The organism is Paenibacillus sp. J31R109, assembly GCF_059692055.1.
In genome coordinates, this window is the sequence record NZ_JCAUAR010000007.1 from 1 (window position 1) to 354761 (window position 354761).

285 protein-coding genes and 1 pseudogene are annotated in these 354761 nt (G+C 45.1%); 214 read left to right on the forward strand and 72 right to left on the reverse strand.

Annotation, left to right across the window (positions count from 1 at the left end):
- Window positions 1-291 precede the first annotated feature (291 nt).
- Window positions 292-1674: a DUF4179 domain-containing protein gene (locus tag AC58QT_RS18675; protein WP_497410334.1), complete on the reverse strand. Its 1383-nt coding sequence runs from the start codon at window positions 1672-1674 to the stop codon at window positions 292-294.
- A gap of 7 nt (window positions 1675-1681) precedes the next feature.
- Window positions 1682-2203, reverse strand: a complete 522-nt coding sequence (locus AC58QT_RS18680) for an RNA polymerase sigma factor (protein WP_497410335.1) — start codon at window positions 2201-2203, stop codon at window positions 1682-1684.
- A 463-nt stretch (window positions 2204-2666) separates the two neighbouring features.
- Here AC58QT_RS18680 and AC58QT_RS18685 point away from each other — a divergent pair, with 463 nt between their 5' ends.
- From AC58QT_RS18685 to AC58QT_RS18710, 6 genes are all read left to right on the forward strand, one after another.
- Complete coding sequence (locus tag AC58QT_RS18685; RefSeq protein WP_310500554.1) at window positions 2667-3590, forward strand: NAD(P)/FAD-dependent oxidoreductase; 924 nt, start codon at window positions 2667-2669, stop codon at window positions 3588-3590.
- Between the two features lie 23 nt (window positions 3591-3613).
- The gene (locus AC58QT_RS18690; RefSeq protein ID WP_310500553.1) at window positions 3614-3853 is read left to right on the forward strand and encodes a glutaredoxin family protein; all 240 of its coding nucleotides are present in this window, start codon (window positions 3614-3616) and stop codon (window positions 3851-3853) included.
- A gap of 31 nt (window positions 3854-3884) precedes the next feature.
- Window positions 3885-4454, forward strand: coding sequence for a peroxiredoxin (locus AC58QT_RS18695; protein ID WP_497410336.1), 570 nt, complete (start codon window positions 3885-3887; stop codon window positions 4452-4454).
- Between the two features lie 543 nt (window positions 4455-4997).
- Complete coding sequence (locus AC58QT_RS18700) at window positions 4998-5297, forward strand: hypothetical protein (RefSeq protein WP_497410337.1); 300 nt, start codon at window positions 4998-5000, stop codon at window positions 5295-5297.
- Window positions 5298-5391: 94 nt separating this feature from the next.
- Window positions 5392-5685 (forward strand): hypothetical protein, encoded by a 294-nt coding sequence (locus AC58QT_RS18705; RefSeq protein ID WP_497410338.1) that lies wholly within the window; start codon window positions 5392-5394, stop codon window positions 5683-5685.
- A gap of 126 nt (window positions 5686-5811) precedes the next feature.
- On the forward strand, window positions 5812-6075 hold the full coding sequence (locus AC58QT_RS18710) for a hypothetical protein (protein WP_497410339.1): 264 nt from the start codon (window positions 5812-5814) through the stop codon (window positions 6073-6075).
- A 78-nt stretch (window positions 6076-6153) separates the two neighbouring features.
- Here AC58QT_RS18710 and AC58QT_RS18715 read toward each other — a convergent pair whose 3' ends face one another.
- Complete coding sequence (locus AC58QT_RS18715) at window positions 6154-7224, reverse strand: LacI family DNA-binding transcriptional regulator (RefSeq protein WP_497410340.1); 1071 nt, start codon at window positions 7222-7224, stop codon at window positions 6154-6156.
- A 248-nt stretch (window positions 7225-7472) separates the two neighbouring features.
- On the opposite strand from AC58QT_RS18715, the gene AC58QT_RS18720 reads away from it, so the two are divergent.
- Window positions 7473-10589: a beta-galactosidase gene (locus AC58QT_RS18720; RefSeq protein WP_497410341.1), complete on the forward strand. Its 3117-nt coding sequence runs from the start codon at window positions 7473-7475 to the stop codon at window positions 10587-10589.
- A 172-nt stretch (window positions 10590-10761) separates the two neighbouring features.
- Here AC58QT_RS18720 and AC58QT_RS18725 read toward each other — a convergent pair whose 3' ends face one another.
- A complete protein-coding gene (locus AC58QT_RS18725; RefSeq protein ID WP_310500548.1) occupies window positions 10762-10998 on the reverse strand; it encodes an AbrB/MazE/SpoVT family DNA-binding domain-containing protein in 237 nt (78 codons plus the stop codon).
- A 277-nt stretch (window positions 10999-11275) separates the two neighbouring features.
- Here AC58QT_RS18725 and AC58QT_RS18730 point away from each other — a divergent pair, with 277 nt between their 5' ends.
- The 7 genes from AC58QT_RS18730 to AC58QT_RS18760 all read left to right on the forward strand — a co-directional run bounded on the left by AC58QT_RS18730 (window position 11276) and on the right by AC58QT_RS18760 (window position 18619).
- Complete coding sequence (locus AC58QT_RS18730; RefSeq protein ID WP_497410342.1) at window positions 11276-12130, forward strand: sugar phosphate isomerase/epimerase family protein; 855 nt, start codon at window positions 11276-11278, stop codon at window positions 12128-12130.
- Window positions 12131-12132: 2 nt separating this feature from the next.
- Entirely contained in the window at window positions 12133-13149 is a 1017-nt protein-coding gene (locus AC58QT_RS18735) for a Gfo/Idh/MocA family protein (RefSeq protein ID WP_497410343.1), read from the forward strand.
- 18 nt (window positions 13150-13167) lie between these two features.
- Complete coding sequence (locus AC58QT_RS18740) at window positions 13168-13956, forward strand: glucosamine-6-phosphate deaminase (protein WP_497410344.1); 789 nt, start codon at window positions 13168-13170, stop codon at window positions 13954-13956.
- Complete coding sequence (locus AC58QT_RS18745) at window positions 13946-15127, forward strand: N-acetylglucosamine-6-phosphate deacetylase (RefSeq protein ID WP_497410345.1); 1182 nt, start codon at window positions 13946-13948, stop codon at window positions 15125-15127. The genes AC58QT_RS18740 and AC58QT_RS18745 overlap by 11 nt, the downstream gene beginning before the upstream one ends.
- Window positions 15128-15225: 98 nt before the next feature.
- Window positions 15226-16134, forward strand: a complete 909-nt coding sequence (locus AC58QT_RS18750; RefSeq protein WP_497410346.1) for an AraC family transcriptional regulator — start codon at window positions 15226-15228, stop codon at window positions 16132-16134.
- A 26-nt stretch (window positions 16135-16160) separates the two neighbouring features.
- Window positions 16161-17240, forward strand: coding sequence for a Gfo/Idh/MocA family protein (locus AC58QT_RS18755; RefSeq protein WP_497410347.1), 1080 nt, complete (start codon window positions 16161-16163; stop codon window positions 17238-17240).
- A 410-nt stretch (window positions 17241-17650) separates the two neighbouring features.
- Window positions 17651-18619, forward strand: coding sequence for a GNAT family N-acetyltransferase (locus tag AC58QT_RS18760; protein ID WP_497410348.1), 969 nt, complete (start codon window positions 17651-17653; stop codon window positions 18617-18619).
- 60 nt (window positions 18620-18679) lie between these two features.
- On the opposite strand, the gene AC58QT_RS18765 is transcribed toward AC58QT_RS18760, so the two are convergent.
- Entirely contained in the window at window positions 18680-20953 is a 2274-nt protein-coding gene (locus AC58QT_RS18765) for a helix-turn-helix domain-containing protein (RefSeq protein ID WP_497410349.1), read from the reverse strand.
- A 284-nt stretch (window positions 20954-21237) separates the two neighbouring features.
- On the opposite strand from AC58QT_RS18765, the gene AC58QT_RS18770 reads away from it, so the two are divergent.
- The 4 genes from AC58QT_RS18770 (at window position 21238) to AC58QT_RS18785 (ending at window position 30865) form a co-directional block, all read left to right on the forward strand.
- Entirely contained in the window at window positions 21238-22143 is a 906-nt protein-coding gene (locus tag AC58QT_RS18770; protein WP_497410350.1) for an ABC transporter permease, read from the forward strand.
- A gap of 19 nt (window positions 22144-22162) precedes the next feature.
- Window positions 22163-23023: a carbohydrate ABC transporter permease gene (locus tag AC58QT_RS18775; RefSeq protein ID WP_497410351.1), complete on the forward strand. Its 861-nt coding sequence runs from the start codon at window positions 22163-22165 to the stop codon at window positions 23021-23023.
- A gap of 91 nt (window positions 23024-23114) precedes the next feature.
- A complete protein-coding gene (locus AC58QT_RS18780) occupies window positions 23115-24671 on the forward strand; it encodes an extracellular solute-binding protein (RefSeq protein ID WP_497410352.1) in 1557 nt (518 codons plus the stop codon).
- Window positions 24672-24742: 71 nt separating this feature from the next.
- Complete coding sequence (locus AC58QT_RS18785) at window positions 24743-30865, forward strand: S-layer homology domain-containing protein (RefSeq protein ID WP_497410353.1); 6123 nt, start codon at window positions 24743-24745, stop codon at window positions 30863-30865.
- A 278-nt stretch (window positions 30866-31143) separates the two neighbouring features.
- On the opposite strand, the gene AC58QT_RS18790 is transcribed toward AC58QT_RS18785, so the two are convergent.
- Window positions 31144-32391, reverse strand: coding sequence for a carbohydrate-binding protein (locus AC58QT_RS18790; RefSeq protein WP_497410354.1), 1248 nt, complete (start codon window positions 32389-32391; stop codon window positions 31144-31146).
- A 370-nt stretch (window positions 32392-32761) separates the two neighbouring features.
- On the opposite strand from AC58QT_RS18790, the gene AC58QT_RS18795 reads away from it, so the two are divergent.
- From AC58QT_RS18795 to AC58QT_RS18810, 4 genes are all read left to right on the forward strand, one after another.
- Window positions 32762-33952: a GNAT family N-acetyltransferase gene (locus AC58QT_RS18795; protein ID WP_497410355.1), complete on the forward strand. Its 1191-nt coding sequence runs from the start codon at window positions 32762-32764 to the stop codon at window positions 33950-33952.
- 118 nt (window positions 33953-34070) lie between these two features.
- Window positions 34071-36647, forward strand: a complete 2577-nt coding sequence (locus AC58QT_RS18800; protein ID WP_497410356.1) for an ABC transporter substrate-binding protein — start codon at window positions 34071-34073, stop codon at window positions 36645-36647.
- Between the two features lie 113 nt (window positions 36648-36760).
- A complete protein-coding gene (locus tag AC58QT_RS18805; RefSeq protein ID WP_497410357.1) occupies window positions 36761-37474 on the forward strand; it encodes an MOSC domain-containing protein in 714 nt (237 codons plus the stop codon).
- Between the two features lie 221 nt (window positions 37475-37695).
- Window positions 37696-39285, forward strand: a complete 1590-nt coding sequence (locus AC58QT_RS18810) for an extracellular solute-binding protein (protein WP_497410358.1) — start codon at window positions 37696-37698, stop codon at window positions 39283-39285.
- Between the two features lie 54 nt (window positions 39286-39339).
- Here the strand turns inward: AC58QT_RS18810 and AC58QT_RS18815 are convergent, their stop codons facing one another.
- The 3 genes from AC58QT_RS18815 to AC58QT_RS18825 are packed head-to-tail and all read right to left on the reverse strand — an operon-like array spanning window position 39340 to window position 42648.
- A complete protein-coding gene (locus tag AC58QT_RS18815) occupies window positions 39340-40203 on the reverse strand; it encodes a transglutaminase family protein (protein WP_497410359.1) in 864 nt (287 codons plus the stop codon).
- A complete protein-coding gene (locus tag AC58QT_RS18820; protein ID WP_497410360.1) occupies window positions 40200-41159 on the reverse strand; it encodes an alpha-E domain-containing protein in 960 nt (319 codons plus the stop codon). The genes AC58QT_RS18815 and AC58QT_RS18820 overlap by 4 nt, the downstream gene beginning before the upstream one ends.
- A 34-nt stretch (window positions 41160-41193) precedes the next feature.
- Window positions 41194-42648: a circularly permuted type 2 ATP-grasp protein gene (locus AC58QT_RS18825; RefSeq protein WP_497410361.1), complete on the reverse strand. Its 1455-nt coding sequence runs from the start codon at window positions 42646-42648 to the stop codon at window positions 41194-41196.
- A 347-nt stretch (window positions 42649-42995) separates the two neighbouring features.
- Here AC58QT_RS18825 and AC58QT_RS18830 point away from each other — a divergent pair, with 347 nt between their 5' ends.
- Complete coding sequence (locus AC58QT_RS18830) at window positions 42996-45209, forward strand: methyl-accepting chemotaxis protein (RefSeq protein WP_497410362.1); 2214 nt, start codon at window positions 42996-42998, stop codon at window positions 45207-45209.
- A 197-nt stretch (window positions 45210-45406) separates the two neighbouring features.
- On the forward strand, window positions 45407-45949 hold the full coding sequence (locus AC58QT_RS18835; protein ID WP_310500527.1) for a hemerythrin domain-containing protein: 543 nt from the start codon (window positions 45407-45409) through the stop codon (window positions 45947-45949).
- A 248-nt stretch (window positions 45950-46197) separates the two neighbouring features.
- Here AC58QT_RS18835 and trhO read toward each other — a convergent pair whose 3' ends face one another.
- Complete coding sequence (gene trhO, locus AC58QT_RS18840) at window positions 46198-47103, reverse strand: oxygen-dependent tRNA uridine(34) hydroxylase TrhO (RefSeq protein WP_497410363.1); 906 nt, start codon at window positions 47101-47103, stop codon at window positions 46198-46200.
- Between the two features lie 82 nt (window positions 47104-47185).
- Complete coding sequence (locus tag AC58QT_RS18845; RefSeq protein WP_497410364.1) at window positions 47186-50977, reverse strand: response regulator; 3792 nt, start codon at window positions 50975-50977, stop codon at window positions 47186-47188.
- A gap of 159 nt (window positions 50978-51136) precedes the next feature.
- Between AC58QT_RS18845 and AC58QT_RS18850 the strand changes: the two genes are divergently transcribed.
- The 6 genes from AC58QT_RS18850 (at window position 51137) to AC58QT_RS18875 (ending at window position 57754) form a co-directional block, all read left to right on the forward strand.
- Window positions 51137-52840 carry a methyl-accepting chemotaxis protein gene (locus tag AC58QT_RS18850; RefSeq protein WP_497410365.1) on the forward strand — a complete coding sequence of 568 codons (1704 nt, stop codon included), beginning with the start codon at window positions 51137-51139 and terminating at the stop codon, window positions 52838-52840.
- Window positions 52841-52951: 111 nt separating this feature from the next.
- Window positions 52952-54070 carry a stalk domain-containing protein gene (locus AC58QT_RS18855; protein WP_497410366.1) on the forward strand — a complete coding sequence of 373 codons (1119 nt, stop codon included), beginning with the start codon at window positions 52952-52954 and terminating at the stop codon, window positions 54068-54070.
- A gap of 138 nt (window positions 54071-54208) precedes the next feature.
- Window positions 54209-54529 (forward strand): SPW repeat domain-containing protein, encoded by a 321-nt coding sequence (locus AC58QT_RS18860; RefSeq protein ID WP_310500522.1) that lies wholly within the window; start codon window positions 54209-54211, stop codon window positions 54527-54529.
- Between the two features lie 188 nt (window positions 54530-54717).
- Window positions 54718-55266 carry a cysteine hydrolase family protein gene (locus tag AC58QT_RS18865; RefSeq protein ID WP_497410367.1) on the forward strand — a complete coding sequence of 183 codons (549 nt, stop codon included), beginning with the start codon at window positions 54718-54720 and terminating at the stop codon, window positions 55264-55266.
- Between the two features lie 49 nt (window positions 55267-55315).
- Window positions 55316-56776, forward strand: a complete 1461-nt coding sequence (locus AC58QT_RS18870; protein ID WP_497410368.1) for a nicotinate phosphoribosyltransferase — start codon at window positions 55316-55318, stop codon at window positions 56774-56776.
- A gap of 198 nt (window positions 56777-56974) precedes the next feature.
- The gene (locus AC58QT_RS18875) at window positions 56975-57754 is read left to right on the forward strand and encodes an aldo/keto reductase (protein ID WP_497410565.1); all 780 of its coding nucleotides are present in this window, start codon (window positions 56975-56977) and stop codon (window positions 57752-57754) included.
- A gap of 562 nt (window positions 57755-58316) precedes the next feature.
- Here AC58QT_RS18875 and AC58QT_RS18880 read toward each other — a convergent pair.
- Window positions 58317-59117, reverse strand: a complete 801-nt coding sequence (locus tag AC58QT_RS18880; protein ID WP_497410369.1) for a hypothetical protein — start codon at window positions 59115-59117, stop codon at window positions 58317-58319.
- A gap of 159 nt (window positions 59118-59276) precedes the next feature.
- Complete coding sequence (locus AC58QT_RS18885) at window positions 59277-59489, reverse strand: hypothetical protein (protein WP_173111184.1); 213 nt, start codon at window positions 59487-59489, stop codon at window positions 59277-59279.
- Between the two features lie 246 nt (window positions 59490-59735).
- Between AC58QT_RS18885 and AC58QT_RS18890 the strand changes: the two genes are divergently transcribed.
- Window positions 59736-60683 (forward strand): ABC transporter ATP-binding protein, encoded by a 948-nt coding sequence (locus tag AC58QT_RS18890; protein ID WP_497410370.1) that lies wholly within the window; start codon window positions 59736-59738, stop codon window positions 60681-60683.
- Window positions 60680-61783, forward strand: coding sequence for an ABC transporter permease (locus tag AC58QT_RS18895; RefSeq protein WP_497410371.1), 1104 nt, complete (start codon window positions 60680-60682; stop codon window positions 61781-61783). The genes AC58QT_RS18890 and AC58QT_RS18895 overlap by 4 nt, the downstream gene beginning before the upstream one ends.
- Before the next feature lie 123 nt (window positions 61784-61906).
- On the opposite strand, the gene AC58QT_RS18900 is transcribed toward AC58QT_RS18895, so the two are convergent.
- The 3 genes from AC58QT_RS18900 to yhbH all read right to left on the reverse strand — a co-directional run bounded on the left by AC58QT_RS18900 (window position 61907) and on the right by yhbH (window position 64776).
- The gene (locus AC58QT_RS18900) at window positions 61907-62083 is read right to left on the reverse strand and encodes a YjfB family protein (RefSeq protein WP_310500517.1); all 177 of its coding nucleotides are present in this window, start codon (window positions 62081-62083) and stop codon (window positions 61907-61909) included.
- Window positions 62084-62188: 105 nt separating this feature from the next.
- Window positions 62189-63622, reverse strand: a complete 1434-nt coding sequence (locus AC58QT_RS18905; RefSeq protein ID WP_497410372.1) for a SpoVR family protein — start codon at window positions 63620-63622, stop codon at window positions 62189-62191.
- A complete protein-coding gene (gene yhbH / locus AC58QT_RS18910; protein WP_310500515.1) occupies window positions 63619-64776 on the reverse strand; it encodes a sporulation protein YhbH in 1158 nt (385 codons plus the stop codon). The genes AC58QT_RS18905 and yhbH overlap by 4 nt, the downstream gene beginning before the upstream one ends.
- Before the next feature lie 237 nt (window positions 64777-65013).
- Here yhbH and AC58QT_RS18915 point away from each other — a divergent pair, with 237 nt between their 5' ends.
- From AC58QT_RS18915 to AC58QT_RS18965, 11 genes are all read left to right on the forward strand, one after another.
- Entirely contained in the window at window positions 65014-65280 is a 267-nt protein-coding gene (locus tag AC58QT_RS18915; RefSeq protein WP_497410373.1) for a hypothetical protein, read from the forward strand.
- A 294-nt stretch (window positions 65281-65574) separates the two neighbouring features.
- The gene (locus tag AC58QT_RS18920; RefSeq protein WP_497410374.1) at window positions 65575-66621 is read left to right on the forward strand and encodes a Wadjet anti-phage system protein JetD domain-containing protein; all 1047 of its coding nucleotides are present in this window, start codon (window positions 65575-65577) and stop codon (window positions 66619-66621) included.
- Window positions 66609-68135: a replicative DNA helicase gene (locus tag AC58QT_RS18925; RefSeq protein ID WP_497410375.1), complete on the forward strand. Its 1527-nt coding sequence runs from the start codon at window positions 66609-66611 to the stop codon at window positions 68133-68135. Before AC58QT_RS18920 ends, AC58QT_RS18925 begins: the two co-directional genes overlap by 13 nt.
- Complete coding sequence (locus AC58QT_RS18930) at window positions 68119-68880, forward strand: DUF6063 family protein (RefSeq protein WP_497410376.1); 762 nt, start codon at window positions 68119-68121, stop codon at window positions 68878-68880. Before AC58QT_RS18925 ends, AC58QT_RS18930 begins: the two co-directional genes overlap by 17 nt.
- On the forward strand, window positions 68864-73294 hold the full coding sequence (locus AC58QT_RS18935; protein WP_497410377.1) for a coiled-coil domain-containing protein: 4431 nt from the start codon (window positions 68864-68866) through the stop codon (window positions 73292-73294). The genes AC58QT_RS18930 and AC58QT_RS18935 overlap by 17 nt, the downstream gene beginning before the upstream one ends.
- Before the next feature lie 235 nt (window positions 73295-73529).
- The gene (locus tag AC58QT_RS18940) at window positions 73530-74363 is read left to right on the forward strand and encodes a (2Fe-2S)-binding protein (RefSeq protein ID WP_497410378.1); all 834 of its coding nucleotides are present in this window, start codon (window positions 73530-73532) and stop codon (window positions 74361-74363) included.
- A 106-nt stretch (window positions 74364-74469) separates the two neighbouring features.
- A complete protein-coding gene (locus tag AC58QT_RS18945; protein WP_497410379.1) occupies window positions 74470-77115 on the forward strand; it encodes a winged helix-turn-helix domain-containing protein in 2646 nt (881 codons plus the stop codon).
- A 95-nt stretch (window positions 77116-77210) separates the two neighbouring features.
- On the forward strand, window positions 77211-78458 hold the full coding sequence (locus AC58QT_RS18950; RefSeq protein WP_497410380.1) for an NAD(P)/FAD-dependent oxidoreductase: 1248 nt from the start codon (window positions 77211-77213) through the stop codon (window positions 78456-78458).
- 184 nt (window positions 78459-78642) lie between these two features.
- On the forward strand, window positions 78643-80517 hold the full coding sequence (locus tag AC58QT_RS18955; RefSeq protein ID WP_497410381.1) for an FAD-dependent oxidoreductase: 1875 nt from the start codon (window positions 78643-78645) through the stop codon (window positions 80515-80517).
- Between the two features lie 140 nt (window positions 80518-80657).
- Window positions 80658-81266: a hypothetical protein gene (locus AC58QT_RS18960; RefSeq protein ID WP_497410382.1), complete on the forward strand. Its 609-nt coding sequence runs from the start codon at window positions 80658-80660 to the stop codon at window positions 81264-81266.
- Between the two features lie 113 nt (window positions 81267-81379).
- Window positions 81380-82336, forward strand: a complete 957-nt coding sequence (locus AC58QT_RS18965; protein WP_497410383.1) for a 3'-5' exoribonuclease YhaM family protein — start codon at window positions 81380-81382, stop codon at window positions 82334-82336.
- A gap of 261 nt (window positions 82337-82597) precedes the next feature.
- On the opposite strand, the gene AC58QT_RS18970 is transcribed toward AC58QT_RS18965, so the two are convergent.
- The gene (locus AC58QT_RS18970; RefSeq protein WP_497410384.1) at window positions 82598-83059 is read right to left on the reverse strand and encodes an Lrp/AsnC family transcriptional regulator; all 462 of its coding nucleotides are present in this window, start codon (window positions 83057-83059) and stop codon (window positions 82598-82600) included.
- Window positions 83060-83329: 270 nt separating this feature from the next.
- Here AC58QT_RS18970 and AC58QT_RS18975 point away from each other — a divergent pair, with 270 nt between their 5' ends.
- From AC58QT_RS18975 to AC58QT_RS19025, 11 genes are all read left to right on the forward strand, one after another.
- The gene (locus AC58QT_RS18975) at window positions 83330-84715 is read left to right on the forward strand and encodes an amidohydrolase family protein (protein ID WP_497410385.1); all 1386 of its coding nucleotides are present in this window, start codon (window positions 83330-83332) and stop codon (window positions 84713-84715) included.
- A 25-nt stretch (window positions 84716-84740) separates the two neighbouring features.
- Window positions 84741-85736 carry an aromatic ring-hydroxylating dioxygenase subunit alpha gene (locus AC58QT_RS18980; RefSeq protein WP_497410386.1) on the forward strand — a complete coding sequence of 332 codons (996 nt, stop codon included), beginning with the start codon at window positions 84741-84743 and terminating at the stop codon, window positions 85734-85736.
- A gap of 210 nt (window positions 85737-85946) precedes the next feature.
- Entirely contained in the window at window positions 85947-87032 is a 1086-nt protein-coding gene (locus AC58QT_RS18985; RefSeq protein WP_497410387.1) for an ABC transporter substrate-binding protein, read from the forward strand.
- A gap of 20 nt (window positions 87033-87052) precedes the next feature.
- Complete coding sequence (locus tag AC58QT_RS18990) at window positions 87053-88432, forward strand: amidohydrolase family protein (protein ID WP_497410388.1); 1380 nt, start codon at window positions 87053-87055, stop codon at window positions 88430-88432.
- 9 nt (window positions 88433-88441) lie between these two features.
- A complete protein-coding gene (locus AC58QT_RS18995; protein ID WP_497410389.1) occupies window positions 88442-89164 on the forward strand; it encodes an NAD(P)H-dependent oxidoreductase in 723 nt (240 codons plus the stop codon).
- A 100-nt stretch (window positions 89165-89264) separates the two neighbouring features.
- Entirely contained in the window at window positions 89265-90077 is an 813-nt protein-coding gene (locus AC58QT_RS19000) for a creatininase family protein (protein ID WP_497410390.1), read from the forward strand.
- 40 nt (window positions 90078-90117) lie between these two features.
- Window positions 90118-90921, forward strand: coding sequence for an ABC transporter ATP-binding protein (locus tag AC58QT_RS19005; RefSeq protein WP_497410391.1), 804 nt, complete (start codon window positions 90118-90120; stop codon window positions 90919-90921).
- A gap of 20 nt (window positions 90922-90941) precedes the next feature.
- A complete protein-coding gene (locus tag AC58QT_RS19010; protein WP_497410392.1) occupies window positions 90942-92285 on the forward strand; it encodes an FAD-binding oxidoreductase in 1344 nt (447 codons plus the stop codon).
- Window positions 92286-92418: 133 nt separating this feature from the next.
- Complete coding sequence (locus tag AC58QT_RS19015; RefSeq protein ID WP_497281590.1) at window positions 92419-93201, forward strand: ABC transporter permease; 783 nt, start codon at window positions 92419-92421, stop codon at window positions 93199-93201.
- A 39-nt stretch (window positions 93202-93240) separates the two neighbouring features.
- A complete protein-coding gene (locus AC58QT_RS19020) occupies window positions 93241-94482 on the forward strand; it encodes an amidohydrolase family protein (RefSeq protein WP_497410566.1) in 1242 nt (413 codons plus the stop codon).
- Window positions 94483-94621: 139 nt separating this feature from the next.
- Window positions 94622-96529, forward strand: coding sequence for an ATP-binding protein (locus AC58QT_RS19025; RefSeq protein ID WP_497410393.1), 1908 nt, complete (start codon window positions 94622-94624; stop codon window positions 96527-96529).
- 43 nt (window positions 96530-96572) lie between these two features.
- Here the strand turns inward: AC58QT_RS19025 and AC58QT_RS19030 are convergent, their stop codons facing one another.
- The 3 genes from AC58QT_RS19030 to AC58QT_RS19040 all read right to left on the reverse strand — a co-directional run bounded on the left by AC58QT_RS19030 (window position 96573) and on the right by AC58QT_RS19040 (window position 100107).
- Window positions 96573-96812, reverse strand: coding sequence for an NHLP leader peptide family RiPP precursor (locus AC58QT_RS19030; RefSeq protein ID WP_497410394.1), 240 nt, complete (start codon window positions 96810-96812; stop codon window positions 96573-96575).
- 74 nt (window positions 96813-96886) lie between these two features.
- The gene (locus tag AC58QT_RS19035; RefSeq protein ID WP_497410395.1) at window positions 96887-97825 is read right to left on the reverse strand and encodes a hypothetical protein; all 939 of its coding nucleotides are present in this window, start codon (window positions 97823-97825) and stop codon (window positions 96887-96889) included.
- Window positions 97822-100107, reverse strand: a complete 2286-nt coding sequence (locus AC58QT_RS19040; protein WP_497410396.1) for a helix-turn-helix domain-containing protein — start codon at window positions 100105-100107, stop codon at window positions 97822-97824. The genes AC58QT_RS19035 and AC58QT_RS19040 overlap by 4 nt, the downstream gene beginning before the upstream one ends.
- Before the next feature lie 273 nt (window positions 100108-100380).
- Between AC58QT_RS19040 and AC58QT_RS19045 the strand changes: the two genes are divergently transcribed.
- The 8 genes from AC58QT_RS19045 (at window position 100381) to AC58QT_RS19080 (ending at window position 108289) form a co-directional block, all read left to right on the forward strand.
- On the forward strand, window positions 100381-101304 hold the full coding sequence (locus AC58QT_RS19045) for an ABC transporter permease (RefSeq protein WP_497410397.1): 924 nt from the start codon (window positions 100381-100383) through the stop codon (window positions 101302-101304).
- Between the two features lie 12 nt (window positions 101305-101316).
- Window positions 101317-102207, forward strand: a complete 891-nt coding sequence (locus AC58QT_RS19050) for a carbohydrate ABC transporter permease (RefSeq protein WP_497410398.1) — start codon at window positions 101317-101319, stop codon at window positions 102205-102207.
- Between the two features lie 75 nt (window positions 102208-102282).
- Window positions 102283-103884 (forward strand): extracellular solute-binding protein, encoded by a 1602-nt coding sequence (locus tag AC58QT_RS19055; protein ID WP_497410567.1) that lies wholly within the window; start codon window positions 102283-102285, stop codon window positions 103882-103884.
- A gap of 143 nt (window positions 103885-104027) precedes the next feature.
- Window positions 104028-104468: a MarR family winged helix-turn-helix transcriptional regulator gene (locus AC58QT_RS19060; protein ID WP_497281435.1), complete on the forward strand. Its 441-nt coding sequence runs from the start codon at window positions 104028-104030 to the stop codon at window positions 104466-104468.
- A 39-nt stretch (window positions 104469-104507) separates the two neighbouring features.
- Window positions 104508-105428 (forward strand): AEC family transporter, encoded by a 921-nt coding sequence (locus AC58QT_RS19065; protein WP_497410568.1) that lies wholly within the window; start codon window positions 104508-104510, stop codon window positions 105426-105428.
- A gap of 98 nt (window positions 105429-105526) precedes the next feature.
- On the forward strand, window positions 105527-105829 hold the full coding sequence (locus AC58QT_RS19070) for a hypothetical protein (protein WP_310500487.1): 303 nt from the start codon (window positions 105527-105529) through the stop codon (window positions 105827-105829).
- A 35-nt stretch (window positions 105830-105864) separates the two neighbouring features.
- A complete protein-coding gene (locus tag AC58QT_RS19075; RefSeq protein ID WP_310500588.1) occupies window positions 105865-106233 on the forward strand; it encodes a DUF423 domain-containing protein in 369 nt (122 codons plus the stop codon).
- A gap of 190 nt (window positions 106234-106423) precedes the next feature.
- Window positions 106424-108289, forward strand: coding sequence for a putative bifunctional diguanylate cyclase/phosphodiesterase (locus tag AC58QT_RS19080; RefSeq protein ID WP_497410399.1), 1866 nt, complete (start codon window positions 106424-106426; stop codon window positions 108287-108289).
- 42 nt (window positions 108290-108331) lie between these two features.
- Here AC58QT_RS19080 and AC58QT_RS19085 read toward each other — a convergent pair whose 3' ends face one another.
- A complete protein-coding gene (locus AC58QT_RS19085) occupies window positions 108332-108823 on the reverse strand; it encodes a hypothetical protein (RefSeq protein WP_497410400.1) in 492 nt (163 codons plus the stop codon).
- A gap of 138 nt (window positions 108824-108961) precedes the next feature.
- Between AC58QT_RS19085 and AC58QT_RS19090 the strand changes: the two genes are divergently transcribed.
- The 17 genes from AC58QT_RS19090 (at window position 108962) to AC58QT_RS19170 (ending at window position 127375) form a co-directional block, all read left to right on the forward strand.
- Window positions 108962-109234: a hypothetical protein gene (locus AC58QT_RS19090; RefSeq protein ID WP_497410401.1), complete on the forward strand. Its 273-nt coding sequence runs from the start codon at window positions 108962-108964 to the stop codon at window positions 109232-109234.
- A gap of 224 nt (window positions 109235-109458) precedes the next feature.
- On the forward strand, window positions 109459-109626 hold the full coding sequence (locus tag AC58QT_RS19095; RefSeq protein ID WP_497410402.1) for a hypothetical protein: 168 nt from the start codon (window positions 109459-109461) through the stop codon (window positions 109624-109626).
- Between the two features lie 8 nt (window positions 109627-109634).
- The gene (locus AC58QT_RS19100; RefSeq protein ID WP_497410403.1) at window positions 109635-110378 is read left to right on the forward strand and encodes a hypothetical protein; all 744 of its coding nucleotides are present in this window, start codon (window positions 109635-109637) and stop codon (window positions 110376-110378) included.
- Window positions 110379-110605: 227 nt separating this feature from the next.
- Window positions 110606-110908, forward strand: coding sequence for a YunC family protein (locus AC58QT_RS19105; protein WP_065854190.1), 303 nt, complete (start codon window positions 110606-110608; stop codon window positions 110906-110908).
- A 273-nt stretch (window positions 110909-111181) separates the two neighbouring features.
- Window positions 111182-111922 (forward strand): basic amino acid ABC transporter substrate-binding protein, encoded by a 741-nt coding sequence (locus tag AC58QT_RS19110; protein ID WP_497410569.1) that lies wholly within the window; start codon window positions 111182-111184, stop codon window positions 111920-111922.
- 83 nt (window positions 111923-112005) lie between these two features.
- The gene (locus AC58QT_RS19115) at window positions 112006-112653 is read left to right on the forward strand and encodes an amino acid ABC transporter permease (protein ID WP_310500483.1); all 648 of its coding nucleotides are present in this window, start codon (window positions 112006-112008) and stop codon (window positions 112651-112653) included.
- A 12-nt stretch (window positions 112654-112665) separates the two neighbouring features.
- Window positions 112666-113388, forward strand: a complete 723-nt coding sequence (locus AC58QT_RS19120; RefSeq protein WP_497410570.1) for an amino acid ABC transporter ATP-binding protein — start codon at window positions 112666-112668, stop codon at window positions 113386-113388.
- Window positions 113389-113592: 204 nt separating this feature from the next.
- Window positions 113593-115344 (forward strand): sensor histidine kinase, encoded by a 1752-nt coding sequence (locus AC58QT_RS19125; protein ID WP_497410404.1) that lies wholly within the window; start codon window positions 113593-113595, stop codon window positions 115342-115344.
- A gap of 8 nt (window positions 115345-115352) precedes the next feature.
- On the forward strand, window positions 115353-116915 hold the full coding sequence (locus AC58QT_RS19130; RefSeq protein ID WP_497410405.1) for a response regulator: 1563 nt from the start codon (window positions 115353-115355) through the stop codon (window positions 116913-116915).
- 157 nt (window positions 116916-117072) lie between these two features.
- On the forward strand, window positions 117073-117762 hold the full coding sequence (locus AC58QT_RS19135; RefSeq protein ID WP_497410571.1) for an ABC transporter ATP-binding protein: 690 nt from the start codon (window positions 117073-117075) through the stop codon (window positions 117760-117762).
- On the forward strand, window positions 117752-118786 hold the full coding sequence (locus tag AC58QT_RS19140) for an efflux RND transporter periplasmic adaptor subunit (RefSeq protein WP_497410572.1): 1035 nt from the start codon (window positions 117752-117754) through the stop codon (window positions 118784-118786). Before AC58QT_RS19135 ends, AC58QT_RS19140 begins: the two co-directional genes overlap by 11 nt.
- A 64-nt stretch (window positions 118787-118850) precedes the next feature.
- Window positions 118851-121757, forward strand: a complete 2907-nt coding sequence (locus AC58QT_RS19145) for an ABC transporter permease (RefSeq protein ID WP_497410406.1) — start codon at window positions 118851-118853, stop codon at window positions 121755-121757.
- A 2-nt stretch (window positions 121758-121759) separates the two neighbouring features.
- Window positions 121760-122644, forward strand: a complete 885-nt coding sequence (locus AC58QT_RS19150; RefSeq protein WP_497410407.1) for an ABC transporter ATP-binding protein — start codon at window positions 121760-121762, stop codon at window positions 122642-122644.
- 112 nt (window positions 122645-122756) lie between these two features.
- Entirely contained in the window at window positions 122757-124052 is a 1296-nt protein-coding gene (locus tag AC58QT_RS19155; RefSeq protein WP_497281452.1) for a homocysteine synthase, read from the forward strand.
- A 178-nt stretch (window positions 124053-124230) separates the two neighbouring features.
- The gene (locus AC58QT_RS19160; protein WP_497410408.1) at window positions 124231-125121 is read left to right on the forward strand and encodes a M15 family metallopeptidase; all 891 of its coding nucleotides are present in this window, start codon (window positions 124231-124233) and stop codon (window positions 125119-125121) included.
- A gap of 232 nt (window positions 125122-125353) precedes the next feature.
- Window positions 125354-126370, forward strand: a complete 1017-nt coding sequence (locus AC58QT_RS19165) for a Gfo/Idh/MocA family protein (RefSeq protein ID WP_310500474.1) — start codon at window positions 125354-125356, stop codon at window positions 126368-126370.
- A gap of 36 nt (window positions 126371-126406) precedes the next feature.
- Window positions 126407-127375: a cupin domain-containing protein gene (locus tag AC58QT_RS19170; protein WP_497410409.1), complete on the forward strand. Its 969-nt coding sequence runs from the start codon at window positions 126407-126409 to the stop codon at window positions 127373-127375.
- Between the two features lie 694 nt (window positions 127376-128069).
- Here AC58QT_RS19170 and mtnA read toward each other — a convergent pair.
- Window positions 128070-129146, reverse strand: a complete 1077-nt coding sequence (gene mtnA / locus AC58QT_RS19175) for an S-methyl-5-thioribose-1-phosphate isomerase (protein ID WP_497410410.1) — start codon at window positions 129144-129146, stop codon at window positions 128070-128072.
- On the reverse strand, window positions 129143-130363 hold the full coding sequence (mtnK, locus tag AC58QT_RS19180) for an S-methyl-5-thioribose kinase (protein WP_497410411.1): 1221 nt from the start codon (window positions 130361-130363) through the stop codon (window positions 129143-129145). Before mtnK ends, mtnA begins: the two co-directional genes overlap by 4 nt.
- A gap of 238 nt (window positions 130364-130601) precedes the next feature.
- Between mtnK and AC58QT_RS19185 the strand changes: the two genes are divergently transcribed.
- The 8 genes from AC58QT_RS19185 to sufB all read left to right on the forward strand — a co-directional run bounded on the left by AC58QT_RS19185 (window position 130602) and on the right by sufB (window position 137465).
- Entirely contained in the window at window positions 130602-131060 is a 459-nt protein-coding gene (locus AC58QT_RS19185; RefSeq protein WP_497410412.1) for a Dps family protein, read from the forward strand.
- Window positions 131061-131151: 91 nt separating this feature from the next.
- The gene (locus AC58QT_RS19190) at window positions 131152-131310 is read left to right on the forward strand and encodes a hypothetical protein (protein WP_497410413.1); all 159 of its coding nucleotides are present in this window, start codon (window positions 131152-131154) and stop codon (window positions 131308-131310) included.
- Between the two features lie 129 nt (window positions 131311-131439).
- Entirely contained in the window at window positions 131440-132009 is a 570-nt protein-coding gene (locus AC58QT_RS19195) for a DUF1802 family protein (RefSeq protein WP_497410414.1), read from the forward strand.
- Window positions 132010-132175: 166 nt separating this feature from the next.
- Window positions 132176-133006, forward strand: coding sequence for a Fe-S cluster assembly ATPase SufC (gene sufC, locus AC58QT_RS19200; RefSeq protein WP_497410415.1), 831 nt, complete (start codon window positions 132176-132178; stop codon window positions 133004-133006).
- A 53-nt stretch (window positions 133007-133059) separates the two neighbouring features.
- Window positions 133060-134355 carry a Fe-S cluster assembly protein SufD gene (gene sufD, locus AC58QT_RS19205; RefSeq protein WP_497410416.1) on the forward strand — a complete coding sequence of 432 codons (1296 nt, stop codon included), beginning with the start codon at window positions 133060-133062 and terminating at the stop codon, window positions 134353-134355.
- A complete protein-coding gene (locus AC58QT_RS19210) occupies window positions 134352-135578 on the forward strand; it encodes a cysteine desulfurase (protein WP_310500465.1) in 1227 nt (408 codons plus the stop codon). Before sufD ends, AC58QT_RS19210 begins: the two co-directional genes overlap by 4 nt.
- Complete coding sequence (gene sufU, locus AC58QT_RS19215) at window positions 135565-135999, forward strand: Fe-S cluster assembly sulfur transfer protein SufU (RefSeq protein WP_497281477.1); 435 nt, start codon at window positions 135565-135567, stop codon at window positions 135997-135999. The genes AC58QT_RS19210 and sufU overlap by 14 nt, the downstream gene beginning before the upstream one ends.
- A 68-nt stretch (window positions 136000-136067) precedes the next feature.
- A complete protein-coding gene (gene sufB / locus AC58QT_RS19220) occupies window positions 136068-137465 on the forward strand; it encodes a Fe-S cluster assembly protein SufB (protein WP_056624188.1) in 1398 nt (465 codons plus the stop codon).
- 55 nt (window positions 137466-137520) lie between these two features.
- On the opposite strand, the gene AC58QT_RS19225 is transcribed toward sufB, so the two are convergent.
- A complete protein-coding gene (locus tag AC58QT_RS19225) occupies window positions 137521-137946 on the reverse strand; it encodes a PH domain-containing protein (RefSeq protein ID WP_310500463.1) in 426 nt (141 codons plus the stop codon).
- Between the two features lie 187 nt (window positions 137947-138133).
- On the opposite strand from AC58QT_RS19225, the gene AC58QT_RS19230 reads away from it, so the two are divergent.
- The 6 genes from AC58QT_RS19230 to AC58QT_RS19255 all read left to right on the forward strand — a co-directional run bounded on the left by AC58QT_RS19230 (window position 138134) and on the right by AC58QT_RS19255 (window position 142509).
- Complete coding sequence (locus AC58QT_RS19230) at window positions 138134-139255, forward strand: C40 family peptidase (RefSeq protein ID WP_497410417.1); 1122 nt, start codon at window positions 138134-138136, stop codon at window positions 139253-139255.
- 121 nt (window positions 139256-139376) lie between these two features.
- Window positions 139377-139598 carry a hypothetical protein gene (locus tag AC58QT_RS19235; protein ID WP_310500461.1) on the forward strand — a complete coding sequence of 74 codons (222 nt, stop codon included), beginning with the start codon at window positions 139377-139379 and terminating at the stop codon, window positions 139596-139598.
- Window positions 139595-140260 (forward strand): hypothetical protein, encoded by a 666-nt coding sequence (locus AC58QT_RS19240; RefSeq protein ID WP_497410418.1) that lies wholly within the window; start codon window positions 139595-139597, stop codon window positions 140258-140260. The genes AC58QT_RS19235 and AC58QT_RS19240 overlap by 4 nt, the downstream gene beginning before the upstream one ends.
- 4 nt (window positions 140261-140264) lie before the next feature.
- Window positions 140265-141461, forward strand: coding sequence for a glutathionylspermidine synthase family protein (locus AC58QT_RS19245; RefSeq protein ID WP_497410419.1), 1197 nt, complete (start codon window positions 140265-140267; stop codon window positions 141459-141461).
- Complete coding sequence (locus AC58QT_RS19250; protein WP_497410420.1) at window positions 141458-142123, forward strand: signal peptide protein; 666 nt, start codon at window positions 141458-141460, stop codon at window positions 142121-142123. The genes AC58QT_RS19245 and AC58QT_RS19250 overlap by 4 nt, the downstream gene beginning before the upstream one ends.
- Entirely contained in the window at window positions 142120-142509 is a 390-nt protein-coding gene (locus tag AC58QT_RS19255) for a DUF350 domain-containing protein (protein ID WP_497410421.1), read from the forward strand. The genes AC58QT_RS19250 and AC58QT_RS19255 overlap by 4 nt, the downstream gene beginning before the upstream one ends.
- A 12-nt stretch (window positions 142510-142521) precedes the next feature.
- On the opposite strand, the gene AC58QT_RS19260 is transcribed toward AC58QT_RS19255, so the two are convergent.
- Genes AC58QT_RS19260 through AC58QT_RS19270 form a run of 3 tightly spaced genes read right to left on the reverse strand, consistent with a single transcriptional unit; the run spans window position 142522 to window position 145408 of the window.
- Window positions 142522-143571, reverse strand: coding sequence for an HD-GYP domain-containing protein (locus tag AC58QT_RS19260; RefSeq protein WP_497410422.1), 1050 nt, complete (start codon window positions 143569-143571; stop codon window positions 142522-142524).
- 46 nt (window positions 143572-143617) lie between these two features.
- Window positions 143618-144682: a ThiF family adenylyltransferase gene (locus AC58QT_RS19265; RefSeq protein ID WP_497410423.1), complete on the reverse strand. Its 1065-nt coding sequence runs from the start codon at window positions 144680-144682 to the stop codon at window positions 143618-143620.
- Between the two features lie 21 nt (window positions 144683-144703).
- On the reverse strand, window positions 144704-145408 hold the full coding sequence (locus AC58QT_RS19270) for a molybdenum cofactor biosynthesis protein (RefSeq protein WP_497410424.1): 705 nt from the start codon (window positions 145406-145408) through the stop codon (window positions 144704-144706).
- 123 nt (window positions 145409-145531) lie between these two features.
- On the opposite strand from AC58QT_RS19270, the gene AC58QT_RS19275 reads away from it, so the two are divergent.
- The 11 genes from AC58QT_RS19275 to AC58QT_RS19325 all read left to right on the forward strand — a co-directional run bounded on the left by AC58QT_RS19275 (window position 145532) and on the right by AC58QT_RS19325 (window position 156899).
- Window positions 145532-146002, forward strand: a complete 471-nt coding sequence (locus AC58QT_RS19275) for a hypothetical protein (RefSeq protein ID WP_497410425.1) — start codon at window positions 145532-145534, stop codon at window positions 146000-146002.
- A gap of 68 nt (window positions 146003-146070) precedes the next feature.
- Window positions 146071-147537 (forward strand): bifunctional metallophosphatase/5'-nucleotidase, encoded by a 1467-nt coding sequence (locus tag AC58QT_RS19280; RefSeq protein ID WP_497410426.1) that lies wholly within the window; start codon window positions 146071-146073, stop codon window positions 147535-147537.
- Window positions 147538-147585: 48 nt separating this feature from the next.
- The gene (locus AC58QT_RS19285; protein WP_497410427.1) at window positions 147586-148404 is read left to right on the forward strand and encodes an undecaprenyl-diphosphate phosphatase; all 819 of its coding nucleotides are present in this window, start codon (window positions 147586-147588) and stop codon (window positions 148402-148404) included.
- Between the two features lie 117 nt (window positions 148405-148521).
- The gene (locus AC58QT_RS19290; protein WP_497410428.1) at window positions 148522-149655 is read left to right on the forward strand and encodes an HD-GYP domain-containing protein; all 1134 of its coding nucleotides are present in this window, start codon (window positions 148522-148524) and stop codon (window positions 149653-149655) included.
- Window positions 149656-149724: 69 nt separating this feature from the next.
- Window positions 149725-151965, forward strand: a complete 2241-nt coding sequence (locus AC58QT_RS19295) for an MMPL family transporter (RefSeq protein WP_497410429.1) — start codon at window positions 149725-149727, stop codon at window positions 151963-151965.
- Window positions 151966-152091: 126 nt separating this feature from the next.
- Complete coding sequence (gene yfkAB / locus AC58QT_RS19300) at window positions 152092-153219, forward strand: radical SAM/CxCxxxxC motif protein YfkAB (RefSeq protein WP_497410430.1); 1128 nt, start codon at window positions 152092-152094, stop codon at window positions 153217-153219.
- 24 nt (window positions 153220-153243) lie between these two features.
- Window positions 153244-154581, forward strand: coding sequence for a hemolysin family protein (locus AC58QT_RS19305; protein ID WP_497410573.1), 1338 nt, complete (start codon window positions 153244-153246; stop codon window positions 154579-154581).
- A 14-nt stretch (window positions 154582-154595) separates the two neighbouring features.
- The gene (gene ytvI, locus AC58QT_RS19310; RefSeq protein ID WP_497410431.1) at window positions 154596-155642 is read left to right on the forward strand and encodes a sporulation integral membrane protein YtvI; all 1047 of its coding nucleotides are present in this window, start codon (window positions 154596-154598) and stop codon (window positions 155640-155642) included.
- Window positions 155643-155805: 163 nt separating this feature from the next.
- Window positions 155806-156051, forward strand: a complete 246-nt coding sequence (locus AC58QT_RS19315; RefSeq protein WP_497410432.1) for a spore coat associated protein CotJA — start codon at window positions 155806-155808, stop codon at window positions 156049-156051.
- Window positions 156048-156314: a spore coat protein CotJB gene (locus AC58QT_RS19320; RefSeq protein ID WP_310500445.1), complete on the forward strand. Its 267-nt coding sequence runs from the start codon at window positions 156048-156050 to the stop codon at window positions 156312-156314. Before AC58QT_RS19315 ends, AC58QT_RS19320 begins: the two co-directional genes overlap by 4 nt.
- 15 nt (window positions 156315-156329) lie before the next feature.
- Window positions 156330-156899: a manganese catalase family protein gene (locus tag AC58QT_RS19325; protein ID WP_497410433.1), complete on the forward strand. Its 570-nt coding sequence runs from the start codon at window positions 156330-156332 to the stop codon at window positions 156897-156899.
- Window positions 156900-157035: 136 nt separating this feature from the next.
- Here AC58QT_RS19325 and AC58QT_RS19330 read toward each other — a convergent pair whose 3' ends face one another.
- From AC58QT_RS19330 to nagB, 3 genes are all read right to left on the reverse strand, one after another.
- Window positions 157036-158439: a DHA2 family efflux MFS transporter permease subunit gene (locus tag AC58QT_RS19330; RefSeq protein WP_497410434.1), complete on the reverse strand. Its 1404-nt coding sequence runs from the start codon at window positions 158437-158439 to the stop codon at window positions 157036-157038.
- A gap of 621 nt (window positions 158440-159060) precedes the next feature.
- A complete protein-coding gene (gene nagA, locus AC58QT_RS19335; RefSeq protein ID WP_497410435.1) occupies window positions 159061-160233 on the reverse strand; it encodes an N-acetylglucosamine-6-phosphate deacetylase in 1173 nt (390 codons plus the stop codon).
- Complete coding sequence (gene nagB / locus AC58QT_RS19340) at window positions 160230-160958, reverse strand: glucosamine-6-phosphate deaminase (RefSeq protein WP_310500441.1); 729 nt, start codon at window positions 160956-160958, stop codon at window positions 160230-160232. The genes nagA and nagB overlap by 4 nt, the downstream gene beginning before the upstream one ends.
- Window positions 160959-161172: 214 nt before the next feature.
- On the opposite strand from nagB, the gene AC58QT_RS19345 reads away from it, so the two are divergent.
- From AC58QT_RS19345 to AC58QT_RS19360, 4 genes are all read left to right on the forward strand, one after another.
- Complete coding sequence (locus AC58QT_RS19345) at window positions 161173-161844, forward strand: HAD family hydrolase (RefSeq protein ID WP_497410436.1); 672 nt, start codon at window positions 161173-161175, stop codon at window positions 161842-161844.
- A 75-nt stretch (window positions 161845-161919) separates the two neighbouring features.
- Window positions 161920-162144 (forward strand): spore germination protein, encoded by a 225-nt coding sequence (locus AC58QT_RS19350; protein WP_310500439.1) that lies wholly within the window; start codon window positions 161920-161922, stop codon window positions 162142-162144.
- 183 nt (window positions 162145-162327) lie between these two features.
- The gene (locus tag AC58QT_RS19355) at window positions 162328-163380 is read left to right on the forward strand and encodes a cation diffusion facilitator family transporter (protein WP_497410437.1); all 1053 of its coding nucleotides are present in this window, start codon (window positions 162328-162330) and stop codon (window positions 163378-163380) included.
- Window positions 163381-163459: 79 nt separating this feature from the next.
- Window positions 163460-163783, forward strand: a complete 324-nt coding sequence (locus AC58QT_RS19360; protein WP_497410574.1) for an ArsR/SmtB family transcription factor — start codon at window positions 163460-163462, stop codon at window positions 163781-163783.
- A gap of 57 nt (window positions 163784-163840) precedes the next feature.
- Here the strand turns inward: AC58QT_RS19360 and AC58QT_RS19365 are convergent, their stop codons facing one another.
- The 5 genes from AC58QT_RS19365 to AC58QT_RS19385 form a co-directional block, all read right to left on the reverse strand.
- Window positions 163841-164947, reverse strand: coding sequence for a YheC/YheD family endospore coat-associated protein (locus AC58QT_RS19365; protein ID WP_497410438.1), 1107 nt, complete (start codon window positions 164945-164947; stop codon window positions 163841-163843).
- A 6-nt stretch (window positions 164948-164953) separates the two neighbouring features.
- Complete coding sequence (locus AC58QT_RS19370; protein ID WP_310500436.1) at window positions 164954-166081, reverse strand: YheC/YheD family endospore coat-associated protein; 1128 nt, start codon at window positions 166079-166081, stop codon at window positions 164954-164956.
- Window positions 166081-167445 carry a YheC/YheD family endospore coat-associated protein gene (locus tag AC58QT_RS19375; RefSeq protein WP_497410439.1) on the reverse strand — a complete coding sequence of 455 codons (1365 nt, stop codon included), beginning with the start codon at window positions 167443-167445 and terminating at the stop codon, window positions 166081-166083. Before AC58QT_RS19375 ends, AC58QT_RS19370 begins: the two co-directional genes overlap by 1 nt.
- A gap of 102 nt (window positions 167446-167547) precedes the next feature.
- Window positions 167548-168654: a YheC/YheD family endospore coat-associated protein gene (locus AC58QT_RS19380; RefSeq protein WP_497410440.1), complete on the reverse strand. Its 1107-nt coding sequence runs from the start codon at window positions 168652-168654 to the stop codon at window positions 167548-167550.
- A gap of 14 nt (window positions 168655-168668) precedes the next feature.
- The gene (locus AC58QT_RS19385; protein WP_310500433.1) at window positions 168669-170060 is read right to left on the reverse strand and encodes a YheC/YheD family endospore coat-associated protein; all 1392 of its coding nucleotides are present in this window, start codon (window positions 170058-170060) and stop codon (window positions 168669-168671) included.
- A gap of 383 nt (window positions 170061-170443) precedes the next feature.
- Between AC58QT_RS19385 and AC58QT_RS19390 the strand changes: the two genes are divergently transcribed.
- The 7 genes from AC58QT_RS19390 (at window position 170444) to AC58QT_RS19420 (ending at window position 176661) form a co-directional block, all read left to right on the forward strand.
- A complete protein-coding gene (locus AC58QT_RS19390) occupies window positions 170444-170761 on the forward strand; it encodes a hypothetical protein (protein WP_497410441.1) in 318 nt (105 codons plus the stop codon).
- Window positions 170762-170793: 32 nt separating this feature from the next.
- A complete protein-coding gene (locus AC58QT_RS19395) occupies window positions 170794-171768 on the forward strand; it encodes an FAD:protein FMN transferase (protein ID WP_497410442.1) in 975 nt (324 codons plus the stop codon).
- A complete protein-coding gene (locus AC58QT_RS19400) occupies window positions 171765-172337 on the forward strand; it encodes a ferric reductase-like transmembrane domain-containing protein (protein ID WP_497410443.1) in 573 nt (190 codons plus the stop codon). Before AC58QT_RS19395 ends, AC58QT_RS19400 begins: the two co-directional genes overlap by 4 nt.
- Window positions 172338-172453: 116 nt before the next feature.
- Window positions 172454-173509 carry an acyltransferase gene (locus AC58QT_RS19405; RefSeq protein ID WP_497410444.1) on the forward strand — a complete coding sequence of 352 codons (1056 nt, stop codon included), beginning with the start codon at window positions 172454-172456 and terminating at the stop codon, window positions 173507-173509.
- Window positions 173510-174038: 529 nt separating this feature from the next.
- Window positions 174039-174767 (forward strand): oxygen-insensitive NADPH nitroreductase, encoded by a 729-nt coding sequence (gene nfsA / locus AC58QT_RS19410; RefSeq protein ID WP_497410445.1) that lies wholly within the window; start codon window positions 174039-174041, stop codon window positions 174765-174767.
- Between the two features lie 101 nt (window positions 174768-174868).
- A complete protein-coding gene (locus tag AC58QT_RS19415) occupies window positions 174869-175156 on the forward strand; it encodes a hypothetical protein (RefSeq protein WP_310500427.1) in 288 nt (95 codons plus the stop codon).
- A 176-nt stretch (window positions 175157-175332) separates the two neighbouring features.
- On the forward strand, window positions 175333-176661 hold the full coding sequence (locus AC58QT_RS19420; protein WP_310500426.1) for a DRTGG domain-containing protein: 1329 nt from the start codon (window positions 175333-175335) through the stop codon (window positions 176659-176661).
- Here the strand turns inward: AC58QT_RS19420 and AC58QT_RS19425 are convergent.
- The 3 genes from AC58QT_RS19425 to AC58QT_RS19435 form a co-directional block, all read right to left on the reverse strand.
- Complete coding sequence (locus tag AC58QT_RS19425; protein WP_310500425.1) at window positions 176658-176951, reverse strand: YtpI family protein; 294 nt, start codon at window positions 176949-176951, stop codon at window positions 176658-176660. The two genes, AC58QT_RS19420 and AC58QT_RS19425, sit on opposite strands and share 4 nt — an antisense overlap.
- Before the next feature lie 85 nt (window positions 176952-177036).
- On the reverse strand, window positions 177037-177528 hold the full coding sequence (locus tag AC58QT_RS19430) for a sporulation membrane protein YtrI (protein ID WP_497410446.1): 492 nt from the start codon (window positions 177526-177528) through the stop codon (window positions 177037-177039).
- Window positions 177525-177857, reverse strand: a complete 333-nt coding sequence (locus AC58QT_RS19435) for a YtrH family sporulation protein (protein ID WP_310500423.1) — start codon at window positions 177855-177857, stop codon at window positions 177525-177527. The genes AC58QT_RS19430 and AC58QT_RS19435 overlap by 4 nt, the downstream gene beginning before the upstream one ends.
- A 123-nt stretch (window positions 177858-177980) precedes the next feature.
- Here AC58QT_RS19435 and AC58QT_RS19440 point away from each other — a divergent pair, with 123 nt between their 5' ends.
- The 8 genes from AC58QT_RS19440 to AC58QT_RS19475 all read left to right on the forward strand — a co-directional run bounded on the left by AC58QT_RS19440 (window position 177981) and on the right by AC58QT_RS19475 (window position 187264).
- Window positions 177981-181556 carry a DNA polymerase III subunit alpha gene (locus tag AC58QT_RS19440; protein WP_497410447.1) on the forward strand — a complete coding sequence of 1192 codons (3576 nt, stop codon included), beginning with the start codon at window positions 177981-177983 and terminating at the stop codon, window positions 181554-181556.
- Between the two features lie 149 nt (window positions 181557-181705).
- Entirely contained in the window at window positions 181706-182206 is a 501-nt protein-coding gene (locus tag AC58QT_RS19445) for a phosphatidylglycerophosphatase A family protein (protein ID WP_310500421.1), read from the forward strand.
- A gap of 252 nt (window positions 182207-182458) precedes the next feature.
- Window positions 182459-182647, forward strand: coding sequence for a hypothetical protein (locus AC58QT_RS19450; RefSeq protein ID WP_028554922.1), 189 nt, complete (start codon window positions 182459-182461; stop codon window positions 182645-182647).
- Between the two features lie 66 nt (window positions 182648-182713).
- On the forward strand, window positions 182714-183580 hold the full coding sequence (gene accD, locus AC58QT_RS19455) for an acetyl-CoA carboxylase, carboxyltransferase subunit beta (protein ID WP_497410448.1): 867 nt from the start codon (window positions 182714-182716) through the stop codon (window positions 183578-183580).
- On the forward strand, window positions 183570-184550 hold the full coding sequence (locus AC58QT_RS19460) for an acetyl-CoA carboxylase carboxyltransferase subunit alpha (protein WP_497410449.1): 981 nt from the start codon (window positions 183570-183572) through the stop codon (window positions 184548-184550). Before accD ends, AC58QT_RS19460 begins: the two co-directional genes overlap by 11 nt.
- The gene (gene pyk, locus AC58QT_RS19465) at window positions 184543-186297 is read left to right on the forward strand and encodes a pyruvate kinase (protein ID WP_310500418.1); all 1755 of its coding nucleotides are present in this window, start codon (window positions 184543-184545) and stop codon (window positions 186295-186297) included. The genes AC58QT_RS19460 and pyk overlap by 8 nt, the downstream gene beginning before the upstream one ends.
- Before the next feature lie 126 nt (window positions 186298-186423).
- Complete coding sequence (locus tag AC58QT_RS19470) at window positions 186424-186864, forward strand: acyl-CoA thioesterase (RefSeq protein WP_497410450.1); 441 nt, start codon at window positions 186424-186426, stop codon at window positions 186862-186864.
- A 4-nt stretch (window positions 186865-186868) separates the two neighbouring features.
- The gene (locus tag AC58QT_RS19475; protein WP_497410451.1) at window positions 186869-187264 is read left to right on the forward strand and encodes an FxsA family protein; all 396 of its coding nucleotides are present in this window, start codon (window positions 186869-186871) and stop codon (window positions 187262-187264) included.
- Window positions 187265-187296: 32 nt separating this feature from the next.
- Here AC58QT_RS19475 and ytvI (AC58QT_RS19480) read toward each other — a convergent pair whose 3' ends face one another.
- Window positions 187297-188382, reverse strand: a complete 1086-nt coding sequence (ytvI, locus tag AC58QT_RS19480) for a sporulation integral membrane protein YtvI (RefSeq protein WP_497410452.1) — start codon at window positions 188380-188382, stop codon at window positions 187297-187299.
- 237 nt (window positions 188383-188619) lie between these two features.
- On the opposite strand from ytvI (AC58QT_RS19480), the gene ppk1 reads away from it, so the two are divergent.
- Complete coding sequence (ppk1, locus tag AC58QT_RS19485; protein ID WP_497410453.1) at window positions 188620-190758, forward strand: polyphosphate kinase 1; 2139 nt, start codon at window positions 188620-188622, stop codon at window positions 190756-190758.
- Here ppk1 and AC58QT_RS19490 read toward each other — a convergent pair.
- Window positions 190718-192256 carry a Ppx/GppA phosphatase family protein gene (locus tag AC58QT_RS19490; RefSeq protein ID WP_497410454.1) on the reverse strand — a complete coding sequence of 513 codons (1539 nt, stop codon included), beginning with the start codon at window positions 192254-192256 and terminating at the stop codon, window positions 190718-190720. The two genes, ppk1 and AC58QT_RS19490, sit on opposite strands and share 41 nt — an antisense overlap.
- A gap of 300 nt (window positions 192257-192556) precedes the next feature.
- Between AC58QT_RS19490 and citZ the strand changes: the two genes are divergently transcribed.
- From citZ to AC58QT_RS19510, 4 genes are all read left to right on the forward strand, one after another.
- Window positions 192557-193669 carry a citrate synthase gene (gene citZ, locus AC58QT_RS19495; protein ID WP_497288219.1) on the forward strand — a complete coding sequence of 371 codons (1113 nt, stop codon included), beginning with the start codon at window positions 192557-192559 and terminating at the stop codon, window positions 193667-193669.
- A 155-nt stretch (window positions 193670-193824) separates the two neighbouring features.
- Window positions 193825-195123, forward strand: a complete 1299-nt coding sequence (gene icd, locus AC58QT_RS19500; protein WP_056624036.1) for an NADP-dependent isocitrate dehydrogenase — start codon at window positions 193825-193827, stop codon at window positions 195121-195123.
- Window positions 195124-195173: 50 nt separating this feature from the next.
- Window positions 195174-196115, forward strand: coding sequence for a malate dehydrogenase (gene mdh, locus AC58QT_RS19505; protein WP_497410455.1), 942 nt, complete (start codon window positions 195174-195176; stop codon window positions 196113-196115).
- A gap of 214 nt (window positions 196116-196329) precedes the next feature.
- The gene (locus AC58QT_RS19510) at window positions 196330-196764 is read left to right on the forward strand and encodes a hypothetical protein (protein WP_310500409.1); all 435 of its coding nucleotides are present in this window, start codon (window positions 196330-196332) and stop codon (window positions 196762-196764) included.
- 96 nt (window positions 196765-196860) lie between these two features.
- On the opposite strand, the gene yfbR is transcribed toward AC58QT_RS19510, so the two are convergent.
- Window positions 196861-197460, reverse strand: coding sequence for a 5'-deoxynucleotidase (gene yfbR / locus AC58QT_RS19515; protein ID WP_497288241.1), 600 nt, complete (start codon window positions 197458-197460; stop codon window positions 196861-196863).
- A 190-nt stretch (window positions 197461-197650) separates the two neighbouring features.
- On the opposite strand from yfbR, the gene AC58QT_RS19520 reads away from it, so the two are divergent.
- Window positions 197651-197878 (forward strand): YczF family membrane protein, encoded by a 228-nt coding sequence (locus AC58QT_RS19520; protein WP_497410456.1) that lies wholly within the window; start codon window positions 197651-197653, stop codon window positions 197876-197878.
- 85 nt (window positions 197879-197963) lie between these two features.
- Here the strand turns inward: AC58QT_RS19520 and AC58QT_RS19525 are convergent, their stop codons facing one another.
- Window positions 197964-198812: a helix-turn-helix transcriptional regulator gene (locus tag AC58QT_RS19525; RefSeq protein ID WP_497410457.1), complete on the reverse strand. Its 849-nt coding sequence runs from the start codon at window positions 198810-198812 to the stop codon at window positions 197964-197966.
- A 128-nt stretch (window positions 198813-198940) separates the two neighbouring features.
- Here AC58QT_RS19525 and AC58QT_RS19530 point away from each other — a divergent pair, with 128 nt between their 5' ends.
- Complete coding sequence (locus AC58QT_RS19530) at window positions 198941-201001, forward strand: beta-galactosidase (protein ID WP_497410458.1); 2061 nt, start codon at window positions 198941-198943, stop codon at window positions 200999-201001.
- A gap of 53 nt (window positions 201002-201054) precedes the next feature.
- Here AC58QT_RS19530 and AC58QT_RS19535 read toward each other — a convergent pair whose 3' ends face one another.
- A complete protein-coding gene (locus AC58QT_RS19535) occupies window positions 201055-202182 on the reverse strand; it encodes a GerAB/ArcD/ProY family transporter (protein WP_497410459.1) in 1128 nt (375 codons plus the stop codon).
- 167 nt (window positions 202183-202349) lie between these two features.
- Here AC58QT_RS19535 and AC58QT_RS19540 point away from each other — a divergent pair, with 167 nt between their 5' ends.
- The 8 genes from AC58QT_RS19540 to AC58QT_RS19575 all read left to right on the forward strand — a co-directional run bounded on the left by AC58QT_RS19540 (window position 202350) and on the right by AC58QT_RS19575 (window position 214049).
- Window positions 202350-203954, forward strand: coding sequence for a spore germination protein (locus tag AC58QT_RS19540; RefSeq protein ID WP_497410575.1), 1605 nt, complete (start codon window positions 202350-202352; stop codon window positions 203952-203954).
- Between the two features lie 6 nt (window positions 203955-203960).
- The gene (locus tag AC58QT_RS19545) at window positions 203961-205160 is read left to right on the forward strand and encodes a Ger(x)C family spore germination protein (RefSeq protein WP_497410460.1); all 1200 of its coding nucleotides are present in this window, start codon (window positions 203961-203963) and stop codon (window positions 205158-205160) included.
- 330 nt (window positions 205161-205490) lie between these two features.
- On the forward strand, window positions 205491-206852 hold the full coding sequence (locus AC58QT_RS19550; protein ID WP_497410461.1) for a sulfatase family protein: 1362 nt from the start codon (window positions 205491-205493) through the stop codon (window positions 206850-206852).
- 247 nt (window positions 206853-207099) lie between these two features.
- On the forward strand, window positions 207100-208872 hold the full coding sequence (locus AC58QT_RS19555; RefSeq protein ID WP_497410462.1) for a cache domain-containing sensor histidine kinase: 1773 nt from the start codon (window positions 207100-207102) through the stop codon (window positions 208870-208872).
- Entirely contained in the window at window positions 208865-210280 is a 1416-nt protein-coding gene (locus AC58QT_RS19560; RefSeq protein WP_497410463.1) for a response regulator transcription factor, read from the forward strand. The genes AC58QT_RS19555 and AC58QT_RS19560 overlap by 8 nt, the downstream gene beginning before the upstream one ends.
- Window positions 210281-210460: 180 nt before the next feature.
- Window positions 210461-211411: an ABC transporter permease gene (locus AC58QT_RS19565; RefSeq protein WP_497410464.1), complete on the forward strand. Its 951-nt coding sequence runs from the start codon at window positions 210461-210463 to the stop codon at window positions 211409-211411.
- A gap of 15 nt (window positions 211412-211426) precedes the next feature.
- Window positions 211427-212314, forward strand: a complete 888-nt coding sequence (locus AC58QT_RS19570; protein ID WP_497410465.1) for a carbohydrate ABC transporter permease — start codon at window positions 211427-211429, stop codon at window positions 212312-212314.
- Between the two features lie 79 nt (window positions 212315-212393).
- On the forward strand, window positions 212394-214049 hold the full coding sequence (locus AC58QT_RS19575) for an extracellular solute-binding protein (RefSeq protein ID WP_497410466.1): 1656 nt from the start codon (window positions 212394-212396) through the stop codon (window positions 214047-214049).
- 425 nt (window positions 214050-214474) lie between these two features.
- On the opposite strand, the gene AC58QT_RS19580 is transcribed toward AC58QT_RS19575, so the two are convergent.
- The gene (locus AC58QT_RS19580; RefSeq protein WP_497410467.1) at window positions 214475-215614 is read right to left on the reverse strand and encodes a polysaccharide deacetylase family protein; all 1140 of its coding nucleotides are present in this window, start codon (window positions 215612-215614) and stop codon (window positions 214475-214477) included.
- A 116-nt stretch (window positions 215615-215730) separates the two neighbouring features.
- On the opposite strand from AC58QT_RS19580, the gene AC58QT_RS19585 reads away from it, so the two are divergent.
- The 4 genes from AC58QT_RS19585 to AC58QT_RS19600 all read left to right on the forward strand — a co-directional run bounded on the left by AC58QT_RS19585 (window position 215731) and on the right by AC58QT_RS19600 (window position 221350).
- Entirely contained in the window at window positions 215731-217281 is a 1551-nt protein-coding gene (locus tag AC58QT_RS19585) for a fumarate hydratase (RefSeq protein ID WP_310500395.1), read from the forward strand.
- 143 nt (window positions 217282-217424) lie between these two features.
- On the forward strand, window positions 217425-219221 hold the full coding sequence (gene pnpS, locus AC58QT_RS19590; protein ID WP_497410468.1) for a two-component system histidine kinase PnpS: 1797 nt from the start codon (window positions 217425-217427) through the stop codon (window positions 219219-219221).
- A 111-nt stretch (window positions 219222-219332) separates the two neighbouring features.
- Window positions 219333-220049, forward strand: a complete 717-nt coding sequence (locus tag AC58QT_RS19595; protein WP_497410469.1) for a response regulator transcription factor — start codon at window positions 219333-219335, stop codon at window positions 220047-220049.
- A 218-nt stretch (window positions 220050-220267) separates the two neighbouring features.
- On the forward strand, window positions 220268-221350 hold the full coding sequence (locus AC58QT_RS19600) for a Gfo/Idh/MocA family protein (RefSeq protein WP_497410470.1): 1083 nt from the start codon (window positions 220268-220270) through the stop codon (window positions 221348-221350).
- Between the two features lie 63 nt (window positions 221351-221413).
- On the opposite strand, the gene AC58QT_RS19605 is transcribed toward AC58QT_RS19600, so the two are convergent.
- Window positions 221414-222289, reverse strand: a complete 876-nt coding sequence (locus AC58QT_RS19605; RefSeq protein WP_497410471.1) for a helix-turn-helix domain-containing protein — start codon at window positions 222287-222289, stop codon at window positions 221414-221416.
- A gap of 198 nt (window positions 222290-222487) precedes the next feature.
- On the opposite strand from AC58QT_RS19605, the gene AC58QT_RS19610 reads away from it, so the two are divergent.
- Window positions 222488-223330 (forward strand): phytanoyl-CoA dioxygenase family protein, encoded by an 843-nt coding sequence (locus AC58QT_RS19610; RefSeq protein WP_497410472.1) that lies wholly within the window; start codon window positions 222488-222490, stop codon window positions 223328-223330.
- Between the two features lie 413 nt (window positions 223331-223743).
- Here the strand turns inward: AC58QT_RS19610 and AC58QT_RS19615 are convergent, their stop codons facing one another.
- Genes AC58QT_RS19615 through AC58QT_RS19625 form a run of 3 tightly spaced genes read right to left on the reverse strand, consistent with a single transcriptional unit; the run spans window position 223744 to window position 226558 of the window.
- A complete protein-coding gene (locus AC58QT_RS19615) occupies window positions 223744-224031 on the reverse strand; it encodes a DUF6171 family protein (protein WP_497410473.1) in 288 nt (95 codons plus the stop codon).
- Window positions 224032-224043: 12 nt separating this feature from the next.
- Window positions 224044-225522, reverse strand: a complete 1479-nt coding sequence (locus AC58QT_RS19620) for an alpha-N-arabinofuranosidase (RefSeq protein ID WP_497410474.1) — start codon at window positions 225520-225522, stop codon at window positions 224044-224046.
- A 16-nt stretch (window positions 225523-225538) separates the two neighbouring features.
- Entirely contained in the window at window positions 225539-226558 is a 1020-nt protein-coding gene (locus tag AC58QT_RS19625; RefSeq protein WP_497410475.1) for a GntR family transcriptional regulator, read from the reverse strand.
- 388 nt (window positions 226559-226946) lie between these two features.
- On the opposite strand from AC58QT_RS19625, the gene AC58QT_RS19630 reads away from it, so the two are divergent.
- The 3 genes from AC58QT_RS19630 to AC58QT_RS19640 all read left to right on the forward strand — a co-directional run bounded on the left by AC58QT_RS19630 (window position 226947) and on the right by AC58QT_RS19640 (window position 229915).
- Window positions 226947-227582, forward strand: a complete 636-nt coding sequence (locus tag AC58QT_RS19630; RefSeq protein ID WP_497410476.1) for a DsbA family protein — start codon at window positions 226947-226949, stop codon at window positions 227580-227582.
- Between the two features lie 201 nt (window positions 227583-227783).
- Complete coding sequence (locus tag AC58QT_RS19635; RefSeq protein ID WP_497410477.1) at window positions 227784-228578, forward strand: GNAT family N-acetyltransferase; 795 nt, start codon at window positions 227784-227786, stop codon at window positions 228576-228578.
- Between the two features lie 356 nt (window positions 228579-228934).
- Entirely contained in the window at window positions 228935-229915 is a 981-nt protein-coding gene (locus tag AC58QT_RS19640) for an SDR family oxidoreductase (RefSeq protein ID WP_497410478.1), read from the forward strand.
- Between the two features lie 356 nt (window positions 229916-230271).
- On the opposite strand, the gene AC58QT_RS19645 is transcribed toward AC58QT_RS19640, so the two are convergent.
- On the reverse strand, window positions 230272-230748 hold the full coding sequence (locus AC58QT_RS19645) for a glutathione peroxidase (RefSeq protein WP_497410479.1): 477 nt from the start codon (window positions 230746-230748) through the stop codon (window positions 230272-230274).
- Window positions 230749-230938: 190 nt separating this feature from the next.
- On the opposite strand from AC58QT_RS19645, the gene AC58QT_RS19650 reads away from it, so the two are divergent.
- The 8 genes from AC58QT_RS19650 to AC58QT_RS19685 all read left to right on the forward strand — a co-directional run bounded on the left by AC58QT_RS19650 (window position 230939) and on the right by AC58QT_RS19685 (window position 237353).
- The gene (locus tag AC58QT_RS19650) at window positions 230939-231400 is read left to right on the forward strand and encodes an MEKHLA domain-containing protein (RefSeq protein WP_497410480.1); all 462 of its coding nucleotides are present in this window, start codon (window positions 230939-230941) and stop codon (window positions 231398-231400) included.
- Between the two features lie 119 nt (window positions 231401-231519).
- Window positions 231520-232944, forward strand: coding sequence for a spore germination protein (locus AC58QT_RS19655; protein WP_497410481.1), 1425 nt, complete (start codon window positions 231520-231522; stop codon window positions 232942-232944).
- 10 nt (window positions 232945-232954) lie between these two features.
- Entirely contained in the window at window positions 232955-234073 is a 1119-nt protein-coding gene (locus AC58QT_RS19660; protein ID WP_497410482.1) for a Ger(x)C family spore germination protein, read from the forward strand.
- 10 nt (window positions 234074-234083) lie between these two features.
- Entirely contained in the window at window positions 234084-235175 is a 1092-nt protein-coding gene (locus AC58QT_RS19665) for a GerAB/ArcD/ProY family transporter (protein ID WP_497410483.1), read from the forward strand.
- Window positions 235172-235381, forward strand: coding sequence for a hypothetical protein (locus AC58QT_RS19670; protein WP_497410484.1), 210 nt, complete (start codon window positions 235172-235174; stop codon window positions 235379-235381). Before AC58QT_RS19665 ends, AC58QT_RS19670 begins: the two co-directional genes overlap by 4 nt.
- 224 nt (window positions 235382-235605) lie before the next feature.
- Window positions 235606-236346, forward strand: coding sequence for an SDR family oxidoreductase (locus tag AC58QT_RS19675; RefSeq protein WP_497410485.1), 741 nt, complete (start codon window positions 235606-235608; stop codon window positions 236344-236346).
- Window positions 236347-236530: 184 nt separating this feature from the next.
- Window positions 236531-236713 (forward strand): hypothetical protein, encoded by a 183-nt coding sequence (locus AC58QT_RS19680; RefSeq protein WP_497410486.1) that lies wholly within the window; start codon window positions 236531-236533, stop codon window positions 236711-236713.
- A 187-nt stretch (window positions 236714-236900) separates the two neighbouring features.
- Entirely contained in the window at window positions 236901-237353 is a 453-nt protein-coding gene (locus tag AC58QT_RS19685) for a MarR family winged helix-turn-helix transcriptional regulator (RefSeq protein ID WP_497410487.1), read from the forward strand.
- 133 nt (window positions 237354-237486) lie between these two features.
- Here the strand turns inward: AC58QT_RS19685 and AC58QT_RS19690 are convergent, their stop codons facing one another.
- Window positions 237487-238125, reverse strand: coding sequence for an FMN-dependent NADH-azoreductase (locus AC58QT_RS19690; RefSeq protein WP_497410488.1), 639 nt, complete (start codon window positions 238123-238125; stop codon window positions 237487-237489).
- A 223-nt stretch (window positions 238126-238348) separates the two neighbouring features.
- Here AC58QT_RS19690 and AC58QT_RS19695 point away from each other — a divergent pair, with 223 nt between their 5' ends.
- Entirely contained in the window at window positions 238349-238783 is a 435-nt protein-coding gene (locus AC58QT_RS19695; RefSeq protein WP_497410489.1) for an Rrf2 family transcriptional regulator, read from the forward strand.
- Between the two features lie 78 nt (window positions 238784-238861).
- On the opposite strand, the gene AC58QT_RS19700 is transcribed toward AC58QT_RS19695, so the two are convergent.
- The gene (locus tag AC58QT_RS19700) at window positions 238862-239605 is read right to left on the reverse strand and encodes an MBL fold metallo-hydrolase (RefSeq protein WP_497410490.1); all 744 of its coding nucleotides are present in this window, start codon (window positions 239603-239605) and stop codon (window positions 238862-238864) included.
- Window positions 239606-239920: 315 nt separating this feature from the next.
- On the opposite strand from AC58QT_RS19700, the gene AC58QT_RS19705 reads away from it, so the two are divergent.
- The 3 genes from AC58QT_RS19705 to AC58QT_RS19715 all read left to right on the forward strand — a co-directional run bounded on the left by AC58QT_RS19705 (window position 239921) and on the right by AC58QT_RS19715 (window position 243388).
- Window positions 239921-241147: an MFS transporter gene (locus AC58QT_RS19705; protein ID WP_497410491.1), complete on the forward strand. Its 1227-nt coding sequence runs from the start codon at window positions 239921-239923 to the stop codon at window positions 241145-241147.
- A 95-nt stretch (window positions 241148-241242) separates the two neighbouring features.
- Window positions 241243-241941: a response regulator transcription factor gene (locus tag AC58QT_RS19710; protein ID WP_497410492.1), complete on the forward strand. Its 699-nt coding sequence runs from the start codon at window positions 241243-241245 to the stop codon at window positions 241939-241941.
- Window positions 241931-243388, forward strand: a complete 1458-nt coding sequence (locus tag AC58QT_RS19715) for a sensor histidine kinase (protein WP_497410493.1) — start codon at window positions 241931-241933, stop codon at window positions 243386-243388. Before AC58QT_RS19710 ends, AC58QT_RS19715 begins: the two co-directional genes overlap by 11 nt.
- Window positions 243389-243502: 114 nt before the next feature.
- On the opposite strand, the gene AC58QT_RS19720 is transcribed toward AC58QT_RS19715, so the two are convergent.
- Complete coding sequence (locus AC58QT_RS19720) at window positions 243503-244612, reverse strand: hypothetical protein (RefSeq protein WP_497410494.1); 1110 nt, start codon at window positions 244610-244612, stop codon at window positions 243503-243505.
- A 553-nt stretch (window positions 244613-245165) separates the two neighbouring features.
- On the opposite strand from AC58QT_RS19720, the gene AC58QT_RS19725 reads away from it, so the two are divergent.
- The gene (locus AC58QT_RS19725; RefSeq protein WP_497410495.1) at window positions 245166-245576 is read left to right on the forward strand and encodes a DoxX family protein; all 411 of its coding nucleotides are present in this window, start codon (window positions 245166-245168) and stop codon (window positions 245574-245576) included.
- Window positions 245577-245651: 75 nt separating this feature from the next.
- Here the strand turns inward: AC58QT_RS19725 and AC58QT_RS19730 are convergent, their stop codons facing one another.
- Together AC58QT_RS19730 and AC58QT_RS19735 are read right to left on the reverse strand one after the other, a co-directional pair.
- Entirely contained in the window at window positions 245652-246425 is a 774-nt protein-coding gene (locus AC58QT_RS19730) for a cytochrome c oxidase assembly protein (RefSeq protein ID WP_497410496.1), read from the reverse strand.
- Window positions 246415-246927, reverse strand: coding sequence for a DUF2243 domain-containing protein (locus AC58QT_RS19735; protein WP_497410497.1), 513 nt, complete (start codon window positions 246925-246927; stop codon window positions 246415-246417). The genes AC58QT_RS19730 and AC58QT_RS19735 overlap by 11 nt, the downstream gene beginning before the upstream one ends.
- Before the next feature lie 143 nt (window positions 246928-247070).
- Here AC58QT_RS19735 and AC58QT_RS19740 point away from each other — a divergent pair, with 143 nt between their 5' ends.
- A complete protein-coding gene (locus AC58QT_RS19740) occupies window positions 247071-248213 on the forward strand; it encodes a zinc-dependent alcohol dehydrogenase (protein WP_497410498.1) in 1143 nt (380 codons plus the stop codon).
- A gap of 60 nt (window positions 248214-248273) precedes the next feature.
- On the opposite strand, the gene AC58QT_RS19745 is transcribed toward AC58QT_RS19740, so the two are convergent.
- From AC58QT_RS19745 to AC58QT_RS19770, 6 genes are all read right to left on the reverse strand, one after another.
- Window positions 248274-248792 (reverse strand): DUF3231 family protein, encoded by a 519-nt coding sequence (locus AC58QT_RS19745; protein WP_497410499.1) that lies wholly within the window; start codon window positions 248790-248792, stop codon window positions 248274-248276.
- 41 nt (window positions 248793-248833) lie between these two features.
- Window positions 248834-249220: a WGxxGxxG family protein gene (locus tag AC58QT_RS19750; protein ID WP_310500383.1), complete on the reverse strand. Its 387-nt coding sequence runs from the start codon at window positions 249218-249220 to the stop codon at window positions 248834-248836.
- 227 nt (window positions 249221-249447) lie between these two features.
- Window positions 249448-250188 carry a hypothetical protein gene (locus tag AC58QT_RS19755; protein ID WP_497410500.1) on the reverse strand — a complete coding sequence of 247 codons (741 nt, stop codon included), beginning with the start codon at window positions 250186-250188 and terminating at the stop codon, window positions 249448-249450.
- Between the two features lie 225 nt (window positions 250189-250413).
- Window positions 250414-251079, reverse strand: coding sequence for an RNA 2',3'-cyclic phosphodiesterase (gene thpR, locus AC58QT_RS19760; protein ID WP_497410501.1), 666 nt, complete (start codon window positions 251077-251079; stop codon window positions 250414-250416).
- Window positions 251080-251144: 65 nt separating this feature from the next.
- Window positions 251145-252365, reverse strand: a complete 1221-nt coding sequence (gene bcbE, locus AC58QT_RS19765; RefSeq protein WP_497410502.1) for a bacillibactin exporter BcbE — start codon at window positions 252363-252365, stop codon at window positions 251145-251147.
- Between the two features lie 69 nt (window positions 252366-252434).
- Window positions 252435-253298, reverse strand: coding sequence for an MBL fold metallo-hydrolase (locus AC58QT_RS19770; protein WP_497410503.1), 864 nt, complete (start codon window positions 253296-253298; stop codon window positions 252435-252437).
- A gap of 236 nt (window positions 253299-253534) precedes the next feature.
- Here AC58QT_RS19770 and AC58QT_RS19775 point away from each other — a divergent pair, with 236 nt between their 5' ends.
- Window positions 253535-253723 carry a hypothetical protein gene (locus AC58QT_RS19775; RefSeq protein WP_497410504.1) on the forward strand — a complete coding sequence of 63 codons (189 nt, stop codon included), beginning with the start codon at window positions 253535-253537 and terminating at the stop codon, window positions 253721-253723.
- Between the two features lie 70 nt (window positions 253724-253793).
- Here the strand turns inward: AC58QT_RS19775 and AC58QT_RS19780 are convergent, their stop codons facing one another.
- On the reverse strand, window positions 253794-254651 hold the full coding sequence (locus AC58QT_RS19780; RefSeq protein ID WP_497410505.1) for a manganese catalase family protein: 858 nt from the start codon (window positions 254649-254651) through the stop codon (window positions 253794-253796).
- A 414-nt stretch (window positions 254652-255065) separates the two neighbouring features.
- Between AC58QT_RS19780 and AC58QT_RS19785 the strand changes: the two genes are divergently transcribed.
- On the forward strand, window positions 255066-255608 hold the full coding sequence (locus AC58QT_RS19785; protein ID WP_497410506.1) for a CBO0543 family protein: 543 nt from the start codon (window positions 255066-255068) through the stop codon (window positions 255606-255608).
- Between the two features lie 34 nt (window positions 255609-255642).
- Here the strand turns inward: AC58QT_RS19785 and AC58QT_RS19790 are convergent, their stop codons facing one another.
- Both AC58QT_RS19790 and AC58QT_RS19795 read right to left on the reverse strand, forming a co-directional pair.
- Window positions 255643-256131 (reverse strand): hypothetical protein, encoded by a 489-nt coding sequence (locus AC58QT_RS19790; RefSeq protein ID WP_497410507.1) that lies wholly within the window; start codon window positions 256129-256131, stop codon window positions 255643-255645.
- The gene (locus AC58QT_RS19795) at window positions 256131-256916 is read right to left on the reverse strand and encodes a hypothetical protein (protein WP_497410508.1); all 786 of its coding nucleotides are present in this window, start codon (window positions 256914-256916) and stop codon (window positions 256131-256133) included. Before AC58QT_RS19795 ends, AC58QT_RS19790 begins: the two co-directional genes overlap by 1 nt.
- Before the next feature lie 317 nt (window positions 256917-257233).
- Between AC58QT_RS19795 and AC58QT_RS19800 the strand changes: the two genes are divergently transcribed.
- Both AC58QT_RS19800 and AC58QT_RS19805 read left to right on the forward strand, forming a co-directional pair.
- Window positions 257234-259681: a carbohydrate binding domain-containing protein gene (locus AC58QT_RS19800; protein WP_497410509.1), complete on the forward strand. Its 2448-nt coding sequence runs from the start codon at window positions 257234-257236 to the stop codon at window positions 259679-259681.
- A 39-nt stretch (window positions 259682-259720) separates the two neighbouring features.
- Window positions 259721-263185 (forward strand): WD40 repeat domain-containing protein, encoded by a 3465-nt coding sequence (locus tag AC58QT_RS19805; protein WP_497410510.1) that lies wholly within the window; start codon window positions 259721-259723, stop codon window positions 263183-263185.
- A 60-nt stretch (window positions 263186-263245) separates the two neighbouring features.
- Here the strand turns inward: AC58QT_RS19805 and AC58QT_RS19810 are convergent, their stop codons facing one another.
- The gene (locus AC58QT_RS19810) at window positions 263246-264154 is read right to left on the reverse strand and encodes an AraC family transcriptional regulator (RefSeq protein WP_497410511.1); all 909 of its coding nucleotides are present in this window, start codon (window positions 264152-264154) and stop codon (window positions 263246-263248) included.
- Between the two features lie 332 nt (window positions 264155-264486).
- On the opposite strand from AC58QT_RS19810, the gene AC58QT_RS19815 reads away from it, so the two are divergent.
- The 32 genes and pseudogenes from AC58QT_RS19815 (at window position 264487) to AC58QT_RS19970 (ending at window position 309888) form a co-directional block, all read left to right on the forward strand.
- Entirely contained in the window at window positions 264487-265839 is a 1353-nt protein-coding gene (locus tag AC58QT_RS19815) for an ABC transporter substrate-binding protein (protein WP_497410512.1), read from the forward strand.
- A 69-nt stretch (window positions 265840-265908) separates the two neighbouring features.
- The gene (locus tag AC58QT_RS19820; protein WP_497410513.1) at window positions 265909-266862 is read left to right on the forward strand and encodes a carbohydrate ABC transporter permease; all 954 of its coding nucleotides are present in this window, start codon (window positions 265909-265911) and stop codon (window positions 266860-266862) included.
- On the forward strand, window positions 266859-267740 hold the full coding sequence (locus AC58QT_RS19825) for a carbohydrate ABC transporter permease (protein ID WP_497410514.1): 882 nt from the start codon (window positions 266859-266861) through the stop codon (window positions 267738-267740). The genes AC58QT_RS19820 and AC58QT_RS19825 overlap by 4 nt, the downstream gene beginning before the upstream one ends.
- Window positions 267741-267751: 11 nt before the next feature.
- Window positions 267752-270475, forward strand: a complete 2724-nt coding sequence (locus tag AC58QT_RS19830) for an alpha-mannosidase (RefSeq protein WP_497410515.1) — start codon at window positions 267752-267754, stop codon at window positions 270473-270475.
- A complete protein-coding gene (locus AC58QT_RS19835; RefSeq protein WP_497410516.1) occupies window positions 270472-271389 on the forward strand; it encodes a class II fructose-bisphosphate aldolase in 918 nt (305 codons plus the stop codon). The genes AC58QT_RS19830 and AC58QT_RS19835 overlap by 4 nt, the downstream gene beginning before the upstream one ends.
- A 27-nt stretch (window positions 271390-271416) precedes the next feature.
- Entirely contained in the window at window positions 271417-272142 is a 726-nt protein-coding gene (locus tag AC58QT_RS19840) for an MBL fold metallo-hydrolase (protein WP_497410517.1), read from the forward strand.
- A 51-nt stretch (window positions 272143-272193) separates the two neighbouring features.
- Window positions 272194-274629, forward strand: coding sequence for an alpha-mannosidase (locus tag AC58QT_RS19845; RefSeq protein WP_497410518.1), 2436 nt, complete (start codon window positions 272194-272196; stop codon window positions 274627-274629).
- Between the two features lie 184 nt (window positions 274630-274813).
- Window positions 274814-275620: a DeoR/GlpR family DNA-binding transcription regulator gene (locus AC58QT_RS19850; RefSeq protein ID WP_497410519.1), complete on the forward strand. Its 807-nt coding sequence runs from the start codon at window positions 274814-274816 to the stop codon at window positions 275618-275620.
- 811 nt (window positions 275621-276431) lie between these two features.
- Entirely contained in the window at window positions 276432-277430 is a 999-nt protein-coding gene (locus tag AC58QT_RS19855; protein WP_497410520.1) for a LacI family DNA-binding transcriptional regulator, read from the forward strand.
- A gap of 16 nt (window positions 277431-277446) precedes the next feature.
- Window positions 277447-278319 carry a carbohydrate ABC transporter permease gene (locus AC58QT_RS19860; RefSeq protein ID WP_310500612.1) on the forward strand — a complete coding sequence of 291 codons (873 nt, stop codon included), beginning with the start codon at window positions 277447-277449 and terminating at the stop codon, window positions 278317-278319.
- A 13-nt stretch (window positions 278320-278332) separates the two neighbouring features.
- Window positions 278333-279184, forward strand: coding sequence for a carbohydrate ABC transporter permease (locus AC58QT_RS19865; protein ID WP_310500613.1), 852 nt, complete (start codon window positions 278333-278335; stop codon window positions 279182-279184).
- Window positions 279185-279328: 144 nt separating this feature from the next.
- The gene (locus AC58QT_RS19870; protein WP_497410521.1) at window positions 279329-280636 is read left to right on the forward strand and encodes an ABC transporter substrate-binding protein; all 1308 of its coding nucleotides are present in this window, start codon (window positions 279329-279331) and stop codon (window positions 280634-280636) included.
- A gap of 67 nt (window positions 280637-280703) precedes the next feature.
- On the forward strand, window positions 280704-281975 hold the full coding sequence (locus AC58QT_RS19875) for an amidohydrolase family protein (protein ID WP_497410522.1): 1272 nt from the start codon (window positions 280704-280706) through the stop codon (window positions 281973-281975).
- Window positions 281972-284005 carry a hypothetical protein gene (locus AC58QT_RS19880; RefSeq protein ID WP_497410523.1) on the forward strand — a complete coding sequence of 678 codons (2034 nt, stop codon included), beginning with the start codon at window positions 281972-281974 and terminating at the stop codon, window positions 284003-284005. Before AC58QT_RS19875 ends, AC58QT_RS19880 begins: the two co-directional genes overlap by 4 nt.
- A gap of 14 nt (window positions 284006-284019) precedes the next feature.
- Window positions 284020-285399, forward strand: a complete 1380-nt coding sequence (locus tag AC58QT_RS19885; RefSeq protein WP_497410524.1) for a sedoheptulokinase — start codon at window positions 284020-284022, stop codon at window positions 285397-285399.
- Complete coding sequence (locus AC58QT_RS19890) at window positions 285389-286051, forward strand: aspartate/glutamate racemase family protein (RefSeq protein ID WP_497410525.1); 663 nt, start codon at window positions 285389-285391, stop codon at window positions 286049-286051. The genes AC58QT_RS19885 and AC58QT_RS19890 overlap by 11 nt, the downstream gene beginning before the upstream one ends.
- A gap of 55 nt (window positions 286052-286106) precedes the next feature.
- A complete protein-coding gene (locus AC58QT_RS19895) occupies window positions 286107-287027 on the forward strand; it encodes a class II fructose-bisphosphate aldolase (RefSeq protein ID WP_497410526.1) in 921 nt (306 codons plus the stop codon).
- A gap of 16 nt (window positions 287028-287043) precedes the next feature.
- Entirely contained in the window at window positions 287044-289476 is a 2433-nt protein-coding gene (locus tag AC58QT_RS19900) for an alpha-mannosidase (protein WP_497410527.1), read from the forward strand.
- Complete coding sequence (locus tag AC58QT_RS19905; RefSeq protein ID WP_497410528.1) at window positions 289477-290133, forward strand: class II aldolase/adducin family protein; 657 nt, start codon at window positions 289477-289479, stop codon at window positions 290131-290133. It begins immediately after the preceding gene.
- A complete protein-coding gene (locus AC58QT_RS19910; RefSeq protein WP_497410529.1) occupies window positions 290130-291419 on the forward strand; it encodes a four-carbon acid sugar kinase family protein in 1290 nt (429 codons plus the stop codon). The genes AC58QT_RS19905 and AC58QT_RS19910 overlap by 4 nt, the downstream gene beginning before the upstream one ends.
- 24 nt (window positions 291420-291443) lie before the next feature.
- Window positions 291444-292076: a D-sedoheptulose-7-phosphate isomerase gene (locus tag AC58QT_RS19915; RefSeq protein WP_497410530.1), complete on the forward strand. Its 633-nt coding sequence runs from the start codon at window positions 291444-291446 to the stop codon at window positions 292074-292076.
- Entirely contained in the window at window positions 292073-293044 is a 972-nt protein-coding gene (locus tag AC58QT_RS19920) for an ROK family protein (protein ID WP_497410531.1), read from the forward strand. The genes AC58QT_RS19915 and AC58QT_RS19920 overlap by 4 nt, the downstream gene beginning before the upstream one ends.
- Window positions 293045-293058: 14 nt before the next feature.
- Entirely contained in the window at window positions 293059-295197 is a 2139-nt protein-coding gene (locus AC58QT_RS19925) for a Sip1-related alpha-galactosidase (RefSeq protein ID WP_497410532.1), read from the forward strand.
- A 32-nt stretch (window positions 295198-295229) separates the two neighbouring features.
- The gene (locus tag AC58QT_RS19930) at window positions 295230-298226 is read left to right on the forward strand and encodes an FAD-dependent oxidoreductase (protein WP_497410533.1); all 2997 of its coding nucleotides are present in this window, start codon (window positions 295230-295232) and stop codon (window positions 298224-298226) included.
- 43 nt (window positions 298227-298269) lie between these two features.
- Window positions 298270-299787, forward strand: coding sequence for an FGGY-family carbohydrate kinase (locus AC58QT_RS19935; protein ID WP_497410534.1), 1518 nt, complete (start codon window positions 298270-298272; stop codon window positions 299785-299787).
- Window positions 299788-299811: 24 nt separating this feature from the next.
- Window positions 299812-301279, forward strand: a pseudogene (gtfA, locus tag AC58QT_RS19940) (sucrose phosphorylase).
- A 29-nt stretch (window positions 301280-301308) separates the two neighbouring features.
- The gene (locus AC58QT_RS19945) at window positions 301309-303870 is read left to right on the forward strand and encodes a glycoside hydrolase family 2 protein (RefSeq protein WP_497410535.1); all 2562 of its coding nucleotides are present in this window, start codon (window positions 301309-301311) and stop codon (window positions 303868-303870) included.
- Between the two features lie 205 nt (window positions 303871-304075).
- Window positions 304076-305857, forward strand: a complete 1782-nt coding sequence (locus AC58QT_RS19950) for a sensor histidine kinase (protein WP_497410536.1) — start codon at window positions 304076-304078, stop codon at window positions 305855-305857.
- Entirely contained in the window at window positions 305850-306599 is a 750-nt protein-coding gene (locus AC58QT_RS19955) for a response regulator transcription factor (RefSeq protein ID WP_497410537.1), read from the forward strand. The genes AC58QT_RS19950 and AC58QT_RS19955 overlap by 8 nt, the downstream gene beginning before the upstream one ends.
- Before the next feature lie 121 nt (window positions 306600-306720).
- Window positions 306721-308049, forward strand: a complete 1329-nt coding sequence (locus AC58QT_RS19960) for an ABC transporter substrate-binding protein (RefSeq protein WP_497410538.1) — start codon at window positions 306721-306723, stop codon at window positions 308047-308049.
- A 71-nt stretch (window positions 308050-308120) separates the two neighbouring features.
- Window positions 308121-309068, forward strand: a complete 948-nt coding sequence (locus AC58QT_RS19965) for a carbohydrate ABC transporter permease (RefSeq protein ID WP_497410539.1) — start codon at window positions 308121-308123, stop codon at window positions 309066-309068.
- Entirely contained in the window at window positions 309058-309888 is an 831-nt protein-coding gene (locus tag AC58QT_RS19970) for a carbohydrate ABC transporter permease (RefSeq protein WP_497410540.1), read from the forward strand. The genes AC58QT_RS19965 and AC58QT_RS19970 overlap by 11 nt, the downstream gene beginning before the upstream one ends.
- Window positions 309889-309953: 65 nt before the next feature.
- Here AC58QT_RS19970 and AC58QT_RS19975 read toward each other — a convergent pair whose 3' ends face one another.
- On the reverse strand, window positions 309954-310736 hold the full coding sequence (locus AC58QT_RS19975; RefSeq protein ID WP_497410541.1) for a helix-turn-helix domain-containing protein: 783 nt from the start codon (window positions 310734-310736) through the stop codon (window positions 309954-309956).
- Window positions 310737-310887: 151 nt separating this feature from the next.
- Here AC58QT_RS19975 and AC58QT_RS19980 point away from each other — a divergent pair, with 151 nt between their 5' ends.
- Both AC58QT_RS19980 and AC58QT_RS19985 read left to right on the forward strand, forming a co-directional pair.
- Window positions 310888-311661 (forward strand): phytanoyl-CoA dioxygenase family protein, encoded by a 774-nt coding sequence (locus tag AC58QT_RS19980; protein ID WP_497410542.1) that lies wholly within the window; start codon window positions 310888-310890, stop codon window positions 311659-311661.
- Window positions 311662-311746: 85 nt separating this feature from the next.
- The gene (locus tag AC58QT_RS19985; protein WP_497410543.1) at window positions 311747-312496 is read left to right on the forward strand and encodes a LamG domain-containing protein; all 750 of its coding nucleotides are present in this window, start codon (window positions 311747-311749) and stop codon (window positions 312494-312496) included.
- Window positions 312497-312582: 86 nt separating this feature from the next.
- Here the strand turns inward: AC58QT_RS19985 and AC58QT_RS19990 are convergent, their stop codons facing one another.
- On the reverse strand, window positions 312583-313485 hold the full coding sequence (locus AC58QT_RS19990) for a helix-turn-helix domain-containing protein (RefSeq protein WP_497410544.1): 903 nt from the start codon (window positions 313483-313485) through the stop codon (window positions 312583-312585).
- A gap of 168 nt (window positions 313486-313653) precedes the next feature.
- Between AC58QT_RS19990 and AC58QT_RS19995 the strand changes: the two genes are divergently transcribed.
- Together AC58QT_RS19995 and AC58QT_RS20000 are read left to right on the forward strand one after the other, a co-directional pair.
- A complete protein-coding gene (locus tag AC58QT_RS19995; RefSeq protein WP_497410545.1) occupies window positions 313654-316356 on the forward strand; it encodes a UxaA family hydrolase in 2703 nt (900 codons plus the stop codon).
- 32 nt (window positions 316357-316388) lie between these two features.
- A complete protein-coding gene (locus AC58QT_RS20000) occupies window positions 316389-317345 on the forward strand; it encodes an aldo/keto reductase (protein WP_497410546.1) in 957 nt (318 codons plus the stop codon).
- Window positions 317346-317522: 177 nt separating this feature from the next.
- Here the strand turns inward: AC58QT_RS20000 and AC58QT_RS20005 are convergent, their stop codons facing one another.
- Window positions 317523-318413: a helix-turn-helix domain-containing protein gene (locus AC58QT_RS20005; RefSeq protein ID WP_497410547.1), complete on the reverse strand. Its 891-nt coding sequence runs from the start codon at window positions 318411-318413 to the stop codon at window positions 317523-317525.
- Between the two features lie 110 nt (window positions 318414-318523).
- On the opposite strand from AC58QT_RS20005, the gene AC58QT_RS20010 reads away from it, so the two are divergent.
- The gene (locus AC58QT_RS20010) at window positions 318524-321862 is read left to right on the forward strand and encodes a DUF5107 domain-containing protein (protein ID WP_497410548.1); all 3339 of its coding nucleotides are present in this window, start codon (window positions 318524-318526) and stop codon (window positions 321860-321862) included.
- Entirely contained in the window at window positions 321862-322794 is a 933-nt protein-coding gene (locus AC58QT_RS20015) for an aldose epimerase family protein (protein ID WP_497410549.1), read from the forward strand. Before AC58QT_RS20010 ends, AC58QT_RS20015 begins: the two co-directional genes overlap by 1 nt.
- A gap of 83 nt (window positions 322795-322877) precedes the next feature.
- Here the strand turns inward: AC58QT_RS20015 and AC58QT_RS20020 are convergent, their stop codons facing one another.
- Together AC58QT_RS20020 and msrA are read right to left on the reverse strand one after the other, a co-directional pair.
- Window positions 322878-323327, reverse strand: coding sequence for a tellurite resistance TerB family protein (locus AC58QT_RS20020; protein ID WP_310500638.1), 450 nt, complete (start codon window positions 323325-323327; stop codon window positions 322878-322880).
- A gap of 121 nt (window positions 323328-323448) precedes the next feature.
- The gene (gene msrA, locus AC58QT_RS20025; protein ID WP_497410550.1) at window positions 323449-324084 is read right to left on the reverse strand and encodes a peptide-methionine (S)-S-oxide reductase MsrA; all 636 of its coding nucleotides are present in this window, start codon (window positions 324082-324084) and stop codon (window positions 323449-323451) included.
- Between the two features lie 158 nt (window positions 324085-324242).
- On the opposite strand from msrA, the gene AC58QT_RS20030 reads away from it, so the two are divergent.
- The 6 genes from AC58QT_RS20030 to AC58QT_RS20055 all read left to right on the forward strand — a co-directional run bounded on the left by AC58QT_RS20030 (window position 324243) and on the right by AC58QT_RS20055 (window position 338172).
- The gene (locus tag AC58QT_RS20030) at window positions 324243-326054 is read left to right on the forward strand and encodes a cache domain-containing sensor histidine kinase (protein ID WP_497410551.1); all 1812 of its coding nucleotides are present in this window, start codon (window positions 324243-324245) and stop codon (window positions 326052-326054) included.
- A gap of 16 nt (window positions 326055-326070) precedes the next feature.
- On the forward strand, window positions 326071-327612 hold the full coding sequence (locus tag AC58QT_RS20035; protein WP_497410552.1) for a helix-turn-helix domain-containing protein: 1542 nt from the start codon (window positions 326071-326073) through the stop codon (window positions 327610-327612).
- Window positions 327613-327882: 270 nt separating this feature from the next.
- Complete coding sequence (locus AC58QT_RS20040) at window positions 327883-328764, forward strand: ABC transporter permease (RefSeq protein WP_497410576.1); 882 nt, start codon at window positions 327883-327885, stop codon at window positions 328762-328764.
- Between the two features lie 2 nt (window positions 328765-328766).
- Complete coding sequence (locus tag AC58QT_RS20045) at window positions 328767-329633, forward strand: carbohydrate ABC transporter permease (protein ID WP_497410553.1); 867 nt, start codon at window positions 328767-328769, stop codon at window positions 329631-329633.
- Between the two features lie 67 nt (window positions 329634-329700).
- Window positions 329701-331281 (forward strand): type 2 periplasmic-binding domain-containing protein, encoded by a 1581-nt coding sequence (locus AC58QT_RS20050; protein WP_497410554.1) that lies wholly within the window; start codon window positions 329701-329703, stop codon window positions 331279-331281.
- 75 nt (window positions 331282-331356) lie between these two features.
- Window positions 331357-338172 carry a polysaccharide lyase family 8 super-sandwich domain-containing protein gene (locus AC58QT_RS20055; protein ID WP_497410555.1) on the forward strand — a complete coding sequence of 2272 codons (6816 nt, stop codon included), beginning with the start codon at window positions 331357-331359 and terminating at the stop codon, window positions 338170-338172.
- A gap of 66 nt (window positions 338173-338238) precedes the next feature.
- Here AC58QT_RS20055 and AC58QT_RS20060 read toward each other — a convergent pair whose 3' ends face one another.
- Window positions 338239-338538 (reverse strand): MazG nucleotide pyrophosphohydrolase domain-containing protein, encoded by a 300-nt coding sequence (locus tag AC58QT_RS20060; protein WP_497410556.1) that lies wholly within the window; start codon window positions 338536-338538, stop codon window positions 338239-338241.
- A gap of 176 nt (window positions 338539-338714) precedes the next feature.
- On the opposite strand from AC58QT_RS20060, the gene AC58QT_RS20065 reads away from it, so the two are divergent.
- Window positions 338715-339197, forward strand: a complete 483-nt coding sequence (locus AC58QT_RS20065) for a hypothetical protein (RefSeq protein ID WP_497410557.1) — start codon at window positions 338715-338717, stop codon at window positions 339195-339197.
- A 1108-nt stretch (window positions 339198-340305) separates the two neighbouring features.
- Window positions 340306-344436: a carbohydrate-binding protein gene (locus AC58QT_RS20070; protein ID WP_497410558.1), complete on the forward strand. Its 4131-nt coding sequence runs from the start codon at window positions 340306-340308 to the stop codon at window positions 344434-344436.
- A gap of 64 nt (window positions 344437-344500) precedes the next feature.
- Here AC58QT_RS20070 and AC58QT_RS20075 read toward each other — a convergent pair whose 3' ends face one another.
- Both AC58QT_RS20075 and AC58QT_RS20080 read right to left on the reverse strand, forming a co-directional pair.
- Window positions 344501-346276 carry a cache domain-containing sensor histidine kinase gene (locus AC58QT_RS20075; protein ID WP_497410559.1) on the reverse strand — a complete coding sequence of 592 codons (1776 nt, stop codon included), beginning with the start codon at window positions 346274-346276 and terminating at the stop codon, window positions 344501-344503.
- Window positions 346273-347811 (reverse strand): response regulator transcription factor, encoded by a 1539-nt coding sequence (locus AC58QT_RS20080; RefSeq protein WP_497410560.1) that lies wholly within the window; start codon window positions 347809-347811, stop codon window positions 346273-346275. The genes AC58QT_RS20075 and AC58QT_RS20080 overlap by 4 nt, the downstream gene beginning before the upstream one ends.
- A 229-nt stretch (window positions 347812-348040) precedes the next feature.
- On the opposite strand from AC58QT_RS20080, the gene AC58QT_RS20085 reads away from it, so the two are divergent.
- The 4 genes from AC58QT_RS20085 (at window position 348041) to AC58QT_RS20100 (ending at window position 353727) form a co-directional block, all read left to right on the forward strand.
- A complete protein-coding gene (locus AC58QT_RS20085) occupies window positions 348041-348964 on the forward strand; it encodes an ABC transporter permease (RefSeq protein ID WP_497410561.1) in 924 nt (307 codons plus the stop codon).
- Window positions 348965-348994: 30 nt separating this feature from the next.
- Window positions 348995-349885, forward strand: coding sequence for a carbohydrate ABC transporter permease (locus AC58QT_RS20090; RefSeq protein WP_497410562.1), 891 nt, complete (start codon window positions 348995-348997; stop codon window positions 349883-349885).
- A gap of 123 nt (window positions 349886-350008) precedes the next feature.
- Entirely contained in the window at window positions 350009-351625 is a 1617-nt protein-coding gene (locus AC58QT_RS20095) for an extracellular solute-binding protein (protein ID WP_497410563.1), read from the forward strand.
- A gap of 71 nt (window positions 351626-351696) precedes the next feature.
- Window positions 351697-353727, forward strand: a complete 2031-nt coding sequence (locus tag AC58QT_RS20100) for an alpha-galactosidase (protein WP_497410564.1) — start codon at window positions 351697-351699, stop codon at window positions 353725-353727.
- Window positions 353728-354761: the final 1034 nt, after the last annotated feature.

Genomic DNA, 354761 nt, shown 5'->3' on the forward strand with positions numbered 1-354761 from the left:
ATGATTTAGTAAATTCTGTTAGAGGGAACGCGGAGTACTGGGAAACTCGTACGCTCCGTGTGGAGCAGGGGAAAAGCTGGAGATCACATCAAATGCTTACCTATTGCAACCTATAGTTCAATCGGATAACTATAGTTCAATTACAACAAGAAAAGGCAGCCATCCAAGGTGTGATGGTTGCCTTTTCTTATGTAATGCGCAGGATTATTAAGGAAGATTTCGCGGATAATACCTAGAAAACTCAGCTCCTTTCGATCAATTGGGAGATCGTAGGGGCAGTGGAAGCAACGACTAAGGGAGATGAATTGACATTTCAAGATCCTTTAAATAAGTTCTCGGTACCAGATCTTGTATAATTATGCTGAGCTTTTGTTTCGGTTCTAAGGGTGGGAACTCTCGAACAAACATGTCAATTTCAGACTCAATGGCACGTTCACCGATCATATCCACTTCTTTCCCATTTTCAACCAGAAATCGAAATGCAGCATTATCGTGATCAGATCGCTGCTCGCCCAGAGTTCGATAATAAACGAGGGTTTTATCAGATAAATACGCTATGCCAGTCAACTCCAAGCTGCCGAGACTCCCGCGCTGGACAACGAATGGACTTTCTTGTGTCGGGGTATGATCCACCGGCACTACTGTTGTTTTTCTTGGAGGATCGAACGGAAGCGAGTATGGACGAATCGTCAATGAGTTTGGTAGTTTGCCCGTGACTCTTGAGGATATTTTCCATTTATCTATTCTCGTTTGTCCTTCCTTTCTAGCGTATTGCGTACCACTATTGATTAGCTCAAGGGAGCGTCCGTTTTCATCAGTAACTTCCATACCGATATAGTTCTGCAAAGGTTCGTTCCCTTCCATGTCAACACTTGTTTCACCGATAAAATCAATGAACGAATCTGAATAATTTATTTTCTGTAATGTGAATTGCACATGCTGCTGGTGAACTTTTTTCATTAGATCTAGCGTATGAATGCCTTCTTTGAGCATCCCTATATGACTGTTAAATGAAAAATTCCATTTTCCTTCTTTGTTGACTATGTCTCCGCTCGTTAGCGATAAACCAACTTTACCGATCGTTATGTTCATTTCATACTGTTCAGATAGTTCTTTCAATAATTGATCGTCCGCATAGGTTTGAATAACTCCAGCATATTGATGATCATTAATAAGCTGCCCATAACCTGCGATTGCAGGAATTCTTCGATCATTAATAATGAATTTAATATCGTAGGGGGTCATACCGTTTTTGACGCTTTGGTCTGTTTCCATAGAATAACTGGCAGTTAGATCATAGCCGTCGTAGTATATCTCAGAGATAGTAATCTTGACATCACCGTCCTTAACCGATTGCTGAACTTCGGATGTCACACCTCCCAGATCAGGATGTTTTTCACTGAAAAAACCAATCATTTGGAAGACGGATTTGAAAATAGGAGATTGAGCCATAATCGGTATCATAGGGGTCGAAATAAGTAAAACTACAAACAATACAAAACTAACAGCCGTAATCAAAAAACCATATTTAAGCTTACTTTGAACTGCTTTTCGAATCAGTCTTGGCTGTTTTGTAAATGTTCGCTCCCATATTCGGTTAAAAGATGTAGATGGAAACTCATGATCTAGTTTTTTATTCAGAGTTCTTTTAATAGTAGAATTAAGTTCATCCATATGACGATTAACCTCCAAATCTGCTAGATGGTTTCATTGTATACTCACATTCCGGAATTTTCTTTCTCAATGACCTTAAAGCCGTATTTAACCTGGATTTACAAGTGCCAATCGGTATATTTAGGATTTCTGCTATCTCAGTGAATTTCAAATCAAGATAATAATGGAGATAAATAACTTCTCTACTTTTAAAAGATAAGGAAGAAACCTCGTCCCATAATTGTTCGTTTGCCTCATCTTTAACGATCATCTCTTCCAAGGATTCATTCTTATGTTGCCTGTTCCATAAGTTCGTCCAATGTCGTTTGCGAAGCGTCTTTCTAACCGTATTTAGCGTAATCTTATAAATCCATGGTTCTATAGGTCTATTAGAATCATATTGGGGATACACCTGAAAAACTTGAATAAAGGTATCCTGCATAATATCTTCTGACAAGGTACTTGATTTGGTTAGGAATAAAGCTAATCTGTACACGTAAGCGGACTGTTCCTCAAATATCTTTTCCGCCTCTTCCTGAGAAATGTTCAATTCATCTCACCCCCTCAATATTTTACTACTGTATATATCCAAAAAAATTAAAAAAGGTTCGATCCGCTGAAATAAAAAAGAACGTCATAATAATATAAACCGAAACGGCATGCTTGACGTTTATTTATAGAGCATTTATGACAGGTATACATGCATTTCTTTATTAATGTGATTTTTATGTCGTGAAAATTTGAATCTGCTTAATTTCTGGGGACTTTCATGTCGTGAAAATTCGAATCTCCTTGATTTTTGGGATTTTCATGTCGTGAATATTAATCTTTTTTATGATGTCGGGATTTTCATGTCGCTAATGGGGCTATTTTCTTGTCGTTGTATTAGAATATTTATTAATTAGAATTATTATAAATAAGGTTGACTTTATCTCTATTTTATTTATAATAATTATTATCTGATATCAATTATCAATGAAAAAGACAGGCTGTAAGGAAGGAGTGCATCACCGATGTATGATGTCATTATTGTTGGAGCCGGTCCCGCAGGAGCTTCGGCGGCGATTTATACAGCAAGAGGGAATTTGAAAACGTTAGTTATTGATAAAGCACCGAATACAGGAGCACTCGCCATTACGCACAAAATTGCCAACTACCCCGGTGTCATTGGTGAATTGTCAGGCAAGGATCTGCTCGATACGATGCGCGACCAAGCCAAGAGCTTCGGAGCTGAGTTCATCCAGACGACCATTACGGATGTCGATGTAGAAGGTGAGACGAAGTATGTGTTTACTGCAGATGGGATGTATGAGGGGAAGTCGATCATCATTGCAACTGGCTCTAAAGGACGCAATCGTATGCTGCCAGGTGAGGAAAATCTGATGGGGCGCGGCGTAAGCACGTGTGCGACTTGTGATGGTGCTTTTTTTGAAGGAAAGACGGTCGCTGTAATCGGTGATTCCGAAGAGGCATTGGAAGAAGCACAAGCGTTGAGCAAGTTTACTAAATCCATCCATTTCGTTGTTCCTCGACCTGAATTGCAAGGTGTTCATCACGTTCCAGATCTGAAAGGTACGAACATTCTTTACAAAACGAAGCCCCTCGAGGTGCTGGGAGATAAGCAAGTACAAGGTCTCCGAATTCGTACAAGCTCTGGTGGCGAGGAAGTGCTGGATGTGGATGGCGTCTTCGTTTTCTTATCTGGCAGTAAGCCAGGCACAGATTTCTTACAGGATCAAGTTCCTCTTGATGAGGAAGGCTTTATGATTTTGGATAGCTCCATGCAGTCTCCAGTTGCTGGTGTGTTCGGCGCTGGCGAAGTAAGACGCACACCGGTTAAGCAAGCAGTTGTTGCCGCTGCGGATGGTGCGATTGCCGCTATGGCAGTTGATAAATTTATTAATAAACGAGCTCAATTGATCCCGCAATATAAATAATTCTACTTAGGAGATGACCAACTATGTCTAATGTAATCGTATATTCCAGTACCAACTGCCCTTATTGTGTGCAATTAAAGAAATATTTAACGGAGCAACAAGTCGGTTTTGAAGAAAGAAACATTGATCTAAATGACCAATTCGGACAAGAGCTGCATGATATGGGCCTCATGTCACTACCTGTTACCGTCATCGGTGAGCACAAAATTCTTGGTCTCAACGTCACTAAACTCAAAAAAGCATTAGCCGAAATCGCTAGCTAAACTAAACTAACATTCAAAGGAGAATCACATCATGACACAACAACTAACCGTTCAATCACCTGCTACTTTTGCTAAAATAGGGCTGCCAGCTCCGAGCTTTTCCCTGCTCTCTACAAAAAATATGGACACGCTCGAGGAAAAAATCTCGCTAGAAGATTACCGTGGCAGATGGCTCGTATTCTTCTTCTGGCCATTCGACTTCACGTTCGTGTGTCCGACAGAAATCACAGCATTCAGTGACAATTACGAGCAGTTCCTTGATCTGGACTGTGATATCGTCGGTGCGTCTGTAGATAGTGTCTACACACATCGTGCATGGACACAAACACCGCGCGATCAAAACGGCATCGGCCCTGTGAAGTTCCCATTGGTAAGTGACTTCTCCAAAGAAACAGCACGTGCCTATGGCGTCCTAGATGATGAGGCAGGTGCGGCGCACCGCGGCTTGTTCATCATTGATCCAGATGGCGTGCTGCGCTACCAAGTAGTGACGGACATGAATGTAGGACGTTCCGTTGACGAGACACTTCGTGTGCTACAAGCGCTGCAAGCAGGCGGGCTATGCCCAGCTAACTGGAAGCCCGGCGATCGCACACTATAAGCGAGACCAAGTATGGAAATCCCAATCGAGATGTTGTCGGTTGGGATTTTTGCTTAGCATCCTGTGATGCGTAAAAGCAGCGGCCCGCTAGCGCACAAAAAATGTGCGCAAGGAGAGCGCCTCTGGCGCCGTCCGCCCGCTAGCGCACAAAAAATGTGCGCAAGGAAGCGTCCCTGGCGCCGTCCGCCCGCTAGCGCACAAAAAATGTGCGCAAGGGAAGCGCCCCTGGCGCCGTTCGCCCGCTAGCGCACAAAAAATGTGCGCAAGGAGAGCTCCCCCGTCGCCGTCCGCCCACTAGCGCACAAAAAATGTGCGCAAGGGAAGCGCCCCCGTCGCCGTCCGCCCGCTAGCGCACAAAAAATGTGCGCAAGGGAAGCGCGCCCGTCGCCGTCCGCCCGCTAGCGCTTCTTGCAAAAAAAATCATTGCAAATTACCATAAATTGGAGTAAATTTTTCATTAAGTCGTGAAGAACACGCCGCTAGCATTGGAACTCGTTTCCAGTGCTAGCGGCTATTTTATTTCCTTAAGGTGGAGAGAAGAGGATGGAACCAATAAATAGTGAGATGAGTTTGCAGCTTCGCGTTGCGTACGATAAGTGGATGGCATTACAAATCAGGTCAAGCACAGGGGATAGGCGCCAACGACTGCAAAAGGGTCTGAGTTTCTCATTAAAGAAATTCATTATCCATGTGTTTTGGCCCGCTAGAGGAAGTTTTGATGGTTGGTTTGCTGAGTACGAAGTGACGGATTTTAAAGATGGCTTCAGATACCTTGATCTGGCCTGTCCATCCCCCGCTATCAAAATGTGCATCGAAGTAGACGACAAGGGAACACAGTCATAACGCCGATTCGTATAAATTTTCAGATGATCGCTTTCGCCAGAATGACCTTATCATCGACGATTGGAAGGTGCTGCGGTTTTCACTGCAGAGTATTATGGAGCAGCCTCGCCGTTGCCAACAACAGATGATGCATGCGTTAGCGAAGTGGGGGATCGAATCCAATGTCATCCAACCCTCTTTGTCTCCAACGGAACTGGCTATTTATAAATTTATCGAAAATAAGTCAAGGTCCTACTCACCGATTTCGATAGCTCAAGCAGTTGGTATCCACAGAAATACAGCAGTAAAATATCTGAAGTCTCTTATTGATAAAGGCAAAGTAGTACCTGATGTCACAACTGGTGGTCCAATAAGGAAATATCGCGCCTATCGCACAAGCAATAGTTAATTTGTGCTAGGTGGTTAATTGGGCACCTTGTTGTCTCCTATCTGTTGGGGCTTCACTTCCTGTATTCTGTTCACCTTTTGAAGTATAATGAAGAAATTACAGTTAGATAGTGAGGTTGAGTGCAGCATGGCGTCCATTGCGGACAAGGTATTTATGGGTTCTTTAATTTTGATGATGGTAGCGGTTGTCGTTAGCGGGGTTGGTTTCCAATTCATTAATTGGAAATCGCAAGTGAACAATGAGCTAGAAGAAGAAACGAAGACGAGCAGCAGTCGCAAGAAATCCGTTATGGATCGACAAGATAAAAGTCTCAAACGAATCGGGCGCTCATACTTATTTTGGATTGCGGTAGCGGGCATGTTGATTTCGATAGGGTTAAGTTATTTATAACATGTCTGTTAAAATAGGCAGAAAAAAAGCACGCCGAATGCGGTGTGCTTTTTTGTCATGGTCAAGCTTATCTCCGAATTAGCCAGAATCCCGCGCAATAAACCGCGAGGACAGCACGACTTTCTCCACTTGTCTGCCCGGGTGCTGGAGGCGGTAAAGCAGCGTTTCAACAGCTCGAATGCCTAGCGCTTCCTTGCCGAGCTCGATGGTGCTCAGGGCTGGAGTTGCGTAGGCGGCTGCCTCAATGTTGTCTAGTCCGATGACCTTTACCTGACTCGGTACTTCGAGTCCATGCCGTTTCAAAATAGGCAGCAGCGCTAGGGCAAGGTGATCATTGGCGCAAACAAAACCATCAGGCATGGTTTCCGGGGTCAAGGCCGCTACTTTGCGATCCAACTGGTGAAGCATGTGTGGGTGGGAGTAGGCGATTTGCCATTTCTTCAAATGATAGTGCTCAGCCGGTCCAGCCATATCCTCGAGTGCCATGCGGCAGCCCCACCAGCGCTCTTTGAAGCTTACGGCGAATTGATCATCGCCAATGAAAATTACACGCTTCGCGGCAGTGGAGAGCAAGCGTTGACATGCCATTTTGCCAGCATCCAAATTATTATTAAGCACACTATCTACTTCGATTAGCGGCTCATTATGGTCGATGAGAACGAGGGGAATCCCACTCTGCTTTAATGAAACGACGGATTGCGTTGGAAAAGTTCCTGCTAACAGCTGGCCAATACAATGCGAAAGATCAATATAGGATGGGATCTGCAGCTGAGGCTGGTGATTAGGTGCGATAGGGACGATCAGATGCTCATAGCCTAGCTCTTTACTGGCCGTTGCGATACCCGTGAGAACCTTTCCCCAGAAAGGGTTGTCCTGCAAATAGGTAGACTGAATCCACACCAAAATATAGGGATTGAATTCGGATGTCGTGTGCGCACCTTCAATGGCAGTAGGTTTAAAGGCTTGATGAGTTGATGAGCGTGCTGTTTGAGTTTGCTGGAGGGTATAGCCCATCGCTTTCGCAGTTTCTTGAATACGAAGCCGGTTCTCTTCGCTAACGCCTGATTTACCTGATAACGCTTGGGAAACCGTATATTTGGACATGCCGAGTCGGTCGGCGATTTGCTGCATGGATACTTTTTTGCTCATGAGAGACATCCTTTATATTGAAAATACGTTATGTACCTCGTTCGTTCGGAACCTAACAAATCTATTGTTCCTGATTATGTAGGAATTGTCAATGCAGGCCAACCTACTATGTTTGCACAAAAAAAGATTGACCGCACCTAAGAAAGTGAGTAAATTATGCTCATGAATAATTGTTGTTAGCCTAACAAAAATAACAAAATAAACAATAAGAAATTGAAGAAACACACACTGACTTGGAGGATGAAAGCATGCTTACCACCATCATTTTTTACGATCCCACATTTCCGTATGAAGGGATTCGACCCGACAATAAAGCTGTTGCACAACTAGGAGAAATAGGAAAAGTGGTTGGAGCGGAGGGGCTGGAAGAAGCGCTGCAGCAAGGAGCAGATAACTTCATTCATCTACATGGTCGCTACTTCCCTAAGTCAGCGTGGCAGGCAATCCTTACTCATACACGTAAAGGTAAAGGTCTTGTGCATGTAGGAAGCGCGCCATTCCGAGTACCTGCTTACCTAGGCGCAGAAGGTTGGGAGCTGGAGATTGAGCAGACCGCGTATCACCAGCAGCTACAAATTCATGAAATCCTTGCCGTGGATGACGCCCCGATTGCTCGTTATGCCTCGTATGCCGAGTTACCATTGCTGGCAGGTAAAGAAGATCTATTTGCCATTCAGCCAACCGTAGGATTCGCACTGCATGTGACACGGACCGATGATCATCCAGGTCAAATTGGTTCCAGTGGTCCGATGGATGCTCATTTCACGCCGCTGCTGAAGGGAATTTCAAAGGATGGACGTGAAGTTGCAGCACCGATCGTCCTTCTTGAGAATACGAAGGGGGCATTCGCGGGTGGCCGTTGGATTTTTGCCAATGTGGTCACGGATGAAGCGTTCTGGAGCAACGGAGGAGTCTCGATAATCGCCGATTTGGCTGCATACACGAAGCGAGGCGTGACGGAAATTTGGTTCAAGCCGAATTATGCCTGTTATGATCCGGGCGACCGTGCAGCTTTGACAGTTCAATTGCAGACACTTGCGAATCGTACAGGTGCCGTGTCAGAGAATGCATCATGGACATTCCACGTTCAAGTTACGAAAGAGGGGCATACAACACCGATCTGGACGACGGAATTTAACATGAATGCGTCGCGAGAGCTCTCTTTTAAAAAGGTAAACATGCCCATTGATATCGAAGCCGGTTATTATACAGCGGTTTGTAAAGCCGTAGCGAATACGGGGGAGACGCGCACGTTTAACCAAGGTTTCTGGGGGTATGATGCAGACTTGCTGCGCGAAGGGACGCCGATGTCTTGTGATCGCGACTACTTCTGGAAGGACGGACGTCCGCTTCCGATCGTGGGGATGACGTATATGACGAGCGATGTGGCGAGGAAGTTTTTGTTCTTGCCGAACGTTTCCGTGTGGGACCGAGATATTGCGCAAATGGTCAAAGCGGGCATTAACCTGCTGCGTACAGGCGTCTGGTCGGCATGGCGTCAAATTATGTTCGTGGACGGACATCCATATGAGGAAGTGCTGCGCAGCATCGATGCGTTCATTTTGACTTGTAAAAGACACGGCATTGAAGTCACGTTCAATTTCTTCTCGTTTACACCAGAGCTGTGGGAGGGCGTGAATCCATATTTGGATCCGCGCAGCGTGGAGGCGCAGAAGCGGTTTATTTCTTCCGTGGTGTCCAGACATAAGGAAACGACGAACGTGCATTGGGATCTGATTAATGAGCCGTCGATGTTTAATCCGAGCAAGCCTTTTGCTGGGCCGCAGTCGGCACATGATGCTTTCGAGCACGAGGCTTATGTAGCTTGGCTAGAGGAGCGTCATGGGGATATTCGCAAGCTGCAAGAGCGCTGGAATATGTCTCCAACGGAGCTGCCGAGCTTTGCTAGTGTCCGCTTGTTGGATCCATCCGAGGTGAACATGAGCACGACGGAGACTGTGGAGAAAAAAGGCTCCCCATGGCTGGACTACACCCTGTTCACCATGGACATGCATAATCGTTGGGCGAAGGAGCTCATCGCGACGATTCGCAGTATTAACCCAGCCCAACTGGCTACAGTCGGGCAAGATGAGGGCTTAGGCGCGCAGCGGCCATCCCCATTCTTTTACGCAGAAGCTGTGGATTATACGACGGTGCATACATGGTGGTTGATGGATCAGCTGGTGTGGGACGGGATTTTCTCCAAGGCGCCGACGAAGCCAAGTTTGATTCAAGAAACAGGCATCATGTACGTCGAGACGGCGGATGGGCGTGCGAAGCGTTCGGAATATGAGCTGCGTAATATTTTGGAGCGAAAATATGCTTATGCGTTCTCGACAGGAGGAGCAGGTGCTGTTCAGTGGATTTGGAATATCAATTTCTATATGAACAACATCAATGAGTCGCATATTGGAGCGCTGCGGGCAGATGGGACAGAGAAGCCGGAAGCCGATGTTTCTTATGATTTCGGGTCATTCATGGCAGCGATTCGCGATCTCTTTGTAGGACGCAAACTAGAGGATGTTGTGGCTGTGTTCCCGTATTCGAATGATTTCTCCACGCGCAAATTGGCCGGTGATGCAACTGCGAAGTTAACTCGCACGCTGGCTTATGGGTTGAATGTACCGTTTCGCGGCTTGAGCGAGTATCACTTGGAAGCTCTGGCGACGGATCAGCCGAAGCTGATCATCGTGCCGAGCGCACATAACTTCAGTGATGCTGCCTTGGAGGAGCTAACGACGCATGTGCGTGAGAATGGCGGAACACTGCTCTTTACCGGGCCGCTTGGTTTGAATGAGTACTGGGCGCCGGTCGCTCGGTTGACCAATATCGTAGGTGAAACCGTGCTCAGCAACATTGTGCGCGAAGAGGCGATGGTGTTGGACGATGAGATGGTTCCTGTTTCTTTCGGTGGAGCTCGGATCGCTCAGCTGAACAAGGAAGTCGCGCTTGCAGGTGATGGCGGCTGGAACTCGCAGCATGGTGTTGTTCGCAGTTACGAGCTGGGCAAAGGGCAACTGATCTGGTGTCCACTCCCAGTGGAGTTAGGCGAGCGGAGCGATGTGTTGGAGAAGCTGTATACGCATGCGCTGAAATCAGCTGGTGTTGAGGCGGAGCTGAACTGGGTAAAAGGCGGACAGTTGCCAGGGGTTTATGGGCGGAAGTTGAGCTTTGATAGCGGCGCGTTGTTTATCTTCGTCTCGGAGTTCGGCGTGGACACGCAGATCGAAGTAACCGATCCGGCAACAGGCCAGAGCTACGCGTTCGAGCTGGAAGCTGAGCGAACGGTCATGTTCGCCGCGAACTCAGCGGGCGAGTTGTTGGCGGTGTATCGACCTGAACAGGTGCAGGTTGAAGTGAAGTAACAATTTTCTTCAGGAACGATAAAGTGAAGAAATAGATGAAGCCCCTAGATGAGAAAGTTCTCATTTAGGGGCTTTTTCCAGTGGTGGGAGTAGTATGAAATCCATCTATCGTTCTGATTGAACAAATAGGTGAAAATAACTACACTGAGGGGGCTAGTGCCATGCTATATGATTACGTAATTTGATCAATACAGTTACTGCAAACGAGCTTCCCTTTGAAATACGTCATATCCTCGAAATTACCACAAAATACGCAGGCAGGCATATACTTTTTTAATGTGATTCGCTCAGGATCCACGTAAACTTCAATAGCGTCACCGATTTCAATGTGCAGCGTCCGACGCAGCTCAATAGGTAAAACAATCCGTCCCAGCTCGTCCACTTTTCTTACAATTCCCGTCGACTTCATACAACAACCTCCCTTTTTTTATGAACCAACGAACTACTTCATCTAGTTACAAAGACTCATATTCTGTATATACATCTATTCCACATATGCACTCAAATCCCTTTTATTTACTGATTGAGTTTTCGATAAAGTTGACAATTTCTTCAAACCTCATGCAAACCGAAAAAAATGTAAACTTAGTTCGATAGAAACGTCAACTTTCCCCAAGACAATCTTGTTATAGTTAAGAAAATAAGAATAATAAAACGAAACCATAAGCGAAGGTGGAGGTTTTTCATTGATTTGGAACCGATTAGGTGTATTAACGGATGAAGTATCTGCTGATTTCGAAAAAGCGGTAAAGTGGGCAGCCGAACAGGGCTTACGACATGTCGAAGTAAGAGTTGTGAATGGTGTCAATGTTGCGGAACTGGGAAATGCTCAGCTCATAGACATCCGTAAATTAGTGGAAGATCACGGATTATACGTGTCAGCGATTGCCTCTCCTTTGTTCAAATGCGCACTAGATCCGCAACGATTGGTTGAATCAGGAGATACGTTTGGGCAGAAGGAACAGAGTGTGGAGGAACATTTTAAAAAACTTCATAGGGTTATTGAGATTGCGAAGCTGCTAGGGACATCTCGTATCCGGATTTTCTCGTTTTGGCGGGAGCTTGATCCACAACAACATCGAAATGAAGTTATTCATCATCTAAAAAGAGCAGGAGAAATCGCCGAGAGAGAAGGCGTGATGTTGCTGTTAGAGAATGAACCATCTTGCAATGGAGGCTTTGCTGAGGAAGTGGCTTCGCTTGTTTCTGGTATTGATTCCCCAGCGGTTAGGGGTCTATGGGATCCAGGGAATGAAGCGTACGGGGCCAAGGAGGCATTCCCGAAAGGCTACCAATTCATGAAAAATAGTTTAGCACATGTCCATCTAAAGGATGCTTATATTCGTCAGGATGGAACGCCCAAATGTGTGCCCCTTGGCTCTGGTAATGTGCCAATAACTGCTCAGATTAAGGCGCTCGAAGCAGATGGGTATACAGGTTTATATACGATAGAAACGCATTTTGTCCCAGATGGCGGCAGTCAGCTGACGGGCACGCGCATGACGCTAGATGCACTTCGCGCTTTGTTAGAGGAGGTGTAGCATTGGCTAACTGGAAATTTGGCATCATAGGTTGCGGTTCGGTGGCAGATTTTCATATCGAGGCTATCCGGCAAATCGAAGAGGCAAGCCTGGTTGCGGTAGCCAGCCGTACGGAGGCGAAAGCGCAAGCCATCGCTGAGCGTGAGGGATGCGCTTGGACGACGGACTATCGTGAGCTGCTTGCCAGGACCGATGTCGATATCGTCTGTGTTACAACCCCAAGCGGCAGCCATGCGACGATCGGGTTGGAGGTTGTGAATGCGGGCAAGCATTTGATTATTGAGAAGCCAATCAGCATGAATGTGGCGGACGCGGAGCGGCTAGTTCAAGCGGCACGAGCGAAGAATGTGACACTCTCTGTCATCTCACAACGTCGATTCGAGGCGCAGAATCAAGCGATCAAACGGGTGCTAGACGAAGGGGCTCTCGGTAAACTCTTGCTAGTCGAGGTATCGCTGCCCTTCCATCGATCTCAGTCTTATTACGACAGTGCGCAGTGGCGTGGAACGATCGCAGAGGATGGCGGTGCCCTGATGAATCAAGGGATTCACTGTTTAGATCTGCTGCTATGGTTCGCAGGTGAAGTTCACACGGTTTTTGGCAAAGTCGCGACGCAGACGCACGAGATGGAAGCTGAGGATTTAGGTCTGGCCATTTTGCAATTTAAAAATGGGGCATTTGGGACGATCATGGCATCGACCAGCATTCGTCCAGGCTTCGCCGCAACCATCCATTTGTATGGGGATAAAGGGACGATCAAGCTGGAAGGCTCGACGATTGTCCATTGGACGGTGCCAGGGCGAAGTGAGCCGACTTGGACAGAAGAAGGAGCCTATGGAGGTATTACGGATCCACGCAGCATTGCGTCGGATTTCCATCAAAGCCAGTTGTTGGATGTAATGGCTTCTATCGAAGCCGGCGAAGAGCCGCTGGTTACGGGGGAAGCTGGGCTGCGAGCGGTGCGGCTGGTTGAACAGATTTATAAGAGCGCGGCGGAAGGTCGGCAGTTAACTTTATAATACTGGAGGAACTTAACTATGCAGGAGCCACAATCACAGGTGCAACCACAACCAGTCAGCCAAGTACGAATCGATGAGTTGCAGGTTAATGTCTATCAGAACCGGAAAGCATTGGGGCAAGCTGCGGGATTAGATGCAGCCACAAGGATCAAATCGCTGCTTGCAGAGAAAGCGGCTGTTCGCATTATTTTCGCGGCAGCGCCTTCGCAGAATGAAATGCTCGAGACGCTGGCACAGGATGAAGCCATCGATTGGTCGCGGATCACCGTGTTCCACATGGATGAGTACATCGGACTCAGTGAGGAAGCGCCGCAGAGATTTGGAAGGTTTTTAACCGATCGTTTATTCCATCTCGTTAAGCCGGGCACCGTTCACCTCATCAATAGCTCGAATGAAGCGGAGGACGAGTGCAGACGGTATAGCGCACTTTTGGAAGAGGCTCCGATAGATGTGGTATGCCTCGGTATTGGTGAGAACGGTCACATTGCCTTCAATGACCCTCCTGTTGCTGATTTTGCTGATCCGTTGTGGATCAAGCGCGTAGAGCTGGATGATATTTGCCGGCAGCAGCAGGTGAATGATGGATGTTTCGGCCGTTTTGCAGATGTGCCTACGCATGCGTTAACCCTGACCATACCAGCGCTGATGTCGGGTGCGCATTTGTTCTGCTCTGTACCTGGTGTTACGAAACATCAGGCCGTTCAACGCACATTGAGCGGATCCATCTCAACCGAGTGTCCTTCGACGATTCTCCGCAGGCATCCGGACTGCACGATGTATCTGGATCTAGATTCCTATGGCCGATAATACGAGCGTTATTCATGCGCGCCATTATGTTACAGGAGCACCTGTCGCGATAACTGTCAGCGATGGACGGATTGCGAATGTGGAACCGCTTGCTGCATCAGAATCGGTAGACCTGCCGATTGTCGCGCCTGGCTTGGTTGATCTGCAAATCAATGGTTATGCGGGAAGCGACTTCAATACATTGCCGCTTGAAGCGGAGACAGTCAGTCGCATCGTTCGCATGCTATGGCGGGAAGGGGTAACTGCTAGTTACCCCACCGTCATTACGAGCAGCCCCGAGGCGATCGCAAGCGCGCTCGGCAGCATAGCTAGCGCCTGTGAAGCGGATTCGGCGACGGAGCAAGGCATTGCGGGCATTCACTTGGAAGGCCCGTTCATTTCGCTCGACGACGGGGCGCGCGGCGCACACCCGCGTGATGCCGTAAGGCCGCCAGATTGGGACCTCTTCTGCCGCTGGCAGGAAGCGGCTGGCGGCCGCATCAAGCTTGTGACGCTGTCGCCGGAATGGCCGGACAGCGCCACATTCATCAAGCGCTGCGTCGATAGCGGCGTGATCGTGTCCATCGGCCACACGGCAGCAGACGCTTCGCAGATAGGGGAAGCTGTCGCGGCAGGCGCTAGGATGTCGACGCATCTGGGGAATGGGGCGCATCTGATGCTTCCGCGCCATCCGAATTACCTGTGGGAGCAGCTGGCACAGGATGATCTGTGGAGCTGTGTTATTGCCGACGGCTTTCATTTGCCGGACCAAGTGCTGAAGGTTGTGCTGAAAGTGAAAGGAGAGCAAGCTCTGCTAGTTAGCGATGCTGTAGCTATCAGCGGTCTTGAACCTGGCGTGTACAAGACGCACATCGGTGGCGACGTTGTACTTACCACAGAAGGCAAGCTTCACCTTGCGGCTGATCCTCGTCTCCTAGCGGGCTCGGCTCAGATGCTGCTGTGGGGCATTGCGCATTTGAATCGACGGGGGCTGGCCGATTTCCCAGCAGCGTGGGAGATGGCTTCGATACGCCCGGCCCGTTTGATGGGATTGGCTGTCGAAGAGGGCTTATCGGCAGGGGCACCTGCTGATTTCGTTCTCCTGGACAGCATTCAAGCTGACGGCAGCATCCCCTTGCAGCAGACCTACAAAGCTGGCAAGATCGTCTATGATCGAAGCCAGAAGAGCTAATAAACCTACTATTTTGCTCGTCTGCACAGAAGGGTTGTTCTATTCCGTTAATTGACATATGCTTGAATGAAATATGGCATCGGATAGGTGGTAATCGTATGAGCATGGGGAAGGGAATGTCCTATTTTCAAAGCAAATCCACACTGAAAAAGGAATTTCCTTTTAAAATATTCCGCTACTCCAGCCTAGCGCTGAAGCAGCCCTTGCATATCCATGACTATACGCAGATTGCTTATGTGCTCAAAGGTGTGTGCAACCATCAGCTGCGCGGCAAATCGCTGAATGTCAGCAGAGGGGATATGTTCATCATCTCGCCTGGGGTGGAGCACAGCCTGAGCGCGATTGAGGAACGGGAGTTCGAGGTGGTGCTGATTGATTTCCTTCCTTATTTGGTGAGGGAGCAGTTGAGGCCTTTCTCCGATACCTTGCAGCCTTTTCTGCACAATACGGCTGACGAAATGCCAGAGTTAGGGACCATGCCACAGCCGTGGCTGCATATCGCCAAGCCAAAGCAACTGCTAGTGGAGCAGCTTCTTCAAGATATACAGGATGAATTTGAGCATCGTGAAGCGGGTTATGAATATGCCATCTGTACGAGTCTAGTCAAGCTGCTCATCCTTATGGATCGCGAATATCGTAGGGCGCGGCGTAAGCAAAGTGTAAGGTCGACGTCCACGAGCCAGCATCCGATCGAAGAAGTAAAACGATTCATCCATGACAATTACAGTCAGGATATTCCCCTTGAGCAAGGGGCATTTCTGGCCAATATGGCTCCAGCTTATTTCAGCACGATTTTCAAAAAAGAAACAGGCCAGAACTTCGTCGATTATGTCAATGAGGTACGCATTGAAAGAGCGATGGAGCTCATTCAACGTAATATGCATACCATTACGCAAATTGGCTTTCAGGTTGGGTTTCATCATCTCAGTCATTTCATCCGAACATTCAAAAAACGAACCGGCATCACGCCTACTGAATATAAGAAAACGTTTGGAAATACCCCCTAAATTGATGAAGGAAAGAGGGAATCACGATGACTAAGAAAATAGTGAAGGTTGGTATTATTGGGCAAGGGCGCAGCGGGCGCGACATCCACGGCAATTTGCTTGTGCAGCTTCCTGAGCACTACCGCATTATGGCTGTTGCAGACTCCATAGCAGAGCGTCAAGAGCTTGCGAGACAAGAATATGGCTGCACAGCGTACGCATCTTGGGAGGAAATGGTGACGAATGAGGAGCTGGATTTGATCGTGAATGCTTCTCCGAGCCATCAGCATTTTCCGATCACATTGGAACTGCTTAATCGCGGCATGCATGTCTTGTGCGAGAAGCCGTTGGCGAAGACAACGGAGGAAGTCGATCAGTTGATTGCTGCCTCCGAGCGAACGGGCAGTGTTCTCGCGGTATTCCAGCAGTCTCGTTACCAGCCGGCTTTCGTCCAGCTGCGTAAAGTGATCGAATCAGGCGTGCTAGGGCGTATCGTGCAGATCGATTTCAGCCTGAACGGCTTTGCACGCCGCTGGGATTGGCAAACGCTGCAAAGCAATAATGGCGGAAGCTTAATGAATACGGGACCTCACCCGCTGGATCAGGCGCTGCAGCTATTTGGGGCGGATGCGCAGCCAGAGGTCATGTGTATCATGGACAGAACGAATACCTTTGGTGATGCGGAGGATTATGTGAAACTGCTGCTGCGCGGAAAAGGAAGACCTACGATTGATCTGGAAATTTCATCCAGTTGCGCCTTCCCACATGAACAGTTCAACATTCAAGGAACGAATGGCGGCCTTCACGGAACAGGGAATAAGCTGGAGTGGAAATATTTTAAGCCGGAAGAAGCGCCTGAACAGAAGTTAATCCGTGAACCGTTATTCTCAGCGGAAGGGAAACCTGCGTATTGCAGTGAAACGCTGCCATGGCAAACAGATAGCTGGGAGGTTGCGATTGCAGACGGGAAGTCAGCTTTCGAACATATGACAGAGAAGCTGTATCTGATGTTGTATGAGACCCTCACCGATGGTAAAGAACTGGAAATTACGCCTCAGCAGGTGCGCAGGCAGCTATGGGTCATCGAGGAATGCCAACGCCAGAATCCACATATCTACGCGCAGTAAATGAAAGGCAAGCCCCGATCTCGCGTGTTGGCGGGGGAGGGGCTTTTTATGTAGTGGCGGAGGCAGGAGCGTGGAGAAGAGCGTGGTTATAGTCGGTAAAAGCGACTAACTCGGAAGCGGCGAGGTCTGGGACATGGAGATAGTCGGTGAAACCGACTATCTCGGGTGAGATCGAGGTCTAAGGAGTGGAGATAGTCGATAAAACCGACTAACTCGAGTGAGATCGAGGCCCAGCGCGTGCAACTAGCCAATAAAACCGACTAGCATAATTGGGGTAAGCACCAAGATAGTCTCTAAGGTTAATGAATTCTTATCATCAAGCAACATTCAAAAGATTTACTTATTTGCGTAATCGCCAGGATGCCCTATATTTTTCATAGTGGATTACACGTATTTAAAGGAGGAGCACGATGAGCATTAGTTACAACCAGTTGGAAGCATCACACTTGAGTGAAATCCTTGACCTATGGAATAAGGAATTGTCCGATTTGTTTCCAATGAGACTTAGATTGTTGCAGCAAAATATCGTAGAAGATCAGCTGTGGCTGCGCGAGGGTTCATGGGTGGCTGTGGAGCAATCGTCAGGGCGAGTGGTTGGGTTCGCTGTTGCCAAAGTCGCGTCTGCAGCAACGGAGGGTTTCGGTATTCCTCGTGACTTGGGATGGATTCATGCCCTCGTGGTCGACCGTCCTTACAGGCGGAGCGGAATCGGGACAGCCCTTCTTCGCAAAGCTGAGGAGGCGCTCCTGAACGCAGGAGCCAAACGGATCATGCTCGGTAACGACCTGCACCGTCGCCTGTTTCCAGGAATTCCCGCTCAGCTTGAGGAAACGAGACAGTGGTTCGAGAAGAGAACTTACACGTTCAAAGAGATCTCTTACGACCTGATGAACAACTACGGAGACGATCAAGTCATCACGTTGCCCACAGTCCATGAAGCATCATTCCGACTCGCAAATCCTAGCGACAGAGAAGCCTTAAAAGCTTTCATGCATCGCTGCTTCCCAGGAACATGGGATTATCAGCATCGCGATTATTGGGAGCGAGGAGGCACAGGACGAGAGTTCGTCCTACTTGAAAGAAATGCCACGATTATCGGGTTCTGTCGGATGAATGATGCACAGTCTCCTTTATTAGCTCAAAATATCTACTGGTCACCGCTTTTTGAGGGAGAACTTGGGGGCATCGGTCCGCTGGGCATTGATGAGAGCTTCCGGGGTCATAAGTACGGGATCTCAATTGTACAAGCAGCAATTCATTATTTATTGCAACGTGGCGTACGTAACGTGGTGATTGATACGACACCTTTCGTAGATTTCTACGGAAAGCTGGGCTATCAGACTTGGAAGAGTTATGCGAGATATGCCAAGGATCTATAAGGTTCATAATCAAGAGGGAGCAACTACGTCATCAAGGCGTAAATGCTCCCTCTTTCTCATTTAGTTCTTATTATTCAGCCTACGGAATTCGCTTGGTGTAATTCCTGTATGCCGTTTGAAAACGCGATTGAACGAGGCTGCCGTAAAGTAGCCAACAAGCGATGCAATCTCCTGCACCTTCAAATCGGTATCCCGCAGCATCTCAATCGATTTATTCATTCGGACGGTAAAGATGTAATCGCTGAAATTGGTACCTGTCTTTTCTTTAAAATAAGTGGACAGATACGGCCCCGTGATCCCCAGCTTGGCAGATATGGCTTCCAGTGACAGGTCGTCTCCGAAATTCGACTCCACATATTCCATAACGAATTTGGTCATGACGTCGGTTTCGGATTTTTTCTCTCTAATGGCTGCCGCAGATTGCGCAAGGAACCAATGTAAAAACTCTTTGTATTGTTCTAAGGTATGACAAGCTTTCAATAGATCATAAGGAGACCCTCTGTCTGAGAACGTATGAATGGAAATATTTTGCGCATACATGCTCTTCAATGCTTTGTTGACGATATCTTTGGTGAAGTCTTGGAACTGTTGGGCGAGTGCGCCAGCTTTGGCAAGTTGATCGAGAAGCTTGTCAGCTAATGGAATGGTGACTGCATCAGAACCGGCGTGCAGATTGACGGTTAGCTCATTCTCCTCCGATGGCGTAGGAATCAGTAAAGCAGGCTGTGGCAGCCATTCCGTGATGATCTGAACACCTTCGCCCAACCGTCGTTGCTTGATCAGATCCAGCGCATTCTGGTAGGTCTCGACGAAGTCAGACGAATGCTTGTGAATAGGGCTTGGTGCAATCGTGAAGTTGCCGTATAACGCATCGATATCCAGCATTTGCACAAGTCGTTCTAGATCGTCAGAACGAGCTTCTTCCTGCTCATTTTCAACAAAAATAATGGATAAGATCTGATCCTTTTCTAATTGGAAGGTCAACGAATCTGTGTATAGGCTCGAGAAATGGGCATCGATTAACTCTTTATAGGTGTTAAATGTGCGCTGATGCGCGTTCGTAATCTCTGTGAGGAATTTATCATTAAAATCAATCTGAATCAGCACGAGCTTGTAAGGCTTGTTCGAGTCGATCAAGGTGTGCAGTTGGGAGCCCTTTCCATCAAGTTTTTTCAAGCGTGTCATGTATGCGAATTGCTGTAATAGGGTGTTTTTGGAGCGAAGGTCGTTATGGAATTCTTGATTGGAACGGGATAAATTATTGAGTGTGTTGTGCAGCACATTGAATTCTCTAATTCGACTATTTGTAATCCCTTGTAAACCAATTGGATTATATGATTCCAGTGAACGAAGCATGTTCGCTAACGGATTATGGAATCGCTTGGCAATCAGATAAGATACAGCAAGTGAAATGAACAAAGACAAGATGATAAGCGCTAGCATATTCAAGTTAAGCCTGTGAATTTGTTGCGTAAGTCCTTTATCGGAAACGATCTCAATGTAGGTGAGGCCGGTCTCTGCACTGGTACGGTAGAAATAATAGGTATTCTTGATACGCGTATGACCACTGCCTGTTATTCCTTTGATTTCTTCGGGTAACTCCGATTCCACGGAAGAGAAAACAAGGTTGTGAGTGCCATCCACGATCATTAGGCTGCTTTCAGGCTGCGATTGGTGAAACGCTTCAAACACCTTCGAGCTCTTCAAAAAGACGATAAAAGCAAAATTCGTATCATAGGCATTCTTAATCATGATGGGCATAAGGCTGCCGATTGGCTTATGTTCAAATGCGGTGACAGAGTTAAAAATGGCTGAAGGATAAATTTTAAAACTCTGCGAGCTTTCAATTTCCTTCTTCCAGAAATCGACGGTGTAAGCAGGTTGGGCATAAAACTTGTTGAACATGGTCTCGGCATTCCGGGTGCCATCTTTTTCAATGATGAAACGACTATCTTTGAAGTAATAGATAATGTTGTCTAAATAGAGTAAGGAATTGTTAAGCGAGTACTGTAAGTCATTTTGCGTTTTTATCACAATATCGTAGTGGGACAAGGGGTTCCCATTTTTAAGTAATTCTGTCTCATTGCTGAACAGATAACCAACCATGATACTGCGAATCAGCTTGATATGTTTCTCATAATTAATGAAAGTCGTATTTAAATTCAGACTACTGTTCATGATGATCTCATCCTTAATCTTATTGCGGAAGAAGGAATACGACCAAGAATGAATAGAAACGAGAAGCAGAATAATCACAATGAAACTGAAAAACAAGGTGTAGAACAGGGAGATTTGATTTTGGATTCTTGTCGAAAATCGTGATATCCAGGTCATCGTGTTATTCCTTTCCTTTGCATATATGTTCTATTACTGAGTATAGCACGCCTATATGGGAGGTATTCAATACTCCAAGTTTAAAAAACTTGTCTAAAATCATGATCGCATCCAATTAATGTAAGAATATTTAACATTGTGAATGCGCTTTCCTTAAGGAATTAGGTTATTTTCGGGGGATGCGGAAAATGGCATAGAATCAAAAGGATGAACGATTGTCCACTCCTGCAAATGTCACGTACACTTTGAGGCATAGACAGAGAAATTATACAGGAGGTTAAGGCATGCACCAATTCCAAGCGAGATGGAATAACAGTAAGTATCTATTACTCTTGTTTTTGCCCGCATTCATTTATTATGTCATGTTCAAGTATGTGCCAATGTTTGGAATCTTAATTTCATTTAAAGATTACAACTCTTTCAAAGGTGTATGGGCAAGTGAGTGGGCCGGCTTCAAATATTATTCGCTCTTCTTCCAGAGTCCAGATTTCTGGAAACTGCTGAAGAATACGATTCTCATTGGCGTATATAGAGTGATCTTTGGCTTCCCGGCACCAATTATCCTAGCACTCTTGCTCAATGAAGTGCGAAGAGCTGTACTCAAACGATTCGTGCAATCGATCAGTTATTTACCGCATTTTATATCCAACGTTGTCGTTGTCAGTATGATGTTTCTGTTCCTCTCCCCCACGACCGGAATAGTCAACAATGTTATTGAGTGGATGGGGTATGATGCAATTAACTTTATGCAAAATGAAAATTACTTCCGTACGCTCTATATTTTATCGGATATTTGGCAGCATGTAGGATGGGAAACCATCATTTATTTGGCAGCCTTGAGTTCAATCGATCCTCAATTATATGAAGCGGCACGTGTAGATGGAGCAAACCGTCTGCATCAATTGCAGCATATTACATTGCCAGGTATTCGACCTGCGATTATTATTCTATTGATTTTGAACATTGGGAATGTGTTGGATATTGGGTTCGAGAAGGTGCTATTAATGCAAAATCCGTCCATCTATTCAACGGCTGATGTGCTTTCCACCTATGTGTATCGTGTGGGAATTCAACAGTTGAACTATAGCTATGGAACGGCGATTGATTTGTTTACTAGTCTCATTAATTTGCTTTTCATTTTAGCTGCCAATTGGATTAGCCGTAGGGCGAGTGAGACGAGCTTATGGTAAGGCATGGAGGAGTACGCATATGAAAGTTAAATTTGGACTGTTTGATGTGTTCCTGTATCTTTGTTTGTTTGGTATCGTCGCAACCTGCTTGTACCCCTTTGTGTATATGATTGCAGTTTCTTTCAGCGGTGTTGTTCCCGTCTTAAAAGGTCAGGTTTTCCTTTGGCCCAAGGAGTTTAATTTGAATACTTACGCTGCAGTATTTCAAAAGCCAGAGATCGGACGTGCCTATCTTAATACGATACTGTATACCGTACTCGGTACGTTGATCTCATTACTTGTAAGCGCTGGAGCCGCTTACGCCCTTTCGAAGAAGCATATGATGTTCAGAAATGTATTCATGATGATGATCGTCATCACACTGTTTTTCAGTGGCGGGTTGATCCCTACATTTCTCGTGGTGAAAAGCTATCATCTCTTGGATACGATATGGGCCATGATCATACCTTCGGCAGTAAGTACATGGAACCTTATCGTAATGAGGACGTTCTTCTCCAGTATGCCGCAAGAGGTCGAGGAATCTGGCAAAATGGATGGTCTGACGGACATCGGCATCTTCTTTCGCTTGGTCTTGCCGTTATCCAAAGCAATTCTCGCAACGATTGGACTTTTCTATGGGGTTGCGATCTGGAATAACTACTTCTCAGCGGTTCTGTACTTAAGAGATGCCAATTTGTTTCCGCTCCAAATTATTGTTCGGGGCATGGTAAATCAAGGGCTGGGTACAGGAGCCAACAACATTGGCGGTGACAGTCTAATTGTCGATGAATCAATCAAATACGCAGTCATCATTGTTACGACGGTTCCCATCCTTATGGTCTACCCATTTTTGCAAAAATATTTTGCAAAAGGCGCACTAATTGGGTCAATCAAAGGTTAACATAGAAGCATGGGAAGCAAGGCGCGGTTTATAAAGAAAGGTGCAAGGCAGGTAAGGAAAATTGAGGGTATTCAGGGAGAGTGGGGTAAGTATGAAGAAAAAGTCAGTTGTGATGTTAACAGCAGTCATGAGTATGAGTTTGGTATTTGGTGCTTGTTCAAAGGGGCCTAGCGAAGGCAGTTCTACAACATCACCAGCCGCATCGTCAGCAGCAACAACAGCAGCGTCAACAGCTCTCAAAGCACAAACATTCAAATTTCTTGACTACAGTAACCAAAGTTGGCCGTACGATGCGAATTGGAAAGTGTGGCAATACCTGAAAGAGAAAACAGGAGTCACATTGGATGTGCAGCTTCCTCCAGGGAATTTGCTTGAAGATGCGCTTGCCATGACAGTTGCTTCGGGTGATATGCCAGACTTGATGTGGACGCAGACGAAGGCGCTCGCAGATAAGTTCGGGCAGCAAGGGGCGCTCGTTAACATTTTGGATTATGTGAAAGACATGCCGAACTTGAAGGCTTGGATGGCGAAGTACCCGACGGAAACACAGAACGTGTTGGCTTCGGATGGGAAAATGTACGTATTCCCGAATCAAGGCATGGGTGAATCGAACAGACGCACATGGATGTACCGGGAAGATGTGTTCAAGAAGTTGGGGCTAGCGACGCCAAATACGTGGGATGAGCTCTATGATACGTTGAAAAAGCTGAAAGTGGCATATCCGGACAGCTATCCGTTAACGTTCCGTAATGGATTGAGATACTTGTACGACTTTGGTGCAAGCTTCAATGTACCTGCAGAAGTAGAGAAACTTAAAGCGAGCGTCTTCTACGATAGCACAGCGAAAGAATGGAAATATGCACCGATTCAGAAGGACTATATCACAATGTTGACGTACTTGAACAAGTTCTATAAGGAGAACTTAATTCCGAAGGACTTCCTGACCATCGATACGAAAATGTGGCAGGACATCGTTTCGACGAATCGCGCTTTCATCACCTTAGACTACATTGGACGTATTGACTTCTACAACAGCGCATTGCGTAAAGATAATCCGCAATTCACGTTGAATTTCATGGCGCCACCAGCTGGGGCAGATGGTACACGTAAGAATGCCTATACGCAAGTCGTAGAAGAAGGATTCATGGTTTCATCGAAGTCGAAGAACATTAAAGAAGTGATGAAATATCTAGACTTCTTCTACTCAGAAGAAGGTAAGAAGCTAGTGAGCTGGGGGAAAGAAGGAGAAACCTTTAACGGAAAATCATTCATTAATAAATACGCGGATATTGCTGATATGAGAAAGAAAACTGGTTTATCGACGGATGGCGCGTATACTTGGTTTGATTTTGACTCACATATCTCTATTTCTTCACCAGAATTGCAAGCTGCTTACAAAGCTGCACCACAATACGACAGCAACAAAAACATTGTACTAGCCTTTACTCCGGAAGAGCAGCAAATTCTTAGCACCAAAGGCAATGCGCTAAACGCAAACCGCGATGAGAACTTCTCGAAGTTCATCATGGGATCACGCAGCTTTGGCGAGTGGGATAAATTCATTGAAGAGCAGAAGAAGCTTGGCTACGAGGAGATCGTGGGTATCTACAAAAATGCACATGCACGTGCTTTAGCAGCTGTGAAATAAGTTTCTTATGAAAAAGAGCCCCGCCTGAGATAGCGGGGCTTTGTATTACCCCAAGGAGAGGAATGTTGATTATGGTTCTTCGTCGGTTTATGAAAAGGCTGTCAATTTTACAAGCTGTGTTGATGTTTTTTGGCTTGTTGCAATTTTTTCTTCCAATTCAACATGCACAAGCAGCGGTTCAGGAGTTTCCGATTTCCTTGCAATTAAATAACTTGGATTCGACAACGAATCTACCAGGTGATATTAAAGGCACATCAGATCTTGCAGTCGTCAATAATTCCGATCCTCAGTATATAAAGGAGGGAACGGGCTCCAAGAAGTGGTTGCTGGCTTTTAATAATGGAGCTGATGTTCCAGGTTCGGCATTGATCTATCCTAAATCGGCGTCTGATGTTAATTTAAACGAATACAACACTATGAAAATATGGGCCTATTCGATCAAAGCGCGGACTGGTGATCAAGCTGATAAACCGATTCAGTTGCGATTTTTTATGAAAGGAGATACGAGTAATTATTATTATTACAGAGTCCTTCTAGACTGGACGGGATGGAGAGAAATTGAAGTTCCTCTCAGCGTTGTGAAAACACAGAAGAGTATCGCAACCTTAGATAATTGGGGTCCGTTAGATTATGTGCGTTTCGATCAAGCAGCTATCGCTAACACGACACTGGACTTTGGATTGCAGATTTACTTGGATGATCTCCGATTAACGAAAACGGCAGCGGTTCATCCTGCCACAGTAGATAAACCCTCAGGTGAATACGCAAATAAAGTGACAGTTGCATTATCTAGCTTGTCAACTCCGGTCGTACTCACGAAGTTGTACTATAAGCGTGTAGGGATTGATAGTAATTTTCAACTCTATACAACTCCGCTTGAATTTACATCCAATGGCGAACAGACAGCGAATGTAACATTGTTAACAAAATCATCCATAAATAACGTGGAGAGTGAAGAAAGCACATATCAGTACTCGGTTTTTTATCGAGATTATGTGGAAACGGTCAATCCTAGTATACCGGCAGGACTATATGCTGAAGCGAAAACAATTACCTTATCTTCCCCAACGGCAGGTGCTGCGATTTATTATAAAATCGAAGGCGTGGATGCGTCCTACAAGCCATACAGCACACCGATTCTGATTGATCGTACGCAGACAGTGACGACAAAGGCTGAGTTTGAGGGTAAGGTTAGCGAAGAAAAGAGTTATAGTTATACGATTGACTTGTCCGGTAGCTCCAGCACGCCACTTGGCAATATGGAGACGTTTGCAGGGTGGACGAATACGACGGCAACGGAAGAAATTCCCCCTATTCTCGGAGCGAAATCGGGGAAATGGACCGACCCAACAGCGCCCATTAATATTGCCGGACTTAAAGGGGCACCATGGAAGCAGAATGACACTATTGAATTTTGGTTGTATTCGGATAAAATTTCGAATAAGACGATATATTTTATTTTAGAATGTAATGTTCCAACGCCTGGCTTCGACTATTTAATGTCTACGTTTAAAGTGGATTGGATGGGTTGGAAGAAGGTTGAAATACCGTTTAACACCATGCTGAACTCCACGAAATTAGCAGATTTGGCGAATTTCAACCAAATTATTATTCATCCAGATTGGTACACTTTAAACGTGATGGATCCGACAGATAAGTTGTATTGGGATGGTTTTGCCCTTACTAAGAACGTAGTAGAGCCTTCTATTAGACAAATTGATAAGAGTACGCTGCCTGACAGCACTTTAAACTACACGTTTACGCTCAAAAACATTAGTGATGTAGATTCTGCTTATCAAATTACACCGAAAACAACGTTTGGCGCAGGATACGATGTAACTTATACGGCCACAACGCCAGTTGTTGCAAAAGGTGCGGAAACAGATGTGAATATTCAAGTCAAAGTACCAGCTAGTGCGCAAGCTGGAGACATCAAAAGTGCTAGTTTTGCCGTAAAGCCACTTGCAGGTGGTAAAGAAATTACAATTAATTTGAATGCAAAAGTTGGAGCACCTCGTGTTGCGACGAAGCAACATCCCTATATTATTGTGTCACCGACTCAATTGGCAGATGCTAAAGCTAAGATAGCGAATTTGGGCTGGGCCAAGGATTACTTAGACGCGATTAAAGTCAAAGCAGACAGTTGGCTAAACAAGACGGTTAACTATCCTTCCAAACCAGCTGGCGAAATTTCGACATATGCGTGTGGGGATGCAGCGCTTATTTTCAATTATGATAAGCCTCATGAACACCTCTGCCCGACAGATAACACGTATCGCACAGGAGATGTCTTAGATGCGGGATGGCGTTTCACAGCAAATACGCTTAATATCGAAGCTGCGCGCAATCTGGCGATAACTTACGCTTTAAGCGGTGATGTGAGATATGCCAAGAAAGCCAAAGAGATACTATTAAATTACGCAGAATTGTATCCGAGCTATTCGAAACAAGCTCAGAACGGAAAGCTGTACTATCAGTCATTGGACGAAGCCGTTCAAATGATTCAGCTTGTTCAAGCCTATGATTTACTCGAGCCGAGCGGCGAATTTAGTGCAGCTGAGACATATAACATTGAACAGAATTTATTTGCTTCCTCTGCAAAGACACTGCAAGCCACTGATCTTGGCAAATCAAACTGGCAAACGTGGCATAATGCCGCAATTGGTGCTGTTGGAGCTGCATTGGAAGATAAAACGATTATGGATTTCTCGGTCTCCGGGAAAAGCGGGTTCAATTTCCAAATGACGAATAGCGTACTGCCAGACGGCTTCTGGTATGAGGGAGCTATTGGCTATCACTTCTATGCGCAGAATGCCCTGTTTTTCCATGCACAAGCATTAAAGAATAGCGGTTATGATTTATACAGGAATGCGAATTTTAAGAAGACATTTGATGTAACGTTAGCGTATGCCTTCCCTGATCTTGGTATTATTAACAGCAATGATTCTGGTAAATATCCGACCAATTTAGGAGCCACAGGCAGAGTTGTGCCAATAGATTATGAAGGTGTGTATGCACAATACAGTGATTCTAATTATGGGACGTTGCTAAGTATTCTTTATAATGACCGAGCTCGGGCTAGAGGTGGCTTTATTGTGCCAGGTAATACGAGTTCAGGTATTGCTGGTGAACAGGCTGTGTTATACGGAAAGACGACGATCCCAAGTGGAGGCACATTGCCTTCTGAAAGCATTAATTTTACTGGACTTGGACATTCCGTTTTGCGTGCGGGTAGTGGCGACGAGCAGAATTTCGCGCTCGTTGATTACGGTGTGCATGGCGGCTATCACGGCCATCCGGATAAGTTGCACCTGGAAATATTCGGCAAAGGCGAGCGTTTAGCACCGGACCTTGGTATCCCTCCGTACAGTAACTCTATGTACACTTCTTATTATAAAACGACATTCTCACACAACACCGTCATGGTCGACGGCGACATGCAAGCGATTCCAACTGTGAACAATGTGGAAGTGTATGAACCGACGAAGTTATTCATGCAATCTGAACCGTTCAATATTATGACGAACACTTCTAGTAAAGCGTATACGGGCATGAATCGCTATGAGCGCACCGTGGCTGTGACGAAGGATTACATGATTGATCTGTTTAGTCTAGAATCAGCAACTAGACGTCAGTATGATTGGATTATGCATGGGATAGGCTCATTTACACCTGGAACGACAATGGGCGCTTTTACGGGTCCGCTAGGTACGAAGGATTCAACTTCATTCTTCCGTAATGGCACATCGAAGGAGTTAACCGGTAATTGGGAAGGTGCTTGGAACACGGTAAATGGCAATGGATTAAAGCTATTTAGCTTAACGAGTTCCCCAAGTGTAGCCTCTACAATGATCGTCGGCGAAGCACCTGGTCCAGGTACTGATACATCTATCTATACACCAACAGTGGTCAATCGGGTATATGGCAATAATGCACAATTTGTGAGTGTACTGGAGCCATTTAAAGGTACAAGTAATATTGAGAACGTGCGTAGAACAGATGCAACACACATTGTAGTGGATCTGAAAGATGGGCGTAAACAATTATTTTATGCTAATAGTGAAAAAGAGGTAGTTGGGCAGTTGCAGTATTATTTTGTTGATGGTCAGCAGCAAATGACAGAGAATGTGAATGTCACAGCTAGTGTGAGTGCGAATGAATTGCAGCTGACAATGGTTGAACTGTCAGGTAATAGCAGTGTGACGACAGTTACGTATGCGCCAACAACAACGAAAGTGCTTTGGAACGGCAGCGAAGTAGCATTTACAAAGAATAATGGGTTTGTAATGGTGAGTGTCGAACGACTAACGCCACCAGTGTTAGCAGCCGATGTGACGTCGAACGATACATTGCGACTAATTGACATTACATTCCCCGAGGATGCGGCATGGAGAAGTGCCATTACGACTGTGAAAGATGGGGCAACAACGTTGTCACCGACGAATTATACAATTGAATCAGGAAAGATTACGATACATGCAGGTGTGTTGAGCGAGGGCAGTCATACGCTAACGATTCAAGCATCGAATTATCAGGATGCTGTGGTTACACAAGTGGTCACGTTAGGTGTTCCGTTAAGCAGCGATGCTTTACTTGCTAATTTGGCGGTAGATCAAGGTTCCATAACATTCGATCCTGCGATACCGTCCTATAGCGTGAACGTTCCGAACAGCGTTAGCAGTCTCAATCTGACTGTAAGCAAAGCGAATCATAAACAGACACTCACCGTTACGGGGGCGACGTATAGCTCAGTTTCGGGCAACGTGTACTTGTACATGGTAGGCGACTTGCACGTAGGAGCTAACCTTGTCGCCATTAACGTCACTGCGGAAGATGGTAATGCCATAAATACCTATCAACTTACGGTGAATCGAGATGAACCTGCACCCGTATTGAGTAACAATGCCGACTTGAGCGGAATCACATTATCATCCGGCGTCATTTCACCTGCATTTACAGCGGGGACGACGTCGTATAGCTCGCTAGTAGGTTATCAGGTATCGCGTGTATCGGTAACGGCAAGTGTGTATGACAGTCATGCGACGATGACGGTGAATGACGTTTCAACGCCAAGGGGTCAAGCGAGCGGGTTCGCTAACTTACAAGTAGGTGCTAATCTAATTACAATCGTGGTGACTGCACAGAACGGCAGTACTAAAACGTATACAGTTACCGTAACACGTGAGGCAGATAGTGATAGTTACACGCTTTCTCCAACTTCTAATAACCTGCCAGTTACCTCAAAAGATGGTACGTTAACATTGCCAGTAGGTAAGACGGGCGAGGTTAGTTTGAAAAATGAGGTGAAGATTACAATTCCGGCTGATGCTTCGGCTAAAGAACTGACGGTTACCATCGGCAAAGTGTTGGATACGCAAAAGTTGATCTCACAGCGTGAGGTATTAGCAAGTCCAATATTTGAAATTTTGAAAAATTTCTCTGAGAACTTCAGCAAGCCAATCACACTGACGTTTACTTTTGATCTTTCGAGTGTGAAAGCTGACCAGAAGGCAGTCGTGTTCTATTTTGACGAAGCGAAAAAGGTATGGGTCGAGATCCCAGGCGGCAAAGTAAATGGGGATCAGATCACCGTCGATGTGGACCATTTTACGAAGTTTGCGGTTTTCGCTGTGAACCAAACAGCAAAGCTTAGTGATATCGCTGGCCACTGGGCAGAGCTGGATATCCGAGCTACGCTAAAAGCGGGTATTGTCCATGGCTATGAGGATAGCACATTTAGGCCGAATCAGTTCGTGTCCCGGGCAGAATTCGTCGTTATGCTGACAAACGGGCTGTATGCGAACGCGAAGCCAGAGCAACTGCCGACGTACACGGATGCCAGTGCCATCGGCGATTGGGCTAAACAAGCGATTGCGCTAGCCGCTAAATTCAAGCTAGTGCAAGGCTATGAGGACGGCAGCTTCCGTCCTGCTGAGCAATTGACCCGGGCACAACTCACCGTTGTGCTGGCGAACGCGCTTGGCGCTGCGTCTGCAGGAGCTGGCGGTTCCGCAGTGACCTTCGCGGATGCTGCTGACATCCCTGCGTGGGCCTCCGATGCCGTAGGCATCGTGGCAAAAGCAGGAGTGATGCAAGGCTACGCAGCGAACCGCTTCGGGCCAATGGGCACGGTTTCCCGTGCTGAGGCGATCACGGTGATTAATCGCATGCTGCAAAAGCAACCGCAGAAATAACAGTAAACCCGAAAGATGGACGCTGGAATATCAGCGTGTGTCTCTCGGGTTTTGTTTGTTCAGTAGTTTGGAATTGCCGAACTAATTTCATTGTCAGCGCCAGCAATTCGTGATTAGTCATAAAACGCCGAACTAAATGGCCTAAATCCACCCGCACGCGAGAAAAAAGGGCAAATAGTTCGGCAAATCCGAACTACTTGCCCGTTCTCGAGCAGAATCCTTGATATAGTTCGGAAAAATCGAACTATATCAAGATCCTTCCTTTTTTCACTCACTAACTAATACAGCTTCGTAATCTTCCACCAATTGATATCAAACCCACCGGTCGCCGCATATATGCCGAACTGGTGTGTGCCTGCCGGGATCTGAACCTGATGCGAGACGGTACGGTACGTCGAAAAACTGCCCGTATTCGGCACATCGATCTGACCTAATACGGTCGCGCCAGCATTCAGATCCAAGGAAATCTTTCCACCATTGTTCGGCGATGCGACGCGATATTCAACTAAATAGGTACCCGCCGTAGGGATATTCACATTGGTAAAAGCGATCCAATCGGTGCTGTCGATGCCGCCGACATTTTGTCCGCCACCTGTATCCGGGGTGGTTTCAGTGATGACACCGCTCATGGCGTTATAACTTTCCGCTTGGAATGTGCGGTTATAGCAGCCGCCTACAGCGAGCTCGCAGATTTCTGCTTTGTTCGTGGACACTTTCAGATCATCGTACCAGATGTAAGAGTCGTTTTGCGGAGCGAAGGCAGAAGTAGCGCCGCCGAAGAAGGAGGAGAAGTATGCTTTGTCAACCAAATCCGAGTTGCGTACGAAGCGAAGGCCAGTGATGTTGGCTGCGGAGATACCGTTATACCAAATTTGAATCTCCCCATCGGGATTCGCATTCCCTGCAGTAACGGTGTTGACCTTCAGACGTTGTACGATGTTCACCCATGTGCCTTTGGGGTAATAAATATCGACGCCGTTATTTTTCAGAATCGCATAGTCCCCGTATTGACCGGCATTGCCCATATGATAGTAATAAATGGCAGCCTGCCCGCCGGAACGCCAGATCATCCGTGAGCTAAACCCATTGTAGCCGGTACATTCCTGCCCGCCAGAGCAAGCAGCGCCGCCTGCGAGACCAAGTCCTAGCTTGCCGGCATTTTCAGTCGAACCCCAGCTGAAATCGCTGCTAAAGCGAACCCAATAGGACAAGTAGTATTCCTGACCAGGTGTAACGGTAAACGGCGCTTGTGCCCCCGAGTTTTGCGGGTCGATCTGCCCTTGCGGATAGAACACGCGAAGAGACTGGCCGCCGGAGTGGTTAAAGTTATAGCCGTCGATCCAAGTTCGGGTGCTCATCCCGAGATCCCAAGGGGCACTCCAACCATCAACTCCCCATTGTGCTAATGTGTAAGCGCTTCCTCTTGCGGGCCGCTCAAACGTATTTACTTTCGGCGCAGCATAAGCAACCACCGTTCCCATCGTCATGAAGAACACGAGGACAAGCAGTAATACTTTCTTTTTCATAACATACCTCCAGTTTAAAAGATAGATGCCTTGTTTCGGAATGAATGGCTTGCGTCTGCAAAGGATTCATGCTGATCTTTGGCTTTTGTGAACGCAACGTTGCGGCTTTCATCACCTTCTTTCTTCCTAAAGAATTGCTATACCACGCAGATCTGCCAACTTTTTTTAAAAAAAGGAGCTGAAATCATCTGCTTATTTCCATTGTAGGCGCCCGCAGGGAAATGAACTATTGTCTGTATTTCGAAAAATAGCCATCCTTATGCCTCTAAGGAGGAACAAGGTTATCACTTTTTAAGAAAATTGATGATAATCGGGATTGTATGGCGGGGGCATGTTAAAATAAAAACAAATGACATTATTAGGAGGCACTATGGATCCCATTCGCTTGTTACAACACGAAGATTTTAACGACAGTCTCGCCTTGTCAGAGTTCGCATTTCAACAATCGTTATCGCCAGAGGAGCGAGAAACACGCTTAGCGGTTATGAAGAATGAGGAGATTTGGGGATTTTTTGACGAAAATCGATTAGCCGCCAAGTTAATGGTTATAAATTTGAATACTTGGATTAATGGCCAATTGTTTCAGATGGGCGGCATCGCTTCGGTTGCGACTTGGCCTGAATATCGCCGTCAGGGTATGGTCGGCCAACTGCTGTCCCATTCGCTGAATGTTATGAAGGATGCTGGGCAAGTCTTATCCTTTCTAGCGCCGTTTTCCTTTCCCTTTTATCGTAAATACGGCTGGGAAGGTTATAGCGACTATTTGCGTTACGAGATTGCAGCCAACCAACTTCCCAAGCCTGAGGTTGCTGAAGGAAGCCTACTACGACGGATCGAAGCGGACGCAGCGGTGCTGAATCCGATTTACGAGGCGTATGCGCAGCGTTTTAACGGGATGCTCGTTCGGACTGAGGTTTGGTGGAGGCGAGTGTTCAGTAGGAAGCAAGGAATCGTCACGTTGTATCTGAATCCTGCTGGCGAGCCGGAAGGCTATATCATTTATCAGGTGAAAGAACGCGTACTCACGGTTCATGAAATGGTTCCCCTCACAGATGATGCTCATCGTGCGCTTTGGGGGCTCATCGCCAATCACGATTCCATGATCGAGAAAGTGGTGTGTCAGGCGCCTGTTGGCGACCTGCTGCCTTCTATGCTGGCGGATCCGCGAATTAAGCAGGAGGTTGTGCCTTATTTTATGGCACGAATCGTCGATGCGGAGGCGTTTTTACGGTTGTATCCTTTTCCGGCAGTTGCAGACGGAGCTGTAGGGGACAAGCCCTTGTATCTTCAGCTACGTGATCAACATGCGGAATGGAATAACGGAACTTTTCGAGTGCAACCGGGGAATGTCGAGGGGAACGATGTACGCAAGCTAGATGAAGCGGAAGCGGGACAGGATGTTATTTCGTGCGATATCCAGACGCTAGCGGCACTGTTGATGGGTTACAAGCGAGCGTCCCTGTTGCAACGCATCGGCCGCTTGAATGGCGACGCAGCCGAGATCGCGAGATTGGAGCGTTTCATTCCGGAGAGAACCACGTATCTGACGGATTTCTTTTAAATTGAAAAGAGGCAGGGATCTCGGGATCCGTGCCTTTTTTTGTTAGTTAAATGTTTCCAAATTAAGAAGTCTTGTAATATAATCTATTAATCTTGGGAAATAAAGGAGTGTACGATCGTTGTTAAATCAAAGATATCGTTTTACTGCTATTCTTCTTCTTATAGTAATGCTGCTTTCGCTACCTAGAATGGTCATAGCGTCTGAACTACCGAATGGGGATAATTCCATTCCCGTACTTCTAAATGAGGAAGCGATTCATTTTGAAGTACAACCGTTTATTGAAGAGGGTACAACAATGGTACCATTCCGCTCTATTTTTGAAAAACTTGGATTATCTGTTAACTGGGACGGGGAGTCGCAGACAATAATAGGCTATTCAAACGATTTAGAAATTACACTTCAAATTGGAAGTACGACAGTAATTGTAGATGGCATAACAAAAAAGTTATCTATGGCACCGAAAATTAAAGATGGAAGTACATTTGTCCCATTAAGGTTTATTGGAGAATCTAGTGGAAAGTTGGTTTACTGGGATGCCAGCAAACGTACCGTACTTATAAGGGATGGACTATCTGATTATTTGGAGAATACGCTCTACGAAACAAGCAAGAATCTGACTTATGTCGGGAATAAAAAAGATGGCCTTGCTTCAGTCTATTCGGATGGAAAACTCATTTTTGAAGGTGAATTTAAAGACTATAAAATAAACGGAACAGGTACTCTGTATTGGCAAGGTGGGCAGAAGTTCTATGTAGGTCAATGGTTGAATGGCCATATGAATGGCATTGGAAGTTTCTATAATGAATTCGGTACTCTACTGTACGATCAAGTAAAGATGACGGACAACATAATAGGTGGGAATGGGACGATTTATCTCGGAAGTGGTTGGGTCTATAAAGGCGAAATTGTTAATGGAGTTGCCACAGGAACTGGGAAATATTACGACCCAAGCGGAGCGCTTGTTTTTGAAGGGGAATTTGAGAATTTTGTACTCGAAGGTCAAGGGAAGATGTACTATCCTGACGGAACGATCCGTTATGTAGGGGAATTCCATCATAATTTGGCCAATGGTGAGGGTATCCAATACAATGAGGACGGCAGTATTAAATTCAAAGGAATATTCAATGAGGGCAATCCTCAAATTGATAAAGCAGCAACACAAGAAATCGGAATCAATTTCTCTGCTGAACCGCCAGCGTTGGATAGCTCTGTTGCAACGGCGAATGTTGCTTTTACAATGATCAATGCGTTCAATGAGGGCCTGTATCGTCTTGACAAAGATGGGAAAGTGCAACTGGGGCTTGCAAAAGACATGCCGAAAATAACAAATAACGGCCATACTTACACAATTACATTGCGAGACGCGACTTGGAGCGATGGTACACCGGTGAGAGCTGCTGATTTCGTAAATGCTTGGAAACGTACTCTTGATCCAGCTACCAGAGCTCAATATAGTTTTCTGCTTGAAAGAATCCAAGGCGGCGAAGCTGTAACGAAAGCTAGAACCCCTGAAGCGGTGAAGGAAGCAAAAGACAAACTTGGATTAAAAGCAATTGATGATTATACGCTTGAAATTAATTTGGAACGTCCTGTAACGTACTTTACTAGCCTGCTCGCATTCCCGATTTTCTTTCCGCAAAAGGCCGATTTCATAGCAGTTCAAAGTGATCGATATGGTGCTGACGCTGATAAAGTCATTGGCGCAGGTCCATTCAAGCTAGTTAAATGGATTCATGGTCAAACACTCAAGTTTGTGAAAAACGAGAATTATTGGGATGCACAGCATGTAAAGTTGAACAAGTTCACTGTATACATTTTAAAAGATGGATCCATAGGTTTCAATTTGTATGAATCGAACATAGCGGATGTTTCCGAGCTCGGTACTACCTATTTGAAACTATACGAAGGGAAGCCAGATCTCGTATTGAAGCCAGAACTGACTACATCGTATCTAATGTTCCAAGAGAAGAAATTCCCGGCTTTCGCTAATGCAAAAATTCGCCAAGCTCTGACCATGGCCATTGATCGTGAAGCGTTAATGAAAAAAGTTTTAACGAATGGTTCCGTACCATCAACAGGTATTGTACCGAACGGGACATTGGACGGTAACAATCAAATGTTCCGTGCAGTTGCGGGGAATATACCAGAGCTGAAGTTCGATGCAGCGAAAGCGAAGGTACTACTTGCAGAAGGCCTGCAAGAGCTAGGATTGACTTCACTGCCGTTATTCAAGCTAACTGCGGACGATACGATAACAGCAGTAAAAATACTTGAATTTATTCAAGCAGAATGGAAATTTAATCTGGGTATAGAAATAATTCCGGATCCTGTACCGCACGCGATACGAATTGATAATAATAGCAATCATGACTTTGACGCTGTCGTTTCGTTATGGGGCGCTGATTACAACGATCCGATGACGTTTTTAGATATGTGGGAGACGGGAGGCGACTTCAACGAAGTTGATTGGTCTAACACGCAATATGATGAACTTCTAAATTCTGCTCGCAATGAAATGGATCCAGAAACACGTTCGAAGATGCTTGTTGAAGCTGAAAAGATTTTGATGAAGGAAATGCCGATTGGTCCGCTATATTTTCGCAACCGTATTTATGTTAGAAAGCCGTACGTAGAAGGTATATTTTTCCCATCATTTGGCGTAGAGTGGGAGTTGAAATGGGCTAGCGTGAAATAAGGAGTCGAATGGGCTGCCGCGAGGTAGCCCATCGTTCGATTTACTTGATAAGTAAGACTTCTCCATTTAGTATAATTAATACCTAAGTTTAACCACGTGGAGGCGAAATAATATTGCTTGTAGGGGAAATTAGTGAAATAACTCGCTATCCTGTTAAATCTTTTGCTGGAGAAAATTTGGAAGCTTGCATAATGGATACTTACGGGTTGTACGGTGATCGGATTTGCGCATTCTATGATGAAACAAAAGAAGGTTGGAATCGTTATATCACTGCTAGAGATATACCTAATATGATCGGTTATACAGCCAAACTAGTTGATAACGAAGTAAGTGTTACATCGCCAAACGGAGAAGTGTTTAGTTGGAATGAAGTTCTTTTAAATGAAATTCAAAGATATTCCAGTAGGAAACTATCAATGGCGGACTATAAAGCACCGAACCCTGAAGACCCCGACCTTATGTCTGTTGACGTTGCTAGTATTCTTCTTATTACGGATTCCTCGTTACGCAGACTCGAATCGATATGGGGAAAGAAATTAGATAAACGGAGGTTTAGAGCTAACATTGTAGTGTCATTAAATGAAAACACAATTGATGAAACTTCTTGGATAGGAAAGAAATTATCTTTTGGAGATTCAGAATTAATGGTTGAATCTAGTTGTGAGCGGTGTTTAATAATTACACTTAATCCTGAAACGTTTGAACGGGATGCCACTCTGCTAAAGACAGTTAATGAGCAAATGGATTTATGTTTTGGCTTATATGCATCTGTTATCAAGCCAGGGCAATTTCGTGTTGGTCAGAAAGTGTATCTAAATGATAATTAGGGAGTGGCCCGCCTCACGGCAGCTGCTCCTTTTTTATTAAATCCTTCATGGTGTTACGCTGAGAAATCGCAGAAATATTGTAGAAATTAGGTTAAGACCTAAAAAAAACACTCCAACAGCTAAAGTTATTCCATAGTCTGGAATTATCTGTATGGATTAAGATGAGATCAACATAATTTGATAACGCTTACAAAGATAAACTTATGGGATGAGGGATTTCTATGAGAAAGCGAAATTGGATGGCCAGTACAATGGCGGTTGTATTAAGCATTGGTGTAATCGGTTGCTCGAATGCTACTGACACGAGCAAGCCGACTGACACGAAGCCTGCAGAATCGGCTAAGCCCGCAGCAGAGACGCCGAAGGCGCAGCAAGGTCCAACGAAGTTTAGTATCTCGATGCGTACGCTTAACTTTGATTATGTAGAAAAAGCGGCAAACTTGAACGATGACAAATGGGTGAAAGAACTTGAGAAAAAGACGAATACCGACCTTGATATTCAATTGGTCCCTCATGCCGAATTTGAAAAGAAAATGGTCCAAATGTTTGCCACAGGCGACATTCCAGACGTTGTGCAAGCAGGTGCCGGCACGAGCGGGAAAGAGCTAGCAGGCTCCGTACAAGCAGGTGTATTCTTAGAGCTGAACGATCTGATTAAGCAGCATGCGCCGAATTTAATGAAGCTTATTCCGCAAGCGGCTTGGGATGAAGTAACGCTGGGTGGCAAAATCTATGCGATTCCGGAATTTATTTCTCAGCCATCCCGCAGAGCGACGTGGGTACGTGAAGATTTGATGAAGAAGGCTGGTATTACGAAGGATCCGAAAACGGTTGACGAATATCTCGAAATGCTGCGCGCCTTCAAGAAGATTGGCGTCGAGCATCCGTTTATGGGACGTCAAGATTTTAAATACGCCGATATCTTCTTCGGTTCTTACGATGTATATCCGTATTCGAGCCAATATGAAGTCGTTGATGGCAAAGTTCAGCCGAAATTTTTCGATACCGAGAATATGCAAAAAGCTTTGACAACGTATAAAACGATGTTTGACGAAGGGTTGATCAACAAAGAATTTGCAACGATCAATCCGACAAATTTCAAAAATCTTATTTTGGCTGGTAAAGCAGGCATGTGGGAAATGAATGCTCAGGAGCTCATTCAATGGGAAACACAATTGAAGGCAACTGTGCCTGATGCGAAAATTAAAATTATTCCTTCCCCAGTAGGAACAGACAGCAAGGGCGGTGGTTACCTATACTCCTCTGGTGCGCGTGCATACTTTATTAACTCCAAAATCAACAAAGATAAAATTCCGGGCATTTTGAAGTTCTTTGAATGGCAAGTATCGGAAGAAGCGGACAAATGGTTCGACACGACATTGCCGATTAATCCGAAAACGGATGCGGAAGTTTCCGAGCAACGCTATTTGAGCGGATTCCTGCATATGGTGAAGGATGATGCGTACCGTAAGCAAATTTTGAATGCAACCCCGGAAGGTCAATCATTACTCAAAACGTTTGAAACGATTTTGCCGAATGAAGGACGTGGAGGTCTTGAGTTCGATACAGCTCTTCCTGCAATGGTGAAAAATCCGGATATTGCCTCTTTGTCTGATACGGCAGCTCCAGTGCTGATTGGGCACATGGTCAAAATGGTGTATGGCAAAGAGCCGATCTCGGATTGGCCGAAGGTCATCGAAGAGTGGAAGAGTAAAGGCGGTAACGATGCATTGAAGGAAGCGAATGATGTATACCAAAAGAAAAACGGTTACAAGCTGCGCGGTCCAGAAGCGCAAAAGTGGAAGCAATAACTACCTAATGAGGCAGCCACCGTGAAAACAAGTGGCTGCCTCATTAGCTTCTCATCACTCCACCAACTTCACATCAACAATCACTTCCAGATCCTGCGCCCCCGATCCGCGATAGACGCCTTTAACTGGCACGATGTCGTTGTAGTCTCGCCCATGTCCGAGCTTGATATACCGCCAATTGACTTCGCAATTGTTGGTCGGATCATACCCGAACCAGCCTGCGCCTGGAATCAGGCATTCCACCCATGCGTGGGAGGCTTGCGTGAAGTCGGCGCTGCCCCCTTGCAAATCGCCTACGAAGTGGTACCCGCTCACGTATCTGGCGGGGATTCCTTTTTCACGGCAGATGGTGATCATGAAATGAGAGTAGTCCTGACAAACACCGCGCCGCAGCTGCAGCGTTTCGCCTACCGTTGTTTGGACGGAGGTGGCGGACACGTCGTAAGTGAAATCGCGGTTTATGGTCGTATAGATAGTCTTGAGTAGATCGTATAATGGTACTCCATCATCCGCGATGGCATCTGCATATACCTTGAGCTCCGGGGTTAGACCGGTGTAGCTTGTCGGCAATAAGTATTCGGCATACTCATTCTGGAAGTCATCGCCGTATCTAGCCGCTTTCTCCTCATAGGGAGAGCTGATGGAATCTAGTTTGTTATCATTTTCATGCGTGACGACGGTGGATACCATCTTAATAGTTAGCTCGCGATGGAGCTTGTTAACGGTAAAAGCATGTACGCGATTATGAAAATAATCCGAATAAGTAAAGAAGGCCGACACAGGCTCCGTTGTGATCGTATGATGATAACAGGATTGCCGATTGTCCGTTAACGGCGTGAGCCGAACCTCATTGACACTGTCCTGCGCAGAGTCGGTGTACGAATAGCGAGTAATGTGTGTGATCTCCAGCTTTTTCATGCGATAACCTCCTCCCGAGAGGGAAAAAAGACCTTTGACATTTTAGCGCCCATCCCATTGCAGGAGTCGAGTAATGTGTGTAGTGTCGTTTCTAATTTGCCAGATTTCAAATCTTCCTCATCCATGCAGGCTAAATTCGCTCTTACTTTCCCAGCTAGTTTGGCTAATTTATGCACGGCGTTGTTAAGCTCGGGATCATCTAATTGAATTCCCTTGAACGAGCGTTCCAAAGCATGGATAGAGAAGGCGACAGAACGTGGGAAGGTCTCATTTAATAGCAAAAATTTGATGATGTTCGTCAGATTTACCGTGTCCGCATATTCTTTTCGATACGATTCGTATCCACTTACCGATTTCAAAACCGCAAGCATCAGCGGATAGGACGAGAAGTCATCCTTGGCATATTCGGAACAGAGAGACTGAATTAAGCGAAGTAAATTCTCTGCCCGTTCTAGATAGCGCCCAGCCTCGACGAAATGCCACTCATTCTGACGAGGCATGACCGAAGTTGCCGCGCCTTGAAACATGGATAGCGTGTCACGAATAAAGCGATAGAACAGATGAGGCGAATCATTCGTGATATCGCGGACTTCTTTTTCTTTTAGCCACAAATAGAGTCCATTCAAAATATCCCACAACTCGGAAGGCATTTTCTCCCGAATATTTCGTAGATTAGCACGTGCGTGGTTTGTGCAGGCGAGTAGCGAGTTGGCATTATTTTTATCAAGTGTAATGTATTGAAGCACATGCTGCTCGGTGAAACTGCCGTACTGCTCGATAAAAACAGAGCGATCCCCGATGGTATCAATAAGCCTGCTCCAGGATTGACTGCCGCTGGCCTCTCTGTCCTCACGGATATGATAATACACATCGATCAGCCTAGCGTGATTCTCCGTTCTTTCCGAATACCTACCGATCCAGAATAAAGCTTCCGCTGTTCGTCCCATCATTACCATATCCCTTAGCCTCCATTCAAATTGTAAGTCGTGTTTAGCGAACAACCCACGTATCTTTACATCCTCCGCCTTGCGAAGAATTTACCACGAGAGAGCCTTCTTTCAACGCAACACGCGTGAGTCCACCTGGAATGACTTGAATGTCTTCACCTGCAATGACAAAAGCTCGCAAATCAATGTGCCTAGCAGTCATCTGACCATCCATCATGACAGGAGCTCTGGATAATTGAATGGTTGGTTGTGCGATATAGCGATCAGGGTTAGCGATGATTTTGAGCCGGAAATCAGCGATTTCACTCTCAGAAGCGGAAGGTCCAATCAGCATGCCGTAGCCGCCTGACAGGGAGGTTTCTTTGACAACCATTTCGTGCAAATGCGCCAGAACATGCTCACGCTCATCAGGACGGGAAAGAATATATGTCGGTACATTGTTTAAAACGGGTTCTTCATTTAAATAGTAACGAATCATATCGGGTACGTAGGCGTAGATGGCTTTGTCATCGGCTACACCTGTACCTGGGGCGTTTACGATGTTGATATTACCCGCGCGATAAGCGTTCATTATGCCAGCCACACCAAGCATGGAGTTCGGATCGAAAGCAAGTGGATCCAAGAAATCATCATCGATCCGGCGGTAGAGAACATCGATTTGGCGAAGCCCTTTGATACCACGAATATACACTTTATGGTCGATAACCACGAGATCGTGCCCTTCAACGAGCTCTAATCCCATTTGCTGAGCAAGGAATGTGTGCTCGAAATAGGCGGAGTTATAGCAGCCAGGTGTCAACAAACCGATAACAGGATCTGACTTACCAGAAGGACTCAACTTGCGAAGTGCAGTTAAAAATACATTTAAGCTATGCTCGATATCTTGAATGGAATGACTGAATACGAGTTCAGGGAATAAATGCGTCATAATCGATCTGCTTTTATATAAGTAAGAGAAGCCAGAAGGCGAACGGAGATTATCTTCAAGAACGAAATATTCACCATGTTCATCTCGAATCAAGTCAATACCAGAGGCTGTCACGTAGACATCATTTGGAATCGAAAGGCGCATCATCTCAGGTCGGAAATAACAATTCGAAAGCACCATTTTCCTAGGAATAATTCCATCTTTGAGAATAGCCTGATCATGATAAATATCTTTGAGAAACAGATTAAGGGCCTTAACCCGCTGCTTGAGCCCTCGCTCGAGCTTCATCCATTCATCCTGCGGAATAATCCTAGGGATTGGATCGAAAGGGAGTGTGCGTTCAAGGGCCTCCGTCTGATCAGGACTGTAAAGGGTAAAAGTAATCCCTTCTTCCATCATCCTTTTCATCGTAGCGGTCTGGCGCTTGTTTAAATGACCTGTCTTCATCGACATGAATTGAAGAAATGTACTTTGGTAATGAGGACGAACCGAGTAAGCGTTCATAAACATCTCATCAAAAAAAGGACGAGGATCATAAGGGGTAGTGACCAGATTCTCAGGTTTGGACATCGCAGCTCCCTGGTTTCATCATTATGCTTTCGGAAGCTACAAGAAGCTAAGGGCCCGAAGCAGAAACCAGGCCTCCTTTCTGATCTAAGTTCTTTTTGTTAGATAAAATAACATTTGAATAGCTGGCGTGAGGTGCTTTTTCTTATATTGTAGATTTTTCAGAAAATTATGTCAATATAACTAACAGCTAAAAATACTGACATTCCTCATGAAATTTTTGTGAATGTTCGGAAATTTACTAGAGTTTTCAGTTATTTATCTTGCTTTACTATGAAAATCACTATAAAATTGTCGGATAAGTGAATGTTAAATAAAGTCACAGTACATGTGATAAAGGGGTGTTGGATATGTTTGATTGGCTGGGATTTAAGAAGGGGCTGCCTTTATGGTGGTCTTACCGCCTGAATCGTCATATCAAGGAAGATGTGGAGCATATTTTTGAAGGCATTGCTCACACAAGGACGGAAATTTTACGTGGCTGGGCCCTTGCTTACTGGTCCAATTTGGATCGGTTGCTGGAACAGTTACAATTATCAGGAACGGAATGGTTAACGGAGCCCGTTTCGAAGGATTCTTCTGTAGTAGGAAGAATGCTGGCCGCGACGCTGAAGAGTGGTGCAGATTTCTCTGAGGTATTCATTTTGAATGAGAAAGCTTCTGTCGTATACTCCACACATCAAGCTCATATAGGAAGATCTTATGCGGGAGGCGGTGTACTGGGGAAAGGGCTGGAGGAATCACGCAAAGGTGTGAAATGCCTATTCGGACCGTTCTCTGACCCGCTTACATTGCAAATCGGACCGAGCACCTCACCCTTCCATGATGCGATGACGATTGCTTTTATTGCACCTATGATGGAACGTGGGGAATGGAAAGGAGCGGTTTGCGGCCGTGTGCCAAACGATGTGCTGGGAGATTTGATTCAACGGGAATCAGGGCATGTGTATCCAGACTCAGGCGATAATTATTTATTCATGGCGAAGCCTGTGTTAAATAAACAGATTATTCCTGGAACAGCCTTATCGCGAAGTCGATTCGAAGATTTGACCTTTACCCATGGGGATAATTTAAAAGATGGCGTTCGCACTGATTTTGGTATCGTTGGTGTCAAAGCGCACACGGAGTTGGAACTTGTTTTTACGGATCCTGCGACAGGACAACTGCATCCAGGCGTTGCGGGAACCATTGCTAAGGGAAATAATCTATTCGTTGAATACCCAGGTTATTCCGATTATCGTCATATATCAGTTATTGGAAAAGGTGTAACCTTCCAGCTGCCTCATTGCCCCGACGTATGGGGGATGATGTGCGAAGGAGATTTGGAAGAAGTGTATCGCATACGTTCGATTGATTGGAAAATGTTCAGTCTACAAATGAGATTTATTGCACTTTACATACTGCTATCCGCAGGCGGCTTCTGGTTGTTAAATGGGCATGTATCCAATGTTGTCGGCGCTGCTATTATGGCAGGTGTCAGTCTTTTCTTCGGCGTGATTGGCGCAAGCTTGATTAGGCGCAGGGGGAGTAAGCCAATTGCCAGGCAGCTTGCACAGATCAATAAATTTATCCGAATTAACGCAGAGGGAAAAGGGGATTTAACACAGCGTCTGAAGGTGGATGAATTTGCTGGCGATGAGACACGGGACTTGGCCAAATGGATCAATAATATGATCGATTCTTTGGAAGGTATTATGCTGCAGGTGAAGCAAGCGGCAGCGGAGGTTCAGGTTAGCCAAGAACGGATGAACGACTCGACGGGTTCTACCGAGCAATCAACAGGACGTATGAGTACGAAAATCCATGATATGATTCGCTCACTGCGTGGTCAGCTGAAGGACATTGATGTCGCAAAGGATGTGACATTAAATATGAGCGGAACGCTACGCGAGCTGGAGATGAAAGCATCTGAGCAGATCGCCGTCGCGCAAGACGAGGTTGAACGGATCGGTCAGAAGATGACGGATATTTCGGCGAAGGTGGAAGAAACGAATCAAACGATCCAAACCTTTTTGCATACAACGCAAGAAATTCCGAAGCTGTTGAAAGTCATTGAAGAAATTTCTGCACAGACGAATTTACTTTCTTTGAATGCTTCCATTGAAGCCGCGCGTGTGGGTGAGCATGGCAAAGGCTTTGCCGTTGTTGCTGGTGAGATTCGCAAGTTAGCGGATTTGACCAAGAAATCAACCACAGAGATCAATGAGACGATCGAACATATTGAACGACATGCGAATGAAGCTTTCATTTCCATGGAAGAAGGCACGAAGGTCGTTCTTGAAGGGACACAGATTGTGGCTGCGGCGTCTGAAATTCTTAGCTCGGCCAATGCGCACGATACGATGAAAACCCAGGTGGTGGAAGAAGTTGTTGCACTCATGGAGAAGATTGCAGCAGTGAGCAAAGAGAACCGTCTCATCTCTGCAGAGGTTGAGCAGACGGTGAAGGAGCTGCTGCAGGACATGCATCATGTGCGTCAAACCACAGGTGATGTGGGCGCAATCACACATTCCATGCTGCTGCTTGTAAATCAGTTTCATTTGACGGAAAGCCGAATTCGATAGGAAGGAATATTAGCCTTCTTTCGCATGATAACAGCCCCATGCCGCATACAATGATAATGCGGTATGGGGTTTTTGCTGTGCGTGAGGGTGTTTCTGGGGACGAGGTTTGGTTACATACGAAGCAAGTTTCCAAGAGAAACTTTAAGCTGATGCTTACGAAGAAAGTTTTCTTATGAAAACTCGGAGGAGGATGTCGAATGAGTGACCGTTTGAGCATTCAAACGAATCGGGCAAATAATGTGAATCCTAGTGAATTTAGAATGCTAGCCCAGCGTTTGAAGGAGGAGCATGTGCAAATGCGTGAGCAGCTCTCCGATATTCGAACGTTAGCTGCAGCTTTGTACACCCTTGATGATTGCTCAATTGGAATGTGTCGTCTGATCGAACTTCAGGACGGCATTCTATCCTTGGTGGAGGAGTTGGAGCAGCATTCGGAATGGGAAGAGCAAGTCTTATTCCCGAGCCTGCAAACTTATTTACATCCGACGATGGCTATCTCGGTGTCGCGGTCCATGCATGTGTTGGAGCAGGATCATGATTTGGCCAAAAAAGTCGTACAGTCATACGTCAACGGTGTCAATGCCATGAGCGTCCCAATCGATATGGACTTCGTTCATGTCATGGCCTCTGAACTGCTGACAGCCTGTCTCATTCTGCTGAAGCATTTCACATTGGAGGAGGAGCTTGTCTACCCCTTAATTGATCGAATTATGGATGGGATAGAGGATCAGACTGGCTAGAGGCAGGCACGCTTGCATTCGCAGCCACTTGTAGAGTTAACTGTAAAACTTAAAGCTAATTCGGGCCGATTCGCCCGATTTAAGCGAATAACTGTAAAAACTCCAGCCAAATTCAGCCCTTTGACCGCTTATCGCGAAAAAGGGTGAAATTTAACTGGAGTTTTTCCATGTAAATGGCTTGTTCAGCTGATCCTTGCGAATTTAGCTGTAGGTTTTCCAGCTAAACGCGACTGGTGGCGTTTAGGCTCCTATGCCTCCAACGAACTCAACGTCTTCTCCTCGCATTCCTTGGAACAGAAGCTGTCATGCTCCTCTTCACAAGCCTCGCAGCACACATGTTTCAAGTGACAAAGGTCGTTCGCACAGTTAATATAGCGATCCTCTGCGGTGCCGCAGTGATAACATTTACCGACAACGATGTCCTCGTCAGTTCGGTTAATCGGTACGGAGATGCGCTCATCGAATACATAGCACTTCCCGTCGAATAAACGACCTTGGACCTCTTCGTCTTTGCCGTAGGTGACGATCCCACCATCGAGCTGATACACGTCGGTGAAGCCTTCGTTGATCAAGAAACCAGATAATTTCTCACAACGGATGCCGCCCGTGCAGTAAGTAAGAATGGGTTTGTTTTTAAACTCCTGCAGATTGTTGCGAATCCACTCCGGGAATTCCTTGGTCGTCTCGACTTCGGGGCGAATCGCACCACGGAAATGTCCGATATCATACTCATAATGATTACGGCCATCGAGGACAATGACATCTTCATTTTGGAGCTTCTCATAAAATTCCTTCGGCTTCAAATGCGTCCCTGTCAGCTCATTCGGATTCACGTCTTCTTCAAGACGGAAGGTAACCAGTTCCTTCTTCGGACGGACAAACAGCTTTTTGAAGGCATGTCCTTCGTGCTCGTCGATCTTGTAAACCATATCTTTAAACAATGGCATGAGATTCATCATGGCCATGTAGGCTTCCGTTTGCTCTACGGTCCCGGAAAGAGTACCGTTAATCCCTTCAGGAGCAATCAGAATGCGTCCTTTTACACCGAGCTTTTTGCAATAAGCCAGATGTTCTCGCGCCAATGCTTCATGATCAGCTAAAGCAACGAATTTATAGTACAACAAGATGCGATATGGAGCGCCATGTTCAGTCATAACAATTTAACCACCTATACGTATAAAATGACACGCTCTTAGAGGGAGCATACGCATATAGTGACATAAATTCACGTTTTTTTCAATCAAGTAACAATTTTTGGATCGTTTGATAAACAGCCTGTAGCTCCAACGTTAACATTTGAAGTAATTGCAACATGCCAGCTACGTCTCGATCTGCTGTTTGCAGCCCCGCTTGTGCCTTCACAACATCCTCCAAATGGCTTGCCGCGGCAAACACAAGATAAGCCGATAGGTTGCTGGATGAGCCACGAATACCATGAAGTAAATCAAGTGCTCGTTCGAGATTTTGCGTCTCGATAGCCACTTGCAATTGCGCCATAATGGGGTTCGTTTGATCTTGGAATTTGCGGAGCATTTCACGATAAATCTCGGTTTTTCCTCCAATGCGTTGGAGCGCCTCTGCGATATGAAGATGTGGCAGGGTCCTCTCCTCCTTATGCAGCTGGAGTGTGGTCTCGATGGCAGCTTGCAGCCGTTCTGGAATGATGGGCTTAGAGATCATCTCACTCATACCTGCCTCCAAGCAGGCCATCCGATTATCCAGCGTTGAATCAGCTGTAATAGCAATGATTGGAATGTGAGCCCATTTCGGTTCATTTCGTATACGCTTGGTTGTTTCAATGCCATCTAGCTCAGGCAAATGGATATCCATCAGGATTAAATCATAGGTATGATTCTCCAAATCATGTAAAGCTTCAAATCCATTTCCAGCTAATTGGATGTGACAATGCATCATGTTCTCCAGTAAGGAGCGTGCTACGGTTTGGTTAATCTCATTATCCTCGACAATTAGAATGCGCAGCGGAACTTCGTCCGTGAAGACCGACTTGCTGGTCAACGCCTGCTCACTCACTTGAGGAGGCTTCTCCTTCATAAGAGTTGGAACAGACTCCCTATCCGCATGAAGCGCGGCAAGCGTCCTGTACAACAGACTTCGCGAGATAGGCTTAACCAGAATGGCATCGGGCGATGAATCAATTGGAAGCTGCTCAAGCGCATCTCTTCCCGATAAGGAGGTGTAAACAATCGTTGAGATCCCTTGTCTTTTGCAGGAGCCCAGCATCGTTAACCACACCTCTTCTCCATACATATCATCTGCTTCCATATCCAACAGCAAAATATCAAACGCAATATGATCAAGGAGTTGAAGGGCCTCTTTCCACGAGTAGACACCTGCTGCATCCATGCACATGGATTGAAGGTTCTGGACAAGCACCTGGTTGAGCGCAGGATGATCTTCGACGACAAGCGTAGTAAGCGGTAATGGCAAGTAGACATGCTGTGTTGGTAAATACAAGGTAAAGGTGAGAAGGACAAGAAATTCACTCCCCACACCTTGTGTACTGGAGACGGAGATCGAACCCCCCATATTTTCAATAATGTTTTTGGAAATGACCAGTCCAAGCCCAGTCCCGCCATATTTACGGCTCGTGACTTCGTCACCTTGGATAAAGGGTTGAAACAAATTAGCTAACTGCTTCTCGTCCATGCCGATGCCAGTGTCCGTGACTGTGAAGCGGAGAGTCACTTCATTCTCGACAATCTGATCAATTCGCACCCGGAGTGTGACGGTTCCCTGCTCGGTGAATTTAATCGCATTGCTGGAGAGATTCAGAAGCACTTGATAGAGCCGTAGGGAATCCCCAATCAATCCAACCGGAACTTGATCAGGAATATCGCAAATGAAATCTACAGGTTTATGCCCTAGCAGTACACTCAGCGTTTCACACACACGATCAATGGTCTCATCGAGCTGGAAGGGGTGATGTTCAATCACAAGTTTATCTACTTCCAGTTTAGAGAAATCCAGAATGTCGTTGATGATATGGGAAAGAGAGCGCGCGGAACGCGAAATTTTGCGCATATAATCGGTTTGCAATTCGGTCATCGCGGTTTTCTCCAGCAAGTGAGAAAGTCCCACGATCCCATTAAGCGGTGTACGTATTTCATGGCTCATCCGGGCAAGGAACACGCCTTTGGCCAAGTTGGCATCATCCGCTTCTTGTTTGGCTAAGATAAGCGCCTCCTTGGCGTTGACTTGATCTGTAATATCTCTCGTGATCGCCGAGAAATACAGCTCACCGTTATTGAGGGGGAAGTGAGGAACAATGACGAGTGAAACGATGATATTATGATGTTTCTTGGTCCTAACTTCAGCTTCGAATTCCCAGAATCCCTCGCGGATTGCAGTTTGAAGTCCTTCCTCAAAATTAATGTCATTCAGAATTTCCACAAACTCATGGAAATGCGCGCGCGTATAGTTGGCCCCCTCTAAGCCCATGGAATAGATGCCGGCAGGATTTATATAGAAGATGTAACCGTCTTGATCAAAAGTCAGAATGGCATCCCGTGCACTCTCAACGATCGTGAACAGTCGTTCCTTGGTCTCATTACTTTCCTTAATATCACTGATATCGCGCGCAATGAGCACATACCCTTTCAGTTCGCCATTTGGATGCGTGATACAGCTAACACTCGCCTGTACATAGAGTCGGGTTCCATCTTTGTGATACCAAGTCCACTCCAGATCCTCCTTCAGATGTCGTAAAGATCGAATCACAAGTGTCGTACAGTCCGCGGGAATCATCTCGCCGAGTTCAGCAGAATATTGAATCGCACGTTCACGTAGCTGTTGTTGATCTAACCAGATTAAGGGTGAGGCAATTTTATGTACTTCTTCTAACGAATACCCAAGCATTTGCGTAGCTCTGCTATTGAGGTGGTTAATCATGAAATTCGGATCCAACACGATCATGGCATATTGATTATGACGAATAAAAGCTTCAAAGGGCTCGAAGAGTTCACGGATATTTTCCATCATTCCGTTGACAGAAAGGGCGAGTGCGCCTAATTCATCTTTACTTGTAAACACGATGGGTCTCGTGTGGAAGTTCCCAGCGGCAACGGCCTCCGTGACTTGGAGGATTTGTTTAATTCTTTTGATAATCAGCTGATTCGTTGTGAAGTAAATAAGCATGTAAATGATCACAGCGGCCATCGCGATTAATCCCACCGTCCACCACAGTAGAGCGCTCGTAGGGGCTTCGATGTCCTTGATCGGCATGGAATAAGCAAGAAACCAATCGAGATGGGGAATACGAGCGTAGAACCATCTAATCTTATTACCCGTGATAACGGATTCGTCGACAAAGCCAATTCCGTCGCGTACAGCTTGTTGAAAAGCGGGTCGAAGTTCCGGAAAATCGTTCAAAATATTCATCTTAAGAATAGCGTTAGGATCGGTATCATAAATCGTGAGTCCTTCTCGGTTGACGATTAACAGGTCTCCGTTGTTCAACGGAGCAAGGAGATGCTCATGAAATAAGGGTGCAGCTTCTAATGAAACATCAATTAGACTGACGACTTTTTGTTGATCATCAAAGATTGGCGCTGTAATCGAGATCACGTAAACGCCCTTCATTTTGCTTAGATGCGGATCGGAAATATAGGTTTTTCCCTGCATAGCTTGCTGAAAGCGAAGTTCATCCGTGATGGAAATCTTCATGCCTGAGGTAAATTCCATGTTACCTGCCAAATCGACAATAGCCATAGCATGATACTGATTTCTATCTGATTGTAGTTCATGTCTCAAAAAATTCAGGCGCTCGGCTTGTGTACCTTGTTTCATAATACTTACACGACTGATGAGCTCGACCTCTGCCAATCGAATAGACAAGAAATCATACAAGTTCCGTGCGGAATTCGAGACTGAACTAAGGGACTGCTCGTTCATTTTCTGCAATAGCTTATTGCTTGAAAGTTTATAATTGGTAAACCCTACCACGGCGAGGGAGATGGATGTAATGAGAACAAGCCAGGCAACCAGTTTGAAACGCAAAGATGATGACATGAACAGCCTCCTGATGCAGTCTAATTGTTAAAAAACCTCATAGTTTTAACATGTTTAGAACAGAACAAACTTAATGAATTTAATCTATGATATATCCAACAGGGGAAAGACGTATACACAAGTCTTAGGATTTACACAAATAATAGGGGGAAATGGGACATGCAAATGAACGTTCGCACCAAATTAATCATGGTATTTGCAATTATTTTAATCATGGTAGGGGCAATAAGCTGGACAGATATGAGTAGAATGGGAGCCCTGAAAGAAAGCAATCGAACGCTTGTACAGAACTGGATGAAGGGCATTGAAACGATCGAGGAGATCCATTACAACTCGGAACATTTGCTAACGGTGTATTATAAAAAAAAGCTGGAGCCTGATGTGACGAAGCATGCGCCAATGGACACGGATCTAAATGCAACCATTACACTAATCGACAACTTGTTAGGAAAATATAAGGAAACTGTTGCAAATGCAGAAGATATTACCCTCGCAGATGAGCTTTCAGAGAAGTGGGACAGCTTCAAGAAAGCGTTTCTAGCCAATAAGCAATTAGCGAGTGATCCGACGAGCAAAGCTGCGCAAGATAGCCTGACAGTTATGTCAACTGCTTTTGCGGCGGCACAAAAGACAATGTCAGATATGGTCATCTACAATCAACAAGGGGGAATACTAGCGGAAGAGGATAGCCAGAAAGTGTACAGAGAAAGTGTGACAATGTCAGTCACGGTGCTGTCTGTCATCATCTTATTTATGATCGCAACCTGCTACGTGCTCGTTCGCATTATTTCAGTTCCTGTACGCAAAGCTTCATTAGCACTGGATCGTATTGCAAAAGGTGATCTTACGGTTGAGCCGATTATGGTTTCCAATAAAGATGAAATTGGCCAGCTTGTAGGGGCTGTCAATCAAATGGTGAATCATCTGCGTCATTCTGTTGAACAAATGCAGCTAGCTTCAACAAGCGTTGCAGCCTCGTCCCAGCAGCTATTCGCCAGCGCTGAGCAGAATACCTCAGCTTCGCAGCATGTTGCGGTATCGGTGCAGGATTTTGCCAATGGAGCAGATACACAAGCCCAAAGCTCTGTTGAATGTGGGAGAGCGATGGAGGAAATGGCAGCAGGGATCTCGCGTATTGCAGAAACAACCGCTGATGTATCTGAGTTATCCATGACGGCTACAAACATTGCCGAGCAAGGTACGCATGCTATGGGACGTGTTGTGAATAAAATGCAAGCAGTCAGTACATCCGTTGATGCAGCGAATCAGGTCATTCAAGAGCTCGAGAAACATTCCCAAAGCATCGGCCAAATTACCACTTTAATCGGAAATATTGCTTCGCAAACGAATTTACTTGCGTTGAATGCCGCGATTGAAGCTGCGCGTGCAGGTGAAAGTGGCAAAGGTTTTGCGGTGGTTGCTGGGGAGGTTCGCAAGTTGTCTTCACAAACCGATGATTCCGTTCGCGAAATCTCTGATCTGATTAGTTCGATTCAACGGGACTCTGCGCTGGCTGTAGGTGTAATGAACAAGGGCAGAACCGAAGTGCAAGAAGGACTTCATGAGGTCGGCATTGCTGAGCAAGCGTTCGGTCAAATCGTACAAGCATCGCAAGAAGTAGCGAGCAAAATTCAAGAAACAGCGGCAGCTGCTGAACAGATGGCTGCAAGTTCAGAAGAAGTGGCAGCGACAGTAGCACAAGTAGGTTTCGTTGCACAGCAAACCTCAGGCACAGCGCAATCTGTCGCAGCAGTGACGGAAGAGCAACTCGCCTCTGCTGAAGAAATCACAGCCTCTGCCAAAAATCTGGCTGGCATTGCCACAGATTTGAATCATGTAGTAGGTACCTTCCGACTCGCTTAATTGTGAACAAATTGTGTCTGTCAGACTTTTTTGCAAGCTGGTACGTCTTAGTTATCGTGAAGGTTAGAACAAACGTTACAAACACGATAACTCAGAAGGAGTGAATAGGAAATGAAAAGAAATCCATGGAACATGTTGAAAATCGGTGTTGTTGGTTGTGCGGTGCTTGTAGGTGTAAGTGCTTCGGCTTGGACAGTTTCTGGTGTTGCTTCGGCAGATACGGTTACAGGAATATCAGCAACAACATCATCTACACCATCAGCACCAGTAGTCATTAAAGAAGTGGTGTTAACGTCCAAGAGCACGGATTTAACGACGAATATTAAAGTTCCTCAACTGACAGGTATGCTAGATACGAAATATCAAGATGAACTGAACGACATCATCCTTTCACATGCGAATAAAGATTTAGCGAACTGGGAGAAGACAGCTTCGGAGGATGCAGCAGCAGCCAAAGAAAAGGGATATACATACCGCCCGTATGAGCTTACAATTGTCTACACATTAAAATCAGATGGCAGAAGCAATCCTTCAGGCGTTGTTTCCCTCACCGTTACTACGTACGGACAAACAGGTGGTACAGGGATGCCAAGAGTGGATACCTATAATGTGTTGAATGCGGCAACTGCACAACGTGTAACGCTTCAGGATCTACTCGGCACGGATTACAAGACAACGATCGATGCAGGTGTTATTGCCAAAATCGATGAGAATCCGCAATATTTCTTTAAGGATCAATTTAAAGGCATTAGCGCAGATCAAGGCTTTTTTGTAGAAAAAGGGGATGCGGTTGTGGTATTTCCGAAATACGCGATCGCAGCTGGTGTGGCAGGAAGTCCAGAATTCCGCTTTAGCTTGCCTAACAATTTAGTCATCCAACCGAACCCTACTCCGCTGCCTGACAAAGTGAAAGTGGAATTGGGAACGAGTGATGTCGAACAGAATGCAGATGGCGTTTCCCTTGTTCCTTTCCGTAAAGTAGCAGAAGGTCTGGGTTACACGGTGAAATGGAATCAAGAAACATATGCTGCTGAACTCTCGAAAGGTGCGCAGTGGACGAGTGTGAGTGTGGGGAAAGATAGCTATTTCTTTGCCAAAATGGCACCAGTTGCGCTAGGAGCGGCTCCGGTCATTCTCAACGATACGCTTTATGTGCCTACTAAATTCGTGTCTGACATTCTAAAGGCCGAAGTGACAATTGATTCTAAAGGGATTCATATCGAACAATAATCGAATAAATAACAGGAATATGCAGTAAAAATATGCCTTCAGTTGCCGATTCAGGTGATCTGAAGGCTTTTCGACTAACACGTTACTGAAAGCGTTTGCATATACTGTAACATCCCGCATGTAGGAGGTGTGATCGGTATGTATCTCAAAAATAGTTTATCAGCACTCATGGGTCTTTGGTTTTTGATGACTCCTTGGGTGTTTGGATTCGGAGATGTAACGAATGCGCTTTTCACCTGTGCACTGTTCGGAAGTCTGCAATTCGTAAGTTCGATGTTAGCTTTAGGCAAAACAGGAAAACATATGTGGCAGAACTGGGTTTGTGTGGCCACAGGTACCGTATTCATTGTATTTCCTAATGTCTTTCATTTATCTTTCATGGCATTTTTCTCATTCGTTGCCCTTGGATTTATGACGATTCTCATTAATTACGCCAATCTATATCCGGACTCCCAATAACGATTAAAATGCCTATTGATAATTCAGTTTTAATATGTCATAATGATAATATCAAAATGAATTTATGAAATGAATAGCTCCATTTGCGATCAAACGCCTCAGCTGTCATTATGAAGTTAGGCTTCTCTTTTGCTAATTGATAAAGTCGTTCTAATAATATTAGATATACAATATAAGGAGTGAGGCATATGAAAGCCTTTATTGTGATTGATTATACGGTGGATTTTGTAATTGGAAAGCTGCCTTGCGGTGATCCTGCCGTTGCCATTGAGGCGCGGATTTGCGAGCTTGCTAATCGCTTTCTTGCCCATCAGGATTTTGTCGTGATGGCTGTAGATTTGCATGAGGAAGGAGATCCCTTTCATCCGGAGACGGCGTTGTTCCCACCTCACAATATACGTGATACGGCGGGTAGGGAGCTTTATGGTGGTTTAAAAGAAGTGCATGAAGCGCATAGATCAGATATCTATTGGATGGACAAAACGAGATACAGTGCTTTTTGCGGGACAGATTTGGAACTGCAGCTTAGAGCTAGAGGTATTCAGGAGCTTCATCTAGTGGGAGTGTGTACAGATATATGTGTCTTACATACCGCAGTGGATGCGTATAATAAAGGTTTCTCCCTGGTCATTCATGAGGATGCAGTCGCTAGCTTTGATGCACAAGGTCATGACTGGGCATTGCGTCATTTTACTAGTACACTAGGGGCTAAGGTTGTTCAGAATTGGAAAAATTAAGGGACGATGCATTAGATGAGCTAATGTGCGATGGAAAGGATGAATACAAATGAAATGGCACGCCATGGATGCGATGAATAATCTAACGCTGCATACGGATAAATATCAAATTAATATGATGTACGCCCATTGGTTACAAGGGACACATACGGAGAAGTCTGTGTTTGAGGTGTACTTCCGCAAGCTGCCATTTGACGGGGGATATGCGGTCTTCGCGGGGCTTGAGCGAGTGATTCATTATGTGCAACATCTGCATTTCGGTGAGGAAGAAATCGCTTATTTGCGTGAGCAAGAGGAGAACTATAAGGAAGAGTTCCTTGATGCCCTGCGTGCTTTTACATTCAACGGGGATATCCAAGCCGTACCCGAAGGGACGCTTGTTTTCCCAAATGTGCCGCTTGTACGTGTGGTTGGCAGCATTTTTGAAGCGCAGCTCGTGGAGACAGCGATTCTCAACTTCGTGAACTTCCAGACGCTTATCGCGACGAAAGCTTCGCGCATGAAAGGCGTTGCTCCGCACGATGTGCTGCTGGAGTTCGGCACACGCCGCGCCCAAGAGGCTGACGCCGCCATCTGGGGCGCAAGAGCAGCTTACATCGCGGGGTTCCACGCGACATCGAACCTGCGAGCCGGGATGCTGTTCGGCATCCCGACTAAGGGCACCCACGCGCACGCATGGGTGCAGGCCCACGACACGGAGGCGGAAGCCTTCCGTGCGTATGCCGAGGCCCTGCCCGAGCAGGTCACACTGCTCGTGGACACCTACGACACGCTGCGCAGCGGCGTGCCGAACGCCATTGCTACGGCGCGGCTGCTGGCGAGCCGCGGCAAGCGCTTGAACGCCATTCGCCTCGACAGTGGCGATTTGGCGTACTTATCCCAGCAGGCGCGGCGCATGCTGGATGAGGCGGGCTTTCCGGAGGTGAAGATTGTGGCATCCAATGACTTGGATGAGCACATCATCGCCGGGCTGAAAGCCCAGGGGGCTAAGATCGACAGCTGGGGCATCGGCACCCAGCTGATTACAGCGGCCGACCAGCCCGCGCTGGGCGGGGTGTATAAGCTCGTTGCCCGTGAGAAGGACGGCACGCTGGTGCCGGTCATTAAGATATCGGGCAACCCGGAGAAAGTGACGAATCCGGGCTTCAAGGAAGCCTACCGGATTATGAATAAGGCGACGGGCAAAGCAGAGGCCGATTATTTGGCTTTGCAAGATGAGGTGGATATTCGGGAAGGACAACGAATCAAGTTGTTCGACCCCATCCATCCGTATCTGTTCAAATTTATTGAGGATTATGAGGCGGTTCCGCTGTTGAAACCGATTTTTGAAGCGGGTGAGTTAGTCTATGAATTGCCTACCTTGGAAAGCATTCGTGACTATCATGCTGAGCAAATGCAGACCGTTTGGCCGCAATATCTACGGATGCTAAATCCCGAAGGTTATCGTGTCAATTTGAGTACTGCCCTATGGCAGTTGAAAATGGATCTAATCCACGCTCATCAAAACTAAGCAGATCGTTAATGTACGTTGGTGTCCGTCTCATTTTCGTACAAATTGTGCTATATCCGACTTCGGTGGTATGATTAATGGGAGCTACACGGTAAAGATGCGCTCATACAAATCTTATTCCGATGGAGGTTGTTAGCATTGTCAACACAAGCGAATCAAGCATTCACAGCTGGAGTTACGCTCAATAATGGTGTACATATGCCTTGGCTGGGGCTCGGTGTTTATAAAAGCAAAGAAGGTCAAGAGGTCATTGGCGCGGTTCAAACTGCCCTACAATTAGGCTATCGAAGCATTGATACAGCTGCTGTCTATCGCAACGAAGAAGGCGTTGGACAGGGATTGCGCCAAAGTGGTGTGCCGCGTGAGGATATTTTCATTACGACGAAAGTGTGGAATGCAGATCAAGGCTACGAGTCTACGCTGCAAGCATTTGAAGCAAGCCGTAAGCGTCTCGGTTTGGAGACGATTGATCTTTACTTGGTCCACTGGGCCGTGTCCGCCACGTACCGTGAGACTTGGAAAGCGCTCGTCCACCTCTACAAGGAGGGGCATGTTCGCGCGATTGGCGTGAGCAACTTCCAAATCTCTCATTTGGAGCATGTGATAGAGGATACGGGGGTTGTTCCTGCGGTGAATCAAGTCGAGTATCATCCGGAGCTATCGCAAAAAGAACTGCTCACGTTCACACGTGATCGGGGTATTCAACTAGAAGCGTGGAGCCCGCTTATGCAGGGTAAGCTGAATCAGCCAGAATTGGCGCAGCTTGCTGCTAAATACGGCAAATCAGCTGCACAAATCGTGCTGCGCTGGGACATTCAGCATGGTGTCGTGACGATTCCGAAGTCGGTAACTGAGCATCGGATTCGGGAAAATGCGGACATTTTCGATTTTGAGCTGAGCGCAGAAGATGTGGCTCTGATTGATGCGATGAATATCAACAAACGTATAGGTCCGGATCCGGATCATGTAACGTTTTAGTATGGTATTAGATTAGCAAAGAGGAAACGCCCGTTTGTGCGGGGTTTCCTCTTTTTTTCGTACCTGGTAACGGGATTAGGAGTCTGAGCGCGCACTTTTCGACGTCTCAGATTGAATCTGGAGCTGAGATGTTACTGAGCGAGCAAATCCCGACGTCTCGGACGGTATTTCGTTGCGAAAGCCAAATTTGTATGGCTGAGCGGTCACTTATCGACGTCTCAGAGTGAATCTAGAGCTGAGATGTTACTGAGCGAGCAAATCCGAACGTCTCAGACGATGTTTCGTTGCGAAAGCCAAATTTGTATGTCTGAGCGTGCACTTTTCGACGCCTCAGAGTGAATCTGGAGCTGAGGCGATACTGAGCGTGCACTTTTCGACGCTTCAGAGTGAATCTGGAGCTGAGGCGATACTGAGCGTGCACTTTTCGACGTCTCAGAGTGAATCTGGAGCTGAGGCGATACTGAGCGTGCACTTTTCGACGCCTCAGAGTGAATCTGGAGCTGAGGCGTTACTGAACCCGCCCTTATCGACGCCTCAAGTGAGCAGCTCAGCCCCCCTCCACTTATTGCAATAAAGCAATCATTTGATACACCTCGCGGTGATCACCTGGCAATAAGTAATTCGCAACCTTCAGTTGTGAAGAACCATCTCCGTCAAGGAAAAGCCCGTCCACCAACTGCTTCTCGCCTACTTGCTCTTGCACCGCTGTTCGGAACTCTTCGCCTGTACAAGGGGTAGGCGCGACGACGAGATACACGTTGTTCATTCGATCATACACGATGCCGGATCGCATACGCTTCTCGTTGATTACAGGCATTTCTTCCGAGATTGCCTGATCTGCCCAGCCCAATGGATTCGTAAGCCCCATGCTGACACCTCCCTGCGCCCAATATCGGGTGCGATCCATGACCTTGAGTTCACTTGCATTTTCGACAACTTGAACGGTAAAGGTTTGCGCCTTCTCATCCCATACCAACGTCCCTCGTTTGCGATCCGTATTGTACCAGCCTGAGCCGTAATCGCCAGGTTGGCCTTTCACAGGCTGATCATTTGTTACTGCGATGCTGAGCAAGTACCCTTGCCAAAAGAAACCGCCATTAATCCCATTGTCAGCTCGCTCGGTCACATTGGCTTGGATGGCTTTGAGCCCAATGTTCTCTGGGGAGGTTTGAATGACGTGAAGGCTCACACCATTCGTTGCAGGTTTGATGCTATACGCGGCAGTTGTCTTTGGAGGAGGCGGATGGGTAGTGCTCTGACTGTGAAGCCCCCAGATTAAGGTCCATACGAAACTGATAATGACGATAAGCAGATAGATTAGTAGCTGAGCAGCATGTGCTTTGAAAAGGCGGATAAGGTACATAGCGTTCTCCATCCCAGCTGTAATGGTGTTGTTTCTATTAGTCTATGAAAAATGGAGAGAGGATATGCCTAGTTAGGCTACTAGTCTACGAAAAAAAACACCTCCGAAGGAATCTACCATTCGGAGGTGTTGACCTTGAACCATCTATGTATGCCAAGATTAGAAAATTGGAATACGAGCTTTATTTCCATCTTTGGCATATAAAATCGCTTCAGAGCTAAATAAATCTACTCGCTCTAACGAGTTAACTAAATTCATGGTGGTGAATTTGTTATGGCGAAGTGCGTTGATCAAAGAAGGAATTAACTTGTGGTCGGTGCCGACAAAATTAACAGAAATCGGCTTCTTATTAAATAAAATGTTCATTCTCACTACAACACATCTCCTTCTGATTTGTTTTCAGATATAGGTTATCTTATTAAGTAGAAATTAAGATTATCACACCTTTCTCAATAAGTTCGTCGATTGACGGTGTCGGAATTCCACTAGTTCTGTCAGTAGATATTTCATGTAGGTGTCCAAGCGTTGAAACTATAAATGAGGAAGTGTAACTGCGCATACATTTGGTATATGATAGGTTAAGTTAAGCAAAATTTGGAAGCGGGGGGGGCTAGCGTTATGGAGTCTTCACAGATTGTTATTGAAGCGGATGGTTTAATTAAAAACTATGGAACCTTCCAAGCTGTGCGAGGGGTTAATTTTCAAGTTTTTCAAGGCGAGGTATTTGGCTTGCTCGGTCCTAATGGTGCTGGGAAAACGACTACGATGGAGATGATCGAAGGGCTGCGGAAGCCTGACGGCGGTCGTGCGATTGTAGCAGGTTTTGATACGCAGAAGGATTTGAGCAAGGTGAAGGAAGTCATCGGTGTGCAATTGCAATCCACTTCCCTATTCGAGTTGTTGACGGTTGAGGAAATTATGCGCATGTATGCCAGCTTCTACCCGAGCTCGGTTCCGATTAAGCCGCTGTTAGAAGATATGACGTTGACGGACAAAAAAAATGGTCGAGTCAAGCATTTATCTGGTGGGCAAAAGCAGAGACTTGCCATTGGGCTTGCCCTTCTAAATGATCCTAAAGTTATTTTTTTGGACGAACCGACAACCGGGCTGGACCCGACAGCAAGACGAACACTATGGGAGATTATTCTAAAGCTGAAGGAGCGAGGCAAGACGATTGTGCTCTCCACGCATTATATGGAAGAAGCGCACGTGCTTTGCGATCGTATTTGTTTAATGGATCAAGGGAAAGTGGTTGCGCTGGATACGCCGCGTAATCTAGTGAGCAGCTTGCAGTCGGACAGCGCGATCGAATTCAGCCTTCAAGACTTGGCAGAAACGGATAAGGCCTCGGTCCTTCAGGAGCTGCACAAGGTTCGTGAAGTCAAGGGAATCGATGTGCGGAAGGATGTGTTCGTCCTCTACACAGATAAGCTGCAGGAATCATTGATTGATCTAATCGAAAAAAGCGCGGGCGGTCGCTGGCAATTGACAAACTTGCAGACGCGTACAGCTACGTTGGAAGATGTGTTTATTTCCATGACCGGAAGGAGTTTGAAAGAGGAATGAATGCTTATATCCAATTAACGTTAAGTCAGCTTCGTTTTTTTGTGCGCAACCGACAAGTACTCATATTCACTTTGTTCATGCCGTTATTCTTTATGATTATGCTTGGCTCCTTTCTGGGCAAGGGAAATGAAATCATCGTTGATGGCGTCGTTATTGACCAAGATCAGAGTGCGGAATCTAGGATCATGGTTGAGGCACTTCAGACGAATAGCATTCTGAAGCTGAAGTCGTCGGATGACATGGATAAGTCATTAGAGCAGCTGAAGCACGGTGATCAGAAGCTCGTTGTGATTATTCAGAAAAATTACGGTGAGGCTGTAGCCAAAAAAGGAGCAGATAGCTCCAAGGCAAGCTTCTTGCAAGTCTATTATGATCAGACGAACCAACAGAGTGCACAGATTGGTCTTCAAACGATCAGTCAGGTGGCAGATACGGTTTCCAAGCAAATTTCTAACTACATTCCGGTCGTAAAAATTGAACCTGTTGGCGTGCAGGCATTGCAGCTCCGTTATATCGATTTCTTGGTGCCGGGCATTTTGGCGATGATGATTATGACCAACAACTTAAACGGCGTCTCGGGGCAAATTGCTTCCTGGCGGGAGCGTGGTGTGTTGCGACGGATGCAAAGTACGCCGTTGACATCGTCCACCTTCATTGCCGCACAGATTACCGCACGCCTTATCATGAACACAGCACAAGCCCTGATCGTGTTGCTTGTCGGTGCTTTAATTTTTGGGACACAAGTGAACGGCTCATGGTGGCTGCTCTTGTTATTTATCGTCATGGGTACATTGACGTTCATGTCCATCGGTTTTATTATCGCTGGCGTGGCCAAAACCCCAGAGAGCGTCGGTCCGATCTCCGGGCTGATCTCATTCCCGCTGATGTTCTTAGGCGGCGTGTTTTTCGCTGTATCCAGCATGCCAGAGTTCTTGCAGCCGATCGTGAAATCGATCCCGATTACCCAGCTCAGTACAGCTCTCCGACAAATTATGAACGTGGGTGCAGGTATCGGAGATCTGTGGCAGGAAGGTCTTATGTTAGCCGTCTGGTTGGTCGTATCGTTCATCGTGGCTACGTTCACATTTAAGTGGGAGTAGTGCTAGTTTGTAAGCTATGAGTCTTCTAGAAGTAGAAAGCCCAACCTCTGCAAGGGAGAGATTGGGCTTATTGTAATAGGAATATAGGCAAGATTAATCTAGTAGCCTATTCATTCTCCTATTTTAAACACGTATATCCAGATTTCCGCCCAAATTCGGCTGTACAGAACGTTCTAACATTTGAATCATTTGCTGGCTTTGATCGGTAAACTGATCCTTGGCCATTTTCATAACACTGATCCCTACAGCTTGGGATAGATTATTGTGAGCAAGAATGACTGATGCAGCTGAAATGTCCATGAGGTCCCTCCTTGTAATTGTGAGTATCCAACATTTGTTATATCGGTATATCAGTTAGTAATGCTTAGGACAAAAAAGCCCAACCCTCCTGGGCTGGGCCTTCTCTCACAAAAACCGTCGATGATGTTTCTTCCCATCAAAGCTAAACAATACCGGCTTATCCTCTACTACTGTATGCATATGAATGGTCTTGCCCCACAGTTTATAGATATATGGCAGCGTCCGTTCGACATATTTCAAATCAAGCTCGACACCTTCGAAGGCGTGCTTCAAATACAACTCGCCGTTACGCTGGTAATCCCCATCTTCCACGACAATGTAAGGGAAGCCGCCATTCACTCTGGAATAAATCAGCTGATCGCGTGTATTTTCCCACGTTTTATCTGTGATTTTCCACTCAGGCCCTTTCTTCTCAAACACATACAGGTCTAATTCTTCCACCAGCGGTTTATTCAAATAGTTACGGATAAACGAGGTATCAGACTCGTATTCCCGCACTTCAAAAATCTTCTTCCTGCCTTGACCAGGCGTTCGCCCGAATTTGCGAATTTCTTCATCTGTCGGCGCATCCCAGCGCTTTTCGATGTCCTCAAATATTTTGACGCCTAAATAATAAGGATTCAGCGAGTGGCGAGAAGGAACGACGACAGAGGAGTTCAGTTTGGAGTATTCAATCGTTTCTTCCTCGGTCAAATCCATTTCACGCAGGATGTGTTGGTGCCAGTAGGAAGCCCAGCCTTCGTTCATGATTTTGGTTTCGAGTTGCGGCCAGAAGTAGAGCATCTCATCACGCAGCATAGTCAGGATATCCCGCTGCCAGTCTTCCATGTAAGGAGCATGTTCCTCTATAAAAAGAAGAATATCTTTCTCCGGCTTTGGTGGAAAACGCTTTGTATCTTCTTTATCCAAGTTGACGGTAGCTTTGTTTCGACTATCTAAGTCCCATAAATCTTCATAGCCATAGGTGGCTTCGCCTCGCACCGCTGGTGTAGCTGCTTTATTATTCTCTTGGCGCTTGCGAGACTGACCATAGGTTAGCGTTAGTACGGGGTCAATATGCTCTTGGATGGCGAGAACGGCATCTATGAATTGTTCGACCTCATCGATGCCATGCTCAATTTCATATTGGCGGATGCGTTCGGCTGTGGCTGACATGCTTTCCACCATATTCCGATTCGTTTTGGAGAAGCGAGCATTATTTTTGAAAAAGTCGCAGTGAGCCAACACGTGCGCAACGATCAGTTTATTTTGAATTAATGAATTTCCGTCCAAAAGGAAGGCATAACAGGGGTCAGAGTTAATGACCAATTCGTAAATTTTACTAAGTCCAAAATCGTACTGAGTCTTCATGCGATGAAAATTTTTACCAAAGCTCCAGTGACTATATCGCGTTGGCATCCCATAAGCACCGAAGGTGTAGATGATTTCTGCTGGACAAATTTCGTACCGCATCGGAAAGAAGTCGAGCCCAAAGCCTTTGGCAATCTCGTTAATTTCATCAATGGCATATTCCAACTTCTGGATTTCGGATTTACTCACTTGGCAGGCACTCCTTCCTGTTTGGTGAAGAAGGTTTTTAACGCTTTATAGACTTCACCTTTTTCACGGATGACATAATGCAGGAATTTAGGGTTGTTAATATGACGGAAGGCCGACATCAGCGTTGAGCTGCGGTTGTATTGATTCACTTCCCCGTAACCGAACATGTTCGAACGTTCCATCAACTGCGTAATCAGCTTCACACAGCGTTCGTTATCGGAAGTTAAATTATCGCCGTCTGAGAAGTGGAAGGGGTAAATATTAAACTGAGAAGGGGGGTACCTTTTATCAATAATATCAATGGCTGTTTGGTAAGCCGAGGAGCAGATCGTGCCCCCGCTCTCGCCTTTGGTGAAGAACTCTTCCTCTGTCACCTCTTTCGCCTCGGTATGATGCGCGATGAACACAATCTCAACGTTCTCATACTTTGTGCGCAAGAAGCGAGTCATCCAGAAAAAGAAGCTGCGGGCTATGTACTTCTCAAAGGAGCCCATGGAACCAGAGGTATCCATCATGGCAATAATAAGCGCATTGGAGTGAGGCTTTTCGATCTCTTCCCATGTTTTGAAACGCAGATCATCTGGTGAAATGTGATGAATACCGGGCGCGCTGCCTCGTGAATTGCGACGCATATTTTCAAGAATCGTCCGCTTCTTATCGATATTGGACATGATCCCTTTTTTACGAATATCGTTGAAAATAACTTCGGTCGACGTCATGTTCCGCTTATCTTTTTGCTGCAGATTCGGAAGTTCCAACTCGGAGAACAGCATGGCTTGCAGTTCCTCCATACTGACTTCGGCTTCGTAGTAATCATCGCCGGCTTGATCGCCCGCGCCTTCGCCTTTGCCTGGCCCCTGTGCAGGCTGCGGGTCTGTTCCTAGAACATCGCCTACCTGTGAATCACCGTCGCCTTGACCGACATGCTTGCCTTTGTTGAAGTTATAGCGGAAGCGGTATTCGTCCAAACTTTTTATCGGTACCTTCACGACTTGTTTTCCATTGGACATGACAATGCTTTCGTCTGTGACGAGATCCGGAAGGTTCTGTTTAATCGCATCTTTGACCTTCTCTTGATGTCTGGTTTGATCTTGGTATCCTTTGCGGTGGAGTGACCAATCCTCTTTGGAAACGATAAATAAGGGCTCTGTCATGGGGACACCTCCTTGGCGTTTATGATAAGCGGCAGCGCTAATCAGACATAGGGAAATAAAGCTTGTTATTAAATATATTCAAGTGTGCGGGGGATATGTGGTGGAATTATAAGTTTAAGTGGTTTGTGGTTAGTGTGAAGTTGATGTTAAATGGTTAGCCGTTTAATTACTTATTACCTTGTATTTATGCTATGATTAACACACAAGGCTAAACTTAGATAACTGGTGGCGATAATAATGGAAAAAGTTACTAGCTCGGAAGAGCTTATGGAAACCATCATTAATATGAATAGTGAGCATTCAGTTCGTCAATTTCATATCCCTGGAAAAGGAAAGTTTACGGTGGTGCTTCAAGAAGAAGATCATCTTTCCATTAGTTCTGAAGTTATAGCTAATCCAGAACTAAAACGAATGATCAATGAAAGCCGTGAAGAATATAAACAGGGCAAAGGTATGACTACTGCGGAACTTTTGAAATCATTGTCACCTAAGGATTTTAAGTGATGAATACACGCTCAATCATATGAACGAGCAAATAGATGATATTTTCACAATTGTTGCACTTATATTTCCTGGCGAAAAATAAATTAATTATTAGAAATAGTCTGCTTGGTATCCCGAGATTTACTAAGGGAATCAAGCAGATTTTTTAGTTATGCCTTTTCTCTCGCGGTCACACATCGGAGATCAAGCAGACTTTTTTCTTATTTCTGGAATCCGTCGAAGAGCAATGGTTTGAACGATCACAATGAGTTATGATGTAAGGTGGAATATATTCTTATACAGGAGTAAGCGTTTATGAATCCCAATACGATCATTCGTACCTTTTTGCAAAAAGTAAAGAAAGCCAAAATCTCTCTTCATGAATTAGAAGATTTATTTCAAGATCAGCCATGTACCTATGAACAATTTGCTCAGTCGGTACTCGAACTTGAAAATGAAGGAATCATTAAAATGGTACAGAGCCAAGGAAGAACGGCTAAACCGCCATCCCTTGCCTATCAATATAGCGTGCAGAAGAATCGTTTAAAAGTAGATACACACAAGAATATCCATCAGACCAGACTGCATCTGCATCCTGATATTCAATTGGATGCCTACTATTCGTTAGGAACGGAAATGTGGGAGCGAGACAAGCCTTACATTGAAATGATCGACACCTATTTGAAGGAGAATAGGCTTCCAACTACCCCAGTACCCGCGCCGGGACGAAGCTTCGAGCTAGTTGCAGATGAGAAATGGATCACTGAGAAGCAGGGGAAGGAGCTGCTGACCCGAATCGGTTTATGGGATAAGCTTCTTATTATTCATGTAGAGGACCCCTTGATGTTTGCTGTGAATCCCTATAGTTTAACGAGTGAGGTTCATAGGCATCTAATCGTTGAAAATAAAACGACGTATCAAGCGCTGCTGCAGGCATTGCCAGATGTCCCGTTTGCTACACTCATTTTTGGCGGTGGTTATCGCATAACGCGAAGTATTGAACTGTTGCCGCTACAGCTTCCACTCAAAGATGCTTCGCATGAATTCCACTATTTTGGGGATATCGATAGAGAAGGCATTCATATTTGGCATCTACTTCATAAGCGGGTGCTTGCACTTTTTAGCAAACCGGCTAATCTGGCCTTTCCCTTTTACAGAGCATGTTTGAACCGAGCGTTTGCAGATGGAAAAGAGTACCAACGTGGCAAGGGCCAGTCGTTGCAAGATTTCCTGTCCAATTTTATGGTGGAGGAACAGAAAATTATTGACCACTGTCTAGCAGAGGGCGGCTATTATCCCCAAGAAATATTAGATACACAAGAGCTTTGCAAGATTTGGAGGCACACGGCATGGACTACGTAGAAATTGGTCAGGTGATTTCCGGGTTTCGGGAACGGATGACCAAGCTGGCACTTTTTGACCCGCTCTATGAGCTGCAGAGAAAGCGGCAAACAGATCGACAAAACAAACCGATTGATTTTATGGAACTTGGACTTTTAACATTACTTTACTTCTTTGAGCAAAAGCTGATGCGAAATAACAAGGCTGGCGTCAAGGACCTGGCCGAGTTTCTTTTGAAAGTAACGGGGGTCTTCATTGATTTAGATGAAGCTGAATTCGAGGATCTGGCGAGGCAGATCACGCAAGTGTTTCGTCCCACGACAGGGAAGAAGCGCGATTTTACATTTATGAACTGGGAATCTGGCCAGAAGGAACATATTTACATATCGATTCTGAAAGCGAATGCCTTCGACTTAAAAACGAATACGCAGTACTACACGCTCGACGAAGATGGGTTGGAGCTTATTTTTGCGACCAAGGAATTTTATACCGAATTTCAATTGTCTATTCATCAATTGGTATTGCGCAAACAGCTGGAGAAGGGTGAGTTCGAAGGTGCCTTGCGTCAAATTAATGAAATGCGGATCGATGTGGAAGCTCTGCAGGAGCGGATGGTCAAACTTGAGCATGAGTTAAAAAGAAACATTGTATCTGAGGAAACATTCGGACGATACAAAGGTCTGCTGGAAGATATATACTTGCGATTGCAAATGGAAAATGACGAGTTTGAAGAATTACGACAATTCGTGAAAGAGACCAAGGATCGTGTTCATGCTCAGACCGTTAGACAAGTGGATCAACGACCTTATGAGTTAATTTTACGAATATCCAATGAACTCGAAAAGGTGCATGGCGAGCATTCTGCTCTTTTTCACCAGAGTATGGTGCTGAAATCACATGCCTTAGGCGCAGCGCAAGAATCCTTGTATTATACGGGACTGGATTCCTTTAATTTTGATCAGGATATTGCTTCGCTTATCTTTAGTACACCGCTGCCTTTAGAGACGATGAAAGGTGTTATTGCCCCATTTTTACCTGTACAAGAGACGAAGATGTGGTCACTGTTGACGGTGTGGTCCGAGCAAAACTTGCTGGAAGACAGCACCGGACAGGAGCGGGATGATACGTTTCTGGAAATTGGCGGAGACAGCGACGAATACCGGTACCAGACGATGCAGAGAAAGTTGTACAAGCATCTGATGGAGCTCCTTTTGCAGATGATGGAAGAGCAGAGACAAGTTGAAGTGAAACTTTTCATTGCATGGTTAGAAATGAATGAAGATACAAGATTGCTGAGCGAGCGAGCGTTTTATGATTTTTGGATTTATCTGCATCAGCGAAGCCCCTTACAGGCAGTGGATATGGATCAGCAGCAGAATGAAGAGCAGGCGACGTTACTGGAAGATATGTATGCGCTACTCGGAAACCGCTGTTTGGTCGTAATTGAACAAGGGGACATCATTCAGGTGAATGACAGGTTTAGCATACAGAATATGTTGATTTCATGGGGAGAACAGGATGACAATCGGACTTGATAATGGAACAGTAATGAAAGCTTTTCGAATTTACACGTTGCTCGCTCGCGATAACGAAGTGGGGAAAGAGTGGCTTCAAGCCTACATGGCGGATGACGTGGTACGCGGACTTGTGGATCAATTTGCCCGAGAAGTGGATTGCGTAACGATCATTGCAGGCGAACAACTATATATGATTCCGGAGACAAGGCTATCGCCTTTTCATATGAATAATGAAGTAATTAAACGCACTTATCTGAGAGCGAACGCGGTGAATGCCGATCTTTATCTCATGTATGTCAGCATTATTGTGCTCATTGGTGCTTTCTATGACAGTTACCAAACCATGGAGCCGACGAGAAGTTTTATCGGGATTGAAGAGTGGACTGCGCTTGTGAATGAGCGAATTGCCTTATTACGTACACATCCGGAAGCAGAATTAAAAGAAATGGAGAAGGAATTCTCCTATAACTGGACAGCCTTAATCGAAAAATGGAGTGCTATGGACGATATTAAAGAAACGGCCGCGAAGCAAAGCGGGAATACGATCAGCCGGGTCAGCTTTATGGACTCTGTCCGCAAATTTCTGATCGCGCAAGAACTGGTAATCGATATTGGTAATCAAGAGATTACATTAACTGAAAAGGCCAAAGTCGTTGTGCAGCGGTATTTCATGGAGTTGGAGTATAACCGCGGTATTTTGGAGTTTTTATATCAAAGTAATACGTTCGAGGGGGAGGGGAGCGAACATGCCAGCGATCTCTAGAATTCGGTTTACGAATGTCGTCTACGAGGACGGAAATAAGCGTTACAACGATGAATTGTTTCATTTCGATGGGCATAACGGCGCGATTCTGCTCGAAAATGGGGGAGGCAAGACGGTTTTCATCCAGTCAGCTATGCAAGCTATCCTTCCGCATGAGGAGCTAGCTGGGCGTAAAATCAAAGATACGTTAAGTCTCGAAAATGGTCCTGCGCACATCGCGATTGAGTGGATATTAAGTGAAAGGCCACGACGCTATGTTGTGACCTGTATCAGTTTATTTTTGACAGCTACTGGGATTGATTCGTATCGATATGTGTATGACTATCCAGTGCTTGATCCCGACGCCATTGATCGGATTCCTTTTGTAAAGGAAAGTGCCGGGCATCTTCGTGCAGCGGATAAAGGCGAAATTCATGATTATTACCACGGAATGACGGCGAAAAGAATGAATGCGAAGATGCCTTCAACGATGAAAGAATACCGCAAAATATTGGAAAATGATTACCATATTATCGCGTCCGAGTGGGAACGAATTGCGAAGATCAATAGCTCGGAGGGCGGGGTCGAGAGCTTTTTTGACGAATGCAAAACGACGGGCCAGTTGTTTGATCGCTTGTTAATCCCGACAGTAGAAGATGCCATGGCTGGTTATGAACAAGGCGAGTTCGCGAATAATTTTGAAATGCATAGGGATAGCTTCAAAAAATATAAAGAATTAAAAGAAAAGATTGAAGAAAACAAAAAAATCCTGGTGGAATTGGACCAGTATGTGCTTCGCTATGCCACGATGGATACGAAGCAGATGGCATATGCAACTGCACAATCTGAAACGAAGGCGTATTGGCTGCTCGTTGGTGGGCAGAAGAATGAGGAAACCGCTAAGCTCTCACGGTGGCATCAGCTGATGGCAGCATGCGAGGAGCAAATGCAAGGACTCGCTCGTAAGAAGGAATCGCTGCATATTGCGAAGCAAGTGCAGGAGCAATCTGTCTTGGAAACGAAGCTCAAATTGGTTGAGGATGACGTAGAGTTCAAAGAACAACTTGTCCGAAGTGCGAAAGAGAGCTACTATTCGTTGCGTTTGGCCGATTACAGGCAGCAGTGGACTTCTGCCGAGGAGCGCATGAACTATGTGCAGCGCGAACTTGACCAATTCGGTCAAACGCAAGAAGAGGATGTACTGCGGGAAGCGTGGACCCAGAATGGCGGGCAAATTCGCAGTATTTATAGCAAGATGGAGCGGGAGTGGCAGGCTGAAGAAGAGAAACTCAGTCTGGAAGTAACTGCGCATCAGAATAGATTGAATCTAGAGGAAACGATTTTGAATGAACTCTCAAGTGAACTAGAGCTGTTAAACAAGCAGCTCATTGAACATAGATCCCTTGTGCAAGCACGAGAAAGAGATAAAGATGAGTTGAGAGCTAATGTTTTGGCCAATCCTGCCGCCGAGAGCGTGGAAGACAGTATGGTTGACTGGATTCAGCGTTATCAGAAGTTGGATGAGGGCAATGTGGGGTTGGTACAGAAGAATAAAGATTTGGCATTCGCTAAAGCGGAAAATGAAAGACAACTGGCAGGTGTGAGTGAAAGCCTCAAGACCGCCTTTGTAGACTGTGCTAGTGCAGAGCATAAGCTTGCCTCATTTGAAAAAGAGCAGCAATACATGCTGGAACAAATTGCTTCGTACAGGTCTTCATGGGGAAGACTCACGTCTGTTTATGAGAAGCAGAGTTCGATTGAAGAACGGCTTAGTGAGGATACGGCAAAGCTGTTGATGGACAAGGAAGCTTACTTGCAGAAAGAGCGTCTTGCGTTCCGATATATCGATGATTATAGCGCTCAGTCTATATTTTTTGCCGATGACTATGTGGCGGGTTTGATGGAGAAGTGGAAAAACCAGTTCACCTTATTGGAGACAGGTATTTACTATTTACAGAGTTTAAAGTTAACGGAGCGCGCGTTGACTCATCCCTTGTGGTCCGTAACCTTGATTACGACTGAAAGCGAGGTTGGGTTAGTCACAAGTAAGCTGCGGCAGTATGCGGAAGATATGCAGTTTCCGATTCAAGTGATCTCCTCCCAAGAAGCGGCACGTCTGGTCAATAGTGAAACACCGGCTGCAACGGAGAGCAGCACGTGGGTTGAACCGCGACATTGGCGTGATAATGCGGAGGACGCGGAATTCGTCATCTGGAAGCAAGCGATCTCCATGAAAGGAGAAGAAGTTCGGACAGCACGCCAAGAAAAAGAACGTGATCTGCAGCGTACTTCTGAGCTTCAAGCTGCTTTTAGTCGATTCCTTCTGGCATATCCGCTTGAAACTAAGCAAGAATTGGAGCGGCGAGTAGGACTCACTCGCGACTCCGTTCGTGAGCTAGAGAGCCAAGAAGATGCCATCAAGAAATCCATTCGTCAGGCAGAGATGATGATTCAGCAGCATAATGCTGTTGTAGATGAGCAGAAAGAAGAGATGGTCCAGCTTGGGCAGTGGATCGAAAAAGGGCGGAAGTACATCGAGCTGGGCAAAGAAATTGTCACGTTGAACGGGGCAATCGATCAGCTTGCCCAGCAGTCTGACGATCAGCAGCATAAGCTGGAGGGCAGACGACGCTCGATGGAGCAGGCGAAGCTGCAGAGCGAATTGGTGAGAGGCAGAATGAACGTTTTGAAGACGGAGAAAGCGAGTCTGCAAAGCCAAGACCTGTACATTGAATTAAGTGATGTACAGCCCATAGAGGCAAATCATAGCTTAGATTGGCTGAAAACAGAGCGAAAAGATTTGCATCTCAAGCTCAATCATATCTCCCAAGGACGCCAGCAGCTGGAAGCGGAATTGAAGCATGCTCAGACGAGCAGAACAACGTTGGAGCGGGAGATGAACAAGCTTCGTTTAGAACAAGCGGACCTGAACTTGAACGAGGAACTCGCTTTCTCTGTGACGGGTGAAGATCAGATGTCACAGCTCATGTCCGAGCTGAAGGAACACGAGTCACGGCTGATGCGCGATAAGGAAGAATTGGTTCGGATTAATAAACAATGTAATGAAATTACAGCGAGAATTAAATTACTTGTTGAGCAGTATCGTGATACCCATAAGGGTGAACGGCCGCTGGCATTCTCAGAGTCGCTAAGCACAGTGGATGTACACGTCCAAAGTGAGGATATGCGTCTACAACAGATGAAATTGGGCTTGCAGCAGCAACATACGCAAATCCAGGCGCAATTAAGTAAAATCGGAGACGTGATCGATTACTTAAATCAATACAAAATTTTGCATGGGTTTGAGAATCCACTCATTCAGGCAGCCTTAATCACACCGGAGCAGAAAGCGGAGTTTCCGAATGACAGACTGAAATGGGTACAGAAATCTGTAGCCTCACTTACCGGTTTAATGAAAGAACTGGAAGCAGAAGAGTCGACGGTGAAAAAGGCCAGACTTCATTTCATCGATTTTTGCCGGAAACAAATTAAGGATGTCAAGATGAGAGATATGGCTGAGCAAGGGGTCGAGAACAAAGACAACTATCTCGAACTAACGCATTTTCAGCATAAAATGCACAGTCGCATTGAACGCGTCAATCATGTCGCGGAAGAGACGATGCGCACGCACAACCAGCAGCTCGAACAGTATATCATTCATGTGCACAGCCATTTGAAGCTGATTGCGTCTGAACTTCGAGATATTCCGAATAAAACGAGAGTCAAGGTCGAGGATCAGTGGAAACATATTTTCTCGTTTCTCATTCCTGAATGGGATGAACTGGAAGCGAAGGATTATCTGCGTAAGCATCTGGAATGGGTTTTAACCGAACTGGAAAAAGGTCATTACCGCGATGAAAACGATCAAGAAGTGAAATCAACGGTTCGCAAGGAACTTGAAAAATGGCTGGATACCAAGCAGCTTCTGCAGATTGTTCTGCAGGAAAAAGTGATGAAAGTCTCCTGCCGTAAAGTAACCAATGAGAATAATGTAACGAAAGCCTCGTTCTCATGGGAACAGTCGAACAATTGGTCTGGCGGGGAAAAATGGAGCAAGAATATGACGTTATTCTTAGGACTGCTCAACTATGTCGCTGAGAAACGCCAACATATTCAAGCGAACATGAAGCGGCATCGTACCGTAATCCTAGATAATCCCTTCGGTAAAGCATCGAGTGACCATGTGTTAAGTCCCGTATTTTTTATCGCGGAACAGCTTGGCTTTCAGATCATCGCACTGACTGCGCATGCGGAAGGCAAATTCCTCAAGGACTATTTCCCTGTTGTCTTTAGCTGTAGGCTCAGACAGGCGGCTAATGGCAGCAAACAGGTTATGACCAAAGAAAAGGAAATTAATCAAGCTTATTTCCGTGATCATGCGCCGTTTTCGCTGGAAAGACTAGGGGACGTTAAGCAGATGGAATTGTTTATTTAAGACATTTTTATAATTGAACCACAGATAGTCTGCTTCATCTTCCGAGGTTGTGCGTCGGAGATCAAGCAGGCTTTTTGTTACGTCTGAAATTCTCGTAGAACCAAGAGGATCATCTCATCATGGCAATATGAAAGAGAGTGATGCATTCTTTTTCATGATCAATAATGATAATCATTATTGATGATGGTATAATCAAATAAAATAGGAGTGATAGTTCCGACAAGGAGTGAGGAAAATGAGCGCATCGGTTCAAACTTATATAGCGGATAATTACGGAGTTAATCTGGAGCCCCATCCAGAGCCACTTTTCACGATGGCAGGGCCGCTTCTTTTGACGGAAAATGGGATGCGAGAGTTCTTAGCTGCTTATTCACCTCTGATGAAAGCACTTGAACCTGCAGCAACTGGAGCCTATTTAATCAGCCGTCTCGGAAGCCTAAATGCAGCGATGCAGTATATGGTTACACATGATGAATTAGTTGATCTGTCTCCTGAGCTTTGGTCGCTGCAAATGTATCGAAGTGAGAAGGGGTTTATTGAATTCCGTGTTGTGCTTCAAGAAATAAGAAAACTGAGCGGTCCGCCGTGCGGACTCCGAAACGAATGGCGTGAAGAGCACTTATCCCGCTGGTATGCGGAGACGATCCGACCGCTTGTGGAAGCGATTGCCGCAGCTGCAGATATGGACATTATGCACCTTTGGAAAATTGTACCAGGTCGACTTCGAATTATTTTTGGACAATGGAAAGCCGCGAGTACCTCAGAAGAATGGCAGGCTCGTTATGAAGAGGACCATCTTTTCGTTACAAAAGAGTTGAAGGGTGAGGTATTCGGCCGCCTCCGCAATCCTTTGTTTGTCAAAGTTGTGAATCTGGATTACCCTGGTAATCCTGGTGAGCCAGACACACTGATTAAGATGAAAACGGCCTGTTGCATGTTTTACCGAACGGAAGGCGGGCAATATTGCTACACATGTCCCCGTATGAAACCGCAAGAGCGCGAAGAGCGTAAAGAACAATTACGAGCTCAATTCGCCGAAGCGGCCGCTGCTAAAAGTGTTGCGAAGTAACCATGAAGTGCAAGTGGAGTTCAAAAAAAGTCTGTTTCTCATTTCCGGCGGCTATGCAGCGGAGATAAGGCAGACTTTTTAGTTACTTCCAAAGGAGGACCTGTGTGTGCGGGGTCAGAAACCAAATGATGAACTGAGCAAGCCTTTATTCGACGATTATCCCTTGCTTGCCACGAAATTATATATTCCTCATCAACCTTCCTATCTTGTTCCCAGAGAACACCTGATGGCGAAAATGTCTTTGGCCATGCATTGTAAAGTGACAGTCGTCACTTCGCCACCTGGTTTTGGGAAGACGACCATGGTCAGTTATTGGTCATTAAATGAGGAGATGCCAGTAGCTTGGGTCTCTTTGGATCGTGGGGAGAATGACTTACTGCGATTTTGGACGTATGTCATGGCTGCAATCAATCGGATTTGCCCAGGTGTTGGTCATAAATCGTTCTCGTTACTGAAGACCGTGTCGTTTTCAGCAGAGCAAATGATAGCATGGCTGCTCAATGATTTATTTAAAATGGCACAGCCAATCCTGCTTGTTCTTGATGATTACCATGTCATTGAGTCGGAAGAGGTTCATTACTGGGTGGCGTTTTTTATTGAACGTATGCCTCCTCACATCCATGTGTGTCTACTCAGTCGCAAACAACCTCCCATTGCTTTGGGTCAGTTACGCGTTCAAGGACAACTCAATGAAATCAGTCTTCTGGAATTAAGATTTAAGGAGCAGGAAATAGCGGATTTTTGGTTTCGGCAAACAGGAGTATCACCTAACAAGTTATCTTTAAAGCTGTTATCTGACCGCACAGAGGGATGGGTTGCTGGTATCCAGTTAGCTGTTTTATCCCACTTATCAGGTCAAGCGGATGCCTTACAGCAATTTAAAGGCGATCATCGCTATGTTGTTGATTATTTAATGGAAGAGGTTTTTGATCACTTACCGGAGGGAACTCGTAAGTTTTTATTAAAGACTTCGCTAGTAGAAAGGATGAATGCAGAGCTTTGCGCCGAGTTGACGGATGAACCCGCACAGAGGGGGAGATTGCAAGAAATGGAGAAATCCAACTTGTTTGTCATTCCTTTGGACGCAGAAGGCAACTGGTTCCGTTATCATCACTTATTTGCGGATTTTTTGCGTTGCCGACTTAAGCAGCAGCATCCGGAAGAGATCATCTCTTTGCATTTGGCGGCATGCAAGTGGTTCGAAAAGCACAGCTATGTAGGTGAAGCCATAGAGCATGCGATGGCAGCAGGTGCGTTTGATAAAGCGAGCGAGCTCATTTTAACGATTGCGACAGAGCTATTGAAAAGAAGAGAACTTACCACCTTGCATCGTTGGCTGCTTCAACTACCTGTTGCCATCCGGGAACGTCCAGCGTTGCTGATTATTCAAATATGGACGGAACTGTTTATGGGTCACAATGAACAAATGGATAAACATATGGGTACTTTGCAAAAGGGGCTCCATGCCCCCAACCGTGTAGACGACTCGTTTGATATTGCCATTCGGGAAGATATGAAAGTTGTTAAAAACTTTCAGGCGATGCTGCTAGGCGATTTCAAGCAATGTTATGCCCTTTTGGAAGTGATGTATGTTGATGAGAATCTCCCCGATATTGAAGGATTGCCGATGCTGTTTGGCTTAGGCATGGAGCTGAATGACGGTTCGATTCCACTCATCAGAAGCTATTATGGCTTTAGTGGTCGAATCAAGCATGCAAATCGCTATCACCGATTTTATGGTGATTTTATTGATAAGAATGGGTTCCACGATTATCCGTTTACGGCTTATCAGCGGGCAGCCCTTTGTGAGGTAAGTTTTGAACGTAACCAGCTGACAGAGTCTTTTCGTTTAGCGGAGGATGCTATTCGCCTCGCCAAACGGAATCATGTCATCGGGGCTTATGTTCCCGCTGTCATCATTCAGTCGAAAATTCTTTGGGAGAGAGATGACAAAGAAAAAGCGTTAGCCATTCTCTACGAAGCGATGGATCATCTCAAATTGACTCATCACCATAGTTCGCAATGGCATAGTTTACTGCATGCTTTTCTGACTCACTGTCAACTTGAGTTGGGAGAGATAGAGGCTGTAGATCTCTGGATGACGGCGTCGCCTTGGAGCAGACAAAACGAGATTATTGGAGATCAAGACTTTGAGCTCCTGATTTATATACAGATTTTAATGATGAAAAAAAGCTGGGCAGAAGCACTCACTTGGTGTGAGCAACTCTTAAAGAAATCGAGAATCTCCGGTCGAAAGATGACAGAACTGGAAGTTCACATCGCGTTAGCGCTTTTGCATGATAAAACGAACAAGCCTCATACGAGCATGCTTCATTTGCATCAGGCGCTTTTACTGGGTGAGCGGGAGGGGTATCTGCGTATATTTATGGGTTCGGATATCGTGCATTTGCTGAGACAATATGCGGATGTGCGGAAGCATAAATATATGGTAGAAGTGCAAGGACAGCGTGTCTCCCTTCACTATCTTCAAGCGATCCTATCCCTTTCTTCTGCAAAGTGGGAGGCTGAAAGAAGTGAGAGCCAAGTAACATCCTCTGTGTTTATGCTGACTATTCGTGAAAAAGAGGTGCTCCAGCTCATCGTTGAGGGATTGTCCAACAAAGCGATAGCAAAGAAGTTAGTGCTTGCCGAAGGGACAGTAAAGCTTCATCTCCATCGCGTGTACAGCAAACTGCAGGTAAGCGGCAGAACGCAAGCGATTCAGAAAGCTAACCAACATCGGTTACTTTAAGCCAAAGATATAACCATCGTATATATCGTTCGTTAGATGGCGCTCTCCTTCACTTCTGATAAGCTGATAGCATTCAGTGCTGGAGGAGGAAGAAAATGTCAGAAAATTTCTATGATGTTATTATTATTGGTGCACGGGTTGCCGGTTCAACCTTGGCTTATGAACTTTCGAAAGCGGGGTATAAGGTGCTGCTCGTGGATCGTACTACGTTTCCAAGTGAGATTTTATCTACCCACAATTTGTTTAACAATTCGGTCGCCATGCTCCGAGAGATGGGCGTATTGGAGAAATTGCTTCAAACAGGGACCCCGATGTACAAACGAGCTTTTATTCAAATGGACGACATGATCGTGGATGGAATATTCCCCGAAGTAGATGGAGAAACCCACTGTTTATGTGTGCGGCGCAAGTATTTGGATCAAGTGCTGTTCAATCATGCTTGTGATCAGGAGCTCGTTACGGCCATTGAGGGGTTCCGAGTTACAGAATTGCTTTACGAGAAGGATACTGTGTTGGGAATTGTTGGTGTGCGACGCGATGGTACAACTGAACAGTTTACGGCTAAGTTGGTTGTTGGTGCTGATGGGCGTAATTCTACGCTGCGCAAATGGGTCAATAGTGAAAGGAAGTGGAGCGTTCCTACGGATTTCGCTTCGTACGTGGGTTACTTTTCGGATTTCCGTCAAGAAGGCGAGCCTTGCGTTGAATTTTATAAGCTCAAAGATCAAATCGCGATTATATTTCCGACAAGTGATAACCTTGTGGTTATTGGGATTATGTTTCCTTTGGTAAATACGGAATGGAGTGAGAAATTTCGGAACGATCCAGAAGCAAGTATGCGCGAATTAGTGGAGATTGGTTTCAGTTCTACTACTTTTCCCGAGAGGCTGCGAGAAGCTTCTTTGGATGAGCCAATGAAAGGGCTGCTTGGTTACGATAACGATTGGTTCCAGGGAATGGGGAAGGGTTGGGCTTTAGTTGGAGACAGTGTATCTTTCAAGGATCCAGCGGTTGGGCAAGGCATGCATGATGCGATATACGGAGCGCGCTTATTACGGGATATTTTATCCGAAACGGTTGATTGGACATCCCAATGGAGTGAAATGGCTGATAAATATCAGACCACGATGGAGTCCAAAATGATGTCTCGCTATCAATTAGCCTGCCAAACGACGAAGAATACGCCCGTCACATTGGAACAAGCGATGGTAAATCGATTGATTGGTAGTCATCCTGATGCATCCCAGGCTTTTCTTGGTATGTATAACTACGCGAATGAGCCCGAATTGCTTCAACAAATCATCATACGTTTGATTCAAGAAGGGATTGGATCGAGAGATTGAGCATCCAATCATTGCTTGGGAAATAATCGGAGAGGGCTAATTGATTTCCATCGTGAAATCGGTTAGCTCTTTTTTTACATAACTCCTATCGCTTAATCGTATCTGTTGACTTTTTTGTTGGTTTTTTTCCACTTTATGCATACAATAAGGGAAGCACTAATTCGATGCAGCAGGGTGATGAATATTGAAAAATTGGTTCATGAGTAATATGAAATCGACAGTAATCTTTAGCATTCTCATCATCGTCGCGGCTGTTGGCGGAGTGTTAAGCTACTTCGGATTGCACCGAGATAGTGACGGCGGCTTCACGCTGCATACACAAACGTCTTTTCGGCCTGATGTCGTTGTGATGGGAACCGAGCTTGAAGGGATGTATCTCGCACAAAGGGCTAAACAGGAAGGCCTAGGCGTATTAATCCTTGAAACGAAGGGCAGATTGGGTGGACAGCTTATCCAGGGGGAAATGCTCTATCTCGATGGTACGTATGATGATGATGGTGACCAGCTCATGCAAGGCGGTATGAAGGAGTTATTTCAGCAATACACGAAAGGAAGCGTTCGTACTAAAACAGATTTTGCTCATTATTTTCATAGGATAATTGAAGGAATTCCACTAGAGAAAAATGTTGTTCTTGAAGACGTGAGCATGTCTGGGAATAAAGTAGATTCGCTAACTTATCTTGACGGTAATGGGAAAAGACGAATGGTAAAGCCTTCCTATTTCGTGGATAATTCGGATGATGCTGCCTTCATTCGCAAGCTTAATGTGGAGCCTCTCCCAGGGTTGGAAGCGCTATATGGGAGCAAGGAACGCGAATATATGAGCGGCACGTACATGATGAAATTCAAAGGGGTCGACTGGGACAAGTTTCAAACGCATTATTGGAAAATGAATAAAGTAGAGAGAGCACACAAATACGGACCTGAAAGTTATGTGAATTCACACATCGCCTATGGGTTCCCGCCAGTTGTATCGGCGTATGAACTGCGTAACAAGCAGGATCTGAACCTCCGAGGCTTGAACATCCTGAATCAAGGTAACGGAGAAATTATTATTAACGCGTTGCAGGTATATGGTATCGATCCGAGCCAGAAAGAAACGATTCAAAGAGGTATGGCGTTGGCGAAAGCAGAAATGCCCTTCATACGCGATCATCTTCGTAATCACATGGTGGGCTTCGAACAGTTGGAAATAGGTGGAGAACCCAACGAACTGTACATCCGAGAGTTTAATCACTACCCAACCGAATATGTTCTGCAAGCGTCAGACTTAATGAGTGGCCGTATGTTCTGGGATAACGTAAGCATTGGCGGCTATTTTATGGACATTCAAGGTTCGCGCTCCAATCGGGAAGGATTAGCTATCGGTCGCCCAGATAAATATGGGATTCCTTTGCGAAGCTACTTGCTGCATGACTATGATAACGTTGTAACTACAGGAAAGCTGGTTGGGGCAACAGCGGTGGCCTATGGAAGTGCAAGGATTCAACCGAACGGAGCAATGGCTGGGGAAACGATCGGTGTGCTCATGGGTCAAATGAATGGAAGAAGTTTGAAGTCGACATCACCAGAGGAAATTAAGCGACTTCATGAACGGATGGAACACAAATATCAGATCAAGCTAGATGATCGCATAACAGCCAAGAATAAAATCGCTCATCTCTCTGAGGGAGAGAAAGCGGAATTGAATAGTGGGAGGATTACGCTGCTGAAAGGCAATAGGATCGCCCATCATCTGCCATTCATTCGGGTTAGCGTGGAAGGCCAGGCCATCACATACAATGGCATTAAGCCTATTGTCATTAATGGTATCCCCTGGGTGCCGTTAAGCCAGACATTCGAGAAGATAGGCCTTGGCGATGCAACCTATGATGAAGAAAACAAACGAATCGTTTACACGTTCAAGGGGAAATCAGGAACGATTGAGTCGGCAGACGTTCAGATATTGAACAATTTTGTACTTGTAAGTTGGGCGAAACTCGCGGAAGTGCTAGGCTACTTCTGGGAGTGGAATACAGCAGGAGACGAAGTTCTTGTAAGACGTCTTAAATGGCACTAAAACGAAAATCTGTCGATTCTCCTAGGAGGAAGGCAGATTTTTTGGGTTTTTCAACTTGCAGCGTTGGCTTATCAAGCCCGCACCATCTCCCGACATTAGCAATAGTCTACTCTATATGGAGTTTGGGAGTGTGAACATGGATGAGAATAAATCGGAAATGGAAGTTAACATCGAAAGCTAGTTTGTCTGCAACAAAACCTATCAAGCAACGGGTATACGCCATACGCAAAGTTGCTAAAATAATGCTGCCATTTTATCGTAAGCTTGCAAGCAACCTTACTTTTTCCATACAGTGGGCAACCGCTGTGCGGAAAACGGATATTGCCCGGATGAATAAGCTGCTGCGTTCGGTCATCGGCGCAGAACCACTATCGGCCCTAGGATCCAATGGTGTAGGGTGGTTCGTTGATTTTCCGCTGCCGAAGCCGCTGCTAGTGATCACCAATGGCACCACGATTCGCCCAGGGCAAGTGCAGTTCACATTCAGCTCTACGATAAATCGTGCCATCGCGAAGGCTGTTATTCCGCTGTATAAGGAAATTAGTTGTAATCCCTATTACGCGGCGCTTATCGTGAAGGCGATTAATACCCAGAATAAGATATTGTTGAATCGCTTGGTACGGAGCACTGTAACAAGTCGGAGGTTAGTCTCAGTTGACATTGATTTCTCTGGCTTCTTTCTCGGTTTCAAATATCCGGAGAGTAAGTATGTGTATTTGAATGAAGTTTTTAGGGAGTATGTCATGTGATTTCACAGTCATGTGTTGGGAAGAAGGATGCGGTATAAATTTCTAAGCGTGACACTAATCAATTGGGCCTATTTCGTAGTATAATGTTCCTATTGATTATTGGAGGCACATACATGACATTAATTAAACATTTTCAGGCACAAGATGAATTTACGGGCTTTTACTTAATTAAAGAATTGGAAATTAAACAAACGAATACTACACCTGCCAAAGATTTCATGGATATTGTACTCTGCGATGCGAGTGGACAGGTGTCCGCCAAGATGTGGGACGTCAGCGCTGCGGATAAAGAGACATTCTTTCCGATGACGTTAGTGAAGGTGCAGGGACTTGTTCAATTGTACCGCGAACGTTTGCAAGTGAAGGTTGGCAAGATTCGCAAAGCACTGCCGGAAGATGGCGTGCAAATCACTGATTTTATCCGCTCTGCGCCGATCAGTCCAGCCGACCTCATTCATACGATTAATCATGTATTGGCGAGTATAACGAACCCAACGATTCAGTCCATCGTCTCGTTCTGTGTCGCAAAGGTACAAGATAAACTGGATCATTATCCAGCGGCCAAAACGCATCACCATGCGTATTTCGCAGGACTTGCTTATCATATCGTGCGGATGCTCGAGCTCGGTGAGTTTATTTGCAAACAGCGGCCATTTCTTAATGCTGACCTGATCAAAGCGGGCATCATTCTCCATGATATCGCGAAGCCAGAGGAAATGATCGCGCAGCTCGGCATTGTCTCTGACTATAGCGTGCAAGGTAAGCTATTGGGGCACATCTCTATGGCCTCCAATTGGATTACAGAGGCTGCTTTGCACCATGGGGTTGATCTTCAATCGGATCTCGTCATTGGATTGCAGCATATTGTATTGTCCCACCACAACTTGCCAGAGTGGGGAAGTCCTGTTCTGCCACAGCTGCCGGAAGCTGTCGCACTTCATTATATCGACTCGATGGATGCGAAGCTCCAAATGGTCGAGGACACGCTGCTTGTCACTCCGGAGTCCGACGCATGGACGCCGATGATACGCGGGTTGGAGAACAAAGCGATGTATCGTTTAAAGCTGTAAGATAGAGATGAAAGCTGTTTCCGAGTGGAGTTATCTACTTGGAAGCAGCTTTTTGTGTTTGGAGGAGGTAGGTGATGCTGAAAGCACCTATCACCGAAGCCTAACCTGAACTTGTCCTCGCGAGTGAATCGCAACTCTCAACAGGTCCAAGCCTTCCTACACCCGCACCCCAAGCTAAACGTTACGAGGTCGTCATGGGGGACTTTTCGGCTAATTGGCATAGACAACCTCAGGCAGCTAATCACCTTCCGATAGTCCCGATCAAAGCTCCAAACCAGTCCCCTGCTTGAATCGCTTAATGACCATTTGGGTATTCACCCGCACAACCCCATTTAGTTTGTAAAGGTTCTTATAGAGGAATTCCTCCAGCGCAGCTTCATCCTTCAACAAAGCATGCATATGTAAGGAGCTCGTTCCTGTCATTTGATAAATCGATACCACATTCGGGTCCCCGGAAAGTGTGTTCCCCACTTCCTCGGCATAGCGCGGCTCCACTTCGACCTCGAAAAAGGCGCTAACGACCTTTCCTAGCTTCGTCGCATTTAAGCGTATCGTGAAATTCTCGATGATTTCATTGTCGATCAGGTTTTCAACACGTTTTTGAATCGCGACACGCGATAGATTCAAAATCTCACCGATTTTCGCATAGGACATTCTACTGTTCTCGTGCAGTAATTTAATAATTTGTTGATCGACAGGGTCTAGATCGTGCAAATCTAACATGAACCTCACTCCATTCTGTAATTCGAAAATATATACAATTGCTCAGTATTCCTTACTCTTTTAATAATATGTCACTAAAAACAACAAAAACAAAACGGATGTTAATCAATTATCGCCAAATTTAAGAATAATCGAAACTATTTTAACCGCGATCATTTACACATGACGTTGACCATGTGGCAAAGTCTGCATATAATCGTGTTAATTAATATAACATAAATTAATCTATACGAATTAAATGTTATATAAAATAACACAAGGAGCTGTCATATGTCCAAAAAACTCATTTATAACGGAACCGTCCTGACGATGAATGCGACGAACGAAATGTTCAAACCAGGGTATGTGTACATGGAACATGATGTGATTTGTGAAGTTGGCGAATGGAAGTCAGATGGCAGCTTAGATCATCTTCTCGAAGAGGCTTCCTATCGGTACAACGCTGAAGGAAAAGTAGTGATCCCCGGCATCGTGAATGGCCATACACATCTGTTCCAAACATTTATGCGTGGCGTATCGGACCATTCTCCCTTAGCCCAATGGCTGAAAGAGATTATATGGCCGATGAGTCTCGCGATGGAGCCGGAGGATTTCTATCTGGCTGCATTGATTGGGTGTATTGAAAATCTGAAATCAGGGGCTACGTATATGATGGATCATCACTATATCCACACATACCCTGAGAATGATGCCAGCGTGCTGAGGGCAATGGTCGATTCGGGAATTCGTGGACATTTGGCACGAGGAGGGTCCGACCTAGCAGGTGAAGTTCGTTTGCGAGAGACTAGTGAGCAGATATTCAATGCTACAGATGCATTGCTCGATCAGTGGGAAGGTGCAGCGAACGGTCGTATCCGAATAGCGTTAGGACCACTGAACTTATACGGATGTTCCCGCGAATACCTCGAACAAGCAGCCATGTTCAGTCGAGATCGCAAGCTCATTTCTCATGTACATGTCGCAGAAACGAGTGAACAAATCGACACGACAATGGCGCGATACGGTCTTAGAAATTTGGAGCTGCTAAATGAAGTAGGCTTACTCAGCGATCAGACACAGGTTGTCCATGGTGTTTGGCTGGATGACGGAGAGCTCGACCTAATCAAAGAAAAACAAGCATCCGTCATCCATTGTCCCGTTTCCAATATGTATCTAGCCTCTGGCGTTGCACGGGTACCTGAGATGCTGCGGATGGGCATCAATGTTGCCCTAGGAACAGATGGCCCTGGCAGCAACAACTGCCAAGATAATCTCGAAGTGTTGAAGTTTACTGCTTGCTTGCACAAAGTAAATGAGTTGGATGCCACATTGCTGCCCCCAATGGATGTGCTGCGAATGGCAACGGTGAATGGTGCCAAGGCAGTAGGCCGAAGCCAAGATCTAGGCAGCCTAGAGCCGGGTAAGAAAGCAGATCTAGTCACAGTAGATATGATGAAAGCCCATATTTCCCCCGTGCATCGCGCATCTTCGGCACTTGTCTATAATGCGAATGGCAACGATGTCGATTTGGTGATGGTAGGCGGGCAAGTAGTCGTAGAACATGGCAAGAGCACATGGATTGATGAGCAGGAAGTTTTAAAAAGAGCGCAAGCCAGAGTTGACGTACTTAGAAGCAAGTTAGCGGGGCAGTACCCTATTTTTGCGAATCAAATGTAGGTCCAATTAGAGGAGGATGAATTCTATGGCATTACAACGTCTACATGATCCCGTTCTTGAAAATGATTGGCATGCGGTGTACCTTGCATCTGAACTGAAAGATCAACCGGTAGGTGTCATCATTTTAGGAGAAAGAGTGGCCCTTTATCGCTCAAGCCGAGGCGTTCACGCCCTGCAAGATCTCTGCGTCCATCGTGGAGCCATGTTATCCAAGGGGTGGGTCAAAGATGATGTGCTGGTCTGTCCGTATCATGGCTGGCAGTACGACTCCTCTGGACAATGTGTGTGTATTCCTGCACAGCCTAAAGGGGAGAAAATTCCACTCCGAGCGAAAGCTGTTACGTATGCATGTGAAGAGAAATATGGCTTCATCTGGGTATGTATTGGTGAACCAGCAGCTCCGATTCCGCATTTTGAGGAGTTTGCGAATCCCGAGTATCACCCACTTCCTTGTGGGCCGTATAAGGTTGCCGCAGCGGGAACGCGTGTGATTGAAAATTTCACAGACTTCGCTCACCTCATGTTCGTGCATCAGGATTTACTAGGTCACCCAGACTATGCCGAGCTTCCGGATTTCCAGGTTGTGAAGGAAGAGGATCGCATCTATATCGACAATATTCCAATTTTCCAGCCTGTTGCGCATTCTGGTTCCGATAAAAGCGCAGGCACTACGTATGTCTATAGGAAGGAAGTGTATCGGCCGTTGTCTGCTAGGTTATCGAAGGCGGATCCAAGTAATGGTCAAACGTTATGGATCATGCTCACTGTACTGCCAGTAGCTGCGGAAGAATGCGTCGTCTTCATGATGGTTTCTCGTAATTATGCGTACGACGTAGATGATGCAAATTTCATTAAATTCCAAGATATCGTGTTTGAACAGGATGCCAGAGTCATTGAGACGCAGAAGCCTGAACTGCTGCCTCTAGATCTTCAAGTCGAGCTGAATCATAAAGTAGATCGCTTCTCGATTGCGTATCGTCGTTGGTTGAAAGAATTAGGTGTAGTGGTTGGGACGATTTAGTTTTCGGTTTAATGTTCGGGTTTAAATGGAATTATTCACTTTTCTACTATCATACAGTTGGAAAAGTTATGAAAAAGGCGTACTTTTATTGTGAAAATACACAAAACGTCAGTCTGTTCGTTGACGGAGACAAGCCGTGAAACGTATATTTGACTCAAGGTTAGCACGATGTAGACAGATAGAAAACCAAATATGGAGGGGAAGTTAACCATGAAACGATTTCAACGTACTCTTGCACTTGCAACAAAACGCCGAGGAGCTCTATCCCTTAGTTTAGTGATGATTTCTAGTTTGTTAGCCGCATGTGGAAGTTCAAGTACTCCCGTTTCCTCGTCAGCACCAACAGTAGCACCAACTACGGCAGCGGCGGCTTCTCCTGCAGCATCAGCGGCACCAGCCGCCAAACCGATTGTTCCAGCAACGGTGGTGTTGAACTGGTTCGCGGAGCCTGAACATGGTGGGAATTTCGCTGCTTTAGCAAAAGGTTATTACAAGGATGCAGGCTTTGATATGACATTGATGCCTGGTGGTCCTTCCGTATCCTCGACACAGATTGTCGCATCTGGTAAAGCCCAATTCGGGATGGCGAACGGTGATGATATTTTGGTAGCCAGACAAGAAGGAATACCTGTCGTGGCGATTGCAACCTCGATGCAAAAGAGTCCACAAGCCCTGTTTTATCATAAGGATTCCGGTGTGAAAGATTTCGGTGATTTAAATACTCACAAAGTGTATGTAGCGTCCACGGCGAGTTTCTGGCAATTTATCAAAAATAAATACAAATTAACGAATGCACAAGAAATGAAATATACAGGTCAATTAGTGAACTTTGTGAGTGACAAAACAGCGCTAACACAAGGCTATGTGACCTCAGAGCCATTCACGATGGATCAACAAAAGGTTGATTACGGTACGCTGCTCGTTGCCGATTCGGGTTATAGAATTTACGCAGGTGTGTACTTTACGACAGAAAAGATGATCGCTGAGCATCCAGATCAAGTCAAAGCCTTCGTTGAAGCGACGGTGAAGGGTTGGGATTACTACAAAGATCATTCCGATGAGATCAATCCGAACATTCAAACGAAGAACCCGGATATGGGCCTCGACATGATGAAATACAGCGCAGCGAAGGAAATGGACTTTGTATTCGGTGGCGATGCTGCAACCAAAGGCACAGGCATTATGACTAAAGAGAGATGGGAAGAAGTGCAGAAGCAATTAGTTGAAGTAGGCGTTCTGAAGACCGCTGAGAATATTGATAAAGTGTTCACGACACAATTCTTGCCTAAGAAATAAACATTAGGGAGGTGGCGGCATTGGCTTCTAACAACAACATCGATCTATGTAACGTCAGATTGCCATTGTTAAATGAAGGGGAATTATATCATCTGTCGATTCGCGATGGTAGTTGGACACATATTCGGATGCAAGAAGCAGATGCCGCTGCTCCCATTTCGACCTCGCTCGAGTCATGGAATCCGGATCAGCATGTTGAAACATCCGGCATCACACGACTGGATCTTCAGGGTAAAATGTTGCTTCCAGGCTTTGTGGATTCGCATATGCATCTCGACAAAGCGTTCTCGTTAACAACCGTTGAGAATATCAGCGGTACGTTGGAAGAGGCAGTTCTCAATTACTCGGCCGCATCGCCAACGTTCTCTAAGGATGAAATTAAAGCCAGAATGATGCGATCTGCGCTACAAGCTCTGTCTTTTGGAACCACGCATATTCGAACACATCTGGATTTTAATCTACGGTTTTCACGTGACATCGCTTTGCGCACCATTGAAGCCGCATTGGAAGCCAGAGAAGCCTTAGCGCCATACATGACTTTGCAGCTTTTCCCGATGTGTCCTTACAATTTCATGTCACTGGATAATGAAGCCATTGAGGAAGCCTTGCGAATGGGTGTGGATGGCATTGGTGGTGCACCGCATTTATCGTTAACACCGAAGGAAGACATTGATTTTATTTTTAAAATGGCAGAGAAATACGATGTTCCAATTGATCTACACTGTGACGAAACCGATAATCCGCAGATGCGAACGGTTGAATATGTAGCAGCACGCACGAAAGAAACAGGCTACGAGGGCAGAGTGACCGTTGATCACTTGTGTGCATTAGCCTCGATGACTGATGAGGATGCAGGCGGCATCATTGACAAGATGGCAGAGGCCAAACTAAAGGCAGTTTCCTTGCCAGCAGTTAATCTGTACTTGCAAGGAAGACATGATTCATTCCCTGTGAGAAGAGGAGTCACTCGCTTAAAGCAAATTCATGAGAGAGGCATTCCAATTGCAGTTGCATCGGACAATATTCATGATCCTTTCCACCCTTTCGGGCGAGGGGATTTGCTTCAAATAGCACTGATCTCCTCCTATGCTGCACATATGGGCAGACCCGCAGATCTTCGCACATTGCTGCGGATGATTACGGAAGCTCCCGCAAAGGTTCTAGGACTATCTGGCTATGGGATTACAGAAGGTCATCCAGCCAACTTCGTCATCGTAGATGGCAGCTCAACCGAAGAAATCTTTACCATGCTCCCTGAACGCAGATGGGTGTACAGCCAAGGACGCTTCGTCAGATCCCCTGGCACGAAAGCTGTGTGGAACAACAATGCCTTAGCGCAGTTTTGGCAAAAGGCAAGTGAAGACGTAACGTTCCAAAAGCCCGAATTCGCGAAAGGGTGAACCGTCAAGATGGCTAATCTGTTGGTTGTTTATTACAGTGCCTTTGGTCATGTGTATCAGATGGCGCAAGCCGTTGCAGATGGTGCCAGCCAATCAGGTGCGCATCCTGTACGAATTGTGCGTATCCCCGAAATGGCTGCGGATGTGAATCGTGTAATTACAGCTGATAAAGATAGACGCTCTGCGATGCAGGAGAAGACAGCGAGCGGTTCAACGTTATCGAAGCAATTTCGTCTAACGGATCGTTATCAGAAGTATGAAGCTGCGCTAGCGCTGCAAAAAGAAATCCCAATCGTGACAAATGATGACCTACGTTGGGCTGATGGGATCCTTTGGGGATTCCCGACGTATTACGGCTCGATGCCGGCGCAAGTTAAATTGTTCCTTGAGATGGCTGGTGAACTTTGCATCGAGGGTGCCCTGGAGGGCAAGCCGACCGGCATATTTAATAGTACAGCGTCCATTCATACGGGACATGAAGCAGCCATATTAACCTCGATGGTCCCTTTGTTTCATTTTGGTATGATTTTCGTGGGATTGCCTTATTCAGAAAATCCGGAGTACTTAACGGCTGATGCGATCGGCTGCTCGCCTTATGGGGCATCCACTTTAGCTGGGCCAGATAGTTCACTTTCTCCAGATCCTAGAGAGCTGCTGATGGCGGCGCGATTAGGTGAGCGAGTAGCGGACATAGCTGCTGCTATCAAGCAGTTTCGAACTAAGAAAGCCTAAGGCTTGCATCATTAAAAATTGGAAAGCAGAAAGAACCCTCTTTGCAGAGCTTGGTTCTTTTTTCACAAATAGATGATCCATGTTACAGGAGGTGCTCAGCATGACATTCAATCGCTATCAAGGGAAAGCCTGGGATCAATGCTTCTTCCCAAGCCTTAGTAAAATTCAAGTGACTGAGATTCCCAAGGAAAATGCTTTAATCGTGCTGCCAGTCGGGGCTGTTGAGCAACACGGCCCACATATGCCGGTGTTTACCGACACATTAATCTCGGAAGTACTGTTGACAGAAGCTTTCGAGCAGCTTCCTGACCATTCGAACATATGGCTGCTTCCAGCGATTCCCTACGGAAAGAGTACGGAGCATCTAGGTCATGCGGGTACGATCACCTTATCGGCAACAACGTTAATGGCTGTCGTGATGGATATTGCCAAAAGCCTTCGGCAAAGCGGCTTCGAGAAGCTCGTTCTCGTTAACTCGCATGGCGGGAATACCGATCTGTTGAACATGATGGGTAGGGAAATTCGCATCGAAACGGGTTTAGCTGTGTTTCGCTTAGATCCAGGTGGACTCGGCGGTGCTGATGAATGGATAACACCGCTGGAGAAACAGGCGGGCATTCATGCCGGTGATATGGAAACATCCATCGTCATGGCGGCGATGCCGCACTGGGTGAACATGGAGGTAGCGCCAACGGAGTACCCCAATTACCCGGAATCCCGTTATTTGGCATTTCGGAATCGTGCCTTTGCTTGGGTAATGGATGATCTCTCGCATACCGGCATATCCGGAGATGCCACCGCAGCAACAATGGCCAAAGGTGAGGCCATGACGGAAAAGTATGGGACTTATATCGCAGAGGCGTTGCTTGCCTTTCAAGCCTTCGATATGCAATCGCTCAAAATTAGTAAGTAGATCGGGTAAGCCAAACAAACACGTATAGGAGATGACACACATGTCGAAAAATTCTTCTCTAATGGATACAGCTAGCCGACAAACCGCAAGTTCTACTTTCGTGAGTATGACGAATCTCTCCAAGACTTACCCGAATGGAACGATTGCCCTGCAGGATGTTAACCTGGCCATTCAAGAAGGTGAATTCTTATGCTTTGTAGGCCCATCGGGTTGTGGGAAATCGACGATTTTCAAAATCATTACAGGCTTATCCAAACCAAGCAAAGGCTCCTTGGATGTCTTTGGAACAACACCGAAGGAAGCGCGCAAGCAAAGTGACATCGCTTTTGTGTTTCAAGATCATACGCTCTTACCCTGGTCGACGGTTGAAGCGAATGTGAAGCTTCCGCTGGAATTACGCGGAGTGGATAAGAAGACCCAACAACAAGAAGCGGAGCGAGTGCTTGAGCTTGTTGGCTTGAAGGATTACATGAAAGTACTGCCTAGGCAGCTTTCTGGTGGTATGAAAATGCGCGTATCCATCGCGCGTGCGCTAATTTCGAGGCCGAAGCTGCTGCTGATGGATGAACCGTTCGGTGCGTTGGACGAAATTACGCGTCAAACTTTGCAAATGGAGCTGCTCAATATTTGGCAGCAGGATAAATCGATGACCGTGTTATTCGTGACACATAATGTGTTCGAATCCGTGTTTTTATCAACCAGTGTCGTTGTTATGACACCTCGACCTGGTAAAATCTCAGCACGGATCGATATTCCAGTTCCTTTTCCAAGAGATGAAACCTACCGAACAACATCGCAGTTTAGCGATTTAGTGCGCATTGTGAATGACGCTTTGGACCATTAAGACGAGAGGGTGAAGACGGCATGTCCACAGAAGCGGAAGTTACCTGGGTTCATGAGATCGAAGAGCAGTTAGGGAAAGAAATCGTATCCATTGATCAAGAAACAAGAGATAAGCTTTCTAAGGATTATTACTGGTACTCTCCTGTGCTTAATCGTAGGCTGGAGGGGATCGCATCGGCTGATGTCGTCGTGCTGCCCCGCAATGAAGCAGATGTGGCCAAGGCTTTGGCGTTTGGCTATTACCATGGAATTCCTGTGACAGTACGCGGTGCTGGGACTGGTAATTACGGTCAGGCCGTTCCTTTACAGAAAGGGATCGTGCTGGATCTAAGTCGCATGGATCAGATTCTAGAAATTGGACCTGGATCAGCTCGTTTACAGTGTGGTGTGCGTTTAGGGGTTATCGATAAGAAGGCACGTGAAGTTGGACAAGAAATTCGCATATACCCTAGTACGTATGTGAAGGCAACGGTAGGCGGCTTCGTGAGTGGTGGTTCTGGCGGAATTGGTTCGATCACACATGGAAATCTATGGGATGGCAACGTCCGTGAGGCTGTTATTTATACAATGGAAGAAACACCACAGCGACTCGTTGTAACAGGTCCAGAATTGTTCAACTATATCCACAATTACGGGACGACGGGTATTTTGACCGAGGTCACCATTCCACTTTCACCGCGCACCGAATGGGCACAAGCTATCGCGCATTTCCCTACTTTCGAGCAGGCGATGCAGTTTGGTGAGGCTCTCGCTTGTGAAGAAGTGATTCCCAAACGACTCATTGCTCCCATGGAGTGGCCGATTCCTTCCTATTTTGTACCCTTTAGTAAAGTGATTATGCCAGGAATGGCAGCTGTTATGCTGGAGTTTGCTGAAGAAACATTGCGGTTAGTTGATGTACTTGCGCATCAATTTGGCGGACATATCGGTCATGTGATTGAGGCCAAAAACTACCGTAAAACCATAGGTGTATCCGACTTTACATGGAACCACACGACTTTGTGGGCGATGAAAACAGACGCATCGATGACATATTTGCAAGCAGGGTTTAAAGTGGATAGCTACTTAGAACAAATTAAGCAAATTAAAGCAAAGTTCGGCGATGAGGTTTATCTGCATGTTGAATGGGTGCGCAGTGGTGGCGTGGTGACGCCTACAGCCCTCCCTGTTGTAAGGTTTACAACGGAAGAACGACTATATGAAATTATCGAATTTTTTGAATCTATTGGCGTCAAAATATTCGATCCGCATACCTGGGTGCTCGACCAAGGTGGTCGTGGCGAAGTAGGCAGTATGGAACGCAAGAAACGGGAGAATGATCCGAAGGGACTTCTCAATCCTGGCAAAATCATTTGTGAGTCATAACGAAGGGGGGATATGTGCAATGGCTGTCGATTCGAAGTACCTACAAATATTACCTGATGAAATATTTCCCGCTCGTGAGCGTGCAGCTTGGTTGAGTCGCATGGAGGAGGGGGTGCCGTTAAGTCGCCGTTTGATGATGCTGCTCAAACAGCTACTGCCACCTTTAGTTGCGTTCGTTGTCTTTATTGGCGGATGGGAGCTAATCGCTGCCTTGACGAACGCGCCTGTGTATCTTGTTCCTAAACCTTCGGATATCGTAAAAGCAGCCATTGAGAACAGGAGCGGGCTTTGGGTATCCGTGCGAACGACAACGTTCGAAGCTGTTCTTGGATTTATCCTCAGTATTATCCTGGGTATTGCGGGTGCAATTCTGCTTGCAAGCTCGAAATGGATTGAGAAAAGCGTGTATCCTTATGCTATTATCCTACAAACGATTCCCATTGTTGCGATCGCACCATTGATCGTGATCTGGTTCGATGCAGGCATGAATGCGATCGTGATCATTACGTTCTTAATCGGATTCTTCCCCATGCTATCCAATACTTTAATCGGACTCAATTCGACGGATCAAAATATGAGTAATTTATTCTATCTCTATAATGCCAATGGCTTTCAAACGATGTGGAAGCTTCGTATTCCGGCCGCACTTCCTTATATTGTGGCTGGCTTGAAAATTTCTTGCACGTTGTCTGTTGTTGGTGCCATTGTCGGGGAATATATTGCAGGTATCGGCGGTGGGCAAGGTGGATTAGGCTATGCCATTACTTATGCCGCTGCGCGTTTAAAAACACCTTACCTATTCGCTTGTGGGTTATCTGCTTCCGCGTTAGGGATTGTTTTCTTCTTGTTGGTGAATGCCTTTGCGAAATGGCTTTTGAGCTCCTGGCATGAGTCAGAAATGAAACGTGATAATTAATCGCACAGCGATAAGTAAGAGGTGATTGATTTGCTTGATATGGTGTATCGTCAAGTGCGATTACTCAGTGATCCGACCTTCCAAGGGCCCATAGACATCGGCGTGGCAAAGGGTAAAATCGTCGCGATGGGTGAAGTTGCTGATCGCGGAGAGCGAGAGGTTGACGGAACGGGGCACTTGCTTTTGCCTCCTTTCGTAGAGTCGCACATTCATTTGGACACCGTATTAACTGCGGGGGAGCCTACTTGGAATGAGAGTGGTACACTGTTCGAAGGGATAGGCCTTTGGCAGAAGCGCAAACAGACACTCACGTATGATGACGTCATGGCGCGTGCAGAGAAGGTGCTTCGGATGCAAATCTCATCGGGTGTCCTTCATGTACGGACGATGGTGGATATTTCAGATCCAAGTCTAACTGCATTAAGAGCGATACTGGCGCTTCGTGAGCGTGTGAAGCCTTATATGCAACTGCAGGTTATCGCCTTTCCGCAAGATGGGATTCGTGCCTGCCCCGATAACGAACGACGGCTCGAACTTGCCTTGGAGCTAGGTGCAGACGGTATAAGTGCAGTCCCGCATCTGGAGTCTACGCGATCGGAAGGCGAAGCCTCCTTGGACATCTGCTTCCAGATAGCGGAGAAGTACGGATGCTTCGTTCACGTATTCTGTGATGAAACGGATGATCCACACGCCACATTTATAGAAAATGTTGCCCATCTAGCCATCCGTTCGGGTTTAAGAGAACGAGTAACTGCTGCACATGTGAATGCGACAGCTTACTATAGTGAAGCGTATTTCCAGAAATTGCTGGGCATCGTGGCGAGGTCGGGGATTCATATCGTATGCTGTCCGCTAATCAATAGTGCTATGCAGGGGCGATTCGACAGTAGTCCCAAAGGTCGGGGGATTGCTCGCATCAAGGAGATGTGGCTGGCTGGTATCAATGTAAGCGTTGCTCATGATGATATCCGGACGCCATTCTATCCTCTAGGTACGGGAAATATGTTGCAAGCGGCTCATATGGCTGCCCATCTAGCCCATATGACAGGGCGTGAGGAACTAGCTGAGCTGGTTCGGATGGTTACCCTACGAGCTGCCCAAACCTTACAATTGAAGGATTACGGCATAGGATTAGGTCTACCTGCTAGTTTCATTATGCTTCCTGGTGAGACGGCAATGGATCTGATTCGGGGGCAACCTTCGTGCCGTAATGTCGTAAGTCAGGGTCAACTTATTACCGAAACCTTGCCAGCCAAAACTTTCTGGTTCACTGACAATTAAGAAACGCTCGCCTGTTACAATGAGGTGGGCGTTTCATTTTGTTTGTAGAATGTTTACATGGTTAAGAAGGAAAGCACAAACCCCCGTCGAATTCATTTAATGTAAATAAATTACAGGCATCTTGGGGGAAGGTGAATACATGCAACAATTGCTTCTAAAGCATCAATTGCGATGGAAAACATGGTTAGTTCTCCTTATTGGGCTTTTATTTATGGCTAATCATGTTTTCGCGGAGCAGCCTGAAGGCATGAAAGCGATTCCAAATTGGTCGTTATTATGGGGAATTCCCACGGATAAGATCGAGGATATCATGGCTTCGCCACGTGATAATCAATGGATGACTATCGAGAGTGGAGCGGAGATGCCAGATAAGCCAGATAAAGTTTCTACAGCCTGGGTACGCATCCAACTTCCGAAACAGTTGCCCAAGGACTATGGCATGTATATTGATCGTATCTATGCGCAACATTTGTCCGTGTATATTGGAGGCCGGCTCCTAAATGAGGTTAAATTTGATTTTCCTACGGATCAACAACGCAGCCTATTTCCACTGAGTGCAGAAGACGCTGGAGGGATTGTGTATCTAAAGCTTCAGACCTCCATGGAGCGTCTAGGCATTCAATCTGACATCGTGATCGACCATTACTCCACCTTGACGCGAACATTTATTTTCCGTGATTTACAGAATATTATTCTCGGGTTTGCTTTTCTATTTATTGCCGTGATCATGCTTATTTGTTCCTTTTACTTGAAAAAAATAGGGCGGGCTACATGGATTTCTCTAAGTTTAATTATTCTAACCTTAGGCACAATTTTTCTTACCTATTCGCCATTTCTCTATGCTAATTTTACCCGCTTTGGGGTTGTATTCTTAGACATTTTTGATATTTCACTGGCCGTCTTACTGCCAGCATTAACGTACTTTTTTGAGAAAATTTTCGACAATGGCCGTTTCAACTGGGTTCGATGGTTTCGTAAGTTTCAAATTATGTATTCAACTTTCTGTGTTGTATTAATCTTATTCAATCAACTCAATGATTATCAATTTATTGGAGCCTATCATTTGTTCACGGTTACCCTCTTAGGTGCAATCATGATTATCCAATTTATTACGATTATAGGACTTTCTATCTTTTTTGTTATAAAAGGCAATAGAGAGGCTGTCATTTTCTCTTCTGGCTTTGCTATTTTCGCACTCATGGGGATGTTTGATCTCATTCTCTACTATGCGAATAATCAAAAGTATCAGTTTTTCCTTTGGAAATTTGGCGTAGTTGGCTTCATTATTGCACTTATCGTCATTCTGGGTAGGAGATTTGCGATTAATCAGGAGCAGATGTCGAACTATTCGAAAGAACTTGAATTCTACAATCATCAGTTGCAGCTATCGGAGAAGATGGAAATGATTAGCTCATTAGCGGCTTCTGTGGCACACGAGGTGAGAAATCCGCTTCAAGTTACGCGTGGATTTCTGCAGCTTGTGGCAGCTAGAACAGACGACAAGAACAGGGAATATATGAGTATTGCGATCGAAGAATTAGATAGGGCTTCAGTAATCATTACTGATTTTCTGACCTTTGCGAAGCCGCAACTGGATGAGATCGTGGAATTAAATGTGAGTAAGGAAATTAGCCAGATTGAAGGAATCATTGTTCCTTTAGCGACATTGAATGGTGGAAGAATCACCGTCAGCGTACCAGCGGATTTGCATATCTATGGGAACTCTTCGAAGCTGAAGCAAATCTTGATCAATATTATTAAGAATAGTATCGAAGCGTTCCAAGTGGATGGTCAGATTAATATTTGGGCGTATAAGAAAAATGAGGAAGTCTTTATCCATATCAAAGATAATGGTGAGGGGATCGAGCCGATACAGCTGGCAAAGCTAGGAGAGCCCTATTATTCAACAAAAACGAAGGGGACAGGCTTAGGCTTAATGGTCACCTTCAGGCTTATCGAGATTATGAAAGGCAACATTGAATTCAAAAGTCAAAAGTATGCAGGAACAGAGGTCATCATGCGTTTCCCCTATGTGATTGTGAATTGAAAAAAGGTGTTCCGCTTATGAAGCGGACACCTTTTTTATATGACTACCAGATACCTTCTGCACCATTGGAAGTAACCAATATCTTAGCTGGATTTGTAGGGATTACTAGAACGAATTCTGTTGATGTTTCTTCAACAGCCTTAACTTTGATATCGTTTGGGAGTGTAATGTTAAATGCTTGTTTAAGCGCAGCTTTGGGATCGGCTAAAAGTTGTTGTTTAAAGGCTTCATCTTCCCAAGCTTTTTGAATAATTTTGGCTTTTACGCTTTCATTTGTGGACATTTGTATTCACTCCTAGTCATTTGGGTAATTTTTCCTACAAGAAAAAGTATACCATGACTATATCTAATAATCTATCAAAATTTATCATTATTAGACAAAAAATAGTAGAATCCGCCAGAGAGTAAAGCAGCCCTTCTGTCTTTGATTTCATTAGCCACCCGATGGATATTCTGTACGAGTGAATCATGGAAAGCGATAAGCTGCCCCATACCGACAGCCAAGCTTAGCAGATGCTCGTGATGAGCGTCCGCAATGCCGGCATAAGCAGCAAACATATCATGAACATAAAGCTGCTTTTTGATCAATTCAGGCGTAAGGGCATCTGCTGTCGAAAGCTGCAATGTGTTGCGGATGGATGATAATAAGCAATTATAGGATCCATCCTCTAGATCCTCTTCCCAATCTGCCCAATCGTCCAACATTTGCAGGGTAACAAGTGTTTGCTCAACCGCAGCTGTGACGGCGGGGATTAGATGCGATTGATTAGCTAGAAGAAGCGCGCCAGTACTGGCATTTTTAACAGGACTCGCTTTTTTGGCTATTTGCAATTTGTCCTGATAAAAGTAATCAGATTGCTGCTCATTTGTTACACTTTGGGCCCATTCAAGAATATACGTCTCATAGTAGCTCCAGAAGGGGGAATCTGAAGGAAAGAGCTCCCTATAGATGGACAGGAACTGAAAGTGAAACAAGTTAGCTAGAGGTAACTTGCTCGCATGCTCCCCTTTGGCAGCATCCATAATATCATCTTGAATGAAGTAATAGAGCATGACGAATATATTGGCCAGTGACAGCTTATTCAGCGTTTCGGCACGAAGTTCACTGATATCTTCCATCCAATAGGGGAGGAGATAGCAAATATAATTTTTGGTAGTACCCTCACGACTTGCGTCAAATTTGGCTAGATAGGCGAGACCAAGCTGATCCAATGGCGTTGGAAATTGGCGGACTGCTTCCTTAGCTTCTTCAAAAACAATGTGTAATTGGTTTTCGTGTGCAGTGAGCCATGTCATCGTTCTTCAATTCCTTTCTGATGAAGGGTATTTTCGTATTTCAGCTGCTTGCGGAAATCGTTCGGGGTGATGCCATTGTATTTCTTGAACAAACGGTAGAAATAGGAGTCGCTTGTGAAGCCGGTTTTTTCAGCGATTTCAGCTACGGAGAGTGATGTGTTTAGGAGTAAATCTTTGGACTTATGCATGCGCACATCTTGGATAACATCGGTAATGGCGATCATCGTATGCTGTTTGTACAAGCGGCTGATATAAATGGAAGACATCGCTAGCTCGTCGGCTATGGAATTGAGGGATAGATTTTGATTCGCATAATCCCGATCAATGATGTCGTTCATCTTTTTGATGAGTTCCACGTGTTTGGAACTTCGTTTTTCATCTAACTTTTTCTGTAGCTGCCTAAATAAGTCAATGAATTGTCCGTTGATTTCTTCAATCGTCTCTACGTGAGTCAGAGAAGCGACTGCAGCATCCAGATAAAGGGGGAAAGCAAGCGCATTATTCTTATTAATCGTCGTTAGCACATTATTGACGGTTAACGTTAGATGGGAAATGGCCAAATGAACGACGGTGTAGGGATATAAAGACGTTTCATAAATGATCTCGGTATAGATACGTTCAGCTTCTTCGGAATCACCCGTCATGAGACAATCGACAAGCTGTCTTTCTTTTTGAGAGGGGAATTTGTACTCTTTGGTGCGGTACGCAATGATTTCTTCTGACGAAATAATACAGCCAAGGCCTCTAAACAAGCGATGATAGGAGGCTTCTAGCAGCTGTTTGTAAAGCTGAAAGCTCTGATTGGCATCATCTTGTAGCGGGCTCACGGTGATCGATACGGATAACTTAATGAAGGACGCGATGGACGCTTGCATGTTTTGGAGTAACTCGGTAAAAGCAGAGCACTCCCAGATGAAATCTGCTTCCTTAGCAGAAAGAATCAGGATGATATGATCGTCTCCCATATCGACGCCCTCCGCGTGATAGGTTGTTGAGCTGATCTCTGTACAAATATTCATAACGGCATAGCGAAGCAAGGTAAGCTGATCCTTATAGGTGCGCATGTTTTCTTCGTAGCGATCCATTTTGACCATAAGCAATAAAGAGGGGTGTCCGATTGTGATGTTGGAGCCAAAATACGTTAATTTTGACTGCAAAGCCTGAGGGTGATAAGCGTCTCTTCCCATAATAATATTTCTCAGGAAATTTTGCCGCAAAATTTGCAGATTATCACGTTTTTCTATCTCTAACGTTTTTAAGCTTCGAATGACTTTATCAATGGGATCGAAGAGTCGTTTAGACATAATGAGTGAAATCAGCAGCCCCACGAGAAGAATAGTGAGGGAGATATAAATCGTTTTGAGACGCATGTCTCTGATTTCTTCCGTAATAATTGTGTAGGGGGTTGTACGCACATAACGCCAACCTAGAGAATCAGGTGCCGTGTACGAGATCAATGATTTCGTATCATTCACCGTATCCACCAAATAGCCTGGTGAGGATGGATTAGCGATAATCTGTTGGATATAACCCTTATCGGCATAATTGGACAGGATGGGATTTGTCCCATCTGTGGAAATGAGAGTGCCTTCTTTATTAATAATGATTTCATTGCTTGCTCGATTGTTGGCTACGTTTTTCAAAGATTTATTGAAGAAGGATTCAGAAATATTGACGACGACCGCAGAATTTAAGGAATTATTTAAATTAATCGCATCATAGCACAAATAGGAATAGATCCCGATGGAAGTTGATTCAAGTGAGTTTGGACCGTTTGCTTTGAAATACCTGGGGATTGGTAAGAAAGGGATATAATTCTGAAAATGATCGAGAATATCAATCATGCTAGGATCGCCTAGCGTGGCTTTCGTTTGGATACCGCTCTGGAAATTGTTAGAGCTGACATAGAAGAGCTCCGATTTTCCATTATATACATAAATTGATTCGATGAATGGCATGGCTAGACGATATAAATTCAATTGCGACATGCTGCCTTGGACATCATAGATATCGGGTTTATCGTAAAACAACAATTTACTGATCACAAAATCGCGATAAATTTGAAAGGACAGGGAGGTTGCTGTTTCCGTTATGGTTCGAATTTCTTGGCTTGTTTGGAGCAAGGAGTTGGAATCGGATTCATACACTTGTTGGAGTGCAATATTATCAAAATTAACATAGAGGATCGTTGAGGAGACAAGCAGTGTTATGACAATGGATAAAACGATACTAAGCAGTATGTTGCGATACATGAATTTGCTCTCTTGATTGCGAAGCATCATGCGATCTGTCTCCCCCTTTGGTAAAAAAAGTATATCCCAACTATATACTGTGTGCAATGGAATCGGATAGTCCTGGGGGCTGAAAAGCGCGATAAAAGCCAGTTTTTCCATGAAAGTTTAGTTTGTGCATATGCGATAATGAGCTTCACTGGTTATTTCGTTCATAAATGTTAGCAGATCTTCAGTATCGCTGATGATACGATCCTGTCTATAATTCGATTATGGCAACCGACAAGAACAACAGGATACATTAAGGCTAGGGAGGTCTACAGCATGATCCGAAAGAAAGGTTTCTTCTATGAGTTACACAAAAATAAATTGTTGTTTCTCATGATAGCGCCAACATTGATTTTCTTCTTTATTAATTCGTACGTACCGATGGTAGGGATCTACTTTGCATTTACCCGTTTTGATTTTAATGGGGGGCTTTTCGGAAGTCCATTTGTAGGATTTGAGAATTTCGAATTCTTATGGAAATCAGGCGTGCTGTGGACATTGACGCGCAATACAGTGGCCTATAACTTGGCATTCATTGTTTTCTTGAATGTGACAGCTATTTTTTGCGCCATCCTATTAAGTGAAATGTCAGGCAAGTTTTTCAAGAAACTTACGCAATCCGTGATGTTCTTACCTTATTTTATTTCATTTGTTCTGCTTAATGCAATCGCTTACAACATGTTTAATTATGATACGGGATTCGTGAATACCACCCTTAAATCCTGGGGATCTAACCCGGTCGATATTTATAACACCCCATCTTCCTGGGTCTTTCTGCTAGTGATGTTCTATGTCTGGAAAAATGTAGGCTACACCATGGTGATCTATCTAGCCACGATCACAGGAATCAGTGATGAGTATTACGAAGCTGCGAAGATTGACGGAGCGAACATATTTCAACGAATCTGGTCCATCACGATTCCAATGCTCAAACCAACTTTCATTATCTTACTTTTGTTCGCTCTGGGCAGCATTATGAAAGGGCAGTTCGATTTATTTTACCAGTTAATTGGAAATAACGGGATTTTGTACAATGCAACGGACATCTTGGATACGTATGTATTCCGTTCTTTGAAGGTGACGTTTGATATCGGTATGGCGACTTCTGCTGGGTTATATCAGTCCATCTTCGGATTTGCGCTAATCATGACCGTCAATTATTTGATCAAAAAATCTAACGATGAATATGCACTCTTCTAGGAGGTGAACCGCTTGCGTACCAAAGGAATTGATTCTGTCACATTTAATCTCATTGCCTATCTCGTCATTATCGCGATTTCCCTTGTCTGTATGTTTCCATTCCTGCTTATCATTTCCGGCTCTTTAACGGATAATGACTCGATTATACGCGATGGCTATCACCTCATTCCGGATGTCTTCTCATTAACGGCTTATAAAGCTGTCCTAACCTACCCTGAAAAAGTGTTAAGAGCTTATGGGGTTACCATCTTCGTTACCGTGGTTGGCACCGTGCTTGGGTTGTTCATGATGACCATGGCAGGGTATGTCCTCCAAAGGAAAGATTTCAAATATCGGAATAAGCTTTCCTTCTATATTTACTTTACCACCCTATTCGGAGGCGGCCTTGTCCCATGGTACATCATGATAACGAAATATCTGCAGCTGACAGATACGTATGCGGCACTGATTTTTCCAGGGCTCATGTCCCCCTTTCTTATTATATTAATGCGCAGCTTCATTAAGTCATCGATTCCTGAAGAGCTGACGGAGTGTTCGAAGATTGACGGTGCAAATGATTTTACCATTTACTATCGTGTCGTACTGCCTCTAGCCATGCCCGGTATTGCTACGGTTGGGTTATTCCTGGCTTTACATTATTGGAACAGCTGGTTCTCCACATCGCTTTTCATTAATGATCAGAACAAATACGAGTTGCAGTATTTTTTGTACAACATCATAAACACAGCAGCAGCGGTATCCAGTCTTGGCATCAGCACAGGTGCGACGATGAGTCAGGAAATTCCGACGGAATCGACCAAACTAGCGATGGCAATCATCGTGACGGGACCCATTCTTTTCCTGTACCCGTTCGTTCAACGGTTTTTCGTTAAAGGCCTAACGATAGGCGCTGTTAAAGGTTAGAACTGAAACGGAATCACTCCGTCAGCTAACATAGATTGTTGTTCTCATTCTAAATGGACTCAAATAAAAGGGAGGATTTACATGAAAAGAAATGCAAAGAAGATGTATAGTGTGTCCGTTGCCGTTGCGCTCGCCGGTTCCGTTATTGCAGGGTGCAGCAGCTCGACAACCACAAGTTCTCCGAGCCCTTCCGCAGCAGCAGTAGCAACCAAAGCGCCAGAAGCAACGGCGGCAGCCGCTACCGCGAAACCAACAGGACTAGATACATCGAAGAAAGTGGAATTGCAATTCTACATGTTAGGGCCTGCACCGAAGGATCTTCCTGTCATTGAAGAAGAAATTAACAAGTTAGCCTTGAAGGATTTGAACGCGACGGTCAAATTCAATTTCACAACATGGACGGATTGGGATCAGAAATATAAGCTGCTATTATCTTCCGGTCAAGCGGTGGATCTGATCTTCACAGCAGAGTGGACACAGTATCAATCATACGCGAAAAAAGGAGCCTTCCTAGCACTGGATGAGCTACTTCCGAAAGCAGCACCGAAATTGAATAGCTTTGTACCGAAAGATATGTGGGAAGCTGTCAAAATTGATGGCAAAATCTTCACCGTTCCTGCCACTTATAAAGAGTATGTAACGACAGGTTTCATCTGGCGTGAAGATCTCAGAGAGAAATTCAATTTGCCGAAACCAGATTCATTGGCTAATTTCGAAGCCTATCTAGCTGGCATTAAGAAAAATGTACCTGACATGGTACCATTGGCAGCCAATAGCGATGTGAAGGGCAGTCTTTCTGATCAATACAAGAACTTGACGATCGACCCTATTGGAGCTGTTCCTTATGGGCTAAACATTGGTTATAAGACACCATCAGAGGTTAGCTTGTATTGGGGCTCTCCTGAACATTTGAATGAATTGAAAACGATGAAGAAATGGCAAGACGCCGGTTACATTACGAAGAACGTTCTGAATACGAAGGATGCCATGACAGACCTGATCACAAGCGGTAAAGCAGCAGCGAACTTAGGGGATAATCCTACACGTTTTAACGATCAGAAGCTCAAAATTGCCTCTACTCACCCAGATTGGAAGCTCGAATACTATCCAGCTCCTATGATCAAAGGTCATGCTGAGCCTGTACACCCGATTCATAATGGCTTCGCGATTCCAAAAAGCAGTAAAAATGCTGAGCGTGCGCTGGCGTTCTACGAAAAAATGGTAACAGACAAAACGTATAATCAATTAACGGAGTATGGTATTTTAGGCAAAAACTATACAGTAGATAATGGTTACTACACCATGATTGGTGACAGCAACAGCAATGGTTTCCCAAGAGAAGCTATGCAAGGTTGGGCATGGAGAAATCCAGAGTTTATGTTATTTGACAAAGGGTATGATGGCGTGAAAAAGATTTTCGCAGATTTAGATAAAATTGCAACCCCAGATAAATACACAGGTTTTGCAGAAGACTACACAAGCTATCAAGCTGAAAGAGCGGCGTTAGAGCAAGTTGAGAAGCAATACCTCTACCCACTTGAAGCAGGGCTTGTAGCGGACGTAGAAGGCGGTCTGAAAACATTTATGGAGAAAGCGAAAGTAGCTGGGCTGGATAAGATTCAAGCGGAATACAAGAAGCAATGGTTAGAGTATGTAAAAAGTCAAAATATTAAATAAGTGAGTTCGAATAAATTCGAGTCAGCCGAGGAGCGCCTGTTGGAGGGGCGTTCTTTGCGTTTTGTATTGACAGTCAGAGGCTTTTTGTTTAAATTGGAAGCAAATCGATTGTTCACAATATGACGGAGAGAAAGGAAACGACAATGAACAGTAGTGAATTTTTGAAGCTGGAGAATCAGCTTTGTTTCAGCCTATATGCGAGCTCCAGAGCGATTACTCGTATGTATCGCCCTTTTCTCGAAGAACTCGGTATTACCTATCCGCAATATCTTGTACTGCTTGTACTCTGGGAACAAAAGGAAAGTACGGTGAAGGAGCTCAGTGAGAAGCTGGATCTAGACTCAGGGACCCTAACACCGATGCTCAAGCGAATGGAGGCCCAGAAGCTTCTCGTTCGTAACCGTTCGCAGGAAGATGAGCGTGTTGTTCTTATTCGCATCACAGAGGCAGGGCTAGCCCTGCATGATCAGGCGCTGTGCATTCCACAGACACTGTTTGCTTCAAGTGGTTTGTCAGCTGAAGAAATTGCCAATTTTAATGCACAGTTGAAACGAATTATTACTAGCGTGAATGCCTCAATGTAAGGAGCATCTTGGGGATTCTCGATGAATCGAGGCTTTCAAATGAATTACTTTGTGTATATTCTTATTAATAATATTGTTCCCATTTGTATTATGATTGCGATTGGCGTAACGATGTATCGGGCCTTCCGCATTGATATTCGTACGTTGTCGAAGCTTAATTTCTATGTATTCTCCCCTGCACTTGTTTTTGTGAAGCTCTATGAATCCGAAATGAGCCTTTCCATCCTGATGCAGGTGCTCTTATTCTTTGCCATTTTTTTCAGCTTGTTATTCGCGATCATCGAAGTAATCATTCGCATACAGAAGATGCAACGCGGCATGCGTATTGCTATGCGGAATAGTGTTATTTTCTATAATAGTGCGAATTATGCACTGCCATTGAATCAAACTGTATTCGGCGGCAATGCCTATACACTTGCGATTCAGATCGTGATTATGATTATGCAGACGCTCATCCCAAATACCTATGGGATTTATACGTTAAATGCACATAAAGCGTCTTGGAAAGCAACATTGAAAACGATTCTCTCGTTACCGGTGATTTATGCCATTCCCATCGCGCTTTTGTTACGTTATTACCATGTGCCGGTGCCATCTTCGATTCATATCCCGCTGAATTACATAGCAAATGCCTTTATGGCAACGGCCTTGTTGACCTTAGGTGTACAGCTCGGCGCAATGAAATGGGAGTTTCACTTCTCAAATGTGTTATTATCAAATATGCTGCGATTGGCGATTGCACCACTGTTAGGTTTTTTTGTCGTGTGGATGCTAGGGATTGAAGGCTTGACGGCGAAGGCATTAGTTCTATCTTGCGCAGTTCCTACTTCACTCAGCAGCGTACTGCTGGCCATAGAGTATGAAAATGAAGCGGAATTCTCCTCTCAGGCTGTCTTTACATCAACGCTATTTAGTATGTTTACGATTCCAATTGTTATCTATTTATTGGATTTTATGTGAACATAATAGGGAATCATGAAAATAGCAGGAATATCGACAATTTTCGGCGAATGGGTACTTATACCTAAAATTATCCAAATATAAGGAGGATTTTTACGATGAGATACCAATTTTGCCAGTACGTTACGATTGTTGATATGAATGATGAGATAATGTCTGAGGTATTATTTGAACATGGGGAATATGAAGCGAATGCGGTTGCAATCGGTTCATCTGTTCTAATTCACCAACTAGGTTTGAAACAGTTCGATGTTGTCTATGACAAGCGTGAAGGCAAGACGATTCGTTACAAGATCGAGGATATTGAAGTGAATTTAATCGAGATGCCTACTGTTTCGCGTGTCTTTTTGGAGCCAGTTCAATTGATTGTGGGTCAACATGATATTGGTGAAGTCGAGTAATTTATTTTAGCTGTGAAAGGAAAGAAAGTCTTATGATGAAATTGTTTTTGCTGATTGGAAGCTTGAATGCCTTCCTATCCGTTGCCTTAGGTGCATTTGGCGCTCACTATTTAAAAACGAAAATTCCGGATAAGATCGATGTTTTTCAAACCGGTGTTCATTATCACATGATTCATGCGATTGCTCTTATCGCGGTCGCATTGCTTACGGACAAGCTAGGAAATAATTCGCTGGTAACTGCTTCTGGTTGGGCGATCTTCATCGGAATTATTTTGTTCTCTGGTAGTCTGTACGGATTAAGTTTGACGGGAATCAAGGCCTTTGGGCCTATAACACCTTTAGGTGGACTAAGCTTCCTAGTCGGCTGGATCCTGCTAGCCCTTGCTGCGCTTAAGTTGAAATAGGAGAAAGAGCCAGAGAAATCTGGCTCTTTTTAGCATTTTATGGCAAGTTAGCAGGAAATGGCACTACCTTTGTAGAAATAAAGAAGGATTAGTTATTCGTGCGTGAATATCGGACAACATTTGGGAGTCAGGTCGGACATCTATGAAAAGCTTCCCTAACGAAGATAGAACAAGGTAAGGAGGCCAATTCGTGAAAAATCGGCTCTATATTGGCATATATGTGCTTGCAGCCATATACGTTAGTCTTTTCGTAAAGCCGTACGCACCATGGATTTGTCTCTTGGGTGCACTTGTATTGCTTTACATCTTGTTTGGTAATAGGATGCGGCAAGTAAAGTCGAGTTCCAAGGAACTACCGAGGGATCACGCCTATCTCAGCGTACTGGATCCCCTTTTTGAACATAACCCCAATGCGATCGGAATTTTAAATGAAGAGGGTAAATTCATTCGCATGAATCAAGCGGCGGAATCGATCCTAGGGTACTCGGTTACAGATCTCTTGCACCGACCTTTTACGAGCATTGTAACGGAAGAACAATTGAAGCTTACGGAGCGGCAGTTACAGCAAAGCCGTAATGGAATTCCATATACGTTTGAGACTGCTGTGCATCATCAGCGTGGTTATCGTGTTGATCTACACGTCACAGCTGTCCCCGTCGATATCCATCATCACGCCAAAGGCAATATTCTGATTTGTCAGGACGTGACAGAGCGTAAGCGGGGGGATGAGCAAGTCCGTTATATGGCTTATTACGATGATATGACGGGATTGCCGAATCGACGGTTATTTAGAGATCATCTGAATGAACGGCTTCGTTTGTGTAAAGCCGATGGGCATAGAGTTGCGGTGTTTTATTTGGATATCAATCGCTTCAAGCTGGTTAATGACAGTTTCGGCCATGATTATGGCAACATGCTGCTGCTTCAACTAGCAGAGCGATTCACGCGGTGCGTAACTGATCAGGATTTTCTAGCACGCACGGAAGGTGACGAATTCGCTTTTTATTATTCACATGTTGAAGATGTGAACGATGTAATGACGGTTATTGCAGAGATCAATCGTGTCTTGGAGAAGCCGTTTCTTCTTGAACAATACGAGTTGCATATCACTTCGAGTATCGGTGTAGCTATTTCAGCAGATGATACAGACGAAGCTGATACACTGATGAAATATGCGGATATTGCATTGGCGAGGGCGAAAGAGAAAGGTCGAAATGATTTTCAGATCTTCAATTCGGACATGAAATCTGTTTCTATTAATCGGTTGAAGCTGGAGAATGAGCTTCGCAAAGCGCTAATTAATGAAGAATTCGTACTGTACTATCAGCCGCAAGTCGAGATTGAATCGGGACGTATCGTTGGTGTTGAAGCTTTGATCCGTTGGAATCACCCCGATAAAGGGATGGTTATGCCCAATCATTTTATTCCATTAGCGGAAGAAAGCGGATTGATTGTTCCCATTGGCGAATGGGTGCTCCGAGCCGCATGTAAGCAAAATAAAACCTGGCAATCAGAGGGTTATACCCCTATGCCTATCTCCGTGAATTTATCCATGAGACAGTTCTTTCAACATAATTTAAAAGGGAAAATTAGCCATGTTCTTGAGCAGACAGGGCTGGACCCAGCCTATTTGGAGCTGGAGATTACCGAAAGTATGACGATGGATGTTGAACATGCGATTCTATCGCTGCTGGAATTGAAAGCACTTGGTGTGAATGTAAGTATCGACGATTTCGGTACGGGTTACAGTTCACTCTATTATTTGAAGAAATTTCCCATTGATAAGTTGAAAATTGACCGATCCTTCGTACGAGATATTATGGTGGATCCGAATGATGCGGCTATTGTGGCGACAATTATTGCCATGACGCACCATTTGAATCTGAAGGTCATTGCAGAAGGTGTGGAGACGGAAGATCAGTTGAATTTCTTATATCAGAATCGATGCAATGAAGTGCAGGGTTATTGGTATAGTCCTCCGGTTAACCGTGTTGAGTTGGAACACATGCTCAAGAACGGTATTGCAGCGGCGTCTGCAGTTTCGTTAGCTAAATAGAAAAGGTACCCTTGCAGATGATCAGCAAAGGTACCTTTTTGTTTAGTGAGTGGCTACATAATCCTCAATCTCATTGAGCTTAAACAGATAAACCTTCTTCTCATCGACATGATAAACGGTTACATTTTGGCTCATGCTATCGAAGTTAAGGATGCGACAAGGAAGGCTCAATTTAATACCTTGTGCTTTAATCACTGTCAAACGGATCAAGGTATTATTGGTTTTAAAATTTTCAAGCTGCTCAACAATGTTCAAAGCAGCTTCGGAGTGGTTCGTTCTGACCGTAGAAACTGGTGAAGAAACGGAAGGCTTTTTATTTGAATGTGAGGAAGCTAAACTTCCTTGTTTCGTGTTCAATTCAATAAGTTGACCTAGCTGAATACCTTTAAGGATTTGATAATCTTTAACGGTTTCTACATTTAATAAATGAAGGAGCTTTTCCATTGCAAGGCCATTCGTTTCGTCTTCAATTAATATCTCTACGGTGAATAAATGCCCATTCTTTGGACTTGAGTTTGAGTTCCGCGGGTTCATCATTGCCTCCTAACTGCACTGAAAACACAATAGCTTTACTATATCATGATATCATGACCAAATGTAGCTTCGTTTTTCATAAATCGTTGTGATAGAAGAATACAATGAGATGATTATACCGTGAAGGAAGGTTGAGCCATGAAATGGATTGTACTCGTTCTTGTTCTATTGGGGATCCTGTTTTTAGTTTATCGGATGACGTTGAAAGTAAAAGATAAGGTTACGGCAGGGAAGATCATTAAACTGTCCTTGCAGGGAAAGAAATCTTCGAAGCTGAATAAGCAAACTTGTTCATTTTGTCGTAAGAAGCAAAAGAAACTCATCTTTTACTCAGACGAGCAGGGAAGGGTTGTTGGCGTCTGTCCGGTCTGTAGGCAACAAGCGGAACGAAGAGCGTTAATGCGGTTATAATCGACTTCATAAACAATACTTTCTCAGTAATGTTAGAATTGATTACCGCGGGAGTGATTGACAAAATACTTCTGTTCGACAACATTGTCTCATGATATACTAAAACAAATTGGTGAATGTATCCTTTTCCTGTTTCTACTAATTAATAATTTTAGTAGAAAGTGATAAGTTATTACATGCTCTCATAAACATTCATACTAGTGTAGTTTACTAGGAGGTGTTATATGAGTAAGAAACGAGGAGGGAAAAGGATGAGTCCAAGCCATCTAACTAGTATTAAAACTGATTCAAAACAACCGAAAAGGTTAAGCGCGCAGGATATTAGAAAGCAAATTGGAATCAAAACAACTTCAGGTAAGAGGTTGGTTGACCTTTATAAAGAGGGGAAATAAATCGATCAATGTCAAGCAACATCTTATCTTTTGAAGATTGTAAGTATCATGATTTTTCTCGTGCAAGTATCAATTTGGATACTTGTTTTATTCTTGCTTATCTAGATTCCGATGACTCAAGAGGAGATAAAGTGGCCGTCATAATGGATAAATGGAGCCATGATGGTGTTAAGTCCATTGCCATTAGCAATCATGTTACAGCTGAAGTCATACATAATATTTTTAAAAATAGAATTAGAGAAGTTATTTATCTTTCGCATAAAAATAAAAGGTCAAAGAGTACTAAAAGCTTGTATACTTTCTCTGCTGATGAACTACTAATAATTGGAGATGCGGAAACGGCTGCAAAGCTTGCAAGTCTTCTTAGCGACAATATGCTGAATAGATTACTTAAAAATGGTGAACTCAGTTGTAATTTTGAGAATTTGCTTAAAGATTTTAAGAATAAATTTCCCGAATTTATTCCACATCTATCGCAATATTATTCAGAGTCAGCTAATGCTTTTTATGTTTTTATAGATAATTTAAAAGCAATTTTGAATATAGATGTTATTGATACTCCTGTTTCAGATATTTATGCTCAAAGAGAGGCTATACAACATATGTCTGATTATCAGTTAGGAATTTTCGATTCTTTCCATTTGGCTTTAACTTCGGAGTATGATTATTTTGCTACTTTAGATGGTGATTTTACAAGTAAGTCTATTGCTACTGGGTATTTCGGTCTCGCTAAAATCTTGAAAATTGCTTAAGTCACTCCATCACGGGGTGGCTATTTTATTTTTACTTTTTTTCATTTTCTTGATTCGAAGCTACATGACAGCGTAATAAATGAAGCGTTAATGCGGTTGTAATCGAAAATGAAGACGATTTTCACAATAAATAGGAAATTCACACAGAATCTTTACAGTAACCTCACACCGTACTAGCCGCAGGCGCATATACTACCGTAAGACTGCGAAGAGGAGCTGTGCAGAGCATGATGCGCGTAGAACCCATTCTTCTTGAAGGCCATACAGCAATCGCGATAGAGGTCAAATTGCCGAAGACGACCTTGTTAGTGGTGACGACGGATAAAGGTTACATTATGTGTGGAGCCCTCGATGTGGGGCTGCTGAATGAGCGATTGAGTGACAGGAATATAGTAGCGGCGCGAGCAACAGGGGTTCGAACGATTGAGGAGCTACTGGAAGCACCGCTTGAATCAGTGACCTATACAGCCGAAGACCTGGGCATAGTAGCTGGGATGACAGGTAGAGAAGCTATTTTGAAAATGATGTAAGTCATATGAAATGGTATGCTTGAACGCTAGGGGGATGGACCTTAGCGTTTTTTTGCATGTGCAAGTTTACAAAGCAAGGCATGTCAGCTGTGCATGAAAATAAAAATGAATAAAAATTCACACTTCCTGCAATTTCCTTGCTTTTTTTATACATAAAGGTGTTGTTATTTTATTAACCAAGTGTTAATATATGATTCGTCCAATACATAGAATGGGGGAAAAACAGTGAAAAAGTTAATGATATCGATCGTAGCAGCAGCTCTAGTTCTAACAATGGCCGGATGTGGCTCAAAAGATAGCGGTGGCACTAAAATTAAATTTGCAACAGATGCAGCCTATGCACCGATGGAATATATGGATAAAGACAAGGTGGCAGGCTTTGATATCGATTTCCTTGCGGAAGTCATGAAAGAAGCCGGTCTTTCCTATTCGATTACCAACACAGGTTGGGATACCATGTTAACGAGTGTTCAACAAGGTAAAGAGTATCAAGCAGGTATTTCCAGCGTATCCATCACGGATGAGCGTAAACAAACGTATGATTACTCTGCTCCCTATTTTGAATCAACGAACATGATCCTTGTTAAAGAAGGCAGCCCGATCAAAACAGCACTAGATTTGAAAGATAAGAAAGTAGCCGTTCAAATCTCCACGACGGCAGATACGCTTATGACGAAAATCATGGGTAGCGAAAACAAGTCTTTGAAACGTATGGATAACAACACGCTTGCGCTATTGGAGCTTGAGAACAACGGTGTAGACGCGGTAGTTGCGGATATTGCTATTATTCGTGAGTACGTTAAAAATAATCCAAACAAAAAATTCGTTTCGATCGCTGACGCGAAAAACTTCGAATCCGAATACTATGGCATCTTGCTTCCAAAAGGCAGCGACCTGAAAGCGAAGATTGATCCAGCCATCAAGAAAGTCATTGAGAATGGCAAATACGCAACAGTGTACAAAAAGTGGTTTGGTCAAGAGCCAGATACGAAAAAATTGCTTGATCAAAAATAAAAGTTCAAAAGCATGCGTGATGTAACCAAGCGCATGCTTTTCTTCTGTAAGTAGCAAAATAATGCATAGAAAGGAAGTGTGGAATGGATTTTCGCTTTGATATTATTTTGGATTACCTGCCATTGCTGCTAAAAGGTACGCTATGGACGATTGGTATTTCCATTCTCTCCATCTGCTTCGGTTCTGTATTGGGACTGGCGGTTGGTTTGGGTAAAATGTCGCACCGCGGCTATCTGAGATGGCCAACAAGTATGTATGTTAACTTTTTCCGTGGCACACCGTTGCTGGTTCAAATATTGCTCGTCCATTTCGGGGTTGTGCCTTTATTCTTAGGCTCAACGAACCCGATTATTGCTTCCATTGTGGCACTATCCTTGAATTCAGCAGGATACATGGCGGAGATTTTCCGTGCAGGTATTCAGTCGATTGATAAAGGTCAGACCGAAGCCGCTCATTCTCTGGGTATGACTCATTTCCAAACGATGAAATCGGTCATTTTGCCGCAAGCCATTAAACGTATGATTCCGCCTTTTGGGAACGAATTTATCGTATTGATCAAGGATTCGTCGTTGTTTGCCATCATTGCAGCGCCTGAACTTATGTATTGGTCGAATGCCATGCGCAGCCAATATTTCAAAGTATGGGAGCCGTATTTAACAGCTGCACTTATTTACTTCATTCTTACTTACTCTCTTAGCAAGCTTCTCAGCTATATTGAAAGGAGAGTATAAACCATGACAGCTATGATCGAAGTGAGGAACTTAAAAAAAGCCTTCGGAGATAATGTCGTCCTTCGCGACATCAGCGCAGATATCCAGCATCAAGAGGTTCTGGTTGTGATTGGGCCTTCAGGATCAGGAAAATCTACGTTCTTGCGTTGCTTGAATTTGTTGGAGCAGCCAAATGGGGGGACGATCTCCATTGAAGGTCGAAATCTCTTGGATCCATCGAATAAAATTAATGAGATTCGCATGGAACTGGGCATGGTATTTCAGCGGTTTCACTTATTTCCACATATGAAGGTTATCGATAATATTATGCTGGCTCCGATCCAGGTACGGAAGTGGCCTGAAGAGAAAGCACGTAAGAAAGCCATGGAGCTTCTAGCTAAAGTTGGACTTGCAGATAAAGCAAATGCACTGCCGGACTCCTTATCAGGTGGTCAGGCACAACGTGTCGCGATTGCACGTGCACTTGCGATGGAGCCGAAAATTATGCTATTTGATGAACCGACTTCTGCTCTAGATCCCGAAATGGTTGGCGAAGTGCTGGCCGTCATGAAACAATTAGCCAAAGAAGGGATGACGATGGTTGTCGTTACCCACGAAATGGGCTTTGCGCGCGAGGTAGGCGATCGTGTTATGTTCATGGAGCAAGGGGTTATTGTGGAGGAAGGCAAGCCAGAGCAAATTTTTGAGGCACCGACCCAAGAGCGTACGAAATCATTTTTGTCAAAAGTATTATAGTTCTAAGATCGGGGAGACGCTGCAGGCGTCTCTCTTTTTTTGTACCTTAAATAACGTTACGGGAAAACGCTAATCCGTGCTAATGGACGACCAGCTGAACAATAACGTTATGCGTCCTTTTTACCAAAAAATAAACATGGGAAAAATCACAATATGCTATGATAGAAAGATATTATCCCATTTATTAGTAACGAAAGGTGACGTATGCCATCGCTGTTCTCTCACCTCATTAATAGATTTCAACTTCGTGTTCTGCTTTATTTGCTTGTAGCCATAACCCTACCTTTATTTGTCGCGATCTATGTGGGCAATCACCAATTCTCATCCTACAGTGAGCGAGCCATGATGCAGGACATCGATAAGCAACATGATCAACTTGTCCAAAGCGTACAACGAGAACTCTCCGATTTGACGGAAATAACGCATCGACTTGCTGCGGATTATGGGATCCTTTCTATGGCCAAGCGCCAAGAGGCAGCTAATCCAATATCAGCGGATTTGAATGCCTATGTGAATAGTCTGCTTTCCGAGCAAACGGTGCACACACGGTATATCGAACAGGTGTGTTTAACTGTCCAGGCATCCAACCGAACCTTATGTGCGCACAATGGGGAAGTAGATGGGAAGCTGATGTTGCAAGGGAAAAGTTTGAATAAACGCTTTGAACCGTTAGGAGAAGATGTTAGTCATGCCAACGCTTATCTGCTGACGTATTCGGAGTCCATGATAGATCGGGCAAGCACGCAAGAGCTTGGTAAAGTGATCATTTGGATAAATATGAACAAGCTGTTGAAAGAGATTACGGGCACTGGAAAAAATACTTCCTATACCTATGTGTTGCTAGCCCCAGATAAGCGGATGATTTACCGAGATGGTGTTTACACAGGAGATTGGCAAGGCGGGGCCCAGGAACTTGGCAGTGTACATAAGGATGGAACACGGATCTATTCCGTGAAACAAGTAGAAGTAATTGGTGGCGACCCTTGGTTATCGTATTACGATGCTCCACTGTTACCATATAGTTTAACTGCATTACCTGCTTACCGAATGTGGCTTATCTTACTAATTGGTTTAGTTATCGCATTAAGTTTAGGGGGAATCCTGCTTTTTATCTCCACGGTAACGAAGCCGCTGTATGTACTGAAAGCACTAATGAATCGTGCTGAGCGAGGGGATCTGCGGGCGTATTGGACGTTCAAAAGTGCAGATGCATGGATGCAGGTTGGTCAAAGCTATAATCAAATGTTGAATCGGTTAGAAGATCTGATTAAGCAGGTGAAGCGGGAAGAGTCGCTGAAGAAAGAAGCGGAGATGGAGGCGCTCCATTATCAGTTGAATCCGCATTTCCTCTACAACACGTTGAATACGATAAAATGGGTGGCCAAACTCCATAAAACACCTCAGATCTCTGAGGTCGTTAGTGCATTAGTACGCCTTTTGCAAGCTAGTTTAGGGAAAAAAGGGGATTTTATCACGCTGCGTGATGAAATGGGGCTGACCCATGATTACATGGCCATCCAAAGATTTCGTTACGGGGATCGGATCCAGATCGAAACGCATGTGGATGAAATCACATTAGGGTGTTTAGTTCCAAGAATGCTCTTGCAGCCGCTAGTGGAGAATGCGATCATTCACGGCATTGGACCGACCAAACGAGAAGGCGTCATTACAATTCGGGCCTGGTTAGATCGGGATCTTTTATTTTGCCAGGTGGAAGATAATGGTGTGGGGATGCAGGTAACGGAAGGCAGTTCGGGCTGGGAAGCTATGCAAGCTGCAGGTGGAGCACAGGCAGAGCGTATGCTTAAGGAACGGATGAGCGGTGTGGGAATCTCACATATTCGGGAGAAAATTAAACTGATCTATGGGCCGGAGTTCAAAATGCATATTACGAGCAAACCTGGTGAAGGGACCACGGTCAGGATGTTTCTTCCCATCCATCAGGGCGAGGAGTGAAGGGGCAAATGAATGTACTTGTGGTGGATGATGAACCTATCATTCGGCAAGGATTACGTGAATTAGTAGATTGGGAATACCATGGCTTTACCTATGCTGGGGATGCGGAGGATGGTCTGGAGGCATACGAGCTTCTGGAAGCTTTAGATATCGATATCGTGATCACAGACCTCATCATGCCGCGAATGGATGGGTTAGCCTTGATACGGAAGTTAAAAGATAATCCAAGACCGATCAGTGCCGTCGTACTGAGCTGTATGGATGATTTTACGTATGTGAAAGAAGCGATGAAGCTGGGGGCTAAGGACTATTTGCTGAAGCCGACGATGGAGCCTGAGTCCTTAATTGACATTCTGCTCGGTGTGAAGACAGAACTCCAAAATCAACGATCCGAACGAAGGGATCAAGAGCTGCGGGAGCTTGAATTGGCGTCGACCCTGCAGATGCAGCTTGCGCATCGTCTGCAGTTGTATTTGCAGACGGGGCTCGGCGAAGCTGAGCTGCAAGAGGAGCTATTTGGCGCTGCGGAATCCGCTAGCGCCAGTCGTACACATCTTACAGCAGGCAGCTTAGTCAGCCTGCTGCTGCACACCGGGACCAGCGCTGCCGCCGCAGGCTGGCGCTGGACGGGCTGCGTCGCGGCGCTGCCGCTGGCCGCCGACAGCGTGCTGCTGCTCATGCCGGCAGCAGCAGCCACAGACGCTGCCGCCGCGCTGGAGCGCGCGGCGCAGGTCCGGCTCGCGGATGCGCCGGACTGGTTCATCGGAGCCGGCGTCGTCATCCGCCGGCTCCAAGACGTGCAGCCTGCTGCGGCGCTCCACGCGCAGCAACTGCATGAGCGATTCTACGGCGGGAGCCGGAATCGCCGGATCGTGCTTGCGCCAGAGGCCGCAAGCCAGGTTACAACAGCGCTGCCGTATGACATACGCAGCGACCTTCTGCGCTGTATCGTGCACGATAACAGCGAGGGGTATCTGCATCATGCGGACGCCATGTGCGCACGATTGAGGGAGCAGCGCCCTGAGAAGGGGAAGGTGCTGCCCTTTATCCAAGAGCTGCTAGCGCTGGCTGCCGGTTATGCGCGCGAACGCGGCTGCGCAGAGATAGAACGCTATGAAGAGCTGTTCGTTCATAACCAAGCCCTAAGCCATTGTGTCAGCTTTGAACAGGTGACGGAGCTTGTTCGTCAAGCGCTGAGCATGCTCATGGCAAACACAGGTGCTGTGATAAGCGGCGATCAGCCGCCTCGCTCCAACAACACGTTCATACGTAAAGTGCTGACCTTTATGCAAGAGAACTATGCTTTGCCAATCAGTACATCAGACATGGCTGATCACGTTCGACTCAGTCGCAGCTATTTAAGTGATTTATACAGTAAAGAAATGGGAGAATCCCTGAGTGAAACGTTGACGCGCATTCGGATGGAGGAAGCGAAGTTGAGATTGCGAACGGGGGAGATGAAGGTCTACGAAGTAGCGGATGCCGTAGGCTTTCCTGATGCCAAAACATTCGCCAAGACGTTCAAACGTGTTGTAGGTTGCTCACCCAAAGAGTTTGAGAAGCCGATGTAGTCGCTTTGGTCCGAATCTCGTATATCGTAGAGTGAAAAACGAACAAACAGACACCTTTTCCAACAAAGGTGGTCTGTTTATTTAGGTTGTAAAGGTTTACATTTAAAGAGAACCTAACCTGTAGAATGAGTGTAAAGATGAGGTGTTAGCTTTGACTATGCATGAGTATCAAGTGCCCATGGTGCAAGCCATTGGTGTCACACGTGTATTTGGGAAAGGAACCGGTGCGGTACATGCTTTACGTGGAGCCAATCTTTCGATACCAAGAGGCAGACTTGTTGCCCTACGCGGGAGGTCTGGATCTGGTAAAACAACGCTGTTGAATATCATTGGCGCCTTGGATCATCCTTCGGAAGGTGCCGTATATCTGGAAGGGATGGAGATCAGCTCGCTCTCCGAGTCCAAACGTAATGAACTTAGACGGAAGCAGATTGGTCTTATCTTCCAATCATTTGCCTTAGTTCCGTATATGTCCGCTTATGAAAATGTAGAGTTCGGTTTGCGTATTTCGGGTATTCCTCCCAGTCAGCATAAATCATTGGCTGAAGAAGCGCTGCATTTCGTAGGTTTGAAAGCTAGAATGAAGCATCGTCCTTATGAGCTTTCTGGCGGTGAGCAGCAGCGAGTTGCTATTGCCAGAGCAATTGCCCATAAGCCTAAACTGATTCTGGCCGATGAGCCTACGGCGGAACTAGATAGTCGAATGGGTCTTCAGATACTCAAATTGTTCAAGGATTTGGTGCAAGAAGGAATGACCATTATTTTAACTACACATGATTTGGCAATCATGGAGATTGTCGATGAAGTCTATGCATTGGAGGATGGTTCCATTGTCGATGAAGGTTAATACAATCGCTTCAAGGCTTATTCTAATAGCGGGCTCCCTATTCATTCTAGCGGGCTGTTCTTTGCTGCCGAAGGAAGAAGAAGCGTTGAAGCCGCCTTTAGTTAAACCAGTCAAAGAAAATTTCGAGCTGTATGAAGTGAAGAAAAGTACGATTACCAGAAAGCTAAGTGCGCTTGCGACATTCAGATCTAGCCAAACGACGAGTTATTCCTTTAAAGAATCGGGCCATCGACTAGCTGGCATGCGGGTCAAATCCGGAGATATCGTGAAGCAGGGAGATGTACTTGCTGAATTAGAGCAGGGTGACTTGCCAACGAAGATTGCGCTGCAAAAGTTAAACCTAGAAAAAGCGCAGATTGCCAGCCAACAGGCTAAGATGACCACGCCAGATCAGGAGTTTGCGATTCGACTTAAGTCTATCGATGTGGAGGCGGCGCAGCTGCAACTTGCCAATCTGCAGGCTGAGCTAGCAAAAACTAGAATTACGGCTGAATCCGGTGGCGTTGTTACCTTTGTAACAGATGCGCAGACAGGGAATATAATCGATCCTTTCAACACATTGGTGGTCGTGTCGGATCCAGCGAAGCTGCAATTATATTATGAATCATCCGATAGTGTGGCGCTGGCAGGTGTTGAGGTTGGGATGAATGTGGATGTGAAGATCGGCTCACAAGGGAGTGCGGTGCCAGGTAAAGTGCTGCAGACGCCTTCAAGCGCGCCTCGAACCGATAATAAACAGCAAGCTGAACGAAATGCCAAAACAATCATTGTAGGCATTCCAGAGGGGACGGCGGGAGCACAGATCGGAGCATCTGGTGACATGACGATCATTGTAGAGAAAAGAGAAAATGTGCTCGTAATCCCAAGAACAGGACTTCGTTCTTATTTAGGTCGTGATTACGTGCAAGTGCTCAACGGTGAAAGCCGGAAAGAAGTGGACGTAGAGAGAGGGCTTCTCACAGCCACTGAAGTGGAAATTCGTTCAGGACTGACCGAAGGTCAGCAAGTCATTTTAAATAATTAGCGCGCTTTAGAGCGTATGCTTATGAGGCTAGTTTTGCTTAAGCCAAACTTGTAGGAGGATTGTAATGGCTTTATTTCTGATGATTCTCCGTAAAATGGCCAAAAACCGTTGGTTAGAGCTAAGCCTACTCATCGGGTTAATTATTTCCGTTGCGCTAGCTAGCTCAATGCCGATTTATACACATGCCATTTTGCAACGTATGCTGATCAAAGATTTGGAAGTTCAGCAGTCAGATACACAGAGATTTCCTGGATTAGTGAACAATCATGCCTTCTTTACGGAGGTTAAAGATGGCGCTAATCGTATGCGTGATGCAGAAGCGTATATGTCGGAGCACATTAAGCAATTCGGATTGCCCATTCTTCAGTCTACGATTACGCGCAGCACCAAGACTTTTGAACTTACGCCTAGCGACCCAAGCAAAGTCGATCCGAAAGAGAAACGATATGGCGAAATCACTGCTATGACAGATTTGGAAAAGCACATACGCCTAGTAGATGGTGTGATGCCTGCTGCTAAGCTCGTAGATGGCGTCTATGAAGCATGGGTATTTCCTGAACTATTAACGAAGTTGAAAATCGTACTTGGCAATGAAGTGACAGTGAAGAGCGAGGAACTGAATAGAAATATTCGCATCAAACCCGTAGCTGTGATTGATCGCGCAGATCTTGCTGATGTCTACTGGACGACGAATACAATGCCGGATTTGAGTTCAAGATTCTTCATACCTACTTCCTTATTCGAACAAGAATTAACGAGAGGCAGCCAGTTTGTCGATCAATTAATATACTGGAATTATGCCTTAGATTATCATCAATTAAAATTAGAAGGACTAGATACATACATCACGGCCAATGCACAAATGGAGGAATATGCTTGGAATTATTTAGAGACCTACAAGTCGTTTAATCAAACGATCGTTACCTTAACAACGTATGATGACAAAGAGCAAAAGCTCCGCATTTTACTCTGGTCCTTAAATGTACCCGTTAGCATCTTGCTTGCTTTCTATTTATTCATGGTTGCTAATTTGATAACCGAAAGACAGAAAACAGAGATTGCCGTTCTGCGAAGTCGAGGTGCTAGTCGAACGCAAATCCTATTGGGGTATGTGATAGAAGGTGTCTTACTAGGAGGCATTGCGCTGCTTGTAGGGCCTTTACTGGGACTTCAATTAACACAAATTCTAGGGGCTTCGAATGGGTTTCTATCATTTGTCCAACGTGCTGCGATGGAAGTGAATCTGAATAGAGAGGCGTATCAATACGGTGTCATTGCAGTTATTGCCTCCGTAGGGATGACACTCATTCCTGCGGTCTTAGCTACGCGTGTAAGTATCGTTGGTCATAAGCAAACGCTAGCCAGGAAGAATAAGCTTTCTTTTGTCCATAAAATATATCTGGATGTCGTTCTACTGGCTGTTTCCATGTATTTATTACAAAGCTTTAATCGAAGAATGGGAGATCTGGTCGCGCTGGGCTTGGACTCTATGGATATGAAGGTGGATCCGCTTCTATTTGTGGTGCCCGCCATTTTTATCTTCGCATTGGGGCTTGTGGTGTTGCGGATTTACCCGTGGATTATTCAACTCATTTATATCATTGGGCGAAAATGGTGGCCGCCTTACTTGTATTCTACGTTGCTCCAGGTGGGCAGATCCACAACACAATATCAATTCATCATGCTTTTTATTATTATGACGCTAGCAACAGGGATTTTTAGTGCCAGTGCCGCCAGAACGATGAACAAGAATGTGGAAGAGAAAATTCATTATAAAAACGGTGCCGATATTGTTCTCCAAACGACATGGGATAACGATGCCCCTCCCCCACAGACGGGACCGCCAGGGGCCGCTGGTGAGGGGAACGCATCAGGCAGCGCAAGTGGAGGCAACAAACGCGTTCAATACGTAGAGCCCCCGTTTATGCCGTTCTCACAACTGACAGGGGTAGAATCAGCGGCTCGCGTATTTAAGAAACAGGACGCTTATATCGCACTAGGCAAAGATACGAAAAAAACTACGCTCATGGGGATTGATACAGATGATTTCGGACGAACAGCCTGGTTCAGGGACCAGCTGCTAGATCATCATTTCTATGACTATTTGAACGTGTTAGCGACCGATTCCAAAGCCGTGCTGATCTCGAGATCGATTGCTGATGAAATTGGAGCGAAAGTAGGCGATGTCGTTCGGATTGGTTGGAATGATGTGGAGGGAGCTACTTCTGTCGTCTATGGCATTATTGATTATTGGCCTAGCTGGAATCCGAATCCTGTTTTGGCTGCGCCGACAAGCTCAAGCTCGACAAGCAATTCAACTTCCACGAAGCCAACGAAAGTGGATATGCCGAAGCTAGTCATTGGTCATCTATCATTCATCCAAAATAATTTAGCGGTAGAGCCCTATGATGTGTGGTTAAAACTGAAGCCAGATATGACAAGCCAAGCTTTGTATGAATTGCTGGAACAGAAACATATGTCGGTCACGCGTTTAGTAGATACGAATATGATGGTGATTCGTTCGAAGAATGACCCTTTCCAGTTGGCTGTGAATGGTGTAATGACGCTTGGCTTCTTAATCGCGATAAGTATCAGCTTCATTGGCTTTCTGTTGTACTGGCTGCTCTCTCTTTACGGGCAGATTCTACAATTTGGTGTGCTACGTGCCATGGGGATCTCCTTCAGGCAGTTAATTGGGATGCTAGTTGCCGAGCAGCTGCTAACCTCGGGCGCAGCGGTGATCATTGGCATGATAACGGGAAATGCAGCCAGCCGTTTGTTCGTTCCCTTATTCCAATTAACGTTCGATTCATCGAGTCAAGTACCGCCATTTCAAGTCCGTTTCGATCCGCAAGATCAGCTGCATTTATATGTCATTGTGATCATCATGATTGGCATTGGATTATTACTTCTCGGCACGATGCTCTCCAGAATTAAGATTCATCAAGCCGTTAAGCTTGGGGAGGATTAAGCATGATTCATTGTGAAAATTTAGTTAAAATTTATAAAGCGGCTGATTTTGAAGTCGTTGCTCTGCAAGGGCTTGACCTTCATATTGAAGAGGGAGAATTAATGGCCATTATCGGCAATAGCGGTAGTGGCAAGTCGACCCTGCTTAATATGTTAGGTGGGCTAGATCGTCCTTCAGCAGGTAATCTCAGTGTGGATGGGAAAGATTTATTGAAATTTAAAGAAGCGGATTTGGTCAAATATAAACGGGAAACTGTGGGCTTCGTGTGGCAAAATAATGCGCGGAACTTGATTCCTTATTTGACGGCCATGGAAAATGTGGAATTGCCGATTCTTCTGCAGGGCCGGCGCAAACGTTATCGTGCGTTGGATTTATTGGAAGCTGTAGGCTTGAGCCATCGGAAAAATAATAAGCTCAATGAGCTTTCTGGCGGTGAGCAGCAGCGCGTTGCCATTGCGATTGCGCTGGCTAATCAGCCAAGGCTGTTGCTTGCAGATGAACCGACTGGATCGGTCGATACGAAGATGGCGAATCAGATTCTGGATCTGTTCCGTGAGTTGAACCGCAGCTTCGGCTTGACCGTCGTCATTGTAACGCATGATCCGCTTCTGGCGAAGAAAGTAGATCGTGTAGTCGCGATTCGAGATGGCAAAACCTCCTCCGAAATATTACGACGCAAATCCTATCAAGAGGAATTGCTGGAGCTTGAGCAAGGGATAATTTCGTCAGAAGAAGATTCTCATGTTGAATATGCGGTCGTTGACAAGGCAGGCAGATTGCAGATTCCGGCGAACTATCTGGAGTCCATAGGGGCTGCAGGTACGAATAAAATGCGAGTGGAGATGGAGAATGGGCGGATTATTCTTCTTCCACAGGATAAAGCTTGACTTTAGGAAGAAAGTGCCAGTAAAATTATAACATACTATTCCAGTAGGAATTATTTTAGTTCTTATTTCTTAATCGCTCGACAAATGAAACATAATCCTAGGAGGCATGCTCATGTCCAATTCTGAACGTAAACACTTACCGGAAACACTAGCGATTCATGCAGGTCAAAAAGTTGATCCTGCGACTAATTCACGTGCGGTTCCCATCTATCAAACGACGTCTTATGTTTTTAACGACACGGAGCATGCCGCTAACCTATTTGCACTCAAGGAATTCGGCAATATTTATACACGCATTATGAATCCGACAACAGATGTATTTGAACAACGTATTGCAGCCCTCGAAGGTGCACCAGCCGCGCTTGCTGTGGCATCCGGTCAAGCTGCTATCACATTTTCGATTCTGAACATTGCCGAAGTTGGAGATGAAATCGTATCGGCTTCCGCTTTATATGGTGGTACATACAATTTATTTGCCAATACATTGCCTAAATTAGGGATCAAAGTGAAATTCGTAGATGCTAGTAATCCTGATAATTTCCGGGCTGCGATTACGGATAAAACGAAAGCAATCTATGCTGAATCCATTGGTAATCCCAAAGGGGACGTCTTGGATATTGAAGCCGTAGCGGCCATTGCACATGAGAATGGCATTCCGCTTATCGTGGATAATACGTTCCCAAGTCCGTATCTGCTTAGACCGATCGAGCATGGCGCTGATATCGTGGTGCACTCTGCGACCAAGTTTATCGGAGGTCATGGTACGACCATCGGTGGCGTTATTGTAGACGGAGGAAAGTTTGATTGGGCGGCAAGTGGCAAATTCCCAGGTTTGACGACGCCAGATCCGAGTTATAATGGCGTAGTTTACACAGAAGCGGTTGGTGCGATTGCCTATATTATCAAGGCACGTGTGCAACTATTGCGAGATTTGGGCGCATCCTTGTCCCCGAACAGTTCTTTCCTATTATTGCAAGGCCTAGAAACGCTGCATCTTCGTCTTGAGCGTCACAGTGCCAATGCGTTGAAAGTAGCTCAATATTTAGAAGCGCATGAGTCTGTCGAGTGGGTTAGCTATGCCGGACTTGAGAGTCATCCGTCCTATTCCTTAGCTAAGAAGTATTTGCCGAAAGGACAGGGCGCAATTCTTAGCTTTGGCATCAAAGGCGGTATCGAAGCAGGCAAAAAGCTGATACACGCCGTGGAATTATTCTCTCATTTGGCCAACGTAGGCGATTCCAAGTCCTTAATTATTCATCCCGCAAGCACAACGCATTCGCAATTGAATGAACAAGAACAAGTATCAGCAGGTGTTTCACCAGGACTTATACGTTTATCCGTTGGAACAGAAGCCATTGAGGATATTATCTATGATTTGGAGCAAGCGATCGTTGCTAGTCAGAAGTAAACTTGAAACGATAACTTTTTCCGCATAAAATATGAGAAGGCTGCGATTTAGGAGCTCAACCTAAATGCAGTCTTTTTTGTTGAGCTACAAGAATAGCGAGAATGAAACTTTTTGATCCGAATCGCTGTCTATTACTTATGAAAAGCTTTTTAACCTCTAGGAGGCATGACGACACGAAATGAAAGGACTATTGAAAACTAACATGAAAAACAAAATGAACGTAACCATCGCCATTCTCTTGGCATTAACGATTGTGGCAGGTTGTGGGAGCAAGAATGAAGGAGTCTCTACGATTTTTCCTAGCCCCACACCTTCAACTAGTGTGACAACAAGTCCTACGGCTTCACCGAGTGTAGGTACAACACCAACGACACCAGCAACTACTTCCCCTGCGGCTACGGCTACTGTGAAGCCATCTTCGACTCCAGTGACTTCACCTGCTGCCAGCACTACGCCAACTAAAAATGGCGCAGTTCAAGTGATTGCCAAACCGGAAAGTATTACCGTTCTGGTCAATAAGATGAACTCGCTGCCAGCGAGCTATGAGCCGACAGACCTTGTGTATCCGAACATTGCTTTTACTTTTTCCGAGAAGATTGATAAGCGCAAAATGCGCCAAGTCGCAGCAACGGCTATAGAGAAGCTATTCGCTGGAGCGGCCAAAGATGGCGTTCCATTAGCAGGTGTTTCTGCGTATCGTTCGTATGCAACACAGAAATCACTTTTTGATAGCTATGTGAAAAAAGACGGTGAAGAAAAGGCTAAAACGTACAGCGCCGTGCCGGGAACGAGTGAGCATGAAACAGGACTGGCTATTGACGTAACAGGCAGTAATGGCAAATGTGCGGCGTCAGACTGCTTTGGCGGAACGAAGGAAGCCATTTGGTTAGAGAAGCATGCTGCTGAGTACGGTTATATTATCCGTTATCCACAAGGAAAAGCGGCCATTACAGGCTATCAATATGAGCCTTGGCATTTGCGATATGTAGGAACTGATATTGCGAAGGAAATTCAGTCGAAGAATGTGACAATGGAAGAATATTATCATACGGTTGCTGTCTCCAAATAACGTATAGCCAATAACCCCACTGGGATTCTGACAAATCCATGTGGGGTTGTTTTTGTTCAGGAATTTTAAGATAATGCTTGACGTTCCAGCGATTCTATCATAATCTTCGTGTAAGAACATCATTGCAAGTATGTCGCAATTTTGCACCTTGATCTGTCACTAATTCGGAATTTAACCGCTTCATAGCCCGTGATACAATGATCCCAAGTCACTTATTTGGAGGTTATTAAAGATGAAAGTAGCAATGTTGAGTTTCTGGCATGTACACGCAAAAGATTATGCTAAACAGGTAAACGAGAACCCAAATACAGAGATTGTTGCAATTTGGGACGAGATTGTGGAGAGAGGTCAGCAAGAAGCCGAAGCACGCGGTGTGGCTTTTTACGCAAGTCTTGAAGAGTTACTCGCGAATCCAGAAATCGAAGCTGTTGTTGTAGATACACCTACCAACCTTCACCGAGATGTAATCATCGCTGCTGCAAGAGCAGGTAAACATATTTTCACAGAGAAAGTTATTGCTCCTACACTTCGTGAAGTGAACGAGATTCTCGCAGCTGTGGAAGAAGCAGGCGTAACGCTAACGGTCTCTTTACCACGTTTGAATTCACCTTCTACACTAGCCATTCAAGAAATTATTGCCAAAGAGTTGTTAGGCGAAATTACGCTTGTTCGTACACGTCTTTCTCATAATGGCGGGATTTCAACTTCGGCGAATCCGAACGGCTGGTTGCCGCAGCATTTCTATAACGCCGAGCAATGTGGTGGCGGAGCACTCATCGATCTTGGCTGTCATCCGATGTATCTCAACCGTCTTTTCCTAGGATTACCTGTCTCTGTAAGCGCTTCTTATGGTTATGTAACAGGAAGAGAAGTTGAAGATAATGCCGTATCACTGCTGCAATATGAGAACGGTGCTTTAGGAATAGTTGAAGCTGGCTTTGTGAATGCTTTCTCGCCTTTCGTCATTGAAGTTCATGGAACAGCAGGTAGTGTCTTGTATTCGGAACAAGATGGCCGTGTTATGCTGCGTACGAACAAGCTAGAGGAAGCTACAGGACAATGGGTGGCTTACGAGTCGCTGCCAGAAGCAAACCCGAGTGCATTTGACCAATGGGTAGCTCATATTCAAAATGGTACTAAAGCGACTGAGAATATCGGGTTGGCTGTGGACTTAACGAAGCTGATGGAAGCTTCTAATCTATCCGTTGCAAACAAAGGCCAAGTCAGATTAGATTCTTTGCAAAAATAAAGCTCACATCCTGGATAGGAAGCGGTGTTTATCCTCATGAGTCAACCCTTTTACTTCGAACCTATGCTTGAAAATCCGATGGCTTTAGATCGCCTAGAGTTAAGTTTTCGTTGGGGAGCCTACGGCATTCGCGTATTGCGTTGTCACCTGACTTCCTTTCCTCCAGGCGCTGTCGTGAATTATCATCAGCATTCGGAGTACGAGATTCACTATATCCCCAGTGGTAAAGGCAGAGTTATTCTGGAAGGGATTACACATCCTCTTCATGAAGGACTTCTCTACGTCACAGCGCCTGGTGTTATTCATCGGCAAGAAGCAGATGAACAGGAAGCGATGGGCGAGCTGTGTCTCCATGTGGATATAGTGAAGCTAACGGACAATGAGGATAGTGCTTCCACGGCCAGCTCCGCCCCTGGTTGGGGAGAGGAGTGGGAGATCGCAGAAGCGGAAGCCTGTATCGGGCAGCTAAGCCATCTGCCCTTAATCCCGGCTGTCGATCGTCACGAAGCGATGAAATGTTTCCTCGTCGCGTATGAAGCCTGGAGGAACAACCAACTAGGTCAGTACACGGTTATCAAACAGTCCATCCTCCAGATGCTCTTAAGAACGGTTAGCGCTTATAAGCCGGAGCAACAGGGAGTGAATTTGCCTGCCCGCGATATGAAAAGCTATCGATATCACATGGCGGTTCAATTCATTGCAGATAATTTCCGCCGTCCCCTAACTTTAGAAGGGGTAGCGGAACGCGTACAGATCAGTTCAAGGCAGCTCCAGCGGATTTTCAAGGAAAAGGCGGATGTTTCGTTTAGCGAGTATTTGGAACAAGTTCGCCTCAAATTCGTATGCAGCGAGCTGCAGCAAACGACCTTGACACTGGAGAAAATAGCGGAGCGCAGCGGCTTTACGTCTAGCAATTACTTGCACTATGTCTTCAAAAAAGCGCATGGCACAACGCCAAACGCCTACCGTGAAAATAAACTGCTCCAACAAGTCAGCACCATGTAAAACCGCAAGAAATTCAAAGAAGCTCCAACGTGGAATCTACTGCGTTGGAGCTTCTTTTTTAATCAATAAGTATGGTTTAACAGGAAAAACTCCAGTTATTTTCGGGCTATGTCTGCAAATACAGCAGAAAGCCGAAATATAACTGGAGTTTTTTCCATTTTAAGTTCCTATTTTAGCTGAAAATCGAGAGTTTGACTGGACTTTAGAGACTGTCGATTAATGAATCGAGGCTTAATAAACATGCAACTTAGTGAATGTTAATAAAAATTGTTAGTTTCAGAGGAGGTTGTCTCTCCTTACAAAGGTACGGTCACATGCGTTTTCAAATAAAGGTGTGGCATAACGTTATTTGCTTCATATATATGTTCTGTGAAAATATAGCATTACGAAATAACGCTATTTCGACCAAATGGAGTGGAATTTATCCATTTAGAGTGAAATAACGCTATTCTATAACGTTATTCCCCCGTATTCTCTACTAAACTAATAAATAAGATGTTTTCATAACGCTATTTTGCAAACGAGGTTCATCTCTATGTCATGGAAGCGATAAGTTATCTCGAGTTGCAGAAGTTCCCGGTTGTTTCTCTCCATTTCAAATGTTTATAGGATATTCAGGATAAACAGTTAATCGACAGTCCCCTTTCTCCAGCTATTCCCCTGGAGGTAAGTCCTAGACATCGACTTCCAAGCTTTATTCAAAAAGCTTCCGCAGATTTTCCGTATAAGGCGCTTGAACGATTCCTTTTTCCGTGATAATCGCAGTCACATACTCATTGGGTGTTACGTCGAAAGCAGGATTAAATACTTTCACGCCAACAGGCGCCGTGCGTTTGCCAAAGCCTTGCGTGATCTCGTCCTCGTGGCGCTCCTCAATCGGGATATCGCCGCCAGTCGGCGTGTTCAAGTCGATCGTGGACAACGGACTTGCCACATAGAACGGGATGCCATGCGCCTTTGCCAGCACAGCAACGCTGTACGTGCCGATTTTGTTGGCGACATCGCCGTTAGCTGCCACGCGGTCCGTTCCGACGATGACCGCTTGAATCCAGCCCTTGGCCATGACCGCGCCGGCCATGTTGTCGCAGATAAGCGTGACGTCAACGCCCGCTTGCTGCAGTTCAAAGGCTGTCAGCCGCGCACCTTGCAGCACGGGGCGAGTTTCATCGGCGAACACTTTGATGTTCAGCCCTTGTTCCTTCGCCAAGTAGAACGGCGCTAGCGCCGTGCCGTACTTGGCTGTAGCCAAACCGCCGGCGTTGCAATGCGTCAGCACGCCAAACCCATCCTCGAACAGCGTGAGCGCATGTTCGCCAATACGGCGGTTGGTGTCTTCGTCCTCCGCCTGAATGACTTGCGCTTCTGTCAGAAGCGCAGCTTTGAAGGCATCCGGGCTCACGCCTTCGGCTGCCAAAGCACTTGCTCTCGCGCGCATGCGATCGAGTGCCCAGAACAAGTTCACCGCTGTCGGACGCGACGTCGCCAGATAGTCCGCTTGCTTCTGGACTTCCGCTAGAAGCCCATCAATCGCAGCATCCACGCCGCGGATGCCGAGGTACACCCCATACGCGGCGGCGATCCCGATCGCAGGTGCGCCGCGCACTTTTAAGTGCCGAATCGCTTCCCACACCTCAATTGGTGTCTCCAGCGGCAAATACACGATCTCCTCTGGAAGCAATCGTTGATCCAGCAAATCTAGCTGCTGACCATTCCAGCGCAAGGATTGTAGGGCACCTTGTACTTCTTCTGTTACGTTGTTCGTCGTTGTCATAGTACATAACCTCTTTCTGCTGCTCGTGTTGCAATGTTTATAAGTTCATCTATGGATGTTGCTTGACGGTTTGCTCGAATTGCAGCAGTTCCGATGGCTAGTGCCAATCGTTGTGCGCGTTCTCTGGCAGTAGCGTCTTCAATTTTATCGATATCTGCGACATGGGCAAGACCGACTACACGACGCACCATTTTGGCACCGGTGAATCCGACCGTATCACGAAGCAAGTTGGCAATGAAATAATCTTGGTAGCCTGGAGCAGCAAATACACGATCTACCCCTTGTTCGTTCCATAATGCACGGAAATTTTGTTCGAAATGCGTCCATACATCCTTCACCGTTTGCGTCAAATAAGCGCGGTAAGAGGAACGGCTTGCTGCATCTTTACTCCATCCTTCTTGGGCAGCAAAGTTAAGAAGGAGGTTTGCTAGAACAGCACCGATATCAAAGCCCATCGGGCCATAGTAAGCGAATTCTGGGTCAATCACTTTGGTTGAATCCGGTTTGATAAAAATACTGCCGGTATGCAAGTCACCATGCAGCAGGGCTTGTGCCGAAGTAAGGAACTTATTACGCAGAATCGCAACTTCGAAGTGAAGCTCGTTGTCTGCCCACAGCTGTTCCGCCGCATCGCGGATAGGCGCTTCAATATTGTTCGTTTCGGCATCGCGATACGGATCATCGAAAATCAAATCTTCTGTGATTTTGCATAGCTCTGGATTGATGAAGCGGCCTTGCTGAATCTTTTTCTCTTGTTGATTTTTGCCTAAATCCGAAGTGAAGAAAAGGGTGTGAGCCATGAAACGGCCGATATGCTCAGCAAACAGCGGGTATTGATTACCTTCGATCAACCCTCTGCGCATAATAACATGATCGCTTAAGTCTTCCATCACGGTGAGAGCAAGCTCAGCATCATAGGCATAAACATGAGGAACAAGGTCTGGAACAAGTCCTTCTTCAATAATTAACGCTTCGCTCTCAATACGCGCACGATCCAGCGTCAGTGGCCAAGATTCACCAACAACTTTGGCATAAGGGAGTGCTTGCTTCAAAATAATACTTTTTCCTGTAGCCGCTTCTGTTATGCGAAATACGAGGTTTAAATTCCCATCCCCAATTTCTTGGCTAGACAAATCAGCACCAGCTTGGAACAATTGCGGGATTTGGCGTGCATATTCAATGGCTTGTGCTTCCGATAACGGATGGTAAGTGGACATGGATGAACCTCCTAAAAGTTTTCGTCAGAAAACTGACTTCGTAAGCATCTTCCTAAGTGATTGGAATTAATTCCAACTAGTTTACTGAGTATTAATAAGTCTTTACCTAGTATAAGACAAAATGTTTCCGCATGAAATACACTTTTCAGAAATGTCGTTTATTTTACATAAAATCCCCCAAATAAACGTAAATTAGCGTGTACAAGGACAATTTTCAGGCAACATGAGGAGGATTTAGATGACGAGTACAACCTTAGTATCCACGCAATCGATTCAAGCTGTTCTCAATAAACAGATCGCCAATTGGAACTTACTGTTCGTAAAACTCCATAATTTTCATTGGTATGTAAAAGGAAATCAATTTTTCACACTCCATGTGAAATTCGAAGAACTTTATAATGAGGCTGCCCTTCATGTTGATGAACTGGCTGAACGATTACTAGCAATTGGCGGGCAGCCTGCCGCGACGATGAAAGCTTATTTAGAGGTATCTTCCTTGAAAGAAGCCTCAGGTACGGAGACCGCCACGAAAATGGTTGAAGCGATTGTTGAAGACTTCACCATTCTTACGCAAGAGTTAAAGGCAGGCATGCAGATCTGTGAAGAAGCCAGTGATGATACGACATCGGATATGCTGCTAGCGATTCAAACGTCCTTAGAAAAGCATCGCTGGATGCTGCAATCATTTCTTGGGTGAGATATTTACACAATCTTCATTACCTTCGAATATTCACCTAATGTAAGTCAGTTAATCTAGAGACTAATCAGGGTCAAAGGATGTGGAATGGATGAAATTCATATTTGCCGTGGCAGCCTGCATTCTTTTATTGCTTCTTGCCTATCAAGCAGATACGCCTGATCGCACCCAAGATCCCCATCCAATGAAACATAATCAAGAACAGTTTTCCCGAATGCAGCCTACGTATGATAAGGATTCAGCGAAATAAGGAGAAGGAATGGCCTGAATTTTGGGCTGTTCCTTTTTATTTTTCCTGTAAAATGTCAAATCCATTTGTTTTGCATACAAAGTTTATTTATAATAGATGGATTAATGAGGAGAACGAGGAGTGGGCGTTATGGGACAGGGGAAGGCGTTAAAGGAATGGGCGTCTGCGGTCAAAGCGTTAGAAGCTGGCTCGCAAATTTTTATTATGCGCAAGGGAGGTATTGTTGAAGAGACGAGAGATTTCCAGGTGGAATCGAATGATTTTTTTCTGTATCCAACCTACGAACACCAGAGGAAAGCATTGTTGAAAGAAGAGTTTCAGGGAATTATCGATGAAACTTTAGTGAATTGGAATGTGCAAGATACTCACGTGACGATCACTTCTTTTGCCCGCGTGGTTGAAGATATCGAAGTGAGCGATCAGGAAAAGCTGAATCTGCTGTATCCTTTTCACATTTGGACGGAAAATTTTACGGAAGAGCGTTTGAAGTGGAAACGTAAAAACCCCCTGCATATAATGATATTACGGGTCTATACGCTTCAACAGCCGCTTCAAATTGAGATCGAACAGGCCTACATTGGATGCAAGTCATGGATACAGCTTGGCGTTTCGGTTCCAGACGATTCTGAGATGACACCCGTGTTAAATGACGAACAATTTTTCGCACAAGTTGCTGAAATTAAACGTACTTTGGCGTAAAATTTACGTAGTAATTCACAAAACGCTCGCCTTTTTCAAGGGATTGCCCTTTCTTGATTTGTTACAGTAAGTTATAATAGAATTATTCTAATGAGAATCAGTGATAATCACTACACAAGATTGTCATCTATCAAGTACACTCAAACATTATGGAGGCTTAAAGAAAATGGCAAATTCATCAACATTTACAATAGACGGTCTGAAGGCGACCATCGAAGGAAAGGAAATTTTGAAAGGTCTTAGCCTAGAAATCAAAGGCGGCGAAATTCACGCGATCATGGGGCCGAACGGTACGGGTAAAAGTACATTGGCATCCGCGTTAATGGGTCACCCCAAATATGAAGTAACAGAGGGTTCTGTCACTTTGGATGGCGAAGATGTTCTTGAGATGGCGGTTGACGAAAGAGCACGCGCTGGTTTGTTCTTGGCAATGCAGTACCCAAGCGAAATCACTGGCGTAACGAATGCTGACTTCTTGCGCAGTGCTATGAACGTTCGCCGCGGTGAAGGTAACGAGATTTCCTTGATCAAATTCATTCGTCAAATGGAAGCAAAAATGAAGCAACTGGAAATGAACCCTGAGTTCATGCACCGTTACTTGAATGAAGGTTTCTCCGGCGGTGAGAAAAAGCGTAATGAGATTCTTCAAATGCTTTTGCTTGAGCCTAAATTCGTGATCCTTGATGAAATTGACTCCGGTCTAGATATCGATGCTTTGCGTATCGTAGCTGAAGGTGTTAATGCAATGCGCAGTGAAGAGCGTGGATTCTTGATCATTACGCATTACCAACGTTTGTTGAACTACGTGAAACCTGATTTTGTACATGTTATGATGCAAGGTCGTATCGTGAAATCCGGTGGTCCTGAGCTTGCTGAGCGTTTGGAAGCAGAAGGCTACGACTGGATTAAAGAAGAGCTGGGCATCGTTGACGAAACAGTGGGTCAAGATGAAGAAGAATTCAAAGTTCCAATGAACACGACTGGACCGAAGTACTAGGAGATGAGAAACTTTGATCTTCGGGTCAAAGATACTTATAAATGGAGGAAATCATGAGCACTAAAACAACACTTTCCATCGATACTAATGCTGTTACTGAGCTCTCCCGCAGCAAGCAAGAGCCGGAGTGGATGACAGCCCTTCGTGCTGAAGGCGTAGCATTAGCGAATTCGTTGGAATTACCTATACTAGAAAAAACAAGAATCGACCGTTGGAGCATTTCTGCTTACGGTTCCTATAAAGAGCAAGCCGCTTTGAATTCACTTGATGCGTTGCCTGAAGTGACCAAAGGCTTGACGAATTCCGAGAACCTGATCGTACAACGCAACTCCGGTATCGTGTACAATCAAGTGTCCGAAGAATTGAAAAAGCAAGGTGTTATTTTCACAGATTTAGAAACAGCGGTTCGTGAGCATGCTGACCTTGTAAAGCCTTATTTCATGAAAGCTGTTCAAGCGAATGAGAATCAGCTTACAGCGTTGCATGCAGCTTTGTGGAATGGCGGTATCTTCATCTATGTTCCGAAGAACGTAGTTGTAGACATCCCACTTCAAGCGTTGTTTGTAGCAGATGATGCAGAAGCTACATTTGCTCCGCATGTTCTGATTGTAGCTGAACAATTCAGCTCCGTGACGTATGTAGATAACTTCGTATCCTCCGTTGGCGGTGCAGCTCTTGTGCAAAACGGGATTGTTGAAGTATTTGCAAAACCAGGTTCACGCGTAAGTTATTCCTCCATCCACAGCTTGGAAGCATCCGTAACAGATCTTACGTATCGTCGTGCGGTCCTTGAAGATGATTCCCGTATTGGCTGGGTAGTTGGTGAATTGAACTATGGGAATTCGATGTCTGATACGACATCTATTCTCAAAGGTAAAGGTTCTGACTCCGATGCCAAAGTGATCTGTGTTGGTACACAAGAACAAAAACTTAATCTGACGACACGCGCTGTACATTGGGGCAAAGCGTCGACAAGCGATATGATTACGCGTGCAGTTATGCGTGATGGTTCTACAGCTATCATCAATGGAATTACGAAGATCGAAAAAGGCGCGCAAGGCTGTAATGGCCAACAGACAGAGAAAGTCTTGATGCTAAGCCCGAAAGCTCGTGGAGACGCGAATCCGATTCTTCTAATTGACGAAGATGATGTTAAAGCAGGTCATGCTGCGAGCGTTGGGCAAGTGAATGCAGAACAAGTTCACTACCTCATGTCCCGTGGTATTACGAAGGAAGAAGCTCAACGCTTAATCATTTACGGATTCTTGGCGCCAGTCGTTTCCGAAATTCCTGTTAAGAGCGTTGAAGAACAGCTGCAAAGCTTAGTGGAGAGGAAGCTAGGACAATGATACCTGCCGAGATACGTGAACTTTTTCCCATTCTGAAGCAAGAAGTGAACGGTCATCCTCTGGTTTACTTGGATAGTGCTGCTACTTCCCAGAAGCCTATTCAGGTGATTGAGGCACTGAAGCATTACTACGAGTGGGATAATGCGAACGTTCATCGCGGGGTTCATACCCTTGGTTCCCGAGCAACGGATGCGTACGAAGGAGCTAGAGCCAAAGTGGCTAAGTTCATCGGCGCAGCCAGCGAACAAGAAATTATTTTTACTAGAGGCACGACAACTGCAATTAATATCGTGGCAGCTAGTTTTGCTGAGTCAGTGCTACGTGAGGGCGATGAAATCGTCCTTACACCGATGGAGCATCACAGTAATCTGATCCCTTGGCAGCAAGCAGCTAAGAAATCAGGGGCTACTTTAAAATATATCCCGTTGCAGGCTGATGGATCAATCTCCTTAGCAGATGTTGAGAATACCATTACCGATCGTACGAAGATCGTGTCGATTGTATATGTATCCAATGTGTTAGGCGTAATCAACCCGATCAAAGAAATTGCAGCTATTGCCCACAAGCATGGCGCTAAAATCATGGTCGATGGTGCACAAAGCACGCCGCATATGAAGGTAGATGTGCAAGATTTGGATTGTGACTTTTATGCCTTGTCCGGGCATAAGATGTGTGGTCCAACCGGAATCGGGGCATTGTATGGGAAGAAGTCTTTGCTAAATAACATGGAACCTGTAGAGTTTGGCGGCGAAATGATCGATCATGTTGATCTTTACGAGTCGACTTGGAAGGAACTTCCGTGGAAATTTGAAGGCGGAACGCCTATGATTGCAGGAGCAGTAGGTCTTGGCGCAGCGATCGACTTCTTAACTGAGGTTGGGATGGATAATATATATAAACATGATGTTCAACTGACGAATTATGCTTTGGATCGTATGATGCAGATTCCTGATTTAGCTGTTTACGGACCTACAACGAATCGTGCAGGTCTTGTAACTTTCAATCTTGGAGATGTTCATCCGCATGACGTGGCAACCGTTTTAGATTCCATGGGCATTGCTGTCCGTGCTGGTCACCACTGCTGCCAACCGCTTATGAGATGGTTAGAACAAAGCAGCACCGCTCGTGCTAGCTTTTATCTATATAATACGGAAGATGATGTAGACCGTCTTGTGACGGCTTTACTGAAAACAAAGGAGTACTTCGGCGATGCAATTGGATGATTTATACCGTAGAGTAATTATGGATCACTATAAAACTCCTCGCAACCGTGGAAAATTTGAGTCCGGCGAGTCCGTTACGATTGATCTTAACAACCCAACCTGTGGTGATAAAATCTCACTACAGATGCAAGTTGAAGAGGGTATCGTGAAAATGGCGAAATTCACAGGTGAAGGCTGCTCGATTAGCTTATCCTCTGCATCGATGATGACGGATGCTGTCAAAGGCAAAACAATCGAAGAAGCACTGAAGATGGCTGATGATTTCTCAGGCCTCATGAAGGGCGAATCCGTAGATTTTGAATATGAAGACATTGAGGCTCTGTCGGGCGTTAATAAATTCCCAGCGAGGATTAAATGCGCAACTCTGGCGTGGAACGCATTACGCAAAGGGATTGAACATTCTCATAAGACCGATAACTAACGCATTTGCGATAGAATAGGTTAACTATATGTATATGCAAGTAAGAGAACGTTAAGGAGGAATCAACCATGGCTAAACAAATGCCAGATTTAGAGGATTACAAATATGGTTTTAGAGACGAGCACAAATCCATTTTCCAATCCGGTAAAGGTTTGACTCGTGAAATCGTTGAAGAAATCTCAAGAATTAAAGGCGAACCAGAATGGATGTTGGAGTTCCGTCTGAAATCACTTGAACAATTCTTCAAAATGCCGATGCCGCGTTGGGGCGGAAACATGGATGACCTGGATTTTGATGATATCCAGTACTATGTTCGTCCATCCGAGAAGCAAGGTAAAACGTGGGAAGAAGTTCCTACAGAAATTAAAGAAACATTCGACAAGCTTGGTATCCCTGAAGCAGAGCAAAAGTTCCTTGCTGGTGTGTCTGCTCAGTATGAGTCAGAGGTTGTTTACCACAGCATGCAAAAAGAGCTCGAAGATCAAGGTGTTATCTTTACAGATACAGACACAGCTCTTCGTGAATACCCAGAATTGTTCAGACAATATTTCGGAACGATCATTCCGCCAGCTGACAACAAATTTGCTGCATTAAACAGTGCAGTTTGGTCCGGTGGATCTTTCATCTACGTACCAAAAGGCGTTAAATGTGAAGTGCCTTTGCAGGCTTACTTCCGTATTAACTCCGAGAACATGGGGCAATTCGAGCGTACGTTGATCATCACCGACGAAGACAGCTTCGTGCACTACGTTGAGGGCTGTACAGCTCCAATCTACAGCACGAACTCCCTTCATAGTGCGGTTGTTGAGATCGTATGTCTAAAAAATTCCCGTGCTCGTTACACAACGATCCAAAACTGGGCACCTAACATCTACAACCTCGTTACCAAACGTGCGGTTGCAGAAGAAGGAGCTACGATGGAGTGGGTTGATGGTAACATCGGTTCCAAGCTGACAATGAAGTACCCAGCAGTTGTTCTTAAAGGCCGCGGCGCTAAAGGGATGGTTCTTTCCATCGCTGTTGCAGGCAAAGGTCAACATCAAGATGCGGGCGCGAAAATGACACATTTGGCTCCAGATACAACGTCGACAATCGTATCCAAATCGATTTCCAAGCATGGTGGTAAAGTAACGTACCGTGGTTTGGCTTCCTTCGGACGCAACTCCCAAGGCTCCAAAGCTAACATCAAATGCGATACGTTGATCTTGGATAACGAGTCTACTTCGGATACAATTCCATACAATGAAATCTTGAACGATAACATTACGCTAGAGCATGAAGCGACAGTATCCAAGGTATCTGAGGATCAATTGTTCTACCTCATGAGCCGTGGTCTTACGGAAGCAGAAGCGACGCAAATGATCGTTATGGGCTTCATCGAACCGTTTACCAAAGAACTTCCAATGGAATATGCCGTAGAAATGAACCGTCTCATCAAGTTCGAGATGGAAGGCTCTATTGGTTAATCCTCTTTATAAGTCAAAAAGCGTGCCCGAGAACATTCTCAGGCACGCTTTTTATTTACCCATTAATCCGCTTCCGATTTTGTGTCGCGGCTGACTGGAGAGCCACATACAACGATTGGATATTGAATTTTTTCTTGAATTCAAAGCGGTATGCAGCAGTTGTTATGTTATTCGCTTTGTAATAGGGAGACGTTATGTAGTGGATGATTAACTCGCTATCATCGAATCCTGTGCCGCCAGATTCCATGGATACTTCGTAAATGGCATCCAGATCGATGGTGGAAACTTTGGTCTTCTTGCCTGTAACCCCTTGGTGATCAATTAAAATGATGCGCTCATCGGTGATTACGAATGAATCCCGTACTAACTTAAAGCCTGTAGAAATGACTTCATTCGGCATCAAATAAGCGCCATATTGCTTGGTGAGATCCTCAACCGAAACTTCTGATAAATTTCCAAGTAATCCACTGAAAATACCCATTAATCATCACTCCTCCTTGAACAAATATATGTGTAGATTCTACAAATATACGGTGCATCCCATTTTCAATGGGAAGGCACTTCCAACATAAGCCAACTCAGATTGAACGAAGGAATTGCATATTTGTCTGCCACTTGTCTCACTCTATAAAGGATAAGAAATGTGTCCCTGAAGGAGAGAGAAATTCATGTGGAGTAAGCTAAAGACACCAGCCATAGGGAGTATGGTCGTCATGCTGGCGATTTCGACAGCAGCTTGTGGGAAGGATACTGGGCGTCCCCAGAATGTATCACCATCGCAAAGTCCATCTGTAACTGGATCAGGTAATTCGATTACGAAGAGTTTATCTCAAGCGGGTAATAATGTTATTGGACTTGCAAGTAACGATGCGATTCTCCCCATGAAACAAATCGGGAGCGTAAACTACGTATCTGCGCAAGACCTTATCAAAACACTGAACTTTCAATCGGAATGGGAAGATAACCAAGGTAGGCTAATTATAGGTGATAATGATGCCAATTTCGAATTGATTATGAACTCGAATAAGGCCGTTAAGGACGGGACAGATATTCAACTTAGCCAGCCTGTTGTGAAAGAAGGGACCACAGCTTATTTGCCTGTTTCAGATTTAGCTGATCTGTTTCAAGATGATATGTCTTATGAAGTTAAGACGAATGAGGTCGTTATTCACGCTTCACCTATTGCAATTATTGAGCATGAAGATGATCCTGCTAGCGCGAATGACAACTCGCCGGAGCTAAATTTCGGTGATGATCCGACCGATCCATTCAAAGGGGATGAGGCTGAGGCCAATCCCGCATGGATTCCAAATCAAACGAATGCAGATTTACAAGTGTTACAAGCTTGGTCGGCCAGTAATCCAGGTGAGGTCATGCCTGTTCTGAAAAATATCGATATCAATGCCCTGATTAATAAAGGGAAAAACTATTTAGGGGTAAAATATAAATTTGGAACAGGTGCCTATCCGAAAACGGGGCGTTTCGACTGCTCCACCTTTACCCAATATATTTTTGGGAAATATAATGTCAAGCTGCCACGCGTGGCACGTCAACAAGGTGCTAAAGGCAACTTGATCTCACGCAAATCTCTGCGTAAAGGGGATTTGATGTTCTTTTATGTGCCAGGACGCTTCAAATCCAATAGAACAGTTGGCCACGTAGGCATTTACATTGGCAATATGAAGATGCTTCATGCTTCTCCAGAGCCTAAAAATGGCGTGCAAATTACGAATATTAATAAAGCGTATTGGAAAAAAACATTTCTAAAAGCAAAACGTATTGCCTATTAATGGAAGTAGTGATAAAGGTCTATCCCATGGATAGGCCTTTATTTTTGTTAATTTTGAAACAAATGAATGCTTTATGCGTTTAATTGTGTATGAAGTTTTTTTGTGGAGGAGGCATGACTGGATGACAATTGTACTTTATGAAAAATTGCTCGAGGGGCAACTGCTCCGACTTGGCGAACGTACATGGGATGATAAGCTGATTCAAGCCTTAAATGTGGCTAACTTTATCCTCGTTGGTGGGAAGGAATACGAAATGATTGAGGGGCGATTGAATTTAGATCTCAACGTGTTTGAATTGCTTCTCGTAGCTGCCAGCTCAGAAGGGGGAGGGAGCAAGGAGTGAAGAGACCGCTTAAAGTACTATCGGCTTCGCTTAGTCTGATTCTGTTGGGGCAAATGATGCTAGGTGCTGCTCAGGCTGCGGAGACGCCAAGTCCGAATGCAGGTTCAGCCAAATTAGTGGAATGGTCAAATGAGGATGTCAAAGCTTATTATGATCCGCAGGTCGATTGGAGCTTACCTATCCCACCGGATAAGAATGTAGCTTCACCCTCACCATCCCCTACTCCGAGTGCAGGGGGCAGCACGGCACCTATTATTGTGAATCAAGTGTCAGGCGGTGGTTTCGGCTGGGATGATTTATTGCTGTATCATCTCATTTTCAATACGGTAAGTCCTTATTCATCTAGCAATTGGGGGAGTAAGCACCGCTCATATTATTATCGTTCAAATACACCTTATGTGAATAAAACCTATCAGCCAAGCTCGTTTACGAATCGTTCGACAACGAAGACACCAACGACCTCAAGCGGAAGCGGAACCTTTACGACGAATAAAGCGTCAACGCCAGCCAAATCGGGCACGTCCAGTTCTTCTGTTGGCAGTTCAAACTCGAGCGGTAGCACTTCATCCAGCGGTTCCAAGTCGACTTCAACCTCTTCGGGCAGCATAGGCGGCAAATCAAGTGGTTTTAGTTCCTCCTCCAGCTCAAGCTCAGGGGGTTAATCGCATGGTGTTTGAAGTTATCGGAACAGCTGCCCCCGACCGAGATTCACGTGTTCAGCAATTAGCTGAACTAGGGTTCACGTGGGCCAATTTGGAAGATGAAAACTACTGGATTGATCAACTTGTTAGTATGCCGAACGAAGTGTACCAGGAACTTATACACGCAGCAGCAGGGCTGTGGAAGGTGTTTGATAAAGCGGCTCGTTTCGTTCACGGGAATAGGGAGCTATATGCAAGCTTATCGATCCCGGAAGTACTATGGGATGGCTTAGATCGACTTGAGATGAACGATGAAGGCGTTATAAGCCGTTATGCCAGATTTGATTTCACTGTTGATCAGGCAGGCAACATCAAACTTTTGGAACTAAACGCAGATACACCTACAGGCTATGTCGAAGCAGCCATTGCGACTCCTTGGCTCTGTGAGCAATATGGTTTGGAATCACCAAATGGGCAGATGAAAGAGCTTGTTAGAGCGGCATGGGAAATTGAAGCGCCTGAATACGCAGCGTGTATCGCTTACGGCAAACATGCAGAAGACACCGGCACGATCGATGCACTTGTCGCACACAGCGAAAGAAAGATGACGTGTGTGGATTGTTTGGATCTATGGATTGATGAAGGTGTCGTCAAGGTGGGTACGGATCAAATCATTCAGCGTATGTTTGCCTTATATCCGAAGGAATGGATGGGGGTAGACGATGGCGGAGAAGCGCTGTCGTATGCGATTGAAGAACAATTCGTACATTTGTTTAATTCCTTGCATGCAGTGATTCTGCAATCCAAAGGTTTACAGGCGATTATCTGGGATCTCCATTCAAATCATTCGGACTTATTTACCCTAGAGGAGCACGCAATTATAAAAACCTACATGCTGCCCACGTACATGGAGCCGGTTCTTGAAGGTCATTATGTGTCCAAATCGATGTTTGGTCGCGAAGGCGGCTCTGTCGAGCTATATAATGAGCAGGGTAAGCTGGAGTTCAAGGATGAGGTAGGCTTTGACACCAGTGTGTTTTTTAAACGTGTGTATCAACAACGGGCTGATTTGCCGCGGCTATCCTTCCAGCATGGCCATGGGTATTTATTGACCGGTTTATTTGTGTTAAATGGTACGCCATGCGGGCTTCTCGGTAGGGCTGGCGGGATTATAACAGGAAATGCAAGTCAATTTGTGGCGATTGGAGTGAAAGCGCCTTGAAACAAGGAAGATTTATGTTATTGGCAGTAGGATTTATCGGCATTATTGTGATCATCTGGATCATTAGCACGGCATTTGATAAGAAGCCATCTGTTCTTAGCCAATCTACATCAGGCAATCAAGTATCAAACACCAGCAATGGAACAATCAATACAAACAATGGTGAAGTACCTTGGGACTACCAGGTCCAGCAAGTCAAGGTTGGTGATCTAATTGATGGTGATATGGTATTGCTGCCGAACAATGAACGGATTTCTAATGACCAAAATTTCGCAACTGGGGATACCATTTGGGTGTTGAGTTTCATGCAAGCATCGATGAAAGCAGATAGTCAGGGGAAGAATGAGGTTACTTTGTCACAATGGAAGCCTCTAAAGTCTTTTAAAACAAAAGAAGAGGCAGATAAAGATTTGGCGGAGTTGAAAGTAGAGATCAAAACGGATGTAAGTTTGGTTGGGGTTTATAAAACAGAGCTGGATAGCAAATTTAGGTACTTTGCTGTGGTTGAACTTCCAACGGGACAGAAGGTTAAACAGCCGATTCCAGAAGATCGGTATACAACTTTTAAAGATAAAAAAGAAGTTAGCGTTGTTCTAGAAGAAGTACATGATTATACAAATTTTGATCAATCTATGGCTAAATTTCGGGGGTGGGCAGAGTGATCGCAGTGGATCTTATTATTAGTTTATTTGTCATTGTCCTATTACAGTTTGCAGGTATGTACATCTTTAGTTTAATGACACCTTATCGGGATATGGAAGAAGTAAACAACGGCAATATGGCCGTAGGGATTACCATGGGAGGTAAGTTCGTGGCCACTGCTATTATTTTGGGCATAGCTGCCTATACGAACTCCTCCATTTGGCATATGAGCTTGTGGTTTGCGGTTGGTTATGTATGTTTAATTGCTTCCTATTGGGTTTTCGATTGGTTAACCCCAGGCTTGAAGCTATCAGACCAGTTAAAGCAAGGTAACGTAGCGGTTGGTACCCTGCTTGCTTCTGTGTATATTGGTATTGCGATTTCGGTAAGCAGTTTAATTATTTAAATGACGGAAGTCTTAGATCGCAATTTTGGTAATTTCAACATCCCCAAGCTGCGATAAATCTAAGAACTGATTGTCAATGTTGATGAGCGGTCGGAAGAAATCAGTAGGGTTCGTCATGATGATCGTTCCTTCACGTCCGTCGCTCAAAGACACTTTTTTGCCAATAAAGTTTGGAATCATGTTGCGAATGAAAACTTGCGTGATTTTGGGGTCCAGTTCACCAAAGCTCATGCGATGTAGCTCTTTCAATACAAACAAAAGATCACGTCGCTGTTGATAGACCCTGCTGGATATCATGGCACTGTAGACATCAGCAACTGCGACAATACGCGAATAAGAATGGATGTCCGTCCCAACCTTTCGCAATGGATAACCAGTGCCGTCCATACGCTCATGATGCTGTAGGGCAACGAGAGCGAGCGTTTCATCCTTTATCGATTTGCGAATGATATCATAACCATGAATCGTATGCTTCTGAACTTCCTCGAACTCTTCCTTCGTCAGCTTGCCCGGTTTATTCAGAATATCGAGATGAATTCTACATTTCCCAACGTCATGTAAATACCCTGCTTTTCCAATAATCAAAGCTTCTTTTTCGGATTTATTCATCCACTTGGCAATATAATAAGACAACATACCAACTTGGACGCTATGTTGAAGAGTATAATCATCTTGACTATGTAACGAAAGAAGTAAAGAAACCACATCTTTCTCGTCTTGAATGCTCTCGATCAGAGGATTGAAAGCGGATTCTACAGCATCATTGCGAAGAGAACCCCCATCTTGTAAAGTTTCAAATATTTCTTTGATGCCCTGACTTGCGTTATTAAATGAGGTAACCTGTAGCGTATTCGCTTGTCTGGTTGGGGTTTCCTCGACGACGGTCTCAATTTCACTGGTTCTTGGAGCTATATCTACATAATCCACACTGTGGCGATTGAGCATCGAAATGTCTCCAGCATCAAGAATCGTCCCAGACGATAGAAGATGTAGACCTACTGCATTGTAGGAATCGGAAATTAATTTGTCACCAACGATTAGTTGAAGCACATGTACGCGCATAGAAGCTCCTCTCCAAGTCCTAGTATCTGGTAGGTATATTGTTATACTACATCCCAATATAACGACTGTAAAGACTTTTGGCCTGAATTAAATCTTCAGTCCCCTGAATGAGAACACGACCGCCAGGGAATAGGATAATTTGGATATCTTCAGAAGCGTAAAACTTCAACAAAAATCGGTTTTTCTCAACGAGGCCAAGGGGTTTCAGGCGCTCCTCCCAATATTCCAATGGTTGCGTGCTAGGAATAACTGGATGAATTTGAACCGAGTTGCGTCCACATAAGGATTGAATCGTATCGCTTTCGATATGGGCATCTAAGTACTCATATTGCTTCAGCCCACAAGCGGGACAATCCGACTTCTTAGCCCCAGATACCCGAATTGCTGAATTTTGATTGAACCATAAGTCCCATTGCTGCATGCTGAGATTGAGCTGATCTGTAGCTCCAACTAGCAGTTTGAGTGCCTCAGTGGCTTGAAATGAAGCAACAACATGGATAATTCCTCCTATGACTCCGGCTGTGTCACACGTATCTGTAGTACCTGCAGCTGGTGCTTGTGGGAAAAGACAACGTAAGCATGGCGTTTGTTCTGGAATTATCGTTAGTGAGACACCTCTGGAGGCGACGGCACCGCCATAAATCCATGGAATGCCCAATTTCATGCTGATATCGTTGAGCAGGAAACGAACGGCAAAATTATCGGTACCATCGAGAATCACATCGACATCATGAAGCAATTGTTCGGCATTCGTAACGTTAAGATCGCAAACATGCGGATCAATAACGACAGCGGAGTTCACTACCTGCAGACGCTTGGCTGCGGCAATAGACTTTGGAACCGTAGCGGAAGCATCTTCTTCATCGTATAGCATTTGTCTTTGCAGATTGCTCTTGTCAACAAAATCACGATCAATGATACGAACATAGCCAACACCTGCACGTACCATATGATTAGCTAGAACAGTACCAAGAGCACCCATACCAACAATGGCAACACGGCCTTGGCCAAGCTTACGCTGACCCTCCATGCCAATAGGGGGGAAGAGAATTTGTCTGGAGTAACGCGGGTCAACATCTGAAGCGAATTCTGTATGTAAATGTGGTTCCAAGAAAAGTCATCTCCGATCAAATCAGTTTTCTGCGTTCGGTATTTGAAGAGGGTTCCAAGGTCCTGTTTGATTCCCTTTCCATTCGGACCCATCTTCCCATATTTCTTTTTTCCAAATAGGGACGATTTGTTTCAAGCGCTCAATGGCGTAGCGGCTTGCTTCATAACAATCCGCACGGTGTGGAGAAGATACCGCGATCACGACACTTGCCTCTGCAATCGCAACTTTACCTAAACGATGTGTGATGGCACACAGGGTACCTGGCCACTTGGCATCAATTTCCTCTCCGATGCTCGCCATCGTTTTTAAAGCCATCGGAATGTAAGCTTCATACTCCAAAAGGACAGTTCGTTGTCCAAACGTCATTTCACGGGTTGTGCCAATGAAGGCAAGGGAAGCACCGTGATTCGGATGATTCACCTTGGATGTCACCGATACAACATCAATCGTTGAGTCGGTGATTTCATACAGCGAAGGCTGTCCGCCGGAAACAGGCGGGATGAGAGCGAGCTCATCGGACGCAGAAACGGTCTCTTGATCGCTGGCGTAAGCTTGATTTTTGGCAAAAAAGCATATAGGAAGCTGCGCCGAGGCCGCAGGATAGTCAGTCATGATTTTATCCTTCAATTGTGCGATGGTGATGGCGTCTTGTTCAATGGGAATGGTCAAAACCGAAGTCCCGAACAGGTCAGCGAGACCTGCGAAAAGTTGGATGTGTAGGTTCAATTTGTTTCTCCTAGCGATAGATGTTAGAATCCCTTACAGCATATCATATTTTGCCCTGAAAATGGTATAATGGAGTGATCCTTGGGCAGGAAATGCCCTGGATAAAGGGAAGGAGATTTCGGCATGCAAGCTGACTTACACATAGTAGTGACTGACATACATAGGAAGAATGAGACTTTTACCGTTGATGAAATGGTGGCTTTGGCGGATCAGCGATTCCCTATTCAAGAGCGTGTACCGTCGGTAGATGGGGCGGCATTTGATCTTAAATCTTGGTATCGAAGTTGGCAAAGCCAGAGGCAAGAGAACGGGGCAGAGGAGCCAACCCACGTCAGGGTGGAAGCTGTAGATGAATTTCAGGCGTTGATTCCGTGGAATCAAGTGGATCAAGCTGCATTTCTGTATGAACAAGAGGGTCTTCCGCTCAAGAAAGGGTATCCTATTCGCTTGTACGTGCCGGATGGCAGCAGTGAATGTCTCAATGTAAAAAGTATTGTTAAAGTGTGGTTTCTGAACGAACCAGCCTTAGGCAATGAGGCCACATATGGGTTTAAGAACAAGGTAACTTTGGATGAGCTCAAATTCAAGAAATGAGCAAGCAGAAACTTGCATAATATATAGACATGCTAGGAACTAGTTGACCACGAAGAGAGGTGAACGGGATGTCGGCGCCTTTGCAACGACTTGTCATTTTACATACGAACGATATTCACAGTCATTTTGAACAGATGCCCAAAATTAGTGCCTATTTTGATCGAGTCCGCCGCCTTTGGCCCCCTGATCAGGTACTGACACTTGATATTGGCGACCATATGGATCGGATGTTTCCAGAGACCGAAGGAACCAATGCCATCGCCAATTTGGAAATCATGAATGCCACAGGCTATGAGGCTATGGTTCTGGGTAATAATGAAGGACTTACTTTCACACCGGATTGGCTGCGATCTGTTGTGCTAGAACATGCGCAATTCCCGATTATTGGCAGCAATATTACGGAAATAGCGACTAAGACGACGCCGGATTGGATGCTGCCGTCGCTGATCGTCGAGAAGTCATGCCTCCGGATCGGCTTGATCGGGGTAACAGCGGCTTATCAGGCTTATTATGAGCTGCTAGGTTGGGATGTAGCGGATCCTATGAAGGCTGTGAGCGCCCACGTAAGCCATCTTCGCCCTAAGGTGGACATTCTGATCGTTATGTCGCACCTAGGCCTGAGAACGGATCAGCGGATGGCTGAGGAGCTGGAAGGCATCGATGTCATCCTCGGCGGACATACCCATCATCTTCTTGAGGAGCCGCTCTTGCTCGGCGGCACTTATATTTGTGCGGCCGGCAAGTTCGGTCAATACGCCGGCCACATCGAACTTGCCTACGACCCGGCGCAGCGCCGGATCGTAGAACTGCAGGGCCGCGTCGTCCCGATGACCGACGCGAGTGAAGAAGACAGCAGCGTCATCACGCTGCTGGAGCACTACCGCATCGCCAGCAGCGCCTCGCTGGCGGCGGAGGTAGCGCAGCTGCGGCAGCCGCTGCGCCTGGATTGGTACGGCGAATCCCCGCTCGGCAACTTGCTTGCCGCGGGTATTCGCCGTTGGACCAGCGCCGACATCGGGCTGGTCAATAGCGGGCAGCTCCTTCAGGGACTGAAGGAGGGGAGCTTGACGCGGGGCCGGCTGCTGGAAATCTGCCCCGGCCCGATCAATCCCTGCCGCATGGAGCTCAGCGGCGCGGATATTCGTCAAGCGCTCGAAGAGTCGCTGCTTGACGAATTCATGGAGAAGCCGATACGCGGCTACGGCTTCCGGGGGGAGGTGCTCGGCGTACTCTGTGTGGACGGGATGACTGTCCACGTGGATGCCACGAGACCCCCGAACGAGCGCATCCTCGCCGTCTATGTTGGCGAGGAACTGTTAGACCCGGAACGATCCTACCTCGTAGGTACGATCGATATGTTTACGTTCGGCTCTGGCTATTTATCCCTGAGCCGCGGCAAGCAGATCGTTTACATGCTGCCAGAATTTATCCGTGATGTGCTGGCGGATCAACTGCAGAATGAGACTGCGATAGCAAGCAGCCATCAGCTTCGATTCATAGATGTTGTCAGACCTACTCACAAACAGGTAGAATAGGAACTTGGAGCAAGATTTCTGATCGTTATCAGATTATAGGGGGCTATTATGCATACAATTTTTGAGGCGATCATTATTGGGATCGTTGAAGGCTTAACTGAGTTTTTACCCGTATCCTCAACAGGGCATATGATTTTAACTGAAAGTTTGTTACACATTGACATGGAGAATGACCCGGTGATGAATACGTTCAATTTTGTCATTCAATTGGGCGCTATTCTAGCCGTTGTACTTATCTATTGGAAGAGAATCCTTTCTTTATTTGGATTAGTAAAACGCAAGAGTGAAAGTAAAACAGGGAAAAAGCTAAATTTATTTCACATTTTAATTGGTATCGTGCCTGCCGGGATCGTCGGCGTACTTTTTAATGATATTGTGGATGAAAAGCTCTTCAACACGACAACCGTGTTAGTTGGACTCGTGCTTGGCGGTATTCTGTTGATCATTGCTGAGAAGAAGAAGGAACAGCCCACAACGATGGTGTTGGATGACTTGACGTATCGTCAAGCTTTTGCCATCGGTTTATGGCAGCTCGTTTCCATCTGGCCAGGGTTCTCAAGATCGGGTTCCACGATCGCAGGGGGAATGCTGTCTGGCGTAAGCCGTGCGGCTTCTGCTGACTTTACTTTCATCATGGCGATTCCGATTATGTTCGGAGCTTCCGGGGTCTACTTTTTGAAAAACTATGATGCGCTCTCGTCCGATGATTTGGCCTTTTTTATCGTTGGATTCCTAGTGGCTTTCGTTGTTGCCCTGCTGGCTGTCGTAACATTCATTAAACTTGTTCAGAAAATGAAGTTAACGTATTTTGCTTATTATCGTTTTGCGATTGCGATTATTTTCGCACTTTACATGTTTCTTAAGTAAAATAAGGCGTAAGACTAGCGAATCGCGTCGAAAGACGCGGTTTTTTGTATTGAACTTTTCCCGGAAATCTATTACATTTAGATAGAACGTAATGCTCACCTAGGCGGGGGTCCTGAAATGCTGTTTATGCCGATCAACATGTGTCAGCCTGGAATGAGGTTGGCCAAGAATATATACAACGATGATGGTATGGTCCTGCTGGCTGTGAATGTTGAGCTTACACAGAGACTCCTTGATCGCCTGTTTAGTTATGGAATCGATTATATCTACATAGAAGACGCTAGAACGGATGACATCATTCAAGAAGATATCATTCAAGACGAAACAAGAAGCAGAGCGGTTACGGAAATTCGGAACACCTTCAAGAAGGTCATGGAGGACTCGAATAAACGCGGAGCTGTTAATTATTATAATATTGGCCGTAATTTTCGCGATGTGATGAAGATGATTATTGATGATCTCAGTGCTCATGAAGGAGCCATGGTGATGCTCAATAATATGAACGTCAAAGATAATTACTTATTCCAGCACTCCGTGAATGTAAGTATATACGCAATTATGCTTGGTATTAGTTATGGATATAGCAGGGAAAAGCTAGAAACGCTTGGTTTGGGTGCATTGTTGCATGATATTGGGAAGACCAAAGTCCCATTAGGCATTCTACGAAAGCCTTCTCAGCTAACTCCTGAAGAGTTTCAAGAGATGAAAAATCATACAACCTATGGTTTTAATCTATTGAAGGATGAGCCGAACATCCCATTACTTTCTGCCCATTGTGCCTTGCAGCATCATGAACGAATTAATGGCAGCGGATATCCACGCGGGATTCAAGGGAATGAAATTAATGAGTTCGCCAGATGGATTGGACTTGTTGATTCCTATGATGCCATGACAACTACGCGGGTATATCGAAGACCGCTATTACCGCATGAAGCGATGGAGCAGTTATTTGCAGGCTCTGGCACCATGTATGATCAAAGTCAGATTGCCCTGTTCAGGGACAAAATCGCCATTTACCCATTAGGGATAACGGTACGTCTAAATACAGGGGAATACGGAATTGTATCGAAGTTGAACATGGCAGTACCGCACAGACCGACGATACGCGTGCTTCAAAATGAGGCAGGTACGGTGTTGAAGGAACCTTATGAAGTTGATCTTTCAAGCAAGCTGTCGATATTAATTTCCGAAATTGGGGAAATTAAAGTGAATGATTTACAGCTTGATGCAACTATGCCAACCATTCTTTAGAATAAACATAGCACTTATTGAATGAAGAACCTGGGAAACCAGGTTCTTTTTGTAGATCAAGGAGGATGCATGATGCGGGAGACCATGGAACAAGGGAAGTTTTGGAAATGGGGGTACGCCATGTTTCGGTTCCGCTGGCTGGTGCTGGCGATTGGAATCAGCTTAATGCTCATCTTTGCTGTGTTCGCGCAGAAAACGCCGGGGATGCTGAAAGATAACGGGTTTACACCGAAAGGGAGTGAATCGGATCAGGGCTTGATTCAGATGAGGGACGAGCTGGGTGTGCCGCGAACACAGTTGAGTTTGGTGTATACAGGGCATAATGGGCTCCATTTAACGGAAAAAGCGCAGCAAGATGCCATCATGGCATCACTAACGAAGCTGAAAGAACTGCCTTATGTGGAGGACGTGAAATTTGTAACTACGCCACGTAACGAGGGGCATCTGGACGTTCAAGCAGTGAACGTATCGCTCGAGTTGGATACAGATCCTGCCCTAGAGAAATTCCCAGAGCTTAAGTCACTCGTACATCCACCGGATGGCATGGACGTGTATGTAACCGGAGGACCGGCGATTCTATATGACATGCAGGTGGCCAGCAAACATGATATTGCCAAATCAGAAGCAATCGGTTTACCCATTGCGCTCCTTGTTTTGCTCGTCGTCTTCGGTACATTCGTTGCTGCGCTCCTGCCGATGATCGTAGGAATCATGAGTGTGACTCTTACGCTTGGAGTGACCTATTTCATCGCACAACATCAGTCTTTATCCAATTTTTTGCCCAATATGGTGACGATGCTGGGACTTGCTGTCGGCATTGATTATGCACTCTTTCTGGTCAGCCGCTTTCGTGAAGAGCTTAAGGTTCAAAGTAGTGTAGCTGCTGCCGTGGCCATGACGTGTCAAACGGCGGGAAGATCGATTTTCTTTTCGGGCATCGCTGTACTCATTGGGTTATTGGGTATGCTGTTTGTCGATTTAACGTTCTTCAGATCCCTATGTCTCGGAGGAGTCATCGTTGTTTCGATTTCCGCGGTTGTAGCCAATACGGTGCTGTTAGCACTCCTAGGTATTTTGGGACATCGAATTAACTCCCTGCAAGTCGTTCCTAAGCGATTTCGTAAACAAGAAGCCTCGAAGTTCTGGGAGAAAATTGCTTACGCAGTGATGAAGCGTCCAGTCGTATTGGTCGTTCTTGTTGGTGGTATATTGATCTACAGTATGACACCCATTGGACAAATGAAATTAGGCGTCCCTAATGCTGAGGTGCTTCCTCCAAGTTATGAATCCCGCTATGGTGCGGAACTGTTGAAAACGGCCTATGATCCTCGCATGACAGGACCGATTCAGGTTGTGATCCATACGAAGGAAGAGATATGGTCATCAGCTTCGATTGGGGAGATTCATGCTTACGGGGATCGCGTCAAAGCTGTGGCTGGTGTTAAAGAAGTACAGAGCTATTTAAGTGTATTAGGGACACATACGGATACAGAACTTGCTGGTATGTTTACGAAATCAGAGGTTAAAAAGCAAATAGAGGACGCGCAATTAGCGAAAGGCCATACGGCTTTAATGGTTGTTGTTCCTGAAAAGGATACCGATGATCCTGCGACGGATGCGCTAGTTCATGAGCTGCGCAAGCTAAATCATGAAGGTTTAGTGACGGCAGTTACAGGTGGACCGGCCTATCGTTTGGACATCATTGACCGTATTCAGAAGGAAATCCCGGCAGTGCTCATTTTCGTCATGGGGATTACTTATCTGGTTCTGCTATTTGCTTTTCGATCTATCCTGCTTCCTCTGAAGGCTGTACTTATGAATATCCTTAGTTTGGGTGCTAGCTTGGGTATCGTTGTTGTCGTATTTCAGTATGGGTATATGGCGGATATGCTGCACATCACGTCAATCGGTTATGTGAGCGCGACCTTGCCTGTCATTATTTTCTGTGTCGTGTTTGGCATTTCGATGGATTACGAAGTATTCCTTATTTCTCGGATCATAGAGGAATATGAAGCAACCGGCGACAACGATCAGAGTACAGCGGAAGGTTTGAAGAAAACGGGGAGCTTAATTACAAGCGCAGCTTTCATTCTTGTTGTCGTTGTGGGTTCATTTATTTTCACGGATATTGAAATTATGAAAGCGCTGGGACTTGGTCTCGGACTTGCCGTATTGATTGATGCCACAATCGTACGCGTTATGCTTGTGCCTGCGCTTATGAAATTGCTTGGTGAAGCGAACTGGTGGGCGCCGAGGTGGCTCCGAGTGAAGCCCCAAGTGAAGCTTCAGGCCAAAGTGGAGAAGCCGTAGCCCTTCGTGGCTCCTTCGGCTGTTTCCTTTTTTGTGAATCATAAGTTACAATAAAGGGCATAGGTATAGGCATAATAGGTACTAATAAGTTCTTGAATAGGAAATGATAGGTCAGGTGTAAACAGCATGAATAGGAACGCAACACACTCCATCTTACCGGAGCTAACTCCCCAGTATGATCCTTGGGACCCTATCCGGTCGTATCGGAAATACGGGAAACATGTATTAACAAGTATAGAGCTAACCATCACTAATCTGTGTAACATGCGTTGTGAGCATTGTGCAGTTGGGGATTCACTTACAATGACAGAAGGACCACGTATCCCGTTGCCGGTCATTTTGCAAAAGCTGGATGAAATCGAGCATTTGGAAACGATCAGTCTCACGGGCGGCGAGCCGTCGTACCACATTAAGATCGTGAAGGACTATATGCTTCCGATCCTTAAGTATGCGAGGGAGCGGGGCATTCGCACTCAAATCAACTCCAATTTAACGTTAGATTTGGAGCGTTATGAGCTGCTTGCACCCTATCTCGATGTGATGCATATCTCGTTTAATTATTTGAATGCTGACGATTTCCATCAAGTAGGCTTTGTTAATTCGCAGCGTCCTGTAGGGCAAGTGGTAGCTGCAGGGATGTATGAGCGAATGGTTAACAATACAATCGCACTTAGCAAAGGCGGCTTGTATGTTTCTGCGGAATCCATGATTAACACACGGACGCATTTGAAGTTGCCTGAGATTCACCAGCTGATTAATGAAATGGGCTGCCAGCGTCACGAGGTACATCCGATGTATGCGAGCTCTTTTGCCTCACATCTTCCGATGGTTTCACTGGATGAATTACGTGCGAGTATCCATCGTTTGTTGGATCAGCGTAATCCTGACATGTGGATGCTGTTCGGAACGCTGCCTTTCTTCGCATGTAATCAGCTAGATGTGGATCGAAATTTAGTTAAGCGTCTGCGTGAAGCACCGAATGTTACGGTTCGTAATGATCCGGATGGACGAAACCGGCTGAACGTCAGCACATTCACTGGCGAAGTGTTCGTCACCGATTTTGCTAATGAGCCTCCGCTTGGAAATATACATGATGATGGGCTTGATGCCATCTTTGCACGTTGGGAGAATAATGCGCTGAACCAGCGTGTGAATTGCTTCTGTAGTGCCGCATCTTGCTGCGGTCCCAACCTGCTTGTTGCTGATTCGTACTATCGAGATGTAGATTTCAAAAGCCGTAAAGCTATTATCTAATCCTCTTTCTGAAGGAGCAATTACATTTTGCATACGTCGTTTGATTTCGGTTCTATCGTACTTAATCTTTTCCTAGTTATCCTACTCGTGATGCTAAACGGATTTTTCGTAGCAGCGGAGTTTGCGCTTGTGAAGGTTCGACAGTCTCGTATTCAACAACTGGTTAATGAAGGCAGCGGCAAGGCCAAATATGCGAGTAGAGTAACTTCTCATCTAGATCGGTATTTATCCGCTACGCAGCTGGGGATTACACTAGCTTCCTTGGGGCTAGGTTGGATTGGGGAACCTGCGATTGATGAGTTGATCATGGAGCCCCTTTTTCACACACTTGGTGTAGGCGAATCGATGTATACAACGACTTTGTCGTTTATCGTCGCTTTCGGGTTTATTACATTTATGCATATCGTGCTCGGTGAGCTCGCGCCCAAATCCTTTGCCATTCAAAAGCCGGAATTGACTTCTTTGTGGTTATCAGCACCGTTATTGTTTTTCTATAAATTATTTAGCCCGATTATTTGGGTACTTAACGGAGCTGCGAATAAATTTCTAGCTATGATTGGTGTCGAGCCCGCGAGTGAGAATGAGGGTGCACATACGGAGGAAGAGATTCGAATCCTGATGGATGAGAGTGTCAAGAGTGGTCATATCAACGAAGATGAAATGACGCTGTTTGATAATATTTTTGAATTCTCCGATCTTATCGCTCGGGAAGTTATGCTGCCGCGGACGGATATGGATGTTCTATTTCTAGAAGTAAGCTTTATTGATAATTTACGTTTCGTACATGAAACCAAGCATACACGCTATCCTGTTGCGGATGGGCACAAAGATAACATTGTAGGCTTTGTACATATTGCTGATTTACTTACGGCAGATCCAGATGTTGAGCAGGAGCTAAAGACATTCATCCGTCCTATTCTGAACGTTCCTGAGTCGATGGAAGTTAGCCGCGTGCTTAAGCTCATGCAGAAAAAGCATTCCCAACTCGCAATTGTTGTTGATGAGTATGGAGGAACGGCAGGGCTCTTGGCATTAGAAGATATTATCGAGGAAATCGTGGGAGAATTGCATGATGAATTCGATGTGAATGAGCGTCCTGGTGTCGAAGTGAAAGATAAATACACCTCTGTCGATGGTCGTGTATTGCTTGAAGATCTAAATGATATGCTAGACCTCCAAATTGAAGATGAGGATGTCGATTCGATAGGCGGCTGGCTGTTTAAAAAAGTGGAAGGCGCGCCCGTCAAAGGTAAAAAAGTACCTTATGCCAACCATGTGTTTGAAGTGACAGAGGTAGATCGGTTACGTATTGTTCGTATACATATCACGAATATCGACACTGTCAAACCGGGAAATGAATAATCGGAGGAGTCCTTATGTCACCTAAGACAGCCATACTCGTGGTTATAGGATTGGTGCTGTTGTACGTGTCGTTCACCATAGGACTGCCATTTCTCCTAGCACTGGTGACAGCTATTTTCTTAGACCCATTAACAACGCTATTGATGCGTGTTGCGAAAATAAAACACTTTATGGCCGCGACGATCGTCAGCACCTCATTTACCCTTCTGATGATCGCTTTAATCTACTTTATCGGGATGAATGTCGTAACGGAGCTGATTGATCTAGGGCGTAAAGCACCTGGCTATATGGAAGATGTCAATAAATACGTGGATCAAGCCGTCTTGCGAACCCAAGTATTCTATGAGTCTTTATCACCGGAAATGGCAGCCCAGGTGCAATCCTGGTTGGAACGCAGTACTGAAACACTCACAGGTGCTTTAACAAGTATCCTGAGCTTGGTATCTGGATTTTTCCTCAACTTGGCAGGTAAAATCCCTAATTTATTCATTTTGTTGATCGTATACGTGATATCCATGTATCTGTGCCTATACAATTTAGGCAGTATGAAGGCTGCTTTCCTGTCGATCTTTGAGCTGAAAACGCGAGATAAAATGGAGAATATGCTCATTTATTTGCGTGAGGCGATTTTTGGCTTCATTCGTGCTCAGCTGATCATGGCGATATTTACGTATTTGTTCACCTTCATTGGCTTACTCCTTTTACGAGCAGAGTATCCGCTGGCGATTTCGCTGCTGGTCATGGTGATGGAGTTTGTACCCGTGATCGGTACCGGTATTGTATTTATTCCATGGATTATCTATCAATTGCTACTAGGGAATACCGGTATGGGTATTGGATTGTTTGTACTCTTCTTGGTCCTGATCATTTTGCGCCGGATTGTCGAGCCTAAAGTGCTAAGCGATGCCGTTGGTATCAATCCATTAGCAGCGTTGATTTCCTTGTATATCGGATTTGAGTGGCTTGGGCTTGCAGGGCTGTTCCTCGGACCCTTGGTCGTTATTATTTATCAAGCCTTACGCAAAGCAGATGTGTTGAAATATAATATAAAATTGGATTAATGGAGAGTAACTTAAATCCCTTTTCGAGTTGTGTTAACACAACCGGAGAGGGGTTTTTTCAGTTATTTGAGACCATTTACTCGAAAAAGATGGGAAATCAGTGATTTTGGTCAAGTTATACCGCATATAACGTGTCATATAGGCTCTGAGAAGGAGGAGACGTATGAAACACACACAATTTAAAAGTTGGTACCCCTATGTTGGGCCGTGCGACCCTTGTCCGCCGATTCGCGTGAAATGGTATAATACACCGCCGCAATTATATATGCATGTTCAACCGCCAGGATTGCCGCAGTTTAGTCCTTATGATGCTTTAAGAGTTGGGACGCTTTGGCCAGCACTTTATGGTCCTTATCCAAATCCATTACAGGAGGAACCAAGAGGGGATGAAGGGGGTCAGACTACATGAGCGAGCGTGTGCTGCCAGAAGCCTATTACAAGCAACTTCGTGATCTGCAAGCCGTGGATTTTGTATTGGTGGAGTTAACGCTCTATTTGGACACACACCCTGATGATATGAGCGTGATCCAACAGTATAATCAATTTGCTCACAAGCGAATGCACATGGTTCAACAATTTGAGTTGGAATTCGGTCCTTTGATGTCCTATGGACGTAGCTTCTCGAAAGCGCCATGGCAGTGGGGCGAAACACCTTGGCCGTGGCAAGTTTAGGAAGGAGGATTGTCAATGTGGGTTTATGAAAAAAAGCTGCAATACCCGGTCAAGGTTAGTAAATGCGACCCTAGGATGGCCAAACTGCTTCTAGAGCAGTATGGAGGGGCTGATGGGGAGCTCGCTGCGGCGCTTCGTTATTTGAACCAACGCTACTCGATTCCGGATAAGGTTGTCGGATTATTGACGGATATTGGGACGGAGGAATTTGCTCATCTTGAAATGATCGCTACGATGGTGTATAAGCTGACAAAAGATGCCACGCTTGAGCAAATGAAGGCGGCTGGATTGGATGATCACTATGTCGCACATGATCGCGGGCTGTTCTATCAGAGTGCCGGAGGGGTACCTTGGTCAGCGACATACATACAAGCCAAGGGTGACCCTATCGCCGATCTTTACGAGGATATAGCGGCAGAGGAGAAAGCCAGAGCGACATATCAGTGGTTGATCGACCTTACGGATGATGTGGATTTACAGGATAGCTTGAAATTTCTGAGGGAGAGGGAGATTGTGCACTCGCTTCGTTTTAGGGAAGCTGTTGAAATACTGAAGGATGATCGGGTGCAGAAGAAGATCTTCTAGAAGGATATTGTGGATGGTATGTCCTCTTGGCCTTATGAATCCTATTCGCACATATCCGATGAACTTGATACCTCACGCATTAAAAAAGCCACCCTTTCTCAAGGGTGGCTTAACCAGTATGAACTTATTTATAGGTTCAAACGACATCTTGACTCGGCTTTGGCGAAGAACGCAGCCACACATAAAGCACGAAGAATATGACAATACCAAGCGCGATAAACAAACCATTAGATACTTTAAGACTGGCTGCTTCTATTGAAAGTTGCTGGGACACAGCTGAAGCATCTCTCCAAATGACAAAAGCTAATAAACAAATGACAATGGCTACCGAAGAGATAATCTGTTCAATCAAATCATTTAACACAGATCCTTCTACGAGACTATCCTCCGGCAAAGCCCCCAGTCCTGCTGTGGTAGCGGGAATGCTGGAAAGTCCAAAACCGGCTCCCCTTACTGCCATTAGCAAAGTAATAAACCAGAATGAGGTATTAGTAGTTAAACACCCGAGCAGGAGCGTCGTTACCCCGGTTATACCAAGGCCCCAGGCAACTACATGGCGAGCACCTTTTCGATCCAGAATTTTGCCTCCAGCCAGCATAAATATCCCTGTCATCACTGCATCAGGAATAAACAGAAGGCCAGTATACGTAGCACTGTAATGATACACATTCTGAATAATGATCGGTATTAATAAAAACGATAAATAATAACCTACGGCAGTTAACGTGGTAACGATCGTACCGACCCGAAATTGCTGGATTTTCAACAAGGACAGATTCAATAAGGAGTGCTTACGCCGTCCGAAAATAAAAATGATTATACAGCATATCCCAGCCAACAGTAGGCCCCAATGAAATAGGCTTGATACGTTTTCTACCGAATTCATGTTACCAAGTGCATATAAGGACAATCCAATACCTGCTGACAGAAACAAATATCCTTTTGCATCAAATGGAGAGTCTTGTTTGTTATCAGAATCAGAAGCCTTAAGAAACCGCACGGCTGTTATCAAGCCAAGCAAACATGTAGGAAGGTTAATTAGGAATAACAGACTGGGATCCCCGTGGTCGATAATCAAACCACCCAGGGTGGGTCCAATTGTTGGGGCTAGCATACTCACTACACCCCAAATTCCCGTTGCCATTCCCCTTTCTTGGGCAGGAACAGCCGCAAAGATAAGCGTAATCGATAAAGGCATCAAAAGTCCTGCACCAAACCCTTGCAAAGCACGGCAAGCAATAAGCGCCGCAAGATTCCCACAAACTGCTGCCAAAGCTGAACCAATCAGAAAAAGAACCAAGCCGACCAAGTACACCTTCTTGGAACCAAATTTCCTGCTAAAAAATCCCGTTAGCGGAAGTGTAAGACCCATTACTAATACGTATATATTAATAATCCAGCTGACGCTTAATTCGTCAACTTTGAATTGCTCTGCAAAAGCAGGCAAGGCCGGATTTAGTAGACTTGTATTTAATATCACCGTAAATGTGCCAAGTAATACGGCTAGTATTACCGGCCACTTTCGCGTATCTTGCTTCATATTTTCTCCTCCAGGTGGTACCTCAAGGAAAAAGCGAATCCACAATCAACGTCAGTCACGTTAGATTATTGTTGAATTATTGCTATTCGCCTGAGGCCCATTATTTTATTGAATGGGTTTTCTCTGGCGTAAAGATGATGAGCTGGTACATAGACCGGACCACTTCCTTTCTCGACAAGTATAGATAGTCGTTTTTTATAAGTCAATCGAATCAAGCAAGTAAATTCTTCATTTCAGCTGTGGGCGTAATCCTCACTGACAGCAATGATGTACGGAGTACTTTGCGCATTGATGATCGTTACGATGTGCTGCCGCTGTAGCGGAATAAGACCCTTTTCGGGTCTTATTTGCGCGGGTGCGTGTCGCAAGGGAGGATTTAACGCCCAAAAGGGGCGTTAAATCAAGAGAAAGAGCCCGCAGAAGCCGGAGCGCAGCGGAATAAGACCCTTTTCGGGTCTTATTCGCGCGGGTGCGTGTCGCAAGGGAGGATTTAACGCCCAAAAGGGGCGTTAAATCAAGAGAAAAAGCCGGCTGCCTCTACCGCCGGCGCAAAGCAAAAAAAGGCCCGAAAGGGCCTTTTCTAAAAAGCACTGGGGACAGGAACGCCCCCTATGTGCATAGTTATTGTTTCAGCGCCGAGCCGTGCACCCATACCTGCTCCAGCTCCAGCTCCGAGCTGAGCAGCAGCAAGTCGGCGTGTTTGCCTTTGGCAATCGAGCCGTGCGTATCCGCGAGGCCAAGCAGCCGCGCCGGATTACCGCTCGCATAGCGGCTCGCGTCTGCGACGCTGACACCGACCTCGCGCACCATAAACCGGAGTGCCTCGATCATCGTCAGCGTGCTGCCGGCGAGCGCGCCGCCCTCCGTCAGCCGGGCAACGCCCGACTGCACGGTCACGGCTTGGCCGCCAAGGTCATACTGCCCGTCGCCGAGCCCGGCAGCGGACATGGCGTCCGTGATCAGCAGCAAGCCATGCGGCTGCTTCACCATCGTCAGCAGCTTGATCGCTGCTGGATGCACGTGAATGCCATCGGCGATCACCTCGCCGCTGATGCGCGCGTCGGTGAGCACCGCACCGACGGTCCCTGGCTCGCGATGATGCAGTGGCTTCATCGCGTTGAATGTGTGCACCGCATGGGAGAGCCCCACTTCCGCCGCCGCCTGAATGTCGGCGTAGGAGGCGTCCGTGTGGCCGCATGCGGCAACGATGCCTTGATCGCGCAGCCACGCGATCATCTCATGGCCTCCCTCGCGCTCGGGGGCTAGCGTCAACTGCTTCATGAGCTGTGGGAATCGCTCATGCCAATCCCTCAACCAATCAAGCTGCGGCGTGACCATGAGCTTCGGATCTTGAGCGCCCGCCCACTTGGGCGAGATGAAAGGACCTTCCAAGTGCACGCCAAGCAGCTGAGCGTAAGGCATCTCCTGCTCCATATAGCTTTGCACTTCAACTAGCACGCGATCAATCGCTTCACGCGTAGCGGTCATCGTCGTGGCCAACATGCCCGTTGTGCCATGCGAAGCATGAAACTGAGTAATCGTATCTAATGTTTCCGGATTAGAGTCCATAAAATCAGCGCCATAACCGCCATGCACGTGAACGTCGATGAAGCCAGGCAGCAGCCATTTGCCGCTGGCATCAATTCGTACCGCGTCTGGACTAGCAGGGTCTGCCTTCGAACCTGCTAACTCACCTACGTACGCTAATTTGCCATCAATGACGTGAACCAATCCATTGTCAATGACGCCTTGTTCGGTAACGACCTTGGCATTTGTGATGAGAAGTTCGCTCATTCGAACAGCCTCCCAGCCTCAGCGTCCAGTAGAACAACAAGGTGAGGATGCGTCTGAAGCAGTGTGGCTGGAACTTCGGTCGTAATAGGTCCTGTAAGGGCACGGTGTACGATTTCTGCTTTATCTGCACCACGTACAATTAAAAGGATGGTTTTGGCTTTAAGAATCGTACCCACTCCCATTGTCAAAGCGTGCGTAGGCACATCATGGATGGAATCGAAGTAACGAGCATTCGCTTCACGTGTTTCTTCTTTTAATTCTACGCGGTGAGTGCCGCTAATTAGGGAATCGTCAGGCTCATTAAAGCCGATATGTCCGTTATGACCAAGCCCTAGAATTTGAAGATCGATTTGCTTGGCGTCATCCAAAAGTTGATTGAATCGCGCACATTCTGCTTCCAAATCAGAGGCATTACCATTCGGAATATGAGCGGATTCAGCAGGAAGGTCGATATGAGCAAATAAATGCTGCTGCATATAGGCATGGTAGCTTTCAGAATGGTCGTCAGGTAAGCCGACGTACTCATCTAGGTTAAAAGTCGTTACTTGTTTAAAACTAACGCGGCCTTTTTGATAAGCCTTCACCAGTTCTTCGTATATGCCTACGGGTGTTCCGCCGGTTGCCAAGCCGAGAACGGCTTTTGGCTGCATTTGAACGAGGGAGGTGATAATACCTGCACCTGCTTCGTTCAGTTCTTGTTGGTTTTGGAAAATATGAAGATTCATAATCATTATTCCTCGCTTTCAGAGATGAAAGTTCAATTTATTTTGCATGAAAATATCATTTTTTGATCAAATTATTCTCATTTCAATCATAACTGAAATTATTAAGATCGGCAATAAGCATTTTCCATGATTGTACATTGACTTACATGGGTATGTTTGCCATTCTTAACTTAGATCATTACAACTAATTTATTCATAATAAAGGAGTAAGAAGATGACTACTCGGGGACAACTGCCAGAAGCAATGCTGTTTGATTTGGATGGGACTTTATTTCAAACGGAAACCTTACTTTTACCAGCGTACCATGCGACATTCGACGAACTTCGAGCAAAAGGTATTTATGAAGGCGAGACACCGCCAGAGGAACGAATTCTAGGTGCATTGGGCATGCTTCTTGAACATATCTGGATGCGTGTCATGCCAGAGGCGCCTGTTGCTGTACATCAGGAAGCGGACAAGTTATTGATTAAATACCAGATTGACGGGCTGCAGGAGGGCCGCGGCGTGTTGTATGAAGGTGTGGCAGAAACCTTGCAAATCTTGCATGCGAAAGGTGTTCGTTTATTTGTAGCCAGCAACGGGTTAGAGGATTATGTCAAACAAGTTGTAGGTGCGATGGGAATTGCTCATCTTTTTGAAGGCTTATTCAGTGCCGGCGAGTACCAAACGAGATCCAAAGTAGATTTAGTCCAAATCTTGCTGGAAAAACACGGGATTCAGTCCGCTTGGATGGTTGGAGATCGCTCGTCCGATGTAGAGGCAGGACTTCGCAATAACTTGACCGTTGCAGCTTGCGATTACGCAGGCTTCCGAGATGCTGGTGAGCTCGAGGGCGCACATATTCGAATCGGTCGATTTGCAGAGTTGCTTGATCATTTATCCTAATTCACGCAGGTTGTCGCAAAGCGGGTCCTTTGGGCATACACTGTAGCACATTGAGAGATAAAGGTGCTGATCAGAATGCCTTCTTTTGTAGGAATATTTAATATTATAAGGAATGAAGGAAACCTGATTAACGGAGATACAGCTGTCATTGCCCCGACAAGTGCCTCCAAAACATATACAGGAGCTGGCGGTGGAATCACAGGGGATTTCTCGATATCCACATCCGTTTTCAGTGCAACGATTACGTTAGATCCTGACGTGATTGAAGCGGGGGCGAATAAAACAGCGACAGGGACCTAGTCCATGGAGCTGAGCATGGTGAAGACCGATTCAAACTCACATACGTGAGTTGATGAATCGGTCTTTTATTTTTGGTGAAGCCTATTGACACTGGCAAGTCTGCTTATTTATTATTAACATATGAGCAATCATTCATATATAAAGATATAGACCTCATTTGTGAGCAGCTAGGGAGGGAATGCCATGCATCAGCATGATTCGGAAAAGGAACACGCATGTGGACATGACCATGGGCATGAGAAGAAAGGCCATGAGCATCAAGCTCATGAAGGGCACAGCCATCACAGCCATAGCGGTCATGACGATCATCATGGACACAGTCATGGACACGGCCATCATCATCACGGACATGGGCATCATCATGGACATTCTGGTAATAAGGCGGGATTACTCATTGCCTTATGCATAACAGCGGGCATCATGTTACTTGAATTTGTTGGCGGCCTCTGGACGAATAGCTTGGCGCTGCTCTCGGATTCGGGCCATATGTTAAGCGATGCTGGTGCATTAGCATTAAGTCTATTGGCACTGTGGTTTGCAGCGAAGCCGACGACGGGGCGATTATCCTTCGGTTTTCATCGTTTTGAGATATTGGCTGCACTCTTTAATGCGGTGACGTTATTCGTCATTGCTGGATTCATTATATGGGAAGCCATTGAACGTTTCCTTCAGCCTACAGTCGTTGCTAGCGGGTCTATGATGTTGATTGCGTGTATCGGTCTACTCGCCAATTTATTAAGTGCCTGGTCGCTCATGCGCAAGGGAGATGTTCATGGCAATTTGAATTTACGCAGTGCTTATTTGCATATATTAGGAGATGCGTTAGGCTCTGTAGGTGCAATCATTGCTGGTGCTTTGATGCTTCTGTTTGGGTGGTATGTGGCCGATCCGATCATAAGTATGATTGTGTCTCTTCTTATTTTGAAGGGGGCATGGGCTGTACTTAAATCAACGCTTCACATCTTAATGGAAGGAACACCGTATGCGATCTCGATGACATCTGTGAAACAAGTCCTAGAAGGTATTGAGGGTGTCGTTGATGTACATGATTTACATGTGTGGACGATTACTTCGGGTATGGAAGCTTTAAGCTGCCATCTGCTGATAAAGGATGATCAAGACAGTCAAGTCATCCTGCAACAAGGGATTACTGCGATTGAGAAACAATTTGGCATAACGCACGCGACGATCCAAATCGAGAAGTCAACGAACAACCACCAGGCTCTTCAAGTATAAAAAGTAGCGAAGTCAGGAGGGGATAAGCGTGGATAAAGGATTGCTGGAAGTAAATACGGTCGCTGAGGATTGCAGCTGCGTGCATTCGGATCCGAATCAAGTTGAGAACGAGATTGGGCTAGCCGATGAGCAAGCGATTGGGATTGCTGAGATTTTCAAAGCCTTGGGAGATCCAACACGCGTTAAAATTATATATTTTTTGCTAAATAAAGAGCTTTGTGTTCATGATCTCGGGATGCGAATAGGGATGGAGCAATCTGCGGTTTCACATCAACTAAGGTATTTAAGGGATCTGCATATTGTCAAGAGACGCAAAGAAGGAAAGACGGTCTACTACTCCCTGGATGATGAGCATATTGAGCAGATTTTTGTTCAAACGATGGGGCATCTAGGTCACGACTAAGCTGCACAAAAAACAAGCGTTCACTCTATGGAGTGCAACGCTTATTTTTATATGTTATTAATCATTCCTATCGTCAACGCTTTTTTTTTGACTGAGCATCCAGAGCGCATATTCGAGTGGTCGTGTGACGGCTTTCTGGTAAGTGGCATGCTGACCAATTCTCCGGAATACTTCCCGGGAAGGCTTCGGATTCACTTCAAGCAGCCAGACATTGCCTTTGAGATCGACGGCGATGTCCATGCCCAACTCACACAGCTTACCGAATTTGACTTCCAAGTAGTCGGCCAGTTTATAAGCGAATTCGTTCATCTCTTCCTTGATGGATTCTCTTTTCTCTGGGGAAGGGAACCGATAACTTAACAAGCGATCTTGCGTTACAGCCGTACCGCCGCCGTGAAGATTCGATGTAATACTGCGATGAGGACCGATTCTTCCTGCACACCCCGTTACTTCCCATTCACCTTGACCATTTTTCTGAATAAGCAAACGATAGTCATGAACACGACCGTCATTCAGAGTCAGATGAATGCCTTGCTGAACGACATAGTCAGGGCTCAAATTCAGCGTATGCAGCTTGATGGCCAGCTGTCTTTCATTCGCTCTGAAAGGCGCGATGATGGAGCGATATTGATTTCTACCTTGCAACAAATACAAATCGGGGGAGATTTGTTCAATTCGTAGAATCCCTCTTCCCCCAGTGCCATTCTTCGGTTTAACATAAATGAGCTTATATTTCTTTAGAAACTTCGTTAACTCGGAGATCGAACTGTAGCGAACTGTGGCGGGGAGATAGGGACGTATAGCTGCGCTTTGAGATAAGGTTTGATGCATTGACCATTTATTCGCGAGTGGTTTACTTAAATAGATGAGCTTGGCATGTCGATTGCGAAAGGCTTGAAGCATATGATAATTCGCCGCGGCTTTATAGCGGCAACGATCATAGATAATGGGAGGTAAGGTGGTGTATTTCCGAAGCCATCTTCCTCGATTGGAGTCAAATGTGAGTGTTCGCACTGCGTTTCCCTGTACATCCGCCGGAGTGAATACCTCAACTTGAACGCCTAGTCGTTGGCCTTCCTTGCTTAGCCGTTTGAAATAAGCCAGTTCTTCAAGTCGTGAGTTGTTTAGATAGATAGCGAGTACGCCTAGTCGTTCTTGAGCCAAGCATAATCACCTTCTTCTCCTAGAATTAATCAAATGCAAGCTGTATTGAATAATTCGTTCAAGTGATTTCTGGCGGATTCGGGGTTCGTCGAATTTCATTGGCTTCGAATTTGCCTCAAAGAACCAGATGTGTCCAGAAGTGTCAACACCAATATCCATCGACATTTCGCCAAGTGGATTACCCGATGATTTCTCTATTTGAGTGGCTAAGGTAACAACCGCGGCTCCCACTCGTTTTAAAATGTTTTTGGCTTCTTTAGCTCCAAAAGCATAGGTGAGCAGCTTTCGCGGTTCGTCAATCGAGCCTCCGCGCGGAACGTGTGTCGTAATACTTGCTTTACCAGCAACTCGGGCTCCAATACCCGAAACATTCCATTCACCTTTTGCGGTTTTCTGGACTAGAGCACGCAAATCATAGGCACGTTCTTTGAATCGGGTAAGTGCAATACCTTGTTGGACGATATAATCTTGGCCACCGCGATGACGGTCCCATTCCTGCCAGATATCATCTGCCGTATTGTGATAGCTATAAACCATTTTCTTCTCATGAAGACGGCTTAAACGATAGTGTCCACTGTGTCCCTTCGCATTTACGCGATCTATCCGCATAATCCCCATGCCTGCTTTACCTTTAACGGGTTTCAAGTAAAGGACGGGGTGCTTCTGTAGTAATTGGGAAACATCGGACGCTTCATTCATTTGCAACGTATCAGGCATGAACGGCTTACTTTCCTTCGCGCTATTTAACCAACTGAATAATGTCCATTTGTTAAAAAAGGAAGGATTGAATAAATGAATGCTGGTGCTGCGCTTGCAGGCTTGAATGGTTTGTTGAACCTCTGGTTTCATTTCCATTTTGCGGTAGGGAATACGGTTATAGACAACTTGAGGAGAGGGAACGAGTTCCCTGCTCCATTTCTTCGCACTTGGGTGAAAGCGATAACCGTACATTTCAGAGTTTGAAATACTGAAGTCTTTCGTAGTTACGACATACACGTCGAGCCCATAGCGTTCGCCTGTTCGAATCAGATCAAGAAAGTTATCTAAGTTTCCCCGAAATACACGGGAACTGTCTTTTACCGTGAGGATAGCTAATGTAGGTTTAGAAGATTTCTCATGAAGGGTAAAACCCATTAGTTCTCCCTCCTTGAGCGGAAGCGGCTCAAATAAAGGCAATGCTCATAGACACTTTGCAGTGTGGCGTTATCTCCGTCTTTTAATGAGGGATGTTTGAAAATCGATCGACCAGGTTTCGCATTGGCTTCAAACATCCATATTTTTTCATTTTGATCAATACCGATATCGAATCCAAGTTCACCGAGCAAATGATTGTAATTATTTTCAATGCCTTGCGCGAGCTTAATCGCTGTTTCCTTGGCATTTTCGAGAATCTGTTCCCCACGTGCCCCATAAACTAAACGAAGAACCTGCTCAGGTGTCATGAGTTGGCCGCCGTTGCGGATATGTGTGGTAACACTGCCTTTACCAGATTTCTTAGCGCCAATGGCAGCAACGACCCACTGATTACTACCGTTTTTGGTTAAATGAAAACGGAAATCGATAGGGCAATTATCAATTTCTATAAGCCGAATCCCTTGTTGGGCAACATAGCTTGCTAATCGACCCCGTCCTGTTCCCAGCATCTGCATCAAGCCTTCAAATTTGGAATAACGAATCAGTACATTTTTATTGGCTTTTCGATACCGGACGAAATAACCGCGCTTCGGATTATAAGTAACGCGATAAATACCGATGCCTAAGCTGCCTGCTGTTGGTTTCAAGTAAATAAATTTATGTTTATCGAGCATATCTTTGATCTGTTCGGCAGTGGGATTAATACGGGATTCAGGTACGAAACGAAATGCTTCGTCGCCGTCTAATAATTTGTAAACATCCCATTTATCAAAGAAGCTCCAGTTAAAGATCGGAATTCCCCGTCCCACGAAGCGATTCTTAAATCCCTCCATACCTGCTGATTTCTCTGCTTTACGGCTGGATAGCCGATTGTAGATAACATCTGGGAGCGGGAATGTTTTACGTGTCCAACCTCCGCCTTCTTTGGGGATTATGCCTGATACGGTTTCTGAAATCCAATTCACACTCTTAGGGCTAAAAGCAAAGCTGAAAGAGCGTTGTGAACCTGTGTTGATCACTTGACGAATGAAGCCTGTTTTGGAACCGAAAGGTGATGTGCCGCTTTCCACATTGGTTAGAACGCCAATAAGCGGGCCGATGCGAAGTTCTTTATTGTTGGTATTGATGACTAACACATTCCCTGTGCGAGGTATACGCAAGGAGGCCATTAGGGAAAGCGGGATGTACATATGCTGACCACTTTTTTTGATCAAACGGACCGGTAACGAAGTCCCTTTACTCCCAACCTTTACAGTAATGGATTTAGTTCCGGTTAACCGTAAAGCTTTGGCGAGATCACTCGTTAAGTAGACCGATCTATCTGTTCGTTGTACGGCGTGGAGCATACACGATGTCAAACTCATTAGGTTACCCTCCTAAACTTGTTGCCCTACGGGGCTTTCCGTGTCAAACAAGCAGATGACATTCTGCCCCCATGAGCACATTCAAACAAAGCTTAGCTCCTGTCAGCTCAGCTGTTTGTTCAACAAAAATCCAGCATAGTGGATCGGATTTGTAATTGATTTCGTTCGTGCTCGTTCATTATGCAAACGGGCGAAAATCGTTCGGCCCGGCTTTGAATTAACTTCTAGAATCCACACGCATCCGCTGGTATCAATGCCGAAATCAATGCCTAGCTCGGCTAGTCGACCATGATAGGACTCCAGTACGGATGGTATGTGCTTAGATAGCATATCGATCGTATCCATCAGTTGCGTAGACTTCGATTGACCAAATTCTCTGGTGAGATAATCGCTTGCGTCTTCGGCAGTGCCTCCGCCATGCAGATTGGAGGTAATGCTTCCCGGTTGACCTACGCGAACGGCCACTCCTGTGTGTTCCCAATTTCCGCGTCCGTTTTTCTGTACTAAGGAACGAACATCGTAAGACATCCCGTTCATCGCGTGGAGATGCAAATATTGTTGCAGGAGGTAGGGACGTGAGCCTAATAAACGCTTCAGCCACTGCCAGCAAGTGGTCCATTCTTGGAACTCTGCTGCTACGGGTTGGTTACGTCCATCTCTTCCTTTTACTTGAAAAAGGTGGCCATCTTTGTGTATGTGTATGGCACCTTTGCCTTGACTTCCACCTTGGGGTTTTAGGAATACGTCTTGCTGACTCTGCAGCCACGTGTCAAGTTGCTGACCGCTCCGTAATTGACTAGTCTCTGGCAAGAAGGGACGGAGAGCAGCATCTTGATGGAGAATCTGGCCTACTTCCCATTTGCCGCCAAGTCCGTAACCTAGAAAGCGGATGGAGGGGATTTCTCGCAACTTGCGCACATGATATTGATACGTGAGATAACTCTGCTTCGTACAGAAGAAGCAACGATCGTAAATAAGTGATGGAAGAGGGAACAGCTTGGTAATCCAGGCCAACTGTGTCCGATCATACATATAACCCCGTACCATTGCTTGCAACCAATCGATGCGATTAGGCGAGAAAACAAACACATCGATGCCCTTGTTAGCACCCTGTATGGTTAGATTCTGATAGAAAGTGGAGCTGGCAAAAGGAAGGTCGCGGTTTAGTTCGGTAACCATGATACCTAACAAAGGGCGTTGTGTTCGCATTCGCATCATTCACCTCAATACTTCGCTAGAAAGCGAGCGTATTTGACTAATGTTTTGACAGAAGGCCTGATTTTATTTTTAGTATTATCTGTGTTAAGAGCTGTATTATCGTCTTTCGAAGGTTTGGAGTTCACTTCAAGCAGCCAAACTCTACCTAATCGATCTACGGCAAGATCAATGCCTAATTCACCGAAATGACTGGGAATCTGAGTTTCGATTCCTTTAGCAATATCCAACGAGGCTTTGCGTAATCGACGTATAATGGAGGCGCGGGCTGCAGTTGTCGAGAAAGAGGCTTTGGCTAACGCTGCCGGTACAGTGGATAAGGATCCGCCTCGTGCCAAGTTGGAAACAAAGTGCTGCGCACCTGCAATCCGACCGACAATGGAAGTAATTTCCCATTCTCCTTTTTCCCCCCGCTGTACAAGTGCACGGAAGTCAATTGGATTTCCCTCAGTTGTGATGAGATCAAGACCTTGTTGGATTTGAAAGCGCTGCGTTTTCAGCTTCCCAGAAATGGATTGAAACACGGCTAGCAAAGAAGGGAACGTTTGTCTGCGTACACCAGCAAGACTAGTTGAATGAGCTGTATACGATTCACCAAGGCCATCTCTTCGAATTCGAATAATGCCATTGCCAAGACTTCCAGTAATTGGTTTAAGAAATAGCGTGCTGTGGCGGCCGGCCATAGATTTCAGCATTTGAAAGTTTTTGAAAAGATGAGACTCAGGTAAGTAGGTATGCAATGAGCTATCTTTGCGTAAAGCTTCAAACACTTCTGTTTTGTTCAAATATTTCTCATTAAAAATTTCCGTGCCATAGCGAGATTTGACGTCTTTCATGAACTGCTGAACATTGGTCATATTCTCGTACTTGCGTGAGGTGAGTCGATTGTAGATGACATTCGGAATAGGGAACGTTCTTTTACTCCAAGAGCCATTTGCGTAGGAATAAGCAGAAATGGATTGGGGATTGGCGCGCATTTCTTTGGGTGGGAAGAAACATACACTAGCCCCTAATTGATCACAAGCAACAGTCAACTCTTTGCAAAAGGTGGTAATTGGACCGAATGGGCGACTCTGGGAACTCGCATTAACGCGGCTAATCATTACGCCAATTAAGGGTCCAATCGACATTGTATTCGAAGTTGGCTTATAGTTGATCGTAAGCCGAGCCCCTTGTTGAAGACCTATCTTAGATGCAAGCGCAGGGTCGACGCGGAGGCTATTCGGTACAGCAGCTGTGACCACTTTGACATCCTGCTGATAAGAGCCGAATCGCATGTTAATCATTTGATTGGATGGAACTTTCCATTTTTTTGCAATGGCTGCACTTAGAACAACGGTCCGATCATCCAAATAAATGCTGGTGCTTTGAATGGATACGCCAACTTTCGTTCTGGTCAATAGTGAACACTCCTTCCAGCATGAGAAAATCCCTATCGAGGTCATTCAAGGATGATCGACCGCTATTCTCCCCTACAAAGTGACCTTTGCGGGGGCCCCGGGAAAGTTAGATTTTATCGCCAACAAGAAAGCTATTTTCGTTCATCGAAAACGTATCTTTTCTCATATGGTCACAATGGTATTACTGCTCAAGCAAAGTAAACTACTCCATCATATGAGGACATATTTCCCTTTGTGCCTAGGCTTCTGCCGGAAAGCGCCCATTCTTCAAACATAACTTCAGGGAGTATTCAGCCATTTTTTAGGAATTATTCAGGATTTTAAGCCCATAACCGCGTATAATGAGCTTAGATTCTTAATCGTTGAGATGGGATGGATGAGGTATGAAAGTATCCTCGAGATGGACGAAGTGGCAGATTGCAATCGTTGTCGCGATGATTGTTGTTTATTTGTTTCAAGAAGTCAAAGAGAGCCCAGAGTTCCTAGCAGCAGTTCGCGAAGCGGCGAATGCCAAGCTGCCTATCGTCCCCGTTACCATACAACAAAGGCAAGATAGCTCATCATCAGAACCTCTCGATAAAAATGCAGCTGCGAAAATGGAGCGCACGGGACGAAGCCGCGACCAACTGAATGAGACGGACGATTCGTTCTCGCAATCCCGTTCACAAATAAAGTCCCATACTAGAAGCCGTGCATCCTAGTCTTTTGGAGCTAGGAAGGGAGTTGATATCGTATGTTTCACGAGCTCACATTTCGATCCATGAATGCACAGGTGCAGCTCCTTCTGGAATCCGATGTGCCTTTGGCTAATCTTGAAATCCCCGTATTGAATCGTTTCGTGCAGGCAGAACAACGGTTTAGCCGTTTTCTTTCTACAAGTGAATGTTCGTATCTCAATGCGAGAAGCGGGCAGCTAAGTTTCGTTTCTGACAGCATGCTCGAGGTACTTGAGTTAGCGAAGTACTATCAGGAACACACGAATGGCGCTTTTGATATTGGTGTTGGACGAGCGATAGCGCATGCCGGATATAGACATTCTTTTGAGCTCATACAGGAAAGTCCTGTAGAGATTGAACAGCAGCAGCCCCTTGGCAAATTAGGCATGTCACTGCTAGTAGATGCTAGAATGAAATCAGTTCGCATCCCGGAGGGACATCGGTTGGATTTTGGCGGGATCGTGAAGAGCTGGACAGCCCAACACACAGCGAATCACCTACAGATGGTTTGGCAAGTGAATAGAGGATTCATCAATGCAGGCGGCGATGTGGTCGTGTGGGGAGGATCATCGGAGAAGGAGCCCTGGTGTATTGGTATTGCAAATCCCTATGCATCGGATGTATCGGATACGTCCCAAGAAGCTTCGGTTGAGCTCGTAACGGGTGCTGTAGCTACCTCGAGTAAATGGCATAGGCGTTGGCAAACGAGTGAAGGAGAGAGGCATCACCTCATTGACACACGTACGATGCAGCCCAGTCTATCCGATGTGGTGCAGTGCACCGTCGCCGGTCAAGATTTGATTGCATGTGAAGTATGGGCCAAAGTGCTGTGTATGCAAGGTATTGAGGATGGTGTCCCCCTCTTTCAGAGCAAGGCCCAGGGAATGGAAGCTCTATTGTTCACCTCAGCCGGTGATATGTGTCATGTGAAGCCACGTTTCGGCAGCATGGAATTATTCTGGACAGGTCTGAAAGGAGTAAGATGCCTATGATTCATATGTTGGTTGAATTACCTACTTGGATACTCATTCGATCATTCGGTATCCTATCCTATCTCACCTTGTTCATTGGCATGGTAATAGGGATTAGCTATAGCTTTCCTACTATTAAAGGGCAACGTAAGGGCCGACTTCTCCGATGGCACACATATGCCAATATAACAGGAACCTGCTTTGCACTTCTTCACACGGTTCTTCTCATTATAGATACTTTCATGCCTTTCGACTGGGCTGAACTCCTAATCCCTTTTCATGCTGCAAATAGCCCGGTATGGAATGGCATAGGTACAATCGCGATGTATGGCTTACTTCTTGTTCTATTGACAACGGATATTCGGCATAAGTTAAAAAGAAAGCTGTGGCTTGCTCTGCATATGTTGTCCTATCCGATCTTTGCATTGTCGTTACTCCATGGATTCTTTTTAGGAACAGATAGTAAGCAAGGTTGGGCAATCATGATGTACGTGGCAACAACCATCATCCTTCTTGGTTTAACCGTATTGCGGATGCAACAATCCATACGGAAACGTCATGTTAAGTTAGGTCCAACCAATCATTTGTGACGCAGAGTTTCAATCCCTTGGATTGGGGCTCTTTTACATATTCCCTTGTTGCGAAACATGTCGAAAATGTCTATAGTTAAAGGGTATTTATAAGGAAATGAGGATAATAAACCCATATGGCAAAAGCAAAAATCACAGAGCTTGATATTGTTAGAGCAATTTCGATCCTTGCTGTTGTTCTTATTCATGTAACGGCGGATTGGACCGTGGATCCGGCTTTGAAAGGCAGCAGCACGCAGTTGCTTGTTTTATTTTTAAACAAAATAAGTTATTTCGCAGTTCCTGTCTTTATCTTTTTGAGCGGTATTGTGTTGTTCTATATTTATGCAGATAATTGGAGCGCTAAGCAAGCAGGTATTTTCTATTGGAAACGTGTTAGGCAAGTGCTTGTTCCTTATATTGTTTGGTCGTTTTTCTACTATATATATAATCCGTGGCTATGGACGCCAGGGCATCCAATCAAAATAGATCTGAAAGTCTTTCTCGAGCAGCTAAAATGGGCAGATTCAGGCTATCATTTATATTTTATGATCATTATTGTGCAGTTCTACTTGTTGTTTCCACTGCTCGTGTGGGCAGTAAGAAATGCCGCATGGTTTCGTAAAACGCTCGCATTCTGGGGGTTAGCGATTCAAGCAGGTGTCTACATTTACAGTCACTGGGTCGGTCCTATTAGTCATAAACCGGAGTTGTGCATTACCTATTTTGGCTACTTCCTCGTTGGTGGTGCCATAGGCATGAATTATAGCAATTTCCGCGCGTGGCTCGAACGCAACAAAGGGTGGGTCATTCCAGCTTCCATCGTAAGCGGATTGGTATACGCAGGGCTTTATCTATTAGCATCGAGGGGCTATTCCTTTGAAAATACGTGGTATGAGATCGCGTGGCTAATCTACAATCTGGGCATAGGCGTGAGTATGATCTGGATGGCGAAGGAGCTTCTAGTAAGATGGAAGCGTGTTGCGCAATTTTTCGTCTCGCTGGGATTGGTTTCCTTCGGCGTATACTTGATGCATCCTGCCTTGCTCTCCTTGTGGAAATATAAGGTACATATGCCGGGATCGATTCTACTATTTAATGTTTATAATGCCATCGTGTTTGTCTTGATTGTAGCCATACCGTGGATATTGACTTTGTTATATCGGAAGGGAAGAAAGCTGCTTTTCAAGTGAGAGCGGAACCTCAATTCCCTGATTCATATAAACGTACTAACTATAGAAAGCTCCCACAAAACTGCGAAAATGCATCTTTTGCGGGAGCTTTTTCGCGCAAATGGAAAATGCATGCAAATATGCAGTTTTTTTAGTAGATTTCGCATGAAAACCATAAATATGTGGTAAAAAGATGCATATTCGCATCAATTTGCTAGTTTTGAGCCGAAATGTGGAAAAAAGCTGCACTTTTGCATCTTTTCGATCTACTAAAGTTACGGGGTCAGGTTACAGAATCAAAGTAGTTGCATTACTAAATATCCGCTATAGCCAGCAAACAGGTCACTCACATTCCTCACATCCCTACAATTCACCAAACTAGTCACATTCCACACATCCGCTACAGCCAGCAGACTAGTGACATCCTGCACATCCGTTACAGCGAGCAAACTAGTTACATTCCCAAAACACTCCCGCCCTAGCAAAATTTGAAAATTGCCCAATTTTCAAGGATACTGAGAGAAAAGAGATAGAGGAGTGGACTCCATTCATGAATGCAATCATTGAACTTCTACAAAATCATCGTTCCATTCGAAAATTCACCCAAGCGCCCGTTAGCAGTGAGCAGCGAGAGGCCATTATCCGCGCTGCCCAGGCTGCCTCTACGTCAAGTAATATGCAGGCGTACAGCATCATTCACGTGTCCGATGAGCATATGAAAAGCCAGCTAGCGGAGCTAGCCGGCAATCAAGCTTACGTCAGCGAGTGCCCGCTCTTCCTCGTGTGGTGCGCAGACCTTCACCGCTTCGCGGGGGCGGTCCACCAGCACGTGGACACGCCAGTCACCGGCAATGCTGAGAATCTCATCATTGCCACGGTCGACGCTGCATTAGCTGCGCAAAATGCAGCGATCGCCGCCGAGTCACTCGGCCTCGGCGTCTGCTATATCGGCGGGCTGCGCAATAAGCCCGCGGAAGTATCCGAGCTGCTGGGGCTGCCCCAGCTCGTGTACCCGATCTTCGGCATGTGCATCGGCATGCCGGATCAAGAGCCGCTGCAACGCCCGCGGCTCCCGCTGGAGGCCGTGTACCACGAGAATCGGTACACGCCGAACTCAGCCGCGGTCGAGGCGTACGACGAGACGATCCGCGGCTACATGAACTTGCGTACCGACGGCAAAGTCGATACGACATGGACCAAGGAAATGGCTGCGAAAGTGCAGCGACCAAGGAAGCATATGAAAGCTTTTCTGAGCAGCCAAGGCTACGAAGTGGAATAAACTTGGCCACAATACGACCCATACGCTCATATATCAAGAACTTGTCTCATACAATGGCAATAGGTAGAGAACGGTTCGAGGTTATTTTGAGCGAAAGGTGAGTGATTCCTTTGAAAGGTTTCAAAAATGTCGTGTACATGGGCTTAGCCGTCGGGATGTTATTTTATTCCATTCCCAAATTACAATTTCGCGAGGTTGGTTCCTTGCCGATGATCTTTAGTGTCATTTGGCTCGTGATGGCCCTGCTTATCATTGCCGCGCATTTACATCAAATTCTTGGCGTTGATGAAGAAAAACGCAAACAACAGCTGCGAATCAATCGGATGAAAAAATGGCAAATGGAGCAGCTTGTGCAGGGCAGACGGAAGCTTTTACAATTCCGCAAGTAACAACAAAGTTTTGACATCGAACACATGTTTGGTATAATGAAAATAGAGCATCCAATCCAATAGGGTTGGATGTTTTGCATTCTCCCATTCTCCCTAACCCTCATTGTTCTTAACCGTTAGAACGATTATACTAGTAGTACAGACTAATACAGGATCTAGTGAATGAGGTGTAACAGTTGGATGCACATTCGGTCGATACATTAACAAAGCATGAGCAGATTTTGCGGCATATTGAAGACTTGAAGCTTGGCAGTCGGATTTCTGTACGTAAAATTGCCAAAAATATGGAAGTCAGCGAAGGTACAGCCTATCGCGCGATTAAAGAGGCCGAGAATCAAGGACTCGTTTCGACCAAAGAGCGGATCGGAACCGTGCGTGTGGAGAAGAAACTGCGCCAGAACATAGACAAACTGACCTTTGCCGAGGTTGTGAATATGGTGGACGGTCAGGTGCTCGGTGGGGCGAAGGGGCTGCATAAGACGCTGCACAAGTTCGTCATCGGCGCGATGGAGCAAGATGCGATGATGCGCTACATTGAGGCAGGCAGCTTACTCATTGTAGGTAACCGGAATAAGGCTCACTTGTGTGCCCTCGAGCAAGGCGCAGGCGTTCTCATTACAGGTGGATTTAACACAAGCCCAGAGGTCAAAGTTCTGGCGGATGAGCTGGAGTTGCCGATAATTTCAAGCAGCTATGACACCTTTACCGTCGCATCTATGATTAACCGAGCTATCTATGATCGTTTGATCAAAAAGAAAATTATGCTCGTAGAAGATATTCTCGCCTCTGGTGCAGCGCTCTTCGCCTTGAAGGCGAACAGTACATTGAAAGATTGGCAGCGCATGTCCGAAGATACCGGCTATAGCCGCTTTCCTGTCGTCGATGAGTGGAATCGCATTATCGGTGTTGTGACTTCCAAAGATATGGTCGGTGCGAGCGCACAGCAATCTGTCGACAAATTGATGACACGCAATCCGCTGACCGTTTCTCCGCAGACTTCAGTCGCCTCGGCAGCCCATATGATGGTGTGGGAAGGTATTGAGCTGTTGCCCGTTGTGGATATGAATCGCAAAATCGTCGGCGTGCTCAATCGCAGCGATATTTTGAAGGCGATGCAATCCATACAGAAACAGCCGCAGAACGGTGAAACTTTCGAAGATTTGATCTGGTCCGGGATGGAAGAGGTTAGAGATGAGAAGGGCAAACTGCAATTTCATGGGGTTATTACACCGCAGATGACGAATCATTTGGGGACGGTATCCGAAGGTGTTCTTACAACGCTTATGACGCAGGCGGCATACCGCATCGTGCAGGAGCATAAGAAGGGGGATCTCGTCATGGATAACATGTCGACCTATTTTCTGAAGCCGCTTCAGATTGATTCCAAAATAGAAATACGACCCACCATCATTGAGGTGAGCCGTAAATTTGGCAAGATAGATGTAGAGATTTATCATGCAGGTGCGTTGGTTTCCAAGGCGATGCTAACCGCTCAAGTGATCTAGCGCAGCAACCGATCGAAGTGTCCATGATTACGGATGCCAACGAAAACATTGAAAACGCCGATCAACACGAGTACCGTGCCAAAAATACGGCGGAAGCTGGATTCGCTGAAGAAGAAGATCTGCGTAACCGCAATGAGCACGAGCATAAGCCCCATGAATATGTTCATACGAGCCGTATACAAGCCTCGTTTGGCGGCATCTGGCTCGCGACGTGAGCGAATGCTATAGAACAAGGTAAGTCCGAGCATGAGGCAAATAAGAATGAATAACGTCAATTGTATGGCGTGCATGGTGACAAACCGTCCCTTATCGTTGAATTTACAATTAACTTTAGCGATTTTAGGACAGGATTGCAAGATGAGACCCCAATTCCTGTTAGGTCTTTTTCTCCTCGGCAGTGATCCAAATCGTTAATTCTGTCTGAATCAACACAATAGATTTGACCTGAACCACATATTTTTTATCATGAAGAAAATAGGTTCTTTGCGTAATCATACGCTCATAGAGTGGCTGGGCATCGCCAACAAACGAGGCCTTCTGGCCAATGACGACTTTAAGTTCGCTTTTAATATCGCCTTCAATTTCTTTTTGAATGTCATCACTAAAGATGTCGGTGTCATTTTTGGGAAGCAAATGCACATTGACTACATTGACAAGTGTTTGATTATTTTTAGTCTTTTTTAAACTAGCGATATCGGAAGTTAGATTTTCATTCTCCTGTAAAACCTTATGCAACTGCACATATAACTCATTATACGTGTGTTGATGAATACTCATATAGACCGCGCTCCCAATGATCGCTCCCGACAACAGTAATCCGAAGCTCGCAAGCAGTCGTTGGTATCGGGCAAAAGGAGGGACTCTCAAGTCTGATGGCCCCCCTTGCAGATCATTTGGATGAGCGCAGTTCCGAACTGTGCCCCTGTAAAGGCAACGATGATATAGACAACTTGTTTGATTGCCGGGTTGAGATGGCCGATGGCCACATGACTCTCAATATAACGGATTGGATCTATGGTACCGCCAACGGCAGCAACCATGGCCCAGATCTTGATATTTTCTGAAATGGTCAGCATTTTCTCAGTTGGAGATTGCAAGGTCAATACGGCTGCGATGCCGCTTAGCATACTTCCTCCGAATACAACCCCAAATGCAATACAGAAATACATGATAATACTTGCCCAAAAGCCAGCCATGTGCCAATCGCTTCCTTTCTACTGAGTTGGGAGGACAAACTCTCTCTACTACTGTATGGGACTGGCTAGCTCCAATATGATAAAATGCTTGGAAATAAATCAATAAGAAGGGGGGACCCACGGATGAGTTCGTTTGTACATCTGCACGTACATAGTGAATATAGTTTGTTAGACGGTGCGGCACGCATGGAGGAGCTTGTTTCACAAGCGGCTAATCTTGGCATGACCTCTCTGGCTTTGACGGATCATGGTGTCATGTATGGGGCCATAGCGTTCTACAAAGCTTGTAAACAACGTGGGATCAAACCGATTATCGGGTGTGAAGTTTACTTCACTGCGGGTTCCATTCGGGATAAAGGAACACGGCAGGAGCAGCCCATTTATCACCTTATCTTGCTTGCGAAAAATTTAAAAGGCTATCAGAATCTCATGAAGCTCACGTCGATTGCACATCTACAGGGCTTTCACTATAAACCGCGAATTGATTTAGAACATCTGTCCCAGTATTCGGAAGGGTTGATTTGCTTAAGCTCCTGTTTAGGAAGTGAGGTTTCTCAGCATTTACTTCATAACCGCTATGATGAGGCTCGCCAAGCGGCAGAGCGTTATCGTGATATTTTCGGAGACGATTTCTTTCTAGAAATCCAAGATCACGGCATGCTTGAACAGAAAAAAGTGATGGTTTCCATGATTGAACTTAGCAAAGAAACCGGTATTCCTTTAATCGCGACGAACGATGTCCATTACGTAACAGAGCCAGATCATGTGATGCAGGATATCCTCATTTGTATTGGGACGGGCAAAACCGTAGAAGATACGGATCGGCTCAAGATGGGGACAAGTCAGATGTATTTGAAAAGCGAGGAAGAGATGCGGCGTTTATTCGTCCATGTGCCTGAAGCGCTTGCGAATACAGCTGTGGTTGCTTCGCGTTGTGATCTCGAATTGACGTTCGGGAAGTCGATTTTACCGAGCTTTAGCCCAATTCCAGATCATGTAACAGCAGGTGTTTATCTGCAGGAGCTATGCATACAAGGTCTGGAGCAGCGTTATGGGAGCAAGACAGAGTGGCAGGATCCGAGTCATCCTCTGCGGAAACAGGCGGAAGATCGCCTTGCCTACGAGCTTGGTGTCATCGAGAACATGGGCTTCTCCGATTACTTCTTAATTGTATGGGACTTTATTCGATTCGCTCACGAGAAACAGATCATGACAGGACCAGGGCGGGGATCGTCCGCAGGAAGCTTAGTTGCCTATGTACTGCGCATAACGAATGTGGACCCCTTGCAGTATAAGCTGCTCTTTGAACGATTCTTGAATCCGGAACGGATTTCCATGCCTGATATCGATATTGATTTTAGTGATGAACGACGGGATGAAGTTATTGATTATGTCGTTGCCAAATATGGACATGAGCATGTAGCGCAAATTATTACCTTCGGAACGATGGCGGCGAAAGCTGCGGTTCGGGATGTCGGGCGCGTACTTAACGTTCCTTACGGGGACGTGGATCGGGCCGCCAAAGCGATTCCTAATCAGCTTGGAATGACGCTGAAGGAAGCGCTGCAGACGAGCTCTGACTTGAAAGGAATGGTAGCGAGACAACCTAAGACCGCAGAACTGCTGGAGATGGCTATGCGAGTTGAAGGAATGCCGCGCCATGCCTCAACGCATGCTGCTGGTGTCGTTATTTCGCGAGAGCCGCTGACGCATTACGTGCCTTTACAAGAAGGGACGACACAGACGGCACTCACCCAATATACGATGGAGCATTTAGAGGCGATCGGACTCCTCAAAATGGATTTCCTAGGTTTACGGACACTGTCCATTATTGAAAGAACGGTCGATTGGCTGGCCCAAATGGAAGAGATTCACGTTAACTTCAATCTCCTTAATATGGATTCCGATGATATTACCTATGAGATGCTCAGCAAAGGGGAAACAACAGGCGTATTTCAGTTAGAGTCGACAGGCTGTCGTAAGGTTCTCAAGGACTTGAAGCCGTCAGAATTTGAAGATATTATTTCCGTCTTAGCCTTGTACCGTCCGGGCCCGATGGAGTTTATTCCTAAATATATAGCAGGTAAACACGGACAGGTTGAGGTTGTTTATCCACATCCAACACTTGAGCCCATTCTTAAGGACACCTACGGCATCATCGTGTACCAAGAGCAAATTATGCAAATTGCGTCTTCGATGGCAGGTTTCAGTTTAGGAGAAGCGGATTTATTACGTAGAGCTGTGTCCAAAAAGAAGCGCGAAGTCCTCGATGAAGAGCGTACACATTTCGTATCGGGAAGTTTACGACAAGGCTTTAACGCGGACGAAGCTAACCTGGTCTATGATATGATCGTGCGTTTTGCCGATTATGGCTTTCCGCGAGCGCATGCAACAGCTTATGGGGTCCTGGCTTTTCAAACAGCCTATCTCAAAGCGCATTATCCGGTTTATTTCATGGCTTCGATGCTGACCGCCGTCATGGGGAATCATCGCAAGGTCGCTGAGTATGTGGATGAATGCCGACGTGTGAAGTTAGCTGTTCTGCCACCGGATGTGAACGGCAGTGGAACGGTCTTTACGCCGGATTCTAAGGCTGGTGCTATTCGATTCGGCTTGGCAGCCATCAAAAATGTCGGTACACAAGCCATCGATGCCATTCTTAGTGAGCGAAAGAAAGCGCCGTTTGAGAGCTTGCTCGATTTCTGCCGACGGGTTGACCTTCGTGTAGTTAATAAAAGAGTTGTTGAATCGCTTATCCAAGGAGGCGCCTTCGATTCACTCGGCGGTCATCGTGCTCAGCATCTCGCTATTCTCGATGAAACCATTGCTTCCGCTACGAAATGGCGTAAGGAACGAGATGATTTACAGCTTCACTTATTCGGATTTGTGGAAGAGCCGAATTGGGAGGTCGAGGTGCCGAACATCCCTCCGATGCCGCAATCCAAGCAGCTTGAGCTGGAGAAAGAGCTGCTAGGCATGTACATTTCTGGCCATCCGCTGGATACGTATGCGGAGCAGCTTGCCGAACTGGATGCCGTGATGCTGCATCAGCTAACGGAACTTCCAGATCATAGCGATGTTCTGGTTGCCGGGATGATCCTCTCGAATAAGACCATCGTCACCAAAAAAGGTGATCCGATGGCGTTCATGGAGCTCGAGGATCGCATAGATAAGGTCGAGGTGGTCTTGTTCCCCGAGACCTGGAAGAAGGCGGCTCCGCTCGTAGGGAAGGGTAGGCTCGTCCTCGTCCGTGCGAAGCTGCAGCTTCAGGACGAGGACCCGCCCAAGCTGCTCGCGGAGCAGCTAGCAGCGCTGGACGACCCGGAGGCCGTCCAGCGGCTTCGCCGGCAGCCTGCGGCACGCCGATCCCCTGACGACGTCAGGGATCGTGCACCGCGCGCGGCTGCCCCGCAGGCGGCTCGCGCTGGCGCTGCGCCAGCGCGGGTCGCACCCGCCGCTGCTGAGGCGAAGCCGCAGCGCGTGTTCGTCAAGATCACGGCTGACTGTGAGCAGCCGGATAAGCTTTTGCAGCTGAAGGCGCTGCTGAAGCTGCATAAGGGCCAGCTCGCGGTTGCGCTTTTCTATGAAAGCAGCAACAAGCTCTTGGCCTTGAGCGACCAGTATCGGGTCGATCCGTCCAAAGATTTGATGCGCATGATCGAGACGATTATGGGCACGGATTCCGTCCGGGTGAAATGAGAAAATCTCAATCGAGTCCATTCAACCGCTTCCTGTCCTAGCGCACAATTCTTGTGCGCAAGCGAGTAGTAAAGATAACTTCCTCCGCATATGAATAGGAACCCGGGTTTACTTTTCATATAAGCATCCCTATGCTAGGAGGAGGATTTATGACCGAACAACATATGATCCAACTACTCCAGAAACGCGGCGTGTCCGTGGATCAAGTGTCAGAGATCGTGTATAAGCTGCAGAAGCCGTATAATGATCAACTTACGATTGAAGAATGTGCAGACAGCGTAATGGCAGTGCTTTCGAAGCGAGAAGTGCAATATACCCTCTACACAGGGATTGCCCTAGATGAATTAGCAGAGAAGAAGCTCCTGCCGGAACCGCTGCAATCTATTCTTGAAGCAGATGAACCCTTGTATGGGGTAGACGAGACATTGGCACTTGGCATTGTGCATGTTTACGGGATGATTGGGTTAACCAGCTTTGGTTATTTAGATAAGGAAAAAATAGGAATTATCCGCGCATTGAACGATGATAAAAGCAGCGTGCATGTTTTTCTAGATGACTTAGTTTGTGGATTAGCAGCAGCAGCTTCAGCCAGAATTGCTCATCAAAATGAGCATGCGCCTGATTATAGCTCTAAGCAACGTTTGGACTAATGAGTTCAATCTTTACTTTAAATATACAAATGATAGGTTTTACGTGATAAATTACCTATAATTCTAGATAAACGCTCACGTCCATAGTGGATTGTGCAGTCGTTTATTTTCGTTTCCATGATGTGCTCTGTTGCGGGCAAAAGTGGAATTATGCTATCATTATTGCATTGTGTGTTCCTATGCATGTATTATCGTCTCGTCATAGCTTAATTGCCTTAGTGGTTGTAGTTGCACGTCATAGGAGGTTTATTCATGTGGACGGTGATCTATATAGCTCCTACTGCGAAAATTGCAGAGCGGATTAAACAGAGGCTGACGGAAGAAGGCTTTCTGGTTCAAGTACGAGGCATCTCTTTATCCAAAAATCAGTTTGAAATTGTAGTTCCCGAAGGGGAGCTGGAAGAAGTACAAGAAGTGCTCAATTCTATTTTACATAGATAGTTAAAGTAGAACTAAGAATCGTGGCTTGTCAGGGAATATAGATCATAGCCAAGTAGAGGTGGAAATGTGCTAAAGGATTTATTTCAAAAGCGAAAATATGCAACGATTCCTTCCGAGAGAACGAAAAGGGAAATTCCTGAGGGTTTAATGAATAAATGTCCGAAGTGTGGCACGATTCAAACAAGCAAAGAGCTTGAGAAGAATCTTAAAGTGTGTACGTCTTGCGGTTATCATTATCGTTTAAGCGCATCCGAACGGATCCAACTTACGCTCGATGAAGGTCAATTTGTTGAATTTGATACCGATATGATTTCAGAAGATCCCTTGCAGTTTCCTGATTATGTCGAGAAATTGGACAAAGCGAAGAACGCAACGAAGCTTCAGGACGCCATTATGACGGGTCAAGGCACAATTGGCGGATATCCGGTTGTCGTTGCTGCGATGAGCTTTGATTTTATGGGAGGCTCGTTAGGTTCCGTTGTTGGTGAGAAAATGACGAGAGCCGTCGAAATTGCGATTGAGAAAAAGCTTCCGATTCTCATTTATTCCACATCTGGTGGCGCACGTATGCAAGAAAGTATTCTAAGCCTTATGCAAATGGCCAAGACGAGTGCTGCTTTGTCCAAGCTCAGCGAAGAAGGCGGATTATTCATATCTATTATTACGGATCCGACTTTTGGCGGGGTTTCAGCAAGTTTTGCAATGCTTGGCGATATTATTATTGCAGAGCCAGATGCTTCATTTGGATTCACTGGCCGCCGCGTTATTGAACAAACGATTAAGCAAAAACTGCCTGAAAACTTTCAAACCTCTGAATTCAATCTCGAGCATGGTCAGCTCGACAAGGTCGTCAGCCGTAAGGATATGAGACCGACGTTAATTAAGCTGCTCGACATGCACGGAACGAAGGAGGATGCGACTCATGCCGGGTGAAATGCCGTTTGAACAGCCGCTGGCGGAGCTGAAAAGCAAGATTGCCGAACTGCGTAAATTTGGTGCAGAGAAGCAAATTGACTTTTCAGAGGAAATTCGCCGTTTGGAAGAAAGATATGCGCAACTAGAGGATGAACTTTATACAACGATGACGTCAGCGGAGAAAATGCAACTGGCACGCCATCCGCAAAGACCGACGACAATCGATTATATTCATACGATATTTACAGATTTCATTGAGTTTCACGGGGATCGCTTATATGGCGATGATTTAGCAATTGTTGGTGGTCTGGCCAAACTGAACGGAATACCCGTGACGGTTGTTGGGCATCAAAAAGGGAAAGATACGAAGGACAATATCGCTCGCAATTTTGGATGTCCTCATCCAGAAGGGTTCCGTAAAGCGCTGCGTTTGATGCGTCAAGCTAACAAATTTAAGCGTCCTATCGTTACCTTTATTGATACAAAGGGGGCATTCCCTGGGAATGCTGCGGAAGAGCGCGGTCAAGGAGAAGCGATTGCCAGAAACTTGCTGGAAATGGCCTCTTTTCGTGTGCCGATCATCTGTATCGTCATTGGTGAAGGTGGCAGCGGCGGTGCCTTGGCGTTAGGTCTAGGAAATAAGGTGTTAATGTTGGAGAATGCGATCTATTCGGTTATTAGTCCCGAAGGCGCAGCTTCGATTCTTTATAAAGATGCTTCTAAAGCATTACACGCAGCAGAAGCAATGAAAATTACGGCTGATCATATCCTTGAGCTAGGTGTTATCGATGGGATTATACCTGAGCCTAAGGGCGGCGCTCACCGGGATTTAGCAACACAGTCCGAACACATTAAATCAGCGATCTGGGAACAGCTTCAGCAACTGCTAAGTTTGAACGAACAGGAGCTGCTTGAGGACCGTTACCGGAAATTTAGAGATATCGGTCGGTTCACATTCAATCAGGAGGGTAACAGTAACCATGCGTAAAACGAAAATTGTCTGTACGATTGGACCAGCAAGCGAATCACAAGAAAATTTAAAGAAACTACTACTAGCGGGCATGAACGTCGCTCGTCTTAACTTCTCCCATGGAGATTTTGAAGAGCACGGTGCACGTATCCGCAACCTTCGCGCTGCATCCGCCGAGACAGGTAAAATAGCTGCTATTTTGCTTGATACCAAAGGACCGGAAATCCGTACAGGTAAGTTAAAAGAAGAGCCAATTGAGCTCGTTCAGGACAAGCATATTATTTTGACAACCGAAGAAATTCTAGGGGATGTAGACCGTATCTCAGTTACGTATTCTGATCTGCCGCGTGACGTTAAAGTTGGATCCACGATTCTTATCGATGACGGCTTAATCGGTCTTACGGTTGTTGATATTCGCGGAACTGAGATCGAATGTCGTATCGTCAATGGCGGAACGATCAAAAGTAAAAAAGGTGTTAACGTACCAGGCGTGAAAATCAGTCTTCCAGGTATCACGGAAAAAGATGCGAATGATATCGTGTTCGGTATTGAACAAGGTGTAGATTTCATCGCAGCTTCTTTCGTGCGTAAAGCAAGTGATGTCATGGAAATTCGTGAATTGTTAGAGCGTCACAACGCTTCGCATATCCAAATTATCTCCAAAATCGAAAACCAAGAAGGCGTTGATAACCTTGACGAAATTCTTGAAGTTTCCGACGGTTTGATGGTTGCCCGTGGAGATCTTGGCGTTGAGATTCCTGCTGAGGACGTTCCTGTTGTTCAAAAGCAAATGATCAAAAAGTGTAACATTGTAGGTAAACCGGTTATTACGGCTACAATGATGCTCGATTCCATGCAACGTAACCCGCGTCCTACACGTGCGGAAGCAAGTGACGTAGCGAATGCGGTATTTGACGGAACAGATGCTGTGATGTTGTCCGGTGAGACAGCAGCTGGAAAATACCCAGTTGAATCCGTTGAAACGATGGCTCGTATTGCTGAGCGTGCAGAAGCGGCTTTGGAATATAAAGAGATCTTCCTTCGTCAAGCACAAGCGCAACAAGTGACAGTTACAGAAGCAATCTCGCAAGCTGTAGCGAACTCGGCACTAGAGCTAGGCGCGAAAGCGATTCTTACAGCTACTGAAAGTGGCTACACGGCGCGTATGGTTTCCAAATACCGTCCGAAATCCCCGATTATCGCGGTAACACCTAGCGAGCAAGTGATTCGTCGCTTATCCCTCGTATGGGGCGTTATTCCGGTGATTGGCGTAGAAGCGAAAACAACGGATGAGCTATTCAATTTAGCGGTAGAAAGCTCCATCAAAACAGGTATCGTTTCACTTGGCGACATCGTTGTTATTACAGCAGGTGTGCCAGTTGGCCGCTCTGGAACAACGAACCTGATCAAGGTTCATCACGTTGGTGAGATGATTGCCAAAGGGACAGGCATCGGTATGCAAACAGCGACAGGAACTGTTGTAACAGCACGTACACCAGAAGAAGCTAACGCGAAAATGGTAGATGGCGCTGTACTTGTAACAGTTTCAACGGATAAAGAGTACATGCCAGCTGTTCAAAGAGCATCTGCCTTGATTACCGAAGTGGGTGGCATCACGTCTCACGCGGCAGTCGTTGCACTTAGCCTTGGGATTCCTGTCATTGTTGGCGTGGAAAATGCAGTAGAATTAATTAAAGACGGTACAGAAGTTTCGATTTACCCAGAAGTAGGCGTTATCTACTCAGGTCAAGCGAGCGTTCTGTAAGTCATATAAAGAGTGAAGCGAGAGCAATCTTGCTTCACTCTTTTTTGCGTCTATGACACCAAATTCCAAGCTCAGGCGATGCCTATGTTATAATGGAATTATCAAGTTATAGCAGGAGGATTTTACATGAATCAGGAACGGTGGCATGGGCATCAGCTGCGAGTGCGGTATCAGGAGACGGATCAAATGGGGGTCGTCTATCATGCCAACTATTTAACTTGGTTTGAAATTGGACGCACTGAGCTCATTCGATCCTTGGGATATCCCTATAGTCGAATAGAGGAAAAGGGGCTCTTACTCCCCGTAACGGAAGCAGATCTCAAGTTCAAAAAGCCAGCACGTTACGATGATCTTGTGGGCATCTATACGCGGGTCATTCAAACGAGTAGCATTCGGCTGCAATTTGCCTATGAAATTCGCAGAATTCATGACGATCTTACCGAAGAATTATTGGTGACGGGCACAACTAGTCATGTTTGGGTGAATCCTTCTTGGAGGCCAGTACGTATAGAGAAGGAAGCGCCAGAATTGTGGCAGCTCATTACGAAGTATTCCGAAGGAGTGTGAACGTATGTTTCGATGGATTATTGCTCTATTCATACTCGTACCAGCCGTTGAAATTACACTGTTAATTATGCTAGGACATCTAGTCGGAGGTTGGATGACCTTCCTGTTCATCATAGCAAGTGGCTTTCTAGGTGCGTACTTTGCTAAGCGCGAGGGACGCAAGGTCATGGAATATGCGAAGTTTGAGTGGTCGCAGGGGCAATTGCCCGCACAGCAAATCCTAGATGGCATCTGTATTTTCCTTGGAGGGATTTTGCTCATTACACCAGGTTTCATTACGGATATTCTCGGTTTTTTGCTCGTTTTTCCGTATACAAGACCGATATTCAAGTTACTCTTGCTGGCAATCATTCGCAAGCAAATCGGTAAAGGCAACATGCACATCATTCGTCGTCGATAAGGTTATATCAAAGCAAAGGCTCGGTCATCCTCCTATTCCGGAGGTGCCGAGCCTTTGTGTATGTAGGCTGCGATATCATGAAAGATTCTCGCACGATAGAACGCGGTAATGAGGATAAGCGATACAGGACCAACGATGAGTCCTAATAGCCCGAATAGCTTTAAACCAACGAACATGGCGATTAATGTGGCTAAGGGATCCAAGCCGACGGAAGATGCTAATACTTTGGGCTCCATAATTTGCCGCGCGATGACAATAACGCCGTACAGAACACTAAGTCCAATACCCAGCATGATATTGCCTTGCGCAAAGAACACATAGAGGATCCATGGCACCATGACCGCACCTGTTCCTAAATACGGCATTAGATCAGCCAAACCCGTCAATAAACCTATGGTGATGGCGTAGTCAACTCGCAGCACAAGCAGACCGATAATGACCACGAGGGCGGTTAAGGAAACTAGAATTAACTGAGCTCTTACATATCCAAACAGCGCTTTCTGCAAATCCGTTCGAATTAACTTCGTCGTTTTGACGATGACGTCCGAGAAGATACCTTTGTAGCGTTTGATAAGTCCATACCAATCCTTGCTAATGAAGAAGGTGGCTAACATGACAATGATCGTGATTGTCGCAATATTCGGCAGCGAGGTTAGGAAACCTTTGAGTGCCGCAAATATATAGGTGATGACCAATTTACTAACATCGGCTATTGAACCTGCGGTGGACGAGAGATTGGTGTTAACCGTCTCCTGATATTTCGGGTTGTTTTCGAAAAATTCATTGACACGCTCAATCCATTGTTGGAAGGTAACCGAATTAATAAACACATTAAATTCTTCTACCCACCGGTTAATTTGCAGTTGAATCGTATCCGCAAGTGAGCCCAGTTCAACGACAATATTGGCTACAAGTAACGTAATGATGGTAACCATTGCACCTAAGAATAAGAGCATGGATAACGAAACCGACAGCCATCTGGGCAGTTTTAATTTGAATTGAAAAAAATTAACAAGCGGGTTAAGCATAAGAGCAATGATCCAACCAAAAATAAAGGGGTAAATTAGAGGAATGATATAGTAAAAGGCAATGGCCACTATGAATAGTATGATTGCCACCCATATACCCCTGAAAATTTGGTGAACCAGTCGCGGATTTAGGATACCCATGGTAGGAATCACTCCTTGTTATCAGTCATTTTTATTGTAACATGAACGTGGATAAATACGGAAATATCATCTTATTTACAAAATCTTAATATATTGAAATACAGGGAATTGGATTGTCGCCCCCTCAGACGCATAGTACAATGGAGAGAGTAGATGACTAAAAAAAGGGAAAATACTGGAGGAATTATGAGTATTGCGCGCGAACCGGAACTGAAGGATGTTAAAGAACTCAAAGAACTCAAAGAGATCTCAACCAAGTACATTAATCGTGATTTGAGCTGGATTGAGTTCAATTGGCGTGTGCTTGAGGAAGCGCAAGATGCGAGTACGCCACTGCTAGAGCGCGTGAAATTTCTGTCGATCGTATCAAGCAACCTCGATGAATTCATGAGTGTTCGTGTCGCAGGACTTAAGGATCAAATTAAGGCTGGCTATACCAAAAAGGATTTCACTGGCTACACGCCAGCAGGACTCATTAAGCGCATTATGAAACGCACGGCCAAAATGGTAACAGAGCAGTACAAAACGTACCGTGAAGTAACGCGGCTATTAGGAAAAGAAGGCATCGTTTTTACTGAGTATGAAGATTTGAACACGTCTCAGAAGAAGGCCATGGACGCCTACTATCATGATATTATTTTCCCGGTACTGACACCGATGGCTGTCGATCAGAGTCGCCCGTTTCCTCTTGTCCATAATCAATCCTTATATTTGGCCGTGTTGCTTGTACGTGAGGGCGATGAGTTAGATGAAGAACCGTTCTTTGCCATTGTTCAAATTCCTAGTAATTTATCTCGCTGCATCCCTGTACCAACACGTTCGAATAGCAAAAAGACCGAGTTTATTCTACTGGAAGAGTTAATCGAGCATCATATTCAGTCTCTTTTCAGTGGTTACATACCAATTTCCGTGCATGGCTTCCGAGTGACGCGAAATGCGGATCTAACGCTCAATGAAGAAGGAGCGGAGGATTTACTCGAGGAGATCGAAAAGGAGCTAAGACGCAGACGCTGGGGCTCTCCTGTGAGGTTGGAAGTCCAAGAAGGGATTCATCCCTACGCATTAGCGCAATTGCAGGAAGAGTTTGAGATTGAGGAACAAATATTTGAGATTGATGGGCCGCTGGATATTACTTACTTTATGAAGTTAGCCAACTCATTGAATGGATTTGATAATCTTCGTTATCCGCGCATTGCGGCTAAGTATCCCATTGAATTTGAAGATACAGCGAATTCCGACGAATTCTTCGAGATTCTCAAGGCAAAAGATGTGCTCGTGTATCATCCCTTCGAAACGTTCGATGCTGTGACGGACTTTATCATTCATGCGGCTTATGACCCACACGTACTAGCGATCAAGATGACACTCTACAGGGCGAGCGGGAAATCGCCAATTATTCAAGCCTTAGCAAGAGCAGCAGAGTCAGGTAAGCAAGTGACGGTGGTCGTCGAGCTGAAAGCTAGGTTTGATGAAGAACGGAATATTGCATGGGCAAGAATGCTCGAGAAATCGGGTTGTCACGTCGTTTACGGCCTCGTGGGACTCAAAACGCATGCCAAAATTACACTCGTCGTGCGCCAAGAAGAACATACACTTCGCCGATATGTCCATGTCGGTACAGGTAACTATAATGATAGTACGGCACGGCTATATACAGATGTTGGTTTGTTCACCTCCAATAGTGTTATTGGGGAAGATGCTTCTGCCCTTTTTAACGAAATTACAGGTTACTCGGATCCACATGATTGGCAATCTTTTGCGGTAGCTCCAACGGATTTGAAAGATAAGTTGTTCGAACTCATCGCGCGTGAATCTGAACATGCGCAAGCTGGCCGTCCTGCAAGGATTATTGCCAAAATGAATTCACTGTCCAATCAAGAAATGGTGGATGCGTTATACGCGGCGTCTCAAGCTGGTGTGAAGATTGAACTTATTATTCGCGGTGTGTGCTGCTTGCGGCCGGGAGTGCCAGGGCTCAGTGAGAATATTACGGTTCGGAGTATTGTAGATCGTTTTCTTGAGCATTCAAGGATCTATTATTTCGAAAATGGAGGACGTGTCGACGTCTATCTGTCTTCTGCAGATTGGATGACGCGGAATTTAACGCGGCGGATTGAGTTGATGTGTCCTGTATTGGATCGTGAAATGAAGAAAATGATGATTCAGATTTTGAATGTGACACTTCATGATAATGTGAAGGCAAGAGAGCTCATGTCGAATGGGATGTACACTCGCATCAAAAATGAACTGACCCCTTATCGGAGCCAGTTCGAGGCGATGCGGATTACTTCATGGAAGAAACTTCGACTTGAGCCGCAAGCTTGAGTCCCCAGATTTTATCAAAATCCTTCGTAAATGCATGAAACTCCTTAAGCTCCAAATAAGGGTTGTGCACACAACGCATATGAAGATTCATCGCGTTACCCTTACGAAGGATAGTTAGTTCTTGAATTGGCTGAGTTTCACTCATATCCAAGGCCATTGCAAGCTTTAGAATCGCACCGAGCTTAACGATTAAGGTAATATCGGATTCCAGTAACAGGTCCTTGTACACAAGTGCCTGCTGCAGGGTCCGATTTTTTGTTTTGAAGGTTGCGATCAGCGATGCCAGGACAATCTCCCGATGGCTTAGACCGTCAATATGGGCTTCCTGGATCATATATTCCGTATGTTTGAGGAACTGATAGTAATGTACGCTGACACCAATACGGTATAAGAGTGCTGCTGTATGCAGCAACAGCCTGCTGCGCGATTCCAACTCTGTAGGTGGTGTAAGCGCATCGTACATTTGTAAAGCAAAGGCATCGATATGCCGCACATGTGCGACAGAAGCATTCGGATGGAGCATCAGGATGTTCTGGAGGCTCGCTTCCAACACGTTCGCCTTCATCGGTTGCTCCGGATTTAAGGTTTCGAAAAAAAGACCGTCACGGAGTCCAGATCCGCTAACAAGACAAGAAGAGGATTTGGCTGCTTCGCAGATCGTCTCAAGGATAATTAGACCTGGTACCATAATGTCAGCTCGTTCTTTGGCGAGACCGTCAATTTTCTTTCTTTTCTCAATAGGCATAGAAGATAAGAGAAGTGAGAACTCCCGAAGCTCCTCTAGCTTCATGACATAATTATGAGCGAGTTGAAGAGGGTACTTATTGCGCTTACGACTCATTTTACCTAGGGTGCGAATCGTTCCTCCCAGCCCAACCATCGGAAGATCAGGAGACTGGGCTATCCATGGCTGAGAAGCAATCGCTTCAAGCACCATTTTGCGAATTTCGTCGATTTCGGATTCTGTTAGGTTAGCGCCTTTCATGTATTGGCGGGTCGTATTCACAGCGCCGAAGGGGAAGGAGACACTTTGGACCAGCTCTCTATCCTTTATTAACGAAACTTCTGTGCTGCCTCCGCCGATATCAATGATCATGCCGTTGCGAATATCCATGGCATTGACGACGCCTAAATAACCAAAGCGAGCTTCCTCAAATCCGCTCAATACCTCAATTCGAAGTCCTGTTTGTTCCTCAAGAATTCGCACGATATCTGCGGTGTTGGCAGCGTTCCGAACTGCTGCAGTTGCAACTGCTCGCACAATTGTAACAAATTGAGACTGGCATAACCTGGCATAGTGGGTTAAGATAGGAACGATTGAAATAATATCTTTGTTATGTAAGATGCCATCTTGACCCATACGTTCACTAAGTCTTGCGGAATCTTTGTGCTCACTCACGACGCGATAAGCGCCATGTGCATTCATTTCATAAATGACAAGTCGGATGGAGTTGGAACCGATATCGATGATGCCAATCCTAGTTGCATGGTTGCTCATTATGTCGCTCCTTTCAACTCATTTCACGGATTCATTGGTTACATTGTATCAATCTCGTACTTGCTCTACAAATTTTTCCGCGCTCACTGAATAATTCGGTGAAATTAACAAAAACTTGTATCGTGCGTTTGGAACCAGTTGTACGAAAAATGGTGTGAAATTTTGCGCCAAAAAGAAAACTTATGATAGTGATAATGAACTTCTATGACCCCTTTTGTTCACTTACCAAGTAAAATACTTTATTATTAAAAGAAGAAAACAGCAATATTATGCTAATAGAGTAGCTAAGGAGAGATTCCCATGTCTGCAACCAAAGGTTTAGAAGGAATTGTAGCCACAACCTCGTCGATCAGCTCCATTGTAGATGGTGTGCTTACGTATCGCGGGATTGATATTGATGACCTCGCAGAAAATGCGACTTTTGAAGAAGTAATTTACTTACTTTGGTTCGGCAAATTGCCTACTCAAGCAGAGCTTGAGAAATTGCAAAGTGACCTGAACTCATACAGCAAAGTACCAGATGCGGTAATTGACCTCATTCGTGCATTCCCGAAAGATGTGAATTCCATGGCGGCGCTTCGTACAGCGGTTTCTGCACTTGCCCTTTATGATGAAGAGGCAAATGATGCTAGCATGGAATCCAATGTGCGCAAAGCGATCAAGTTGCAAGCACAAATTCCAAGCATTATTGCAGCTTTCGCACGCATTCGCGAAGGTAAAGAGCCAGTAGCTTCCCCAGGATATGCATCTGTAGCGGCTAACTTCTTGTTCCAACTGACTGGCAAAGAGCCAGATAAAGTTGCAATTGAAGCTTTAGATAAAGCGTTGGTACTTCATGCAGACCACGAGTTGAATGCATCGACTTTCGCGGCGCGTGTAACTGTAGCAACATTGACTGACATCTATTCCGGTATCACTTCCGCTATCGGTACGCTTAAAGGACCTCTTCACGGTGGTGCGAACGAAGCGGTTATGGTTATGCTTGAAGAGATCGGTACAGTTGAGAATGTTGTTCCTTACATTAACGGCAAATTAGAGCGCAAAGACAAAATCATGGGCTTCGGTCACCGCGTATACAAAAACGGCGATCCGCGTGCAAAGCACTTGCAAAAAATGTCTTATGAGCTTGGCAAATTGACTGGCAACCTGAAATGGTACGAAATGTCCATTAAAGCAGACGAGTTGGTAACAGGTCTTAAAGGCTTGAAACCAAACGTAGATTTCTATTCAGCATCCGTCTATACGACGCTAGAAATCCCACGTGACTTGTTTACGCCAATCTTCGCGATTAGCCGTACTTCCGGTTGGGCAGCTCACATTCTTGAGCAGTATGAGAACAACCGCTTGATCCGTCCTCGCGCAGAGTACACAGGTCCAGTTAACCAAAAATATATCCCAATTAGCCAACGCTAATTGTTCATGCTATTTAAGCTCAAGGTGCGGGCGTTTGGTACTGGGCCCTAGTTCTTCTGGGGGAGTACTGAGACACCCGTCACTTTTTGTGTGCCTAGTTATGCACAGCATATAGAAGAAACCATTTTAGACAAATTTGAGGAGGAGCAATTATCATGCCACAATTCGAAAACTACGAACTTCCAACAGAAGGTCAAAAAATCACGATCGAGAACGGTGTTCTTCAAGTTCCTAACAACCCAATCATCCCTTTCATCGAGGGTGACGGTACAGGTCCTGACATCTGGGCGGCTTCCGTTCGTGTACTAGATGCAGCAGTTGAGAAAGCATACAAAGGCGAAAAGAAAATCGCTTGGTACGAAGTATACGCTGGTGAGAAAGCTTTCAACAAATTCAACAGCTGGTTGCCGAATGATACATTAACAGCAATGAAAGAATATATCGTATCCATCAAAGGACCTCTAACTACACCAATCGGTGGCGGTATCCGTTCCTTGAACGTGGCACTTCGTCAAGAGCTTGATCTTTACGTATGTTCCCGTCCAGTTCGTTACTTCGATGGCGTTCCATCCCCAGTTAAACGTCCTGAGTTGGTTGACATGGTTATTTTCCGTGAAAACACAGAAGACATCTACGCTGGTATCGAGTGGGAAGCTGGTTCTGAAGCAGTTAAGAAAGTAATCTCCTTCTTGCAAAACGAAATGGGCGTTAACAAAATCCGTTTCCCAGAAACTTCAGGTATCGGTGTTAAACCAGTATCCTCCGAAGGTACAGAGCGTTTGGTTCGCGCTGCAATCGAGTACGCAATCAAACATGGTCGTAAAACATTAACATTGGTTCACAAAGGTAACATCATGAAGTTCACAGAAGGCGCGTTCAAAAACTGGGGTTATGAGTTGGCTGAGCGTGAATATGCGGATAAAACATTTACATGGGCACAATACGATCGTATTAAAGAAGCAGAAGGCGCAGAAGCAGCAAACAAAGCTCAAAAAGACGCTGAAGCTGCTGGCAAAATCATCGTAAAAGATGCTATCGCTGACATCGCTCTTCAACAAGTATTGACACGTCCAACTGATTTCGACGTAATCGCGACATTGAACCTGAACGGTGACTACCTGTCTGATGCACTAGCTGCACAAGTTGGTGGTATTGGTATCGCTCCAGGAGCAAACATTAACTACTTGACTGGTCACGCGATCTTCGAAGCAACTCACGGTACAGCTCCTAAATACGCTGGTCTTGACGTTGTTAACCCAGGTTCCGTTATCCTTTCCGGCGTAATGTTGCTTGAGCACCTTGGTTGGTTGGAAGCTGCTGAACTGATCTACAAAGGTTTGGAAACATCCATCAACAACAAAACCGTTACTTATGACTTCGCACGTTTGATGGAAGGCGCTAAAGAAATTAAGTGCTCCGAGTTCGCGAACGAAATCATCAAAAACATGGCTTAATTCTTACCTATCGTTGAGTTAGACAAAAGTTATGAGGAGGTATATTTTAAATGGCTATTCGTCGTAATAAAATTACCGTTGTTGGCGCGGGTTTCACAGGTGCTACTACTGCTCTAATGCTAGCTCAAAAAGAACTTGGTGATGTTGTTTTACTCGATATACCGCAACTAGAAAACCCTACAAAGGGCAAAGCACTTGATATGCTGGAAGCAGGTCCTGTGCAAGGCTATGACGCTCAAATCACGGGTACATCCAGCTACTCGGATGCAGCCGGTTCCGACATTGTCATCATCACAGCAGGTATCGCTCGCAAACCTGGGATGAGCCGCGACGATCTCGTTAACACCAATGCGAGGATCGTGAAATCCGTATGTGAGAATGTGAAAGAAGTGGCTCCAGATGCGATCGTCATCATCTTGAGTAATCCTGTAGATGCGATGACGTATGTCGCTTATCAAGCACTTGGTTTCCCGAAACATCGTGTCATTGGTCAATCCGGAGTTCTAGATACAGCCCGTTACTTAACGTTTATCTCGCAAGAGTTGAACGTGTCCGTTGAGGATGTAAAAGGGGTTGTTATCGGCGGACATGGCGATGACATGGTACCACTCGTACGCTACACGTACGCTGGCGGTGTTCCCATCGAGAAGCTGATTCCAGCTGATCGCATTGAGGCCATCGTGCAACGGACTCGTACTGGCGGCGGCGAAATCGTTAACTTGCTTGGTAACGGTAGTGCATACTACGCACCAGCTGCTTCCCTTGTGCAGATGACCGAAGCAATCCTGAAAGACAAGAAACGGATCATCCCGACAATCGCACTTCTCGAGGGCGAGTATGGGTATAATAACCTGTTCATGGGTGTTCTGACGGTACTTGGTGCTAACGGCATCGAGAAAATCATGGACATCGAATTGACAGAAGCTGAGAAATCAGCTTTGGACAAAACAGCGGAATCCGTACGTAATGTCATTAAAGTTGTATCAGGTTAATCGTTATAGTCATCAATGGCCAGCTTCCTAGGTTATAGGAGGTTGGTCTTTTTTTGTCGCGATGCCTATGTCGGTGTTTTCTGCGTATTTGGTCACATTTTTATGGAGATATGGTGAAATTACGGATTATATGACATCGCTTTCTTGTTACGTTCATGCCGATTCTGTATACTAAAAGAGAACGATTCTAATTAAAATTGCGGAGGTCGACTCAATGTACCAGGTTATGATTTTTTTACATGTAATTAGTGCTTTAATGCTTGGCTCTTATGTTGTTTTCCCTTTCATTGTGGGACGAGCTGCAAGCTTATCTGGAGCAGGACAAGAAAGCTTCATGGGATTGCTATCTACGATGAATCGTGTTGGTCAATTCTCATTGATTGTTACTTTCCTTTCCGGTGGAGCGATGGTAAGCCAAATCGATCCTATGCCGTCAGCTTTATGGATGGCGGTAGCTGTTATTCTTCTAGTGATTGTTGGGGCTGTAACAGGAATGATCGGTGGCCGTATCAAAAAGTTGAAAGCGAACAGTGCAGCAGGGAAAAGTACTGCGACGGATGCTGCTAAAATCAAAACATTCAGCTGGATCGCTTCTATCTCAGTTATCCTAGCTATTCTAGTTATGACAAATCCTCAAATTTTGGGATAGTCGATACAGCTACACAAACAAAGAACCTCTTACATCGCATGGATTATGCGGGATAAGAGGTTCTTTGTTTTGTTGATTGTAAATTCAAACGGTATCTTATTCGCTCGGATCCGCGATATCTAACGTAATCTCATCTAACGTTTTCTCGAAAGATGCGCTCATATGCTCCAAGAAGTAATCGACTTCCGGCATATTCATCTTCTTCAAACTGTCGAGGACTTGCTGCTTGGCGACGACGAATTCTCGATTACCGGTAGAGAGCTCAGTTAGACATTTGATGTAGGCTTCGATCAAATCAGCGGCTTTGACCCAGCGGTAGAGCTCAGGGTCAGGATCTTGAATGAGGCCACGGTAGATGTTGCTAAGCGCAGGTGGAATCGTGCCGATTAATCGTTCTACAGCTACATCCTCAATCTCGCGGAAATTCCGCAGAATTTGCTCATTGTTGTGTTTGACAGGCTGAGGGATATCACCTGTCAGCACCTCAGAGGCATCATGGAACAAGGCGATGGAGACGACGCGGTCCGTGGGTACATTGCCACCATAGACTTCGTTGGAGATCGTGCACAGCATATGAGCAATTGAAGCTACGTAGAAGGAATGCTCGGCTACGTTCTCGCGGCGCATGTTCCACATGAGGCTCCAGCGGTCGATATATTTGAGACGATATAGATAGGCAAAAAAGTGATGATTCATCATAAATTCCTCCTAGAAACGGAGCGCATGCATTCCGCAATTTAATGTACCCTAACAGGTATAACACTTCGCCTATTTGAAGTCAACTTGGCTGGTACCGTGCCAACAACTTTGTAGGGAAAGGTGTAGAAACGAAATTTTAGGTTAGGTTAATGGTAACACGAACATTTACAGCGGAGGGGGAGGAAAAATGAAAATAATCGGTATATTTTTTATTGTACTGGTATTTAATATCCTATTCGTCATTGAGATGGATATCCTCCTCGGCTTTAGCTTATATCACTCTCTTGATAATATGATGAATCATTTTCGCGCAATGTCAGCACCGGAACATGTTCTTTTGATCTTTATGTTTGTGTTCTTACTGATAGCGCCAATCAAGCTGCTGATGAATAAAACGAGTAAACAAGAAAAATAATTCGAAGATATTTATAACAGAACAATAAAGAGCGCCCTAATCAGATGATTATGACGCTCTTTGCCATTTCTTTTTGAATCACCATTCATGGCCGTAAATGATCATTTTTAATAAATTGTTTGGGGGTCTGCCCATAGGTTCGTTTGAAGATACGAATGAAATAGCTGGTCTCCATGCCCATTTGCTGTGCTACTTTTTCAATGGAGATGCCAGGGTGATCCTGCAGGAGCTGGATCGAGCGGCGCATGCGAATTTGTTGAATATATTGCTGCGGCGTAACGCCATAGCTGCTGATGAATAGTCGATTAAAATGCTGAATGGAGTAACCGACTGTTCTCGCCAAGTTAGCGAGCAGCAAGCGCTCGTTATAGTGGTCATGGATTAGCTTGATCGCTTCTTGGAGAGCGATATTAGGTTGCCCTGCTGCATGGACACGCTGCTTCAGCTCAGGGCTAGTTTGGCTTTCAAGGATATGTAAGAGCATATCGTACATCCGCCGGGATGCTTCCCAGTAGCTATTTTCGCCATTTAAGCTGAGCAGATGCCACAAGGACTCAAGCTTATGCCATAGCTCATGAAACAGGGTTTCGTTGAGTTGCGTGGGTATCTGGCTGCCAAGATGGTCTACAAATGTAGGGGCCGATGTGCCGTTGAAAGCCACGAAACCTAGCTCCCATACGTCTTCTCCTGGTGCTGGGAAATACTCGTGGGGCACGTTGGCAGGAAGAATGAGCATGGTACCGGGACTCATTTCCATTTCACGTGTGCCAGAAATCTGGAAAATGCCTTTGCCGCTGCGACATAGAAAGAGCTGATGAGCAGGATAGCCATTAGGTCGCAAAAGCTGCTTCTGTTCATGGCTGCCAACACAATACACATAAAGGGGGACTAAGTTATCAAGCGTTGCTAGTTCAGCAATTAGAAATGGCATCATGTTGACTTCACCACCATGTTCATATTGTACGATTTTTGATATCTTCTGTTCTACTAGTATAGTAACTATTTCCCCTATAATCAAAATAAATAATGAAGTCATAGCGATATGAAATAGGAGTGATTTGGATGTCTCGTAAGATTCCACCGATAAGTTCAAAACTGCCGGTCTTGATGCACGGTGCTGATTACAATCCCGACCAATGGCTGCACGATCCGCGCATTTTGGAAGAGGACATCCGATTAATGAAGCTTGCTAATTGCAATGTGATGGCGATTGGAATTTTTGCCTGGGCGGCTTTAGAGCCGACTGAGGGAACCTTCACATTTGAATGGATGGACAGGCTTCTTGATACATTTGCAGAGAATGGCATTTATGCATGGCTAGCAACGCCGAGTGGAGCAAGGCCAGCTTGGATGTCTGAGAAGTATCCAGAAGTGAGAAGAGTTGAAGCGAATCGCGTACGCAATTTGCATGGCCTCAGACACAATCATTGCTACACAAGCCCTGTGTACAGAGAGAAGACAGCGATCATGAATTCGAAGCTGGCTCAACGCTATGGGGGGCATCCAGCAGTTATCGGCTGGCACATTTCCAATGAGTTTGGTGGGGATTGCCATTGTGAGTATTGTCAGGATGCCTTCCGAGATTGGCTGCAAAAGAAATACGGAACGCTCGAAGTACTTAATGCAAAATGGTGGACGTCATTCTGGGCGCATACGTACACGGACTGGAATCAGGTCGAATCTCCGGCACCGCATGGCGAGAGCATGGTACACGCTCATAATTTGGATTGGCGTCGATTCGTTACAGATCAAACCGTCGACTTCTGCAAGCATGAAATTGATGCCATTCGGGGAGCAAATTCCGACCTTCCGGTAACGACCAACATGCACTTAATTGAAGGCTTGGATTACCGTAAGTTTGCCGATATATTGGATGTCATTTCCTGGGATGCTTACCCTACTTGGCATGAACACCAGGATGACAGTGAGCTGGCAGCTACAGTTGCATTCTATCACGACCTGTTCCGTTCATTGAAACAAAAGCCTTTTCTGCTCATGGAATGCACGCCAAGCTTGACGAACTGGCAGCCGGTCAGCAAGCTGAAACAACCAGGCATGCACAGGCTTTCCTCTCTTCAAGCTGTAGCGCATGGCTCAGATTCTGTGCAATATTTTCAATGGCGTAAAAGTCGAGGCTCCAGCGAGAAATTCCATGGTGCCGTCGTCGACCATGTAGGGCATGAGCATACACGCGTATTTAAAGATGTAGCAGAGCTAGGGCAAACTTTATCTGATATCTCAAAAATTGTCGGGACAACGACGCGAGCTGAGACAGCGATTCTATTCGATTGGGATAATCGGTGGGCGATCAAAGATGCGCAAGGTCCACGCAATATGGGCATTCATTATGAGCGAACCGTACTTGCACATCACCGAGCGTTTTGGGAGGAAGGCGTAGCCCTAGACGTCATTGGCTCTGAGGACGAACTATCTGCCTACAAGCTTATTATTGCTCCTATGTTATACCTATGCCGGGAAGAAACGGGGAGAAAGCTTGAACAGTTCGTCGCTGAGGGCGGGACGCTGGTCACAACATATTGGTCAGGTGTTGTTGACGAACACGACCTGTGTCATCTTGGCGGCTTTCCCGGTCCGCTCCGTAAAACACTAGGTATTTGGGCTGAGGAGATTGAGGGTCTATATGATCACGACCGGAATGGGGTAGCCCTGTCACCTGCCAATCCTCTCGAATTGACGGGGACTTTCGAGTCACATGAGATTTGCGAAATGATTCACACGGAGGGAGCAGAGGTTCTAGGTGTGTATACGGATAGCTTCTATGCAGGCGAGCCAGCGCTCACAGTGAATCGATTCGGCGATGGTCAAGCGTATCATATGGCGACGCGAATGAAGTCGGATTTTCTGCAGGCTTTTTACAGTAAACTCATCAAACAAACTGGGGTTGCTCGTGCCATAGACACGGATCTGCCACAAGGAGTAACTGCTCAGGTGCGGACAGACGGTGTGACTGATTATGTGTTTATTATGAATTTTAGCGGGAAAATGACGCAAGTTGCGCTGGACGATCAATGTTATACACGTCTGGACTCCAATGAGCTTTTGAAAGGGGTTATTGAGCTTCCCGTTAACGGGATAGAGCTGGTTAAACGTTCGGCCAACTGACGGTGTATTGGACGGAAAGCAACATACAGTCATATGTAACTGTATGTTCTTTCTTATTCCTTTTGATTATGTTCTTGTCCGGCGCCACGTCCAATGCGTTTACGAAATAGCGCAATAAGTAGGATCAGTAAGGGAATCCCCGTCTGGATGGGAAGTTGGATATAGCGAGGCAATACATTCAAGCCTTCATCAAGGTGCTCGACGAAGTTCGAGGACATGAGAATGGAAGATAGCAGGATGACGATACCAATGGGCAGGGCTAGTTTTCGGTAGTTATTCACTTGGAATATATCAGAAGCTGCAATAATGGCAGCAAGAAAAAAAGTGCCTACTTTGAAAAAGCTAGTGATCACGAAAATAATGACAACAAGTGAATCTAAGCGCTGTAAAAATTCGCCGATATTGATTTCCCCCATGGTCTCAATTAAGGGGAATACAGCGTTTTGCGTATGGTAGACACCGAGAACAGCCACATTGAGAATGGTCGTTAGACTTAAGATCAGGCCAGAAAGTAAGATACTAATGACACCTACTTTTGCGGCGGCTTGGGAGTTATTCAAGAACGGTAAAAACATCGTAAATGTGACCATTTCAGCAAAGGGAAACGTATATACAAGAGGAAATGCAGCATGGAAAATGGGTTTCCATCCATTATCGATCATGGGCTTCAGGTTATTCACCTCCATTTGCCTAGAAATGATAAGGAGAAGAACACCAAAGATAAAAACGACAATAAATAAACTGAAAAAGATCTCAACGGATCGAACATACACTTCAATACCTCTAGTTAAACCATAGATTAGTGCAAGAATCATGATGCCGCTAAGGATGGAAATGGGGGTTTCATTATAGGAAATCGTTGAGGTAAGCGCACCGAAATCCATTAAGTTTCTACCGGATACGTAAGTAAAGTAAACAAGATAAATAAAACCAAGGGGCCAACCAATATATTTGCCAAGAATGAGTTGCGTATATTTGGTAAAGGAGTGATTCGGATATAAGCGAAAAAGGGGGACGTAGATTAACAGGTAAGTAGCAACCCCAGCTAACATGGCAAGTAGAATAACAATCCAGGCAGATTGTTTGGCTTCCATACCGATGTTAATGATAATGGCGTTACCTATTTCAAACATCATCATCCATGCAAACATTTGTCCGCTATTGATTTTCTCTTTTATCATCGAAGGCCCCTTCTTGTTGTTAAGGTATTTTCTTTCAATTATTACCCATATCGCGAATTGTAAAAGCTGTTTTAGAAATAAAGTCATTTTAAGAGTAGGGCCCAAATCACAAATAATATTGGAGATTATGGGAAATATTAATAAAAATGATCTGAGAGGATTACATGATGGATCTCTTTAAGAAATTAACCAAAAGAAGTTCTTATCATAGTTCGCTCCAGCCACACAGTTCAGGTATGGAAGCATCACTCGACCTACTGTTCACGGATCTGCAGGATAATGTACAAGAGATAAAGACAAAGCTTGGAAACAGCTCAGACCTTGTAGCTAGGGAGTTCATCCTAGGTACGGAAGGAGCACTTAAGGCTTGTATCTTCTATACAGATGGACTTTCCAATGCCATTTCAGTTCAAAATTTTATCCGGGATTCACTGTTACCTGAAGTGCACTTTGAATCGACCGCAACAGCGGACACCGAGAATTCGGTTATGCAGCAATTAAAAAGCCGTATCCTCGCTGTTGGAGAAGTTCATGACGTCATTGATTTCAAATCCCTCTACAACTCTTTATTATCTGGGGATGTCATTCTCTTGTTGGACGGACACACACAGGGCATTGTCATTGGTCTACGTGGCTGGAATGAACGTGGTGTTACGGAACCCTCCAATGAAACGGTTATGCGCGGGCCAAAGGAAGGATTCTCTGAAAATATTAGAACGAATACGGCCTTAATTCGCCGAAAGATAAAAGATCCTAATCTTTGGATGGAATCTAGAAAAATAGGAAGAGTCACGCAAACGGATGTAGCGATTATGTACTTGAAAGGAATTGCTGATGATTCCATCGTGGAAGAAGTCCGTAGTCGGTTAGATCGTATCGATATTGATGGGATATTGGAAAGCGGTTATATCGAGGATATGATCGAGGATAAAACGTATACGCCCTTCCCAACTGTGTACAACACCGAACGGCCGGATGTTATTGCTGGCGAGCTTCTAGAAGGGAAAATAGCCATACTCGTCGACGGAACACCGGTGGTGCTCGTCGTGCCTGCTTTGCTTGTCTCCTTCTTACAGGCCGCAGAGGATTACTATCAGCGATGGGATATCAGTACGCTTATTCGCATCTTACGTTATAGCTCATTTTGTATTGCTTTATTAGGCCCTTCTTTGTTCATTGCCATTACGACCTTTCACCAGGAAATGCTGCCAACGTTACTCCTCATTAGCTTGGCAGCGCAGCGAGAGGGGGTTCCCTTTCCTGCTTTTATAGAAGCATTGATTATGGAAGTGACCTTCGAAATATTACGTGAGGGCGGTTTGCGCATGCCCAAATCGATTGTGACCGCCATTAGTATTGTCGGGACATTGGTTATGGGTACCGCTGCTGTGGATGCCGGGTTCGTATCAGCGGCCATGGTTATCGTTGTTTCTATCACGGCAATTGCAAGCTTTGCTGTGCCTGCTTTCACTATTTCTGTATCCGTTCGGATGCTTCGATTTCCGATGATGGCACTTGCAGCCTCTTTTGGCTTGTACGGTATTATCATTGGGGTCATTATTTTGGTACATCATTTGGGTAGTTTACGATCATTTGGCGTTCCTTATCTAAGCCCTTTTGCTCCCTTTAAGTTAAAAGATAATAAGGATACCCTTATACGGGTACCTTGGTGGGGGATGGTTTCGCGGCCTCGGATCGTGAACAAGCAAAACGTTATTCGTGAACAGACGGATTCGCCATCTCCACCTACAAGGAATCCAGAGGGAGGTTAGCCTATTGTGAGAAAGCGAGTTCTTGCTCTCTTGTTTATGGGGATCGTTATTGTTCTAACCGGTTGTTGGAATCGTAACGAGTTAACTGATTTGGCATTTGTGGTAGGAATGGCGATTGATAACAGTGATGATCAGATTGAAGTATCTATTCAAGTAGTTGAACCACAACAAATTAATGCCAAGGGGGGATCAACTCGCATTCCTGCCATCATGTACAAAAGTAAAGCAGATACGTTAGCTGAAGCTCTAAGAAAAATGATGACGGTATGTCCTAGAAAACCTTATGTGTCACATCTGCGTGTTCTAGCCATTGGGGAATCACTAGCTCGGGTAGGCATTGCAGACACTTTAGATTATATTTCCCGTGATCACGAATTTAGAAATGATTTCTCCATTATTATTGCAAAAGGAGGAAAAGGAGCAGATGTCCTGTCAATCTTGACGGCACTGGAACCCATTCCATCCAACAGTCTATTTGACACTTTACGCGTATCGTCCAGAGAGTGGGCACCCACGACGACAATCACACTAGACGAACTCATTACTGACTTGGTCAGCCAAGGCAAAAATCCAGTGTTATCTGGCATTGAAAGAACAGGTGATCTCAAGGTGGGCAGATCACTGGATAATTTGGAATCAACCACGCCAAATGGCAATGTACGCTTAATAGGGTTGGCGGTATTTCAAAAAGATAAGCTGGTCGGCTGGTTAGATGAAGCAGATAGCAAAGGTTACAATTATATTGAGGGTAATGTGAAACGTACGATTGGCAATGTGACGTGCGCGGATGGCGGACAGATCTCATTCGAAGTGTTAAATACAAAGTCAAATATGAAAGGTGTCATCAAGAACGGGGAGCCTCAAATCGATATCCGGCTGCTGGTTGAACAAAACGTGGCAGAGGTCAAATGTCAAGTTGACTTGACGAAGTTAGAAACGATTGAAGGTCTTCAGGAAAGATCCAATAAGCAGTTAAAAGAGCTTATGGAACATGCCATTCATGAAGTTCAAACGAAATATCAATCTGATATTTTCGGGTTTGGTGAAGTGATTCATCGTAACGATCCGAAGGGTTGGCAACAAATAAAGGATAACTGGCAGGAGTTGTTTCCAAAGTTATCTGTGAATGTTGAAGTCGAAACGAAGACGCGACTCACAGGCACAACTTCAAATTCTCTTGTTGAAGAATTAAAAAATAAGAAGTAGCCGAATCGATAACGTAAATCCCTGATGGGGGTCTAAGTGTATATAAATGATATAGAAAGTGACAGGGGTTTCGTGATGAAAGTAGTTGGCTATTATTACTGCGTACAGTGTGATTCCGTTCGACCTGAGTATTGCTCAGCTACCCTATTCAAAACTGCGTTCAGAATATTGCCGAGCGGTGAACGCTATCAGATTGGTACTTGTAAAGAGGTATGTATACCGACCAAGGGGTGAAGGGGCAACGGAGTCCTTCATCCTAAAAAATGATAACAACATAATAATGGGAATATATGTAAGGGTTTACAAAAACGGAATCGTGAGGTGCTTCCTATGAAAACAACGAAAAAACCAAATGTGATTGTATTTTTTACGGATCAACAGCGCTTTGATACAACGGGTGTTCATGGTAATCCCCTTGAACTGACGCCTAACTTCGACCGCATGGCGATGGAGGGAACGCATGTTTATAATTCGTTCACGTGCCAACCCGTATGCGGACCTGCTAGATCATCCCTGCAGACAGGAAAATATGCGACAGAAACAGGCTGCTACGTGAATGGCATTCCGCTCCAGCAAGAGGAGCAAACGTTGGCCCATTACTTTAATGACGCTGGCTATCATACCGGATATATCGGTAAGTGGCACTTAGCTGGCCAAGAGCCGGTGCCGCAGGATCAACGAGGCGGTTATCAATATTGGCTAGGCTCCAATGTTCTTGAATACTCTTCCGATGCGTACGATACGGTCATGTATGACAATGAGAATAAGCCGGTGAAGCTTCCAGGTTATCGGGTGGACGCTCAGACGGATGCAGCGATCCGATACATCGATCAACATAAAGAGAATCCATTTTTCTTATTCCTATCCTATCTCGAGCCGCATCATCAGAATCATTCGGATAACTATCCAGCTCCGCGCGGATACGAAGGCCGATACAGTGGCAGCCAATTCATCCCTGGGGATCTTGCAACGTTGGGTGGTACAGCACATGCTCATCTTGGCGGTTATTACGGGATGGTTAAACGCTTAGATGAGGCTCTAGGACGTTTGTTCGATTGTTTAATTAGCCTGGACTTGGAAGAAGATACGATTATCATGTTCACTTCCGACCATGGCTGCCACTTTAAGACGAGAAACAATGAGTACAAGCGCTCCTGTCATGATAGCTCCATTCGGGTGCCAACCGCATTCACGGGTGGCTGTTTCAAATCTGGCGGGCGTTTGCAAGAGATGATCTCCTTAGTGGATCTTCCACCAACGCTACTGGATGCAGCAGGTATTCCGGTTCCAGCTTCCATGCAGGGCCGCTCTATTCTTCCGCTGCTGCGTGGTGAAAGAGAGGATTGGCCAGAGGAAATACTTGTACAAATTAGCGAGTCACAAGTTGGACGAGCTATTCGTACACACCGCTGGAAATACAGCATAAGTGCGCTGAATCTGAATCCTTATCACGATGCAGGGGCAGATACGTATGTCGAAGAATTTCTCTATGATCTGCAATCTGATCCCCATGAGTTAAACAATCTGATCGGGGTCGTTTCCTTTGATAACGTTGCCTCGGATTTACGCACGCGCTTGATTCGTCGCATGCAAGAAGCGGGAGAAGCCGCACCAACGATACAACCAGCGGAAGTAAAGACTAACTCGGGTGCCAGAAGAGTGTCTGTCAGCGAGCTCCGCAAGAAACTGTAGGTAAATCATGATGTGCTAGGTGAATCGGCAACGCCATTATTCATTTTTATTACAGGAAGAACATGAATAGCAGAGTGCCAGACTAACACAACACCTTCGTGTTTGGTCTGGCTTTTTTTCTTGGAGCTCGCATGCGAATAGATAAAGGGATTTATGAATGAAAGTAGAATGTAATGTAGAATTTTATGAATTCAGAATATTCTTTTAAATATAGCGGAGAGGTTTGTAGAAAGGGATTGAGGTCGCCATGCATTGGTTCAGTAAAGTGACAATCAGAAATCAACTGATTTTCCTCGCATCCATCACATTTGTGTTGTTAATCTTGATTTTTTCCGTCTTTTATACGCAAAACAAAGAGATTATTAAACAAAAGAATACCGAGTATACGGTGAACATGATTTCTCAATTGCAGCAAGATGTGGCTTCCTACCGCAATAGTATTGATAAATTACTGATGAATATTGCTTATAACCCCGACATGCAGGAATTCATGCTTGAAACCGATTATGGAAATAGGTACGAGCTCTCTAAGAAAATTAGCAGTGTACTGAACAATGCCAGATTAATGAAGGAAGGTATTGTAGACGTCATTGTCGTTGGAAATTCAGGATCGTTCTATAGCACCTTCGGCGGAAATGAATATGTCACGAAGTATCAACAGCTTTTCAGTAGTTCTCCCTTTATTTCAGGTTTGAAAGAAGTGAATTTCGGTTCCAATATCAAGGGAACCAAGTTTTTCATAGCAGGACTATCCACCTTCGCCACGTACGATGCTGCACATACAGGCAAACAGATTGGCTATTGTTATCTCGTCATTGATGCCAAGGAAATTACCGCGCTTTCGTTCCCCAAGATCGGCAAGGAAGAGATGAAGTTCTACTTACTAGATCGCGATCATCAGGTGTTTACCTCCAACGATACAGCCTCTATTGGGGGCAATTCCGATTTCTTGACAGCGGCTGAAGCTTTAAATGGACAATCGGCGATCCTTACTTTGAATGGCGTTCGCCAAATTGTTCAAACCGAGAAGTTGCCCGAAATTGGCGGCACTATCATTAGTGCTATTCCCGAAAAAGCGTTATATAGCGAGATTAGAAAATTAAGATTAAATGTCATTTACTTGCTGCTCACAGCTATTTTCATTCTTTCCGTGCCATTCATCCTCATTATGAATAATTTGATTAAACCCATTCGCCAAATTACGAATTTCATTCTAGGTATTCGAACCAAACAAACGGTCATTTTCAAGCAGGAGATCAAACTTGAAGGCTACTTTGAAATGACCATTCTGTCTTCCAAATTGAATACAATGTTCAACGAAATCGATTCCCTCACACGTAATCTCATTGAAGCTAATATCCAGCTGTATCGCGTGGAACTCGAGAAAAAGAAAGCTGAACTTGCGTTCTTGCAAAGTCAGATTAATCCTCATTTTCTGTACAACACCTTCGAAACGATAAAAGGAATTGCGATGATAAGAGGGGTTCATGAGATTAAAGACATGGTCCAAGATTTGAGCCGGATATTTCGATACAGTATTAAAGGAACAGAAGAAGTCTCGCTCCAAGAAGAGTTGGATACGATTAGCGCTTATTTGCGCATTCAAAAGACGCGGTTCAAAGATCGGTTCGACATTCAGATGGACATTAACCCCCGGGTATTAACTTGCAAAGTTCCTAAAATGATTCTTCAACCGATTGTTGAGAATGCGATTATACATGGCTTAGAGCCCTTATCGAAAAAGGGTCATCTGAGGATTATGGCGGAAATTGACTCCTATAACAAATTAGTTATCTCTGTGAAAGATAATGGGAACGGAATGCCTGAGGAAATGAGCGGGGCGTTACTTAAGAATGCGGAAGGCAAAGACCCGTTCGATCTCCATCTAGGCTTGAAAAACGTCAATAATCGAATCCAATTCATCTGTGGAGATGAGTATGGGTTGAGTTTCCAAAGTCAAGAGAACCTAGGGACAGAAGTGATTTTTCATTTGCCGCTAAAGGAGAATGAGGATGTATAAAATTTTATTGGTAGATGATGAAGAGTGGGTTGTACAGAGCTTAAAACATAGTATTGATTGGGAGGAATATGGCTTTCAAGTGATTGGAGAAGTGCACAGCGCTGACGAAGCTCTTGCATTCATTGACACCCATCAACCACATCTCGTGATAACGGATATCAAAATGCCTGGTATGAGTGGGCTCGAATTAATAAAAAGAGTCGTAAGCAAAGAGTTACCCATCCAGTTTGTTGTAGCCAGCGGTCATGCGGAGTTCGTTTATGCACAGAAAGCGCTGCAATACGGGGCGATTGGCTACTGTTTGAAGCCTTTTGAAGAAAATGAGATTAAAGATTACTTAAAGAAAGCTAGGTTACATATCGAATCAAAAAGTAAAAGTGATCATTTGGAATTAATCGATTTAATTCTAGGACAAAGTGTGCCGGATCATGGCAAAGTAATGGAATTATTACGGGCTGAAGGCGTTGATTGTGATAAAAATGAATTGGCTGTCATTCAAGTGATCGGGAATTTCCTCATGCCAAGCGAAAGTAAGATCCCGTATTGCAGTCTGAAAACAGGACCAAGTAAACGGGTCTGTCTTATGAATCAATCGGATTTTATGTCGTTTATGGAAAAAGTGAAATCGGTCCCGAATGTTAGTGTAGGCTATGCGACGCACATGAAGCTACACGAGATTAAAGAAGCCATACATGCGGCTAATATCTCAGCATTTCATTTTTTTGTGACCGGAAAGAAGGATTGTTATTGTGTCAGTGCTGCCTCTACGGATCTTAAGAGTTATTTAGGTCATGTAGCAACCGCGATGGAAAAGAATGATCTGAAGTTCATTGATGCCTCCTTTCATGAACTCTCGCAATGCTTCGAATCGGGAGCGTATACGATTAAAGATGCTTATTTTGTCTATTATCAAATTATGTATTACGCGAGCGATAGACTAGCTATGCATGTCGACGTGGAGATTGATCATTTCGAACAGCTATCTTCCATTTATATGAATGTACATGTCATGTTGGCAGAGCTTAGACGGCAAATCATTCAACAAGTGATCTCCTTAGCCAAGGTATCTGATGTAGAGATTGAGCACGAGACAGTTAGGCATATTGTGAAATATGTCAAAGAAAATTTCTATAATGACATCAATTTGAGTCAGATTTCCAAACTATTTTTCGTAACACCGAACTATGTTAGTCATATTTTCAAAAAGGAAATGGGCGTTAATTTCACGGAGTATATCAGTAAGCTGCGGATTGATTATGCGGGGGGCTTATTAAACAGCTCAACGTTAACCATTCAACAGGTGAGTGAGAAGTCAGGGTTTAACGATTATTTTTATTTTACCAAAATATTTAAGCGGATAACGGGCATCACGCCATCGGAGTATAGAAAAAAAACAAGGGCAGATTAGTCCTCACTGTGCGATATGAACGATTTCATGATTGGCTATGTAATAATCTACGATGAAGAAACAGGCCATGCCTTTCCGCTTAAAGCGTCGATATAGATGCTGGGAATCGTCTATATGGGCGTATCGCAGATTATATTAATATTTAGTTAAGACATCGTTCACATCGTGAGGAGGGTTCCTATGGAAACAACAACGAACTTAGTCGAGCATAGACAGGTTCGTAAACGATCCAACTTATGGGATAGAATCACCTACCATAAGTATTTTTATCTCATGTTATTACCCATTATTACATGGTATGTAATATTTTGCTATATTCCAATGTACGGTTTGACCTTAGCGTTCAAAACCTACGACTTTAGCAAAGGGATTACAGGCAGCCCATGGATCGGAATTCAAAACTTTACAGATATTCTGAATGATAGTCAGTATGTAAACTCTTTAATGAATACCATCATCATTAGCTTCGGCAAACTCATATTTCATTTTCCAGTGCCAATCCTTCTAGCCCTTCTCATTAACCAAATTGCTAGGCAGAAACTTAAAAAGATATACCAGACGATCTTTACATTTCCGCATTTTATTTCATGGGTCGTATTAGGTGGAATTATTACCAACATTTTAGGTTCACAAGGTGTTTTTAATCAAATTATGGGGTTGTTCGGATTTGAATCGATGTCCATATTGACGGACCCTGCGTTATTTCGCCCACTCATTTACATCACGCATATTTGGAAAGAAATTGGGTGGGACTCCATTATTTATTTAGCGGCTCTTGCAGGTATTAATCCTGAATTGTATGAAGCAGCGGATATGGATGGCGCGAATGGCTTACAGAAAGTACTTCATGTTTCTTGGCCTGGTATTAAATCTACGGTAGCCATCCTGTTCATACTTACAGTTGGGCTTATGATGAATGTTAGTTTTGATCAAATCTACAACCTGTACAGTGCTCCCGTTTATATCGTTGGGGATACGGTGGACACCTACATTTTGAGGACAACCATGTCAGTTGGAAGCAATTTTGGGTTATTAGCTGCTGCTGGCTTTATCAAGTCTGTGGCAAGTATGTTTCTACTGTTGTTTGCCAATTATGTCGTGAAAAAATTTGGAGAACAGGGTCTGTTTTAGAAAGGGGGAGTAAGCATGAGCTCATCACCAAGTTTAGGCAGAAAACGTTCGGGGTTAAGCTTTATTCCCCATGTCATATTAGGATTTTTTGGAATCCTATCGTTATTTCCTTTCTATACGGTTCTGATTTCTTCCTTCGCCTCTTTTGACGCAATTACAAGTAAGAAGGTTTATCTCTTTCCCACCTCATTCGTATTAACGAACTACAAAACAATCTTAACGCAAGAACAATTCTTTAGCTCACTAGGCGTAACCATATTTATTACGGTAGTTGGTGTTTCCATAAATATGTTCCTATCGGTAACCGGTGCCTATGCGCTATCCAAAAAACAGCTGCCTGGTCGTAATTTGTTCTTATCCTTGATCATATTCACGATGTTTTTTAACGGCGGTTTGATCCCCTGGTATTTACTCGTTAAAAATTTAGGCTTAATTGATAGTCTCTTTTCCATGATTTTACCTGTAGGAATCAATACATTCTATCTCATCATTATGAAAAACTATTTCAATTCGCTGCCTGAAAGCTTAGAAGAGTCGGCTAAGATCGACGGCGCCAATGATATCTATATTTTGATCAAAATTATCATCCCGATTTCTGCGCCATTCATCGCTACATTTGCCTTGTTTTATTCCGTAGAACGATGGAACGAATGGTATAACTCCTTATTATTTATTCACTCACCTTCTAAGGCACCTTTACAAATTTTGCTTCGAGAGCTGCTTATTAATTTCAATACGGATATTGGGTCGATTGGGGCAGCCATCAGGGACAGTAAAAGCATCTATGTACAAGGTGTACAAATGGCCTCGATTGTAGTCACAAGTCTTCCGATCTTACTTATTTACCCGTTTCTTCAAAAGCATTTTGCAAGTGGCATTATGGTGGGGTCGTTAAAAGAGTAAGAGGCCAAACGTAGGTGTTTGAAAGAAAAGGGCAACAAATTGCCTTTCTCATCTATATAAAAAATAGGGAGGTTTTCTTATGAAAATGTTGAAAAAGAGTTCACTTTTCTTAATGAGTACGCTGCTGTTAACAACCTCATTGGTGGCCTGCAGTAAAACCAACACGGAACCAAGCTCGGCTACTGTGGCGCCTACAGCCAGTACCAGTACCACCAGTACGACTACACCAAAGACGGAAGAAAACAAGTATAAGGATGCCATCGAACTTTCCGTTGCGATATGGGATGTCGAGTCAGGATTAGCGAAGTCGAAAGATGATGCCCTCTATCAATTCCTTTCTAAGAAATTTAACATAACGTTTAAGCCGGTAGGCATCACATGGGATGATTATGCACAAAAAATCAATCTCTTGGCGGCTTCCGATTCCTTGCCAGACATTTTCTCCATTGATGCAATCGGAACGCCGACTTTTTATAACTGGGTTAACCAAGGTATTGTAAAGGCAATTCCGAAGGATCTTTCCGGTTATCCGAATTTATCTAAGTACTTAGACGTGAAAGATATTCAAGCAACGAAGATTAATGGGCAATTTTATGGCATCCCTCGACGTACTTATTCTTCTTTGAATTATAATGCGAACGATCGTATTATCTTCTACCGTTGGGATTGGGCACAGGCGGCAGGCGTAACGAAGGAGCCAGAAACGTTTGACGAGTACAAAGATATGATGGTTAAAATTGTAGCCTCGAATCCAGAAGGGAAAAAGCCTGTTGGACTCACGGGACTTCCAAAAACAGCACCAGATGTATTATGGACGTACAGTAACCCTCTAGCTTCCTCAGATGGCAGTGGGGCTGATTCCAAATGGATCAAGGAAGATGGGAAATTCATTCCAGCCGTCTTTAGTAAAACTTCCATACCTACATTGAAATTAGCACGTGACTGGTTCGCAGCAGGCATTATTGATAAAGATTTACCATTGTTAAAAGGTGAACAGCATTACGAGAAGTTTGCTTCTGGAAAAGCCGCATCCATTGTTGTCAGCGGTGGTTATATCAATGGCTACAAAAAAATAGAGAAAGACAGATTTAACAAAGTATATCCGGACAAAAAATTCACGGACGCTGTTAAATCATTGAAACCACTGACAAGTCTGGATGGCAACAAATATCATCCTGTATTTAAAACATACTGGTCGGAAAGTTATTTTAATGCAAAGATCAATGACAAAAAATTGACGCGCATCTTGGATCTATATGATTATCTGTTGAGCGATGAAGGCAAACGTCTAGTTAGCTATGGATTTGAAAATGTCGATTATAAACTTGATGGTGCCAAAATCACTCCGATCGATCCAAAAGTCGTCATTGGCGAGAAGTATCCAAGTACGCTAGTGTTCAATACGTTAGCAACGTGGGAAACTCCTTATACCGTAGACGATCCTAACGATCAAAGCTGGGTTAACAAGGATCTGCAGAAGGATGCAATCAGTTACATGCAATTCGTGAAAACCAAAACAAAAATTCCGGATTTCTCACCTGAGTTAACGCTAGTGTCTACACCGGCCAAAGATAAATTTACGGTCATTAATTCAGATTTACTGATCAAAATCATGGCTAGTAAAGATGATGTGGAGCAAATGTTCACGAAGGAAATTGACGCTTATAAAGGGAAAGGTCTGGATAAAGTCATCGAAGAAGTGAATGCGAAAGCGCAGCAACTAGGGATTAAGTAAATGAAGGATAAAAGCGGGGAAAATGGCCATGCAGGTACAACAGTTGTAGATAATAGGTGAGCTAAAAAATAAAAGATGGCGTGGAGGCGCGTATGATGTGCCTTTCATGCCATCTTTTTACAGTTAAATCGAATTTACGAGGAAATTTATCTCTCCTTACAATAGTACGGTCACATGCGATTTCAAATAAAGGTGTGCCATAACGTTATTTGCTGCATAGGCATGTTCTGCGAAAAAATAGCATTACGGAATAACGCTATTTCGACCAAATGGAGTGAATTTTTCCCATTTAGAGTGAAATAACGTTATTTTATAACGGTATTCTCCCGTATTCTCTTCTAAATTAACAAATAAGATGTTTTTATAACGCTATTTTGCGACCGAGGTTCATCTCTATGTCATGGAAGCAATAGCACTCAGCTTGCTTATTTCACGCTCGGCGCCACCCGCACCGCCACCTTGCCGGTGGCCGGGGTGTAGACGAGCGACTGCCCGATCAGCGCTTGCAGATCGTCAAGCGCAACCGTGACCTGCCCGTGCTCGCGCAGCACGGGCTGCCTTAATCGGACGCGGGCGCCGTCGCCGCGCGTCGCGGTCTTCGCATTCACCTGCAAGGTGAATGCCTGTTGCCCCAGGCGGAGGCGAAGCTCTCCGCCTTCAGCTGTGGCGCTGCCGCCGAGCTGCGCCACGGCAGCGGCCGCGTCCAAGCGCAGCGGCGCGCTGCCTTGCTGCGCCTCGACCCGGCGCTGGATCGAACGGTGCAGCAGCTCCGGCGTGATGTTCGGGCTGCCCGCGTTGATCCGCGGGATCAACATGTGATCGGCGCTGCGCGTCGCCATCTCGGGTGAGATTGTAAAGGCGTAGCGGATGCCCGCCTTCGCCACTTGTTCCGTCGCCGCTGGCGACGTGATGCCGTACGGATACGCCATCGCGTCGAGCGGCGCCTCGGTGAGTGGTGCAAGCTTGCCGAGGCAGGCCCCGGCATCCGTGAACACACGCTGCTGGTAGGCAGCGTCATTCTCGCCATCGAGCTTGCCCACCAAAGCAGCTTCACCACTCGGCAGCTTGTGGTGAAGGTCATCCGTATGGCAGCCGACGTCGATGAAATTCGTCGCATGCGTCATTTCCTTGATTTGATCATAAGACATCGACGGAATGTAAGAGGCCAAGGGTGTCGCTAAGTCCTTCGTGATGACGAAGTTGACGGCAGGTATTCGTAAGCTTTTGAGAATCGGATAAGCCCCTGTATAAAAGCTTTGATATCCATCATCAAAAGTAACCAGCACCGCGTTCGAGGGAACCGTTGCGCCTGCCATGTACATTTTAAACTCATTTAATGAAATAAAATGATAGCCTTTGCTGAGCAGGGTGGTGAGTTGATCTTGAAATAGGGCACTTGTGATGGTGCTTGAGCTGGTATCGGTGTCATGGATATGATGATACATAAGGACGGCTACTTGATCTTGATAGTAAATGGTCCCCGATTTTTCAGCCTGCAAGGGGGTCAATAAGAGCGTAAGCCCGAGTAGACTAACGAGAATCGAAATTGCGATTCTTTTGTACATGTCAGCGAATCTCCTTGTTTTGCTCACAGAACCGTCGAACTGTTCCTATGAGGTATGATATAATAGTTAATATTCTTTAAGATTATGCGGGTAATTGAGAGGAGCTAGACTGTGTTATGCAACATTTTTATCAAAGCGTTTATGATTTAATTGTGGAAACATCCACGAATCTTCCAGGTGATGTTCGCCTTGCGGTACAAGCCGCTCAAGCAAGAGAGGACAAGGGTACACGCTCAGCGTTATCACTATCCCGCATTGCCGATAACATTCATATGGCGGAAACCAATGTTTCTCCAATCTGTCAGGATACAGGCATGCCAACGTTTATTATACACTGTCCAGTTGGGGCAAACCAAATTGTAATGAAGAAACATATCCTAGAGGCAGTTGCGAATGCAACGAAGGCAAGTAAGCTTCGTACGAATTCCGTAGATTCGCTGACAGGTGCTAATAGCGGGGATAACCTCGGACCTGGAACACCGGTTATCCATTTTGAGCAATGGGAGCGCGAGGATGTTGAAGTGAAGCTCATTCTCAAAGGCGGCGGCTGTGAGAACAAAAACATTCAATACAGCTTGCCAGCTGATCTTGAAGGCGTAGGCAAAGCTGGTCGTGACCTTGACGGTATTCGCAAATGCGTGATGCATGCAGTCTACCAAGCACAAGGCCAAGGCTGCAGCGCTGGTTTTATCGGTGTTGGAATCGGCGGAGATCGAACAAGCGGCTATGAGCTGGCGAAGCATCAATTGTTCCGTCGTGTAGACGATGTGAATCCACATGAAGATCTTCGTAAGGTTGAGGAGTACGTGATGGAGCATGCGAATACGTTGGGAATTGGTACGATGGGCTTTGGCGGCCAAGTAACATTGCTTGGCTGTAAAGTTGGCGTAATGAACCGTCTGCCAGCTAGCTTCTTCGTATCAGTAGCGTATAACTGCTGGGCGTTCCGTCGTCAAGGCGTGATTCTAAATGCAGAAACGGGTGAAATCAACGGCTGGTCTTACCCTAGAGGCGAAGAGGTTTCCTTCCAAGATGCTTTCGAAGCAAGTGCCGAAGAAGCTAGAAATACACCGCAAGAAGAGCGTCGCGAGATCGTTCTTACGACTCCGATTTCAGAAGAGCAAATTCGCAGCTTGAAAGTCGGCGACGTTGTTGTCATTAACGGAACGATGCACACAGGGCGCGATGCGCTTCATAAATATTTGATGGATCATGATGCGCCGATCGATTTGAATGGTGCAGCGATTTACCACTGTGGACCGGTTATGGCGAAGGATGATGCCGGCGAATGGCACGTGAAGGCGGCTGGACCGACAACAAGTATTCGTGAGGAACCTTACCAAGGTGAGATTATTAAGAAGTTCGGTATTCGTGCAGTTATCGGTAAAGGCGGTATGGGACCGAAAACACTGGCAGCGTTGAAGGATCACGGCGGCGTGTACTTGAATGCAATTGGTGGTGCTGCACAGTACTACGCACAATGCTTCAAAAAAGTGGAAGGCGTTGACTATCTAGAATTCGGTATTCCAGAAGCGATGTGGCATTTGGAGACAGAAGGCTTCGCAGCTATCGTGACAATGGATTCTCATGGCAACAGCTTGCATGCCGACGTGGAGAAGAATTCCTTAGAGAAATTGGCAGCGCTGAAAGAGCCTGTTTTTAAATAAATGCTAGTACGTGACGCGTTCTCAACATATTTACAAAAAAAATACTGGATTAGCTAGAGAAATTAGGGTTACTATTTAGAGTAGCCCTTTTTCTTTATGTTTGGAATAATCGGCACATCACCCTGTTGGAGGTTTACGCGTCCATGACCAAATTTCGTGCAAAACTAACCCTGATTTTAATCTTACTCATTGGATGCTCGATGTTGGTTGCCGGTATATTCATGGCGAAAGTTCTCGAGAGTTCACATGTGAAATCTTTACAAGAAAATATGGAGCGCGAGCTTCATGTAATTGCTTCTAGTGGTGTTTGGGATTATAAAGGGACTGAAGCCGAGCTGTACTCGTATTATTCTGCACAAGCGCATCGACTCAAAGACGCAACTACGGAGCGCTTGACGTATGTACGTGCTGACGGTAAAGTGCTTGGTGACTCCGACCAACCCCCAGAGCAGATGGATAACCATCTAACAAGACCTGAAATCGCCGCGGCAGCGAAGGTTGGCGTCGGTTATGTGACACGTTATAGTGATACACTGAAAGAGAACATGCTGTACGCAGCGATTCCGGTTAAAAATGAAGCCAAAGTGACAATCGGGTATCTGCGAATATCGTTAAGCTTAGCCCAAGTAGATAAATCGATCCGCAGTCTATGGTATTTCCTTATTTCAGGATTATTGATCCTCTTTGTTATTGCAGGTATTGTCAGCTATCGGATTGCCAAAGGGATTACACGCCCCATTGAGCGGATGACGAAGGTTGCGCAGCAAATTACGAATTTGAATTATGAATCTCGTGTTCCCGCGTATCGCAATGATGAGGTCGGGCAGCTCGGCCAAGCGATTAATCGGATGTCTGAGAGCTTGCAGGGTCAAATGGCACGTATTCAAGAAAATGAACGCAGGCTGCAAGGTGTCATGGAAAATATGATGAGCGGTATCATGATGATTGACCGCGAAGAGCGGATTATGCTGCTCAATCCTTCTGCTGAAGCGATTCTGGGATTCACCTCACAGGAGCTCCTTGGGAAGAAATATAATGAAGCGAAGCAACAATATGACTTCACGAAGTTGATTCAGGAATGTATCGAGCTACAGGAGCCGATTTCGGATGAGATGATGTTTTATTATCCGGCAGAGCGTATTCTGGATATTCATTTAAGCCCAATTGCGCATGAAGATGAAGAGTGGTCTGGTGTACTTATCGTGCTCCACGATATCACGGCGGTACGCAGATTGGAGCGCATGCGCAGTGAGTTCGTAGCGAATGTCTCCCATGAGTTGAAGACGCCGATTGCGGCAGTAAAGGGCTTTGCGGAGACGCTGCTGGCAGGCGCGTTGAATGATAAGGAAACGGCGGTGTCGTTTCTGCAAATCATTTTCGATGAGAGTGAGCGGTTAAATCGTCTAATTGGTGATATTTTGGAGCTGTCGAAGATAGAGTCGAAGCGAATTCCTATGAATTTCTCTCCTGTCTATTTGCCTGAATTTCTGGAGAGATCATTAAGTGTACTGCGCAAAGAAGCAGAGAAGAAGCATATTGAGCTTACCATGACGGTAGAGGATGATATGTATATTGAAGCAGACGAGGATCGGTTGCGCCAAATCATCATTAATTTACTGTCTAATGGCATTGCCTACACGCAAGATGGCGGGAAAGTCAAGCTTCGTGTAGAACCTTTGGAAACCAATGCAGATGGGGATTACGAACGACTGCGAATTATTGTATCGGATACAGGGATGGGGATACCGAAGAAGGATTTACCGCGGATCTTCGAACGATTCTACCGGGTAGATAAAGCGAGATCCCGAAGCTCAGGCGGGACGGGACTGGGGTTATCCATCGTTAAGCATCTTGTGGAAATGCATAAAGGAACCATTCGTGTTGAGAGTGAAGTAGGGGTAGGGACGAAATTTATCATTGAGTTGCCTGTTATCCATTAAATAGGTAGTTGTGGATTTACACTCCGATGACGAAGGGTTTACAATGTCTTTACAAATGTATGGTACACTCAAGAGGTGCAATGTTAATAAACTGTAAATGCGGGGGATCCCATGGCACAAAAAATACTAGTAATTGAAGATGAGCCGACGTTGGCTCGGTTATTATCCTATAACCTCTCGCAGGAAGGCTACGATACGAAAGTGATTGATCATGGTGGTGACGGTCTGCAGGAGGCACTCCAGCAGTCGTATGATCTACTCATTTTGGATATTATGCTGCCCGGACTTAGCGGTTTTGAGGTATTGGCTAAGCTTAGACAAAAAGGTAATCGCACACCAGTCATCATTCTAACCGCACGCAATGCCGAGGATGAGGTTGTACAGGGCTTGAAGCATGGGGCAGATGATTATATCACTAAGCCATTCGGGGTAGCTGAATTACTTGCACGTGTGGCAGCTGTTCTGCGACGTACACAATCGGATGAGGCCGCATCCGATATAGCCAAGTCAAATGAGAAAGTCATACAGGCGGGCGAGCTTCGTATTTATCCTGAAAAATATGAAGTTGTGCTTAATGGGGAGTCCATTCCCTTACGGCCTAAAGAATTTGAAGTGTTACTGTATTTGGTTCAGCGCCCAGGTGTGGTTGTTACCCGAGATGATCTCATGAATATCGTTTGGGGCTTCGACTATATCGGTGGTCAGCGAACGGTTGATGTGCATGTGAGTTCCCTGCGCAAAAAGCTGGAAATGAATCAACAATCGGTTCAGATTGATTCGATACGCGGAGTCGGTTACAAACTAATCGCGACAACGATTAAAAAGTAAAGGAGCATGGATGCTGGGGAAGCGGCAACCGTGCTTTTTTCTCTTTAGGTGGATTGGATAGGAGCAGCTAATCTCTACATATGGATAACACAATCGCATACATTATTCGCAAAATCGGGAATTTTTTTCACCGAGGTATGGGGTATAATTAAAATATACATACGAGTATTGTCAGTAATAAAATTTGTTTTGTAGGATCAATATAGAGGAGGAACATCATGTCAACGACGTATCGGATCGCGATTATTGGGTGTGGAGGGATTGCCAATGGCAAGCACATGCCTAGCTTAAGCAAATTGGACAATGTAGAAATGGTAGCGTTCTGTGATATCGTTGTAGAGAAAGCGCAAGAAGCTGCTGATAAGTATGGTAAGGGAGAAGCGCGTGTCTATGAGGACTATCGTGAGGTATTGAAGGATAGTTCAATCGACATCGTTCATGTATGTACGCCGAATGATTCCCATGCGGACATCACGATTGCTGCTTTGGAAGCTGGTAAGCATGTCATGTCGGAGAAACCTATGGCGAAAACAGCGGTTGACGCGAGACGTATGGTTGAAGCAGCGAATCGTACTGGCAAGAAGCTAACTGTTGGTTATAACAATCGCTTCCGCGGTGATAGCCAACATTTACATAAGCTTTGTTCCGAAGGCGAGCTTGGCGATATCTATTTCGCGAAGGCACATGCGATTCGTCGCCGCGCAGTACCAACGTGGGGCGTGTTCCTTGATGAAGAGAAACAAGGCGGAGGCCCGTTGATTGATATCGGTACGCATGCACTAGATTTGACGTTGTGGATGATGGATAACTATGAGCCAGCCGTTGTTTTGGGTACTTCCTATCACAAGCTTTCTCAGCGTGAAAACGCGGCGAACGCTTGGGGTCCTTGGGATCCAGCTAAGTTCACGGTGGAAGATTCAGCATTTGGTATGATTACGATGAAAAACGGTGCAACGATTATTCTTGAATCGAGCTGGGCGCTGAATACGCTTGAAGTGGATGAAGCGAAATGTACGCTCTCAGGAACAGAAGGCGGCGCGGATATGAAAGGCGGCCTACGCATTAACGGAGAGAAACATAGTCGTTTGTTCACGACAGAAGTGGAATTGAAAGCAGGCGGCGTTGCCTTCTACGATGGGAAAGCGGAGCAGGCTTCCGATTTAGAAATGAAGCTATGGATTCAAGCGATAGAGAATGATACTGATCCAGTTGTTACACCTGAGCAAGCGTGTGTAGTATCTGAGATTCTAGAAGCTATTTATGAGTCAGCGAAAACAGGTAAAGCTGTATACTTTGACTAGGTGATAACATCTTATTGCCTGGGAAATAGTTAATGACATCAAAAATCCCTTCTTCCGATAGTGTTATCGGTTGGAGGGATTTTTCGTTGTTTTGCGATGCTCGCCGGGCGTCGTGCCTGTGCGTTGTTTGAATATTTTAGAAAAATGATGTAAATCCGCAAAGCCACAATAATCCGAAATGGATTCGTGACTGAGTTCGGTATTCGTAAGTAATTCTTTGGCATGGTGGATGCGCATCTGCAATAAGTACTGGTGCGGGGAAGTCCCATAACGCTGCTTGAAGAGGAAGCCGAACCGTGAGATGGATAAATTGGCACGACTAGCCATATCTTGAACGGATAGGGGATCACTTAAATGATTGGAAAAATAAGAAGTGATCCAGTTTAGGCTTGGCGCTATGGAGGGAACATCTTGCTGATAGGGCTCTAGCATAGCGAGAATGATATCGATCATGAGCTGCTGTATTCGGAGCTGGGTAAGCGGATTAGCCACATGAACAAGCTCAATGGTTTGCAACAGTTTCTCTTTGAGTAGAACGGGATTCAGCGGCTGAATCTGTACAGGAACTCGCAGCTTGAACAGGTCTTGCAGGGTTGGCTGCAGGAGATGGTTGTAGGCGGTGAGATCAATTTGCCCTGGTCGTGTGGGAAAGCTGTCTTCTCGTGCAGGATTATAGGCGACATCAAAATGAAGAAAAGGCGTGACTGTGTTCGTGAGTCCCTCTAGCGAAAGCAGACTGCCTGGCTGCACGAGGCAGAATTGCCCAGCGTGAAACAGATAGGTCTGATGATCAACCGAGAAACGACAGGTACCTTCTTGGATGTATACCAATAAATAGTCGAGGAGTCTACGCTCGGGATAGTTCCATGGTTTGCGTACGGCAAAGTCACATTCTCGAATATAAGGGACAATCGGCGGGGAATCCAATCCATTTGGCAATAGGATAGAGCCTCCTTTCATTTAAAATTCGAATGGCGTTGCGAGACAGCAAATGCGCGTACTTTACTCTTATTTTAGTGTAGGATGATGGTTGAAATCCAGTTGTTTTTGACAAATCAATAACCAGGTTTGACAAAGATACTTTGACGAGGTAGTCCTATAATAAAGCTATAAATAGACAAGTCGAGGTGCATGAGGATGAGCAGTCTGGAAGCTAACGGAGTGAATGAATTACCCTTGATGGAAGATGGTTATACGTTGTCGCAAGAACAGAAGATGAGGTATCAACGAGACGGTCATATTGCGCTGCGTGGTGTAGCCAGTGAGGCTGAAATCCATGTGTATGAACCGATTATTTCTGATCTGGTGAAAACGTTGAATAACCAAGATAAACCGCTTGATCAGCGTGATACGTATGGGAAGGCATTCATCCAGATTTCGAATTTATGGGAGAGAAGTGAAGAAATTCGCCGCTTCGCCTTTGCCAAACGCTTTGCCAAAATTGCTGCGGATCTCATGGGTGTTGATGGCGTGCGGATGTATCACGATCAGGCTTTGTTCAAAGAACCGCATGGCGGTCATACCCCTTGGCATCAGGATCAAATTTATTGGCCGCTGGATACGGATAAGACGATAACGATGTGGATGCCACTTGTCCCCGTTTCAGAGGCTGTAGGGTCGATGACATTTGCTTCGAAATCTCATCTTATGGGCTACATTAACAAGATGGTGATCTCAGATGAGTCACACCGTACATTGGCGGGGTATATCGAGGGGAAAGGCTTCGAAACCATCTCTCATGGTGCTATGGCTGCCGGAGATGCTACGTTCCACGCGGGTTGGACGCTGCATAGCGCGCCTGGTAACCCAACGGATACCATGCGCAAAGTAATGACCATTATTTATTATGCCGATGGATTGCCGATTGCTGAGCCGGATAGTAAAGCGCGTGAGAGTGATTTGAAAAGGTGGTTTCCTGGGCAACAGCCAGGGGAGCTAGCTGCTTCTGAGCTGAATCCGTTGCTGTATAGTCGCAGTTAGGAAGAGAAGCGTAAGTAAATTGTAAGGCCGTATTAAAAAGTAAAAAAGATCACCATCCCTCTACAGGGAAAGTGATCTTTTTATACATATAAGAATTTATATGTTTTGGGTTTTGGGGAAAGCGGCACTTACCTCTATTTTGGTTCCAATTCAGCATCTCGCTATGAGTAGAGAACTGCAAAAATACATCTTTTTAAGGAGAATAGAGCGTTTATCGAGGAATTGCTGCGAATATACATCCTTTTTTACCGATACGCCGTAAAAACGGCAAATATGGTGGAAAAAGATGTATAATTGCATCTTTGCTATTGAATTCGACTTTTCTAATGGAAAAAGGTGTATATTCGTATCTTTTTTAAATTCTCACTTCCCGATGACGGAGCAGCCGTATTTCTTATTGCGTTACTAGCAGCCTACCACTTGCTCCCATGTGGGGAAGGGCAGCGGGCGCTGCTAAGTTTGGCTTTAATATCCATTAAGCAGCCGCAGTGGCGGCAAGTTGTGCCGTATTGATAGTCGCTGCAACTTGTGCAGACCGCGATGCGCCGCTCATACTCAGTTTCCGTTGTCAGCTTTAGGTTGCGTACACGCAGCGTCTCACCGAAAAGCTTGGCAATTTCTTCGGGCGTCACGTGAACAGAGGCAGAGCATCCTTTGCAATCTGACCCAACATCTGGTGTAGTTCTGGCTAAGTTATCCATGTCGGAACACCTCTATTTTAGACAAAGCGTAACCACGGAGTGGGCAGGAAGGGTCACGAGAAGGACGTCATTTTCGATCCGATAATCGGCAAAAGCTTGTGATGTCACACAATCTGGCTCTTCAAATGTGTTATGCGCTAACATCGTATCTGAGCTGATGATCAACCCAGAGATTGTGCTGGCCTGGCGTCCCTTCAAGTCACACTGGACTTCCAGTGAATCGGCATGGTGCAAATTACAAAGCGAAATATGTAATTGATTATCAGCATTTAATGAAGCCGATGCGCTAAGTTGATCGATTTGCTTGCCATCCATTTCATAAGAGGGGCTCACGGCTTCCGTAGCAATATAGCTCGCATCTTGATGTACCTTGTACATGTCGAATACATGATAAGTCGGAGTAAGCAGCATGTCAGCACCCTCGGTAAGGATGACGGCTTGCAGCACATTGACGACCTGTGCAATATTGGCCATGCGCACGCGATCACTATGGTGATGAAAAAGGTTTAAATTAATACCAGCGACTAGCGCGTCGCGAATGGTATTTTGCTGGAACAGGAAGCCAGGATTCGTGCCAGGCTCTACATTGTACCAAGTGCCCCATTCATCGACGATTAAGGCGACTCTTTTGTCAGGATCATAGGTATCCATAATGGCAGAATGACGGGTAATGAGTTCGTCCATGTATAAGGTTTTCTCTAGCGTGTTAAACCAATCTTGTTCATTAAAATCCGTTGCGGATCCTTTGTCCTTCCAGACGCCAGTCGGGAGTGTATAGTAATGAAGGCTGATGCCATCCATATATTTGGTTGCTTCACGCATCAAGACTTCGGTCCAGTTGTAGTCAGCACTATTGGCGCCGCAAGCGATTTTGAAAATCTTATTATCCCCATAGTTCCTTACATAGCAAGCGTATCTACGATACAAATCGGCATAGTATTCAGGACGCATATCTCCGCCGCAGCCCCAATTCTCGTTCCCCACGCCAAAATAAGTGAGCTTCCATGGCTTGTCGCGGCCATTTTCTTGACGCCAGTTCGCCATAGGTGACTCACCGTCGAAGGTCATATACTCCACCCACTCCGACATTTCAGCTACGGTACCGCTTCCAACATTGCCGCTGATATAAGGTTCAGCCCCAATCAATTCACATAAACGAAGAAACTCATGCGTGCCGAAATGGTTATTCTCCAGAACACCACCCCAGTGCGTATTGATCATTCGTTTGCGTTTCTCTGCTGGTCCTACACCGTCTTTCCAGTGATATTCATCTGCAAAACAGCCGCCTGGCCAGCGAAGCACAGGAATTTGCAGTTTTTTGAGAGCTTCAAGCACATCGTTGCGCATGCCTTCTGTGTTAGGAATGGGGGAGTCGTGTCCAACCCAAATACCCTCATAGATACAACGTCCAAGATGTTCAGAGAAATGACCATAAATATTTCGATTAATCGTGTGTAGGGGGGAATCCGCATGAATAGTCAACTTAGCCATGAAAAGTATCTACTCCTTAGTGATTCATATTAGAAACCGACTCCCGACTGATGAAAGCGGCCGAAAGTATGATTTGTTCCTTAGCGTCAGACGCCTGTGCGCGATGGTGATGAATGGCAGAAAGCAGTTCCTCGACGAGATGCTTGGCATCCAAGCTAAATGTCGTCAATCTTGGCGATATTTGAGCAGCCAGTGGAATATCATCACAGCCAATGATGGATACATCGGCCGGAATCGAGCGGCCATTCTCGCGAAGGCCCTGCATGCAACCTGCGGCCATCCAATCATTGACGGCGAAGATGGCATTCGGCAGATCGGCTGTAAGCAGTTGGTCCGCTGCACGGCGGCCGCCTTCCCAATTCATTTTCTCCGTAATGACTTGTACGGGCGTGTCGTGCTGTTGGCAATAGGCTAGAAAGCCTTGCTTACGAAGACGAGAGGAATCGTATTTGTCTGGGCCTGCAAGCAGGGTGAACGAGCGATGTCCTGCATCGTACAGTGTTTTGGCCGCTTTGCTGCCGATCCGATAATCATCGAAATAAATCTGGATAATATCCTCACGGTGGGCGTAGCGCTGAATAGAGAAAAGCTGTCCAGACGCTAATTGGAGCTGATCCAGCTGTGCATCATCCATTTGCCCGATTAGAATAAGTGGACTCGGAAGTGAAGCTGCGCTGGACTGATCAGGATGCACCATGGAGATTTTGATCGCTTGTTTGGCAGATAGATTCGTAATTTCAACAAGAAAGTTGGTGTAGTAGGGATCATTCGCTTTGATATCAGGCGAACACATGACATAAAGCGTGTCTAAGAGGACAGCGGGAACGATATAGGTTCCTTTACCCCGCAATTGAACGAGTAAGCCCTCCTGTACCAAAGTCTTGATCGCTGCCCTTACACTGACCCGGCTGGCGTCGAAGTTCTCGGCCAAATCGCGTTCTGATGGGATCTTGACGAGTTGATCCTTCTGTAAAGATTGAATTTGCTCTCGAAGCTGTTCGATCAGTCTTTCTTTAATAAGCGGAGACTTCTCCATGTGATTAAACCACCATTCTGGGTGATACCATTTTGAATCAATGTAATACCAATAAGATACCACGTGGGGTGTGGAGGAGTCTAGAGATATTTTAATTGATATAAACGAAACAACATACTGAACGCCCCTTGTACCGGCACATCATTGCTACAAAAAACCGTTTGATTTATTATCCTATTGACATTCGAATGGGTTGTAACTAATATAATTACATGTAACAAATATTGTTACATGTTGTTGAATATCTGGAGGAGCTGTGGAGAGATAGCATTTTTAGATGAAATTACTAAAATTCTTGGTGTCCACGGACTTTGAAGTTGAAGGAAATATTAAAATACGTGAAATAGCATGGAAAATATAGAGGAATGCCAATAGAGGAGATAATACAATGGAAAACAAAGAACTTACTCTTATTTATGTATGGGATGCTTATTGTGGCTGGTGTTACGCATTCTCAGAAAGCCTACGTGCCTTTCACGAGAACCATCCTGAAATACCCTTTAAAATTTTGTCTGGCGGTCTGTTTGTTGGTGATCGTAAGCAGTCAATCGGTGCATTTCCTCACATTTCAGGAGCAAATAACAGAATCGCGCAGCTTACTGGCGCAGAGTTTGGAACAGCATACCAAAAGTTGTTGGAAGAAGGTACATTTGTAATGGATTCCGATGCAGCTGCTAAAGGTTTTTCTGCATTGCAAGTCTTTGCACCAGAACGTGCCTACTATCTGGCTTCATCTATGCAGCACGCATTTTATTATGAAGGTAAAAGCCTCAGTGACCCTGTAACATACCGAGAAATTGCTGTATCGCATCATCTAGACCCAGAGGCAGTTCTGGAACGGTTTGAGGGAGAGGCGTCTATTAGAGATGCCAATGCTGACTTTACAAAAGTTCATCAGATTGGTATTCAAAGTTACCCTACATTACTTTTGCAGAGAGGCGATGACTTAATTGGGTTTGGTGGAGGAGCAATGACTATCGAACAGCTTGAAGAACGCCTGGAAATGATGATTCAAGAAATATAAAAAAATATAGCACACGACAGGATTAGTGCCGATAATCCTAAAATCATCCTTGCCATATCTGGGCTTGCAGGATGCTCTTTGGCATGTTTTGTGACTAAGTTACGGTTTGTTTACTCTAAACTTGTTACTATTGAATTTATTTTATAAGAATTTTAGGAAGGAGCGGCTATTTTTAATCATTGATTGAAAAGGAGGCTAATCATGTCAAATAACTACGAACAAGAGCAGATCAAAAGAAACTTCATTTACGCTATGGAAGAAATGAGCCGTGTCAGTCCCCATATTGTTATGGAACGAACGCCTCAAATGATCCGATACGAAAGCAATCTAGCACATCCTCTGTTTAATCGAGTGATTACCTACCATGGAGCTCTGTCTGAGGCCGGTATGGATGAAATAGGAAGGATCGCTAATGATTACATAGCACGTAAGACTCCTTTCACTTGGCTAACTTGGTCTCATGAAGCAAATGTTGATGAACTGGGACATGTCCTGCGAGCAAAGGGGCTTCATAAAGTGGATGAAATGTCGGGAATGTCACTTAAATTAAGGAATTGGAATTATGAGAAGAAAGTGATACCCGGTTTCGTAATTAAACCTATCCTAACTCCCTCGGAGATGGGGTGGTTTCGAAATATTGTGCCTTCTGTGTTTGAAGTGAATGGGGAGGCAGGTAAGGTTTTCGGACAGATTAGTGAAGCTGTCGCTTTAGGAGAGAATCCCGCTTATCGTCATTACATCGGCATCTTAGACGGTCAGCCAGTCGCTGCAGTGACCGCGGTTCATGTCGGTGAGACGATAGGCATCTATAACGTGGCTACGATAGAGGCATACCGGCGAAGAGGTCTAGGTAGTGCTTTGACCGTTCATGCCTTGCGTGAAGGGCAAGCTGCAGGAGGCAGGCTTGCCGTGCTGCAATCGAGCAAGATGGGGGAAGGAATTTATCTTGCAATGGGTTTCAAAGTCGATGTTACGATCGAGATTTATTTAGGGTAAGAAAACGCGATACTAAAAAAGCTCAAAAGAACGTGTTTACCAATTCCTCTTAAATGATAGCATACGCCGGCTCATAACGGGGATTCGTATAGTATGGCGGTCTAATTGAAATGACAGGCATTGACCACGAGGAATTCAAGTATTCCATCGTGAGTTTTTCATTTGAATGGTTAATGAGTAAGACATTTATTTGGGGACTGAAAATAAACTTCATTGTGGTACTCCTCCTTTTTCTAGGGATGTGTGATGTGATACATTCTATTTGATGTTGGCCAAAATGATTCATCTAAGTTCAAGAGAAGCATCGTTCTTACCTAGGAAGCATAGACTATTGTAAAATTGCAGACGGAGGAGGGATGTCAGCTTTGAGTAATGACAATGTTGAGAACGAAATGCGTGACTTGCAAAAATGGTTTGAGCTGAATAAAAAAATAGATCCATACCCCCTATACCCGAGCTACGGGAAAATAACGAGATATGAAGAGATTCCGGTATCATTTCCAGAGCAACAACAGCTTCGCCAACCAGGCTTAGAAAGGCTCATGGTTCCTAGCCCAATCCTTGAAAATCCTCACTACAAGGGTAGTGAGAAATTAAAAGGGAAAGTGGCCTTGATCACTGGCGGTGATAGCGGTATGGGAGCTGCAGTAGCCATTATTTTTGCTAAAGAAGGTGCTGACGTAGCGATCTCCTATTTGGATGAGCATGAGGATGCGCATCGTACTAAAGCTCGCGTTGAACAATTAGGGCAACGTTGTCTTCTTCTTCCAGGTGACTTGCGTAGTAAGCAGCATTGCATTGATATCGTGGAAAAAACAATAGCCTTTTACGGGAAGTTAGACACTCTTGTGAATCATGTAGGTGTCCAGTTTCAGCAAAATTCGCTGACCGATATATCCGATGAGCAAATTAACGAAATCTTTACGGTGAATGTCTATTCTCATATCTATACAACAAGAGCAGCACTTCCTCACTTGAAAGCAGGGAGTACGATTATTAATACAACATCAATCGTTGCTTATATCGGCCAAAAGCTATTGCTGGACTATACGGCAAGTAAATCTGCGATAGTAGGTTTCACGAGAGCACTTGCCAGTAGTGTAATCTCCCAAGGTATCCGAGTTAATGCCGTCGCACCGGGTAGAATTTGGACACCTTTGATTCCGGCAAGTATGACCAGTGATGAAATAGCCCTGTGGGGGACGAACAACTTAATGAAGAGATCTGGACAGCCGTTTGAGTTAGCACCAACTTGGGTTTACTTAGCATCGGATGATTCCAGTTTTGTTACTGGTCAGGTGTTACATGTAGACGGGGGTGAATGTACAAGTTCCTGATATTCATTTTTACATATACATATCTTGCAACTAACCGATTTTTATTATTTTACACTTAGATCGACATAGAACGGTGCATTGGTGACGCCAAGCTGTCTAGCATAGATGAAGAGTTGTCATTATTTTTCCTCCTCGTATATTTATTCGTGATTTTCGCTACCGAAAGATGTGCTTCCACATTATTAGAGGGCAATAGCGAAGCGATATGAGGACCAGGACTAAGATATTGTTTGCTTCCATGCCTCAAATCACTCATAACAAATTTATTCCGTTAAAAAATGAAGACGCCAACAATCGTTGGCGTCTCTTTTCTATTTACAGCTTTATTAGAATTGACCCCACACTGTGTGATCCATTCACAGCAACTTTTTCAAATCTTCTGCGATGGCGGAAGGTTTGTCCGTTGAACCATAACGTTTCAATACACGTCCATCGCGGTCAACAAGAAACTTCGTGAAATTCCATTTAATAGACTCAGATCCAAGCACGCCTCTTGCTTCTTTTTTCAAGAATTTGTAGAGCTCATCAGCGTTAGGTCCATTTACATCAATTTTTCCGAAAAGCTCAAAGGTTACGCCGTAATTAATTTCGCAGAAGCTGTGAATTTCCTCATTGTTCCCTTTGTCACCACTACCAAATTGGTTGCACGGGAAACCGAGAATTTCAAGACCACTGTCTTTATATTGTTTGTAAATCTCTTGAAGCTCTTTGAACTGCGGAGTAAATGCGCACTTGCTCGCGGTATTAACAATCAACATCACTTTACCCTTGTATTCGGCAATTGATTTTACGGATCCTTTTGCTGTTTTAACATTGTAATTATAAATAGACATAAGTCACTTTCCTCTCAAATCAAATTTTATAAAATTAAATTGTGCAATCTGTATATTGCGATTATATATCTCATTCATTATTTTTGTCAATTATATTGTGCTAAATATAATTATGGTAAATGTAGACTGGATATATCAAAGAGCCTTATTATATAGTCGAGCATTATCAGTAAGAAGGAAGAACATTATCATGAATCTTAACGGAATTGGTGCAACTAACGAACACGCTAGAATTATCCTAGAGAGTTACAATCGGGTAACTGGGAAGAAGCTTTTAGATAAAGAGCCCATGCAGGGGGAGGAATTTGAAAAGCTGTATGATGCGCCATTCATTGTCCTTTCTCACGGGATCGAGCTAGATCCAGTGCTCAATTTCGGCAACCTCGCAGCTCAAAAACTATGGGAAATGGACTGGACAACTTTTACGAGTACCCCTTCAAGATTGACCGCGGAACCGATGGAAAGGGAGGAACGGGAGCAATTCCTTAGAGCAGTCGGTGCTAATGGCTTCATAGACAATTACAAGGGAATTCGGATTTCGAGTACTGGACGGAGATTTCACATTGTAGAAGTGACGGTGTGGAATTTGACCGATGATAAGGGAAATAAGTATGGTCAAGCAGCCTCATTTCACGAATACCGATATACATAAGAGGATCAAAACTCTCTAAGGAACACTACCTAATCTCAGTGTTCTTTTTTTATTTACTGGCTTTAATGAATGAAAGAAATGGAGGTAGGGAAACCTTTGGAAAAAAGGAGGAGCACTGGATGGATCAGCAAAAACAAAGTTTCGCAGCCATCATTCGAGAAAAATTGAACAATTCTCCTGATCTTATTTGTAAAACCTACAACTTGCTAGATCGACTCGAAATAACGTGTATATATTTGTGCTCCATAACAGATCAAAAGCTGGTAGATGAATTGGTCATATCAGGTATACTGACACCGAATTCCCCTCTGAAGGAAGGACAAGACCCTGTTCATTGGTTAATGTCGACCTTTAAACAAGCAGATATTGAAGAATTGAGTGGAGTGGATTCATGCGTTAAGGACATTTTGGTAGGGCAATGTATCTTAGCTCTGCCTGGACAAAAAGCGATATCCCTAAATGTTCGCAAACAAGAACAACGCAGCGTTACAGAGCCTGAAACAGAATCTGTCGTTCGGGGGCCGCGTGAAGGGTTCGTAGAAGATTGTTCCCGTAATCTGTCGCTCATTCGTAAACGGTTAAAGAGTGATAAATTGGTGGTTGAAGACATGATTATCGGTACCGAAACGAATACGACAGTTTACTTGCTCTATATGCGCGGCATCGCCGACCCTAGCTTAATTGATGAATTTCGTAAAAGGCTAAAGGCCATTGAAACGGATAGTATACTCGAAAGCGCTTATGTGGAGGAATTCATCCAGGATAAGACGCTCACTCCTTTCCCTCAGTTCCTGTCAACCGAGAGGCCGGATGCCATCGTTGCCAAACTGCTCGAGGGGCAAGCTGCCGTTATTACCGACGGAACACCAAATGTATTAGCAGGGCCAATTACTTTTTTTGAGTCCTTCTCTACACCCGAGGATTACTTTCAGAGAGCTGACATTGCGACCTTAATGCGATGGCTCCGTATGTTGGCATTTCTTATATCCGTGTTTACACCTTCTTTATACATATCTCTTGCCTGCTATCATCAGGAAATGCTCCCCTCATCGATGTTGAGTAACCTTGCCTCGCAAAGGGAAGGCGTTCCGTTCCCCGGAGTTGTGGAAGCTTTCGGCATGATGGTTATATTCGAAGTTCTTCGGGAAGCAGGACTGCGCATGCCAAGAATATCCGGACAAGCGATCTCCATTGTTGGCGGATTAGTGCTTGGCCAAGCTTCTGTAGAAGCGGGGATCGTATCAGCTGCAATGGTCATTGTCGTGTCGTTAACTGCAATTGCTAATTTCGTTTCTCCAAACTATGGGTTTGGTATCTCCCAGCGGCTTATTCAATTCGGGTTTATGTGTTTGGCCGGTATTTTAGGCTTTTTTGGTATCATGTGTGGTGTTTTTGTCATGCTCATCCATTTGGTATCCCTACGGTCTTTAGGCAAACCGTATTTTGCGCCGCTGGCTCCACTGAAGGTTTCCAATTGGAAAGATACCTTTATCCGTATCAATCGGCCATTCATGGGCAGGCATCGGAGCAAGGGGAATAGGTAAGGTGAAAGGTATGTTGAAAAAACTTCTGATTCTTGTACCCGTGTTACTAAGTTGTTCAGGCTGCTGGGACATGAAAGAAATCAATCAATTGGCTATTGTCGACATGATCGCCATAGACCGTGAGGAGGACGGATTGTTCCATGCTTACTACCAGGTTCTCAATCCTCCCAGCATTGAAGCGCGGAGATCAGGTCCATCCAAAGCAGCCGTCTACACATATGAGATTGCGTCCACGAGCATGGGGCGTACGTTGGAACAAACCGGAGCAGTCATGTCCAGAAATTTGTATACCTCACATCTTCAATGTTATGTCGTATCAGAACGGACGGCTAGAGAAGGTTTATTCTCAATGGTCAATTATTTGGAGAACTATAAAGAACGCCGAACGAATGTGTATGCGATCGTGTCAGAGGACCCCGTCTCGAAAGTGATCAGTACCTTCACCCTGTTAGACCGGGTTCCGGGGAGAAACATTCGTTTACTATTGGATGGGCATGCCAGGAGATTCGGAATAAACAAGCTGCCGACACGGTTTAAGGATATTGTATCCGGTATTCCCTTTAGCCGACCAACTATTATGCCCATAGTCCAGTATGTAGGCAATGGTTCAGCATCTCAATCCGATCGTCTGGAAGACATCGATGCGACGAAGCAGAGCTTAAAAATGAATGGAGGAGCCGTCTTTATTAAGGCTAAGATGGTTGGGAAGATTAACGATGATACCAAGAATATGTATTATGTCTTGAACGGTTATGCGTCTCGTAAACAAGAAATGTTTAAAGCAAATGGCGAAGATGTTGCTGTTGAACTAAGTAAAATTCACGTCAAGCGGAATTGGGTAACGAAGGATAGGCTTCGCATTCAAATGAACACTAAAATGGGCATTATCAACAATGAGCAAAAGGAGAAATTAACTGTTAGGAATATTAAGGAAATGGAACAGGAATTTAACCGTTCATACGAAAAAAAGTGCGAAGAGTTCGTTAGTTTGGCAAGGCAGAAAAACTGGGACTTGCTTGGAATCGGAGATACAGATCAAGGCAGAGACAGATGGCAAGATATTCAGGTTGAGTTTGAAATCCATTCAAAAGTTACCCATTTAGGAAATACCATTACACCGTATGAATAGGAGAATGATCTTGGAACAGACTTCAATAAGCTCATTCCAGATGTTTTGTATTGTGACATGCCTTGTCGTGGGGACAACTTTTATTATGCTGCCAAACGCCACGATCGCAGATGCGAAACAATATGGATGGCTTGTTCATGTATGGAGTACGTGTTTTGGTATTCTTGTTGGAATCGTATGGATTTATATTTCTGGTAAGCATCCTGGTCTCTCCCTCGTACAAATATCAAGCAAAATGTTCGGCAAGTATGCAGGAGGTTTCATCTCCATCTGTTATATTATCTTCTTTCTCCAAATTGCGGCCTGGGTAACGAGAAACGTAAGTGATTATATGCATGTTACGATGATGCCAAAGACGCCTCAAACCGTATTTCATCTTATGACCCTTATAGTATGTGCCTATGCGGCCGTGAAAGGGATAAGATCGATATCACTTGTCAGCATATTTATCGTGCCTTATGTGTTCTTATCTTTCTGGCTTCCCTATACGGTCATGCTGCATGAATTTGAGTGGCGTAATTTTCATATCCCATATGATTTTCATTTTTGGAAAACACTTGCTGAAACGAAATATGCACTTGGTTTTCCATTCTTGGAAACCGTTTCTTGTATGATGATATTCCCCATAGTTCGATCCAAGCTGAAGACGGCTGTTCTAGGCGGAACGGCTTTTGCAGGCTTGCAACTTGCACTTTCTGTCTTTTTCGCCATTGGTATTCTTGGTGTCTATAGATCCTCTCATTTACTCTATCCGAAATATACAATATTCCGTGAAATGGAGTTTTCCAGCTTTATTGAACATCTGGAGTCCATTATTTCCATGAATATGCTGTTAATTGTGTTTGTAAAATTAAGCGCTATCTATTATTTCGCCGTAACGGCGATTTGCCAATTATTTAAGATTAGCAACCGCGCAGTTGTTGCAGTTCCGTTGATAGGCGTGATCTCCGCGTACTCGCTATTGTTCTCCAACATTGCTGAGAATACGACGTGGATTCAGGATTATTTGTTTATTTATTATGTGCCATTTGGAATCGGCTTCCCAATTCTCATGCTCGTGTTTACATGGTTGGGTAAAGGAAGGGGTGAACGTACAACATGATGGGACTCTTAGGAATGTTCATTACGTTTACAGTTGCTGGATTCATCTTCATGAAATATCAGGGTATGCATAGGAGAGAGAAGTGGACTTTTGCCATCATCACGATGATTGGCTTTGTGCTCTGGGTAAGCATTGTGATTGAACATCCGCTTGATCTGAACAAGGGAATTGGTTGGATGATTGATAAAGCGGTAAGTTTTATGTGACTTAATCACTGAATTTACTTCAGTTATTCGTTATTATCGACATTGTGAATAATGAATTAAGGAGTGCTTACAAGTGATTCAAATGTAATCTAGACGCGATACAAGTAAAGCAAATACAACTGTGCCTTCCTTAATTTAATGAATGTATCAAATCTATATTAGTGAATACTATCAGACGAATGAATGGCTTAGTCCTAATATCATGTAAAGAGGAGATGTATGTAATGAGTAATGGAATTGAAAACAAAGTCGTGCTAATCACAGGTGGCGGCACCGGTCTCGGAGCGGAGTCCGCGCGCCTCCTGGCTTCCAAGGGAGCGATTGTAGCGGTGGCTGCACGCCGAAAGGACAAGCTTGATGAGGTTGTTGCGGAAATCAAGAAGGCTGGTGGTAAGGCTGCTGCTTATCAGCTTGATGTAACCGACAAATTGCAGTTCAAGGCTGTCGTCGATGCGATCATTGCGGAATTTGGCAAAGTGGATGTGCTCGTCAATAATGCTGGCATTATGCCGATTCGTCCAATGTCAGAAGTGAACACAGACGAGTGGGACGCGATGATCGACATCAACATCAAAGGGGTTCTGTACGGAATCGCTTCCGTCTTGCCTACCTTCCTTGCTCAGGAAAACGGGCACATTATCAACATCAGCTCCGTTGCCGGAGTAAAAGTATTTTCGCCGGGAGGTACTGTCTATTCAGGCACCAAATTCGCGGTGCGCGCAATTTCCGAAGGTCTGCGTAATGAAGTGGGCAGCAAGGTCCGGGTAACGTCCATCGAACCTGGGGCCGTGGAAAGTGACCTGAAGTTCAACACCACGGGCACGGCACAATCCACCGTGTTGGAATTCTACAAATCTGCCATTCCTGCGAGCGCGGTGGCACGGACTATTGCTTTTGTTATCGAACAGCCAGTAGAGGTAGATGTCAACGAGATCGTTCTGCGTCCTACTTCGCAGGAGTTCTAATTAACCGCACGCAATTCTATTCTAAGCGCGTACGCGTACCTATGAACTGCACCCCAGTTGTTAGACACAATCTAACAATGGGTGGTGCAGTTTTTTGTGTTTGGCCCCCTTAGAATTAATTCATATTTTAGGTAAGTGACAAAGTTACAGTATTACATTATGAATTCTCTTATAAGGCTATGAAGTGTACGTCTCGAACGACGGTGAGAACTGGGGCAACCCGGTAGCTTCTGGCGAGGGAAAAGGGACGACAGTTATCGCCGTATTCAAACAGCAGAAAGCACGGTTTATGAAAATTGTGCAAACTGGAACGGATTCGCATTGGTGGTCTATTTCTGAGCTGCGTATTCTCACGGGGGATAAATAATAGGATAGAATAACCGAAATGACCGACAAGAGATAGATTTCTCTTGTCGGTTGTTTTTATGTAAGCATGGTTGCTTTCCCATCTCTACGAATAGAAGGGTTTAATTTAAATTGTTAAAAATTTAATTTTGATAAATAAGAAAGATGAGTTACAATTTATTTATCCAAAAATAACAGGGGGGATTACGATGAAGGAAAGAGAGGAATATAAGGTCGAAGATATGCTCTGTTTCACGATCTATGCCACTTCCCGTGAGTTAACACGCATTTATCGGCCTACTCTGGAAAAATTCGGGCTTACTTATCCGCAGTATCTAGTTATGGTTGTGCTCTGGGAAACAAGGGAGAGCACCGTGACGGCGCTTGGAGATAGATTGCTATTAGACTCTGGAACATTGACACCGCTGCTGAAGAGGCTTCAGGAGGCGGAGCTCATTGTTCGTAAGCGTTCTGTTGAGGATGAACGGAAAGTCGAGATCGGTTTAACAGAAAAAGGGGCATTACTGCAAGAACAGATGAAGCATGTATCCGTTGAAATTTTTGCTGAAATATGTGGGACGGTCGAAAAATATAGGCAATCGTTAGAACAGCTCAAAAGTTTGCTGGAAAAAGCGAATGAAATTGCACGCCGGTCAGAATGATTAATAACAAATAAAAACGTCAGACTATGGCCGACGTTTTTATTTGTTATTTCGTTTCTAGCTGCTATCCAGGTCCTTATTGCTTACCATCGAGCCCCTGATGAATTGAGATCGCCTGGTATGCTGCAACTATTTAGAAATTGTGAGCTAGATCCTTAGCACGAGCAATTGCATTTTCTTTAATCTCTTGCGCTTTTTCTTTGTTTTTATTGTGGCCTTCAACGAACAGTCCTTCAAAAGAAGGGATGCCGAAGAATTTCATCATTACTTGCAGATGTCGGTGGCCCATCTCAAATTCTGCTGCAGGACTATCCGAATAATTTCCCCCACGTGCTTGAATATGCAGTGCCTTCTTATCGGTGAGCAACCCGATTGGCTGACCTTCTGCTGAATATTTAAACGATTTTCCCGCGACTGAGACGGAATCCAGATAGGCTTTCATCATAGGTGGGTAGGAAAAGTTCCAAAAAGGAGTGATAAATACATATTTGTCTGCCGCGATAAATTGATCAGAAAGCTCAGCGAGACGTTTTACTTTTATTTGTTCTTGTTCCGACAACTGTTCGAAGTTAATCCCTGAGCTAAGCTTTCCCCAGCCCTTGAAGACATCTGAATCAAGAAGTGGAATGTACTGTTCGTACAAATCAATTTCAATAATTTCATCAGTAGGGTTTACGACCTTGTACGATTCGATAAATTCTTTGCCTACAGCCATACTATATGAGTGTGAAGCATCATTTGGGTTCGCAGTGATATATAAAACTTTTGCCATGACTAGATCATCCTTTTCTTGTAGGTATTTTTAAAATAAATGCGACCTGTAATTAATACGATTACATGTAATAATATAAGTTACATGTGTGCGTGTGTCAATACGCTAGACAAGACCAATATTTTGCATATTATTAGAATAAGGGAATACTCTTGTAACTGTTGCAATTACGGGCTATTGTTTTGAAGCTTGTCTACAAGAAAGAAAGGAGATGGTAAGGAAAATGTCCATCAGTAGTCGTTTTTCTGTGGGAATTCACATTTTATCGCTGCTTGAAATCAACAAAGAAGGAACCAATTCTTCACAATTTATAGCAAATAGTGTGAATACGAATCCCGTAGTTATTAGGAAAATTATGGGGATGCTAAAAAAAGCAGGACTTGTTACGGTAAACCCTGGCATAGCTGGAGCCACGCCATCCCGAAGTTTAGCTGAAATTACCTTATTTGATGTTTATAAAGCAGTTGAAGCTGTAAATGAGAATGAACTTTTTAGTATTCATGAGAATCCTAATCCGGATTGTTTAGTTGGCAAGAGCTTGCAAGAAGCAATTGAACCTATTTTTAATATGGCTCAATTGGCATTAGAAAAAGTTTTACAAGGTATAACGATTAAAGACGTTGTGGATAGTCTGAAGTCAGGGAACAAGGTTTGCTAATAAAAGCCAATAAAAAAAGCAGCTTATCCTACAACGTAGGATGGGCTGCTTTTCTTCGACTAATTATAGGAACAACAACTAGAGAGTCAAGGTTTCCTTCGTCTCTAACCACTTTACCGTAACGTTTTTCTCAAGTGCACTTTGCGTAACACGGTTTCTTATATCCTTAGCAGGGGTATAGAATGGCGGATTATTCACAAGATCAAAATGAATAGGAACTAACAAATTTGCCTCCAAAGCAATGGCCGCCGAAACCGCCTGTTCAGGTGTCATGACAATAGGTTCACTGCTTGCAGGCTGGATGAAGGGTAGATTAACTACTGGACCATTAACAGGTAAGAACGCTGCATCAAAGGGTCCGTGATCCGTTTTGATTTTCCACCAAAAACCATGCCACAGTGTATCCCCGCAATGAATGATCTTTTTGCCATCAGCAGAGACCACCCATGCTATTTGTGGATCTCCAAGACCATCTACGGAGAAGGTCGGATGAACCGTAAATGATCCAATCGTTATCGCCTCATTTAACGAAACACCAACAACTGAAGTAAATCCATGTCCTTTCACATACTCAAGGGTTTCTATTGGCACATAAATTGGAACGCTCTCACCGTAGAATTGCTTAATTGCTTCTGGATCGTAATGATCCGGATGAACGTGAGTTAGTAAGACAGCATCAGTTTTACCGAAATCATCCAACGGGTACAGCGTACCTGCAGGTGTTCCGAGATCAGATGGGAAATTATAAAACGGATCAATGACAACACGACTGTCATTATGTTCAATTTTAACGCTAGCCCACGGAAGTTTTACTATTTTCATTGGGAATATGGCTCCTCTCATATTTAGCTTATATGTTTGCAACACTTACTTTTCGATAGTATCATGTATGTTTCGTAAGAACTGTAACTTTGTCACATAACGCCTTCACGCCTTTGATTGTCACGGTTGGTGCGATACGATCTTGTTCACTGCCATAGCTTTTCCATTGTAGGATCGTTTCATTAAGTGGAATGACAAATGCTTCTTGGTTATTTTGGAAAAGAAGCTTTGTGATAAAGTTACAGTGTTATGCGTATTAGTACTGATAGTATGAATATCCGTGAAAGTAATATATACAGATTGGAATGATAATTAATGAGATCGGTCGATAAGCTCTGGACAAAAAATTTCATTCTACTGGCGCTCTCTAATTTGTTCTTATTTGTCTCCATTGAGATGTTGTTGCCGACACTTCCGGTTTTTGCTGACGAGCGGGGTGGAAGCGGGTCACAGATTGGCATGATGCTTGGCATCTTTACATTTTCGGCGGTTCTGTCAAGGTTGCTAATTAGTTTTGGAGTGAAGAGAGTAGGAAAGCGAAAACTGCTCCTCATCGGCGTGGTCATCAGTCTTGCGGGGATGGCGAGCCATTATGCGGCTGATTCGATTTCTACCTTGCTGGTGCTTCGAGTTTTCCATGGTTTTGGTTTCGGAATTGCAACCGCGCTGTATGTCACTCTTGTATCCGACGTGATCCCTGCAGCGCGGCGTGGGGAGGGGATGGGGTACTTTGCCATGGGCAATGCCGTTTCTTTCTCGCTAGGACCCTTACTTGGCTTATGGTTGTTGGAACATAACAATTATGCCGGTTTGTTTGGAGTTGGTGTAATCATCCTAGTGATTACTTTGGTAATGACTTTACTCGTTAGAAAGGCAGGAATTCAGGAGAAGGCTGCCTCTGAATTAGCGGCTCCTATCGAGAATCATTCAGTAGAGCAGAGAAAATCGCAACCTGCTTGGACTGAAATTATTGAGCCAAAGGTGCTAGTACCTTCTATCCTAGGTTCATTGGTGGGATTCTCCTTTGGCGGATTGTTGAGCTTTGTTACTTTGTTTAGCAAGGAAATAGGCATAACGCAGACCGGCTACTTTTTCCTCGTTGTAGCCATCAGCGAGATACTGATCCGGTTCGTGAGTGGACCGTTGTTTGATCGGAAAGGACCTTTCTGGGTTCTATTCCCTACGGCGATCTTATGCATAATTGGCTGTGTCCTGTTGTATTTTACAGATTCACTAGCGATGCTTTTACTCGCAGGGGTGTTCAGTGGGGCAGGCTTTGGAGCGATGTTCCCAGCCTTGCAAGCTTGGGTCATCAACCTTGTGCAGCCTGAACGTCGGGGTGTTGCTTCAGCGACCTACTACAACTTTTTGGATATCGGCATTGGCTTTGGTTCGATTCTGCTTGGGGTAGTTGTATCACTGACAAGCTATGCGACAATGTTTCTGTTGTCTGGTATTTTGTACGTGTTATATTTGATCGTTTACTTCATGTACCTTCGTCACCAGCGCTTGCGGATGAAAGGGGAAAGCGAAAGGCGGTGACTTAGGACATCGTCTTTCTTTTCAAAATAAACGAAAATCAAATATGATATGATGACATATAACTGGTATCACTTTAAGGATGAAGGGAGTTTGTCATGAGCGATAAAATAATGGTGATCGAAGATGAAAAGAAAATCGCTGAAGCCATCGCATATGCTTTGAAAAGAGAAGGCTATCTCGTCGAGATCATTCATCGTGGAGACACAGCTCTAGAGAGATTACCTATTTTCAAGCCTGACGCTTTAATCCTCGATGTTATGCTTCCTGGCATAGATGGCTATGAGATTCTGAAGAAACTTGGAGATAGAGGCCGGAGTATGGGTGTCATTATGCTGACGGCTAAGGAAGATATCGTTCACAAAGTATTAGGGTTGGAACTTGGTGCGGATGATTATATGACCAAGCCCTTCGACATGCGGGAGCTGCTTGCCCGGCTGAGGTCATTGCTCAGGAGGATGCAAGCTGCTGGCGAAAAACAAGAAGCAACCGAAATCTCTTTGGGGGAGATCGTGCTGCAACTTAACAAGAGAACGGCCTACGTCGGTACGAGAGAGTTGGAATTGACTCCGAAAGAGTACGATCTATTGACGTTGCTGCTGTCTAACCCTGCTCAGGTATTCACGCGAGAACAGCTGCTTGATCGAGTCTGGGGACTGGCGTATTTTGGCGGTACACGAACCGTCGATATTCATGTGGTAAGACTGAGGAAGAAGCTAGGGGAAGAATCCGGCAGAACGATACAAACCGTCCATGGCGTTGGTTATAAAACCTTGGGAGGATATCGTGAGAATTAGCATTAAGCTCAAATTCAGCATCTTTCTGGTCTGCCTTCTGCTTCTTACGGTCTTCATCCTCAGTCTGCTCGTGCTGAAAGGTATTAAAAAGAATCAGCAAGTCGAGCTGGAACAATATTTCTCCCAACAAGCCGCAACTGCGAATATTTATTTTCTCCAATCACTCATGGGGGAGTCTAACAAGGTTCCTCAAACCTATCTAGCTTCAAAAGGCCGTGATTTCGCCAAACACCTTGAGCTGATCACAGGACTAGTCGTTGTCCTGTACGATTCAGAGGGAACTGTTCTCAATTCGAATTCGGGTCTCACGATGTCGGACGGTATTCGGCAGACATTAGATCTAGCGCTGCTTAATAAAACAGCCTATCTGGTTGAGGGTGAATCATTCTACTATTTTGTTCCCCTAACTATAGGCAGTGTACAAGTGGGAGTCATTCAATTTTATTATTCCTTAATAGATAACCTTGCATTCTACAAGCAGATCAAGCAATTGTTTATATATATTGGCGCGAGCGTTTTTATTATTAGTTTTATTCTTGCCTATTTTTACTTCAATTCGTTCGCTAGTAGCATTATTAAGTTGAACGGGACGATAAACCAGATTCGCTCAGGTAACCTCATGCCCACCGTACTCAGACGTAAAGACGAAATCGGAGAGTTGAGTGAAGGAATCAGCATAATGAGCCAACAAATAAGGAAGACGATGCAAGATAAGGATGAGGAGCGTGAAAAGCTAGCTTTAGCTGTGAGTAAATTATCGCAGTTAGATCAGCAGCAGAAGGAGTTTATCGGCAATGTCACGCATGAGTTCAGAACCCCTCTAACTTCAATCAAATCCTATATTGATCTGCTGGATATGTATCCCGACGATGAGAAGCTGCTAGACACTGCGAAAATAAACATTCTCGGCGATACGCAGCGGCTTTATGAGATGGTGGAAAAGGTGTTGCAACTATCCGCTTTGGAGAAATACGAATTCGAATTCCATAGGGAGAAGTTGGAGGTGCGACAAGAGATACTAACCGTACTGGATAGCTTAAAAGGAAAAATGGATAAGTTCGGCATTACGCTGGAGACCGACCTAAATGAGGCTTACGTGGATGCGGATAAGGAACAGCTCTCCATTGTGCTAGTGAATTTGCTGGACAATGCCATCAAATACAATAAAATCAAAGGCCATATTTCCGTGAAAACGGCGTTAGACGAGGGACAAGTTATTATAGAGATTGCTGATACAGGCATCGGGATTCCGGAAGATGTCGCTCACAAAATTTTTGAACCGTTCTATACGGTCGATAGAAATCGATCACGCGAAATCGGCGGTACGGGGCTTGGCCTATCACTGGCTAAGAAATACACGGAATCGCAAGGAGGCTCCATCGTGCTCATAAATACCAGTTCGGAAGGCACACTGTTCCGTATCGTGATTCCAAGTTCGTACGTCTAAGTAAACTGAAAAGAGCTCACATCTAATCTCGGTTTTCACCGAAAAGTAAATCGAAGAAGCCGGACCGTCCATTGCCATTAAGGCGACAGACGGTCCGGCTTCTTGCTTGTGTGACTATTTCTGCAACGAATAGTTGATTTCCACAATGGCGCTCCTGTATGGCTTGGTATGCCATTCCGTGTAGACAAGGCGCTCACTGGAAGGGCTCCATGAGGTGGTTATAGGTTCGACATCGACGGCAATCCGAGTGGATTTATCGGTCAGCATATCGTAGAGATAGAGACCTTTGACACTTGCACCGCTCACATCGCCTTTCAACCCATAGGCGATGATTCGCTGATCCGGTGACCAGGAAATACCACTTAGCTCCGCACCCTTGGCAATCGTTTTATGGCTGTTTCCTTTTATGTCTTGCAGTAGAAGGTTTGTTCTAGAACCTTCTGCCTGCAAGATTAGCATCTGGCGGCTGTCTGGCGAAGGAAGGACGTTAGTAACATTGTTGAGGTTCAAGATCGTTTGTTCCTGAGTAACCAAGTTCAACGCTTTGAGCGACGCATTAGATTGGGTGTTGTAGTACAGCATGTCGCCGACTTTCTCCACGATAAACAAGCCATTCACATCTAGCTTATTGAGCGCCGTAATCTGGCCTTCTGTGGTAGCGGTATAAGCGCCACCCTTGTAAGAGGCTCCAATGATCGTCTCTGAATCTGCCCACTTGGCGCTGATGGCACCTCCGTTCGACCCTCCAGTGAGGCGGAATGTGGTCAGAGTTTGCATGTTCATAACCGAATAGACAGGATCCCCTACGGAGTATTCGGAATAAAGCAAGCTCTTTTTATCAGGAGACAGAACAGCCCCACCTAAATGTGTGTTTTTCCGTTGTTGCAATAGTTTATATTGACGGGTAGTAAGGTCATAGAGGTAGAGACTTCGGGGAAAAGAATCTGCTTGTTCCGCCAGAGTCATCTTACCCAAGGACTCATTTTCCTTAGAAACGATTATCGTATTGTTGTCTACCCAATCCATGATTTCTGTATGATCGAGATGCAGCAAATTATCGATGGACACGCCGGGCTCTCCCACGGGGCTTTTGGCATCATTGACAACTGTTATATTCGGAATAGAAGAAGAACGCGTTCCCTTGTCTTCTGCAGTGCAAGCAGCAAGCATACAAGCGGCGGCGAGAATCGGGATCATTTTCATTGCTGTAGTAGTTCGAATCATGTTGTCTCTCCTTTTTATCTGTTATTCCTTCCTCGTGTCAAACAGGCTCGATACCATCGTTTAATCACATTCAAAATATATCAAAACATTGTTCCAAGCATACAAACAAATGTTTCGGAAATGTAAATAAAAGTGAAGTCGATATATAAAAACGCAAAACCCGAACCTGCCACACCACTTGTGCAAAAACTTGATTTGAAGAAATTTTATGGTTTGAATATCCAGCCATTTGGGCCAATTCCGACTTATTCTCGGCGAAGGTGCTCATATGACTACGGCCTATGAGCAGCCTGGCTATTTGGCGCAAAAATTGTATCAAGCAGCTAGAAAGTAAGAGCTTTACGATCATCCTTCTAATGCCTCAATTGGTATACTTTTCATGATAGAAGAAGGGGAATCTGCTTTAAAAAGCGGGTTTCTTTTTTTTTTGATAATTTGGAGTTGCTGAATTTTACATCCCTAAAATATAGTTACTTGACAAAAGTAAGTTAAATAAAGTATGATGCTTTCATAAAGTTTAATACTTTAAAAAAATAAGTGAAGGGGTTAAGTAATGAAAAGTTTTCCACAGCTAGGCGTACTAATTTTAAGATTAATTTTGGGGATTACCTTCTTTGTGCATGGGGTTTCTAAGTTTCAAGGAGGGATTGAAAATATCGCGGGGTGGTTCAGCAGTATAGGCATTCCGAGTTACATGGCTTATATCGTCGCTCTTATAGAATTAATAGGCGGAATTGCACTGATTCTAGGGTTAGGAACACGATGGGTATCAGCAATTTTGGCAATTCTGTTAGTGATTGCTACATTCAAAGTGAAAATGGCCGTAGGTTTCTTAGGGAATGGACAATTGGCTGGTTACGAACTTGATCTTTCCATGATTGGTATTGCTATTTATCTTTTCTTAAATGGCAGTAATCTACTTTCTATTGATTCAATTTTCAAAAAAGAAAAAACATTTGTTTGATAATAGCCTCATACCGTTAAAAAAGCCCAGCAAATGGGCTTTTTTTAAATTATTCAATTCTCATTGTATAGATGTTCATACATATCGGGGGCGTACGGCTGTATACCATTGATAGAAAAAGATAATAAGGATAGAGATTTCAATAGCATCCCCACCATAATACATGAGCATAACGCCATTCTCTGCCTGGATCGATGAAATTCTCTCTGGTGGGTTTGTATACATATATTTGGATAAAAATCCGTGTGCAGCCATCATGGCAATAAATGCGATAGAACGATACACAAAGCTTGTTCGATGAGGGGGTTTTTCAATGTAAATCATGGATATGGTGAAAAGGTAACCTGCCAAAAATATATGGAAATGCACGAATAAAAATAATATGGAAGAATGATGCATGTTCGCATATACATTCGTTGTATATAAAATAAAAAGTCCACCGATATTGAGGATGGATGCTGCATAAGGATCACTTACGATACGGAAAGGTAAGCTTCGGAGTAAATGTCCTAGTTTGCGTGCATGTTGTAGGGGGAGCGTCCTTAAGGTGAGAGTTACAGGTGCAGCAAGCGCGATGAACAGCGGAGCTACCATTCCAATTAGTACATGACCTAACATGTGAACAGTGAAATTCTCATGTGCAAGTTGGGCAAATGGTCCAGCAACAGGTAGCAACGCACACAGAATTCCAAGAAACCAATAGATCTTGCGCACGACGGGCCATTTCCTGTATGTACGACTGGACTTCATCGCGGCATATAGATAGAGAATGAGTGCACCTAAACCCAGCAACATGAGGATGAAGTCAGAATGAAAATTGATTTCATGCGCATGTTGTTCATTCAACATAAGAATCATCTCTCCCAACATGTCCATTGCGTAATTCTTTCCGGGAGTCAAGAATAAGAAAGATGCCAATGAGTAACATGAGACTAGCACCGATATTCCATACCGTATCGTAAATAATGCCGTTTGAGATGTACCGAATTTGGTGAAGACGCATAATCTTGTGCTGAATAGTTCCATCATAGAGTTGGAAGGAGCCACTGCCTAGAAAAACACCACCAATCCACCTTTTGAGGTGTAAAGCTTTTCGGCGGCGCAGATCCGCGAACATAAACAGCGATCCTATGGTTGCAAACCAACTGAACGCGTGAAACAAGCCGTCCGACATCAAACCTATTTGGGTAGTGGATTTATCGTAGAAATGATGCCAATGTAAAAGTTGATGAAACACCGTTTCATCAATAAAACCGATTAAACCAAGGCCAAATAGAAGACCAGACCATAGATTGCGGTTGGCATAGTTAGTAAAAGTATGATCTTTTCTAATCGGGCTCGCAGGATACATTTTCAAGAACTTCCTTCCGTTCGTTTTCCAAGTTTTCCTCATCTAATTTGCCCATTTATTTGTGTTGTAACCAAAACTGGCTTCAAAATGATAATTATGGGAACCGGGGGGAGAATAATGGCATATGAGAAAGGATGGATACAATGAAAGCATTAACCTACCAAGGGATTAGAAATGTAAAAGTTAAAGAAGTAGCTGATGCCACATTACAAAAATCGGATGATATTCTGGTTAGAATCACGACCACAAGCATATGTGGTTCGGATCTTCACCTCTATAATGGGGAAATGCCAAATATGCGAGACGACTTCATTATCGGACATGAACCAATGGGAATTGTTGAGGAGATAGGAGCAGATGTAACCAAAGTGAAAAAGGGGGACCGCGTCATCCTTCCCTTTAATATTGCCTGTGGTCAATGTTGGTACTGCACTCATCAATTAGAGAGCCAATGTGATAATTCGAATGATTTTTTACATGGAGATACAGGAGGGTATTTCGGTTATTCGGATACATATGGCGGGTATGCAGGCGGACAAGCTGAGTTGCTGCGGGTTCCATATGGGAACTTTATCCCTTTTAAAGTGCCTGAGGATGCTGAAATGGAGGATGAGAAAATCCTATTTCTCTCTGATATTGTTCCTACTGCCTATTGGAGTGTGGATCATGCAGGTGTCAAGGCTGGTGATACCGTCATTATTCTGGGTTGTGGACCCGTGGGTTTGCTGACACAGAAATTTGCTTGGTTAAAAGGTGCAAAACGTGTTATTGCGATTGATCATGTCGATTATCGTTTGGAACATGCGCGTAAAACGAATCATGTCGAGGTTTTTAATTTTAAAAAACAAGATGATTTACTTCAATATTTAGCTGAGCTTACGGGTGGTGGAGCTGATGTCGTTATCGATGCTGTTGGACTGGATTCTGAGAAGACCTTTGTTGAGAAAATAGAAACGATGCTTAAGATCCAAGGTGGTGGACTTGGCGCATTCAGAATGGCTGCTAAACTGGTGCGTAAAGGCGGCACGATTCAGGTTACTGGGGCGTATGGGATGAATTATAATGCCTTCCCTTTTGGCGATTTGTTTAGCCGGAACATTACGCTGAAAATGGGTCAAGCGCCAGTTATTCATTATATGCCTGAATTATTTCGCCAAATCAAAGAAGGTATATTTGACCCAACTGATATCATTAGCCATCGATTGAAGTTGGATGATGCGGAACATGCGTACAGTATTTTTAATAAGAAAGAGGATCAGGCTATAAAAATAATTTTGAAACCTTAGTTATTTCGTAGTTAAAAAGGTGAGCAGAATCCCACTGGGATCCTGCTCATTTTTTTAACTTTAAGCATTAACAGTCTCAGGTCTTTTAATTTGTAGAGGTGGAGGAACAAGCCAGCCTTTATCTTTACTCATTTCAAGTATTTTTAATCCTTGGGCTGCTTTAGTAATATGGTACTTTGCGAAAAGAGCGCCGATATCTTCTCTAATCGCTTGTCCCATAGCTTGACTGCAAGCAACTAGTCCAAGTGAAGCGTCAGCAGCGATTTTAGCTGAAATTTCAGGGTCTGAAAATCTTGCACCAACGGGAATGTCTTCAAGCTTAACAGACGGTCTTTCAGGAAGCATTGGAATTGGTGGAATTCCGTTATCAACAAGAATCTTATCTAGCTCTTTAATCTCAAGCTTTGCTTGATCAATAAGACCATCCAAAATTTTTTTTAGTTCTTTGTCACCTGAGTGATTTAAATAAGCTTGATAGCAAGAAACAGCCCCTTTAGCTACTGTAGATGCCTGCCAAACACTAAAAATTTCACCGTAGTGCAGAGGTTCATCTTTTGGATTACCACTTAAAATTCCCATTTAATTATATCCTCCTCAAATATCAATATTTATCTTTACTATTATCTTTCTCCAACATTATTTCTTGATCTCATTCCAGCTAGGCCAATCAGACCAAGTAATCCAAGCCACCCCCAATTTGAATTATTTGATTCTGAATTTATGGTATCGTAAGTGCGGATCGAATTTGGATTATTAGAGTAAGATTGTATTCCATTGCTGTAATTCGCTTGGTTTAGATTAGTACTGGGAGACGCAGCAGGGGAGCTAATCGTTCCTGTATTTGTGCCATAAGCACCGTAATTATTCAAATTACTATTTGAATTTATACTTGTTGAACCCGTTGAAGAATTCATACCAGTCCCTGTATTTTCATGTGCACCAACGGTTCCAAAACTTAATGCTGATGTTAATAAAACAGCTAACGTAAGAGTTTGAACTTTTTTCATAATGACCTATCTCCTCTCAACTCTATTTTGCTTTCGCTTGTTAGGGTGTTCAATGGAGGTGATTTTTAATGGGGGAGTTAGTGGAATTAATCATAAACTCATAGTCCCACAATGTATGACAGTCAATATGAAAAAGTGTTTTGATACGGGTAAGGGGACAGTATAAAAGAGGACTTTCATCTCTATTAACACGAGGTGAAGGTCCTCAATTTACTTATTCGACTAAATTAGTTACTGGTATATCCGTAGTGTGCGATAACCGGTTGTGATGATTGTATTGATCCTTGTTGTGGATATCCGCTGTGCTGCGAGTTCTGTGCCTGATAGCCGCCGTAATGAGAAATGACCGGCTGTGAAGCGTTTTGAGGGTAAGCATTGATTTGGGATGCATGGTTAGGCTGAATGCTATTCTGGGAATTCTGTGTCTGATAGCCGCCATAATGAGAAATGACCGGCTGTGAGGCGTTTTGAGAGTAAGCATTGATTTGGGATGTATGGTTATTCCGAATGCTGTGCTGCGAATTCTGTGCCTGGTAGCCTCCATATTGAGAAATGACCGGCTGTGAGGCGTTTTGAGAGTAAGCATTGTTTTGGGATGTATGGTTATTCCGAATGCTGTGCTGCGAATCCTGTGCTTGGTAGCCGCCATAATGTGAAATTACTGGCTGTGAGGCGTTTTGAGAGTAAGCATTGATTTGGGATGTAGGGTTATTCCGAATGCTGTGCTGCGAATTTTGTGCTTGGTAGCCGCCATAATGAGAAATGACTGGCTGTGAAGCGTTTTGAGAATAAGCATTATTTTGGGATGCATGGTTATTTCGAATGCTGTGCTGCGAATTTTGTGCTTGGTAGCCGCCATAATGAGAAATGACTGGCTGTGAAGTATTCTGTGTAAATGAATTAGCGTACCCGTTTGTATAAGACGATTGAGATGCATTGTTAAGGCTTTGCTGTCCGAATTGATTCATTGTATTGTCCCTCCCAAAATATCTATATTGGCCTTAGAAGCCTACATTATTATTAGGATTCAGCCTTCTTTTATCCTGTGAATAATTGGTTATTTAACCGTACATGATTACTTGATACAACTGCTCATTCTCATTTATTTTCCCTTCATTGCAAAGTAGATCGGAAAAGAAACAGCTGTTGCAATTCCTAATGAACTAGCAATTAAACGTGCAGAGATGAATGATTTATTTTTCAAATTGAAAAACCTCCTGAGAATATGATGTATCAAACTTCGAATCTTCGTCGAAAGTAATAGCTTCATACATGGGGCGTTTGTTTAAGTGACTCCGGTAAAGCATAACTTCATCTGATTTCCATGAAAGTAGGTCTTCAGGGGAAGAAGTAGGCATCGAAAAAGTACTCAACTTATTACAATCAAATGAAATCTTGCCTATGTAATTGCGTGCAATCGTTACATGGGGGTGAAAATTACGATCTTCAATAGAAAAGCCAAGTGGCTTAAGTGCATGGGCTACCCGTTTCTGTAAGTTGCGAAGCCCCTCTACGTCGCCGCCGACACCAGCCCATAGCACAGAAGGCTGGGTTGATCGCCCGAAAAAGCCGAGGGGATCCACACGAAGAAAGAGTGGACTAGTTACTGTCATTATTTCATGCAGAACTTGGTTAATGCTAAGTACGCTTCCTGACGGTGTATCCCCGAGAAACTGCAGTGTAATATGCAGGTCCCCAGGATGAACCCATTTGCGAAAAGACAGCTGTGGTTTGATTTGATCGATCCAGCTGGCGAAAGCATGCTTAATTCCGGGCGGGACCGGTACAGCAACAAATAATCGCACTAGATTGCCTTGATTCATTATAGCCTCGCATTCATCATATGGTGTTTTTTTCAACCTAGTACTCCAATACTGTGCCTTCATCTTTGTGAAAAAAGACCTCCATAAATAGGAGATTTTCTTTATTTTGAAGTCTTTCTTTCTTGAATTGGTTTAATAGCGAATAAAGCAAGCAGCGCAGCAACTACACAAGTACTAGAGATACTATAGAACATAAGTTGAGGTGAAAATTTCACAAGAACTGAAGCCAGTGGGGGGCCAACTGCAACGCCAATGAACCTCATAGAACTATAGATGGAAGTTATTGTGCCTCTCTCTGCTTTGTCTATTCCTTCCGTTATCAAAGAATCTAAGCAGGGTAGAGTAACACCAATACCAATGCCTGCAATACTAATTAGAGTGATTAACCAGTAGAGAGATTGAACCATGCCAGATACGACAAGTGAGGCAGTCACAATTACTATTCCACTTAGAGTAATCCACTTCATTAATATTTTATTTTCACCGATTTTTTTGCCAGTAATGTATGACGCAAGGCATAGCGCTGCTGAAGGGATGGCAATCACGCATCCTTTCCATATGCCTTTAATATGGTATTTATCCTCAAGTGTGTCTGATAAATAGAACAGTGTCGCAAAAATAACAAACATACAGATGCAACCTATAGCAAAAATAGCGGTTAACCAACGCCCATTGTTCACAAATATTTGCTTAAGGCTTTGAAGAAAGTGCTTAAACGTTACCTTTTCTTCATTCTTAACTTTTTTCTTGGGAGATCTAACTAGAAAGGCAACTAATAAAGTAGATACTACACACAAAACAGGAATGGTTAGAAACGGGAGAAACCAAACCACAAAAGCGAGTAACGACCCTAATATAGGACTCAGAACTTTACCCAGCGTGTTAGCTGTTTCTACAATTCCCAAGCCTTTACTAACTTCACTTTCATTTTTGTACATGTCGCCGACAAGTGGCAGCACAATGGGAAAAGCCCCGGCCGCACCTACTCCTTGTAACGCTCGACCGAGCATGATGACCACATAGGGGTGTTCTAACCACCAAGCCCCTAAACCAGAAATCAATCCACCTATTCCAGTGATGAGTAAACTGGGTATAATGATGATCTTCCTGCCAAAACGATCGGACAAATACCCAGCAATCGGAATAAGTATGATAGCAACTGCAGAGTAAACGGTAATTAGTAAGCTCACCTGTAACGAAGTTATATGTAACTTGTTACGAATTGAGGGAAGAACGGGGATTAGCATTGAGTTACCCAATGTCATAATTAATGGGATGGATGCAATTGAAAGTAAGCTCCATTTATTACTATTTGTTTTCAAAATCCTGTACCCAACCATAAGGAGCGCACGTAATCACCTCTTACATTAATTTGCGCAATCGTTTTCGAATTAATGAATCTTGTTATCAACATAACGCCCATGGTCGGGGACAGCTATCCGTTTGAAATCCGACACCAATTGAGACAATCCGCATGTTAGTTCCTCGTCAGACATAGGTACCCCATGGCCAGTAATGGCTACACTCGGTTGTAGAGCTTCTAACTTTCTGACAGATTGCTCAGCAGCATGCCAATCGGTTGTGAAATATACCGGTGGGCCTGTTAGCTGCTTTTTCTGAGTTAAAACTTTGTACAGTGAATCCTGCTCTACCGTTACAAATGCATCACCTGCAATAAGCGCCCTGTCCTTATCCCGAAAAAGCGAGACATGCCCAGGCGTATGGCCTGGTGTATGGATCCATCGCCATTCAGGCATGCCTGGGATACTGCCATTAGAGGGTAAAGTATGTACATGACTCCCAAGATTAATAGGTTCATTTGGAAAGAATGGTGAAATCTTGGCTATAAGTCCGCCTTCAACAGAGCCGTCAGGTTCCGGATAACTGGCTTGTCCAGTTAGATAAGGTATTTCTAACTCGTGGGCATATACCATTACGTTCCATGCTTCAACGAGATCAATAACAGCACCAACGTGATCAAAGTGCCCATGTGTTAAAATAATGGCCTCTGGTTTCGAGCCTGCACCAAAACGATCTTCTACGACTTTCAGAATACGCTTAGCGGATTGCGGCATGCCAGTATCCACTAACACCCAATAATCGGCAGTGCCAACCATACTTATGTTAACGATCTGATTGGTATAGCAGAAAAGATCGAGGCTAACCTGTTCACCCTCACCGCTTCTAACGGAAGTCATAGGTATATAATGATTCTCCTTAGTATCTTCCATAACTCCAAACTGATGATGTTCCATTCTAATTATTTCCCACCTATTGTAGTGTGACTTGAAATTTTAGATAGTATGTCCATGCCAACTTGATAGTTATAACTAGACATAGAATAAAATTACTGAAAAGAGATTTTTTGTTTTTTAGGTCGAAGATATCGCTGATAATCATTCAAGTTTAATGTTCGCGAATAAGGATGGAAAATAGCGTCATAATATAGCTGGAAGTTCTATTTACCCAAAAAAGGGAGGGGACAAATACGATGACATCAAGTCGAGGACATCAAGGCGCTCATGGGGCTGGTCAAGTTATTGAACAACTGAACAATCAAGCCGATGCTGCAGAACAAATTCAAGGAAGTAATCAAGTAGATCAAGAGATCCAGGCAGCCGCGAACGAACATAGTTCAGAGTTGGATGGAATTTTCAATAATGATAATGATAGCGACTAGTTAAAGTACTTCAAAGTGATTTAGGCTTACTCCTGCTGATTTAGGAGTAAGCCTAAGTAGGATTTTGTATTTAAACAAACATATCTTGCAATCCCGGACTATGCTCATTTGGCATGTCAGGTAGTTCAGGTACTGGGAATCCCAATGGCGGCGGGGTTACTAAGAGCTGACCTTTATTTCTACTCGGTGAAGCACCTTGGTAGACTTCACTAATCCGTGTATCATCTAAACGAAAATTAAACTGTATATTGTGATATCCCATCTCTACAAATTTTCTGCACTCTGGATACTTATTAATATCGTAATTAGGAACAGGGAACAATTTCCCCCAATCGACACCTAAAGTTTCTAAAGCTTTTGCAAAAGCATTTTGGTGGGCATTATCACGAACGATGAGGAACCCAAGTGTCTCCCTTAACGTTTTATTAGAACTCATTTCATAAATTCTGGTTTTTTGAAGAACTCCTGTCGATTCTAGAACTAAGTTATTCAATAAATCAGCAATTAGATTACCATGTGAATATACCCAGGAACCATTCCAGGGGTTACCACCAGCATCTACGGGTAAAGAAGCCTGAGCGCCGACAATGAAATGGTGGGGATTTGCATGTTTGACTGCTTCATCAAGTGGTGCGCCATCCATACCTGCATTTCCTACACCAAAGGAGTTACCAGAATCATTCAGTAATTGATTTATCGTATTTTGAACCAGTTCAACGTGAGAAATCTCTTCTAGAAATACCCCGCGGATTAAATCGCGATATTGTGTAGCTTTACCTCGGAAATTAGCGCTTTGAAACGAATATTGCATCATGGTTCTCATTTCACCAAATTGCCCACCTAGCGCTTCTTGTAAGACTTTAGCTGCAGCTGGATCAGGTTTGTCTGGAACAATTTGATTAATGAGTTCTTCTTTATAGTAATACATACAATCACTCATTTCTTTTGAAATAATGGAGTTTATTTAGTCATCTAATGTTTTCTCCTATATGTAAATTGTTTATACGAATAATAGAGAACCCAAATAGCCCACTAACTGGTATGTGTAGATTCATACTGAAAACATACAATAGTAATGTTTCACATTATTTAAGATGGGTGGGCTAAGTCATGACGAACCAGAAAAAAAGTATAAAATCAGCAAAGCAAAAAAACCAAAAGCCTAGTAATAATAACAAGCAGCAGCAATAACGGTATTGATGATTAATAGCCCTAAAAAAACAACCTCACTTCAAATTGATTGAAGTGAGGTTGTTTTTTAATGTAAACCAATAATTTTTTTGTTGCGGTTGGTTAAACTAAACCATTAAGATACCGAATTAAAGGTGGATTGGGTGCTCAAATGGATGAATTACTTGAGGAAATTGTAGATGTTCATAAGGAATTGACGGACCACTGGCAACAATATTGGCTGCATTATGATTTGTTTACACTACAGTGGTGGCTGCTTCTTGCTCTATTAATAATTCCATGGGTAGTATGGTGGAGACTAGCTGATAAAAAAAGACTTACAGATATTATTTTATTCGGCGTTGCTATGAGTTTTCTTATTTTTCTTTTAGACCACATAGGTTATGAATTAAATCTTTGGGTATACCCGCATAAACTATTTCCAACTATACCAGAGTCTTCTTCCTTTGATTTGGGGATTTTGCCTGTATTGCATATGTTATTATTTCAATATTTTACAGGGTGGCGTTCATATGTAATTGCCAATATACTGATGGCGACGGTTTTCGCATTTCTTTGTGAACCGATTAGTGTTTGGATTGGACTGTACACAATACTACATTGGAAATACATTTATTCATTTCCCCTTTATATTTTAAAAGCAGTAATGATGAAAGGAATGTTTGAAATAATAAAGAAAAGACAAAATTCTTGATGAAACTATTGTTTAATCGCAACACGTCCAGATGTCAAGAGTTTGACTCAAGTTGAGTGGTTGGCATGTGTGTTTTGGCGAGTCCTAGTGCCAAGCTTCCCCACAAAGTCTGCTCTACAAACGCGGCTTGCTCATTTGTACATTGGACAATTAATATAACTTCACCTATTTTATTTTTCGCAGTTCTGAGCTTTTTTCGTTTACTTATATTCTTGATTAAATCATATATAAAACCGATAGAAAAACCGATAGCAGCTCCAATTAGTCCCCAAAAAACAGGGCCCCAGTAGAGAACAAATCCACGGGATACCCCTATCGTCCCCCCCATCATGGCAAGTACAAGTGCAATATCGACTAGCGAGGTTCCGTCTGCACCGTGTATGGTATCAACCAGTTTCATATCTATTGAACGATTATCAAGTGGAACAGCGTAGATATTGACGACCTCATTTTCCTTTAGTTTACTTATAGCAAGCTCTACATAATGTGAATGCTGAAACGTAGAGAAGAATTGTATGCACATTAGATTTTTTCTCCTTTATGTACAACGAAGTCTTGCGATTGAAATTCTCTTTTTAAAAAATTGGCTTGTTCACAATCAAAAAGCTTGGTTAGCTCTACGGCATTGGAGTAAGAATCGTACATACCAAAGAAATAAATCGACGGGAAGTATAGAAACCACTGAGCGCCCATAACTTCTCTTGATTTCGGAAAGTTTCCTAATAAAAAGTAATGAAGGCCTTCAATCATGTTGGAATGAATGACAATAAACATGGTCATTAGAAGGGTTAAAGCAGCTGCAAAGATCCGATGTATATACAGTTGTCCGAGACTTGGGATTGTCATCGACCATACCAAGGCAAGCCATGGCTTTTTCTTGTCCAAATAGTTCATCTCAAAAGGGCTCATCGAGAAGCTTGGGTAACTGGCATTTTCCCTTTTCGCTAGCAAGTGCAACTTATTGCCATCCACAGTAGTTCGGTAGCTATCCCAAATAGCGAATAAATAAACGGGAATATAAAGATATATATATTTTTCATTTAATACAGCCTTTGCTAGTGAAAAATTGCCGTTAAAGGAATGCATGATGGCTGTATTAAGCTGGGTTAATTGATTGATATAAAATTCCCAAAAAAACAAGGCAAAGCCAGTGATAAATTTGTGTACTAAGAAGTGACCGAATCCTGGAAAAGCAACTGACCATAACGCAACGATAAGGGGATTTCGTTGATGAAGTTGGATTGTACCGAACGAAGTAACATTAGCTTGATAATAACGGTTTTTATAGTCGTTACGGAAGTTATTCATTTTTAGACCTCTATCCAAGAATCAGTTTGCCTATATATTTTGTAAAATTGTTACAATTTATTCGCGACTGCATTTGCGTCATTGTTCAAAAACACGTGCCAAACTGGCAACGTGTTTTTTTGTGCAATTCGTGCTCCGTTTCCGTCTGTTCACCCTAACACCCGATTTGTCCAACATTTCACGATTTTGTCCATCCCGTCGTTACTCCTTAGCTTGTAGAATAAAATCATACAGGTATAGAACAGGTATGGAGGTGATGCCTGAGGTTTGCTGTTCGAAGAATTTCAATACAAATCCCCCTTAGGAGGTAAGTTGAAATGAAAATGAAAAGAAAACTGCTTACGCTGCTTCTTACTGGATGTATGCTGCTAATGATGCTGCTTGCGGCTGTGCCGGCCCTTGCTGCGGATATGCTAGCGACTAACTATAGCTTCGAATCCGGGATGACCGGATGGACGTACAGCACCACGGCAAGCAGCGGAGCCTTCTCTTCATCGACTGTGCAAGCGCATACTGGTACCAAAAGCGTCAAAATGACGGACACGAGCGCCACTGATAGCTATGGATTGGAGAGCAATCGGATTGCGGCGACGGCAGGCAAAACGTATATGGTTTATGCGTGGGCTTATATCGAAACTGGGAAGGCCTACTTATATATCCGTTTCTACGATGCCTCGGGGAACCTCCTTGGTACCCAGATCGCGGACAAAAACACACCTACACAAGAGTGGACCTACATGAAAGTGAAGCTGGCAGCTCCCGCCAACACGGCGACAGCGAGCGCCATGCTATACACAAGTACCTCGAACACTGGCACCGTGTATTGGGATGACGTATATATCACCCAGGAGTTTACGAACTTAGGCACAACCTTAACAAATGCAACACCGCAAGGCGCGACAATCGGGATGGAGAGCAGCAATGAAGTGTTCTACGTTACGATGCAAGGCAGCAAAAGCACACCAGCTCGCATTGCGGCTGTGGACATCAATTCCGGCAGTGTGCTTCGCACGGTAAACCTGGGATCCGTTGGCGAAACGGAAGGAGCTTGGGGGGCCACGACTAGTTCGGATGGGTACATCTATGCCGCCACATACCCGCAGGCCAAGGTATACAAATATACACCTGGAGCCACAACTGCGACGGACCTCGGGACTGCTTTGTCAGGACAGACGCATATCTATAACATTACGGCGGGGCTCGGCGGAAAAATTTATGGCGGTACCTATCCGAACGCTGGATTTTTCCGTTACTACAACGGAGCCTACTTACAGCTGGGCAACATGCCTTTCACAACAGGCGAAACTTACGTGCGCAGCATTGCTTACGATACCTTGAATAATGTGTCCTATGTTGGTCTGGGACCTGTTGCGGCAATCAAGCGGTTTGACCATACGACAGGTCAGACGGATAACATCTTGCCTTCGACATATGCAAGCGATGATTTTGTACTCGGCTTGAATCTGGAGGGCGGCAAGCTGTTCGCGCGGCTAGGACCAAGCAACAAGCTGGTTGTGATGGATGTAAGCAATGTGAACGGTGTGATCACGACAACGGTAGATGCCGAAATCAGCGGTGTTGCCTCCCAGAATCAATCTCCGGTATATAACGGCAAAGTTTTTTTTACGATTAACGGAATTCTTCAAGCCTATGATATAGCAAGCAAAACGTACAGCTCGCTCAGCGCAGATGCAACTGTTCACCCGATCCGTATGGGGCTTGTTCAGCTGGATGATCAAACGAACTACCCAGGGACAACGTTAGTCGGCGTGGGTTTCAGAGAAACAGGGACTCGCATGTTCAAGTACAATATTCAAAACGGGACAATCACATATAGTGATTTAAACATTCCTAGGATTGCCACTTCCATTAATGCTGTAGGATCGGGACCTGATAACAAAATTTATACAAGCGGCTATTACTCGGGAGGGATGGGGATCTATTCTCCGCTGCGTACCGACCAGAACGTTTATCAAGGGAATATCGGTCAAATTGAATCTTTTGCTTCAATGGGCAATACATTGTACATGGGCGGTTACCCGAAAGGCAGATTGTATGCGACAACGCCTTCCAACGGCTGGAGTCCTACATTGTTGTTCGATACATCTGCATATGATCAGGAGCGACCGAACGTGCTAGCTACCGGAGGCGGCAAAGTGTTCATGGGCACAACACCGGTAGCTGGCGCACTGGGTGGGGCATTAACGATCTACGATCCCGCAACCAGCAATGTAATTGTCAAACGTAATCTCGTTCAAGATCAGAGCGTCATCTCCATCGCTTACAAGGACGGTAAAGTGTATGCAGGTACGACTGTTTCCGGCGGACAAAGTGCGACGCCTACAACAAGCGCAGCGAAGCTGGCGATCTACGATATCGCGACGGATACAACGACGGTGAAGACACTTCCGGTGTCCAAAAAAGCTTTAACTGCATTGACGGTTGGCCCTGACGGTAAAATATGGGGTCTACTGGAGGGTTACTTGATTATTTATAACCCAACCACAGGCTTGTTCGATTATAGTGCTCTGAAATTCTCAGGTGTCGATTATAGTGGCAATGCCTATATTTGGCGTGACGGGACGCTGCTAGAGGGTAAATTCGGGGACGTTCTTGGGACGTTAGACGGACAACTGTTTACCATCGACGCTTCGACCAAAGCGGTATCCATCCTGGTTCCGAGTGGTGCGAGCGCTTTGGCTGAAGATGAATTAGGCAATGTTTATTATCGAGTAGGCACAAATTTATATAGATATGCTTACTAATTTATTGTTCACACGCGCATTCTGAAAGGAGTTCCATCCATGACCCGTCAACTCATTCAAGCTCGAGAAATCAACTACTATACCAACCTGCTTCCAGAGCAGCCAATTGTGATTGCAGCGCCAAGAGACACTGAAGGTGTTCGAGCCGCACTCGCCATCGAGGCCAAGCTGCACCAAATAAATGCTGACCTGCGTATTGTCGTGCTCGAAGATCCGATGCCAGCGATCCTGTATCAGGCGCAAGGACCTGTTTTTCTGATCGGCAACTTGGCGGATAGCCAATGCGTGAAGGAGCTGTATTTTCGCTGGTTTTGCTTAACCGATCGGTGGTATCCGGGGCCATCTGGATATGAAGTTCGCACTTTGCTGAACCCGCTCGGAAGCGGTCATAACATCATTCATCTCGGGTATTCTGACGAAGACGGGCTCCAAGGTGGGCTCCATATTCTGCTAGAGCATATGAAATCATCGATTCCGCATCTGGCTGAAGTTAAGGCAATGCGTTTACCGATTCCAGATCATGAAGTGATCAAGTTCAAGGCGCCTAAGCCGCATCAGCACGATTGGCAAGTAAGCATCCGCCATGAGGATGTGATGAAGGGCGTTCTAGGGTATTTGATTGGCGATCAGTCTTGCTTGGACGAATACGCCAGGTTGTCAGAGATTGTAGTTCGCAACGGCGTCTTGATTGATGATAAAATCGTACAAATCCACCTTGGCATCCGCAGCCGTGTCGTGTTGTTCCGCTTGTTAGAGGTGTCTGGGTTAGTCCCAGACACGCTTCGTCAGAAGATGACCCAGTTCATCTATGATTGGGCGGAGAGTGCGGAAGGGTATCGATATGTAGAGAAACCGCTGTATCAGTCTCGCCATTTTCCAAGGCAAAACCATGGTACTATTCCCGCGCTCGCGCTGGTATTCGCCTCTGATTATTTCACCACTCACTATCCGGGAATGGAAGAACCGAAAGTGTGGAAGAAGACCGCGGATCGCGTGTTCGCGCCTTATTCAGATGGTGGCTGGAAGCCGGTGTGCGACGGCATGTGCCACGGCTGGTGGATGACGCAGCCAACGTTGATCGATTATGGCTTAATGGATCGAGATCACCGATTCTTTGAGAACGGCGGGGCGCGCGCCGCAGCTGACTGTGCGGTGGCGATTGTCAATAACATCGGCTGGATGCCGAATGCCGGCGACTCCATCCTGCTGCAATCGTTCCCAGGACCAAGTTTGCGAGCTGCTGCCGCTTATTACAAGGATGCACGATATACATACATGCATGAGCTGGCACCCGTGCATCGTCGATTGTACCACGAGTGGGGAACGATTGGCGGGCTGCGGACGTTTGATATTGGGTTGACGCCAACCGTACCCGCAGTTGGGCTAGGTGTAACCGTCGTCCCTTTGGATCCTTTGATTTATGAGGCGTGGGACAAGGAGCTGGATCTAGCGCTTTTACTGCTCGACACACCGCCATCGGCACCAATCGATCTTTGTTTTGACAAAATCTCAATCCGAGCAGGGTGGCAGAAGCAAGACGACTACATGCTGATTGACGGGCTTAGTACCAAGAGTTCTTCCCACTCCTATGCCGATGCAATGGGTATCCATGATTATGCTAGGCTAGGTGTCAGCTGCATTGTGACGGAGGATTTGCTTCTGTTTCCGGAGCCGGAGAGCCATAGTCTTGTGACGGTCGTAAAAGGTGGAGAAACCGGCCCTCTACCAAGCTTCGCTGAGTGCGAGGCGCAAGCAACAGAACCGGATGGGACTTTTTACGTACGGCTCAAGCTGGCCCGATACGCGGGAACCGACTGGTACCGGGAAATCTGGATGCGCCCTGGGAAATATGCCGTTATTCAAGATACGATCGTTGCACTGGAAGACGGGGAGTACGCGGTAGAAGCACATTTCCGGACGCCTTCTCGCGCTCAGCTGAACGGCTCGCTTATGACTAGCAGCCGAAACACAGAAGCCGGCGATCCGGTGGAGTTCCGACTTCAGAGTGCATGCACATCCGCTTCCAGCTGTAGTCTTACGGAAGTGCCGGTGTCGTTGTTCTATCGGGTGCACCCTGGTGAGCCGCAACCGTTGACGTTAGACGACGATCCGGTGGAGGCATATAAGCGCCGTTATCATACGCAAGAGGTGGAGCTGACCGCCTTCCGAGCTCGCAGTACGACCCGGCTTTGTCCAGGGGAGTCAGTCGTGTTCAGTCACTTGGCACAAATTGCGGCGGCTGGGGAGACACATGGCTTGCTTAAGCTGGATGACCGAGCCAAGGTGGTTGTGATTTGTGGAGAAGAGAGCTGGGAGGTTGTCTCGCAAGTCAAGTCTCGCCAGCCTTCTGCTGCTGTAGTCATAGCAACGGCTTCTGCGACTGTAGAGGAACTCGTGACGAAGCCTTTCGTATCTCTTCCTTCATCGATTACAACCTTCAAGATGGCTGCAGGAGGAGCGGGTGGCTTCGTGTGTGGCACTCATTCGGGTAGTGTCTATCGAATCGATCCATCTGGACAGATTATTTGGGAAGCGAAGCTGGAAGGCTGTGTGCATGATGTGGATGTGGCTGGAACGAATGAGGAGGAGACGGTTTTTGCTGGTCATGGAAAAGACCGACTCTCCGTGCTCAGTCGAGCAGGCACAGTACATAAGGAATCACGCATCATCCGGAATCCAAGTCCATACCCATGGTGGGAACTGACAGGACCTGCCCCGATGCGCCTCGTGGCAGTGTCAGTCGCATCATCCACAGGCGATAAATATATGGGTGCTGCTGTGGGGTGCGGTGATATGCAGCTGCGCTTTTTCGATCAAGACGGAACCGAGCGCTGGAGCTGGTGGTATAAGGAAGGGTTGCCCGGACGGATCCAGGTCGGCGATGTAGATGGAGACGGGGTGGAAGAGCTCATCGTAGGGGGCGACATTATCACGGATCAATCCACATGCCGCATTCTAAAGATGGATGGCAAAGTGAAGGCGGAGTTCACTGTGGAAGGCTGGACTAGCCGGACGACCTCATTGGATTGGACGGTGGCTGGGACGCGCCGCATTCTGGCCTGTGGAGCTAACCGCGGCAGGAACCTCTGGGTATACGAAACAACGGGACTGCATGAAGATTCGGCGCTCCAAGCCGATTTCCAACAATCTGAGCATCGTCTTCTGTTCATGAATCGATTAGGCGGTGCGGTGTCCGCATTGCAATTCTCGGCTGACGGGGAGCGGCTTGCGGCGACGACCAGCCAAGGCTTCTTGTGTCTGTATGATCTTCAAGGGAAGCTCCTGCATACCAAGCTGTATGAGCACGGTATCGTATACTTGAGTTGGTTGAATGGGAAGTTTGTGCTCGTCGAGTCAAATGGCCATCTCCACATGGTAACACCGGAGGGGCGGACAGAAGCAAGTGTGCAGACTGGCGTTGCCAGTACGGCTTTCTGTCAGAACGGCATCGAGCTGTGGCAAGTATCCCAGAACGCTATCTATTTGACAAATTTGAAGCTTTAATAGAACCTATCAAAAGCTAGCTCTCCTGCTCCATGTGAACAGGAGGCTGGCTTTATTTCGTTAGAATGGTTGTTCTTGAGAACGATATTCGGTTGGGGACATACCGGACCATCGCTTGAACTGCTTGCTGAAGTGCGCGCTGTCGCTGAAGCCCAGCTTCTGGGCGATCGTCTCGAGTGGTTGCTTCGTGTTCATGAGCTCTAGCTTCGCTCGCTTCAAAATAGCGGTTGACAAGTATCGCCGGGGCGACAGCCCATACACCTCGCGGAACAGTCTGGAGCAGTAGGACAAGCTGTACCCCATCTGCTCTGCTATGCTGCCGAGTCTCGTATCAAGCCGATTCTGGGGAGACTCTCCGCAGTTCGCTTCTGTCTCCAACACTTGCGCCATCCGCCTAGCGATATTGTAGCTAAGCAGATTCCCTTCATTTCCCGCCTTCTGCTCCTCCATCTGAACCTGCGCCAGCGCTGAGAACAAAGAGAATAGTACGGACAATATTTTCATACGCACGACTAACGATACGGATGTCTGATTATCGGCCCCCCAAGCCAGTTCAATAAGCTGTACTAACGGGGTATTGCAAGCTTGTTCGATGGGAGATCCAACGGGGTGATGCTTGTCGGGATGCAGGCAGAGCAGTTCCTTCAGGGCAAAATCGTCCACATCAAACGTAACCACGAAGTAAACCAGCCTTCCACTCTCACACGCCCCGCAATCATGGACATGCCAAGGCGGAATGAGCACAAGATCGCCGGCTTTCATCTGATACACCGTCTCTTCTACTCTCATCCATTGCTCGCCTTCTAGCACCACGTTCAATTCAAAAATCGGGTGATCGTGTTTGCGGCATTTCCATCCAGGTTCGACGGTCCGCCAGTGGCCTTCCTTCAACACAAACGTAGATTGAATATCAGGCAGAAAAAAACGGTCGGTAATGCGATCAGCAGGCGGTTGCATAGAGTTCGGCAAGAGGCATTCTCCTTCAAGTGTCACTACCGTAAATCTATAAAAAAATAGTATAGAAGTCTACTTCTTTTTATGCAGAATAGGGCTAGGAAATGGAGTTTATTATTAGTATGCGATCTATTACAAAATAATGTGTGATTATGACCGATTTTTTATTTGAAGCCACACAAACACATTTGTAAGCGGTTATAATTTCATTGACAATGTGGAATCTTTGAGTATTATATAGGTATAGGCTTCAAGAAACCACATTGGAAGCGCTTCAAGATGTGGGATTGTAAATCCGCAATGTGGCATTGGTTGTCTAACCATTTTATTAGGGGGAATGTAACCGTATGAAGAGAGCAAATAAATCCATGTTGGTCGTACTTAGCACGGCGCTTACTACAGGCTTAGTGTTGACGGCTTGCAGCACGAGCAATACGGCAAGTCCGAGTGCTTCCGCTGGAACAGCAGCAAGTCCAGCTGCAAGTGCAGCAGTAGAGAAACCGAAGGGTAAAGTAACACTGGATTTTTGGACGCACTGGGGTTCTACTACACGTCGTCCTATTATTGAGAAAATCATTAGTGACTTTAATGCTTCTCAGGATCGCATCACGGTAAAACATACGTTCTTACCTTATGGAGATGGTTGGACGAAAGAACTAGCAGCCATTGCAGCGGGTAATCCACCTGATGTTATCATCCACGATATTAGCCAAGTTGCTCAACGTGCAAGCAAAAAGCAAGTTATGAATTTGACGCCATATCTGGCGAAAGAGAACATTAAGGATCGCTTCTTTCCGCACTTATTAGATGCAATGCAATACAAAAATGAAGTGTACGCACTTCCATTTGTAACAGATACTCGCGTATTGTTCTATAACAAAGCGCTCTTTAAAGAAGCAGGTCTCGATCCGGAGAAACCGCCAAAAACTTGGGCTGAAATGGAAGAGTACTCCAAAAAAATCGACAAAATTAACAATGGTAAAATTGAGCGTTTAGGCTTCCATCCTCGTATTGCAGGTGGGCAAGATATGTTCTTGAATAATGCCGATGGCGGAAGACCTTGGCTTGACGACAAAGGGATTTATATCAATTCACCTAACCGAATTGCTGCATTGGAATGGTATAACAGTTGGGATACCCGACTAGGCAAAAAAGAAGTCGATGCCTTCAAAGCTGGTTTCGGCAGTAAAACGAATGATCCCCTTATTGCGGGTAAGTTAGCGATGAAGATCGATGCGGGAACTTTCTGGACTCAAATTCGTGACTTTGCACCGAAGAAAGAAGACTTTGGTGTCGCAGCAATGCCTGAATTCAAACCAGGCAGCGGCAACTGGAGTAACGGTGGAGGCTTCACCATTGAAATTCCATTTGGCGCGAAGCATCCAGATGAAAGCTGGGAGTTCTTGAAATACATGACAGATGTTGATGCACAGAAATATTGGGCACAATTCAACTTCGATAATGTATCTAATATTAAAGCGTCCAATGATCCAGAATTGATCAAGGATCCGGTCTATAAGTTTACGGTTGATAACTTGAAATCAACAATTTTGGGAACGGTCCCAGTAACAGCACCCGATTTCCTTAACTTGGTAAATCCACAAATTGATGAAGCGATTTTAGGTAAACAAACACCGAAAGAAGCCTTGGATAAAGCGCAAAAAGCGGTCGAAGATTTAGTTAAATCAAACACAAAATAAGCTTTAGAAAGAAAGGGTGGAGGCGTAGTGTATGACTACTCCACCCTTTTCATATAAGGAGGGAAACAAGTGAATCCTCAATTGACAAAAGAACCACAACCGAAAAAAACAAAGAAGTGGTCCTTGGATAAAAAAGAAGCACTAGAAGGATACAGTTTCATTGCTCCGTGGTTTATAGGCTTTCTCATTTTCACTGCAGGGCCGCTGTTGTTCTCTTTATACGCCAGCTTTACGAACTATGACATCACTTCCCGCATGGATTATATCGGGCTCGATAACTATAGACGCATGTTTACCGAAGATCCGTTGTTCTGGAAGTCACTCCGCAATACGCTTTATTATGTTGCACTTGCCGTTCCTTTAACGACGATGGGTTCTGTTATTCTTGCTGTTTTGTTAAATGTGAAAATTCCCGGTATGCGATGGTTTCGGACGATTTATTATCTGCCAACCGTTTTGTCCGGTGTTGCTGTTTATATGCTTTGGATGATGCTGCTTAATCCGGAATCAGGTCTCATTAATACCGTGCTTGGTTGGATTGGCATCGAGGGACCTGCTTGGTTATCAGATCCTGCTTGGACGAAAAATGCGATTGTTATGATGAAAATGTGGGCTGTCGGAGGTGGCATGCTGCTGTTTCTAGCAGCACTGCAAGGGGTATCCGATCATTTATATGAAGCCGCTGAGATTGATGGTGCTTCTAAAATTCGTAAGCTATGGCATATTACCGTGCCGATGATTACGCCTGTCATCTTCTTTGATGTTATCACTAGCCTAATTGGCGGTTTTCAAATTTTCCAGGAAGGCTACGTCATGGCCGATGACCCTGGTTCGCCGGGTTCTCCATCGAACTCGCTATTATTTTACAACCTGCATATGTTCCTGAAAGCTTTCAAAATATTTGATATGGGATATGCGATGGCCATGGCCTGGTTCCTTTTTGTAATCGCCATATTTGTTACCGTAATTAATATGGTGCTGTCCAAATATTGGGTTCACTATGAAGGAGGAGATTCGCGATGACGGTCGCTGCAACAGTTACTAAGAAATCGTATCATCAAAGCCGTCGCAATAAGGAAAGAATCTCTAAATGGGTCGTAACCCTGATTCTAATTGCGGGCAGCTTATCCTTTCTTATGCCGTTTTGGTGGATGATTCAAACCTCGCTGAAATCACTACAGGAAGTTGTTTCGTATCCGCCAACCTGGTTCCCTGAGAAATTCGTTTGGTCCAACTATAAAGAAGCTTGGCAAGCTGGCAATTTTGCAAGATACTCGGCGAATACATTGTTAATCGCTACGGTTGCTGTGTGTGCGCATGTTATTTCAAATTCTTTCATTGCCTATGGGTTTGCAAAAATTCGATTTCCAGGGAAAGGTTTTCTCTTTTCCATTATTCTCGGAACGATGATCATTCCTGGATTCGTAACACTGATCCCGCAATACATTTTGTTTTCCAAATTACATTGGGTAGGAACGTATTTGCCACTCGTAATTCCCGGTTTTTTTGGAAGTGCATTTCATATCTTTCTCATCCGCCAATTCTACTTGGGTATTCCAAATGACCTTGTGGAAGCAGCGAAAATCGATGGTGCAAACCACATCTATATTTGGCGTTCAATCATGCTTCCTCTAGCCAAGCCTGCACTTGCGACCGTAGCCATCGGGACATTCACTGGGGCGTGGAATGATTTCCTTGGTCCGCTCCTATATGTGAACGATGAAGCGAAGTACACCTTACAGATTGGTTTACAAGCTTTCAAGGTCAGCTCGGGCACAAGTCAATGGCATTTATTGATGGCAGGTTCAGTCATGGTAATGATTCCAGTTATCGCAATCTTCTTTATTTTCCAACGTTATTTTATTGAAGGTATGAACATCAGCGCTGGTACAAAAGGTTAGGAGGAAATGTCTTGGATCGTAAATTTCGTGTTTTTGTGTACCATCACACCCATTGGGATCGGGAATGGTGGGCGACGATGCAGGATTTCCGCATCCGTTTAGTGGAACTGATCGACGAACTGTTGGATACGCTCGATAAAGATCCAGAGTTTCGCTGTTTCTTGCTCGACGGTCAAACAATCGTACTGAAAGATTATTTGGAGATTCGGCCAGAAAATCAAGCGCGTTTGCTGCGATTTATCCATGAAAATCGTATTCAATGCGGTCCATGGTATATTTTGCCCGATGAGTTTCTTGTCAGCGCTGAGGCGCATGTACGCAATCTGATGTTGGGGAATCGGATGTCCGAAAAGCTTGGTTTTACGAACCTGGATGTCGGCTATATCCCGGATACCTTTGGTCATATCTCGCAAATGCCGCAGATTCTGCAAGGCTTTGGCATCGACAATGCGATGGTTTGGCGAGGGCTGGGTGGACCATCTCCCAATTTTAAACAAGAATTTCTTTGGGAAGCGCCAGATGGCACGCAAGTTTTTACGTATTGGTTCCCCGATGGCTATTATATGGTGGATTTTCTCCACTTCGATAATCCAAAAAAGACGTATGAAGAAACGTATGGCAGAGTCCGCAAATCAATTGAACGCTGGGCAACGCGGGCTACCACAGATTGCTTGCTAATGCCATACGGCGGTGATCATAGACGTATCGATGCCCGATTGCCCCGATTAATGAAGCAGGTTCAAGAGGATTTGCAGGAAGTTGCGGAGCTGCACTGGGGAACAACGAAGGACTTCATGGAGGCTGTCCGTGCACAAAATCCGTCTTTGGACGTCATCAAAGGGGAGCTTAGGCATTTCGGCGCAGAGCTGCCCCATGTATTGCCAGGCGTGCTGTCTGCCCGGATGTACCTGAAACGGCATAATTTCAATGGGCAACTAGCCATGGAGCGTTATGCGGAGCCATTCTCAGCATTAGCCTGGTTGCATGGACGTAAGTATGAAGCAGCACTCTTGTGGACGGCGTGGGAGCTTCTCGTTCAGAATCACCCCCATGATAGTATATGCGGTTGTAGTATTGATGAAGTTCATCTGGAGATGCTGCCACGTTTTGCACAATCCAAACAAATCGCTGACATTGTGACGGAGAAGAGCGTTCAGCACATCAACAATCTCATTGATACAAGTGAGCTGCCTGAGGATGCTGTCGCGCTTGTTATTCATAACTCTCTCTGTTGGATGAGGAGTGATACTGCTGCAGTTTGGATCGACCGCAAGCTAACTGCTCACCCTAGAACGCATGTTCTTATTAATTCCGACGGACTTGAGATTCCCTTTCAAGTGAAAGATGTCAGCGGCATGAAGCCGATGACGGATAAACATTTCTATACGGAAATCTGTTTCGCTGCGAAAGATCTTCCAGGTCTTGGTTACAAGACGTATGTGCTACGACCAAGAGAGACAGCTTGTGATCCTAAACAAGTCTATTTCAACACGCTGCTGCCAGCTGCCAAGATCAAGGGCAGTGAAGCCAAATCTGACTTGCACATTAGTAATAACACGATAGAGAACGAATTACTGCGTGTGGAGGTTCATGCACAGAATGGTACACTGCGTATCACGGATAAACGAAGCGGTCGCATCTATGATGGCTTAGGTGCATTTGAAAGTGGTGGAGACGCAGGGGACACGTATAACTATGCGGCGCCATTAATCGATCACGTACGATGTACGACTGATCATTCGCTGGAGGTGCATATTTCAGCTGCGGAAATCGGCTATGCGAAAGTCACTCTTCAGGTAGACATTCATTGGATATTGCCGACGAAACTTAGCGAAGATCGGTTAAGCAGAATGGCATCATACACCGATTACCACATAACGAATTATGTGACTTTAACAACGGGATCCGAAAGAGTGGATGTACGAACGGTTTGGAACAATCGAGCGGAAGACCATCGGTTGAGGGTATTATTTCCTCTTGGTGAGATGTTTAAGGTCTCGCATGCAGAAGGTCATTTCGATGTGGTGGAAAGAGAATCAGCTGTTCTGGACATGGGGAATGGATGGCCGGAAACGTACGTGCCGCAGAAGCCGCAGCAAGGCTTTGTCAGTGTTAAAGGCCGCAATAAAGGACTGACAGTCGCCAATAAAGGGCTGACGGAGTATGAAATGCTGAACGATGAGCAAGGCACACTGGCGATCACGCTTCTCAGGGCTGTAGGCTGGTTATCTCGTGAAGATACCCTGGTTAGACACGGTGGGGCTGGACCTGAAACACCTGTACCTGACGCGCAAAGCTTGGGGATGAATGAGGCGGAATATGCCATATTTGTCCATCAGGAAGATTGGCTGGAAGCCAAAATCCCTACCAAGGTACATGAATATTTAACGGCAAGCTACGGCTCAGTCACTGATAAGCATGATGGCGTTTTAGGTCAAACTGGCGGTTGGCTGGAGCTCAAGGGCGATCATACACTTATGCTTAGCGCTTGTAAAAAATCCGAAAAAAACGATGCGCTCATTGTGCGCTTCTGGAATACGTCGAAGGCAGCCACCACAGCCAGCATGCATCTGAAGACCAAGCCTCATCAGGTTCGTTACCTAAAATTAAATGAACAGCCGATGGATCGGGAGAATCTCAACATCGATACCGATGGTTCATTCACCCTGCATGCCAATGGTGCAGAAATTATCACACTTGAAATCTATTTCACAACGAAGGAGAAATTGACATGACAACAAGTATTAGACCAAAGAACGTCCTAACGCTCAAACAAGCCTTGGAGGTAGCTGAGAAATTTGGCTTCGCGATTGGCTCGTTTTCCCCAAGATATACACCAATGATTACGGCCGTGTTGCGGGCTGCAGAGAAAATGAAATCACCAGCAATTGTACAAATTTCTCATAAAGAATTGGTTCGTTACGGCATTACACCGAAGGAATTTGCGGATGAGTTTTATGACAAAGTGGTTGCAGAACATATCACCGTGCCGTTGGTTTTGCATCTCGATCATACGAAAGAATTGGCGACGATTGCTGAAGCGATTGATGCTGGTTTCACTTCAGTCATGATTGATGCTTCAGAGAGAAATTTGGATGAAAACATCGCCATTTCGAAGGAAGTTGCAGATTATGCGCGCGCGAAAGGCGTATCCGTTGAAGCCGAGCTTGGCATGATTGGCACAACGGACTTTGTAGAAACGGATAAAGATGAGGAGTTATACACGGACCCACAGGAAGCACACCGCTTCGTTGATGAGACGGGGATTGATGCACTGGCTGTTTCTTGCGGAACTGCTCACGGCGTGTACATGGTTAGGCAGCCTAAGATCGATGTCGATCGACTACAGGCTATCCGTTCACTTACGCCTGTACATCTCGTCCTGCATGGTGGTTCCGGTGTGCCAGCTGACATGATGGCTGGCGCAATTCAACTTCCAGGCGGCGGTGTGAGTAAAGTTAATATTGCAACAGATCTTGAACTTGCTTTCTTAGGCGCATTGGGACGCGAAGAAAGACTAACGAATGCAGAATGTCAGGCTTTGGAGCCATCGCTTTTAGAACTAGGGAGATCCGCAGTAGAAAATACAGTCATGGATAAAATGACTCATTTCTTAGGGAGCAAAGCGCAAGCAGGTCACTTTGTCTAGCAGTCATGGCTTAAAGGAGGAATCCCAATGCCCAAAGCAGTCAAACTTGCTGATGATTTCTTTGTTATTTCAGGCGATAAACTGACCCATCCATGGGATGCAAGTGCTTATTTACTTACAGGAAGCGAGCCTGTCCTAATTGATTGTGGAGGTTCTGAGGGGTATCCTGCACTGAAACGAAACCTCGAAGAGCTTGGACTACATCCACGAGATATTACAAAAGTGATTGCCACGCATGGTCATTGGGATCATGTGGGCGGATTTGCGCAGCTTGCCGAGGAAAGCCAGGCTGAACTGTGGGTTCACGAAAATGATCGCGAGCAAGTTGAACAAGGCGATTATGATCGAACAGCTGCTTTTCTCTACGGCAAGCCTTTTCCAGCTGTACAAGTTCACAGGACGCTGAACGATGGGGAAATCTTGCAAGTGGGCAAGTTCACATTGGAAGTGATTCACACCCCAGGGCATTCGCCTGGGAGTGTGTCTCTTCTATTAAAAGATGGCATACACAACGTATTAATTGCTGGTGATACCTTATGGGGCGGCTACCATCCCAGGGTTGGATCTGATCTGACAGCATGGGAACATTCTCTGGATAAGTTGTTAACCTATGATTTTGACTTGATGACCTTCGGACATTTGCCTCCGACACTGGTCTATGACGCAAAGAAGAAAGTTGCTGAAGCTCGAAGACAGCTAGGGACGTATTTTAACCCTTGGTTTAAACCGATGTGTGAAACCTTTCAGTATTAACTCGCTTGCTCCAACGAAAGTAACTATGTAGAGAGAAGGTAGAGAGAACCTATGAAAAATAAGAAACTTTACATGATTGGAAATGCCCATTTGGATCCAGTTTGGCTATGGCAATGGCAGGAAGGCTTTCAAGAAACCAAAGCAACATTTCGCTCAGCGCTCGATCGCATGAAGGAATATGACGATTTTATTTTCACATCCAGCTCCGCTGCGAACTATGAGTGGGTGGAAAACAACGATCGTAAAATGTTTGAAGAAATTAAGGAACGCATCCACGAAGGCAGATGGCAAATCGTCGGAGGCTGGTGGATTCAACCAGATTGCAACATACCCGGCGGGGAGTCGTTTGTCCGTCAAGGCTTATATGGTCAGCGGTATTTTAAAGAGAAATTCGGCGTAACCGCGAAGGTAGGTTATAACGTCGATAGCTTCGGACATCACGGCATGCTGCCGCAAATTTTGCTCAAAAGCGGAATGCCATACTATATTTTTATGCGTCCCATGCCGAATGAAAAAGGCTTGCCAGGGCGGTTATTCCATTGGGAATCCGACGATGGCAGTCGTGTCATGGCGTATCGAATTCCATTCGAATACTGCACATGGGGCAAAGATTTGGAAAAGCATGTACGCCGCTGCATGGAAGAGTTGAAAGATCCGTTCGGCAACTTGATGGTCTTCTATGGGGTTGGTAATCATGGCGGTGGCCCAACCAAGGAGAACATCAACAGCATCAAGCGGATGAACGCACTACCAGAATTCCCTACGATGGAAATGGCGGCTCCGAATGAATTTTTTACCGATATGGAAGCCTTGGATTTACCTATACCGGTTGTACACGATGATCTTCAGCATCATGCAAGTGGTTGTTATGCAGTTCATTCAGGTATTAAGCACTGGAATCGACAAGCAGAGAATACGCTCCTAGCAGCGGAAAAGTGGTCATCACTATCAGAAATCGTAACGGGGCAGCCTTATCCAGCCGATTATCACCGCGCTTGGAAAAATGTCCTATTCAACCAATTCCACGACATCCTGGCTGGAACTAGTCTAGAGTCGGCGTATGAAGATGCGCGCAACATGCACGGTGAAGCCATGACCATTGCAGAACGTGGATTGAATTATGCCATTCAATCCCTATCTTGGAATATTGGCATTGAACAAGAAGAGGGCATGAAGCCAATTGTGGTATTTAATCCACATTCTTGGGACAGCCGGGTGAACATAGAGCTTGAAGTTGGCGGTATCAAGGAAACGACCGTCGTGGTGGATGATACGGGGAAACAGGTACCTTTCCAATTGGTGCAATCACAGGCAACCGCTGGCGGTAGATTCCGTCTAAGTTTCATAGCGGAGCTGCCTTCGTTGGGTTACCGCGTGTATAAGGTGAAGACAACGTCGCTGGAACCCAGGTTAGTCGTTCAGCCGATTAAAGCGAATGATTATGCCTTGGAAAATGATAGACTCCGCTTGGAGTTTGATCCCAAAACAGGCTTCATTTCCAGTCTTTTTGATAAGAAAGTGCAGTACGAAGTGTTTCGCGGCCCCGCGGCTAGACCTGTTGTTATCGAAGATAAATCGGATACGTGGAGTCATAATGTATTCCATTTTAACAATAAAGTTGGCGATTTCATTGCAACGAGCATCCAGCGTGTGGAACATGGGCCTATTAAATCCGTGATCCGTGTTACTAGTGAATATGGCAGCTCGAAAATTGTTCAGGATTTCACACTATTCAAAGAACTGGACTATATCGACGTCAAAGTGACAGTGGACTGGCGTGAGCAGTTCAAAATGTTGAAATTGGTATTCCCGATTAATTTGATATTTACCAAACAAACGTACGAAATTCCTTATGGTTTCAAGGAAAGAGAACACAATGGCGAAGAAGAGCCAGGTCAGAGCTGGGTAGATTATGGCGGTATCTTGAGGGATGGAGGCGAACATAGCGGGACATCGTACGGAGTGTCGTTGATGAATGATGCGAAATACAGCTACAGCATTATGAATAAAGAGTTGGCAATGACCGTTCTTCGCAGCCCGATTTATGCCCACCATGATCCAGTTGTCCCTGAGCCTCATGGTCACTATTCCTTTATTGACCAAGGGATTCAATCGTTTACGTACAGATTGCTGCCGCATCAAGGAAGCTGGGAGCAGGCGGGTACCATTAAGCATGCACTTGAATTGAACCAACGTCCGACGACGATTATCGAGTCCTATCATGAAGGCGCCCTAGCGCAGAAGGCTTCCTATTTAAATGTAGATAAAGACAACATTATTGTTAGCGTAGTGAAAAAAGCGGAAGATGGCTGTGACTTGATTATTCGTGCTTATGAGACAACGAGAGAAACAACCGATGCAATCATTCAATTGCCGCATGCGAATCGAACGATCAAGGCGCGATTTGGTCCTTGTGAAATTAAAACGTTCCGCGTTCCTTCGGATCAGAGCCTACCGATCGTAGAGACAGATTTGATTGAATGGTAAAGCGGTGAAGGCAGTGATGGGAGTGGAGAGAATCAGCCTAAAAGGTTGACAACATCTCAAAGAAAAGCGATATTAGATTTGCAACATTGCTTTATCTCAAATGTAAACTCCCCAGTCAGAAATCCCTTTCTGATACGGAAACTAATAGGTGAAAAGGTATTCGAGGATTAGAGGGGGATTGGGCATGATAGCCATACATCGCAGAACCAAAATTAAAGAATTGCTCTTCCAAGAGCGCAGTGTCAAAGTCGCAGATTTGGTGAAGGAATTCAGTGTTTCCGAAGAAACGATTCGACGTGATTTGAATCAATTGGAGCAAGATGGCATTATTCAAAAAAATTATGGCGGCGCCATTCTTCTCGAAGAATTGCAAACGACTTCGCAACAGATTCCACCTGTTGAACAGCGTAAATTTCAATACTACGAGGAGAAGGATGCCATCGGTAAAATGGCTGCTTCTTTGGTGGTAGGCGACGAGATTGTCATTTTAGATGCAGGCTCTACGACATGGTGTGTCGCTCGTCACTTGCGTAATGTGCCAGGTCTTATGGTCGTTACGAACGGGTTAAATGTGGCGGAAGAAAGCAGTCAGAATGAAGATGCTTCTGTCTTTATGATCGGTGGCAAACTAATCAAGAAATCGATGAGTCTTGTGGGGCCGCAAGCCGAACTTGAGCTGCAAAAATATAATGCTGATTTTTCTTTCTTAGGCGCCTCTGGGATTTCCAAACGCAAAGGATTTACAAGTTCTGATCTCTATGAAGCCGAAGTAAAGAGGGCTATGATCGCAGCAGGGCAGAAGATTGTTATCGTAGCAGATCACAGTAAATTCGAGCGGCAAGGACTGATCTCATTTTCGAGCTTTCAAGATGTTGATATCCTAGTAACCAGTGACTTAGTGGAACAGAGTTTACTTGACGAAATTAGTCAGTTAGGTGTTGAAGTGATGGTGTGTCCGGTTAAGCATCTCCTTCAACATGAAGACGAATGAGTCATTGAGGTATACAGAAAACCGTCTTTGAAATTGACCTTTTTCATAAAAAATGACTAAACCATATATAAACTTTTTTGGAACTTTTGCAACTCGAGATAACTTATCGCTCCCATGACATAGAGATGAACCTCGTTCGCAAAATAACGTTATGAAAACATCTTATTTGTTAGTTTAGAAGAGAATACGAGAGAATAACGTTATAAAATAACGCTATTTCACCATAAATGGATAAATACCACTCCATTCGGTCGAAATAGCGTTATTCCGTAATGCTATTTCTTCGCAGAACATGCCAATGTAGCAAATAACGTTATGGCACACCTTTATTTGAAATCGCATGTGAGCGTACATTTGTAAGGAGAGACAAGCTCCTCTAAAACCGTCAATTTTTATGAGAATTCACTAAGTTGCATATTTATTAAGTCTCATTCATTAATCGACAGTCTCTTCTACCGAACTAAATGAATACTTTTGACGGATAGGAGTCATTTGTGGTAATTTAGTTCGGCTAATTCGGATTATTCGAGTTCACACACCGTATAAGGCAATGGAAATTAATTCGTTGACATTCTTGGCTGTAAGCGATAACATATAGGTACACGATCCAACAGAAATTATTTTGGGAACGATCCCAAAATTGGATGACAACGATGAACCGAAAGGTCATTTTTTTTGAATGAAATGTGGGAACGTTCCCAATAATAAAAACGACGATGACAAGTTGCAAAACAAGATTGCGCACACTAGTTTGGGAACGTTCCCAATTAATGGGGATATAAGATTCGTAAATGAATAAAGGAGGCAGAAGATGGGGCCAACAATACATGATGTCGCTCGAGTAGCGAATACATCCAAGAGCACGGTTTCACGCTATTTAAATGGTCAGAAAGTGAAGAAAGACACAGAAGAGGCGTTAGAGAGAGCCATCCAATCCCTTAATTATCATCGCAATGAAAATGCAAGAAGATTAGTAATGAGTCGGACGAATACGATTGGTATTGTTGTCGATAACATTTCTAACATATTTTACTCAGGTATTATTCGAGGGATTGAAGCTGTTGCGAATCGTAAAGGATACAATTGTATTTTTTATAGCGGTACATCGAATTCTAAGCACGAAGCTTCCTTTCTCCACCTGCTGTATGAAGGACATGTTGATGGGATTATCCTGCTAAGCTTTCAGAAAAGAGATCAGCAGGAACTGGCACGCATGATCGAGGTGCCCTACCCACTAGCTTTAATTGGGGATCATGGGGAATTGGACGGATTGTTCTCAGTGGATATTGATAACGCATCTGGGGTTGCTGATTTAGTGACCTATTTACATGGATTAGGACATCGCCGCGTTGCTTATATTTCGGGTCCTGCTCATATGGGGCCGATTAAATATCGGTTGAAGGGCTTACAACAAACGATGAGCGCTTTGGACATGGAATGCAGGCCAGAGTGGATTGTGAACTCGGATTGGAGTAATCAAGGCGGGTATGAAGCAATGAATGAGTTGCTGCAACATGAAGGGTTCACGGCCGTTATTGCTTCCAGTGATGAAACGGCAATTGGAGCACTTCGTGCGATACAGGAATCAGGACGTCAAGTTCCTGAACAAATGTCCATCGTTGGGTTTGATGATATTACGTTGTCCAGTTGGGTATCCCCCAAATTGACAACCGTTCGCCAGCCTCTGCAAGACGTAGGGATGAAGGCTGCTGAGGGGTTGTTTGCCCAGATCGAAGGAGAAGATGTTGAACGAACAGCTCATTTGTATAAACCGACACTGATGATTCGTCAATCTTGTACCACACTTTAGAAAAGGGTTGTGAGCGATGATTTCTAAAATCAACAAGTCGAATTACGGCTATCTATTTATTGCCCCATTTTTTATCGGATTTGGCATCTTCGGTTTGATCCCGATTTTATATACATTCTATTTAAGCTTTACCAAATGGGATGGATTTTCGGATCCGATTTATATCGGCTTCGCGAATTACACGCGGCTTTTGCATGATACGTACTTTTATCAAACGATAGGGAACACCATGATCATCTGGATCATGTCAATTGTTCCGCAGCTCATCATAGCGCTCGTACTTGCGATTGTATTGAATGAGAAGTGGATACGCGGTAAACATTTTTTCCGGGCTGTGTACTATTTTCCGCATATTATTACGCCGATTACGCTTGGTGTCATGTTCAGTTTAATGTTCGACTGGCAAACGGGTTCGGTGAATAAAGTACTCATGGATCTGGGCATTGTGAGTGAGCCGGTGAATTGGTTCAGCAGCCCTTGGTGGTCGCGCACGATTGTATCTGGTGTCATTTGCTGGCAGTATTTCGGGTTTAATTTAATCGTATTTATTGCTGGTTTACAGTCCATTTCGGATGAAGTGTATGAAGCGGCCAAAATTGATGGCGCTAACAAATGGCAAAGCACCTTGTATATTACTCTTCCCTTATTGCGTCCAGTGTTACTTTTTACGTTCATTACCTCCGTTATCGGCGGGTTGCAATTGTTTGATGCCCCATTGATGTTGGGGAGTGGTCCAGACAATACGACAAGAACAATGGTCATGTATTTATATGAAACTGCGTTCAAAAATTTCAATTATAGCTACGGAGCAACAGTTGCATATGGCATTTTCGTAGTTGTCATGATCTTAACGGCGATTACAGCGAAAGCATCTAAGTTAAACGAGTAGGAGGTAACATCCAGTGGTTAGAAGTGAAGAGAAACCGTTTGAACTCCATCTGTTACTATTGAAAATCATCATCTATGTGGGTTTAATTGCGATAGCCCTGACTTGTTTACTTCCTTTCTACAGCATGCTGATTACGTCTACGCATACGAATTCGGACATAGCTCGGAAGCTGTTGATCGTTCCTGGGAATCAATTCTTGGTCAATTATCATCGTTTGACTGAAACCGTTAACATATGGCGGGGATTTGGTAATACAGTTTTCATCACGGTGACAGCAACCCTAATTAATGTGTATTTTGCAGCTTTAGCTGGTTATGGCTTTTCCAAATACAATTTTCGCTATAAAAGCGTGCTGTTCATGATGGTGCTTGCAACTATGATGATTCCTGGACAGCTCGGGATTATCGGATTTTATAAATTAATGGATGTCTTCCATATGCTGAATACGTATTATCCGCTGTTGCTGACCTCCATGTACAATGCTTTTGGTATTTTCCTCGTCAAACAGTTTGCTGACACCTCGGTGCCATCTGAAATTATTGAGTCTGGAAGAATTGATGGGTATGGTGAAATGCAAATTTTCCATCGCATTATTTTACCTTTAATGAGTCCAGCACTGGCCACGTTAGCGATTTTTGCTTTCATTGGAAAATGGAATGACTTCTTAGTTCCGATGATTATTTTATTCGACGGTGATATGCAGACCCTTCCGGTGATGATCGCGAGTGTCAAATCGCAGTTCTCCTCCGACTTTGGTGCACAATACGTGGGGATTGTTATCTCAGTTATTCCAATTCTGGTCTTCTTCTCTTTTATGTCCAAACGGATTATTAACGGTGTTGCAGCCGGGGCTGTTAAAGGCTAGTAAACGGATATTGAGAGGAGTGATGCTCACCAAAAAATGTTGAGATTATCTGAACCTATTCGCTTCTATTCTAATAGGAAATAATCCTACTATGTTCAAGCCAGTAGAACGACTATATCAATCACATCAAAGGGGCGAATTCTCATGAAAGCACAAAAATGGGCATCTATTTTAATGACTGCAGTACTAACTACAGGGGTTTTGACAGCATGTGGCGCGAAATCGAATACGAATAATTCGGCAACTACGAGTCCAGCTGCAACAGCTGCGCCAGCAGTAGACCCAACTAAGCTCGCTGGTACGCTTTCTCTTTGGACTTTCTTTGATGGAACAAAGGGCATTGCAACGGCATTTGAGAAGAAATATCCAAATGTGAAAGTGGATGTCAAAGTATTCCCAGGTGATCAATATCAAATCAAGCTGTTGTCTGCCTTGCAATCCGGCAAGGATGTACCTGACGTGCTTGATCTTGAAAGAAGCTATGTAGGTAAATTCATCGAATCACCTTTCTTAATGGATTTAGCGCCAATTGGTGCCAATGAACTTGTAAAAAATTATATTCCTTATGTAGCTGAGCTTGGTAAATCATCGGATGGCAAAATTAAAGCGATCTCTGACCAATCTTCGCCAGGCGGCTTCTGGTACTTGAAAGAAAATGCGAAAAAGTTCCTTGGAACCGATGATTCAGCGAAAATCAGCGAAATGGTGAGCTCCTACGATAAAATGATTGAGCTTGGTAAAAAAGTGGCAAAAGATAGCGATGGCAAAGTTCATCTGATCGCGAATACAGGTGATTTGTTCGATATTGCCAGCTATAATACACAGCCTTTCTATGTGAATGGCAAATTAAACATCGATGCGAAATGGGAAAAAGTCTATAACACGCAGAAAGATATTCGCGCGAATAACGTAGATGCGAAACTGCCTTTCATGTCAGCCGGATGGGGAAATGCCCTGAATGACGGCAGTGTTGTACTCGTGGCTATGCCAGCTTGGGCTTCGTTCATGATTGGCAACAAAGACAACAAAGCGGTCGGCAAATTTGGCGTTGCCAAAACACCAGAAGGTTTCTATAACGGTGGAACATTCCGTGCGATTTACAATAAGACAGCGAATAAAGACATTGCGAATGAATTTATCAAGTTCTCTGCAAGCGCAGAATGGCAAAATGCAGATTTGCTAGCAAGAGGAAACTTGCCAGCACTGCAAAGTGTTTATGATGCAAATGTAGATAAATACACGGGCACACTGACCGGCGATCAAAAAGTACTTCAACCTTACTACGAGATGATGAAGGCGATGCCTGTTATTAAGTCTGATAAGTACAGCGACTCCATCCTGAGTACGTGGAGAAAAGTAGCTGGTCAAGGGATTACAGATAACAAAAGTTATGCGGATGTTGTAGCATCTTTCCAAAAAGAAGTGAAAGCAGCGTTCCCAGAGCTTCAATAATGACAAATATAGAGGGCGGCTGTTTCGAATGAAGCAGCCGCGCATGTAGAAGGAGAGAGACCCGGAAATGAGCATCCTTCATGATTATGTTAACAGAATCCGCATCATTGACGGTCATGAACATCTAGCAACACCGCAAATTCGTAAGAGAGAAAATCACGATCTATTCTCCCTCTTGCATTATTTGGACTCTGATTTTTATAGTGCAGGCATGAAGCAAGGTGTTCTGGGAAGACAGAGTTCCTTGGCTGCGGAGCAAAAAGCTTCGATGTTTATGGACTATTGGCATAAAACGAAAAATACAACATATGCTCGGATGTTCCGGACCGCGATGGAAGATTTATATGACGTAACGGATTGGAACGTGAAAAGCCTGCTAGAGGCGAATGAAAAGGTCTTGCAAGCCACGCACGACCCGAATTGGTATGAGCATGTCATGGCCGAAAGGTCCGGTATTGATCTTGCCTTTACACTCATCCAAACAACGAAGTTGGACTACGATCGTTTTCGTCCCATTATGTTTATGGATTTCGCATTTAAGTTACGAACATTAAAGGATATTACCGCTGTAGAACGGATGTCTGGCGTGAACGTGTATCATTTGCGCCAATATTTAGATGCAGTGGATGCCTTATTGCATAGATATGTCCAGGAAGGCATGGTCGCTACGAAGTTCGGACATGCGTACTGGCGCTCCCTTGCTTCAGGGAACCCGACCTTCCACGAAGCGGAGCTCGCTTTTAATCGATTATTGGGCTGCAGCCTGGAAGAGTCGCTCTCTCAAGCTGAGACCTTGGCGCTTCAGGACTATTTAATCCATTTTATTATCCAGCGTTCAACAGCCTACGGACTCCCGATTCAAATTCATACCGGACATCATGAAGTCAGTGTTTCAAACAACGGCAATACGATTACGAACTCCAATGTGGAGTTGCTCATTCCTTTGCTGCTGGCGTACAAGGATACGAAATTCGTTCTGCTCCACAGTGGCTATCCTTATTATTTACCCTACTTAAGTATCGTGAAAAATTTCCAAAACGTGTATGCCGATTTGACCTGGCTATACATCATTTCTCCGACGGCGGCTAAACAAATCCTTCATCAGTTCATTGAAATGGTACCGATGACCAAAATACAGGGCTTTGGCGGCGATTATAACTATATCGAAGGCACGTATGCTCACCAGAAGCTAGCAAGGAAAGTGGTTGGCGATGTTTTGACGGAAAAGGTAGCCGAAGGCGCACTCGATGAAACCGAAGCGATGACATTCGCCGATCGGATTTTCCGCTTAAATTTAATTGACATCTATCAGTTGAAAGACATGGAGGTACCGGGATGATGCAGTGGCGATTATCGGATACCGGGTTCATAAAAGCAGTTGAGATTCGACATTCAGAATCGGGGCAGGAAGCCTGTCTGTCATTTGCCCAATTGCTAACGGTAAGCAACCCACAGGGGGAGAAGGAAATCGTTCCTGTGGGATCAGCATCATCGACTTCGGAGGGGCTTGAAGTGTCAGGGCAATCCGCAAACTTTCAGGTGAGCTCAACATGGATACAGCATCAAGATATTTGCGACTATTACGAAGTGTTTGTAGACATTCAATATAGAGGTAAGGAAGCATCTGCCCATAACCTACAGTTTGGCTGTCAGTTAGAAGGAGCAGGTAAACCAGACTGGATGATTCCGGGTGCATTTTATAAAGAGAATCGATTCGAGAAGAACTTGCGTCCATACCCGCGTTATGATTTCCAAGGCGGCGACCCGCAGCAAATGGTGTCAGACTACTGGTCCTTCCGTGCGGACCGCGCAGCTCTTCCAGCTGTATTCGCGTGGAATGACGGCATGTGCGGTGCACTTTGTACCGAAGAGATGTCCTCGCTCGGGATTAGCGGATTGGGCTTCCGCGGCAATGCGGCAGGTACGGAAATTTGGCTTAACTTTCCATACAAAGAGGAACCTGTCACGTTTATTGGCAACGCTGTGCCTGCACCAGCTGATTTGGTTATGCATACCTTCCAGCCAAATGATAAAGTGCAGCTCCATCTCTATGTGTATGCAGGTACACCAGATCCACACAGCTATAATCCATTTGTTCGTCAAATGTATGCGATACATCGCCAAGAACACGGTCTTAATCCGTGGATGGGCTTAGAACAAGCTGCAGAATTAACGGCTCATGGCCTATACGAATGGCACTATGACCAAGAGAACGACATCTTAAGGGAAACGGCAGCGTTCGACCGAGAGTTTAATAACAATGTGAAAGGGATGGGCGATCGTCCTCACATGCATGTCAGCTGGGTAAGCGGTGTGCCTTATGCGTATGCTTTGCTGATGTATGGTAGGAAAAAAGATAACTCTTCCTATACGGATGCAGGGATTGCAGTCTTGAATAAGATTGCAACAGGTCTTGCTCCGAACGGAACGTTCTGGGCTTCCTGGGAGCTTGGCCGAGGTTGGACGGCTGGCTGGAATCCGAAGAGGACTTGGCTTCAAGCAAGAACGGTCTCGGAAGCTACGTTATTTCTTGTTCGTGCGTTAGCTTTCGAACGAGAAGCGGGCATCGCGCATCCGGATTGGGAGCATGCCGTGCTGTCTAACCTACGATATGCGGTCGATCATCAACGTTCGGATGGAAACTTCGGCTCCTATTACGATTGTGAGACGGGTGAAGTGCAAGAATGGGACGGCGCAGGCGGTATGCTCTGGATTGCAGCCTTACTTGAGGGAGCAAAATATTTCGCAGAAGATGCATTCTCAGCTGCAGCAGTTCGTGGAGGAAGTTATTACGAGCGGTTTATCCGTGACGAGTATATCTACGGTGCGCCAGAAGATGTTCATTTAACACCAACGTCAGAAGATGCATACAATGCGGTTGTTTCTTATGTGTTGTTGTATGAGTGGAACCGTCAGCCACTCTGGTTAGAACTTGCCTCAAGCGCAGCAGACTGGATGATGACATTCCGCTGGACGTATAATTTACAATTTCCGAAGCATTCCTTGCTGGCCCAATACAATTATTGCTCACGTGGAGCAGATCAGGCCTCAACTTCGAACCAACACTTACACAATTATGGACTATTCGCAGTACCTGAGATGTTGCGTCTATGGACATATACAGGCGATCGCTACTATTTAGATCGTACCCGTGATCATATATCTTGCTTCTTGCAATTTATTGCCAGGGAAGATGGCGATTTCAATGCCTATAAAGGAATGGTTACCGAACGATTCTACAATACAAATTGTTTTCAGCCTAAGGGAATGATGTTGACACTATCTCATTCCTGGTGCATTGGACTTATTTTATATGCAGCACAAGCTTCCCAGTCTTATGAAAATGAGTTGAATTTATTCGATCGCTAAGGAGGGGTTGCTTGATGTATACGGCGGGCATTGATATTGGCACAACATCCATTTGTGTCGTCGTAACCAATATCCAAGACGGAACCATTATTCGTATTGCATCTAGAGCAAATGACTCGGAAATACCTGCTACGGAATTTTGGGAACGTGCCCAAAATGGGGATCGGATTGTAGAACTGGTCAATGCGTTAATTGCAGAGTGCCAGGAAGACTGGAATAACGTTCATGCCATTGGTATTGCATGTCAAATGCACGGCGTGCTGTATGTTGACAAAGAGGGTCTAGCGGTTAGCCCGCTCTTTACATGGCAGGATGGCCGTGGAGATCTTCATTTTGCTTCGGGTCAAACCTATGCAGAAACGTTAAAGGACTGGACAGGTTATCTGATCAATACGGGATTTGGCCTAGTCACACACTTTTATTTGACGCAGCAAGATGAAATTCCAATGGGTGCTGTAAAGCTGTGCACAATTGGTGATTATGTGGCTATGAAGCTTTGCGGGGAGCCTGCTCCGTTAATGGATCGGACGAACGCCGCAAGTATTGGACTCTATTCGCTGGAGACTGGAAGATTTGCTAACGAAAAGCTGAGCGCAGCAGGGATGGATGTCGGCTATTTGCCAGAGCTTGCAATCGACCGACAGCTTGTTGGAGAAACGACTGACGGGAAGAAGGTCGTCTGTGCGATTGGCGATAATCAAGCCAGCTTTCTGGGGGCAGTTCCTACTTTCGAAGGCAATTTACTTGTTAATGTGGGAACTGGCTCTCAAGTGTCCGTATATTCTCCTAGTTGGATACAATCCCCCATGCTGGAAACACGTCCGTTCGTAGACGGGGGGTATCTGCTTGTTGGGGCTTCGCTTAGCGGTGGTAAATCGTATGAAGTGCTAGAACAATTTTTCCGTTCTGTGCTTGGCGCTTTTGCGGAGGCGGATGAACACCAGCTCTACGAGGCGATGAATCGCTTGGCGGAAGAAGCGATGACGGAGGCTGTACCACCGCTGCGAGTTGGAACCCAATTTTACGGAACTAGGGAGCATCCGCAAGCCACGGGCTTTATTCAAGGAATTCGAGCAGATAATTTCAAGGCCAAACAGTTAACAGCAGGATTCCTTCATGGCATTTTAGATGAGTTAGTTGGCTGTACACAGCAGTTTCCTACACACATTGTTGAGAAGTTAGACAGGCTGGTTGCATCAGGCAATGGCCTTCGTAAAAATGCTGCAATGCAGCGTATAGCTCAGTTGAAATGGCAGCTACCCTTAACTTTTGGGAAAGTGGAGGAAGAAGCAGCATTCGGCGCAGCCATTCACGCTGCAGTCGTAACCGGTTATTTTAGAAATTATGAAGAAGCCCTACTAAGGATGCAAAGGAGCGATAGTCATGAAGCATAAACTTGCCATTATTCATACAACCCCCGTCACTGTAGACAGTCTAAAAGCGTTAGCGAATGAGCTTCTGCCAGGAGTTGAAGTGATGAACTGGGTGGATGATTCGATTTTGCCACAGCTTGCCGCAAACGGTGGGCAAATTGATGAGATCGAAGATCGCTTTCGTCAATACGCACTCATTGCAGAGAAAGCAGGCGCATCTTGTATTTTAAGCGCATGCTCGTCGATTGGTGAGCTCGTTTCTCGTGTAGGTCCTCAGCTGAGCATTCCCATCATTCGAATTGATGACGCGATGGCAGAGTTTGCCGTGAGTTCTTCGGAAACCATCGGTGTGGCAGCAACGCTCGAAACAACACTCCAACCGACAAAACGATTGATTTCCGGTAAAGCGGCGCTAGCTGGCAAAGCGGTGCACATTGAAGCTGTTGTAGCTAAATCGGCTTATCAGAAACTGCTAGCTGGGGATAAAGAGGGACATGATGTGGAATTAGCTGAGGTTCTACGTGAGCTTGCATCTAAAACAGATCTGGTCGTTCTTGCACAAGCATCCATGGCTAGAGTCATTTCGCAGTTTACGCCAGAGGAGCAAACACGTTACCTTAGCAGTCCAAGGTTAGGCATGCTGCGTGTCAAACAAGTGATGGAGCAGCTTTAATAGATAGATAGATAGATAGATAGGATAAAAATAGGAGTACAAAGGAGAGTTCATCATGCCACAAACATCCACGAATTCATCAGTTATTACGTTAAAACAAGCACTAGAGGTGGCTGAAGCAAACCATTTTGCCATTGGTTCCTTTTCACCGCGCTATACACCAATGATTGCAGCTGTTTTGAAGGCAGGGCAACTAGCGAACTCACCGTTAATTGTTCAGATTTCACATAAAGAATTAGTTCGTTATGGCATTACGGCAGCTGAATTCGGAGAAGAGTTCTACCGTCAAGTGGAAGCAATGAAAATTACCGTTCCAGTCGTCCTTCACTTAGATCACACGAAGGAATTAGAAACGATTAAAGAGGCGATTGCTGCAGGATTTACGTCCGTTATGATCGATGCTTCTGAGAAGCCTTTTGATGAGAATGCCGCGATTAGTAAAGAAGTTGTGGACTATGCACGACCAAAAGGTGTATCCGTAGAAGCCGAGTTGGGGATGATCGGAACGACCGATTTCGTGGAAACAGATAAAGATGAAGAGCTTTACACAGACCCGGTTGAAGCAGCTGAGTTCGTTGCTATCACTGGCATTGACGCACTTGCTGTTTCTTGCGGCACAGCCCACGGCGTATATGTCGTTAAGCAGCCCAAAATTGACTATGATCGACTGATGAAGATTAGAAAATTAACCCCTGTACATCTTGTCCTTCATGGGGGTTCCGGTGTGCCTTCGGAGATGATGCGCAATGCCTATCATCTGCCTGGCGGCGGCGTTAGTAAAGTGAATATTGCTACCGATTTGGAACTGTCCTTGCTCAAAGCTCTCGGTCGTGAAGAACGCATGACGAACGAAGAGTGCAAGAACTTGTCACCTGAGATGCTGCAAGCTGGCCGTGATGCGGTAACGCAAACCGTTAGGGAAAAAATGAATGAATTTTTGAGCAGCACAGGGAAAGCGGACGCTTTTAACAACTAATCTGGGGGTTCTCGCGATGAATGAAAATAAGCTCTACATGATCGGTAACGCACATCTAGATCCAGTTTGGTTATGGCAATGGCAAGAAGGCTTCCAAGAAGCGAAAGCTACTTTCCGTTCTGCACTAGATCGTATGACAGAATCCGAAGATTTTATTTTTACTTCCAGCTCTGCTGCAATGTACGAGTGGATCGAAAATAATGAACCTGCGATGTTCGCTGAAATCAAGAAACGTGTACAAGAAGGCCGCTGGAACATTGTTGGCGGTTGGTGGATTCAACCGGACTGTAACATTCCAAATGGGGAATCTTTTGTCCGTCAGGGCTTGTATGGCCAGCATTATTTCAAGGAGAAGTTCGGCGTAACGGCTAAAGTTGGCTATAACGTAGACAGCTTCGGGCATAACGGTATGCTTCCGCAAATTTTAAAGAAAAGCGGTATGGATTATTACGTGATGATGCGTCCGATGCCGAATGAAAAAGGATTGCCAAGCCGTCTGTTCATGTGGGAATCCGATGATGGCTCACAAGTCATGACCTTCCGCATTATGTATGAGTATTTATCTTGGGGCAAAGATTTGGAAAACCATGTTCGCCGCTGCCTAGGCGAATTCAAAGAGCCGCTCAATGAACTTATGTTGTTCTATGGTGTTGGTAATCATGGTGGAGGCCCGACGAAGGAAAATATCGAGAGCATTCGCCGCATGAATGCGGACCCATCACTGCCTAAACTTGAATTTGCGACGCCAGATGAATATTTCAAGCAAATGGAGAGCAGAAATTTAAACTTGCCGGTGGTCCATGATGACTTACAACACCATGCAAGCGGTTGTTATGCGGCTCACTCGGGCATTAAGCATTGGAATCGTAAAGCGGAGAATCGCCTTATGGCAGCAGAAAAGTACTCCGCGCTTGCTTCCTGGATTACAGGTCAACCCTATCCGGCTGAGTTTAATCAAGCATGGAAAAATGTCCTCTTCAACCAATTCCATGACATTCTCGCAGGAACAAGCCTTGAGCCTGCGTATGAAGATGCGATGTATTTGTACGGCGAAGCCATGGCGATTGCCGACCGTTCCCTGAATTATGCGGTTCAATCGTTATCGTGGAACATTAACATCGAACAGGATGTTACCATGAAGCCTATCGTTGTCTTTAACCCGCATGCATGGGAAAGCCGTGTGAATGTCGAGCTTGAAGTCGGCGGTATCAAACCAACGACTGTTTTACTAGATGACAAAGGAACACCAGTACCGTTCCAAACGGTACAATCTCAAGCATCTGCTAACGGCCGCTTCCGTTTAAGCTTTATGGCGGATCTGCCATCCATGGGTTATCGCGTGTATAAATTAGTAGCGGAGTCAGCTTCACATAAACCAGTTGGAGAACCGATTGTGGCCAGTGATGTGATGATGGAAAACAAGCGTTTCCGCTTGGAGTTTGATAAAGAAACAGGCTTTATTAAAAGCTTGTTCGATAAAGTTGCCGACCATGAAGTGTTCAAAGGTGATGGCGCGAAGCCGATCGTACTCGATGATAAATCGGATACATGGAGCCATGATGTTCTGCATTTTAATCAACAAGCAGGTGCCTTTAAAGCTAAGAAGGTATTCCGCGTTGAGCACGGTCCTGTGAAATCGGTCATTCGTGTTGTCAGCGAATATGGCAGCTCCAAGCTTGTTCAAGATTTCGCTATGTACGCTGATCGCGATCAAATCGATGTTCAGGTGATGGTAGACTGGCGCGAATCGTTCAAAATGTTGAAGCTGGTATTCCCAGTGAATGTCATCTTCAGTAAGCAAACCTACGAAATTCCATACGGGACGATAGAACGTGAGCATAATGGGGAAGAAGAGCCAGGGTTAACGTGGATTGATTATTCCGGCGTTACTCGCAAGGGCAATATCATGTACGGCCTTAGCTTGATGAACGATGCAAAATACAGCTATAGCATTCATAACCAGGAAATGGCGATGACGGTACTAAGAAGTCCGATTTACGCGCATCACGTACCTTTCGAACCAGATCCTAATGGAGAGTACTCCTTTATCGATCAAGGTATCCAACGTTTCTCCTACTCCTTGCTGCCGCATGAAGGAACTTGGGAACAAGCAGGTACAGTGAAGCGTGCAGCGGAACTGAACTGCAAGCCGATTGCCGTGATCGAATCGTTCCATCAGGGAGAGCTAGCACAAACGGATTCTTATGTGAACGTCAATAAAGACAATATTATTGTGAGTGCGATTAAGAAAGCCGAAGATAATCAGGATCTCATTATTCGTGTGTATGAGACGAACAAAACGGCAACTTCAGCTGAAATTATGTTGCCTAGATGGAATCGTGTCATTAAAGCGAATTTCAAACCATGCGAAATCAAAACGTTCCGCGTGCCGCACAATCCAGAATTACCGATAAAAGAAACCAATCTGTTGGAATGGGACGTGGAATAAATGGACGCATCGGTTTGGCAGCAGTTGCAGGAAGCTGGGCGATACATGCTAAATAACGGCTTAGCATGGGGAAACGCCGGCAACATCAGTGCACGAACCACAGATGGCCATTATCTCATTACCGCAAGCGGGACCGATTTAGGAGAGCTCGGCGAAGATGACTTCGTCGAGTGCTCGATCTCAGAGAGCAAGGCGACTTCGCCTGATAAGAAACCATCGAAGGAAGTCCCCATGCATCAGGCGATTTATGAATCCCGCCCAGACGTAGGCGCTGTCCTTCATGCGTCCCCTTTTTACAGCACGATGCTAGCCTGTTCGTCAGAAACGTTGCCGTCCGAATGGTTTGTGGAAACGATGTATTACCTGGAGCGAATTGAGCGCGTTCCTTATTTTCATCCAGGTTCCCGCGAGCTCGGTGAAGCTGTGCGTGAGAAAGTGGGCAAAGCCAACGTTCTCTTCCTCGAAAACCACGGCGTTCTTGTCTACGACAAGAACGTGAAGGAGGCAAGGATGGCTATGCATACCCTTGAAATGGCTTGCCATATGTATGTCGTGGCGAAGAGCTCGGGTATTTCCTTGCGCAAGCTGCCAGAAGATGTTGTTCAGAGCTTCTTGAATGAGTCTGGTTATCGGCCAAGAAGGAGGTTAACGGAATGATCGGTATTATCGCAGATGATATTACAGGCGCGAATGACATCGGAATTATGTATGCAAAGGCAGGCATGACAACGCATGTCTACCCGATGGAAGCGTGGACGGATCAAACCGAAGGAGATGAGCCAGAGGTACTCGTCCTTGACACGCACTCCCGATTGGATACACCGGAAGTAGCTTACAAGAAAGTGTTTCAGATGACGAAGAAGCTGAAGGATGCGGGCGTTACACGTTTTATGAATAAAACGTGCTCTGTATTCCGAGGCAATATCGGCGCCGAATTCGATGCCATGCTAGATGCCCTAGAGGCATCTTTTGGCATCATTGTCCTTGGTTTTCCGAAAAACGGGCGGACAACACTAGACGGTATTCATTATGTACATGGTAAAAAACTGGAAGAATCCGAATTTCGAAATGATCCTGTCCATCCTATGCTTCACTCCAATTTGGTTCAGATTCTACAATCACAAACGGTTCGTAAAGTTGGACTCATTCCCATAGATCGGATTGATCAAGGCTCATACGTGCTGCAAGATGAAATCGCTAGAAAGAAGAACGAAGGCTTTCAGTATGTGATTTTAGACGTACGAGATCAGCAATCGCTGCAAATTATCGCGCAAGCTGTTCAATATGAACCCATTCTTTGCGGCAGTTCTGCGCTAGCGGAGGAATTAGCCTTACTAGAAAAGTCAGCAGCTGCTGAATGGGTGGAGCAACGAACGAAACTCCCTGAGCTTGGAAGACCAGCTGTGCTTTGTGCGGCAGGCAGCTTAATGCCGCAAAGCGCGGCACAAATCGTCTATGCCAAAAAGCAAGGGCTGCATGCCCTGGAGCTCGAATCCATGCTGTTATTTGATCCATTGGAAAAGCAGGTGCATTGCGCCAAAATCGTTGAAGACGCTTCACTGCTGCTTCAGGCAGGGCAAGATGTCCTTATTCATGCCTCGAACAGTCCGATGAAGGTCGCGGCTACAAAAGTGAAAGGAGCCGAGCTTGGCTTCGACAATACCGAAGTATCTGTGCTCGTTTCAAGTGCACTGTCTGACGTGGTTCGGTCTGTCGTCAATAAGACAGGGCAACAACGACTGCTCATCGCAGGTGGAGAAACGTCCGCCGCAGTTTGCGACAAGCTGGGAATTAATGGACTATGTATTTGGCAAGAAATTCAACCAGGATTGCCATCCTGTTTAACCCTCCAGATGCCGCAAAGGTTTCTGGTATTGAAATCAGGCAGCTTCGGCACGGAAACCTTTTTCATAGAAGCGATTGAACATTTGAAACAAACTTAAGATCAGCAGGGAGGAGATTAGCGCATGAGTGCAACGTTTGAGCAACTTTTCGTAAAATACCCTGATTTGGAACCATGTCGTGCTTCTATTCATGCCGCATTTGAGGCGATGAAGCTCTCGTTTGAAAAGGGAGGCAAAATGTTGCTGGCCGGCAACGGAGGAAGTGCAGCGGATTGTGAGCATGTGGTTGGTGAATTAATGAAAGGTTTTATGTCACCCCGCAAACTCCCTAAGAAGCAAAGAGATCTCATGTTGGTTCACGGCGAAGAGCAGGGTACCTATTTGGCAGATCATTTGCAAGGGGCGCTTCCAGCGATTTCGCTAGTGAGCCATACCGCATTTGCCACGGCATTCAATAATGATGTAGCTCCCGACATGGTATTTGCACAGCAAGTTTATGGGTACGGTCGACAAGAGGATACCCTCGTTGTTTTCAGTACATCGGGGAACTCGGCCAATATCGTTCACGCTGTACAAGTGGCCAAGTCTATGGGCGTAACGACGGTTGGTCTAACGGGTGAAGGCGGCGGTCGACTGAAAGAACTTTGCGATGTTATCATTCGCGTGCCATACAGCTCAACACCAGACATTCAGGAACGCCATCTTCCGATATACCATGTGCTTTGTATGATGTTAGAGGAGGCATTCTTCGTATGAGTCTCCTGTTAGGCGGTATTGATATCGGAGGTACGAAATGTGCAGCGGTACTTGGGAGATCGGCTTCTGAGACGGTTAACATCATCGATAAAATAAGCTTTCCGACACCTGCAACGCCAGGAGAGGCGCTAGCCCAGCTTGGCGATGCGTTGGAACAATTGCTGAAGCGCAACCAAGCGGATTCTTTACAGGCCATCGGTATTAGCTGCGGAGGACCTTTGAGCAGTAAAGAGGGGCTCGTTCTATCACCGCCTAATTTGCCCGGTTGGGATCGCGTTGATGTGTTGACGCCATTTCGAGATCGGTTCAGCGTTCCTGTCGGCTTGCAAAATGATGCAAACGCTTGTGCATTGGCGGAATGGAAATGGGGAGCCGGGCGAGGTTCGGAAAATATGGTTTTCTTGACCTTTGGAACAGGCATGGGTGCTGGTCTGATCTTAAATGGCGGCATTTATGGCGGGGCCAACGATATGGCTGGCGAAGTAGGGCATATCCGTTTAGCGGAAGATGGACCTCTCGGCTATGGGAAATACGGCTCGTTCGAAGGCTTCTGCAGCGGCGGCGGGATTGCTAGATTAGCTCAAAAGTTCGTGAAAGATGGTGTACGCGTAGGGGAGTCGACACTTTTGCAGGCCGATCAACAAGAGTTGACGGCGAAAGTTGTGTTTGAAGCTGCTCATGCTGGAGATGAACTAGCGAAAAGGGTAATTGAAATCGTGAGTAAGCAGCTTGGGCGCGGATTGGCGATTCTGGTGGATATCCTGAATCCAGATACGATTGTCATTGGCAGTATCTATGAGCGCCAAGAGCCGATGTTAGCCCCTCTGGTTATGGCCGAGCTGCAGCGTGAAGCTTTACCGATTTCACTTGGTGTTTGCCGAATTGTTCCTTCTGGATTACAAGATAATGTCGGAGATGCCGCCAGTTTATCGGTTGCACTTCATGAATATGAGCAACAGCGGAAATAGAGAGGGAGGACCATATGCTACAAGGAAATGAGATAAGTTCAAACGGCTTACAGTCCGTTCTTGGCCGTATTAGAGTTACGGTGACAACTGACGATGGTTCAGCAGTGCCGCTTCTAAGTAGTGAGAGTGAAGTAACAGCAGGTTCGGATGAGCGTGGCGCTTATACGGAAACAAATCAGATTTTCCGTGGCGAAAATGATACGGCGGTGGTTCAGCTGAGGTTTCGCGCTTATGATTCCGTAGTCCTGGCCTCGGTGCAGGGTGAGTTGATCAATGCCAATGATTTCGGTAGACAGCTTTGCTTTGCCGCACAGAATGGCATTATCATCCATGCACAGGACATGGAGGAAGTAGACGGTTTGATGGCCAACTATCAGCATAAAGACTGGTGGACTCGGCCTCATTTTAACCATGATTGGTCAACGTTACCTGAACGTACACAATCTTTACTGTGGCGTAAGGGGAAAGAAGCTTCCTATTACCATCTGCTGCCCGTTTGCGGCCCGGAATTCCGTACAGATGTATGCGGCGCTGAGTCAGGATTGCAAATCCGAGTGTCATCGCATCAAGGTGGAAGAACCAAATGTGAGACCCTGTCTTTTGTCCTTGGTATAGGTACAGATCCTTATCAGTTAATGGAAAATCAAGTTGACACAGCGCTACATGCCCTTGATTACCCGACATTGCCTCGCGCGCAGAAAGCGTACCCTGAAATTCTGGATTCCCTAGGCTGGTGCAGTTGGGATGCTTTCTATCATCAAGTGGATGAGAAAGGTTTGCTAATCAAAGCGGAAGAGCTTCAAGCAGCAGGACTGCCTGTGCAATGGGTCATGATTGATGATGGTTGGTCACAAACGATCGATAAGAAGCTATCCTCATTCCAAGCAGATGAAGAAAAGTTCCCGCAAGGGCTTGGAGCTACGGTCCGCAAGCTGAAAGAGCAGCAAGGGATCCGTTGGGTTGGCGTATGGCATACGATCGCAGGTTATTGGGGAGGGATTCATCCAGATTCTCCAATCGCGAAGCAATATAGCGACTATCTCTACAGCAATGCCAAAGGGAGCTTAATTCCTTATCCGGATGCGGGACGCGGCTTTGGTTTCTGGCATGCTTGGCATGCATTCTTGGAGCGTCAAGGTATCGATTTTGTCAAAGTAGACAGTCAAAGTGCAGTCTTGAATTTCACGAAGCATGAATGGTCGATCGGTGAAGCGGCAGCTGCGGCTCATCAGGCATTGGAAGCATCGGCCTCCCTACATTTTAACAACACAATCATTAACTGTATGGGGATGGCGGCTGAAAATATGTGGCACCGTCCGAAATCTTCGGTTTCTCGCAACAGCGACGACTTCGTTCCTCAAGATGAATTCGGTTTTGCCGAGCATGCGTTGCAAAATGCTTACAACTCCTATTATCACGGTGCGTTCTATTATGGCGACTGGGATATGTACTGGACGAAGAATCATGATGATATTCAAAATGCGGTACTTCGCTCGGTCAGCGGTGGGCCTGTTTATTTCAGCGACGCACCGGGCAACACCGATCCTACGAAAATTTGGCCGCTTATTTACCAAAACGGAAGTATTATTCGCTGTGAACAAACGCCCAGCCCAACGGCAGACTGCTTATTCCTAGATCCGACGAAGGACACCATACCTTTAAAACTATGGAACACTGCGCGAGATTCTGGCGTCGTAGCTGCGTTCCACATTGGTAAGCATAAAGACGAGATCAAGGGATCGGTAAGCCCTTCCGATGTACCGGGATTACAAGGTGAGCAGTTCGTGCTTTACGAACATTTCTCTGGCGAGATGAAGCTCATGCATGCGAATGATCACCATGACTTCGTGCTTCAGCCAACACAATGCGCGCTTTACTTATTTATTCCAGTTGCCGGTGCGGCAACACCGATTGGTTTGATTGATAAATATGTCGCTGCGGATGCAGTAAGCCATGTGAAGTCGGAAGGTTCTACCGTGTCGTTTCAATTGAAAGAGGGCGGGAAATTCCGGTTCATGTCAGCAGGCAGAGAAGTTGTCGTGGATGTCAATGGCAAGAGGCTTCCTGTCGTAGTGGTAAGCAAACAATTGTATGAAGTTGAGATTCCTAATCTGGAAGACAAGCTTCAAATTGTACTCTCCGTAACGGAATAAACAATCGTTGTGCACAAAAGAGGTGAGATGACATGGAAATGATGACCCAGTGGGAAGCAGATACGCCTGTTCTGGCGGAGAAAGATGTTGTCATTGTTGGTGGATCTTTCGCTGGCATTGCCTGCGCGGTGGAATTGGCGAAAGCCGGACAACGGATCATGATCATCGAGCCACGTACGTATTTGGGGCGGGAACTCTCCGCCTCTCTTCGTCCGTGGCTTGATCTTTCTACCAGCTGGAATCGTCCTGAGCTTATTCAATTTGTCATAGATCAAGCTGGTGAACAAACGTATGCGGCTGACAAAACGTATTTGCCGCTGCATCCTGACCGGCTGAAGCGTGCCTTGGAAGATAAGCTGATCGCGCACGATATAGCGCTCCTCTATGCTTCACTTCCAGTTGCCATCGTTACTAATCCTCACAGTAACGAACGGGAAGGACTCGTGATCGCGAATAAAACGGGGAGCCAAGTGATTCTCTGTAAGCGTTTAATCGATATGACGGAAACGAATGTGGTCGCACAGCTGACGGGTCATTCTGTTGAGTCATTTGTCTGTGGGAAAACGGCATCGTTTGCAAGAACGCTAGAATTTACTGGCGTATCTTGGCCTGAGGAAGATGATCAAGCGGATGAAATCATTGTTCCCAATAGTCTAGGACTGCTGGATAACAAAGTGAACTTGGTACATGGGTATCGGGATGGGCAGCATGTTTACGTAGAATATTGGATGGTTATGGCGAGTGGTAACCAGCTAGAAATAGCCGGTGAACGCGAACTTGAAGCTCGTAGGCGGGGCATGGACTTGACTGCCTTTCTGGTACAGAATGTCCCTGCTTTCCGTAAAGCGAATTTGTGCTCCTCATCCTTTGAGCTTCACGGACCTGTGCCTCTTCATGGAGGAACGGAGGTCGAGCAGAGTCAGTATCTAGATCCAACGCAAGCAACAGTTGCGGGTATGGGACTGGCTGCTCAGCTCCTAGATGAACCTGTCGTAGAGCAACAAGCTGTAAGGACGTATGCAAGCAAACGTGTAGTAACCAATATTCCTACCTTGTCAAAAGTCGAGGTCCTCGTGATTGGCGGAGGTTCAAGTGGTGCATGCGCATCTATCACAGCAGGAGGCGAAGGTGTAAGTACGATGCTCGTGGATATGAATCCTGGGCCGGGTGGAACAGGAACCTTTGGCGGGGTAGACAGCTATTGGTTTGGCCGCAGAGAAGGCTTCGCAGCTCGCATTCATAATGCTGTATTAACTGCCCAGCAAGGCATCGGCTACAAGGGTCATAAATGGAACATTGAAGCGAAGATGTTCGCGCTGCAGCAAGAAGCGAAGCGCCATCATGTCGATTTACTGTTTAATGCTTTTACGTATGCAGCGTTGATGGAAAACAACCGTGTATGCGGTGTGCTGGTCGCAACGCGTTGGGGCCCTGTTGCCATCTACGCGGATGTCGTAATTGACGCGACAGGCGATGGCGATGTGGCAGCTTTTGCAGGAGCAGAATTTGTGTACGGCTCTGCGAAAGATCATACCGTTATGTGGTACTCCCTTGCACAATTTAGTAAACCTGACAAGATTCAGAACAATTTTACAAGTATGGTCGATGTATCGGATATTGTGGACTACACACGCGCGATCATGGCTGGACGCCGAAGAGGTGACCCGCAATTGCATGACCATGGCATTTATGTCGCCACACGGGAAAGCCGGCATATTATAGGCGAAACTGTGATGCAGTTATCCGATCAGTTGCTGCAACGTAGTTGGCCGGATGTGATTAATGTTCATTTTAGCAATCATGATGTAAAAGGAGTTAGCGGGGCAGATTGGATAAACATTGGACTTATCCCACCTAATTTAGAAATTGAAATTCCCTATCGCTTGCTGCTGCCAAAGGGCATTGAAGGTTTATTAGTCGCGGGGAAAGCTATTTCTGCAACGCATGATGCGCTGCCTGCGATTCGGATGCAGTCTGATTTGGAAAATTTGGGAGGCGTAGCTGCGCTTGCAGCTGCATTAGCCGTGCGAACTGGTGTTCCTCCTAGGGGCATTGCGATTAAGGAGCTGCAAGATCGCTTAATTCGTGAAGGAATTTTGTCAGAAGCAGTTAGAACCAGGCAACTTGCGCCTATCCAATATACGAATGAAGAACTCAAGCTTTTAGTAGATAACATAGAATCGGATCAGCCGCTCTATGAATATGCCAATATGCGTATGAATGAAATCTATAGGGAGCGCATTCCTTTCGTAGAAATATGCTCGCTAGGACAGCGAATTGTTCCTTATTTAATTGAGGCGATGGAACACGCAACAGGGATGCGGGAGCTCCGACTGGCGCAAGCACTAGCTACTCTTGGAAGTAAAGCGGCTGTTCCGGTTCTAATCGCGCGGATTATGGAAGAGCTGCAGGGTACAGAACTTCCACGTCGGACGGCAGATATGATGTATGTCCAACTACCTCCAGATCACGGCGCGATGCCAGATGTGGTGTACTTGTTATACTCCCTTGCACAAACACAGGACTCACGTGCAATAGCCGTATGGGAGCGGGTCGTCGAGCTGATGCAGCCAAGTGAAGAAGACTTTAAAGATACTTGGCTAGGTCTCTATTACTACGTAGATGCGGTAAGTCAAGGAGCCGAAAGACTTGGAGATCGTGATGCGATTCCAATATTAGAGCGATTGCATCAGATCCCTTATTTACATGCCCAGATGAGCTCGAGTGTGCCGCAATCCGACTACTTTTTGGAGAGGAGAGCGATGCTGGAACTGGTCATTGGCAGGGCACTTGCCCGGTGTGGAAGCAGGCTTGGTTATGATGTGCTGATCCAATATGTCAGTGATGGCCGATCGCTTCTAGCGAAGCAAGCACTTCAACAATTAAAGAAGATTAGCGGGAAGTTCCTCACGAAGGATCCAGTAAGCTTACGTAGTTGGCTGGATATTGAACAGCCTTATCGGCATACGTACCCACTTCAGACGCAGCTTGATATTGAAACGAACAGTGAATCCATTTTGCGAGGCTAAGCGGAGTAGAAGGGATGAACGTGATTAGAAGGAGGCGGCAGCCGTGTTTCTAGCCCTAGACATCGGAACAACGAATATCAAAGCAGGCATTGCGGATGAAAAAGGGGCGCTGCTTGCTACAGCAATTCGAGTAAACCAGAAGAAGCAGCATTCAGATGGTTACGTGTATTACGATCCTCAGGATTTGTGGCATACCATTGCATTGCTTATCCAAGAGGTTATTTCCACGGCAGGAGTCACGACGGTTTGCTCCGTTGGCATCACGAGTATGGCAGAAAGCGGGCTGTTAGTCGATCGCCAAGCAGGTACGGCTCGAACGAAGATTATACCGTGGTTCGAATCTTGCTCACTTCCTCATGAGAAGCGAATCAAGCAGGAGATCGACGCGTATGAACAGTTTTGCCAAAGCGGACTACACCCATCATTCAAACAAGGGCTGTCCAAGCTGCTCTGGATTCAAGAAACACAGCCTGAAGCACTCCATGGCAGCGTGTGGCTGTCTGTTTCCTCCTATGTGGCCTACTTGCTGACGGGGAAATTTGCGGAAGAAGAAACGCTTGCTGCTCGAACATTCGTCTATCGGATGGATAAGCGGGAGTGGAACTTGCCTTTGATTCATCATTTCGGTTTAAAAGAAAGTCATTTCCCTACAGTCGTTGCAACGGGTGCGGCTATTGGCACGGTTCTCCCTGACGTGGGTCAAAGGTTCGGTTTAGGGCCTTCGACAATAGTTTGTCTCGCTGGGCATGATCATGTCTGCGCATCGCTGACGATAGGTCAACCTGAGCATCGTAACGTGTACAACTCCATGGGCACTGCTGAAACATTAGTAGGAAGCTTTGGAGCTAGAGCGCTTGGACTAAACGATTACCAATCAGGGCTAGCATTTGGACGGCATCCTTTGGCGGATCAAATGTTTTGGATGGGAGGTCACTCTGCGTCAGGTGGTTCCGTTGAATGGTTGAGAGACCTCCTCGATACAGGAGATTTATCGTATTCGGATATTCTGGGCTTGCTCGATCAGGTTGAACCAGGCCCAACTGGTATTCTATATTATCCTTATTTGTCCGGTTGCGGTGCACCATCTCCGAATGCTATGGCACAAGCAGCTTGGATTGGTCTGACTTCCCGCCATCGTCGCGGTGACATGTTCAAGGCTATTCTGGAAGGGAATTCCTACCACATGGAGTGGTTGCGACTCCAGGCTGAACAAGTAGGCGGAGAACCCATTAACAAGTTGGTGGTTGTTGGTGGCGGGGCCAAAAACAAACATTGGCTGCAAATCAAAGCAGACGTATCGGGGATCGAGCTGCATCATCCCGATTTGCCGGAGGCAACGCTGCTCGGCGCAGCGCTAACGGCTGGGGTGGGTGCCGGTGTGTACGCTTCCTTTGAAGAAGCTATGCGTGCTGTTCCAACAGGCCGCTTGCACATCTATAGGCCTGATCGTGCTATATATGATCAGTACCAGTCTATTTTTCAAAAAGGCTTCGCTCACCTTCGCCCATTGCTATTAGAATACGACATGTGGGTAAGACAACCGTCTAGAAATGAACGCTAAACGATAACGCATAGGAGGAATACGATGCCACAGAAGAATCAAGTTCAACTGATTACGTACCCAGACTCACTTGGCGGTGATTTACAATCCCTACATCAAGTGCTGAGCAATTATCTCTCAGATTTGTTTAAAGGCGGCATTCATATCTTGCCTCCATTTCCTTCGTCGGGGGATAGAGGCTTTGCACCATTAACTTATTTGGAAATAGAGCCTGCGTTTGGCACGTGGGAGGATATAAAGGCGATAGGGCGTCAATATGATGTGCTTGTCGACTTAATGGTTAACCATATTTCCAGGAAATCAACGTATTTTCAGGATTTTTTGAAAAATGGGCGCGGTTCCGAATATGCAGATCTATTTATTACGTTAGATAAGGTCTGGAAGGACGGAAAGCCTGTTAAAGATGATGTCGATAAGATCTTCTTAAGAAGACCGAGACCCTATTCTACTTTTCACATTGAAGAAACGGGTACCGAGGAAACCGTGGACCACATTCGGCAAGGAAGATCCTTCCGAGCAGATTGACCTCGATATTCGATCGGAAAAGGTTAAACAGCTATTAACCGATTTCTTCACCAACTTCTCCGCAAATAATGTGAAGACGGTGAGACTCGATGCAGTCGGCTTTGTAATCAAGAAGCTGGGAACAAGCTGTTTCTTCGTAGAGCCAGAAATTTATGATTTCCTTAATTGGATAAAGGGAATGGCGGATTCCTTAGGTATCGAGCTGTTGCCTGAAGTGCATGCTCATTCTCAGATCCAAAATAAACTGGCTGAACGCGGATACTGGATCTATGATTTTGTTTTGCCATATACGATTCTTGAGACGATGTTGAACAATTCTAGCCAGAAGCTTTGCGAGTATTTAAAAGTACGTCCGAGCAAGCAATTTACCATGTTGGATTGTCATGATGGCATTCCTGTTTTACCTGATTTGGCTGGTCTTGTCGATACGAAGGCTGCCAGAAATGTAGTCGATCTTTGTGTAGAAAGAGGCTCAACACTTAGCTTGATCGTTTCCGATGAGCATAAAGGCGAAGGTGGTTTTGATGTTCACCAAATTGGCGGAACCTACTATTCGGTATTGGGTTGCAATGATGATGCCTATATCGCTTCAAGGGCGATTCAATTCTTTGCTCCGGGTATTCCGCAAGTGTATTATGTTGGCTTATTGGCAGGGGAAAATGATAATGAGGCTGTCAAAGCGACGGGAGAAAATCGTGCCATGAACCGTCACAACTACACCATGCAAGAAATTGAAGCTTCTTTGAAAAAAGATGTTGTTCAACGCTTGTTCAAGCTTATTCGATTTCGAAATGACTATCCCGCATTTAATGGGGAGTTTAAAGTTCTGGAATCCGCTAAGGAAGAAGTTCATCTGTCCTGGTGTAAGGATAGCTACTCCTGTACGTTATTTATCGATTTGAAAACGAAGCGAACTGTCATTGCGTATTTGGATAGTAAGGGTGAAAGGATTCAATATAGCGTTTAGATAAGGCTAACTCTCAGGAGGAATCAAGCATGAATAGCAAACTTATTTTAAATGGTAATGACTGGAAAATTTTAGATTTTATCGACGAAGCTTGGCGGACCAAACAGGTAGAAAGTGACGAACCGACAGATCCTCGGCCGTGGGTTAAGGCAACGGTTCCAGGGAGCATTCACCAGGACCTCTGGGACAATGGGATCGTGCCAGATCCTTATTTTGAACAAAACAGCCTTATGCTCGAGTGGATTCCACAGCGCTCTTGGGTATATAGAAAGTCGTTTTTTGTTGAAGGGGGGAAAGAGGGAAGCGAAGCACGGTTGCACCTGCATGGTATTGATTATAGAGCGCACATTTACCTAAATGGTACGTTGCTAGGTACTCATGAGTCCATGTTTGTACCTGCCGAGTATGAGGTTGCTTCCCATCTCCGATACGGGGCAGATAACTTGTTGACCGTGGTCGTTGATCCGGCTCCTCCATCTGAGTCCCAGATGGGGCGAACGTCCAAAGTCGGACATACGAAAACAAGAATGAATTATTGGTGGGATTTTACACCCCGTATGATTCATCTAGGTATTTGGCAGGAAGTATACATTGCATTTTCCGGACCCGTAACGGTAGAAGATATTTACATCCGACCGCAGCTAAACATAGATTATACCCGTGCGGAGGTTTCCGTAGACATCGAGCTTTTTTCCAGAAAGGCTATCTCTGCTGAAGTCGATCTGATGATAGCTCATAACGGGAGCCAAGTCGCCATCTTAACCTGCTCTGCGCAGAAGTTGACTGAAGGAGTAACGAAGCTCGAGGTCATGATGCCCATCGACGATCCGGAGCTGTGGTGGCCGAATGGGGAAGGTGCGCAGCCGCTATACCAGCTGACTGTTAGCGTAAGGGAGTCAGGCGCTGAAGAAGTGATGTATCAGCGGGAGACCGAATTTGGCATCCGAAAGGTGGAGTTCTCACCTAACGAAACCTCTCATCCGACCGCTTTGCCGTACACCTTCACGTTGAATGGCCGAAAGGTATATGTCAAAGGGTATAATTGGGTGCCGATCGATGTCCTTTACGGGGTTGAGCGCTTGGAAAAGCTAGAGCATCTACTTACGCTCGCGAAGGAAGCGAATGTAAATCTCATTCGAGTCAATGGCGTGGGCCTCATTGAGACAGATGCTTTCTATAACCTATGTAACCGGCTCGGGCTCATGGTCTGGCAGGAGTTCAACCTGACCAGCTCCGCTTTTAACAGTAAGCCGAAAGAGGATGAATCGTTCATCAACCAAGTTATACAGGAAGCGGAAAGCATCATCCCGCTCAAGCGAAACCATCCGTCACTCGTGCTGTGGTGCGGGGGGAATGAACTGGAGTCGTTGGACAAGCTTCCATTAAACGAGGAAGAACCTGTGCTTGCTGCACTCAAAGCGATAGTCAAACGACTCGATCCAGACCGCTTATGGCTGCCTTGTTCACCTTCAGGTCCGCTGCCGTTCAACGGTATTAACATGAGTCGGAACCGGCCGGATGACCTGCACGATGTCCATGGTCCTTGGCACCACGAGGGCTTGACTGCGCAATATACGCTTTTCAATGCCGGAGCTAATTTATTACACAGTGAATTCGGAGCGGACGGCCTCACGAACCTGAAAGCGCTGGAGGCGACCCTGAAGCCAGAAAACCGCTGGCCGGTTACGCTGCACAATCCAGTGTGGTATCACCTAGGCTCCTGGTGGGTGCAGGAAAAGCAATGGCGTGACATTTTCGGCGAATTCTCCGACCTTGAGACGGCCATTGAAGCAACCCAATACTTGCAGGCGGAGGGTGTGCGTTACGCCATTGAGAGGAATCGTGCTCGCAAATTCCGCAACAGCGGTGTTTTGCCGTGGATGTTCAACGAGCCATATCCCATGGCAGCATGCACGTCGGCCATTGATTATTTCGGCCGACCAAAGCATTTGTATTACGCCTCGGCACAAGCGTATAACACTGTTTCCATTACGGCCAAATTCGCAAAGCAAGCTTGGGCAAACGATTTGGATTTTAAAGCGGAATTGTGGGTGACCAACGGCGGTACCCAAGATTATACAGAGGCAGAGCTGCATTGGTCGATGGAAGGAGCTAATGGCAACGGCTTTGCAAGCGGTATGCGTAGGATAAATGTGGGAGCTAATGAAGCGGATAGCTTCGGAGATATCAGCTGCCAATTACCTAAGATTCATGGTAATCTGTTTTTTCTTACACTTCAGCTCAAGATGCCATCTGGTATTGTAATTACCTCTAATCGTTATCTGTTCACGACGACGGAAAATCTTCAGCCAATGCTGGATCTTCCACGCACTGTACTGGATATTCAATCGGATTACAAGGGTCCAAATTGGAGCATTACGATAACAAACCGAGGGGAGTGTGCCGCCTTGCTTGTCCGAGTCGATGATGAACGATCTCTGGATGCCGAAGGGTGGGGCTATATTAGCCACAGCGGATTCCATCTGCTCCCTGGGGAGAGCCGCACAGTTACAGTTGTCTGGAAAGGTACCGGGACTCACAGCGTGCTGTCCGTCCAGGCACTTAATGCGGATAAGCGGATAGTAAAATAGCTATATTCATATTCACAAAAACCGGACAGGCTCATCCTGTGCCGGTTTTTTGTTCTAACCGCCTGCGATAACGTATGCTTGCTGGATTCTTATTAATTGCATAAAATAACACTAAAGTGAGCAGCGAACAAGCTTAAATAAATGGGTAAAGATAATTGCTCCAATATCGCATGCAATAAAAAAGTGATGGGAGGGTTTGTTAGTAATGAAAAAAATGAAGCCTATGACATTGCCGCTTCGGGCAAAATTTATGATTATATTTTTCATTCTCATCACGATCCCTTTCATTGTTAGTGGCATACTGACTTACCGTAAATATTCATCAGATGTCGAACTTAGTGCAAGCATGTATACCCAAAAAATTGTCCAGCAGATGAATACGAATTTGGATCGCTATATGAATGACATGGAACGTGTAACCACGTCTCCCCTTTATGATGGTGGTATTCTGAGTATCTTACAGACACATGATCAACGCCAACAGACAAATGCGTATCAAAGTACAGATGAGCAGTTAAAGATGAGTTTATTTATTTCATCGTTGTCGTTTGGTAAGAATGAAATCGAGAGCATCTTGATCTTTGCCAAAGATGGCTTCTTGTTTAGTAATAGGGAAACTAGTGTATCCCCTTTTTGGCTTGGGGATGCAACCACAGAAACTTGGATGAGTAAGGTGAATCAGGCAGATGGCGCCATGATGATTCTCCCTTCACATGCAGTAAACTATTATAAAACAACACCGCAGACGAAAGTTGTTTCCATAGCAAGAGTGATACGAACACCTTATACGAATAAGCCCATTGGTATCATCAAAATAGATCTGAAGAAGGATGCTTTTGAAGAAATTCTATCTTCGGTTGATATCGGAGTTAACAGTAGATTGTATATTTCTGATAATAATGAGGCATTGATTTACTCTACGGATAAAGAAACAGATCCTACGACAAGTGACCCTTCCATCCACCGTAGCAACAAAGATTACATCGTATCTTCTGTCATGTCGGACAAAACAGGTATAACCGTTACTGGGGAAATACCGCTAAATGAATTACGTAAAGATGCTAAACGGTTGACTAGCTATACACTCATTATTTCAATCATCTCGGTGATTTTCGCTTATGTCATTGCTATCGTTTCTTCGAATCGGTTGGTGAAACCGATTTCACATCTTCAAAGTAAAATGAAAAAGGTACAAAAAGGATCATTGAGGGAAAGGGCTGTCGTGAGCACCTCGGATGAAATCGGACAACTGACAGAAGTATTCAATACGATGATTGAAGAAATCGAACATCTAGTGAACGAGGTATATGAAACGAAGTTGAGCCAACGAGAGGCTGAAATATCAGTTCTACGCAGCCAGATGAATCCACATTTTCTGTACAATACATTAGAGACAATTAATATGTTGGCGGTTCAAAAGAATAACATGGAAGTATCTGCCGTGGCCACAAGTTTAGGTAAACTACTTCGATACACGGTGGACAAACAGGATCTTCCCGTTTTTTTAGAGGATGAAATTCAATTTGTAGAAGCCTATCTAAGCATTCAGACCTTACGATTTGGAGAGAAGATTCTTCCAAGAATACTTGTGGATTCGTCTTTTCTTCGATGCTACGTCCCTAAATTAATTCTCCAGCCATTGGTTGAAAATGCGATTGAACATAGCATGCATGATGCGCCATTGACGATCACTTTGTCTTGTACAATGGTAGAAGATGATATTATACTCGTTGTGCAAGATGATGGCAGGGGAATACCACATGAGAAGCTTGAATCTCTACGTCAAACCATTGAATTACCTAAAGTATCGCTGTTGGAGAAGCAAGGCTTTGGCAGTCAACCTAAAGGTGTCGCTCTACGAAATGTTAATCAACGATTACACTTGTTGTATGGTGACAAGTATGGCTTATCTATTCAATCGACCTATCAGGAAGGTACAACGGTGGCAATTCGGTTGCCATTTATGTGGGGGGAACAAGATGTATAACATATTGCTGGTTGAAGATGAACATACCATTCGTTCGGGATTGAAAAAGCTCGTAGAGGACGTAATTCAAGGATTCAAGGTCAAGTGGGAAGCGAATAATGGGAAGGAAGCACTCGACATCCTGAATGGACAAATTCCAGACGTGTTGCTGACAGATATTCGTATGCATGAGATGAATGGTCTTCAATTGATTGAGCGTATGAGGGAGCAATTCCCCCAGCTGCCTATTCTGTTAATCAGTGGATATGGTGATTTTGAATACGCCAAACAGGCGATTCGCTTTAGTGTTACGGGGTATCTATTAAAGCCTGTAGATCGTGTGGAGCTCACGCAATATTTAACCAAGATTAAAAAAACATTAGATGATAAATTGGGGATAAATGAGGTTCAAAAAAAGGGTGCGCCGGACGAAATTAAACCGGAACGGCCAATCATTCGTAGGGTAAAGGACTTGATCAGTGAACGACTAGATCAGGACATTTCATTGCAATATATGTCTGAGCAAGTTGGTCTTAATTCACAGTACTTGTCATCGATGTTTAAATCAGAGACAGGACAAAACTTTAATGATTACGTTACAGAAATGCGAATGAATGAAGCAAAGCGTCTTCTAAAGAGTACAAATCTTAAAATTTATGAAGTAGCGGAGTTATCTGGCTATATGAATCCCAAACATTTCATGATGACATTTAAGCAATCGGTCGGCATGACACCATCTGAATATCGAGGGGCAAGCGAATAATCTCGAAATTTCGAACCTTTTCTCTAGTTTGAGGGATTTCTTGAACTAGGGTTTTTTCTTTATAATCGTACTTGTAAGTGCTTACAATATAACGTTTTCATAATAGAAAGGGGTCTTAACCATGCAAAAAGTACTCGCTACACTAGCTGTAAGTGCAATGTTAATCTCTACAGTTACTGCTTGTTCTTCCAAAGAAACGGAGAAGCCGGCTGCAACAACAAGTACGCAAGTAACCGCATCCGCTGCTCCTAAAAAAAATGTCAACCTGAAACTCAGCCTTTGGGGAGACGATGCGCGTAAAAAGCAATTTGAAGATTTGTTCGCCAAGTATAAAGAGACTCATCCAAATGTAAGCGTAGAGGTGCTTTTAGTTCCTTTTAATGATTATCAACAAAAACTTTCCATAATGAGTGCTTCCAAAACAGCACCAGATATCGCTTGGTTAGCAGAGCGCATGGTGCCACAGTTCCTTGAAACGAATCAACTATTGGATTTATCCACGCTGCAATCGGATACGTCCTATGATTTAAAAGATATCTTTCCAACAACACTGGATGCGTTTAGAAAAGACAATAAACTATATGGAATTACGTTTACATCAGGACCGAAAGTTTTATTTTATAACAAAAACCTGTTCAAAGATAAAGGCTTAAAAACTCCGCTTGAGCTATCCAAAGAAGGCAAATGGACCTATGAGGAATTTACGAAAACGGCGAAAGCATTGACAGATCCGAGCAAAGGCGTATATGGCGTCAACTTATTCGCAACGAATAATTCGTGGAAGAATTGGCAGGATGGGTTGATGGATACTATCTGGGCTAGCGGGGCAGATTTGCTAAGTGGGGACGGCAAGAAATTCTTATTAAACTCGCCTGAAGGGGAGCAAGTTCTCAAATCGGTCTCCGATATGATATTCAAAGATCAATCGCATGTAAAGCCAGGTGATCAAACAACGTTTGAATCAGGCAAAATTGGGATGGTTCGTAACAACTACAGTTACTCAGGAAATGCAAGAAAAATTGAGAGCTTCGATTGGGACATTGCGCCAATGCCTAAAGGCTCCAAAAAAGATGCGCCAAGCGCAGTAGGGATCGCAGGTTATTCGATTTTTAAAGAGAGCCAGAACGCAGCAGAGGCTATTGAACTTGTAAAATATTTAACGGGTAAAGAGGGAATGACAGAGCTGCAAAAAACATTTGCGCCTACGCGGAAATCACTGCTTGAATCAGACGCATTCTTAAAAGCCGCACCTAAGCCTTCGGCAGAAGGTATCAAAGCTGCTTATATTGATCCATTAAATACAGGGGTTCGTGTACAACCAACACATCCAAACTGGCAGCAAATTGATGTCAAAATTCAAACGATGCTGGATATGTTGTACTTAAACAATGAAACACCGAAACAAATCCTTGACAGAATGGAGAAAGAAGTTACGCCACTACTAAAATAAACGATCTTATGATAGGATTGTCAGACTTTCGGGTGTCTGGCAATCCTAATCAAAAGGAGAGGGACAAATGCATGGGTAATCGAGTGGAGGGAAATATAACGATAGCGCATGGATCTGTAGCGCCATCGAAGAACACTAGCCGTTTAGCACAAAGAGAGAAATGGTATGGCTACTTATTTATTATGCCCATGGTTTTGGGGTATTGCTTATTTCTGTTAGGCCCTATATTAACCTCATTCTATATGAGTTTTACGAACTGGTCATTGATAAAAGCGCCTGAGTTTGTAGGTTTAGACAACTATCGAACACTATTTTCCAACGATCACGTGTTTGTTGAAACTGCGATTAATACCTTATACTTTACAATCTGCCTAGTACCTTTAAATATCATTTTAACCTTAGCTTTAGCCTTACTTCTTAAGGAGAAAATTCCCGGGATCGGCTTGTTCCGGACGGCAATCTTTACGCCCGTCGTGACCTCAGTCGTCGTTTGGGCGATTGTGTGGAAATATATATTCCAAACCGATAATGGATTATTAAATACGGTTCTAAAACTGTTCGGGCTATCAGGTGAAGCCTGGTTGTATGATTTGAAATGGGCGATTCCTGTTGTTGTTCTGGTAACCCTGCTGAAGGGGTTGGGGATGAATATGGTCATTTTCCTGGCAGCACTTAATGATGTACCGACGATGTATTATGAAGCAGCTAAAATCGATGGTGCATCCAAAACGAGAACTTTTTTCAGCGTCACACTGCCTTTGATCTCATCATCCGTCTTCATGGTTTTAATTATTACTATTATTGGGTCATTGAAAGTGTTCGGCCAGATCTACGTCATGACAGGCGGTGGCCCTGGGACGAGCACGTACGTCTTCGTTTACTACATTTATGAGCAAGCCTTCAAAATGTATCAGTTCGGATATGCGTCCGCCATTGCTTTTGTACTCTTCTTTATCATTCTTATCTTAACCATTGTTCAATGGATTGGCAGAAAGAGGTGGGTACACCATGAGCAATAAAACAGTTCGATATACGATTAAATATCTCGTTCTTAGTTGTGTATCACTTCTCGTCCTAGCGCCATTTCTTTGGATGGTTAGCACTTCACTGAAGGATTTCAGTAAGATTTTTATGTTTCCACCACAGTGGCTTCCATCGCCAATTGCTTGGAGTAATTATGTCGATTTGTTCGTGAAACAACCCTTTCATCTCTATTTGTTTAATAGTTTATATATTGGTGTAGTTGTAACAGCTGGAACTTGTATTTTCGCTGCGCTAGCTGGATATGCATTCGCGAAGATTAACTTTCCGATGAAGAATCTCATATTTCTCGTTTTATTGAGCTCAATGATGATTCCTACCGAAGTGACAGCTATTCCTTTATTTATTTGGTTATCCAAATTTGGTCTTGTGAATACACATTTCCCTTTGATAGTCCCCCCAATGTTAGGGGCAGGCGGAATGTTTGGCGTATTTTTGTGTAGACAATTTTTTATCACTGTACCGAACGATCTTGACGAAGCAGCTAAAATTGATGGATGCACGCCATGGGGGACGTTTTGGCGAATCATGCTTCCAATGGCTTCACCAGCTCTGGCCACACTTTCCATTTTTACGTTTTTGCATAGCTGGAATGAGTTCTTTGAACCGCTTGTGTATTTAAGCTCCAGCAGGTTATATACGATTCCTCTAGCGTTATCTTTATTTACATCAGAATCAGGAACACAATGGAATCTGGTTATGGCAGCCTCCGTTGTTGCAACACTGCCATTATTAATCGTATTCTTCTTGGCTCAGAAGAAGTTTATTGAAGGTGTAGCGATGACGGGAATTAAATAAGATGAATGCAAATAGCGGCAGCCTAGGACGTATTTTATCGTCTGAGGCTGCCGCTATTTGCTGTGTTAAACGCGATAATTCTTACGATAGCCAGAAGGACTTATCCCCATGTGCTGTGAAAAAACGCGACTGAAATAGAAAGCATTCTGAAAACCACATTGCTCCGCAATGTTTTCCAGAGAATCTTGGGTTTCAACGAGTAAAAGCCGGGCTCGGGTTAATCGCACTTTGGTTGCAAACCGGACGGGGGATAAGCCATAGGCAGCTTGGAAACGACGAGTAAGTTGAGAGTTGCTTATGCCGAGTGTTGTGGCAAGCTCTTGTAAGGATAGTTCGTGCTCACATGTCCGTGTTTCAATATAGGCAGCTGCTTTATTCATTAAAGGGTCAATGGTACCCGCACTATGATGCTGTGTTTTGTATTGTTCACGATGAGATTGGAAAATAAGATCCTTGATAAGGTGGCGTGCATCTGATGTGAACTGTTGCTGAAGATCTTCCGATTCTTGCCACTCTTGCAAGTATTGAAACGTGGATCGAAGTCGACTGATATCTTTCAAGCGTACGATTTGGGGGAGGGTCCAATCTCCCAAACAGGTGAATTCGCAGAAATGAAAGGAAAGCTTTTGCAGGACATGTCGTCTCAATGTGTGGTTCGGCGGACAAAAGATCAATTCGCCAAATTGAGCTAGTTGTTCTTTGGTATCGTCTCCCCCATCAATGGTGAACGAAAAGCTGCCATCTTGGGCGGCTAACATGACCCAACCTTGATACGTATCTTCAGTAAGTGAAAACTGCTCTCTTTGGTCGGCATAATAATAGCGTGTTAATTTGATGTCTTGTATCAAATAACGAGTTCTCCTTTCCATGCAAAAAAGTATATGTATTAGTATAACTTCGTGCATGGAATAAGGGAAGTATTCGCTGTAATATAAAGATATAAACAAGCCGAAGATTGCTGGTTTGCGGCAAAAAAACAAATGAGAGGCTGTGAATGACATGAAAAAAAAATCCTTGAATATCTTGACTCATGAGCAATTGAATACGTATAACGAGCAGGGATATTTGGTTTTGCGTAACGTATTCACTGAGTTGGAAGCGAAAGTAATTCAGACGGAATGCGATCAATTGCTAACTTTAGGTGAATATACGGATAAATTTAATATCCGAGCAGGTCATAAAAGTTACGTCGATGGATCAATTGCCATTGAGCGCCTAGATCCTGTGCACGATATTTCAGCGGTGTTCGCTGATTTAGTGAAAGACGAGCGACTATTAGCTCCACTTCGTGACATCTATTTAGATGAGCCGTTACTTTTTAAAGATAAACTGATCTATAAGCTCCCGGGGTCCAATGGTTACTCGATGCATCAAGATGCGTCTTGGTGGCAAGGATTCCCTATCGAAGGACTTATCTCTGTTATGGTCGCTATTGATGGCGCGACAACTGCAAACGGCGGCTTGGAGTTGTTTCCTGGATACCACGGACATTTGCGTTCAACACCAGGTGAATTACGGAACATGAATGCGGAAGAGATTGCTGAAATTGACCCTAAGAAGGGTGAAATCGTAGAAACAAACCCAGGTGATGTTATTATTTTCCACTCCTTCACACCTCATCAAAGCGGGGCTAACACCTCACAAGTAAGTCGTAAACAGTTGTATTTAACGTATTCCCCAAGTAAAAATGGTGATTTATATAAGGCGCATTATCAGCATTACCAACGTTACAATTTAAAAGGCAAAGATACAGCTAGTTATCATTTCTTGTAAAAGAGTTGAAGAGATCCGCCTTCCGTAGGTAGATCTCTTTTCATTCCAAATGGAAAAATACATATTGTCATTAGAGGGGTAGCACATGTTGAATAACAAGGAAGCAATTTTAACGCACGACGCACTCGTGTCATTCTGGGACTTTCAAGAAGAAGCGGGACAATCCCGGGTTGCAAAGGGGCCTTATCCCTATGTACTTGAAGAAATGGCTGGACCGATAAGCAGAGTGGATGACGGTATCTTTGGGGCTTATGCAGCCAAACTAACATTTGGTCAATGGTTTAACTTACCGTGTGAAAATTGTCTGGCACTTGATTTCCATGGCCCGGAGGCACAAGTGACGATTCTAGCATGGTTAAAACGCGAGGATAGATCCGGTGTGCAGTGTGAAGCCATTGCTGGCATGTGGAATGAAACAGAGAAGAAACGCCAATATGCGATGTTTCTTAACTTGAAGATTTGGGATAGCGGGGAGCAAGTCGGTGGTCATGTATCCGCGGAAGGTGGGCCGACGCCAGGACATCCGTGGTGTATGACAACCGCAATTGGTTCAACACCGTTGGTGAAAGAACAGTGGTATGCACTTGCTTTTACTTACGATGGTACCTATGCCAAGGTATATATCGACGGTGTGCTGGATGAGAGAGAAACCTATAATCCTTATTTGTATACTAAAGGTCTGTTTGATGGCGGAGTGTTGGGAGCGGACTTTACCGTAGGTGCTGTGCATCGCTCTGGCGAGATGGGGAATTTCTATGCCGGATTGATTGGTGGGTTGGCTGTAATGAATAAAGCGCTGACAGATGAGGAAATTCTTTTCTTAACGGGTAAATGAGTGATGATTCCCACAGCGGACACCATGAATCTTAAAAGCTGCAAGTCCCTTATATATAGCCGGGGATTTGCAGCTTTTCTTAGTTGTTAATTCATCTTCTCTATTTGAAGGCTCATTTCTTTCATTACTTTTCTTCGATATTGGCCTGGGGTAACGCCAGTAAACTTCTTAAATAACTTATGAAAATAAGGCAAGCTCTCGTATCCGCAATTGTAGGCGATGGTATCAATTCCTAAGTCTGTAGTTAACAGCTGCTCCTTGGCAGTTGAAATTCGCTTGGCGTTCACATAGTCGGTGATGTTCATCCCGGTTAATTGTTTAAACACCCTTGATAAATGAGGGGCTGAGACGGAAGTCTGCTTAGCCAAATACGAAAGTCCGACGATATGGTCAGTGTGGAACTGATCTAAGTGTTGAAGGATGTTGAGTAACCAGGAGGGTCCGACATCGGATTCGGCCAGTTGTTGATGGGATTCTTTTAATATTAAACGATTAATGCTGATCAGAAAGCTATTTAAAAGTAGTTGGACTGCGTATCTAAAACCAGCTTCATGTCGTTCCATTTCATCATGCATGTGTTGGAGCTTTTCTTCTAGATGAGGGCGCATGGCTACTGGGACAACAAGCTTATAACTCTTATATTTTCGTGCTCGCTCAAAAACTTGCCTATTCGTAAAAGAATCACCTGTTGAATAATGTCCAATTAGTTGCGGATCAAAAAAGACAGCAGTGGCAGTCACAGGAGATTCAGAATCTGGCAATGCCTGATGAATGGTATTGCCAGGAATGATGAAAAGGTCTCCTTCATTCATTTCGTAGAGCATTTGGTTCAAGAAAAACGTACCTTTCCCACTATAAACATAAACCAATTCATAGCGATCATGTAGATGTTCAGGAAGTTCTCGAATTGGTGTCTTTTGGTCCTTATAAACAATATCAAATGGTAGGAGATCGTCGTTTGTAAAGTTCTTTACAAGCGGTTTTTGCATGTTGCGAGCCTCCTCTGATCAACTTATTTCCTTCATTTGTTTTATTTATAGAATATCAAAATAGAGTATGTTTCTGCAAAGGTAAAGAATTAACAAATGCCATAATCTTGGTACAATATGAGTAAACTTGAATTGTTCAGAAAATCTCATCAAAGGAGCTAGTCATCGATGGACGTCGTTTACCAATTTGAAGAAGTAGCGAGACTTCCCTTACCTGGGGATAATTGCGCCGTTGCGATTCGCCAATTGAACGCGGGTACCGCCATTCAGTATGAAGACCAAATTCTCACCTTGGATTACACGGTGATGGAAGGCCATCGATTTGCAGTGAAAGCGATTGCTCCTGGTGAAGATCTACTTTCGTGGCATTTGCCTTTCGGCGTGGCGCGTAAGCCGATTCAGCCCGGCCACTATGTGATCAATGAAACAGTGCGGGAAGCGCTGAGTGTGCGTCAATTGACATTCGCGGTGCCGGCGGAGCCTAATTTCGCGGATCAAATTTCTCCTTTTATCTTTGACGAGGAGAACTTCCTGCCGGCTCAGGCATCGCCAGCTTTTACAGATACGCGTACTTTTATGGGATATCGACGCCATAAAGATCGCGGGGTAGGCACCCGCAACTACATCGTACTGCTCGGAACTACCTCGCACACGGGGAGCTACGTGACTGAGCTTGCCACCCGTCTGCAAGGTATATGGAAGAATGACTCGAATATAGACGGAATTGTTCCCGTCGCTCACACGGAGGGCGGCACAGAGAAGCCGAATAATGTGGACTTGCTGCTGCGAACGCTTGCAGGTTTCATGGTCAACCCGAACGTAGGAGCGGTATTGGTTGTCGATTATGGCAATGAAGCGGTCACGAACAAGATGGTGGAGGCTTACGCACGTGAGCATAGCTATCCAATCGATGAGGTTCTGCATAAGTTCGTGTCGCTCTCAGGCAGCTTTGAAGAGGAGCTGGTGAAAGGTGAAGCATTAGTACGCGGATGGCTATCAACGGTCAATACGATGCAGCGAACGCCTGAATCCGTCAGCCACTTGCGAATCGGCTTGCAGTGCGGCGGTTCGGACGCATTTTCTGGCGTATCCGCAAATCCACTGCTAGGTTGGGTTTCGGAACATTTGGTGCGTTACGGCGGTGCAGCTAGTCTAGCCGAAACGGATGAGTTGATTGGCGCGGAGCCTTACGTCCTCTCGAAAGTACGCAACGTAGAAACCGCGCGCAAATTTATTGAACTTGTGAACCGATTTAAAGAGCGTACGTCCTGGCACGGCACCAGTGCGGAAGGTAACCCGTCAGGTGGCAACATGTATCGCGGCTTGTACAACATTTATCTTAAATCTATAGGCGCTGCTATGAAGAAAGACCCGATAACACGGATCGACTATGCAACGGAGTACGGGGAGCTCATGAAGGATGGCGGTTACTATTTCATGGATAGCCCTGGCAATGACCTGGAGAGTATCGCCGGACAGGTAGCCGCAGGCTGCAACATGATCTTCTTTACAACAGGTAATGGTTCAATTACCAACTTTCCGTATGTGCCTACGGTCAAGGTAGTCACGACAACTCGCCGCTTCCAATTGCTTTCGAACGATATGGATGTGAACGCGGGGCAGTATCTGGAAGGCAAATCGATGGATGAGTTGGGCCAAGAGGTATTCGAGTTAGCGATCCAAATTGCTTCTGGTCAGCGAAGTGTCGGCGAGAAGGCGGGCCATGCCCAAGTACAGATTTGGCGCAACTGGCAGCAGAACGATGCGAGTCAGCTAGAGACGCTGTATCACGCTCCTGTACTGACAGGAGATCCGATAGCGATTGAAGATGATGCTACAACGAAAGTTAACCCCATCCAATTTTCCTTTACTCGGCATCGCGATCGGCAGTCTAGTGACCATATCGGCTTGATCGTGCCCACCAGTCTTTGTGCGGGACAGGTAGCAGGCATGATCACCAAGCGCCTGAACGAACAAGGAGCAGGGCAGCCAGAGCTCTCGCGCTTCGTAACATTGGCGCATACGGAAGGCTGCGGCACCTCGGGAGGGCCAGCCGAATCGCTGTTTGCACGCACGATGATTGGCTATATTACGCATCCGATGGTGGAGCATTGTTTGCTGCTGGAGCATGGCTGCGAGAAAACGCATAACGACTACATGCGTCATCAGATGGATGTGATGGGCGTCGATGCGAGCCGCCTTGGTTATGCCAGCATCCAGCTCGACGGCGGAATTGCTAAGGTGAGCGAGAAGGTTGAGACTTGGTTCGCCGATCGATTAATTGCGGCAGATCCTGTGGAAAAAGTGACGGTCGGTTTGGAAGGGCTGCGCATCGGAATCGTAAGTGTTGGTGCCATTAACAAAGATGCCAGCGAGCAACTGGGACGACTAACCAAGATGATTGTCGGGGCTGGAGGCTTGGTCGTCGTTCCCGAGAATAGCGGATTGCTTGCCGAGGATTCGTTTAACCAGCAACTAGTTAGCGCGACTCAAGTGGGGCCGTCTATCGCATATGGAGAACATGTTCGTCACAATGGATTTCATATTATGGATACACCAACAAAGCATGGGGTAGAGACGATTACAGGACTCGCGGCCACAGGTGTGGAATTAATAATCTCGCTGATTGGTGACCGTCCCATGCAAACGCATCCTTTCGTCCCGATGCTGCAAATGACGTCAGATCAGGTTGTGCTGGATAAACATAAGCAAGATGTCGATTTGGTACTTGAGGGTAATCCGACCTTTTGGGTGGATCATATTCTCGAGCGCAGTAAAGAAATTTTGGAACATACGTATGTACCACGTCTCTACCAACAAGGTAATATCGATTTTCAAATGACACGAGGTTTATTTGGTGTGTCGTTATAAGTGAGACATAAATAGAAAGCGAGGTAAATTCCATGACGAACGCATTATTATCCCTACGACCGCTTGGCCGTACTGGTCTACTTATATCACCGCTATGTATTGGAGCAGCTCCACTCGGGGATATGCCGGAGACGTTTCAATATAGCACATCTGAAGAACAGGCATTGGTGACGTTGCGTACCGCCTTCGAAAGTCCGATCAACTTCATAGATACGGCTGCAGCATACGGCGAGGGTGAGAGCGAACGGCGGATTGGCATGGCTATTCGAGCGAATGGTGGACTTCCGGCTGGTTACGTGTTGGCTACCAAAGCCGACCGCGATTTCAAGACCGGTGACTTCAGCGGCGAACAGATCAAACGTTCCATCGAGGAAAGTCTAGAACGCTTGGGCCTTGATCGTTTGCAATATGTGTACATCCACGATCCCGAACATTCGACCTTCGAAAATGTAATGGGACCTGGCGGGCCTTTAGAAGTACTTCAAAAGTTTCAAGAGCAAGGAATCATCGATCACATCGGCATATCCGGCGGACCGATCGGTATGCTCATCGATTATGTAGAAACGGGAGCGTTCAGCGCTGTGGAAACCCACAATCGATATACGCTGCTCAATCGAGCTGCCGAACCATTGCTTGATGTCGCTAATCGCTTAGGCGTCGCTGTAATTAACGCAGCTCCTTATGGCAGCGGCATATTAGCGAAAGGTCCGGAAGCATACGCTCGGTATGCCTATAGCGATGCTTCGCCAATCGTAGTAGAACGAGCACGTAATTTCGCCAAAGTGTGCCAGGCATTCGATGTACCACTAGCCGCAGCAGCGCTTCAATTCTCGCTTCGCGACCCGCGGATCGCCAGCACGGTCGTCGGCATGAGTAAACCAGAACGGGTAGCCCAGACATTGGAGCTCGCGAATTACCCGATTGCCCCAGAGCTATGGCCAGCGCTTGATGAATTTGGCTATGATACGGAAGATCCTGAAGGGAATTGATTCACGTAGCGGGTGTATGAAATGATAATTATCATAAGTTGAACAATAATCTCGTCCCTAAGAGCAAGTCTTTGGGGCGGGATTTTTTATTTATTTTGAACCACATTGTAAGTTGGATGTCCTAGGTTCAAAAACCTATTTGTATAAAGATTGCTCGCTCTATTGCTCGCAAATTTGTTATCCCTTAGGAACGTTTCGATAATCACTTGGGGAGGAACCGGTTATTTTCTTAAATAATCTTGAGAAATAATAGGGATCCGAAATACCCATGTTGGAGGCAACCTCTTTGATGGACAGAGGCGTTAAACTAAGCATTTGAGCGGCTTTTTGAATTTTCATTCTTAGAAAGTATTCAATTGGTGGAATGCCTGTTCCTTCGTTGAATAATAAAATTAAATGCTGTCTAGACAAACCTGTGTGTTGGGCTAATTCAGGAAGATTAATGGCTTGTTCTAAATGGTCATTCATGTAACGGATGGCAACCTCTAGGTATTGCTCTCTCTTTTTCTCCTTGGCCGTACCTCCTACCCGCATACCAATACTGCTAATCAATTGTCGGATAGACTGCGAAACGTGTGTGTGGATGGGCAACGAGTAGGTTTTATCAGATAGCAGATAGTAACATTGATCAAAAACATCCTTGTATTCGGTCATTGCTCCGATGGGTAAATGTAGCGGACCCGTATCCATCCCGTACATTTGTATAAAAGCTGCTGTATGGTTACCTTGAAGATGAAACCAGTAAATACTCCATGGGGCATGGCTAGATGCACCATATCGATGAGGGGTGTGGGCAGGGATGACGGCTAGATGATTCCGAGTCAAGGTGAAGGCAGCCTGTTGCCCTAATTCGATCCAGCCTTCTCCTTCCGAGCAAAAGATGAAGATATGGGAGTTACTGCCCTCAGGGCGCTCCCGATAATGATGACGGGCAGAAGGGAAGAAGCCGATATCACTTACAAATAAATCTCGCGTCAGCTCGGAGCGGGATAATTCCGTCTGCATATATTCAGGTAAGATGAACAATTTCTCTTCTTCAAACCCTTCAGGCTTTCTAGTCGTATCCATTTGTAAGGCCTCCCTACAATAATAAGAATATAATCCATTACATTAAGCATTTTGTCAATTGGCTGCCGCCAGCATCCGAGGTAAAGTAGAGATAATCAGATAAGGGAGTGATGATGTTGAGTCAGAAGGTTCGCATTTGGGAAGAAGTAACGTCGATCCCGACATATGGCATTGGTGAGCCAGATCGCAATCCAATGTTCCTAGAGAAACGTGTTTATCAAGGAAGCTCTGGTAAAGTATATCCGCATCCGGTTATTGATAAAATTGAAGATGAGAAGAAGCCTCAGTCGTATCGCATGGTAATCTTGGAAAACGAATATGTTCGCATTGAGATTATGCCTGAACTTGGCGGACGCATCTATCGTGCGTTGGACAAAACGAATGACTATGACTTCGTTTATTATAATCGCGTTATTAAACCAGCTCTGGTTGGTCTTGCAGGACCATGGATTTCCGGTGGCATCGAATTTAACTGGCCACAGCATCACCGTCCAAATACGTACGGTCCGGTTGAATATAAACTTACCGAGCAAGAAGACGGAAGCGCTACCGTATGGGTGAGTGAGATCGACCGTATGTACGGCACGAAAGTGACGGCAGGTTTCACTTTGTATCCGGGCAAAGCCTATCTAGAAATTTCTGCGCAGTTATATAACCGGACATCGGAACCACAAACGTTCTTGTGGTGGGCAAACCCCGCGGTCGCGGTTAATGATCATACGCAATCTGTATTTCCGCCAGATGTGACGGCAGTTTTTGACCATGGTAAACGTGACGTCTCGAGATTCCCTATTGCAACAGGAACGTACTACAAAATGGATTATTCAGCTGGCGTAGATATCTCACGCTACAAGAACATTCCCGTTCCCACCTCATATATGGCTTACAAATCCGATTACAATTTCGTCGGTGGTTATGATCATGGTGTTGGAGCAGGTTTATTGCACGTAGCCAATCATCATGTTTCACCAGGTAAGAAGCAATGGACGTGGGGGAACGGCGAATTCGGGCAAGCATGGGATCGCAACCTGACAGATGAAGATGGTCCCTATATTGAGCTCATGACGGGTGTTTACACAGATAACCAACCTGACTTCACGTGGCTGCAGCCCTATGAGGAGAAATCGTTCAAGCAATATTTCATGCCTTATAAACATATTGGCGTCGTTAAAAATGCTTCCATCGATGCTGCGGTCAACCTAGAAGTGGATGAAAAGACGCGTGAAGCCGTCGTATTTGCTTATGCAACGTCCGTATTTGATGGTGCTATTGTGGAGTTGAAAGGCCGTAACCGAACGTATCTAAAGGAGATTGTGAAGCTTTCTCCAACCGACACGTTCAAATCAGTCCTTACACTGGATGCAAACGATCAAGCACACGACTTGAAACTGACTGTTAGGGATGCCAATGCTACGCTACTCATTTCTTATCAGCCTGAGAAGCCTTCCATTGAGCAAGTGCCGGATGCCGCTAAGCCACTGGCAGAGCCTGCAGAGTTGAAGACGAATGAACAGTTGTATTTAGCTGGTCTGCATTTAGAGCAATACCGCCACGCTACTTTCGAGCCAGAAGATTACTATTTAGAAGGTTTAAAACGTGACCCGAGCGATAGCCGTATTAACGTCGCCTACGGTACACTCTTGCTGCGCCGTGGGTTATTCTCCCGAGCAGAAGAGCACTTCCGGACCTCGATCAAGTCGCTTACTTGGCGCAATCCAAATCCATATGATAGTGAAGCGCTCTATCAATTAGGCGTAGCCCTCAAAGAGCAGGGACGCAAAGAAGAAGCATTCGCTGCCCTCTACAAAGCGACATGGTCGGCGAATTGGCAAGATGCTGGGTTCTTCACACTGGCACAAATTGCTTGTGAAAAGGGTTCTTATAGTGAAGCGTTGGAATTGGTTGAGCGTTCACAGGTACGCAATTCTCGCAATTACAAAGCACGTCACCTGAAAGCTGCACTTCTTCGGAAGTTGGGGCAATTGCAGGAAGCAGTTGTCTTCTCACAGGAGACACTTGCGCTGGATATCGCTGATTTTGGAGCGGCTAACGAACGATACCTTACGCTTGCTAACCAAGGTGAGGAGGATCTTGCTAATGAAACATTGGTCGAGTTGACTCGCCTAATGCGCGGGGATGCGCATAATTATTTGAACCTAGCAGCGGATTATGCAAGTTGCGGTTTGTTTGAGGAAGCCGTCCAATTGCTTGGACGCATTGTCCAAGGTCACGATTCCTCCAAAGTGAACCCGATGGTTCATTACACACTTAGCTATCTCTATGAGAAAACAGGGCATTTCGAACGGGCTAGCCATCACAGACATGAGGGGAATACAGCAACTTCGGACTACTGTTTCCCGAATAACTTATTCGATTTGCAAGTGCTCACAAGTGTTATTGCGTCCTCTGAGGACAATGATAAGGCGCATTATTACCTTGGCAATTGGTGTTACGACAAAAAAAGGCACGAAGATGCCATTCGGCACTGGGAAGCTTCACGTTCGATCCGAGAAGATTTCGCGACGGTACATCGCAATTTATCTCTCGCATATTTCAACAAAAGAGGGGATTCAGCATCGGCTCTTATCGCCATGGAGAAAGCTTTTGCTTGTAACCAGGATGATGCACGCGTCTTCTATGAACTCGATCAACTGTATAAGAAATTGGGTTACACCGCTGCGATTCGTTGCGCGAAGCTAGAGGAACATCAAGATCTAGTGAACAAACGCGACGATCTTTATGTGGAGTATGTGACACTCCTGAATGCGCAAGGTTTTCACGAAAAAGCCGTTCAAGCTATTCAAGCACGCAACTTCCATCCTTGGGAAGGTGGCGAGGGCAAAATAACTGGTCAACATGTATGTGCTCATGTCGAGCTTGCGAAAGCAGCATTAGCTGACAATCGCTTTGAAGCAGCAGTATCCTACTTACATGAAGCACTGATCTACCCGGAGAATCTAGGGGAAGGTAAGCTGTCTGGTGCGCAAGAAAATAATGTGTATTATTATCTTGGACTCGCTCATAACGGTTTACAGCAAACGAAGCAAGCACAGGAATGTTTTGAAATAGCTTCAAAAGGGCTGGAGGAGCCAGCTAGTGCCATGTATTACAACGATCAACCGCCGGATATGATCTTTTATCAAGGAATGGCTTGGCTTGCTCTAGGTAATCAAAAGGAAGCGAAGCGCCGTTTCAATAAGCTGATTGATTACGCTGAGAAACATGTCTTCGACGATGTGAAATTTGACTACTTCGCCGTTTCCTTGCCAGACTTCTTGGTATTTGAGGATAATTTAAATGTACGCAATGAAGTTCACTGTCTATATATGATGGGACTCGGGCACCTCGGATTGGGTAACCTAGCAATGGCTAAAGAGCAGTTCGATAAAGCTCTGGAGCTAGAAGCTAATCATGCAGGGGTACGAATTCATCAGGGGTTGTGCCATTAATGGAAGAGACTCAGACTAGCCTAATAACGGGAACGTATAAAGGATTCTTATCCATCACCATGGAAAATGAGCAAATCCGTATGGAGATCGTACCGGATCTCGGCGGAAAGCTGGTTTCACTTATGTATAAACCTAGTGGTAAGGAGTGGCTGCTTGATTCGGGTGAGAGACCTTTAAGGCAGCCTCACTATGGCTCCAGCTTTGGCGAGTGGGATATGAGTGGTTGGGATGAATGTTTCCCAACCATTAATGAATGTCCATGGGAACTAGATAAGCGTGTGATTCTGCCTGATCACGGCGAAGTTTGGTCGCTTCCTTGGCGTTATAGCGTCGAAGAGAACGAGGTTGTGTGTTCGGTAGAAAGTTCATTGCTCTCGTATCAGTTTACAAGAAGCATCACCATGCATGCAGGGAATACGGTTAGGATGACATACCGTGTTGATAATAGGAACGATCAGCCGATGCCATTCCTGTGGGTGCCTCACCCGCAATTTGCCATGACGGAACCAACACGTATTCTGCTCCCCGAACCCATGGCGGAAATGCTTTGCGTGTACGCAGGTCATAAGCTAAAGGAGGGGGAAACGTATGCTTGGGAGGATGTCTCTCTCGTTTCCCCCGCGGTTACTGGAGACGGACGAAAGTTTTATTATGAGGGGCAAGTACCCATAAGTTGGTCTGGCCTGTATGGTCAGGAAAGTGAAAACTTCCTGATCGTATCGGTTCCCAAAGAGAAGGTTCCTTATCTAGGCATTTGGATCGATGAAGGCATGTTCAATGATCGCGTTACTTGTGCTTTGGAACCTAGTATTGGCTATTACGATTCCCTTGATAATGCCGTAAATAATGGGACTGCACAAACAATTCCAGCCCAAGCCTCTTTTGAATGGTATTTAGATCTCACCATCGGTATCGGAGAGTGGCAATCGTAAGGGCTGGTACCAGCGGGAAGTAAAAAAGATGATCCCTGTACAATACACATACAGGAATCATCTTTTTTTATAATGAATTGCTCTTACAAACCAAATTCACCAGGCGTTAAGCCAAGTGATTGACAGATATCACGAACAACTGCCTTCTCTTTGTCATCGAAATCCCCATCTGCTGCACCGATTGCACTACAAACGCCAACGATTACTCGTCCAACTTCAGGTTTACTACGGAATTTCGCAATCGCTTTTAGTGCTTCTTGTTTGCCGATCATGGAATCAAATTCAAGGTTTCCAACAAAATGGTTAAAGCGATTGATGACGTCGCTCATATCAAATACTTTTAGTTCTTCGCTGCGGCTCATGTAGCCAGCCATTTTTTGTTTTTCATTTGAATCGACGGAACCATCAGCTGCAGCTACAAGTGCACAACCGGCAACTACGGCATCCATAAAGTCCTTGTTCTTAAATTTCTTTACTTGATCAGTTAGACCTTGTTTAGAATTTTGTAACCATGATTTGAATCCAACACTCATGTATGATTCCTCCATTATTTTAGTTTTTATTAACTTGTTATTTTACATTTTAAATTTATTATTTACTTTTAGCAAATTTTGTAGAAATTCGTCTTCCGTTTACAGAGATAAACTATCATCCCTACCACTTTATCAACCGGATTAAGCGGATCATATCTTCTTGTTGCTGGGTACTGATCGGCCAAGTTCGGATATCACTCACAATAGAATCCATATTGGTATATCCCTTAGCCAGTCCATTTAATCGTGCAGCCAAGGTCGCGTTGGTCAGTTCTTCATTCGTTGAAAAGAGAGTTCTCAACTTATCGATCGCGTCTGGATACCGTTTCAAATAATATTTCTGATGCCGATCTTCAGCAGGATAAAAAGTCGTGTAAGGTGCAATTTCAGTGTCAATTTTGCTATTTCCTTGTTGCTCTCGGTTCGTGAGAACATGTTGAGCTGCGCTTTGCTGGTTGGAGTCACGATACAATACCATGGATGTATACTGTCGACCTTTATAATCATTGATATTTGTTGGGTTATGATTGCTCCAGAACACATTCAGGAGATTCTCTAAACTTAGGAGATCAGAGTTAAACACGATTTCAACGGTCTCTGTGTGGTCGCCCATTTCCCGGTAAGTTGGATGATCAGTCGTTCCTCCGGCGAAACCAACACGTGTTCGAACGACACCCGGCAGTTGTCCAAACAAAGCATCAGGGCTCCAGAAGCAACCCATTCCAAGCGTAATTGTGTGATCGTTGCTGCTATTCATGTCAGACACCTCCAGTTAAGTTAATAATAGCATGAATGGTTCGGATTGCTTTTATTCCATGTAAAGATAGGAACGCAACTTTTTTCCGCCGTGTTGCTAAAGTAGAGAGTGTGATACAATGTGGTGAAAAATGAATGATCGACTAAAGGGGAATCTGAATGGCCCTTAATCAATGGATGAAACAGCCGCTTGCGTTATTACCGAGTATGAAGTTGAAACAAAGGTTTCTAACCAGCTATCTGCTTGTATGCATTATCCCGCTTTTGATTGTGAGTACGATTATTTATTATCAATCGGCTCACAGCTTGGAAGAAGCCTCTCAAGAATTTGCTGCGCTATACACATCACAGATCGATTCATCGATGAATGATTTTATTCAGGAATATGACAGGGTGACCAAAACGGTCTTGATTGACAACGATTTGCTCTCACGTCTGGGGGAAGAAAAGCTTCCAATGGCGGAATTGATTGTCAACAAAAATATGATCAACCGCATCCTGATGAGGATCGCTTTACTCAAACCAGAAATCAGCAACCTGATGCTCGTTACCAAAGGAAACATTGTGTATCATTTTTCCAATACATCCAGCGCAGTGAATGAAAGCATTCTGCTTCAGCAGGATTGGTATAAGATGAGTGTTGATCCTGAGGATACCCTGTTCATTACAGGGTTGCATGATCGCTCGTATTATGAGGATAAAGGAGAAGGCGCTGTTCTGACGGTTGGCCGCGTGCTGCTTAACGCGAACGGCTCCTATGCTGGTGTTTTGTTGATTGATCTAGACCCATCGCGACTGCTGAAACTGAACGAGAATTTTCTCGTTGCTCGTGATCGATACGATATGCGGGTTATCGTCAACAATAAAAAAGGAGAACTGGTGTATCACTCCGATCTAACCAGCGGAAAAACGAACTGGAAACAGCTTTCTGCAAGCAGGTCAACTTCCGCAAAGGAAAAAGAGGGGATGATTGTACTCACCGGCAACATGCACTCAAATAAGCTTGATGTGAGAACGGAAATTCCTCGTGAGAAGTTATTATTGAAAATTGGAAATATGAAAGTCTCGACGATTCTGGTCATTGTTGTCAGCTTACTATTCATTATGGGGATCTCAATTGCCATGAGCTCCTATATTACGAAGCCAATTATGAATCTTCGCAGAAGCATGAAGCAAGCCGAAGCGGGCTTGTACCTTCCGATCGAGCTCAGGATTCCGAATGACGAAATCGGGAGCCTTGTCCATAGCTATAACAAGATGATCGTGAAGATCCGAACCCTAATTGAGGATGTGTATATAGCAGAAATTAAGCAAAGGCAGGCTAAGTTCCTTGCCCTTCAGCATCAGATTAATCCCCACATGCTCTACAACACACTCGAATCCATTCGAATGAAAGCGCTTGTAAAGGAACAGGATGAAATTGCTGGCATGATTAAAATTCTTGCTCGTATGTTCCGGCTGTCATTAGGGAAGGAAGCCCATCTTCACTCCGTAAGAGACGAAGTGGATTATACGATGAACTATCTTCAACTGCAAAATATTCGCTTCGATGACCGCTTTAAGCTGCATGTTCACATGAGCGAGGAGGTTTTGCAATGCCGCATTTTGCCGCTAGTCTTTCAGCCGATCGTCGAGAACAGCATTAACCATGGATTTCACGATTACAGCAAGGTCATGAATCTTCATCTGGAAGGGATCGTCACCGAAGATGACCATATAAGAATTCGCATTTCGGATGACGGGGCAGGCATGGATCCTTCGAAAGTCATGGAGCTGAACCAGCGGCTGGCCGAAGCGGAGACGGATAAATTAAAGCTAGACGATGTAATAGAAGCGACGGGGAAGAGTATTGGTCTGAAAAATATTGCAGAGCGCATCAAGTTGCAATACGGGGATGGTTATGATTTGACGGTTCATTCCACAGAAGGCGAAGGCACGGTTGTTGAATTTCGTATACCAACACGATCATAGAGCATAGGGGGAGTTTATGATGAGGTTAGTCCTTGTGGATGATGAGAAAGGAATTACGGACGGGCTTAAAACGCTTGTGAGGCGCTATTTGCCGCAATGTGAGGTTGTCGGAACTGCACATAATGGGAACGAGGGCTGGGAGCTCGTGCAGGAAATGCAACCAGACATCGTGATCACGGATATTCGCATGCCGCAGTCTGATGGCCTCGCTATGATTCGCAGGCTGATAGAATCCGGCAGCAGGGCCAAATTCATTATTCTGAGCGGATATGCGGAATTCGAGTATGCGAAGAAAGGGATTGAGCTCGGCGTCAAATTTTACATCAACAAGCCGGTCGAAGAGGAAGAACTTGAAGATTGCGTGACCAAAGTGATTGCCGAGATCAACAGCGAGAAGGCACAATCGCGGCATTGGCACGACTTTGTGTTAAAGGATGTGCTGGTAACTGGCTATGACCCGCAGACGCACGAGGGCCATATGTCCTATTTATTCCCTCTCCCAGTTACGCGGTATGACTGTGTTTGTATCTTGGTGGAATTCGGCTGTGAGCCGGGCATGGTTCAAGAAGATTATGTCCTACGCCAAGCCAGGGATGTCTTCAAGCCGTACGATCAATTGCAAGCGTTCCGTTATGAAGGTTCCCAATTTGCGGTACTTGTCATGAATGAAGGCAAGATCAATGAGGAGTATCTGATCCAAGATGTAAGGAGACTGCAAGAAGAGTTCAGTCGTGTCTTGGGTATTTCCGTTTCGGCTGGCATCGGGCGTGCCTACCCCGCACCGGCCGGATTAAGCACTTCGTTTGATGAAGCGCAGCAGTCGCTGTGGTATAAGGTTATGAAAGGTGATCATGTCGTCATCGCTTTTCGAGAGACGAAACCGTCTTCCAGCGCCGTTGCTCTTCTCGCGGAGGAGGAGCTGGTTCTGCTAGAAACCTGCATGGAACAGATGGATAATGTAGGCAGCGCCGAAGTCATTCATCGTATTTTTCGTGCTATTGAGACGCAGAGCAATCTGCATCTTGCCGATCTGCAGCACCAAATATTGCTTATTCTCGTCTCCAGTATGCGGCGAATATCCTTTACGCAGCTGCAAATGAATGATTTACTGGGCAAGTACCTACTGTCCGTCGAAGAATTGGCACGTTTTAAGACGCTGGAAGAATTAAAACTTTGGGTCATTCAAGCCATCGACCGCATTAGCGATCAGAATAAGATTCGGCAAGCACCGAAGAAAAAGGATGTCATTTCCGAGATTAAAGAGTACGTAGCAGCTCATTATGACAGCAATATCACGCTCGCTGATTTGTCGGCACGTTTTTATATCAATCCTTTTTATTTAAGTCAATTATTTAAAGAGAAAACCGGGGATACGTATTTGAGTTATCTCATGGGCGTTCGGATGAATAAAGCGAAAGAGCTTTTAATGGAGACGGACTTGAAAGTATACGAAATTTGCCAAAGGGTCGGTTATGCGGATACGAGTCATTTCAGTAAATTGTTCGAGCGAATGGCGGGTTGTACACCTACAGAATATAGAAAAAAATGTAAAATATAAACGATATAAAAGCACCCTTTTCCCAAGTGATGGAAAAATCGAGTGCTTTTTTTGTTGAAAACTTAAAAGTGACCTAGTGGAAACTTAAAAATCCCCCTTTGTACTTCCTCTGAAATCTAGGTATATTTTTAACATGAAAACGGATTCAGTAGATACAGAAATCAAAAAGGAAGTGGAGAAAGCAACATGAATCGAACAATGTCTGCAACTGGCAAGGAGGTCGTGGCAAGGCGAACGGGATTTCTTTCGGCTTTTCTGCTATGGCACAATATGCGAAAGTATTGGCCACTTTATCTCATGGCCGTCCCTGGCGTCGCATTTATTCTCATTTTTAAGTACATTCCGTTAACCGGATCGCTCATCGCTTTCCAAGATTACTCGGTGTTCAAAGGATTTGCGGACAGTACATGGGTCGGTTTCAAACACTTTAAGACCTTGCTTCACTATCCGGATTTTACCAGGGTGTTTACGAATACGCTAATTTTAGGCTTCTTAAAAACGCTCTTCGTATTTCCCATTCCAATCTTCTTATCCTTAATGATTAATGAGGTCAGGAAAGCAGCACTGAAGAAAGGAATTCAAACCGCTTTATACATCCCCCACTTTCTATCATGGGTTATTGTTGCAGGTATTGCATTTGATCTGTTCGCTGTAAATGGATTGTTTAATATTGTGATGGGTTGGTTCGGTCATGATCCCATTCTGGCTATGCAAGAAAGCGCATACTTTCGTCCGATCTATGTACTTACGGGGCTCTGGAGGGATGCGGGGTGGGGGACAGTCGTATATATGGCGGCAATCAGCTCGATTGATCCCCAGTTGTACGAATCAGCAATGATGGACGGCGCTTCCAGATTCAAGCAAATGAGACATGTGACATTTCCGCTACTGCTGCCGACGATTCTCGTGTTGTTTTTGCTAGAGATCGGTAATTTTATGGAGTTGGGCTTCGATCATGTGTATAACCTTCTGACACCGATGACTTACAGCGCAGGCGATATTCTAGATACGTATGTGTTCCGAACGGGGATTCAGCAGGCTCAGTACAGTTTCGCGACAGCAGTTGGCCTGTTCCAATCGGTTATCGGATTCATTTTGGTCTATACCTTTAATCGATTGTCGAGGAAAGTTTCGGATGGGGGGCTCTGGTAACTATGCCTATGTCCAAAGCAGAAAAAGGTTTTGAAATTGCCATCCTAGTGTGCCTATGTGTCTTCTCGATAATCGCTCTGATCCCGCTGCTTTCCGTTATCTCTATTTCCTTCAGCTCCAGCCGAGCTGTTGACTTGAATCTGGTAACGATCTGGCCGAAAGAATTTACCTTGGATTCCTGGTCATATCTGCTAGTCCGATGGGACCTGTGGCGTTCCTTCATTCTGACACTGGTAACCACGGTTGTTGGGACATCGCTTGCCCTGCTCGTAACGGCACTATTGGCGTTCCCATTATCCAAAAAGGAGTTTTTGCCCGCAGGCATTCTGATGATTGCTGTAGTGATCACGATGGTGTTCAAGGCGCCAATTGTGCCTTATTTTCTAACGGTTCGCAGTATCGGTTTGTATAATAACCCGCTAGTGCTAGTTATTCCGCATATTCTAAATCCTTTTAATCTCATTATTATGCGAACGTTCTTCAAGCAATTTCCGAAGGAATTGGAAGAGGCGGCTTTCATGGAGGGCTGTGGTTATTTCCGGTTATTGTTCCATTTCGTACTTCCGTTGTCTAAGGCGGTCCTTGCAACGCTAGCGCTGTTCTATGGCGTAGTCGTGTGGAACCAGTTCCAGCATCCGCTTTTCTTTATTCAAAATCCGGAATGGTTTCCTCTTCAGCTGAAGATTAGGCAATTTATTACTGATCCGAATGAAATGCCTTTTGTTGAATCGATTATGGACATTAACTACAACGAACGCACGCTGAAATCCGCAACGGTCGTTTTTGCCATCATTCCAGTTATTTTGGTTTATCCTTTTTTACAGAAGTATTTTGTCAAAGGTGCTATGATTGGTTCGGTAAAAGGGTAATTACTACTTCGTTTTAGGAGTCCGTAGGGCTATCAAATACAACTACAATCAAATGGGGGAATACAACATGTTATGGAAAAAGCTTAGTTTGCTTACAATAACTGCAGCATTATCAGTATCCGTATTCGCTGGCTGCGCCAAGAAGGAAGAAGCAGTCACGCAAGGTCAGTCTCAAAACCCGACTGGCAGCGCTGCTCCGGAGGAAATCGTAAATCTAGAAGTATGGTATTCAAATCTAGGCTTTAAACCGATTGAGAAGGGCAGCACGTTGTATGAATTTTATAAAAAAGAACTCGGCGTTGGCATTATCCATCCTTATGTGGAATGGAACGGCGGGACATCGTATCTCAATCAACTCAATTTAAAAATTGCAGCCAATGAAATGCCAGATATGTTTCTTCCGCAGCAAGGCATGGAAGCAAGCTTAGCCAAGAATGGCGCGATTGCTGATCTGACGGAACTCATTCCCAAATATGCGCCGAACCTGTGGAATGCAGTTCCGAAGGATGTGTGGGATATTGTAAAAGCAAATGACCCTACCGGACAAGGTCGCATTTATTATGTACCTGGGGTATTAGATTACGGTCGCATGGGCGGGTTGATTCGCAAAGACTGGTTGGATAAATTGGGGCTCGCGATGCCCAAAACGCAGGATGATTTTGTGAAGGTGTTGGAAGCATTCCGCGATAAGGATCCGAATGGCAACGGCAAGAAGGATGAGATACCGACAGGTGGGCGCGAGCAAGCGGCCTGGATGGATCACATTTTCGGCATGTACGGTGTAGCGATGAATGAAGGCAAGCCGGACTGGGACATCTACGACGGGAAGATGACGTATTCCGCAGTGACACCGAACATGAAAGGTGCGTTGGAGTTTGCTGCCAAGCTGTATAAAGACGGTTTGCTGGATAAGGAAACTTTATTAAACAACAAAGCCCAATGGGACGGTAAAATCGACTCCGATAAAGTAGGTTTGTACTATCACTGGGTGGAAGATGCTGGCGGACATATTGAGAAAATTTCTAAAAACACAAACGTAAAAGGCGACTACGCTGTGCTCCCAGTTCCGGAAGTGCCGGGATTCAAAGGTTTCTACACGCAGAAGAAAATGGGAAGTCCAATCTGGGTCGTTAAGAACAATAAGGATCAGAAAAAGCTGATGGCTACCATGAAACTGTTAAATAATCTGTATGACAAAAGTAAGTGGGAAAATCTTTTCTATGGCGCTGAGGGTATGCACCATACGGTTAAAGATGGTAAGAAAGTGTCGATCGCTCCGGATAAAAGCACGCAAGAGAATAAGCTGTTCCAACCTTTTAACGATCTCGATACGCTGGCATATAAAACGAATCTATTGAAGTCGGCCACTTCAGCTGAGCGTGAATGGGCGTTAGGTCAGAATACGAGAAATATGGCGGAGAATCAGAAATACGTAAAAACGATTGCTGGAGACGGATTGCCTGCTAGTGTGTACGAAGGCTTTGCAGATATAAACAATCGTACGCTGTATGTCGAGTATGCGACTAAGATTATCTTAGGCCAATATCCCATCAGTAAATTTGATGAGTTCGTCGAGAAGTGGAATAAATCCGGCGGTGAGGAAGTAACTAAGCGGTCAAGGGAATGGTATGCAAAGGTGAAAAAATAAGGTGGATACAACATTCGGAAGGGGCAGTCCTGTACTATGGGCTGCCTCTCCATTGTAAAAAAGGGAGGAGTTTAGATGATAAGTAAGGTCAGAAAGTGTTTGACAGTCGGGTTAGCTTTGGCGCTCGTGAGTCAATTGTTTAGCGGATTCGGCGTGCCGTTCGCTCATGCATCCGAACAATCCTACACGGTCATGAATGTTCAAGATAATTTTGTCAGGAAGACTCCGCCTAGCCCCGTAAATCCCGATTACAGCAATTTGCCAAATGGCGGAGAAGCGAGTAAAGCAGGTTATTTGAATGTGAAGGAAACGAATACAACATCGCCTAGGGAGGCATATTTACAGTTTGATCTCACTAATTATCCGGAGCATATTACATCGGCAGAACTGTTCTTATTTGGCAAGAATAGTGAAAGCGCAACCAATACGGTGACCGCCAAGGTCTATGGGGTAGATACGCCAACAGGTGACAATTGGAGCGAGAGCGCCTTGACATGGAATTCAAAGCCAGGACCAGGAGTAAATCTAATTGGTTCTATGATATTTCCAAGCAGTACTGCGGCTGGGTGGCGCAGTTTGGATATGACCTCCTATATTCAGAGTCAACTTGCTACGGATAAAAAGGCAACCTTTGCTCTGACAGGCTCGAATGCTCTGATTAAGATTGAATCGCGTACCACAACCATTGAGGATACGCCTGGACATAAAGCTAGGCCGTATTTGGTTATCCACGGCACACCTTCTTTGAAAGCGGTATCAGTAGTCACTGACCACACTTCGTTAGGTTTGGGACAATCAGCTAATCTGACGATATCAGGGACGATGGACACGAATACGCCTGCTCTTTTATCCAGTGCCACCGTCACGTATACGAGCGATAGTACTCACTTTGTCATTGACGACGCAACGGTCGGCGTTGCAAGAGCAGTATCGAGTGGGAGCGCGACGATCACAGCCTCCGTTACGCTAGAAGGCGTAACCAGATCTGCAAGCGTATTGCTAACGGCAGATGGCATCGCACCTGCAGAAGTCTCCAATGTATCGGGCGGATTAAGGAATGGTGAGTATGCATTGTCCTGGTCCGATCCTGGGGATGTTGATTATGCCGGCGTTAACATCTATGAGGGGACGACGCTTCTAGGGACGGTAGCGAAAGGTATCGGTACCTTTCAAGCGCCTCACCTCAACGTAGGGGAGTCTTATACGTTTACGATTAAGACAAGAGACTTGGCGGGCAATCTCTCATCGGGAACCCCGTTTACCTTCGTATACGAGCAGCCGAATGTCCTTAAAGAAGTGGTTCTATCGCCAAGCACAGATACGATAAAACCAGGACAGTCGGTTGTGTTTTCCATAAGTGCTACAAGGAAGAATGGGGAAACGGCTGATTTAACCCAAGCAGCGATTACATATGTGAGTAATAGCGAAAACATTGCTTTGGGCAGCGGAGGCACGAATGTCGCGAATGCCGTTTATGCAGGTTCAGCGAGAGTCAAAGCGATCGTCACGTTGGACGGCGTAACGAGGGAATCGGCGTCTGTCTTGGTCCGAGTGTACCCTACGGCTCAGGATGCGTACGACACCTTGAGAATCAAGTATGCCAAGAAGATGAGCGGCTACGATCCGGACAATTCCTATGATGTGAATGATCCCGATAACCAACAGATTATTCGAACGCTCGATGCTGACACCAAGAACCTTTGGGCATCTATGAATAAAACGACCTACACGTGGTTGGATTTGACGTCGACGACCAAGTCGGTTGAATTAAGCACGATGTCCTCCAGATTAAGAACGATGGCTAAAGCATGGGCGACCTATGGCTCTGCTTATTACCAAGAAGAGGCACTTCTGCACGACATGCTGGAGAGCTGGAACCAGTTTTATCTGCTTCGCTATAACGAAAATAAAAGCCAATATGATAATTGGTTTGACTGGCTGGTTAATGTGCCGAACAATATCAATGATTCTATGATTTTGCTCTACGAAACGATTCCTTATAGTGCACATCCCGATTTGATCACGAAATTAAATAGAGCGATTGATAAGTTTAATCCTACGGTCACTCGAACCGGCGCTAATCGGGTTTTTGTCAGCAAGGTTATGATTCTAAGAGGGATTACTGGTAAGCAAAGCAGCCGCATTCAAGCAGGCTCCGATGGATTGACGGAGGTTTTCCCGAATGTCATGGCTGGGGATGGCTTTTATGAGGATGGTTCATTCATCCAACATGACTATTTCCCTTATGCAGGTGCATACGGAAAAGCACTTCTCCAGGATATCACCGATACTCTATGGCTGGTTAGTGGTAGTGAGTGGGACAATGAGGACTCGCAGAAGGCGAATATTTTCGACTGGTACTTTGAAGCGTTCGAGCCCAATCTGTACAAAGGGCAAATGATTAACGCGATTGACGGCAGGGAAATTTCCCGGGAGTACACGTTTGGCGGGTATGCTGTCCTGAATGCGCTATTGACGCAAGTTGAATTGGCTGGCAATCCTTATGTTGAGAAGCAAAAAAGTGCGATCAAATATCATATTGAGAACGCCAATGTTCGAGCATTTCTAAGTAACGCGAACATCTGGAATATGCAAAAAGCAAAGAGCATTCTTAATGACGAGACGGTCGAGGCTTATACGCCACCAGCAGGCAACTTTCTTTTCTACAATCAGGATAATGTCGTTCACCGAGGCGACGACTGGTTGTATAGCATTTCGATGCACTCCGATCGCATGGCTAACTATGAAACCGTTAGCAATGAGAATTTGAAGGGCTGGTATGAGGCGGATGGCATGACACAGCTGTATCTAGATCCATTGGATTATTTAGCCCTATTCTGGACAACGGCTGATCCAAGCCGATTGCCTGGCATTACGGTCGATCGGGATGTGAATCGCCCCGCATCCACATCCGCGAATCGGCCTTATGTGGATGTCAGCAAGTTCGCTGGTGACGGCGAGTTAATGGAGACCAGCTGGACTGGCGGTGTCTCACTGGACCGTACGTACGGGACAGCCGGTATGGACTTCAAACAACATGATTATGGGGATATGGATGTATCAGCGAAGAAGTCATGGTTTATGTTTGATGATGAGATCGTTGCACTTGGCGCAGGGATCACTAGCACTTCCGATCGACCCATCGAGACGATTGTGGAGAATCGCCCGTTGAATGCCAATGGGGATAATGTCCTTACCGTTGATGGCAGCGTGGATACTTCACCTATGGGCCAACAAGTTACAAAAGAAGGTACGCATTGGATGCATCTAGACGGCACAGGAGGCTATGTCTTTCCTAACGGCGCGAATGTAGAGATGCTGCGAGAAGAAAGGGAAGGTAAATCGAAAGCGATAAACGAGAAGTTTTTCTTTCCGGGCGATGATGAATTCAATAGCACCAATCGAGCTACGAATTGGGGATGGATCCGAGAGAATCAGACGCACAATGCGCTAACGGGCACGAAGTTGCAGATCAAATCACAGCAGGGGAGCTTAAGGGGGAACGCAAATTCTACGTTCAATCTCTTCCAGACTTCAGCGCCTAAGGAAGATTTTTTTGTCACCACTTCTCTGGATATTACACCTACACAGTCAGGGCAGGAAGCGGGGCTTTTGATTCGAAAAGATGATGATAACTACGTGTCGCTGTCAAAGGGAATGACCTCGCAAGGTAGCCGAGTAATCGCTGTCAATGAAGTTGACGGGGTCTCCCAAGTGGTTGATTTCCCTCTTAACCTGACTGGAGACGTCTTTTTGAAAATCGATAAGAGCGATGACCGCTATTCGGTATACGCCAGCAGCAGCGAAACAGCTTGGGGAACGCCACTGTATACGTTCACCAACGCTATGGCAGGTACAGATCGGCTTAATATGGGGCTGAAAATGGGACTCTTTGCACAAAGTGGTATAGAGACCAACACAGAAGTGATGGCCAGCTTTGATTTCTTCCATCTCTGGCATACGCGGAACTATATGACGCTCTGGATGCCGCATGGGATCGCACCGCAGGATGCCGACTACAGCTACATCCAGCTGCCTAAGAAAGATGCCGCTGCGGTTGCTGCTTACAGTGCGAATCCTGACGTAGTCGTACTGTCCAATACGCCGGAAATTCAAGCAGTAAAAGACAGCACACTGGACATCACGGGTATCAATTTCTGGAAGAGAGGCACGATGGATCATGTAAAAGCCAATCATCCTTCGTCCGTGATGCTGAAGGAAACCAATGAACAATTGGCGTTGGCTGTCTCCGATCCGACGCAGAAACAGGATAGAATCAGCTTTGAGATTAAGAAGCAGGGGACGGAAGTGATTAGTAAGGACAGTACAATAACTGTACTTCAGCTATCACCGACCATCAAGTTCGAAGTGGACACGACCGCCGACCCTGGTAAAACGCATGTAATCACCTTCGGTTATGATGATGCTGTTGCTGTGGAGCACTTTTCAGTTCCGTCGCTGGCTTCGACTGCTTTTGCAACAAGCTTTATCGTTGTAGGAGCGGGTACTACTGCCGCACCGGCATTGACAGCAACGTTAGACGATCAAGGGGCTGCGGTGCTTAGCCCGACGAGTGTGTTATTCTACAGCAGCAACGAACAAGTGGCGACCGTGGATAGCGCAGGGAGTGTAACGGGAATAAGTCCAGGAACTGCGGAGATTACCGCTGTGGTTACCGTAGGCGGTACTAGTAAAACTGCGACCTTACAGGTTTTGGTGCCATCCGCTAACCCGACCGTGCTTACAAAGCTTGCGAGCAAAGATACGTTCGTTCGATCCGGCATGTATCAGGAAGATGCCTATGGCAACGATACCAAACTGAATGTGAAAAATGCAGGCGGCGATGATTATCGTGAGGCTTACTTCTCATTTGATTTAAGTGGCATTGCTGGCGAGATTGCATCTGTCAAATTCCATGCCACTGGAAAAGTCGATGATTCCAGCGGTACCTTTGTCGATACGGTACTGAAACCAGTGCTAAGTGATTGGGAGGAAGGAACGGTTCATTATGCGAGTAAACCAGCGCTTGGAAAGGCCATTACAGAGGCAACTCGGTATACGAACGTAGAAGCCGATAGGAGTTTCGATATTACCAAATATACGAAGGAAAGGTTAAAAACCAGTACCACGCTCGATCTGGCGCTTGTTGAGGAGGTACTCGTAGGGCGAAAAATCTATGTGTACGCCAGTGAGAATACGAATACGCAGCCTTATCTTGAAGTGGTTGTGCATGCTTTTAATAACGCAATTCAAAATTCTGTAGTCAATCCTACCTCGGCAGTATTTGATAAAAATAGCAGCAGCACCGAATTTAAAGATAGTAGTGTCTCGCTATCGTTGAATGGTAACCTACTTGAGGGGATAAGTAATGGAAGTGTAGCGCTTGTTGAAGGAACAGACTATACGGTGCTTGGCAATCAAATTACGTTGAAAAAAGCTTATCTGATGGCGCAAGCTGTAGGTTCTTTATCGCTGAACTTCCAATTCAATGCAGGAACGAATGCCATGCTAGCTGTTGACATTATGGATACAACACCCCCGTCTACTATTGGCGGGGGAGATTCCGATGAGCAAAGTGTGGGGCCAACCAAGTCAGGTACTCAATCAGCTCCCTCCACACCTACTCGTTCAGAACTTGTAAGTGATATTGACGGCGTGAAAGTCATCGTTGATAAGGAGCCAGTGACTGTGGAAGGTCCTGCTGTTGCTAACTTTCATGTCGGCTCAGAAATGTTAGAGCAGGCTTTTGCCATGCTGCAAGGGGAGGAGCAAGAGACACTTACGATTCAAGTCATCGCTGCAGATGAGGGATTGACGCTCAGCTTGCCAGGGAGTGTACTCGCAAACGCAGCTCGCGCGAAACCTTTCGTAGATCTTTCTATCCAAGGAGGCATCTACGGATATGTGCTGCCCATTCAGGCAATCCAGCTGGAGGAAGTGGTCAAATCACTGGGTGCTGAGCTGAAAGATGTACAAGTTAGGATTACGATAGTGCCCGTTAATGGGGCAGAAAAACAAGCGATCGAGGAAAGTGCTCGGCACGCTGGGATCCAGCTATTGACTGTACCCGTCGATTTCCGTGTCAGCGTGGAAGGCAATGGCAAGACGCAAGCCATTGACAGTTACGGCAAACTGTACGTTTCACGTACAGTTGTAATTGGGAACACGGTGAATAGTGCGCAGTCCACGGTTCTGCACTATGATCCGATAAGTGGCAGCATGACATTCGTTCCTGCCACGTTTGAGGTGGAAGACGGGAAGACGACGGCCACCATGTTGCGTAATGGCAACAGTATATATGCGATCGCTGAGTCACAAAAAACCTTCACAGATCTTGTGGATCACTGGGCAAGAACGGATATTGAGCTGCTAGCCTCCAAACAAATCGTGCATGGTGTCACGAAGATGGATTTTGCTCCAGAACGGAGCATGACTCGAGCTGAATTCGTGGCGCTATTGATACGGGGACTCGGTCTTTCAGAGGAGCTCAAAGCGTTTCACTTCACAGATATTACTCGTGAGGATTGGTTTGCTGGGGCGATCGGTGCCGCTGTGAAGGCAGGTCTGATCGACGGTTATGCTGATGGTACGTTTCACCCAGAAGGAACGCTAACGCGTGAACAGATGGCCGTCATGATCGTTAGAGCTATGAGGATTGTTCGGGGAACGGAACAAGCAGCTGTTACCCCAGTGCAGGATCTATCTCGATTCAGCGATCGGAATGCCATTTCCGACTGGGCGGCCGCAGCAGTTGATGAGGCTGTAGCTACGAATATTTTGAGCGGAGTGTCGGATACAGAATTTGAACCTTTAGCAGAGGCTACTCGAGCTCAAGCAACTGTCATGCTGAAGCGAATGCTGCAACAGCTGAATTTTATCAACGAAAGCTAATTGAAGAGTAGGAAAAACGCTCATCCCCTTGCTCAACTGAGCAGGTGGATGAGCGTTTTTTTGACTCTACCAAGTGCGATCCTTATTTATTTCCATTTTCATCGCAAAGGACTTTTCAAGGTCGATTTCCAATTTATTGGCGAGATCACAGATATTCCATACCACATCGTACATCTCTAAGCCGAGGTTCTTTTTAATATCTTCTTTGTTTTCGTGGTCCGGATGATAGGAAAGATGCAGTAGTTCCTTGACCATCTCACCTACTTCGGTCACCAAATATAGTGCTCTTTGTTCCACAGTGGACGAATCGAAGCCCTTCTCGATACTGAATTGTTGAATATGCTTTTGCATGTCAGATATGTGCATAATGGTATTCCCCTTGTTTAAAATGAGTGAAATAAAGTTGTTAGAATAAGTATAGAGATAAACTAAGTATATTACAAAATATAGTTGTTTAATTATGGAACTTTTGTAAAAAAGGGACGTCTAACTGTCAGGGAGCGATTGTTAAATGCGAGACAGAGGGAGAGCAAATGATTAGGATGAATCAATTATCGCAAAAGGTAGTCGTATTATTTCTATTGGTAATCCTCTTAGTTGGATGTACACAAACGCAAATAATTAATAAGAATGACTATTTGGACATATACAAAGTTGCCTTCAAAACGATTTTTGATCAAGACGCTAATTTTTATAATAATGCCAAGATGACTTATTTATTAGTTAAAACAGATAATTTAGAACTCAACATGGATGAAAAATTGAAATTATTAAATTACCTAAAGCAAATCAGCAAAGTTGAAGTGGAGGAAGGGGAATATTCTGATATAGAGACCAATTTAGCAAAAAAAATATTTGGTGGCATGGCAATTGAATTGGAGAACATCGTTTTCAAAACAGATGGAAAAGTAATCTTAACTAGCAGGAAGACGTTCCTAGGATCCATTCAACTAAGACAAACCATTGAGAAAAATGATGCCATCTGGATGACAAGTAACAAAGATAAAATAGTGAAATCGAAATGAGGGGGACAGTGCGATGCATATTCGGCGAAATGTATGTATTTTATTTTTTGTTACTCTAATGACAGTTTTACTCGGGTGCTCTAATCATTTGACTCCGTCAAATAGTACCGAACCTCCAGTACTAACAACTGAGATACGAAAAATAACGTTGTCTCAATTGAAGCAAATAACAAAGGACATGTCGTACAAAGAATTAATACACAAACTAGGCAACACCAAGGATATTGGGTCTGGCATATCGATCTTTAGGTATGAATTTGCAAATGGTAAATTCCTCGATATTAACATGTTTGAACATGATCTTGATGCGATGATTAATGAGGATGTCTACCAGCATATTCAAAATGTGTTAAAGATTAAGTGATAAGCAGCGTTTAAATGAAATTCTGTCGTATCTACAACAGAAAAGCAGAGCACCTGAGTGCACTGGGGTAGAGCAAATTCTGTTGTATCTACATCAGAAAAGCAGGGCAATTGAGGTGCATTAGGGAAGAAGAAAATCTGTTGTAGATACAACAGAAAAGTAGTGCAATTGAGGTGCACTAGGGTAGAGCAAATTCTGTTGTAGATACAACAGAAAAGCAGGGCACTTGAAGTGCACTACGGGTAGAGAAAATTCTCTTGTAGATACAACAGAAAAGCAGGGCACTTGGAGTGCACTACGGGTAGAAGAAATTCTGTTGTAGATACAACAGAAAAGCAGGGAACTTGGAGTGCACTACGGTAGAGCAAATTCTGTTGTATCTACATCAGAAAAGCAGGGCAATTGAGGTGCATTAGGGAAGAAGAAAATCTGTTGTAGATACAACAGAAAAGTAGTGCAATTGAGGTGCACTAGGATAGAAGAAATTCTGTTGTAGATACAACAGAAAAAGCAAGTAGATCGAGGAACTAGTCGGAGCATCAACAAAAGAAACGCGGAAATGAAAAGAAAACAAACACTGTGCAACTTATTAATGAATAAGTTGCGCGGTGTTTTTTAGTAATCCTGCAATCTACAAAGTCTGTTAGATAACGGTATGTTTCTGAAAATAATCGCGTAGAGATCTCTCTGATTTCCTTCCTATAATAGACATGAATGAAATTTCATTGTACAAGGAGAGATGTTATGAGGGATAGGATTGCGATATGGCTAGTTGTGTTCATGCTTTTATTAGTGGCGCTGCCAGCCAACGCGGGTATGGGCGTTCAAACTGCGTATGCGGAAGGTCAGAGCTACGAAGCAGAAGCAGCGGGTAATCTTTTAGCTGGAAACACATCAATCGTCGATTGTACCGGATGCTCTGGTGGTAAGAAGGTAGGTGGGCTCTATCAAGGAAGTTCGCTTCAATTCAACGGTATTACTGTGAACGAAGCTGGAAGCTACAAGATGTCGGTTTCTTATATATCCGGCGATCCTCGTTCGGTGAACATCCGTGTAAATGGAGGGAGCGCGGAAAATTACGATTTTCCGAAAACGGCGGATTGGAGCACGGTTGGCACTTTTGATATTACGCTGCAACTGAATGCCGGTACGAATGTAATCGTATTTGACGACGGCAATTGGTATGCACCGGATATTGACAAAGTGGTAATCAATCCTGCAGGTACGCAGAATCCTGGAGATGGTGGCGGAGGCGACCCATCACCAGTATTTGCTCAGCATTACGAGGCAGAGTCTGTGCTCAATGTGCTAACTGGCAAAGCTTCCATATCTAATTGCGGTTCGTGTTCAGGAGGCAAGAAAGTCGGTAATGTATATCAAGGAAGCGCGTTGCAATTCAATCAAATTGGGGTGAATGCTCCCGGTATCTACACGGTGAAGCTCTCTTATATTTCAGGAGATCCTAGGTCTGTTCAAATTAGTGCGAACGGAGGCTCGTCCGAGCTATATGATCTGCCCAAAACGGCGGATTGGAATACAGTCGGCACGTATGACGTTGATCTTTCTTTACAGGCGGGCAGTAATACAATCCTTTTATCCGATGGCAATTCGTACTCCCCTGATATCGATAAGATTTCTGTTTCTCCCAAAAGCTTAACCTATGAAGCAGAAGCTTCTACGAACACACTCGGTGGCAAAGCAAGTATTGCCAATTGCAGCAGTTGCTCGGAAGGTAAGAAAGTCGGCAACTTATATCAAGGCAGCTCCTTGCAATTTAATGGGGTTGAAGTGGCTTCAGCAGGGAATTATCAAGTAACCGTTTCTTATATATCTGGCGATCCTCGCGCTGTACAAGTCAGTGCAAATGGTGGATCTGCAGAGACGTATGATTTTCCCAAAACACCTGACTGGAACACGGTGAATACGTATGTGATTCCTTTGGCTTTGGTGGCTGGCAGCAATACAATTCAGTTCGCTGACGGCAACGGCTACTCCCCTGATCTGGATAAAATTGTTGTTGGCCCGAAGATGGTACAGAATCCTGGCGATGACGATAACGTCGACAGCTCTCTTGGCGTACCCGGTGAGTCGAAACAATACGGTGCCATCACCGTAACGCGTTATACGTATGGTGCAACTTTTTCGAATGGAGATACAACCATTACGTACCATACAGATAGCGGTATGGCAGATTATGCATGGAAGGATGCCAAAATTGTAAAAGGCGTTTATGGCAGTCTGCAATTGGATGAACTCATCACTAACAAAAGTTATCCACAGCATACCTTATCCGACGCTGCGATCGTGCCAATTCATGACGGTTTTGGTACAGGTCTTCGTTTCACCGTCATTAACGAAGCGCCTGGTAAACCTACGCTTCATCAAATCTATACCCTGTATGAAGGGAAGAACTTCTTTCTGACTCAGTTAAAAGCTGTAAATACCGCATCCATGACGACAAATACCATAGCTCCTATCGTTGTGAACAACACGGGCGGTGTGGACATTGGCAGTTATGCGGATAACCGAGCCCTATTTGTCCCTTTTGATAATGATAATTGGATTCGGTATAAGGCTCAATCGATCAACACGTCGAACACTGGTTATGAAGTAACGGCTATTTACAATAACGCTAATCGGAATGGACTTGTGATCGGCTCCGCTACGCATGATACGTGGAAGACGGGTATTTCCTGGAACGGGTCTAACAATAAATTGAATAACCTCACGGTGTATGGCGGAGCATCGTCCAACATTACACACGACACGGTGCCCCACGGAAGCATTTCAGGTACGGAAGTAACATCACCAACTATGTTTGTCGGCTACTTTGCCGATTACCGTGACGGTCTCGAGGAATACGGGCGTGCGAACGCCGTGTTTGCTCCGCCATTAAGCTTCCAGGGCTCTGTTGCCCAAGAAGTTCCGGTAGGGTGGAACAGTTGGGGAGCCTACGGCAGCGATCTCACTTATCAAGATGTTATCGATACGTCGAACTACTTCAAGGAGCACTTGCAGAATAAATCTTTTAACAACAAGGGATCACTCTACATTAACTTAGACTCCTATTGGGACAATTTAACGGATACGCAGCTGCGTAATGCGGTGACAACCATTCATGAAAATGGTCAGCAAGCCGGTATATATTGGGGACCCTTCGTCTACTGGGGCACGAACATGAGCCAGACAGTTGAGGGGACGAACAATCAATATACTTACGGCGACATCGTATTGCGGGATAGTACGGGGAAGATTTTGCCTACGTTGGATGGCGCTTATGCACTTGATCCGACTCATCCGGGCACGAAGGCACGAATGGATTATTTTTTGGGTAAATTTAAGGGTTTAGGCTTCACGTATATTAAACTGGATTTCTTAACGCACGGTTCTTTGGAAGGCAAGCATGCTGATCCGACGGTGACCACTGGTATTCAAGCGTATAATCAAGGGATGGCGTACGTGAATCATGTCATTAATGGCAGCATGTTCATTAGCGAGTCGATTGCGCCGTTATTCCCTAGTCAATATGCGCACAGCCGTCGAATATCTTGTGATGTGTATGGCAAAATCAGTGAAACCGAGTACGAGCTGAACTCGCTCACATATGGTTGGTGGCAAAATGGCACGATTTACCCCTACACAGACCCAGATCATATGTCATTGTCGAGGGCAAGTTCCATGGACGAGGCACGCAGCAGAGTTAATTCCGCCGTTATTTCGGGCACGGTGTTCTTGAATTCGGATGATGTTCATAATGAGACGGCTCAGGCCTACATGAACGAATTATTGACCAACAAGGAAGTCAACCAAGTCGCTTTACTAGGCAAGGCTTTCCAAGCAGTCGAAGGGAATACGGGAGCGAATGCAGCCGAGACTTTTGTGCTGAATCACAATGGAACTTACTATGTGGCTGTCTTCAATTACAGCGGAGCTTCCGCTTCAACGAAGTCCATCGATTTGGCGCGTGCTGGCTTGAATGGCACCAGTAACTATCTGCGAACGGATCTATGGACAGGGGCCGAGGATAAGGTGAGCGGTATGCTGAACGTAACCCTGAAGCCAGCTGAGTCTAAACTATTTAAGCTTCAGCTAGATACCGTACCTCCTACGACAAACGTCATCTTGGAAGGGATCAGCGGTTCCAACACGTTTACCAATAAAGATATTAAGATGACTTTCAGCGCAGTAGATCAACCGGGAGGCTCTGGCATACTGTTGACTGAATACCAGCTCAATGGCGGAAATTGGGTAACGGTTAATGGACCTGTGACGCTTTCTACAGAAGGTGCTTACAGCATTCATTATCGTTCGAAGGATCGGTACGGCAATGTCGAGGCAGCCAAGCAAGTGAGGGCAGGCATCGATCGCACAGCACCCGTTGTTCGAATCAACGGTCCATTAACCATTTGGCAGACAGATCCTTTGAACTTGCCAGTTCAGATTACGGATTCGTTAAGCGGCACAGGTCATAGCACGATTCAACTGGATAAGAAAACCACGGGCAATCCAATTCAAGCTGCCCCTGCATCTTTAGCCGTTGGAAACCATCTCATCGAGATCATCGGGACGGATCTGGCCGGCAATGTAACGGCGAGTACGTATACGCTTCAGGTTCAGATCGATACCAATCATTTCTTGGATCTCATCAACATCGGTGTTGCGAATGGTGCAATCACCATTTCAGACAAAGGCAAGGAGTTGCTTGCCAAAGTGGATGCGATTATTCGCAGTCATAATAAAGAAGCGACCCTTCTGCAATTAAAAGCGCTGCGAATCTTTGTGCAAGTGGTAACCGTCGGTAAGAAAATTACCAAAGAATTCTCTGATATCCTTATTGCTGACATCGATTACTTCATCCAAAAGGCAAGTAAATAGCGATGAGAAAAAGGGGCTCTCCCAAGAGCCCCTTTTTCTCATTAGTCGCATTTTTCAATGATGCTTATGAATGAATACCGTGCAGAGGGATACGAATTTGCGCCTTTGTTCCAATTCCAAACTTACTGTACAGCATCACACCATATTCATCGCCAAAGGCTAATTTAATCCGCTGGTCAACATTCGTAATCCCATACCCCGAGATGTTATCGGTTTTATTGAGAGCACGTTCCAGTGTTTCGGCACGCATACCCATGCCGTCATCGATCACTTCCAGATAAATATCGCAATCATCTCGGTATACTTTAATGATAATATTAAGGCCGACTTCATCGTCCCACACGGCATGATTAATGGCATTTTCCACAAATGGCTGTAAGGCTAGCTTGACTGTCTGATAAACCAGTACAGAATCATCAATATCATAATGAAGTCTCAGCAGTCCCTCAAACCTATGCTGTTGGATGGCGATGTAATATTTGGTGAGTTTGATTTCTTCACTAATGGGCAAAATCATTTTTCCTTTATTTAATGAAATTCGGTAAAACTTAGCGAGGTGTGAGACCATTTCGTTAATTCGGTTATCCCCATGCTTAATAGCTAATGAGGAGATAGAAGCCAGCGTGTTATATAAAAAATGCGGATTGATTTGCGCTTGCAGCATGTTCATTTCCGCTTCTTTCTTGGCAATTTCCTTCTTGTAGACCTCATTGATTAATTCTTTGAGGCGTCCTGTCATCTTGTGGAAGGCAAAGGATAGCTGTCCAATTTCGTCATGTCCCATAAATGTCATATTGACATTAAAATCTTCCCGTTCAACCCGCCGGATGACTTGAAGCAGGGATTCAATACGTTTGGTGAAGAACCGTGAGGTGATATAAATTAAAACCACGGAGATCGCGATACTGCTCAAAGCCATGAGTAAAACGCGTTTGGATGCCTTTTGAGCATTCGAAATAAAGCTCTTGTAGGGGATAACGGATATCGTTTTCCAGCCATTTTTAATCGTGTTGTACACGACGAGTGACTTCTCACCATTGTACATGCTGTCGAAGCTTCCTGACTGATTCTCACGGAAAGTACCGGAGATTAAGGTATTGATATTTTGATTCAGAAGTGTTTTATTGCGGTTGGATAAAATATTGCCATTCTCATTGACGATATAAATATCTTTTTGTTTATCTTCTTTCTCCATGAGCCGATAAATGTCCGCTTCAGCAATTTCGAACGTAAGGATCCCGTAAGGAAAGTTAAGGCTGTTGTTATTGAGCAAACGCGCTAGCGTGAAGACAGGTTCAGTGGCATCCGTATTTGCGGAAACGCTGTAAGCCACATTACCATGAGAATTGGCGATAGATGCGTACCAATTGGTTGCTTTGGCTGCAGCATCGATTCGTTTAATATATACGCTATCCGCAGGAAATGTGGTATTGCTTATGTAGATGGATGCCGCCCGAATATCGGGATTCGTTGCTAATACATTTTTCATGACATTATTGAAGTACATGTAGGAATCTAAGTACTCTGTTTCATCTTCGGAATAATCTTTAATTAATAGCAGACGCAGCGTATTATCCAAATAAATGGAAGCTGATATTTGTGAATAAGAATCCAGCTTTGTTTCTAAGTTTGTGTTAATTTGATCGGTCGTTGCAATCATATTGGCATAGATTTGTGTTGTTAATTCCTGTTTGGTGGTGTCATAGGAATATTTGACGAAAAACAATAAAGGTAAGATCGAAACGATGCAAAAGACGGCGAATAATTTACGGTTTAAATTGAGATTAAGAAACGTTTTAGCTACATACCCGAGTGGCCATGGCAATCGTCGCTGCTTCATAACTGTTTTTTCCTGTATTCGTTAGGGGTCGTTCCTTTGAACTTTTGAAACACTGAGCAAAAATAGGAGACGTTCTCGTATCCAACGGATGCGGCAATCTCATGGATTTTTTTGGATTTATCTTTGAGCATCTCTCCTGCATGATGTATGCGTATGCGTGTCAAATATTCCAGTATCGTTTCTCCCGTTTTTTCCTTAAATAAAGTTCGCACGTAATTGGGTGACAGATACACTTGTTTCGCGAGATCCTCGATGGTCAACTGTCTGCTGAAGCTGTTGTCGATAAGACTAGTGATTTGATGAATAATATGAAGATTCTTATCTTTGTCCTTTTCTTTCATAAGGGAGAGGATGGCATGACAGACGCCCAAAATATGATTTTCAATTTCATTAATAGTTGAATAATTCGCGATGCCTTTCCAATCGTCGACATACATGGCATTCACAGAGTCGCCTCCGATAATATTGGTAAAATGCTGCTCGATGGCGGTAATAAGGCGCAGTGAGCTTGAGCAGACCAGGTCCCGATCGACTTTGGAGGAGCGCATTTCGTTAAAAAAATCATGAATCACAGTGCTGGCGGCAGCTTCTTGTAAGTGGGAAATGGCATGACAAAGTGAAGCAATTGCCTGTTCGGGGTTCACTTCTTTGTACACCGGCTCGACAGCTTGATCAGCCCTCGTACATGTCCCCAATCCGTAATAAAATTTGCTTTCATTCGCTCGTCTGGCACCGACATATAGTTCGTATAGGCTATCTAATCCCATCTGAACGTCGGAAATGCCGATTGAAATAATCGCGTTATTGCTGTCGTTGATATAGCGAATCAGTCGTTCCGCCGCAGGGTATAGCTCGAGTGGCGCTGTATCTTGCTTGTGGCAGAGAAGCAGGAAGGTTCCTTCTTTCATTTGACAGAGAAAGGAACGAGGGATCTCCGTCTGTGTGAAATTACGAATCTGTGTTACGAGCTCCAAGCCATAATGGCTCACAGGGTCAATGGTTAGGTAGATCATTTGAAAAAGTCCGCTCGAAGGGATTGAAGATGGCAGCAAGACTAGTTTCTCAATCCATTGGGATCTAACCAGGGGGCTACTTTCCTGTACGAGCTCCCTCAGATAGGATTCTTTGAGTACTTCTGAGGTCTGTGAGGATATTCGGAATTCCTCGCACTTCTGTTTCACTCTCTCCATGAGGAGTTGAAGCTCGCCCATATCAAGTGGCTTTAACAAATAGCCGATCGCTTCAACGGAAAGCGCTGCTTTAATATAGTGAAATTCATCGTGACCACTTAGAAATATGATTTGGACATTACGATTGATCTGCTTGGCTCGTCTACTGAATTCCAGTCCATCCATAATAGGCATCCGGACATCCGTTAAAATGATATCAGGTCGAAGTTCTTCCATGCGCTGAAGCGCTTCTCTACCGTTCTTCGCTGTGCCAGCAACACGAATACTCATGTCACCCCAACGAACGTAATCGGCGAGCATTTCGAGCTCCATTTTTTCATCGTCTACCAGCAGTATGCTGTACATTGAGAGCGCTACCACCTTTCTAAACGTTAGTTATAACACCATGTATTGTAAAACGTATAGCTCAAATAAACAATGAATTACCCTCAGGACCGTTATTTTGGAATACGTTTCGGAGGATGTTTGTATAGAATTGTGAATGGCCCGTTCCTATAATGAGAATATACAAAATGATGATGGTTGTGATCGAGCGGCATTAGCCATCGCAGCCTGGAAAAGGCGGGTTAACCACATGGAAGCGCGACTCCGAAGGATGAAGAGCCAAAAATACTTATACTTAATGATCCTGCCGGCTTTCATCTCTACCCTATTCTTCTCGTATGGTCCGATGTTCGGCTTATACATGGCGTTTATCAATTACTCGCCCGGTGGAGGTTCATTTTTTCATCAGTTTTTTACAAGTAAGTTTGTCGGTTTCGAGTGGTTTCGGTACTTCTTTAGCAGCGGTGACTTCTATATCATTATGCGAAATACGATTGCGCAAAGCTTCTTATCCCTGTTAATCGGATTTCCGGCTCCTATTCTACTGGCGTTAATGATTAATGAAGTGAAGACGGGTTTATTCAAAAAAGTGATGCAAACGGTATCCTACTTACCTCACTTTATATCTTGGGTCATAGCAGCCAACATCATCATAACACTGCTATCTTCACAAGGGCTGATCAACAAAATATTAATGCTCCTGAACATAACAGAGCAACCCGTGCAATTTTTTCAAAACGGTCATTATTTCTGGGGGATCATTGCCGTCTCAAATATGTGGAAGGACATGGGATTTAATGCAATCATGTATTTGGCCGCAATAGCCGCTATCAATCCCGAACTATATGAAGCAGCAAGAGTTGATGGGGCTAGCCGCATGCGACAAATGTTCCACGTAACACTCCCATCTTTGCGCCCTACGATTGTCATTCTAGCTATATTGTCCATCGGGGGGATTTTGAACGCAGGTTTCGATCAGCAGTATTTATTGCAAAATAACACGATCTTGAAATATTCGGATGTTATCGATACCTATACGTACCGTTACGGACTACAGAATGGCATGTTTTCTTATGGAGCAGCTGTAGGGTTGTTTAAATCGGTCATTGCCTTTATCCTCGTTGTCAGCGTCAATTCGCTCTCTAAACGAATGAATCAGCAATCTTTGTTCTAACTAAGAAAAGATAGGAATGGGTGGGTTTACATGAGAACAAAATCGAGAGGCGATGTTTTCTTCGCTTGGTTCGTATATGGGTTCCTCTTACTGATGTTTATCGCAACGTTCTACCCCTTCTGGAACATTCTTGTACTCTCTCTAAATAGTGCGGAGGATACAATCCGGGGTGGTGTGTATTTCTGGCCGAGGGATTTCTCCCTAACAAGCTATGCGCAGATTTTGGGCGATCAGGAAATTATTAATGGGCTCAAAGTGACAATTGCACGCACATTGATCGGCACGCCTCTCGCGGTTCTGGTCATCTGCCTGCTTTCTTATCCGCTGAGCAAACGTGATCTAGTTGGTGGGAGACCCATCACATTGTTCTTCATATTCACGATGTACTTCGGCGGCGGCTTAATTCCTTACTATATGATCTTAAAAAGTCTGCACCTTATTGATACTTTCTGGGTGTACATTGCACCAGGGCTTATGAATGTCTTCTATATGATATTGGTACGCACATTTATTCAACAACTTCCTGGGGAATTAGATGAATCAGCGAAAATAGACGGTGCGAACGATTTGCAAATCTTCCTTATGATCATATTGCCGTTAACAACACCAGTGCTTGCAACAATAGGTTTGTTTACGGCGATCGGTCACTGGAATTCTTGGTTCGACTCCTATGTATTTACGTATAAGCCCGAATTAAAGACCTTACAAGCGGTTCTGGTCAAAATATTGAATCAGTATCAGACGTCTTCTATGGTCTCCGATGCGCAGCAGATGGCAGATTCGGCCAAACGCCTCGCTGTATCGTCGGATTCAATCCGCATGGCGGCAACGATCGTCGCAACACTCCCGATTGTTATCGTGTATCCCTTCTTGCAAAAGTATTTTGTCAAAGGGATGACGGTTGGCGCTGTTAAAGCGTAGACCTGTATCTCATATCTGAAAGGCGGTGGTTGGGGGATCCTTCGTAGAAGTTAGGATGAAATCTTAGGAAGTCATGCATGCAGATATGTTTCAAATACATTCAGTCAAGGGGGATTTTATTTCATGTTCAAAACGAAAAAAACATTCAACGTGCTGATATCAGCGGTTCTTATGGGTTCCGTCATCGCTGGTTGTACGACCAAAGATAATACGGCTTCAACAAGTGTTAAACCAGCAGCCACAACCGATAACAAAGCAAACGATACGACACCGATAAAAATGACATTTTTCGATAAAAATACAGGCGATGCGTTCACTAATGAAGTTGCTAAGGAAATTACGAAACGGACAGGAGTTACGATTGAAATTCAGCAGCCAACGGGCAATCCTTCCGAAAAGCTCAATTTGATGCTCGCCAGCAGCGATCTGCCGGATCTAGTTCTCATGGACCGCGGAGATATCGTTAGTAAGTACATCGCCGCAGGGGCGATTATTCCACTGGATGATCTCATTGCAAAATATGGTCCTAATGTGCAGAAAATGTATGGGGACACGTTAAAGAAGACGCGGTTTACGGACGGTAAAAACTACTATCTTTCTAACTGGTACGGTCCAGAGAATGAGCCTGTATTCGGTATCAATATGCGGAAGGATTGGCTGAAACAGATTGCGCCAGACAAAGCGGAAGGCGGTAAGCCGTTTACGACCGATGAATTCGAGGCTCTACTGAAAGATTTTAAAACAAAGCTTGGTAAGGTAGATGGCAAAGACGTATACCCGATGAGCTTCAACGGTGAAAACATGGGCGCTGTGCTTGGAACGTTTAAAGGCATGTGGGGAATGAGAGTATATTACGAAGATAATGGAACACTGAAATACGATGTGAAAGACCCGAAATATAAGGACATGCTGATGTATATTAACAAGTTGTACCGTGAAGGCTTAATCGATCCGGAATGGCCTGTTAACAAGAAACAAACGTGGGAGCAAAAAATTTCTAAAGGTCTCGTATTTGCATCACCTGGCGCTTATTGGGATTTCGGTACGCCTAACGGTGTGCTGAAAAAAGAAGGCGGCATTGAGAAGCAGGTTTACCCGTATAAAATTGTGGGACCAGGCGTTGACCCTGCAAAAACAACCTTAGGGCCAAAAAGCTCGCTTGGTTGGGATGCAATTGCCATTACAAAGACGAATAAAAACCCTGAAAGAACGATGAAACTCATTGACTTCCTAGCTAGCGAAGAAGGCCAATACCTTTTGATGTGGGGAATTGAGGGTGTGCACTGGGATCAGAAGGATGGCAAACATACACCGCGTCCGGAAGTACTTCAAGGTTTCAAAGATGATTGGGATAACTACGCGAAGAAAACAGGTATCCGCAAATGGACTTGGTTCGTGAAGAACGGTAAAGGCTCAGATGGTACGCCGTATGATTTGCCGGGACGTTACTCACGTAACGAGATCGACCAGATGGCACTGAAGAATTTGTCCGATACGGTATGGGAAACAGCGGCTTATGATAACCTCGGCCCTGCAGGCGGCACCCCGGATGCGCTCGTTAGCCAGAAAATTTCAGATATCATGAGTCAGACCATTACGAAAGTGATCATTTCCAAGACAGAAGCGGATGCAGCTTCTCTGTTCGATAAAATGCTTGCCGATATGAAAGCAGCTGGCGATGAGAAAGTGGAGAAAATCATCAACGAGAATTACAAGAAACGCATGGATCTTTGGAAATAAGAGACGGATTAGGAAGCCGAGGGATTGCTCCGGCTTCCTTCTTCATATACAAAAGCGTGAAGGAGCGGGGAATGATGACATCTAGTACGGTATTGTTTCAAGAGTTGGACGGGCAAGTCGTTGGCGGAAATGGGTTATGCCGAATAATCGTCGATCTGTCCAGCGGATTAACCAATTATGAATGGAGCACAGGCAGCAGCATGAGCGGGGTTTACAGTGTTGTGAGGATTGATGGCACCGATGTGGCTTCTACTGAGTACTCGGAGCACAAACTGGCGGCTAGCGGCATTGAGGTGATTCATGATGAATTCGGCACAGGCTGCCACTTCTCTGTCATTCATACTGCTCCGTTAAAGCCGGTTATGAAGCAGACCTTCTGGCTTTATGAAAAAGCGCCATACTTTTTCGTTCAGGTCGAGCTGGAGGGCGGAGCTTTGGAGACGAATTATATGTCACCATTGACGGTGGATGCTGCGAAGGGATCTTCAATTGTTTCGTTGGCGGCTGAGGAACTGCGCGCGTTGCTCGTACCTTTTGATAACGATAAGTGGGTACGTTATGAATCCATTGCCATGCCGAATCAGCTGGAAAGCTATGAGGTGACGGCTATTTTTGACTCGACATCAAGAAATGGCTTAGTCATCGGTTCGGTGACACATGATACGTGGAAAACCGGTCTGAAAGTAGTCGGTAAAGAGGGGGCTGCCATTCACCGTCTGGAGGTATTTGGTGGCGCAGCTGGCGAGTATACACGCGATACGATGGCTCACGGTACGTTAGTTGGCAGAACGATTACTTCACCGCGTATCTTTGTGGGTATGTATGAGGATTATAGAACGGGACTAGAGGAATACGGAAAAGCTAATGCGCTGATAGCCCCACCTTTACAATGGGAACATGGTACTCCTTTTGGATGGAATAGCTGGTCGGCGGCCGGGGATAAGCTCGATTATGAGTTATACACGCATACGTCGGATTTTTTAAAAAGCTTGTCGGATTGCGGGTTTCATCAGCAGGGGACGCTCTATATCAACTTCGATTCCTTCTGGACGAACTTATCGCAAGAGCAGCTAGAAGCCGCCGTGCGTCACGTTCGTGACAATGGACAGAAGGCTGGCATTTATTGGACACCTTTTGCCTTCTGGGGGCATGATTATGATCGGGTGGTAGAAGGGACGGATGGCAAATATACGTACCGAGAGCTACTGTTGCGCGATGAAAAGGGGCAAGTTCTACCCGAGTTAGATGGCGGGCTTGCCATTGATCCTACCCACCCTGGCAATCTGTTGCGGACGGCGTGGTATTTGGAACGTTTTGTCAGGTGCGGGTTCGAGTACATTAAACTCGACTTCCTTGGACACGGTGCGTTGGAAGGTGTGCATTTCGATAAAGCGGTGCGTACAGGGATTCAAGCGTATAACCTTGGCATGGCGTTAATTAAAGATAGGCTTGACCCTGAGGTAATTGGTCGTCCGTTCTTTATCAACTTGTCCATCGCGCCGATGTTTCCGCATCAATACGCGCATAGCAGGCGCATTTCCTGCGACGCTTTCGGGACACTGACAGATACGGAGTATATGTTGAATTCACTTACCTATGGCTGGTGGATGAATGGAAATTTATTTCCATTTAACGATCCTGACCATACGGTTTTATACAAAAGCTTTAACCAAGAACCTACGATGGTACAAGAAAGTAGGAGCCGTCTGAATGCGTCCCTCATTGCCGGGACAGTTCTTCTTATGGGGGATGATTTCCGACATGAGGAAGCAAGAATTAGAGCAGAGGATTGTTTGACTCGTCCTTTGTTACTGGAAATTGCGAAAACAGGGGAAAGCTTTATACCGCTTGAGGGGAATACGGATGCGGCTTCTGACACTGTTTTTTATAAAAGGGCAGGTGACAACTGTTTCATAGCCGTATTTAACTTTAATAAAGCAGAAACGGTCGAGGCCGTCATCCAACTTGACCGATTAGGCCTGCCTCGTGACGTGACTTATTCGCTGTATGATCTATGGGAGGAAAGCAGTATATCGTCAACTGGTGATATCCGAGTTCGCTTGGAACCCGCGGAGTCGAAAATATTGAAGCTGATTTTTTAGTGTGTGGGGATCCAAGGCTAAGGTTGAGAAGCGTAACTCGATATTATCGAGTTGCGCTATTTTTATTGGTGTGGATGTTATGGGTAACTCGAAAAAATCGAGTTACAGCACTCGAAAAGCCATGGCGGTCGCCCGTAACACGAAAAAATCGAGTTACGGCACTCGAAAAGCCACAGCGGCCGCCCGTAACTCGAAAAAAACGAGTTACAGCACTCGAAAAGCCACGGCGGCCGCCCGTAACACGAAAAAATCGAGTTACAGCACTCGAAAGGCCACAGCGGCCGCCCGTAACACGAAAAAATCGAGTTACAGCACTCGAAAAGCCACGGCGGTCGCACGTAACTCGAAAAAAACGAGTTACAGCACTCGAAAGGCCACAGCGGCCGCACGTAACTCGAAAAAATCGAGTTACGGCACTCGAAAGGCCACAGCGGCCGCCCGTAACACGAAAAAATCGAGTTACAGCACTCAAAAGGCCACGGCTGAAGCCCGTAACACGAAAAAATCGGGTTACAGCACTCGAAAAGCCACGGCGGTCGCACGTAACTCGAAAAATCGAGTTACAGCACTCGAAAAGCCACGGCGGCCACACGTAACACGAAAAAATCGAGTTACAGCACTCGAAAGGCCACAGCGGCCGCCCGTAACACGAAAAAATCGAGTTACGGCACTCGAAAGGCCACAGCGGCCGCCCGTAACACGAAAAAATCGAGTTACAGCACTCGAAAGGCCACAGCGGCCGCACGTAACTCGAAAAAAACGAGTTACAGCGCTGCAAAAGCTAGTTTGCTTGATAAGCCTGCCACTTTCGCCGTCTCAGAGTGCAGTCGGTGCTGATGTGAATCTGAGGCTGAAAAAATCGACGTCTCAAGAAAGAGATATCGCTAGGTCAGAAATGTGTTAACCGAGCCTGCCACTTTCGCCGTCTCAGAGTACAGTCGGTGCTGATGTGAATCTGAGGCTGCAAAAATCGACGTCTCAAGAAAGGGATATCGCTAGGTCAGACTAATGTGTTAACCGAGCGTGCCATTTTC

Bases quoted from the DNA above. Each gene is read 5' to 3' on its own strand.
- AC58QT_RS19890 (WP_497410525.1), top strand. From the start codon at position 285,389: ATGAAGCATAAACTTGCCATTATTCATACAACCCCCGTCACTGTAGAC.
- AC58QT_RS19450 (WP_028554922.1), top strand. From the start codon at position 182,459: ATGTGGACGGTGATCTATATAGCTCCTACTGCGAAAATTGCAGAGCGG.
- yfkAB (WP_497410430.1), top strand. From the start codon at position 152,092: ATGAATAGGAACGCAACACACTCCATCTTACCGGAGCTAACTCCCCAG.
- AC58QT_RS19745 (WP_497410499.1), bottom strand. From the start codon at position 248,792: ATGGGAATTTTAAGTGGTAATCCAAAAGATGAACCTCTGCACTACGGT.
- AC58QT_RS19125 (WP_497410404.1), top strand. From the start codon at position 113,593: ATGCCATCGCTGTTCTCTCACCTCATTAATAGATTTCAACTTCGTGTT.
- AC58QT_RS20065 (WP_497410557.1), top strand. From the start codon at position 338,715: ATGAATCAATTATCGCAAAAGGTAGTCGTATTATTTCTATTGGTAATC.
- AC58QT_RS18695 (WP_497410336.1), top strand. From the start codon at position 3,885: ATGACACAACAACTAACCGTTCAATCACCTGCTACTTTTGCTAAAATA.
- AC58QT_RS20095 (WP_497410563.1), top strand. From the start codon at position 350,009: ATGTTCAAAACGAAAAAAACATTCAACGTGCTGATATCAGCGGTTCTT.
- AC58QT_RS18725 (WP_310500548.1), bottom strand. From the start codon at position 10,998: ATGAAGTCGACGGGAATTGTAAGAAAAGTGGACGAGCTGGGACGGATT.
- AC58QT_RS18710 (WP_497410339.1), top strand. From the start codon at position 5,812: ATGGCGTCCATTGCGGACAAGGTATTTATGGGTTCTTTAATTTTGATG.
- AC58QT_RS19185 (WP_497410412.1), top strand. From the start codon at position 130,602: ATGACGAGTACAACCTTAGTATCCACGCAATCGATTCAAGCTGTTCTC.
- AC58QT_RS19285 (WP_497410427.1), top strand. From the start codon at position 147,586: ATGCATACAATTTTTGAGGCGATCATTATTGGGATCGTTGAAGGCTTA.
- AC58QT_RS19110 (WP_497410569.1), top strand. From the start codon at position 111,182: ATGGCCGGATGTGGCTCAAAAGATAGCGGTGGCACTAAAATTAAATTT.
- AC58QT_RS19710 (WP_497410492.1), top strand. From the start codon at position 241,243: ATGAGCGATAAAATAATGGTGATCGAAGATGAAAAGAAAATCGCTGAA.
- AC58QT_RS20010 (WP_497410548.1), top strand. From the start codon at position 318,524: ATGATGTTGAGTCAGAAGGTTCGCATTTGGGAAGAAGTAACGTCGATC.
- AC58QT_RS19540 (WP_497410575.1), top strand. From the start codon at position 202,350: ATGGATCTCTTTAAGAAATTAACCAAAAGAAGTTCTTATCATAGTTCG.
- AC58QT_RS20045 (WP_497410553.1), top strand. From the start codon at position 328,767: ATGCCTATGTCCAAAGCAGAAAAAGGTTTTGAAATTGCCATCCTAGTG.
- AC58QT_RS19985 (WP_497410543.1), top strand. From the start codon at position 311,747: ATGTTGAATAACAAGGAAGCAATTTTAACGCACGACGCACTCGTGTCA.
- AC58QT_RS20070 (WP_497410558.1), top strand. From the start codon at position 340,306: ATGAGGGATAGGATTGCGATATGGCTAGTTGTGTTCATGCTTTTATTA.
- AC58QT_RS18780 (WP_497410352.1), top strand. From the start codon at position 23,115: ATGAAGAAAAAGTCAGTTGTGATGTTAACAGCAGTCATGAGTATGAGT.
- AC58QT_RS18895 (WP_497410371.1), top strand. From the start codon at position 60,680: ATGAATGCTTATATCCAATTAACGTTAAGTCAGCTTCGTTTTTTTGTG.
- nagA (WP_497410435.1), bottom strand. From the start codon at position 160,233: ATGAGCGAACTTCTCATCACAAATGCCAAGGTCGTTACCGAACAAGGC.
- AC58QT_RS19015 (WP_497281590.1), top strand. From the start codon at position 92,419: ATGATGCTGCTCAAACAGCTACTGCCACCTTTAGTTGCGTTCGTTGTC.
- AC58QT_RS19845 (WP_497410518.1), top strand. From the start codon at position 272,194: ATGAAAAATAAGAAACTTTACATGATTGGAAATGCCCATTTGGATCCA.
- AC58QT_RS19870 (WP_497410521.1), top strand. From the start codon at position 279,329: ATGAAAGCACAAAAATGGGCATCTATTTTAATGACTGCAGTACTAACT.
- AC58QT_RS19155 (WP_497281452.1), top strand. From the start codon at position 122,757: ATGTCCAATTCTGAACGTAAACACTTACCGGAAACACTAGCGATTCAT.
- AC58QT_RS19170 (WP_497410409.1), top strand. From the start codon at position 126,407: ATGAGTCAACCCTTTTACTTCGAACCTATGCTTGAAAATCCGATGGCT.
- AC58QT_RS18925 (WP_497410375.1), top strand. From the start codon at position 66,609: ATGGACTACGTAGAAATTGGTCAGGTGATTTCCGGGTTTCGGGAACGG.
- AC58QT_RS19295 (WP_497410429.1), top strand. From the start codon at position 149,725: ATGATGCGGGAGACCATGGAACAAGGGAAGTTTTGGAAATGGGGGTAC.
- AC58QT_RS19795 (WP_497410508.1), bottom strand. From the start codon at position 256,916: ATGAATAACTTCCGTAACGACTATAAAAACCGTTATTATCAAGCTAAT.
- AC58QT_RS18705 (WP_497410338.1), top strand. From the start codon at position 5,392: ATGGAGCAGCCTCGCCGTTGCCAACAACAGATGATGCATGCGTTAGCG.
- AC58QT_RS19595 (WP_497410469.1), top strand. From the start codon at position 219,333: ATGGCACAAAAAATACTAGTAATTGAAGATGAGCCGACGTTGGCTCGG.
- AC58QT_RS18755 (WP_497410347.1), top strand. From the start codon at position 16,161: ATGACTAAGAAAATAGTGAAGGTTGGTATTATTGGGCAAGGGCGCAGC.
- ppk1 (WP_497410453.1), top strand. From the start codon at position 188,620: ATGAGTATTGCGCGCGAACCGGAACTGAAGGATGTTAAAGAACTCAAA.
- AC58QT_RS20020 (WP_310500638.1), bottom strand. From the start codon at position 323,327: ATGAGTGTTGGATTCAAATCATGGTTACAAAATTCTAAACAAGGTCTA.
- AC58QT_RS19405 (WP_497410444.1), top strand. From the start codon at position 172,454: ATGGCAAAAGCAAAAATCACAGAGCTTGATATTGTTAGAGCAATTTCG.
- AC58QT_RS19900 (WP_497410527.1), top strand. From the start codon at position 287,044: ATGAATGAAAATAAGCTCTACATGATCGGTAACGCACATCTAGATCCA.
- AC58QT_RS18965 (WP_497410383.1), top strand. From the start codon at position 81,380: ATGACATTAATTAAACATTTTCAGGCACAAGATGAATTTACGGGCTTT.
- citZ (WP_497288219.1), top strand. From the start codon at position 192,557: ATGTCTGCAACCAAAGGTTTAGAAGGAATTGTAGCCACAACCTCGTCG.
- AC58QT_RS18720 (WP_497410341.1), top strand. From the start codon at position 7,473: ATGCTTACCACCATCATTTTTTACGATCCCACATTTCCGTATGAAGGG.
- sufC (WP_497410415.1), top strand. From the start codon at position 132,176: ATGGCAAATTCATCAACATTTACAATAGACGGTCTGAAGGCGACCATC.
- AC58QT_RS19785 (WP_497410506.1), top strand. From the start codon at position 255,066: ATGGATGAATTACTTGAGGAAATTGTAGATGTTCATAAGGAATTGACG.
- AC58QT_RS19355 (WP_497410437.1), top strand. From the start codon at position 162,328: ATGCATCAGCATGATTCGGAAAAGGAACACGCATGTGGACATGACCAT.
- AC58QT_RS19470 (WP_497410450.1), top strand. From the start codon at position 186,424: ATGAATCAGGAACGGTGGCATGGGCATCAGCTGCGAGTGCGGTATCAG.
- AC58QT_RS19290 (WP_497410428.1), top strand. From the start codon at position 148,522: ATGCTGTTTATGCCGATCAACATGTGTCAGCCTGGAATGAGGTTGGCC.
- AC58QT_RS18960 (WP_497410382.1), top strand. From the start codon at position 80,658: ATGAGAATAAATCGGAAATGGAAGTTAACATCGAAAGCTAGTTTGTCT.
- AC58QT_RS18810 (WP_497410358.1), top strand. From the start codon at position 37,696: ATGAGAAAGCGAAATTGGATGGCCAGTACAATGGCGGTTGTATTAAGC.
- AC58QT_RS19525 (WP_497410457.1), bottom strand. From the start codon at position 198,812: ATGATGCCATTTCTAATTGCTGAACTAGCAACGCTTGATAACTTAGTC.
- AC58QT_RS19620 (WP_497410474.1), bottom strand. From the start codon at position 225,522: ATGGCTAAGTTGACTATTCATGCGGATTCCCCCCTACACACGATTAAT.
- AC58QT_RS18775 (WP_497410351.1), top strand. From the start codon at position 22,163: ATGAAAGTTAAATTTGGACTGTTTGATGTGTTCCTGTATCTTTGTTTG.
- icd (WP_056624036.1), top strand. From the start codon at position 193,825: ATGCCACAATTCGAAAACTACGAACTTCCAACAGAAGGTCAAAAAATC.
- AC58QT_RS19915 (WP_497410530.1), top strand. From the start codon at position 291,444: ATGAGTGCAACGTTTGAGCAACTTTTCGTAAAATACCCTGATTTGGAA.
- AC58QT_RS19625 (WP_497410475.1), bottom strand. From the start codon at position 226,558: ATGGAGAAGTCTCCGCTTATTAAAGAAAGACTGATCGAACAGCTTCGA.
- AC58QT_RS19650 (WP_497410480.1), top strand. From the start codon at position 230,939: ATGAATCTTAACGGAATTGGTGCAACTAACGAACACGCTAGAATTATC.
- AC58QT_RS19530 (WP_497410458.1), top strand. From the start codon at position 198,941: ATGTCTCGTAAGATTCCACCGATAAGTTCAAAACTGCCGGTCTTGATG.
- AC58QT_RS20075 (WP_497410559.1), bottom strand. From the start codon at position 346,276: ATGAAGCAGCGACGATTGCCATGGCCACTCGGGTATGTAGCTAAAACG.
- AC58QT_RS18765 (WP_497410349.1), bottom strand. From the start codon at position 20,953: ATGACCTGGATATCACGATTTTCGACAAGAATCCAAAATCAAATCTCC.
- AC58QT_RS18975 (WP_497410385.1), top strand. From the start codon at position 83,330: ATGTCCAAAAAACTCATTTATAACGGAACCGTCCTGACGATGAATGCG.
- AC58QT_RS19980 (WP_497410542.1), top strand. From the start codon at position 310,888: ATGAAAAAAAAATCCTTGAATATCTTGACTCATGAGCAATTGAATACG.
- AC58QT_RS18980 (WP_497410386.1), top strand. From the start codon at position 84,741: ATGGCATTACAACGTCTACATGATCCCGTTCTTGAAAATGATTGGCAT.
- pyk (WP_310500418.1), top strand. From the start codon at position 184,543: ATGCGTAAAACGAAAATTGTCTGTACGATTGGACCAGCAAGCGAATCA.
- AC58QT_RS18865 (WP_497410367.1), top strand. From the start codon at position 54,718: ATGAAAGCCTTTATTGTGATTGATTATACGGTGGATTTTGTAATTGGA.
- AC58QT_RS19120 (WP_497410570.1), top strand. From the start codon at position 112,666: ATGATCGAAGTGAGGAACTTAAAAAAAGCCTTCGGAGATAATGTCGTC.
- AC58QT_RS19855 (WP_497410520.1), top strand. From the start codon at position 276,432: ATGGGGCCAACAATACATGATGTCGCTCGAGTAGCGAATACATCCAAG.
- AC58QT_RS19920 (WP_497410531.1), top strand. From the start codon at position 292,073: ATGAGTCTCCTGTTAGGCGGTATTGATATCGGAGGTACGAAATGTGCA.
- AC58QT_RS19065 (WP_497410568.1), top strand. From the start codon at position 104,508: ATGAATTACTTTGTGTATATTCTTATTAATAATATTGTTCCCATTTGT.
- AC58QT_RS19225 (WP_310500463.1), bottom strand. From the start codon at position 137,946: ATGGGTATTTTCAGTGGATTACTTGGAAATTTATCAGAAGTTTCGGTT.
- AC58QT_RS18930 (WP_497410376.1), top strand. From the start codon at position 68,119: ATGACAATCGGACTTGATAATGGAACAGTAATGAAAGCTTTTCGAATT.
- mtnK (WP_497410411.1), bottom strand. From the start codon at position 130,363: ATGTCCACTTACCATCCGTTATCGGAAGCACAAGCCATTGAATATGCA.
- AC58QT_RS19955 (WP_497410537.1), top strand. From the start codon at position 305,850: ATGTATAACATATTGCTGGTTGAAGATGAACATACCATTCGTTCGGGA.
- AC58QT_RS19135 (WP_497410571.1), top strand. From the start codon at position 117,073: ATGCATGAGTATCAAGTGCCCATGGTGCAAGCCATTGGTGTCACACGT.
- AC58QT_RS19755 (WP_497410500.1), bottom strand. From the start codon at position 250,188: ATGAATCAATTCGGACAGCAAAGCCTTAACAATGCATCTCAATCGTCT.
- AC58QT_RS18825 (WP_497410361.1), bottom strand. From the start codon at position 42,648: ATGTCCAAACCTGAGAATCTGGTCACTACCCCTTATGATCCTCGTCCT.
- AC58QT_RS19895 (WP_497410526.1), top strand. From the start codon at position 286,107: ATGCCACAAACATCCACGAATTCATCAGTTATTACGTTAAAACAAGCA.
- AC58QT_RS19260 (WP_497410422.1), bottom strand. From the start codon at position 143,571: ATGCGCGTACATGTGCTTCAACTAATCGTTGGTGACAAATTAATTTCC.
- AC58QT_RS19740 (WP_497410498.1), top strand. From the start codon at position 247,071: ATGAAAGCATTAACCTACCAAGGGATTAGAAATGTAAAAGTTAAAGAA.
- trhO (WP_497410363.1), bottom strand. From the start codon at position 47,103: ATGACTGAACATGGCGCTCCATATCGCATCTTGTTGTACTATAAATTC.
- AC58QT_RS19350 (WP_310500439.1), top strand. From the start codon at position 161,920: ATGCCTTCTTTTGTAGGAATATTTAATATTATAAGGAATGAAGGAAAC.
- AC58QT_RS20055 (WP_497410555.1), top strand. From the start codon at position 331,357: ATGATAAGTAAGGTCAGAAAGTGTTTGACAGTCGGGTTAGCTTTGGCG.
- AC58QT_RS19075 (WP_310500588.1), top strand. From the start codon at position 105,865: ATGAAATTGTTTTTGCTGATTGGAAGCTTGAATGCCTTCCTATCCGTT.
- AC58QT_RS19950 (WP_497410536.1), top strand. From the start codon at position 304,076: ATGAAAAAAATGAAGCCTATGACATTGCCGCTTCGGGCAAAATTTATG.
- AC58QT_RS19885 (WP_497410524.1), top strand. From the start codon at position 284,020: ATGTATACGGCGGGCATTGATATTGGCACAACATCCATTTGTGTCGTC.
- AC58QT_RS19395 (WP_497410442.1), top strand. From the start codon at position 170,794: ATGTTTCACGAGCTCACATTTCGATCCATGAATGCACAGGTGCAGCTC.
- AC58QT_RS19565 (WP_497410464.1), top strand. From the start codon at position 210,461: ATGGAAACAACAACGAACTTAGTCGAGCATAGACAGGTTCGTAAACGA.
- AC58QT_RS19880 (WP_497410523.1), top strand. From the start codon at position 281,972: ATGATGCAGTGGCGATTATCGGATACCGGGTTCATAAAAGCAGTTGAG.
- AC58QT_RS19700 (WP_497410490.1), bottom strand. From the start codon at position 239,605: ATGAAAATAGTAAAACTTCCGTGGGCTAGCGTTAAAATTGAACATAAT.
- AC58QT_RS19775 (WP_497410504.1), top strand. From the start codon at position 253,535: ATGACATCAAGTCGAGGACATCAAGGCGCTCATGGGGCTGGTCAAGTT.
- AC58QT_RS19475 (WP_497410451.1), top strand. From the start codon at position 186,869: ATGTTTCGATGGATTATTGCTCTATTCATACTCGTACCAGCCGTTGAA.
- AC58QT_RS19440 (WP_497410447.1), top strand. From the start codon at position 177,981: ATGAGTTCGTTTGTACATCTGCACGTACATAGTGAATATAGTTTGTTA.
- AC58QT_RS19550 (WP_497410461.1), top strand. From the start codon at position 205,491: ATGAAAACAACGAAAAAACCAAATGTGATTGTATTTTTTACGGATCAA.
- AC58QT_RS19615 (WP_497410473.1), bottom strand. From the start codon at position 224,031: ATGGATAACTTAGCCAGAACTACACCAGATGTTGGGTCAGATTGCAAA.
- AC58QT_RS18830 (WP_497410362.1), top strand. From the start codon at position 42,996: ATGTTTGATTGGCTGGGATTTAAGAAGGGGCTGCCTTTATGGTGGTCT.
- sufB (WP_056624188.1), top strand. From the start codon at position 136,068: ATGGCTAAACAAATGCCAGATTTAGAGGATTACAAATATGGTTTTAGA.
- AC58QT_RS19660 (WP_497410482.1), top strand. From the start codon at position 232,955: ATGTTGAAAAAACTTCTGATTCTTGTACCCGTGTTACTAAGTTGTTCA.
- AC58QT_RS19840 (WP_497410517.1), top strand. From the start codon at position 271,417: ATGCCCAAAGCAGTCAAACTTGCTGATGATTTCTTTGTTATTTCAGGC.
- AC58QT_RS18915 (WP_497410373.1), top strand. From the start codon at position 65,014: ATGGAAAAAGTTACTAGCTCGGAAGAGCTTATGGAAACCATCATTAAT.
- nfsA (WP_497410445.1), top strand. From the start codon at position 174,039: ATGAATGCAATCATTGAACTTCTACAAAATCATCGTTCCATTCGAAAA.
- AC58QT_RS18820 (WP_497410360.1), bottom strand. From the start codon at position 41,159: ATGGTAATGATGGGACGAACAGCGGAAGCTTTATTCTGGATCGGTAGG.
- AC58QT_RS20015 (WP_497410549.1), top strand. From the start codon at position 321,862: ATGGAAGAGACTCAGACTAGCCTAATAACGGGAACGTATAAAGGATTC.
- AC58QT_RS19630 (WP_497410476.1), top strand. From the start codon at position 226,947: ATGGAAAACAAAGAACTTACTCTTATTTATGTATGGGATGCTTATTGT.
- AC58QT_RS19445 (WP_310500421.1), top strand. From the start codon at position 181,706: ATGACCGAACAACATATGATCCAACTACTCCAGAAACGCGGCGTGTCC.
- AC58QT_RS19275 (WP_497410425.1), top strand. From the start codon at position 145,532: ATGCAAGCTGACTTACACATAGTAGTGACTGACATACATAGGAAGAAT.
- AC58QT_RS18900 (WP_310500517.1), bottom strand. From the start codon at position 62,083: ATGGACATTTCAGCTGCATCAGTCATTCTTGCTCACAATAATCTATCC.
- AC58QT_RS19695 (WP_497410489.1), top strand. From the start codon at position 238,349: ATGTCCATCAGTAGTCGTTTTTCTGTGGGAATTCACATTTTATCGCTG.
- AC58QT_RS18880 (WP_497410369.1), bottom strand. From the start codon at position 59,117: ATGTACCTTATCCGCCTTTTCAAAGCACATGCTGCTCAGCTACTAATC.
- AC58QT_RS18860 (WP_310500522.1), top strand. From the start codon at position 54,209: ATGTATCTCAAAAATAGTTTATCAGCACTCATGGGTCTTTGGTTTTTG.
- AC58QT_RS19280 (WP_497410426.1), top strand. From the start codon at position 146,071: ATGTCGGCGCCTTTGCAACGACTTGTCATTTTACATACGAACGATATT.
- AC58QT_RS20080 (WP_497410560.1), bottom strand. From the start codon at position 347,811: ATGTACAGCATACTGCTGGTAGACGATGAAAAAATGGAGCTCGAAATG.
- AC58QT_RS18995 (WP_497410389.1), top strand. From the start codon at position 88,442: ATGGCTAATCTGTTGGTTGTTTATTACAGTGCCTTTGGTCATGTGTAT.
- AC58QT_RS19315 (WP_497410432.1), top strand. From the start codon at position 155,806: ATGAAACACACACAATTTAAAAGTTGGTACCCCTATGTTGGGCCGTGC.
- AC58QT_RS19000 (WP_497410390.1), top strand. From the start codon at position 89,265: ATGACATTCAATCGCTATCAAGGGAAAGCCTGGGATCAATGCTTCTTC.
- AC58QT_RS19210 (WP_310500465.1), top strand. From the start codon at position 134,352: ATGATACCTGCCGAGATACGTGAACTTTTTCCCATTCTGAAGCAAGAA.
- AC58QT_RS18685 (WP_310500554.1), top strand. From the start codon at position 2,667: ATGTATGATGTCATTATTGTTGGAGCCGGTCCCGCAGGAGCTTCGGCG.
- msrA (WP_497410550.1), bottom strand. From the start codon at position 324,084: ATGAATAGCAGCAACGATCACACAATTACGCTTGGAATGGGTTGCTTC.
- AC58QT_RS19165 (WP_310500474.1), top strand. From the start codon at position 125,354: ATGAAAGTAGCAATGTTGAGTTTCTGGCATGTACACGCAAAAGATTAT.
- AC58QT_RS19435 (WP_310500423.1), bottom strand. From the start codon at position 177,857: ATGGCTGGCTTTTGGGCAAGTATTATCATGTATTTCTGTATTGCATTT.
- AC58QT_RS20090 (WP_497410562.1), top strand. From the start codon at position 348,995: ATGAGAACAAAATCGAGAGGCGATGTTTTCTTCGCTTGGTTCGTATAT.
- yfbR (WP_497288241.1), bottom strand. From the start codon at position 197,460: ATGAATCATCACTTTTTTGCCTATCTATATCGTCTCAAATATATCGAC.
- AC58QT_RS19425 (WP_310500425.1), bottom strand. From the start codon at position 176,951: ATGCACGCCATACAATTGACGTTATTCATTCTTATTTGCCTCATGCTC.
- AC58QT_RS18920 (WP_497410374.1), top strand. From the start codon at position 65,575: ATGAATCCCAATACGATCATTCGTACCTTTTTGCAAAAAGTAAAGAAA.
- AC58QT_RS18855 (WP_497410366.1), top strand. From the start codon at position 52,952: ATGAAAAGAAATCCATGGAACATGTTGAAAATCGGTGTTGTTGGTTGT.
- AC58QT_RS19460 (WP_497410449.1), top strand. From the start codon at position 183,570: ATGCCGGGTGAAATGCCGTTTGAACAGCCGCTGGCGGAGCTGAAAAGC.
- AC58QT_RS18985 (WP_497410387.1), top strand. From the start codon at position 85,947: ATGAAACGATTTCAACGTACTCTTGCACTTGCAACAAAACGCCGAGGA.
- AC58QT_RS18835 (WP_310500527.1), top strand. From the start codon at position 45,407: ATGAGTGACCGTTTGAGCATTCAAACGAATCGGGCAAATAATGTGAAT.
- AC58QT_RS19115 (WP_310500483.1), top strand. From the start codon at position 112,006: ATGGATTTTCGCTTTGATATTATTTTGGATTACCTGCCATTGCTGCTA.
- AC58QT_RS19850 (WP_497410519.1), top strand. From the start codon at position 274,814: ATGATAGCCATACATCGCAGAACCAAAATTAAAGAATTGCTCTTCCAA.
- AC58QT_RS19790 (WP_497410507.1), bottom strand. From the start codon at position 256,131: ATGTGCATACAATTCTTCTCTACGTTTCAGCATTCACATTATGTAGAG.
- AC58QT_RS18785 (WP_497410353.1), top strand. From the start codon at position 24,743: ATGGTTCTTCGTCGGTTTATGAAAAGGCTGTCAATTTTACAAGCTGTG.
- AC58QT_RS19960 (WP_497410538.1), top strand. From the start codon at position 306,721: ATGCAAAAAGTACTCGCTACACTAGCTGTAAGTGCAATGTTAATCTCT.
- AC58QT_RS19675 (WP_497410485.1), top strand. From the start codon at position 235,606: ATGAGTAATGGAATTGAAAACAAAGTCGTGCTAATCACAGGTGGCGGC.
- AC58QT_RS19825 (WP_497410514.1), top strand. From the start codon at position 266,859: ATGACGGTCGCTGCAACAGTTACTAAGAAATCGTATCATCAAAGCCGT.
- mtnA (WP_497410410.1), bottom strand. From the start codon at position 129,146: ATGACAACGACGAACAACGTAACAGAAGAAGTACAAGGTGCCCTACAA.
- AC58QT_RS19045 (WP_497410397.1), top strand. From the start codon at position 100,381: ATGATCCGAAAGAAAGGTTTCTTCTATGAGTTACACAAAAATAAATTG.
- AC58QT_RS18850 (WP_497410365.1), top strand. From the start codon at position 51,137: ATGCAAATGAACGTTCGCACCAAATTAATCATGGTATTTGCAATTATT.
- AC58QT_RS20040 (WP_497410576.1), top strand. From the start codon at position 327,883: ATGCGAAAGTATTGGCCACTTTATCTCATGGCCGTCCCTGGCGTCGCA.
- AC58QT_RS19060 (WP_497281435.1), top strand. From the start codon at position 104,028: ATGAACAGTAGTGAATTTTTGAAGCTGGAGAATCAGCTTTGTTTCAGC.
- AC58QT_RS19190 (WP_497410413.1), top strand. From the start codon at position 131,152: ATGAAATTCATATTTGCCGTGGCAGCCTGCATTCTTTTATTGCTTCTT.
- AC58QT_RS19145 (WP_497410406.1), top strand. From the start codon at position 118,851: ATGGCTTTATTTCTGATGATTCTCCGTAAAATGGCCAAAAACCGTTGG.
- AC58QT_RS19995 (WP_497410545.1), top strand. From the start codon at position 313,654: ATGGACGTCGTTTACCAATTTGAAGAAGTAGCGAGACTTCCCTTACCT.
- AC58QT_RS19390 (WP_497410441.1), top strand. From the start codon at position 170,444: ATGAAAGTATCCTCGAGATGGACGAAGTGGCAGATTGCAATCGTTGTC.
- AC58QT_RS19070 (WP_310500487.1), top strand. From the start codon at position 105,527: ATGAGATACCAATTTTGCCAGTACGTTACGATTGTTGATATGAATGAT.
- AC58QT_RS18760 (WP_497410348.1), top strand. From the start codon at position 17,651: ATGAGCATTAGTTACAACCAGTTGGAAGCATCACACTTGAGTGAAATC.
- AC58QT_RS19720 (WP_497410494.1), bottom strand. From the start codon at position 244,612: ATGATTCGAACTACTACAGCAATGAAAATGATCCCGATTCTCGCCGCC.
- AC58QT_RS18935 (WP_497410377.1), top strand. From the start codon at position 68,864: ATGCCAGCGATCTCTAGAATTCGGTTTACGAATGTCGTCTACGAGGAC.
- AC58QT_RS19150 (WP_497410407.1), top strand. From the start codon at position 121,760: ATGATTCATTGTGAAAATTTAGTTAAAATTTATAAAGCGGCTGATTTT.
- AC58QT_RS19910 (WP_497410529.1), top strand. From the start codon at position 290,130: ATGATCGGTATTATCGCAGATGATATTACAGGCGCGAATGACATCGGA.
- AC58QT_RS19750 (WP_310500383.1), bottom strand. From the start codon at position 249,220: ATGAAAAAAGTTCAAACTCTTACGTTAGCTGTTTTATTAACATCAGCA.
- AC58QT_RS18815 (WP_497410359.1), bottom strand. From the start codon at position 40,203: ATGAAAAAGCTGGAGATCACACACATTACTCGCTATTCGTACACCGAC.
- AC58QT_RS20050 (WP_497410554.1), top strand. From the start codon at position 329,701: ATGTTATGGAAAAAGCTTAGTTTGCTTACAATAACTGCAGCATTATCA.
- AC58QT_RS19645 (WP_497410479.1), bottom strand. From the start codon at position 230,748: ATGTCTATTTATAATTACAATGTTAAAACAGCAAAAGGATCCGTAAAA.
- AC58QT_RS19990 (WP_497410544.1), bottom strand. From the start codon at position 313,485: ATGCAAAAACCGCTTGTAAAGAACTTTACAAACGACGATCTCCTACCA.
- AC58QT_RS19010 (WP_497410392.1), top strand. From the start codon at position 90,942: ATGTCCACAGAAGCGGAAGTTACCTGGGTTCATGAGATCGAAGAGCAG.
- AC58QT_RS19780 (WP_497410505.1), bottom strand. From the start codon at position 254,651: ATGTATTACTATAAAGAAGAACTCATTAATCAAATTGTTCCAGACAAA.
- AC58QT_RS19090 (WP_497410401.1), top strand. From the start codon at position 108,962: ATGAAATGGATTGTACTCGTTCTTGTTCTATTGGGGATCCTGTTTTTA.
- AC58QT_RS18750 (WP_497410346.1), top strand. From the start codon at position 15,226: ATGAGCATGGGGAAGGGAATGTCCTATTTTCAAAGCAAATCCACACTG.
- AC58QT_RS19325 (WP_497410433.1), top strand. From the start codon at position 156,330: ATGTGGGTTTATGAAAAAAAGCTGCAATACCCGGTCAAGGTTAGTAAA.
- AC58QT_RS18770 (WP_497410350.1), top strand. From the start codon at position 21,238: ATGCACCAATTCCAAGCGAGATGGAATAACAGTAAGTATCTATTACTC.
- mdh (WP_497410455.1), top strand. From the start codon at position 195,174: ATGGCTATTCGTCGTAATAAAATTACCGTTGTTGGCGCGGGTTTCACA.
- AC58QT_RS18790 (WP_497410354.1), bottom strand. From the start codon at position 32,391: ATGAAAAAGAAAGTATTACTGCTTGTCCTCGTGTTCTTCATGACGATG.
- AC58QT_RS19520 (WP_497410456.1), top strand. From the start codon at position 197,651: ATGAAAATAATCGGTATATTTTTTATTGTACTGGTATTTAATATCCTA.
- sufD (WP_497410416.1), top strand. From the start codon at position 133,060: ATGAGCACTAAAACAACACTTTCCATCGATACTAATGCTGTTACTGAG.
- AC58QT_RS19925 (WP_497410532.1), top strand. From the start codon at position 293,059: ATGCTACAAGGAAATGAGATAAGTTCAAACGGCTTACAGTCCGTTCTT.
- AC58QT_RS19535 (WP_497410459.1), bottom strand. From the start codon at position 202,182: ATGATAAAAGAGAAAATCAATAGCGGACAAATGTTTGCATGGATGATG.
- AC58QT_RS19970 (WP_497410540.1), top strand. From the start codon at position 309,058: ATGAGCAATAAAACAGTTCGATATACGATTAAATATCTCGTTCTTAGT.
- AC58QT_RS19380 (WP_497410440.1), bottom strand. From the start codon at position 168,654: ATGCGAACACAACGCCCTTTGTTAGGTATCATGGTTACCGAACTAAAC.
- AC58QT_RS19510 (WP_310500409.1), top strand. From the start codon at position 196,330: ATGTACCAGGTTATGATTTTTTTACATGTAATTAGTGCTTTAATGCTT.
- AC58QT_RS19085 (WP_497410400.1), bottom strand. From the start codon at position 108,823: ATGAACCCGCGGAACTCAAACTCAAGTCCAAAGAATGGGCATTTATTC.
- AC58QT_RS19730 (WP_497410496.1), bottom strand. From the start codon at position 246,425: ATGTTGAATGAACAACATGCGCATGAAATCAATTTTCATTCTGACTTC.
- AC58QT_RS19770 (WP_497410503.1), bottom strand. From the start codon at position 253,298: ATGGAACATCATCAGTTTGGAGTTATGGAAGATACTAAGGAGAATCAT.
- AC58QT_RS19100 (WP_497410403.1), top strand. From the start codon at position 109,635: ATGTCAAGCAACATCTTATCTTTTGAAGATTGTAAGTATCATGATTTT.
- ytvI (WP_497410431.1), top strand. From the start codon at position 154,596: ATGTCACCTAAGACAGCCATACTCGTGGTTATAGGATTGGTGCTGTTG.
- AC58QT_RS18890 (WP_497410370.1), top strand. From the start codon at position 59,736: ATGGAGTCTTCACAGATTGTTATTGAAGCGGATGGTTTAATTAAAAAC.
- AC58QT_RS18950 (WP_497410380.1), top strand. From the start codon at position 77,211: ATGTCAGAAAATTTCTATGATGTTATTATTATTGGTGCACGGGTTGCC.
- AC58QT_RS19025 (WP_497410393.1), top strand. From the start codon at position 94,622: ATGCAACAATTGCTTCTAAAGCATCAATTGCGATGGAAAACATGGTTA.
- AC58QT_RS19095 (WP_497410402.1), top strand. From the start codon at position 109,459: ATGAGTAAGAAACGAGGAGGGAAAAGGATGAGTCCAAGCCATCTAACT.
- AC58QT_RS19640 (WP_497410478.1), top strand. From the start codon at position 228,935: ATGTCAGCTTTGAGTAATGACAATGTTGAGAACGAAATGCGTGACTTG.
- AC58QT_RS18970 (WP_497410384.1), bottom strand. From the start codon at position 83,059: ATGTTAGATTTGCACGATCTAGACCCTGTCGATCAACAAATTATTAAA.
- AC58QT_RS19105 (WP_065854190.1), top strand. From the start codon at position 110,606: ATGATGCGCGTAGAACCCATTCTTCTTGAAGGCCATACAGCAATCGCG.
- AC58QT_RS19685 (WP_497410487.1), top strand. From the start codon at position 236,901: ATGAAGGAAAGAGAGGAATATAAGGTCGAAGATATGCTCTGTTTCACG.
- AC58QT_RS20000 (WP_497410546.1), top strand. From the start codon at position 316,389: ATGACGAACGCATTATTATCCCTACGACCGCTTGGCCGTACTGGTCTA.
- AC58QT_RS19600 (WP_497410470.1), top strand. From the start codon at position 220,268: ATGTCAACGACGTATCGGATCGCGATTATTGGGTGTGGAGGGATTGCC.
- AC58QT_RS19570 (WP_497410465.1), top strand. From the start codon at position 211,427: ATGAGCTCATCACCAAGTTTAGGCAGAAAACGTTCGGGGTTAAGCTTT.
- AC58QT_RS19930 (WP_497410533.1), top strand. From the start codon at position 295,230: ATGGAAATGATGACCCAGTGGGAAGCAGATACGCCTGTTCTGGCGGAG.
- AC58QT_RS18690 (WP_310500553.1), top strand. From the start codon at position 3,614: ATGTCTAATGTAATCGTATATTCCAGTACCAACTGCCCTTATTGTGTG.
- AC58QT_RS19555 (WP_497410462.1), top strand. From the start codon at position 207,100: ATGCATTGGTTCAGTAAAGTGACAATCAGAAATCAACTGATTTTCCTC.
- AC58QT_RS19815 (WP_497410512.1), top strand. From the start codon at position 264,487: ATGAAGAGAGCAAATAAATCCATGTTGGTCGTACTTAGCACGGCGCTT.
- AC58QT_RS20100 (WP_497410564.1), top strand. From the start codon at position 351,697: ATGATGACATCTAGTACGGTATTGTTTCAAGAGTTGGACGGGCAAGTC.
- AC58QT_RS19140 (WP_497410572.1), top strand. From the start codon at position 117,752: ATGAAGGTTAATACAATCGCTTCAAGGCTTATTCTAATAGCGGGCTCC.
- AC58QT_RS19800 (WP_497410509.1), top strand. From the start codon at position 257,234: ATGAAAATGAAAAGAAAACTGCTTACGCTGCTTCTTACTGGATGTATG.
- AC58QT_RS19130 (WP_497410405.1), top strand. From the start codon at position 115,353: ATGAATGTACTTGTGGTGGATGATGAACCTATCATTCGGCAAGGATTA.
- AC58QT_RS19875 (WP_497410522.1), top strand. From the start codon at position 280,704: ATGAGCATCCTTCATGATTATGTTAACAGAATCCGCATCATTGACGGT.
- AC58QT_RS18715 (WP_497410340.1), bottom strand. From the start codon at position 7,224: ATGAGCAAAAAAGTATCCATGCAGCAAATCGCCGACCGACTCGGCATG.
- AC58QT_RS19400 (WP_497410443.1), top strand. From the start codon at position 171,765: ATGATTCATATGTTGGTTGAATTACCTACTTGGATACTCATTCGATCA.
- AC58QT_RS18940 (WP_497410378.1), top strand. From the start codon at position 73,530: ATGAGCGCATCGGTTCAAACTTATATAGCGGATAATTACGGAGTTAAT.
- AC58QT_RS19320 (WP_310500445.1), top strand. From the start codon at position 156,048: ATGAGCGAGCGTGTGCTGCCAGAAGCCTATTACAAGCAACTTCGTGAT.
- AC58QT_RS19490 (WP_497410454.1), bottom strand. From the start codon at position 192,256: ATGAGCAACCATGCAACTAGGATTGGCATCATCGATATCGGTTCCAAC.
- sufU (WP_497281477.1), top strand. From the start codon at position 135,565: ATGCAATTGGATGATTTATACCGTAGAGTAATTATGGATCACTATAAA.
- AC58QT_RS20005 (WP_497410547.1), bottom strand. From the start codon at position 318,413: ATGGATACGACTAGAAAGCCTGAAGGGTTTGAAGAAGAGAAATTGTTC.
- AC58QT_RS19345 (WP_497410436.1), top strand. From the start codon at position 161,173: ATGACTACTCGGGGACAACTGCCAGAAGCAATGCTGTTTGATTTGGAT.
- AC58QT_RS19860 (WP_310500612.1), top strand. From the start codon at position 277,447: ATGATTTCTAAAATCAACAAGTCGAATTACGGCTATCTATTTATTGCC.
- AC58QT_RS18745 (WP_497410345.1), top strand. From the start codon at position 13,946: ATGGCCGATAATACGAGCGTTATTCATGCGCGCCATTATGTTACAGGA.
- AC58QT_RS19020 (WP_497410566.1), top strand. From the start codon at position 93,241: ATGGTGTATCGTCAAGTGCGATTACTCAGTGATCCGACCTTCCAAGGG.
- AC58QT_RS19040 (WP_497410396.1), bottom strand. From the start codon at position 100,107: ATGATGCTTCGCAATCAAGAGAGCAAATTCATGTATCGCAACATACTG.
- AC58QT_RS19735 (WP_497410497.1), bottom strand. From the start codon at position 246,927: ATGTATCCTGCGAGCCCGATTAGAAAAGATCATACTTTTACTAACTAT.
- AC58QT_RS19230 (WP_497410417.1), top strand. From the start codon at position 138,134: ATGTGGAGTAAGCTAAAGACACCAGCCATAGGGAGTATGGTCGTCATG.
- AC58QT_RS19245 (WP_497410419.1), top strand. From the start codon at position 140,265: ATGGTGTTTGAAGTTATCGGAACAGCTGCCCCCGACCGAGATTCACGT.
- AC58QT_RS19965 (WP_497410539.1), top strand. From the start codon at position 308,121: ATGGGTAATCGAGTGGAGGGAAATATAACGATAGCGCATGGATCTGTA.
- AC58QT_RS19370 (WP_310500436.1), bottom strand. From the start codon at position 166,081: ATGGGTTTTACCCTTCATGAGAAATCTTCTAAACCTACATTAGCTATC.
- AC58QT_RS18870 (WP_497410368.1), top strand. From the start codon at position 55,316: ATGAAATGGCACGCCATGGATGCGATGAATAATCTAACGCTGCATACG.
- AC58QT_RS18675 (WP_497410334.1), bottom strand. From the start codon at position 1,674: ATGGATGAACTTAATTCTACTATTAAAAGAACTCTGAATAAAAAACTA.
- AC58QT_RS19575 (WP_497410466.1), top strand. From the start codon at position 212,394: ATGAAAATGTTGAAAAAGAGTTCACTTTTCTTAATGAGTACGCTGCTG.
- AC58QT_RS18795 (WP_497410355.1), top strand. From the start codon at position 32,762: ATGGATCCCATTCGCTTGTTACAACACGAAGATTTTAACGACAGTCTC.
- AC58QT_RS19905 (WP_497410528.1), top strand. From the start codon at position 289,477: ATGGACGCATCGGTTTGGCAGCAGTTGCAGGAAGCTGGGCGATACATG.
- AC58QT_RS19725 (WP_497410495.1), top strand. From the start codon at position 245,166: ATGAAAAGTTTTCCACAGCTAGGCGTACTAATTTTAAGATTAATTTTG.
- AC58QT_RS19670 (WP_497410484.1), top strand. From the start codon at position 235,172: ATGATGGGACTCTTAGGAATGTTCATTACGTTTACAGTTGCTGGATTC.
- AC58QT_RS19580 (WP_497410467.1), bottom strand. From the start codon at position 215,614: ATGTACAAAAGAATCGCAATTTCGATTCTCGTTAGTCTACTCGGGCTT.
- AC58QT_RS19330 (WP_497410434.1), bottom strand. From the start codon at position 158,439: ATGAAGCAAGATACGCGAAAGTGGCCGGTAATACTAGCCGTATTACTT.
- AC58QT_RS19195 (WP_497410414.1), top strand. From the start codon at position 131,440: ATGGGACAGGGGAAGGCGTTAAAGGAATGGGCGTCTGCGGTCAAAGCG.
- AC58QT_RS19560 (WP_497410463.1), top strand. From the start codon at position 208,865: ATGTATAAAATTTTATTGGTAGATGATGAAGAGTGGGTTGTACAGAGC.
- AC58QT_RS19835 (WP_497410516.1), top strand. From the start codon at position 270,472: ATGACAACAAGTATTAGACCAAAGAACGTCCTAACGCTCAAACAAGCC.
- AC58QT_RS19035 (WP_497410395.1), bottom strand. From the start codon at position 97,825: ATGACATGGCTCACTGCACACGAAAACCAATTACACATTGTTTTTGAA.
- AC58QT_RS19235 (WP_310500461.1), top strand. From the start codon at position 139,377: ATGACAATTGTACTTTATGAAAAATTGCTCGAGGGGCAACTGCTCCGA.
- AC58QT_RS19635 (WP_497410477.1), top strand. From the start codon at position 227,784: ATGTCAAATAACTACGAACAAGAGCAGATCAAAAGAAACTTCATTTAC.
- AC58QT_RS19585 (WP_310500395.1), top strand. From the start codon at position 215,731: ATGCAACATTTTTATCAAAGCGTTTATGATTTAATTGTGGAAACATCC.
- AC58QT_RS19705 (WP_497410491.1), top strand. From the start codon at position 239,921: ATGAGATCGGTCGATAAGCTCTGGACAAAAAATTTCATTCTACTGGCG.
- AC58QT_RS20035 (WP_497410552.1), top strand. From the start codon at position 326,071: ATGATGAGGTTAGTCCTTGTGGATGATGAGAAAGGAATTACGGACGGG.
- AC58QT_RS19945 (WP_497410535.1), top strand. From the start codon at position 301,309: ATGAATAGCAAACTTATTTTAAATGGTAATGACTGGAAAATTTTAGAT.
- AC58QT_RS19005 (WP_497410391.1), top strand. From the start codon at position 90,118: ATGTCGAAAAATTCTTCTCTAATGGATACAGCTAGCCGACAAACCGCA.
- AC58QT_RS18845 (WP_497410364.1), bottom strand. From the start codon at position 50,977: ATGTCATCATCTTTGCGTTTCAAACTGGTTGCCTGGCTTGTTCTCATT.
- AC58QT_RS19805 (WP_497410510.1), top strand. From the start codon at position 259,721: ATGACCCGTCAACTCATTCAAGCTCGAGAAATCAACTACTATACCAAC.
- nagB (WP_310500441.1), bottom strand. From the start codon at position 160,958: ATGAATCTTCATATTTTCCAAAACCAACAAGAACTGAACGAAGCAGGT.
- AC58QT_RS18740 (WP_497410344.1), top strand. From the start codon at position 13,168: ATGCAGGAGCCACAATCACAGGTGCAACCACAACCAGTCAGCCAAGTA.
- AC58QT_RS19610 (WP_497410472.1), top strand. From the start codon at position 222,488: ATGAGCAGTCTGGAAGCTAACGGAGTGAATGAATTACCCTTGATGGAA.
- AC58QT_RS20060 (WP_497410556.1), bottom strand. From the start codon at position 338,538: ATGCACATATCTGACATGCAAAAGCATATTCAACAATTCAGTATCGAG.
- pnpS (WP_497410468.1), top strand. From the start codon at position 217,425: ATGACCAAATTTCGTGCAAAACTAACCCTGATTTTAATCTTACTCATT.
- AC58QT_RS20030 (WP_497410551.1), top strand. From the start codon at position 324,243: ATGGCCCTTAATCAATGGATGAAACAGCCGCTTGCGTTATTACCGAGT.
- AC58QT_RS19030 (WP_497410394.1), bottom strand. From the start codon at position 96,812: ATGTCCACAAATGAAAGCGTAAAAGCCAAAATTATTCAAAAAGCTTGG.
- AC58QT_RS18875 (WP_497410565.1), top strand. From the start codon at position 56,975: ATGCCTTGGCTGGGGCTCGGTGTTTATAAAAGCAAAGAAGGTCAAGAG.
- yhbH (WP_310500515.1), bottom strand. From the start codon at position 64,776: ATGACAGAGCCCTTATTTATCGTTTCCAAAGAGGATTGGTCACTCCAC.
- AC58QT_RS18700 (WP_497410337.1), top strand. From the start codon at position 4,998: ATGGAACCAATAAATAGTGAGATGAGTTTGCAGCTTCGCGTTGCGTAC.
- AC58QT_RS19655 (WP_497410481.1), top strand. From the start codon at position 231,520: ATGGATCAGCAAAAACAAAGTTTCGCAGCCATCATTCGAGAAAAATTG.
- AC58QT_RS19160 (WP_497410408.1), top strand. From the start codon at position 124,231: ATGAAAGGACTATTGAAAACTAACATGAAAAACAAAATGAACGTAACC.
- AC58QT_RS20085 (WP_497410561.1), top strand. From the start codon at position 348,041: ATGGAAGCGCGACTCCGAAGGATGAAGAGCCAAAAATACTTATACTTA.
- AC58QT_RS19375 (WP_497410439.1), bottom strand. From the start codon at position 167,445: ATGAGTTTGACATCGTGTATGCTCCACGCCGTACAACGAACAGATAGA.
- AC58QT_RS19690 (WP_497410488.1), bottom strand. From the start codon at position 238,125: ATGGCAAAAGTTTTATATATCACTGCGAACCCAAATGATGCTTCACAC.